Consider the following 461373-nt stretch of genomic DNA (forward strand, 5'->3'; position numbering starts at 1 on the left):
GCCAGCCTCGGCAGCGAGCCGAGCACGGCGTGCAGGTTGACCTGGGCGCGCACGCGGGGGTCGGTGTCAGTGAGCACAGGGATCCTGTTCGTAGTCGGTACCGGTGTGATGGAGGTCGAGTTCGAAGTCGAATCCGTCGGAGTGGCCAGGTGAAGCCGAGGCCTCCGCGGATGCGTGGACCGCGAGCGACGCGGCAGCGAAATGTGCAAGGGCCCTGGCGGCTTCGGTATCGCGGTCCGCGAGCCAGGTCGTCGTCAGCCCGTCGACGATCGCGACGAGGTAACGCGCGAGCTGTGCGACGTTCACCGTCCAGGATCGCCTGGTGAGTTCGGAGACCCGGCGCAGCGACTCGTCCGCCGACCGGTAGTAGACGTCGTACTGGGTGCGTGTTCCTCCGGCGGCCCCGGTCCGCGAGGCGTACAGCGCGAGTTCTGCGAGGGCGAGTTCGCGGAGCGGGTCGGCCACGAGCCAGTCGATGTATGCGTCGAGGCCGGCGCGCAGCACGGCTTCGACGCTGCGGTCCCCATCGGCGCCGACGCTCGTGAACACGAGGAACTTCTGTTCCTCGGTATTGGTATCGATCACGGCCGCGAGCAGTTCGTCCCGGGAGCCGAAGATGTAGTGGAAGGAACCGAGCGGCATCCCGGCCTCGGCGACGATGGCGCGGGTCGTCGCGGCCGTGACTCCGTCGCGGGCGATGACGCGGGTCGCCGCGGCGATGAGTTCGTCCCGGCGCTGCTCGGGTGGGATGCGTCTCATTCGCGGGCACCCGACGTGGGCCGGGCTGTGACGCCCGTGACGGCGAGACGTCCGGGTTTCGTCGGCGGTGACAACGGCACGTGTGCTCCCGGGGGCAAAGTTGGACGGTTGACCAACTAGGCAAGATTCACACGCTGACCGGGGAGGCACAATGCCTGGCCTCGACGTTTTACACACCGGTAATGTGGCGAAACATGCTCGCCACGGGCCTTCGGCAGATCAGGCCGTTTCGGTCGGGACGCTATGCACGACGCGGGTCAGCCCCGCGGGCACGGTGACCGTGTCCGAGATCGTCTCGCCGGTGATGAGCTCGGTGCCGGTTGCCGGGTGGGTCGTGTCGGCGTTCGTGTGATTGATGACGAACGTGAAGTCACCCCGATCACTTGTGCGGGTCACCACTTCGATTCCGGGCATCGGCTCGGTGCTCATTCCGATGGAGGTCAGGACCTCGCCGAGAAGCGAATCGAGATCATGGCCGATCAGGCGCGTGGATACATACCAGGCTGAGCCCGAACCGAAGGAATTCCGGGTGATCGCGGGTCCCACGGCGGCGGGCCCATCGAGGTAGCGGGAGAGCACCTCGGCCGTCGACACGCGGATATCGTCGGTCCAGCCGGAGCCGGACCTTTCGTCGCTCAGGTCAACCGATTCGTTTTCGCGCAGGGGACGGAATTCGTGGATGGCGAGGCCGAGCACGTCGCGCAGAGCGCCGGGAGCGGCCCCCGGATACACGGCGTCCTGTTCGTCGACGATCCCCGAGAAATAGGACACGACGAGGGTGCCTCCGCCGCGCACATAGTCGGTGAGGTTGGCAGCGGCAGCGGGACCGACCAGGTAGAGGCTCGGGGCCAGCACCAGGTCGTACCCGTGCAGGTCTGTGGCCGGGTGCGCGAAGTCGACGGTGACACCCCGGTTCCACAGGGCCGAGTAGAACGCCTCGATACGCTCGCGGTGGTCGAGCTCGACGCTCGGTCGCCACTCGAGGTCCTGGGCCCAGAAGGATTCCACGTCCCAGAGGATGGCCACCCGGGCGCGCACCCGGCTCGCCCGGACGGACGCGAGTCTGGCCAGGGTGGCTCCGAGCTCAACGACGTCGCGCCAAGCCCGGGTGTCGGTGCCGGCGTGGGGCAACATGGCGGAGTGGAACTTCTCCGCACCGTAACGGGAGGCCCGGAACTGGAAGAAGAGGATCCCGTCTGCCCCGCGGGCGAGATGGGACAGCGAGTTTCGTGCGAGCTCCCCGGCCGTCTTGGCGATGTTGCGCGGTTGCCAGTTGACCGCTCCCGTGGAATGTTCCATCAGGATCCACGGTGCGCCCCCGGCGAACGACCGGGTGAGGTCGGCGTCCATTGCCAGCAGGATGTGGTTGTCGGGTCGTTCGGCGACGAGGTAGTGGTCGTTGGAGACGATGTCGACCTCGCGGCTCCACTTCCAGTAGTCCGCCGACAGGCAGTTGGTGGCCATGAAGTTGGTGGTCACCGGGATGTCCGGGGTGAACTGGCGGATCGTGTCGCGTTCGGCGATGAAGCATTCGAGAAGAGCGTCCGAGGAAAAACGCTTGAAATCGAGGCGCTGGGTCTGGTTCGTCACGGACGCGGAGAGACGGGGCGCGTCGATCTCGTCCCATTCCCCGTAGCGCTGGCCCCAGAACGTTGTTCCCCAGGCCTCGTTGAGGCCCGAGAGAGTGCCATAGCGTTTCTGCAGCCAGATCCGAAAGGCCGCGACGGAGTAGTCGTCGTAGGACTCGCTGATCGGGGCGCCGTATTCGTTGTGGACATGCCAGAGCACGAGCGCGGGATGGTCGGCATACCGACGGGCGAGTTGCTCGGTGATGTTGGCGGCGGCTCGGCGGTATTCGGGCGAGCTGGGGCTGACGATGCCGCGCGAGCCGCCGGACAGCTGAACGCCCTCACGGTTCACCGGGCGGGCGGCAGGATATTTCTTCCAAAACCAGGCCGGGGGAGCCGCTGTCGGCGTGGCGAGGTCGATGTCGATGCCCGCATCGTGCAGCAGATTAAACAAGTCGTCGAGCCACGCAAAATCGTATTCGCCCTCGCGGGGCTCCACAAGCACCCAGGAAAAAATTCCGATGCTGACCAGATTGATGCCGGCCTCGTTCATCAGGGCGATGTCTTCCAACCACACCTCGCGCGGCCACTGCTCCGGGTTATAGTCGCCGCCGTAACGCAGGCCGGTTGCGCCGCGCGGCCAGCGGTCCGACCGGACAAGGGCAGCGGGGGAGAGAGGCTCGAATGGCATGGGTGTTTGGCTCCTTTGACTGTGTGCGCTCCCAGTTCTATCACAGGAATTGAATCAAAAACCGACCATAAACCGCTATTTGACAAGACGCACGTTAGTGTGAGCTACTAGAACCGCTCACAGCCGAGGTCGACAGTCGTTCACCGGGTCGGGGCGAACCCATCACAGCACCAGCTTTCTTCAAGGAGGACGAATGCGCACTTCATTCCGTGTCGGAGCAGTGGCCATGGCCGCTGCCGCCGCTTTGCTCATGTCCGGCTGTTCCAGCCCGGCGGCCGGAGGCGACACGAGCGCTCCGGTCTCGCTGTCGTATTGGGCGTGGGCGCCCAACCTCGACAAGGTTGTCGACATCTGGAACAAGGCGCACCCGGAAATTCAGGTCACCGTGCAGAAGCAGGACGGCGGCGACCCCGCGATCACCAAGCTGCTCACCGCTATCAAGGCAGGCAGCGGCGCACCGGACCTGATCCAGGCCGAATACCAGAAGATCCCCACCCTTGTGGCCGCAGACGCACTCGCTGATATCTCCGGCACCGTCGGCTCAGACGTCAAGAGCGCGTTCACGGATGGAGTCTGGAACTCGGTCACTCTCGGCGGAGATGCTCTTTACGCGCTCCCGCAGGACACCGGCCCGATGATGTTCTACTACCGTGCAGACGTCTTCGAGAAGCTCGGCCTCACGGTCCCGACCACCTGGGATGAGTACGCGGCTGACGCCCGTGCGATCCATGCAGCCAACCCGGCTGATTATCTGGGGACCTTCTCCTCCAGCGACGCGGGTTGGTTCACCGGAATGGCGCAGCAGGCCGGCGCCTCCTGGTGGGGCATTGACGGAGACGCGTGGAGCGTGAACGTCGACAAGACGCCGACCCAGAAGGTAGCGGCCTACTGGGGCGGCCTCGTCGAAGAGGGTGTGATCGACAACAAGCCGATGTACACCCCGGCCTGGAACGCAGGTCTGAACACCGGCACGCAGGTGGGCTGGCTGAGCGCAGTCTGGGCCCCCGGCGTGCTCGCTGGCAATGCAGCAGACACCGCCGGCCTCTGGAAGGCCGCACCGATGCCGCAGTGGGACGCCTCGGCTCCCGCGACCGGTAACTGGGGCGGATCGTCCACCGGCGTGACGACCCAGTCGACGCATACCAAGGAAGCCGTCAAGTTCGCCACCTGGCTGAACACCGATCCCGCCGCAGTTGCCGCCCTGGTCAGTACCGCCAACATCTACCCGGCCGATGCGGCCGCAGCACAGTCCGCCCTGACCACGGCGCCCGCCTTCTTCAGCAACCAGCCCGACTTCTACAAGGTTGCTGCCGATGTCGCGAAAACGGTCTCGCCGTTCACGTACGGGCCCAACGTCAATGTGGCATACAGCGCCTACAACGACGAGTTCGCCAAGGCGGCCGACGCAAAGACGAAGAGCGCCTTCCTGGCCGCGGTCACCAACATGCAGAAGATCACCACGGACGACCTGACCAAGAGCGGGTTCACCGTCAAATAGCACCTCCTTGGGGACGACCCGCCCGATACCAGTACCTGGACGGGTCGTCCCCCCTCATTTATTCCCTTCCGATTGAGGACCACTTGTGACTGCCACTGTGACCGAGGCGCCGACGCCTCGAACGCGAACCGATACCCCGTCGAGTGCGCGAACGGGAAACTTCCGTTCCCGAGTACTCATCCCGTACCTCATGCTCGCGCCCGGGATCGTTCTCTTCCTCGCGTTCATGGCGGCGCCGATCGTCTACACGCTGTTTCTCAGCCTGCAGAAGAAACAGGTCAAGGGTCTCGGCCTCGGTTCCGGCGGTCGCACGACGGCTTTCGCCGGCCTGGAGAACTACATCGGGTCTCTCACCAACGCTGACTTCGGCGCGAGCGTCGGCCGGGTGCTGCTCTACGGTCTCGTCCTGATCCCACTGATGCTCGGCCTTGCGCTTCTTTTCGCGTTGCTGCTCGATTCGCGACGCACCAGAGCGGCGGGATTCTCCCGCACCGCCATCTTCCTGCCATTCGCCGTGCCGGCCGTGATCAGCTCACTTCTCTGGGGCTTCCTTTACCTGCCGGCAGTGAGCCCGTTCTACTGGGTCTTCGATCGTCTCGGCTGGGACGTCGCCGGAGTCCTGGACTCGTCAACGGTGCTGTTCGCGATCGCGAACATCGCGCTCTGGGGCGGCGTCGGTTTCAACATGATCGTGATGTACACCTCCCTCAAGGCCGTCCCGACGGACATCTACGAGGCGGCCAAGCTCGATGGCTGCACGGAGGTGCAGGTGGCCTGGCGGATCAAGATCCCCATCATTGCTCCTTCCATCGTGATGACCGCCCTCTTCTCCATGGTCGCCACCCTCCAGGTGTTCGCGGAACCGACGACCCTGCGGCCACTCACGAACAGCCTGTCCACGAGCTGGTCGCCGCTCATGCTCGTGTATCGGGACGCGTTCACCCGCGACGACATCTACTCGGCGGCCGCGACCTCGATCATCATCGCCGTCGTCACCTTTGCTTTCTCATTCCTGTTCCTGCGAGTCGTGCAGAAACGCGCGTTCGGCCAGGAGGACTAGACCGTGACTACCTTCAGCATTCCCCGAACCAGGCCCCGCAGGGCTCGCGGATCAGTCGACTCGATCCGGGTCAAACCGAGTTTCGTCTCGACCGGCATCCTGCTCATCGGCGCCATCTATTGCCTCTTTCCGGTGTTTTGGGTCGTCATGGCCGCAAGCAAGAACAGCTCTGAACTGTTCTCTACGTTCACGCTGATGCCGAGCACCCACCTGTGGGACAACATCGTCGAACTGACCCAGTACCGGGGCGGACTGTACTGGCGCTGGGTGCTCAACACGGCGCTTTATGCCGGGATTGGGGCACTCGCCTCCACCTGGATCTCCGCCATCTCCGGGTATGTCCTCGCGAAGTTCGAGTTCCCGGGCAAGAAGGCGGTCTTCTCCGTCCTGCTGATGGGTGTGCTCGTTCCGGGCGTCATCCTGGCGATCCCGCAGTACTTCCTGTTCGCCTCCGTGGGGATGACGAACACCTTCTGGTCCGTGCTGCTGCCCCAGATCATCAGTCCGTACGGCATCTACCTGGCGCGGATCTATGCTGCCGCCTCTGTGCCGACCGACGTCATCGAGGCCGCACGCACCGAAGGCGCAGGCGAACTGCGCATCTTCAACCGGATCGCGTTGCCGATGATGGCTCCTGGCCTCGTGACCATCTTCCTGTTCCAGTTCGTGGCGGTGTGGAACAATTTCATGCTGCCGTACATCATGCTCGGCAATGACGCACTGTACCCGGTCACGGTCGGATTGAGCGGCCTGCTGAACCAGGGTGCGACCGCCCCGGCGATGTACACACTCGTAATCACCGGCGCGCTGCTGTCGATCATCCCGCTGGTGATCCTGTTCCTCGTACTGCAGCGCTACTGGAAGGTCGACCTGGCCGCCGGGGCGGTCAAGTAGCCGCGGGTAGGCTTTGTCCGTGACCCCGCCCAGCGCCAAACGCCGACCCACGATCGATGATGTCGCCGCGGAAGCCGGCGTCTCCCGAGGCACCGTCTCGAGGGTACTCAACGGCGGCCATTGGGTGAGTCCGGATTCCCTGCAGAGCGTGAATTCGGCCATCAAGAAGACCGGATACCGGGTCAACCCTCACGCCAGGAGCCTCGCGACGAGTCGGGCGAACTCCGTCGCGTTCCTGCTCACGGAGGACCAGGAGCGGCTCTTCGAAGACCCGAACTTCGCCGTGCTGATGAGGGGAGCCTCCAAGGCGCTCTCCCGGCACGACATCTCCCTGGTACTGCTGATGGCCGGAAGCGAGGACGAGCAGCGTCGGGCGACCGAGTTCGTCACGGCCGGTCACGTCGACGGTGTCCTCCTGGTTTCCTCGCACAGCAGCAGGCACGGGCTGATCTCGGACATCGTGGCCGCGGGCATCCCGGCGATCGCCTGCGGGGTGCCGCTCGGGTTCGAACGCAAGCTAGGTTACGTTGCCGCCGATGATTATGACGGGGCCCGGGAGATGGTGAAATACCTGCGTGGGACCGGACGCGCCCGGTTGGCCACGATCACCGGTCCGGGAGACACGTCCGGCGGAATGAAACGGTATCAGGCCTACGTCGACGAGCTCGGCGATGACTTCGACGAAACGCTGGTCGCGCATGGAGACTACAGCCGAGCGAGCGGCGCTGAGGCAATGACCGAGCTGCTGGACCGGCGCCCGGACCTGGACGCGGTCTTCGTGGCGAACGACATGATGGCGGCCGGCGCCATCGACGCCCTGGTAGGTTTCGGCCGGAGGGTTCCGGAGGATGTCGCCGTCGCCGGATTCGACGACGCGCCCGTCGCTCTCACGACCGTGCCGCCACTCACCACGATGCACCAGCCATTCGACCGGATCAGCGAAGAAATGGTGCGGCTCCTTCTCGAAGTGATCAAGGGGGAGCGGACCGCCGCGATCGTCGTGCCCACCGATCTGATTGTGCGGGGATCGGCGTAATACCGACGCGGCATCCGCGGCGCTCTTCCCGGTCTAGAGTGAGAGCGCGTCCGTCCGTTTCTAGGGTCTGACGGCGCTTGCGCTCGGGGGACGTATGAATCGCATGGCCAGTCCGATCTTTCCGAACCGATCCGAACCGGTCGAGAGCAACGGGGTGCCCGGCGCAGGCGCTGAGCTGCTCGCCCGGGCCTTCGCTGCGACATCCACGGTCTCCCTGATCACCGACGTGGCGCAGAACATCCTGCACGTCAGCGCAGCTTTCACCGCGATCACCGGGTACAGCGAGCAGGAGATCCTTGGGACCAACTGCCGGCTTCTGCAGGGACCGGGGTCCAGCGCCGACGTCCGGGGTTCGATCCGGCGCGCACTCGAGGCCGGTGAAGGGTTCGACGGCGACATTCTCAACTATCGCAAGGATGGCTCGCCGTTCTGGAACGGCCTGAGCATCGTGCCGCTCCGGGATCCCGACGGTGTGATCACGCACTATGTCAGCGTGCAGCGCGATATCAATACCCGGATCACCCTTCAGGAGGAGCTGGACTTCCAGGCCGTCCACGACGCCGTCACCGGGCTGCCGAATCGGTTCGGCTTCGAGTCGTACCTGCAGCGTCGATCAACGGGTGCCGCACCGACCGGCCACGCCGACCGTGCCGGTCTCGGACTCATCGTCCTGGACCATTTCCGAGGGGTCCGGCATTCGTTCGGATTCTCCGGAGCCGATGATGTGCTCGCGGAATTCGCCCGCCGGCTGAAGGGCCGGCTCCGAGAGGGCGACTACCTCGCGAGCTTCAGCGGCGACCAGTTCGTCGTCGTCCTCGAGGGACTGTGCGACGACGCATCGCCTGAGCTTGCCGCCCGGCTCCAGCGCTTGCACGAAGCCGTCGAGACCCCGTTCCCGATCGACGGCGAGTCTGTGATGCTCGGGATGACGATGGGGATCACGCCGTTTCCCGCCCGGAGTTCCGGGCCGCACGTTCTCCGGCTGGCGAGCCAGGCGCTGCCCGAACCGGGCTCGGATTCGTCGAGCCCGGACGCGTGGTGGCGGCTCGCTCCCACGGGACCGATTGTCGAGTGGGACGCGACGATGGCCGCGAAGGATTTCCGCCGCGGCGAGAGATCCCGCGAGCTCCGGGACCGCCTGTTCGCCGGGGGCCTGTCGATGTACATGCAGCCGATCATCGACCTGAAGAGCGGGACCCTGCGTCGCGTCGAGGCCCTCGCCCGGCTGACCCTCGCCAACGGCGCCGTCGTGCCGCCGGACAGGTTCGTGCCGCAGCTCAGTGGCAACGACCTCGACGAGCTCTTCCGGATCGGTCTCAATGAGGCCCTCGGCTGGGTCGCCGCGTGGGAGCAGGACGGACTGGCCCTCGATGTCTCGGTGAACCTGGCCCCGTCGACCCTGGTGCACCCCCGGTGCACCCGATGGGTCGCGAAGGCACTGCGTCGGCACGGTCTGGCCCCGAACCGGCTGAGCCTCGAACTGCTCGAGACGCAGGAGCTGGATGCGGCTGCCTCGCGCTCGGTGCTCGAGGAGCTCACCGGCCTCGGAGTCGGGCTCGCCCTCGATGACCTCGGCTCCGGGCACAGCAGTCTGAAGCGGCTCGCCCAGCTGCCGTTCGACACGATCAAGATCGACCGCGGGCTGCTCGCCGGCGTCGAGACGAAACCGGTCGAAACGCTCAGCCTCATTGCGACACTGTCCCAGATGGGTCGGGACATGGGTGCGGCCGTCGTTCTGGAGGGGATCGAGAATGCCGACCTCGCCGAGGCGGCATCCGTGCTGGGAGCCTCGCTCGGTCAGGGCTACTACTTCGCACGCCCGATGCCGGCAGCGGACGTGCCGTCCTGGGCGGCAGGTTTCGGGCTGCGCCCGGACCGGGCCGACCGGCTGCATACGGAGCTCGGCGCGCTCGCGTTTCACTGGCAGTTCACCCGCTGGGGATCCCCGCATCCCTTCGCCGTTGATGTCTGCCCCCTGACGGAGTTCATCGCCGACCGCGGCATCGCCGGTAGCGCATCGAAGCTGTGGCATGACCTCCAACACGGTTTGGACGGTGGTCACGATCAGGCCAGCCTCCTCCTGCTGGACTGGCTGGTCGACCTGAGTCTGGGCCAGATGGGCCAGAGGGGCGGGCTCAGGGCTGGCGCATAGATTCACTGGCTAACGTCGTGGGGTACCCCGTCGACGGACCGTCGGATGAAGCTCGCGAAGGGAGCCGTCGTGCCCCAGCTCACAGAGCGGCCGGACGGCAGACGAACGCGCGGGATCACGATCATGGGTCTCGCCGTGGCACTCTGTGCCGTTCTCGGTTTCGCCGGCTGGAACCTCGTGGGCCTGGGGATCGGCGCCGTCCCCGGAACCGCCGTCGTCTGTCCGACGGTCGACCCGGTCGTCGTGGGGACGATCACGGTGCCTGCAGGTCCGGTCGCCGGCTACTGCCAGGACCGCCTGGTCAATGCCGCACACATCATGAATGCCGGGCGGGATCTCGGGATCGGGACCCATACCCAGACCGTCGGCGTGATGACCGCCCTGGGCGAGTCGGGCCTGCGGGTCCTCGACTACGGCGACGCGGCAGGCGCAGACAGCCGTGGGCTGTTCCAGCAGCGCGATAACGGCGCGTGGGGGACACTGGCCGACCGGATGGACCCCTACGTCTCTGCGCAGAACTTCTTCACCAAGCTGACGAAGATCGACGGGTGGAAGGAGATGGAGCCGACACTGCTCGCCCACGCTGTGCAGGTCAACGCCGATCCAGGACACTACGCGGCATACTGGGCGCGGGCGGAGGACATCGTCGCGGCCCTCACCGCCCCCACGGCCCCGTGATGCGCGGGGCGTGGGGCCGGGATTCAGCTGCGGCGCGTGACCAGGTAGTCGAGCGCCGCGGCGTGCAGCTCGGCATCGAAGCCGCGGGCGACACCGTCGATCTCGACGACCGGAACGATCTGCCGCACGCTCGAGGCTAGCCAGACCGAGTCGGCGGCACGCAGCTCGTCGGGAGTGACGGTGCGGTACTCGGTGGTCAGCCCGTTCGCCTCCGCGTACTCGAAGAAGGCTGCCTGCGCGGTACCGGCCAGGATCCCCTGGTCGGTCGACGGCGTGACGAGGTGCCTGCCGAACTGCAGCACGGCCGTCGACGTCGGCCCTTCCAGTACGAACCCGTCGCTGCTGATGAAGATCACGTCGTCGGCTCCGCGGCGCTCTGCCTCACGGTAGACGGACTTGTTCACGGCATAGGAGAGGGTCTTCGCGCCCTGGAGGAGCCACGGCGAGGTCTGGGCGACATCGTGGCGGTAGCCACGATCGAGGGTGACCACCTTCAGGCCGTGCGTGCGCGCCTCGGTGAAGTCGGGTTCCGGGTCGACGAACACCCAGCCCGTGCAGCGACCGGCGCCCTCGATGCCGCGGGTGAGCACGAGTTTCACCGACAGGCGCGGGTGAGTGGATGCCGCGATGCCCTGGCGGATGCCCTCGCGATAGAGATCGAGGCAGGGAGCCGGGAGGTCGAGCAGCCTGGCCGAATTCTCCAGGCGGGCCAGGTGCGGCTCGAGGGCCTGGCCGAAGCCGTCGATGGCGTCGAGCGTTTCGAAGATTCCGTCACCGCGGGTCACCGCGAGGTCGAGCACCGAGATCTGCGGATCGGCAGGGTCGGCCCGGCGCACCGAGGACGCGAGCGTGGAAGCATCCGTTCCGGTCTGGGTCGGATCGTCCAGCATGAACAGCACCCGGGGGTCCGCGCCGTCCGTGGTCGTTCCTGCCGGGTTCGTCTCTGCTGTGCTCATCGCTCTTCTCCATAGTGCTCGTGGCTGATCGTGTTTTCGGAAATCCAGTCGGGCAGGACCGCGTAGCCGAGACCCGGCCCGGTGGGAACGGTCACCATGCCGTCGGCCGCGGTGACCGGGGGGTCGATGATGTCCTTCTCGTAGTACTTCTCCGACGCCGACACGTCGGAGGGGTAGCTGAAGTTGGGCAGCGAAGACAGGGCCACGTTGGCCGCGCGTCCGATGCCGAACTCGTGCATCCCACCGCACCACACCGGGATGCCTGCGTCCCTGGCGAGATCGTGTGCGGCGACCGCGACCGTGAGGCCGCCCATCCGCGACACCTTGATGTTCAGGATCCGGCCGGCGCCGAGGGCGATCATCGTGCCGATGTCGTCGAGGTCCACGACGCCCTCATCGAGGCAGATCGGAGTCTCCAGGGTGGCCTGGAGCGCGGCGTGGGCGACGAAGTTGCGGGGGGCGTACGGCTGCTCGATCATGCTGAGGCCGAATTCGTCGAGCCCGCGCATCAGGGCGGTGGTTTCGGCCGTGTCCGGGTAGATCCCGTTGGCGTCGACGTGCACGTCCTGCTTCGGGAATGCCGCGCGCACCGCACGCACGGGGCCGATGTCCCAGCCCGGCTTGATCTTGAGTTTCACCCGCCGGTAGCCGGCGTCGACATGGCGGGCCACCTCGGTGAGCAGGGCGTCGATGGAGGATTCGATGCCGAGGGAGACCCCCGCGGCGACCTCGGTTCTGGTGCCGCCCAGGGCGACAGACAACGGTTCGTCGCGCGCACCGGAGTAAAGGCTCCACGCGGCCATGTCGAAGCCGGCCTTGGCGAACTCGTGGCCGCGGATGCGTGCCCACGTCGTCGCCAACTCGGCCGGCGTCTCCCACTCGTGCCCGATGATCGCGGGGACTATGTACTTCTTCGCGACGAGCAGGGCCGTGTCCACGGTCTCCGAGGAATAGAAGGGATCGCTCGCTGAGGCGATCTCGCCCCAGCCGACCGCGCCGGAGTCATCCGTGAGGCGCACCACGATGTGGTCGAGGTGGCTCTTCCGGTGCGAGCTGGTCTCAAAACCGTGCACCAGCGGCAACCGGGTGACAAACAGGGAAACGCCCACTACCTTCATCGTGCTCCTTCGGTGCTGAATTCGGTGCTGCGTTCGGTGCTGCGGTCGTCCATCGTTCACTCCACGTAACTGTTCAGGATCTGGTTCAGCTGCTCCCGCTCGGCAAACCTGCGCCGGGCTCCCTTGGCACTGGCAATACTCAAGGTACTCACCAGGTGGATGACGGCCGCGACCGCCGTGGGGGAGTCGGCGGATGAGGCGCTGCGGGTCGGCACGGTCACGGTTTCGGTGGCGAAGGCCGCGACGGGAGCATCCGGGGAGTCCGTGATTGCGATCACGGTGCCACCGGCCGCGGCGAACCGTTCGGCGACGAGTACGCTCTGTCGCTGGTACCTTCGGAACGAGAACACCACGAGCACATCGGTCGGGCGGACGTCGCTGAGTACGTCGATCGAGCGGACGGCGGCCTCGTCGATGAGGAGCACCTGCGAGAGCCCTGCCGAGAGGTCCCAGGCGAACAGGGTCGCATAGGCGAAGGACTTGCCCGCGCCGAGCACATACCGCCTGCGGGCCGCCACGATCCGGGCCGGCGCGCGCACGAGGGCATCGTCTTCCCCGAGGTGGGCGAAGGTTTCGGCCAGGTTCTTCTTTTCGCTGTCCACGATGCGCGCGCGCAAGACCGACGCCGACGACCGTTTCTGCAGTCGTGCGGCGTACCGGTCCTCCGGGCTCGCCAGGGTCTCGTTCGCCTCGGTCATCGGGCTGCCTGGCGGATGCGCGGCGCGGCATCCCGGGTCCCGGCCGCGACAAACACGTATGCGGCGCTCGTGCCGTCGACCCGGACGCAGGATTCGGCGACGTAGCCGCCCTCGAAGAGCTCGGTGAAGGTTTCGGCCACGGCGGCCCGCAACGCCTGCACGATCGCGGGGGCGAGTGTCTTCGCGGGATTGTCGGACGGGATCGGCACGTGGATGACGTCGCCCTCGCCGACCGGTCGACCCCAGTGCCGGGGCAGCGTCGTTCCGAGTGCGGTGGGGTCGACGACGGGGAAGCTCGGGATGCTCGGGAGACTCGGGAGACTCGGGAGACCCGGGGAGATCGACACGGCGGCGGACGCGAGCGGCCAGTCGACGATCAGACGATCGGAGAACGGCTCGTCGTAGTAGTTCGGCACGAACCGCACCCCGTGGGCGCCGAGCACGTCGAGGTTGAAGTGGGCATTCCGGGCGAGGGTCGGATCGAACGCCCAGCGCATTGACGTGAGTCCCTCGTCCCGGGCGATCATGGCCTGCTCCTGCTTGAGCAGGCGACCGATTCCCTTGCCCTGCCAGGCGGGGTCGATGAAGGCGGCCTGCGAGTACAGGTACGGCACCCCGGACTCGACGCCGGCGAAGCCGTAGGCGAAACCGACGAGCTCACCGCCGACGTTCCGCGCGGCAACGGCCGCACCGCCGTTGCCCACGATCGCGGAGAGCAGCTTCGGGTTGAGGCTGTGGTCTGCGGCGGTATAGCCGAACACCCGGGTATAGAGCTCGCTGGCCTGGCCGAACACGGCGCGTGACCGGGTGGATTCCACCGTGAGTTTCAGGTCACCCATGTTGTTTCTTTTCCCTGCCTTCGTCTGTGCGGAGTTCCATGTTCCAGAACCAATCGTGACAATCATAAACAACTTATGTGTCGTCTTCGTTTCGTAAATTTCCCTGAAATTCAAGAACACTCCCAAGGATAGGTAACATATCTTCTATCAGTTCCCCGAATAGCGCCGAGAGCACCGCCAGAGGAGATGCCGCCATCACCATCACCGGACCGTCCCTTCCCGACGCCTCCGCACGGGCCCGTGCACTGGCGACCCTCGAGGACTACGTACTGCGCGAAACGCCGACCGGTGCGGGCGCGGCCATCACGGCGTTCGCGGATGCCCTCGCCGCCCGCTATGTCGGACTCGGCGGCACGGTGGTGCTGCACCGGACACCGGGAGGCGCCCACCTGGTTGCGGATTTCCCCGGACGCGGCAATGCTGCCGGTGCCGCCCCCGTCCTCCTGATCGGGCATTCCGACACGGTCTGGCCGGTCGGCACCCTCGCCGGCGACGTGCCGTGGACCAGCGACGGCACCCGGATCACCGGCCCGGGGGTCTACGACATGAAATCCGGACTTGTGGTGATGGAAGAAGCCCTCGAACTGCTCCGTGCCCAAGCGGATGCCGGCACGGTCGATCACGTGCCGGTGCGCATCATCGTCACGGCAGACGAGGAAATCGGCTCCCCGACCTCGGGCGCGCTGCTCCTCGCCACGGCCGAAGGCTGTTCCGCGGCCATCGGTTTCGAGTCGCCCCACCCCGACGGCGACCTCAAGGTCGGGCGTCTGGGCAGCACCCGCCTCGCTCTCGCCGTGTCCGGCGTCCCCGCCCATGCCGCCCTCGACCCGGAGAAGGGCGTCTCCGCAACCGAGGAGATCATCGACCAGTTGGTGCGGGTGCGTGACATTGCGGCCAGGGCCACCATCCGCGCCGGTGCACGCCCGGGTGCCCGGGTGCTCTACAACCTCGGATCCATCACGGCCCCGGGCCTGGCCAACGTCGTAGCGGACAACGCCGCCGCCGTTCTCGGATTCCGCTTCTCCGATCGGGACATCGAGAACGAAGTCCTCGGTGAGATCGAGGCGCTGACCCCCCTTCGCCCCCGCGCGCAGGTGGCCGTCACGCGTCTGTCCTACCGCCCGGCCTGGCAGCCACGCGCCGCCGACCAGGCTCTGGCCGCCGTCATCTCCGGCTGCGACGCCGGGCTCGGCGAGGGCGGTCCCGCCAGGCTTCCGCTCGGTGCCCGCCCGGCGGCCGGCGCAGCGGACACCAACCTTCTCGGCGCATCCGACCTCGCCGTGGTCGACGGCTTCGGGCCTCGCGGCGGCGGAGCGCACGCCCGCAGCGAGCACATCCTGGTCGACTCCCTGTGGGAGCGCATCCGCCTGCTGGCCGCCGTTCTGACCGGCATTCGCCCCTGACCGGCGGCCGCACGGGCAGACGCACGGGCAGGCGCACGGCAGACGCTGGGGCACGGCGGGACGCCATGGCCCGAAGTGGGGTACCCGGAAAACCGCCCCGACCCCTACTATTTATCGTATTGCTCCTCACCGGGGGTGACCCTGTATCCGCCAGCACGGAACCCGCACTCTCGTAGATGACGGTCGTGCCCGACGTTAGGCGCACTCGGCATGTCCACTCTGCTCTTCCCCGGCGCCCGTGATCGCCTTCGAGCCAGCAGTGCACCGGCGGTCCTGGCCCGCTCGCTCCTGACCGCCGTCCTGGTGATCGCGGCGATGCCGGTCGTCGCGATCGTGGCGCTCTTCGCCCTCAGCCTCGCCGCCCCCGCACTCGCGGCGACCGGGCCCGGCGCCATCGTGCTCGGGGCAGGCAGCACAGTCCTCCTGTACGGCACTGCCGGGCTCGCCCTGCTCTTCGGGGTAGTGCTGTCCGGATTCGTGCACGCCGGTGCGCACGCGAAGAACGCCCGCTTGCTCCGGGTCTCGTGGAACCGCACGCTCCGCGCGTTCCCCCGACTGGTACTCGCTCTCGCCCTGCTGGTGGTCGCGTTCGTGGCCGCCACCGCGCTCTGGCCATTCATCAGCCTCGCCCTCCTCATCGTGGCCGGTGCACGGTCCGTGCGCCCGGACCGGCGCAACCTCGCCGCCGGGAGCACCGGCCCGCGCGCCCTCTGGTCGCGCGTCACCCCTGGCGCGCGCAGGGCCCTCCTCTGGGCGATCCCGCTGATGCCCGCCCTTGCCGCGCTCGCCCTCCTCGTCGCCGTGTTGCCCGCGAGCCTGGCAACTCCCGGTTCGCTGCGCGAGCTGGTCACCCTGGCGTGGGCTCGTGTCCGCACCGGGTATCGGGATCTGGGCGCGTTCGCCCTGGTGGCCGGTGTGCTCGCCTCCGCAGCGAGCCTGGGCGGGATATCCGCGGCGATCGCCCTCGACCCCGCCGACGACGCGGACATCACCGGACCCCTGCTGTCGTCGCTCGCCGTCCTCGTCGTCGCCGTAGTCCTGGTCCAGGTGTGCGTGGGGGCCGCGGCCGCGATCTTCACCCCTGACGCGACAACGCGAGCCCCCCGGCTTCCGCCGCGCGCGAGCATCCGGTCGATCGGCGCCCTGATGTCGCGGGGGACCCGGCCCGCCACCGGTCGGGTCGCGATGGTCGTCATCGTCGCGCTGATCACCGTGATCGCACCCCTGCCCGCGTTCGCCCAGAGTGTGACGGGGTCTGCCCTGCTGACGCCTGCGCTCGCCCTGACCGTGACCGGGGTGGATGCGTCCACCGTCATCACCGCGGAGGTGCGGGTCAGCGCAGAAGACGGTGCCGGTCTCGTGCAATTCCTGGATGGCACCACGACGCTCGGCGCCCCCGTCGAACTCGTGACAGACCCGGTGGACCCGTCGCGGTTCACCGCCGTTCTCCCCCCGCAGCCGGTGTTCAGCGCCGGGAGCCATGATCTCAGCTTCGTCTACGCCCCGGTCAGCGCCCTCGTCGCAACGGGCCAGTCCCCGGTGACCGTCTACGTCGTCGGCCAGACGCCGGCGGCCGTGACGCTGCCGTCTGCACCGCCCACACCGACACCGTCACCGAGCCCGGCACCGACACCGAGCCCGGCACCGAGCCCGGCACCGAGCCCGGCACCGACGGGAACCGCGCCGCAACTCCGGGCAGCGACCGTTGCCACGGAAGCGACGGACACCGTCGCGCAGGTCTACAACACCACCGTGATCGGCGAGTCCCTCGATCTCGGCGTGCAGGTGTCTGCGCCTGCAGCCCCGGCGGGGACCGTCGTGCCCGGCCGGGTGAACGTGTACCAGGGGTCCACCCTGCTCGGCGAAATCGACCAGTCGCCGGTCGGCGGCTACGTGTCGCTCGTTTCCGACAAGCTCGTGCCCGGACCAGCGACCCTGCGGGTCGAGTACATTCCCGAAGCCGGTTTCGCGGCATCCGAGTACTTCATCGACGTCACGATCCTGAAGGCGAGGACGTCCTTCAGCGGCCACGTCATAGTTCCGGACAACTACGAGATGACCTGGGGTGACACCCACACCGTGACCGTCACGGTCCGGTCCGCCGTCGACGAACCGCGAGTCCTGAACGCGATCGTTTCCTCGGGCGGGCAGAACCAGATCGTGGCGACGGTGCCGTTCACCATCGTGAATGGCGAAGCCACCGTCGTCGCCGATTTCACCCGGCTCCTTCCTGGCGGAACGTCGTACTACACGCTCCAATCGCCCGCGACGGCGCTCGCCGATGCCGGATCGATCGGCGACTACTTCGCCAAGCAGGTCGACCCTGCGGCGACCGAGACGTCCCTCGCCGTCCTGGACGCCGCCGGATCGCCGACCCAGGGCCACGTGCACGAACCGGTGACGCTCACGGCCCGCGTCGCCTCGCCGTCGTCCTCGTCGACGCCAGCGAGCGGCACGGTCAGGTTCACCTCGCCCGGCCTCTACCTCGGCGCTCCGGTCGCGGTGAACACGGAGGGCGTGGCGAGCGTCACGTTCACCCCAGACACCCGCCAGCCCTACGCGGTCACCGCGGAGTACGGCGGCACCGGAGCGACCGGGGCCTACCTGCCCTCGACGTCGACGCCCGTCACCGTAACCCCGGACGGTGCCCTCACCGGCGTGCCGGACGCCCGCTGGACGGGGGCGCTGACTCTCGTGGACACCCGCCTGACCGTGCGGTACCCGACGTCGGGCAGTCTGGCCGCACCCACCGGAACCGTGACGATCCTCGACGCCGCCGGGATGCCCGTCGCCCTCGACCTCGGGTCGGGAACTCTCCAGTCCACGTTCACTCTCAGCGCGGGAGAAGTCACCCTGCCGGTGCGCGCACCCGTCGGAACGTCGAACTACCGCGTCGTGTACTCCGGGGACCCCGACTACATGCCGCGCACCGATGCGCTCCCCGCTGTCACCGTCACGCCGCCCGTCGTCACGCTCACCGCCGGGACGCCCGGGTACTATTCTGAGCCGACCTCGTTCACGGTGCGGGTGACGGATGTCCCGAGCGGCTTCGTCCAGGGAGTCACGGTCTATGCGACCGCCGCAGGCGGCCTCCGCACCGTGGTGGGCACCATCAGCGTCGACGCGTCGACAGGAGCGGGCGGCATGCTTGCCCCGCTCACCGGAGTCGGAGCCACCACTCTGACGGCAGAGGCGACCTTCACCCCGGAGAGCGGCGTCACCCCGGTGTCCTCTGCGCCGCAGACGATCATCGCGCCTGCTCCGTTCGCACCGGTCGTGACGCTGACCATCGACGCGTCGACGGTGTACTCCGCGACCAACCGCGGCATCAGCGTCACGGTCCAGGCGCTCTCGGCAGGTCGCGTCGTCACCGTGCCGAGCGGCACCGTCGCGATCATTCGGGACAATGAGGGCGCCCAGATCGGCAGGGTCGTGCTGACGGGGGCGACGGACCCCTCCGGCTGGGCATACCTGAATCTCGACAGGTCCGGCCTGACCGGGATCACCGCTTCGGTTCCCTACGGCCCATTCGGCGCCATCGAAACGGGCCCGCTGGTCGCCCTTCCGGTGCCCGAACGGAACAACTACACCTCCCTCAGCGCAACCTCGGTCGCCAGCGGCGGAGTCGTCGCCTTCGACCTACTCGCCACCGTCTCGGGAACACCGCTCGACTCCACCCGCAGCGTGACGGTTCTGGCCGAGTTCAACGGCGAGAAGAAGACCGTCGTCCTGACCCGAACCAGTGTCGTGATCGACCATGGCTGGCTGGGAACGGACGTGACCTTCGCCGGTTCCGTGGACTTCCCGGCGCCGGGCACGGGCTACTTCAACATCCATGTCACGGGCCCCGGCAACGGTGCAGACGTCGGTGCGATCGACTTCACCGGGGCCGGCGTCTCCGTGGGGCGGCACACGACCACGCTGCTCCCATCGGGTACCTCGACGGCCGTCGGCGGGCATCCGCTCTCGGTGACGGCCGCCGTGACGGCCGTCGAACCGGGTGGTGCCGCCCCGACCGGAACCGTGACATACACGCTCGCGCCTGCCTGGGTCTCCTGTGAAGCTCCGGTCGGCGACAGTTGCGTCTTCCCCGGGCCAGCCGTGCGGAGCGGGACGAACACGCTCCGGGCATCCTATGCGGGCGACCACGAGAATTCGCCGGCCTCCGCCACGATCGACGTGCAGGCCCAAGCGCGCACCGCGACGCTCGCCGTTGACTTCAGCGTCGCCCCGGACCAGTGGATCGTGGGCGAGCCCGTCACCGCCACGTGGACCGTGACGACCTCGGCTCGCCCCGCGGCGGGACGGGTGACCGTGCTCGTCTCCGGGGCCGAGATGTGCGACGGAATCGCGCTGGGGGACAGGTGCACGTTCACCGTCCCTCCGGCAGGCGCCGGCTGGACCGCAGAGTCCGCGTATCGGGTGGACTTCCACTCCTACGACGATGCCCCTGACCAGTCCGTCACCGGCCGCGCCGCCGCTCCCAAGCGCTGCTACGTCGTCGACGCGTGGGCGGCTGTGATCGACGTCACAGGCGCGACCGCCTGCACGAGCCAGGGCCGGCCCGGTGTCCTCTCCGGCAGCACCGTCCGGCTCACGGCCCGCCCCCTCGCCGCAAACTACGTCCTCGCGGGCTGGCAGCTCAATGGCGTCGATGTCGTGAGCGGCACGGCCGACGGCCTGACTACCTCGATCGTCGTGTCCGGGTCGGGCACGTACAGCTACCGGACGCTCTACGCCCCGAAATGCTTCACCCTCACCCTGGCGCCCAATAGCCAGATCGCGGCCGGAACCGTGACGAAGGACGACGTCAAGGGCGAGATCCTGGTGGCCACGAAGCCGAACTGCTCTGACCCCGACGCGCCGACCACCGCCGACCGTGCCGCTCTCAGCGCGGGAAAGCCGCGGTACGCCGTCGGCACGGTCGTAAACCTGCGAACCGAAACCATCGACCACGCGCTCTACGGGCGTTATGTCGTTGCGGCGTTCGACGGTCTGACCCGCCAGCCGGCCAACCCCGAAACCGACTGGGGCAGCGTCACGATGGACGCCGATCGCACCGTTTCGGCGACCTTCGCCGTACGGTCCTGCCACGCCTTCGTGCTTGACCAGTCCGCGGGCGGAACCGCGACCATCGTCTCGACGAGCCGCCCCGCATCGAGCGGTGCCCTCAAACCCGCGACGGGAGCGTGCCGCACCTCCGACGGCACACCGGGATACGTACCCGGAACGGCCGTCGTCATCGAGACCGTTGCAGACCCCGGATACTCCTTCACGAAGCTCGACCACGGCGACGACAAGCCGAAACCGCAGGACCTCGTGGCCGTGGCCCTCACGACAGAGCCCGCGCCCACCGCGGTGACCCGCACCACCGTGCTCGCGGGCACGGACGGTTACGGGTACGCGCACCCCGTGTTCTCGCACAAGGACTGCGTGAGCGTGACGTTACGGGTCACCGAGACGACGGCGGATTACCGGGCCTATGGGTTCAGAAGCGGCCTGACAGTGCACGTCTACGGGGTAGACCCCGGAGCCCCTGTCACCGAGTGCGCAGCCCCCGTCACTGCGGCGCCAGAGGACCACTTCGGCTTGTACAAGGTCCTGTCGACGACGTATTCCGTCGTGTCGTCGGCCACGGTTGTCGTGAACGGACCACGGGATCGTGTCCCACGACGGATCACCTGGTCGACGAGCTACGGCGATATAACGATCGCGTCGCGGCCGGTCGGTGGTCCGACTCCGGCAAGTGACCCGGTGATCTACTCCTCCGGTGGAGACTACGACGCCGCGAACGGGCCGGGCGTCGACCTGTCCAAACTGCCCGCCGGCGAACGCAGCGTCGTCATCAACACGTCCGACATGGACCCGACGTGCGCGGCGCCGACGATCCAGAACCCGTTCGGAGCCCCGTACCAGGTCCGGCTGACCAACAACGAGTGGGGAGCCGTGAAGGTCTGCCGCGAGGCGAACCAGGCGGCAAGCTTCCAGACGGTCGTGGTGACCGCCGCGGTCTCACAGATTCCCACGCTCCGGCCGGTGTTCTCCTACGCAACCTGGGTGAACGCATCCCCTGACGGGCGACGATATTTCGACGACCGTGTGACACTCTCCGGATCCGACACGGCTGCTCTCGAGTACTGCGCCAGGCTCAACCTCACCGTGAGGATGCACGAGGACGATGGCACCGTGCGCGTCCTGGGGGAGGGGGAGGCGGCGCAACTGATCCAGGACAACGGCGGATGCGCCCCGATGAACACGCGACCGGGGGGTACGGTCACGACCGGGCTCACGGTCGACGCCCAATACCACTACACGATTCTGAATACACCCGCCGTGATGCCCGTGTTCGAGGTCGACGGGAACGGGGTGTCCGCACCGGCGATCCTCGATCTCAAGGTGAACTGCGTGAGCGTCGACGTCGGCGATCGGACGTCCCGGGACGGGAGCACCCCGCCGAACTGCCCGGGCGGCGGCGGCAACCGGTACCTCAAGGGTTCGATCGTGCAGTTGAACGGCGAGGTGCACGACGACGAGGGCCTCGATGGCTGGGACGGCGGCGTCGACGAGCAGAACGGCGTCACGGCCTGGATCGTCGCTGAGACCGACCGCTACGGCGCCGTGAGCATCGACTACCCGAGCAAATGGGAGAAGTTCAAGAACGGCCTCAGCAACTTCACTCAGCGGCTGGTCTCCGGCCTCATCATCGTGGCGACGGGCGTCATCCTGGTCAAGATGATGCTGGCCAAGATGGTCACCCTCGCGCTCAAGGGAATCGGAAGCCTCGTCGCTCTCGCGGGCGGAGGGGACGGCATGCTGAACGTGATGACCAAGCTCGACAACGCCGTGACCGCGGTGATCAAGACGGTCGGCCTGTTCAGCAGCTGCATCAACACGAGTGCGAAGGGAACCGGATCGCTGACGGACATCCCGACCGGAACGCTCGGTGCGAAGGGCGCCACGGCGACGGACACGGGTCTCAAGGTGGGCAGCTTCGCGGCAGCCCAGGCCGGTAAGTACCTGAACAGCGACGGCACGACCGTGGCAGGGAGTGCCCTGATGGTCATCGGTTCGGCGCGCACCATGGTCGACCTGTTCGGAAGCAACACGAGCCTCTACGGCAAGAACGCCACCGCGGCCTGGACGTCGATGGGAACGGGACTCGGCGGGTGCATGACCGAGGGGCTCGATGACAACGCGCACCTGCTGCTGAGCGACCCGAAGTGAGGGTCCGGTCCTGGCACCGACCCGCACGCTGACCCGCTCTTCCGGGCACCTGCCCGCGATGCCATACTCGCCTCAAGCGGGGGTGCCGGAAAGCGGTCGGATGAGGGGGTCAGCGGCGTTCGCGCCGGATTGCGGGTGACTCGATGAGCAAATGGACGGCAATCGCGGTCCTCGGCAGTGCGCAGTTCGTCATGGTGCTCGACAGCACCGTGATGAACGTGTCGATCTCGACCGTTGTCACCGACCTGGACACCACGGTCGCCGCGATGCAGAGCGCGATCACGTTCTACACCCTCACGATGGCGGCGGTCATGCTGCTCGGCGCCAAGCTCGGCGATATCTGGGGCCGGCGGCGTGCGTTCGTGATCGGCGCGATCGTCTACTCGTGCGGTTCACTGTTGACGGCGCTGAGTCCGAACTTCGCGGTGCTCTTCCTCGGTTGGTCTGTCATCGAAGGTCTCGGCGCCGTGCTGGTGATCCCGGCGATCGCCGCTCTCGTCGCGGAGAACTACCGGGACAGGGACCGGGTGACCGCGTACGCGATCATCGGCGCGGTGTCCGGGGCGGCCGTCGCGGCCGGCCCCCTGATCGGAGGCTACGTCACGACCTACCTGAATTGGCGCTACGTCTTCGTGGCCGAGGTCGTGATCATGATCGGCGTCGTTCTCACCGCGCGCCTCATTTCCGACACCAGCAAGCCGAGCAGCACCCGGATCGACGTCCCGAGCGTTCTGCTCTCTGCGGCGGGCCTCGTCCTCGTCGTCTACGGGATGCTGCAGAGCAAGACCTGGGGCTGGATCCTCCCGAAACAGGCTCCCGAGATCAACGGCACCCGGATCGAGCCCCTGGGACTGTCCCTCGTTCCTTACCTGATCCTGCTGGGCGTCTTCCTGCTCTGGCTGTTCACCGGTCGCCAACGGCGCCTGCGCGAGACCGGTCGTGCCACGCTCCTCGACGTCGGAATGTTCTCGATCACGCAGCTCCGGTCCGGGCTCTCCGTGCTCGGCGCGCAGTACGCGTTCACGGCCGGGGTGTTCTTCATGATTCCGATCTACCTGCAGATGACCCTCGGCCTCAACGCCCTGGAAACCGGGCTGAAGATCTTCCCGCTGTCGATCGCGCTCATCCTCTTCTCCGTGGTGGGCACCCGGTTGTCGACGCTGTGGTCACCGCGCCGGACCGTGCGGGTCGGTCAGCTGGTCCTGGTGGGGAGCGCCGTCTGCCTGCTCGGTTCCGTCTCCCTGGACCTGAGGAGCGTCGTGTTCGGCATCGGGATGTTCACTGCGGGAGCTGCGCTCGGCCTTCTCGCCTCGCAACTCGGCAACGTGAACATGTCGAGCGTCGGCGAGGAGAGAACGAGCGAGGTCGGCGGGCTGCAGGGCGTCTTCCAGAATCTCGGCTCGTCGCTCGGTACTGCCTTGATCGGGTCGGTCCTGATCGCGTCGCTCTCGACCTCGTTCCATAGCTCGGTGCAGAGCAGCAGCCTCCCCGACTCCGTGAAGTCCGCGGTCAGCACGCAGACGGAGGCCGGTATCGCCATCGTGCCCGTCTCGAGCGTGGCCGGCATCGCGACCGACGCCGGACTGTCGAGCTCCGACAGCGCCGAGCTGACCACGATCTACAGCGAATCGCAGGTGTCCTCCCTGCGGGTATCCTTCTTCGTGCTGATCCTCGTCGCCCTCGGATCCCTGCTGTTCTCCCGGAACATTCCGAATCAGACCGTCGCGAGGCGCGAGGGGAAGGCCAGGGCGGCGCGGCAGACGCCGTGACCGTGCCCATTCCCGAAACCGCTGAACGACACTAGTTTGTCAGCGACGAGGGCATCACACGGGTGTCCCGGTATCCGAGGAAAGACGGCTCATGGATAATTTCTGGAACTTTGTGGGGTTCTTCTTCTGGTCCTTTGTCTTTCTGGCCTATCTCATGGTGCTCGTGACCATCATCGGAGACCTGTTCAGCGACCACAAGGTCAGCGGCTGGGTCAAGGCCGTCTGGATGATCTTCCTGGTCTTTCTACCCTTCCTCACGGCTCTCGTCTACCTGATCGCGCGGGGTTCCGGGATGTCCGAGCGCCAGGTGCAGCGCAGGCAGCAGTACCGGGGCGAGGCCGACCAGTACATCAAGACCGTCGCGGGTACCTCGCCGTCCGGTGAGATCGCGGACGCGAAGAAACTGCTGGATTCCGGCGTCATCACCCAGGCCGAGTACGAGCGGCTCAAGGCCCGCGCGCTCGGCTAAGCCGGAACCGGCGGAAGACGGTAGAGCAACGGCAGAGAGGTCGTCCAGCATGTACGAGGACAGGGCCGTGCTCGACACTGTCGTCGAGCACGCGACTGTGGCGGAGCGCAAGGCAACGGGTAAGCAGGCCCGGGAGCACACCCCTCTCGCCAGTCACACGGGCTGGGTCCCGGCCGCGGACCGGCCGGACCCGGTCGCGTTACTCGAGGAACAGAACCTGACCAGGGAGCAGGACCTGGTGCCCGTGCGGCACGGCCGGATGCTGGTATCGCCGTTCACGTTCTACCGCGGTGCGGCCAGGATCATGGCCGCCGACCTCAAGGACACCCCGAGGTCCGGGCTGATCGTCCAGCTCTGCGGTGACGCGCACCTGTCCAATTTCGGCCTGTTCGCCTCGCCGGAGCGGGCCCTGCTCTTCGACCTGAACGACTTCGACGAGACCCTGCCAGGGCCCTTCGAGTACGACGTCCAGCGGATGTGCGCGAGTTTCACGATCGCGGCGCGCAACAACGGGTTCACGAGGTCCCAGATCCACGACGTGACGCTCGCCTCGGTGCGGGCGTACCGCGAGGCGATGGCCGAATTCGCGAAGATGCGCACGATGGACGTCTGGTACGCCCGCATGACCGAGGAGACGGTCATGGCGACCCTCCAGGCCGCCGCCGGCAGGAAGAGCGGAGACCGGACCGAACGCAAGGCCGCCCTGAACGCCGAAAAGAGGACCAGGGCGATCGCGGACAAGGCCCGCACCCGTGACAGCCTGCAGGCGCTGTCGAAACTCGCGGAGTTCATCGACGGGGAGTACCGCATCATCAGCCAGCCGCCGATCATCATCCCCGTCCGGGAGCTGACCACGACGACGGGACTGACCCCGGACGCGATCGAGGAATCGGTTCGGACGGCGTTTCGCTCCTACCGCGCCTATCTCCAGGACGACCGCCGCCAACTGCTCGAACGGTTCGAACTCGTCGACGTGGCCCGCAAAGTCGTGGGTGTCGGTAGCGTCGGCACGCGCGCATACATCGCGCTGCTCCAGGGGCGTGACCAGCAGGATCCCCTCTTCCTCCAGGTCAAGGAGGCCAGGGCGTCTGTGCTCGAGGACCACCTTTCCAGGAGCCGCTACGAGCAACCCGGCGAGCGCGTCGTACAGGGACAACGGATGATGCAGGCCGCGAGCGACATCTACCTCGGCTGGACGAAAGGGGTGCAGGAGAACCGGTACCTGTACTGGCGCCAGCTGCGCGATATGAAGGGGTCCGTCGTCGTGGAGAACATGGTGCCGTACGGCATGGGCCTCTACGCCGGACTGTGCGGCTGGACGCTCGCTCGCGCGCACGCCCGCTCGGGTGACCCCGTCGCCATCGCCGCCTACCTCGGGAAGAGCGACGCCTTCGACACCGCGATCACCGAGTTCTCGGTGCGATATGCGGAGCAGAACGATCGCGACTTCGAGGCCTTCGCCGAGGCCGTCCACTCCGGGCGGTTGCAGTCGATCGCCGGCCTGTAGCGAGGTCCCTCCGGACTCGGCGCGCAGCACCGCAGCCTAAGATTCAGGAGGGTCTTCCTCAGCGACGTCCCGCCTGTCTGCCGGCCACCGGCAACAGGCTGACGACCGGCCTCGAAGGACGACCCACCGATGTTGCACAAATCCAGCCTGCTCGCCGGGCTCGCGGCCCTGATCCTGGTTCCGCTCACCCTCACCGGATGCTCCGCCAACGGGAGCACCGCGACCGGGTCGGATGCGGCATCCGCCGGGAAGACGACCATCGCGATGGTCACCCACGGAAACCCCGGCGACGCGTTCTGGGACGTCGTCAAGAGCGGCGCGGAGCAGGCAGGGAAAGACCTCGGCGCGACCGTCACCTACCAGGGCGATGGCGACCCGGTGCGGCAGAGCCAGCTGATCGACTCGGCCGTCGCGACGCACCCGGACGGGCTGATCGTCTCGATGGCGAACCCCGACGGCGTCAAGGCGTCCATCGAGAAGGCCGTCGCGGCCGGCATCCCGGTGATCACGATCAACTCGGGACTCGAGGAGTCGCTCGCCTTCGGCGCGCAGACGCACGTCGGCCAGAGCGAGTATGCCGCGGGTCAGGCAGCGGGGAAGCGGCTTGCCGCGGCGGGAGCGACGAAGGTGATCTGCGTGATCCATGAGGCCGGTAATACGGGCCTCGAGGACCGCTGCCGGGGAGCCGCCGACGGACTCGGCAGTGCCGTGACCAACGTGCAGGTCGACATCGCCAACCTCGCGGACGCCCAGAACACGATCAAGAGCACGCTCCTCGCCGACCCGTCCATCGACGGCGTGCTGAGCCTGAACCCGGGCGTCGCCGTCGCCGCGAGCCAGGCCATCACCGACGCAGGCAGCCGCGCGCAGCTCGCGACCTTCGACGTGTCCAAGGACGTGACGGCGCTCATCGAGGCCGGCTCGATCCTGTTCGCGGTCGACCAGCAGCCGTACTCCCAGGGCTACCTGCCCGTGGTCTTCCTCACCCTGCAGAAGCGCAACGGCGACGTCGTCGGCGGCGGCCAGCCGGTGTTCTCCGGACCCGGGTTCGTGACGAAGGAGAACGCGGCGCAGGTCGCCGGCTACGCCGCACGCGGGACCCGATGACGCAGGCAGCGACGGTGACCGAACGACCCGCCCGGCCTGGCCGCGGGGTCGCGCTGCTGCGCCGCCCCGAGGTCGGGGCCTTCGTGGCCGCCTTCGGGATCTTCCTGTACTTCTCGATCTCGACGTCCGCGTTCCTGACCCCGGCCGGCGTCGCGACCTGGCTCTATTCGTCGTCGCTGTTCGGGATCATGGCCGTCGCCGTCGCGCTCCTGATGATCGGCGGAGAGTTCGATCTGTCCGCCGGCGCGATGACCGGAACGACCGGCCTGATCGTCGGCATCGCGACGACGCAGTGGGGCCTGAACATCTGGCTCGCCCTCGTGCTCGCGCTCGCCGCGGCCCTCCTGGTCGGGGCGTTCAACGCCTGGCTCGTCACCTCGACCGGACTGCCGAGTTTCATCGTGACTCTCGCGACCTTCTTCATCCTGCAGGGCCTCAACCTCGCCGTCACCAAGCTGCTCACCGGAACCGTGGCGATCCAGGGCCTCGGAGCCGTCACCGGCTTCGACCAGGCCCGGGTGCTCTTCGGCTCCTCGTTCCCGCTGTTCGGCATGGACGTCAAGATCTCGATCGTCTGGTGGATCCTGCTGACCGGGCTCGCGACCTGGGTGCTGCTGCGCACCCGCTTCGGCAACTGGGTCTTCGCGGTCGGCGGCCAGGCCGCAAGCGCCCGCCAGGTCGGCGTGCCCGTGCGCCGGGTGAAGTTCGGGCTCTTCCTCACGACCGCGGGCGCCGCCTGGCTCGTCGGCATGCTCCAGCTCTTCGACGTGTCGACCGTGCAGGCGACGACGGGCATCGGCCAGGAGTTCGTCTACATCATCTGCGCCGTCGTCGGCGGCTGCCTGCTCACCGGTGGCTTCGGCTCGGCCGTCGGCGCGGCACTCGGCGCCCTCATCTACGGCATGGCCCTCCAGGGCATCGTCTTCGCGCAGTGGGACAGCAACTGGCTCAAGGCCTTCCTCGGCGGCATGCTCCTGCTCGCGGTGCTCGTCAACCTCTGGGTGCGCCGCCAGGCCGGTGAGCGTTCATGACCGGGGCAGCGGATGCCGGCGCGCCCCTTCTCGAGGTGCGCGGGGTCGGCAAGAGCTACGGTTCGGTCTCCGCGCTCCGCGGCGTGACGGCCTCGGTCGCGGCCGGCGAGGTGCTCTGCGTGCTCGGCGACAACGGAGCAGGCAAGTCGACGCTCATCAAGATCCTCGCGGGCGCGCACGCGCCCACCGAAGGCACCCTGCTCGCCCACGGGGTCGAACGGCAGTTCGCGAGCCCCCGCGACGCGCTCGCCCTCGGCATCGCGACGGTGTACCAGGACCTCGCCCTCGTCCCGCTACTCCCGGTCTGGCGGAACTTCTTCCTCGGCGCCGAGATCACCGTCGGCCGCGGCCCGTTCCGCCGCCTCGACGTCGCCGCGATGCGCAGGGCCACCCGGGACGACCTCGCGCTGATGGGCATCACCCTCCGCGACGTGGACCAGCCGATCGGAACCCTCTCCGGCGGCGAGCGCCAGGCCGTCGCGATCGCGCGCGCGGTGCACTTCGGTGCCGGGCTCGTGATCCTCGACGAACCGACCTCGGCGCTCGGCGTCAGCCAGGCCGCGCTCGTGCTCCGCTACATCGCGCGGGCCCGCGACCGCGGAATCGGCATCGTGTTCATCACGCACAACCCGCACCACGCCTGGGCGGTCGGAGACCGGTTCCTGGTGCTGCGTCGTGGCACGAGCCTCGGCGAGTTCGGGCGCGACGAGATCAGCCTCGAAGCGCTGACGGGGTTGATGGCCGGCGGCGCAGAGCTCGACGCGCTCGGACCCGAGCTGGACCGGGCGGCATCCGCCCACGACCCGGCCTGACGCCCCGCCCCACCCCACTCGGGGCGGAGGCGGCCTCCGGCTCGCGGCCGGCCGACACCTGCGCGTCACACGGCTGTTCTACACTGGGGAATCGTCGTGCGGTGGCCAGCCCCGCAGCCCGAGCGGAGGAGCGAGCGTGACCCAGAACCCCGTCCCGCAGGGCACCGGCCAGGCCGAATCCCCGGCGGCGGCCCAGGCCGTGCTCGAGGCAGGGTCCCGCACCGCGGAGCCCCGCACCCTCATCGACATCCTGTTCGCGACGGCGGCGCTGCACCCGGGTGCGCTCGCGCTCGAGGACCAGGTCGGCACCGTCAACTACCGGCAGTTGCAGCACCTCGTCAACGAGCAGGCCCTCGCACTCAGCCAGGCCGGGGTGCGCCGCGGCGACACCGTCGGCATCCGGATCCCCTCCGGCACCCGGGAACTCTACGTCTCCATCCTCGCGACCCTGCGCGTGGGCGCCGCCTATGTGCCCGTCGACGCCGACGATCCGGAGGAACGCGCCCAGCTCGTCTTCAGCGAGGCCCGCGTCGTCGGCGTGATCGGCGAGGGCGGCGCGTTCGCGTTCCGGTCGGCCGTCGACGGCGCCATGCTGGGGCAGCGGATGCTGCCGCCCGACGACGACCTGACTCTCGCCCACACGCACCGCACCCTGCCCAGGGGCAGCGACGACGCCTGGGTGATCTTCACCTCCGGATCGACGGGGGTGCCCAAGGGCGTCGCGGTCTCGCACCGCTCGGCGGCGGCGTTCGTCGACGCCGAGGCCGGGTTGTTCCTGCGGGCGGACCCGATCGGCCCCGCCGACCGGGTGCTCGCGGGGCTCTCGGTCGCGTTCGATGCCTCGTGCGAGGAGATGTGGCTGGCCTGGCGCAACGGCGCCTGCCTCGTCTCCGCACCGCGTTCTCTCGTGCGCAGCGGCGTCGACCTCGGACCCTGGCTCATCGCGCACGGCATCACCGTCGTGTCGACGGTACCGACCCTCGCCGCCCTCTGGCCGGAGGACGCCCTCGAGCGGGTGCGCCTGCTCATCTTCGGCGGCGAGGCCTGCCCGCCCGAACTCGCCGCGCGGCTGCAGGCCCGCGGCCGCGAGGTGTGGAACACGTACGGGCCGACCGAGGCGACCGTCGTCGCGTGCGCGGCGCCGCTCGACGGCAGCACGCCGATCCGGATCGGACTGCCCCTGGACGGCTGGGACCTCGCCGTCGTCGATGCCGCGGGCGCCCGCGTCGCCGAGGGCGAGACCGGGGAACTCATCATCGGGGGAGTGGGCCTCGCCCGCTACCTCGATCCGGCCAAGGACGCGGAGAAGTACGCCCCGCACACCGGCCTCGGCTGGCCGCGGGCGTACCGCAGCGGCGACCTCGTGCGCTTCGAGGCCGCCGGGCTCGTCTTCGCCGGCCGCGCCGACGACCAGGTCAAACTCGGCGGTCGCCGGATCGAACTCGGCGAGATCGAGGCCGCGCTCCGCACCCTGCCGGGCGTCGCAGGGGCCGCCGCGGTGGTGCAGCGGACGCCGGCGGGGAACCAGGTGCTCGTGGGCTACCTCGCGCTCGCCGACGGGGCATCCGCTCTCGACCGCGGCGCTGCCACCCTGCGGCTGCGCGAGGAACTGCCCGCCGCGCTCGTGCCGCTGATACACGTCGTCGCTGAGCTGCCCACCCGCGTCTCCGGCAAGGTCGACAAGGCCGCGCTGCCCTGGCCGCTCCCGGCGACCGGCGACGACACGGATGCCGGCCGGCTCTCGCCGACGGCGGCCTGGCTCGCCGAGAAGTGGGCCGCCATCCTCGGGTCCACCGTCGAGGGGCCGGACGCCGACTTCTTCGCCCACGGGGGCGGCTCGCTCACCGCCGCCCAGTTCGTCTCCGCACTCCGGGAAAGGTACCCGGACACCCGGGTCAACGACATCTACGACCACCCGCGGATCGGCGCGCTCGCCGACGAGCTCGATTCCCGCACCCCGGCCGCCGCGACCGCCGCCCGCACTGTGCTCCCCGTTCCGCTGCGCAGCCAGGTGCTGCAGACCCTGCTCGGCGTGCCGCTGCACGCCCTCGTCGGCGCCCGTTGGCTCGTCTACCTCGCGGCGGCGAACAACCTGCTCGCGGCGGCCGGAGCACCCTTCGCGCCGACGCTGTCCTGGTGGTGGATCCTGCTCGGCTTCCTGGTGTTCGTCACCCCGCCGGGCAAGATGGCGCTCTCGGTGCTCGCCGCCCGGCTGCTGCTCCGGGGCGTCACACCCGGCGCGTACCCGCGCGCGGGATCGGTGCACCTGCGGCTCTGGCTCGCCGAACAGGTGTCCCTGCTCGTCGACGCCGTGAGCCTCGCCGGAGCACCCTGGATCAGCTACTACGCCAGGGCTCTCGGCGCCCGCATCGAACCGGGCGTCGACCTGCACGCGCTGCCCCCGGTCACCGGGATGCTGTCCATCGGCGAGCGGGCCGCGATCGAACCCGAAACCGACCTGTCCGGGTACTGGATCGACGGGGACGTGCTCCGCATCGGCCGCGTGAAGATCGGGGCCGGCGCCACGATCGGCGCCCGCAGCACCCTCCTCGGCGGTGCGGTGATCGGCGAGGGCGCCATCATCGAGCCGGGCGCCGCCGTGTCCGGGCACGTGCCCGAGGGCGAACGGTGGGCCGGTTCGCCCGCCACCCGGGTCGGGGCCGCCCGCGGAGCCTGGCCGGCCGAGCATCCGCCACGAGGCCGGCGCTGGCTGATCGCTTACGCCCTCGGCGCCCTCGGCATGACCGCGATGCCCGCGATCGCGGTGATCCTCGCCGCACTCATCGTCGGCGCCGCGATCGGCGACGCCGGTACCCTCGGTGTGGCGCTCGGCCGGGCGGCGCTCGTGATGCCGCTCGCGGTCGTCGTCGCGGGGCTCGTCTACGCCCTGCTCGTCGTCCTCGCCGTCCGCGCCCTCGGGGTCGGGCTTCGCGAGGGCTACTACCCGGTGCGCGGCCGGTTCGGGTGGCAGGTCTGGATGACCGAACGCATCCTCGACGGCGCCCGCACCCTGCTCTTCCCCGTGTACGCGAGCCTGCTCACCCCGGTCTGGCTTCGCCTGCTCGGCGCGAAGGTCGGCGCCGGCGTCGAGGCGTCGACGGTGCTGCTCATCCCCGCGCTCACGACGATCGCGCCCGCCGCGTTCCTCGCCGACGACACGATGGTCGCGTGTTACGAACTCGGCGGCGGCTGGATGCACATCGGCCCGGCCAAGGTCGGCCGTCGCGCCTTCCTCGGCAACAGCGGCATGGCCGGCGCCGGCCGCACGGTGCCGCGCAACGGGCTCGTCGCCGTGCTCTCCTCCGCGCCGCGCAAGGCCAAGCGCGGGTCCTCGTGGCTCGGCAACCCGCCGGAGCGACTCCGGCGGCTCGTGACGGACGTCGATGAGGCGCGCACGTTCCGCCCGCCCGCCCGCCTCCGCGCGGCCCGGGCCATCTGGGAGGTGCTCCGGATCGTGCCCGTCATCGTGACCGGGCTGATCGCCCTCTGCGTGCTCGCCGCGCTCGACGCGCTCTGGATCGGCCTCGGCCTCGGCTGGGCGATCCTGCTCGGCGGGATCGTGCTACTCGCGGCCGGTGCGGTTGCCGCGGCCGTGACGAGCCTCGCCAAGTGGGCCCTCGTCGGGCGGATCTCCGTGAGCGAGCATCCGCTCTGGTCGTCGTTCATCTGGCGCAACGAAGTGTCGGACACCTTCGTCGAAATGGTCGCCCGGCCGTGGTTCGCGGCGAAGGCCGCGGGGACCCCGGCCTTGTCGGTGTTCCTGCGCACGATCGGGGCCCGAGTGGGCCGCGGAGTCTGGTGCGAGACGTACTGGCTGCCGGAAGCCGACCTCGTATCTCTCGGCGACGGGGTCACCGTGAACCGCGGCTGCGTCGTGCAGACGCACCTCTTCCACGACCGGATCATGCAGCTCGACCGGGTAACGCTCGCCGAGGGCGCGACCCTCGGCCCGCACAGCGTGATCCTGCCCGCCGCATCGGTGGATGCCGGCGCGACCGTCGGCCCCGCCTCGCTCGTGATGCGCGGCGAACGGGTGCCCGCCGGGTCGGTCTGGTCGGGGAACCCGATCGCGCCCTGGCGCAGGCTACCGTGGACACCATGAGTCCGCAGACCGGTGGGAAGACTGGCGCCGAAAAGGGCTCCGCAGGCAAGGGCTCCTCCGACTCGTCCGGCAAGGTCGCGCTCAACCTGCCGTCGACGATCGGCTCCGGCTCGGCCGGCGACCCGTACCTGATCGGCGCGGGCAACGGCGGCTACCGGGCGCTGCACTACGACCTCGACCTCGACTACCGGGTCGCGACCAACCAACTGCGCGCGACCGCGACGATCACCCTCGTCGCGACGATGCGCCTGGACCGGTTCAGCCTCGACTTCGACGGGCTGAGCGTCGACCGGCTCACGGTCAACGGCGCCCGGCCGCGCAAATTCGTGCACACCGGCCGCAAGCTCGTGGTGACCCCGCTGACGACGATGGAAGCCGGGGAACGGTTCGAGATCGCCGTGCGGTATCGCGGGGCGCCGCATCCGCTGCGCAGCATCTGGGGAGAGGTCGGCTGGGAGGAACTGCTCGACGGCGTGCTCGTCGCGGGGCAGCCGTGCGGGGCCGCGTCGTGGTTCCCGTGCAACGACCACCCGAGCAACAAGGCGACGTACCGGATCGCGGTGAGCTGCGAGGCGCCGTACACCGTGGTCTCGAACGGCACGCTCACCGGGAAATCGACCCGCTCCGGCCACACCCGGTGGACCTTCGAGGTCGTCGAGCCGATGGCGACCTACCTCGCCTCCGTGATGATCGGACGGTACCGTCCGCTCGCGCTCGCGCCGGTCGCGGCGGGCGGCCCCGCCCCGGTGCCGGTCACGCTGCACTTCCCGTCGAACCTCGCGCACAACGTGGGCGTCGACTTCGGCAGGCTCGGCGAGATGGTCTCGGTGTTCAGCGCTGCCTTCGGCCCGTACCCGTTCCCCGGGTACTCGGTCGTCGTGACGGATGACGTGCTCGAGATCCCGCTCGAGGCGCACGGCCTCGCCGTGTTCGGCCGCAACCACGTCGACGGCAACCACGGCAGCGATCGCCTGATCGCGCACGAACTCGCGCACCAGTGGTTCGGCAACAGCCTCACCGCCGCCGCCTGGCGCGACATCTGGCTGCAGGAGGGCTTCGCCTGCTACGCGGAGTGGATCTGGGGCGAACACGCCGGCGGACGCACCGCGGAGCAGAGCGCGGTGTACCACCGCGGCCGGCTCGAGGCGCAGCCGCAGGACCTCCTCGTCGGCGACCCCGGCCCGCACGACATGTTCGACGACCGGGTCTACAAGCGCGGCGCGCTCGCGCTGCACGCCGTGCGGCGCTCCCTCGGCGACGACGTCTTCTTCGACACCCTCCGTGCCTGGACCCGCGCCAACCGGCACGGCCTCGTCTCGACGGATGCCTTCGTCGAGTTCGTCTCGATCCACACCGGAAGCGAGGAGATCCGCCGCATCATCGACCGGTGGATCTACCGGACCGCCCTCCCCAAGCTCTGATGTCGGGGGTGTCCAGCAGCCGGAGGGTGGGCTGGGTGCCGGGGTGAGTGAGGACGGCGACTCGGCCGACGAGGCCGGGGCCGGGGTCGAGGCTCGCGAGCAGGATGCCGGCCAGGGGGACGCCGGCTCCCGGCCAGGAGCGGAGGGCAGGGCCGAAACCCGGTTCCCGGCGGCGGGCGAGGGTGAGGTCGCGCGGGTCGACGCGCAGGCCGTCGCCGGTGGACTTCAGGATCGCCTCCTTTGCGCACCAGATCCCGGCGAGGTCCAGGCCGTTCGGTGGCGAAGCCGCCGCCCGCTCGCGGGGTGAGAGGAGGACATCGGCCACGGGGGAGCGGGTGACGGCATCCACACTCTCGATGTCGACGCCGACCGGCCCGGCGAAACTCACGGCGACGGCGACCTGGTCGACCGCGCGGCTCAGGCTGAGGTGCACGGCGGGGTGCGGCGCGTCCGTGCCTGTAACCGTGCCCGAAACCGTGCCCGGCGTCGAGAGTGAGGGCACGCCGTGCTCGGTGCTCCCGCAGTGCGGGCAGCGGCGGAAGACGTGGACGCTCGCGGGATCGAGGCCGAGCACCTCGGCGGCCGTCGCCGCGAGGAGTGCGCGGTCGGCGGCATCCGTCTGCCCGCGGGGCGCGACGAGCACGACCACCTCTCCAGCACCCCGATCGATCACGCCTCCAACCTAGCCGCGCCCCTGTTCCGAATTCAGGAGGTCGCGCCCGTAGTGCCGCTTCCCGGCCGGATTTCGGGCATTTCGACGCTCAACTCCTGAATTCGACACACCCGGCACGACACCGGGGGAGTGCGACACTGGTAGCTGCACTCGAGGAGCACGCCATGACACTGATTGACAACGCGGTTTACGTAGACGGACGACGCCTCGCGACGCCGGCCTCCCTCGATGAGACCTACGCGACACTGACCGAGTGCGGCGGCTTCGCCTGGATCGGCATGTACCGGCCGGAAGAGACCGAGGTCCGCTCCATCGCGTCGGAGTTCCAGCTGCACCACCTCTCGGTCGAGGACGCGCTGAAGGGCCACCAGCGGTCCAAGCTCGAACGGTTCGACGACATCCTCTTCGTGGTGCTGCGGCCGGCCCGGTACATCGACGCCGAGGAGCGGGTCGAGTTCGGCGAGTTGCACGTCTTCGTCGGACCTGACTTCGTCGTGACCATCCGCCACGCCGAATCGCCCGACCTCGCGAAGGTTCGCGCGCGCATGGAGTCGACGCCGAGGCTCCTCGCCCTCGGGCCCGAGGCGGTGCTCTACGCGATCTTCGACCAGCTCGTCGACGAGTACGCACCCGTGATCGCCGGCCTCGAGAACGACATCGACGAGATCGAGGACGAGATCTTCGACGGCGACCCCGAGGTCGCCCGGCGCATCTACGACCTGTCGCGCGAGGTGATCGAATTCCAGCGGGCGACCCAGCCGCTGATCGGGATGCTCGAGGCGCTCAAGCGCGGCTTCGCGAAGTACAACGTGGAGGCCGAGCTGCACCACCACCTCGACGACGTGCTCGACCATGTGCTCCGGATCAACGAGCGCGGCGCGACCTTCCGGCAGATCCTCGACAACGCGCTCATCGTGCACTCGACGCTCGTCACCCAGCGGCAGAACGACGAGACCCGGCGACTGTCCGAGACGAGCCTCGCGCAGAGCGAAGAGGTCAAGAAGATCTCGAGCTGGGCGGCGATCCTGTTCGCGCCCACCCTCGTCGGCACCGTCTACGGCATGAACTTCGAGAACATGCCGGAGCTGCACTGGGAGTACGGCTACCCCTTCGCGCTGGGCCTGATGGTCGCGGGCGGCTTCGTGCTCTGGCGCGTCTTCAAGAAGAACAACTGGCTCTAGTCGCGCCCAGCTGCACCTTTCCGGTCGAGAGTTACCCGCGTACCGGGCACTCTCGACCGGAAAAGTATCTCTCGGGGGTCGTGGGGGAGCTGCGCAGAGGCCACCCCGGGCGGGGGCGGGGCTCCGGGCTAGGGCTGGGCGGCGCGCCAGGCGTCGACGTCGAGGGACAGCGCGGCCTTCTCGGCCGGTTCGAGGAACGAGGCTTCGATCCCGTTCCTGGCGAGCAGGGCCAGCCGGTCCGGTCCGAGGTCGAACTCGGCGTCGAGCGCCGCGAGGTTGTCGTCGATGTACCCGCCGAAGTACGCGGGGTCGTCGGAGTTGACGGTCGCGAGCAGGCCGAGGTCGAGCATCCGCACGATCGGGTGGTCGGCGAGCGTGTCGATCGCGCGCAGTCGCACGTTCGAGAACGGGCAGACCGTGAGCGGCACCCGTTCGCGCACGAGGCGTTCGACGAGCGCGGCATCCTCGAGGCTGCGGATGCCGTGGTCGATCCGCTCGACACCGAGCCGGTCCAGCGCGCTCCAGACGTACTCGGGCGGGCCCTCTTCTCCGGCGTGCGCGACCCGGCGGAGCCCGTTCGCCGCGGCGAGCGCGAAGACCTCCTCGAACAGCTCCGGCGGGTAGCCGACCTCCGCGGAGTCGAGCCCGACGCCGTCGATCGTGTAGCCGCTCGCGAGGATCTCGGTGAGGATCTGCAGCGCCTCGTCCGCCGGGCGGTCGCGCAGGAACGTCACGATCAGCTTCGTCGAGATGCCGAAGTCTGCGACCGAGTTGCCGAGGGCATCCGTCACCCCGCCGAGCGCGGTCAGCAACGGGATGCCGCGGCTCGTGTGCGCCTGCGGGTCGAAGAAGATCTCGGCGTGCCGCACGCCCGCGTCAGCGGCGCGGGCCAGGTAGGCGCGGGTCAGGTCCGTGAAATCGGCGGCTTGGCGCAGCACGTCGAGGTTGTGGTAGTACAGATTGAGGAAGGATTGCAGATCGGTGAACTCGTATTGCGCACGCAACTCCGCCAGCGTCGCCCACGGCACGGCGACGCCGTTGCGTTCGGCCAGCTCGAAGATGAGCTCCGGTTCGAGAGTGCCCTCGATGTGCAGGTGGAGTTCGACCAGGGGGAGTTTCATTGCCCCATTCTCGCAAGCCCGGTCGACTCCGAATCACCAGGGTTTCGCCGGGAGTGCGGCAAAGCCGACAAATCCGCGGGTTTTGCCGTCAATCCCCGCAAAACCCGGGGAGCCTGCCGCAGAACGGTGTTTTCCGGACTTAGGGTATCGGTGTGTGGCGCCTCGATAGAAAACAAGATGACGACGACATCCTGTCGGAAAACCCGGATGCTCCGTCAGGTGAGCCGCGGAACGCGGTCTCCCCGCAGACCGTGAGCCTCGGGGATCCCTCGGTTGTCGCGGGAAACATCGCCGAGCCGGTCTGGAACCGGTGGCGCAGCGAACTCGCCGAGATCGGCGGGCGCTCCCCGCTGCTGCACTTCGCCGACGAGCCGCGCACCCGCATCGAACTGAGCCAGGCCCACCCCGGAGGGCTCCCGCAGTTCATCATCGGTAAGTCCACCCTGCTCTCCAACCTCATCCGCGACGAGCTCGCGCTGCGCAACGCCCGCCTCGCGGCCGGCGAGATCACCCAGAAGGGCATCGAACTGCGCTCCATGCGCGGCATCGAATCGGTGCACCTCGGCATCGGCCTCGCCGAATGGCGTTTCGGCGACGTCGACTTCCTCGGCCCGGTGCTGCTCCGCCCGCTCGCGATCCGCCGTTACGGCCGTGACTTCGAGCTCAAGCTCAAGGGTCAGCCGTTCCTGAACCCCGAACTCGGTCGTGCCCTGCACGAACAGTTCCAGATCACCCTCGACGCCGACGCCTTCGTCGCGCTCGCCGTGACCAACGGCGCCTTCAAGCCGCAGCCCGTCATCGACCGGCTACGCGGCCTCACCTCGCACCTGCCCTGGTTCAACGTCACCCCGCGCCTCGTCGCCTCCTCCTTCGCCGACGTCGGCCGGGCCATGAAAGCGGATGCCGCGCACCTCGAGCATCCGCTGCTCGACGCGATCGCGGGGAACCCCAGCGCCCGCCAGGCCATCGAGGGCGCGTACAACCCCGTCGTCCCGATCGGCCAGGACTCCCGACCGCCCGCGACCGACGTGCTGCTGCTCGACGCGGACCCCGAACAGGAGAACGTCGTCGCGCAGATCGCGGCAGGTAACTCCCTCGTCGTCAAGACCCTGCCCGGCACCGGCGGCACCCAGACGATCGTCAACGCGATCGGTTCCCTGATCTCCCAGCACAAGCGCGTGCTCGTCGTGAGCGCCCGCCGCTCGAGCCTCGACGGCATCAACCAGCGCCTCACCCAGGTCGGCCTCCCCGGCGTCGCCGTCACCCCGCGGCTGCTGCGCCGCGACCTGATCGCCTCGATCACCCGCAACGAGAAGGCCGTCCAGCCGATGGTCGGCGACGTCGACGACGCCCTCGTGCGCCTCCGCAAGGTGTTGCTCGACTACCGCGGCGCCCTCACCCGGCGCGACCCGGCCCTCGGCGTCTCCGTGCTCGACGCCCTCGGCGAACTCGCGAGACTCGCCCAGTTGTCCTCCCCGCCCTCGACGACCGCCCGGCTCGAACGGCATGCGCTCGAACGCCTCGCCCAGAACCGGGCGACCGCGGCGCAGACGCTGATCAAGGCGGCCGCGCTCGGCCAGTTCCGCTACGGGCCAGGCGACTCGCCCTGGTACGGGGCGTCCTTCGCTGTGCCGGCCGAGGCATCCGCTGCGCATCAGCTCGCCAAGCGGGTCAACCAGGTCGAGCTGCCTCGCCTGCTCGAGCGTGCCGCCGGCCTCGTCGGCCAGACCCGGCTGCGGCCCTTCGAGACCATCGCAGAGCTCGGCGTCTACCTGCGGCTGCTGCTCGACATCCGCGACACCCTCGACAAGTTCCAGCCCGCCGTTTTCGATCGCTCGCTCACCGAACTGATTTCGGCGACGTCCGCCCGCCGCGACTCGCCGGACATGACCGGGACCAGCCGCCGTCGCCTGCGCCGCCTCGCCGAGGAATACCTGCGGCCGGGCGTGCACGTCACCGACCTGAACGACAGCCTCCGGCGGATCCAGCAGCAGCGCACCCTGTGGCAGCGCTACGTCGTCGCGGGCGTGATGCCCGAGGTGCCGGTCGGGATCTCCGATGTGCACGTCGCCTACCAGCGCGTCTCCGAGGACCTCGCGGCCCTCGACATCCCGCTGCGCAACACCGGAACCAACCGTCAGCTCTCCATGCGGCCCGTCAAGGAGCTCATCTACACGATCTCCGGCCTCGCCGCCGAGAGCGAGGTGCTCGCCAACCTGCACGAGCGCACCGCGCTGCTCGCGACGCTGCGCGAACACAACCTCGACCCGCTGATGACCGACCTCGCCAAGCGGCACGTCTCCGAGGAGAACGTCGCCAACGAGCTCGAGCTCGCCTGGTGGCAGTCCGTGCTCGAGTCCATGCTCGGCGCGGACAAGGCGCTCCTCAACGCGAACACGCAGGTGCTCGACCGGCTCGAGGCCGACTTCCGTCTCGTCGACGAGGCACACGCATCCACGACCGGGCAGCGCCTCGGCTGGCTCCTCGCCGAAACCTGGAAGATCGGCATCGTCGACTGGCCGGAGGAGGCCGACCGTCTCCGCCGCCTGCTGCGCGCAGACCGCGCGACCCCGAGCCGACTGAACAAGGCGGCCCCGCACCTCGGCCGCGTGCTCGCACCGGTCTGGCTCGCCTCGCCGTACGAGGTCTCCAAGCTCGACGACCAGCACTTCGACGCCGTTCTCCTCGTCGACGCCGGCGCGACGACCCTCGCCGAGAACGTCGGCGCCATCCGCCGCGGCAAGCAGATCGTGGCCTTCGGCGACCCCGTCACCCAGACGCCGTCCCCGTTCGAGACCGGCATCACGGATGCCGGCGGCGGCACGAACGCGAACGCGCGCGTCAGCCGCGTCAGCCTCGCCGACCGGGCCGAGCGCGAGACCAACGTCGACGCCCTGCACGCGGACTCCGCCCTCGCGCGCCTCGGCGAACTGCTGCCCACCCTCACCTTGACCCGCAGCTACCGGGCCGGCGGCGAGGACCTCACCGAACTCGTCAACCACCGCTTCTACGGCGGCCGCATCGACTCGCTCCCGTGGGCGGGCAGCTACCTCGGCCACGGCAGCCTCACCCTGAACTACGTCGCGGGCGGCCACGGCATGCCCGATGCCGACAGCGGAGCCGTCGAGAGTGTCGACGCCGAGGTGTCCAAGGTCGTCGACCTCGTGATGGACCACGCCGTCAAGCGCCCGCGCGAGTCTCTCATGGTGATCACCGCGAGCGCCCGCCACGCCGTGCGCGTGCATCAGGCCGTGCTGTCCGCGTTCTCGAAGCGCACCGACCTGGCCGACTTCATCCTCAAGGACCGGGCCGAACCGTTCACCGTGCTCACCCTCGAGCAGGCCGTCGCGCAGAGCCGCGACCGGGTGATCTTCTCGATCGGCTACGGACGCACCCCGCACGGGCGCCTGCTGACCAACTTCGGCTCGCTCGGCGAACCCGGCGGCGACCGCCTGCTCGCGATCGGCATGACCCGCGCCCGCCGCGCCATGGACATCGTCTCCTGCTTCCGCCCCGCCGACATCGACGAGGATCGCCAGCGCCACGGCATCCTCGCCCTCGCCCAGGTGCTCACCGAGACCGAGGCCAGGCATAACGAGGCCCAGGTTCCCGATGCCACCGAGCCGATGCTCGTCGACCTCGCCCAGCGCCTCGAACGCCTCGGTCTCACCGTGACGCTCGGCCACCGCGGCAAGCTCGCCCTCGCCGGTTCGCACGCCGGTCGCGCCGTCGTCGTTGAAACGGATGCCGTCGTCGACCGGGCGAGTCTGCGCGAGTCCCTGAGGCTCCGGCCCGAGGTGCTGCGACGACTCGGCTGGCACTACCTGCGGGTGCACTCCTTTGAACTCTTCAGCAACCCGGACGCCGTCGCCACCCGCGTCGCCGGCCTCGTCGGCGTCACGAGCACGACCCCGCCGGCTGCGCAGCACCCGCTCGCGTGAGCGTGTCGTGAGAGACACGGACGACTGGCTCGAGACTCCGCAGAGCGCCGCGGACCGGTCCCACGGACTCGACCCTGCAGATCCCGAGGCCGCGCCGCGCCAGTCGGTCGTGAAGGCCCGCGGCGGAGCCCGCCGGGCGCGCCTGACGCCTGCGCCGGACACCGATCCGAATCCGCACCCGCCGGTCCTGCGCGAAGAGGGCGGCGTCGCACCGCACGTTGCCGGGACCGAGCCGTCACGGAGCGCGAACGAGGCCCAGCTGCGTCAGGACCGTCCGCCGCACTGGTAACCCGCGTCCGGCATCCGCCGTCGCGTGCGTGCCGGCACGGCCGGAGAGCTACCTCGGGGACTGACCGGTTCCGGGCTTGGCGGCGTCCGCGGCGAGGAGGTCGCGGATCTGGGTGAGCAGGTCGAGCTCGGTCGCGGGAATGGTGGCGTCCTTCGGCGGCAGGCCGGCCGCACGGCGGCGCTCCTGCGCCTCCTTGAGTTTGTTGAGCGGCATCACGAACACGAAGTACACGACGGCGGCGACGAGGAGGAAATTGATGATCGCCGCGAGCACGAGGCCGAAGGACAGTTTCGCATCCCCCGGCAGGGTGACGACCATGGAATTGGCGAGGCTGTCGGACTTGAAGATCGCCGCGATCAGTGGGTTGAAGATGCCGGTGACGATGGCGTTGACGACGGCCGTGAACGCCGCGCCGATGACGACCGCGACCGCGAGTTCGATCACGTTGCCGCGCATGATGAATTCCTTGAAGCCCTGGATCATGGGGATTCTCCTAAGATTTTGCGGGCGATGCCGCGCTCGTGGTTGACGGGGTGCTTGATGACGAAGGTGAGGATGACGACGACGAGCCGGCGGATGCCCCGCCCGACTTCTCGGAGGACCCGGACGGCTTCTTCTCCGCCTTCTCGGCCTTCTTGGGCTTGTCCGAACCCGTGTCGCCGTGTGAGGCGGTGTCCGCGTGCGACTTCGCGTGCTTCTTCGGGTGTGCCTGCAGGGCCGCCTTCGCGTCCGAGCGGGAGTCGTTCTGGTAGAAGCCCGATCCGGTGAAGCTCACGCCGATTGAGGAGAACACCTTGCGCAGCTTGCCGCCGCACTTCGGGCAGACGGTCAGCGTGTCGTCGGTGAAGGCTTGCTGGATGTCGAACGCGGTGTCGCACTCGGTGCAACGGTAGGAATAGGTAGGCACTGAAACTCCGGCTGTGGGAACCCGGCGCGCGCCGGGATCCCCGATTGAAATAGGTGAAATTGAGGGTGGATGGTTAGAAGGTGATGATGCGCGTGGGCGTGACCAGGCCGTCGACGGGCTGGTCGTGCACTTCACGCGGAACGGAGTCGACGTACTCGTTGTCGAAGACGACGGCGTAGACCGGGGGGCATTTCTCCATCGACCCGAGCGTCTTGTCGTAGTAGCCGCGACCCCAGCCCATGCGCAGCCCGGTCGCGTCGACGGCGGCGGCGGGGACGATGATCAGGTCGACGTCATTGATCGCGATCGGCCCGAGCAGACTGCCCGCGGGCTCCGGCATCCCGGAGACACCGGGTAACTCGGTCTGGTCCTCGCCGACGGTCCAGTCGAGCAGGCCGTCGTCACGGGAGACCGGGAAGAGCACCCGGATGCCCTGGGCCTCGGCCCAGTTCACGAACGGCCGGGTATTGGGTTCGTTCCTGGCCGAGAGATAGCACGAGATGGAGCGCGCACTGAGGTCGAGCACGATGCTCTGCAGGTTCGCGGTGAAGCCCGCGGTGGCGGCATCCGTCTCGACAGAAGTCATGTTCTGCCGACGCTCACGCAGTTCGGCGCGGAGCGCCCGCTTTCGGTGAACGATCTCGGAGTCCATATAAGTCATCCTAGATGCCGATAACGTAGGGGCCATGGGTACTCGCATCACGAAAGCCGTCATTCCCGTCGCTGGTCTGGGAACTCGCTTCCTTCCGGCTACGAAAGCAATGCCGAAGGAGATGCTCCCCGTCGTCGACAAACCGGCGATCCAGTACGTCGTCGAAGAGGCCGTCGCCGCCGGGCTGAACGACGTTCTGATGATCACCGGGCGCAACAAGAACGCACTGGAGAACCACTTCGACCGGATGACCGAGCTCGAGGACGTGCTGATCCAGAAGGGCGACAAGGACCGCCTCGCCAAGGTGCAGTTCGCGACCGACCTCGCCGACATCCACTACGTGCGCCAGGGGGACCCGCTCGGCCTCGGCCACGCCGTGCTCCGCGCGAAGATGCACGTCGGTAACGAGGCCTTCGCCGTGCTCCTCGGCGACGACATCATCGACGCCCGCGACCCGCTGCTGGAGAAGATGCTCACCGAGCAGGTCGAGCGCAACACGAGCGTCATCGCGCTCATGGAGGTGGAGCCCTCGCAGATCCACCTCTACGGCTGCGCCGCCGTCGAACCGACCGATGACCCCGACGTCGTGCGCATCACCGGCCTGGTCGAGAAGCCCGCAGAAGCGGATGCCCCGTCGAACCTCGCCATCATCGGTCGGTATGTGCTGCGTCCCTCGGTCTTCGGCGTGCTCGAGCACACCGAGCCGGGCAAGGGCAACGAGATCCAGCTGACCGACGCCCTGCAGGAAATGGCCGCGAACCCCGAGAGCACGGGCGGCGTCTACGGCGTCATCTTCCGAGGCCGCCGCTATGACACCGGCGACCGGCTCGACTACATCAAGGCCATCGTGCAGCTCGCCGTCGACCGGGACGATCTCGGTCCGGACCTGCGTCCGTGGCTCAAGGGATTCGCCGCCACCCTCAGCTGATCCGGGTGACTACAGTGGGGGAACACCAGTTGAATCCGAGTAGACAGGCAGGCTGTGGCGATCGCGATTCCGACGCTTTTCGACGGTGATGTGACGTTGCGTCCCATCCGGCTGCGCGATGACAAGAACCTCGAGCGGTCCCTGATGGAGAACCGCGGCTGGTTGCGCGCCTGGGAGGCGACCAGCCCGTACGCGCCGATGTCGTTCGACACCCGGGCGAGCATCCGCAGCCTGCTCGCGCACTCGCGCACGGGGAACGGCCTGCCGTTCGTGATCGAATTCCAGGGCCAGCTGGCCGGACAGCTCAACGTCTCGTCGATCAGCTGGGGTTCGCTGTCGAGCGCGACGATCGGGTACTGGGTCGCCGAGGAGTTCGCCGGTCGTTCGATCACCCCGATCGCCGTTGCCCTCGCGACCGACTACTGTTTCGGGCAGCTCGGGCTGCACCGGATGGAGATCTGCATCCGGCCGGAGAACGGCCCCTCCCTCCGGGTCGTCGAGAAGCTCGGCTTCCGCTACGAGGGTCTGCGCCGTCGCTACATCCATATCAACGGCGACTGGCGTGACCACTTCTGCTTCGCCCTCGTGGCCGAGGAAGTGCGCCAGGGTGTGCTGCGCCGCTGGCGTGACGGGGCGGCTCCCGTCGACGCCGCGGCGGTGACCCCGGCCGACCGGGCCGCGGCGGCGCATCCGCTCGGGGTTGCCGAGTACTGAGCGCCACACGACGACCCGCGCGAAAAGAATCGCCGATTCTTCGGCGAGTCGTCGGACACACCCCGTCTAATCAGCGCCGGAACGGCCCCGGACTCATACCGTAGGGAGCATGAGTAGCGAGGTCTTGGGTGGGGGAGTCATGGTGGGGGTCGCCGCCGTGCTCTGGGTGGCCTATCTGATGCCGACCTGGACCCGACGACGTCAGTACCTCACCACGGAACGCAATGCGGTTCGGCTGCAGCAAACCATGCGCATCCTCGCGGAGACGTCCGAGATTCCGCAGGAGGTGCGTCTCGAGGCGAGCGCCCGCACCGTAGTGACGCAGCAGAAGCTGCTTGCGCAGGCCGAAGAGGACGCCCGCGTCGAAGCGAAGGCCGTGATGGCTGCCGCGACGTCCGCCCGTCGCGCGGTCGCCGCCCGGGCCGCCGCGGAACGTGCAGCAGCCCTGCGCCTCGCCGCGGAGCAGGCCGCAGCCCAGCGCGCCGCCCAGGCCACCGTCGCCGGGCACGCAGCGGCCAGGAGCCGCCGCGTGCGCCGCCTGCGTGCCATCGCGACCTTCGTGCTCCTCGGCGCCCTCGTGGCGCTCACCCTCGGCCTCGTGACCCTGGTCACCGGCGGCTCGGCCGTCCTCCTCGCCGTGGGCGCCGCCTCCGGCCTCCTCGCGTTCGGCACCCTCAACCGTCTGGCCCGAACCAGTGCGCACGCCAGGGCCCGGTCCGTCGCCGCGGGGCCGGCCGTCGCCGAGGCCCGGTTCCGGCCGCTCGTCGGGCAGGACTTCGAACCCGTGCAGCTCGAGGAGACCCCCGTTCCCGTGCAGACCTGGACGCCTCGGCCGCTTCCCCGGCCCCTGCACCTCGCCCCCGGCACGGTCGCCCAGGCCGCCATGGCCTCAGTGGATGCCGCCGCGCAGCTCCGCCGGGCCGCCGCGGAGGCCGAGGTGGCCCGCCGCGCCGAGCAGCTGCAGGTCGCGGTCACGCCGCTCCGGCACACCGGGACGATCTTCGCGCAGGGCAGCAACGCGGGCGGCAACCTGGGCAGCAACGTCGGCACAGCGCCGGTCACGAGGACCGGGCCGGTCGCAGTCGGGGGCGCAGGCAAGGCCGCCGCGCCGGTCAGCCGGTTCGCGTCGATGGGCATCGTCGGCGAGACCGAGCCGGGCATGACCGACCTCGACGCCGTCCTCCGTCGTCGCCGCGCCGCCGGTTAGACACTCGCGGACGCGTCCGGAGTGCGCCGGGATTCCGCCGAGCGCGGGGTGTGCTCAGCACGAGGCCCAACGCGTGATATTCTTCATAAGCGGTTGGGGGCTATGGCGCAGTTGGTAGCGCGTCTCGTTCGCAATGAGAAGGTCAGGAGTTCGAATCTCCTTAGCTCCACCGGCAAGACAGAAGGACCGTGGCCCAGTGCCGCGGTCCTTCTGTCGTTTCCGGACCCTCCGGGCACCCTGTGAATGCCGTCTGGTCAGTGCGCGTCAGTGCGCGGGCAGGCCGGGCTTTTGCAGCTCCTGGGTGATCCGGTTGGCCTCCTCGAGGAGGAGTCGGCCGAGCATCGGCTGCCGCTCCGGCCGGAAGCGCGGCTCGATCCCGGTCAGGGACAGCGCCCAGGCCGGCCGGCCGGACCGGTCGAAGATCGCGGCGCCCATGCCCCAGCTGCCCTCGAGAATCAGCCCGGGGTTGACCGCGTATCCCGTGCTGCGGGTCTGCTCGAGGTGCGAGCGGATGCCCGCCACCGTATGCGCCGGACCCCACGCCTCCGTGAGCGAGCCCTCGAGCAGGGCCGTCACCTCGTCCTCCGGAAGGAAGGCGAGGATCGCGAGCCCGGCGGAGGCGACGCCGAGCGGGAACCGCACGCCCTCGTGCAGCACGAACGACCGGATCGGGAAGCTACCCTCCTCGCGCAGCAGGCAGACCGTCTCCGCGCCCCGGCGGATCGAGAGGAAGGCGCTCTCGCCGGTCTCCTCGGCGAGGCGGCGCAGGCTCGGCCGCGCGAGCTCCTCGATCGGGTACCGCTCGGCGGCGACGACCCCCATCACGAAGATCTCGGGCCCGTAGTGCCAGGTGTGCCGCAGGGCATCGTGGTCGAGCAGGCCCTCCGCGGCGAGCGAGGCGAGCAGACGGTGCACGGTCGGCCGGGTCAGGCCGGAGTCCCGCGCGAGATCGGAGATGAGGGCACCGGCCGGAGCGCGGCCCACGAGCCGAAGCAGGAGGGCGATCCGGGCGGTGACCTGCGCGCCCTGCACGGTACCGCCGGGCCCGGCTGCACGATCAGTGGTCATTGTTCGGCTCCAATTGTCCATAATGTGGATGGTTGTGAGCCTACTGTTCACGGTGTGGATGCGCAATTAAATGCCCGACGGGCAGTGATTGACAGGTTCTCTGCGGCCCAGTTAGCATGGCCGACAGACAAGGCATCCACAAAGTGGACGCAGGCGATGCTCAATGAGGAGAAGACCATGTCCAAGGTACTGGCCAGCGCGGCAGACGCGCTCGGTGACGTCCTCCACGACGGGATCGTGCTCGCGGTGGGCGGCTTCGGCCTCTGCGGGATCCCCGCCGACCTGATCGACGCGGTGCGGGCATCCGGTGTGCGCGACCTCACCGTCGTCTCGAACAACATGGGCGTCGACGGCATCGGCCTCGGCCGGCTGCTCGAGACCGGGCAGGTGCGCACGGTGATCGCGTCCTACGTTGGAGAGAACCGGCTCTTCGCCGAGCAGCTCCTCGCGGGCGAGCTCGAGGTCGAATTCAGCCCGCAAGGCACCCTCGCCGAACGCCTCAGGGCCGGAGGAGCGGGAATTCCCGCGTTCTACACGAAGACCGGGGTCGGCACCCTCGTGGCCGAGGGCAAGCCGCACGCGGTGTTCGACGGCATCCGCTACGTGCAGGAACGCGGCATCGTCGCCGACGTCGCCCTCGTGCACGCCTGGCGCGCCGACACCGAGGGAAACCTCGTTTACCGGTACACCGCCCGAAACTTCAACCCGCTCGTCGCGACCGCCGGTGTCGTCACGATCGCCGAGGCCGAGGAGATCGTGCCGCGCGGCGCGATCGACCCGCACGACGTCGTGACGCCCGGCGTCTACGTGCAGCGCCTCGTGCAGGCGGATGCCCGCACCAAGCCGATCGAGCAGCGCACCGTGCGGAAGCGCCCGGTCGCGGTGCCGGCCTGAACCGCCGGCGGCACGCTCAGAACCTCCACCAGAAGCACGCCCATCCGTTCGACACTCCCCGGGAGCACACCATGGCTTGGACCAGAGACGAGATGGCCGCGATCGCGGCCGGTGAACTGCACGACGGCGACTACGTCAACCTCGGCATCGGGATCCCGACACTCGTCGCCAACAACCTGCCGGAGGGGGTTTCCGTCACGCTGCAGAGCGAGAACGGGCTGCTCGGCATGGGCCGGTTCCCCTGGGAGGGCGAGGAGGACGCCGACCTGATCAACGCGGGCAAGCAGACTGTGACGATGCTGCCCGGCGGGTCGATCTTCGACTCGGCGACCTCCTTCGGGATGATCCGGGGCGGCCACGTCAAGGTCGCCATCCTCGGCGCGATGCAGGTCTCCGGCAGCGGGGACCTCGCCAACTGGACGATCCCGGGCAAGATGATCAAGGGCATGGGCGGCGCGATGGACCTCGTCGCCGGCACCCCGCGGGTCGTCGTGCTCACCGAGCACATCGCGCGGGACGGCGGCGCGAAGATCGTCGCCGAGTGCAGCCTCCCGCTGACCGGGGTCGGCGTCGTGAACCGGATCATCTCCGACCTCGCCGTCTTCGACGTGACCGAGGCCGGCCTCGTGCTGCGCCGCCGCGCCCCCGGGGTCACCCTCGAGGCGCTCCGCGCGTGCACCGAGCCGGACTTCGCCGTCGCAGAGACGGAAACCGGCACCGCAACCGATACCGCAACCGATACCGCAACCGATACCGCAACCGACCAGAAAGCAGTGCGACTGTGAGCCTTCAGGAACAATTCGGCACCGACGTCCTCCTCGCCGGCTGGGGGCACAGCCGCTTCGGCAAGCTCAGCGACGACACCCTCGAGACCCTGATCGTGCAGGTCGCCGCGGAGGCGATCGCGAACTCCGGTGTCGACGCCGCCGAGATCGACGAGATCTACCTCGGCCAGTTCAACTCCGGCCTCGTGCCGCTCGCCTTCGCATCCTCGCTCGCGCTGCAGACCGACCCCGCGCTCGCCTACGTTCCGGCCACCCGGGTCGAGAACGCCTGCGCCTCCGGCTCTGCCGCGTTCCAGCAGGGCGTCAAGTCGCTGCTCGCCGGCACCGCGCGCACCGTGCTCGTGATCGGCGCGGAGAAGATGACGGATGCCTCGTCCGAGCTGGTCGGATCGGCCCTGCTCGGCGCCGACTACGACATGGCCGGCCGGCCGTCGACGACCGGCTTCGCCGGCCTGTTCGCCGTCGTCGCCGAGGCATACGCCGAGCGGTACGGCGACGTGGGCGACGTGCTCGGCTCCATCGCGGCCAAGAACCACCGCAACGGCGTCGACAACCCCTTCGCCCAGCTGCGCAAGGATCTCGGCGAGGACTTCTGCCGCACGGTCTCCGAGAAGAACCCGATCGTGGCCGGACCGCTCCGCCGCACCGACTGCTCCCCGGTCTCCGACGGTGCTGCCGCGATCGTGCTGACGACGGGCGGGAGTGCCGGGGCCTCCCGCCGGTCGGGCGCCGCGACAGATCCCGTGCGCCTCACCGGCTTCGGCCAGGCCAACGACTTCCTGCCCGCCGCCCGCCGCGACCCCACCGCGTTCGCGGCGACCCGGATCTCCTTCGAACGCGCCCTGCGGATGGCGGGCGTGGGCCTCGACGGGCTCGACTTCGCCGAGGTGCACGATTGCTTCACGATCGCCGAGCTGATCATGTACGAGGCGATGGGGCTCACCGCACCCGGCGAGGGACGCCGCGCGGTCGAGGAGGGCTGGGTGTACCGCGGCGGCAGGCTCCCGGTCAACATCTCCGGCGGACTCAAGGCCAAGGGCCACCCGGTCGGGGCGACCGGGGTGTCGCAGCACGTCGTGTCCGCGATGCAGCTCACCGGAACCGCCGGCGACATGCAGCTCGCGGCCCCGCGCCGTGCTCTCGTGCAGAACATGGGCGGCGTCGGCGTCGCGAACTACGTGAGCGTGCTCGAGGCCGTCTGACGCGTTGCCCCCGGCGCCTCCGCCGGGCACCGAGTGTCGGGGGTGGCGGGTAGCCTCGGCCTCGAACGAGGGAGCGGGGCATGAACGGCACGGACAACCCGACGGCAGGCGGCGGCTCGATGGGCGGCGGCACGGCGACGGGCGGCACGTCGGTGCGGTTTCGCTGCGGGCACGGCGCCCCGGCAGTGGATGCCCGCATCACCCTCCAGCGGGACTGCCCGCTCTGCGTCCTGCTCCGTGAAACCCGGCGCACCCGGGCCCAGTTGATCGGCAAGGCCGCGGCGGGCGCGCGCGCCGCACTCGCGGAGGAGACCCGGATCGGGGCGACCTACGAGTGGATCTGTGCCCGGGGCCACTCCCGGTTCACCGCCACGGTGCGCGAGGCTCTCACCGGCCCCGGCTGCCCCAAATGCCTGGCCAACGCCGCGGCACCCGCGGCCCGGTTCGAGGGCGGGGTGCCGTTCATGAAGCCCGGCCTGCGGCTCGGCACCTCGGCGACCGAGCAGCGGCTGCGGGCGGCGCTCGGGGAGCGCATCCGGCTGCCGCACCGGGTGAACGCCGTGCGCATCAGCCGCACCTTCTACGGCAAGCCGGAGGTCTGGCCGGACATCATCATTCCGGCACTCCGGATCGCGATCGAATACGACGATCCGGGCCGCGACGGCACAGCGCACGTCGGCCTCAAGGAAGTCTCCGACCGCGAGAAGGACGCGGCACTGAACGAGGTCGGCTGGGAGGTGATCCGGGTGCGGGCCGGCGGCCTCGCCGAGCTCGGCCGCCACAGCGTGGTCTGCCGGTCGGTGACGACGGCGGTCGTCGACCGCATCCTGGATCTCCTCGTCGAGATCCGGGGCTCCGAGGCCGTCGCCCGCATTCTGATCGGCACGGGCTGATCGACACGGACTGATCGACACGGGCTGATCGACACGGGCCAACGAGACAGGGTGCCGCCCCGCCGAAGCGGGACAGCACCCTGTCTGCAGTGAAACTGCGTAAAACTAATCGGGCGGAGACTACGCCTTGCGTGCCTTCTCGGCCGTCTCGTTGGACTTGGCGTGCTTGTCGGCACGCTTCTCCTTGAGAGACTTGCCGGCGACCTTCTTGGTCGCATCCTTCTTGGGTGATTTGTCAGCCATGTGCACTCCTTCGACCCGAGCCCCAGCGGCATCGTCTGCTTCGACCCTACGCGGAATCGCTGGGAACGGCATCCGCCCGGCCCTGCCCTTGTGCCAGCGCGCACCGGTCGTAGGCTGTGTGCGACCAGCCACCTGAGGGATTGAGGGAATATGAGCGAGAACGGCACTTACCGGGCGATCTTCTTCGGCGCCAACCCGATCGCCGCGGGAACCGAGCACGAACTGGAATACGTCAACGGCGAATATGCCCAGGAGGTCACCCTCGAAGTCGAGGAGGACGGCGAGGTCGTGCGGCGCGTCTTCAAGCTCGGGCACGTCACCGAGGAACCGATCTCGTACCGCTACGTCGAGGACATCCACGACGAGACCGGCGAGGCAGACGTCCCGAACTGACCCCGGGCCGCCGGACGGACGTCGAGACGTTCCGTTCCGGTCGAGAGTGACCCGCAGAACGGGCACTCTCGACCGGAACGGTGCACCGCGAGACTAGATGCGCTTGCCCGGGCTGCGACTCAGCCGCACCGGCAACGCCATCAGCGGTCCGACGAAGCGGCGCTGCAGCCGGCGCGCGGGTCCCCAGACGAACTGCACGAGGTACTGCGCGAGGATCGCCCCCGCGGCGAGCGCGACCGCGACGGCACCGGCGGTCAGCATGCTGAGCACGCCGTCGATGTTGCCGTCGGAGAGCTGCAGCAGGCCGCTGAACAGGGTCAGCCCCGGAACGAGCGGCACGAGCGCCGTCACGACGATCACGAGCGGGGGCGTGCGCACCACCCGCGAGGTCAGTGCGGCGGCGAGCCCGACGCCGACGGCTGCGGCCGCCGACGACCAGACCAGGCCGAAGCCCGCGCTCGTGCCGCCGAGGTAGAGCAGCTCGGCGAGCGCCCCGAGCAGGCAGACCACCCAGTACGCCCGCCACGGCACCTGCACCGCGAGCGCGAAGCCGACGACGATGACGACGGATGCCGCGAGGAGCGCGGCCACGTCGGCGAACGTCAACGCGACGTTGCCGTTCACCCTCAGCACCAGGCCGAAGCGGGCGAGGAGGAGCGACGCCCCCGCGACCCCGGTGACGAGGCCGCCGGTGATGAGGAGCGCCTCCATCATCCGGGCGGTCCCGGTGAGGTAGAAGCCGGACAGGGTGTCGTGCACCGCGCCGAAGGTCGTGACGCCCGCGAGTAGCATGATGATCGTCGCGATCACGACGAGGGACGGATTCGCGGAGGGATCCACGAGTGCGACGACCGCGGCCGTCATCGGCCCGATCGCCCCGCCGACGACGTTCTGGTAGAAGACCGGCACCTGCCGCCGGTCGAGCGCCGCCGTGATCAGGTCGATGAAGAAGGTCGCGATGAACGCGGCGATGAGCACGGTGAGCCCGCCGCCGATCAGCACGGCGGCGCCGGCGCCGACGAGGCTCCAGCCGAGCCTCCGCCAGAGTGCGGTGACCTGGGGCCGGGCGCTCACGATCGTGGCGAGGGCCTTGCGCGCGTCGGCGACGTCGATGGGGTTCTCGATGAGTTCGGCGATCAGTTCGCTCGTCGCAGTGAGCTTGCCGTAGTTGAGGGAGCGGTACTTGACGTTGCGGCTCCGGGTGATCGACTCGTGCGTGCCCGGGTCCTCGTGGGTGAGGGCGATGATCGTGTGCGTCACGTTCGCCTCGGTACCCTTGAGGCCGTAGGCGCGGGTGATGGCCTCCATCGCGGCCGTGGCGTCCTCGGCTCCGGCTCCGGCGGCGAAGATGACCTCGGCGAGGCGCATGGTCAGGTCGAGGACCGCGCGGGTGTAGCCCGCGTTGTCGAAGACCCCGATGCTGACGGTGGCGTCAGACATCCGTGCGACGGACCTTCGTGGGGTCCGTCGTGCAGCAGTGGGGGGTGGGGTGGGTCACCCCCCAAGCCTAGGCAGCCTTTCCCTTACGGCGGGACATCCGCACGATGAGGATCACGATCAGCGCGAGCACGCCGACGAGGGCGATCCACGGCAGCGCATAGCCGATGCCGACCAGTGCGGCGCCGAGCGCACCGACCAGGGCCGCCCAGCCGGCACCGATCGCGGTCCAGAAATCGCCGGGAGCTCCGGGTGCGACGGTTCCCGTTGAGTAGAGGGACAGGGTGATCGTCGAGAAGTCGACCTGATCGGACAGGAAATTGCGCTGCGACTGCAGGCTTTCGAGGTCCGCCTGCCGCTGGGAGAGCGTGCCCTCGATCGCGATCAGGTCTGTCGTCGTCGTTGCCTGCTGCATCAGCGTGAGCAGCCGGTCCACGGAGGTCTTCAGGGCGGTGATCCGGGCATCGAGGTCCTGGGTCTGCTGGGTGATGTCCGAAGCATTGAGCGACACGAAATTGACGGTGCCGAGTTTCTTGAGGTCGGTGACCGTGCGGTCGAGGGCGCCGGACGGGATGCGCAGGGTGAGGGTCGCACTCGCCTGCTGGTTCTCGGTCGCGGGATTCTCGGTGCGGCTGTCGATGCGCCCGCCCGCCTGTTCGGTGATCGTCACCGCGTCCTGCGTCGCCTTGATCGGGTCTTTCGCAGTGATCGACATCGACCCGGTCATGATCACGTCGCGCTGGCCGGTGGCGACCTCGCTCGTGCTGCCGGCGGCGGAACCCGAGGTCACGCTGCCTGCCGCATCGCCGGCTTGCGGGGCTCCGACGACCCCGGAATCCTTGGTCGTGCCGTCGCCCGTCACGGCGCCGGTTCCCGGGTTCGACACGGACGAGCCGGCATCGTTCGACGAACCGGAGGCGGAGCATCCGGCCAGCAGAAGCACGGCGGCGAGGAGCGCTGCAGCGGCGGGAAAACGTTTCATGGGGCAACTGTATGGCGCGCCCGGAGGCCACTGTCTGGACGCCGTCTGGGAGTCGAATCACAATCCCGTCTCGGTGCGGGCACAGTTGTTAGTGTCGAGGCATCGGCCGGGCAGCTCCGGCCGGGCTCCACGCGACACACGCTCCACGAGACACACCCTGAGACACACTCGACACCCAACGGAGGAAATATGGGATTCGCAGAGAACGCCAAGGACGCCCTCGACGCCACCGGGCAGAAGATCGGCCGGGCCTTCGAGGACACCAAGGACCGGATCGAAGACAAGGTCGACGAGATCAAGGCGGATGCCGAGGTCAAGCGCGCGGAGGCCGGCGTGAAGCACGCCGAGGCCGAGCGCGACGCGACGAAGGCCACCAATGAGTACAAGGAAAACCTGCGCGACGATACTTGAGTCATGGGATGGTGGGCTGCGTTGACGGGACGGGTCCGTCGACGCCGCCCGCCCCTGCTCCACATCGCCACGGATGAGGGCACCGGACCGGTCGTCATCCTCGTGCACGGCATCGCCAGTTCGTCCGTGACATTCCGGGAACTGGTGCCGCTGCTCACCCCGCGGCACCGGGTGATCGCGGTCGACATCCTCGGCTTCGGCGAATCGCCGGCCCCCGAGGGCTGCGAGTACCGGCTCGAGGACCACGTCGAGGCGCTCGCCGCGACCATCCGCTCGCTCCGGCTGCGCGAGCCGTTCGTGCTCGTGGGCCATTCCCTCGGCAGCCTGATCGTGGCCAGGCTTGCTGCGTCGCCGGTGACCCGGTTCGATCGTCGCACCCGGATCTCCCGCGTCGTGCTCGTGGGGCCGCCCGTGTACCTGTCGCCCACGGAGATCGGCGACCGCTGGGTGCGCGCCCGGGTCAGCGTCTACCTGCGCGCGTACGCCTTCCTGAGGGAGAACAAGGACTTCACCATCGGCAACGCCGCGATCATCTCGCGGCTGCTGCCGAAGGGCATCTTCGAGATCACCGAACGCAACTGGACCCCCTTCGTGAAATCCCTCGAGCACTGCATCGAATCGCAGACGCTCGTGAGCGACATCGCGAGCCTGCGCGTGCCCGTCGACGTGGTCTATGGCAGCCTCGACGCGTTCATCCAGTCGGGCAGCCTGACCGTGATCGAGCGGATGCGCCACGTGACGATGCACCGCGTGGAGGCGAACGACCACCTGATCCGGCCGCGCCTGGCCCGGGAACTGCTCACGGTCATCGAGACCGCGACAGGGGCCGACGACCGACCGGCGGACCCGGACGGGCCGCGCGCGCCGGCATCCGCTGCCGCCCGCTGAATTCGCTGGACGCGGAGTGGCCGAGCGGATGATTAGGCTGGGGACATGGACACACGCACCCTGGGAAGAACCGACCGAACCGTCTCCGTGATCGGGCTCGGAACCTGGCAACTGGGAGCGGACTGGGGCGACGTCAGCGAGGCCGATGCGACCGCCGTGCTCGCGGCATCCGCCGACGCCGGGGTCACCTTCTTCGACACCGCCGACGTCTACGGCGACGGCCGCAGCGAACAGATCATCGGGCGCTACCTCGCCACGGCCGGCGCGGACGCCGGGATCACGGTCGCGACCAAGATGGGCCGCCGCGTCGACCAGCTCGCCGAGAACTACGTGCTCGCCAACTTCCGCGCCTGGACCGAACGCTCGCGGCGCAACCTCGGCGTCGACACCCTCGACCTCGTGCAGCTGCACTGCCCGCCGAGCGCGGTCGTCGAATCGGGTGAGGTCTACGACGCGCTCGACACCCTCGTCGCCGACGGCGCGATCGCGGCCTACGGATTCAGCGTCGAGACCTGCGACCAGGCCCTCGCCGCGATTGCCCGCCCGGGCACCGCGACCGTGCAGATCATCCTGAACGCGTTCCGGCTCAAGCCGCTCGACGCCGTGCTCCCCGCCGCCCTCGCCGCCGGGGTCGGCATCATCGCCCGCGTGCCGCTCGCGAGCGGGCTGCTCACCGGCAAGTACACCCGCGCAACGACCTTCGCCGAGAACGACCACCGCAACTACAACCGCGACGGCAGCCACTTCGACGTCGGCGAGACCTTCTCGGGAGTCGACTACGAGACCGGCCTCGCCGCGGCCGCGGAGTTCGCCGCGCTCGTGCCGGCCGGGCTCACGCCCGCGCAGGCCGCGCTCGCCTGGGTCGCCCAGCAGGACGGCGTGAGCGCCGTCATCCCCGGCGCACGCTCGATCGCCCAGGCGCAGGGCAACGCGGCGGCCGGGTCGGTTCCGCCGCTCAGCGCCGAGTTCCTCGCCGGCGTGCGCGACATCTACGACCGCCTCCTCCGCGCCCAGATCCACCCGCGCTGGTAACTCCCGCCCCGCCCCGCGCCGTCCCCGGAAGCCGCGCCTGAAGATTCCGCGAGACTGCACTTGTGGCTCTTAAACCACGGGTTTAAGGGCCGAAAGCGCAGTCTCGCGGATGCTGGTGGGCGCGCGGGGAGGGCGGCGCGGGCTTAGTCGTCGTCGGGGTCGCGGCCGGTGCGCTCGCCGGAGTCGAGGGCGGCGATCGCCGCCCGGTCCGTGTCGTCGAGGGCGAAGTCGAAGACGTCGAAGTTCTCCCGGATGCGCGACGGCGTGACCGACTTCGGGATCACGATGTCGCCGAGCTCGAGGTGCCAGCGGATCACGACCTGCGCGGCGGACTTACCGTAGCGGGCGCCGATCGCCTCGAGCGTCGGGTTGCCGATCGCCCGGCCGCGGGCCAGGGGTGACCAGTCTTCGGTCAGGATGCCGTGGGCCGCGTCGTAGGCGCGGACATCCGCCTGTTGCAGCCACGGGTGCAGCTCGACCTGGTTTACCACGGGCACCACGGCGGTCTCGGCGAGGAGCCGGTCGATGTGGTGCGGGTGGAAGTTGGACACCCCGATCGAGCGGGCTCGGCCGTCGGCGCGGATGGTCTGGAGTGCCCGCCAGGTGTCGACGTACCTGTCCTGGCTCGGGACGGGCCAGTGGATCAGGTACAGGTCGACGTAGTCGAGCCCGAGCTTCCCGAGGCTCTCGTCGAAGGCGCGCAGGGTGCTGTCGTAGCCGTGGTCGGCGTTCCAGACCTTCGTCGTCACGAAGACGTCGCCGCGGGGGAGGCCGGCTCGGGCGATGCCCTGGCCGACGCCGGCCTCGTTGGCGTAGAGCGCCGCTGTGTCGACGTGCCGGTAGCCGGACTCGAGCGCGACCTGCACCGCATCCGCCGCCGCGGCGTCTGCGATCTTGTACACCCCGAGGCCGAGCTGCGGGATCGAGTGGCCGTCGTGGAACTGCAACACGGGTGAAAGGGTCATGTCCCCATTAAACCCGCCCCGCAGCTCCCCAACCCGCTTTCGCGGAAGGGAGGGTCGCGGCGGTGGGCCGGCTTCTCACGGGGTGAGAGGCGGGCTTTCGGGCCGGCGGCCGAGCACCGAGAGTATGAACCATCTCGTGCCGCTCTCAGGGCGCGGCGTGCCGGGCAACGCCGCCCGTCACGAAGACGCGGGATACAGGAGGTCACGGTGAAGGCTGTCCGGCTCCACTCCTATGGGGCGCACCCGACCCTCGACGATGTCCCCGAGCCCGAGATCCTCGGCCCGTGGGACGTGCTCGTCGACGTCGGCGCCGCCGGGCTCTGCCGCACCGACCTGCACATCATCGAAGGCCAGTGGGACCCGATCCAGCACCCGCACCTGCCGTACACGCTCGGCCACGAGAACGCCGGCTGGGTGCGCGCCTGCGGCTCGGCCGTGCACAACGTCGCGGTCGGGGACACGGTCATCATGCATCCGCTCACCAGCTGCGGGCTCTGCCCCGCCTGCCGGGAGGGACAGGACTCGCACTGCGAGAACGCCACCTTCCCCGGCATCAACGTCGACGGCGGCATGGCCGAGGTGCTCCGCACCAACGCGCGCGCCGTCGTGAAGCTCGACCCCGCGCTCCAGCCCCGCGACGTGGCCGCCCTGGCGGATGCCGGACTCACCGCCTACCACGCCGTGCGGAAGGCCGCCCCGGTTCTCTTCCCCGGCAGCCACGCGGTCGTGATCGGGTCCGGTGGCCTCGGGCACATCGGCGTGCAGAGCCTCGCGGCGATCACGAGTGCGGAAATCACCGTCGTCGACCGCTCCGAGGCGGCCCTCGAGCTCGCCGGTCAGATCGGCGCGCACCACACCGTGCTCGCGACGAGCGATGCGGACGTCGAGAAGGCCGTCGCCGAGATCACCGGAGGCGGGGCGCACATCGTCTTCGACTTCGTCGGTGAACGCGGTGCAGAATTGCTCGCGCCGAAGCTGCTCCGGAACCGCGGCTCGCACTACGTGATCGGTTACGGCGGCACGGTCAGCCTGCCGACGATCGAGATCATCTCGCGTGAGATCAACGTGATTGGCAACCTCGTCGGCACGTACACCGACCTCGTCGAACTGATGACCCTCACGTCCCAGGGCAAGGTCACCCTGCACACCGCCGTCTACCCGCTCGACGCCGCCAACGACGCGATCGCCGACCTCGAGAGCGGCCGCCTGGTCGGCCGCGGCATTCTCGTGCCCGACCACGCCGCCTGACACGGCCGCGACCGGTTGCCCGGGCGGCATCCCCGGCCCGCCCCACCAGGCTCCCGTTCCACCCGTTCCACCCGTTCCAGCCCGTTCCAGCCCGTTCCACCCCGATCCATCCGAAGGAGACCAACAGTGACGTTCCTCGACACCTCGGAGGCCCCGAGCGGCTTCCTCGACTCCCCGCAGGCGCGGGCCCTGCTCGTGCGCGTCATCCGGGTGGCATTCCCGCACGCGCAACTGCCGGACACCGCATACGAGAAGACCGCGGCCGCCCTGATCGCACTCGCCGAGAAGACGCCGCGGCACTTCCTCGCCCTGTCATCCGGCCTCGCGAGCCTCGACACCCTCCCCGCGGGCGCATTCCTCGACCTCAACGCGACGGATGCCACGGCTCGCCTGCGCGCGATCGAGCGGACCGAATTCTTCGGCTTCGTCCGCGCCAACACCGTGCTGACCCTCTACAACCTCCCGGAGGTCTGGGAGGCGCTCGGCTACGAGGGCGCGTCCTTCGACAAGGGCGGCTATCTCACCCGAGGCTTCAACGACCTCGATTGGCTCCCGGAGCCGCGGATCGAGGAATACACCGGCGAACTGAACTACGTCGAGATCGGCCCGCTCACCCGGCAGGTCGGCACGGGCACTGCGCCGGCGGCATCCGCTGCGACCAGGGACGAGGTGACGAAATGACCGCGATCGACCACGACGAGGAGGCCGTCGTCATCATCGGCTCCGGCGCGGGCGGAGGGACCCTCGCCTACGAGCTCACCGCTCGCGGGATCAAGGTCGTCGTCCTCGAGGCGGGCCCGCACATCACGAATGCGGAATACGTCAACGACGAGTGGGCCGCGTTCTCCCAGATGGCCTGGCTCGACCCCCGCACGACGAGCGGCTCCTGGCGGATCGCCCGCGACTTCCCGAACCTGCCGGCCTGGATCGTCAAGGCCGTCGGCGGCAGCACCACGCACTGGTCGGGCGCGACGCCGCGGTTCCTCGCCCACGAGTTCGAGGCCCGGAGCACCTACGGGGCGATCGACGGCGCGAACCTGCTCGACTGGCCGCTCACCCTCGCCGAGCTCGCCCCGTACTACGACCGCGCCGAGATCGCGATGGGCTCCACGCACCGGCACGGCCGCGCGGCCCTACCGGCCAACAACAACTACAAGGTGTTCGCCAACGGCGCCGCACGGGTCGGCTACAACTTCTACGCGACCGGTCCGTACGCGACGAACGCCGAACCGTACGACGGGCGCCCGGCATCCATTCAGGACGGCTTCAACTTCCAGGGCGACAAGTCCGGCGCGAAGTGGAGCACCCTCGTGCGCGAGATCCCCCGGGCGGAGGCGACCGGTCACCTCGACCTGCGCCCGCTCAGCCAGGCCGTGCAGATCAGCCACGACCGCACCGGGCGCGCCGACGCCGTGCTCTACCTCGATGCCGCCGGCGGCATGCACCGGCAGCGCGCACGGATCGTGTGCGTCGCCGGGAATTCGATCGAGACGCCGCGGCTGCTGCTGCTCAGCGCGAGCTCCCTGTTCCCCGACGGGCTCGCCAACTCCTCCGGCCAGGTCGGCCGCAACTACATGCGGCACACGACCGGTTCGGTCTACGCCCAGTTCCCCGACCCGGTGCACTCCTACCGCGGGGAGACGATGGCCGGGATCATCGCAGACGAGGCGCGCCACGACGAACGCCGCGGCTTCGCCGGGGGCTACTACCTCGAAACCCTGTCGCTCGGTCCGGCGTTCCTCGCGGCCTTCGCGGACCCGGGGGCGTGGGGGCGCGACTTCACGGCGATCCTCGACGGATACGCGCACACCGCGGGGCTCTGGATCGTCGGAGAGGACATGCCGCAGGAGACCAACCGGATCACCCTGAACGGGTCGGTCACGGATGCCGCCGGCCTGCCGGTCGCCAACGTTAACTTCGACGACCACCCGAACGACGTCGCCATGCGCGAGCACGGCTACCGCCAGGCCGAGCTGCTCTACGACGCGGTCGGGTCGATTTCGGCGCACCGCACCCCGCCATACCCGTCCACGCACAACCTCGGCACGAGCCGGATGAGCGCACGGCCGGAGGACGGCGTGGTGAACAAGTTCGGTCGTGCCCACGATGTGCCGAACCTGTTCGTGAGCGATGGTTCGGTGTTCACGACGGGAGCCGCGGCGAACCCCACCCTTACGATTGTGGCCCTCGCCATCCGGCAGGCCGATCACATCGCCGAACAGCTCGCCAACGGAACCCTGTGACCGTCCGTCCGTCCGCCGATCCGTCCGTCCGTCCGTTGCCTGACACCGTTCCAGAGAAGGAGAGCGTGAACCCATGACCCACGACCAGATGATGCGAACGCCGTACGACCAGATCGGCGAGGTGCCGACCTTCACGCTGGAGTCCACCGACGTGAAGAACGGCGAGGAACTCGCACCGCCCCAGCGCAGCGGGATCTTCGGCGCCGGCGGCAGCGATACCTCGCCCGAACTGCACTGGAGCGGGTTCCCGGCCGGAACCAGGAGTTTCGCGGTGACGATGTACGACCCGCTCGCCCCGACGGCGAGCGGATTCTGGCACTGGGCCGTCGCCGACATCCCCGTGACGACGACGAGCCTGCCGACCGGGGCGGGCGAGGAGAACAGCAGCACCCTGCCGCCCGGTGCCTGGCAGCTCACCAACGACGCGAGCCTCCGGCGCTACCTCGGCGCGGCGCCGCCGGCCGGCCACGGGCGGCACAACTACTACATCGCCGTGCACGCCCTCGACGTCGACACGATCGGCATCCCCGAGACGTCGACGCCCGCGTTCCTCACCTTCAACCTCGGTGGGCACACCCTCGCCCGCGCCGTGATCACCCCCTGGTGGGAGGCCCGCTAGACCGCCCCGCACCCCGGTTCGGGCGAGCGGATGCTCAGCGCCGCGACTGCTCAGCGCCGGACGCTGCCGGAGCGGAAGTAGCGCGAGAGTCCGGCTGCGGTCTCGCGCAGCATCCGCTCGAGGTCGCGTTCGCGGCTCGCGATGGTGTCGGCCCGGGCCGAGATCGCGACGGAGCCGACGAGCAGGCCGGCCGAGTTGCGCACTCCGACCGCTGCACAGGTCATGCCCGGCACGAACTCCTCGTGTTCCCAGGCGACCTGGGACCGGGAGATCGTCTCGAGCTGGCGCTCGAGCTCTCCGCGGTCGGTGATCGTCGCGGGGGTCAGGCGGGGCAGCCCGTGCTCGTCGAGGTACTGGTCGCGCTGCTCGCCGCTCATGCCGGTGAGCATGATCTTGCCGAAGGCGGTCGCGTGGGCGGCCTCGTGGAACCCGAAACTCAACGGGGTGAGCCGCGGGGCGGCCGGGGAGTCCACGATGTAGGTGACGACGACATCCGCCCCGCGGTAGGCGGCGAAGTATGCGGCCGCTCTGGCGTGCCGGTGCAGGCGGGCGATCTCGGTGCGCACCTCCGCGGGCACCCCGATCTGCCGGTGCAGGGAGACGCCGAGCCGGTGCAGTTTGTACCCGAGTTCGAACTTGCGTTCCCGCCGGATGTGTACGAGGTAGTCGCTCTGCACGAGCGTCTGCATCAGCCGGTACACGGTCGGCAGCGGGTAGCCGAGGCTCGCCGAGACCTCCTTCGCCGTGGCCCCGCCGCGCTCGGCGACGATCTCGAGGATCGCGAGCGTCTTCTGGATCGAGGCGACCCCGCTCAGGGCCGGCGGCGCCGGCAGCGCCGTGACGTTGGCGGCCCGTGGCGGCTGGGCGAGTGTCCGGGGCGACGGCGGCTGGGACAGGGGAAGAGCATCCGTGGTCTTCATGCGGCCATTGTCAGCCGGGCCCGGCCCCGGCACAATCGCCGGGCGCCTGAGAAGATCCCGGGTGCGGCGGGTGCGCCGGCTTCTCACATCGTGACAGGCCCCCTGACCGGGCGGCACCGGCGAATTTAGGCTGGCGGCATCCGCATCGTTCGAAGAAGGAGATCGTCATGGCCGCCTCCAGCGCCATTCGTACCATCATCAGCCCCGGCCGCTACGTGCAGGGAAGGGGGCGCTGTCCCGGCTCGGCGAGTTCCTCGCGCCGCTCGGGAAGACGCCGCTCCTCGTCTCCGACGACGTGGTCTGGGGGATCCTCGGGCAACGCGCGACGGACTCGCTGCGTACCGCCCAGCTCCCGGTCACCCGGGAACGGTTCGGCGGCATCCCCACGGCCGCCGAGGTCACCCGCCTCGTCGGCGTGATCGAGAGGACCGGCGCAGACGTCATCGTCGCCCTCGGCGGCGGCAGCACCATGGACGCCGTCAAGGCGGCCGGGTTCCTGGCCGGCATCCGCTGGGTCACCGTGCCATCCGTCGCCTCGACGGATGCGCCCACCTCGGCCCTCTCGGTGATCTACACCGCCGACGGCGCGTTCGAGGAATACCGCTTCTTCCCGAAGAACCCGGACCTCGTGCTGATGGACACCCAGCTCGTGGCGGATGCCCCGGCCGCGTTCCTGGCGGCGGGCGTCGGCGATGCCCTCGCGACCTGGCTCGAGGCCCGTGCGACGCGGCAGGCGCACGCGAACACGATGGCGGGCGGCCTGCCGACCCTCGCGGGCACCGCGCTCGCCGAACTGTCCTGGGGTGTGATCTGGGACAACGCGCTCCCCGCCCTCGATGCCGTGCGCGACCACCAGGTCACCCCGGCCGTCGAGAAGCTCGTCGAGGCGAACACGCTGCTGTCGGGGCTCGGGTTCGAGTCCGGCGGGCTCGCCGCGGCGCACGCGATCCACAACGGCCTCACCGCGGCGCACCAGACCCACGGCCTCGCCCACGGGCAGAAGGTCAACATCGGCTCGGTCACCCAGCTCGTGCTCGAGGGGGCTCCGACCCAGGAGATCCGCGACTTCATCGAGTTCACGACCCGGGTCGGGCTGCCGAACACCCTGACCGAGGTCGGTCTCAGCGTCGACGACGAGGACGACCTGCGCCGCGTCGCCGAGGCGGCGACGGTGCCGGGGGAGACGATCCACAACATGCCGTTCGACATCACCCCCGACGAACTCGTCAGCGCGCTGAAGTCGATCGAGCGGTTCTCCCGCACGGTGCGGAGCGAGGCGCACCTGCCTGCGCCCGTGCAGTACGTCGCCCACCAGGTCGACACGCACTAGCCCGCAGGTCTCCGGCAGCGGATGCCACGGCATCCGCTGCCCTGACCCGCGCCTCGACGGTGGTTTCTGGCTAGGAGACCTGGATCTGGATGGGGGCGGTGTCGGGGATCGGGCCGGCGTCGCGGCCGCGCAGGTCCGGGTGCCAGCGGCGGCCCAGCGCGGGGATCAGGGTGCCGAGCGCCGCGAAACCGGCGGCGACGAGGATCGCAGCCCCGGCGCCGTTGTGGTCGATCATGAAGCCGGCCGTCGCCGACCCGAGCGCCGCGCCCATCAGCTGGCCGGTGCCGACCCAGCCGTACGCCTCGGCGGTGTCGCTGAACTTGACGCTCGCCGACACGATCCCGAAGAGCACGGCGAAGGCCGGCGCGATGCCGAGGCCCGCGAGGAACAGGGTTGCGGCGAGCCACCAGAAGCCGAGGCCGAGGGTCGCGAGGGAGAGACCGATCGTGACGATCAGCATCCGCCCGGCGAGGGCCCACGGGCCGATCTGCGCGTGCCCGAGCGCGAGGCCGCCGACGAGGGAACCGATCGCGAAGATGCCGAGCACCCAGCCGGAGTCCGAGCTGCCGTGGCCGAATGCCGCGACGACGCCGGCCTCGACGGCCGAGCAGGCGGCGACGAGCATGAAGCCGACGACGGTGCTGAGGAGCACGGGCGGGCGCTTGAGCACGGCGCCGAGCTTGCGGCGGCTGCGCGGGATCCGCACCCGGCCGACCTCGGGCAGCACGACGAACCAGATGCCGCCGCCGACCAGGAAGACCGCGGCGAGGAGGATGCCCGCGACCGAGCTGACCTGGATCGCGACGAACGTGGCGATGACCGGTCCGAGCACCCAGATGATCTCCTGGGCGGATGCGTCGAGCGAGAACAGGGGGGAGAGCTGGCGGGAGTTGACGATCTTCGGGTAAATCGTGCGCACGGCCGGCTGGATCGGCGGCGTCGTCAGCCCCGCGACGAGGCCGATCACCATCAGGCCCCAGATCGGCAGGATCAGCAGCGCCATCACGACGATGGAGCTCGCGCAGATCGCGATCGTGGCGATGATGACCGGGCGCATACCCCAGCGACCCATCAACCGGCTCGTGAGGGGACCCGCGATCGCCTGGCCGATGCTCATCGCGCCGAGCACGAGGCCGGCGGAACCGTAGGAGGCGTAGACGTGCTCGATGTGGATCAGGAACGCGAGCGAGAGCATCCCGAACGGGAAGCGGGCGGTCAGCTGCGCAGCTATCAGACGGGCAACCCCGGGCGTCTTCAGTAGGGTCCAGTAGCTGCTCACTCGTTCGAGTCTACGGGCGCGGCGTCGTGCGCGACGAGTCGGAAGCCCGCCACGCAATCCGTCGCCACCCCGCGCCGAATTACGTCGCGTGCGCGCCGGTTCTCGCAACGAACGTGTACGGGACGCAATTCCGTGCCGGGGCCCGCGCCCGCGCCATGCGCGAGCCCTGCGGAGTGCCGCTCCGAGTGCCGTTCGCTCCGGCGGGGTGCGGGCGGATGCGGGTCCCCGCGCCGCGCACACCCGGTAGCGTGGTTTCGTGAACACTTTGATCTCAGCCGAGGACCTGGCCCGCCTGCTCGAGACGCGTGAGGACATCCGCGTGCTCGACGTCCGCTGGGCGCTCCTCGGGCCGAGCGGCCGCGACGAATACGCCGCCGGGCACCTGCCGGGCGCGGTCTACGTCGACCTCGAGACCGAGCTCGCCCGGCCCGGCGCCCCGGAAGACGGCCGGCACCCCCTGCCCGCGATCGACGACCTGCAGGCGGCCGCGCGCCGCTGGGGAATCCACGACGACGACACCGTCGTGGTCTACGACGACCTGAGCCTGATGTCGGCGGCACGGGCGTGGTGGCTGCTGCGGCACGCCGGGCACCGGAACGTGCTCCTCCTCGACGGTGCGCTCGCCGCATGGCGCAAGGCCGGGCTGCCGCTCGTCACCGGGGAGCAGCCGGACCCGCCGATCGGCACCGCGCACCTGAGCTACGGTTCGCTCGGCACGATCGACGCGGACACCGCCGCCGCCATCGCGCACACCGGCATCCTCCTCGACGCGCGAGCCGCCGCCCGGTACCGGGGCGAGACCGAGCCGGTCGACCCGCGCGCCGGTCACATCCCCGGCGCCGTGAGCGCCCCGACGACGGACACCCTCGCCGACGACGGCCGCTTCCTGCCCGCCGACCAGCTCCGCGCGCAGTTCGAGTCCCTCGGCGTGCGGCCGATGCGCCCGATCGGGGTCTACTGCGGATCGGGCGTCACCGCCGCCCACGAGATCGCAGCGCTCACGATCGCCGGGTTCGTCCCCTACCTGTATCCCGGGTCCTGGTCGCAGTGGTCCAACCTCCCGGACCGTCCCGTGGAAACCGGGGACAGTGCGCGCGGCGGGTTCGGCGGTTTCACCGGGGCCAGCGTCGGGCTGTAGCCGTCGGCGTCGGCCGCTCGCGGCATCCGCTCTGAGCATCCCTCGCCCCCGGTGCGCTCCCATGGAACTCACACGGCACGCGCGGCCCCGGGATGTCATACTTAGGTAATGCTTACCTTACCCAGCACCGAGGTGACCGACGACACCGTGCTCCCCGACGCACGCCCCGGCTACCGGCCGTACCGGGCGACGGTCGCGGGCATCCGGCGCCTGAGTCCGCACTTCGTGCGGGTGACCTTCACCGGCCCCGAGTTCGAGCACTTCGGCACGGCCGGACTCGATCAGCGGATCAAGCTCGTCCTGCCGATCCCCGGCGTCGGCCTCGCCGATTTCGGTGCGGACGAGCAGCATGACCACCCTGCCTCGACCGGCACCGGCTGGTATGACCGCTGGCGTGCCCTCCCCGAGGCGGAGCGCAACCCGTTCCGCAGCTACACCGTGCGCAGCGTGCGCCCGCACCTCCGCGAACTCGACGTCGACTTCGTCTCCCACGGTCCGGCGGATGCCGCCGGTTCCGGCTCCGGGGTCGGCCCCGCCTCCCGCTGGCTCGCCGCGACCCAGGTCGGCGAGCACGTCGTCATCGTCGGGCCGGACTCCCGCAGCCGCGACGCCGGCCTCGGCCTCGACTGGCGCCCCGGCGACGCGACCTACCTGCTCCTCGCCGGCGACGAGACCGCGGTCCCCGCGATCTGCGGCATCCTCGATGCGCTGCAGCCCGGGCGCACGGCGCACGCCTTCCTCGAGGTGCCCGATGCCGCGGACCAGCTCGACGTGCGGGTCCCCGACGGATGCTCGGTCACCTGGCTTCCGCGTGGCGGCGCGCCGCACGGCGAATGCCTCGACGCCGCGGTGCGCACCTGGGTCGCCGGCCACCGGGGACCCGAGGTCCCGACCGGCGCGGGCGTGAACGCGGACGAACTCGAGATCGACGTCGACCGCGAAACCCTGTGGGACACCCCGGACACGCCCCCGGGCACCGGCTTCTACGCCTGGCTCGCGGGCGAGGCCGGCGCGATCAAGCGCCTCCGCCGCTTCCTCGTGAGCGAGACCGGCGTCGACCGCCGCCGCGTCTCCTTCATGGGCTACTGGCGCCTCGGCAAGGCCGAGCCCCAGTGAGCCGCCTGGCGCATCCGTCGGAGCGCCCGGCCCCGCACCTCCCGGCCCCGAACGAATTCGACGGGGATTCTGCCCAGAAAACACCTGAGAGCGCTGTTTCGGCCCGAAAGACGGAAAAACTCCGTCGAATCGTTTCGGCTCGGCGCCCGGTCGTCGGGCTCCTCGCCGCGGCTGTGCTCCTCGTTCTCGTGATCGGCGCCTCCCTCGTGGTCGGCGCCCGTGACGTGCCCTTCGGCACCGTGCTCGACGCCCTGTTCCGGCCGGACCCCGCCGTGACCGACCAGCTGGTGGTGCTCGACCTGCGCATCCCGCGCACGATCGTCGGCCTGTTCGCCGGCCTCGCCCTCGGCCTCGCCGGCGCGCTCATGCAGGGTGTCACCCGCAATCCCCTCGCCGACCCAGGCCTGCTCGGCGTCAACGCGGGCGCGTCCCTCTTCGTCGTCGCCGGCATCGCCGTCTTCGGGGTCACGAGCGCGCTCGGCTACGTGTGGTTCGCCTTCATCGGGGCCGCGGCCGCGGCATCCGTCGTCTACGTCATCGGTTCGCTCGGACGCGGGGGAGCGACCCCGGTCAAGCTCACCCTCGCCGGCACGGCGCTCACCGCGGCGCTCACCTCACTGATCACCATCGTGCTGCTGAGCGACCCGGCGACCTTCGACCGCTACCGGTTCTGGTCGGCGGGCTCCCTCTCCGCCCGCGGCCTCGACACGGCCCTGCAGCTCGCGCCGTTCATCCTCGTCGGCGCGATCCTGGCGGCGACGGCCGGGCGGATGCTCAACGCCCTCGCCCTCGGAGACGACCTCGCCCGCGGCCTCGGCCAGAACGTCGTGGCCGCACGGATCGTCTGCTTCGTCGCCGTCGTGCTGCTCTGCGGCTCGGCGACCGCCCTCGCCGGTCCGATCGTCTTCGTCGGCCTCGCGGTGCCGCACCTCGCCCGCTGGTTCGCCGGCCCCGACTACCGCTGGACCCTCGCCCTCTCGGCGCTGCTCGGCCCGGCCCTGCTCCTGCTCGCCGACGTGATCGGGCGCGTAATCGCCCGCCCCGGCGAGATCGAGGCCGGCCTCGTCGTCGCGTTCCTCGGCGCCCCCGTGCTGATCCTGCTCGTGCGGAACACCAAGGCGGTCGGACTATGACCCCGCGCTCGCCGCACACCGCACCCGCCGCACCCGCCGACCTCGCCGAGCGTCGCCGTTCCCGCCCGGGATCGCCGGTGCACCAGGGCGCCTCGGCAGAAGCGGCGATTCTCGGTGCGGCCCGGGGGGCGCGGCGCCGCACGGAACGCCGGGTCGTGATCGTGCTCGCAGCAGCGCTGCTCGTCGTCGCCGCGCTGAGCCTGTCCGTTGGTTCATACTCGCTCTCGGTGCCCGACCTCCTCCGCACCCTCGCCGGCCAGGGCACGGGAGCCGAGAACTTCATCGTGCTGACCCTGCGGCTGCCCCGCGTCGTGCTCGCGCTCCTGACCGGCATCGCCTTCGCGCTCTCGGGCGCCCTGTTCCAGACCGTGCTGCGCAATCCGCTCGCGAGCCCCGACATCGTCGGCGTCACCGGCGGGGCGAGCGCCGCAGCGGTCCTCGGGATGCTCGTGCTCGGCTTCGGCAGCCTCGCGACCGCCTTCGCGGCCTTCGGCGGCGCGATCCTCGTCGCGACCGTCATCTACCTGCTGGCCTGGCGAGGCCGCAGCGGAGGTGCCGGCGGTGTCGCCGGCTACCGTTTCGTGCTGATCGGCGTCGGCGTCGCGTTCATGGTGCAGGGCCTGATCGGCTATCTGCTCACCCGCGCCCAACTCCGCGACGCCCAGGACGCCCTCACCTGGCTCGTCGGCAGCGTGAGCGGTGCCGCCTGGCCCGAGATCGCCGTCGTCGCGGTCGGGCTTGCGGTGCTCCTGCCGATCGTCTGGATGCTGGCCCCGCGTCTCCGCGCGCTACAACTGGGCGACGACCTGGCCACGAGCCTCGGGGTCGGCGCCGAGCGCAACCGGCTCGGACTCCTCATCGTCGCCGTCGCCCTCGCCGCGCTCGCGACGGCCATGGTCGGCCCGCTCGCGTTCGTCGCGTTCGTGTCCGCGCCGATCGCCCGCCGCCTCGCCGGAACCGGCGGGCTGAGCCTCGTGCCGGCAGCCCTGGTCGGCGCCCTGATCGTCAGTGCCGCCGACTTCGCCGCCCAGCACCTGCTCCCCGGCGGACTCCAGCTGCCGGCCGGGGTCGTCACCGGCGCGATCGGCGCGCCCTACCTGCTCTGGCTGCTCGCGACCGGCGCCGCCGGCGGCAGCGGCAGCGGCAGCGCGCGCGACAGTACCGAAGGAATCCGATGACTCACCCAGAACCGCACACTCCGGACGAGCAGACAGCGGTCCCGGCACTGTCGGGCCCGGCACTGTCGGGCCCGGCACTGTCGGGCCCGGCAGCCACCGACCCGGCCGGCCACGCGCACCACGAGCTGCGCGCCGTCGGCCTCGGCCTCGGCTACGACGGCGTCCCGATCGTCACCGATCTCGACCTCGAGATCGCCGTCGGCCGGCTCACGGTCATCGTCGGCGCGAACGCCTCGGGCAAGTCGACCCTCCTCCGCGGGCTCGCCCGCCTGCTCACGCCGCAGTCCGGCGTCGTGCTCCTCGACGGCACCGACATCGCGAAGATTCCGGGCAAGCGCATCGCGACCGTGCTCGGCCTCCTGCCGCAGCAGCCGCTCGCGCCGGAGGGCATCACCGTCGGCGAACTCGTCGGCCGCGGCCGGCATCCGCACCAGGGCTGGTTCCGCGGCACCACGGCCGCCGACGACGCCATCGTCGCCGACGCCCTCGTCCGCACCGGAACCCTCGACCTCGCCGGGCGCCGGCTCGAGGAGCTCTCCGGCGGCCAGCGCCAGCGGGTCTGGATCGCCATGGCCCTCGCCCAGGACACCGACATCCTGCTGCTCGACGAGCCGACGAGCTTCCTCGACGTGGCACATCAGATCGAGGTCCTCGACCTGCTCCTCGAACTCAACCGCACCCGCGGAACCACGATCGTGATGGTCCTGCACGACCTCAACCTCGCGGCCCGGTACGCCGACGAGATGCTCGTGATGCGCGCAGGCCAGATCATCGCCGCCGGCCCGCCCGCGCAGACCCTGACGGTCGAAACCGTCCGCTCCGCCTTCGGCCTCGACGCCCTCGTCATCCCCGACCCGGTCTGCGGTTCGCCGCTCGTCGTGCCGATCGGGAGATTCCATCGCGCGCCGACCCCGGCATCCGCTATATTAGGTAAGGCTAACCTAAGCTAGTCGAACCACGTCCCGCCCCGAGTCACCTGAGAAACCGGAGTTTCCCGTGCACCGTCCCCCCATTCGCGCGCTTGTCGCCGTCGCCGCCCTCGTCGCCCTGACCCTGACCGGCTGCTCCGCGCCCGCGCCCCAGGCAACGGATGCCGCGGCGGGCGACTCCGCCGCCGCGTCGTTCCCCGTCACGATCGAGAACGCCTTCGGCTCCACCGTGATCCCGAAGCAGCCGACGCGGGTCGTGACCTGGGGCTGGGGCAGCGCGGACGACGCGATCGCCCTCGGCGTCATTCCCGTCGCGATGCCGTTCCAGGCCTACGCCGGCGACGCCCAGGGCGTGCTGCCCTGGATCTCCGAGGCGCTCGCGAAGACCGGAACGCCGACGCCGACCGTGCTGCCCGACTCCACGGAGCCGCCGTACGAGGACATCGCCAAGGCCGCGCCCGACGTGATCCTCGCCGCGTACTCCGGCATCACCGCGGAGCAGTACGCGCTCCTCAGCAAGATCGCCCCCGTGGTCGGCTACCCGGACCAGCCCTGGGCGACGGACTGGCGCGACCTCATCACGATCACCGGAACCGCGCTCGGCAAGACCACCGAAGCCGCAACGCTTCTCGCGGGCATCGACGAGAAGATCGCAGCGGCCGCAGCGGCCCACCCCGAATTCAAGGGAAAGTCGATCGCCCTCGTGGCCGACAGCAGCGGAACGTTCTACGTCTACAAGAAGGAAGACCCCCGCGTCGCATTCACCCTCGACCTCGGCTTCGTGAACGCCCCCGCCGTCGACGCGCTGGCGACCGATCAGGCGAGCTTCTACTACACGCTCAGCCACGAGCAGCTCGACAAGCTCACGAGCGACGTGCTCGTCAACTTCGGGACGACGCAGGAGGAATCCGACGCGTTCCTCTCCGCGGGCTACGCCCAGGCCATGCCGCAGGTGCAGCGCGGCTCCGTCGCGTCTCCGGTCGGAGCGGCATTCATCTCCTCGGTGTCCCCGCCGACGGGCCTCTCGCTGACCTGGGGCCTCGACGACTACGTGACCATGCTCTCGGCCGCCGCCAAGGCCGTCGGCTAACGCCCGTCCCCGGGGTTGAGGTGCGGCCATAACACCTTCGTCGACACGGCGAGGGTGTTGTGGCCGCAACTCGGCGCTGGACCGTCAGCGAGGGCGCGGTCGCACCCGGCGTAATCTGCCCGAAACACGCCAACGGCCATACTTGATCGAGACACGTACCCCTCACGCTCGCTTTAGCTAGTCCAAAACGTGACCTGCGCACAGAATCCGCGTGGGCATCCTGTTATATGCTCACCTCTGTCGCTCACCGTTTACGGACTCAATGACGAACCCCTGACACCGACAACAAAGAAGGTTCCGCATATGCGCGCTCGATTCTTACTCCCCGCCGTCGCCGCCGCGGCCGCCCTGATGCTCTCCGGCTGCGTCGATAACTCGACGCCCTCGACCGGCTCGACCGGCAGCGCCTCGGCAGCAGCGATCACCAAGGACGCCGCGGCCGCCGCGCTCGTTCCCGCCAAGATCGCGTCGTCCGGCAAGCTCATCGTCGGCAGCGACCCGACCTACGCCCCGAACGAGTTCAAGGATGAAGCAGGCAAGCCCACCGGCTGGGGGATCGAGATCGCGAGCGCGGTCGCGACCAAGCTCGGGCTGACGGCCGAATTCCAGGTCGCCAAGTTCGACAACATCATCCCGTCCGTCGCTGGCGGCAAGGCCGACATGGGCGAGTCCTCGTTCACGGACACCGCCGAGCGCGAGAAGCAGGTCGACTTCGTCAACTACTACACCGCCGGCATCCAGTGGGCATCGGCCAAGGACAAGACGGTCGACCCCGACAACGCCTGCGGCATGAAGGTCGCCGTGCAGGCGACCACCTATGAGGACACCGACGAGGTTCCCGCCAAGAGCGACGCGTGCGTCGCGGCGGGCAAGCCGGCGATCGACAAGCTCAAGTTCGACACCCAGGATGCCGCGACGAACGCGGTCGTGCTCGGCCAGGCCGACGCGCTCAGCGCCGACTCTCCCGTCACCCTCTACGCGATCGCGCAGACCAAGGGCAAGCTGCAGCTCGCGGGCAAGACCTTCGACGTCGCACCGTACGGAATGGTCGTCGCCAAGGGCTCTGACCTCGGCAAGGCCGTCCAGGCCGCACTGCAGTCGATGGTCGACGACGGCAGCTACAAGGCGATCCTCGACACCTGGGGCGTCGCCGACGGCGGCATTGACAAGATCACGATCAACGCAGCCGCGAACGGCTAACCGATGAGCACGCCGAATCTGAACGGCCGGGGGGCGGGGCCCGCCTCGTCCCCGGCCGATCCGGCCGCCCCGGCCGCATCGGTTCCCATCAAAGCCATCCGGTTGCGGCACCCCTGGCGGATGGTCTTCGCGATCGTCCTGATCGTGGTGTTCGCACTGGCCATCGTCGACGCGGCCTTCCGGCCGGCGTACGACTGGCCGACGGTCGCGAAGTACCTGTTCGACCGGCGCATCTCCCAGGCCGCGCTCGTGACCCTCGAACTCACCGTCTACTCGATGGTGATCGCGATCGTCCTCGGCGTGATCCTCGCCGTGATGCGGCTGTCGCCCAACCCGGTCGTGAAGAGCCTCGCCTGGTTCTACCTCTGGGTCTTCCGCGGCACACCGGTCTACGTGCAGCTGACCATCTGGGGCCTGATCTCGCTGATCTACTCGAGCATCGACATCGGCATCCCGTTCATGCACCCGTGGGTGTCGTTCGAGACGAACGCCGCACTCAGCACGTTCGCCCTCGCGGTGATCGGCCTCTCCCTCAACGAGGCCGCGTACATGGCCGAGATCGTCCGTGCCGGGCTCCTCGCCGTCGACCGTGGCCAGGAAGAGGCCGCGACCGCGCTCGGAATGAGCTGGTCGCAGACGATGACCCGCGTCATCCTGCCGCAGTCGATGCGGGTGATCATCCCGCCGACCGGCAACGAGGTCATCTCGATGCTCAAGACGACGTCACTCGTCACGGCGGTGCCGTTCAGCTTCGACCTGTTCGCCCGCTCCCGGGACATCTCCGCCGAGACCTTCAACCCGATCCCGCTGCTCATCGTCGCATCGATCTGGTACCTGTTCTTCACCTCGATCCTGATGGTGGGCCAGTACTTCCTCGAGAAGCGTTTCGCCCGCGGCATCGGCGACCGTCAGCCGGACAAGAAGGGCGGCGGGTCCAACCCCGAGCCGATCACGGGCGTCACGGTCGTGCCCGAGTCCGAACAGGCGCCGGCGACCCGCTCGACCCGAGAACCCGGAACCGGCCAGGGAGGCCCCTCGTGAGTGACATGACCACGCCGGGCGCGGCATCCGCTGACCGCGGATACGTGCCGATGGTGCTCGCCGAGCAGGTCTCGAAGAGCTTCGGCTCGCACGAGGTGCTCAAGAGCATCTCCCTCGAGGTCAAGCGCGGCGAGGTGATGTGCCTCGTCGGGCCGAGCGGGTCGGGCAAGTCGACGTTCCTGCGCTGCATCAACCACCTCGAGGTGCTCTCCGCCGGTCGGCTGAGTGTCGACGGCGAGCTGATCGGCTACCGCGAGACCAGCGGCAAGCTCTACGAGATGGCGCCCAAGGAAGCGGCGAAGCAGCGCAGGGATATCGGCATGGTGTTCCAGCGCTTCAACCTGTTCCCGCACATGACCGCACTCCAGAACGTAATGGAGGCGCCGCTGCGGGTCAAGGGACTGCCCAAGGCGCAGGCCGAGCGCACCGCGCGCGACTTGCTCGCCCGGGTGGGACTCGCCGAGCGCGCGGACTACTATCCCGCGCACCTCTCCGGCGGCCAGCAGCAGCGCGTCGCGATCGCCCGTGCCCTCGCGATGGAACCCAAGTTGATGCTCTTCGACGAGCCGACGAGCGCGCTCGACCCCGAACTCGTCGGCGAGGTGCTCGACGTGATGAAGGGCCTCGCCAAGGAGGGCATGACCATGATCGTGGTCACCCACGAGATGGGCTTCGCCCGCGAGGTCGGTGACTCGCTCGTGTTCATGGACGGCGGCGTCGTCGTCGAGTCCGGCGATCCCGAGCTCGTGCTGAGCAACCCGCAGCACCGCCGCACCCAGGCGTTCCTCTCCAAGGTGCTCTAGTCATCCGCTGACCCCGGCGGATGTCGGGGTCAGCTGGTGAGGACCTTGTGGATCCGCTGCAGCGACACCGATTCCGCGGCCTTGAGCTCCTGGGCGAAGAGGCTGATCCGCAGCTCCTCGATCATCCAGCGTGCGCGCACGAGGTTCGCCGCCGTGCCGGGGGCCAGTGGAATCCGGCCGCCGGCCGCTTCGTAGCGGGCCGTTGCCGACTGGCTCTCGTTCATCCAGACCCGGTCGCGGCTGGGGTTGTCGCCGAGTTTCACGATGCGTGAACTGATGCCGCCGAGGTAGCGCGGCAGGTGGCGCAGCTGGGCGAGGCCCGTCGCGCTCACGAAGCCGGGGTAGATCAGCCCGGCCAGCTGGGAACGGGCATCCGTCAGTGCGGGCAGCAGCGCCATGCTCGTCGAGGCCTTGAGCGCCTTGTCTGCGGCCCGGGACGCGGTGAGGATGCGGGCGACGAGTCCGACGGCCTCGAACATCGAGTCCATCAGCACCCCGGACACCCGGTCCCGGATCGAGTCGAACTCGGCCTTCATGAAGACCTGGCCGCTCGGGTTCACCCGGAACAGCACCTCGTCGACGCAGGCCGCGAGGCAGTCGTCGAAGAGCGCCTGCGTGGTGCGGTACGGGCTCGTGGCGAGGCTCAGCTTCTCCGCCCCGGTCAGGTGCTGCTGCACGTACGCGACCGGAGACGGCGTCGCGAGCAGCAGCAGCCGGCGCACGCCGCCCGGCAGCGTGCTCGCCTGCTCCGCGGCGGTGCTCATCATCCGGATCGCGACGCTCGTGCCCTCGTCGACGAGGGTCGGGTAGCCGCGAATCGTGTTGTCGCCCTGCTTGGTGTCGATGAACCGGGGAAGCTCGGCGAAATCCCAGGTGGTGAGGCCGCCGCGCTCGATCGCGTTGACGGGCGTGGCAGCGGATGCCGCCGCGACGCTCTCCCGGGCCCGGGAACCGAGCCGGCGCTGGAGTTCGCCGAGGTCCTTGCCGGAGGCCATCGCCTGGCCGCGGTCGTCGACGACCCGGAAGGTCATCCGGAGGTGCGCCGGGATCCTGGCGAGCTCGAAGTCGCCCGGCGAGACCGGAACGTAGGTCAGCTTCTGGATCAGGCCGGCGAGGATCTCGGTGAACGGGGTCGCCTCCGGTTCGAAGCCGGCGCCCGTGCCGAAGCCCGCGCCCGAGCCGAGCCGGGCGCCGATGCTCGTCCCGCCGAGGCCGCCGGCGTCCTTCGCGGTGCGGGGCTCGCCGGGCGCAGGAGGCAGCTCGGTGAGCAGCCGGGCCGCCCAGTCGGCGGCGGGCACGACGTTGCGACGGATGCTCTTCGGCAGCGACTTGATCAGCGCGGTCACGAGGTCGGCGCGGAGACCGGGCACCTGCCAGTCGAAACCGGCGGGGGAGAGCCGGGCCAGGAGGGCGAGCGGGATCAGGGCGGCGACACCATCGTCATCCGCCCCCGGCTCGAAGCGATACGAGAGGTGGAAGCGCTGGTCGCCCTGGTGCCAGGTCGGCGGGAACACGGCCTCGTCGATCTCGGGGGTCGCCTCGTCGGGAACGAGCGCCTCCGCGGTCATCGTGAGCAGGTCGGGCGTCTCGGCGCGCGCCTTCCGCCACCACGTCTCGAAGGTGCGGGTCGAGCACACCTCGGCGGGGATGCGGCGCTGGTAGAACTCGAAAACGGCCTCGTCGTCGAAGAGGATGTCGCGGCGCCGGGTGCGCTCCTCGAGCTCGGCGAGTTCCTTCCGCAGCTTCGTGTTGGCCCGGTCGAACGCGGTCACGCGCTGGTCGACGCGGTCGAGGTCCCACTCGCCGTCGACGAGGGCGTGCCGGATGAAGAGTTCCCGGGCGTACGCCGGGTCGACCCGGGAGAACTGGATGCGGCGGCGCGGCACGATCGGCACCCCGTAGAGGGTGACCCGCTCGTAGGCGACGACGGAGCCCTGCTTCTTCTCCCAGTGCGGCTCGGAGTAGCTGCGCTTGCAGAGGTCTCCGGCGAGCGGCTCGGCCCAGGCCGGGTCGACGACGGCGTTCATCCGGGCGAACAGCCGGCTGGTCTCGACGAGTTCCGCGCTCATCACGGCGTTCGGCTGCTTCTTTGCGAGCGCAGAGCCGGGGAAGATCACGAACCGCTGCTGGCGGGCGCCGATGTAGTCCTTCTTCGCGACGTCCTTGAGGCCGATGTGCGAGAGCAGCCCGGCGAGCAGGGAGCGGTGGATGCCGTCGGGGTTCACGGCCGGGTCGCCGATGTGGAGGCCGAGCGGCTTTGCCATCTGGCGGAGCTGCTTGTAGACGTCCTGCCACTCGCGCACCCGCAGGTAGTTCAGGAACTCGTTCTTGCAGAGCCGGCGGAAGGCGCTCGAGCCGAGCTCCTTCTGCTTCGTCTCGAGGTAGTTCCACAGGTTGAGCAGGCCGAGGAAGTCGCTCGTCGGGTCGGCGAAGCGCGCGTGCTGCTGGTCGGCCTGCGCGCGCCGCTCGAGCGGCCGCTCCCGCGGGTCCTGGATGGTGAGGCCGGCGACGATCGCCATCACCTCGCGGCTCGTGCCCTGGGTCTTCGACTCGATGACCATCCGCCCGAACCGGGGGTCGATCGGCAGCTTCGCGAGCTGCTGCCCGATCCGGGTGAGCTTGGAGACCCCGCCGCTCGCGTTGCTGACACCGCTGCCCGGAGCAACCGCGCCGAGTTCGGCGAGCAGGTCGAGGCCGTCCTTGATCCCGCGGGAATCGGGCGGGGTGAGGAACGGGAACGCGGCGATGTCGCCGAGGCCGAGGGAGATCATCTGCAGGATCACGGCGGCGAGGTTGGTGCGCAGCACCTCGGGCTCGGTGAATTCCGGGCGGCGGCCGAAGTCCTCTTCGGAGTACAGCCGGATCGCGATGCCGTCGCTCGTGCGGCCGCTGCGCCCGGAGCGCTGGTTTGCTGAGGCCTGGCTGATCGCCTCGATCGGCAGTCGCTGCACCTTCGAGCGCACGCTGTACCTGCTGATCCTCGCGGTACCGGCATCGATGACGTAGCGGATGCCCGGAACGGTCAGGCTGGTCTCGGCCACGTTCGTCGCGAGCACGATCCGGCGCCGGACCCCCGCGACGGTCGAGGGCTGGAAGACCTTGTGCTGGTCGGCGGAGGAGAGCCGGCCGTAGAGCGGCAGCACCTCGGTCGGGCTCGTACGGTCGCCGCTCGCGAACTTGCCCTGCAGGGCATCCGCTGCGTCGCGGATCTCGGTCTCGCCGCTCAGGAAGACGAGCACGTCGCCGTTCGATTCGCGTTCGAGCTCGTCGAGCGCGGCCGAGATGCCCTCGATGTAGTCGCGGTCGACGGGCGGTGTCGACGCGGGCTGGTCTTCGTCGTCGTCGTCGGCCATTGCCTCGGCGACGAGTGGGCGGTACCGGATCTCGACCGGGTAGGTGCGCCCTGAGACCTCGATGATCGGGGCGGGGGTGCCGTCTGCGGCGGCGAAGTGCTCGGCGAAGCTCTGCGGGTCGATCGTCGCGGAGGTGATGATGACCTTGAGGTCTGGCCGCTGCGGCAGCAGCTGGCGCAGGTAGCCGAGCAGGAAGTCGATGTTGAGGCTGCGCTCGTGGGCCTCGTCGATGATGATCGTGTCGTACTTGCGCAGCATCCGGTCGCGGTGCATCTCATTCAGGAGGATGCCGTCGGTCATGAGTTTGATCTTGGTGTCGGGCCCGACCTGGTCGGTGAACCGCACCTGGTAGCCGACGACCTGGCCGACCTCCTGGCCGAGTTCCTCGGCGATGCGCTCGGCGATCGTGCGGGCCGCGAGCCGGCGCGGCTGGGTGTGGCCGATGCTCGTGCGCCCGAGTTCGAGGCAGATCTTCGGAATCTGGGTGGTCTTGCCCGAGCCGGTGGCGCCCGCGATGATGACGACCTGGTTGTCGCGGATGGCGCGCGCGATATCCTCACGGCGTTGGCTGACGGGGAGTTCGGGCGGGAAGGTGATGACAAGGGGAATCATGAGCATTCCATCGTAAGACTTCCGGGTGTCGACTGTGCGCGCGGGCGCTCCCGGCCTGGCGCTTAAACCGGAGACTGTTAAGCTCAAACCATGTCAGAGGGACAGGGAATCGGCGACCGGCACGCGGCCCTCGCCTCGGATGCGCGCCGCCGGGTGCTCGAACTGATCGCGGGAGCCCGCGAGCCCGTCGACGCCACCGCCGTCGCCGCGAGCATCGGCCTGCACGTGACGACCGCGCGCTTCCACCTCGATCAGCTCGAGGGTGCCGGCCTGATCCGCCGTGCCGTCGACCGCACCGGGATCCGCGGGCGTCCGCGCATCCTCTTCACCGTGAACCCCGCCGTGCGCGAAGACGGCGTGCAGCGGCTGCTCAGCCACGCCCTCGTCGGAGCCCTCGCCGAGGACGACGACGGCGGCCGGGCCCGGGCGATCCGCGCCGGCGAACGCTGGTCGGCCGCCTTCGACCCGGAGGCCCGGGAGAGCGAACCCGGCACCGGCGCCGCGGGCGGCGCGAGCGACCTGGGTCCGCTCGTGCGCATCCTCGACGGCCTCGGCTTCGACCCGATCGCCCAGTCACCTGCCGCGTCTCCCGTCGAGCCGGCGTCGCCGACTGCGACGGATGCCCGCGACGGCCTGGTCGTCGAGCTCCGGGCCTGCCCCTTCCGCGACGAGGCCCGGCACACGCCCGCGGTGGTGTGCTCGCTGCACCTCGGCCTGATCCGGGGCATCGCCCGCTCCGGAGGCCACGACCCCGACGACGTGGAGCTGCGCCCCTTCGTCCGTCCCGAGTTGTGCGAGGTGCGCCTTCGCGGCGACTGGGTGCCGGTCGACTCGTCCGGGAAGTAGCGCGTCCGCAGGAGTGGGGTGCGCACCGGTGTTCGCTTATTAAACCGGAATATATTAGGTTTAAATCATGGCTGACATGATCCCCCTCCTTCCGGCATCCGCACCCCGACCCGCAGTCGTCCACGACGAGCCCGCCGGTCACACCTGCACCTGCGGGGAGGCAGAGGCAGCCGGGTACCCCGAGCTGGACGCCCGGCAGTTGCCGCATGCGATCCGTCACGCCGCGATCTTCGGCGCGCTCGACTCCGTCCTTCCCGGTGGCGGCCTCGTGCTCGTCGCCCCGCACGACCCGCTGCCCCTGCTCGCCCAGTTGGAGGAGCGCCACCCTGGCCGGTTCACGGTCAGCTATCTCTCCCGCGGGCCCGAGGCGTGGACGCTCCAGCTCACCCGCTGACACACCCTGGTCAGGTCATGTCCGGTTCGGGCGTTTAGGGTGAGCCCATGACGATTCCTGTGCCCACCCTCACTTTCAACGACGGCCACACCATTCCTCAGCTCGGCTTCGGCGTGTTCAAGGTCGATCCGGCCGAGACCACCCGCATCGTCTCCGACGCCCTCGAGGTCGGCTACCGGCACCTCGACACGGCCGCGATCTACGGGAACGAAGCCGGCGTCGGGGCCGCGATCGCGGCATCCGCCGTGCCTCGCTCCGAGCTCTTCGTCACGACGAAGCTCTGGAACAGCGACCAGGGCACCCAGAGCGCCTTCGACGCCTTCGACCTGAGCCTCGAGAAGCTCGGGCTCGACTACGTCGACCTGTACCTGATCCACTGGCCGACACCGGCGAAGGACCGTTACGTCGAGAGCTGGAAGGCGCTCGAACAGATCCGCGCCTCCGGCCGGGCCCGGTCGATCGGCGTCTCGAACTTCCTCGTGCCGCACCTCGAACGCCTCCTCGCCGAAACGGAGATCGTCCCCGCGGTCAACCAGATCGAACTGCACCCCGCGCACCAGCAGCAGGAGGTCACCGCGTTCGCGCGCGCCCATGGGATCCAGATCGAGGCGTGGGGTCCCCTCGGCCAGGGCAAGTACCCGCTCCTCGAGGAGCCCGTCGTCGTCGTCGCGGCCGAGGCGCACGGGAAGAGCCCGGCCCAGGTCGTCATCCGCTGGCACCTGCAGACGGGCAACATCCTGTTCCCGAAGTCGAACCGGCGTGCGCGGATGATCGAGAACCTCGACGTCTTCGACTTCGAGCTCAGCCACACCGAGCTCGCCACGATCTCCGCACTCGAACGCTCCGGCCGCGTCGGCTCGCACCCCAACGATGTGAACTAGGCTCCGCTCAGAACGGGTAGCTGCCGGGCGTACGGCGCAGCGTGATCCAGCGCGTCTCCGTGAAGGCGTCGATGTTGGCCTCAGCACCGCCCTGCCGCGAACCCGTGCCGGACGCGCCGACGCCGCCGAACGGTGTGTTCGCCTCGTCGTTGACCGTCTGGTCGTTGATGTGCACGATGCCGGACGGGATCCGCTGGGCCAGTTCGAGGCCGCGCATGGCGTCGGCGGTCACGATGCCGAGCGAGAGCCCGTATTCGGTCGCCGAAGCGATGCTCACGGCCTCGTCCTCGGTGCTGAACCGCACCACGGACGCGACCGGGCCGAACACCTCCTCGCAGAAGGCGGGGGCGTCCAGCGGCGAGTCCGCCAGCACGGTCGGCCGGTAGAACAGCCCGTCGTAGCTGCCGCCGGCCCTCAGCTTCGCGCCGGAATCGATCGAGCTTGTGACCAGGCGGTGGATGCGGTCGCGCTGGTTCTCGTCGATGATCGGTCCGAGGTGCACGTGCTCGGTGGCGGGGTTGCCGACGGCGAGGGAGTCCGCCTTCGCGGCGAGCTTCTCGACGTACTCGTCGAAGATGCTCTCGTGCACGATGTGCCGCCCGACCGTCATGCAGATCTGCCCCTGGTGCAGGAACGATCCCCAGGCGGCGAGGTTGACGGCCTTGTCGACGTCTGCGTCGGCGAGTACGACGAAGGCGGAATTTCCGCCCAGTTCGAGGTGTGCGCGCTTGAGATGCCTTCCCGCGAGCTCGCCGACGGCGCGACCGGCCCTGGTCGACCCGGTGAACGCGATCACCCGCACGTTCGGGTCGGTGACGATGGCCTCGCCGACATCGGCGCCGCCGGTCACCAGCTGCAGGAGCCCGGCGGGCAGGCCGGCCTCCTCGAAGATACGCACCATCATCACGCCGCCGGTCACGGCGGTGCGCGGGTCCGGCTTGAGCACGACCGCATTGCCCAGCGCGAGCGCCGGCGCCACCGCGCGGATGCCGAGGATGATCGGCACGTTGAACGGCGACACGACGCCGACGACGCCGACGGGCACCCGCTGGGCGATGGAGATCCTCGGCTCCTCGCTCGACAGCACCTGTCCGAGCGGATGCGACGGCAACGCCGCGGCCTCGTAGCATTCCTGCGCGCCGACGTGGAGGGCGAAGCCGGCAAGCCCGGGAACCGCACCGACCTCCCGAACGTTCCAGTCCATGATCTCGTCGGCGTGTTCCTCCAGGAGCGCGGCGGCCCGGCGCAGCACGGCGGCGCGCACCGGGTGAGCGGTCGCGGCCCAGGCCTTCTGAGCCGTGGCTGCGCCCGCGGCGGCCCTGGCCACGTCTGCGGGGGTGGCGATCCCGATCCGGCCGATCTCGTCGCCGGTCGCCGGCTCGATGACGGGGAGCTCGCCGCCTGACCCGGAGACCCACTCGCCGTTGATGTAGATCTTCCCCGACCATGCCGCGGGGTCGAGGAACGGGGTCGTCGCGGTTTCATTCACGGTGAGTGTCATGGGCGGTTCTCCTTCATGGTGATTGCGGTTGGTGTGGGGGTGCGGAGGATCAGGAAATGTCGATCGTCACGACGGCGGTGCCGCCGGGCGGGGCGACGGCCCGGGACACGCAGCAGCACATCGCGCCGCGGGAGTCCTTCTGGCGTTCGCTGTAGAAGACGTCGCGGTGGTCGATGTCTCCATCGAGGTCGAGCACGCGCACCTCGCAGAGGCCGCACTCACCCTTGCGGCAGTCGAACATCAGATCGACCTCCGCGGCCTCGAGCGCCTCGAGCATGGTCTCGGTCGCCCGGACGGTGACCTCGGCGCCGATTCGCGGGATGCGCACGACGAAGTCCTCGGGGGCGAACCAGCCGCTGTTGCCGAAGGTCTCGAACCGGAGGTCGGGATAGGGGAGCTCGCGTTCGATCCAGGCCCGACGCACGGCGTCCATCAGCCTGATCGGACCGCACAGGTAGAGTTCGGTGCCCGGTTCGACCCCGCCGACGAGCTCGGTGACGTCGAGCGGGGTGTCTTCGTCGGAGATGTGGAGTCTCAGCCGGTCGCCGTGCGCGCTCTGCAATTGTTCGAGGTAGGCCAGCGCCGGCCGGCTGCGCCCGGCATAGACGAGCGTGTAGTCGGCGCGGACCGACCGGAGCACTCGCGCCATTCCCATGACCGCCGTAATGCCGATGCCGCCGGCCAGCAGCACGTAGTGCGCGGCTCCGACGCGGAGGGGGAAGTCGACGATCGGCTGGGTGATCTCGATGGTGTCGCCGGGCCGGAGGGCGTGCATCGCCCGGGCGCCGCCGCGGGACCGCGGCGAGTCGAGCACGCTGATAGCCAGGCTCCGGCCGTCGGGGCCGTCGTCGACGACGGAGTACGACCGGCGGTCTGGAACCCCGCCGATCGGCACGCGCACGTCGATGTGCGCGCCCGCGTCGACGGTGGCCGGGTGGTCGGGCGCGAGCACGATCCGGCGGATGTCGTCGGTGAGGGCGGTCGTGTCGAGGACCGTAGCGCGCTGCCAGACCGCCGCGTGGGACGTTGCCATTGTCGGTGCCGCCGTTCAGCCGGCAGCGAGGGGTGCGGGCAGGCGTCCCTCCGCCGCGAGCTGACGTTCGATCAGCCGCCGCACCCACATCCCGCCCGCGTCGATGTTCAGGCTGTAGAACTCGTAGTCGGGATTGGCGTCGATCGCGGCCTGCTGGGCGACGAGCATGTCCTCGTCCTCCCTGAAGACGCCGGAGACCCCATCGCGCAGCTGGGTGGTGATCACCTGGCTCTCGAGCCGGTAGTTGCGCATGAACGCCCAGAAATAGAGGGAGGAACGGTCGGTGACCGGCGAGATCGTGTTCATCACATAGCCGTTGACGCCCTGGCTTCGATCGCCCTGCGGCGCCCCGGTGCCGGCCCGCGCGACACCGACGTCGATATTGATCGTGGTCGGCGATTCGAAGTGGATGATCTGCCAGCGGTCGACCTTCCCCTCGAAGCCGGGAAACTTGTCGCGCATGTTCTTCAGCCAGAACGGGGGAGCGTCGATGCCGAGCATCCAGCGTTCCACGGTGACGGTCCGTTCGTCATGGTGCACCGTGAACTCGGATTCGCTCAGCGCCTCCTGGCCGATCGAGGAACTGTGCACGAATTCCTCGTGGGTCAGGTCCATCAGGTTGTCGAGCACCAGCTGGTAGTTGCACTGCACCGAGATCGTCAGGCCGTCTCCGGCCCACTCCGGGTCATCCATCTGGTGCATGTCGGGCACGAGCTCCGGGTCGGCCAGGGCTGCATCGCCGAGCCACACCCAGACGAAGCGGTACCGTTCCACGACGGGGAAGGACGCGACCGTGGCGCTCGGGTTGATGGTCTCCTGCGCCGGCATCGAGACGCAGCGGCCCGCCGAATTGTAGAGGATGCCGTGGTATGGGCAGCGGATGCCGTCCCGGCCCTCCAGCTTGCCCATCGAGAGCGGCGCCAGCCGGTGCCAGCACGCGTCGGCGAGGGCGACGGCGTCACCGTCCTCGGTGCGGTACAGCGCGAGCGGACGCTTCGCGACGGTTCGCGCGAGCGGCTTGCGATTGACCTCGTGGTCCCAGGCGGCGACGTACCAGGCGTTGAGCGGGTGGCCGAGGATCTTGTCGACGGTCGTTTCCTTCATCGGGACTCCTTCGTCCGAACATCGTGCGCCTGGCATCACATCGAAATGTCAACACAATACCTATGTCGATAGTGAAACCACAAGGCCCTTTCAGGGACCAGAATCAAACCATGAGCCTGCGCTATGCCCTCCTTGCGCTCCTGACGGCGCAGCCCATGACCGGCTACGACCTCGCCAAGTCGTTCCACAGCTCGGTCGGGCACGTCTGGAGTGCCCCGGACTCGCAGATCTACCCGGAACTGCGCCGGATGGAAACCGGGGGCCTGATCGAGGCGACGGCGGTGGCCCGGAGCACCCAGGCGACCCAGGCGACGAAGCGGATCTACCACATCACCGCACTGGGTGAGCAGGCGTTCCGTGCGTGGATGGCCGAACCGGTCGAGTACTCGCGGGAGCGAGACCCGGCGCACCTGCGTGCGGCGTACTTCGAATGGGCCGACCCTGACTCGGTCAGGGAACAGCTCCGGGCGCACGTGCGGCACTGGGCCGGGTTGCGCGAGCAGTGGCAGGGCCAGTTCGCCGCGATCCGGGACCGCACGCATCCGATCTTCGTCCAGAGACTGTTGATTAGCCCGGAGTCCGAGCGGCCGCGCATCGCGGCGTACAAGCTCTTCGCCTACGAGGGGCTCATCGCCCGGGCCGAGCAGGAAATCGGGTGGGCCGAGCGCGGGCTGCGCCTGGCCGACGAGCTTGAGCCGGAGCCGCCCGAAGGCGTTCGCGGTAAGTTGGGAGAAGGCGGAGGGACCAGCCCCGGCGAGGAAGTTGACCTGTGAATCCGATTGAGTGGCTGTTCGACGCGCAACTTCACATCGGCACGCAGACCATCCTGTGGCGGGAGATCATCGGCAACCTGTTCGGCATCCTGAGCGCGGTCGGCGGCATGCGCCGCAAGATCTGGGCCTGGCCCATCGGAATCGCCGGCAACGCCCTGCTCTTCACCGTGTTCATGGGCGTGCTCTTCTCCACCCCGAACCCGGTGAACCTGCTCGGCCAGGCCGGCCGGCAGGTGATGTTCATCATCGTGTCGATCTACGGGTGGATCCAGTGGTCGCGAAGTCGCAACTCCACCGTGCACGCAGCGGTCGTGCCGCACTGGGCGGGCAACCGCACCCGCATCCTGCTGGGCCTCGGCCTGGTCGCCGGGACCCTCGTGCTCACCCCGATCTTCCGGGCCCTCGGCTCCTTCGAGCCGGTCTGGGCGGATGCCTGGATCTTCACCGGCTCCCTCCTCGCGACCTATGGCATGGCCAAGGGGTGGACGGAGTTCTGGCTGATCTGGGTCGCGGTCGATATCGTCGGCGTGCCGCTCCTGGTCAGCGCCGGGTACTACGCCTCGGCGATCCTGTATGTGTTCTACGGCGCCTTCACGATCACGGGCTTCTTCATCTGGATGCGGGTGCAGCGCCGCCGCCGTGACTTCGTCGAGCGCGAGCTCACCGGCACCGTCTGATTCGCACGATTGCCGCCTTCCGCCGGCATGCCCCGCGCTGCAACGTGGCGGAACCGCTGCACGAGCGACGGTGACGGCGACGTTCGGTGCGTGCGGCTTCACACGGCGCTGGGGTTACCCCTCCGCGCCGCGGTGCGGGCCGCTCGTCGAACTCATGCCGCCGGCGAGGGTCCAATCGACGCTGACGTCGATCAGCTGGTCGTAGGTCACTGACGCGCTGAGGGGGTCTGCGCTGTCGAGCGCGCCCATGACCGTGGCGTTGAGGTGCAACCCGCTCCCGAGGAGCTCATCGAGCGTGGTGCACGCGCTCGTGCCGGTGAGGTCGGCGTTGCGGAGGATCAGGCAGTATTGGTCGTCCCGCAACCGGGCCGCGAAGACGCTGTACGGCGCGTCGAGGGCTGGACCGAAGAGGCTGTGCACCGAGGTGTATTCCCCACCGAGGGCGGGCGCGGTCTCGTCGGGCACGAATTCCGGCCCCTCGAAGACAGCGAGCAGGCTTCGAGTGGATTCCGGAGTGTCGGCCGCCTGGGAGGCCCCCGCCGTCGAGACTGTGCCGCCAGGGGCATCCGTTGCGCCGGCCAGACCGCTCGCCTGCAGCGCGAGGAGAGAGAGTACCCCAATCGCCGTGCCCGCCAGCACTAGCGCACCCGCGCGCAGTCCGCGCAGTCGCCGCGGAGCCGCGTTCTCCGGACCCGCGCCCGCTTCCGGGCCGGCGTCCACTTCGATTTCCGTCGCGTCGCCCGCCACCGTCCCCGCGAGAGCGGAAAAAGTGCCCCTATCGGGCGCTGATAAGGGCCCTTTCTCCGCTCTCGCGGAAAGGAGCTGTGCGGTTTTGGCGCGGGCGGCGGCCTCGGGGGTGGCGTGCTGCTCGAGGAGGGCCTCGAGGTCGGCGGTGTCCTGGTCAAGGGCCTGCTTCAACGCGGCGAGGCGCTGCTCGTCCTCGGGCGCCGACTCGGCCGAGCGGGCGCGGGAGTAGACCGCCGCCTGCAGGTCCGGGAGCTCGGCGGCGGGGTCCGGCCGTCCGGACGGACTCTCCGTGAGCGGATGCGCCCGCCACCAGAGGGCGTCGAGCACGTCGTGGCGACCCGGGTAGTCGCGGCGCAGGACCGCGTGGAGTGCGGCATCCGCCTGGGCCGCCTCGCGGAGGTGCCCGGCCCGCCGTTGCTGCTCGGACTCTGCGCTGATCTCGAATACCATTCCGGCCCCCCCCGACGGTTGTGACACTCACCCTAGCGAGTGCACCGCCTGCGGGACGCGATGCGCGGCGCCGAGGGTCGCCACTGGCGCCGAGTGTCGCTGGTGGAGCGGGTCGCCTCGGCGTGAACGGCGACTCTCGGCCATGGGCTGGCTGGCTGGCTGGCGGGGTGGGGCGGGTCAGTCCGTCGGGTGCGGGCCGGTCGGGCGGTCAGTTGGTGGGGTGCGGGGCGGTGTCGCTCGAGACGACACCGTCGGTGCTGACCCGGATCGTGACGTCGGCGAGGGCGCCCGCCGGCTCGAGCGAGTCCTTGCCGAGGGTGAAGGGGTTGACCGGCACCGTCGCGGTGAGGTTCAGGCCGCGGCGGGCGAGCTCCGCGAGGCCGACGCACACGCTCGCGCCCTGCTGGCCCTGGGCGCGCAGGATCACGCAATAGAGGTCGTCTCCCCGCCGGGCGACGTAGACGACGGAGCTCGTCTCGCGCTCGACGAACATCGCGTGGATGGAATCCCGGCGGAATTCCGGCCCGAGGTCGATCGTGGTCTGGTCGGGGATCTGCGGCTGGTCGTAGAGCGCGAGCAGGCCGGGCGAAGCGGATGCCGCTGCCTCGGCGCCCGGACCGCCCGCCCCGCCGCCGTGCGGCAGCAGGGTCGAGACCGCGGCGACGGCGATCCCGCCGACGAGGACCCCGGCCGCCACGAGGAGCACGCCGCGTCGCCGGGTCGGGCCCCGGAGTGCGCGGGCTGGCTGCGCGCTCCAGTCGGCGTCGGACGTGCCGACCGGAGCGCCCGAGCCGCCGGGGCCTCCGGGGCCTCCGGGGCCGCCGTGAGCGCCTGGAGCGCCGGGAGTGCCGGGGCCGCCGGGAGTGCCGGGAGCGCCGGGAGTGCTGGGTGCGCCCGAGCTTCCGTGACCGTCGGGAGCATTCGGAGCACCGGGGGCGCTCGAGCCGTCGTGGCCGGCGGGAGCGCGCGGACTGCCGGCAGAATGCGGCGCACCCGGGGAGCTGGCGGGGAGGGCGCCGTCGGGGAACAGCAGCAGCACCGCGTCGAGGTCCGCATCGTCCTGCCTCAGCCGGGCCGTGAGGTCACCGAGTCGCCGTTCGCTCTCGACGAGGGACCCGTCCGGGCCGGGCCGCGCGTACACCGCCGCCTGCAACCGGGGCAGCTCCGCGGCGGGATCCGGCCGCCCGACCGGGGTCGCGGTGAGCGGGTGCGCCCGCCACCACAGGGCGTCGAGAACGTCGTGCCTGCCCCGGTAGGCGGCGCGGAGATCGGAGGCGAGGGCGGCATCAGCCGAGGCTGCGGCGTGCAGCCGTTGTGCCACAGACTCCGATGTCATCCCGCAGCTCCCAGCGGTCGAGGTGTGTCCACTGTAACGAGTCGGGAACCACGCGCGCGCGGCTCCGCCGGTCCGGTTCGATCTTGCGGGGTCGGGGCACAATGGGACCATGCCGAATCGTCTCGCCGATGCGATCAGCCCGTACCTGCGCTCCCACGCCGACAACCCGGTCGACTGGCACGGCTGGGGCGAGGAGGCCTTCGCCGAGGCCCGGAAACGTGACCTGCCGCTGCTCGTATCGATCGGATACTCGACCTGCCACTGGTGCCACGTGATGGCGCGGGAGAGCTTCAGCGACCCCGACCTCGCCGCATACCTCAACGCGCACTTCGTGAGCATCAAGGTCGACCGGGAGGAGCATCCCGAGGTCGACGCGACCTACCTCGCCTCGGCAAGCGCCTTCGTCGACGGTCTCGGCTGGCCGCTCAACGTCTTCGTCACCCCCGAGGGACGCGCCTTCTACGCGGGCACCTACTTCCCGCCGATCGCCGTTCCCGGCCGACCGGCATTCCGGCAGGTGCTCGAAGCCGTCACGGATGCCTGGACCGTCCGCCGCGCCGAGGTCACCGAGACCGGTGCTCTCGTCGCAGACGCGCTCGCCGCGGCCGCCCGGCAGCAGGAGCTCGCCGATGCCGCCGTCGACGGTTTCCGGGGCGACGACCATGACGGCAGCGGCCACGATGGCGGCGGTCACGACGGCAGCGGCCACGACGGCGGCGACCATGACGGCGGCGGCCACGACGGCGATGGGCACGTGGGCGGGCACGGCGTTGGCGACCACGACCTCGGGGACCGCAGGTTACGACGGCTGCCGCAGGGCAGCGTGCTGGACGGCATCGTGGAGGGCCTTGCCGCGACCGAGGACACCCGGTACGGCGGCTTCGGCGGCGCGCCGAAGTTCCCCGTCGCCCCGGCCCTCGGGTTCCTGCTCGACCGCCCGGCCGGCCGCAGCCTCGCCCTGCGCACCCTCAAGCGGATGGGCGCCTCCCCGCTGCGGGACCCCGTGGAGGGCGGATTCTTCCGCTACGCGGTCAACCGGGACTGGAGCGAACCGCACTTCGAACGGATGCTCTACGACAACGCCCAGCTCCTCGATCTCTACACCCTGGCCTGGAGACTGACCGGGGAACAGTGGTCGCGCACGGTCGCAGAGGGCGTCGCCGGCTTCCTCCTCTCCGTGATGCAACTGCCCGACGGCGGTTTCGCGAGCGCCCAGGATTCGGAGAGCACCGTCGCCGGACGCCGCGTCGAGGGCGGCTACTACGCCCTCGACATCGACGCCCGGCGCACGCAGCCCCGCCCCGCCCTCGACGAGAAGGTGCTCACCGGCTGGAACGGCCTCGCCATCGCCGCGCTCGCCCGGGCCGGGTTCGTCTTCGATGAACCCCGGTACACGGATGCCGCGGTCCGCGCCGCCGATTACCTGCTGTCCCGGCACCTCACCATGCCGTCGGCGGGGGACCGGCCGGAGCTCGCACGCGCCTCCATCGCCGGCCGCATGTCGACGGCGCGGGCCACCCTGGAGGACTACGGGATGTTCGCACAGGGACTCCTCGAACTGGCACTCGTGACGGGAGAGGAACGCTACGCGTCCGCGGCGCGCCTCCTGGTGGACAGCACGCTAGCGCCGCCCACCGACACGGCGGCGACCGACACGGCGGCGACAGGCACCGCGGCGACACGGTTCCGGGTCCCGGCCGGCTCCGATCCCGTGCTGGTCGGCCAGGGGCTCGCCCTCGAAGTCGACCCCTCTGAGGGCGCGTACCCGTCCGGGCGCTCCGCCGCCGCGGGCGCCGCGCAGCTGCTGTACCTGACGACGGGGGTGGACGGATACCGGGATGCCGCCATCACCGCCGTCGTCCCGTTCCTCGCCCGCGCCACCGAACGCCCGCTCGCGTTCGGTGCCGTGCTGCAGCTCTGCTCCGCACTGCTCGCTCCCGTGGAACAGCTGGTGATCGTCTCGCCAGACCCCGACCCCGACCCCGACCCCGACCCCGCCCGGCGGGAGCCGGGCGACCCTGGCGACCTCGACGAGCCGGGGGAGCCCGACTTCTCGGCCGCACCCTCGTTCTTCGATCTGCCCGCTGCCGTGAGCCCGACGGCGCTCGTGGACAGCGCGAGGCGGCGGGCCACCGGCCTCGTCGCATCCGTCACCGCGGCCCAGGCCCGGACACTCGCGGCGGCGGGATTCGAGCTCTTCGCCGGCCGGGTGCCGCTCCGCGACCTGCCGACGGCCTACCTCTGCCGCGAGTTCGTCTGTCGGGTTCCGGTGACCGACCCCGCGGAGTTAACGATCGGGGAGACATCCGGGGAGACCGCTCCCGACGGGCTCGCTTCGCTCTAACATCGGAGCCATCCCCTCCGCCGCCGGCGGAATCAGCGAGAGGATCCCCCATGGTTCCCGAGATCAACATCTGGGCCGTACTCCTGGCCACCGCGTCGAGCATGGCCGTCGGGTCGATCTGGTATTCGCGGCGCGTCTTCGGTGCGTACTGGATGCGCACGGTCGGCCACGATGAGGAGAGCATGCGCGCCAACGCGGTCGCGCCCCTCGTCATCACCGTGCTCGTCAGTTTCGTGACCGCCTGGGTGCTCGCCGGCGCCATCGCGATCACGCAGAACTTCTACGGCGGCAGCTTCCTCGCCAATGCGCTGCTGACCGCGCTGATCCTCTGGGCCGGCTTCACCGCGGCCCGGATGGTCACCCACGACGTCTTCGACCGGCGCCCCGCGGGGCTCACCGTGCTGAACCTCGCCCACGAACTGGTCACCCTCGAGGTGATGGCCCTCATCATCGGCCTGATCGGCATCAGCGCGCGCTGAGCCGCCTCCGGGAGCGGCGGGCGCCATCGGGGCCGGTCGCCGGGCAACGTAGACTGGAGGGAACGCTACCGCTTGCTGTCGGCTGCCGGTTCCCGGCTCAGACCGGGTCGCGGCCGCCGGCACGTACCGGACGCACTCTCCCCGGCAACACACGGTTGCCTCGTGGATGAGCGTTCCCAATTTCCCGAGGAGGACCATGGTTACCGTCGATCGTTCAGCCGCAGAGCAGCCGATCGTCCCGGTGACCCCGGCCGTCCCGGTGCTCTCGCTGAGCCAGGAACCCGAACTCGTGCTGCTGTCCCCGGACGCCCGCACCCGCCGCTTCGACCGCGAAGACGTCGTCGTGCGCAAGGGTGAAATCGCCCTGATCAACGGCCACTTCACCCCGCACGAGTCCATGGTCAGGGACCTGCTCGCCGTCGCGCACGCCCTCGACGCCGCCGGCATCGACTTCCTGCTCGTCCGCGGCGACCATGACCGCCCGGTGCTCGCCGTCGACCGCAAGCGCCGCAAGCACATCACCCGCGCGCTCGCCGAGGCGTTCTCGAACGACCCCTTCTATGCGAAGCCCCTCGACGGGCACCTCACCCAGCCGCTCCTCCTCGCCGACGGCGCCCTCACCACCCTGCGCAAGTCATCCGTCTTCCGGGTCTACCGCCCGCGCATCGAACCGATCGGCCGCCTCCGGTACGGCGCCGAGACCGCATTCCAGTTCGAACTCTGGTTCTTCGGAGAAGACGAGATCGTCGCCCCGGTCGAGAATTCCCTGATGCGCAAGCGGATGCCGCGCGGCGAGGCCCGCGAGACCACGATCACCCTGTTCGGGCGCACCTGGCGCACGCTGCAGCACATGTTCGACGATCTCGCGAGTGACGTGAGCTTCGACATCGACATGGTCTTCTCCTGGGTCGACGGCTCCTCGAGCGACTTCCAGCGCGAACGTGCCAAGCGGATGAAGGCATACGTCGTCGGCAGCGGCGACGAGTCCGACGCCCGGTTCCGGCAGATCGACGAGCTCAAGTACGCCCTCCGCAGCGTCTACATGTTCGCACCCTGGGTGCGCCGCATCTTCATCGCGACGGACTCCCCGGCACCCGAGTGGCTCGCCGAGCACCCGCGCGTCACGATCATGCGGAGCGAAGACTTCTTCCCGGACCCGAGCGTGCTGCCGACCCACAACTCCCACGCCGTGGAAAGCCAGCTGCACCACATCCCCGGGCTCGCCGAGCACTTCCTGTACTCCAACGACGACATGTTCTTCGGCCGCCCGATCGGCCCGGAACTGTTCTTCTCGCCCGGCGGCGTCACCAAATTCATCGAGGCGGCCACCCGGATCGGCCTCGGCGAGAACGACCCGAGCCGCAGCGGGTTCGAGAACGCCGCCCGGGTCAACCGGGCGCTGCTCCGCGAGCGCTTCGGCAAGGTCACCACCCGTCACCTCGAGCACACGGCGGTGCCGATGCGGAAGAGCGTGCTGCTCGAGCTCGAGGCCGAGTTCCCGGAGGACTTCGCCCGCACCGCGGCGAGCCAGTTCCGTTCGGCAACCGACATCTCCGTGACGAACTCGCTGTACCACTACTACGCACTGACCACCGGGCGCGCGGTCGAGCAGACCCAGGCGAGATCGCTCTACATCGAGACGACCCTCAAACTCGCCCTGCGCCAGATGAACAAGCTCCGTAAGCGCCGCGACCAGGACATGTTCTGCCTCAACGACGGCAGCTTCCCCGAGATCTCCGACGACGTGCGCCGCGCGGCCGTGACCGAGTTCCTCGAGCAGTACTTCCCGATCGTCGCACCGTGGGAGCGCGAGGCGCAGGCTACGACGAGCGTCACGCCCGCCGCGTCCGCCGCGGGCGCGACCGCGGTCAACGGCGGGGTCGGTGACGCCGGCGGTGCGCCGCGGACCGGCCCGTTTAGCGCAGAACCGGGATCGGCGTGGTCATCGGCGGCTCGCGGAGCGCTGGCAGAGTACCCGCGTCCATGATCGTGATGCCCGACTCGGCGAGGCGGCGGGCGCTCTCCTCCGGGTCGATGTAGTCGAGCGGAGCGTAGCTGCCGAGCGGCACGACCGAGTGCAGCACGGTGTCGGGGTAGACGTGCACGAGGTTGAACGCGCGGGCGCCGTCGCGGCCGCGCGTGCCGCCGACGGGCACGTTGAGGTCCTGCGTGTAGCACGTGGCCGAGGCCACCGACACGGGGATGCCGGCGAACATCGCGGTCGAGGAATAGTGCAGGTGCCCGGCGAGGATGCTGCGGACATCCGTGCCGCGGAGCACTCTGGCGAGGCGGTCCTGGCCGCGGAGCTCGACGGAGACGGCGAGGTCGAGCACGCTCGGGACGGGCGGGTGGTGCATCGCGAGGATGGTGCCGTCGGGCGCGGGAACGCTCAGTTCCCCGGTGAGCCAGGCGAGCTGGGCATCGGTGACCGTGCCGTAGTGGTGGTGGGGCACCGACGTGTCGAGCGTGATGATGCGGAGGCCGCCGATGTAGTCGACGCGGTCGATCGGTGCCGTCGACGAGGGCTGGCCGAGGAGTTCCGCGCGGAAGGCCGGGCGGCTGTCGTGGTTGCCCATCACCCAGATGACGCGGGCGCCGAGGCGAGCGGCGGCCGGCTCGACGATGCTGCGGACCAGGGCATAGGCATCCGCTTCACCCTTGTCGGCCAGATCGCCGGTGATGATGATGGCATCGGGGCGGCCAGACGAGGCTTCGACCTCGGCGAAGAGTTCGGCCAGGTGCCGGGCGCTGTCGACCCGGTCGTAGAGCCTGCCGCCATTGGCCAGAACGTGAGTGTCGCTGAGATGGAGCAGGAAATAGTCCGGCCTGGGGTATTCGGCCGTTCGCAGGTTCAAATGAACTTTCCATTCGTCGGGACTGTGTGGCACTCATCGTTGAGTCGACTGACTCTACTCCGAATATTCGACCAGCCGTTCTTGAACGGCCGGTGTACTCCAGACGAACAGGCCTGCGGACCCGGAGATGCCGGGGGTTGCGCGCCCTGAATAGGCTGGGCACATGGCTCGTTACGTGCGCTTCTCCGAATTCGGCGGCCCGGAAGTCCTGCGGGTGATCACCGGTGATCCGCCTGCGCCCGGCCGCGGCCAGGTGCGCGTACGGGTGCACGCCGCCGGACTCAATCCCGTCGACTGGAAGATCCTGCGCGGCGGCCCGGCGGCCGGCGCCCACGGCGTCGAGCTGCCGAGCGGCAACGGCAACGACTTCTCCGGCGTCATCGACGAACTCGGTGTCGGCGTGACGAGCTGGGCCGTCGGCGACGCCGTGCTCGGCGGCAGGCGCATGTTCGCGCAGGCAGACCGGCTCGTCGTCGACGCGTCCGCGATCATCCGCAAGCCGGATGCCCTCGGTTTCCTCGCCGCCGGAGCCCTCGATATCGGGGGCCGCGCCGCGGCGGCCTCGGTGCGCTCCCTCGGGCTGACGCGCGAGGACACCGTACTCGTCAGCGCCGCCGCCGGGGGCGTGGGGGTTCTCGCCGTCCAGCTCGCCCTGCGCACCGGCGCGACCGTGGTCGGGACCGCGAGCCCCGCCAACCACGACTTCCTCCGCAGTCTCGGCGTGATCCCGGTCGCCTACGGTGCCGGCCTCGCCGAGCGGGTGCGGGCACTCGTGCCGCGGGTGACGGCCGTGCTCGACTACAACGGTCCCGCCACGATCGACGCCGCCCTCGAGCTCGGGGTGCCCGGCGCCCGCATCAATACGATCGCGGCGCGCGGCCACCGAGCGGATGCCGGCATCACCGGCGTCGGAGGGCAGGCGGCCCGCCCGGGCGACCTGGCCGCCCTCGCCAACCGGGTCGCGAGCGGGGACGTGGTGCTGCCGATCGACCGGGTGTTCCCGCTTGAGGAGGTCGCGGAGGCCTACCGGTACCTGATGCGCGGCCACGTGCGCGGCAAGGTCGTGCTCGGCCTGGTCTGAGCCCCGCGGTTGGTGCGGCCGACGGCGTCCGGGCCGGACGCATCCGCTGCCTGGCAGGCTCGAACTCGGCGCCCGGCCCGCAGCGTCTGACCGGAGGGTCAGGGGTGGGTCAGGCCCTCGGTGGTGCCGGGGAGGGTGGGCCGGGTCACGGTGTCCTGCTCGTAGGGTTCGGTGGGCTCGGCCGCGGCGTTCGCCGCCCTCCGGCGTTCCTCCTCGAAGTCGCCCTCGAGTCCGCTGAAACCCTCGACACCCGCCGCCCGGGCGCCCGGGGGCTTGCCTCCGCGCGCGGGATGGTCTTTGTCGGCGGCGTGCCGACCGTGGTGTGCAGCAAACATGCCAGTCACCGTACGCCGAGCGCCCGCCGAGTCAAGGGGTAGCGCACGGAGGGAGCCGGTGCCGCGATGGTATGGCGGGCCGCCGCGCACGGTGTAACTTCTACATCACAGCAGTTGAATTCTGCTCAGAAGGACCTCGGCGGCGTTCGGCCCCGGGGTCCTTTGCCTTGCCCCGGAGGCGCGGCGGCGGCGCTCCGTTCGGCTTGCCGTGCGGCGCTCCGTGCGCCGTTGGGTCGGCGTTTCGGCGGCCTCGCCCACGGTCTGTCCAGCCAGTCGTGCGAAGCTGGACTGTGCGCTCCCTTTCGACAACAGGATTCCCGCGATATCTCGGCGGCGCGATCGTCGCATCGGCCGCCTTCGTCGCGCTCTATCTCTTCTTTGTGCGCACCCTGCACGGCCAGACGATGGACCAGCTCGCCTACGACGGCTCGATCTTCGGCCGGCGCAGCGTCACCGTCGTCACCCAGCAGGTGCTCGACCAGGTTCCGACCGTCTCCGTCGTTGCCGGCGCCGTCATCACCGGGATCATCACGGCCGTGCGCCGCGATCTCCGCACCCTCGTCGTCGCCCTCGTCGTCGCCCTGGGTGCCGTCGTCACCACCCAGGTCCTCAAGGACATGCTGCTCACCCGTCCCGATCTCGGTGTCGACGGGTACGCCGGCAATTCGTTCCCGTCCGGGCACACGACGGTCGCCGCGGCATCCGCTCTCGCCGTCTTCCTCGTCTCGAGCCCGCGCACCCGCTGGCTGGCCGCCCTGCTCGGCTCGGCGTTCGCTGCCCTGGCCGGAGTGTCGACCCTCGCGAACGGCTGGCACCGGCCGAGCGACGTCATCGCCGGGCTCCTCGTCGTCGCCGTCTGGGGCTGCGCGGGCGGCCTCGCGCTCGGGGTGTGGGGCGCATCGCCCAGCCGGTTGCGAGCGCGCCCTCGCGGGCAGCGGTTCGTGGCTGGGAATGCCGACCCGGAGACGGGCGGCGGCCCCCTGGCCCCGGTCCGCGGAACGCCGGCGATCGGCTACCGCACCCAGCTCTGGTTCGTCGTGCCGTTCTGCGTTGTCGCGGCCGCAGCGTTCCTCGTGACCTTCTTCGGCGCATCCGGCCCGAACAACGAGGCCGTCATCGCCTACGTCGGCGGGGTCGCGGCGATCTGCGCCGCCGGATCCCTCGTCGCGTTCGTCGCAACCCACCTCTTCGACCGCCTGCCCTGACTTGCGGCCCCCGGCTATCGTCGCCGGCCCCGTCGTGTCGCCGAGCGGATGCCGCCGCGCCGGTTTCGGCAGCCCGCACCCCCTCGTACTCGCCGCCGCGCCGGTTTCGGCAGCCCGCACCCGTTTGCGTTCGCGCCCGCGCCGGTTTCGGCAGCCCGCGCCGGCCGTTTCGGGCGCTCCCTGCGCAAACCGGCGCGAGCATCCGCTACCGGTCGCCCGCTGACGTTGTTCCGAAGTAACTCACCAGACAGCGGTCAGGGCCTTGCGCCGGCGCCGATCGTGCCCGTCACCTCGAAGCGACCGTAGGAGAGCGTGACCGTTCGCGCGTCGGGGCTCGGCGCATCCCGCGTGGAGACCGCGATGCTCCCGGGGTAGCCGGCCTCTCCGAACACGGGACCCGGTTCAACGGTGAGGGGACCGACCTCGAACGGGAGCCCGTCGAACCGCACCTCGTCGGGGGTCGACCAGTGGATATCCGCGGTGGGATCCAGGACCTGCCCGTAGACCACTGCGTGGGTGGTCCAGATGTCGACGCCCGTGATCGTGAAGGGTGCGGGCGCGTCGGACTGCACCGTAACGGTGGCGTACGTGAGTAGGCGAGAGTCCGGACTCGGAGGGTGGGCCATGTCAGGAGCTTACGGCGAGCGGATGCGCCCGCACAGATTTAAGTGGCATGGTCAGGTAAAACGATTGTAGAGTGACGCCATGACCAACCGAAATGAGCAGGAGTTCACCCGGTCGACAGGTACTGCGTTCCTGTTCCTCTGCGGTGCAGTCGTTGTACTGATGCTGTCTGTTCTGACGTTCGGCACCGCGTCGGAGTGGTTCCACAATGTATCCGGCACCGTCTTCCTGGCGCTGGCCGGGGTGCTTGCCTACCGAGGCTTTCGGCTGCTGTCTCACCGTCACGCCTGAGGGGACCCGCTGTGACGGCACGTCGAAACATCGTGATCGCCGGCGCCAGTGCCGTGTGCGGATTTCTCGGCGTGATCGCCTCGATGATCTGGCTCGTGGTCCTCGGATACCGTGCCGATGCCGGCGAACAAATCCCGGTTGGGCTCGCGTGGACCCCGCTCGGCGTGTCCCTGCTCACGGTCCTCCTCAGCGCGGGTTGGCTCCTGCGCGCGGCCTTGACGAGCCAGAGAGACCAAGGAGACGGCGCCAGCTGAGGCGGGCGGTCGGAGGCAGACGGGCGGTTCGTCCTCGCGCCCGCGCCGGTTTCGGCAGGCCGCGCCGGTTTGTCCTCGCGCCCGCGCCGGGGTTGGCAGGCCGCGCCCACCGTTTCGGGCGCGGCCTGCCAAACCCGGCGCGGGCATCCGTGGGCTGGGCGGAACCCGAGGAGTCACGCGCGCCGACGCTGATCGTCCGGCGCTCAGGCTCCGATCAGGACGAGCACGTGATACACGACGTAGACCGGCCAGACGATCGCCTGGAGCAGCCCGAGAATCACGCCCCAGAACGTGCCGCTCGACGCCGAGACGAAGTAGATCGCCGCTCCGATGTACGCCAGAAAGAGGACGAACCCCCAGGGCCCGTCCCGCACGATCACCCGTCCACGTCCGTCCATGGCCATGAGCTCCTCCGAATCCAAACGCCGCGGCGACTAGCCCTTGGGCCTCAGGGTAACCCGAGAGCTGCCGGCGTGACACGGGACGGCCGCGCCGGTTTCGGCAGGCCGCGCCCGCCGTTTCAGGTGCGGTCTGCCAAAGTGGGCGCGGGCATCGTGCGGGGGCCGCGGAAACGGGTGCGGTCTGCCGAAGTGGGCGCGGGCGCGCATCGTGGGCAACGGCATCCGCCCGCCGGGCCCGAGATCGCGACCCAGACCGAACAGGCCACGGTTCCGCCTCCGCGACGGGACCCGCGTGCGCGCCTAGAGCTTGTGGATGTTCGTGCGGGCGAGCTGAACGGCCTCGCCGACGCCGCCATTGAGCACGACGCGGGAGAGGGCGAGCGCGAAGCCGCGCACCTGCGCGCCGGTGATCGTCGGCGGCATGCTGAGGGCGAGTGGGTCGGTGACGAGGTCGACGAGGGCGGGCCCGTTGTGCTCGAAGGCGCGCTCCAGGGCGCCGCGGATGTCGGCGGGATCCTCGACCCGCTGGCCGTAGATTCCGAGGGCGTTCGCGACGGCGGCATAGTCGACGGCCGGAACATCGACGCCGAAGTCGGGGTAGCCGTCGACGAGCATCTCGAGCTTGACCATGCCGAGGGTCGAGTTGTTGAATACGACGATCTTCACCGGCAGGTTCTGCGCGGCGACCGTGACGAGCTCGCCGAGGAGCATCGAGAGCCCGCCGTCGCCGGACAGGGTGACGACCTGGCGGCCCGGGTGGCTGGCCTGGGCGCCGATCGCTTGGGGGAGCGCGTTCGCCATCGATCCGTGCAGGAGCGAGGCGAGCATCCGCCTGCGCCCGTTCGGGTTGATGTAGCGGGCGGCCCAGACGTTGCACATGCCGGTGTCCGCGATGAAGACGGCGTCGTCGGCGGCGACCTCGTCGAGGATCGAGGCGGCGTACTCGGGGTGGATCGGCGTGCGCTTCTCGACGTTGCGCGGGTTGCCGTCGACCTTGTGCATGAGCTGCTCGTGGTGCTTGAGGGTCTTCTCGAGGAACCGGCGGTCGGCGGTGCGGGTGATCAGCGGGGTGACCGCGGCGAGTGTCGCGGCGACGTCCCCGTGCACCGGAACGGTGACGTTGGTGCGCCGGCCGATGTGTTCCGCACGGATGTCCACCTGCGCGATGACGACATCCGTGCCGTCGGGCAGGAATTGCGAATACGGGAAGTCGGTGCCGAGCAGGATGAGCAGGTCGGCGTCGTGCATGCCGTCGTGGGCGGCGCCGTAGCCGATGAGGCCGGTCATGCCGACGTCGAAGGGGTTGTCGTACTGGATCCACTCCTTGCCGCGGAGGGAATGTCCCATCGGCGCGGCGAGCAGGTCGGCGAAGGCGACGACCTCGTCGTGGGCGCCGGCGACGCCGATCCCGGCGAAGATCGCGATCTGGCGGGCGTTGTTGATGGCGTCGGCGAGGCGCTGCACGTCGGCGGGAGAGGGCACGAGCGTGCCGGGCTTGGTCAGGGTGATCGTCGGGGCCGTGCCGACCGCGGGCAGCTCGGCGATGTCCCCCGGGAGGGTGACCACGGCGACGCCGCCGAGGCCGATCGCGTGACGCATGGCCATGCTCACGACGCGCGGGGCCTGGCCGGCGGAGCTGACGAGTTCGCAGTAGTTGGAGCACTCGACGAAGAGGCGGTCGGGGTGGGTCTCCTGGAAGAAGGAACTGCCGATCTGGGCGCTCGGGATGTGGCTCGCGATCGCGAGCACGGGAGCTCCCGAACGGTGGGCGTCGTAGAGGCCGTTGATCAGGTGCAGGTTTCCCGGTCCGCAGCTGCCGGCACAGACGGCGAGTTCGCCGGTGAGCTGGGCCTCGGCGCCGGCCGCGAACGCCGCGGCCTCTTCGTTGCGCACGTGCACCCAGTCGATGCCGCCCTTGGCCGATCCGCCGCTGCGCCGGACGGCGTCGACGATCGGGTTGAGGCTGTCGCCGACGATGCCGTAGATGCGGCGAACGCCGGCTTCGATGAGCTGGGCGATGATCTGGTCGGCGACGGTCGTGGCCACGGGACTCCCTGGGATCGGCGGGCGCGCGGCCCGCGGTTGGCGACGCGCGTCCTCGTTGTCCCACGCCATATTCCAGCCTAGGCACCACTGCGCGGCTCGGAACCGTGCCCAGCGGATTCACTGCCAGCGTCCAGTTTCAAGCGTGCGGGCATCCGCTCGCCGTCGCCCGCGCTCGCGAACGCGCCCGGGAAAATGGGGGGTGTGCCTCGCAGGGCCGCGTGTAACACTGGGGGCTATGTCCGTCACTCTTCGAGCGTTGCAGACCGTTGTCCCATCCACCGTGCTGATCCAGGAGCAGGTGCGCGACGTTTTCGCGTCCCAACCCGGCCTGAGCAGGCTGGCGAAAAGGCTCGTGACCGCATCGTTCAACCTCTCGGGAATCGAACGGCGTCACACCGTGATCGAGGAGCTGACTCTCGACTCGGACGCCGCCGATCCCCTGTTCTTCGACGCGGCGACGCAGACCCTCCTGGTGCCGAGCACCCGGGTGCGGAACGAGCTGTACATCACCGAGGCGACGAAACTGTTCGTCGAGGCCGGGCGCCGCGCACTCGCCGCGTGCCCCGGCATCGAGGCAGCGGACGTGACCCACGTCGTGACGGTCTCGTGCACCGGCTTCTACGCGCCGGGCCCCGACTATATGCTCGTGCGGGAATTGGGACTCAAGCCCACGACCCAGAGGTATCACCTCGGCTTCATGGGTTGCTACGCCTCGATGCCCGCGCTGCGCACCGCGAAGCAGTTCGTCGAAGCCGACCCGAATGCCGTCGTGCTCGTCGTGAGCGCCGAGCTCTGCTCGCTGCACCTCCGCACCTCGGACGACCCGGACACGATCGTCGCGTCCTCGCTGTTCTCGGACGGTGCGGCCGCGGGAATCGTCAGCTCGCGCGCCCCGGCACCGGGCGAGGCCGCTCTCAACCTGGACCTGTTCGAGACCGTGATCACCCCGGTCGGCGAGGGTGACATGGCCTGGAAGATCGGCGACGAGGGCTTCGAGATGGTGCTCAGCAGCTACGTTCCGCACATCATCGACCAGCACATCGAGGGCGCGCTCGCTCCGCTCTTCGCGAAGGACCCCGGGCTCGCGGCGGCCGTCGCTGCGCTCGGCGCGTCCATGCCGATCGAGGAATTCACCGACGCGGTCGAGGTGCTCGCCGAGGTTGCCGAGGCGACGCACCTGGCGGACCTGGCCGCGTCAACGGAACTGGCCGAGGCGACCGAGCTCGCCGAGCTGGCGGGACTGCTGGCCGTGCAGGGTTCGCCCGCGGAGCCTGGCGTGCTCAGCGGGGCGGGTTCCGCGGGTGGCTCGGCGGCGCCGGGGTTCGAAACGGATGCCGCAGCCGGGTCGGTCGCCACGCTCGCCGCCCCCGTGGTCGCGCTCGGGGCATCCGCTCAGCGAACGCCCGTGACCGACCCCACCGCTGAACTCGCAACTGGCCTGGCCGCCGCGACGACGGAACCGGCGACGGTGCCTGCCCTGAACCTGAGCACGGCGATCGCGCACTGGGCGATCCACCCGGGCGGGCGCAGCATTCTCGACAAGACCGAGGCCAAGCTCGGGCTGAGCGAAGCGCAGCTCGTGCCGTCCCGGGAGACCCTGCGGGATTACGGCAACATGAGCAGCGCGACGATCCTGTTCGTGTTGAAGGCGATCCTGGACGCTCCGGACACGGCGGACGGCGAGCGGCTCTGCGCCATGGCCTTCGGGCCGGGGCTCACGGTTGAGTCCGGCCTGATGACCGTGGTGCGCGGCTGACGCGGCTCGCGCGAGTGCCGGTGTTGCCTGCGTTGCCGTTCCTTCGCCGACGGGCGACCGACGCGGTCGAGCTCATGGACGATCCCGACTGCGATCCCGATGCGCTCGATCGCACCTACGGCTACTTCCGCTTCGTGAATGCCGCGGTGTCGGGCTGGCGCGGGGTCTATCGCCGCGAGATTCGACCGTTCCTCTCGACGAGCCGGGAGAGCACGCTGCTCGACATCGGCTCGGGCGGCGGCGACGTCGCCACGGCCCTCGCCCGCTGGGCGACCCGCGACGGCCTGCTCCTCACGGTGACCGCGATCGACCCGGATGCCCGTGCCCACCGCTTCGCAACCGCCCGGCCGGCACTGCCCCGGCTTCAGTTCCGGCGGGCGCTCAGTTCCGATCTCGCCGATGCGGGCGCGCGCTTCGATTTCGTGGTCTCCAACCACGTGCTGCACCACCTGACCGGCGCCCAGTTCGGCGGCCTGCTCGCCGACTGCGAACGGCTCGCGGCGCCCGGCGGCCGGGTCCTGCTCGGGGACATCGAACGCAGCACCTTCGCCTACCTCGGCTTCGGCCTCGGCACCTGGCCGCTCTTCCGCGACTCCTACATCCGCGCGGACGGCCTCACCTCGATCCGCCGTAGCTTCACCGCACCGGAACTGCGCGCGGTCGTGCCTCCGGGCTGGGAGGTGGTGCGCGAGCATCCGTCGCGCCTGCTGCTGCGCTGGGACGGCCCGAGCGCGCCCAGTGCGCCGTCGCGCGCCCGGCGTTCCGCGTGGGTCACGGGCGACGCGCCACTTGCGCCGCTTCGCGCCAAGGGTGCCGGCTATGTGACGGGCGACGCGCCACTTCCGCCGCTTCGCGCCAGGCGTGCCTGGCGCGCAGCTGCGCAGATGGCGCGCGTCCCGAGAGCTGCCGTTCCGGTCGAGAGTGGCCCCTCCGCCGGGAACTCTCGACCGGAACGGGAACCCTCGCCGGCCGTCGTGACGGCGGGCGCGGCGGATGCGGCGCGCGCTACGGGTGCGGCGGGCGCTGCGGGTGGCGACGGGCAGCGGATGCGGGACGTGATCGTGGTCGGCGGGGGTCCCGTCGGGATCCTGCTCGCGGGGCTCCTCGCGGTGCGCGGCCTCGACGTCGAGGTGCTCGAGCGGCGTGCAGAACCGTCGCGACGGTCGCGAGCCATCGGCATCCACCCGCCGTCGATGCGCGCCCTCGACGAGCTCGGTCTCGCCGACGCCGTCGTCGAACGCGCCGTCCGGATCCGCGGCGGCGAGGTGCGCTGCGACGGGCGTGCCCTGGGCCGCCTGACGTTCCGCGAGGCGGCCGGGCGGCATCCGTTCGTCGTCTCGCTGCCCCAGTACGAGACCGAGGCGCTGCTGCGCGCCCGGTTCGACGAGCTCAGCCCCGGCCGGTACCGCTCGGGCGTCACGGTCACGGGAGTGCGGGACCGCGGCGACCGCGTCGAGGTCGAGGTCGAGCACACCGGAACGCCCCCGGCACACAGTGACGCCGGGGAGGATCCCGGATCGGCGGGAGAGTCCGGTGTTGCACGGACCGTTCTCGAGGCCCGCTACGTTGTGGCCGCGGACGGCGCCCGCAGCATGGTTCGCGCACTCGCGGGTATCCGCGGGATCGAGCGCGGCGGCGGCGACACCTACCTGATGAGCGACTACCCGGCGGGCGATCTCGGTTTGGCGGGGGAGTCCGCGCCGGTTGGTGACGGCCCCGCGGCCGACTCGGCGGGCGATCCGGCGGCTGACACCGCGGCCGACTCGGTGGGCGATCCGGCGGCTGGCCCCGCGGCTACCGACCCCGTGGCCACTGACACCGTGGCCATCGACCCCGCGGCCACCGACCCCGCGGCCGAGCATGCGGTGCTGTACTTCGAGCGCGGCGGCGTCGTCGAGTCGTTCCCGCTCCCCGGCGGGCGGCGGCGCTGGGTCGCCATGACGTCGTCCCTGCAACCGGATGCCTCCAGCCGCGACCTCGCCGCGATCGTCCAGTCCCGCACGGGCGTGGTTCTGCCCTCGTCCGGGGCGGCGGTGAGCGCGTTCTCGGTGCAGCAGCGGCTGGCCGAACGTCTCGTCAGCGGACGGATCGTCCTCGTCGGCGACGCCGCGCACCAGATCAGCCCAATCGGCGGCCAGGGCATGAACCTGGGCTGGCTCGACGGACTCCAACTCGCCCCGGCACTCGCGCGTGCCATCGCCGAACCGGATGCTGCCGCATCCGTGCTCGAGGACTACGACCGCCACCGCCGCCGCAGCGCCCGGATGGCGGCCCGCCAGGCCGGCTTCAACATGATGATGGGTCGGCCGGCCACGGGCCTACGTTTGCGGCTGCGCAACGGTCTCGCGCGCACCCTCGCCGTGCCGCCGGCGAGTGGCGTGCTCGCGAGTGCCTTCACCATGCGCTGGCTCTAGCCCCGCACCCTTCAGCCCACCCAGCCCGCTTCACCCCACCCGAGCCCGCACCACCCAGCCCGCAGGACGACGCATAACTCCGGCACATTCCGCGGCCGGCCGGCGGCTGGCGCGGAATTCCGCGGCAGCCGCCGGAGCCGGCCGGAATCTGCAGGAGTTAGGCCCGGGGCTGGCGGGGGAGGATCGTGACCTGGCCGAGGAGGGCCGGGGTGATCGGGGTCGAGGTGACCAACCCGGTCTCCCGGTCGGGCGCGAGGCCGAGCACGGTCCCGAGCACGGAGATCGCCGCGGCCGCAGACCAGGCCTGCGGGCGGCACGCCGCGGGGTACGGCACCGGCGCCGACACGTCCGTCGAGGAGTCCCCGGAGTGGAGCTCCGGCATCCGGTAGCCGAAGGATTCGGCGGCCGCGAGCAGCCCGTCGATCAGGATGCCGGCCTCGGCGCCGAATCCGGCGCGCCCGAGCCCGTTGATCGCGATCGCGGTGTCATGGGTCCAGACCGAGCCGCCGTGGTAGCTCAGCGGCCAGTATCCGGTCGAGTCGGTCGACATCGTCCGCAGGCCGAACCCGGAGTTGAGTTCGGGCGAGACGAGCCGGGCGGCAACGAGTGCCGATTCCTCCTCGTTCAGCAGTCCAGTGCCGAGCAGGTGGCCGATGTTGCTCGTGACGGTGTCGACCGGGCGCTTGTGCGCGTCGAGCGCGACCGCGGGATACCGGCCGGAGGGCGAGTCGATCCAGAAGGATGCCCGGAATCGGTCCTGCAGCGCAGCGGCCCACTCGCGCCACTCGGCCGCGCCGGGGCGACCGAAGGCCTCGAGCAGCTCGGCGCCGCCGATCGCCGCCTGGTAGGCGTATGCCTGCACCTCGCAGAGCGCGATCGGCCCCTCGGCGAGGGTGCCGTCGCGCCACTGGATCGAGTCGCCGGAGTCCTTCCAGCCCTGGTTGGCGAGGCCGTGGCCGGTCTCGTCGACGTAGGAGAGGAACCCGTCGTCGTGGCTGTCGCCGGAGTCGCGCATCCAGGCGAGGGCCGCCTCGAGGTGGGGCAGCAGGGCCTCGACCTCGGCTCCGGGCAGGCCCCAGTGCCAGGCGTCGTTCAGCAGGCAGATCCAGAGCGGTGTCGCGTCGACCGTGCCGTAGTAGAGCGGCGGCAGGTTCAGGCTCTCGCCGGGCATCGAGAACGCGGCAGGCCGCAGCTCGTGCATGATCTTGCCCGGCTGCTCGGCCGTTTCGGGGTCGGAGACGGTGCCCTGCAGGCTCGCGAGCAAGCGCAGTGTCGAGCCGGCGATGTCCGTGCCGAGCGGCAGCAGGAACCGCGCCGCCCACAGCGAGTCACGCCCGAACAGGGTGAAGAACCACGGCGCCCCCGCGGCGAGGAAGGGCTCATCGGGCTGCGCCGTCGTCGCCATCCGCAGCCCGGAGAGGTCGTCGAGGGCGCGCTGCACCCAGCGGCCGAGCCGGGCGTCGCCGGAGTGCACGGTCACGCCGTCCCACTCGGGCAGGCCGCCGGCCGCCTGGACCACGGTTGCCGAGTGCTCGATGTCGACGGCCCACTCCACGGTCGCGGTGCCGTGCGCGGGCACCTCGACCGCCCAGCTCGCCGCGACGATCGGTGCGGCGGCATCCGCCCCGGCCCGGTGCGCCCCGCCGGCGGCCGACGCGGGGGTCTGGGCGAGCGTCGCGTCGCTGCCGAACCGCAGCACGGCCGTCACGCTCGGCGTCGACAGGCGGATGCCGTCGGCCACGGTCTCGAGGTCGACGACGGGCGTCTCCGGCAGGTCCGCAGCCGGGAAGGCGCGTCTGCTCTCGGGGTCGGCAAGCCCCGCCTTGACCGTCTGCATGTCCGAGAAGTCGGGGTGGACCCGCAGCGCGATCGTGGTCGAGACCGGGTGGCCCAGGCCGGAACGGATCGTGATGCGTTCCCGCATCCGCCCGGCGCTCACGGTGCGCGTCACCTCGAGCCGCAGCCGAGGGTCGGCGGTGGCGTCGTCGAGGTGCCGCAGCAGCGACGTGAAGGTCACTTCGCCCGAACCGCGCCCGGCCTGCGCGATCGCCTCGCCGGGTGCCCCGCCGACCGAGACGTCCCAGCCCGAGAGCACGCGGGTGTCCGCGTGGTACAGGCCGTGGATCGGCAGTTCGGTGCGCCCGTCGGGACGTGACCACGCCTGCGTGGGTGCGGCGAGGACGATGGTCGAATCGTGGAGCAGCGGCTGGACCGGGTGGTCGCCGGCGGGCTGAATGGGCACGGGCGTCGAGATGAGGGACTGGGAGAGCATGAGGAAGGAACGACTCCTGGATTGAAGCGGATGTCCACAGGGGGACGGGGAAGGTGGGCCGGCCGGCCGGGACTTACTCCTTGACGGCGCCGTCGGTGGTGTTCATGATCCGTTTCTGGAAGATGAAGAACATCACCGCGACCGGGATGGTCATGATCGCCGCGGCGGCGAGTTTGAGCGGGTACTGGGTGCCCTGGCTGAGCTCCCCGGAGGCGAGCGACGCGACGCCCTTGGTGAGCGTGGTCAGCGCGGGCGACTGGGTCGCCACGATGAAGTGCGAGAGCTCGTTCCACGATCCCTGGAATGACAGGATGACGATCGTGATCAGTGCGGGCCGCGCCATCGGCAGCACGATCGACCAGAACACCCGGAAGGTGCCTGCGCCGTCGATGCGGGCCTGTTCCTCGACGCTCGCGGGGATCGATTCGAAGAAGTTCTTCATGATGAAGACCCCGGCGGCGTCGGTGAGGAGCGGCACGATCATCCCGACGTAGGTGTCGTAGATGCCGATCTGGTTGATCACGAGGAACTTCGGGATCAGGAGCACGACGCCGGGAACGCTCATCACGGCGATCAGGCCGGCGAAGATGACCGTCCGGCCGCGGAACTGCAACCGGGCGAGTGCGTAGCCGGCGAGCGAGTTGAAGAACACCCGCCCGAGGGTGACGAAGATCGTGACGATGGCGGAGTTCTTGAACCAGACCGGGAAGTCGGAGTTGAGGAACAGCTTCTCGTATGCCGCGGTGGACCAGGTCTGCGGGATCAGCGAGATGGGATTGCTCGCCGCCTCGACATCCGTCTTGAACGAGGTCGCGACCTGCACCAGGAACGGCGCGATGTAGATGATCGCGAGCACGGTGAGGATCGCGTACATCAGCGAGCGGCCCGCGACGGCGCGGGTGGGCAGCTGCGGCCTGCTCAGTGAGCGCAGCCGACGCGAGGGCGACGGCGGGGTGGGTGTCTTCGTCGAGACCGTGGCGGTCATCGGGTGCCTCCGGTCGTGTCGGGCGCGTGGGAATCGGGGTCGGAACCGGAACCGGGCGGGTCGGTGCCGGGGGATCCGGAGCCTGCCCCGGTGAGGGCGGATGCGGCGACGACGTTCGCGGTCGCACCGTTCGCGACCGACAGGTACGGTCGCATCCGCCGGTTCGAGACGGAGCGTTCCCGCAGCACCCAGCGCTGGAAGAGGGTGAAGAACACGATGATCACGAACAGGATGAACGCGATCGCGGCGCCCTGGCCCCATTCCTGGTTGTTGAACGCCGACTGGTAGGACAGGAAGGCGGGAGTGAGGGTGGTCTTGCCGGGTGCACCCTTGGTGCCGGTGTAGATCTGGTCGAAGACCTGCCAGCTGCCGATGAGGCCGAGGGTGAGCACGGTGAACAGCGTCGGGCGCAGCTGGGGGAGGGTGACCTTCCAGAATCGCTGCCAGCCGTTGGCGCCGTCCATCATCGCGGCCTCGGTGACCTCGCCGCTGAGGTTCTGCAGCGCCGCGATGAAGAGCAGCATGAACGTGCCGCTCGTGGTGAACACGGCCATCAGGATGAAGGCCGTCATGGCGACGGAGGGGCCCGCGAGCCAGTCCCACCAGGAGACGCCGAGGAAGGATCCGTCCGTGAGCGCGGCGGGGCCCTGGGTCACGCCGAAGAGCTGCAGGAAGTTGTGCAGGATGCCGCTCGGGTCGTTGAACCAGTTCGGCCCGGTGATGCCGATGAACGAGAGCAGCTTGTTGACGGCGCCGGTCGAACTGAACAGGAACAGCCAGAGCACGGTGATCGCCACCGAGCTCGTCACCGAGGGAAAGTAGAACGAGGTGCGGAAGAAGCCGCGGCCGCGGAGGATCTGCCGGTTGACGAGCACGGCGAGCAGGAGGGAGAGGGCGGTCTGGATCGGGACGACGAGCACGACGTACCACGCGTTGTTGCGCAGCGCCGTGCCGAAGTCCTGTTCGGCCAGGCTGCCCCCGCTCAGGAGGGTGGAGTAATTGTCAAAGCCGACGAACTTCACGTTGCCGCCGAAGGGGCTGCCGCGGCCGCCCCAGTCGGAGAAGCTGACCCAGAGTGCCATGAGCACCGGGATGACGAGGAACATCCCGAGCAGGATGATCATCGGGGCGGTGAAGAGCCACCCCGAGGCGGCCTCGCCGCCCCGGATTCCGGAGCGGCGAGACGTGCGTGCGGGCTTCGACATGTCGAACTACTTCAGCAGCGCTTCGAGGTTTTTCTGGGCGGCGTCGAGGATCTGCTGGGGATCGCCCGTCTTGAGGGACTCGAGCTTGGAGTTCAGCTCGGTCACGACATCCGCTGCGCCCTTCGCGGTGGGCGTGCCGACGGCGTAGTCAGCACCGTTCAGGAACGGGACGAGCACCGGGTTGGCGGCCTTCCAGTCGGATGCGGCGGACTTGATCGACGGCATCGGGCCGAAGGCCGTGGAGAAGGCCAGCTGGGAGTCCTTGCTGGTCAGCTGCTCGACGAGCTTGAGAGCTGCGGCTTGGTTGGGGCTGTCCGTGGCGATGCCCCAGCAGTTGGTGAACTGCATGGTGCCCTTGCCGGCGGGGCCGGCGGGCAGTTCGGCGATCGTGTACTTCACACTCGGGTAGTCACTGGACATGGCGCCGGTGATCCAGTTGCCCTCGATCGTCATGGCCGAGAGCTGCTTGCCGAATGCCTCGCCGCCCCAGCCTGCTCCGACGTCCTTGGCGTACTTCAGCACGCCGTCGTTCAGGAGCTTCTTGACCTCGGTGAGACCGGCGACGGCCTCTGCGCTGTTCGCGGTGGCCTTCGAGCTGTCCTCGTTCATGAGGTTGCCGCCGGCCTGCGCCATGAAGGCGCCGGCGCGGGCGTATTCGCCGCCGATGGCCAGGCCGACCTGGTCGGGTGTGGTCAGCTTCTTGGCCACGGTTTCGAGCTGGTCCCAGGTCGTGGGGATGTCGGCGTCGGTGAGTCCGGCCTTCGCCCAGGCATCCGTGTTGATCACGAGGCCCAGCGTGGAGAAGTCCTTCGGCGCGCAGTAGAACTGGCCGTCGTAGGTGAACGACTTCACGAGGCTCGGGTAGAAGTCGTCCTTGTTGGCGAGGCTGTCGCCGTAGGCGAGCAGGGAACCGTTCGACGCGTAGCCGGCGAGGGCATCCGTCGACAGGTAGAACACGTCGGCCGGCTTCTTGGCCGCGAAGCCCTGGGCGAGCTGCTGGTTGAGGTCGCTCGCGACGGAGACCGTGGCCTTCGTGCCGCTCGAGGACGACCAGGATGCGACGGCCGCGTTGACGGCCTTCGTCTCGGCGTCGCCGCTCGAACCGATCAGGACGGTGAGGCTCTTGCTCGAGTCGCTGGTGAGGTCCCCGGCCGAGCCGGTCGAGCCGGACGTGGTGCCGCCGAAGCTCGAGCTGCAGCCCGTGAGGGCAAGCGCTCCGGCCATGGTCAGGCCGGCCCCGATCATCCAACGGGAAGTGCGTCGTTGCATTTTCTTCTCCTAAAGTCGCGCCGCAGTGCGCGTTTGCTTGTGTGAGAACGACGATAGCCGGTTTTATTTGATCGATCAAACTTTTTATTTGATCGATCTAATTTGGGGAACAAAGGGACGCGCTAGTCTGTTTTTATCGTTCCACCCACGAAGCCGTGCTCGTGGTACGACCGGGAGGGAGACATCATGGGGGAGTTCCCCACCGTGACCGACGTGGCACGCGTGGCCGGGGTCTCCCGGCAGACCGTCTCCAATGTGATGAACACCCCGGGAATCGTGAAGGCCGACACGCGCGCCCGGGTTGAGGCGGCCATCACCGCGCTCGGCTACCGCCCGCACGCCTCGGCCAGGCGGCTGCGCACCCGGCGCAGCTCGACGATCGGCATCCGCCTGGACCCGATGATCGACGGCATCTCCGGTTCGGTGCTCGACCGGTTCCTGCACGCCCTCACCGAGCAGGCCGACGCCCGCGGGTTGAGGGTGCTGCTGTTCACGGCGACGAGCCCCGAGGATGAGATCGACCAGTTCCGCCGCCTGAACGACGGGGCGGATGTCGACGGTTTCGTTCTGACGTCGACGACCGCCGACGACCCGCGCACCGCGTGGCTGCTCGAGCACGACATCGCCTTCGTGACCTTCGGCCGACCCTGGCAGGAGAACGATTTCACCGACCCGAGCCACCTCTGGGTCGACGTCGACGGTCACGCCGGCCTCTACGCCGCGACCCGGGCCCAGCAGGACGCGGGCGCGCGTCGCATCGCCTACCTCGGCTGGCCGAGCCCGTCCGGAACGGGCGACGACCGCCGCCGCGGCTGGCACGAGGCCATGCTCGAGCGGGGCGATGTCTCCGCGGAGGAGCTCGCCCGCCTCGAGGTGGTCACGACCGACGGGGTCGACCAGGGCGCCGCGGCCATGCGGCAGCTCGCCCGCACGGCCGGCGGCATCGACGCGGTGCTGTGTGCGAGCGATGCGCTCGCGCTCGGGGCGATGATCGCCAACCCCGCCCGGGTGTCGGTCACCGGCTATGACAACACACCCATCGCGGCGGCGATCGGGCTCTCGAGCGTGGACCAGCCCGTCGACGAGGTCGCCGCGGGCGTGCTCGAACTGCTCACCGGCGAGTTCGAGGGCCAGGTGTCCCACGCGCCCGATTCCGCGTCGCCGCGCTACCGAATGGTCACGCCGCGGCTCATCACCCGGCAGTTCGAGGCCATTCCCCGGGATTCGGTGCCCGCGAACGCCCTCGTCGACGAGGTCTCGCGCTGAGGAGCGGCCTCACCACCTTCGCGCGGCCGGGAAACGTGTTTTGTCCGCAACTCAATCCGATCCGGCCGCACACATCGCCGGGCATTCACCTCGGCGCTAGCATGACGCCATGACCTTGCCGATCGCCGACCCGCCCCTCCCCACGGTTATGCCGACCGGCATCCCCGCTGCCTGGAACCTCAGCGGCCGCACCGCCCTCATCACCGGGGCGGGCAGTCCGAGCGGCATCGGCTTCGCCGCCGCACGGATGCTGGGCGAGCTTGGCGCCCGGGTCGTGGTCACCGCCACGACGGAGCGCGCCCACGACCGCGCCCGCGAACTCGTCCGTCTCGGAATCCCGGCGACGGGTATCGTGTGCACCCTCGACACGGAGGCCGGTGCCGCCGTGCTCGCCGCCGGGCTTGCCGCGTCCCGGCTGACCCCCACGATCCTGGTGAACAACGCCGGCATGATCGCCGTCGGGGACGCCGAGATGCTGCAGGGCGATATCACCAGCACCCCGGCCGACGAGTGGGAGCGGAGCCTCGCGATCAACCTCTCGACCGCCTTCCATGCCACCCGCACCGTGATCGAGTTCATGCGGGAGACAGGCTGGGGGCGCATCGTCACCGTCTCGAGCGTGACCGGCCCGGTAATGGCGGCCCGCGGCGACCTCGCATACGCAACGGCCAAGGCGGGCCTCGCCGGCCTGACGCGCGCGCTCGCCGTGGACGAGGCCTGGCTCGGCATCACCGCGAACGCGGTTGCTCCCGGCTGGATCGAGACCGGTTCCCAGCTGCCGAGCGAGGCCACCGAAGGCGCCCTCGTCCCGGCCGGACGCAGCGGAGCGGCCGCTGAGGTCGCATCCGCCATTGCGTGGCTGGCTTCACCCGGCGCGTCGTACGTCACCGGCCAGACGATCGTCGTCGACGGGGGCAACAGCGTGGCGGAGGAGCGACGCTGACGGGCACAGCGCCGATGACCGTGCGGCGCCGGTGAGCCACGGAACCCAGACGAACCGCGCCGTGCAGTTGAATGGGGGAGTGACCCCTGCACCGAAACCCGCCGCCCTCCCCGCCCAGAGCCTCGTCCTCATCCCCCTCCTCCGGGCGGACCTCGAGGCCGCGAACTACTCCGTTGCGACGCTGAGCGGACTCTGGGGCCCCGAAGCGGATGCCGCACTCCGCCGCAACCAGCGGGTTCCCGCCCTGCGGGCACTCGCGGCCCTCCGCGCCAGGCTCGGTCGCGACGAACCCTCGGCGACCCTCGCGCAGCTCTTCGTGCTCGGACTCCCGGTCACCCGTGGCGCACTGTCGAAGGCCCTCCCGAACCTCGGGGCGGCCGGTGCCGTCACACTCGGGCTCGTCCACCCGGTCGGCGATGACGACGACGCCGCTGCCAATGCCGGCGATGACGACGATGCCGGCGAGAACGCCCTGCTCCGCCCGCTCGCCGAACTCCGCCCGTACAGCTTCGTGGACGCCCACGGCGCCGGCAGCTGGTGGATCACCTCCGACCTGGGCGAACTCGTACTCGGCCACGCGCTCGGCGAGAGCCATGTGCTCGGCGTCGGCGGGGCATCCCTCACCCTGAGCGGGCTGCTGCTGCCGAACCCGGTCGACACCGCGCTCGACCTCGGCACCGGCTGCGGAATCCAGGCCCTGCATGCCTCCCGCCACGCGCGTCGCGTCGTCGCGACCGACATCTCCGTGCGTGCGCTCGAGCTCGCGGCCCTCAACGCCGCGCTCAACGGCGTGACGAACATCGAGTTCCGGCTTGGCAGCCTGTTCGAGCCCGTCGCGGGGGAGCGCTTCGACCACATCATCTCCAACCCGCCCTTCGTGATCACACCCCGCGCCGAGGGCGTGCCGAGCTACGAGTACCGCGACGGCGGCCTCGTCGGCGACGCCCTCGTCGAGTCCGTCGTGCGCGGCGCCGCGGCGCACCTCACCCCCAACGGCGTCGCCCAGCTCCTCGGCAACTGGGAGTACCGCGCCGGCCAGGACGCCTTCGACCGCCTCGCCGGCTGGCTCGAGCCCGAGTCGGGTGCGGAGACCGGGTCCGCGGCGGCAGGGTCCGCGGCGACAGGGCCAGCGTCAGCGGATGCCCCGGGCCGGGATGACCTGGCCCGTGCGGTCTCCGGTGCCGCGGCATCCACCGCGCTCGACGCCTGGATCATCGAGCGCGAGGTGCAGTCACCCGAGCTCTACGCCGAGACGTGGATCCGTGACGGCGGCACCCGGCCGGGCACGGCCGACTTCGACCGCCTCTACGACGCCTGGCTCGACGACTTCGCGGCCCGCGGCGTGACGCAGGTCGGCTTCGGCTACCTGCTCCTCCGCCGCCCGGACGCCGACCGGCCCGCGCCCATCCCCGCCCTGCGGCGCCTCGAACGCCTGCACGGCGGACTCGGCCACAACCCCGACGGAATCGGCAGCCACCTCGCGGCCTGCCTCGCCGCCCACGACTGGCACGCGGCCCTCCCGGATGACGACCTGGTCTACGCGACCCTGACCGTTGCCTCCGACGTCACTGAGGAACGGCACTTCTGGCCCGGCCAGGAGGACCCGACCCTGCTCACCCTGCACCAGGGCGGCGGATTCGGGCGGTCGGTGTCGCTCGACACCGCGCTCGCCGCGCTCGTCGGCGCGTGCGACGGTGAACTCGCCGTCGGCGCGATCTCCGGCGCGCTCGCCGAGCTGCTCGAGGTCTCCGAGCGCGACCTCACCGCCGAACTCCTGCCGCGAGTGCGCGAGCTCCTCGACGACGGTTTTCTGCTCCCGCCCGAACTGCGCGCCTGACCCCGCCCGACTCGCCCGCGCCGGTTTCCGCAGCCCTCGCTCGTGCCCGCGCCGGTTTCGGCAAGCCGCGCCCGGAACGGCGGGAGCGGCCTGCCGAAACCGGCGCGGCGGTGGCGCACGACCGCCGGAACCGGCCCCTGCGGTAGTTTGGAAGGTACCGGATTCGTTCGGGGAGGAGGATCTGGATGACACCCGACGCGCGGAATGCCATGAAACGTCGCACCTTCCTCATCGGAGGAGTCACGGGTCTCTCGGCCCTCGTTCTCACCGCGTGCGTGTCCCCGGCCCCGCGGCCGAGCGCATCCGCCACCGCCACGCCGACCCCCGAACCGACGCCGACCGTCTCGCCCGTGCCGAAACCCGCGCAGATGCGCCGCACCTCGTGGTCGGCCGACCCCTTCGCCCGCGGCTCGTACAGCTTCGCCGCCGTCGACTCCACGCCGGAGCAGCGCACCGCGCTCGCCCAGCCCGTGCTCGACCGGGTCTTCTTCGCCGGTGAGGCGACCTCGCCCGACGCGCCGGGAACCGTGCAGGGCGGCCGCGACACCGGCCTCCGCGCGGCCCGCGAGGTCATCGCCGCCGCGGCGCCCGGCGAACGCATCGCCGTGATCGGGGCGGGCATCGCCGGGCTCAGCGCCGCGCGGTTCCTCAAGGACGCCGGGTTCGAGGTGGTCCTCGTCGAGGCCCGCGACCGCATCGGCGGCCGCATCGACACCGTCAGCGACAAGAACTGGCCGTTCCCGATCGAGCTCGGCCCCTCCTTCGTGAGCCACAGCGGCACCACCTCTCTCGACGAGGAGTTCACCCGCCTCGGCATCGCGACCGCGCCCTTCCCGAGCGCGAGCGAGACCCGCACCGACGCCGGAACCGTCGTCGCCGTGCCCGACACCGGCCAGAAGGCCGTCGCAACCGCCCTCGCCTGGGCCACGCAGCAGGCCAGCGACATGTCCGTGCAGTCGGCGCTCGACGGCTCCGGAGCGAGCAAGCTGTCCACAACGGATGCCGGTGGCGGCGTTTCCGAGGCCGACTGGCTCGCGTTCCGGGTCGCGACCGTTCTCGATATCGACGCCGGCGCATCCGTCGACCACCAGTCGGGCTGGTACACGAGCGCGGACGCCGGCGCGGACGACGAGCGGATCGTGCTCGGCGGATATGCCGGCCTGCTCACCAAGGCGGCCGAGGGGATCGACCTGCTCGACTCGAGCGTCGTCACCAAACTTGCATACCGGGACACCGGGGTGAGCCTGCGCCTCGGCACGGGGGAGTCGCTTTCCGCCGACCGGGTCATCGTCACGGTTCCGCTCGGGGTGCTCAAGTCCGGGGTGCTCGAATTCGACCCCGCACTGCCGTTCGCGCATCGCGGCGCGATCGCCGACCTCGGCATGGGAACCCTCGACAAGGTCTGGCTGCAGTTCGACGAACCGTTCTGGAGTACCGCGGCCCCGCTGTGGACCACCGTCGGCGGGGACGAGGACTTCCGGGTCTGGATCAACATGATGCCGCTCACCGGAGAGCCGGTGCTGGTTGGACTCGTCGCCGGGGACACGGCGCTCAGGCTCGCCGGGGCCGACGACGCCACGGTACTCGCCGCCGCGCTGCGCGGGCTCACCCCCTTCTACGTGCCCCCGACGCCGACCCCCACCCCGACCCCCGCCGCGTAGCACCGGCCGCAGAAGGGCCGGGATCAAACCCAGAAAGTCAATCCCGAGCATTTCTCAGTAAACGGTGTAAGCTATGCCCAATGTCTAGTCGCTGAAGATTCCCGGAGCGAGCCGGGGCTTCATGCAGGTGCGGTCCGCCGTTGTGCAGCTCCCCAAGGTTTAGTCGTTTCCGGGTTGACGTTGCCGATGGCCGCCACTCGGATGGGTTGCGTACAGCGGTGGTCACACCCAGCAATGTACACATTTCGTGCCGTCGGCCACCCGAGCGCGGTCGCGGCTCCGGTGCCCCGACCACAGTCGCGACTGCAATTCCCCTGCTTGACCGCGTGATTGATCGTGCCCCATGGAAACCCTTCTGGACCAAGAGCTGGACAGCCTGCTCGACTTCGACTCCGACCTCGCCTGCGAGGGTTCCCACCATGGCCGCGGCCTGAGCGGCCACCATCCGACCGCGCCGGGGGCGTACATGGTCATCTCGCCGTGCTGCGGCCCGAAGGTCGTGCAGTGCTCCCCGCGGGTCGTCGCCATGCAGCACTCCGGCGTGCTCTACTGCGGAGCCTGCCGCAGCGAACACCTCACCGTCGAATACACCTTCATTCCGCTCTAGCCAGTTCCGGGCTCATGCTCGTCCCGCGCCGGGAGGGGCGGGAGCGGGGGCTTGAGGCCCCGCCAGCCGCGGGAAGACCAGGTCAGCATGGCCGCGATCCCGGTGAAGAGCGCGACGGCGACCACGCAGTAGAGCACCGTCTCGAGCGGGCCGCTGACCTGCTTCGGGTCGAGGAAGAAGTACGGATACCAGCGCACCAGGGCGCCCCGGATCAGGGTGAACGCGCCCCAGATGCTCGGCACGAGCATGACCCAGGCGAGCGTCGTCCACGGCAGCCGGGCCTTGCCGGTGTCGGTGAGCCAGTCGACGAGGGCGATCCCGGGGATCCAGAAGTGCAGCAGCTGCGTCGACCACGGCACCTCCATCGTGTACGCCCGCGACGAGGACTGGATCACGATCGCGAGGAACACGATGCCCGAGACGATCATGTAGGTCGTCACGAGCAGCCGGATCCAGTCGAGCCAGGGCGGGTCGACCTCCCGACGCAGGGCGATGATCCCGGCGGCGATGAAGACCCCGACCGCGGCGATGGCGCTCTGCACGGTGAAATAGCTGAAGTAGTTGTAGACGATGAAGCTCTTGAAACCCAAGATGTAGCCGAAGTACCCGAGCAACGCGAGCACTTCGGCGCCGGCGAGCACGAGCCGGCCGATCCCGATGACCCGCCGCCGGGGGAAGCGACCGGGGGAGAGGTTCGGGGAGCGCCGCGCGGTGCGGCTCAGGGGGCGTCGGGGTGAGCCCGGGCGCGCCAGGAGAACCGCGGCGAGCGACCCGGCCGGGTCGTCGGTGCGGGCGGGACGATCTGCACGCGCGCACATGCCTCAACGCTACGCCAGCGGGCAGGTCACTCGATCCGGAAGCCGTCGTCCCCACGGTCCGGCAGGTCCTCGACGTGCACGGTGTCGACCTGCGCAGAGGGCGGCCCGCGTCGCAGCCAGTCGAGCATCCGGTCGACGGATGCTGCCGGCCCCTCCACCTGCACCTCGACCGAGCCATCCCTGTGGTTGCGCACGAATCCCGCGAGGCCGAGGCGCCGCGCTTCGGCCTGCGCGTAGTACCGGAACCCCACGGCCTGCACGATCCCGCGCACCACCGCTTGTTTGCGAACCATTCCTCCAGTGTGCCCCCGATCTCCTGTTCCCACCGCTGAGGTGGCGCACATCCTCGCGTTCCCGACCCTGAGGTGTCGCAGATCGAGGTTCCTGAACACCGCGGAGGTCGACATACGACACCTCACGGGGCTGCGGGTCGGCGCTCCCGTCGGTGCGGGCCCAGTGCTCCTGTGGCTCCCGATCTGGGGGACGCCGAAAACCGGCGCGCTTGCTACGTTGGGAGCGCCGAGCCGTTCGAGGCCCGGCACGGGGAGTCACGTGAACTGGACGTCCACAGTGACCGAGATCGCCGTGACCACACCCGCGCTGACCGCGCCCGCCGCCGACCGGCTGTACGACCTGCCCGCTGAACCGCTCGTGGTCTTCGCGGCATATTTCGCGGTCGTGCTCCTGAGCGTTGTCCTGCCGTTTGCGGTGTCCCTTGTGCTGTACGAGGTCATCCGGCTCTGGGTCGTCCGACGACGTGACCGCGCAGAGATCGACCTTCACCCACTGCTGCTCACCGTCCTCGTCGCGGTGGCACTCGGAGTCGTCGGCGTGCTGCTCCTGCAATTCGGCCTCACCGGCACCCCGCCCGGGTCTGACACGTCCGCGAACCTCGGCGGGCTCGCCCAGCGACTCCTGATCGTGTTCGTGCCCATGACCGTTCTCGTTCTCGTCCTCCGCATCCTGATCTCCCGCCGCCACTGATCGCCGCCGCCTTCCGGCCTGAACGCCGGTCCGATCGCCGGGCAGGCCGCATCCGCTGCCCGACGCGCCCACGGATGCCGACGGCCTAGACGAGGGGGACGGGTGCGGTTATCGTGCCCAGGTGACCGGCGGCCGCCGGTCGAGCAGGCCAGAACCCGAAACGGAGCCGATATGGACGCACTGACCGCACCGGAACGAGCCGAGGTCGAACGGGCGAACGAATCAGGGCGGCGTCCGGTCGTTTTCGTGCACGGGCTATGGCTGCTCTCGAGCAGCTGGGACCGCTGGCGCGGCCGCTTCGAGGCCGCCGGCTACACGACCATCGCCCCCGGCTGGCCCGACGACCCCGAGAGCATCGAGGAAGCCAAGCGGGACCCCGAGGTGTTCGCCCACAAGATGATCGCCCAGGTCACCGACCACTACCTCGACGCCATCAACGACCTCCAGATCATGCCCGCGATCGTCGGGCATTCCTTCGGCGGCCTGATCGCCCAGCGCCTGGCCGGTGAGGGCGCCTCCGACGTCACCGTCGCGATCGACTCCGCACCGTTCCGCGGCGTGTTGCCGCTGCCGGCATCCGCCCTCAAATCGGCGTCGCCGGTGCTGCTCAACCCGGCGAACGCCGGGCGGGCCGTCTCGCTCACCTTCGAGCAGTTCAGCTTCGGCTGGGCCAACGCCCTCGACACCGACGAGGCCCGCGCCCTCTACGACACCTATCACGTGGCCGCGTCGGGGGTGCCGCTGTTCCAGGCTGCGACGGCGAACCTGAACCCGTTCACCGAAGCGCGGGTCGACACGAAGAACCCCGAGCGCGGGCCGCTGCTCATCATCGCCGGGGAGGACGACAACACCGTGCCGCTCGCGATCTCGCACGCGATCTACAAGCAGCAGAAGAAGAACCCGGGGCTGACCGAGATCGTCGAGGTGCCGAACCGCGGCCACTCGCTCACGATCGACCACGGCTGGGAGGAGGTCGCCGACCTCGCCATCGACTTCGTCCAGAAGCACGAGTAGAGCGGCCAGGGGCGTCAGCACAAACGGGGTGGGGCAGCGGATGCCCCGGCTCGCTAGGATCAATCCGGGGGAGCAATCACATGGTCGGAAAAAGCACAATCGATCCGGACAGTATCGGCGACGGCCGCGTCGAAAACGAGGGCATGCGCCGCCGGTTCGCCGCCCAGGCCATCATCGACAAACTGCTCCGCCAACAGGGCGCCCACCCGCGCCGCACCCGTCTCGCCCGCTTCCTCGGCCGGTCCCCGCTCGGCGGCAATGCCCTCGGCTGGTACCGCGGCGCGCAGGGCGAACTCGCCGTCGGCGCCCTCCTCGCCCAGCTGCCGCCGGAGTGGGCGGTCTTCCACGGGCTTCCCGTCGGGGTGAACGGCTGGGACATCGACCATGTCGTCGTCGGCCCCTGCGGCGTCGTCACCATCAACACCAAGCAGCACCGCGGCCTGCCGGTGCGGGTGGCCGGCGAGGCCGTCACCGTCGGGGACCGCGCGGTGCCCTACCTCGAACACGCCGCCTTCGAGGGCGAGCGCATCGACACGCTCCTGCGGGCGTACCTCGGCTTCACCGTCCCGATCCACCCGGTGCTCGCGTTCGTCGGGCCGAAGGGCGTCGTCCACGACGGCCCGTCGAACGCGGTCACCGTGCTCGACGCCGCCGACCTCGTGTCGTGGCTCACTGCCCTGCCGCGCGTCCTCGCGCCCCTCGAACGCTTCGAAGTGATCGCGCTGCTCGACAACCCCGCGAGCTGGGCCGAAACCGTGCCGGTCGGCGCGGGAGAAGGCCTGATGGAGCGGTTCACCGTGCTCGACAACCAGATGCGCTCGGCGAGGCTCCAGCGCCTCGTCCTCGCCCCCCTCGAAGTCGTCGTCGGTCTCGGGGTCTTCGTCTATCTGGCCGCGAACCTCGGAATCGCCCTGGTCGGGGCTTTCCCCGGAGCCGGTCGCTGACTCCGCAACCTGCGAAACCGGCGGTGACCGGCCCGGAAGCGCCGCCGCCCCCGTCTGAGGTGCATCCTGCGTCATAGCGTGAGTCCCGGGTAGGCAACTCGCACACAATGCTTCATATACACCCTGTAACTTAACGAATGGAGCAATCCGCCTAGAATACTGGCGTAGCCTTATTCCCACGGCCTATCCACGGGCCCGGGGAGGAGACAGCCGTGTATACCCGCGTTGAGACCAGCTCCGCGGTGCAGCAGCTTGCGATCGGCCTTCACGACCCTGCCCGTGATCGACCCTGGGTCGTCGTCTCCTCGCCGTTCGGAACGGCCGTCCCCGAGATCGGCATCGACCAGCTCGCCACCCAGATCGGCGACGTCGCGCGCGTGTTCCTGGTGCAGACCGGCGAACTCACCCGGCAGCTCGGCGACCTGCTCCCGGCCCAGTTCCAGGTCTACGGCAGCGCCGGCCGCTCGTACCCCACCGGGCCGAACCCCTTCGCCGACCTGGCCAGGTCCCGGCTGCGCTTCACCCACGGCGATCCTCAGCACGCGACCGACCAGCTCGTCACGGATGCCCTCGCGCACGCCCACCACGCGGGTCTCTTCGCGCTCGCCCCGGCATCCGTCATCACCGTCACCGGAACCGTCAAGGGCTTCATGCTGCACGGTTCCCGCGCCCTCGTCGAACTCGACGGCGGCGGCATGGCGACCATCTGGCAGGAACTCACCTACCCGCCGGTTCCGCTGGACTGGACCCTCTCTCCGGGCCAGCGCATCCAGGGCGCCCTCGACGCCCCGACCCACCGGCTGAACGTCGAGCTCAAGCCGCCGACCACCGAGGTGATCGCCGAGCGGTACCCGCACGGCAGCGTCACCCTTGCGCTGGTGCAGAAGGTCAGCGCGCAGAAGGCCGTGCTCGCCCTGCACCCGCACCTCACCTTCACCATCACCCGCGCCGACATCTCGGCCAACCCGCGCGACCTCGTCGACACGCTCCTCTCCGAAGGCGACGTCGTCGCCGCGCGGGTCATGCACCTGCCGAGCGGCGCCCTGCACCTCGTGCTCAGCGACGTCGACGACGACGAGCCGGTGTTGCCTCCGCTCGCCGCCGTGCTCAACGGGCCGCCGTGGCTGCGCGAGAACCGCCCGCTGCTCGCGCTCGTCGAGGACGACGAGACCGCAGGGGCAGACGACCTCGTCTTCGACCCGGCCATGTCCGCAACGGGGCTGGCCGGCTTCGCCCGTGCGGCCGGCGCCGGCCTTGCCGCGGACGACCTGCACGGCGAGACCGGTCCGGCTGATGCCGATGCCGATGCCGGTGCCGGCGCCATGCGGCCATCGCCCGCCGACTTCGCCACTCCCCGTCCGACCCTGCCGCGCCCGTTCCCCGGACCCGGCCGCGTGCACGCCGTGCGCCGGCCGACGCCCGCGACCGCCGGCGCGATCCCGTTCCGGGTCGGCCCGACCCCGGCGCCGTGCGCACCGACGTCGGTGTCCGCTCTGCAGTCGACCCAGCTCTCCCTCGCCGAGGCGAAGGCGAAGATCACCCGGCTCGAGGCGCAACTCGTCGAGGCCGGAAGCACAGAGTCCGACCTCGCCCGCCTGCGCGAGCAGGCCCGTTCCGCCCAGCTGCAGCTCCGCGACGCGCTCGTCGAACTAGGCACCCTGCGCCACACCGTCGCCGAGCTCCGCGACGAGCAGCGCACCCAGAAGCGGATGCTGCGCGAGTCCCGCCGGACCGTCGTCGCCCCCGCCCCCAGCAGCGAATACGAAACCCGCCGCGCCCTCTGGGAGGATGCCACCAGCTGGGTCCGCCACGAGATCGCCCTCGCCTGGGTCGACCGGGTTCCGGAATCCGACCGCGAGGAATGGCCGCTGCCGCACAGCTACGGGCTGTCCGACCGGTTCGCGGAGTCCCTGAGCGGGCTCGACGACGGCCAGCTCGCGAAGGCGTTCAAGGCATCCGTCGACGTGCTGACCGGCCGCGTCAAGACCCTGCAGGGCCGGCACCTGCACGCCCTGCGCCAAGGCGCAGGACCCGCGGACCCGCACCTGCTGCGCTGGGACGGAGCCCGCTGCATGCGGGTGTCGATCGAGCAGAACACGCCGGCCGCGCGCCGGATGCACTTCTGGCAGAAGCCCGACGGCAGCGTCGAGCTGATCCGCATCGTCACCCACGACGACATGGAAGCCTGACCGGTCCCAGCGGATGCGCCGGGCCGGGTCAGCCGGCGCGGCGCGGGGGAGTCGGCGGGAGCGCGTTCTCCACGTAGGGGATCCAGGCCTGCGCGTCCCGGGCGAGCACGAAGTCGGCGAAGGACATCGGACTGGCCTGCGGGTCGGCGCCCGGGAGCCCGGCGGCGCCAACGGTCGGTGCCGCCGGGACGCCGGGCGTCGTCGCGGGCATCGACCCCGTCGGGGCGGAGCTGACCGGCACGAAGCCAGGAGGGACGAACGAGGCCGGCCGCTTCCGGCGCTCCTCGTGGGCCGGCGGCCGCTGCCGCTGGTCCGGCTGAACCGGAGGTCCCTGCTGTGACGACTGCTGGTCGGGCTGCTGTGACGGGGAGGGGGCCTGCGGCCCGGTGCTGTGCCGCGGCCGGGCCGGGGGAACCTCGCTGCCGGGGGCGCCCAGTTCCTGCTGCGGGTCGGCTCGGTAGAAGGCGTCGGGGTGCGGGCTGCGGCGGTTCTCCGGGAAGTTGTCGGCGTTCCGCGGGTCCCGTCGGTCCGCCGGCGCCCGGCGTCGGTCGTTCGGGTACGGCAAGCCGGCCCGGTCCGGGTCGCGGCGGTCGACGAAGGCCCGGCGCCGGTCGATCGGCAACGGCAGCGGAGCCCCGTACTGCGGGTTCGGGCGTGCGGCCGGGTTCTGCGGGTCCGGGGCCTGCGGATGCTGCTGCACCGGCGGGTACTGGAAGCTCGACGGATCGAGCGGGTTCGACGATGTGCCCGGGGCCTGGCGGGGAATCCTGCTGTCGCGCGGATCCATCGGGGTCCGCCGGACCGGGGAGGGCGGCGGCGGCACGGGTCCGCGGCGGATGTACGGGTCATCGGGTCCCCGGGTGGTCCAGCCGGCACGGGGACCGAACTGGGCCTGCGGGTTCTCGGCCGGCCGCTGTTGCTGCGGCTCGCGTGCCTCGGCGCCGCGCGGGTCGGCAGCGGCAGCGGGGCTCGCGCCGGGAGTGCCCGGCGCGGTGGACCCGGCGAAGCCCGCGGGCCCGGCGGACCCGGTCGACCCGGCACGGCCGGCCGGGGGACCGGTCTGGCCGGACGGTGCCGCGGTGCTCGTGGGAGCGGGGTTCTGGGCCGGCGCCTGCCGGGCCGCAGCGGGTGCGCGTGGCGGCCTCGGGGCATCCGTCTTCTGGATGAGCGCGGCCACCCGGTCGAGTTCGCCGTAGAGCACGTCGCGCGCGGCGGACATCCGCACGAATTCGGTGGTCGCGGCCGCGAGGGTCTCCGCGGAGGCCCCGGCGAGGAGGTCGGGGTGGTGCGCGCGCGCCTGCTTGCGGAACTGCTTGTCGATCTCGCTGCGGCTCGCGCCGGCCGGAACGTTCAGGATTCCGGCGGCGATCTCCGGGGTCATGACAGCGGGCCGAACGAGCGGAGGTACTTGTTGTAGGCGAGGCGCTGCAGGGTGTGCTTGTACTGGGGCGCGAGGGCGCGCACCCGGTCCAGCAGGCCGTCGTCGATCTCCTTGAGCCGCGAGCCCGCGCGGATGGTCAGGATCGGACCCGCGACGATCGCCGCGACGAAGACGAGGAAGAGGGCATTGTGGGTGGCTGCCAGGCCGAGGACGGTCAGAAGCAGGCCGGCGACGAAGACTCCGACGCCGATCCAGAGGGACCGCTTCGCCGGGGCGAGGTTCTCCTCCGCGAAGCGCGCCCAGCCCTCCTCCGAGCGGGTCCAGAACACCCAGCCGGGAGGCGCGGGGGAGCACCCCGGCACCGGCGTCCATCCGGAGGGCGGCTCCCAGCCCTGGTTCCCTGCGACCCAGTCAAGGGTCGGCGTGGGCCACCGCGGCGGACGCTGGAACTCCAGCGGCAACGGATCGGGGAGCGGGGGGGCGTCGGCCATAGACCCAGATTAGTGGCATCGGAGTGGGCTTCGGTCCCCTGAACGGGTGGGCTCCCGGGGGACACAACCGGATAACATCCGGGAATCGGTCCCCTAAAAAGGGGACACGGGTGTCCCGGGTATGCCACTATGTGTTCAGCATATTAATGCAGACGGCTACCCGACCCGAAAGTTCCACCATGTCCCGCTGGCTTACCCGAATTGCTGCCGTCACCGGCGTCGCCGTTCTGTCCCTTACCCTCACCTCATGCACGAGCGTTGCTGCCCTCGTCGGCTTCGCGCCGATCGATCAGGCCAGCCAGGTCTCGGCGACGGCCGCACCCACGGCCACCGCGGCGCCGCTCGTCTTCGACTCCGTGTTCACCGACATGGGCTCGATCCACCCGACGATCCAGCTCGCGCCCCAGCTGGAACTCCAGCTCGACATGTGGACGGAGCAGAAGACCCACGAGTGGTACACGGACAGCGACAAGCGTTTCTCGTTCGTGATCAGCGTCTTCGACCGTGCGCAGGCACCGGAGGCTCCGTTCGGCACCAAGCGCCACGTCTACATGTCCAACATCACGGTCACCGCGACGACGACCACGGCGAGCGGTGCGAGCACCACGCCGTTCGTGCTCAACGTGAACCCGATCGCCGCGACCCTCGACCCCGAGGCGCTCACCGGTCCCGGCGGGCTGCTCGTCACCTCGCCCAAGGGCGGCTTCCAGCTCGAGTCGAACCCCATCGGTATCCTGACGCCGGACACCTACGGCCTGACCCTCGACTTCGCGATGACGATCGCCGGTGAGGCCACGGCCGGCGGCGGCGCGACGGTCACCCAGATCGTGCACCAGGCGATCCCGGTGGCGATCTTCAAGCGCATGTAACAACTGGATTAACAAACGCCGGCGATGCACGCCGGCGCATGGAAAGGCCCGGAACGGCGAGATCGCCGCTCCGGGCCTTTCCTGTGTGCGCACCCGGTGAGCGGATGCCGCGGCGTCCGCCTACAGGGCGGGCTCGGTGACCGTGTTCTTCTGCAGGGTGACCGCGGTCTGCGACAGCAGGCGCCCGTCGACCGTCGCGCCGGTCTTCAGGGCGACGAGGGACTTGCCGAGGACGGTGCCCTCGAAGTGCGCGGTGGTGCCGACCGCGACGGAGCCGGCGGCCTGCCAGAACACGTTCTTCGCGAGCGCCCCGCCGGTGAGGGTGACCCGGGTGGCGGAGGCCTGGGTGATGTTGCCCGAGATCTGGAAGATGAACACGTCGGACGGGCCGCCGTTGAGGGTGACGTCGCTCGTGATCGTCACGCCGGTGTTCCACTTGTAGAGCCCGGGAGCCAGGGTGAGGCCGCCGATCTCGCCGGCGCCCAGGTCGATCGCGTCGGGCAGGGTGCGCCCGGCGGCATCGGTGTACGCGGTGCCCATGTCGCCGATGGCGGTCGTGAGCATGCTCGGGGCGGTGATCTCGCACGCGGGACCTGCTGCGTCCACGGAGTAGACCAGGCCGGTCACCTCCGGGCAGCTCAGGTGGATGGCGGCACCGGTGATGGGACTCGCCCCGACGTTTCCGGTGATGGCCGAGGCGTAGACATCCGTCACGCCCGTCTTGGAGAGGATCGCGAAGGTGCCGGCGAGGCCGAGCGCGACGGGCGCGCGCACGGAGCCGACCGGTACGGCGGCCGAGGCGGAGCTGGCTCCGGCGGTCGTGGCGCCGACCGTGCCGACCGCCGCGAGGGCGATCGCGACGAGGAGGACGGGCAGCCACTTCCTGGCCGGGGTGCTGGTGCTGGTTTCGGTGGTTGTCTGGACGAATGCGGTCATGGTGATTCCCTTTGTTCCCGTCAACCCGGGTCCGCGAGTACGGAGCCGGGGCAGGGCCGTCGCGAGCGGCGGTCCCCGGAGCTCCATCCGGGTTACGCTCGCTGGCGGAAGTGTGCCGGGAATGCACCTCTCCAGCCGCCGGGGCAGACGGGTACCGCACCTGGAACAGGTGCCCTCAGCAGCTGGAATCCAACGATCGAATCTGTCTAACCCCCAGACTAGGGCCAAAATCCATCGGCCCTCGCCCGGGGGACGCCTCCCGGATGAACTTCCGGGGAACACCCGGCGCCGGGTGCCTCCCCGGTCGCGGGCACTAGCCGCGGCCCGTGCGCAGCAGTAGGTTGCGAAGAACGGATGCCGTCGGCGCCACGGGACGCCGGGTCGCGGCTTCCTACAGGAGCGGTGGGAGTCATCATGTCAGAGCGTCATGTGGTCTGGTTCGAAGAGATCGGCCTCGCCGACATCCCCCAGGTCGGCGGGAAGAACGCCTCCCTCGGTGAGATGGTCGGCTCCCTCGCCGGCCAGGGCGTGCGGGTGCCCGACGGTTTCGCCACGACAGCGGATGCCTACCGCGCGTTCATCACGGAGAACGGCATCGAATCCGCCCTGCGGACCGCCCTCGACCGCTACCACGCCGGGGAGGCGACGCTGCGGGTGACGGGCGAGGCCCTGCGCGATCTGTTCCTGAACGGGGAGTTCCCCGAGGACACGGCCGCCGGCATCCGCTCGGCGTACCGGCAGCTGTCGGAGCGCTCCGGCCAGCCGAACCTCGCCGTCGCCGTGCGGAGCAGCGCGACCGCGGAGGACCTGCCGGACGCGAGCTTCGCCGGGCAGCAGGAGACCTTCCTGAACGTGACGGGGGAGCGGGACCTGCTCGCCGCCTGCCGCCGCTGTTATGCGAGCCTCTTCACCGACCGGGCGATCAGCTACCGCGAGGTGAAGGGCTTCGACCACCTCGACGTGGCCCTCTCGATCGGGGTGCAGCGGATGATCCGCTCCGACCTGGGCGGGTCCGGGGTGATGTTCTCGATCGACACCGACACCGGCTTCCCGGGCGCCGCCGTGATCAGCGCGGCCTGGGGGCTCGGCGAGACCGTGGTGCAGGGCGCCGTCGACCCGGACAAGTATCTCGTGTTCAAGTCGCTGCTCTCCGACCCCGGACTGACCCCGATCATCGAGAAGACCCTCGGCGCCAAGGCGACCAAGATGGTCTACGCCGCGGGCGGCAGCGCCCGCACCCGGGTGATCGACACCCCGCTGCGGGAACGGAACTCGTTCGTGCTGAGCGACCTCGAGATCGTGCAGCTCGCCCGCTGGGCGGTGATCGTGGAAGACCACTACGGCCGGCCGATGGACATGGAGTGGGCCAGGGACGGTGTCACGCACGAGCTGTACATGGTGCAGGCGCGGCCGGAGACGGTGCAGTCGCAGGCGAGCGGCACCGTCTTCACCGTGAGCCGGCTGCTCGAGAGCGGGCCGTTGATCGTCTCCGGCGTCGCGATCGGCGACAGCATCGCGACCGGGACCGCGTGCGTCATCCGCGACCCCGCCGACATCGACAACTTCATCGACGGCGCGATCCTCGTCACCGAGATGACCGACCCCGACTGGGTGCCGATCATGACCCGGGCCTCCGGGATCGTGACCGACCACGGCGGCCCGACCAGCCACGCCGCGATCGTCAGCCGGGAACTCGGCGTGCCCGCGGTCGTCGGCACCGGCACCGGAACCGACCTGATCGAGAACGGCGCCGCGATCACGCTCTCCTGCGCGGAGGGCGACGAGGGCTTCGTCTACGCCGGAACCCTCGCCTTCGAGACCGAGGAGGTGGACCTCGGCACGGTGCCGTCGACCCGCACCAAGCTGATGGTGAACATCGCGAGCCCTGCCGCCGCGTTCGAGTGGTGGCGGCTGCCGGCCGCGGGCGTCGGCCTGGCCCGGATGGAGTTCATCATCAACAACCTGATCACCATCCACCCGATGGCGCTCGTGCACCCGGAGCGGGTCACCGACCGGGCCGCGCTCCGGCGCATCCACGAACGCACCCGCGGCTTCGCCGACCCGAAGGAGTACTTCGTGCAGACGCTCGCGCTCGGCATCGCGAAGCTCACCGCGCCGTACTACCCCGACCCGGTGATCGTGCGGATGAGCGACTTCAAAACCAACGAGTACGCGCACCTGCTCGGCGGCAGCGCCTTCGAGCACACCGAGGAGAACCCGATGATCGGCTTCCGCGGCGCCTCCCGCTACTATGACGACCGCTACCGGGAGGGGTTCGCGCTCGAGTGCCGGGCGATCAAGCGGGTGCGCGAGGAGATCGGCTTCGCCAACGTGATCGTGATGGTGCCGTTCTGCCGCACCGTGGCCGAGGCGGACAAGGTGCTCGCCGTGATGGCCGCGAACGGGCTGACCCGCGGCGAGAACGGCCTGCAGGTGTACATGATGTGCGAGATCCCCGCGAACGTGATCCTCGCCGAGGAGTTCGCCACCCGGTTCGACGGCTTCTCGATCGGCTCGAACGACCTCACCCAGCTCGTGCTCGGCGTCGACAGGGACGCCGGCGACCTCGCCGGCCTCTTTGACGAGCGCGACGACGCGGTGAAGCGGATGATCAGCGAGGCCATTCGCAAGGCACACGCCGCCGGAATCAAGATCGGAATCTGCGGGCAGGCGCCGAGCAACTACCCGGACTTCGCGGCGTTCCTGGTGCGCGAGGGCATCGACTCGATCTCGCTCAACCCGGACAGCTTCCTGAAGACGGCGGGCATCGTCGCCGAGGCCGAGGGCACACTCGACACCGTGTGACGGCTGGCTCAGGCGGTGCGCTGGCTCAGGCGGTGCGGCGTCAGCCCTTGCTGTCGTCGTACTGCTCGAGCACGGCCTGCTCGTATTCGTACTCGGCGGCCTCGGCCGCGGCCCTCGCCTTGGCGACCCGCTGGCTGATCGCGTGCTCGGACTTCTCCAGCCGGCGCGCCTCGAGCGGGCTGGCGTTCTCGAGGAGGTCCTCGAGGGTGTCCGGGTCGAGGTGCATGGCCTCGATCGCATCGGCCTCCGACCGGGAGACCGCCGCCTTGCTGCGGAGCAGCCGCACCCGGGCATCCTTCGCGTCCTGCCGCTTCGCCGCCTCGGCGTTCGCAATGTCCTCGTCGCTGCCGAAGCGCTCGATGCGCTTGTCCTGGCCAGTGTCACCCATGATGCCTCCCCGTTTCCGTGGCATCGTAGCGCGGCTGCGCCGTCGGGGAAACGGCCCCGTGCGGGTGACGCGGGAGCGGGTGGTGCCGGGCCGGGTGGGGCCGTGCGTTAGCGGCGCGGGTTGCCGCGTCCGCTGGTCCAGAGCCAGCGGGCCCTGGCGGTCGCGATGCCGCCGGCGGCGAGGGCGACGATCGCCACCGGAACCGCAACGCCCACGAAGGCGTTGTGGTTCACCGCGTTGAAGTAGAGAGTGCCGAGCGCGATCGCACAGCAGACGAAACCGGCGATCCCGCACATCTGGAAGGTCCAGTCCTTGAGGCTGCGCACGGCTCAGGCCTCCACGGAGAACTGCGCGAGTTTGGTGCGCAGGTCGGCGTCGCTCGGCTCGACGAGGTGGCTCGCGTCGGGGAACACGATCACGGGGATCCGGGTGCGTCCGCTGATCGCGTGGGCGCGGTCCGCGCCGTCCGCCACGGTCTCGAGGTCGACGTAGTCGTAGTCGATGTCCAGGCCGTCGAGCACCTTCTTCGAGCGGCGGCAGTCGCTGCACCACTCCGCGCCGAACAGGGTGATGCGCGGGTCGGTGGGCACGGATGCTGTTGCTGCGGTCATCCGCCGATCTTACGGGGCCGCGCTGGGCATCCGCCTGCAGGGATGGTCAGGGGAGGGTCACAGGTCCGCCCTTTCGGGGGCTGTTTTCCGGCTGAATTCGGCCCGGTGCGGTGTTAGGTTCGAATGAGCGACAGACAGTCGGGGGGCTGAAGGTGGACTCGAAGGCGGCAGCACCAGACGTGCGTGGAGATCCGGCAGCGCCCGGTGCCACGGTCCCGGAGCCCGCTTCGTATTCGACGGCGGCACTGCTCGCCGCGTGCGAACGCTCGCGCGCCGACGGCCGGCACCTCGACGGGGCCGCCCAGGCCGAGCAGGTGCTCGCGACCTTCGGGATCGCCCCCGGTGACGAGGCGCAGGCCCGCGAACTCCTGTCACTGCACCGGTTGCGGCTCGGCGATGTGGAGGCATCCGTTCGTCACGGGCTGCTCGCGCTCGAATACCTGGTCGACACGGGTGAGCTGCTGCGGCAGTCGCAGCTGCACTGCACCCTGGCGCTGGCTTTCCACGAGACGGGCCTGCACGAGCCCGCGCTGCGGCACGTGCTCGGCGCGCTCGCGGCCGCTCGGGCCAGCGGCAGCCGGCTGGCCGAATTCTGGGCGCTCAGCCGATCCTCGATGGTGCACGTGGGCACGGGCGACTCGCCGCGTGCCCTCGAGCTGGGCCGGCAGGCGCTTGCCCTCTCGAACGAGCTCGACGACGCCGAGGCCCGATTCGCCGGCCTCAACAACCTCGGTGACACCTGCCTGGAGTTCGCCGTGGCCCAGAGGGTCCTGGGCCTCGACCCGGCGGAGGCGCTGGCCGAGGCGCTAGACAACGTGCAGCAGGCCGCAGCACTCGCCAACGGCCAGGGGCACACCTTCTGGGAGACGATCGCGCGCACCAATCTCGCCAATATCCTGATCGAGCTGGGCCGGTACGACGAGGCGCGCGAGCAGGTCGAGCTGTCCAGGAGCCTCGCGACGGCCAACGGGTACCGCAACCTCAGGCTCGACAACGAGGTGCAGCTCGCCGAGATCGTGCGGTCGGAGGGACGCATCGACGAGGCGACCGCCATGATGGTCGCCCAGCTGGGGTCGCCCTTCGTCGAGGACGACCCTGCGCGGCTCACCCGGTTGCATCGGGCCCTCGTGCAGATGTGCAAGGAGAGCGGCCGGTTTGAGCTCGCGCTCGGCCATTCCGAGGCGCTACACGCGTTGACCCTGCGCCTCACGACGCAGACGGCCGGTCTGCAATCCCGGATGCTGATCAACACTCTCGAGATCGAACACGCCCGCCACGAGACCGAGCGGTCGCAGCTCGAGGCGCAGGTGCTGCGCATCCGTGCGGAAAAGCTGGACCACCAGGCGCACACCGACCCGCTCACGATGCTGCCGAACCGGCGTGCACTCGAGCGGCAACTGCCGGCACTGATGCGCCGGGCGAAGGACCGAGCGCAGCCGCTCTGCGCGGCGATGGTCGACCTCGACCACTTCAAACGGGTCAACGACGCCCACGGCCACGCCACCGGCGACCGGGTGCTGGCCGAGATGGGCACGATCCTGACCGCGGCCATCCGGGACAGCGACCTCGCGGTGCGGCTCGGCGGCGAGGAATTCCTCCTGGTCTTCGGCGATGCGACCCCGGGGGCCGCGACCAAGGCCTGCGAGCGCCTGCTCGAGGCCGTGCGCTCCTTCACCTGGGACGAGATCGGCCCCGGGCTGGTCTGCACGGTGAGCATCGGCCTGGCAGTGCGGAACGCCGGCGAACGCACCGCGCACTGGCTCGCCCGCGCCGACTCGGCCCTGTACCAGGCGAAGAGCGCCGGCCGCGACCGCGTCGCGATGGCCCCGCAGTAGCCGCCGTTAGGTGATGGCCCGCTCGGCGCTCGCGCGAATGTCGCCGAGAGCCAGGAACAGGGTCCGGTCGTCGAGCGGCGACGTCACGAACCCGAAGTGCCGGTACCGACTCGTTGCGGTGTCGTCGATGGCGTGCACCAGCAGCGCCCGCGCCCCCACGGATGCCGCGGCTCCGGCCGCTCGCATGACCGCGTCCCTGAGCAGTGAAGCATCGAGGCCGACGCCGTGGTGACCCGAGTCGACCGCCAGGCGGCCGAGCAGGATGACGGGGATCGGGTCGGGCATGTTCCTCCGCACGCGGCCTGGTGCCTGATCGACGGCGACCGAGGACGCGGCAAGCGTGTAGTAGCCCACCACCGTGCTGTTGGTGGTTGGGCAGGTCACGAACGTGCGCGAGGCGCCGGAGAGCTCGTTTTTGAGCGCCCGCGTGCGGAGCCAGTCATCCAAGACCGTGTTGCCGCTGGCGAAACTCTCTCGCACGTGCTCGGGCGTCAGCGGAACCGGAGGCCGGTACCGGGTCATTCGTCGAAGACGGACGGTCGCCTCAGAAGCGCCACCAGCTCGGCCACTGGCCGGGCGGGTGCATCGAGGCGTTCCTGGAATTCGTCCCACGCGGCCGGCGAGACGGCGAACACCCGTCGATCGGAGAGGACCTCCTCCGCGCGCGCGGTGAGGGCGTCGACCGAGAACTCGGTGACAGTGCTGCCGACGGCGGCGGCGGCGCGTTCGATCGTTGTCTTCTCGCGCGGGGACATCCGCATGGCCAGTCGTGCGCTCTTTGCCGTGGATTCGGTCATGCCCAGAATGTACGCCGCATAGGCGTACACAACAACAGGACAGTTTGGCGGGCTCGCCGATCACGGCCAGTTACCGGGGACCGGGGAGGAGGAGGCCGGCGGGGGTGCGGGTGAGGCGGGCGGTCTCCAGGGCCAGGGCGAGGGCCGCGTCGAGGCGGACGCCGACGGTTCCGCGGGTGCTGCGCCCGCCGAAGAAGGCGAGGGCCTCACGCTTGAGCTCGGCGTCGTCGATGCCGGCCGCGGCCTCGGCCGCGAGCCGCATCGCATTGGCGATCTCCACGAGCGGAACGTGTTCGAGGGATCGGGTGACCCCGGGCGGGGTGCGCCGGGCGCCGTGCCAGCCGGACGGGTCGATCGACTCCGGCCAGTAGAACGGCTCGTCGGTGCCGAGCGGCAGGTCCGCGGGCACGCACCGCACGAGGGATGCCGCCCGCGCCTGGTTCACCCGGTCGAGACCGAATGCCGCCGCCACGAGCTTGATCAGCCGGGCGCTGTGGATCGGGCCCTCGGCCGCGACCGCCGCACGAATCGCGGACTGCACCTTCGCCGTGGCCGCGGTCCGCGGCAGGGCGTCGAGCACCGTGACCGACCCGAGCAGCCCGGGAGACCACTCGGCGTAGTCCTGCACGAGCGAGGTCGTGGTCGCACTGGTGTTGGCCAGTGCCGCGATCGGGGCGGAAACCGTCCGGGATGCGACGAGTGCCTCGGGTGCAGTCTGTCGCGTCTCGATGCTGGCTGGTACGGGCGTGACGACCGTCGGGAGGGCGATCTCACCAGAAGCGGCAGCGGCGGCCTCGACTGCGGCGGCGAGCCGGGCGATGGTCTCGTCGCGGTGGTGCAGCCACTCGGGCATCCAGACCCGTTCGACGCCGGGCCAGCGCATGATGCCCTGGAGTACGTCCACGGGCAGGCCGTCGCGGTCGGAGACCGTGCGCCGGGCGCGCCAGTTCGGCCCGTCGAGCAGCACCGCGACGAGCGGCCGTGAGGGGTCATCGGCCGAGGCCAGGCTCAGGTCCACCCGGAAGTCGGAGAGGCCGACGTCGGTCTGCACGACGTGCCCCGCGGCGCGGAGCGCGGCCGCGATGTCGTCGCGGTGCCGGTCCACGGTGGACTGGCGGCGGACATCCGTGCTCAGGGCCTCGGCGCCCGCCGCGGCCATCTCGAGGTAGGCCTTGAGGTGCTTGATGCCGATCGAGCTGGTGTCTTGCGCGCGCAGCACCGCCGGGTCGAAGCTCGCGTAGAGCACCACCTGCCGCCGGGCGCGGGTGATCGCCACGTTCAGGCGGCGCTCGCCGCCGGCCCGGGAGAGCGGCCCGAAGTTCAGCGGCACGACGCCCTTCTCGTTGGCGCTGAACGCGATCGAGAAGAGGATGCTGTCGCGCTCGTCGCCCTGCACATTCTCGAGGTTCTTGACGAAGAGGCCGTCGACCTCGTCCAGGGCGAGGGCGATGCGCTCGTCGTCGCTGTCGCGAAGCAGGTTCTCGATCAGGTCCCGCTGCTGGGCATTGAACGTGATCACCCCGACCGACGGGGACACCCCGGGCGAGGCCGTGAAGCGGCGCTCGATGTCGTCGACGATCGCACGCGCCTCGACGGGGTTGGTGCGGAGCGCCTTGCCGCGCCCGGAGCGCTCGAACTGGCCGTCCACCCGCACGAGCGAGACGCCGTGGTCGCTGAGAACGCTGGCAGCGGGCGCCGGGAACGACGCGAGCCGGCTCTCGTAGTAGTAGTGGTTGCTGAACGCGATGAGCGACTCGTCCTGGCTGCGGTAGTGCCACGAGAGCCACTTGCTCGGCACCCGCGCCTGCACACACTCGGTGAGGATCGACTCCTCGTCCGCGACCGTGCCGAGCACGCCGTCGGCACCGAGGCCGTCGAGGCCGGCGTCCTCCTCGTCGATGTTCGCGCTCGCCTCGGCGAAGCTCGTCGGCGGCATCTGCTTGCTGTCGCCCACCACGACCACCGACGCCGCCCGGCCCATCGCCCCGATCGCATCCGCCACCCGGATCTGCGAGGCCTCGTCGAACACGACGATGTCGAACAGGGCCGCGGATGCCGGGAAGAACCGGGCCACGGATTCCGGGCTCATCAGGGTGCACGGCATCACCTGGGTGATCAGCTCGCCGTAGTTCTCGAGCAGGGCGCGCACGCTCATGCCGCCGCGCTGCCGGTCGAGCTGGCGGCGCAGGCCGCCGACCTGCCCGGAGGCGAGGTTCGTGTCGAAGCGGCGGAGCCCGAGCACCTCGGCTGGGATGGCCCGGGGGAGTTCGCCGCGCACCGCGCGCGTGCTCGCCGTGAACCGGGTGATGGTCTTGCTGTGCGCCACGAGGTTGAAGTCGCCGAGGGCGGTGGCGTCCTCGCGCTCGGTGATCGAGGCGAGGGCGAGGCCCTTGTCGAAGGCGAGCGCGGCATCCTCGGCCGGGATGCTGCCGGCCAGCAGCGCGGCGCGGGCGTCGGTGAGTCCGTGCCGGCGCAGCGGCTCGAGGTGCCGCACGAGGGCGAGCCAGCGCTCGAGCACGACCGGCTGGGCGGAGTCGACCGAGCGCACGCCCCGGGTCGCCCACCAGCGGGACACGAAGCCGAGCTCGCCGGCCCAGCGGGCGCGGTCGGCGGGCTGCACGTCGGCGGCGGTGTCGAGGGTCTGCCAGGCCCCGGCGAGGGCGGTGAGCGGCTCCTGCCCGGCGCCGAGCGGGGTGGACGCGTAGTACGCGCGCAGGTCGGCGGTGTGCGTGGGGGTGTCCGCGGCGGCGGCGGCCGCGGGCCGGTTGAGCGCGTCGCCCAGCCAGCCGAGCCAGGCCAGACCGGTGGCGAGATCCTCGGCGTCGGCCGCGACGAACGGGTTCCACCGCGCGTCGACGAGCGGCACCGGCAGGGTGAGCGCGGCGTCGCGCAGCCCCTGCGCCTCGGCGTGCGCGGCGGCGAGGGCCGCGGTCAGGGTGGAGAGCGTCTTGAGCGGCACGGCCTTCTCTGGCACGGATGCCGCGTCGCCGGTGAGTGCGTCGGCGATCTGCGCGAGCACCGCGCGGCGCTTCTTCTTGCGGCCGAAGAACCCGGCGGCGTCTGCGTCGAGGGCCGCAGCGTGGATCCCGGGCACATCGCGGTCGAGCACGGTCGGCGCGACCCGGGTCAGCCAGTCCGGACGCGACGCCCGCAGCGCCGCGAGGTGCTTCTCGAGGCCGGCGATGAACGCGCGCCACTCGGCGGTGTGCAGGGTGTCGACCGCGCTGACGGGGTGCCGGGGCGCGGCGGCGAGGTCGCGCCATTCCCCGGCGAGGGCGGCCGAGGGCATCCGGTTCAGGGTGTCGAGGTCGAAGCCGGCGGCCTGCGCGGCCATGAGGGCGTCGTCGAAGGAGCGCCCGGCCGCGTGGATCGCGGCGGTGCGCAGCGCGATTGCGATGGCGGTCGACGGCGACGAGCCTGCGGCCAGCGACCCGGCGGCACCGATACCGGCAGCACCGGCACCGGCGTCGGAGGTCCCGGTGGAGGCCGTACCCGCGTAGGTCGCCCCAACGGACACCGTGCCGACCGCTCGGGCCGCCCGCACGGCCTCGGCGGCGGACTCGGCCGACGCCGATCCCGCACCGGCGCCGCGCCCGAGCCGTTCGTCGACGAAGCCCCAGGGGTGCGCGAGTCCCGGTCGGGCCAGGTCGGACACCTCCGGCAACTGCCGGAGCACGTGCCGCAGCTCGTCGAACACGGGCGCGGGGGAGCCGCCCACGAGCGGGCCGGGGATGGCGAGCGGCTCGACCGAGGCATCCGCCGCAAGGGCGTGGGTGCGGGCGGAGTAGAGGGAGAGGCCGGCGGCGTTGGCCTCGTGCAGCCGGTCGGCGTAGCGGGCGAGGGTGCCGCGGCTGGCGGCGGCGGCCTCCCGGTTCGCGGCGAGGGCGGGCAGGTCGGGGTCGATGCGCAGCTCGAGGGCCGCCTTGATCTGGGCGCGCACCGCCGCGGGGCGGGCGCCCGTGTCGTGCAGGTCGAGGGAGAAGTCGCCGAGTCCGACGCTCTCGAGGCGCTTCTTCACGACGTCGAGGGCGGCGCGCTTCTCGGCGACGAACAGCACCCGCTTCCCGTCGGCGAGGGCGCGGGCGAGCAGGTTGGTGATGGTCTGGGACTTGCCGGTTCCGGGCGGGCCTTCGAGCACGAAGGTGCGCCCGGCCGTGGCCTCGGCGACGGCCTCGAGCTGGGAGGAGTCCGCCGGCACCGGCACGGAGCCGCCGAGCGCGTCGAGGTCCACGGACGGAACGCCCGAGGCGGGAGCCGTCGGAGACTCGGCCGGCTGGGCCAGGCTCCACGCCCCACCCCCGCCGGCGCCGGCCGCGGCGACCGGGTCGGCATAGGCATCCAGCGGCGTGTTGATCAGGTGTGCGACGAGGCTGTTCTGCGACAGGGCCTCCCAGTTTTCGTCGAGGTCCTTCCAGAGTCGGAACTTCGCGAACTGCAGAATGGACAGCTCCACGGTCTCCTCGACCCGGAACGGCAGCCCGGCCGCCGCGATCGCCTCGCGCACCGCGGTGAACGCGGCGCCGAGGTCGATGCCCGAGGCATCCTCCCCGGGGGTCGCGAGCCCGGCGATCTCGAGCCCGAAGCTCGCCCGCAGCTTCTCGAGCAGGCAGTAGTTCGGCGTGGACGCCCCGGCCTCGTCGACCGTCAGCCGGTACGACGAGCCGCGGCTCGCGCTCGTCATGTTCACCGGGATCAGCACGAGCGGCGACCGCAGTTCCCGGTCGTTGAACCGCCAGTGCAGCATCCCGAACGTCAGGTAGAGGTTGTTCGCGCCGGTCTCCTCCACGATGGTGCGGGCCTTGTTGGCGAGGTAGCGCAGCTTGCTCGTGTACGACGCCTCCGTGATGTCCACGAACGCGCCCTTCTTGTCGGCGAGCATCAGCTCGCGGGTCTGCTCGGGCAGGTCCTTCCCGAAGCGGATGCCCCGGGCTCGGTCCACGTTCGGCACCGCGTCGGAGGGCACGAGGGTGATCGGGGTGCCGGCGTTGATGGCGTCCTCGAGGCGGGCGACGGCCGGCCCGGGCACGAACAGCGGGTAGCCGGAGCGGTCGGTGTAGTTGATCAGCTTGTTGCGCAGGCTCAGGTCGAGCAGCGCGTTCTTCCACTGGGTAACCCGCGGCGGCACCGGCGTCGCCTCGGGAGCGGTCGAAGCAACGGCCGACCCGTCCCGCGCATAGTACGGAGCGATCACCGGCCCGGCCCCCGCCTGGTACACCGTCACGGTGACCGCACCGTCGGGCCCGACCGAGCGACTCGGCAGCGGCCAGATCCGCGACTGCCGGGCGGTGCGCACGTCGGTCACACCCAGGAACTTCTCCAGCCCCGCCGCGAGGTACTGCGTGTGCGGGCTCCGCCGCGCCTCGGCGAACGGCATCGAGGTCGACCCGCCCGTGGCACCGGTCGTTTCAATGAGCCCGATCGAGCCGAGGTCGACGAGATTGACGATGTCGGCGACATCCGTGTGGGCGACGGCGCCGAGCGCCGAGTCGACCCGCCAATAGCCGAGGAAGATGTGCCCCTCGAGCAGCCAGAGCGTGGAGTTGAGGCCGGCCTGTTCGAGGGCGGCGGCGAGGGTGACGGTGGTGTCGAGGCAGGTGCCGAGCCGGCCCTCGAGCACCTCGGCGGGCGTGCGCACCTTCTGTCCGGTCGTGCCCCAGCTCGCGGGGCCGACCGCGTAGCGGATGTCCCGGGCCCGCATCGCGTCGTAGATCGCCTCGACCGTGGCGTCGACCCGCTCGGGGCTCTCGGACTGGTACCCGCTGAGGGAGGAGTCGCCCGTGCGCTGCTGGAGCAGGTCGCTCGCCTCGACGAGCAGCGGCGCGATGGCGGCGGCGTTCGGCTGCACGTGCGCGGCGAGGAGTTCGAGGCCGAGGTGCAGGGGAGTGGCGATCCACTGGCTGGACGCGAGGATCTGCACCGCCGCCCTCGTCTCGGCGAGGAGGGTGCCGGCGGAGTCGCGCAGGGTGGCGCGGATCGAGCCCGGCCGCTGCTCCTCGACGGCGAGCATGAGCGCCGGGTCGAGCACGAGCTCGACGGTGCGGAGGGTGGTGCTCTGCCCCGCGCCGAGGTCGACGATGGTGACCTGCGGGGCGCCGAGCGACCCGGCGGCGCTCGTGACCTCGATCTCGAGGGTCGCGGCGCGCTGCTCCCCGCCGAGGTTCTCGATCACGATCTCGTCGACGACCGGCACCCGGCAGTGCGCCATCGCGTAGGAGAGGAACGGCACCGAGCTGATCCCGATGCGGGCGGATGCCGCGGCTGCGGCAGCCGGGGAGCCTGCGGTCACGGCCGCAATGGCAGCGCCCTCAGTCTCGGTCTCAGAGTCAATCTGGTCCACGGATTCCCCTTCGTGCGGCGACATGTCACGTCGACCCAGACAGCCGCCGGATCACGTCGAAGCGCTGCCCCCGATTGTAGGCGGTGGCTCTGACACCGCTCGATGACCGCACAGCGGTTCTCGACTTCCTCTTGTAAGAGTGGGTGATCACGGATGAGATGTGAGCCATGAAGGCGATTGTGACGCTCGGCAGGAATGGCCGTTTCACGCTGCCTGCCGCCTATCCGTGCGACTCTCGGGCTGAAAACAGGGAGATCAGCTGGAGGTGTCCCTGGATGGATCGGGCAGGTCGCTTACTGTCTCGCCGGCTCCCGATCTAGAGGAGCTCAGTGCCCGCATGTCCAGCTCTGGGAAACGGCGAATTCCGGTGACGGATGTCGATGCCTTCTACCAGGAGAACCGCCGGCAAAGTCCGGGGTCTTGATCGTGAAAGCTTCAGTCATTCGAGATTTAGCTCGCGCGCGGGAGATCGCTCGGGGATGGCAAGGTCAGACCCACGGAACTCCACCGTGGCGGCGATCCAGGCTGCGGCGAGATCGCCTCCGCTAATTGCGGCATTCATCGCTCTCCCGATTGGGCCGGACCGGACTGTGCGGCCGGCCCCGGCAGGTTCTCACCGGTCACTTTCAGGTCTGCGACGACATTCGCGACAAGATTCCGAATGCCCACGAGAGCATCCGCCCGCTCGGCCGCCAGCCAGGAGAGCGACGGGTATTCGGCGACCAGGCCGACGTATTCGTTGTCGTCACCAGACCAGGTCACCCGGTAGGTGTATCGATTGACATCCGTCATTCGGAATCTCCTTTCGCCATTAGCGCTGTTCCGGAAGCCGTCCAAAAATGGTTTCACTCCTGAATCCAGTCGGCAAGGCTTGTGCGGCCTCCGCTTGCCTATGGCTTGGTGCTCCCCAGATCGCAGGGGGCGACGGATGCTACCTATCGCGGAATGCCGTGACACGACCCAACGAGAAACGCATGCGGTCCGCCAGGCCCTGCAGCGACTCCTGCACGGCGGCGAATCCCGCCGGCTTCACCTCCAGCGTGGCCTCGGTCAGGTACACGTCTCGACGGATTTCGAGCATGACCGAGCTGACCCGTGCATCCGTTTGGTAGCGCTTGAGTGGCACGTAGGCGCCGGCGAAGGGCGTGTTCGCCCGTGTCTCGAGGCCCGGGAAGCTCTCGGCCACGGCGTCGAGCAGGGCGGCGGATGCGTGGAACGGTTCCGATCCGACGCAGAGCGGTGCGCGAAACCCGCCGCCGTGCAGTTCGTAGGGCAGTTCGTGCTCGGGGTAGGAGTGCACGTCAATGATCACGGCCCGGCCGTGGGCGGCCAGGGTGGCGTCGACGAGCGCCGTGAAACGGGCCGAGTACTCGACGAAGTAGGCGAGCAGCGGTTCCCGGTCGTCGGCGGCCAAGCGGCGAATCAACTGCCGGCGGGACCCGTGCGTGTAGAGCACACCCATGCCAGCCGCGTTCAGCTCCTCGCTGTCGTCGGGGAATCTCTCCACGTCGACGACAAAGCGGGACAGCCCGTTGATGACCGCGCTGGCGCCGGTGACCGACTCGACCAGGACGTCCGTGAAGTGGTCGGTCATGGCGCCCTTCTCGGCCTCCAGCTCGGCCGGGGAGATGACGTAGGAGCCCCGGTGGGCAGTCAGGATGCTGCGACCGCCGTGCGGCGCATGCAGGATGACCGGCGTGGCACCGGAGCGGTCGAGGACGCGCAGCAGAGCGCTGAGTTCGGGATCGGCGTCGAGCTGGCACACGGGGGTCCCCTTCGTGCGGTGCGGTTGCGACAGGACGACGCTGTCACCCCTGTGGAGTGCAGTGCGAGACCTGACGCATTGTCCAAATCGTAGGGGATAGGTCCGACACCAAGCGATTGAGGTCGGCCGAATCGTCGTCGGTGGGCGGTTCTGCCCGCTAACCAGTAGATTCAATGCGGGGGGACAGGGAATCGATGCTAAAACGCCCACGAATCAGACCGAGGCAGAGTGATGCAGTGGAGTTGACTTTCGCTCCACAAATCCCCGCCGTGCCCCAGGCACGTGCCGCGAGTCGAGCGGTCGAATGAGCCTCTCCTGTCACGCCTCGACAAAGTCACAACCCGCCACGCTCCACGAGGCCTCGGGCGCAGGGCGCCGCGGCTCATCGTTGGGCTCATCCCCGAAGCGCTCGGCCCCATGACGCCCGAGATGCGCCACGCCCTAGACGAACGACGAACACTGATCGAGCACCGAGCGCGACACCTCACCGAGAAAGCCCTCACACGACGCGAAGCGTGGACCCAGGCATTGGGAACAGAGCCTGATGGAACCGCCAACGCAGCGTGGCGAGGCCTGGTACAAATCGTCGCCGCCTACCGCGACAGTTACGGAATCACAGGACATGGCCCGCTGGGCCCCGCTCCGGCATCGAGTGCCCGTGAGCAGGGCGCTGCGGCGGCACGCGCCGCAATAAGGACAGCCCGGTACCTCGTGCAGGAATCGCGTGATCGGCGAGCCCGTATTTGGGGGAGCAGCCGCGACATCGACGCTCTCGTCCGGTAGTTGTCTTCGAGCCCCTCCTTCACCAAGCGCGTCGAAGGATCCGTTCACGCGACGCCGCGCGGGGAGTAGCGGCTAATTGCTGCATCCCCCGAAATGGGGCACGCGACACGAGGATCACAGGGCGCAAAAGCGGGGGCAGCTTTGTAGAGTGATTCTCACCCGAGTCCTGCGATCACTGCAGTGCACTTCCCGGACAAAAGTCGAGGTCCACCTCGATTGATGTAGTCGGTGAAGCCGCAAGTTCGTCTCGCGGTGGAACCGTTGAAGGAGCACGATCGCGGGCATGAAGTCAAAGGTAAGGCTCGACCACGGGTCATGGGAGCCGGACCCGTCGCTCGTGCGCGAAGTCGAGGACCAGTTTAGCCGGACGATAGAGTCCTACCGGATCCATCCGAACCTGGTCTCCGAGCATGCCAACCACGAAGAGTCGATCCGTACCGGCGGTTACGCGAACCGGACATTGCTCGAACTGATTCAGAACGCCGCCGACGCTCTGGCGGGTGCTGAAGACACCAGCGCGGAAAACTCAGGCCGCGTAGAAATCATCTTGGACACGGCCAACAGTGTGCTCTACTGCGCGAACTCAGGGCGACCGTTCTCCATGAGCGGCCTGACAGCCGTCACGATGGCGTATCTGAGCGAGAAACGCGGCGATGAGATCGGACGCTTCGGCCTCGGATTCAAGTCGGTGCTTGCGGTGTCGCAAGCGCCGCAGGTGTTGAGCCGCTCGATCTCGTTCGAGTTCAACTCGCCGAAGGCTCGAATCGAGATGGAAAAGGTCACAACCGCCAAGCGGTATCCAGTGCTCCGGACCGCCACGGTTCTCGACGCCGCAACCGAACTGGAGCGAGATCCCGTGCTCGCAGAACTTGGATTGTGGGCTACGACGATTGTCAAGCTTCCCGCAGCGACAAATCTCGAACGACTGCGGGACGAGATCCAGGGGTTCACGTCTGAGTTCCTGCTGTTCGTCGGTGCCGTCCGGGAAGTCCGGCTGCGTGTGATCGGAGATGAGCCGTACCAGACGAGCCACGTTTCCCGCGATTTGGGAGATAAAAGGTTCAGGATCGAGCGCCCAGACGGCAGCGGTGACGAATGGATCGTCGAGAGCGCTATGCACAAGCCGTCGTCGGAAGCACGCCACGAAGTCGGTGAGGCGGTATCGCGCGAGAAGGTCAAAGTCACGGTCGCCGTTCCAGTTCAACGCAGCAGACTGCCTTCCGGGCAGTTCTGGTCCTACTTCCCGCTTCAGGACAAGACCTCGGTCGGGGCGCTGCTCAACGCTCCGTGGAGCGTCAACGACGACCGCACGAATTTGCTCGAAAACCGATACAACCAAGAGATCATCAAAACCCTCGCCGGGCTCTTCGTTCCGCTCCTGTCAAAATTGCGGACCTCTGAAGACCCTGCAGGGCACCTAGACTATCTTCCGGCGCGCGAGCTTGCCCAGGAGAGTCGCGGTTTCGCCGGTGACACCCTGCGGACACACATCGTCAGTTTGGCGGGCGCGGGCCAGTACATTCCTGACAATGCTGGTGACCTGCGCAACGGATCGGAGCTTCGTCCGCTGGACCCAGCCGTTCGTTTCGACGCCAGCGTTCACCAGGGATGGATGGTTTCGCCCAACACTGGTGACGATGTGCCCCATTGGCACTGTTACAAGTCGCGAGAGAGGGTGACACGCCTCCGGGATCTCCTCTTGGTCGCCCAGGAACCTGACCTCGACCCCAGCGCCCGCGACGTCCGAGCTGCGATGGAACGAATGCCCAAACGTGGCCTCCTGACATGGCTGCGCGAGTGGGCTGAGGGCAACGACCCTGTTTCGTCGGCAAACGCTCTCAGGACGGTCCACGGGCACCCTTCACTTGAAGGCATCACATCCGCAAAGGTCATTCCCACGACCGACGGCATGAAGTCGCTCGACGACCGAAGCGTCGTATTTCTCCATCAGGAGGAAGGGCTGGTCGTTGACGCTGCAGTGTTCGTCGACCCGGCGTTCCTGGCGGAGAATGGGGTCGAAGCACTCCTCCGCGGCCGTGGCTTCCGCGACCTTGACCCAGAGGCGATCCTCAACGCGCGATTGGCAACGCTTCCCGTCGATCCCGCTGGCGAGGACCTCGAGAAGCTCTGGGACGCCGTCGTCTCCGTCAGCCTGACCATCGCCATCAAGACGATGACGGCCTCGACTGCGTCGATCAAGGTCTCCACGCGTGACGGTGGATGGGCGTGGCCACAGCAGGTGATCGACATCGATGCAGCATTGCCTGAGCGGTTTGCGGCGCGGATTCTCGACCGAAGTCGGTCCATTGCCGATGTCGCCCACAAGCTCGGTGTCGCTCAGCGTCCGGTCAAGGACTTCTCTCTCGAGGACGAGGCGGAGTACGAAGCTTACGTCGCCGCCACCGTAGATGCGCTCAACAACCGGCGGGGGCCGGGCGAACGACCCGTTGAACGATTGGAGGTCAGTCCTGGGGCAGGGCCCGGACCGTTTTCTGTGTTGCTGATGTTGCGGGATGCTGAGGCGCCGGAACAGCTGCGCGCGTCATGGACGACCTCGCTCTTGGAGCTTCCGGAAGGGAGTTGGGTCGTCGAGGATCTCGACACCGGGCGCACTCACGGAGTACTTCCGCCGTCTCGATGGGCTGTCCAGCAGGCGGGTCTTCTCCCGACGTCGCGAGGGTTCAGGGCGCCGGGCGACGTCGTCTCACCTTCGCTTGTGCGGTTCGGTGCACTCCTTCCGCTCTTCAGAGGCACACACCAGGTCCAGGTTGCTCTCGCACTGCCGGACGAGCTTGAAGCAGTGCCGGCGCACGTGCTCCGGGAGATGCTCGAGGCAGATCTCTTCCCGTCCGTTGATGACGCGGTTCTGACCGAGTTTGTTCTTGGGGCCACGAAGGCCGGGTACGCCGGCGAAAAGCCATCGACCATCCCCGCCAGGGTTAAGCGAGTCGTCGAGCCGCATGCGCCCTCGACGGTGTTCCTTGCCTCTTCGGACGAGGAAGAGGAATTCCTTCGGAGCCGGCAGCGACCGTTCCTGAGGGTACATCCGGACATGGTCGACGAGTTCGTCGAGACGGTCGGATGCCGTCGGTTCGCCGAGAGCTTCTCGTTCGCAATGGTCGTCGAAGGCCAGCAGGACTTCCAACGTGTTCTTGACGTCTACACCGGCCTTCGCTCGGCATACGGCGCGGCGCTCGCGTCGGCGAAAGTGGCTCGGGCACTGCTTATCGCAAAGCGGGTTGTAACGGAGGAGGGCACAGAGGATCAGCCACGGGACTGGCATCTTGACGGCCAGGACCTCATCGTCAGGAGCGATGCTGACGACCAGCGGATTCTCGAGTTCGTCAATGACGCCTTCGGTCTTCGCCTCGACAACGTGCGACTCGCTGCCGTGCGCAAGGCGGGGCAGGACAATAAGCTTGAGCTCCTTCGCCATGAGGCCCAGGCCATCGAGAGCGACGCCGAACGTCTCGACCACTACATCGGCCCCGACGACCTGAAGGAAGCACTTCCTACCGGACTTTGGAGCGCGCTTGAGGCGCAGGGCCTGGTCGGCGACGAGACGCCCGTTGCGGATCTCTTCCTAACGGTCTATGGCTCGGACGCGCTACGCATCCTTGCAGACAGGTTCGAAGACCTCGGATTTTCGGACGTTCCGGAGGCTTGGGGTGGTACGGCGCCCGCTGCGTCCTGGGTCCGGAAAATGGGGTTTAGCGCAGAGTATGCCGGCCAGCGGAACCAGAAGCAGCCCCCGGAGTTCGTCGTCCCTGGCGCGGTGGTGTTGAACCGTCTGCACACGTACCAGAAGAAGATCAGCGAGGATCTGCGGACCGTCCTGACGCAACCGTCCACCAACGGTCCTGCGCAGAAGGCGATGGTCGAGCTGCCGACGGGTGCGGGCAAGACCCGCGTCGCCACCGAGACTGTCCTCAGGCTGTTCGTCGACGAGGTGCTTTCGGGGTCGATCCTCTGGATTGCACAGTCGGAGGAACTCTGCGAGCAGGCCGTTCAGACCTTCCAAACTGTCTGGCGGTACCTGTCCGACGAACGACCGCTTACGATCGGCCGCCTGTGGGGCTCGAACACCGTTCAGGAACCAGACACCGAGCTGTCCGTGATTGTCGCGACCGACGCGCAGCTCGCCCAGCTCATCGGGCGGGGCGACTACGACTGGCTTAGCAAGCCAGCAGCAGTCTTCATCGACGAGGCTCATAGAGCGGGTTCGTCGCAGTACACCAAGATCTTGCGGTGGCTTGGTGTCGATGGACGCAGCTGGGAGAGGCCACTAGTCGGACTCTCGGCGACCCCGTTCAAGGGGCGAGCCGGTGACCACAGCGGGACCAAGGAACTGAAGGCCAGGTTCGGCACGAGGCTCGCACTGCCCTACGACGAGCCGTACAAAGAACTCGTGAGGCTTGGTGTACTCGCAAGCGTCAGGCACGAGGTGTTGCCGACCGGTGTCGAGTTTGAGGTCAGAGACTCCGCGCCTGGCGACCTTAGGTCCAACAAGCTCATCGACCGGAACCTATACGAGCGCATCGGCCGCAACGAACAGCGCATGCGGATCCTCGTCGAGCACATCCTCCAGACGCTTGAAGCACACCCAGAATGGCCCGTCCTCGTCTTCACTCCGAGTGTGCTCTCGGCGCAGGTTCTCTCGGCCTCGCTGCGCTACAGGGGGATAGTCGCGGAGTCGGTTAGCGGACAGACCAGCAAGCAACAGCGTCGAAAAGTGATCAAGCAGTTTCAGGACAACGAGATCCAGGTCCTCGCCAACTGCGACCTCCTCGTCCAGGGTTTCGACGCCCCGGGTGTGAGGGCGCTCTACATCGCGCGCCCGACCTTCAGCCCCGGCGCCTACATACAGATGGCAGGCCGCGGCCTGCGAGGAACGGAGAACGGCGGCAAGGATGAGTGCCTCATCGTTGATGTCGCCGACAACTGGGGCGCGATGAACGACTTCCTCGGCTACCACGACTACGAGGACCTCTGGGCGGAGCAGCGCGGATGATCCTTGTTCCTTCGCTCGCCGACATCGAAACAGCGTCCCGAAGTGAGGCCGAGCGGAGAGTCGCCCGTCTTCTTCGGGACGTCGAGGCGGACGGCGACGCAGTTGCCTTCTACTCGGTAGGGCTTCGCTCGCACGCATACAAGCAGCAGGCAGAAGCCGACTTCGTGATCCTGTGGCGGGGAACCGTCGTCGTCGTCGAGGTCAAGGGCGGTGGCGTGCGCAAGCACGATGGCATCTGGTACAGCATCGACCGCCGTGGAGACTGGCACAAGCTCGGCACGTCCCCGATGGAGCAGGCACGATCGGCGGGATACGCTCTCCGTGACATCCTCAGGGAGCAGGGGGTCGGCTGGTACGCGCACGAGGCCGTTGTTGTCACGCCGGACATCGATGCACCGCCAAGCTCCGTCGACTGGAAGCCCACGCACTGGCTAGCTCGTGACTCGATGACAGCGCTAGAGCTGACCACGGCGCTTGACGCCGTGCTCGCGGATGCGCGAAACGCGCCGCGCGGAGAGAAGGTCGCGCGGCTGAGCGACCTGCGGGAGCGTCTCTTCGGCGAGTTCACCCGAATGCCGGTGGTCGACGCACAACGGGGTGCGGTGATCGAGGAGCAGAACCGGGCGACGGCTGGCCAGGCCCGCGTCCTCGCAGCGCTGGCGCGGAACCAGCGCGTGCTCGTCTGCGGAGGAGCAGGTACCGGGAAGTCCCTGGTCCTTGTCGAGGCTGCGAAACAGGAGGAGGAGCAGGGGAGGTCCGTGCTCGTCACGTTCCGTTCACCGTCGCTCTCGCGGTATTTCGCACCGCATCTCGGTAAACGCAATGTCGACGTGATCGCTTTCGCGGACCTTGAAGGTTCGGGTCCCTATGACGTCGTGCTCGTAGACGAGGCACAGGACATGATGACCGCCGACGCGATGGACCGCCTCGATGGTGTTCTTGTCGGCGGCCGAGCGGCCGGTCGATGGCGGATGTTCCTCGATCCAAACAACCAGGCGCACGTCGATGGTGACTACGACTCCGACGTCGCCGAGCTGATCACCGACGAGGCGATCACGGTCGACCTTTCGCTGAACGTTCGCAACACCCGTGCGATCGTTCACGTCGTGCAGGAATACCTAAGGGCTGACGTCGGCGATCCAGGAATCGTTCACGGCGAGCGCGTGGAGTGGCTCACCACGGATCAGGAAGTCACAGTCAGCGATGGTGTGGACATTGCCGTCAAGCTCGTGACGGACGGAGCTCGGAGGGCCGAAATCTGGGTGATTGACCCGCGGTCCTTCGCGGCACCCATGACTGTCGGCGGCATCGTGGTGACGAGTCCTCGCTTCGCGAAGGGCCTGGAGGTTGAGCATGTTGTCGTGTGTGGCCTGCCCGACGCTCTCGACGCGTCCGGAATGGCCGCTTTTTACGTCGCGGTGACCCGAGCTCGTGTCTCCCTGCACGTGGTGCTCTCCAAGAATGACAGACGACGGCTTCAGCAGCTGGTGCGGCAAGAGATGGCGAACCGATGACACTCACTCGTGCGCAGGAGATCGTGCTTTCGCACCTCAGGTCGGCCTATGTCGGTCCGGACAGTGGTGACAGTGAGGTAATCTACAACCCGCCGAACAGGCAGTACGCCGTCGGAATGTTGTTCCCGCGCGACCGCGAGCCCGAGGTCGACGACGGTGCTGCCGTGCACGAGAGCGACGAGGTAGACGTCGACCGGATGACCGCGTTCGACGGTGAGGTGGAGGAGAACGGAGCCGCGGTCCCGATCGCCGAGGACTGGAGGCCGTCATCGGCGGCGATCTCCTTCATCACCGACAGCGACACGGTTGCGTGCACAGTCGCTGGCGCGACGTACGCCGCCATCGAAGGCGACGGACCGCCGAGCTGGCGTCGAACGCCCTTTGCGATCTCTGATCTGACGCTTTCACCTGACCGTCGCATACACGAACAGTCTGTGGGTGACGTGCCAATCGAGGTCGGCAGCCGTTGGCGGCACTTCGGAGACGCAAGACTTGTCACTGTTCACCTACGCGTGCTGGCTCCATCGACCGGCGATGACCGTCTCGACGCCACCAGCATGCTGTACCAGGTTGCGCTCGCAGTTTCCCCGACCGGTGCTGGGACGATCCGCGAGTATGACACGCGGCGCGCTTTCGACGTCAACGACGAGTCCGCGGAACTCCGTCTGAGGTTCAGGAACCGCAAGGTATACGCCGTCGGACATGGCATGGCTGCCGACTGGACCGTCTCCGACGGCGCGTGCAGCGAGGTGCGCCTCGATCCGGTCCCACATTTTGTCATCCCTGACGTCGAGACAACTGGATTCAAGGACGGAACCCGAGAAGCGGACGCCCTGCGTCTCGAGCATCTAGCGACGCTCGACAAGAACGCCGATGAAGTTCTCGAATCGCTGCGGGCCTTCGTTCGTCAGTTCGGGGTGTGGGTCGAGGCGCAGAAGGGCCGGGTTGGTTCGTTCGGCCAAGATCGCAAGGTCGCTGGTCGGATCGTCAGCCGGTCGGAAGAAGCGCTCACGCGCATGATCAAGTCTCTCGACCTGCTCGGAGACGAGCGCAACGTCACCCTTCGGACGGCATTCTCTCTCGCGATGGCCGCGATGCGCCTACAGATGCAGCAAGCAGTTTTCAACCGCGACGGCAGTCGGCCGGAGCCGAGTTGGCGCCCCTTCCAACTGGGTTTCCTCCTCGTCTCCCTCGCATCCACCGTGGACAACACGCACAAAGAGCGGGGGCTTGTCGACCTGATTTGGTTCCCGACCGGCGGTGGAAAGACTGAGGCTTATCTTGGGCTCGCAGCCATCGAGATCTTCCGCAGACGACTTTCAGACGGCCCGGCAGGTGGTGGCACTGCGATATTGACCCGCTACACGCTGCGACTGCTCACCTCTCAGCAGTTCCAGCGCGCTGCCTCGCTTGTCTGTGCGATGGAGCTGCTCCGTCGTGCCGACAGGATCGGTGACCCGCGCGCAAACCACATGACACCGTTCTCGATCGGGCTGTGGGTCGGTAATGAAGTGACTCCCGGGACGCGCAAGGATGCAAAGTCCGCTCTCGATCGGCTTCGCAAGGCCGCGCGGCCCGAAGAGGCGAACCAGTTCCAGGTGGAAAGCTGCCCTTGGTGCGCCACACCTCTTCTTCCCCGCGTCCGGTCTCCCCGCCTTAGCGAGTATGGCGTTCGGATGGTTGGTCGCGACATCGTCATCCACTGCGTGAACTTGTCGTGCGAGTTTGCCGACGAGATTCCCGTGTGCGTTGTCGACGAGTTGCTCTACGAGGAGCCACCCACCATCCTGCTTGCGACGGTCGACAAGTTCGCGCGACTCCAGTTTCGCCCCGAAGCTGGCCGTTTACTCGGCCTCAACACGGCGTTCCAGCAGCCGTCGCTGATCATCCAAGACGAGCTCCATCTGCTGTCGGGGCCCCTCGGCACGACCGTTGCAGTGTTCGACGCCGTGATCCAGATGCTGCTCGCCGCGAACGGTTCGACGCCGAAGATCGTTGCGTCGACCGCGACGATCCGAGCCTCGGACGAGCAGGTCCAAGGGTTGTACGGCAGGCGGGTCGCGCTTTACCCGCCCTCCGGTCTTGACGATGACACGACATTCTTCTCTCGGCCGGTCACTAGCGGTGAAGGTCGCCTTTACCTCGGGCTGATGCCCCAGGCGCTTTCGCAGATGTCGGCAACAGTTTCGGCGTCAGCCCCACTGATCGAGATCCCTGAGATGCTGCGGGGACATCCGGATGCGGGGACGAGCCTCGACGCCTACTGGACCACAGTGATGTACCACAACAGCCTCCGGGAGCTGGGGCGCACAGGGACCTTGGTGGTCGACGACGTCAACGCCCGCCTCGAGCCTCGCGCCGAGCGTCTAGAGCACGAACTCCGCACGGTTCGCGCCGGGCGCGTACTTGAGCTGACAAGCCGACGCGGACCAGAAGAGTTGCCGAACGACCTCCGCGAACTGCGCCGGAGCGTCGACGAGTCCGACCAGGCCGTCGATGTCGTCCTTTCTTCGAACATGCTCTCAGTCGGCATCGACATCCCACGACTCGCGCTGATGCTGATGGTCGGCCAGCCCAGGACCACGTCCGAGTACATCCAGGCGACCAGCCGTGTCGGACGAGGCAAGGTCCGCGGAGTCGTCACCACGCTGTTCCGCTCCAACCGGGCGAGGGATCGTTCCCACTTCGAGACCTTCCGCGGCTACCACGAGGCCCTCTACCGAAGTGTCGAGCCGACGAGCGTCACTCCCTGGTCACTGGCGTCGCGCGAACGCTCGCTCGCCGGTGCCCTAGTAGCACTGATTCGTCACCTCGGACCCGGCCTGTCCTCCAACGACGCCGCCAGGGACTTCGACCTCAACAATTCCGCCCAACGCGCCTTGGTTGACATGCTGGTCAGTGGGCTCCTGGCAGGGGTAGAGAGGGCGGATTCCGTCGAGACTGTAGAGACGCGCGAGCGAATCACCACGCTGCTCAACCAGTGGGACCGCCGCGCACGCGCTGCTCGCGAGGCCGGCGAGAGCCTCCTGTACGACCGTGCCAAGGCGGACGACTCCGCCCTGTTGAAGCGGTTCGGGCAGTCCGGAGAAGGTTGGCTGGTTGCCGACTCGATGCGCTCGGTTGAACCCAACGTTGCCGTCGAGGTGCGGGAGCCATACGAGGAGGGGTCCAGTGCAACGGATCACACATGACCTGCGACTGTCAGAGACCGTGTCGCCGTTCGGCGTCGGCGCAGTCGTAGACATCCGAGGGGAGTCGTTGATCGCACCCGACACTTCGTGGTGGGACGAGCGCTACGCGCCCGAGATCCACTGCGCGCGACTCGTCGAGCGGCTCGGTCCCAGCGTGCTTCGTGAGGCACCCACCCACTCAGGACGCACGGGTAAGGACACTGCGCGACTGCTGTACTGGCGCTTTCCAGCGTGGCGATTCTGCGAGCGGTGCTCCGGGCTCTCGCAGCGAACCGGCAAAGACCGGGGCAAGTGGACCAACAAGTGCGAATGCGACGGCATGCTCGTCCCGATGCGATATGTCGCCGTCTGCGAAAAGGGTAGCCACCTCCAGGACATTCCTTGGTTCATGTGGGCCCACCGCGGGCGCGACGCTGGCGTTACCGAGGCGGTCCGCCACTGCCGGGCGTACAAGGAACTACGGTTCGTTCGTTCGGCGAAGCACGGTGAGGGTTTGAAGGCCCTTCGGGTGGAATGCGGCGGCTGCAAGCGTTCCCGCCCTATGTCGGACCTGGTCAGCAGGGAAGCACTTGCCCATGACGGCATCCGATGCAAGGGCACCCAACCATGGCAGGATCCACGGCAGGATGACGCCTGCGAGCACGTACTTGTTGCCGTCCAGCGGGGCGCGACGGGCAACTACATAGCGGAACGCATCTCCGCACTCGACATCCCCGAAGAGAAGCCGCAGTCGATCGCGGTCGCTGACGCCATCCGCGCACATGCTGACTTCGGTCGAGTTGTGGACGACAACGGTGGGCCCAAGGCTGAGATGATCGCGGGCTGGATCGCCGACGAAGTCGGCGCCGCGGCCGAGGACGTCCTCAGCCTGGCAGCCGCGGGCGGCAACCCGCACGACGATGTCCTTGCAGATCTCAAGGATGGCGAGTGGGCGGCTTTCCTCAAGAAGCTCGGAACGCCCGGGCGTGACAATAGCGAGGGCGAATTCGTCGTCGACTCGTGGTCTACGTCCGATCGTTCTGGCATCCCCGCGACACTGGCTGAACGGCTGACCGCGGTCGGCCAGGTTCGGCGAGTGCGCGAGGTCAGAGCTCTCAAGGGCTTCCGCCGGTACTCCGCTGAGGCCGAGATGATTCCGGCCGATCTGTCGCTCAAGGGCCAGCGCAAGCCAACACTCCCCGCCATCGAGATGTACGGGGAAGGGATCTTCCTCCAGTTCAGCGAAGAGTTTCTCGCTGAGTGGGAGCAGCACGCAGCGGTCCGTGCACGGGCCGGTATCCTGCTGGACCGGCGATCGAAGACGCCCTGGGCAAGTCGGCTGGACGTCCCGGAGGCGCGTTTCGTTGCCCTCCACACGATCGCTCACCTGCTGATTCGCCGCCTAGCATATGCGTCTGGGTACTCGTCTGCCTCGCTTCAGGAACGGATCTACGCGAGCTCCACCCGTCCTGACCGCACGGCCGGAGTGCTGATCTATACGGCAGCGGGTGACGCGCAGGGCACGCTGGGCGGTCTCGTTCGGCTCGGTGACCCCGACCAGCTGGTTCCACTGCTTCTCGCAGCAATCGATGATGCCGATGTCTGCTCAAACGATCCGGTCTGCATAGAGAGCGACAGGCAGGGTGCCTCGAGCCTCAATCTGGCGGCATGCCACGGGTGCTCGCTTGTGAGCGAGACGTCGTGCGAGACCGCAAACAGACTGCTCGACCGTCAATTGGTACTTGGCGGGCGCGACTTCCCAGGGCTGTTGGAGGGCGTACTCGACGAGGTCCGGGAGCTCAGCGCGCCCTAGACTTTCCGGAAGTGTCAGGTTTCACGATGTGCCTGGACGCATGAGCAGACAAGTTCGGTCACCAACTGAGGGTCCTCGTGCTCCCAGAAACGCAGCACGCGCCAGCCTGCCGATCTCAGCAGGTCGTATGTCTTAGCGTCCCGCACCTTGATTCATCTGAGCTTGACGGCCCACCGGTCGGCGTTCGCGCGCGGATGTGTGCCGTGCTCTGGGCATCCGTGCCAGAAGCATCCGTCGAGAAACACCGCGACCTTCACCCTTTCGCTGTTTCCTTCCCCCACGCCGATTCCTTGATCCTGATGAGGTCGAGGGGCGTTCAATCGTTGGACCGCCCTTGCACGCGCCGTGGGGCTTTAGTGTTCACCGGTACGGAGGGCCTGTTCGATTACCTCTGCCGCCGAGTCCATGTCCTCATGCTCCCAGAAGCGAAGGACCACCCATCCGATGGCCGAAAGATGGGCATCGGTCCCCCGGTCCCGCGACACGTTCTTCTCGAGCTTGGCGACCCACCAGTCATGGTTGGACCGCGGCAGCGTTCCGTGGCGTGGGCAGGAATGCCAGAAACAGCCATCGACGAATACCGCCACGTGTTTCCCGGTGAAGAGCACGTCCGCACGACGACGGCTCATCCCGGGAAGTGGCGCATCGACCCGATAGCGTAACCCCCGAGCGAACAATAACTTCCGCAACCGCAACTCCGGAGCGGTGTCCCTGCGGCGCTGATTCGACATCCGGACACCGACCGAATGAACGACAACAGGATCACGGCCGATGGGATCAGATTCACGGTTCATACCGCCACTTCCCGCTTTCCTGGTCCCGGTGATTCACGGTGGGCGAGGTCCCACAAACTAGTCCGAAAGTCGAATCCTGGTACTAAGTGGACGCTCAGAGTCGTGACGACAGGAGGCCGACTGCACCGGAAGTGATATCAGTGGATGACCGTCTCGACTCTGTATCAGAACTCGGCTCCGACCCCGAATCGAGGTCCAAGTCCGAATCCGGACCGGAATTCGGGGCGATCCCCGGGACAGCACTAACGTGGGCGTCCTCGGTATCCTGTGCTGCAAGTATGGCCTCGTCGTCCATGGCAATCCATGGTGTTCTCGTCATCGTGTCGAGGAAATCCGCGGGGAGCTCCCGACCGAGAGCCGCTGCCAGGACGTGAGCCGCCAGACGCGGTGGAATGGCGTTACCGATCTGTTGAGAGATGTCCTTGCCCGACCACGGGTAGTCAGCGGGGAAGGTCTGAAGCCGACCCGCTTCTGAGACGTTGAGGCGATCGAGTTCACCCTCGTCGGAGAACAGGCGGTTCCGGGAGACTTTCCCGGTAACCGTGAAAGCCGGTTCCTTCGAAGTGCGCCGGCCGCGGGCCTTTGGATCACCGCCGGTTCCATAATTGGAGACCAGTACGAAAGGCTCTACCCTGTCCAAGGTCTCGCCGATGCTCCGGTGCGGCAGCAACGCAGGTCGGTTCCTAGAAGCTTTCACTTCCTTTCTCCTGAACCGGTGGTGAGTCGGGCCAGGAAGTACGGGGGTCTGGTGTCGGTTCGCGATCAGAATCGCCCGGCGGCGGGTCTGCGGAACCCCGTACTCCTCTGCGTGAAGTATGCCGGTCGCGGTCTTGTAACCGAGCGACTCCAGGACCCTCGCCATAGCCTCCCAGACGGGCAGGACCGCCGGTACCTGCTCGAAGATGATCACCTGGTAGGGGTTCCCCGCCCGATGGGCCTCCAGCGCCCACCGCAGCGGCTGCAGCACCAGCCCGGTTCGTTCATCATCCAAAGCGGCCAGTTCCGTGGTGACGTCATCCCCGTCGACCATGCGCGCAATGAAAGACAGGACTTGGTTGAGCGCCTTACGACCGGCACCTGCCCCGGCCACGGTATACGTCTGACACGGTGGCCCCCCGGTGAGGATCGTCGCGTGGGGAAACTCGTTCGGACCGTGTTCCCGTACGTCACCTTGCAGGGTTTCCAGCCCCGCGGTCCGCCTGGTCGCACAGGCGTTTTCGTCCCACTCGATACCGGCCACGGACAACCCCAACCAGCGCGCGGCGACATCCAAACCACCAGGACCGGCGAAGAGATCCACCATTTGGGCGGCAGAAGGAGGTGGGCACGATTGCACAAAGGTCATAGGCCACGATCTTATCGTTCGACAGGTCCCGGACGGGCCAGCATCCGGCGCTCTCCACCGAAGATTAGAGGTCTCCCAGCCCGACGGTGCTCTCGGCGACGGCGACGGTGGTGGTGGTAGCGGCCGCGGTTCGGTGTGTCCGTCAACATGATCTGACTGATGGAGTTTCCGTCTTTCACCTGACCTTCCCGCCAGCCGCGCCCGATTCACCTGATTCGGTGAAACTGTCACATATCCATACAGGAGACCGTGTACCGCTGCCTCTGTTTGAGTAAGGAGGCGGTTGCGCGATCGATGCTCGCAATGGGGCTAGGGGGGCCGAGCGCGGCGGCAGCATCACGCAGCTAAGCAACGACGGCGTGATCCGCCAAGACGTGCTTGTCGGCTCATCCGCGTATGCATTCAAGCGATTACATGCGGCGGCATGCGGAGAATCGCTTGGAGAGTTCGGGCCTCGGTGCGGAATCCAAACCAGCGGAGCGCACCAGCGAAATCCTCGACGACCGGACGCTTTTCAACGACGCGTCACGTGGAGCACGGTCCGTTCGCGAAAGCTGCCGGACCACTTGAATCGGTGGAGAACGTTCTCTCAAACGTAGGCGCGAACCAGCTGATTGATCGAGTGACTCGCAAGACGCTGACTCTGAAGTCTGTGGAAGTCGAGAGTACAAAGAAGTATGAGGTTGAGCGCCAGAGGTTGAGCTACCAAGATCAAAATCTTGAGGAGAAGCTCGTGCAACTCTGCGAGTTATTGACCTCTTCGTACGGTCAACCGGTCCTCTTCATTGTCGACGAACTGGATAGGATGAGAAGGACAGTTGGGTTAGTCAGTTTCCTGAAAGCTGCGTCTAGCGAGTCGCTCAAATTCATGTTGGTAGGCATCGCGAGCAACGTGTCCGACCTATTGAGCGATCACCAATCACTCGAACGTCGCCTTCAGCCCGTTAAAGTGCCTTTGATGAACCCATCTGAACTTGGGCAGATCGTTTCTAAGGCCGAGAGTCATCTCAGAGCAGCCGGTGTGGCGATTTCATTCACCAGGCGAGCCACGGTGAGGTTGACTGAAGTCTCAGCAGGGTTCCCGTGGTTCGTCCACGTATTGGGTCAGCAGTGCCTCATCGACGCTGACAAGGACTCCCGTTTGAAGATTGAACTCTCGCACGTGGAGGCCGCCATCCGAGGGATCGTTGACAATCGATTCGCCCAGCAATTCTCTGACATGTATCAGTCTGCAGTCCGCGATTCTGTTGCCCGAGAAAAGACGCTACGCGCTTTCGCACACTGGACTGACGCGGATATTCCGACCGGGGAAATCTACAAGATCCTAAGTCAGGACCTTGGATTGAATTCTGGATCAACCTATCGATGGCACCTGTGTAAGCCGGAGTTTGGTGACGTGCTGTTCGTACCGACAATCCAAAAGCGGGGGTTAGTGAGATTCAGAAATGAAATGTCTAAGGCCTACGTGAGGCTCAGACCATCCATATATGCCGGCCTGGACCAGGACGTCGTGAAGGCGTATTCCAGGCGGGCCTGAGGTCCGTGCGAAAAAAGTTTGCTCGCGTGGCTCACATCCACACTTGGCTCGACCAATAGCGATGGCCCAAGGACCATTTAGAGAGGCCGAATGGAGGGGGTATCGCGAAATTCGAGATTGATCGGGCAATGGCGATAGCGGCCTCGCAGCTGACGCGGCACACCGGAATGCGGACCGGCGGACTTGCGGGCTCGCTTGGCGCCAGCAAAACGCCAACTTCTGTGGGTCGTGATAGATCCCTACGGCAGGTCGACGATCTCCTTGCCAAGGGGTAGGAGCGCGACCGGGATCAGCTTGAAGTTGGCGATTCCCATCGGGATGCCGATGATCGTGATGCAGAGTGCGATGCCGGTGGTGAGGTGGGTGAGGGCGATCCACCAGCCGACCAGCACCACCCAGAGCACGTTGCCGAGGAAGGACCCCAGACCCGCGTTGGGCGTGGCGATGACGGTCTTGCCGAACGGCCAGAGGGCGTAGACGCCAATGCGGGCAGCGGCGATTCCCCAAGGGATGGTGATGATGAGCACGAACATGATCAGTGCAGCGAGCATGTAGCCGAGGAACAGCCAGAAGCCCGAGAGCACGAACCAGATGATGTTCAGGAGAGTCCTCATGATGGTTCCAGTCTCTCAGGTCGCGCGCCTCGTGTGCCGGAGGGCTCGGCTGGTTCGGGGCAGCGGCGCGCGGGCGTGCCGGCGGCCAGGCCACACCCGGCGGGCGCTCGGTGACCGATGCGCCAGACTGGGGAGATGGACTGGACGCGACTCGGGCTCGAAAACGCGGGCTTTACGGGCTTCGTGCGGTTCGCGGACCTGGCGGCTTCGACGCTGCCCGCAGCGCCGGGCGTCTACGTGGTCCTCCGCGCGGATGATCGGCGCCCGGACTTCCTCGAGACGAGCCCGGCCGGGAGGTTCAAGGAACGGAACCCGACCGTGTCGAACGCGCAGCTGGCGGAGGCGTGGCTCGACGGGGCATCCGTGCTCTATATCGGGAAGGCCGGTGCCGGGGCGAAGGGCAAACGGGGGCTTCGGAAGCGGCTGACCGAGTACCGGCGGCACGGCGCGGGCGAGAAGGTGGGGCACTGGGGAGGCCGCTACGTGTGGCAGCTCGCCGGCAGCGCGGAGCTGCTCGTCGCCTGGCTGGAGACGGGAGGCGAGGACCCCGAGGAGGTCGAGGCGGCTCTCATCGACCACTTCGTGCTCACGTTCGGTGCGCGCCCCTTCGCGAATCGCAAGCTCGGCACGGCGAGGCGGAAGACCGCGCCCGCGGGGCGTCACCGCTGACGCGTCGAGTTGCCATTCCAGAACGCGGCTCGCTAGTGTGGCTGCACCGGAAGTAAAACCGCGGGGCTCTGCCCGCGCTCATACGTTGCTCATCGAGCAGCCACTTCTCCCCACGTGGAGAGACGTATATGAGCAACCAGAATGAGCTTCCGAACCCGACTGATGATTCCCGCGACTCACCGGTTCGCCACCGCCCGCAAACCCTCAGGGCCGCCGCCGTGGCGCTCGCCGGGTTGTCCGCGGTGTTCCTGTTCGAGATGCTCGACAACTCGATCCTCAACGTCGCGCTCCACACCATCGGGCGTGAACTGGGCGCGTCGACCACCGCGCTGCAGTGGGTCACGGGCGCCTATGCGGTCGTCTTCGGCGGGCTGATGCTGCTGTTCAGCGCCATCGCCGACCGGTTCGGCCGCCGCCGGGTGATGCTGATCGGTCTGGCGGTGCTGGGTCTCGCGAGCCTGGCCACCGCCCTGGTCACGACGACCGAACAGCTCATCGCCGTGCGGGTCGCCATGGGCATCGCCGCGGCCATGACCACCCCGGGCTCGATGGCTCTGGCGTTCCGGCTTTTCGACGATGAGAACCTGCGCGTCCGCGCGATCACCCTCATCTCCACGGTCGGGCTGGTGGGTCTGGCGATCGGCCCGACCGTCGGTGGCTTCATCCTTGCCGTCGCGCCGTGGCAGGTGCTGCTGCTGATCAACGCGCCGATTGCCGTGCTCGCGTTCATCGGCATCCGGATCGGAATCGCCCAGGACCTTCCCGCCGAACTCCATCGCGACCCGCTGGACATCGCGGGGGCCCTTCTCGGCACCGCTACCATCGTGCTGGCGCTCGTGGCTCCGACGCTGTTCGTGGGGGAGGGCGCCGGTTTCTGGACCCCCTGGGCGGCAACGGGCGGCGCCTTGATCGCTGTGATCCTCTTCGTCGTCCGCGAGCGAACAGCCCGGTACCCCCTTCTGGACCTGCACCTCATCGCCCTGCCCCTCGTCTCCAGCGGACTCGCCTACAAAGCCGCGTCGGGCCTCGCGATCTCCGGCCTCAGCTACATGGTGACCCTGCAGCTCCAGTTCGCCTGGGGCTGGCCGCCAGCCCTGGCCGCAATCGGCATGCTTCCCCAGGTCATCGTGCTGCTCGGCGGCGGCCGCCTCGTCGGCCCCTTCGTCGCCAGATTCGGGATGGACCGCGCAGCCTGGATGAGCTCCGCGGCCGTGGTGCTCGGCCTCGCCGTCTTCGCGGCAGGGAGTCGCTTCGGCTACATCTGGGTCGCCCTTTCCCTCGTGCTCGTCGCAGCCGGGATGCGCGTGGTCGGCGTGGTCGCCGGCACGAACGTCATGCGGGGCCTGCCGAAGAACCGCACCACGATCGGTGCCGCCCTTGTCGACACGTCGAGCCAGGTCGCCACCGGAATCGGGATCGCCGTGACCGGCACCATCCTCGCGGCGCTCTTCACGGGAAACATCTCAGCACCGAACTGGAGCGCAGACCAGGTGGCCGCGTTCCAAACCGGCGTCACCGTCGCCGGGGTCACCCTCACGGCTGTCGCGGCTGCGCTCGTGCTGGTCGGAATCGCCCGGAGCCGCCCGGCTCGCGACCCACACTGATAGCTCCACCGGTCGGGATGGGGCGTTTGTCTCCCTGTCGGAGGCGCAGCCTTTCGCAGGACCGTGCCGCTTTGCACCCGTGAGCTCCCGCTTGCAGCATGACGACCGACACTGCACATGTACACGGAGCCATCGCCCTGCTGGGCGAGGACCCTCGCCCGCCCGCGGCTCGCGGGGCGGCGTAGTCCTGCCATGGGCTGTAGCCCTGGGCGATTTCGCGTTTGCGTTCAATTGCTCGCGGTGCCGCCCACGGGCACCCTCTTTTCAGCGCCGCCACGGGTAGATACAGTCCTTGACGCCGCCCAGGGAGGGGGCCACCATCTCCTCTAGAGAAATGCACGCTACGCAACAGGGTGCGTCGGAACAAGGACGTTTCTGACCACCGGACGGAAGGCATCTCGATGCATGCACAAACGAACCGCGGCCCACGTGGTCGGGGAGCCAACGTGATGGTGCGGGCGCTTGTCGGCGGCGGGACTGCGATCGTTCTCGCGGCGGTGATGACCAGTTGTAGCGGTGGAACCGCGCGAACAGCCGGGCAACTTGCCGATGACCTGGCGAGATATTTGGGGCGCAGCGCGCCGGAGGTGGAACAGCTCGTCAAGACGCGGGCGACGACCGCTGAATCCAGCGACGATGTGCTGCGACGTTGGGCCGCGGCGCTGAAGGAGCCGAGTGTCCTCCGGGACGACGCCGTCCGCGTCTCCTGCCAGACCGTGATCGACCTCTCTACTTCGGATGAGCCCATCGATGAACGGTCCCTCCTGGTGCTCATCAACAACATTGCCGGACTTGAACCCGCGGTTGCCAATCTGCAGGAAGTTGACGCGCTGAAGACCGCGGCCTTGGAGGAACTGGGCGGAAAACAGGGTGCGGTCAGAGCCCATCAGCAACTGGAACGCTTCAAGGAAGCTGTTTGCGTGGACTGAGCCTGACAAGCGTCGGCCTGCAGCGGGTGTGCCCGGCATTCGCTCGATAGCGATTCGGATGAGTGCTTGCTGCAGGTCGACGATCTCCTTGCCGAGCGGCAGGAGCGCGACTGGGATGAGCCTGAAGTTGGTGATGCCGACCGGGATGCCGATGATCGACCACGCGCATTCGAAACGGAGAAACCGGGCCAGGCGCGTTTCAGCCTCCTGCGCCGACGTCTCCTCCTGCGCCCGCTGCAATGCTGCTGCTGTCGTCGACCCGGCCGGTCACCCCTTTGCGCGTGCCTGCCAGCGCCGTTGCAGGCACGCCCTGCCGTTACGCGGTGTACGCGGCGGCCACGTCGAGAATCCAGGTCACGCCGAACGCGTCGGTGAGCATGCCGAATCCGGGGCTCCAGGCGGATGCCGCGAGCGGCTCCACGACGGACGCGCCGGCCGAGAGCGCGGCCCAGTAGCCCTGCACCTCGTCGAGGGTGTCGCCGCGGACGGAAACGAAGAACGACTGGTCGGTGAGGGTGACGCCGTTCTCGCGGCGGGTCGAGCCGGCCGGGCGTGATGCGGTGGCCAAGCCGCCCGCCTCGCCGGGGATGTCGTACGCCATCACCCGGAAACCCGCCTCGGTCTCAACCTGCCCGAAGACGACGTTCGTGGCCCCGGGGGCGTCCTGGGGCATCCCGAAGTCGCCGTAGGTCGCGATGGTGACCTGGCCGCCGAAGACGGACTGGTAGAACTCGAGCGCCGCGCGGGCGTCGCCGTGGAAGTTGAGGTGCGTGGTGGTCGTGATACTCATGTCTGCTCCTAGTGAGAACGGTGCCGGGCGGGTCCCGACAACGGTCACTCTGACATCCGTCTAGGACAGTTTCGGTCCTCTACTCGAACTACGATCGAGGAATGACGACGACCACCGCGCGGCTGCTGAATCTGCTGTCGCTGCTGCAGACCCGGCGCGACTGGCCCGGCGCCCTGCTCGCCGAACGGCTGGACATCAGCCACCGCACGGTGCGCCGCGACGTCGACCGGCTCCGCGAGCTGGGCTACCGTATCCAGGCGACCATGGGCCCCGACGGCGGCTACCGGCTCGACGCCGGAAGCGAGCTGCCGCCGCTCCTCTTCGACGACGACCAGGTCGTCGCGCTGGCTGTGGCCCTCCAGACGGCCACCCTCACCGGAGCGGGGATCGAGGAGGCGGCCCTGCGGGCGCTCTCCACGGTGCGGCAGGTGATGCCGTCCCGGCTGCGCCACCGCCTGGACTCTCTCGACTTCACGACCATCGCGCGCCCCGGCGACGGCCCCGCCGTGCAGGCCTCAGCGGATGTCCTCCTCGCCCTCTCCGCGGCGGTCCGCGCCCGCGAGGTGCTCCGGTTCGACTACGCGAGCGCGGAGCCGGGCGCCGACGTAACTGACGTCACCGACGGCACCGACGGCACCGACGCGACGGACGGTACCGACGGCATCGAGCTGAGCCCGCCGCGGCGGGTCGAACCGCACCACCTCGTCACCTCCCACGGCCGGTGGTACCTCGTCGCCTGGGATCTCGACCGTGACGACTGGCGGACCTTTCGCGCCGACCGAATCACCCCGCGCACCCCGACGGGTCCTCGCTTCGGCACGCGCGCGCTCCCGGGCGGCGACGCGAAGGGCTACGTCTCGGCCCGCTTCAAGGGATCGGCCGAGGCAAACGTGTGGCCGTGCACTGGAACGGTCGTCCTGCACCTCGCCGCTCGTGCCGTCCTCCCGTTCGCCGGCGACGGCACGGTCGAGCCCCTTGGCCCCGACCGCTGCCGGTACACCGCAGGGTCCTGGTCCTGGGTCGCGCTCGCCGCATCCCTGAACCGCTTCGACACCGCCATCGACGTGGTCGGCCCGCCGGAACTGACGGATGCCTTCGCCCGGCTCGCCGCACGGAACGCGTCCACGTCCCGCGGAGCGTAGCCCTGTCTCAACCTTCGGTCGGGTGCGTCGGCGAACTGCCCGGCAGGTTCAAGCTTTGGTGTGTCGACGTCGGCGCTGCACCACGGCGACGATGCCCGTCATAGCGAGGGCGATGACGGCGAGGACGAACAGCCACAACCCCGCGTAGGTGGACACGGCAACCCAGTCGGGCGCGTAGATCGGGTCGAGTCCCTGCTCCTCGCGCACGCGATACTTCACGCCCTCGATTACCGTGAGCACGATCGCAGTGAGAAGCCCGAGGCCTCCCAGAACTGAGAAGGCTATCCACACTCGTTTCATCGCACGATTCAAATGTAATTCCGACTCTGGTCAGGGAAATGGTGGATCAGTGGTTCATCGTACTGCCAGGGGGAGCGCGTTGTCGATGAGCACAACGGCGATGGCCGCAGCGGTGGCGAAGGCGTCGGCGTCGAGGACTCGACCGCGCGCCGAGGCGCCGTCCAGGAGTAGCGCCAATTGCTCGCCGAGCCCCTCGGGGTCGGAGGCGCCGGCCTCGCGCGCTGCTTCGGCGAGCCGCGCCGCAAAGGCCTTCTTGTGGTCGCGGGCGAGGACGCGGGCGGGATTGCCCGGGTCCTGGATTTCGACGGCCGCCCCGATGAACGGGCACAGAGGCGGGTGAATGTCGAAGACGGCGAGGAGGCGCTCGCGGGGGGTGAGGTCGGCGCTGTCGAAGACCTGGGGCATGATGTCGGGATCGAAGCGGCGCAGGTATTCGGCGACCAGCTCGTCCTTGCCGGCGAAGTGTTGGTACAGCGTGCGCTTGGACACCCCAGCCACCGCGCAGATCTGGTCCACGCCGGTGCAGTTGATGCCCTGATCGGGGAACAGCTGCTGGGACGCGCTAAGGAGGCGCTCTCGGGCGCCCCGGCCGCTGCGCAGGCCGCGGGGACCCTTCTCCAACTCCGTCATAGGCCCAGCGTAGCCCAGCTGGTACCGATCGGTGTGCATAGGTTGACGCGCCACGCATCCGCCCTTTAGGTTAGGTACGCAGATCGGTGTACTTAGCATCGGCGCGGCGATTGGAAGAGACACCATGACAACCATCACCATCATCGGCTCGGGCACCATGGCCACTGCCATCGGCACCCGGGCGGCCCGGCACGGCCACACCGTCGAACTCATGAGCCGCAACCCCGCCCAGGCTCAGGCGCTTGCCGATCGGATCGGCGACGGAGCGATTGTCGGCACCTTCGGCGCACGACCGGCCGGTGACATCGTCATTCTGGCGGTGCTGTACGCCGGCGCGGTGGATGCTGTCACGCACTATGGCGAGGCGCTGGCCGGCAAGATCCTCGTCGACATCACGAACCCGTTCAACGCGGACGGAACGGGAGTCGTGACGACCCCGGGCCACTCGGCGTCCGAGCAGATCGCTGCCGCCGCCCCCGAGAGCGCACTCGTCGTGAAGGCCTTCAACACGATCTTCGGCGGCGTCATCGCCGAGGACCAGCCCGTGGACCTGTTCTTCGCGGGCGACAGTGCCGAGGCGAAGGCGCGGGTCGCGGAGTTCCTCGAGAGCCTCGGCATGCGGCCCCTCGACGCGGGCGGGCTGGGGATGGCGCACGCCCTGGAATGGGCCGGCATCCTCCTGGTGGGCGTGGCGCGCAACGGCGCCGGCTTCGATATCGCCTTGGGTGCCCGGGCCCTCTGACGATTCTCGCCAGTCGCGGAATGCGCCACGGCTGGTAGCCGGCGACCAACCGGGTGCTGAACGGTGTCGCTTGCTGTCGTGAGCCGACGGGCGTGGGTGCGGTGGGCATCCGCCTCTTGATCGGGCATTTCGCTTGCCTGGTATGAGTTTGGGTGCGACGCGTGTCGCTGGTGCCCCCGGGCGGCCCGGTTCGGCCAGAATGAGGGAGTCGACAGTTGCGGGGGAGCACTATGACGAGGTACCGGTGGGCAGCGATCTTGATGATCATCCACGGCGGGCTGATGGAGCTGGGGCCGTGCCTCGCGATCGTGCCGGTCCTGGCGTCCGGGATGGGTGCTGGGCAGATCAGCCGGTACTTCCAGTTCATCGTGCCTTATTTCCAGGACAACTTGATCCTGCTGATGGCGATGAGCGGGGTGTTCGGCGTCGTGCGCATCATCGGGGCGATCGGGATTCTGCGCAACCGCCTCTGGCGCCTCGCCCTGGCCGTGATCAATTGCGTCGTGACCATGGTGCTGATGATCTTCGTGCTGCCCGCGGGCATCGCGGACGCGGTGCTCGCCTGCACCGCGTTGGTGCTCCTGCTGACGGCGTATTTCGGGAAGCGGCCGCTGCCTCAAACTTGAGACGCGGCGGGGGCTCCGTGTCGACGGGTGAGCGCCGCGGCGGCATGCGTGGGCTCGTTGAGGCGGCGCATGCGAGATGCGGGAGTCGCGCAGGTTCGGTCAAGCCGCGCTGGCGCCCGCGCCCGTTTCGGCAGGCCGCGCCCGAAACGGCGGGCGCGGGCTGCGGAAACCGGCGCGGGCGTGGGGTCAAGGGTGCGCGGGCTGCGGAAACCGGCGCGGGAACGGGGTCAAGCGGGGCGCGGGCTGTGGAAACCTGCGCGGGCGCGGTCACGCCTAGCGCGAGGTAGCGGCCAAGGTGACGGTCGCCGTGGGCAAGAGCTAGGCCGTAGAGAACGATCACGATCGAGTGTCGGTGGTCAGCGAGACGCTTTGAGGGAATTCGCCGGTCAAAAAGCACCACCTTCCATCAACCCGTCCAGTGTGCGGTCTTGCTATACGTATATCGGGAGAATACGCTTGTGATCAAGTCGTTTCGCCACAAGGGACTTGCCCGTTTCTTCTTTTCCGGAAGCAAGGCGGGCATCCGCCCGGATCATGCTTCTCGGCTGCAACGACAACTCGCAGTATTGGACAACGCAGTGTCGATAGCGGATATCCCGGCGTCGTGGAGACCTCACATGCTGCGAGGCGAGGGGGAGTCGGGGCGCGACGTTCAAGGACACTATTCGATTTGGGTTTCAGGAAATTGGCGCCTCACTTTTTCGTTTGACGGCACGGATGTTGAACTTCTCGATTACGTGGACTATCACTGAATGGCTGTAGACAGAATCGAAGACGAAAAGAGCGGAAGGTCCATGACCGGAATGCACAACCCGCCGCACCCGGGCTCGCTGCTTGAGGACTACCTCGGCGAGGTGAGCGTTGCCGAGGCGGCACGACGCCTGGGCGTCACGCGTGCCACGCTCTCCAGGATTCGGCACGGACACTCCGCGGTGACGGCCGACATGGCCGTGCGGTTGGGGCTGCTGTTCGGCACCAGCGCCGAGTTGTGGCTGGGGATGCAGAGCGCCTACGACCTGTGGACCGAGCGACAGAAGCCGCGGCCTGCGATTGTTGCGCTCGCGGGTGCGGGGCGCTGACGGCACGGACCCCCGGGCAGTGCGGGCGGCATCTGCTGGGGTCGCTAGTCCATATCGGCGCCGGCTCTCGAGCGCCTGGGCCGGGCCACCCGCCCGCCGGGGCGTTGCTCGGGGCGAGCGGGCGCGATGATGACCGGGACGCGCCCGTCGGCATCCGGTGAGTCTGTTGCGCCGAGGACCTGGCATCGTTCTGTGCCGAACTGGGCCCAGAGGGCGGCGGTCCACGCGCAGAGGGTGGCGTCGAGGAGGTCCTCGCGGTGCTTGTATGCGGCGTCGTTCAGGGGAGACGGTTCCTCGAGGAGCGCCGCGGTGATCGGGTGCGAGCGGAGGTCGAGAGCTGGGTGGATGTCGGTGAGGCGCAGCATCCGTTGGAGGAGGTCGTCGCATTCGGCGGCGCGGAAATCGCGCCGGGCCGCGGGGGACGGCAGCGCCGGGTTGAAGCGTTTGTAGCGCGGGCGCTCCACGTCGTAGCCGAGCTCGGGCGCGCCGACCAGGGTCGCGTACGGGTAGCACTCGAAGAACTGCACTTCGTCGGGGAGGACCGGCCCGCTGCCGTCGGTGTAGCGGAATCCGGCCTGCTCGAGGCGCGTGCGGAGGGTGACGCCGCCGAGCCACGGGAGGCCGAGGTTGGAGGGGTTGGCGTAGACCTGCCACTGGCTGTAGCGCTGGGCGACCTCGCGTTCGCATTCACGGATGCCGGTGGCATTCGCCACGACGAGGGGCGCGTCGATCGCGATCACGTCGCCGGGGGCCGAGCGCGTGATGACCCACGCGGCGACGGCGTCGATGCCGCGCGCCCAGCCGGCGTCGAGCACGGTTCCGGACGCGTCGATCAGGGCCAGGCCGGTTTCGTTGGCGCGTTTGGCCGCCGTGCCTTCGCCCCAGGCCAGGTCGACGCCGATGTAGTTCACGCGTGCGGCCGGTCGGTGAACTCAGATGCCCAGGACAAGGCGAAGGCCGTCGGCGATCTTGGAGAGGACGTAGCTCGGGACATGCCCGACGGGGAAGGGCTCGATGAACTCGCGGCTCACCGGGCCCACCTGCGATACCACCGCCACGGAGTCCTGCCCGAGCCCAGACGCATCCACCGGCACGAGCACGTTTCCGGGAAATGCCTCGAGCGCCGTGTTCGAGGTCAGAGGAACGACAAGCACTGTCGCGATCTCCGAGGCGAGAAGCCAGTGCTCCTGCATGACGACGGCCAGACGGCGCTTCGCCTGCTCAGAACCGCGTGGTGACTCGAAATCGACCCAGACGACATCGCCGTGGGAGATCACCAGTCGGTGCCTTCACGCACGGTGCGTTCCGACTCCTGAAGGAAAGGGCTCTCCGCGGAGGGCTGTCCGACCCGGGCGATGACCGAGTTGGCCAGGGCCGTCAGCTCTGTTTCCCCTTCCAACTCATCTGCGAGGCGACGGCCAGCGAGGCGATAGAACTCGGACCGGTTCATGCCGTGCCGGGCCGCTATGCGCTCGAAGCGTTCGAAGTCATCCTTCGGAATTGAAATCGCCGTTTTCATGCCAAAAGTATAATCAGTTATACCCGCTGAGTCGAGCGCGGTGACGGCATCGGGTCAGAAGCCAGGGCTCGCAACCAGGGGGTAGGCGCCGGGGGTCTATCGACCGGGCGGCGTGGTGGCGGGGGTGGTGGTGTCGGTCCACTGGGTGAGGGCGACGATGAAGCCGTGGATCAGGCGTTCGAAGCTCCGGTTGATGTCCGCGCTCAGGGCGAAGGATCCGGCGGTTTCGAACGAGATGAACCCGTGCAGGGTGGAGCGGAAGGCGCGGATGGCGTCGATCGCGTCGTCGCCCTCGAGGCGGTACGCGGTGAGCACGTCGCTGATCAGATCGACGACCGCGAGCGACACGGCTTCGTCTTCGAGGTCGCCAGGGGCGGGCATCCGGTTGGAAGCCTCGTACCGCGCGGGGTGCTGCAGCGCCCACTGCCGGTACGCGCGGGACATCGCGGAAATCGCGTCGGGGCCGGAGCGCCCGACGGAAGCCCGCGCGAGCACTTCGCCCATGTCGCGTTTCGCGTGCACGGCGATGTCGCGGTGGAGGCCGGCCATCGAATCGATGTGCTTGTAGAGGGACGGCTGCCGAACGCCGAGACGGGTGGCCAGCGCAGCTAGGGTGAGCGAGTTGAGGCCGACTTCATCGGCCATCACGGCCGCCTCTTCCGCCACGCGGTCGCGGGTGAGCCCGACCCTAGGCACGGGTCCGTGCTCCGGCCCTGGTGCTGAGGCGTCTGCGAACGAAAGCGGATGCTGTTTCCATGGGGCTAAGGATGACCCGCTTTCTGGCTAGTGTCAATAGCCAACCCGGCTCGGAGGCGACGCGGCGCGAGAATCCCGCTTGCGGTATCCATTTTTCGCATTTGGCTATTGACACTAGCCAAAAGGGCATGCATAGTAGCTGCATGACCTCCTCCACTGCAGCTTCTGCCTCGTCGACTCAGTACCTCGCCCGCCCCGAGGGGCGCATCGCCTATGACCTCCAGGGCGCCGGACCGCTTCTCGTGCTCGTGCCCGGCATGGGCGAGCTGCGGTCCTCCTACCGCTTCCTGACCTCGGCGCTTGTCGCCGCCGGATACTCGGTGGCCACCACCGACCTCCGCGGGCACGGCGACAGTGACACGTCCTTCTCCGCCTACGGCGACGTCGAGACCGCGGGCGACATCCAGGCCCTGATCGCCCAGCTCGGCCGGCCGGCGGTGATCGTCGGCAACTCCCTCGCCGCCGGGGCCGCCGTGATCGTCGCCGCCGAGCATCCCGAGCAGGTCGACGGCCTGGTTCTGGTCGGACCGTTCGTGCGGAACCCGCCGGCGAACGCGTTCACCCGCGGGCTGTTCCGCGCGATGATGGCCCCGCTCTGGATCGCGCCGATGTGGAAGAGCTACATGCCCACCCTCTACGCCGGCCGCAAGCCCGACGATTTTGCGGAGTACCGCACGGCGGTCATCGCCAACCTGAAGCGCCCGGCGTACGGCAAGGCCTTCTCGCTGACCACGCAGCAGACCAACCACGACCCCGCCGAGGCGAAGCTCGGCGCGGTGACCGCCCCGACGCTCGTCATCATGGGCGACAAGGATCCCGACTTCAAGGACCCGGCCGCCGAGGCGCGTTTCGTAGCGGATGCCCTCCACGGCTCGGTCGTGATGGTCGCCGACGCCGGCCACTACCCCCAGGCTCAGCAGCCGGACATTACCTCGGCCGCCGTTCTGAGCTTCCTCAAGACCGTGCCGCGCTCGACCGACCATTCGGAGTCCGACATCCGCCGTTGAACACTCGTGCCTTGCGAGCTAGGGTCGGAGCACCCGGGGCGACGGCGCTGCGGGCGGGGAACACGCCCGAGCCGGAGGGATCACGCCATGACGAACCACACCTACCGCGTCACCGAGATTGTCGGAACGTCACCGGACGGCACGGATGCGGCCATCCGCAACGGTCTGGAGCGTGCGACCAAGACGCTGCGCAACGTCGACTGGTTCGAGGTGGTGGGCACCCGCGGGCACGTCGTGGACGGCGCGATCGATCACTTCCAGGTGACGCTCAAGGTGGGGTTCCGCCTGGACGACGCCGACTAGGGCGTCGTGTTCTGACTTTCTGACCGCTTCTCGCCGCACGTGTTCTGACGGCTGTCGGCGGGCATCCGCTCGCGCCCGCGCACGGTTCGGCAAGCCGCGCCCGAAACGGCGGGCGCGGCGTGCGGAAACCGGCGCGGGCGCGGGGTGACAGGGGCGCGGCCTGCCGAAACCGGCGCTGACACCTGGACGTCGTTCTGTCCATTGGGGGAGACGACCTCTGCCGAACTGCGCACGAAGTGTGGCACTGTGGCGGGTCACCGCGTGCATCGAGGTCGCAGGTGAGTCATCCACCCTGTCCGCTGGCCTTCGTGGAAATGTCCATATGCGCGAGCGCTTTTGCTATGGGCACCGTCGATAGGTGACGCTTAACCTTACGGAGCTAGGACGTAACCACTACAACGACGTAAGGAACACGAGAGTGAAGAAATCACAGGCTCTGGCTGGCGCATTGACCGTCAGCGCAGTACTGGCCCTTCTCACGGGATGCGGTGCCGCGGGCACCACGGCCAGTGCCGGGCCGGTCACGATCGACTACATGGGCTGGGTGCCGAAGGCCGACAAGGCCGTGGACATCTGGAACAAGGCGCACCCCGAGACCCAGGTCAAGTATTCGCCCGTCTCGAACGGCCAGGATGCCTACCCGAAGATCCGCTCGTCCGTGCAGGCGGGGAACGCGGGCTGCCTCGCCCAGCTGACCCTAGACCAGGTGCCGAGCTTCGTCGCCGACGGCATGCTCATGGACGTCACCCAGTACACCGGCGACGTCAAGGACACCTTCCTCGACTGGACCTGGTCGCAGGTGAGCCCCGGTGGCCAGACCTACGCGATCCCGCAGGACACCGGCCCCATGGCGATGTACTACCGCACCGACCTGTTCGAGAAGTTCGGCATCACCGTGCCGAAGACCTGGGACGAGTTCGCGACGGCCGCGAAGACCGTGCACGCAGCCGACCCGTCCGTGTCGCTCGGCTACCTCGCCACTGATGACTCGAGCACCGTCGCCGCGTACGCCTGGCAGCGTGACTCCTCCTGGTTCGCCATCGACGGCGACAGCTGGAAGGTCGGAATCGACGACAGCGCGAGCGCCGAGTCGGCCACCTACTGGCAGGACCTGCTCGACTCCGGCGCCATCGCGACCACCAAGCGCTGGGATCCCGGGTTCTACAGCGAGCTGGCCAGCGGCAAGTACCTGACCATGATGGGCGGGGCCTGGAACACCGCCCTGATCGAAGCCAACGTGGGCGACACCGCCGGCAAGTGGGCGCTCGCCCCGATGCCCACCGTCAAGGGATCGACCGCCTCCGCCAACTCCGGCGGCTCCGCGGTCGCCGTGCTCAAGGGCTGCAAGTACCCCGAGCAGGCTGTCGCCTTCGCCACCTGGCTGAACTCCTCCGAGGACAGCCTGAACATCCTGTCCGCAGCGGATGGCGGCGGGCTCTACCCGGCGGCCACCAAGGCGCTCGACTACGCGGTCGTGAACCAGAAGGACAGCTTCTTCGGCGGCCAGAACCTGAACGACATCTTCCGCGAGTCGGCGAACAACGTGAACGTCGGCTGGGCCTGGGGCCCGACCTACTCCTCGACCGACACCACACTGACGGATGGCCTGGCCAAGGTCGCGACCAAGGGAACCACCCTGCCGGCCCTGATGACCTCGCTGCAGACATCCACCCTGAGCGACATGAAGGGGCGCGGGATCCAGGCAGCCGCCTCCCACTGACCCATGTCCACTGAAACGCTCACCACCCGCAGGGCTGGCACGGACTCCGTGCCCGCCCTGCGGCGGCGGCGCCCGAACCAGTTCGTGAGCGCCATCGTCATCTTCATCGTGCCGTTCGGCGCCCTCTTCCTCTTCGTCTACGTCGCGCCGATTCTCTACTCGATCGGGCAGAGCCTGTTCTCCGTCCGGTCCAGCGGACTCGGCTTCGGCGCACCGGTCACCACCTTCGTGGGAGTCGACAACTACGCGAAGGCCCTCTCGAGCTCCGAGTTCTGGACGGCCCTCGGGAGGATCCTGCTGTTCGGCGCCGGCCAGGTTCCGATCATGCTGATCGGGGCGCTCGTGCTCGCGCTGCTCCTGGACTCTGCGGCGGCCCGCTGGGTCAGCGTCTACCGGGTGCTGTTCTTCCTGCCGTATGCGGTGCCCGGCGTGATCGCGGCCGTGCTGTGGGCGTACCTGTATTCGCCTTCGCTGAGCCCGTTCGTCGCCTTCGGTAATTCGGTCGGCGTGCCGCTCGACTTCCTGTCTCCGGAGATCGTGCTCTGGTCGATGGCGAACATCACCACCTGGGTGTTCATGGGCTACAACATGCTGATCATGCTGTCGGCGCTGCAGGCCATCCCACGGGACCAGTTCGAGGCCGCCCGCCTCGACGGCGCCTCCGAATGGCGCATCGCGCTCTCGATCAAGGTTCCCCAGGTGCGCCCGGCACTCGTGCTCACCGGGATCAACTCGATCATCGGCACCATCCAGCTGTTCAACGAACCGCAGGTGCTGCACGTGATCGCCAACTCGGTCGACAGCTCCTACGTGCCCACCATGCTCGCCATGGGCGCCGCATTCATCAAGAACGACTTCGGCTTCGCGGCCGCCGTCTCGGTGCTGCTCGCCGTCGTCGCCGGTGTGATCTCGATCATCTACTACCGCATCGCAATGAGGAACCCAGAGTGACTCCCACACGCACCAGACCCCAGAAAACCGAACGCTTCCAGAACGGCTCCGCCGAATTGCGGGTCAGCCGGTCGACCGCTATGGTCACCATGGGCGTGCTCACCCTGGCCGCCGTCTACTTCCTGATCCCGGTGTGGTGGCTCATCGTCTCCGCGACGAAAAGCAACACCGCCCTGTTCAGCTCCAACGGCTTCGGGTTCTCCGGCTTCAGCCTCTTCGACAACATCGTGGATGTCTTCACCAAGCAGGACGGGCTCTTCGGCCGGTGGCTGCTCAACTCGGTCCTCTATGCCGGAATCGGCGGACTCCTCGCCACCTTCCTCGGTGTCGCCTGCGGCTACGCCCTCGCGAAGTACAACTTCCGCGGACGCGGGGTCATCTTCGGCGCCATCCTCGGCGGCCTGCTCATCCCGAGTGCACTGCTGACCGTTCCGCTCTACCTGATGTTCTCCCGCATCGGCCTCGTGAACACGGTGTGGGCGGTGCTCATCCCCGCGATCGTCAACCCCTTCGCGGTCTACCTCGGCCGCATCTACGCGGCCGCGAGCATGCCGGACGAACTGCTGGAAGCCGCCAGGCTCGACGGTGCCTCCGAGATCAGGATCTTCTTCAGCGTCGCCCTGCGGCTGATGTCGCCGGCCTTCGTCACCGTGTTCCTGTTCAGCTTCGTGTCCATCTGGAACAACTTCTTCCTGCCGCTGATCATGCTGAGCGACCAATCGCTGTACCCGGTCACCCTCGGCATCTTCAACTGGTACACCCAGACCCGCGAGGCGAACTACAACGTGGTGATCACCGGTTCACTGCTCTCGGTCATCCCGCTCGTGATCGCCTTCCTCAGCCTGCAACGCTTCTGGCGGGCCGGGCTCTCCGCGGGCAGCGTGAAGTAGCCTCTCGCCCCCTCCGGGCCGCTCGCGAGCGGCCGATACTTCCACGTCATACTCAACACTCTCGAGGCTCACCTCCATGAACTCCCTTCATTCGCACATCGACCTGCCGAAGCCGCCCGCCGACCAGCAAGCCATCCTCGACGCCGGGGGCGTGGCCTGCTGGGCGGAAGACGTCGACATCCTCACCTATGAGCCCGGAGCACCCGACCTGTTCCCGATGTTCTTCGACCACCGGGTCTACCAGGGCTCCGACGGCAAGGTGTACCCGCTGCCGTTCGTCGACCGGATCGAGAGCCGGCCCGTCGTGAAGGCCTGGCACGCCATCCACCTCGAGAACCGCTGGGTGCGCCTGATGCTGCTTCCGGAACTCGGCGGACGCATCCACATCGGCTACGACAAGACCCGCGACTACGACTTCTTCTACCGCAACAACGTGATCAAACCCGCCCTCGTCGGTCTCGGCGGCCCCTGGGTCTCGGGCGGCGTCGAATTCAACTGGCCCCAGCACCACCGCCCGGGCACCTACCTGCCGGTGGAGACGTCGATCGAGCGTTCCGGCGATGGTTCGGTGACGGTCTGGCACAGCGACCTCGACCCACTGCAGCGGATGCGCGGCACCCACGGGGTGCGGCTTCGCCCGAGCGAGTCCAGTGTCGAGGTCACGGCACGCCTGTTCAACCGCACCGACGAGCAGCAGACCTTCCTCTGGTGGGCCAACGTCGCGGCCGCCGTGCACGCGGACTACCAGTCCTTCTTCCCGAGCGACGTGCGCTACGTCGCCGACCACGCCCGCCGTGCCATCACCGGCTTCCCGCGCGCCGACCGCCCGTATTACGGAGTCGACTACCCGGCCCTGGCCGAGGAGCGCACGGATGCCGACCGGATCGACCTGTACTCCAACATCCCCGTTCCGACCTCCTACATGGTCACCGACACCGCCGACGAGTTCTTCGGCGGCTACGACCACCGCGCCGGGGCCGGCTTCGTGCACTGGGCGGAACACGACATCGCGCCAGGCAAGAAGCAGTGGACCTGGGGAGACGGCTCCATCGGCCGCGCCTGGGACCGCCAGCTGACCGACGCCGACGGGCCGTACGTCGAGCTCATGGCCGGGGTCTTCACCGACAACCAACCCGACTTCAGCTACCTCGCACCGGGGGAGACCCGCGAGTTCTCCCAGTTCTGGTATCCGATCCAGGACATCGGTGCGGCCGACCAGGCCAGTCGCACCGCCGCGCTGAGCGTGACCGTCGACGACGGTCGGGTGAGCATCGGCGTGGCGAGCGCCCGGGAACTCACCGTGGTCGTGCGCGTGGAACGCGACGACGCCGTGTTGCTGGAGCACGCGGCCCCCGTCGGTCCCGGCCTTCCGATCCAGGTGCACGTCGATGTTCCCGGCTGCGCCAGCCGCGACGAACTCGTCGTGCGCGTGCTGCACGACAGCGCCGAATTGGTCGCCTGGCGCCGGCACACCCCGATCGTCGGTGAGCCCTGGCTCGCGACGGCGCCCGCAGCCCCCGGCGACCTCGACTCCGTCGACGAACTGCTGCTGACCGCCCAACACCTCATCCAGTACCGCCACCCCACCCACGCGGCCACGCCGTACCTCGAGCGGGTTCTCGAACTCGACCCCGCCGACTCCCGGGCCAACATCGCGCTCGCCGAAATCGCCCACGCCGCCGGCGACTACGAGCTCTCCCTCCGCCGCCTCGACGTGGCCGCGGCCCGGATCACCCGGCGCAACCTCAATCCGCGCTCCGGAGAACTCTTCTACCGGCGCAGCCTCAGCCTCGAACGCCTCGGGCGGTACGACGAGGCCGCCGCCGACTTCGTGAAGTCCACCTGGGACGGCGCATACGCCCTCGCGGGCGGACTCGGCGCCGCCCGGTCCCTGCTGAGGAACGGCCAGATCGCGGCCGGCCTCGAGCACGCGACCGCCGCCGTCGCCACCGACCCGCGCAACACCACGGCCCAGGGGCTCCGCGTGCTCGCCCTGCGCCGACTCGGCCGGGCGGATGCCGCGGCTGCGGCCCTCGAGGACGCGCGCGCCGCCGATCCCCTCGACCCGTTCCTCAACGCCATCGCCGGCGACCTCGATGTCGTCGACTCCCGCACCTACCTGACGGTCGCCTACGAATTCGCCCGGGTCGGCGAGACGGATGCCGCACTCCACTGGGCGTCACGGGCCGCGCAGGAGGGCGCATCCGTCTTCGGAAATGCGGCCCCCGTGGCCCACTACCTCCGCGCCCAGCTGCTGGAGGGCTTCGGTCGCAGCGCAGAGGCCGCCGTGGAGCGGGACCGGGCGCGGGCCGTGGACCGATCGCTCGCCTTCCCCGCTGGCCTGGACGACGCCGACGTGCTCCGGAACGCCATCCGGCAGGCCGAGTCGTCCGGCAGTGCGGACGGCGTCGCCCTCGGCCTGCTCGGCTCCTGGCTGATGGGCGCCCGGCTCGGCGCAGACGCGAGGGACGTGCTCGAATCCGCCGTCGCCGCCGGACCGGACGACGCCGTGGTCCTGCGGAACACCGCCATCGCCGTCGTCAATGCCGGGGGAGATCCCGACAGGGCCGCCGGTCACCTCGACCGTGCGGTGGCCGTTGCCGGGCCGCTTCCCCGGCTCCTCTTCGAACGCGACCAGCTCGCCCGGCTGCGCGGCATCGCGAGCCTCGACCGGCTCGCGGTGCTCGAGGGCTGCGGCGCCGACCTCCTCGCCCGCGACGACCTGGCCCTGGCGTACGCGGAGCTGTTGCTCGACGCCGGCCGGACCACCGAAGCGGATGCTCTGCTCACCCAGCGCGAATTCCAGCCGTTCGAGGGCGGGGAGGGCCAGGTGCTCGCCGCATTCGACCGGGCGACCATCGCCGTGGCAGCGCACCTCGTGACCAGCGACCCCCGGGCCGCCGCCGCCCTGCTCGACGGCGGGATCGAGCCGCCGCGGAACCTCGGAGAGGGCAGGCACCCGGCCGGCCCCCTCGCGGAGCGCCTCGTCGCCGCCGGCGACGCCCACCGTGCCGCCGGCGACGAGCAGACCGCACGCGCGCGCTGGGAACAGGCACGCACCGCAGGCGGCCCGCTCGCCGTCGCCCCGCGACCCGCCCGCCTCGACGACTACTGGATCGGCGTGGCGCACCTGCGCCTCGGCGAACGCGCGGACGCGGACACGACCTGGGACGCGCTCGAGGCGACCGCAGACGCCCTCGGTGTCGCGGCATCCGCACCGGACTACTTCGCCACCTCACTGCCCCAGATGCTGCTCTTCTCCATCGACGACGTGATCGGCCGGCGCCAGGCGGCCGCCGCCCTGCTCGAGGCCGCCGAACGAGGCCGCGTGCTCTGCGGTGCAGCAGCACGACTCGACGAGGAGAAGACCGCATGACCGTGCCCGACCAGAGACTGACCGACCAGAGACTGACCGACCAGAGACTGCCCGACCAGAGACTCCTCGCCGTGAACCAGGGCTGGCAGCGCGCAGAGACGCGGCCGGGAATGACCGTGACCGTCGACCCGCACGACCGGATCAGCCTGACCTCACGTCACCTCCTGCTCGACGGCGTGCCGTGGATTCCCGTCTCCGGCGAGATCCACTACTCCCGAGTGCCGCGCGCGAGCTGGCGCGAACGCTTGCTGCTGATGCGCTCCGGCGGAATCACGGTGGTGTCGAGCTACCTGATCTGGCTGCACCACGAGCCCGTTCAGGGCGAAGCGCACTTCGACGGCGACCTCGACGTGGCCGCGTTCGTGCGGCTCTGCGGCGAACTCGGGCTCGCCGTCGTGCTCCGGATCGGCCCCTGGGTGCACGGCGAGGTGCGCAACGGCGGCTTCCCCGACTGGGTGCAGGCCGCCCCGGTCGAGCACCGCACGGATGACCCCGCCTACCTCGACCTCATCCGCCCCTGGTTCGCGCGCCTCGGCACCGAACTCGCCGACCTGTGCGGGCCGTCGAGCCCCGTGATCGGCATCCAGCTGGAGAACGAACTCTACGGCCAGCCCGGACACCTCAGCACCCTCAAGGCGATGGCCCGGGAGGCCGGCCTCACCGCCCCGCTCTACACCGCGACCGCGTGGGGAGGCGCGGAGCTTCCGCCAGGGGAAGTCCTCCCGCTCTACTCGGGGTACGGCGACGGGTTCTGGGTGGACGCCGACGCGGGCTGGGACGACTCCTTCCGCCAGCACTTCTTCTTCTCCCACGACTGGGACGACGTCGGGGTGGGCGCCGACGTGCGCGGGATCGCGATCGGCGAGGCCCAGGCGCGCCCGCGCGACGAGTCCTTCCCCGCGGCGACGTGCGAGCTCGGCGGCGGAATGGCGACGACGTACCATCGTCGCATCGTGCCGACGGGCGAGACGATCGCGGCCGTGGCGAACGCCAAGGTCGGCAGCGGGTCGGCCTGGCAGGGCTACTACATGTACGCGGGCGGCCTCAACCCCCGGGGCCCCGAGCCGGTTCAGGAATCCCACGCGACGGGATACCCCAACGATCTGCCGGTGTACGACTACGACTTCCACGCCGCCGTCGGCGCGGCGGGTCAACTCTCCGCGAGCCACGCCCTGCTCCGTCAGCAGCACGCGTTCATCGCGGCGTTCGGCGACCGGCTGGCCCGGATGCCGTCGAGCCTGCCCGAGATCGTGCCCACCGGGGTCGACGATGCCGCGACTCTCCGCTGGGCGCTCCGTGCCGACGGGGACAGCGGGTTCGTGTTCCTGAACTGGGCGCAACCGCACATCCCGCTGCCGATGCTCCATAACGTCCGGCTGGCCGTGCGACTCGCCAGTGGCACCGTCGAGCTCGGCTCCGAGCCGCTCGACATCGTTCCGGGCACCATCGCACGGTGGCCCGTCGGCCTCGACATCGGCGGCGCGCGGCTGCACTGGGCGACCGGGTCTGTGCTGACGATGCTCGACTCCGAGACCCTCGTCCTCGTCGCGGATGCCGGAGGGGACGTGGAGATCGCGATCGGCACCGAGCACGACGACGGCGTCACGCTGTACCGGGTCGACGGGGAGGCCGGCGGGAGGCTGACGATCGGGGAACCCGACGCCTCGGTCACGATCATCGTGATCGGCCGGCTCGACGCCGCCAGGGTCTGGGTGCTCGAGGAGGAACAACGGCGGCTGGTGCTCTGTGCCGACCCGCTTTGGACGGATGGGGCCGACCTGGTCGTGCGCGCATCCGCCCGGCCCCGGGTCACCGAGTGGTGGAACGACGGCTGGCACGACCTGACGTTCACCCCGGACGGGAGTGCGGCCCACCCGGCGGCGGTCACCCTCGTCCCGCTCCGGGCGGCGGGCGCCCCGCTCGCCGGCTACGGCACGTTCGACGGTCGTGCCTCGGCCCCCGGCGGACAGTACGTCGCCGACTTCGCCTCCGTGCACCGGCTGGTCGGCCTCGGCGAACCGGCCAGCGGATGCCGCCGCGAACTTCGGATCGACTGGGCGGGCGACGTCGCAGAGCTCCTGGTGGATGACGTCGTGGTCGCCGACCGGTTCTGGGACGGCACTCCCTGGGAGATCGACCTCGACACCATCGGCGGGGCCACCGGCTCCAGCGTCACCTTCCGGGTGCTGCCCCTCCATCGGGACTCGCCCGTGCGGGTCCCGGCGGACGCCGAGGACCGGCGCCGCTCGACATCGGGGGCGCTGCATGCCCTCGACGCGGTGACCCTGACCCGCACGACGACCTGGCACCATCCGCTGTGAGCCCCGGCGAGAGACGCCTCGGCGCGATCCCCCTCGACGCGCACGGGGTCACGGCCTCGATCGACCCGGTCGGCGCCGGACTCCGCTGCCTCGAGGTGAACGGTCGTGCGCTCATCGAGTCATACGGGCCGGGGCAGGCAGCCCGGGTCGGCGTCGGCGCACCCTTCGTCGCGGGCGCGACCCTGTTCCCGTGGCCGAACCGCGTGCGTGACGGCCGCTGGTCGTGGGCAGGCGTCGAGCAGCAGCTCGTCATCACCGAACCCGAACGCGCCACTGCGAACCACGGCCTCGTGCGCGACCGGGAATTCGAGCTGCTCTCCCGAGCCCCGGGGACCGTCGTGCTCGGTATCGAGGTGGGTCCCGACCCCGGATTCCCCTTCGCGCTCAGCCTGATGGTCACATACACCCTGCTCCCGGACGGACTTCGGACCGAGTACGCCGTCGACAACCTCGGCAGCGAACCCGCGCCGTTCGCCCTCGGCGCGCACCCTTATCTGCGCGTGGGCGACGCCGACGCGGACGACCTCGTGCTGCACATCGACGCCGGCACCGCGCTCGACCTGGACGACCGGTTCCTCCCGGTGGGCCGGCGACCGGTGCGGGGCGCTCTGGAGGACCCGGCCGGCCTCGCGCTCGCCGGGGTCGACCTGAACCACTGTTACGGCGACCTCGCGCCCGCGCCGGGAGGGGGCTTCCGGCATCGGCTGCTCGGCCGGGACGGGGCTGGGGTGGAGCTCCGCACCGACGACCGGTTCGGCTGGGTGCAGGTGTACACGGCCGACGACTTCCCGCGCGCCGGCGCTGCGGCACGCGCGGTCGCGATCGAGCCGATGACCGCATCACCCGACGCGCTGAACTCCGGCGACGACCTCACGACCCTGCAACCGGGGGAGACCTGGCGGGCCGCGTGGTCGCTCCACACCGTGGCCGCCCCGGCCGGATCGTCCATATCCACGGCTTGATCGGCCATGGGCTCCGGGTGAGCCGGCCGCTAAAAAGAGAGAGCGCCCCTTTTCGGGGCCGGACAATGTCGTCACGGGAAAGGGATTCATTCGTGTCATCTGCACGACGAAAGAACATAATCCGAGTGGTCGGGCCCACCATCCTCGCTCTCACAGCGAGCCTCCTGCTGCCTCTCTCGGCGGCCGCGTCACCCGCTGCGGAAGCCCGGCCAGGCTCCGCGCCGGGCGCCACACTGTCCATCACCACCACCACCGCTGCTCCGATCGTCGCTCCCGAGAGCGGGCTGAACGCCATCCACAACGACCGGTTCTGGTACGACACCGCCGGGAACCCGATCTACTCGCAAGGCGGCGGCGTCTTCCGGTTCGGTGACACCTACTACTGGTACGGCGTGCGCTACACCGGATCGGAAAGCTACTTCACTAACCCGACCAAGATCTACGGCAACACGGCCAGGGACGTGAAGTTCGTCGCCATCACCGCATACTCCTCCCGGGACCTCGTGAACTGGACCTTCGAAGGCAACGTGGCCACTCCCGAGACGGCCCTGGCCATCCCGGCGTCCAAGGACGTCTCCTCCGACTACTTCTCGCGCATGACAAGCCTGAACGACGCGTCGTGGCTCGGCCGGCTCGGCGTGGTCTACAACGAGAACACCGGGAAGTATGTGCTCCTCACCCAGATGGAGACATCATTCGACCCGGTGCGCGACACCAATGCCGCCGTGCTCTCCCTGGAGAGCGACACCCCGACCGGCCCGTTCCACTACGCGAACCTCCAGACGAAGATTCAGAACACGCCGGTGCAGGGCACGGGAGACCAGACCGTATTCACCGATGACGACGGAACCGACTACCTGGTCTTCTCGAGCCGCAACGGCCGCAAGTACTCCTACGTCAGCAAGATCTCCGACGCGGACTCCCTCAGCGTGGAGCCCGCAGTGCAGGTCGGCTACGTCGGTGCCGGACGCGAGGGCAACGCCATGTTCAAACTCGACGGCCGCTACTACATCGCCACCTCGGACCTCCACGGCTGGAACTCATCGGTGACGCACGTGATCTCCTCATCGTCCGCGGACATCCAGGGGGCGTACTCGGCCGAATACACCCTGCCCGGAACCGAGAAGGACTACAGCCACGTGACCCAGACCGGGTTCTTCGTGACGGTCACGGGCACAACCCGCGACACGGTCATCTACGCGGGCGACCGGTGGGCGGACTTCGCCTGGAACGGTCTCGGCTACAACCAGTGGCTGCCGCTCTCCGCCGGACCCGCCGGGCTCAACTTCGAATCGTTGAGCGACTGGAATCTCAACGCGACGACCGGCGAATGGACGGTCGGCAGCGGCAACAACTACGTGCTCAATCCGGACTTCGCCGCCGATCGCGTCGCGGTGACCCAGGTGACCGGGTGGACCACCACCGTCGATCCGGGATCGGCCACGAGCCAGTTCGTGACCAACCCCTCTCCGGGCGGCAATGCGACCCGCTTCGCCCTGCGTCTCGGCAGCGCCGGTGCCTTCTCCGGTTCGGTATCGCAACAGGTCACGGTCCCGGCCGGCGTCTACGGGTTCGCGCTCTCCTCGACCACGACCGACGGGCTCGACCATGCGCGGGTCAGGATCGCCGGCGCAGCGGGCGAGGACTACGTGCTCGACCTCGGCGCGGCGGCCGGAGGCTGGTCGAGGCACGCGCTCGAGAACCTCACGCTCGCGGCGGGAACGGTGACGGTGAGCATCGAGGCCGGCAGTGCCGGGGCCGGCCAATGCGTGACCGTCGACGGCCTGTCGCTCACCCCGGTGGACTCCCCGGTGTGGGAGCCGGAATCTTCGTATCGGGGCGGCGACCGGGTGACGTTCGCCGGATCGCTGTGGACGGCGACCTGGTCCACGACCGGCCAGACACCCGGCGACCCGAATGGCTCGTGGCAGGAGACGCTGGCCGGGTCGAACGGCACAGCGGTGTGGACGCCGAGCAGGATCTTCGTGGCCGGCGATGTCGTGGCGAGTGCCGGCATCCGCTACACGGCGAAATGGTGGACCCGGAACCAGGCACCGGGAGACCCGTACGGTCCCTGGGCGCCGCAGGCCGGATAGCGCACATGGACGGAGTGACGGAATCTGCGAGTATGAGCAGATGAAGCTGGTCGAGGGTTTCCGTAACGAGCGGATGTGCGTGGTCCCGCGCCCGCTCGTCGACGAGATCCTCGCCCGGCCCGTCACCCGGAGGCTCGTCGTGACGGACGCCGGCCTCTTCCCGGAGGCCAGGAACCACGAACGGTTCCGGCCCTCCGGATCTCCGGAGACCATCCTCCTGGCGTGCACAGCGGGGTCGGGGTGGGTGGAACTCGGCGGCGTGCGCACGGGCGTCGGCAGCGGATCGGTGGTGCTCATTCCCGGCGGGGTCCCGCACCGGTATGCCTCCTCGGACTCGAATCCCTGGACGATCTGGTGGTGCCATCTGCGGGGAACCGACGCCGCCGAGCTGGTCGAAGCCACGGGAGCGACCGTGGAACGGCCCGTGCTGCCGATGCACAACATCGAACGCTGCGTGGCCCTGATCGATGAGATCATCACCGCCCTGGAACGCGACCTGTTGCCCGCCCGCATGATCGGGGCATCCGGAATCGCCTGGCAGTTGCTCACCCGGATCGCCCTGGACCGGGCGCTGCCCGAGCGCGGCGACCCCCTGCAGCGGGCGATGGCGTACCTGTCCGAACGGCTCGACAGCGCGGTGAAGGTCTCGGAACTGGCCTCAATGGTGGGGGTCTCCGCTTCGCACCTGGGCGCGATGTTCCGCACGGCCACGGGCGGGGGAGTGCTCGCCCACCACACCGCACTGCGGATGTCGCGGGCGCGGCAACTGCTCGACACCAGTTCGCTCGGCATCGCGCAGATCGCGCACGCCGTCGGATACCAGGACGCGCTCTACTTCTCGCGGCAGTTCCATCGCACGCACGGGGTCAGCCCGAGCGAGTACCGCGCCCACCGCAAGGGCTGAGGCGACCCGGGCGATGCCGGCGACGCCGGCGAGCGGCCTGCGCCGTCCACGCCAGGGAACCGGCTACCCGAGGAGGATCGCCGAGGCACGGCGCTGCCACGCGACATCCGCCCAGAGCGGATGCTGCGGAGCGGCATTCGAGGACAGCACCGCACCCCAGGCCCCGCTGTCGACGGCGGCGTGCAGCCCCGTCTCGGCGAGGTCCTTCCCGACCGGACCCTCTTCGAAACCGGCGTGCAGTGGCGTGTAACCGACCCAGCCCTCGCCGAAGACGACCGGCGTGCTGTGCTCCCGGCCCCACGCGGCGGCGGCCGCGACCCGCGACCGGATCTCGCCGTACATCCGCTCTCGGAAAGGGGCATAGCGGTCGTACAGCCAGAGGTCCCAGCCGTCCGGGTCGACGTTGTCGTAGCCGTAGAGCATCTGGTCGGTCACGACGGTCGCGTCGAACCGCCAGCCCTCCGGCCGGCCGGCGTCGGCCCAGGCGGGTGCGCCCGGGCGGAGCAGCCCGCGCAGGGCCGTGTTCGGGAAGTCTTCCGTGCCCGAACCGCGGATGTCGATCGTCTGTTGCAGCGCATCCAGCACCCCGTAGGCGTAGATGTGGAACTGGCCGACCTGCAGGCCTGCCGGCAGCGACTCCCAGTCGGGGTGCGGCGGCTTGCCGTAGCTGACCGTGGTCAGGATGCCGGGGAACTGCCGGGAGACCGTCTGCACGGCCCGCTCCAGCGTGGCGCCGCCGGTGGGAACCCGGGAGAAATCGACCTCGTTGTGGAGCTCGAGGAAGGCGACCAGATCGAGATACCCATTGTCGTCCAGGACGTGCAGCAGCGTGATGTTCGCCGAGGCAAGCGCGTCCATCCGCTCGGCGAACGGCACGGCGTCGATCGCTCGCCACCAGCGGTCGTCGGCTGCGAACGCGGGTGACTGCTGGTACTCCCACGACGACAGGATGACAACGAAACCGTGGTGGCGGGCGGCCTCGAAGAGAGCGAGGAGCCTCTGCAGCAGGGGCACCGAGTAGCCGCCGGTCACGTTGTACCAGCGGGTGCCGTCGCCGAAGGAGCCCCCGCCCGGACGGGGACCGAAACCCGAGATCGCGAGGTCGGCGGGCAGCGCGTTCGGCCCGAACAAGTAGAGGGGTGCGGCGCAGATACGCACGGTGTTGTAGCCGCGCTCCCCGGCTTCGGCGAAGGCGCGGTCGAGATCCGCGAACGGTTCGCCCGGGCCGGCCTGGGTGTACCAGGAGAAGTCCCAGAGGGTGATCACCAGCCGGGCTGGCAGATGAGCCGGGATGTCCCCACTTGCTGCTTTCGACACGGGCACGCCCTCCAGGGTCTCGTCGTCACTGACAGGCTCGTGCAGTGGAACACCCGAAACGTATCGCGGGCGGCGGCGTGATCGTCAGGCTCGGAGACCTGCGGATATGGACGATCCGACTGCAATCGCGGCGCGCGGCGCGCGAGGTACGGGGTGGCGAGGCGCGGCGCTGGCGAGGCGTGGCGCTCGCGTCGGGCCCGCATCCGCTCGGGCCCGCGCGTGTTTCGGCAGGCCGCGCCCGAAACGGCGGGCGCGGGCTGCGGAAACCGGCGCGGGCGTGGGGTGAAAGGGGCGCGGGCTGCCGAAACCGCCGCGGCCGCGGGGGAGAAGCGTGGTCACGCGGGAGGTCGAAAGGCAATCGCCTATCCGGCGACGGTAACGTGTGTTACCTTGTAGTTGGCATAACAAGCAACCGGGTTTCACAAGGTACAGGATTCGAGGCGGCACGATGGCGATCGAGGGCGAGGCGACTCCGTCTCAGTTGCGCAAGGGCGTCGTCGAGCTGGCCGTGCTCGCGCTGCTGCACCGGGGCGAGGCCTACGGTGCCGAGATCGTCGACCGGCTCGTCCGGTACCCGGGCCTCGCGATCAGCGCCGGCACCGCGTACCCGCTGCTGAACCGGCTGAAGAAGAGCGGCCTGATCACCTCGGAGTGGCAGGAATCGCCCGTCGGCCCGCCGCGCAAGTACTACCGGCTGTCGCCTGCGGGTGAGCGGGCCTTCGTCTCGATGACCAAGGTCTGGACCGCGATGAGCGCCGACATGACCGACCTGTTGGGAAAGGACGCGACCCATGCGTGACAACTCCGAACCGCTACCCGGCGACGGACTCCCGCCCGTCGGGGCAGCCGTGCTGCTCGACGACTACTTCGACCGCCTGCGCGCCGCCGCGGTGCGACTGCGCATCGACATCGACGCGGACGCGCTCGCCGAGCTGCTCGCGCACGTCGAGCATCGCCTCGACGGGACCGGTCGCAGCGGAGACGAGGTGCGCCGGGTGCTCGCCGAGCTTGGCGAGCCCGAGGCGCTCGCGCGCGCCTATACGACCGACGATCGCGACTCTGACGTCAACGGCGACTTCGACACCGACCGTGGTTCCGAATCCGGCCCAGACCGCGACGGGGGCACGGATGCTGCCGCTCGCGGCCGTCGGGACCTCACCGCCGGGAGCGCCGAGGGAGTGCCGCGCACCCACCGGGCCGGCCGGTTCCTCGGCGTTCCGTATGACACCCGCCAGCCCACGTCGGAACGGTTCGCGAGCCGGTCTTGGGATCCCAGCGATCCGAGCATCCTCGTGCCGAAGGCGCTCGGCATCGGCTGGACGCTCAACTTCGCCGCGCTCGCTGTACGGGCGCACCTGATCCGGCCGGACGACGAGGACGAGCCGTTCGCCGAGGCACCCGCACGCGTGGTCACAGCAACGCTCGCCGCACCGGTCCTCGCCGGGGTCGCGTTCGCGATCCTCGCAGCCGTGACCTGGGCCGGCCTGCCCGACACCGTTCCCTCGCACTGGGGAGCCACCGGGGAACCGGACGGCTACTCGAGCCGCACCGCCAATCTGCTGATCCTGACCGGATTCATTGTGGTGCCGCTGCTCGCCGCGGCCTGGGTGCACCTGGCCGGGCGTCCGGCGTGGAACCGCGTCGCCGCATCCGCTGGGAGCCTCGCGCTCGCGCTGGTCGCTCTCGTCAGCATGCTGCAGACCCTGTACTCGGTGCAGGGCGGCACCGGAATCTGGCCGACGCTGATCGGCCTGGGCCTCACTCTCGTGCTGCCGTTGGGGCTGCTCGTTGCCGTATCCCGAAGCGGTCGCGCCGCCGAACAGCGCCGTGACTTCGCCTCGGCCTCGAAGAAGGGTTCCGTGTCATGAATATTCCTCTGTCGTCACTCCCCGGGTGGGCGTGGATCGTGATCGCGGTGATGGCGGTCATCCAGGTCACGCTCGACGTCATCGCCCTGGTCGACCTGTACCGGCGGCCCGCCGACCGGGTGCTCACCGGCAACAAGTGGGTGTGGCTGGCCGTGATCCTGCTCGCCAACCTGATCGGCGCCATCCTCTACCTGGTGGTGGCCCGGAAGCCCGCGGTGCTCGATGCGGCAGCCTCGGCGCCCCGCCCGCCGTCGACCAGCCCCGACGCCGTCGCCGACGCGCTCTACGGGTCACGCAGCGACCCCATCGAGCGGCCGGGCACCGACCCGCGGAGTGAAGCCGGCACTCGATGAGTCTCGCGATCCGCACGAGCGGCCTGACCAAGACCTACGGCGAGCACCGCGCCCTCGACAGCGTCGACCTCGAGGTCGAGGAGGGCTCGATCTTCGGGTTCCTCGGCCCGAACGGCGCCGGCAAGACCACGCTGCTCCGGATGCTGACCGGGCTCGCCCGGCCCACGAGCGGCGTCGTGCAGATCCTCGGGCACGACGTCACGGCGGTCGACGACTCAATCCGGGCCCGGATCGGCTTCCTCCCCGACGTGCCCGGCTTCTACGACTGGATGACCGCCGAGGAATTCCTCCGATTCGTCGGCCGACTCTTCTCGATCGACCGGCGCACCCTGGATGACCGTGTCGGCATGCTTCTCGGCCTCGCCGGACTGACCGACGTGACCACCGCGATCGGCGGGTACTCCCGCGGCATGAAGCAGCGCCTCGGCGTGGCCCAGGCGCTGATCAACGCGCCCGAGCTGCTCCTCCTCGACGAGCCGACGAGCGCCCTCGACCCGATGGGACGCCGCGACGTGCTCGACATGCTCACCTCGCTGCGCGGGCGCACCACCGTATTCTTCTCGACGCATATCCTCGCCGACGTGGAGCGGGTCTGCGACACCGTCGCCATTCTCGACCGCGGTCGCGTGGTGGCGCACGGGCCGATCCAGGAGCTCACCTCCCGGTACGCCGAACGCAAGGTGATCCTCGAGGTGACGGATGCCGCGGGCGACCTCGCGCAGGACATCTCCCGAGAGCCGTGGGCGGCATCCGTTGCCGTGGGCCCGACCGGCGCCCTCGAAATCACGGTCACCGACATGGACGCGGCCCGCCTGGCCATTCCGGTGCTCGTCGCCGGGAGACACACCGGGCTCTGCCGCATGGATGCCGGTGAGCTGGGCCTCGAAGACGTCTTCGTCAGCCTGGTCGGAGGGGGAGCACGATGAGGGGATTCGCGGCGTTCGCGCGCAAGGAGTTTCTCGAGATCGTGCGGACCTGGCGACTCTGGGTGCTCCCGGGCATCGTGCTGTTCTTCGCGTTGACCGGGCCGGTGATGGCCCGGTTCACGCCAGAGATCCTCCGTGCGGTCGCCGCAGACCAGCTCGGTCAGTTCACGCTGCCCGACCCGACCTACGCGGATGCCTACACCGGCTGGATCAAGAACCTGTCCCAGATCGTGCTGTTCGCTCTGATCATCGTCTACGGCGGCATCGTCTCCTCGGAGCGGCGCAGCGGCACCGCGGTGCTCGTGCTGACCAAGCCGGTGTCGCGGGGCGCGTTCATCCTCGCCAAGGTCACCGTGCACTCGGCGTTCCTCGCGGTGCTCGTGGTCGCGGGCACGCTCGTCACCTGGGGAGGCACGGCGATCGTCTTCGGCGAGGCTCCCGGAGGGGCGCTCTGGTCGGCGTCGCTCGCCTGGCTGGTGTTCGGCATCCTGTTCGTCGCCCTGATGACCCTGTTCTCCGTGCTGATCAGCCCCACGGCGGGAGCCGCCGGCGCAGGCCTGGGCGCGTACGCGCTCGTGTCGATCGCCGCACTGTGGACGCCGCTCGGTACCTATTCGCCGGCCGCGCTGACCGGCGTGCCGACCTCGCTCGCGCTCGGGAAGTCCGTCGAAACGTTCTGGCCGGTGTGCACGGCACTGCTGCTGGCTGCGGCCCTGGTCGCGCTCGCGGTCGCGGCGTTCAAGCGGAAGGAACTGTAGGCCTGGCGGGCGGGACCTGCGCCCGTCTCGGCAGCCCGCGTCCGAAACGGCGGGTGCGGTGTGCGGAAACCGGCGCGAGCGCGGGGCGAAGGGGGCGCGGGCTGCCGAAACCGGCGCGGGCGTGGGGCGAAGGGGGCGCGGGCTGCCGAAACCGGCGCGGGCGCGGGGCGAACGGGGCGCGGGCTGCCGAAACCTGCGCGGGCGTGGGGTGAGCGGATGCGGCGGAGCAGGTGAGCGGATGCCGGCGGCGCCCGGCGACATCCGCTCGCATCCGCACCCCTTTCGGCAAACCGCGCCCGAAACGGCGGGTGCGGGCTGCCGAAACCGGCGCGGGCGCGGGGCGAACGGGGCGCGGGCTGCCGAAACCTGCGCGGGCTGCCGAAACCTGCGCGGGCTGCCGAAACCTGCGCGGGCGTGGGGTGAGCGGATGCGGCGGAGCAGGTGAGCGGATGCCGGCGGCGCCTGGCGACATCCGCTCGCATCCGCACCCCTTTCGGCAGCCCGTGCCCGAAACGGCGGGCGCGGGCTGCCGAAACCGGCGCGGGCTTGGGGCTAAGCGGGCGCGGGCTGCCGAAACCGGCGCGGGCTTGGGGCAAACGGATGCGGCGCAGCCGGTGAGCCGGACGCCGGCGGGGACGGGCCGCATCCGCTCGGAGGTGCTCGTCAGCCTCGGTATTCGTGGGCCGGTGCCGGCTCGACGACCCCGGCGTCGACCATGGCGGGCAGCGGGACGAGCAGGTCGAGCGCGGCGGGAACGGCGGTTTCCGAGCCCGCGGCCCGCACGGCCGCGATGCCTCCGAGGATGAGCGCGCCGCCGAGGAGCTGGAGGGGCGTGAGCTGTTCGCCGAGCAGCAGCCAGGCGAACAGGGCGGCGAAGACAACCTCGAGCAGCGAGACGAAGGAGGCGAGCCTCGAGCCGAGGGCCTCGGCCGAGGTGATTCCGGAGACGTAGGCGAGCGCGGTGCTCACGACCGCGACGATCACGAGCGGCACCCACCACGGCAGGGCGGTGCCCGCGAGCGGCACCGGGCCGAACGTCGCGGCGAGCGGGAGAACGCCGGTGAGGCCCAGCGCGCCGAGTACGAGGCCGCCGAGCACGAGTCCCGCGGCCGCGAACCCGACCGGTGGCAGTCCGTCGCTCGGGCGGGCGGCGATCACGAAGTAGATCGCGCAGCCGACCATGGCGCAGGCGGCGAAGGCGAGGCCGAGCGGGTCGACGGCGCGAATCGCGCCGGGGCCGACCACGAGCACGAGCCCGCCGACGGCGAACAGCGAGCCGACCAGAACCAGGGCGTGCGGGATGCGCCGGGTCATCACCCAGACGACGCCGACCAGAAGCAGCGGCGCGAGGAGTTCGATGAGCGCGGCCGTGGCCACGGGAATGGTCTGGATTGCCGCGAAGTAGAAGAACTGGGTGGACGCGACGCCGGCGACGGCCATCGCGAGCACGCGCCACCGTGCCCGCCACAGGGCGGGCCAGGATCCGCGCAACGAGATCAGGGCGAGCGGCAGCAGCACGAGCCCGCCGAGGAGCACGCGTGCGGTGACGGCGGCGCTCGGGGACCAGCCGGCCTCGAGCAGGGGCTTGATGAACGCGCCGGAGGTGCCGAAGGAGAGCGACGCGATGACCGCCACGACGAGACCCGCGGAGGGGGACGAGATCTTCATGGGACTCCTTCGGTTGTCTGTGGCTGGCTGCTTCTGTCGCGCGCTCTGTTGCCGCGCGCTGCGGCAGGGTGATGCTGCCGAGCTTGACTGCGGTGCTTGACTGCGGTGCTGGACTGCCGCGCACAACCACCGCGTGCACTGTTACGGTCTACAATTGGGTATGACCATAACGTTAGGCGATGGTCGGGTTAGGAGTCAACATGCAGTTTGCCCATGACACTGTGGAGTCTCTCGAGTTCGCGGTTGACCTCGGCAATACCGATCCCGCGGCCTCCCGGAGCGGCACGGATGAGCTCGCGACCCTCGACCAGCTCGCCGACTTCATCGCCGGGTACCCCTTCTCCGGCCGCATCGACGGCGACGAGCGCGAGCGGCTCGACGTGCTGCGCGCCCGCGACGAGGTGCGGCTCGTCTGGACCCTTGACCGCGACGCCGCGGCGCTCCAGGTCAACGCCATGCTCGCCGAGGCTCGGGCCATGCCGTACCTCGCCCGGCACGACGCGTCCGACTGGCACCTGCACGCGACTACGCCCGATGCCCCGCTCGGCGAACGCCTGCGCGTGGAAGCCTCGCTGGCCCTGATGGACGTGATCCGGATGGACGAGATGCGGCGGCTGCGCAGCTGCGAAGCGGATGACTGCGCCGGCCTGATCCTGGACCTCTCGCGCAACGGGTCCAAGCGCTTCTGCAGCGCGCGCTGCGGCAGCCGGATGAACATGATCGCCTTCCGGAAACGGAAGGGCGCGGTCGCGCAGGACTGAACCGGGGGACCGGCGGAACGTTATGTCGGAGATTTTCGCGACTCGCGGCATCCGCTGCCGGGAAACGCGGCGTGTCGCGAGAATCTCCGACTGTGCGCCGCGGCACTCTAGGTCACGCCGGGCGGAAGGCTCACGCTCAAGCCCGCGGCGGATGCGGGCGGCGAGTAGACGGAGAAGCCGCTCGATTCAGAGGCGGCGACTCCGTCGATGACTGCATAGGTCGGCCACGATCGAGGCCCGGCAGGGCCGAACAAGGCCCACGCATCAGGCGAGTAGCCGGTGCTGAATCGTGCGGGGTACCGGATGCCGTCGAAGCCGAGCGACTCGAACAGGGCCGCCCACTGTTGCGGAATGCCGTAGCTGTCCATGGTGCTCAATTCACGGGTGACACCGAACGTGGCGGCGTCCGCCGCGGCGACGTCGGCACACTTCTTGCCTGGGCTGAGGTCGAGCTCGGTGACCTGGAATTCCTCCGCGGCCCAGCGGGGCACCATGCCGGATGCAGCGTAGCTGGGGCCCAGGCGCTCGCGGACGGCAACGGCCACGGTGTCGGCGAGATAACACGTGCCGAGTGGTGGGGCCAGATCGAAGCGACCTGCGCCCGGGCCGCCGGGCGCGGACGCGAAGAACCAGGCTCCACGCCCGATCGAGTGGGAACGGTATTTCCGTTCCGCTCCCCGGGTATGTACTGCCGGGAAGCCGGTGAAGTCGCGGCCCGGAAGCGGATCGGACTGAAAAGTCGCCTCGCGGCTCACGGTACAAGCCGAGCGGCATCATTGCGCGCGGCGTCGAGAACCGGTCCCAGCTCGTTCGATTTCAACAGGTCCGCCGCGGAACGGCCGCCGAACCGGGGTGTCTTCACGTTCAGCCAGAGCGCCTGCGACCACTCGTCACGGGCGGCGGGGAGCAACGCCTCGATCACTTGCCTCAGGTGGGGAAGTGGCTCGCCGCCGGGGCCGAATTGCCATGCCGGGAAAAGGAGTGTCTTCGCATCCGCCGTCTGCACGGCGAGCAGCACGCCCTGGTTCCTCAGCTTGTGGACGTGCTGGCGGCTGACGCCCTTCCACTTCGCGATCGCCGGGGCCTCATAGAAGGGACCGATCTTCTCCTGCCAGATGCTTGTCCCGGGGACCGTGGCGACCATTCGTTCCGCCACGGTGCGAGCGTTACCGGCGACGGATGCTTCGAGACGGTCGGGAAGACGTTTCGCAATCTCGGTCAGAAGCTCGGCCTGGTAGTCGGTGAGCATCAGCGTGCGGGAGTGGCGCTCCCCGGGGGGTGTCTGCGCTTCGGCATCGGGTGTCATCGTGAGTCCTCCCGGTGAGCCATCGGTTGTCATCTCTGTCAACCAAGCCTAGCTTCGGTGTCACCTCTGTCAACTGTCTCTCGTGAAGGTGACGCCGGCCCGTTTGGCCGGGGACTGTTGGGCGATCGCCGATGTCGGTGGGATGCTGCATGATGAATGAGGGTCTGTCGTTTGCGCGGCGTGACGAGTCGTTCTGAACTGTGCCGAGTCCAGGGGAGGTGAGCATCGTTTCTGCCGAAGGCGAGATCGCCGAGTCGTTCAGCGTGTTCAGCCACCTCAACGCGCAGAACAGCGACACCTACCGCCGAGTGCTCGGCACCTTCGTGACCGCCAAGGAACGATTTCAGGTGCACCTGCGCCCCGACGACGTGCTCGGCCAGCTGCGTCGCGATGCTGCGGCGGATGCTGCGAGATCGACCCCGGGCCCAGCCGCCGATCCGGCCGCGGGTACGACCACTGCGAAAGGCCCTGCGCCAGAGGACCTCACCATCGAGGCTGTGACCGCGGCCCTCGATTCCCTCGTCGGCTGGGGCAACCTGCTCGCGTCCCCCGACACTGGACGTGTCGTGCAGGTAGAGGACTTTTACCGCAAGCGCCACCTGTTCCAGCTGAGCCAGGCGGGCGAGGCTGCCGAACGCGCCGTGGAACGGTTCGAAGAGAATCTCGGCCGCCGCGGCGCGCTGCAGAGCGTCGCCCTCGAAGACATCGCGGTCACCCTGCACGAGTTCGTGACGCTGGTCGGCGCCGACACTCAGGACCTCGGCAAGCTGCACCAGACCCTCGCCGCGCTCACGGTGCGGTTCACCGAACTCGCCGACAACGCGAGCGCGTTCATGGCCTCACTGCAGCGCACGATCGACCTCACCGACACCGACGAGGCGGCCTTCGTCGCCTACAAGTCGCGACTCGTCGACTACCTCGAACGTTTCATCCAGGACCTCACGGTGCGCGGACCGCAGATCGCGACCCTGCTCGGCGGTGTGGACAGGGCGGCGGTCAACCACGCCCTCCGTGCGCTCGCCGAACGCGAGGCGAGCGATGCCCTCGTTCAGGTTCCCGATCCCGACCATGCCGAGCATGCCGTTCACACCGAGCATGCCGACGGACCCGGCGGCCACGGCGCCCTCGCCGAGTCGGCGCGTCACTACGGCGTCTGGGCAAACCGATGGGAGGGGCTGCGGTCGTGGTTTCTTTCGAGCCACGGCAGGGACAGCCAGGCGAAGCTGCTGCGGATGGCCGCGCTCGCCGCGATCCCGGCCCTGCTCGACGCCGTGCGCGCCGTCAACGCGAGGCGCTCGGGCCGCTCCGACCGGTCAACTGACTACCTGCGTCTCGCGCAGTGGTTCCAGGAAGCGCCCGACGACGACGACCGGCACCGGCTCGCCCGGGCCGCGTTCGGCCTCTACTCCGCGCGGCACCTCACGGTCGACTCGGCGACCTGGGCGCACTGGAGCGACAACGCCGCGCTCGTCGGGGCGCCGTGGGCGGATGCGCCCGCGATCGAGATCTCGCCGCAGCTGCGCCGAACCGGCAGTTACGAGCGCAAGGGCCGGCCGAATCAGGTCATCGACCGGTCGGCGGCGCGGGCACTGATCGCGCTGCAGGTGCGTCAACAGGCGGAGCAGATCGCCGCAGCGCGGAAGCGCCTCGCGACCGACGGCACGGTCGAGCTGAGCGCGCTCGCCGGGCTCGACAGCACCGCCTTCGGTCTGTTCCTCACCCTGCTCGGCGATGCGCTCGTCGCGCGCCCGCCGGACGGCGGGCCCATCCGCACCGCTTCGACAGACGGCACCATGAGCATCGAGCTGACCGAGCTGCCGGATGCCGGTTTCGTCGCCCTCGAGACCGAGCGCGGCACGCTCTGGGGTCCCGACCACCTCGTGCGCATCACCGACCTGATGGCGGAGGACGAGACACGGCCGACCGGCGCGCACGCCGCCGACGCCCATGCTGATACTGACACCGACGCGGGGAGAGACGCTGACGCCGACGCCGGGGCTGGCGCCGACGCCGACGCCGGGGCTGACGCTGACGCTGACGCTGACGCTGACGCTGACGCCGACGTGTTCGTGGAGGTGTCATGAGCGTCTCGGCGGTCGACGACCGGCAGCGGGCGGCCCGGATGCTGCTGCGCACGCCCCTGATCCGCTCGACCGACGAAGAGCGCTACCGCCTCGTGCGGCGGCACGCGGGCGACCTCGCCGAGTGGTTCGACATCAACACCGGCTGGGCGCTGCATGTCGACAGCGAGGTCGTGCGGCTCGACCGGGAGCCGGCCTCCGTGACGGATGCGACGCATCCGTTCGCAGCCCGCCGCGGCGGGGTGCCGTTCTCGCGCCGCCGGTACGTGCTGCTGATGCTCAGCCTCTCGGTGCTCGAGCGCAGCGACAGTCAGATCGCGCTCGGCCGCCTCGCCGAACAGGTGCTCGTAGCCGCGACGGTGCCCGAGCTCGTCGCGGCGGGCTTCGTCTTCGAGCTCGGCAGCCGCGAGGAACGCAGCGACCTCGTCGCCGCCGTGCAACTGCTGCTCGAATGGGGCGTGCTCGCCCGGGTCGCCGGCGACGAGGCGGACTTCGTGCAGAACACCGGGGACGCGCTCTACGACGTGTCCCGACGGGTGCTCTCCCAGCTGCTCGTCACCCGGCGCGGCCCGTCGACGATCGGCGCCACCACGCTCGGCGCACGCACCACGGCCATGCGCGACCGCGGCACCGCCCCGACCGCCGACCTGCGCAACCTGCGCCTGCGGCACAGCCTCACCCGCCGTCTGCTCGACGACCCCGTGCTCTACCTCGACGAGCTCGACGACGACGAGACCGCCTACCTGCGCGGCCAGCGCGCCGCGATCTGCCGCCGCATCACCGAGTTCACCGGACTCGTCGCCGAGATCCGCCTCGAGGGCATCGCCATGGTCGACTTCGACGACGACCTCAGCGACGTGCGGATGCCCGAAAAGGGCACCGAAGGACACGTCACCCTGCTCCTGGCCGAGTTCCTGGCCCGACGCGGTGAACCGGAAGTCCCGGTCGACGTCCTTGTCGGCCAGGTGCGCGCCCTCGCCCCCGACTACGCCAAGTTCTGGCGGAAGGGCGCGGCGGATGACGCGGCCGACCTCGTCGAGACCGCTCTCGGCCGCCTCCGTGCCCTTCGGCTCGTCGCTCGGGACGGGAACAGCATCCGTGTGCTGCCCGCTCTGGCCCGATACGCCCTCACTGCACCGACAATCATGGGAGCTCGACAGTCGTGACCCTCGACACAGTTGCACCATTCCGCTCTGACTCGCAGCCGGTGCCGACGAGCGTGCGTTGGCAGCCGCAGCGACTGGGCCTCGTCGACCTCTTCTACTACGACAACGAGGAATTCCCCTTCGTCGACGGCCGCCTGCTGTTGCGCGGCAACAACGGCGCCGGCAAGTCGAAGGTGCTCGCCCTGACCCTGCCGTTCCTCCTTGACGGGGACCTCTCGCCTCAGCGGGTCGAACCCGACGGCGACCGGCAGAAGCGCATGGAGTGGAATCTGCTGCTCGGCGACGAGCACCCGAACGGCGAACGCCTCGGCTACAGCTGGCTCGAGTTCGGCCGCATCGACGAGGCCGGCCGGGCGCAGTACGTCACGATCGCCGCGGGCCTCAAGGCGGCCCGGGGCCGCGGCATCACCCGGCACTGGTTCTTCGTGACCGATCAGCGCGTGGGGGAGACGCTCGACCTCATCGACGCAAGTCGGCTCGCGCTCGGGCGTGACCGCCTCGCCGAGGCTCTCGGTGACCGCGGCCGGGTCTACGACACCAAGGGCGAGTACCGTCAGGCTGTCGACGCGAAGCTCTTCGGCCTCGGGGAGCGGCGCTACGCCGAACTGATCGAGCTGCTGCTGCAGATTCGCGCGCCGCAGCTCTCCAAGAAGCCGAGCGAGGCCGCCCTGTCCGAGGCGCTGACCCGCGCGCTGACCCCGGTCAGCGACGACGTGATCAAGTCCGTCGCCGACGGGCTGCGCTCGCTCGACGAGGAACGCGACGAGGTGCAGCAACTCGCCGCCGCCCAGAAGGCGGTCCACGGGTTCCTGCAGCACTACCGCGCCTATGCGCAGGTGATGCTCAAGCGGCAGGCCGTCGGCCCCCGTCGCGAGCAGTCCGACTTCGACAAGTACGGGCGGGCGATCCTTGAGGTGACCGCGGAGCTCGAACGGCTGCGGGAGTCACTCAACGCCAACGCCGCGGCCACCGCGGAACGACGCACCGAGCATGGGGCCCTCGAGGCCGAGCAGGAGGCGCTGCGCGACAGCGTGCACGCCGAGAGCGAGCGGCTGCTCCACATGGCGGATGCCGCGGCGACCGCCGCCGGGGAACGCGCGGCACTTGCGGAGGCCGGCCTTCAGCGTGCGGATGCCGCCCTCACTCGCGCCGACACCGAGGCGGCGGACGACCGGGCCGAGTTCGTGGCGGGCGCGACCGACTTCCGTGAGGCCAGCGCTTGGGCGGTCGCTGCGGCCGTCGGTGCCGGGATCGAGCACGACCCGGCGGGACTCGGGATTGTGCCGAACGAGACCGGCAGGCCCGTCGCGCGCGGCGGACACGACGCCAGCGACGCAGACGACGGCCGCGGCCGGGAGGGCGGAGGTGACTCGGATGCCGGCGGCCGTCCGGACGCGTCGGAGGCCGTGGCATCCGCCGGATTCGGCGACTCGTCGGAGCTCGGCGGAGTCACCGGTATCGGGGACTCCGCGGAGCAGGCGGGCAGCGCGGCATCCGCCGGCTTCACCGGCTTCGAGGCCGCCCTCGAGCGCGAGCGCAACGCGACCGCTGCCCGCGTGTCCCGGCTACGTGAGTCCCTCGACCGGGTCTCTGCGCTGATCACGGTGCTGGAGCAGGCCGAGGCACGCCTCGGCGCGGCGAACCTGCGCGAGGCCGAAACCGAGACCCGGCTGGCGGAGGCGACCGACGAACGAACCGTGGCGGATGCCGCGGTCGAGGCCACCGTCGATGCTTACGTCTCCGAGGTCGAGATCGTACTGGCCGCACTCACTGAGCTCGCCGTTTCCGATGACGCGTTCGGCGCCTTCACCGACTGGGTGCGCCTGCGCACGGGCGAGAACCCGGCGAGCACTGCGCTGCGCTGGGATGCGCAGCGGCTGCAGGGTGAGCTGGAACGGCGGCGCGCCGACCTTCAGCACCGGATCGGCGACCTCGCGACCCGGCACTCGGCGCTCCTCGCCGAGATTTCGGGGCTCGAGAAGGGCGAGTCGGTCGAACCGACCCTGCCGCACACCCGCACCGCACCGGCCGAGGGGTCCCTTCCCCTGTGGCGCGCGGTGAGTTTCTCCAACGGGGTCAGCGCGGAGCACCGGGCCGGGCTCGAGGCCGCTCTCGAGGGCAGTGGGCTGCTCACGGCGCTCGTGCTGCCTGACGGGGACCTGCGTCAGCCCGGCGACGGACAGTTACTGCTGCACGGGGCGCTCACCGGGACATCCGCCGGCACACTTGCGTCGGTGCTGGTGGCGGAGCCGCCAGCGGGGTCTGCCGTGACCGCGGAGACGATCGAGGCGGTGTTGCGGGGGATCCGCCTGGGTGACGACTCCAGCCCTGGCGGCGCCGATTCCGACTCCCGCTCCGACGCCGCCAGCTCATCGCCCCGCGGCATCGGCGACGACTCTCCCGCGGTGTGGGTGAGCCTCACCGGCCGGTACCGCCTGGGGTCTGCGTTCGGCGCTTGGTCCGTCGATACGGCCCGGTTCATCGGCGAGAGCGCACGCGAAACGGCCCGCACACACCGGCTGCGCGAGGCGCGGGCCGAACTCGATACGATCTCCGCAGAGCAGGAGGGCCTGACCATCGACCTCGACGGGATCGCCTCCCGGTCCGCTGTCATCGAACGCGAGCAGGCCGCGGTGCCGTACCCGACCGCGCTCGAGACGGCGGATCGGTCCGCGGAACGTGCCGCCGACCATGTCGCCCAGCGCACGAGCGAACGCGAAGAGACCCGCGTTCGTTCCGCCGGTGCCCGCCGCGAGCTCGCCGAGGCGGAAGCCGAACTCGCCGCGGATGCGGCCACTCTCCACCTCCCCACGGGACCGGACGCGATCCGCGGGCTTGGTTCCGCCCTGTCGGAGTATGAACGTCAGGTCACCGCGCTCTGGCACGCGGCCGAGCGGTGGGCATCCGCTGGGCGTCGGCTCGGGCGCGCCGAAACGCGGCTCACGGCCGCCCGCGACGAACGTGATCGGACCCTGGCCGAGGTCGGGTCCGCCGCCGACGAACGCACCCGCACCGGCAGCTACCTCGAGACTCTGCGCCAGCAGCTCGGCGCCGACGTGCGAGGCTACCGGGAGCGGGTCGCCGCCGTGGCCGCGGAGCTGAAATCGATCAGCGCCGCGTTGGGCCGCCTCGGCGAGAGCGCTCGCCGGGACGGCGAGAAGCAGGCCGGTCTCGGGGAGCGGCTCCGCGGCATCCGTGCGGACCAGGACCGCGTGGCCGCGAACCGGGTCGCCGCCGTCGCCGCACTGCAGCGCACGACCGCGCTCGGCCTAGTGCAAGTGGCCGACCTCGCCGCGCTGGCCGTCGTCGAACCGGATGCCGGGGGAGACACCGACTGGACCGTGACCCGCGGGGTGCAGCTCGCCCGCGCGATCGAGGCTGCGCTGCCCGAGGTCGACGCCTCCGACGAGAAGTACAGCCGGCTGCAGTCACAGGTGTTCACCGAGTTCGCCGACCTGCAACGCTCGCTCGGCCGGCACGGGCACGAGGCAGCCTACTATCCGAACGACGACGGGGTGCGCGTGGTCGTGACCTTCCGCGGACGGGAGATGCTGCTCGTGGAACTCGGCGAGCAGCTCGGAGAGCAGATCGAGCAGCACCTGCGGCTGTTGAGCGCGAAGGAGCGCGAGATCATCCAGTCACACCTCGTGACCGAGGTCGGCGCGCAACTGTCCGAGCTGATCGGAGACGCCGACCGGCAGATCGTTCAGCTCAACGAGGAACTCCGTGCCAGGCCCACCACGACGGGCATGATCCTGCGGGTGCTCTGGAAACCGCGCCCGGACGGGCCTGCCGGGCTGACCGAAGCCCGGCGCCTGCTCGCGACCACAGCGGATGTCTGGGACGAATCCGATCGAGTTGCGCTGGGCGGCTTCCTGCAGGCCCGGATCGCGGAAGTGCGTGACGCCGACGAGGCCGGCAACTGGTACGACCACCTCGGCGAGGCGCTCGACTACCGCCGCTGGCACCGGTTCACCATCGAGCGGCAGCAGGGCGGCGTCTGGAAGTCGGCGACCGGCCCGGCATCGGGCGGTGAGCGGGTGCTCGCCGCGAGCATCCCGCTGTTCGCGGCGGCGTCTTCGCACTATCGCACCGCGACCAACCCGTATGCGCCGCGGATGATCATGCTCGATGAGGCCTTCGCGGGTGTCGACGACAACTCGCGCGCGAGCTGCCTCGGTCTGCTCGCCGAGTTCGACCTCGACGTCGTGATGACGAGCGAACGCGAGTGGGGTTGTTACGCGGAGGTGCCCGGGCTCGGTATCTCGCAGTTGACCCGTTTCGACGGCACCGACGCCGTGCACGTGCAGCGCTGGCAGTGGGACGGGAAACGGCGCACTGCCGTCGTCGACGCCGGTGTCGCTGCCGCTGAGGCCGAGGCTGGAGGGCTCTGGTGAGCGATTCTGTGAACGTCGGGGCCGGGGCAGGCTCGGGTGGCGAGGTCAGCGCGGAAGCCGTTGCGCGCATCCGTCGTCTGCTCGATACCCCGGACACCGCATGGCTGCTGACGCGCATGCGCTCCCGGCTCGAGCAAACCGGCACGCTCGTGGGCATCGTCACGAAGCAGAGCGCGAGTGCGACCGAGCGGATGGCGGCGGCCCGGCTCGTCGGCCGGCCCGTGCGCTCCGGGTCGTCGGCTTCGGTGTCGCTCGACCAGCTCGATGCCCTGCTGCGGCGGGACGCCTGGCCCGCGGGGCTGGTCTCGGCGGTCACCGAACTCGTCGGGCCGATCGTGGGCCCCGAGGTCCGGCGCGCGGAACGGGCGAGCTGGCAGCAGGTCGCCGACACCCTGCGCGTGATCGCCGTCGAACGGCCCGAACTCGCGGGCTGGGTGGACAGCGTGAACCGGTCGGGCGCGCTGCGGCGAGCGACGGCATCCGCTTCGGCCGCACACTCGATGACCCTCCACCTCGGTGTGCTCGCCCGCGCCCTGCCGGCGGAGGGGGAGGCCCTCGGTGTGCTCGCGGCGCGCCTGTTCGGGGACGCGCATGCGCTCGACCCGAAGAGTCCACTCGGGTCGATCGCGGTCGGGCTCGCGGCGGCGTCGACCGGACAACCCGCCGGGAACGGATCACGGTGGCGGCGCGACGCGTGGCAGCAGTCGGGTGTCGTCGTGGATGAGCTGTCCTCGACCGTGCTCGCGCTCGGGCTACCCGGCGGCGTGACATCTCCGACGGCCCGTGCCCTGGCGGCGCTCGCCGAGTCCGGCCAGCCCGTCGTGTTGACGTACCGGCAGCTCGCCGTGGATGACATCGGCCGGGCCCCGGCGCTGGTCTCGGTGTGCGAGAACCCTGCGGTGATCGCGGCGGCGGCCGACCGGTTCGGGGCTGGTGCTGGCGGCGGGTTCGTTCCGGTCGTGTGTGTGAACGGGCAACCGGGGGCGGCAGCGTTGCGCTTGCTCACACAAATCGTCGACGGCGGTTCGCGGCTCCGCTATCACGGCGACTTCGATGCGGGCGGCGTCGCGATCGCGCGCACTGTCGCCCGCAGTGTGCCGTGGACTCCCTGGCGATACGGCGAGGCCGACTACCGTGCCGCGTGCGAGTCGAGCCTGGCGACCTCGGAGTTCACCGGAAGCGTCGGCGACACTCCCTGGAACAGCCCTCTCTCCGCCGCCATGGAGGAGCTGCGCCTGCGCGTCGAAGAGGAGTCGGTTCTCGAGGACCTGCTCGAAGACCTGAGACTCGACTAGCCCGGGCCATCGAGGTCGCCGCCGCCGGTTTGCGCAGGCCGCGCCCGAAACGGCGGGCGCGGTTTGCCGAAACCGGCGCGAGCGCGAGCGCACATGGGCGCGGGCTGCCGAAACCGGCGCGGCCGTGGATGCGCGCGGGCGCAGGACCCTGTAACCAGCCCATCGCGGCAATATAGCTGCGAGCTATACTCGCGGCATGACAACCTCGGAGCGCATTCTCGAGGCACGCACGCGCGCCGGGCTCTCGCAGAGCCAGCTCGCCGTGCGCGCCGACGTGCCGCAACCGAATCTCTCCGCCTATGAGTCCGGTCGGGTGCAACCCCGCCCCGAAACCCTTGCCCGCATCCTGGCCGCGACTACCGAGCGACCATCGGTCGTGCTGCAGCGGGGTCGCGAGCGCGTGCTCGAGCTGGCCGCCCGCCGCCGCGCCGGCCATGTACGAGTCTTCGGGAGCATCGCCCGGGGCACGGATGTCGCCGGCAGCGACATCGACCTCCTCGTCGAATTCGCGCCCGAGGCCTCCCTCCTCGATGCGGCGGGCCTGGTCCTCGATCTTGAACACCTTCTCGGCGTGCGGGTGGACGTGATGAGCGACCGGGCCGAGGGCAGCATCCGCGATCGTGCCGTCGCCGAGGCGGTGCCGCTGTGAGCGTGACCCGATGACCCACGAATTCGACCGCACGGATGCGCTGCTCGCGGACATCCGCGATCTCGTGCGTCACGCGCGCCTCATCACCGCTCGCGGCCGGGAGGTCTTCTTCGACCGGGCGGACCGAACTCAGCAACTCGCGGCCAAGGCCATCGTGATCGACCTGCAAACCGCGGTCGAGCGGTTGCCGGACGCATACCGGGACAAACACCCGGAGGTCGCGTGGGCGGAGTTGCGTGCGATGCGGAATTACCTCACCCATGACTACGCGAACACGGACTATCAGATCGTCTGGAACGCGCTAGTCACGGACTTTCCCCGGCTTCTGCGGCAGCTGGGCCTTGCCGAGACCTGAGGTAACGGATTCAGTGCACCTTTCCCGATTCCCTTGCGCGATCGTGCGAACGACGGGTACCGTGGCAGCAACGCCACACGACGAGAGGAGCCGTCCCATGATTCAGTCAAACTTTTCCGCAGTGAACTGCCTCGCCGCCGGCCTCGTCGGCGTCTTTACCGCCTGACCGGCGCGAGTTTCCACCACCGGTTCTGCGGTGGCGACGCCCTCGATGCCCGCTCGCAGTCGGCGCTTTGCGCGCCCCGGGATCAGTCCCGTTCCCTGACGTCGCACACCTGACGACGTCCATTCTTGTGCCGCTTCGGCGGCCCCGCCGGTGCAGCAGACGGATGCGTTCGCATCCGTCCTGCGCGCCGTCACAGTGAGGCTCAATCACCATGACCACAACCTTGCCGACCGATCCCGGTCGCCACGACCACCCGCTGCCCACGCAGCACGAACCGGAACCACCGTCCGCATCCGAACCCGAATCCGTAGTGGAGTCGGTTGCGCCTCAGCTCCGGCCACTCGGCCGGGTCGATCGCCTGGCGCTGCACCTGGGTGTCGCGTTGATCCGGTGGGGGCGGCGGCCGCGCCCGGCGCGCCCGGTCGCATCCGTCGACTGGGAGGCGGTTCGCCGTGTGCGCGAAGAACGCGAGCGCGCTCTCGAACGCCAGCACGCGGACCTACTCCGGCACCGGATGACCACGCCCTATCGATGAGGGACGGTGCGAGGCCGACCGGGCCTCGCACCCTCTCGACGCAACGTCGGAGATTTTCGCGACTCGCGGCATCCGCTGCCCGGAGTTGCGGCGTGGCGCGAAAATCTCCGACTTTACGTCTGACGGAGTTCCGCATCACCGGAACAATCGGGCGGTGTCAGTGGTTTGAGTTTCAATAGCGACACCGCCTTACATCTGCACCGCCTCACATCTTGACCGCACACCTCGACGGGACCTTCATGTCTGAAACCGCCACCGCCAGTACCGACACGAATACAGGCACCCTCGCAGGTGCGTCTGCACACAACACAGCGAGCACGGATGCCGCGGCGACCGCGGCCGAGGCGGCCCTCGGTGTCCGCAACCGCCTCGTCATCACCCTGCTGCTCATCTCGACGTTCGTCGTCATCCTGAACGAGACGATCATGGGCGTCGCGCTCCCGCGGCTCATGGAAGACCTCAACATCTCGGCGAGTGCCGCGCAGTGGCTGACGAGCGCGTTCATGCTCACGATGGCGGTGGTCATCCCGATCACGGGGTTCCTGCTGCAGCGCTACAACACTCGTCCGGTGTTCATCGCGGCGATGACCCTGTTCAGCACCGGCACCCTGATCGCGGCCGTCGCTCCCGGCTTCACCGTGCTGCTCGTCGCCCGGGTGGTGCAGGCCACCGGAACGGCGATCATGTTCCCGCTGCTCCTCACGACCGTGATGACCCTCGTGCCCGCCGCACACCTCGGGCGGATGATGGGCAACATTTCCATCGTGATCTCGGTCGCACCGGCAATCGGCCCGACGATTTCCGGCGCGATCCTGAGCGTGCTCGACTGGCGCTGGATGTTCATCCTGGTGCTGCCGATCGCGTTGACCGCGCTCGTCGTGGGCGGCATCCTGATGAAGAACGTGACCACCCCGACCAAGACCCCGATCGACGTGCTCTCGGTGATCCTCTCCGCGCTCGGCTTCGGCGGGCTCGTCTACGGGCTGAGCAACCTGGGCGCCGCGAGTGGCGGCATCGGCTCGGTGTCCGGCTGGCTGCCCCTGGCCGTCGGCGTGCTCGGCCTCACCGCGTTCATCCTCCGCCAGCTGGCGTTGCAGAAGAGCAACCGCGCCCTGCTCGACCTGCGCACCTTCCGCTCGCGCACCTTCACGTTCGCGATCGTGATGATGGCGATCAGCATGATGGCCCTGTTCGGCACCATCATCCTGCTGCCGATCTACATGCAGACCGTGCTCGGCCTCGACGCGCTCACGACCGGGCTGATGCTGTTGCCGGGCGGGCTCGTGATGGGCCTGCTCGCGCCGGTGGTCGGGCGCCTCTACGACAGGTCGGGTCCGACCGGTCTGCTCATCGTCGGTTCGGTGATCGTGAGTGCGGTGTTCTGGTCGATGACCCTGCTCAACCAGCACAGTGCGCCCTGGCTGGTGCTCGCCGCGCACGTCACCCTGAGTCTCGGCCTCGCCCTGCTCTTCACCCCGCTGTTCACCGCGGGTCTGGCCGCCGTGCGCCCCGAGCTCTACTCGCATGGCAGCGCGATGGTCGGCACGATCCAGCAGCTCGCCGGCGCCTTCGGCACCGCTCTGTTCGTCACCGTGATGTCGTCGGTCGCGGCGTCGCAGCTGTCGACCGGCGCGACGGGGGTCTCCGCGACGAGTGCGGGCATCCAGGCCGCCTTCTTCTGCGGCGCGGTGATCTCCCTGTTCGCGATCCCGGCAGCGTTCTTCATCCGGCGCGCGCCGGCAAGTGAGGGCGCGGATGCCGGTGCGCCCGCCGGAGTCCCGGCGCACTGACCCGGACAATCCGCACTGAGTTGCCCTGAGGATGTGACGGCTGCCGGGTCGGCCCGGTCGCCCGCACGGCCGCGGCACCGTGCCAGCGACCGGCCGCGGGCGGTCCCAGGTCAGGGCAGCTGGGCGGCGAGGATCGTCACGGCGTGCTGGCGCGCGGCGGCAATGATCTCATCGTCGCTGAAATCCGTGCCGGCGGCCGCGTTCACGGCCGCGTTGATGCTCAGGAGGGCCATCCGAAGCTGAAGTTCCGCGATGGGGGTGTGGTTCGGGAGCAGCGGCGCCAGGGCGTCGACAATCGCGATCAGCGTGGACCCGATGCGCTCGCCGGCCGACGCGGTGGTCGAACGTGCCAGGAGCGGATTCGCCGACATGAACCGGATGCCGCGGAGCTTGTCGCCGCTGAACGAATCGACCCAGCGCAACACGGCCGTCTCGATGAGGGCGGGGTCCTGAGGCTGGCCGGCGATCCACTCCAGGAGGTCCTGCGCCTCGTCTCCTCGCTGTTCGAAAAGCGAGCGGAGGAGTTCCTCCTTGCCGGCGAAGTGGTAGTACAGGGACGCCTTTTTGATGCCGAGCACGCCGGCGATCTCCCGCATCGTCGTCACCTCGTACCCCTTCGTCGTGAAGAGGTCGGTCGCCACCTGCTGGATCGCGGCACGCGTTTCCGGCCCGGAACGCCGCTCGGGCGAGGATGTCGTGGTACTCATCGTGCCAGCCTACCGCACGGTAGGCTAGGCTACCTACCGGCAGGTAGTCTGTCCGTTCAGTGTCACCGAGGGAGGAACACAATGAGTCACTACAGCGTCGCTCGCGAGTACCCATACCCGATCGAGGATGTCTGGACAGTGGTGACGGACCCGGACTATGTCGCCCAGTGGACCACCACCGGCCAGGGCGGCCGACCGGACGGGTTCGTCGCCATCCCGGGAACGCAATTTCAGCTCGTGGGCAAACCCACGATCGGCTGGGCCGGTGTCGTCTACTGCGAGGTGGTCGAGGTCGACGCCCCACGCCTGCTGCACTACACGTGGAAGGGGGACAAGGACGCCGACACGGTCACCCAGGTGCGATACCGGCTCGAGCCGATGCCCGGCGGTACCCGCTTCACCGTGGAACACACCGGGTTCACCGGGTTGGCCGGGTTTGCGATGTCCCGGCTGCTCGGCAGCGTCCGCCGGAAGATGCTGACGGTCGGCATCCCCCCGGTTCTGGCCGAATATCAGCGGAACCGGGCGGCCTGACTGAGTGACGGGGTGTCGGAACGGCGGCGCGCGGCGTGCGTCGCGCAGCCCCTCCGGTGTAGCGTCGTGGTAACGAAATTGGGGGATTTTTCAGCATGGCGTCTTCACTGCTCAGTTCACTCGATAAGCCCGATCAGCAGGTTGTTCCGCGGAAGGACCCGCGGCAAGACAGCGAGCCGCTCGTGCACATCAGCAACTTCCGGATGGACTTCGGCCGCACGACCGTGATCCGGGACCTGTCCTTCGACATCAACCGGGGTGAGACCTTCGGGTTCCTGGGCTCCAACGGATCCGGCAAGACCACCACCATCCGTGCCCTGCTCGGGATTTACCAGCCCACCGCCGGTCTGCTGCACATCAACGGGAAGCCGTTCAGCCCCGAAGACGGCGGCACGCTCGGCTACCTGCCCGAGGAACGCGGCCTCTACAAGAAGGAATCCGTCATCGACGTGATGACCTACTTCGGCCGCTTGAAAGGGCTCAGCCGTTCGGCCGCGCACGTCTGGTCGCTGCAGTATCTCGAACGGGTCGCCCTCGGCGACAAGGCGAAGCTGCGGCTCGACAAGCTGTCGGGTGGCCAGCAGCAGAAGGTGCAGCTCGGCGTCACCATCATGAACGACCCGGAGCTGCTGATCCTCGACGAGCCCACCAAGGGGTTCGACCCGGTCAACCGGAAACTGCTGATGGACATCATCGAAGACCAGAAGCGGGCCGGGGCGACCGTGCTCATGGTGACCCACCAGATGGAGGAGGTCGAACGGCTCTGCGACCGGATCGTGCTCCTGAAGAACGGCACCGTGGAGGCCTACGGCACGGTCGAGGACGTGCAGGACCAGTACGGCGGAACCGTGGTCCGAATCCGGTACACCGGCGATATCCCCGAGTCACCGCACTATACGGTCACCCTCCGGGAGAGCAGCTACGCCGAACTGACCGTGACGGGTCCGATCGACGAGGCCGTCATCCTGCGCGAACTGATGGATGCCGGGGTGACCGTTCGCGAGTTCACCGCCGGTCGTCCTTCGCTCGATGACATCTTCGTGGCCGTTTATGGCGATCAGAATCCCGGCGCCACTGCCGGCGAACGCACCGGAACGGCAGGGGAGTAGACCATGGCTCGGCACAATCTCGGCACGGTCGTCTCCTTCGAAGTCACCCGCACGCTCAAGAAGAAGCAGTTCTGGCTCACGACCCTGCTCGTCCCGGTGGTGATCGGCATCGTGATCGCGCTCATCGTGCTGTCCAACACCGCCACGGACAGCAAAGTGGACTCGCAGAAGGACGCGACCCTCCGGTTCACCTACAGCGATGCATCCGGTTACATCGACCCGGCCATTGCCACCGCATTCGGCGGCACCCTCGCCACAGACCCCGACCAGGCGATCGCCGACGTGAAATCGGGACAATCGGCGGCCTATTTCTCCTATCCGGCCCAGCCGACGAAGGAGGCCACCACGGCCTACGGCGCCGACCTCGGCATCTTCGACAACGGCAAGTACTCCTCGGTGGCCACCCAGCTGATGGTCGCCAGCGCGCAGGAGAAGATCGGCGACCCCACTCTGACCGGGCTGGCGCGCGGCTCCTTCCAGGTCGACGCGGTCACGTACAAGGACGGCGCGGTCTCCGGCGGGATCCTCGGGGCCATCGCCCCCCTGCTCTTCCTGCTGATCTTCTACGTCGTGATCGTGATGCTGGGCAACCAGATGCTCACGAGCACGCTCGAGGAGAAGGAGAACCGGGTGACGGAGATGATCCTGACCACCCTGAACCCGACGACCCTGATCATGGGCAAGATCATTTCCCTGTTCATCATCGGGATCGTGCAGATGCTCGTGTTCATCCTGCCTGTGCTGTTCGGCTATCTGTTCTTCCGTACCTCACTGAGCCTGCCCGACGTGGACTTCTCCCAGCTCATCGTCAACCCCGGCCAGATGGTCGTCGGCGCGCTGCTCCTCATCGGTGGGTTCACGCTGTTCATGGGCACGCTCGTCGCGGCCGGGGCGATCATGCCCACCGCCAAGGAGGCCAGCCAGGTCTTCGGAATCGTGATGGCGCTCGTGTTCGTGCCCCTCTACGCGGTGTCGCTCGTGGTGTCGGACCCGCACGCGCTGATCGTGCAGCTCTTCACGTTCTTCCCGTATTCCGCGCCGGTGACGGCGATGCTCCGGAATGGGCTGGGCTCGCTCAGCCCGCTGGAGTCCGGCATCGTGATTGCGGAGCTCTTCATTCTCGGCGGAATCGTGCTCCGGCTCGCGGTGCAGCTGTTCCGCTACGGCTCGGTCGAATACACGAAGCGCGTCTCGCTGCGCACCGTGTTCGCGCGCTCGCGGGGGTAGGCGCGGGAGCCATTCCCTCGGGAGGGAACGGTGACACCGAGCATTCACGAGCTGTTCAGGCGGGCACCGCTGTCCCGTCAAGAGCGTCTTTTAGTCTCTCGGTGACCAGCACCGCGGCAACGAACTGCGCGCGCCGATGCGTGTGCGGCCACTCGCTGCTGGTCCGACGGAGGAAAATTGATCACCCCACGCACCCTGATCACATCCCTGGCGGCAACGGCCGTGATTGCGATCGGCCTCACCGGATGCTCCGGCACGGCCGCGAGCGGAACCACCACCACCGACGCCGCAACAGCCACGAGCCTGAGCGCGTTCGGCGACCTGCCCGCTCTCGAGAGCGCGGCCAAGGCGGAAGGCAACCTCAATGTCATCGCCCTCCCGCGGGACTGGGCGAACTACGGCGCGGTGCTCGACGCGTTCTCGAAGAAGTACCCCGAGATCACGATCAACGAAGCCTCGCCGGACGGCTCGAGCGCCGAGGAAATCCAGGCGGCAGACACCCTCAAGGGCCAGGACACCGCGCCGGACGTCTTCGACCTGGGCCTGGCCGTCGCCCTGTCGAGCACCGACCGGTTCGCCCCGTACAAGGTGGCCACCTGGGCCGACATCCCCGACGCCCTCAAGGAAGCGACCGGGCTCTACACCGGCGACTACGGCGGATACCTCGCCGTCGGCTATGACCCCGACGCCGTCCCGGCGCCGACGCAGCTGAGCGACCTGCTCGGCGCAGCATACAAGGGCAAGGTCGCCATCAACGGCGACCCGACCCAGGCCGGGGCGGCGTTCGCCGCCGTCGGCATGGCGACCGTGCAGAACGGCGGCACCGTCGACAACTTCCAGCCCGGGATCGACTTCTTCACGAAGCTCAACGCCGCAGGCAACTTCGTGAAGATCGACCCGACGCCGGCCACGATCGCGTCCGGCGAGACCCCCGTCGTCTTCGACTGGGACTACCTCAATGTCGGTTACGGCAAGAAGCTCGCCGGTCAGCGCAACTGGAAGGTCGTCGTGTTCCCGGGCACCGGATACGCCGGGTACTACAACCAGGCCGTGAACAAGGATGCCCCGCACCCGGCCGCAGCCCGGCTGTGGCAGGAGTTCCTCTACAGTGACGAGGGGCAGAACTTGTGGCTCGCCGGTGGTGCACGCCCCGCGCGCGCCGAAGCGATGACGACCGCGGGCACGATCGACGCGGCGCTGCTGAGCGCCCTTCCGAAGGCCCCCACGGCGACCGTGGTCCCGTCCAAAGAGCAGAGCGCGGCCGCGGCCACCCTGCTCGGCTCGACCTGGGCCGCCGCTGTCCAGTAGCACCCGCACGACGGCAGCGGCCTTCGGGCTGCTGCCGTTCGCGGTCTACGTGCTTCTCTTCCTCGCCCTGCCGACCCTGATCGCCGTCGGAACCGGATTCTTCGACAAGTCCGGCAGGTTCACCCTGGCGACGATCGCGGCGCTCGGCAACCCGGTGGTGCTCACCGCGTTCGGCAATTCCCTGTGGCTGTCCGCCCTGACCGCCGTACTCGGCGCGGTGCTCGGCGCGATCGCCTGTTACGGGCTGCTCGGCGCACGGCCGGACGGCGCCCTCCGCACGGTGGTCGATTCGCTCAGCGGAGTCCTCGCCCAGTTCGGCGGCGTGATGCTGGCCTTCGCGTTCATCGCGACCATCGGCATCCAGGGCATGGTCACGCTCATTCTGCGCGACACCTTCGGCGTGGACATCTTCTCGGGCGGTGTCTGGCTCTACGAGCTGCCCGGGCTGGTGCTGCCCTACCTCTATTTTCAGGTTCCGCTGATGATCATCACGTTCATGCCCGCTCTTCAGGCACTCAAACCGACCTGGGCCGAGGCCAATTCCACTCTGGGCGGGAGCACCGTCTCCTACTGGCTGCGGATCGCCGGCCCGGTGCTCGCGCCCTCCTTCCTCGGCAGCCTCCTGCTGCTGTTCGCAAACGCGTTCTCGTCGTATGCGACCGCTGCGGCACTCACGAGCCAGGGCTCCCAGATCGTGCCCCTGCAGATCCGGTCGGCGCTGACCAGTGAGACCGTGCTCGGCCGGGAGAACCTGGCCGGTGCGCTCGCACTCGGGATGGTCGTGGTGATGGTGGTCGTGATGGCCGGTTATTCGGCTCTGCAATCGAGGGCCGCCCGGTGGCAGCGGTGACTGGCCCGATAGTGCGGGACGGTGTCGCGCACGCTCCCTCGCGCGTCGTGCGCACCCTGATCCTGGGTGCGATCGGCCTCCTCTTCGCCATTCCGTTCGTGGCCATGGTCGAGTTCACCCTGCGCAAGGGGCTGGCCGGCGGTCACGACTTCTCGCGCTGGATCGCGCTGTTCCAGGGCGGCCTCACCGGACCGTACCGGCAGGTGCTCGTCGCCGTCGGCAATTCGGTCGGCCTGGCCGTGGGAACGGTGCTGATCGTGCTCCTGCTGCTCGTGCCTGCGATGCTGCTGGTGCACATCCGCTTTCCCCGGCTGCGCCGCGTGCTGGAGTTCGTCTGCATCCTGCCGATCAGCATCCCGGCGATCGTGCTCGTCGTCGGATTGGCGCCGGTCTACTCGGTGCTCTCCCGGATCGCCGGCAGCGGAGTCTGGACCCTGTCCCTCGCCTACGGCATCATCGTGCTGCCGTATGCCTACCGGGCGATCCAGGCCAACCTCGACGCCGTCGACGTGCGCACGCTGAGCGAGGCGGCCCGCACGCTCGGGGCCGGGTGGGGGAGCGTGCTGCTCCGGGTGCTCCTGCCCAACCTGCGTCGAGGCCTCCTGGCCGGCGCGTTCATCGCGGTCGCGGTGGTGCTCGGCGAATTCACCATCGCGTCGCTGCTCAGCCGGGTGAACCTGCAGACCGCGCTCGTCGTGGTCAGCAAGGCCGACCCGTACACGGCCGTGATCCTGTCCCTGCTGTCGCTGATCCTCGCGTTCCTGCTGCTCCTGCTCATCGGCCGACTGGGCGCCGAACGCACCCGCTCGCCACGACACCGCCCCATCGGAGGCCGGCCATGACCCGCACCACGAACAACACCTCGACCTCGACGGACGTGTCGCCGAGCGCACCGCCGAAGCTGCACGGAGCCGTCGTCGAATTCTCCGGGGTCACCAAGAATTTCGGGGGACATCGCGCCCTCGACGGATTCGATCTCACCCTGCACGCCGGCGAGTTCGTGGCGCTTCTCGGCCCGAGCGGCAGCGGCAAGACCACGGCGCTGCGCGCGCTCGCCGGCCTCGAATCGACGGATGCCGGCATCATCCTGGTCGACGGAGTCGACGTGTCCACCCTCCCCACGAGCCGGCGTGACATGGGCATGGTGTTCCAGGCGTACTCGCTGTTCCCGCACCTGAGTGCGGGCGAGAACGTCGAATTCGGGCTGCGGATGCGTGGGGTCGCCGCCGCGGCGCGCCGCCGCCGGGCCAGGGACGCCCTCGCCCTCGTCGGGCTCGACGACCACTCCGACCGGTTCGCCCACCAGCTGTCCGGTGGTCAGCAGCAGCGCGTCGCGCTTGCTCGCGCCCTGGTCACCGAACCGCGGGTGCTCCTTCTCGACGAGCCGCTGTCCGCCCTCGACGCCAAGGTGCGGGTGACCCTGCGCGAGGAGATCCGGCGGATCCAGACCGAGCTGGGCATCACGACCCTGTTCGTGACGCACGACCAGGACGAGGCGCTCGCGATCGCCGACCGGGTCGCGGTCATGCGCGACGGCCGGATCGAGCAGGTCGGCACGCCCGAAGACCTCTACTCCCGGCCGGCGTCGCCGTTCATCGCCGATTTCGTCGGCCTGAGCAACCAGCTGACCGGGGTCGTGCTCAACGGGTTCGCGGAGCTGTACGGAACCCGGCTGCCCCTGCTCGACCCGTCGCAGGCGGACGGTCCCGTCCTCGTCGCGGTGCGGCCCGAGGACCTCGAACTCGCCGCGGACGGGGTGGACGGGGTGGGCGGCCTCGTCACCGCATCCAGCTTCCACGGGTCGCTGCGCCGCACCCGGGTGCGGTTCGCCGACGGCGCCGAGGTGACGGTGCAGCACGGCGTACGGGTGCACCCCGCGCCCGGTGACAACATGCGGGTGCGCTTCACCGGCGCCCCGGTCTCGGTTGAAGCGGTCACGAACCGGGCGTAGCCGCGTCGTCGGCCGGGCCGGCTACGCGGGCGGGGCAGCCGGGGCGGGCACGCGCACGGTGAGGCCGCCCGGAGAGATCCAGGTCTTGAAGGCGACCGCCGAGCCGAATTCGTCGCCGTCGAGTTCGATCTCCTCCGGCCGGTGAAGGCGCAGGACGAGTTCGGTTCCGGTCGCGTAGTTGAGGGCGTCGACGTCCTTCGTCTTCAGCCGCCGCCCGAGCGGGGTGCGGCTGAGCACCCCGTTCTCCCAGATCACCTTGGCGAGGATCTGCACCCAGCCGAGCACCCCCGTCGGCTTGAGCACGACGATGTCGAAGTGCCCGTCGTCGACGGCCGCGTCGGGGAGCAGCACGATCTCGGCCGGAAGCAGGCCGCAGTTGCCGATCATCACGGTGTGTGCGCGCATGGACTGCGCGGGCTGCTTGTCGAGGCTGTACCGGAAGTGCAGGTCGTTCCGGTCCCGGCCGACGGCGACGAGAGCTTTCGCGTAGGCCAGCCAGCCGACCTTCGCCTTCAGCTCGGAGTCGGTGTTGGCGAGCATCTTGGCGTCGAGGCCGAGACCGGCCATCACCAGGTACGCGTGCCGGTCGACCGTGCCGCCGGCGCGCCGGATGTCGATCATGCCCACGTCGATGGAACGGTCGATCCCGGTGAACGCCGAGCGGACCGAGGCGCCGGGATCGCCGAGGGTGAGCTTCAGGTTGCGGGCGAGCAGGTTCCCGGTGCCCGAAGGCAGCAGGACGAGCGCGCGATCGGTGCCGTGCACGACCTCCGCGACCGCGCGTACGGTACCGTCGCCGCCCGCGACGATGATGACGGATGCGCCCGCCTCGATCGCCTGCCGGGCCGCGCCCTGCCCCGGGTCGTCCTCCGAGGTCTCGAACCAGAGGGTCTCCGGCCAGCCGGCGGCGGATTCTTCGGTCGCGACGGCGGCCTGGAGCGCGGGAAGGTCGACCTTGATCGGGTTGTAGACGACCGCGGCGAGGCCGGTCCGGGTCGCCGCGTCGGCATCGGTGCCGCGCAGGAACGTACCGGGCGCGTCGGTACCGCGCGCGTTGGGGGTGGTCAGGTCGGTGCTCGTCATGGCGGATCCTCCGGGTTGGGCGCGGGGACTCTGTCCCGCGCGGCTCGGCGGCCACAAGGGTGCGACATCCGTCACTGTTAGGACGGTGCCCGGGCGAATTCGTCACGCCGAGTGCCGGGATTTTCTCCCACGGTCCTCCCGCCGGGTCAGGGAGTGCGGGCGAGATCCCTGGGCAGCCACCAGCCACGGGGCAGTTCGCCGGCCGAGGCGAGGTCGAGCTCGCGTCGCCAGCCACGCTCCAGGCCGAACAGGATGGCGTAGGCGAGCAGTGGATCGTTGAGGTCGGCGACCTCGACGGATGCCCGACGCTGGGTGTACAGCGCGCCGGAGGGGCTCTGGAGGAAGTCGATCCGGAGCTGCTCGGCGACCCGGATGTACTCCCGCAGGCCGAGCAGGTGCTCCCGGGCGAGGGCGCCCTTCCGGGTCAGCGGGTAGCGGGTCACGGCGAGCGTGAAGGCGCTGAACGTGACGGCGGCGCTCGCCACGCTCACCCAGAACAGCAACCAGGCCTGCGATTCGATGCCGTCGTAGGCGAGTTGGCGGGAGAGACCCCATTGGAGGGCGGTCGTGGCGATGACACCCCAGGTCAGCAGGTCCCTGACGAAACCGGTCGGCACCCGCCGGTAGCCCTCGGCGAGGGACCGGCGCCATCCGCTCAGGCTCAGCTGCCGGAACGCCGGTCGCAACAGGCCGCCGCGCGCCTCGAGGCGGACGGGGCGCATCGAGCGTTTGGCGGGACGTCTCTTCGTGCTGATGATGCGGGCGTCGCCGAAGACGGCGTTGAGCAGGCCCTTGTCGCCGTCGGTCAGGGCTGTATCATTCACGTATTCGAACTCGTACCAGTGCCGGCCGGCGGGGGAGTTCGCGCCGTTGCCGCCGCCGCCGGCCCTGCCGCCGACCCTGCCGTCGGTCACGGGGCTCACCCGCAGCAGTCGCACGTTACCGCGCACGGCGAGGTCGAGCAGGGAGGCCACAATGGCCCGGCGGCTGCGGCCCAGGATGTGCGAGGCGAGCAGGAGATCGACGCCCGCCTGGGGTGTGCTCTCGGCGATGACGATGCCGCGACCGGAGGCATTCCGCCACACCGTGGCCCGGGCGAGGAGTCCGAGCAGGAGCAGCACGACGCCCACCAGGATCGGCAGGAACGGCGCGAGCAGGCGCATCCACTCGAGCAGCGAGCGGTCGGAGGGGACGAAGGTGCCGTCGGCGAAGTGGAACTCGACCCAGACCGTGCCGAACGGCGGCAGCGTGGACAACACCCGGTTGTGGAAGACCGCCTGCCCGGGCTGGGCGAGGGGATCGTCGTCGGCGACCCGGTCGAACGAGGCGGTGCTGCCCAGGATCGCCCAGGCGACGCCCCAGCTCGGTTCTCCGGTCATATGCCCCGCGAGGGCCTTGTCCATGCGCACGGTCACGTCGACCCCGCCCATGCCCTGCAACCAGCGCTCGCCGGTCACGCTCCAGTTCAGGCTGTCCTCGAACGCGGTGTTCTGGGCGTCCTGGACATGATCGGTCAGCTCGGTCTGCACGTAACGGATCAGGAACCGGTGGTCGCCGACGAGTCGGGCGCCGGTGTCCGTGGAGATCTTCCAGGTGTCGCCGCTGCGGGTGACCGTGAACGGAACGGCGGTGCCCCCGGCATCCGTCACCGAGGTCACCGTGGTGTGCACGGTATGGCCGCGGCTCTCGGCGACCAGGTAGCGGGTGATGCCGGTGGCCGTGGAGTCGGAGCCGAAGATTCCGTCGACGGTCTCGAGCACGGTCGCCCGCGAGTAGCCCTGCGCGTCGGCGTCGAGCGTGTAGTCGACCGCCAGGTTGCGGATCAGGAACTCGTCCGCCGAGGTCTTCGCCGGGTGCAGGTAGTCGTCGAGGGTGTCGGGCGGGGTCAGGTCTTTGCCGAACAGCATGACCAGCCCGGCCAGGGTGAGGAGCACGCACACCGCGCGGAGGATCAGCCGCTTGCGACCGATGCCGGTCGCGTCCGCCCAGTGGTCGAGGCGTTCCAGGCGCCGGCCGAGGGAGGCGACCATTCCGGATGCCGGTGGTGCCGCCGGCGCCGGCGGGCTGGCGTCGTGCGCTGGGCTGGAGCTGGAGTCGGCCATCCCGCCAGCCTAGGGGGCGGTTCCCCTGTGCCGAATTCAGGAGTTGAGGGCGCAGGAGAAGGGTTCGGGCGGCATCCGTCGCACTGGTCTGCGGAATGCTGCGGGGGCGGATGTCCCGACTCCTGAATTCGGGACGGGGCGCGGGGTTCGAGGGCGCGGGGCGCGATCGGTTGCGGTTCGCGTCCGCCGCCGAGGCGATCATCGCGGCGAACAACACCCCTGCGATCGTCGGCGTGCTGTCGGTGTTGGGCATCCTGTTGATCTCCATCGCGATGCTCGGCAGCGGGTTTCCCCGCGCCCTCGCCTGGCTCGGCGTGGCCGCCGGGGTCGCGGGCCTGGCCGGGGAGGTACTCCGCTGCGCGGTCCCGCCGCTGTATTCGGTATACGGCCTGCTGATGTGGGCCTGGTTCGTCTGGACGGGGATCGCGCTGATCCGGCTCGGGCTGCGCACTCCGCGGGTATAGCGTGGCGTCATGCCCACCCTGTCGCCCATCGATCGGGTCAGCGTGGACGACCTGATGTCGCTCGCCACCGAGCGCGGGTCGGCGCCCATGCAGGTCGGAGCGGTGCTCTTCCTCGACAGTCGTGCGGGCCTCGACACCGAAGCGGCCCTCGGCGTGCTGGCCGAGCGCATCCGCCGGGTGCCGCGGCTGCGGCAACGACTGGTCGACGTGCCCATCGGATGCGGCCGGCCGGCCTGGGTCGACGACCCCGCGTTCGACGTGGCGAACCATCTGTCCTCGCGAGTGTGCCCGGCGCCCGGGGGTGAGGCGGCGGTCTTCGACGTCACCGCCGGGCTGCTCGGTGCGCGGCTGCCGCGCTCCCGTCCGCTCTGGACCGCGGTGCTCCTGACCGGCGTCGGTGCGGGTGCGGCCGGCACCTCATCGGACGACCGCGCCGCGCTCATCATCGTGTTCCACCACGTGCTTGCGGACGGCATGGGCGGCCTCGCCGTGATGTCGCACCTCGTCGACCGTCCGGAGGAATCCTCTCCGCTTTCGCGAGAGGGAGCCGGTGCGGCGGACCGGGGTTTTCCCCGGCCGATGCCGTCGGTCGGGGCACTCGCGCGTGACGCGTGGGCGCGCCGGGTTCGCGCGGCGCAGCGGCTGCCGGCGACGCTGGCGCGGGCGGCCGGCGGGCTGCTCGCGCTGCGCGGATCGATCGGCGCCCCGCGCCTGGCCCGCACCTCGCTCAACGTGCCGACGGGCCCGCGCCGGCGGTTCGTGTCGATCCGGCTCGACCTCGCGGAGGTGCTCGCCGCCGGCCACGCGCACCACGCCACCGTCAACGACGTCGTGCTCACGGCGATCGGCGGAGCACTGCACCGGTTACTCGAGCAGCGCGGCGAGCAGCAGGAGTCCTTCATCCTGTCGGTGCCGTTCTCGGGTCGGCGCCAGGCTTCCGTGGGCGAGCTGGGGAACCAGAGCGGGGCGATTCCGATCCGTGCGCCCGGTGTCGGGCATCTGTTCACCCGGTTGGATGCTGTCGCCGCGGCCACGAGGACCGCGAAGCTCGCACCCGCGGGTGCGTCGACGGCGCTGCTCGGGCCGTTCTTCCGCCTGCTCGCGCGGCTCGGCCTGTTCCAGAGGTTCATCAGCCGGCAGCGGACGATCCACACCTTCGTGACCAACCTGCGCGGGCCTGGGGAGCCGCTCGCGATCTTCGGATGCCCGGTCACCGGCATCGTGCCCCTGACCGGCCCGACCGGCAACGTGACGGTCTCGTTCGCCGTGCTCTCCTACGCCGGCGGACTCGAGGTCACCCTCGCCGCCGACCCGGACGCCTGCCCCGACCTGCCCGCCCTCCGCACGCTCCTCGAGCACGAGTTCGCCACCCTCCTGCACTGTGTTTGACGGGGAGTGTTCCAGCGCCCCGTTGAGGTGGCCGGTGTCAGTAGCAGGCGAAGGCGGTCAGTTCCCACTGTCTCGTTTCAAAGGCACCCTGGACGATGTACGAGTACGCGAAGTCGTAGTCGAAGGTGTACGAGCTGGCACCCTCGACCACGATGGTGTCGAAAGCCTCGCCCTGGCACATGGGTTGATAGTTGGCGTTGTTGTGGACAACGGGCGGGTCCATGAAGGTGGGGTGTGGCAGGAACTGAATGCCGGGGAAGCTGGGCGTCGCGCCGCCGGTGCTGCCGGTTCCGCTTGACCCGGAACTCCGAGAGGCACCGGAATTCCGGGCGGAGGGCGCTGCTGCGATGCGCGCGGCTTCGGCGGCGGCGGCTTCGGCCGCGGCTTGGGCTGCGGCAACGGCGGCGGCCTGACGTGCCGCCAGCGCGGCATTCGCGACGACGACCGCGGCGAAGGCCTTCGGCAGTTCCCCGTGCGTCACGGCTGCGGCACGCAGTCCGAGAACGGCCGCGGTGACGGCATCACGGGAGTCCTGATCGGCAGCGGTCTGCAGGCCGACGGCGGTCTCCGCCGCGGTTGCTTCCGCGTCCGCGATGCCTTGGAGGCGTCTCACGACAACGGAACGAGCTTCGGTGATCGCCCGGGGGTAGCCGTCGTGCGCGGCCAGGGTCAGCCGGTCTCGGGCGACGTTCAATTGTGCGATCAGGGTCGGATCAACGACACCAGCCAGACCCGCGACGAAGCCATCCAACGGGAGAACGAAGAGGGCGACTTCGGTGCGCACCGCTGCGAGTTCGCTCTCGGCTCGCGCGGCTACGGCCGCGAGGGTCGCACGCCTGGCGTCCTCGGCGGCGACCCGATCGTGTTCGGCCGAAGCCAACGGGATGCCGATCCCGGCGGTGAGGACGGTCGCGAGACCGACAGCGATTGTCGCGACGAGCAAGGTTCGCAGTTTCCGGGACCTCGGGGGCACCCGCACGCCGGACGAGTCGACAGCGGAGGTCGGATCGGGCACTTCCGCACCACGGGGTGCAGGGCCGGGCCGATCCCCGCTGGCCGCGGTCGGGTCGGTTCCTGCGCGAGCGCGCATATGATCCTCGCTTCATCGGTGATCGAGGGGCGTCGGTTCGGTATTCCGGGACGCACGAGCGGCACTGGCGACTTTCTCTCGTCAGGCTATCCGCTGACCGCCAGGATGTCGGAGCCCCGTTCGAGGGGCATTCCAGCGACGCAACGGTCGCGGCGGGTTTGACCGCGGGAGGGCAAGCGCGCAGAATGGAACTAAGTTCCATTTTGGGGCCGTGAAGCGCAAGGAGTCTCCGTGCAGATCCGCAATGCCACCAGCCCGACCGAAGTCAAGGGAATGACCACCGCCGAGCTGCGTGAACGCTTCCTCGTCACCGACCTCTTCGTCGACGACGAACTGCGCGCCGTCTACTCGCACGAAGACCGCGTCATCCTCGTCGGGGTCAGCCCTGTCACGGTCCCGCTCACCCTCGAAAGCTTCCCCGAACTGCGCACCGACCACTTCTTCGAGCGCCGCGAGGCCGGGGTCGTCAACGTCGGCGGATCCGGAACCGTGGTCGTCGATGGCGTGCCGTTCGACCTCGGACACGGCTCGTGCCTGTACATCGGGCGCGGGGCATCCGTCGTCGAATTCATCTCGGATAGCGCGAGCGCCGCGCCCGAGACCGAAGACTCCGCCCGGTTCTACCTCTTCTCTGCGCCGGCGCACACCGCGTACCCGACGACACTCGTACCGGCGGGCACCGGCATCGTGCGCGAGCTCGGCGACCAGTCCACCTCGAACCGTCGCACGCTCAACCAGTACATTCACGAGAACGGCGTGCGCAGCTGCCAGGTCGTGATGGGCGTGACGAGCCTGCACGAGGGCAGCATGTGGAACACGATGCCGGCGCACACCCACGACCGCCGTATGGAGGCGTACCTGTACTTCGACCTTCCCGAGGCCGCCCGCGTCGTGCACCTGATGGGTGAGCCGACCGAAACGCGCCACCTGATCGTCGCCAACCGCCAGGCGACCATCGCCCCGAGCTGGTCCATCCACTCCGGCGTCGGCACCTCGAACTACTCCTTCATCTGGGCCATGGCCGGCGAGAACCAGTCGTTCGACGACATGGACGCCGTAGACATCACCGCTGTCTCCTGATGACCGCAGACCTGGCCGGCGAGCGGATGCCGTCGGCCCTCGCCGCCGTCCGGGTCGCCGCCCCTGCCGCGCCGGCCGGCGCCGCCGAGCGCACTCTCGTCGTGCTCGAGGCCGCCCTCGAACACCCTCGGTTCTCGGACGTCGTCGCCGCAACCGGCCTGCCCAAGGCCACCGTGCACCGCCTGCTCGCGACCCTCGTGGCCCAGCGGTTCCTCGCCACCGACCCCGCCGGCAGCTACCTGCCTGGCCCGGCGCTCCTCGCGATCGCCGGCCGGGCACTCGCCGGAATCGACATCTCCGCGATCGCCCAACCCTTCGTCGACGACCTCGTCGCCACCGTGGACTGCACCGTGCACATCGGCGTGATCAGCGGCGACTCGATCGTCTACGTGATGCGCAGCGACTCCCGCAAACCGTACACAATGCCGTCCCGCGTCGGCCATGCCGCCCCGCTGCACACCACCGGAATCGGCAAGGTCATCCTCGCGAGCTACCCCGACGACACCGTCGACCGCATCATCGCGAGCGCCGGCCTCGCCCGCGTGACGGATGCCTCGATCACCAGCCCGGACGCCTTCCGCTGCGAGATCGCCGACGTGCGCTCGCGCGGCACCGCCCGCGACCGCGGCGAGAACGTGCCCGGAATCGCCTGTATCGCGGCGCCCCTCTTCGACCACACCGGAACCGTCCGCTACGGCCTTAGCGTGTCCACGCTCTCGATCGAGCACACCGACGCCCAGATCGAGGCGATGTCCGGCCCTCTCCTCAAGGCAGCCGCCGCCATCTCCCACGCCCTGGGCTACCGGGGGAGCGCACTCGCGACAACAACGTTAGGAAACAACCCATGAGTGTCCTGAACCTCTTCGACCTCAGCGGCAAGACCGCCGTCGTCACCGGCGCGAGCCGCGGCATCGGCTTCGCCATGGCCGTCGCCCTCGCCGAGGCCGGGGCGGACGTCGTCGGCGTCTCGTCGAGAATGCCCGAGCACGGCAGTGCGATCGAGACCGCGGTCACCGCACTCGGGCGCCGGTTCACCGCACTGCACGCCGACTTCGCGGACCGGGCCGCCGTCTCCGCCCTCGCCGCCGAGATTACCGCTCTTGGCCCGGTCGACGTGCTCGTCAACAACGCCGGCACGATCGCCCGCGCGCCCGCCGCCGAGCACCCGGACGAGATGTGGGACCGCGTGATCGCCGTCAATCTCTCGAGCCAGTTCGTGCTCAGCCGGGAGATCGGCCGCACCATGATCGCGCAGGGTCACGGCAAGATCATCTTCACCGCCTCGCTGCTCAGCTTCCAGGGCGGGCTCAACGTGCCCGGGTACACGGCTTCGAAGTCCGCGATCGCCGGACTCACGAAGGCGCTCTCCAACGAGTGGGCGCCGCTCGGCGTCAACGTCAACGCGATCGCCCCCGGGTACTTCGCGACCGACAACACCCAGGCCCTCCAGGACGATGCCGGCCGGTCCGGCGCCATCCTCGAGCGGATCCCCGCCGCCCGCTGGGGAACCCCCGCCGACCTCGCCGGAGCGACGGTCTTCCTCGCATCCGCCGCCTCGGACTACGTGGACGGCATCGTCCTCCCCGTCGACGGCGGCTGGCTCGGCCGCTAGCCACAGACGCGTTCCGCCGCCGGTTCCGCTGCCGGTTCTGCCTGTTCCGCTGCCGGTTCCGCCTGTTCCGCTGCCGACTTCTCCGGGTGGAAGTGTGCCGAATTCAGGAGTTCAGCCCCGGTGCACCCGGCTGGTGGCGGATGCTCCGCACTGGTCCGCGGGCCGGGTGCGGCTGTTGCGGGCCGACTACTGAATTCGGAACCGCGGGCATCCGTGCGGAAGCGCCGGGTGCGGGCCCGGGGCAGGCAGGCAAGGCGGGGTCAGGCGGAGTCGCGCCAGACGATCGGGGTGGTGAGCAGGATGCCGCCGAGCTCGGGTTCCTCGCCGCGCAGCTGGGCGAGTACCGACTCGGCCGCGCGTTCGCCGAGGCCCGCGGCCGGCTGGTGCACCGTCGAGAGCAACGGCTGGCACCGCAGAGCCCAGGCGCTGTCGTCGAAGCCGACAACGCCGACGTCCCCGGGCACGCTGCGCCCGGCCTCGCGCAGGGCTTCGAGCGCGCCCGCCGCAACGGCATCGGATGCCGCGAACACGCCATCGAGTTCGGGTTCGGCAGCGAGCAGCGCACGCATGCCCTTGACACCATCGGCATACGCGTAGAAGGGCACCCGGGCGACGAGGGCCGGGTCGAACAGGGGACCGAGGGCATCCGTGAACCCGGCCAGACGGTCGGCGCCCGAGTCGCGGTCGAGGGCTGAGGCGATCATCCCGACGCGGCGGCGACCGGTAGCCAGCAGGCGCTCCGTGATCGCGAACGCCGAGCTCCGGTTGTCGATGCCGACGAACGGCAGTCGCCGCAGGTCCGGCGGATGCCCGACAAACGCCGACGGCAATCCCAGCTTCTCGATAATGCGAGTGATCGGGTCATTCTTTCGTGCAGACACGACGATGACCCCGTCGACGAAACCGCCGCTGAGGTACCGGGCCACCCGGTCGGTATCGCGCTCGGAGTCGATGATGAGACACACCATCTGGAAGTCGGCGAGGGACAGCGCCGCGTTGGCGCCGAGCAGGATCTCGCCGATGTTGGGGTCTTCCAGGAAGAGCGAGTGCGGCTCGTGCACGATGAAACCGACCGCCTGCGAGCGCTGCATGACCAGGTTGCGGGCGGCGGTGTTCGGCACGTAGCCGACCCTCTCGATCGCGGCCTCGATCGCGATCCGCGCCTCGGCGGACACGTAGGGTTCGTCGTTGATGACCCGGCTCACGGTGCCGCGGGAGACCCCCGCCTCCAGGGCGACGTCGTGGATCGTGGCACGTCTGCGCCGCCCCGGATTGGTCACCATTCGATAACTGTATCGCCCGTTCGGAGAAAAGGTCCTTGACACGGATCGCGATCCGTACTTACTCTGTGTACGTTCACAGATCGCCGGTGTGGCCTTTTTTTCTACCGGCTCTGTGCACGTTCACAGACCATCCGGCGGATGCCGGTGCCAACGATGTCAGGGAGCCGATGAACGCGCGAGCAGCAGTCCAGAACGAGGCGGCCCCGGCGGTCCCGTTCTCCCACGACGGCCTCGCATACGGCTGCGACTACAACCCCGAGCAGTGGGGCCCCGACACCTGGGCCGAGGACATGCGCCTGATGCGCGAGGCCGGCGTCGACCTTGTCGCGATCAACATCTTCGGCTGGTCCCACATCGAACCGAGGCCGGGGGAGTACGACTTCGCCAACCTCGACACGATCATCGAGCTCCTGCACGCGAACGGGATCCGGGTCAACCTCGGCACCGGAACCTCCTCCCCGCCACCGTGGCTGACCACGCTGCACCCGGAGATCCTCCCGGAGACCGAGGACGGCAGCATCCGCTACCCCGGTGGTCGCCAGGCCTGGTGCCCGAGCTCTCCGGTGTTCCGCGAGCACGCCCTCGCCCTCGTCGAGAAGGTCGCCGAGCGCTACGGCCGGCACCCCGCGATCGCGCTCTGGCACGTGTCCAACGAGCTCGGCTGCCACAACGCGCTCTGCTACGACGAAGACACCACCGCGGCCTTCCGCCGCTGGCTCGAGGCGCGCTACGGCACGATCGCCGCGCTCAACGCAGCCTGGGGCACCTCGTTCTGGAGCCAGCAGTACGGCGAGTGGGCCGAGATCCTCACCCCGCGCCTCACCCTCTCCAGCCGCAACCCCGGCCAGGTCCTCGACTTCCACCGGTTCAGCTCCGACGAGCTGCTCGACTACTACCGCCGCGAACGCGACGTCATCCGCCGCCACAGCATTGTGCCGGTCACCACCAACTTCATGGTCACCGCCCACATCCGCAACCTCGACTACTGGCAGTGGGCGCCCGAGGTCGACGTGGTCGCCAACGACCACTACCTCGACCACCGCCTCGGCGACCCCGTCACCGAGCTCTCCTTCGCGGCGGACCTCACCCGCGGGCTCGCCGGCGGAGACCCCTGGCTGCTGATGGAGCAGGCGACCGGCGCCGTGAACTGGCAGCCGCACAACCTCGCGAAGGAGCCCGGCGAACTCACCCGCAACTCCCTCACCCACGTCGCCCGCGGCGCGGACGCGGTCTGCTTCTTCCAGTGGCGGGCCTCCCTGCAGGGTTCGGAGAAGTTCCACTCCGCCCTGGTCCCGCACGCCGGCACCGACACCGCGCTCTGGCGCGAAGTCGTCGACCTCGGCGCCACGCTCGACCGGCTCGCCGGCGTCGCAGGCACCCGGGTGACAGCGGATGCCGCCATCATCTTCAGCTGGGAAGCCTGGTGGGCCGGGGACGGCGAATCCCGGCCGTCCCAGTCCGTGGAATACCTCGGCCAGATGCACGCCGCCTACACTGCGCTGCACCGGCTCGGGATCACGGTCGACGTGATCGCCCCCGGCGCCGACCTGAGCGGCTACCGCCTCGTCGTCGTACCCACCCTCTACCTCGTCACCGACGCGGATGCCGCCGGCCTCGCCGACTACGTCGCGAACGGCGGGCACGCGCTGATCACCTTCTTCAGCGGCATCGTCGACGAAGACGACCGGGTCCGCCCCGGCGGCTACCCGGGCGCGTTCCGCGAGCTGCTCGGCATCCGTGTCGAGGAGTTCTCCCCACTGCTCCCCGGCCGGAAACTGAACCTGGACTCCGGGGCGGGTACCGGACTCTGGACCGAGCGGCTGCACCTCGACGGCGCGACCGCTGTCGCGAGCTACCTCGACGGCCCCCTGCCCGGCTTCCCGGCGATCACCCGCAACGACTTCGGCCGCGGCACCGCCTGGTATCTCGCCACCGCCCTCGACCCCGACGCCCTGCGCGCGGTGATGCGCACGGCCGCCCAGGCCGCGCGGGTGACTGCCCTCGGCCCGGAATCGGACGGCACCATTGAGGTCGTGCGTCGCGCCGATGCGACGCACAGCTACCTTTTCGTCATCAACCACGGCCACAGCGAGATCGAGATCGCCGCCAGCGGGCGCGAACTCGTCACCGACGTCGCCGTCGACCGCATTGTGCGCGTCCCGGCCGGCGCCGTGCGCGTTATCAGAGAGGACACGGCAGCATGAGTGCTTCCACCGCCCGATTCACGGATGCCCCGGGCGACACCCGAACGGCCCGCCGGCTCGCGAGGCAGCCCGGCACCCGCCCCCGGCCCGCGAGGCCCCGGGTGCAGCACAAGCGCGCGATCCTGATCTTCGTGCTCCCCTTCGGCGCCCTGTTCGCCCTGTTCTACCTGGTGCCGATCGGGTACGCGATCTACGAGTCCCTGCTCGTGATCAAGCGGGAGGGTACCTTCGGGGCGGCGACCGAGGTCTTCGGCGGCTTCAGTCAGTACGTGCTGGTCTTCCAGAACGGTCCGTTCTGGCAGTCCGTCGGCCGGGTGCTCGCGTTCGGCGCCGTGCAGGTGCCGATCATGCTCGGGCTCGCGCTGCTGTTCGCGCTGCTGCTCGACTCCCCACTCGTGCGCGGCAAGAAGTTCTTCCGGCTCGCGTTCTTCGTGCCGTACGCGGTCCCCGGCGTCATCGCCGCGATCATGTGGGGCTACCTCTACTCCCCGAACCTGTCGCCGTTCAGCGCGGTCACCCAGAACATCAACTTCCTCTCGGCGGACCTCGTGCTCTGGGCCATCGCGAACGTCGTCACCTGGGTCTACGTCGGCTACAACATGCTGATCATCTACTCGGCGCTCCTGGCCATCCCCACCGAGCTCTACGAGGCCGCCCGCCTCGACGGTGCCGGGCAGCTGCGCATCGCCTGGTCGGTGAAGATCCCGCTGATCATGCCCGCGATCGTGCTCACCGCGATCTTCTCGATCATCGGAACCCTGCAACTCCTCGCCGAACCGCAGGTGTTCCGGAGCTTCAGCTCCGCCGTGACGAGCACGTTCACGCCGAACCTCACCGTGTACACGACCTCGTCGATCCCCAACGTCAACCTCGCGGCCGCATTCTCGGTGGTGCTGGCCCTGGCCACCTTCGTGCTCTCGTTCACGTTCCTCAAATTCACCCAGCGGAAGGAAGCCCGGTCATGAGCACGGTAGTCCCCACCCCCACCCCCACCCCGACCGTCACCGTTCCCGACCGCCCGGCCCGCGGCATCCGCCCGTCGACCGCGAAGCCGCCCCGCGCCCAGCGCGAGAGCCCCTTCGCCCGGGCCGGCGCCATGATCGTGATGGCCGTCTTCACCCTGTACTTCCTGGTGCCGGTCTGGTGGCTGCTCGTCGCCGCCACAAAGGACCGCGCCCAGTTCACCGGCACGAACCCGCTCTGGTTCGCCGACTTCTCCCTGTTCGAGAACATCGGCGCCCTGGTCAGCTACCGCGACGGCGTCTACCTCAAGTGGATGCTCAACAGCGCGATGTACGCCGGGCTCGGCGCCCTGGTCGGAACGATCATTGCCGGCATGTGCGGGTACGCCCTCGCCAAATACCGGTTCCCCGGCCGCGAACTGATCTTCAACGTCGTGCTCGGCGGGGTGCTCGTGCCCGCAACGGCCCTCGCGCTGCCGCTGTTCCTGATCTTCAGCCAGATCAGCCTCACCAACACGTTCTGGTCGGTGTTCCTGCCGAGCCTGGTCAGCCCGTTCGGGGTCTACCTCGCCCGCATCTACGCCTCGGCGAGCGTGCCCGACGAGCTGATCGAGGCCGCCCGCCTCGACGGGGCCGGCGAGGTGCGCACCTTCTTCACCGTCTCGGTGCGGATGATGGTGCCCGCCCTGGTCACCGTCTTCCTCTTCCAGTTCGTCGCGATCTGGAACAACTTCTTCCTGCCGCTGATCATGCTGCGCGACGAGACGCTGTTCCCGGTCACGCTCGGACTCTACGGCTGGAACTCGCAGGTCAACCAGATCCCCGAGCTGCGCGGTTACGTGCTCATCGGCGCACTGTTGTCGATCATTCCGCTCATCATCATCTTCCTGCTGCTCCAGCGCTTCTGGCGGAACGGCCTCAGCGCCGGCTCGGTCAAGTAGCCCATCCACCTCACCTCCGCATCACCCACAGCACCACCCGACCGGAATACCCGGACGGTTCCTTTCCCAAGAGAAAAGAAGAAGACACATGCGAATGAAGAAAAGAGCGGTCGCCGTTGCCTTGCTCGCTGCAGCCTCGGTTGCGCTGACCGGCTGTGCCACCTCGACGACAAGCACCGGCACCGCCGCCGGCAGCTGCGCACCGTCGACCGGAAAAGTCGACCTGAGCTTTACCACCTGGATCCCCGGCATGGAAGACGCCGTCGCGGTGTGGAACAAGGAGAACCCCGACATCCAGGTCAAGGTGCAGACCGGCCCGAACGGCAACGGCGGCACCTACCAGAACTTCTTCAACCAGCTCAAGGCCGGCAACGCGCCCGACCTCGGCCAGATCGAGTACGACGCCCTGCCGAACTTCCGTGTGCAGGACGGCCTGACCGACCTCGCCTCCTGCGCCGGCGTGCTCGACGCGAAGAAGGACTTCGTCGACTGGACCTGGGGACAGGTCAACTTCGGCGAGGACAACGCCGTGTACGCGATCCCGCAGGACGCCGGCCCCATGGCCATGTTCTACCGCGCCGACCTCTTCAAGGCCAACAACATCGCCATCCCGACCACCTGGGCCGAGTACACCGCCGCCGCAGAGAAGATCCGCGCGACCGGCGGCTACATCACCAACTTCTCCCAGAGCGACATCAACCAGTTCGCTGGACTCGTCTGGCAGGCCGGCGGTACCTGGTTCAAGAACGACGGCACCAACTGGACCGTGAACCTGACCGACCCGACCACGGCGAAGGTCGCCGCGTACTGGCAGGACCTGATCGACCGCGACCTCGTCTCGACGAACCCGCCGTGGACCGACGAGTGGAACAACGCCTACAACACCGGCAGCGACTGGACCTGGAACTCCGCAGCCTGGGGCGCCAACTCCATCGCGAGCGGTGCACCGGACACGGCCGGCAAGTGGGCCGTCGCGGCATCCCCGCAGTGGGCGGCCGGCGACAAGGCCAGCGGCAACTGGGGCGGGTCCTCGACCGCCGTCTTCAAGGGCTCGAAGCACCCCTTCGAGGCCGCGAAGTTCGCGCTCTGGCTGAACACCTCCGATGAGGCGCTCACGATGCTGAACAAGTCCGCCAACCTGTACCCGGCGGCCAAGTCCGGTCTCGAACTGCCCGCGCTCAAGGCGGGCGTCGACTTCTACGGCGGCCAGGCGATCTACGACGTCTTCGCGAAGGCATCCGCCGAGGTCTCGCCCGACTTCGTCTGGGGCCCGACCATGACGCAGACGTACAACGACGTCTCCGACGGCTTCAAGGCCGCGGTCACCAAGAAGGGCACCCTGATCGACGCCCTGAAGACCGGGCAGACGGCTACGATTGCGGCCATGACGGCGCAGTCGATCCCCGTCAACAAGTAGGGGAGTTGCGGGTCGTGCGGGTCAGCTGACGCGCACGACCCGCTCGACTCGTTCAGCCCGCATGACCTGTTCGGCCCGCATGACCAGTTCGACCGTTCGACCCGCCCGCCCCATCCGTTCACTTCGTGTGAGCAGTTAGCAGCGAATTCCGTGACTCACACTCCTCTGGCGGATGCTCCGACCGGGCTGTTCCACCTCCGTGCCGCGGGCACCAGCCTCGTGCTGGACGCCCGCGGCACGGCCGTTCCCGTGATCGTGCACTGGGGTGCCGACCTCGGTGCGCTGTCCGGGCCCGAGCTTGCCGTGCTCGCGGATGCCTCGGTTCCCGCGGTCCCGCCGAGCTCGATCGACGTGCCCCTGCGACTCTCGCTGCTGCCGGCGCTCGCCGAGGGCTGGAGCGGCCGGCCGGGGCTGAGCGGTTTCCGGCGCGGCGCTGCGGTGTTCCACGGCCCGGCCGATCTCGCGCTGCGGCTCGAGTCGGTGCAGAGCCGGGGCGACCGAACGCTCCTTATTACTGTGACGGATGCCGCGGCATCCGTTTCGGTTGTGACCGACCTCGATCTTACGGTCGAGGGAGTGCTGCGGGTGCGGCACACCCTGACCAACACAGGCGACACCGACTTCGAACTCGGCTCGCTCGACGTGACCCTGCCCGTGCCCGACCGGGCCGGGGAACTCCTCGATTTCACCGGCCTGTGGAGCCACGAACGCCGCCCGCAGCGCACCACACTCGGGCACGGTGTCTGGAGCCGCGAGAGCCGGCACGGCCGGCCCGGGCACGACGACCCGTTCCTCTCGGTCGCCGGGGTACCCGGGTTCGGGTTCCGCCGCGGCGAGGTCTGGGCGGTGCACCTGGCCTGGAGCGGCGACAAGCGGGTCTGGGCGGAACGCTCGGCCCTCGGCGCCGCAACCCTCGGCAGCGGCGAACTGCTCGCTCCCGGGGAACTGGGCCTGCCCGCCGGGGCCAGCTACACCTCGCCGTGGATGGTGGCCGCGTACTCGGCGGCCGGACTGGACGGGCTGTCGGCGCGGCTGCATCCGTGGATTCGGTCGTGGGCGGGGCCCGCTGCGGTCGCTGCATCGCCGACGCCCCCGGCCGACGCCCCTGCCCAGGCCGACGCGGCGAACGTCACGGCCCGGTCTGACGCGACGCCCCCGGCCGACGCCCCTGCCCAGGCCGACGCGGCGAACGCCACGGCCCGGTCTGACGCGACGACCGTGGCCGCCGCATCGCCGCGAACTCCGCGCCCGGTCGTGCTCAACACCTGGGAAGCCGTGTACTTCGACCACGACCTGCCCACGCTCACCCGGCTCGTCGACGCGGCCGCTCGGGTCGGGGTCGAGCGGTTCGTGCTCGACGACGGCTGGTTCACCGGACGCACCGACGACAGGCGCGCCCTCGGCGACTGGTTCGTCGACCCCGTGACCTGGCCGAGCGGCCTGCATCCGCTGGTCGAGCGCGTGCACTCGGCGGGCCTCTCCTTCGGGCTCTGGGTCGAGCCGGAAATGGTGAGCCTCAACTCCGAGCTCGCGCGGGCGCATCCGGACTGGGTGCTCGGCGCGCCCGGCGCGCTCGAATGGCGGTTCCAGCGGGTGCTCGACCTGGGCAACCCGGATGCGTACGCGTACGTGCTCGCCCGGCTCACCGCCCTGCTCGACGAGTACCCGATCGCCTACCTGAAGTGGGACCACAACCGCGACTTGCTCGGTGGCTCGGCGCACCGGCAGACCGAGGCCGTCTACCGGCTGATCGGGGCGCTGCGGGCCGCGCACCCGGGACTCGAGATCGAGTCGTGCGCCTCGGGCGGCGCCCGGATCGACCTCGGCATCCTCCCGCTCGTCGACCGGGTCTGGACGAGCGACACCAACGACCCGCTCGAGCGGCAGCAGATCCAGCGGTACACCGGCGTGCTGGTGCCGCCGGAATACCTCGGCGGGCACCTGGGAGCTGCGACCGCGCACACCACCGGGCGCACGGCGGACCTCGGCTTCCGGCTCGCGACCGCGCTGTTCGGCAGCGCGGGGATCGAGTGGGACCTGACCCGGGCCTCGGCCGCAGAGCTCGATGCCGTCGCCGGGTGGATTGCCGAGTACAAACGGCTGCGTCCGCTGCTGCACTCGGGTGTCGTCGTGCACGCGGATGCGTCGGACCCCGCGCTCGAGCTGCACGGCGTCGTGGCCGGCGACGGGGCATCGGCTGTGTTCGCGTACGTCGCGCTCGCCGCGCCGCGGACCGCTCTGCCTGCGCCGTTGCGGTTTCCCGGGCTCGACCCCGCTGCGCAATACACGGTGCGGCCGTTGTCGATCGGGGAGACTGCCGGCCCCGGCGCTGAGCGTTCCGGTGCGGGGGAGTCCGGCGTGCCGTCGGTCGCGCCGCGAGTGATCCAGGATGCCGCGCCGGCCTGGCTGCAGCACGGCTCGGTGACCCTGAGCGGCGCGGTGCTCGCCGAGGTCGGACTCCCGGCGCCGCTCCTCGCCCCTGAGCAGGCCGCCCTCTACGAGCTCACCCGCCGCTGACTACCCGGCGGCAGTGCGGGTTCCCGGTCGTACACGGCCTGTGGCGCGTTCCGAATTCAGGAGTTGAGGGAGTTTTGCGCCAGCGGCAGCGGATGTCCCCCACGGGTTCCGGGGAGTCGGCCGGATGACGCAGGCCGACTCCTGAATTCGGTACTGTCGGCACCCGTTTCGAGGGGCGGGGCTACTCGCAGCCGATACCGTCGCCGTCGCGGTCGAACTTGGACTGCCAGCCGGGGTCGCCGGGGTGGATCGGCGCGGCACCGGCGGCACGGACGGCGTCGCAATTCTTGTACGAAGCGGTGGCCGGTGCGGCAGGGGCCGGCGCCGGTGCGGCGGGGGCCGGGGCGACGACCGGAGCGGGCTCGGGGGCCGGGGCGGCGGGAGCGGGTGCAGCGGGGGCCGGGGCGACGACGACGGGTGCGGGTGCTGGCGCGAATCCGGACGTGAGGGCCGGCTCGCTGGGGCAGGTGTCGAGGATGCGCGTCATCGCATCCCGCTCCGCCTGCGTCACCCAGAGACCGTAGGTCGCCTTCACCGAGATCTGCCGGGCGACGTAGTGGCACCGGTATGACTTGTTCGCGGGCAGCCAGGTCGCGGTGTCGCCGTCGCTCTTCTGTTCATTGGAGCGCCCGTCGACCGCGAGCAGGTTGAGCGGATCGTTCGCGAGCGAGATGCGCTGCGCCTGGCTGAGCTGCTGCGCGCCGGTCTGCCACGCGTTCGCGAGCGGTACGACGTGGTCGATCTGAACGAGAGCGGATGTCGACGCTCCCCGCACGAATCCGATCGTCGCGTTCGTGTACGGGGAGACGATGGTGCCGGTCATGACCTTGCAGCTGCCGGACTTGACGACGCTCGAGAGGTCGCGGCTGAGCACGTCGTTGCGGGTGTCGCAGCCGTTGCGGTCGACGTCGAGCCAGGCGGTGCCGAAGTCGCCGACCCGGTCGTACCCGGTCTTGGGTGCCTTGCCCTTGACCGCGAGTGTCGCGAGCAGGGTGACGGCGAGGGTATTGGTCACCGAGGTGTCGGTGATCGCGACCGTGGCGGCATCCGAGGCCGCGGTGACGCTCGTCGGGTCGGCGGGCGATTCCGCGGTGAATGCCGCGGCCGCTGGCGTGGCCGTGGCCGTGGTTTTCGCGACCGAACTGGAGCTGGCCGGGGTGGCACTCGCGCTCGCCGCCGACGTGTCGGCAAGCTGCCCGCCGCCCGGGCGCGTGGCCGCGGCGACGCCACCGGCGACGAGAGTGACGAGCAGCACTCCGGCGACGCCGCCGATCACCCGGGAGCGGATGCTGAGTGAACCGACGAACCGACGGATCTTCGCTTCGAAGGTGGCGGGTTTCTGTGGTGCGGGCGTCATGGCGGCCTTCCGGGTCACCTGAGCCTAGGCGTAACCGGAGGCTCGCCCCCACACCCACTCCGGGGCGTTCCGAATGCGGCTCAGTCGGTAAGGCGCAGGATCAGGTCGGCCCGGTCGCGCGTGCGTTCGATGAGGTCTGCGTTGGCCTGGTCGCTTCCGGCGGCGAAGGCCGCGGCATCCGCTTTGTCGCGCCCGAACCGCACGTGCCGGCCGATCAGCCGGGGGAGCCGCACCGCATCGGGAACGTCGACGAACCAGACCGCGTCGAGCTCGCCGCGCAGCTCGCGCCAGACGGGAGCGTCGGCAAGCAGGTAATTGCCCTCGGTGATGACGACCGGCACGCTGCGAGGCACGGCGATGGATGCCGCGATCGGTTCCTCGAGGCCGCGGCGGAACGAGGGGGCGTAGACGACGTCCTCGTCGCGGGCGCGGAGCCGACGGAGCAGCGACAGGTACGAGCCGGGATCGAAGGTGTCGATCGCGCCGCGGCGTTCGGCGAGCGGCGTGCCGCGGATCAGGTCGGTCGCGAGATGGAATCCGTCCATCGGCACGATCGCGGCGGTCCCGGCACCGAGCAGCTCGACGAGCGCGGCCGCGAGCGTCGACTTGCCCGAGCCGGGTGCGCCGCAGAGCCCCAGCAGGATGCGCGGTGCCACTGTGGCGGACCCGGCGAGCACCCGGCGCACGCGCGCCGCGAGCTCATCGACCGTGGCCTCGATCACGGGCGGGGAGCCCGCTCCCGTCCCGGTCACCGGGTCACCCGCGCGTCGAACTCGGCGCGGCGGGCGAGGATCTCCCCAGAGCTGCCCCTGGCCCAGGTCGCGAAGGCGAGCGCCGGTGGCAGCAGGGTGTGGCCAAGCGGCGTGAGGTCGTATTCGACCCGCGGCGGAATCTCCGGAAAGCTCTCCCGGCGCACGAGACCGTCGCGCTCGAGCTTCTTGAGGGTGAGCGTCAGCATCCGCTGGGAGATGCCGGGCACCCGGTTCTTGAGTTCGGAGTACCGGATCGGGCCGTCCTCAAGCATGCCGACCACGAGGAGGGTCCACTTGTCGCCGAGATGCTCGAGCAGGTCGCGCACGACCCGTCCGTCATCGCCCGCGCCGGAACAGATGTCGTCCATCCGGGCGGTGTGTACGTCGGCAGTCGTCATGCGGAACTCCATTTCTTACCTTCGTGTGCCCAAGGCACAGAGCGGTGCGTGGGCCCCGTGCGGTATAAAAGTAACCACTCGTGCCGTTAGGCACGAATCGTAACAATCACCGACGTGGCACACCTGCCAGACTCCCAGACAAACACCGGAAACTCAACGAAACGGATGCCATGACTCTCGCCCTCTGGATCACCGCGGTCCTCCTCACCCTCGTCTACATCATGGCCGGGGGGATCAAGGTCGTCCGCAGCAAGGCGCAGCTGCAGCCGATGATGCCGTGGGTCGAGGACTTCACCGAACCGCAGGTCACCCTGATCGGTGCGCTGGGCCTGCTCGGCGCGCTCGGCGTAATCCTGCCGCTCGCCACCGGAATCGCGCCCGTCTTCACCCCGATCGCCGCGATCGGACTCGTGCTGCTGCAGATCGGCGCCATCACGGTGCACGTGCGGCGCGGCGAGCGGTCCTCGCTCGGCGTCAACGTCTTCCTGCTCGCGCTCGCCGCCGCCGTAGCGATCCTGGGTTTCCTCGCCTGATCCGCCTGCGGTACCCGCTGGCCAGGCCTGTCGGACCTGGTGCCGGCCGGATATCGCGGTGCCGCTGTGGCTAACTCAGGAGATCTGCGTGGGGGATGCAGATCGGCTGCACTGGTTCAGGGCCTCGGCGCGGCCGATTGCCCGTTCTTCCTGAGTTAGCCCCCGCTGGTGCCGGTGACCGGGCTGAATCGATGTGGGGTGTGTGGGCGCGGCGTGCCTGGCGGGGTGGTGTCGGCCTGATGCTTTGGCCGGGTTGGGCTCGGCCGCTGTAGCTAACTCAGGAGATCTGCGTGGGGGATGCGGATCGGCTGCACTGGTTCGGGGCCTCGACACGCCTGGGTGCGCGGTCTTCCTGAGTTAGCCCCCGCTCAGGGCGGTGACGCAATCGCAGGCGGGCAGGCAGGCAGGGCTCAGGGCACGAGCACGATCTTGCCCACGTGGGCGGATGCCTCCATCCGGCGATGCGCGGATGCCGCGTCGCTGAACGGGTACCGGCTGTCGATGACGGGACGGAAGGCTCCGGATTCGAGCCAGGGCCAGGCATCCGTGCGCAGGGCGGCGATGATCGCGGCCTTCTCGGCGAACGGCCGGGCGCGCAGGGTCGTGCCCCAGTACCGGCCGCGCTTCTGCATGAGGTACATCGGGTTGAAGACGGCGTCCTGGCCGCTCTGGTTGGCGATCACCATGATGCGCCCGTCGAGGGCGAGCGCGGCGACGTTGCGCGCCGCGTATGAGCCGCCCATGATGTCGAGGATCACGTCGGCGCCGTGCCCATCGGTGGCCCGGTCGATCTCGGCGGGGAAGTCCTGGCTGCGGTAGTCGATCAGGATGTCGGCGCCGAGTTCGCGGCAGACCGCAAGCTTCTCGGGGGAGCCGGCCGTGACGGCGACGCGCGCGCCGGCCAGCCGCGCCAGCTGGATCGCGGTCGTGCCGATTCCGCTTGCCCCGCCGTGCACGAGCAGCGTCTCGCCGCTCTGCAGCCCGGCGGCGAGGAACACGTTCGACCACACTGTTGCGAGCGCCTCGGGCAGTGCGGCCGCGTCGACGAGGTCGATCGCGTCGGGAACGGGCAGGGCGAGTTCCTCGTGCACGACGGCCTCCTCCGCGTAGCCACCGCCCGCGAGCAGTGCGCACACCCGGTCGCCGACGGCGAAGAGCGTGACCGCGCTACCGACCTCGGTCACGATCCCCGACACCTCGAGACCCGGCCAGACCGGCGCCCCTGCGGGTGAGGGATAGTAGCCCTGCCGCTGGGAGACATCCGCCCGGTTGACGCCGGCAGCGGCGACCCGAATGCGGATGTCCCGGGTCCCGACCTCCAGGTCGGCCACTGTCGAGAGGGTGAGGGCGTCGGGCCCTCCGGGTACGGGTACCAGAATTGCGCGCATGCCCTCATCCTACGAGCCGCCGCTGGGACGCGGCCGGGGCCGACGGCCGCCCGAGCCCGGGTGCCGGTGGCCGGCCCGGAGCCCTCTGTGCGCCCTGCTGGCGTGGGGCGAGCCCGCTGTCGGTGCTCGGCGCCGGTCGTGGGCCGCCCCGCCGCGGTTCTACTCGGTGTCGGACGAGGTCGCTCCGCCCCGGCTCTCGCTCCGCCCCTCGCCGCGGCCGACGCCCTGCCTGGCCCAGGTCTCCTCGTTGTAGTCGAGTACCAGGCGCGCGGGCGGCGGCCCCTGCAGCATCTCGGGGGTGAGGCCGTGGAACTCGACCATATTGTCGCGGAACCATACGTCGTGGGGGTCCTGGGAGCCGGCGAACTCGCGGAACATCCGGGCGAGGTCGTCGGCCTCGTGATAGAGCGCGACGAAGTCGCCCTGCGGAGTCGACATGAGCGAGGCGACTTCGCGGTGCAGGCCGATCCGGCGCCGGGACCTCTCGTGGTCCTCGCGGCGCGCACCGGCCATCTCCGCGGCGAAAGCCTCCCAGGCCTCGGTCTTACCGGGCAGGATCGGGGCAAACCACGTGATGTATTCCATGACATCTTCTCCCTTGAAGTAATGACATGCGGCAGGAGCCGGGCGGGCCGAAGCCGCGAGTGGATCATTCCATCGGAGAGCGTAGTCCTGCCGTCGTGGGTCGCAACCGGTGCCGCCCGGGTCGCTGAATTACGGAGAAGGCACCCTCGCCGTGGCGACGAGGGTGCCTTCTCCGCAACTGAACGGTCCGGGTGAGCCTACTGTGCTGCCGAGTAGAACTTCTCGTCACTGAACGACTGCGAGATGACCCAGGTGCCGGTCGCGGCATCCGCTGTCGGGATGGCGATCACGACGTTGCCGGTCGCCGTTCCGGCCGGGTAGAGCTCGTTGATGTCGGACAGCGGCGCGGGGCCGACGACCGAACTGTCCATCTCACTGTGGGTGGTGCCGGCAGCCGACACGAAGGACACGTCGAGGTCCATCCACGGGGTGCCGGTCTTGGTGCCCTGATAGGTGACCGTGATCGGCAGCATGGCGTACTGCATGCCGGCGGGTGCGGCGTCGTTGAACTGGTTCTCAGCGGCGACGATCGCGTCGGCATTGAGGGTCGGGGCGCCGAGGGTGATCTCGTACTCCGGTTCGCCGTTGGCGGTGGTCGCGATCGTCGTGCCGATCGGGGCCGGGTTCGTGCGGGTTCCAACCTCGCCCTCGTTCGAGGGAACCTCGGTGGGATCGGTCAGGCTGTTGCCGGACGAATCGCCCGACGAGGCACCGGCTTTCACATGCTGGGCGTCATTGACGGCGGCGACGAAGCCGATCGTGTAGACGATCGCGAGCACGATCGAGAGCAGAAGCGCGACAGCGGATGCCGCGATCCCGCCCTTCGCGAGCCCCTTCGGCTTGCCTTTCCTGGTCACGGCGATGATTCCGAAGACGAGCCCGGCGATCGCCGCGAACCCGGACACGTAGTTGATGATCGGGATGAACGCACCCACGAAGGCGACGGCGCCGACGATGAGGGAGACCAGGCCGAAGGTGTTCTTTGCGGGCGCGAGCGGCGCGGGACCGACCGGGGGCACCGGGGGTGCGGGTGGAACGTTGCTTCCGCCGAATTCTGGGGGTGAACTCAATGTTTGCTGTGAATCGGACATGCATCCAGCCTTGCAGCGTCCCGCTATTTTCAACTACTCCTGACTACCCCCACTTAGGGGAGTCTTCAGTACGTGTCGTTCAGCCAGCCGTCGCACGACCCCTCGCTGCCGCCGTCGTACCCGGCGAGGAAGGCCTCGTTCCGCTGCTCGGGGGTTCCGTGGTGCTGCGGGTTGTCGAACGCGTAGTCGCCGAGGTCGAGGGTCGTCTGGCCGGCCTCCATAATGTCGCCCGCGTCGAGGATCCCCTCATCCTCCGCCGACTTCGCCCAGACCCCGGCCCAGCAGTCGGCGTGCAGTTCGATCTTGTAGACCGGGTAGATCGAGCCGGCCGAGGTGAAAATGCCGAGCTCGTTCTGCAGCTCATGCGCGTACTCGTGCGCGACCACGTAGGCCACCGAGAAGTCCCCGGTGGTGTGTGTCCTGGTGCCGTCCGTGTTCGCATACAGGGTGCCGTCCCAGATCTTCTGGGCGAGGCTCTGCGACACCGTGATCTTGTCGTCGTACAGGCAGTAGTACGCGCTCATGTCGTCGGAGAAACCCGGAGCGCACAGCGACGGCACGACTTCGCCCGCTGCGGGGAAAGCATACGTCACGAAGGGTGCGGGGCGGCCGTCGTCCGTCCAGACGCCGGTCCAGTAGGCATCCACGTCGCCGAGCACCGATACGAGGAAGTCCTTCATCGTGCCGCTCGACCCCGCGATATTGGCCGTCGGCCCGCCCCCGATTCCCGGCGTCCCCGAGGTGCCCGTCGGCGTGATCGCCGAGGGCGCTGAGCCGACGGCGGCCTGGAGCGCCCCGCCCGGTACCGTGCTGCGGGCCGGACCCTGGCCGGCGGATGCCGCGGCGATCCCGCCGCCGGGAGTCGCGGCGACCGCAGTCACCGCGCCTCCTCCCGCGAAGGCGAGGACCGACATCAGGGCGATGGCACGCAGAGCAGACGTGAGTTTCATGGCGGTGGACTCCCTTGTGGAGTGCGTGTGTTGTGTTTTCAGAAGCGACCGGAGCGACGAATCCGATTCGCGGCGTGGAGCCCGAATGTCAACTCTCGCGAGTATAGGCAGACTCACAGCCGCTCGATAGGTCCCGTCGCACACCGTCGGGGAGAGGGAGGGAGGGGCGATGTGCGGACATCCGGGAACGAAACTACGATGGGGGTCCAACCGCTCTCCACGTTCACCAGTGAGCGGAGACCAGAAGTGAATGGGTGCGTTTTGTCAATGTCGTCAAAATCCTCGTCCGAATTGTCTACAGAGCAGGCGTCCGCCATGGCGGCGTCCTCTGGGTCCTCGTCCGGCTTCGTCGCCGACTACTACGAGCACCTCGGGGATGATGCCCGAGAGTACGATCCCGCCACGCTGCGTGCCCGGGCGGAGAGCCACTGGCAGGTGGCCCGCACCCGGCCGCCGAAGACCGCGAACGTCGAGATCCGCACCGAAGCCGATCGCAGCATCCTCTACGTCGTCACCGACGACATGCCGTTCCTCGTCGACTCGGTCAACGCCGAGCTGGTCCGCCAGCATGCGGCCATCCACCTCGTCGTGCACCCGCTGCTCATCGTCACCCGCAACAAGGAAACCCACGAGCTCGTCAGAGTCACCCGCATGCCGGTCAACGTGGGCGTCTCGAGCGGTGACACGTCCGCGATGCCCGACATCTCCCACCTGCTCGGCACCGCGGAAGACGCGCCGCACCTCGAGTCGTGGATCGCGATCGAGATCGACCGCGCGAGCGTCGGGGCCAGCGAGCGCCTGGTCGAGGGCATCTCGCGGGTGCTCCGCGACGTGCGGGCCGCGGTGGACGACTGGCGCCCGATGCGCTCGAAGGCCAAGGAGATCGCCGACGCGCTCGGCACCGTGCCGCACGCCGAGGGCATCCCGGACCTGGTGCAGGCCAGGGACCTGCTGCACTGGCTCGACCAGGACAACTTCACCTTCCTCGGCTACCGCGAATACGACCTCGAGTCCATCGACGGCGAGGACGTGCTCAGCATCCGCGACGACAGCGGTCTCGGCCTGTTGCGCAACGTGCAGGACGGGCACGAGATCCAGCACCTGACGGATGCCGGGCGCAGAATGGCCCGCGAACGGCGCGCCCTCGTGATCACCAAGGCCAACTCCCGGTCGAGCGTGCACCGCCCGGCCTACTTCGACTACATCGGCATCAAGAGCTTCGACGCCGACGGCAACGTCAACGGAGAGCAGCGTTTCATCGGCCTCTTCGCCGTGAGCGCGTACACGAGCTCCGTGCGTGACGTCCCGATCCTGCGCGAGAAGATCGATGCCGTGATGAGCGAGGTCGGCTTCCCGCCGGGCTCGCACAGCGACAAGGACCTGCTCGGCATTCTCGAGACCTACCCCCGCGACGAGCTCTTCCAGATCGACGTGCCCACCCTGGTCGCCACGGCCGTCGCCATCCAGCGACTGCAGGAACGCCGGCGGACCCGGCTCTTCCTCCGCCCGGACCTGTTCGGCCGGTTCATGTCCGCCCTCGTCTACTTCCCGCGCGACCGGTACACGACGGCGGTGCGGCTCCGGATCGAGAAGGAACTCACCGATACCTTCGGTGCGGAGTCCCTCGACTTCGAGGCCCGGATGACGGAGTCCACCCTCGCCCGGCTGTTCTACCGGATCCGCCTGCCGAAGACGGCCACGGTCGGAACGGCCGACGACGTCGCGGCAGCGGCCGCGGCGCTCGAGCCCCGCCTGGCCATGGCCGTCCGGTCCTGGGGGGAGGGGATCACCGAGCAACTGCACGACCCCAGGCTCGCTCGCCTCTGGGCCGAGGCCTTCCCGCCGAGCTACCGGGTCGACTACGAAGTCGAGGACGCCCTCGTCGACATCGGCCGATTCGAGGCATACGCTGCGGGCCTGAAGACTGCGGCGGCCCGGGATGCCGCGGCATCCGTGACGGGTTCGCCGCGCCCGAGCGTGCACGTGTACCTCTCGCCGAACGCCGCCGAGCGCCCGGTTGAAGATGCCCGGGTGAAGCTCTACATGATGGAGTCGCAGAGCCTCAGCCAGATCCTGCCGTACTTCCAGAACCTCGGCATCGAGGTGCTCGACGAGGTCCCGTTCGAAATCAAGACCTCCGACGCGCGCGAGTTCTTCCTCTACGACCTCGGCCTCCGCTACCCGGCCGGCGTCGACCCGCTCGGCACGGGCGAACTGCTCGCCGACTCCTTCGGCGCAGCGGTCAGCGGGGCGATCGAGTCCGACGGCCTCGACCGCCTGGTCCTGCGCGAGGGCATGCCCTGGCGCCGCGTCGTCATCCTCCGCAGCTACGCCAAGTACCTGCGCCAGATGGGCAACACCAACTCCTACGACTTCATCGGCGACACCCTGCTCGCCAACCCGATTGTGACGCTCGGGCTCGTGGACCTCTTCGAGGCCCGGTTCGATCCCGCGCGGGACGAGACCGAACGCATCCGTCGCACCGAGGAGGTGCGCGCGCAGCTCGCCGCGGCCATCGAACAGGTCGCCACCCTCGACGCCGACCGGGTGCTGCGGGTGCTGCTGAACCTCATCGAGGCGACGCTGCGCACGAACTACTTCCAGAACAAGCCGTACCTGAGTATCAAGCTCGACCCGAGCCGCATCGAGGCGCTGCCGTCCCCGAAGCCGATGTTCGAGATCTGGGTGTACTCGCCGCGTGTCGAGGGCGTGCACTTGCGCTTCGGCACCGTCGCCCGCGGCGGGCTGCGCTGGTCGGACCGGCGCGAAGACTTCCGCACCGAGGTGCTCGGCCTCGTCAAGGCGCAGACGGTCAAGAACGCGGTGATCGTGCCGACCGGCGCCAAGGGCGGGTTCTTCGCGAAGAAGCTGCCTGACCCCGCGGTCAACCGCGCGGCCTGGCTCGCCGAGGGCATCGACGCCTACAAGACCTTCATCCGCGGCCTCCTCGACCTGACCGACAACCTCGTGCTGACGGATGCCGGTGAGCAGGTCGTTCCGCCGGAGAACGTCGTGCGCCACGACGACAACGACTCCTACCTCGTGGTCGCCGCGGACAAGGGCACCGCTTCGTTCTCCGACATCGCCAATGGCCTCTCCGCCGAATACGGCTTCTGGCTCGGCGATGCGTTCGCCTCCGGCGGCTCGATCGGCTACGACCACAAGGCCATGGGCATCACGGCCCGCGGCGCCTGGGAATCGGTCAAGCGCCACTTCGGTGAGCTCGACCTCGACACCCAGAACGAGGAATTCACCGTCGTCGGGATCGGCGACATGTCCGGCGACGTCTTCGGCAACGGGATGCTGCTCTCCGAGCACGTCAAGCTCGTCGCGGCCTTCGACCACCGGCACGTGTTCCTCGACCCGAAACCCGACCCCGCGGTGTCCTTCGCCGAACGGCGAAGGCTCTTCGAACTGCCCCGGTCCTCCTGGGCGGACTACGATCCGAGCCTGATCAGCGCGGGCGGCGGGGTCTTCCCGCGGCAGGCCAAGGTGGTCCCGATCTCCGCGGAGGTGCGCGCGGTGCTTGGACTGCCGGAGAACGTCACGCACCTGAGCCCGCCGGAACTGCTCCGCGCCATCCTCACGGCACCCGCGGATCTGCTCTACAACGGCGGCATCGGTACGTACGTCAAGGCGAGCACCGAAACCGCGGCGCAGGTCGGCGACAAGGCGAACGACGCCATCCGGGTCGACGGACGGGACCTGCGCGTCAAGGTCGTCGGCGAGGGCGGCAACCTCGGCTTCACCCAGCGCGGCCGCATCGAGGCGGCCCTGGCGGGGGTGGTGCTCAACACGGACGCGATCGACAACTCCGCCGGCGTGGACTGCTCAGACCACGAGGTCAACATCAAGATCTTCGTGGACCGGATGGTCGCGGCCGGCAGGCTCACGCCCGAGGAACGCCCCGAGTTCCTCGCCGCGATGACGGACGAGGTCGGCCGGCTGGTCCTGGAAGACAACGTCGACCAGAACATCCTGCTGCTGAACGACCGGGTCAAGGTCGCGAGCTGGAGCCCGAGCTACGAACGCCTGATGGACTCGCTCGAGGCATCCGGTGACCTGAACCGCGAGCTCGAGGCGCTGCCGACCACCACGGAGTTGCACGAGCGGATCGACCGGGGCCACGGGCTGACCTCGCCCGAGCTGGCGGTGCTCGCCGCATACGCCAAGATCGAGCTCGCGACCGCGCTGCGGGACAGTGACCTCGCGGACGACCCCTGGTTCCGGGGCACCCTCCGCCGGTACTTCCCACGCCAGCTCGCCGAACGCTTCGACGCCGAGCTCGACACGCATCCGCTGCGCCGGGAGATCATCGCCACCGTCGTCGCGAACGACATGATCAACCTCGGGGGAGTGACCTTCGCCTTCCGGGCGATGGAGGAGACCAGCGCGACCCCCGCCGCGATCGCCCGTGCGTTCGTCGCGCTGCGGGAGATCTTCGAGCTCGAGACCATGGTCGCCGAACTCAGTGCCCTGCCGAAGTCGTTCCCGACGGCGCACTGGACGGCGATCCACCTCGACATCCGCCGGCTGCTCGACCGGGCCGTGCGCTGGCAGGTCAACCACGGTGGTTCGCAGTCGGTCGCTGAGGTCGTGGCGCGGTACAAACCGCAGATCGCGCTCGTCCGCGCGCACCTGGGCGACTACGTGCGCGGCGCCGACCAGGCCCGGCTCGGGTCGCTGCTCACCAAGGCGGAGGAGTGGGGCCTGCCCTCCGGCCTCGGTCACCGCTGGACCCAGCTCTTCGAGGCCTTCGCGCTGCTCGACGTCGTGAAGATCGCGGCGCAGTCCGGCGAACAGCTCGGGGATGTCGCTTCCGTCTACTACACGGTCTACGACCGGTTCGGCGTGGACAACCTGCTCGAGCGCATCACCGCGCTGCCGCGCACGGACCGCTGGCAGGCCCTCGCCCGTGCGGCCCTGCGCGACGACCTCTACTCGACGGTCGCCGACATCACCACGGCCGTGCTCGAGGCGACGGATGCGGGAAGTGCGGAGCACCGTCTCCTCGCCTGGGAGGCACTCAACGCCGAAAAGCTCGCCCGCTCACGCAGCGTGTTCGACGAGGTCAACGCCCTCGGCCAGGACGACATGGCGTCGCTTTCGGTGGCGATGCGGCTGCTGCGCTCGATCGTGCGGCGGTAGGCAGGCCGCGGGCGGATGTTGCGGACGACGCGCCTGGCAGCGGGTTCGGTCGAGTACCGGCTCGATGTTCGCGCGTCCCCGGTGATCGTGGTCTTCCACGGCGGGCATCTCCGGGCCGGGATCGCGGTCGGCGAGGAGGTGTTCGCCGCTGCCGGCTACACCGTGCTCGCACCCTCCCGACCTGGCTACGGGCGCACGCCGCTGTCCACCGGGACGACCGTGACCGGATTCGCGGACGTCGTCGGTGACCTGTGCGAGCACCTGGGCATCACCGGGGTGGCGGCCGTCGTCGGCATTTCCGGCGGCGGACCGACCGCCGCGACGTTCGCCGCGCGGCATGCCGGCCTCGTCCACCGGCTGATCCTGATCAGCGCAGTCGGCTGGCTGCCGTACCCGGGCCCGGTCACTCGCCTGGCATCCCGGATCGGTTTCAACGGCGTGACCGGGAGGGTCACCTGGGGCCTGGTCCACGCGCTCGCCCGGTTTGCTCCCTCCGTCTGTCTGCGCGTGATGATGGGAGCGCTGTCCACCCGCCCGGTGGGCGAGGTCCTGGACGGGTTGGACGCGGGTGCCCGCGCCGGACTCCTCGCGCTGTTCCGGCGGATGAGCTCCGGACGCGGGTTTGTCAACGACCTGCGCCCCACCCCCGATATCACCGCCCAGATCGATCAGCCCACCCTCGTGATCGCCACCCGGTCCGACGGCGGAGTGCCCTTCGCGCAGTCCCTCTCGCTCGCCTCAAGCATCCGTTCTGCCGAACTCGTCGAGAGTCACGCAGACAGCCACATGGTCTGGCTCGGTGCTGACTGGCCGGTGGTCGGCGAACGAATCGTCGCCTTCCTCGGGGGCCCTTCCTGAGCAGGCTCTGCTCAGGGCCGCACACCGCGCGGATGCCGCGTCACAACTTCCGCGCCCGGCCACCGGTCTGCCGGGAGGGGTTGCGATTCTGTTCGGCCCGGTCTGCCCGGAACGGCTGCGCTTCTGGCCGGCGTCCGGTCTGCCGGGAGGGGTTGCGCTTCTGCCCGGCCTCGGGTCTGCCGGGAGGGGTTGCGTTTCTGCCCGGCCTCGGGTCTGCCATGAGGGGTCGCGTCTCTGCCCAGCCTCCGGTCTGCCGGGAGGGGTTGCGCTTCTGCCGGCCTACCCGGAGCGGCGATGCCTCTGCCCGGCCTCCGATCTACCGGGTGCGACTGCGCCTCTTCGGAAAGGGGCGGTTTCGCGGAGCCCGCGTGGGCGAGCGGCCTAGAACGGGTTCGGGTTGTCGGGGTCGTCGGGTTCGGGGTCGAGGTTCCAGACGTCGACGGCCGGGGCCGGTGGTTTCGGTGCGGGTTTGGGTGTCCGGGGTGGTCGCATGTCGGCGGAGGGTTCGACGATGTAGCGGTACCCGGCCGGGGAGGTCCATTCGATGCGACCGTCACCGAGGTGCCGGGGTGTCCACCGGGTGTAGCTCTTCACCGCGTGGTGATACGGACAGAGGTGGGCGAGGTTCATCGCGTCCGTCTGCCCGCCGTGCTGCCATTCCACGCTGTGGTCCACGTCGGAGCGTTTGGCGGACCGGCGGCAGCCGGGGAAGGTGCAGGTTTCATCCCGCACCTCCAGCCACTTCTTGAGCGCGGCCGGGACTTTGTAGGTGTCGCGGCCCATCGAGAGCACGACCCCGGTCTCGGGGTGGGTCAGTAGCCGGGTGAAGCTCGGCGCCCCCGCCGCGAGCCGCCGCGCGGTGTCCGGGTCGATCGGCCCGTACCCGGCCAGGTACCCGGGTTCCTCGCTCTTCCCGAGGAGGGTGAGGACGGGGACGGTGACGTTCACCTGCGCGGTCACCCCTGTGCCGGTCCCGTCCGGGGTGACCCCGCCGATCAGGACGTCGGTGAGTACGTCTGCGGCGAGTTGGGTCAGCGTGCGTTCCTCGTCTGGGCGTTGCAGGGTGAGGGCGGTGTCGAGGGTGCGGTGGTAGGCGGCCTGAATCTTCTCGGCGTCGCCGGTCACATACAGGGACGCCATGCTGTCGTTGAGGGCCTGGAATACCAGGTGTCGGTCCTCGACGCTTTTCTGGTGCCGGGCGGTGATGGTTTCCGGGTGGGTGCGTTCCCGGACCCTGCGGGCCCGGTCGGCGAGCTTCGCCACGGTGAGGAACTCCGCATCGGGCACGAGGATGTCCTCGAACACGGCCCGGGCCCGGGCGGCCGCTTCTGGGTCGCCGTCGACGGTGATGCCCCACGCCTGATCCATGATCACCTGCGCGTGCCGGTAACTGATCGCCCCGGTTGCAAGGGCTTCCCGGGTCGCGGGGAGTTCCTCGGCGAGGGTGCGGCTGGCCTCGATCAGGGTCTCCGTCGTGCGCCGCGGCAGCCGGAGCAGGGCGCCGACCTCGCAGGTGAACTCTTCCTTCGTGGCCTCTTCCGGCGACCACGGCGGGCGCCGCCCGCCGGCCTGCACGGCGGCCTCGGCTCGGGCCCGCCCGACGTCGATGAGTACCCGCTGCGCGGCATAGATCGCCGCCGCCCGCTTCGCGGCGGCCCGGTTCATCTCCCGGTCCGCCTCCTTGATCGCGTCATACACCTCGGCCAAGGACGGCTCCACCAGGCCGAGGTGGCGGGCGTTGAGGTAGCTGTCGGGAGGGACGTCAGGAGGCACGTCGGGAGGGACATCGGGAGGGACGTTGGCAGGGGCCCTGGGAGGGGTACCTGGCGGTGGTTCCGCCGTGCAGTCCAGGTGAGATTCTGAGGGTTCTTCAGCTGTCATGGGGGCACTCTACGGACCACCACCGACATTCCACCGGCATCCGCACGCCCCACAGGTGACCTGTGGAAAACCCGGTGAAAGCCTCCTGGCGAACGTCGGCAGCCGTCAATCGTCCAGACAGATCACGTGCGGAAAGATTACCGGGCTCCCCGATGAGCGACTCCAGTCCAGCGGGGCGTCTGGAACGTCGGCTCGCAGCAGCCCCACGTGGCCGCGAAGCGCTCCCAACGTGTCGGCCAGGGCTAGACGAATGACATCCAGGCCTAGACGAGGGACATGATGTCGCGTGCCGCGGTGAGGAGAAGGGGGGCGTACGACTCGAGCTTCGCCTGCGTCACCAAAGGTGCGATTGTGGTGATGCCGATTCCGCCCAGCAGATTGTGCCGGGTGTCGAAAACGGGCGTCGCCATGCAGCGGATGTGCTCCTCGTTCTCCTCATCGTCGATCGAGTAGCCGCGATTGCGTACAAGTTCACCGTCGGCGAGGAGGCGGGTGACGTCCGTGATGGTGTTGTCCGTGCGCCGCGGCAGCCCGGTGTTCACGGCGTACCGCCGCACCTCGCTCTCGGGGAGGTAGGCCAGGACGGCCTTTCCGATCGCGGTCGAGTGCAGCGGGATCTGGGCGCCGACCCGGGACGCCATCCGGATCGGCTGCGCGGTGTCCTCGATCTTCTCGACGTAGGTGGCCCAGTCTCCGGTGCGGAGCGCGAAGTGGATGGTGCTGTGCACGTCCTGCTGCAGGCGCTGCAGCCGGGTGCGCACGCGGTCGGAATCCTCCGTGCTCGCGGTCAGACGTAGTCCGAGGAGTCGCAGCGCGCGTCCCGGTGCGTACGCCCCTTCCGCCGTGCGACTGACGTAGCCGTCGTCCACGAGCTCGGACAGCAGACGGAACACGCTCGTCTTCGAGAGGCCCGTCTCCTTAACCAGGTCGCTCAACCGGTGCGTTTCGCCGGGGTTCGACACGGCTTCGAGCACTCGGAGCAGCTTGCGCGCGGCGCTGTCCTTCGTGGGTTCGCCCGCCTCGTCCGAAGTGTGAGATTCGTCGATCAAAGTCGCTGACATTTTGTCCTCCTGCGGCCAAAGATTGTGCATTGTGCACCATGAAAGGGCGGTTCTGCCCGATGGAACTCAATACGGCAATTCTACCGTGAAAGCAGGTGGAAGGAACCTGTAAGCGAGTGCTAGTGTTTCATCTGACGGACATGCGTTCTGCTGAGCGGAACGGTTACCAGGCTCCGCCACACCTCGCCTCACGTCTCTCGCCTCAAAGAGGAGTACGCATGACAACCCAGGAGCTCGCACAGGGCATCCGTCTGGTGGACGGCCACGGCGGCCTCGCCGCCATCGAAGTCACAACACCCGCGGCATCCGCCCTCATCTACCTGCACGGCGCGCACGTCGCCGACTGGACTCCCGCAGGCGGCAAGCCCGTGCTCTGGATGAGCGCCTTCGGCGTCTTCTCCGAGACCGACCCGCTCCGCGGCGGCGTTCCTCTCTGCTTCCCCTGGTTCGGCCCGAACGGCACGGATGCTTCCGCTCCCAACCACGGCTGGGCGCGCCTCTCCTCGTGGTCGCTCGTCGACTCCCGCACCCTGGACGCCGCGACCGGCGCCGCCGCCACCGAGCTCGTCTTCGAACTGACCCAGGACAGCGTCGGCGTTCCCGCGGGATTCCACCCCTTCACCGCGCGCTACACGGTCACCGTCGGCGCCGAACTCGGCCTCGAGCTGACCATCCGCAACGACGGCGCCACCCCGTTCGCGTTCGAGGAAGCCTTCCACACCTACTTCGCCGTCGGCGACGTCACGACGAGCACCCTCACCGGGCTCGAGACGCTCGGCTACACGGACCGCTCCACCAAGCCGGCCACCGAGGGCTCCTCCCTCCTGCCGCTCGGCTTCACCGGCGACGAAATCGATCGCCTCTACCCGATGCCCGATGCGCTGGAACTCAGCGACCCGGCGAACGACCGCATCCTCCGCGCCGTATCGCAGGGCGCCGCGCAGACGGTCGTCTGGAACGCCGGCCGCATCAAGGCCGCAGCCATCGCCGACTACGGCACCGACGAGTGGACCGAAACCGCCTGTGCAGAGACGTGCAACGTCGGCGCCCACTTCATCACCCTCGATCCCGGAGCGACGTCGACCATGCAGGTCACCGTCACAGCCACTACTACCGAACGGAACACGAAGACCATGCAGAGACTGTCCAAGAGCGTTGTTCCCGCGATCGCGGAACTGCCCACGAAGGCCATCCAGTTCGGCGAGGGCAACTTCCTCCGCGCGTTCGTCGACTGGCAGCTGCAGCAGATGAACAACCAGGGCCTCTTCAACGGCGGCGTGAAGATCGTCCAGCCCATCGAAGGCGGCCGCGTCGCCTCCCTCGAGGAGCAGGACAACCTCTACACGGTTCTCCTCGAAGGCCTGCAGGACGGCAAGGACGTGCAGAGCCACGAGGTCATCACCGTGGTCACCGGAACCGTCAACCCGTACGTCGACAACCAGAAGTACCTGGACCTCGCCAACGACGACAACATCGAGTTCATCTTCTCCAACACGACCGAGGCCGGCATCGCGTTCGACGACCGTGACCGTTTGGACGACAAGCCCCAGCACAGCTTCCCCGGCAAGCTCACCGCTCTCCTCTTCGAGCGCTTCTCGCTCGGTAAGAAGGGCTTCCAGATCATCCCGTGCGAGCTCATCGAGCACAACGGCGACAAGCTCAAGGAATCCGTCCTCGCGACCGCCGCGCTCTGGGAACTCGACGCCGCGTTCGTCCAGTGGGTCAACACCGACAACACCTTCTACTCCAGCCTCGTCGACCGGATCGTTCCCGGCTACCCGGCCGACCGCGCCGCCGAGCTCGCCGAGGAATTCGGCTACGACGACCAGTCGATCGTCAAGGCCGAGCCGTTCCTGCTCTGGGTCATCGAAGGACCGCAGTCGCTGACCGAGTCCCTTCCGCTCGCGAAGGCCGGCCTCAACGTGACCGTCACCGACGACATGACGCCGTACCGCGAACGCAAGGTGTTCCTGCTGAACGCCCCGCACACCACGATGGCCTCGATCGCTCGCCTCGCCGGCGTCGAGACCGTGCGCGACGTGATGATCGACCCCGAGTTCTCCCAGTTCGTGAACGCGGAAATGTACGAAGAGATCATCCCGGTCATCGACCTGCCGCACGACGAACTCGCCGCATACGCCGAGTCCGTCAAGGAACGCTTCGAGAACCGTTTCATGCACCACGAGCTCGCCTCGATCGCCCTCAACAGCATCTCGAAGTACAAGTCCCGTCTGCTGCCGATCCTGGTCAACTTCCACGAGAAGGTCGGCACCTTCCCGCCCCGCGTCACCCTGGCCCTGTCCGCACTGCTGCTCACCTACAGCGGCGACGCGAATGTCACCGTCGTCCCCGTCGACAGCGACGAGGTGCTCGCCACCTTCCACGCCGCATACACGACGGCCACCACGACCGGCAGCAACGTGACGGCCGACTACGTCGAAGCGATCCTCGGCGACGACTCGCTCTGGGGCCGCGACCTCACCGAACTCCCCGGCCTCGTCGCCGAGGTCACCACCGGCCTCGACAACCTGCGCACGCTCGGCGCCCGCGCGACCATCGCGCTCCTGGCCTGATCGGCTGAATCACCCCCACCACTGCTTCACACACAACAACGACTGCACGGAACAAAGGACTGTTTCTGATGTTTTTGAATGACGATTTCCTGCTCACCACGCCGATGGCGAAGAAGCTCTTCCACAATCACGCGAAGAACATGCCGATTGTCGACTACCACTGCCACCTGAGCCCTCAGGAGATCCTCGACGACGGCAACTTCGCGACGATCACCGAAGCCTGGCTCGGCGGCGACCACTACAAGTGGCGCCTGATGCGCACCAACGGGGTCCCCGAGCGCCTCATCACCGGAGACGGCGCCGACTTCGACAAGTTCTACGCCTGGGCAGGCACCCTCGAAAAGGCGCTCGGCAACCCGCTCTACGTCTGGGCGCACCTCGAACTCAAGCGCTTCTTCGGCATCGACACCGTGATCAGCCGCGAGACCGCCCGCGAGATCTACGACGCGGCCAACCTGCTGCTCGCCACCCCGGAGTTTTCCCGCCGCAAGCTGATCACGCACATGAACGTCAAGGTCGTCGTCACGACGGACGACCCCGCCGACGATCTGCACGTCCACGAGCTGCTCAAGACTGAGAGCGCGTTCAAGGTGCTCCCGGCGTTCCGTCCGGACAAGACCCTGAACATCGACCAGGCCGGCTACGCGGCGTACATCGCCACGCTCGGCACCGCGGCGGGCGTCACCATCACCGCGTTCGCGGACATCGTCGAGGCCCTCACCAAGCGCGTCGACTTCTTCCACACCATGGGCGGACGCCTGTCCGACCACGCCCTCGACATTGTCGTCTACGAAGAGGCCACCCCGGCCGAACTCGACACGATCGTCACGACCGCCCTCGCCGGCGGCACCCTGACCGCGACCGAGATCGCGCAGTACCGCACGGCTCTGCTCAAGGCCCTGATGCGCATCTACAGCGCCAAGGACTGGACGATGCAGTACCACATCCACGCCCTGCGCAACATCAACGACCCGGGCTTCGCCCGCATGGGCGCCGACACCGGCTACGACGCGATCAACGACCGCAACATCGCCGAGCCCCTCGCCAAGCTCTTCAACGCGATGGAATCCGAGGATGCGGTTCCCCGCACGATCATCTTCTCGCTCAACCCGAACGACTACCTGCCGCTGATCACCCTGATGGCCTCGTACCAGAAGGATGTCGTCCAGAAGCTCCAGCTCGGCAACGCCTGGTGGCACAACGACACCCGCAACGGCATGCGCCTGCAGCTGTCGACCTTCGCGGAGGAGAGCCTGCTCTCCAATTTCGTCGGCATGCTCACGGACTCCCGCAGCTTCCTCTCCTACCCGCGCCACGAGTACTTCCGCCGCATCCTCTGCGAACTGATCGGCGAATGGGTCGAACTCGGCGAAGTCCCCGACGACGAGGCCATCCTCGGCCGGATGGTCGAAGACATCTCGTTCAACAACGCGAACACCTACTTCGGGTTCTAGCCCGTTCGGCTCCGGCGCTTACCCGCTCGAAGCATCCACCCGCACAGTACTTCTGCACGAACGCACGAACGCACGAACGCACGAACGCACGAACGCACGAAAGCACGAAACAGCACGACCAGCACGACCCCATTAAATCCAGCACATAGGAGTGAATCCGCATTATGAGTACAACCACAAAGGGCCTGCCCGGCGCCATGGGGGCCACCGGACCAGAAGGCTCTGCCGGCGTCACCGTTATTGAACGCATCTCCCGCAAAGAGAAGGTCGCCTATGGCTTCGGCGACTTCGGTAACGGCTTCATGTTCGACCTCGGACAGTCGTACCTGACCAAGTTCTGGATCGACACCGCCGGCATCGCGCCCGCTGTAGTCGCGCTTATCTTTACGCTCAGCAAACTGTTCGATGCCTGCATGGACCCGCTCGCGGCCGCATTCATCGACAGCCGCCGCTTCGGCAAGCGCGGAAAATTCCGTCCCGTCATGATGGTCTCCTCCATCGTGCTCGCCGTTATGACCGTCGTCACCTTCACCATGCCCGACGTGGAAATGGGCTGGAAGATCGCCTTCGCCGCCGGCACGTACGCGGTGTGGGGCATCATCTACTCCTTCACCAACGACCCGTACGGCTCCCTCGCCTCGGTGATGACCCGCGACATCAAGGACCGCGCTGAGCTCGCGACCAGCCGCCAGGCCGGTTCGCTCGGCGCCCAGTGGATCTGTGGCTTCGCGTTCATCCCGATCATGATGATGTTCGGTGGCATGACCGCCCAGAACTACATGTTCGCAGCGATGATCATGGCCATCATCGGCGTCGTCTCCTTCTACATCTGCTACCGCGGTACCAAGGAGCGCGTCTACGTCAACCGTGCCGTCGGCTTCGACAAGAACGGCGTGAAGGACTACGCCAAGGCGATCTTCACCAACAAGCCGCTCCTCGCCCTCGTTCTCATGACGCTCTTCACCATCTCCTCGATGAACGTCAACAACATGATGATGATCTTCTTCGCCCAGTACAACCTCGGCAACATCGCCCTCCAGGCCGTCCTCAACCTCGTCATGATCGGTGCCTCGATCGTGGGCATCATGTTCATCCCGAAGATGGTGGCCAAGTGGGGCAAGAAGAAGACGGCCATGGCCGGATTCATCATCTCCATCGTCGCCAACGGCCTCAACTTCGTCATCCCGACCAACCTGTGGACGTTCATGATCCTCGTCACCATCGGTTACGCCGCGCTGGCGATCCCGAACGGTGTCACCTGGGCCTTCGTCTCCGACACGATCGACTACGGAGAATGGCACACCGGTGTCCGCAAGGAAACAATGACCTACGCCGCATTCAACTTCTCCCGCAAGGTCGCCCAGTCCCTCGCCGCTCTCGTCGGCGCCGGAATGCTCGCGATCACCGGTTACGTCGTCAAGGCCACGACCCAGTCCACCGAGACGCTCGCCGGTATCAAGGCCGTCATGACGATCTACCCCGCCATCGCGCTCACCATCGCCGCCGTCATCATCTACTTCCTCTACAGCCTGAGCGACGAGAAGTACCACGCCATCGCCATCGACCTCGAAGAGGGTCGCTGGGAACACGGCATCATCGGCGAAGAGGCCCCCGCGGCCACCAAGGCGTAGTCACCCGTCGGCAGCGAACCACCCCGACCGCTTTCATCAGCACCCCAGAGAGAAAGATCTCATGAGCCACATCAACAGCATTGCGACAGGCACATCCGTGCTCGTCATGGCGGAGGGCGACGACGTCGCTGTCGCCCTCAGGGACCTCGTTCCCGGAGAAGCCATCACCCTGGGGGACAGCGTTCTGAATGTGGTCGGGGCCGTGCCCAGCGGCCACAAGATCGCACTCGGATCGGTTGCGGTCGGGGACAAGGTTCACAAGTACGGCCAGTCGATCGGCACCGCGACGGCGCCGATCGTGCGTGGCGAACACGTGCACAGCCAGAACCTCGGTATGGACCTCGGTGCCCGCGTGCACGAGTTCGGTACCGTGCACACCGAGCTGCCCGCACCGACGGTACGTCGCACCTTCGACGGCTACCGTCGGGCGGACGGCCGCGCCGGCACCCGCAACTACATCGCGATCCTCACGACGGTCAACTGCTCCGGCACGACCGCCAAGCTGATCGCGGACCGCTTCCGCGGCGACCTGCTCGACCGCTTCCCGCACGTCGACGGCGTCATCGCCCTGACCCACCAGAGCGGCTGCGGCCTGGTCCTCGAGAGCGAGGGCGCGCAGATGCTCGTCCGCACCCTCAACGGCTACGCGGCCCACCCGAACATCGCCGGCGTGCTCGTCCTCAGCCTCGGCTGCGAAATGACCCCGGCCGACGTCATTCTCGGCCAGGGCGAGCTCCCGGCAGACACCCTCCTCACGACCCTCTCCATCCAGGAGACGGGCGGCATGCGCGCCACCGTCGCGGCCGGCGTCGAGGCGATCCTCGAGATGGCGGAAAAGCTCGACGAACGCCGCCGCGAGCCCATCGACATCTCGGAACTCGTCCTCGGTCTCAACTGCGGCGGCTCCGACGGCTACTCGGGCATCACCGCGAACCCGGCCCTCGGCTGGGCGTCCGATGTCCTCGTGGCCAACGGCGCGACATCCGTGCTCGCCGAGACGCCGGAGATCTACGGCGCAGAGCACCTGCTCACCGCCCGCGCCACCTCCCGCGAGGTCGGCCTCAAGCTGATCGACCGGATCAACTGGTGGGAGAAGTACATCGTCACCGGGGGCGGCACGATGGACAACAACCCTTCACCCGGCAACAAGGCCGGCGGCATCACCACCATCCTGGAGAAGTCGCTCGGCGCCGTCGCGAAGGCCGGCCGCGCCGACCTCGCAGCGGTCTACGAATACGCCGAACCGATGAGCGTGCGTGGCCTCGGCTTCATGGACACCCCCGGCTACGACCCGGTGTCCGTCACCGGCCTCGTCGCCGGTGGCGCGACGGTCGTCGTCTTCACGACCGGCCGCGGCTCGGTCTTCGGCTGCAAGCCGACCCCGAGCATCAAGGTCGGCACCAACACCGCGCTGTTCGTGCGCCAGGGTGACGACGTCGACATCAACGCCGGACGGATCGCCGATGGCACCGCCCGCGTCGAAGAGGTCGGCGCCGAGATCCTCGACATGATCATCGCCGTCGCCTCCGGCAAGCAGACCACGAGCGAAGAGTTCAATGTCGGCCAGGAAGAGTTCGTGCCGTGGCACATCGGGGCCGTGACCTGATGACGGACGAGCAGGCGGGCGCCCAGGCGCTGCAGGACGAGCCGGGCAACCCGGTCGGCTCCGGCGTCGCGCAGGGTGACCCGCAGGTGGTCTGCTTCGGCGAGACCATGGGCATGTTCACCCCGACCTCGACGACCTCGCTCGACATCGCAGAGGGCTTCCACCTCGGCGTCGGCGGTGCGGAGTCCAACGTGGCGGCGCACCTCGCCGAGCTCGGCCACCACGTGGCCTGGGCCGGCAATGTCGGCCAGGACCCGATCGGCACCAAGGTCATTTCGACGCTCGACTGCGGGGGAGTGGACACCCGCTGGGTGAACCGCACCACGGCCAGCCCGACCGGACTGTACCTCAAGGAGCCGGACACCGGCTCCGGCGCGCACGTCTTCTACTATCGTGCGGGCTCCGCCGCCTCCGAACTGGGCGTGGCGGATGTCGCGGGCTGGCCCCTCCAGTCCGCCCACCTGATCCACACGAGCGGCATCACGCCCGCGCTGTCGCCGAGTTGCTCCGCCCTGGTGGAACACGTGCTCGACCACGCGGCCGAGTGGGGCACCTCGGTGTCGTTCGACGTCAACTACCGGTCCAAGCTCTGGCCCGTGAGCGTTGCAGGACCCCGGCTGCGGGAGCTCGCCGCCAAGGCGACGGTCGTCCTCGTCGGGCTCGACGAAGCCGCCACCATCTGGGGCTGCGTCACGTCCGGAGACGTGCGGGCCCTGCTGCCCGACGTGCCGTACCTCATCGTCAAGGACGGGGCCGTCGACGCGACGGAGTACGCCCTCCTCCCCGATGGCACCCGCCGCACGACGGTCGTTCCCGCCCGCAAGGTCGAGGTCGTCGAGCCGGTCGGGGCAGGCGACGCCTTCGCTGCCGGCTACCTGTCCGCACTCCTGAACGGGGAGTCCTCCGAAGTCCGGCTGACTCACGGCCACGCGCTCGCAGCCTGGGCGCTCGGCAGCCGGGAGGACTTCCGGCCCGGTCACGGACTGTTCGCCGCAACGCCGGAAGCCGGCGCCGAACCCCGGACCACTGTCGGGATCGACTCCGACACCCACGACTCACAATCCGATCGAACCGATCTTAGGAGACTGTCCGCATGACCAGCACAACCGCCCTTCCCACCGCTGAGTGGTTCCCCGGAGACTTCTTCCGGGTCCCCGTCCTCGCCGTTCTGCGTGGCCTCTCGCTGACCGAATCCGTGCGCCTCTCCGAGCGCGCCTGGGATGCCGGCGTCCAGCATGTAGAGATTCCGATCCAGACCGCCGACGCGGTTCCCGTCCTGAAGGCCGTCGCAGAAGCGGCTGCCGAGCGCGGCCTCGTCGTCGGCGCCGGCACCGTCACCAACCTCGAGCAGCTCGACGCTGCCGAAAAGGTCGGCGTTGCCTTCACCGTGTCCCCGGGCTTCAGCCCGGTGATCGTCGCGGAGAGCGTTCGCCGCGGCATCCCGCACCTTCCGGGGGTGGCCACCGCGACCGAGATCCTCCAGGCTCGTGCGCTCGGCCTCCGCTGGGTCAAGGTCTTCCCGGCCTCGATCCTCGGCCCGAACTGGGCGAAGTCCATGAAGGGCCCGTACCCCGACATGAACTTCATCGCCACCGGCGGAGTCACCGCGCTCAACGCGCCCGACTTCCTCTCCTCCGGAGTCAGTGTCGTCGGCCTGAGTTCCTCCTTCGGGGACGACGCCCAGCTCGAGCTCGTGCGCGGCATCATCGCCGCCAGCGCAGCATCCGCTCTGACGGGTGCCGGCCGGAAGTAAGACTCAGCAAGACCGAGTCGCACAAAGACTGCGGCGTCCAGGACGTGCTTCGGCCCCTGGGCGCCGCGTTTGCGCCTTAAAGCGTGCCGGGATGACGCCTGCTCAGAGAACGGGGTCCATCGAGTTCAGGTGGCAGGCGTCGTTCCACATCTGCAGCACGCGGTTGTCGCGTTCCCAGCCGAGGGTGGACACCGTCGCAGTCCCGAGGCTGAAGTGCTTTCCCGCTGAGGCGGGCAGGCCCATCCAGCGGGCCGTCATGATGCGCAGGAAGTGCCCGTGCGCGAACACGGCGACAGGGCCCGGAGCGGCCAGGCACTGCTCGATGGCGAGGTCGGCACGCGCGCCGACCGCATCGGCGGACTCCCCACCGGTCATCGGATGCGTCCACACGGACCAGTCCGGGATCTCCCGCCGGATGTCCTCGGTCGTTCGCCCTTCGAACACGCCATAGTCCCATTCGAGAATGTCCTGGGAAGCGATGCCCTGCGCGGCATATCCCGCGCGTTCCATGGTCTCCCAGGCCCGCTGCAGGGGGCTGGACAGTACCGTCGGGAATGCCTCGCCGTCGAGCATCTCGCCGAGCGCATCCGCCTGCTGCCGGCCGAGGTCAGTGAGGGGGATATCGGTGCGCCCGGTGTGCCGACCGGAGATGCTCCATTCGGTCTGCCCGTGCCGGACCAGGACGATGTCGTGCGCGGTCATGATGAAACCCCGTGATCTTCAGTTTCGTGGGAACGTCCGCGGATATCGACCGAAATGAACCTGTCGATTCTTCGAGTTTAGACAGGCTCGCCGCGGAGGAGGGCGGGGCACGGGTGCGGAACGCAGCGCGATTCCCATGACTTTCGGAGGGAAAAGGGATGGTTTGTGCAGGAATCCCGGCCACTATGGCCGATTCGCCTGCGCAGCATCCGAGCGCGCGGGCCTGAGACCAGTGAGTGCTGGCCCACGAAACCCTGTTCGTGCGCCCGCGCTTGCGACACCGGGACCATATGACATCGCATTCAGCACCTCCCCGCCGTTCCCCGCATTCTCGCCGGATCATCGCCATTTCCCTGGCTTCCGCGGTCGCCGTCGCCGTCGTCACCGGCGGTTCCTTCGCCCTTCAAACCGCGAACGCCGCCCAGGACCGCGCGGCCGCCACCACCGCCCTCTCCGACAGCACCGGACGCCAGCACGACCAACTGGCGGTGTACGACTCGATCGCCACCGTGCACGCGAAGGACGCCGCCGCGGCCGCCCTCAACCGGGCCAACGCGGTGCTCGCCAGCGCACAGAACAAGGTCGACGCGACCACCCTGAGCGACGTCGCGAGCTCGCTCGCGAGCTACCAGGTACTGCCCATCGACCAGGTCGAGTCGCTGACCCAGCGCGCGGCCGCCATCTCCACAACCGTCGAAGCCGCGGCAGCGGAAGCAGACCGCATCGCAGCAGAGAAGGCGGCCGCCGCAGCCGCCGCGGCGGAGGCGCAGCGGCTGCAGGCCCTCGCCGCATCGAACACGCCGGCCGGGGCGAAAGCGGTGGCCCAGAGCCTCGCCTCCTCGAAGTACGGCTGGAGCGACGGCCAGTTCAGCTGCCTCGTGCAGCTCTGGCAGAGAGAGTCCGGCTGGTCGTACACGGCCTACAACCCGAGTGGGGCCACCGGTATCCCGCAGGCGCTTCCCGGGAGCAAGATGGCCTCGGCCGGCTCCGATTGGGCCACGAACGCCGCAACGCAGGTCGCCTGGGGCCTCGGCTACATCGCCGGCTCCTATGGGACGCCGTGCGCGGCCTGGGCGCACTCCGAGTCCTTCGGCTACTACTGATCGCGCACTGATCCGTCGCTGCGTTCCTTCGCTGCGTTCCGTCGCTGTGGTCCGTCGGTCAGACGGCGGCCGGCCGTAAACGGGAAGCCATTCCCTGAGAAAAACTCAGGAACGGACACTTCCGCTCCCTGACAGTGGCGGACCGGACCTCGTCCGGCCCGCCACTCCGGAGGACCCAGTCGCCGGCTGCCGGCGTGGATGACTTCCGGAGGTTTTGGTCGGGACTTTGCCAGAAAGCGTCTGCACTATGGCCAATTCGCCCGCGCCGTCACCGAGAGCGTGGGCCTGACACTCAGCGGACCGGACCGTTTTTCGCGCCGGTTCCCGATTGCAGGAAACATGAACTCATCTCCATCAGCACCAGATTCGCCAGCAGCTTCGGCTCCGGTCGACACCCGGGCTTCCCGCAGGACGCGCACCCGGGGGCATCGCTCCCCACGGTTCACCCTCCTCACGGCCGGTCTCGCGATCGCCGTGATCGTGGCCGGAAGCGGCTTCGCCGTCAGTGCGGCCGCCGAGGCGGCCACGCGCTCCGAGAGCCGGATCGCGGCCACCGTCGACGTCGCAGCGGCGACGGGCCGGCAGCACGACCAGCTCACTGTCTACACCTCCATCGCGAAGTCACACGCCGAGGATGCGGCATCCGCCGCGTTGGCCGACGCCAACCAGGTCGTCGCCGCAGCCGCGAACAAAGTGGATGCTTCCACTCTGACCGCGGCGGCGAGTTCGCTCGCGAGTTTCCAGGTTCTGCCCATCGATCAGGTCGAGTCGCTGACCGCCCGGACCAAGACGGAGACGAGCACCGTGCAGGCCGCCGTCGCGGAAGTCGACCGTATCGCTGCCGAGAAGGCCGCCGCTGAGGCGGCAGCCGCCGCCGCGCGGGCTGCCGCCGAAGCTCAGGCCGCCCAGGCGGCCAAAGCAGCGAAGGCTGCTGCTGCAGCTGAGGCCGCCGCTGCCGCACCGCAAGCAGCGTCGTCGTCGGGGGACAACAGCCCGGCCGGCGCGCGCGCGACGGCGAGTGCGATGGCCTCCTCCCGGTACGGCTGGGGCAGCGGGGAGTTCAGCTGCCTCAGCCAGTTGTGGCAGAGGGAGTCCGGCTGGAACTACGCGGCGTACAACAGCTCCAGTGGGGCCACCGGTATCCCTCAGGCATTGCCCGGCAGCAAGATGGCCTCAGCGGGGTCGGACTGGGCGACGAACGCAGCGACCCAGATCAGCTGGGGCCTCGGCTACATCAAGTCGGCCTACGGCACGCCCTGTTCTGCCTGGGCGCACTCCGAGTCCTTCGGCTACTACTGATCGGGGTCTGACCACCGCTCCACCGCTGCGGATGTCGGTGGCCGCTGTTAGCGTCGTTCCATCCACTCCCTGAGGCTCGTGCCGAGACCGAGGAGGACGGAATGAAGGTACTGGTGGCCACCGGCTCGACGCAAGGAAGCCGTGGCAGTGACTCGAACGGGTGCATCGAGGGTGAACTCGTGTGGATGCTCGAGCCGTGCCCGTACAGCCGGTGGGCGCCCTACGGGGACTGCGGCTGCGGACGCTCGTTCAGTGGCATGAATTCGCTCCAATCCACGACGACGGCGCGGGTGTCCGACGAGGCCGGCCTGACCAGGGGCGACTACGAGCAGGCCCTGCGGGCCTGCTTCGACGCGCTCGGCTGGTGTGTCTGCTGCCAGGCGCGCCCGGTGCCGGAGGTCGTCGACGAGCTGATCACTCTCGCGACGATCCTCGAGGAGGGGACCGTGGTGGAGCGCCGCCTCGACACGCTCAACGTGCGTCGGGTGCCCGGGGGGAAGAAACGGCGCGGGAGCGAGCGCGGGTAGCACGCCCGGCCCGGGCAGCGGCGTCGCCGGCGCGGCGCCGGGAATACCCGGCGGCCCGTCTGCGCTGCACCGGGCATGAAGCGCATCGGATTCCTCTCTTTCGGCCACCACCAGGCAGTGCGGGGTTCCCTCGCCCGCACGGCACGCGACGCCCTCCTCCAGACGGTCGAGCTCGCGGTCGCCGCGGAGGAACTCGGAATCGATGGGGCGTACGTGCGCGTGCACCATTTCGCCCGGCAGTTCGCCTCGCCGTTCCCGCTGCTCGCGGCCATGGCCGCGCGCACGAACCGGATCGAACTCGGCACCGGCGTCATCGACATGCGCTACGAGAACCCGCTGTACATGGCGGAGGAAGCCGCGATCACCGACCTGATCAGCAACGGGCGCCTCCAGCTCGGAATCAGCCGCGGGTCGCCCGAGACCGCACTGCGCGGCTACGAGAACTTCGGCTACGGTCCCGCTGAGGGGCAGACCGACGCAGACGTCGCCCGCGAGCATACGTCGATCTTCCGGGCGGCGATCATCGGGGCGGGAATCGCGACCCCGAACCCGCAGATGTCGGCCGGCACCGCCCGGCTGCCGATCCAGCCGCAGGCGCCAGGGCTCAGCGAGCGGATCTGGTGGGGCTCCGGCACCCGGGCGACCGCGAAATGGGTGGGGGAGCAGGGCATGAACCTGATGAGCTCGACGCTCCTCACCGAAGACACCGGCGTCCCGTTCGGTGACCTGCAGGCGGAGCAGATCGCGATCTACCGCGAAGCCTGGGCCGCTGCGGGGCATGCCGGCACGCCGCGGGTGTCGGTGAGCCGCAGCATCCTGCCGCTCGTCACCGAGGAGGACCGCGCCTACTTCGGCCGCCCGGGCAGCCGGGAATCCGAGGACCAGGTCGGCTACCTCGATGGCGGTCTCGCGCGTTTCGGCAAGAGCTACGTCGGCGAGCCCGACCAGATCGTCGCCGAACTGGCGACGGATGCCTCGGTGCAGGCCGCGGACACCGTGCTCGTGACGATCCCCAACCAGCTCGGAGTCGCCTACAACGCGCGCCTCCTCGAGAGCATCGTCACCCATGTCGCTCCGGGCCTCGGCTGGCGCTGAGCCTCCTGAGACGGGCACGCGACCGGCGCGAGAAAGTTCGCTGTCCCGGCTAGCGTGAACGCGGCCCACGTCGTACCGTGATCGCACCGGGCCACGCGGTCCGGCATCGGGGCACACGGGCCGAAAGGGACACGGGATGCCGCACACCGGGCTGACCGCCGCCGAGGTCGCCGAACGCGTCGCGGCAGGGCGCACCAACGCCTTCGTGCAGGACACCAGCCGTAGCGTGTGGAGCATCGTGCGCGCGAACGTGCTCACGCTGTTCAACGGCATCATACTGGCCTGCTTCCTGGTCCTGCTGGCGATCGGCCGCTGGCAGGACGCCCTGTTCGGCTTCAGCGCGATCGCGAACGCGATCATCGGCACGGTCCAGGAATACCGGGCCAAGCGGGCGCTCGACCGGCTGGCGCTCCTCAACGCCCCGCACGCCCGGGTGCTCCGTGACGGCGGCGAGCAGGAGATCGACGTCGCCGCGGTCGTGATGGACGACACCCTCGTGCTGCGCGCAGGTGACCAGGTGACCGCCGACGCGATCGCGGCCGGCTCACGCGGCCTGCAAATCGACGAGTCGATGCTCACCGGCGAATCGGATGCCGTCGACAAGGCCCCCGGCGACCGGGTGCTCTCCGGCTCGGTGGTCGTGGCCGGGGAGGGGACCGCCACGGTCGACCGGGTCGGGGCCGACTCGTTTGCGAACTCCCTCACGGCCGAAGCGAAACGGTTCTCCCTCGTCGCCTCGGAAATCAGGACCTCCCTCAACCGGGTACTGAAGTGGGTGGCCTGGATCATCGGTCCGATCGCCCTGCTGGTGCTGAACGCCCAGATGGTCGCGCAAGGCGGCTGGGAGGAGGCGGCCGCGGGCGGCGCGTGGCGGGATGCGGCCACCGCGACGATCGCCGCCGTCGTCGCGATGGTGCCCCTCGGACTCGTGCTCATGACGAGCATCACGTTCGCCGTCGGCGCCGTGAAGCTCGCCCGGCAGCAGGTGCTCGTGCAGGAACTGCCCGCGGTCGAAGGACTCGCGCGAGTGGACATCATCTGTCTCGACAAGACCGGGACCCTGACCCAGGGCGACATCGTGTTCGACGAGACGCATCCGCTGATACCGGTCGCCGGGTGGGAGGGCGTCCTGGCCTGGTACGGGGCGCAGCACGATGCCAACGCGACCGCGCGGAGCCTGGCCGGTCGTTTCACCGATCCGCCCAGCGAGGACCCGGTCGACCGAGTCCCGTTCTCCTCCGCCCGCAAGTGGAGCGCCGTCGTGTTCGGCGACGGCATGTGGGTCCTCGGCGGGCCGGAAATGGTCTTCCCCGGGGGAGAGTCCGACAGTCCCGGCCTCCGACAGGTTGCCGGGACGGCGCGCGACCTCGCGGCCACGGGTCGGCGAACCCTCGTGCTCGCCCACGGCACGCCGACTCACGACGAAACCGTGCCCGGCGACGCCGTCCCGGTCGTGCTGCTCACCTTCCGGGAGAACATCCGCGAGGACGCCGCCGCAACCCTCGCCTACTTCGCGGCGCAGGACGTCGGTGTGCGGATCATCTCCGGCGACAACCCGCACACCGTCGCCGCGATCGCCCGCGAGGTGGGCCTCGACGCTCCGGACGGCTTCGACGCCAGGGAACTGCCGACCAGGGACGAGGACCTCCTCGCGGTCCTCGGCGAGCACCTGGTCTTCGGGAGGGTCACCCCCGACCAGAAGAAGCGGATCGTGGTCGTGCTCAAGTCGGCCGGGCACACCGTCGCCATGACCGGCGACGGCGTGAACGACGCCCTCGCCATCAAGGAGGCCGACATCGGGATCGCCATGAACTCCGGAGCGGCCGCGACGAAGGCGGTCGCCCGGCTGGTGCTGCTCGACGGCCGGTTCTCCCATCTGCCGAGCGTGGTCGCGGAGGGACGCCAGGTGATCGCGAACATCGAACGCGTCTCGATGCTCTTCCTCACCAAGACCGCGTACGCGACGTTCCTCGCGATCACCTTCGGGATCCTGCTGCTGCCGTTCCCGTTCCTGCCCCGGCAACTGTCCGTGACCGATGGGCTCACCATCGGTATCCCGGCGTTCTTCCTCGCGCTACTCCCGAATGCGCAACGCTACGTGCCGGGTTTCCTCCGCCGCTCGCTGACCTTCGCGATTCCCGCGGGGGTCGCCGTGACCTTCGGCCTCGCCACGTACTCCAAACTCGCCGCGAATCTCCAGATCCCCGAGGCCGAGATCCGCAGCGGCTCCACGCTCATCCTGACCATCATCGGCCTCTGGATCCTCGTGGTGCTCTCCCGGCCCGTGACCCGGTTCAAGGGCCTCGTCATCGGCGCCATGATGGTCGGGCTCGTGCTGATGTACGCGCTGCCGATCAGCCGCAGCTTCCTGCAGCTCGTCGACCCCACCCTGCCAACGGCGGTGCTCGTGCTCGCGACCTCCGTCGTGTGCATCGCGCTCATCGAGATCGTGCGCTTCGCCCACCGACGCATCGCCCGTCGCGATGCGGAGCGGGCCCTCGGTCAGCGCCTCGCGAAGTAGCGGCGCCCCGTCCCCGTCCACAACGGCAGGACCACGCACGCGACGACGACGCCCTGGATCGCCACGCCGGACCAATCCCCGTCGTCCGCGACGATCAGGTCCGCGAGCATGAGCACCAGGCCCAGTGCGACCACGACCGTCGCACTCAACCGCGAGACCCGGCTGCCCCGAGCGACCCCGGATGCGAGAGCGACGACGAACAGGCCGAACAGGACCATGCCGGCACCCGTCAGAGACACCGCGAACGTGGTCCCGTCTGCGGCCACATCAGGTGCGTACCGCAGGAAGATGGTCAGGACTCCGAGGGCGATCTGGATGATTCCGCCGATGTACATCAGCACGACCGCGAACGTCACCCCGCCGGGCCGCTTCACCGTCATGGACCTGGCCTCCTCGGGTTCGCCGTCGTCGCGACCAAACTACCGATGCAGGGTACCTCTGTGCAATGACCCCGGTGCAACCCAGCTGAGCGCATTAGGCTTGAATCACCACCACGAGTCGGAAGTCAGGTCAGAGACGTGCGGGTCATCAGCTACAACCTCAGGAAGAACCGGGCGGTCGGCGAACTCGCCGCCCTGTCCATCACCTATGAGCCGGACATGCTCTGCCTCCAGGAGGCGGACACCCTCGAGTTACCGGACGACATCGGCACGCTGCACCTCGCCGATTCGACCCTGACCAACCGGCTCGGCCTCGCGATCTACTATCGCCAGGACCGCTTCGACGCCGTCACCTCGCAGGCCTTCGCGCTCAAGAAGTCCCTGCACGACATGGTGCTGCGTCCGGCGCACGAGCGCCTGATCGGCACCCGGCTCGTCGACAAGGAGGCGCAGCGCGAGCTCGTCGTCGCGTCCTTCCATGCGGCACCGCTGACCGCCCGGAACTCCCTGCGCCGCAACCAGATCCGCTCGGCCCACGAGGAACTCAGCCGGCTCGGCCCCGGCCTCCCGACGCTCATGGTCGGCGACTACAACTACCCCATCTTCAAGGGCAACCTCGGCGACAAGGTCACGGAGTCCGGGTACGACCTCACGCTGAGCGACACCCGCACCTACACGCGCTACAGATTCTTCCGCGGGCACTTCGACCTCGCGACCTCGGTCGGCCTGACCATCGAGAACGTCGAGACCCTCCCGCGCGGCACGTCCGACCACATGCCGATCATGGTCACCTCCTCCTATACCGAGGATCTGCCGACGCAGACCCTCCGGCAGAGCGCCCGGAAGAGCATTCGCGAGACGGATGCCGCCCGCTCGTCGTCGAGGACCGCGACGACGACCGCCGCGCCAACCGTCGCGGACTTCGACATCTGATCGAACCGATCTCGGCCCGCAGGGCTGGCCCTGCGGTTCAGTCCGTGGGCGGCGGAACCGGGAGCGGCCGACCGGCCAGCCGCTCAACGAGGGCCTTGAGCTCGCCGATCTCGACGGTGAGGGCGTCGAGCTTGTCCTCGTTCACGCCGAGCTCGACCTTGATCGCCTCCTCGGCCTCGCGGCTGGCGGTGGCGAACCAGGACGCGATGTATGCGGTGATGGTGCCGATCAGCGCGATCCCGGTGACCACGAGGCCGACCGCGACAAGACGGCCGTCGATCGTGACGGGGAAGTGGTCCCCGAATCCGACGGTGGCCATCGTGATGAACGACCACCACCAGCCGTCCCACACCGTGACGATATTCGCGCCGGGCGCGTTCCGTTCCGCGTCGGTCACCGCGAGGCCCGCGATGAACCAGACCGACACGGCCGTGATGCCCACGTAGGTCATCACGCGGTTCTTGAGTACCTTGCTCAGCCTGCGCGTGGAGAGAATCACGACCGAGACCACCCGCAGGGCCCGCAAGGGCCGGAACAGCGGGAGGGCGACCGCGAGCAGGTCGAGCACATGCGTGCGCACGAACGCGCGGCGATCCTCCGCGAGGTTCACCCGAACGACGAAATCGATGGCGAAGGCCGCCCACGTGCCGATCTCGATCCACTCGAGGAACAGGTGCCAGCCGGGGCTGATCTCCGGCGCGATGATCGGGGTCGCGTATGCGATCAGGAACGCGATACCGAGAGCGAGCAGGGGGGTGTCCGTCGCGCGTTCCCAGCGGGAGCTTCGTGTCATCGCCTTCTCCTGGCTCGTCATGGTCGCAGGTCGCGTGCCCATGCTAGAGGGCGATTGTTGCGCCCGCGTTTCCTGCCAGCGTGTCCGGTTCAGGCGAGCGGGAACACGATCCGGGTGCGCCAGTTCGCGGGGTTCGGTTCGGAGTCCGGACCCACCAGGTACTCCTCCCACATGTCCCCGGCGACGGTGAGCTTCTGCGCGGCGATCCAGTCCGTCACGGCCGCATACGTCTCGGTCATCGTCTCGTACGGGCCCACGTGGAACGTCTCCACCGCCGGACCGGACGGGAGGTGCACGACCTCCACGGCCCTGGTCGCACTGACGTCGTCGACAACGGGGAATCCTGCGGTCACGTCGACCGCGGCATCCGTCGGGGCGCCGTGATACAGCGCGATCGGCGGTCCGCTCGGGTGGGCCCCCATCCTGCCGAGTTCGGCCGCGGAGGTCCTGAAGGCGCGATCGAAGTATTCGGTCAGCCTGCTCATCGGGATCACTTCGTGGACTCCGAGGAACGTGCGTGGTTCGAGGGTGATCTGTTCGGCCTGCATCTGACTCTCCCTGGTCCGCGGCGGGGCCCCGGACGGGCCCGATGCGGCCCAGAGTAGACCGCGGCCCGTATCGAAGTAAGGTCCACCAGCGTGGCGATTCTGCACCGACAACCCGGATCCGGGTCGATCCCGGTAACCGCTGAGGTCAAAACCACCGTAGCGTTGACTCGTGGTCTTCGAACACGGGTATTCGAAGAATGTGGGGGACACGAACACGAGAGGTTTTCTGGCTTTGAGCAACGAATGCATCCACGGACTCGAAGGAGGCCTCTGCGCCCTCTGTTTCCCGAAACCGATTCCGGAGGCTGTGCCAGCGGCACCGGCTGTGCGCGCGAGCCGGGCGAAGTCCGCCCCCTCGCCGGTCCGCTCGAAGTCGGCTTCGAAGCCGCCGTCGCTGCGAAGCGCTCCAGCGAGCGCCGCCTCCGGAACGACGAGTGTGACCCGCCCCCGCCCTTCGACCAGGGCGAAGTCGTCGATCGGGCCGAAATCCGCCCCCGACAACGTCGGCGAACAGCGCATCTACCACCTGACCCACATCCGCAACCTCGCGGGCATCCTCTCCAGCGGCGGCCTCCTCGCCGACGCGAGCGAAGCCTGGGCTGCGCGACCCGCTGTCGACATCTCGTCGGCTCCCAACCGGGAGAAGCGCCGCAACACCCTGATCGACGGCACCGAGAACACGACCGTGGCACACTTCGTGCCGTTCTTCCTCTCGCCGAACGCGACCATCTGGGACAACATCCTCACGAACACCGGTGACCCGCGTCTGTCCAGCGATGCCCCGTCTGCCGAGAACTTCGACTTCGTGATCCTGGTCAGCACCGTGAAGAAGGTCGTCGAGGCCCAGTCAGGACCGGGCGAGGCCGCTCTCGGCATCGTCGCCGTCACCGACGGGGACGCGGCAGGCACCCTGACCCGGGTCGGAACGACGCCGGAAACGAGCGAGAGGGTACTCCGCCGGCTGCGTGCCGCGACGGATGCCGCAGCGCTCCTCGAAGCCGAACTCCTCGTCGAGGAGACCTTCCCGTTCGAACTCGTCACCATCGTCGCCGTCGCGAACGACAAGGTCCGCGACGTCGTGCGCGGCATCCTCGCCGAATCGGGTCATCGCCCGAAGGTCGCCGTGTACCCGCCGTGGTTCCACGCCTCGGAGACGGTCACGGTCTAGGACGGCAGACCTCGGCCCGGGCCGGGACCGGCGCCCGTCACACCACGCCGAGGGGGACCTGGTCCCCCTCGGGCAGCTCGATCCGGATCGTGTCGCCGGGCTCGACCGCGCCACCGGACGCGACCACGCTCATCACACCGGCCTTGCGGGTGATGCGACCGGCGGCATCCGTGTCGATGAGTTGCTTCATGAGCCCGCCCTGGTACCCGTTGATCAGTGAGCAGGGGTTGCGCAGGCCAGTCAGTTCGACGACGGCACTGGCGCCGAGGTGCAGCCGGGTGCCGCGGGGGAGAGCGGTGAGGTCGATCCCCGTCGTCGTGACGTTCTCGCCGAGTTCGCCGGGCCGCACGGTGTAGCCGCCGCGCGCGAGCTCGTCGAAGAGCTCGGCCGGGATCAGGTGCACCTGGGTGAGGTTCGGCGCCGTCGGGTCCTTCTTCACGTGGTACCGATGCTGCACGGTCACGCCCGCGTGCACGTCGCCCTCGACGCCGAGCCCTTCGAGCAGGCGGATGCGCGGCGCGGCCGGCTTGCTGAAGCGGTGCGCGTCATCGAGGCTGACCGACACGACCGCCGCGCCCTGCTCGGGCTCTGCGTGCTGTTCGTGCGGGGCGGGCTGTCCGGGTTGTTCGGGCGGAGAAGTCACCATGAGACGATTCTGGCATGTCGCCCCCTGACGAATTCGACGGAGATTTTGCCTGAAAACCCCGAAAACCGGTCTCCCACGATCTTCTTTCGCAAAAACTCCGTCGAATTGGTTAGCGCCAGGGGCTCGCGTCGACCTGCACGGCCACGACGAAGAGATGGCGGCCCTGTTCGATCCGCTCGACCTCGTAGACCCGCACAGCAGTGTTCACAGTGCTCGGCATCGGACGCCCGACCCCGATCCCGTAGGTGACGGTGCCCTCGAAGTCCCCGGCAGGGGCATATCGGGTGATGGCGGACAGGCCGACCCCGGTGGGCGGCGCCTCGAGCACACTCGAGGTGCCGACCTCGGTGTGGGCCTGCGCGAGGCGGAACACCACTCGCAGGATGCTGTCGGTTCCGTCCATCGGAATCGGCAGCCCGCTCGCGTCCCCGGTCAGGACCGGGACGTATTCGAGTTCATAGCCGGGGAAGCCGCCCTCGAACCGGAAGCTCAGCTGGTCGTACGGCGGCGAGGCGAGCGGATGGGCCCCGACACCGATCGAGGTCAGCACCGGCAGCGGCGGATTCGGCGGCGGGGCGATCGGGACCGCGTTGTCATGGCCGACCGTTGCCGGTTGCCCGGGTCCCGGCCAGGCCCAGCCGTAGCTGATCCGGGCCGCGAGGACCTGGTCACCGGGCTGTGGCGTCGCCGTCGCGTCGTCGGGCGGCGGTGTGGTGGTGTCCGTTCCGGGTGCGGACGGGGAGGCGGTGGGAGAGGCGGTTGCGGTGGCTGCAGACGTCGACGTCGGTCCTGGCGTCGGGGTGAGGGGCCACGGCGCGCAGCCGACCAGAACCACGCTCACGGCGAGTGCGACGGGCAGTCCGAGCCTTCTGTGGGAGCAGAACATCGAGTACCTCTCCACTCCTCGTTCTACTCTTGGGTCTGCTCCGTGACAATGCGGGCGGCCAGCCAGGCGTCGAACTCGGCGGCGGGGAGCGGCTCGCCGAACAGGTCGCCCTGGGCGGAGTCGCAGCCGAACCGTACGAGGGCCGCATAGGCCTCGTCGCTGTCGACGCCTTCCGCGACCATCCGCAGCCCGAGGCTGTGGGCGAGGGCGATCGCGGAATTGACGAGCGTCGACGAGCGTTCGTCGTGCCCCATCGCCACGATGAACGATTCGTCGAGGCGGAGTTCGTCGATGGCGAGGTCGCGGAGCAGCGCGAGGGAGCTGTAGCCCGTACCGAAGTCGTCGATGGACATCCGCACGCCCTGACCCCGCAACCGGTTGAGCACCGCGCGCGCTCGGGACTGGTCGGCGAGCAGGAACTCCTCGCCGATCTCGAGGGTGAGCACGAACGGCGGCAACGCGCGATTCGCGATCATGGCGCCGAGGTGTTCGGGGAGTCCGGCGTCGATCAGGGCGGCCGGGGGAAGCCGGATCGCGACGCCGAGGTCGAGCCCCCGGTTCCGCCAGACGACCACCTGATCGAGCGCCTGCACGAGCAGGATTTCCGACAGCGCCCTGACGAGGCCGGCGTCCTCGATGAGATCGATGAAATCGGCGGGCTGCACCAGTCCGCGCACCGGGTGATTCCAGCGGATCCGGGCCTCGGCGGTCGTGACTTCCGACGTGTCGAGATCGATGCGGGGCTGGTAGTGCAGGGTGATCTGGCCTTCGACGAGCGCGTCCCGCAACTCCTGCAGGGTGCGCAGGCGCACCTCGCTGTGCCGGTCGTCGTCGGACTGATAGACGTGGAACCCGCTGCCGGAGGACTTCGCCACGTACATCGCCGTGTCGGCCTTGCGCATCAGGGCGCTGAGATCGCGGCCGTGGCTCGGGTACAGCGCGATGCCGATGCTGACACTCGTCTGCAGGGAAATCCCCTCGAGGGTGAAGGGCACGGCCAGCGCCGCCCGCAACCGATCGGCGAGGGCGGATGCCTCGCCATCCCTGTTCCGTGCGACGAGAATTGCGAACTCATCGCCGCCCAGCCGCGCCAGCAGGTCGAGCGGACCGAGCTCGCGCGCGAGGCGCACCCCCACCTGCACGAGGAGCCGATCGCCGGCGTCGTGACCGAGGCTGTCGTTGACCTCCTTGAACCGGTCGAGGTCGAGGAGGAGGAGCGCACTGCCTTGCTTCCGGTCGGAGGCGAGGCGCGCAGCCACGTCGGAATACATGGCCCGGCGATTCGGCAGCCCGGTCAGGTCATCGGTGCGGGACAGGTGGTTCAGCCCGCGCTCCCGGGAGATCATCGGGAAGACGGCGAGGGCCAGGGTGACGCTGGCGAGACCGATCGCGAGCGCCGAAATGCGGACCTGGGTCGCATAGATCAGGATCCCGAGCCCCGCGGCCGTCGCGATCGCCGGAACGACGAATGCCATCACACCGTTCGGTTCCCGCGCCGACCCGATCATGGGGTACGACGCCCGGTCCACCCAGACGGCGACGAGTACGAGCCCGATCGCCCAACTGGCATCGAGCAGGGTGCCGAGGGCGTAGCCGCCGTCCAGAAGCGCGTAGATCACGTCGGCGCCCGTGACGATCACGAGGCCTGCGATGAGGGCGACCCAGGCGCGCCCGGCGTGCCGACCGTACAGTGCGGCAACTCCCGCGATGGCCGCGATCAACAGCAGGTCGAGCAACGGGTAGGCGAGGCTGATGACCGTTTCGAGGGAAAACGGTTCGGCGGATGCAGCGACGAGCACCGGGTTGAGCAGGAGGGCCATGAACGCCGCGACGCTGACCGAGCCGACGGCGCTGTTCAGGAAGGCCGACCAGGGCACCCTGCGGAGCTGCCGCCGTGCGGTGACGAAAAGGGAGGAGAGGATCAGGCCGTAGAAAGCCAGATAGAACACGTCGGCGACCGAGGGGGAGCCGGGGCCCCCGAAGAATCGGGTGGAGACGGTGAAGCTGATGTCGCCGAGGACGTTGCAGGTGACCGCGGCGGCGGCGAGCGTCACTTCCCGCCGGACGAAGCCGGCCCGGCGGACGGCGGTCCAGCAGACCACGACGGCCGCCACTCCCACGAGCTCGACGAGGACGAAGTCGACGAGGACCCGGTAACCGTTGCCCTTGCCGAGGAGCATCACGAGGTAGATTGCGAGCGGGACGCCCATGATCCACAGCGGACGGCTCGAGGGCTGCCCGGCGGAGGGTTCCGGGGCTCCGTCCGGCGACTTCAGGGTGCGCGCGCCTCCGCGCAGGATCGTCATGACGCGACCGGCTCCGCGACCGACCGACGGTCCGCGATCCACTGGTCGAAGGCATCCGCCGGGATGGGCCGGGAGATGAAGAACCCCTGGGCCTGGTCGCAGCCGAATGCGGCGAGGGCCTCGTAGGTGGCGGCATTCTCGACGCCCTCCGCGACCATGCGCAGCCCGAGGCCGTGCGCGAGCTCGATCGAGGACTTCACGAGCGCAGCGGCGCGCGGGTCGTCCTTGAGCGGAAAGACGAAGGACTGGTCGAGCTTCAGTTCGTCGATGGGCAGGTCGCGGAGGTACGCGAGCGAGCTGTAGCCGGTGCCGAAGTCGTCGATGGAAATGCTGATGCCGTTCGCGCGGAGTCTGGCCAGAATGTCCCTGGCTCGAGCCCGGTCGCTCATCAGGAAGTCCTCGGTGATCTCCAGTTCGAGCACCGAGCCGGGCAGACCACGCTCGGCGAGGAGGTTTTCGATCCGTTCGGGGAGCTCGGCGTCGACGAGGGAACTCGCCGACAGGTTCACGGCGATCGAGAGGGGCAGGTCCCCGGTCCAGGAGGCGGTCCAGACCTTCGCCTGATCGAGCGCGACGGCGAGTACCCGCTGGGTCAGGGCGTGCATGAGCCCGGCCTCCTCGATGAGCACGAGGAACTGGTCGGGAAAGAGCAGCCCGCGGGTGGGGTGCTGCCAGCGCACGAGGGCTTCGATGCCGGCGACGCTCCCCGATGCGAGGTCGATCTTGGGTTGGTAGTGCACGATGAGCTGGTCGTCCTCGAGGGCGAGCCGCAGCTCGGAGAGGGTGCGCAGACGCAGATCGCCGTGACTGTCGTCGTTGCTGCGGTAGACGTGGTGGCCGCTTCTGGTCGATTTCGCCTTGTACATGGCCATGTCGGCCTTGCGCATCAGCCCGGTCAGGTCGCTGCCCTGCTCCGGGTACAGGGCGATGCCCACACTCACCCCGGTCTGCAGGGCGATGCCCTCGAGGGTGAACGGCACGGCGAGTGCTGCGCGCACCCGGATGGCGAAGTCGACGGCTTCGCCGTGGCCGACGTCGTCGAGCAGGATCGCGAACTCGTCGCCGCCGAGCCGGGCGAGCAGGTCGTCTTCGCGCAGCTGGTCCGACAGGCGGATGCCGGCCTGCACGAGCAGACGATCGCCGGCGTTGTGCCCGAGGCTGTCGTTGACCTCCTTGAACCGGTCGAGGTCGAGGAGAAGGAGGGCGCGGCGACGCCGGGGTTCCCTCGTGATCCGGGCGGTGACATCGCCGTACAGGGCGCGCCGGTTGGGCAGCCCGGTGAGGTCGTCCGTCCGAGCCTGGCGCCGCAGCACGATCTGCCGGGAGACGAGCGGGAGGGAGGCGAGGGCGAGGGCGGTCGCGGCCAGCGCGATGGCGAAGCCGGTCACGGGCACCTGGCTCGCGAGGATCAGCACCCCGAGGCCCGCGCCCGTCGACACGACCGGCACGGCGACGGCGGCGATGCTGTCCTGGGCGTGGCTGTGCGTTCCGGTCTGGCGCGACGAGGAATCGATCCAGACGGCGACGAGGCCGAGTCCGATCGCCCAGCCCGCGTCGAGGGAGGTGCCGGTGACGTAGGCCTCTCCGATGCGGAGGTAGACGATCTCGGTCGCTGAGAAGATCATCAGCCCGAGAACGAGCAGCATCCAGCGCCTGCGGGGATCTGGCCCCTGGGTCGCGGCAGTGCCGGCAATCACGAGCACGAGCATCGCATTGAACAGCGGGTAGGTCACGACGACGGCGGTCGCGCCGGCCTCGATGGTGGTGTCGGCGGAATAGAGGATCGGGGTGAGGAGTGCCGCGAGAACGGAGCCGGCGCCGAGGATTCCGATCGCACCCTCGAGGAGGACCGGCCAGCCCGGGGCGCGGCGCTGCCGACGTGCGAGGGTCACGATCGCGGCGACGATCAGGAGATAGAAGAAGAAGTATCCGATGTCGGGGAGGGTCTGGGACTGGTCGGAGTCACCTGGCCGAAAGTAGGCGTAGCTGTCCGCTGCCACCACGAGGGTGATGGCGCTCGCCGAGAACACGATTTCGCGGCGGTCGAAGCCCGCGCGCACGACGGCGGTCCACGCCACGGCGACGAGGCTCAGCTTCGTGATGATCGCGAGCCAGACATCGACGAATGGGCTGAAGTCCGAGCCCTGCGCGACGAGCCCGACCGTATAGGCGGAAAGCAGGAGGCACATGAACCAGACAAGCCAATTGCCTGATGAGGCCACATACCGAGCGAAAGTGCCGAGGTGGCGAGCCAGAGTTGTCATGGTTACCGGTGCCCTCCGCCTGCGTGTGCCCAGCATATCAGCGGGGAGGCCCCCGAAATCCGTCACGGCCACCCGAACGAGGGGCGGTCTGCCGGGCCGCCGCAGTCGCGGGGAGGAGCAGAATGGCAGTGCAGGCATGACCTAAGGCACAGGAGGCGGACCGTGGTGGTTCTGGTGGGGTATTCGAGCAAGTACGGTGCCACGGAGGGGATCGCCGAGCGGATCGCGCGGAAGCTGCGCGAGGCGGGGCGTGACGCCGAGGCGAAACCCGTTTCGGTCGTCGAGACTCCCGACCGGTACACCGCGTTCGTGATCGGCAGCGCCGCATACATGGGCTCCTGGCGGAAGGACGCCGTCGAATTCGTGCGCGGCAACCTTGAGCTGCTCACTTCCCGCCCGCTCTGGTTGTTCAGCAGCGGCCCGCTCGGCACCGCGACCCGCAATGCAGAGGGACGCGAACTGATCCTCGAGGCCGAGCCCAAGCAGTTCGACGAGTTCGTGGCCGCACTGGAACCACTGGGGACCAAGGTGTTCTTCGGAGCACTGAACCCCGAGGCGCTGCGCCGCCGCGACCGACTGGTGCGGATGATCCCGGCCGGCCGGGAGCTGCTCCCGGAGGGCGACTTCCGTGACTGGGTCGCGATCGACGCCTGGGCTGCGACGATCGCCGCCGAGCTGCCGGCGTCCGCGTAGGGCAGGCTCGGTCGCCCGCCGGCGGCGCTCAGGGTGCGAGGAGCGCCCGGATGTCGTCTGCGGTGAAGTCGTCGCCGGCATCCGCTGCCGCCGCAGCGCCGTCGGGCGCCGAACCGTCGAGGCCGGCGCCGTCGAGCACAGACCCGACGAGCCGCGCCTTGCGTTCCTTGAGCGCCATCACCTTGTCCTCGATGGTGTCCGCGGCGACGAGCCGGTAGACCATGACCGTTCGGGTCTGGCCGATGCGGTGCGTGCGGTCGATCGCCTGCGTCTCCGTCGCCGGGTTCCACCACGGGTCGAGCAGGAACACGTAGTCCGCCTCGGTCAGGTTGAGGCCGAAGCCGCCGGCCTTGAGGCTGATCAGGAACACGGGCGCCGTGCCGCTCTTGAACCGGTCGATCACCTCGGAGCGCTTCAGCGTCGAGCCGTCGAGGTAGCAGTACGGGGTGCCCTGGGCGTCGAGTCGTGCCGCGGCCTTGCCGAGGAACGACGTGAACTGGCTGAACACGAGCGCCCGGTGGCCCTCGGCGACGACGTCGTCGAGCTGGTCGAAGAGGGCGTCGAGCTTGCTCGATGGCACGTCCGCGTAGGTGTCGCCGAGCAGGGACGGATCGAGGCTCAGCATCCGCAGCAGGGTCAGCGATCGGAACACGATGAATCGGTTCGCGTCGAGGTCTTCGATCAGCCCGAAAAGTTTCTGTCGTTCGCGTTGCAGGAAGGTGTCGTAGAGCGCCCGGTGCCGGGGGTTAAGTTCGATCCGCAGCACCTGCTCCTGCTTCTCGGGGAGTTCGCGGGCGACGACGTCCTTGGTACGGCGCAGGATCAGGGGGCGGATGCGGCGGCGCAGCCGGGAGACCAGCGCCGGGTTTCCGGGTCGCTCTCCGTCGTCCGTTGTGCCGGCCGGTCGCAGGCCGTGTTCGTCGCGGTTCTCGATCGGGCGCACGTACTCCTCGCTGAACCTGCGGGCGGACGGGAACAACCCGGGTGCGACGATCGCGAAAAGGGACCAGAGTTCGAGCAGCCGGTTCTCCATCGGCGTCCCGGTGATGGCGAGTTTGAACGGTGTGTCGAGGTCACGGGCGCAGGTGTGCAGCCGGGAGGCGTGGTTCTTCAGGAACTGCGCTTCGTCAAGGATCAGCCCGGCCCAGCCCTCGGCGCGGTAGGCCGCGAAGTCGAGACGGAAGAGCGTGTACGAGGTGACGATCACGTCGTGGTGCAGGGCGGCATCCGCCAGTGTGGTGCCGCCGCGGCCGAGGACGGTCGACTGGGTGGTCTCGACGCCGTGCACGCGGAGGCCGGGGGTGAAGCGGGCGGCTTCGGCGATCCAGTTGGAGACGACGGAGGTCGGCGCGACCACGAGGAAGGGGCGGCGCGGTGCTGCCGGCGCGTGTGCCGAACCCGGTGCGGTTTCTGGCCCGGGTGCGGTTCCTGGGTCGGTCTCGCGCGTCGCGTGCTCGATCAGGGCCAGCGCCTGCAGCGTCTTGCCGAGGCCCATGTCGTCGGCGAGGATTCCGCCGAGGCGATGCTTCCAGAGGAAGGCGAGCCAGGCGAAACCGTCGAGCTGGTACGGGCGCAGGGTCGCGGTCACTCCCGCGGGCACCGGCACCGGTTCGAGGAGGCCGTGCCCGTCGTCGTCGTCGACCGCGCGGGTGCGTTCGAGTAGCCCGGACACCGCTGACCGCCAGGCGGCGGCCTGCTCGGTGTGTTCGGCGAGATCCTCGAACTCGGCCCAGAGCTGGGCCTGGTAGCGGCTGATCCGCAGCCCGGTCTCCCACTCGGTGAGGCTGCGGGCCTCGTCGATGAGCGTCCGCAGGCGCTCGAACGCGGGCTGGCGCAGCGAGAGGTAGGTGTTGTCGATCATCAGCAGCTTCGGCTTGCCCTGGGCGAGCGCCTTGAACAGTGGGCCGAACGGCACCGTGCGGCCGTCGATCGTGACGATCACGCCGAGGTCGAACCAGTCCCGTTGGTTCGTCTCGACCGTCGTGATGGTCAGTTCCGGCGTCGCGGTGAGCTCGCGGTAGCCGGGCTCCGCGCCGATCCGGTCGACTCGCAGCCCCCGCAGCTCCTCGAGCCGGGGGAGCTCGTCCGCGGTGAACTCGGCCGCGTCGAGCCCGCGGAGGGTGTCCGGGGCCGAGCCGGGCGCGCTGCCCGGCTGAGGTGCGGAGAAGACACCGTCGCGGCGCTCGGGAAGGTGTTGGGTCCGCAACTCGACCGCCGCGAGGAGCGCGGCCTCGGCGGCCGCGTCCCGGCCGCCGGAGTCGGGGCCGGGGCCGTGGCCGAGCGCGACGCGCGTGACGGCCCGGCCCTCGCGGTACTCCCAGTCCCAGGCGAGGCTCAGCGCCTGCTTCGGGAGGAAGCGCACGGTGAGCACCAGGAGGGGAGCGGCGGCCTCCGGAAAGCTCACCGAGGCATCCGTGCTTGTCACCGGAAGCGCGTGGCGGAGGCTCGGGTAGAAATCGCCGAGGAACTCGGCCGTCTCGGACGCGGGCACGGCGACGGTGGCGGGCAGCCCGAGCAGGCGGGTCTGCTCCGGGCTGAGCGGGCCGCGGGTGGGGGCGAGGAGGAACGAGAGGGCGAGGGCCGGGGACCTGGGCGAGGATTTCGGCGCGGTCGAGGTCGAGGTCGAGGTTGGCAGCGAGGCCGAGGGCGTCGTCTGCGAGTAGACGTAGACTCCGTGGCTGCCGATCGCGCCGGCCTGGGCGGGCGGCCGCTCAGTGCCGTCGATCGTGAGTGTCGTGGTCAGGCGGAGGCCGGTCGGCCCGCCGGAGGCAGCCGCACGCGCGGTGGCAGCGGCCGCGGCCTGCGTCACGTCGAGTCCGACCACGGCTTCCGACCCCACCGAGACGGTCACGCCCTTCTTCGTGCCGACGAGCGCGATCCCGAGGCGGCGCGCCTCGCCGAGGTGCGCCCAGAGCAGGGAACTCTCGAAATCGTCGAGGTAGAGCCAGTCCGACTCCTGGTTCGTGTACACCCCGCGCACCGCGCGGTTCAGTGCCCACAGCTCGCTCAGCCAGCGGGTGTGCTCGGGATTGAGCGCGAGCCGGTTCACGTGGAAGCTCATCTTGTTCCAGGTCACACTGCCGCGCACCCAGTTGCCGCGCGCGTTCAGCACGACGGGGCGCACACCGAGCCTGAGCGTGCCATGGCCGCCGCGCAGGCTCGTCACCGTCTGCGCGGTCGGCCCACGCCAGCGTTCATCGGTGCGGGGGGTCAGCTCGCGCAGTTCGAACTGGAGTCCCATCGCGGTCGGGGTATCGGTTCTCGAGGCGGTTCCTGCGTTCCCCGGTGTCCCGGTGGGCGGTCCAGCGGGGGGCTCTGCGCGCATCCGCCAGCCCGGCGCCGGTGCAAGGGGCCCGGTCTGCGACATTCCCCCATGCTCTCACGCTCCCGCGGCTCAGGGCAGCGGATGAACCCCGGCCGCATCGAGGATCCACGCGTTGTCGAAGGCGATCTCCCGCCAGCGGGCGTAGCGACCGGACACCCCGCCGTGGCCGGCGGACATCTCGGTCTTGAGCAGGACATCCGCCCCGACCTCGCGCAGGTGGGCGACCCACTTCGCCGGTTCGACGTAGAGCACGCGGGTGTCGTTGAGGCTCGTGACCGCGAGGATGCGCGGGTAGTGCGTGTCCCGCACGTTCTCGACAGGTGAGTACGACTTGACGTACGCGTACACCGCTGCGTCGTGCAGCGGGTCTCCCCATTCGTCCCACTCAATGACGGTGAGGGGCAGCGAGGGGTCGAGGATCGAGGTGAGCGGGTCCACGAACGGCACGCCGGCGAGGATGCCGGAGAACAGCTCGGGGGCGAAGTTCGCGACGGCGCCCATCAGCAGGCCGCCGGCACTGCGGCCCTCCGCGACGAGACGGTCCGGCGAGGAGAAGCCCGCATCGATCAGGTGCCTGGCACAGTCGATGAAGTCGGTGAAGCTGTTGCGCTTCTCCAGCTCCTTGCCGTGCTCGTACCAGAGCCGGCCGAGCTCGCCGCCGCCGCGCACGTGCGCGATCGCATAGACCAGTCCACGGTCGAGCAGGCTGAGCCGCGACACGCTGAACGTCGGGTCGATGCTGATCTCGTAGGACCCGTACCCGTAGAGGAGCGTGGGCGCGGGCTCGCCGGGGGTGACCAGGTCGCTCCGGTAGACGAGCGAGATCGGCACGCGGGTGCCGTCCGCCGCGGTCGCCCACTCGCGGCGCTGCTCGTACCCGGCCGGGTCGTACCCGCCGAGCACGGTCTGCTGCTTGAGCAGGCGGCGCTCGCCGGTTCCGACGACGAGGTCGTACACGGCCGACGGGGTGACGAAGCTCGTGTAGCCGAACCGGATCGTCGGCTGCTCCCACTCGGGGTTCGCCCCGGTGCCCGCGGTGTAGAGCGGTTCGTCGAAGGCGAGCTCGGTGAAGGTGAGCGGGCCGGCGGCTCCGGCTGCCGAAGCGGATGCCTCCGGCGCAGCCCCGAGGGACGCGATCGCCACCTGCGTCAACCCGTCGCGCCGGTACTCGGCGATGACGAAGTCGCGGAACGCGTCGACACCCTCGAGCCGGACGGACTCGTCGTGCGGCAGCAGGACCCGCTGCGGGCCGTGCGGGTCTCCCGCGGCGACGTCGACGAGTTCGAAGTTGACGGCCTGGTCGTTGTGCACGATGAGGAGCCGGTCCTCCCCGGCGAGAACAGCGTGCTCCACGTCGTACTCGACTCCGTCCCTGCGGGCCCAGACGACCGCGAAGTCGCCGGTGGGATCGCTCGTGTCGAGCAGCCGGGTCTCGGTCGTGACACTCGAGCCTGCCTCGATCAGGAGGTACTTGCGGCTCCTGGTGAGCCCGATGCCCACCCAGAACCGGTCGTCGGGTTCGTGGAAGACCTGGGCATCGTTCGCGGCGTCGGTGCCGATCTCGTGCCGCCAGACCGTGTCGGGGCGCCAGGCCTCGTCGACGGTCGTGTAGAAGAGAAAGCGGCCACTCGGTTCGAACAGCGCATCCTCGCCGGTGTCGGTGATCTCGTCCGCGAGGTTCTGACCCGTCGTGAGGTCGCGCACCCGGATCGTGTAGCGCTCGTCGCCTTCGGTGTCGACGGCGTACAGCAGGCGGGTGGCGTCGGCGCTCACGTCGAAGCTGCCGAGGGCGTAGAACTCGTGGCCAGCCGCCTCGGCGTTGTCGTCGAGCAGGACCTCCTCGCCGGGCAGTCCTGCCGGCAGGGCGACGGATACCGGGGTGCCGTCGTCATCGACGCCGGCCGTTCCAGCGCCGTCGGCTTCGGGATCCAGGATCGGCGGCGCCCAGTCGTCCGGGCCCGAGATCGGCGCCCGGCAGTGGATGCCGTATTCCTGGCCCTCGACCGTGCGGGTGTAATACCACCACCTGCCCTCCCGCACCGGGACGCTGAGGTCGGTCTCGCGGGTGCGGGCCTTGATCTCGTCGAAGAGCTGTTCCCTGAGCGGTGCGAGCCCCGCGGTGCGGGCATCCGTGTAGGCGTTTTCGGCCTCGAGGTGGGCGAGAACCTCCGGGCTCTCCTTGTCGCGCAACCATTCGTAGTCGTCGATCACGAGGTCGTCGTGGTGCAGTCGTTCGACGGGCTTCTTCGCGGCGAGGGGAGGTCCGAGGGGAGCAGTTGTCATGGTGTTCAGCGTAGTGAGGCTTCCGACGAGGGAGAATTGGGGGAGTACCGAAGCCGGCTATCGCGGCTTCACGGAAGGAAACAGCATGGAGCAGGGCCTCACCACCGCCGCGAGCACGACAGAGAACCGCACGGGCAGCAGCACGGATGGCGCCGCCGGGCACGTTCTCCTCGGCCGGGTTTTCGACGCCGTCCTTTTCGACATGGACGGCACCCTCGTCGACTCGACGCGGGCGGTGAACCGGGCGTGGATGCGCTGGGGTGCCGAAGCGGGCCTCGGCCCGTCGTTCACCGGTGCCGAGCACGGGGTGCCCGCCCGGCAGATGGTGGCCCGCCTGGTCCCCGAGGACAAGATCGAGTGGTCGATCGCCCGGGTGCTCGAACTCGAACTCGACGACCTCGAGGGCATCGAGATCCTGCCGGGCGCCGCGGAACTCATGCAGAGCATTCCCGAGAGCCGCCGCGCCATCGTGACCTCGTGCGCCCGGTCCTTGTGCCTCGGCCGGCTCGACTCCGCCGGCTTCCCGGTGCCTGCCACGGTCGTGACGATCGACGACACCCCGCGCGGCAAGCCGTTCCCGGAGCCGTTCCTCAAGGCGGCAGAGCTGCTCGGCGCCGACCCGCGTCGTTGCGTCGTGGTCGAAGACGCCCCAGCCGGTCTCGAAGCCGGCCGTGCGGCCGGATGCCTGACGATCGGTGTCGCCGGAACGCACACCATGGACCAGCTCGACGCCGACCTCGTCGTGCCGAGCCTCGACCGCCTGCGGATCAGCGTCCGCGACACCGGCATCGTCTTCGAACTCCTCCCCGAGTAGCCCCCAGGACCCCCTGAACGAGCTCAGCGCTCTCGCTGAGGTGTCGCATATCGACGTTCCAAGGCCGGCGGAACGTCGATATGCGACACCTCAGCTGACCGCAGGGGCCTCAGGACTGGTAGATCTCGAGGGGCAGGCCGTCGGGGTCCCGGAAGAAGAACATCGCCTTGTGGGTGTTCGGGTCGACCCGCAGTTCCTCGCAGTCGACGCCCCGGCCGAGGAGCTCGGCCCGCGCGCCGGGAACGTCGTCGACTTCGAACGCGAGGTGGCGCAGACCGAGCGCCTCCGGTCCGCTGCGGCGGGGCGGGGTGTCCGGGAACGAGAACAACTCGAGGATGTACTCGCCGTTCAGCGCGAGCTTGCCCATCCAGGAATCGCGCTCGGCGCGGAAGTACTCCGCTTCGAGCGTGCACCCCACCACATCGAGGTAGAACCGTTTCGAGCGCTCGTAGTCGCTCGCAATGATGGCGATGTGGTGCACGCGGTTGATCAGCATGCTCCCAGCCTGACACGGCCGTTTCTGTGAGTCTCATAGCCCGAGTCCAGAAAACGTCCGGGACCGGCAACTATCGTGAAGATTCTGACCATGGAACGCAATTAGGGGTTTTGTTGACGAATCACAGGCCCGAGGGCCGCGCGGACGCCCGCAGGCACGCCAGGGCGGCCACACTCATCCGTCACCGGCGCCGACCGAGCCGCAGCCACACGATGCTCACCCTGATCAAGGCCCTCTCGATCGCGCTCGCGGTCGTCCTCGTGAGCGGGGCATCCGTTGCGGCCATCGCGGTCACCCAGTTCGCAACGAAGGTCTCGGCCAACGCGGTCGACATTTCCAACGGCGCGACCGATGCGCCCGCGATTCCGCAGCTCGGCTCCTTCGAGGGCGGCTTCAACGTTCTCGTCGTCGGGGTGGACAACTCCCTCACCCAGTCGGCGGCATACGGGGACCGTACCGGCACCCTCAACGACGTCAACATCCTGCTGCACGTCTCCGCCGACCATAAGAGCGCGGTCGTGATCAGCATTCCCCGCGACCTCGTCGTCAGCCAGCCCGCCTGCACGGACCCCGACACCGGGAAGGTGTCGAAGGCCGTTTCGTCCTCGGCCATGAACGCGTCCTTCGGCAGGGGAGGACTCGGCTGCGTCGTCTCGACCGTTGCGGCGCTGACCGGACTCACCATTCCCTACGCCGGCCTGATCTCCTTCGAGGGCACGGTCGCGATGGCCGACGCCGTCGGCGGCGTCCCGATCTGCCTCAACGACGCGATCAAGGATCCGTACACGGGACTCGACCTCCCCGCGGGAACGAGCGTCGTCTCCGGAACCGCGGCCCTCTCCTACCTGCGCAGCCGCCACGGTGTCGGAGACGGCAGCGACCTGTCCCGGATCTCCTCGCAGCAGGCATACATGTCGTCGCTGATGCGCGTGATGAAGAGCAGCGCGACGCTCACCGACGTGTCGAAGCTCTCGGCCCTCGCGACGGCAGCGGGGACGAACCTGAAGCTCTCCACGTCTCTCGCCAACATCCCGACCATGGTCGGCATGGCGCTCGCCCTGAAGGACATCGACCTGAACCAGCTCGTGTTCGTGCAGTACCCCTCGGCGACGGACCCGGACAACCTCGCGAAGCTCGTGCCGTCGACCGCGCTCGCGAAGAAACTGTTCGCCGCCGTCACGGCCGACCAGTCCTTCACCCTCGACGCCAAGTCCCTCGGCAACAGTGCCGAACTCGACCCGACGGCAACTCCCGCCGCGACTCCCGCCGCGACGTCGACCCCGACGCCGACCCCCACTGCTCCGGCGACCGATGCGGCGACGGGCACCCCGACGCCCGCGGCAACGGATGCCGCGGCGCCCGTCGAAATCGCCGGCCTCCGCGGCCAGACCGCGAGCCAGCAGACCTGCTCGATCGCGTACAACTACTGATCCAGGGCCCGGTCGCGCTCCGCTGAGTGCGCCCGGCAACCCAGGAGCAAGAGATCGAGGGCCAGCGGTTCCCGCCGGCACTGTCCTTTCGCGCGCCCTGGTGCTAACGTCATCTTGTTCAGTTGACTTATATCTAGGAGAGTGAGATGAATTCTCGAGATCTCCGGCGGATGGTCCTCGTCGTGATCGGCGCGCTCGTCGCCCTCGTCGGATCCTTCATCGGGTCGGGCGCCGCGGGCGGTACGCCGATCCAGAACGCCGCCGGCGGCGCGCTCGCGGCCGACGCGACCCTGATCGCGCCTGCGGTGCCCGCATTCGCGATCTGGACACCGATCTACCTCGGCCTCGTCGGATACGCCATCTGGCAGTGCCTCCCGGCGCAGCGGAGCGATCCCCGGCAACGCCGGCTCGGCTACCCGATCCTCGCCTCCCTGATCCTGAATGCCGCGTGGATCCTGAGCATCCAGTTCGACCAGCTCTGGCTCAGCGTTCCCGTCATCGTGGCCCTGCTCGCGGTGCTCGTCTGGACCTTCCGGCTCACCCTGGCGTCACGCCCGAAGAACATCGTCGAAACGATCCTCGTCGACGGGACCATGGGCCTGTACCTCGGCTGGGTCTGCGTCGCGACCGCTGCGAACGTGACCGCCGTGCTCGTCGCCGCCGGCTTCACGGGCTTCGGGCTCGACCCCGACCTCTGGGCCGTCGCCGTCATCGCGGTCGCCGCGATCGTCGGCGGGTTGCTCGCGATCGCCGGCCACGGCCGCCTCGCCCCTGCGGCCTCCCTCGCCTGGGGACTCGGCTGGCTCGCCGTCGCGCGGCTGGGCGGCGCCCCGCTCTCCGTGCCCGCTGGCATCGCGGCCGTCGTCGCGGTGGTACTCGTGCTCGCCGTGACCGTCAGTGCGCGCCTGCGCATGGCCGAACTTCCCGTATCCCCACCGACCCGAACGGTAGTCGCATGACCGACCAGCGCCCAGCCACTCCCACGTCCCCCCTCGCCCGCACCGAGTCTCCGCGCCGCCGCTGGGCCGGCCTCGTCTTCATCAGCGTCGCCGTCGCGCTCATCATCGTCGACTCGACGATCATCAACGTCGCGATCCCCTCGATCGTGCGCGACCTCGCGATCACCTCGACGCAGGTGCAGTGGGTCCAGGAAAGCTACACCCTCGTCTTCGCCGCACTCCTGCTCGTCTTCGGCACACTGGCGGACCGGTACGGCCGACGCCGGATCCTGATCCTCGGCGTCGTGATCTTCGCCGCGGCATCCGTTCTCGCCTCGGCGGCCCAATCGGGCGACCTGCTGATCGGAGCCCGCCTGATCCAGGGCATCGGCGGCGCCATGGTGCTTCCGACCACCCTGTCGCTGATCAATGCGAACTTCCGCGGGCGGGACAGAGGCATCGCCTTCGCGATCTGGGGCTCCACGATCGGCGGCATGGTCGCCGTCGGGCCGCTGCTCGGCGGCTGGTTGACCACGTACTTCTCCTGGCGGTGGGCCTTCGGCATCAACGTTCCCCTCGGCGTGATCATCATCATCGGGGTGCTGGTCTTCGTCACCGAGTCGAAGGACGCCGGTGAACCTCGCCGGGTCGACGTCGTCGGCGCCGTGCTCTCCGTGCTCACGAGCGCGACCCTCGTCTTCGGGCTCATCGAGGGACGCAGCTATGGCTGGTGGCTCACCAACAAGCCGATGGTGATCGGCGGCTTCACCTGGCCGTACGAGATCTCGCCGATCCCGATCGCCTTCGCGATCACCCTTCTCGCCGGCACGGCGTTCATCCTCTGGGGCCTCTCCCGTCAGCGCGCCGGAAAGACCACCCTCCTCGCGTTCTCCCTGTTCCGCATCGCGTCCTTCCGCAATGGGAACATCGCGGCCATGATCGTGTCGCTCGGCGAGTTCGGCATCATCCTGTCCCTGCCGCTCTGGCTGCAGAACGTGCTGGGCTATGACGCCCTGCAGACCGGGTTCGTGCTGCTCGCGCTCGCGATCGGCTCCTTCGTGGCGAGCGGTTTCGCCGGCGCATACGGCAACCGGGTCTCCCCGGAAACGATCGTCCGGGTCGGAATCGTGCTGGAGATCGTCGGCGTCGCCGGACTCGGCCTCGTGATCACCGCGGATGCGAGCTGGCTGGCGATCGTGCCGTTCCTGTTCGTCTACGGCATGGGTGTCGGTCTCGCGACCGCCCAGCTGACCGGGGTCGTGCTCAAGGATGTGCCGGTCGAGAAGAGCGGCCAGGGCTCAGGCACCTCCTCGACCGCGCGCCAGATCGGCTCCGCGCTCGGTATCGCGGTGCTCGGCACCGTGCTGTTCACCTCGGTCGGCGCCTCGCTCGACGCGAAACTCGCGGACGTGCCCGGGTTACCCGAGTCTGCGCGCACCCAGGTCGTCGACGCGGTCGTGGACAGCGCCGGGGCGGCGATCCCCGCTCTCGACGCACAGAGCCCTGCCGTGGCCACCGCCGCGCGCGACGCCTTCAGCGAGGGCACCCGGTACTCCGCATTCGCGGCGGCCGGATTCCTCGTCATCGGCCTGCTCGCGACCCTGCGGCTCTCCGGGACCGCGCCGTACCGCGACGGACGCGAGCCCGAAGCGGATGCCGGTGCCCCGGCATCCGTCGCCGTCACCCCGGCGGACAAGCCGGTCTGACGCAGCGGACGCCGGGTTCCTGGGGCTAGGAGGCCGACCTCGGCGTCTCCGTGTTCCGGCGGGCGGGCTGCGGCTTCTGGTACGCCAGTTCCCCGCCCACCCTGCCGCCGTATGGACGACCGTGATCGGCGAATTCCTCGCGGAAGAACGCCATCCGCCACGGCCCGAGTTCGATGCGTGCTCCGGTGCGCAGAATTCGGCCCCCCTCCGACGAACGGCTTCCGTCGATGCCCGGGGACTCCGCTCCCGGTGCAACGGGCCCGAGGTAGAACAGCACGTACTCGTCGTTCTGGTCGTGCCGGATCTCGGCGTGGATGGGGGCGAGACCGTCGAGCCTCAGATCGGCGTCCGGGCTCGATCCGATCCTGGTGGTCTCCGGCTTGAGGTCGAACTGACGGGGCGGCGTGCCGTCCCAGTTCTCCGACCCGACGACGAAGATCAGTCGGGGCCGTCCGGATCCGCGGGTGTAGTGCGTGGTCGTCACCGTGCGCCGGATGCGCCGGTCGAGCGTCGGCACCAGCGGGAAGAGGGTGGACGGCGGCAGGGTCACGACCGGCGCCGGTTCTGCCTCGGCGGCGCGCCTGCGACGCCGCAGCAGCGGCGCCAGCGCCGCCCGGGTGCCGAGGGCGACATGCGCTGACCCGGTCAGGAGGCGCTGCAGGCGGGGAGCCTGGATCGCTCCGAGCCGGACCACCAGCCCGTCCGGGCCGCTCATAGACACGGAGAGCCCCCGTTCGGCCAGGTCTGCCGCGAGGGTGCGGACCTCCTTGAGAGTGATCGTCCTCGTCTGCAGGAAGAGCTCTGGCCTGCTCGCGAAGATCTCCACGTCGGTTCCGGCGGCGGTGATCGTCCCCTGCATCCGTTCGCCGCCGTGCTGGCCGTCCGGCTCGGCAAGGGAGAAGGCGAGATCGATATCCAGGCGGGTGGTCGTTGCCATGGTCAGTGGGCAGCGGACTCGACGGCTGGGCCTTCGCTGGTCGTGACGCGGAGGGTCCCGTTCAGCTTCCACGTCGCCCGCGGGGCGTCCGGTCCGATGTCCCGCGGGACTTCGACGGCCATGTCGATGAAGGTGTAGTTGATCACGGCGCTCTTGCCGGTCAGGTACGACCACATCTCCTTCCCGAGATCGGTCCAGTCCTGGATGATGTGGCCGTCGGGGCCCGACGCCGTCCCGGCCGTGTCGTCGGTCGTGCTCGTGCTGGTGGTTTCGCTCACGGTGTGTCCTTCTGAATTCGTCGATGAGAATGCGGAGTCCGACGTCGAGGAAACCCTCCGGGGCACCCCGTGAGAGGGAAGCCCGGCCACGCCAACACTGCCGTTGGGTCGAGGCTAATGGGCCACTCCGCACAGCGGGGGATTGCACAGACGGCTCACAGCAACCCGGTGTCGGTCGTTTCGGTTAGCCTCGGGGCAGATCCTTTCGGGAGGCCGTCGTGTTCCTGCTTGACCCAGTCACCGTCGTGTACTCGGCGAGCGACCTGAGCGCGGCCGCGGTCTGCGAATGGGCCGTGATGCGCCGGCTCGACGCCCGCCTGGGGCGGATCGACCCGGTTCCGGACGCCGTGGACGCCATGCTCGCGCGCACCGCAGAACTCGGCGACGCCCACGAGCTGCGGATGCTGAACCGCCTCCGTTCGTCCGGGCCCGTCGTCGAGATCGAGCGTCCCGCCCGCGCCGGGCGCACCGAGATCCTCGACGCCGCCCGGCTGAGTGCGGCGGCCCTCCGCGCCGGCGTCGCTGTCGTGTTTCAGGCCGCCTTCTTCGACGGGCGCTTCCTCGGGTACGCGGACTTCATCATCCGCTCGCCGGAGCCGGGCGATTCGGCGGGAAGCGCCGCGGCGGGGCCCCGCTATGAGGTCTACGACACCAAGCTCGCCCGCTCGGCGAAGGTCACCGCGCTGCTGCAACTGGCGGCGTACAGCGACCAGCTCGAACGCCTCGGTATCCGCACCGGCGACCGGGTGCACCTCCTGCTCGGCGACGGACGCACGAGCTCGCACCGGCTGGCAGACATCCTGCCGGTGTACCGGACCAGGCGGGCCAGACTCGAAGACCTGATCGACGACCGCCTCGCCGACGCCGTGGCGACCCCCTGGGGCGACCCCCGGTACGTCGCCTGCGGTCGCTGCGCGGTCTGCGAGGAACAGGTGCAGCTGCACCGTGACGTGCTCCTCGTCGCCCAGCTGCGCCTCACCCAGCGTGCCCGCCTGCGTGTGGCGGGTATCAGCACGATCGAGGAGCTCGCCGTGTCGACCGGGCCCGTTGCCGGCATCACCGATCCGACGCTCGCGACCCTGCGCGCACAGGCCAGGCTGCAGCTCGACCCGCACCCCGGCCGGCCACTCGCGTGGCAGGTGACTAACCCGCGGGCCCTCGCCGCCCTGCCGAAGCCGAGCCCGGGGGACATCTTCTTCGACTTCGAGGGCGACCCCCTGTACCAGGAGGGTGCGGACGAGACGTCGGCCGGGACCGTCGTGTGGGGGCTCGACTACCTGTTCGGCCTCGTCGAAGCCGACGACACCTTCCGCGCGTTCTGGGCGCACAGCCACGCCGAGGAACGCCAGGCCCTCATCGATTTCCTCGACTACGTGCGGGAGCGCCGGGAACGCTACCCCGACCTGCACATCTACCACTACGCCCCCTACGAGCGCACCCACCTGCTCAGCCTCGCCGCCCGGCACGGCGTCGGCGAGGATGCCGTCGACGACCTGCTCCGCAACCACGTGCTCGTCGATCTCTACCCGGTCGTGCGGCAGGGCCTCCGGGTCGGCAGCCGCAGCTACTCCCTCAAGAAACTCGAGCCGCTCTACATGGGGGAGGAGGCCAGGGAGGGTGTCGACAATGCCGCAGACTCGATCGCCGAGTACGCGCACGCGGGCGAGCTCCTCGCCGCCGGCGAGGCGGATGCCGCCGCGGCCGTCCTCGAGGACATCGCGCGCTACAACGCCTACGATTGCCGTTCGACGAGGCGGCTTCGGGACTGGCTCCTCGACCGGGCCGCAGAGGAGGGTGCCTGCGACGACGGTGCCGCCGGACACCTCGCCACACCCGGCGAGTTCCCGATCGCGGTCCCCGAGCGGGAACCCGACCCGGTCTACCTCGAACTGACGGCCCTGCTCGACCAGGTACCGCCGACCGGCCGCACGAGCGACGAAACCGCGCTCGCCCTCGCGGCGGCGGCGATCGACTACCACCGCCGCGAACAGAAGTCGTTCTGGTGGGACCACTTCGCCAGGCTCGCCTCGCCCCTCGAGGACTGGTCGGACACCAGGGACGTCTTCGCGGTCGTGCGAGCCACCGTCGAGATCGGCTGGCACCGCGAGGGCAGGCAGGTCCTCGACCGTCGCCTGCTCCGCCTCGAGGGCACTCCGGCACCCGGAAGCTCGTTCAAGGCCGGACAGCAGCCGTTCCTCGTCTACGACCCGCCGTATCCGCCGATCCGGCGGAGCGACGAGCCGGGTGCCCGCACCGCGCACAACAAGGCGACAATCGTGCAGGTGGGCGCGGACGGCGGCTTCGGCGCTGCCCTCGGCGCTGCCCTCGACGACGGTGTGATCTTCGTCGACGAGATCCTCGAACGCGACGCGCCCCACCACGACGCGCTCCCGGTCGCGCTGACTCCGGGAACCCCGCCGCAGCCCGGCAGCCAGGTCGGCGCGATCTCGCAGTGGGGCAGGGCCGTGCTGACCGCGTGGCCGCTCCCGCTCGCCGATGCCGCGTTCGACATCCTGCGCCGGGTGCCGCCGCGGCTGCGCGCGGGTGCCGGCCTCCCCGCCGTCGCCGCAGGAGACACCCAGGGCGCCATCCTGGAGGCCGTGCTGGACCTCGATCACTCGTACCTCGCGGTTCAGGGCCCGCCAGGAACCGGGAAGACCTTCGTCGGCTCTCGGGTGATCGCGGAGCTCGTCGTCCGGCACGGCTGGAGGATCGGCGTCGTCGCTCAGTCCCATGCCGCGGTCGAGAATATGCTGCGCGCGGTGGTCGACGCGGGCGCCGAGTCCGGGCTCGACCCGGACCGCGTCGGCAAGAAGCCGAAGAAGGGCGAAGAAGCCACCGTCGTTCCCTGGCTCTCCCTCGATGTGAAGAGTCTCACCGCTTTCACCGGCCGGCCGGGCGGCTGGGTACTCGGCGGGACAGCCTGGGACTTCAGCAATGCCGATCGGATCCCGCGCGGCTCCCTCGACCTGCTCGTGATCGACGAGGCCGGCCAGTACTCCCTCGCGAGCACGATCGCCGCGGCCGTCTCCGCCGAGCGGTTGCTGCTCCTCGGCGACCCGCAACAGCTTCCGCAGGTGAGCCAGGGCACTCACCCCGAACCCGTCGACCTCTCCGCGCTCGGCTGGCTCACTGACGGGCATCGGGTGCTCCCCGCCGAACTCGGGTACTTCCTCGCGACCAGCTGGCGGATGCACCCGGCCGTCTGCGCGCCCGTCTCGGCGCTCTCCTACGAGGGCAAACTCCGTTCGCACTCCTCGGACCGCAGCCTCGCCGGGCTGGAACCCGGGCTGCATCCCGTTCCGGTGCGCCACACCGACAACGCGACCTCGTCCGTCGAAGAGGCGGATGTCGTGGTCGGGCTCGTGCGGAACGCCCTCGGCCGGCCGTGGACATCCGCCGGGCGAACCGCCCCGCTCGGTGAGGCGGACGTGATCGTGGTCGCGCCATACAACGCCCAGGTAGGGCTGATCCGGGAACGGCTCCGGGCGGCGGGTCTCTCCGCGGTTCCGGTCGGCACGGTCGATAAGTTCCAGGGCAGGGAGGCCGCGGTCGCGATCGTCTCACTCGCGGCATCGTCTGCGGAGGAGGTGCCGCGCGGCCTCGAATTCCTGCTGCTCGCGAACCGGCTCAATGTCGCCATCTCGCGCGCCCAGTGGGCGGCGTGGCTCGTCTACTCGCCCGCGCTCACGGACTCCGTACCGCACAGCGTCGAGGCCCTCACCCAGCTGAGCGCCTTCATCACCCTCGTCGACGGGCAGACGAACGTCGGGTAGAAGAACGACGGGCAGACGAGCGGCGGGCACAAAAAAAGGAAGCACCCTCGACTGCCGAGGGTGCTTCCTGTAATGCGGGTGGGGTGCTACTCGGCGTCGAGGTCCGTCTCGAGGATCTTCACGAGGGATTCGAGCGCCTCGTCGGCGCCGTCGCCTTCCGCACGCAGCACGACGACGTCGCCGTTGGCCGCGCCGAGGCTCATCAGGCTCAGGATGCTCGAGGCGTCCATGGCGTCTTCAGCAGGCTCGCCCTCCATCGCGATGGTGACCTCGATCGGCAGTTCGCCGACGGCGGCCGCAAAAATGGATGCGGGACGGGCATGCAGGCCGACTCGGCTGGCAATGGTGGCGGTGCGTTCGGACATAATTCCTCCTGGTTGATACTCGACGACGGTCGTGCTCGACGATACTGCGGGCTGACTGGAGTGGTGCGGGTGCGGTTACGCGCGTGCGGTCACAAACCCAACTCTTCAAGTATGGGCAATCCGGCGCGCACGCGCTTGCGGGCCTCTGTCGGATTCGGTGCGGATACCGCGAGGGCCGCGAGCTTCCTGGCGTCGTCGAGGGTGACGGACTTCAGTACGGCTCCGACCGCGGAGAGAGACCGCGACGTCATCGACAGGGTTGCCACGCCGAGTCCGACGAGCACGACGGCGAGCACGGGGTCGGCTGCGGCCTCGCCGCAGACGCCGACGGGCTTGTTGTTGCCTTCGGCGATGGAGCCTTCGACGGTGAGGCCGATGAGCTTCAGCACGGCCGGCTGCCACGGGGAATTCAGTGCGGCGAGCGTGCCGAGCTGGCGGTCGGCGGCCATCGTGTACTGGGTGAGGTCGTTCGTGCCGAGGCTGACGAAGTCGACCTCGCCGAGGATCCGGTCCGCCAGAAGGGCGGCGGAGGGCACCTCCACCATGACGCCGGGGATCTTGAGCCCGGCGGTCGCGCACATCGCGGCGAACTCGGCGGCTTCCTCAGGAGTCGCGATCATCGGGGCCATCACCCAGACGAGTGCGGCGGAACCTTCGGCGGCCTGGGCGATCGCGGTGAGCTGGCGGGCCAGGACACCGGGCGTGGTCAGGTCGGTACGGTAGCCGCGCACGCCGAGCGAGGGGTTGGGCTCACTCGTGTCGGTCAGGAACGGCAGTGGCTTGTCAGCGCCGGCGTCGAGGGTGCGCACGACGACCTTCTGGCCGGGGAACGCGTCGAAGACGCCACGGTAGGCGACGACCTGTTCTTCGATCGTGGGCTCGGTCTCGCGCTCGAGGAAGCAGAACTCGGTGCGGAGGAGTCCGACGCCCTGGGCGCCGGCCTCGGCGGCCTTGACGGCATCCTTGGCCCCGCCGACGTTGGCGAGCAGGGGGACGAGGTGGCCGTCGGCGGTGCGGCCGTTGCCATCGAAGACGGCGAGGATCGCTGCGGCGGTCTTCCACGCCTCGACTGCGGCGATTTCCTCGGCGCCGGGCTCGAGGGAGAGGGTACCGGCACCGCCGTCCACGAACACCTCGGTTCCGTCTTCGAGGGCGTCGACGCCGGGGGCCGCGACGATGGCCGGGAGGCCGAGGGCGCGCGCGATGATGGCGGTGTGGGACTGCGGCCCGCCGCCGGAGGTGACGAGGGCGAGGATCTTCTCCGGGTCCAGGGTGGCGGTGTCTGCGGGGGCGAGGTCTTCGGCGACGAGGATGAAGGGTTCGTCGGAGAGGGGGATGCCCGGCGCGGGCACACCGCGCAGCTCGGCGACGATACGGGCGCGGACGTCGAAGACGTCGGTGGCGCGATCGGCCATGTAACCGCCGAGGTTGATCAGCATCTCGGCGACGGAGGCGCCGGACTCCCAGATCGCGCGCTCGGCGGAGGTTCCGGTGTTGATGTGCTTGATCGCGGCCTTGATCAGCATCGGGTCGGTCGCCATCAGTGCGGTCGCCTCGAGGACGGCCTTGCTCGCGCCGGTCGCTCCCGCTGCGCGGTTCTGCAACTCGACCTGGACGGCCTTGGCGGAGGAGCGCAGCAGCGCGGTTGCGGCATCCGCAGACAGGGACGGGGACAACCGTTCTCCGGCCGGGGGTTCACTGACCGGTTTGGGCATCCGCCGAATCGATCCGATGATCCGTCCGGGACTGACGCCCACGCCGGAGAAGTTCTGCTGCACGGTTTAACCTCTATTCTTGCGTGGGAATTGGTTGCCCACGGTAACGATATTACGCGGCGGCCGGTACGGATCACGTATCGGCCGCCGCGTTTTCATGCGGTGATGCTACTACTTGCTGGTTATGCGGTGACGAGAACCGGGGCTTCCACTCCGGTGGTGACCTTCTTGGTGGTGTACCGCTTCAGTGCGATGACGGCGAGGCCTGCGACGACGGTGCCGATCGCGATGGCCAGGGCGAAGAGAGCGAAGCTGTCGATCGCGAAGAAGACGAAGATGCCGCCGTGCGGGGCCTTGCTCGTGACACCCCAGGCCATCGACAGGGCACCCGTGACACCGGCACCGAGCATGCTCGCCGGGATCACGCGCAGCGGGTCTGCCGCGGCGAACGGAATGGCACCCTCGGAGATGAAGGACGCACCAAGCAGCCAGGCCGCCTTGCCGTTCTCACGTTCGATCGGGCTGAACAGCTTCTTGTCGAGCACGGTGGCCAGGGCCATCGCGAGCGGCGGAACCATTCCGGCTGCCATCACGGCGGCCATGATCTGCCACGGGGCCTGGTTGACCACGGTTGCGGTGCCGAGGCCGGCGACGGCGAACGCGTACGCAACCTTGTTAACCGGGCCGCCGAGGTCGAAGCCCATCATCAGGCCGAGGATCAGGCCGAGGACGATCGCCGCGGCGCCGCTCATGCCGGTGAGCCAGGTGTTCAGCGCGGCGGTGAGCCAGGCGATCGGGCCACCGAGCACGAGGAACATCAGCCCGGAGGCGACGATCGAGGCGATCAGCGGGATGATCACGACGGGCATCAGGCTGCGGAGCCAGCGCGGAACGTTGAGCCGCGCGAAGCTGGCCGCTGCGACACCGGCGAGCAGGCCGCCGGCGATGCCGCCGAGGAACCCTGCGCCCATGAACCCCGCGACGGCACCGGCGACGAACCCGGGAGCGATACCCGGCCGGTCGGCGATGGCGAAGGAGATGTAGCCGGCGAGGGCGGGAACCAGGAAGCCCATCGACAGGGCGCCGATCTTGAAGAAGACCGCGCCGAGGTAGATCGCGAGGCCACCCTCCGGCAGGTTGAAGAGACTGTTCTGCAGGGTCACGACGTCGGCGATCTTGGTGATCTCGTAGCCGCCGAGGAGGAAGCCGAGGGCGATCAGCAGACCTCCGCCTGCGACGAACGGGATCATGTAGCTGACACCGGTGAGGAGTGCGCGCTTGACCTTCTGGCCGAAGTGCTCGTTCTTCTCGTCGACCTCCGCTGCCCCGGCGGTTCCGCCGACGCGGCGGGCGTTCGGGTTCTGGGAGGCTGCGATCGCGTCCGCGATGAGCTTGGCCGGTTCGTCGATGCCGCGCTTGACCGGAACCTGGATGACGGGCTTGCCCGCGAAACGCTCGCGACCGCGGACGTCGACGTCGACCGCGAAGATCACGGCGTCGGCGGCGGCGATGATCGCCGGGTCGAGCATGGTGAGTCCGGCAGACCCCTGGGTCTCGACCTGCATCTCGACGCCGGCGGCTTCCGCGGCGGCCGAGAGGGCCTCAGCGGCCATGTAGGTGTGCGCGATGCCGGTGGGGCAGGCGGTGACGGCGACGAGGCGCTTCACGCCGGTGGACGTCGACACCGCGGGGGCTGCCGCGGCGACGCCGGCGGCGACGGGAACGGGAGAGACGACGTTGGTGACGAGCTCGACGATTTCCGCGGGCGTCTTCGCCGCGCGCAATGCGGACGTGAAAGCGGGCTTCATCAGCGAGCGGGACAGCTTCGCGAGGATCTTAAGGTGTTCCTGGTCCGCGCCTGCCGGCGCTGCGATCAGGAAGACCAGGTCCGCGGGGCCGTCTCCTGCACCGAAGTCGACCGGGGTCGACAGCCGGGCAAGCGCGAGGGTCGGCTCGGTAACGGCGGCGGAGCGGCAATGCGGGATGGCCAGGCCGCCCGGGATGCCGGTGGCCGTCTTCGCTTCGCGGGCGAGAGCATCCGCGTACAGGCTCTCGATCTCGGTGGCCCGGCCTGCGCCGACAACGAGCTCGGCGAGTCGCCGGATGACGCTCGAGGGAGCGGCTCCGAGGTTCTTATCCAGAGCGACGAGCTCCGGGGTGATCAGTGCACTCACTGGACATCCTCCTTTGGATGGGTCAGCTGCGTCACGGTGACGTCGCTGGGCTTTGTTTGGTTCAGTGCCGGAACGGTTGATCCGGGCAAAGATGCGGCTGCGGCCCCGTGGGCCGCCGCCTGGCGGAGTGAATCGGGGGCGTTCCCGCCGGACAGGTCGCTGAGCAGGAAACCGGCCAGCGACGAGTCGCCGGCGCCGACGGTGCTCACGGCGACCATGGGCGGGGTCTGGGCGAGCCAGGACCCGTCCTTCGTCGTCAGCACGGCCCCCTGGGCGCCGAGTGTTGCGAGGACGGCGCCGACGCCGCCGGCGACAAGCCGGGCGGATGCCGTGGCGACCATGGCGGGATTGCCCTCGAGCGCCTCGGGGTCCGGGATGCCGGTGAGCTCGGCGAGTTCCTCACCGTTCGGTTTGATCAGGTCGGGGCCGGCGCCGACGGCGGCGGCGAACGGGGCGCCGGAGGAGTCGACGGCGACCTTCGGGGCCGCGGCTCCGTAGCGGGCGCGGAGCTTGCGGATGATGTCCGCGTAGAAATCGACGGGCGCGCCCGGGGGCAGCGAGCCGGCGAGCACGACCCAGCCCGCGCCATCCGCCCGGTCGAGCACGAGCTCGATGAGCTCGGTCTGCTGCGCGGGGGTCAGCACCGGGCCGGGCACGTTGACCTTGGTCGTGGTGCCGTCGGGCTCGGTGATGGCGACGTTGCTGCGGATGCTCGCACCGATCGGCATGCCGAGGTGCGGGATGCCCGCCTCGGTGAGCGCGATCAGGACGGGATCGAGGGCGTTGCCCGGCAGGATGGCGAGGCTCTCCACGCCGGAGGCCTCGAGGGCGCGGCAGATGTTGACACCCTTGCCCCCCGGCTCGACATGGCTCGCCACGGCTCGCTGTACCTCGCCGCGGGCGAGGACGCCGTCGAGCGAAATCGTGCGGTCCAGGCTCGGATTCGGGGTAAGCGTGATGATCACGCGATCACAACCTCTACGTCAGCCGCGGCGAGGGCCGCGGAAAGTTCCGGTGATGGGAGGGCGTCCGTGATGAGCACGTCGATGTCGCCGAGCGCGGCGAACCGCACCAGGGTTTCTTCGTCGAGCTTGGTGGAATCGGCGAGCGCGACGACGAGCCGTGCCGATCGGACGATGGCGGTCTTCACGGACGATTCGACGAGGTCGGGGGTGCTGAGGCCGAAGACGGCGTGCACGCCGTTGGCGCCGATGAACGCGATGTCGGGACGGAGACCCTCGAGCTGGGCGACCGTGCTCTGGCCGACGACCGCGCGGGTCAGGCCGCGGACGCGACCGCCGAGGAGGTGGAGCTGGATTTCCTCGTTGCCCGCGAGCTTGTATGCGATCGGAACGGCGTTGGTGATCACGAGGAGCTGGTCGTCGGGGCCGGCGGAGGTCCAGTCGGCGAGGCGGTCGGCGAGCAGTTCGGTGGTGGTGCCGGCATCGAGGATGATCGACCCGGACTGGCTGGTCGGGATCATGGCGAACGCCGCCGCGGCGATGCGCTCTTTCTCGTCGTGTCGCTGGGTCTGCCGTTCGGCCAGGCTCGGCTCGGACAGGCTGAGGCGGTCCAGGGCCACGGCGCCGCCATGGACTCGACGCAACTGCCGGGAACCCTCGAGCGTATCGAGGTCGCGGCGCACCGTTTCCGGGGTGATGTCGAAGCGAGTTGCAAGTTCATTGACGGTGACCCGGCTGGCGGTCGTGACGAGTTCGGCGATCAGCGCCTGCCGTTCTTCCGCAAACATGATACCTCCTCGTCTTTGAGTGACCCCCCGCCACCGCGCGGCCCGATCTCTTCGATCAGGATTGACACCACAATATCTGTGTTTCTTTTTGTTTGTCAAGGAAAACACAGAAGAACAAAGATGGATGCTGTTGGGCGGGCCGATCGGGCCGTGTCGGTGCAGGGCGGTAGCGTGACGACCATGAGGATCCTGCACACGTCGGACTGGCATATCGGGCGCACGTTCCACACGCACTCGACCCTCGACCATCTCCGGATCGTGCTGGACGCGCTCGTCGACGTGGTCCGCGATCGTTCGATCGATGTCGTCGTCGTCGCCGGCGATGTGTTCGACTCGGCGATGCCCTCAGCGGACAGCTACCTGCTCCTCTCGACGGCCCTCCGCGAGATCCGGCAGGCCGGCGCGCAGATCATCATGACGAGCGGCAACCACGACTCCGCCACCAGGCTCGGGTTCCAGTCCGAGTGGGCCGGCCTTGCCGGCATCCATGTGATCACCCGGCCCGAGCAGGTCGCGACGCCGGTCACCCTCACCGATGAGCACGGCCCCGTGCATTTCTACGGCATCCCCTTTCTCGAACCTGCACTGGTCCGCCACCTCTATTCCACAGAGACGCGCCCCGAGCAGGTGCTCAAGACCCACGAACAGGTGCTCACCTTCGTCATGGAACGGATCCGCGCCGACATCCTGGTGCGCGGCGGCCGCTCGGTCGTGCTCGCACACTGCTTCGCGGCCGGCGTCGCGCCCGCGAAGGAAGCGACCGACGTCGAGCGGGACATCACCGCGGGCGGGCTCGACCTCGTGCCGGTCAGCGTGTTCGAGGGCCCGGACTACGTCGCACTCGGGCACATCCACGGGCGAGCCAGGCTCGAAGATCGGGTGCGCTACTCCGGGGCGCCCCTGCACTACTCGTTCGCCGAGGCCGGCAAGCCCCGCGGAGCCTGGCAGGTGGACCTCGGCCCGGCCGGCAGCGGACAACAGAAGCAGGGGCAGGGCTCCGAACTCGAGATCGAGTGGGTCGCCCTCCCGGTTCCGCGGAGGCTCAGCGTACTCACCGGCGAGCTCGAGGAACTCCTCACCGCAGACAGGTTCACCGAATTCGAAGAGGACTGGGTGTCGGCCGTGCTCACCGACCAGGTCCGGCCGCTCGACGGCATGCGGGCACTCCAGAAACGCTTCCCGCACTGCGTCGCGCTCGAACACCGGCCGGCGGTCGTCATGGACACCGGAAGCGAGAGCTACGCCGAGCGGATCAACCGGCAGACCGATCCCGACATCGTCGCCGGGTTCCTGAGCTTCGTGCGCAACGGCGTCGGTGAGACGGAGTTCGAGCGGGACCTCGTCGCCGAACTGCTCGCGGCCGGGGAACTGAAGGAAGTCACCCAGTGAGGTCCGAGACCAGGAGGACCACCTCGTGAAGATCAAACGCCTGCGGCTCGCGGGATTCGGCCCGTTCAAGAACGAGCAGGTCGTCGACTTCGAGAGCTTCGATGACGACGGCATCTTCCTGATCACCGGCAAGACCGGTGCGGGCAAGTCGAGCATCCTCGACGCGGTCTGCTTCGCCCTCTACGGCAGCGTTCCGCGCTACGAGGGCACGGAATCGCAATTGCGCAGCGACCACTGCGAACCCGGTGATCCCACCTTCGTCGAGCTCGAGTTCGGCCTGAACGGGCACGACTATCGCATCTTCCGCACCCCCAAGTACCTCAAGGCGAAGAAGCGCGGTGTCGGCACGACCCCGTCCGCACCGGACGCCCGGCTCGAGATCCGGGACCTCGACGCGGGTGCCGGAGGCGGTGCTGTCGACGGCTGGCGGGGGATCGCGGCACGCCCGGTCGATGTCGGGAACGAACTCGCCCGCATCCTGCCGCTCAAACAGGACCAGTTCCTGCAGGTGATACTGCTCGCGCAGAACCGGTTCCAAAGGTTCCTGCTTGCCAAGACCGACGATCGCCGCGAGGTCCTGCGCACTCTGTTCGGCACCAGCAGGTTCCAGAGCCTGGAGACCGAACTCATCACGCGTCGGAAGGCCCTCGACGACGAACTCACCGGCGTGCGCGTGCGGCTCGATTCTCTCGCCGCCGCCGCCGCCCGGCACCTGCGCGTGGACGCCGGATCCGGCACCATCGCACCGGACCCGGCCTCGTTCGACGCGGCCGTCGCCGAACTCGAGCAGGCACTCGCCATCGCCGTCGCCGCGGCGGCCGGTGCGGACGCCGCACTGATCGACGCGACCGCGGGGGTCCGCACCGAGGAAGAGCTGCGTGCCCGACAGGACCGCAAGGTCGCCGCGGCAGCCACCCTGGCCCTGCTCGACGACCGCAGCGCCGCCGTCGACGTGGACCGTGAGGACCTTGCGGTCGCCCACCGAGCCGCCCGGGTGTGGCCCCAGATCGAAACCGAGGCCGCCGCTCTCGCCTCCGCCCTCGACGCAGCGCGGGCGGAGGCGGCGGCGCGGGAGAACTGGCTCGCGATCCATGGTTCCGACGCTGAGGACCAGCACGGTGACGACAAGTACGGTGACGACCAGGAGACCGTCCCGCTCTCCACCACCATCGACCTGCTCCTCGAACAGCTCGGGTCCCTCAACGACGTCCTCGCTGCCGAGGAGGAGCTGCCGGCCCTGGCCGCCGAGATCCTGGTGGCCGAAACCGGGCTCGCGAATGCCCAGTCCGCGCTCGACGAGCTGCAGGCCAGGATCGACGCAGCGCCCGCACAGCTTGACGATCTCGACAGGGACCTCGCCGTGCTCGCCCGCGACGCCGCCCTCGAACCGGAGGCCGTCGCCGCGCTCGCCCGCACCGAGGCCGCGGACGCGGCAGCCGCCGAAGCCGCCGCACTCGAGTCGGACCTCGATGCCGCACGCGGCCGGCATGCCGCGGCCGCGGCCGGGAATGCCGACGCCGCCGGGCACTACCGGAACCTCGTCGCCAAGCGACTCGCCGACCACGCCGGCGAGCTCGCCGGCCGGCTCGTCGCCGGCCAACCCTGTGGAGTGTGCGGTTCCCCGGTGCATCCGCACCCCGCGGCGGCACCAGGAGAGCCGGTCACCGAGGCCGACATCGAGGACGCCCTCGCCGACATGACCCGTGCCCAGGACGACCTCGAGCGCAGCAACGGCGACGTCCTCACTCTCGGTGCGCGCGCTGCGGCCGCCCGCGCCGCCGCCGGTCCAGGCACGGAAACCGACCGCGCGGCCTCACGCGCCGACGCGCTCACCGCACTCGAGAGCGCGCGCTCGGCGGCGGGGCGGGAAACGGAGCTCGGTGCCGAGCGGCTGCGGCTGCGTACCGAGCTCGACCACGCGCGCGCGACCTTGGCCGGGGCGCACTCCGGCAGGGACGAGGCCGCGACACGGCTTACCGAACTCCGTGGCCGCCGAATCGCGATCGAAGAACGGGTCGACCGCCACTCGGCGGGTTACGCATCCATCACCGAGCGGGCGGAGAGCCTGCGCGTCGAACTCGAGTCGGCGCGCACCCTCCAGGCGGCCCGTGCCCTCAGCGGCGAACGAGAACGTGCCCTCGACGCCGCCTCAGCGGCCGTGGCCGGTCGGCTCACGGCCGAAGGGTTCGCCGAAGAAGCGGAAGTCGTCGCCGCACGACTGACGCCGGCCGAGATCGCGGCGCGGGAGGCCGGCATCCGCTCCCACGACGATCAGCTCGCGGCGGTTCGCGCCGTGCTGGCCGAACCCGAGCTCGCCGACCTGCCCGATGCCGCGCTCGACCTGGAACCGGCCAAGGCCGCCCTGGCCGCCGCTGCCGAGGCCAGGGACGAGGCGTTCGCCGTGCAGGGGACTCTCGCCGTGCGCCGGGAGGAACTCGCCGTCGTCGTCACCGAGGCCCGTGCGCTCATCGCCACCTCGGCGACCCTGCTCGTGACCCAGACCCAGGTGCGGGAGCTCGCCGCGGTCGTGCACGGCGAGGAACCGAACACCAAACGGATGAAACTCGAAACCTACGTGCTCGCCGCGCAACTCGAGGAGATCATCCTCGCCGCGAACGGGCGCCTGCGGGACATGACCGGCGGACGGTACGCCCTCGAACACGACGATTCCCTGCAGTATCGCGGCACCCAGTCCGGGCTGGGACTCGCCATCCTCGACCAGCACACCGGCAGGGCCCGGCCGACCCAGTCGCTCTCCGGTGGCGAGACCTTCCTCGCCTCCCTCGCCCTGGCCCTCGGACTCGCCGAGGTCGTCTCGCATCAGGCCGGCGGAATCGCCCTGGACACCCTCTTCGTCGACGAGGGCTTCGGCTCGCTGGACAGCGAAACGCTCGAGACAGCGATGAGCACCCTCGACGGCCTGCGTGCCGGCGGCCGCACCATCGGCCTGATCAGCCACGTCGACTCGATGAAGGAACAGATCCCGGCGAAGCTCGCGGTCACCGTCACCGACCAGGGCTTCAGCGAAATCGCGAGCACGGCACTGGTCTGAAGCAGTACTGGTCTGAGGCCGTGCTCGCCTGACCGGCCCGCAGGTCCGGAGGGGCTCACAGTCGATGGGCGGGAGCCTCTGGGCCAGTACCTCGGCGCCTCATAGAGATCCGATAGCTTCCGGGACTTGGGTGGGAACCAGTCGCGACGGTCTGGCCGTCACCCGGAGGAAAAGGATCTCACAATGACTGGCACCGAACCCACTGGCACGGGATCCACTGGCGCGGAACCCACGGGCATCAGCCCCGCAGCACCCGTCGCCAATCCGGCCTTCCACCGGCCCCGCTTCCGGCCCGGCGTGATCGTCTCGCTGGGACTCGCCGCAGCCCTCGTCACCGCGACCACGGGTGCCGGCCTGTACTTCTCCTCGATGGCCGTCGCCCAGGTCGTCGCAGCAGCCTCGTCCTCGAGCAGCTCGTCCGGCACCGGCACGTCCGGCTCGGTATCGGGGTCCACCGGCTCAGCGGGATTCTCCGGTTCCTCCGCGACCCTCGGTACCGCCGGCCTGCGCCCCGGCGGGCCCTCCGACTACGGGTCCGGCACCGCATCCGCTACGACGGCGACCGCGCTCGACACCACCGCGGCGACGGACGCGCAGTCTGTCGGCGTCGTCGTCATCGATACCGTACTCAAGTACGAGAGCGCCGAGGCGGCAGGCACGGGCATCGTCCTCACGTCGAGCGGGGAACTCCTCACCAACAACCACGTCATCGACGGCGCGACGAGCATCAGTGTGACGGTCGTCTCGACCGGCGTCAGCTACGTGGCGGATGTCGTCGGTACCGATGCCTCACAGGACATCGCCGTGCTGAAACTCGAGAATGCCTCCGGGCTGATTCCCGCCACCCTCGACACGACCTCCACCGTCGCGGCGGGGGACGCGGTCACCGGGGTCGGCAACGCCGGCGGAACGAGTACCCTCACCGCGGCGGCCGGCACCGTCACGAGCGTGGGCCAGACGATCACCGCCTCGAGCGAGGACGCCTCGGACGCCGAGACCCTGACCGGCCTGATCCAGGTCGACGCGGACATCCAGTCCGGCGACTCCGGCGGGCCCCTCTACAACGCCGACGGTGAGGTCATCGGCATCGACACGGCGGCGTCCTCAGGAACGACGGCCATCAGCGGCTTCGCGATCACGATCGACGCCGCCCTCGACGTCGTCAGCCTGATCCACACCGGCGTCGAAACCAGCACGATCACGATCGGCTACCCGGCGTTCCTCGGGGTCGCGGTCGGTACGAGCGCGACGGCATCGACGGACACGGGCTCGGTCAACGGCCGCAGCTACCGCGGCAGCCTCGGCGCGGCATCCGGTACCACCGGCTCGACGGCCACGACCGGTGACTCGGCCGTGATCACGGCGGTCGTCGACGGTTCCGCCGCCGCCACGGCCGGGCTCGTCGCCGGGGACACCGTCACCCAGATCGACGGCACCACGATCGCCTCGGCCGCCGACCTCACCTCGACCCTCGCGGCAGACAACCCCGGTGACACGGTCACGATCACCTGGACGGACAGCGCCGGCGCAACCCACACCGCATCCGCGACCCTCACCGCCGGCCCCGCCGACTGACCCGCGCCAGCCTCCTCTCCCCTCCCCGCGAGAGCGGAGTTTTGGCCCTTAAATCGGCAGTTTAAGGGCCAAAACTCCGCTCTCGCGAGGGGGGACGGGGCGGGGACGGCGGCATACTGGCTGCATGACCCGGAACTGGAACCCGCTCGCGCTCGTGTACCTCGGCCTGAGCGTCGCCGGCCTGATCGGCACCTGGACGTACAACATCCTCTCGATCAGCCAGGCGCGCGACTACCTCGGCGACTGGACCGGCAGCGGCCCCTCGGTGTCGTCGCTCACGGTCGACCTGCTCGTGACGGCCGTGGCCGGCAGCATCCTGATCATCGTCGAAGCGCGCCGGCTCGGCATGAAGCGCGCGTGGCTCTACGTCGTCCTCGCGTTCGTCCTGGCCTTCGCGTTCAGCTTCCCGCTGTTCCTCGCGATGCGCGAGCGTCATCTGGCGGCGACACGGATGTTGCCGGATCTTCCACCGGAACAGCTGTCGAAGCCGTGACCCCCGTCGCATGCCCGGCCCGGCTCACGGAGATCGCCGCGGCCGCGAGGCCCGCGATGACAACGGCGATTCCGAGCACGTAGCCCAAGACGCTCGCATACCCGCCGGGTCCGGTCGGGTCGAGGAACGGGTAGGTGTAGAACCCGGTGGCGGCGCCGCGGATCACCGCGTAGACGACCCACGCGACCGGATACAGCAGGGCGAATCCCAGGGTCTTCCAGGCGAGGGCGGGCCGGCCGGGGGCGAGGAGCCAATCGACCAGGATGAGGATCGGCGCCCAGACGTGCAGGACCTCGTTCGGCCAGGCGATCCCGGTGAACCCGTCCGACACCACATTCCGCAGCAGTGCGTTGTAGACGACCGCGGTCACGATCGCGTAGCAGAGCCCCGACATCCTGATCCGGGTGAAGAGTTCCGGGTCTGCCCGGTAGCGGAGGGCCAGGGAACCACCCCACAGCAGGACGGCCGCGTTCACGAGGCTCGACTGCACCGTGAAATACCCGAAGTACTCCGTCGGCACAAAGGCGTCGTGCACGGCCTGGTCGACGATCTGGGTGAGCACACTCGCGAAGAGGAGCGCCCCGAGCGCGAGACGGAAGACCCCGAAGAGCCGTCGGTGGGTGGTCGCCGCTGCTGTTGCCATGGCACCACGATATCGGCGCGGCCGGGCGGCGACGACGGGCCGGGCTGGCGGGTTCAGAACGGGTTGAGCAGGCGGTGCAGGAATTGCCGGGTGCGTTCCTCGCGCGGGTGCCGGAGCACCTGCTTCGGATCGCCGTGTTCGACGATCCTGCCGCCGTCGACGAAGGCGATCTCGCTCGCGACCTCACGGGCGAATTCGAGCTCGTGGGTGACGATCACCATCGTCCAGCCCTCGATCGCGAGTTCCTTGATCAGGCGCAACACGTCTCCGACCAGCTCAGGGTCGAGGGATGAGGTGGGCTCGTCGAAGAGGAGAAGCTGGGGCCGGAGTGCGAGAGCCCTGACGATGCCGACCCGCTGCTGCTGGCCGCCGGAGAGTTCAAACGGGTAGGCATCCGTCTTGTCGGCCAGACCCACCCGGGTGAGGAGGGCGAGCGCCTCCGCGGTGACCTCGGCCTTCGGACGGCGCTGGACCACGACCGGTCCCTCGAGCACGTTCTCGAGCACGGTCTTGTGCGGGAACAGGTTGTAGTTCTGGAACACCATGGCCGACCGGTCGCGCAGGGCCGCGAGCTGCTTGTCGCGCGGGCCCCCCGCTGCGCCGAAGTCGACCGTCAGCTCGGTGCCCGTCCCGGTGCTCGTCGCGGTGCCGGCGGGTGCTGCGCCTGCGGCCTCGGGGTCTGCTTCCGCGGCGGTGATCGTGATCGTGCCGCCGTCCGCGGTCTCGAGCCCGTTCAGGCAGCGCAGAATCGTGGTCTTCCCCGAGCCGGAGGGGCCGATCAGGGCGAGCACCCGGCCCCTGCCGACGGTGAGGTCGATCGATTCGAGTACCCGGGTCGTGCCGAAGCTCTTGCGCAGGCCGCGCACGGTCAGCAGGGCAGCGGATGCCACTGGCGCCGTCCCGTCGCCGGGCTGCGGTTCGGTCTGCGGTTCGCGCGGCGGGTCGAGCGGGGTGTCAGTGGGCGACATAGCGGTCCAATCGCTTTTCGAGCCGGCTCTGCACGGTCGAGAGCACGAGGCAGATCACCCAGTACACGAGCGCGGCCTCGAGATAGAGCAGCATGAATTCCTGGCTGAAGGCCGCGACCTTCTGGGCCTGTCGAAAGAGTTCGGTGACGAGGATCAGCGAGGCGAGGGAGGTGTCCTTGACGAGACTGATGAAGGTGTTCGACAACGGGGGGACGGAGACGCGGGCGGCCTGCGGCAGGATGATCCGGGTCAGGGCCTTGCGGCGCGACATCCCGACCATCCACGCTGCCTCCCACTGGCCCTGGGGCACGGAGAGGATCGCGGCACGGATCACCTCGGCCGCGTACCCGCCGACATTGATGGAGAAGGCGATCACGGCGCTCGGCCACGGGTCGATCAGCAGACCCAGCGACGGCAGCCCGTAGAAGATCACGAAGAGCTGCACGAGCAGCGGGGTTCCCCGCACGATCGAAATGAACACCCGGGCGATCGCGGAGAGCCAGCGTAGCCGGGACAGCCGCATCAGCGCGAGGGCGAGGGCGAGCACGAGACCGAGCGCGAACGAGACGAGCGCGAGCGGAATCGTGCCCTGGATGGCGCCCATCAGGATCGGGCCCAGCGCGCTGAGGGCGAGATCCCAGTTCGACTGAGTCATCGGCTGGTTACTTCGAGACGTCGGCCCCGAAGTACTTCTCCGAGATCGAGGTCAGGGTACCGTCGGTGGCCAGATCGGCGAGGGCGGCGTCGACCGCGGTGGCGAGGGCGGTGCTGCCGCCGGCGAACGCGAGGGCGCTCTCCGACTTGTCGGTCGTCGTCGCGGCAACCTTGAGGCCGGAGGCGTCGTTGTTCTTCTTGTAATCGAGGAACGTCAGGTTGTCGTTGATCGTGGCGTCGACCCGGCCCTGCTCGACAAGGGCGACCGACTGGGCCCAGCCCTCGACGGCCTGGACGTTGGCGCCGCTCTGGGTGGCGAGAGTGTTCCAGTTGCTCGTGAGCGACTGCGCGGTCGTCTTTCCGGAGAGGCTGTCGAACGAGGTGATCGAGGTGTTGTCGGCCTTGACCACGATGACGCCGGTCGAGTAGGTGTACGGGGTGGAGAAGACGTACTTGGCGGTGCGCTCGGGAGTGATCGAGACCTGGTTGGCGATCGCATCGAAGCGGCCGGCCTCGAGGCCGGCGAAGATGCCGTCCCACTGCGTCTCCTGGAACGTGGCACTGACACCGAGCTTGGCCGCGACGGCCTTGACGACGTCGACGTCATAGCCGGTGATGTCCCCGGAACCATTCTCGTGGAACGAGAACGGGCGGTAGGTGCCCTCTGTGCCGACGGTGAGTGTTCCGGCCTTCTGCACCTTGGTGAGGGAATCGTCGGCGGTCGATGCGCCGTTCGTGCTTCCGGCAGTGCTTCCGGCGGTGCCGCCGGCGGCGCACGCGGTGAGCGACAGTGCCGCGAGGGTGACGATGGCTCCCGCGACGACCGCGGAGGAGAACTTGAGCTTCATGGGAGTGCCTAACGCGAATGCAGGGAATCGAACCGCCGGTTTGACGCTTCGGAAGGTGGAGGACCAGGGTGGCGGTCCTTCACGGGAGGGAGTCTCCGGGCCTGGTGCATTCACCGGGGACGTCCGAAGACTAACAAGGAGCAGGCGACTCCGACTATTCCCATGACGCGCGATGACGCCCCGCCGGCCGTTCTCCGGTATCGCGAACGGGGGTGGTCGACGGGGGTTTCGACCTTGTCGGCCGTGCGGCCGGGACGTATGCTGCGCGCATCCGATGTCGTCGCTCCTGTCAGGGAGGTCGCTGTGGTCACACCCGAACAGCACGATCGGTCCGCCGCTGTCCTGCTGGGGCTCGCCGCCGGGGACGCCCTGGCATCCGGCGACGACTTCGCGTGGTCCGAGCGGACGGCCGCCGCCGTGGACCTCGCGCTGCTCATGGCCGACGGCCGCGACCCCCGAGAGGCGGACCTCTGGGAGGAACTCGGCGCAGACGCCGAACCGGGAGCCTCGGGTCCGGGAGCCGCCGATCCGGAGGCGGTGCGGCTCGCGGCCGGCCGACGCCTGCTCCGAACGGCGCCCGTCGCACTCGCCCTCCTCGACGACCCGGTTGCGCTCGCCGAAGCCGCCCGGCTGGTCAGCTCCGGGCGCGGAACGGCGGTGACCGGATCGGATCGTACCGACGCCGACGCCGACACCGAGACCGACACCGGCGCCGGCGATGCGGCTGTGCTCTTCGGGCTCTCGCTCCGCGTGGCCATCCTCGAGGGCCGCCTCGATCCCCGGGCCGGACTCGCGACCCTGCCCGCAGAGGCGCGCGCCGCCTGGGAAGCCCACCTCGCTGCGGCCGGGCAGGGGCGGACGGTCGACGTGCAGCGCGTGGGCGCGGTCGGTGGCGTGCTGCAGGGCGCGTGGGCGATCCTCGGCGAGGCCGGTGCTGCGGATGCCTCGCTCGTCGAACAGGTGATCTCCCGTGCTGCGCACAGTGGCGCGGACCCCGCCAGCGTGGCCGCCGCCGGCGCACTGCTCGCGGGCCGGTGGGGACTCGAGGCCGTCCCGGTGGCCTGGCGCCGTCGCCTGCACGGCCGGCCGGGCCTGTTCGGCATCGACCTCGTGCGCCTCGGGATGCTGTCCACCCGCAGCGGGGTGCCGCACGACCCCGACGACCCCGCCCGGATGGACGTGCTGCGCTGAGGGTTTTGTAGACTCGACTGGGCTCCGCTCGCCGAATTCCCTGGGCGTCCCTCGAGAGGACAGCAGCAATGAGCCTGATCAGGCTGAACGACGTCAGTGTTCGATTCGAGAAGACGCAGATCCTGCGCGATGCCCATTTCCGTTTGGAGACTGGCGACCGCGTCGGCCTGATCGGGAAGAACGGGTCGGGGAAGACCACGATCCTCAAGCTGATCCTCGACCAGGTGGGACCGGACACCGGAACCGTCACGCTCGAAAGCGGCGTCTCGATCGGGTACTTCTCGCAGTTCTCCGAACTGGACGGCTCGTCCACGATCACCGAGGTCCTGCACGGCCTCTTCGCCCCGATCAAGGCCATCGAAGCCGAACTCGCGTCCATCGACGCGGCGATCGCCGTGGCCACGGACTACGACGCGCTCCTGCACCGCCAGGCCGAACTCTTCGAGGACATGGACCGGCTCGGCGGCTGGGACTACCCGCGCCGGATCGACACGGCACTCAGCACCCTCGGTTTCAACGAGGCCCACCGCGTCTGCGCGATCGACGAGCTCTCCGGCGGCTGGCGCAACCGGGCCGCGCTCGCCAAGATCCTGCTCGAGGACCCCGACGTCCTCCTGCTCGACGAGCCCACCAACTACCTCGACGTCGCCGGCGTCGAGTGGCTCGAGGCCTGGTTCCGCGACTTCCACGGTGCGGCGATCATCGTCTCGCACGACCGGAAGTTCCTCGACGCCGTCGTCACCCGCATCATCGAGGTCGAGAACTTCCACCTGCACGAGTACCCCGGCAACTTCGGCGAGTACGTCATCCAGAAGCAGTTCCGGCTCAAGACTCTCGAACAGCAGTTCGTGCACGAATCCGAACTCCTCGCATTCGAGTCAGAGGGGATCTCCGACCGCCGGGAGGCGGCGAAGGCCGCGAGCCGCACCCTCGACGGCCAGCTGGCTCAGATCAAGAAGGCGCGGGCTCCCCGCCCGGTCGACCAGATCATCACGGAGATCTACCGCGGCCTGCACGTCAAGGACGTGCTCTGCCGGGTCGAGGGCCTGAGCAAGTCCTACGGCGACAAGGCCCTGTTCTCCGACCTGAGCTTCGAGGTCCGGCGGGGCAACCGGATCGTGGTGCTCGGCGCCAACGGCAGCGGCAAGACCACCCTGCTCCGGGTCCTCGACGGCGAGGAGAAGGCCGACTCCGGGTCCGTGACCTGGGCGGGCGGCATCGCGCCGGTCAGCTACAACCAGGTCCTCGCCGAGCTCGACGAGAAGGACACGGTCACGCACGCGGTCAACGCCATGCCCGGCAGCCTCGCGTTCACCGCGACGCGCAAATCGGTGAACCGTTTCCTCGCGATGTTCCAGTTCTCCGAGGCCGACCTCAAGCAGACGATCGGGAACCTCTCCGGCGGACAGAAGGCGCGCGTCGCGATGGCGCAGTGCCTGCTCTCCGGGGCCTCCGTGCTGCTGCTCGACGAACCGACCAACCACCTCGACCTGTCGAGCACCCAGGTGATGGAGCGCGCCCTCGTGCACTTCCCCGGGGCCGTGGTCGTCGTCAGCCACGACAGGTTCTTCACGGACAAGATCGCCAACCGGTTCCTGGTCTTCGGCAGCGAGGCCGCCGAACCGGGCGAGATCGAGGTCAGGGTCGCCTGAGCTCGCCGGAAACGGCGCGCCTACATCAGGCCGAGTGCCCCGAAGGCGAAACGGATGGCCGGCGCGATGTGGGCCGAATACGCTGCGGTCATGTGCACGGTGTCGTACTTGGTCGGGATCGTGCCCGCGAAAGCGGGGCAGGCGCCGTTGTAGCAGCTGAACGGCAGCGAGGACACGAAGTAGCTGCCGGTTCCGTTCAACGCGGTGGTGGCCGCCGCGAAGTCCTGCCAGGCCTGGTCGATGCCCGTGTTGCAGTTCTGCGGGCTCGAGACCGGCGAATAGCACTGGCCGAGGTTCGCGCCGAGGGGCGGCGGGGCGAGGTAGACGATCCGGCCCGCAGCGTTGTAGGTAGCTGCCTCCGCGGCCGTCGACGCGACCAGGGTCTCCGCGGAGAGAGCGGTCCGGTCGGGCATCTTGCCGAGGGCGTACGCGTTCGAGATCACGACGAGCCGGGGGTTGTCGGCCACGATGCGCTGCGCCACGTCCTGTTTACGCTGGGGGCAGGCATCCATCACGCCGGCGCCGTCGTTCTGCACGGGCACGGCGGTGAACCGGCAGCCGTACAGTCCGATCGTGGTGATCTTCCACTGCCCGTTGCTGCCCTCCGCCATGGCCTTGAACGCGGGGGCGTATGCGAGGGCCGTCGAGTCGCCCACGAGGTACATCTGGTTCGGGGCGTCCGAGTTGCCCCAGGTGCACCCGTCGAAGTTCGGCGTGCTTCCGATCTCGAAGCAGCCCTTCGCCGGGTTGTTGTTCGACGTCGTCGCGATCGCGTCGTCGAGCGAGGGGGAGAGGGTGCCCGGCCACTCGGTCGATGAGGCGGCCGCGCCGAGGTCGGCCTGCAGCTGCGCTGTCGGATCCTCCACGGGGCCCGGCGCGGCGATGGGCGCGGCCGGCGCGCTCGTGCCGTGCAGCGTGACCTGAGCGCTGACACCGATCACGGTCGCGATCACGAACAGGCTCAACCCGGCCAGGATGAACTGGGAGCCGAACTTCTCCCGCCAGGTGCGCCAGGCGAGGCGGCTCGACTCCGCGGAGCCGCCGAAGCGTTGCAGCCACGGCGACCGGTGCATGGGTTGTTCGATGAGGTAGTACGACACGATCGAGAGCGCGAGGATCATGCCGAGGATGACCTGCACGCTGAGCGTGGGGTCCGCCATCAGCAGGAACACCATCACCGGGAAATGCCAGAGGTAGAGCGAGTAGGACAGGTCGCCGATCCAGACGCTGAGCGGGTTCGTCAGCGGGAACAGGTAGTGCTGCGGGCCGGTGATCCCGCCGACGATCACGAGCGCGGTCGCCGCGACGGGGACGGCCGCCCAGGGGCCGGGAAACGCCAGGGTGTCGTCGATCAGGAAGAAGCCGGCCAGGATTCCGAGAAGGCCGGCCCAGCCGAGGAGCCCGCGCAGCGCAACGGGGATCTTCAGGAACAGCGGCGCCGCCGCGGCGAGGAGGGCACCGACGCCGAGCTCCCAGACCCGGGAAAACGTGGACAGGTACGCGGCCGCCGGTGTGGTCGCGCTCTCACCGAGGGCATAAAAAAAGGACGCAACAATGACGACGACCGCCACCACACCGAGGGCGGCCCTGCCGCGGCGGGCGCTCCCCAGGCGTTTCGCGCCCACGGAGAGCACGAGGAGCACCGCGATCGGCCAGACGAGGTAGAACTGTTCCTCGACCGAGAGTGACCAGTACGGCTGCAGCGGCGAGGCCGGGTCGGTCGCGTGGAAGTAGTCCGTGCCGATGGCCGTGAAGTGCCAGTTCGCCGCGAAGACGAAGGACCAGGCGGCGTCCCAGAGCGTCGAGAGCGCCCGGGAGCTGTTGAACAGGAAGTGGGCGAGGACCGCCGTGACGGCCAGCACGGTCACCGCGGCCGGTGCGATGCGGCGGATGCGCCGGGCGTAGAAGCGTCGGAGCGAGATCGTGCCGGTTGCCTCGTGGTCGCGGAGCAGGATCCCGGTGATCAGGAACCCCGAGATGACGAAGAAGATGTCGACGCCGATGAAACCGCCGGTCGGCCACAGGATCACGTGGTTCAGCACGACGGCGACGACGGCCACGGCGCGCAGGCCCTGAATGTCCCGGCGCACGGTGGTTTCGTCTGGCGTCGCCGGAGCAGGCCTCTCGGTCTTGAGCGTCGATGTCACGGGTCTCCCAGGTTCTGAATGCCTCGGGGAGCCTACCGGAACAATGTGTCTTCGCCGATTCGGGCCCGGCGTCTGGAGCTCAGGAACTCAGGAGCTCAGGAACTCAGTAACTCAGGAACGCAGGAACTCAGGAACGCAGGGCCAGAGTGAACGGCAGCACGGCCGAGGTGCCCGCCCGGCGCAGCAGCCGCCCGGCGACGGTGAGGGTCCACCGGCTGTCGGCGAGGTCGTCGACCAGCAGCACCGGCTTGCCGGCGAACGGCGCCAGTGCCGCGGCGAGTTCTGCCCCGACCTCGAAACGGTTCCACACCGCGGCGAGGCGATAGGCACTGTTGCCGCCGCTGCTGCCGTCCGGGCCGCCGCCGACCAGGTCGAGGGAGCCGAGCCAGGGCAGGCGCCCCGCTTCCGAGAGGGCGCGGGCGACAGAGGCGACGAGAAGCGGATGCCGCCGCGACGGCATGCTGATCACCGCGGCCGGTCGCTCCTCCCAGTTCCAGTCGGCGAGCACCCGCACGCAGGCGCTCGTCATCGCGGCGCTCGCCGCGGCATCCGCCGCCTGGACCGCGAACAGGTCGCGCAGGGGCCCGCCCCAGCCGAGGTCGGTGAGCCGGGCGAGGGCGCGGCCCGCGGCGAGGCGCTCGCCCACCGGGATGTTGCCGCGCACGTCGACCCCGAGGCTCGCGACCCCGGTCGGCCACTGGGCGCGCGGTTCGAGTTCGACGCCGACCCGGTCGAGCGAGGCGGCGGCGGCGGAGGCCGCCGCCACGGCGACGTCGGACGGGTACCAGGCCGCCGTGCAGTTGTCGCAGCGACCGCAGGGCACCGCGGTGTCGTCGTCGAGGGCGCGTTGCAGGAATTCCATCCGGCAGCCTGTCGTGCGCTCGTAGTCGATCATCGACTGCTGTTCGGCGAGCCGGGCGGCGGCGATGCGCTCGTAGCGCACCTGGTCGTAGACCCAGGGCTGCCCGGTCGACACCCAGCCGCCGGTGACCCTGCGCACGGCGCCGTCGACGTCAAGGACCTTGAGCAACAGCTCGAGGGGGGAGCGCTTGAGGTCGACCCGCGCCTCGAGCGCCGGCGTCGAGAGTGGCCGCCCGCCCGCGTCGCCGAGGGCGCCGAGCACGGCCTCCGCCTTGTGCTCGCTCGGCATCGACGAGGTGGCGAAGTACTGCCAGATCGCCTCGTCCTCGATGCCGGGGAGCAGGAGCACGTCGGCGTTCTCGGTCGCGCGCCCGGCGCGGCCCACCTGCTGGTAGTACGCGACGGGGGAGGAGGGGGCGCCCAGGTGCAGCACGAAGCCGAGGTCCGGCTTGTCGAAGCCCATGCCGAGGGCGCTCGTGGCGACGAGGGCCTTGACCTCGTTGCGCTTGAGCATGCCCTCGGACTCCTCGCGTTCCGCGGTGTCGGTCTGGCCGGTGTACGCGCGGACGGCGTGACCGGCCTCGCGCAACAGCCGGGCGGTGTCCTCGGCCGCCGAGACGGTGAGGGTGTAGATGATGCCGCTGCCGGGCAGCTCATCGATGTGGCTGAGCAGCCAGGCGAGCCGGGCTCGCGAGTCGGGCAGCCGCAGCACGCCGAGCCGCAGGGAGGCGCGCGCGAGCGGGCCGCGGATGGTGACGACGCCGGGCCCCGCCGGCTGACCTGCCGCCGATGCCGATGCCGACGCCGCCGCCGCCGGCGCGAGCTGTTCCGCGACATCCGTCACGACGCGGCTGTTCGCCGTCGCCGTGGTCGCGAGCACCGGAACCCCGGCCGGCATCGTCGCGATGAGGTCGCGCAGCCGCCGGTAGTCCGGGCGGAAGTCGTGGCCCCAGTCGGAGATGCAGTGCGCCTCGTCGACGACGAGCAGGCCGACGCGGCTGATGAGCGCGGGCAACTGCTCGTCGCGGAACGACGGGTTGTTCAACCGTTCGGGGGACACCAGGAGCACGTCGACCTCGTCCCTCCGCAGCTGTTCGAGCACACCGGCCCACTCGTGCGCGTTCGAGGAATTGATCGACACCGCACGCACGCCCGCGCGGGCGGCCGCGGCGACCTGGTCGCGCATCAGCGCGAGCAGCGGCGAGACGAGGATGGTCGGGCCAGCGCCCTGGCGGCGGAGCAGCAGGGTCGCGACGAAGTACACCGCCGACTTCCCCCAGCCGGTGCGCTGCACCACGAGCGCGCGGCGACGGTCGTCGACGAGGGTGGAGATGGCCTCGAACTGACCCTCGTGGAAGTCGGCGTCGTCACGCCCCACCAGGGTGCGCAGAATCTCACGGGCGGATGCGCGGGTGTCGGTCCGGGTGTCGGTCATCGTCCCAGCTTCGCAGGTACCGCTGACAGTCCTGCCGGGACGCTCGGTAGGCTCGCAGCGTGAAGGTCACCCAGGAACTCGAATCCCGCATGCACCCCGACGCGATCGCCGGCTTCCGGCTCGTGCTCGCCGAGGCCCGCGTCAACGACACGATCCTGCTGCCCGAGCGGGCGATGCACCGGATGGTGGGACACGTCCAGTGGATCCTGCGCCGCGTCGGTGCCGACGGCATCCGCCTCACCGATGCCGGCTACCTGCCGCCGGTCGATGTGCTCGCGGCGACGACGGAACTCGACTGGGGCTGGCCCGAGACGGTCAACCGCGAGGTGAACATGCTCCCGCTGCAGGAACTGCGCGACCACCTCCGCCGGGTCGGGCTGCTTCGGGTGAGCAAGGGCCGGCTCATGCTCACGAGCAGGGGACGCGCGCTCGCCGAGAACCCGCGCGAACTCTGGTGGCATCTCGCTCGCACCATCCGCACGAGCCGCTCGCCCGTTGAGGCGGATGCCACGAGCCTCCTCCTGGTGCTCATCGCCCGGCGAGGCTTCACCGAGGCCGCGCTCTTCCAGCAGGCTCTCGCGCTCGGCCTTGAGACCATCGGCTGGGGGCAGAAGAACGGCGAGCGCCTGTCGAAGGATGCCGCCTTCCAGGTCGTCCTCGGCAAGTGGCGGCTCCTCACGCACCTCGGCGTCTTCGACCGGAAGCCCGGGGACTACCGGCAGTGGACGATCACCCCCGGCGGGGCGGCCTTCGCCCGCGCGGCCCTGCAGAGCGAGGTCTAGCGCGAGGCGCTCGTCCTGATCATCATCTCCAGGAGCGGCAGGAACGCCACCAGCTTGGCGATGGACAGCACCGTCGACCCGGTGAGGATGGCCGCCCACGCCCAGATCGGGGCGAGGCCCCGCCCGACGCGGTCGCGCACGACCACGGACCGTCCGATCACGTAGACGCCGGAGTAGAGGAATGCCCACGCCCAGTGGAACGGCCGCACGAACCCTGCGTTGATCAGGCGGCGCCGGTCGAAGTACGCGAGGGTGACCGTCGCGCCGTACACGGCGAGGCCGAGGAACTGGCCCAGCACATACTCCACGGTGTACGGGCTCCCGGACCGGCTGGTCATGGCCTGGTTGAAGATGGCCCCGAGGTCCATCGTGGCGAACGAGATCAGGGAGAGGACCGGCAGCAGGACGATGATCCAGATGTACGGGCCGTACACCGGCGTGTCCGGGCCGACAACGGTCGGCGCGATGCGTCCATAGACGGGAGGCTCCGGATACTGCAGGTCTTCGGTCCAGGCGACCCCGTTCCACCAGCGCCGGCGCGGTGTGCCCGCGGGATCCGGGTACCATCCCGCCGGGGGTGTCGCCACGGGCTGTGGAATGTAATTGCCTGATCCGTCGGTCATTGTGCCCCCACTTTGTCGCGTGCGGCCAGTCTAGGCCCTCCGCTACGGGACCAACGGGAAGTCGCGGACCTGGCCGGGGGAGAGCCAGGCGCCCTGGCCATCCACCCGAACCCGGATCGGCGGGGCGCCGCCGGCGCTGAGCGTCAGGCGCAGGCTCGTCGGCGTGAGCTCGATCCGGATCGGCTGCTCCCGGTAATTGATGCTGAAGGAGAACGCGCCGAGCTCCGCGGGGAGCACCGGGTGCAGCCAGAGGGTGTCGTCGCGGATCTCGAGGCCGCTGTAGCAGCGCACCATCATGTCCACAGAGCCCGCCATCGCGCCGAGATGGATGCCCTCGTGCGTCGTACCGCCCTGGATATCGGCGAGGTCGCTGTCCAGCGCCCGGGTCAGGAACTCCCAGGAACGCTCCCGGTCCCGACGGGCCTCCACCCAGGAGTGTACGACGTTGCTCAGGGTCGACCCGTGCGTCGACCGGGCTCCGTAGAAGGCGACCGTGGCCACGACGGCTTCCGGCGGCAGCGGGTAGCCCAGGTGGTGCAGCAGGCTGCGCAGTTCCTCCGCCGAGAAGAGGTAGAGCAGCATCAGCACGTCTGCCTGTTTCGAGACCCGGTAGTTGGCGGTGCTGTCGCCCTCGGCGTTGAGGATCAGGTCGAGACGGCCGATGTCGCCGTAGCGGGCGCGGTAACCGGCCCAGTCGAACTCGGGGAGGCTCGCGTATCCCTCGAACTGTGCGGGCACGCCGCCCGGCAGGAAGGGCACCCGGAGCCGGCTGCCGATGTGCCGCCAGCGGTCGATCTCGCCGGGGCGCAACCCGAACCGGTTCCAGAGCGGGCGGCAACTCCGCCCGTTCAGGACGCCGACCGTGTCGACGGCCCGTGCCAGCACCCAGGCGGTCATCACGTTGGTATAGGTGTTGTTGCGCAGTCCGGTTCCCGGCGCTCCGGGAAGGCCGTCGTGGAACTCGTCCGGCCCCATCACTCCGGCGATGTCGAAGCGGTCGGCGCCCTCGTCGTAGGTCGCCAGGGACGCGAAGAACCTGGCCACTTCGAGCAGGAGCTCCGCGCCCTCGTGGATGAGGAACTCGACGTCCCCCGTGGCCTGATAGTGCGTCCACACGCTGTACGCGATGGCCAGCCCGACGTGGCGCTGGTTGTGGGAATGGTCGGGCATCCACTCGCCCGTGCGCGGGTTGAGCAGCTCTGTCGGAGTCACCTCGCGCCCGTCGATGCCGCTCTGCCAGGGGAACAGCGCGCCCTCGAAGCCGGCGGACTTCGCTGCGGCCCTGGCCTCGTCGAGGCGCCGGTAGCGGTACCCGAGCAGGGCGCGGCTGAGGTCGGGGCGGCGGAGCGTGAGCACCGGGTAGACGAAGGCCTCGTCCCAGAACACATGGCCCCGGTAGCCCTCACCCGTGAGGCCGCGGGCCGGGACGCCGGCGTCGAGGTCGGCGTCGACGCCGGCGAGGGTCTGCAGCACGTGGAACGTGTTCAGGTTGAGTGCGAGGGACTGGTGTTCGTTGTCGTCCAGGGTCACCGCGAACTCGTCCCAGAGCCCGCGCCATTCCCGCTCGTGCGCGATCAGGAGGTCGGCGGGGTCGGCTACCCTGCGCATCCACGCCGTCACGGCGAAGGGCGCCGACACGACGGCCCGGTCCCTCGACGTGCCGACGATGACGGTCTTCTCCACCCGGACCGGGCGCCCCGGTTCGAGGTGCAGCTCGAACTCGTGCCCGACCCGGCCTGGCTCGCTGAGGAATCGCCGGGGCACCCCGATCTCGCGGGGGGCTCGTGACCGATCCGTGCCGGCCGGGTCACCCTCGACGACCCTGGTCCGCGCCGCCATCGCGATGTGCACGCCTGAGACGGTGGTCTCCATTTCCAGCAGCACGGTCCGGGCGTCGACCTCGGCCTGGGTGCGCGGCATCAGGTGCGTGTTCGTGAGTGCGGCATCCGCCGCCACATTCCGATTCGCGACCCGGCCGTCGACGGCCGAACGCACCGTCACCGGGCCGGACCAGTCCGAGGCCTCGAAGGTCGTCTCGAGCACGGCGACGTGCGGGTCGGCCTGGGAGACGAAGCGCCGGGAGGTGATGGTCGTCGTGCGGGCGTCGGTGTCCCGCAGGCGGATGACCCTGGTCAGCAGGCCGCGCCGGAGGTCGAGTTCCTGCCGGTAGTCCAGGACTCCCGGATCGTCCGGCCGGAACCAGCCTGAGGTGCCGATGCGGAACGACAGGGCGAGCCAATTGGGGGCGTTGACCATGTGCTCGTCGTCGCGGGAATGGCTGCCGAGGTCGGTGTGCACCGGGTTGTAGACGCCGGCGAGGTAGGTGCCCGGGTAGTGCACGGCATCCGCTGACGACTCGGGGGCGGCACCCCGCGTGCCCCAGTACCCGTTGCCGAGGGCGCAGAGGGCTTCGCGGACCCCCTCGGTAGCCGGGTCGAAGCCCTCGAAGCGCAGCGTCCAGACGTCGTCGCCCCGGATGGCGCCCTCGACCATGCTCGGCCGGCCGATCGGGACCATGGCGCACCCTTCTGCTGTCGTCCGCCCGGCGTGAGCCCGCGTGCAGGGTGGTGGTCGGCCGGTGCTTGGATAGGAGGATGACCTTCGCACCGGATTCGAACCCAGAGTACATCGACGACCTCGCCGGCTTCATCGCCGCATCGCCGTCCTCGTACCACGCCGCCGCGGAACTCGCCCGGCGGCTCGAGGCGGGCGGATTCACCCGGCTCGACGAGCGCGACGAGTGGCCGGGCAACGCCGAGGGCGCGGGCATCGGCGCGGTCTCGGCCGTGGCCAGGCGGCAGTTCATCGTCCGCGACGGCGCGGTCGTCGCCTGGGTGCAGCAGGCCGGCGCCGGCCCGGTGACGCCGTTCCGCATTCTCGGAGCGCACACCGATTCGCCCGGCTTCAAGCTCAAGCCGAAGCCGACCATCGGCAGCAAGGGCTGGCTGCAGGCCGGCGTGGAGGTCTACGGCGGCCCGCTGCTCAACTCCTGGCTCGACCGCGAGCTCGAGCTCGCCGGGCGGCTCGTCACCCGTGACGGCACGGAACACCTCGTGCGCACCGGCCCGTTCCTGCGCATCCCGCAGCTCGCCATCCACCTCGACCGCGATGCCAACAACGGCCTCACCCTCGACCGCCAGCGCCACCTGAACCCGGTCTACGGGGTCGGCGACCTCGCCGCGGCCGACTTGCTCGCCCACCTCGCCGGCCTGGCCGGGCTCGAGGCCGCGGATGTCGCCGGGTACGACCTCCTGACCGCCGACTCCGCGGCCCCCGCGCGTTTCGGCCTCGGCGGCACCCTCTTCGCCGCGGGACGCCTCGACAACCTCTCGTCCGTGCACGCGGGACTGGTCGCGCTGCTCGCGGTGGCCGACGACGACACGGCCGGTGTCGCTGCGGCCGCCGGCGTGGTCCCGAGCACGAGCGTGCTCGCCGCGTTCGACCATGAGGAACTCGGTTCCCAGACCCGCTCCGGGGCGAGCGGGCCGCTTCTCGACGATGTCCTGACCCGGATCGGGGCCGGACTCGGGGCATCCGCCTCCGACAGGCTGCGCGCGTACGCCGGCTCCTGGTGCCTCTCGGCCGACGCCGGGCACCTCGTGCACCCGAACTACCCGGAGAAGCACGACCCGGCGAACCAGCCGGTGCCCGGCGCGGGCCCGCTGCTCAAGATCAACGCGACGCAGCGCTACGCGACGGATGCGGCCGGTGCCGCCCTCTGGGCCCGCACCTGCGCGCAGGCGGGCGTGGCCTACCAGGAGTTCGTGTCGAACAACACGGTCCCGTGCGGCTCCACGATCGGACCGCTCACCGCGACCCGGCTCGGCATCCACACCGTCGACGTGGGCATCGGGCTGCTGTCGATGCACTCCGCCCGCGAGCTCTGTCACGTGGCCGACCCGGTCGCGCTCAGCGCGGCGATCGGCGCCTTCTTCGCCCCGGAGGCCTAGCCGCCGCTGAGGTCCCGTGAGGTGTCGCGAATCGAGGTTCAGTCGGCTCAGGAAGGTCGATGTGCGACACCTCAGCGGCGTTGCCCGGGCACATCTGGATAGTGTCACTATCGGATAGCTCTTGTATCTGCTACTCTGAGCATCAGATAGTTCAGGTATCTGAATGGGCGAGCGCACGCCGCCACTCAAGGAGGACTCATGACTGACCAACTCGTTGTCGGCGCCGGGTACATCGGCAGGGCGCTCGCCGCGGCGCTTGTCGAACGTGGGGACAGCGTCACCCTGGCCACCCGCAGCGGCACGGTCGTCCCCGGCGCCCGTGCCCTCGTCGTCGACGCCTCGGACGTGGATGCCCTCGCGGCGGCGGCCGAGGGTGCTGCGACGATCTTCCTCGTCACCGGCCCCAGCCAGTACCACCGCTGGCCAGAGCTCTGGCCGCCGATGTTCCGGGCCGCGGTCGAGGCCGCCCGCCGGTCCGGGGCCCGGCTCGTGCTGATGGGCAACCTCTACGGCTACGGCGAGGGCAGCCCGATGCCGATGACGGAGACGACGCCGCAGCATCCGACCGAGCCCAAGGGCCGGGTACGCACCGATGGCTGGGAACTCGCCCTCTCCGCCGCGAAGCGGGGCGAGATCCAGGTCGTCGAGGTGCGCGCGAGCGACTACTTCGGCCCGGGCGCAGGCAAGACTTCCCAGCTGGGAAGCGCCTTCTTCGGTCCGCTTATCGCCGGAAAGACCGCCCGCGTCTTCGGGAGCCCCGACGCCGCGCACAGCTGGTGCTACCTGCCCGACATCGTCGCGACCCTCCTTGCAGCGGCGGACTACCGCGGGCCGTGGGGTCGCGCCTGGCACGTGCCGGCGGCCGAACCGCTGTCCCGCACCGAGCTTGCCGCCCGGGTCAACGCGCTCACGGGCAAGCGGGGAAGCCTCGCCAGGCTGAGCTCCGCGCTGCTGCGCGTGCTGGGGGTGTTCGTGCCGTTCATCCGCGCCGCCAACGACTCCGACTACCAGTTCACCGCTCCCTTTGTGGTCGACGCCGCCGAGACCGAACGGCTGCTCGGGGTCGCGGCCACGCCCTGGGACGAATCGCTCCCGGCGGTCGTTGCGAGCTATCGCGACCTCGCTGTTGCCGGCCCGCCTGCGACGGGCGCACGTCGATGAGAATGGCAGAGCTGAGCGCCCGGAGCGGGACCCCCGTTGCGACGATCAAGTACTACCAGCGCGAGAACATCCTCGCGGGCGGTGCGCACTCCGGGCCGAACCAGGCGCTGTACGCGGAGACGCACCTCGACCGCATCCGCCTGATTCGCGGCCTCACCGAGGTCGGCGGGCTGAGCGTCGCGGCCGTCCGGCGGGTGCTCGAGGCCATCGACTCCGAGCGGTCGCTTCCGGAGACGTTCGAGATCGCCCAGCACTCGGTGTCGGCCACGGTCGACCCGTCCACGGTGAGCGCGGAAGCCTTGGCCCGGGTGGACGCCCTCACCGCCGGCTGGCATGTCTCTGCGGCGAACCCCGGTCGACTGGCCGCTGCTCGGGTCGTCGACACCTTCGCCGAGGTCGGGCAGGTCGACGCCCGCGGCTGGTTCGACCGCTACGCCGCCGCCGCCCTGCTGGCCGCCGAGGCCGACATCGACGAATTGGATGCCCGGGTCGACCGGGCAGGGAAGGGCGAGACCGTCGTGGTCGGCACCGTTCTCGGCGACAAGCTCTTCTCCGGCCTCCGCCGCGCCGCGCAGGAACACATCTCCGCCCTCCGCTACAGCGTTCCGCCGGACGGGGCACCCGAGTCCGCACCAGACCAGACGTCCTGAACATCGCACGACCGCACGAGGCACGACCGCACGACCGCACGAGCTACCGCACCGCCACCGACAGAGCACCACGCGACAGAACAGGGAGCGCCCCATGAACACCCCCGAGTTTCCAGAGACCCCGACGTCCGGCCTCGCGGCACCGTCGGCATCCGCCGCCGCCGCCGGTCGACGACCGACCACAGCCTGGCCCGCGCTGCGCACCCTCACCTGGCACCGACCACTGCTCGCGGCGTCCGCCGCCATGGCGGTACTCGTGGTGATCTGCGTGGTCGGCCTGCTGGTGGATCAGCGCACCCTCACCGGCTCGCCGATCTGGGCCAAGCCGCTCAAGTTCTCGATCAGCGTGCTCGTCTACGCGGCGAGCCTCGCCTGGCTGCTCGGGCTCCTCTCCGCACGCCGACGCCGACTGGCCTGGTGGATCGGCACGGTATCGACGATCGGGCTCGTCATCGAGATGGTGATCATCGTCGGCGCCGCGGCAGTCGGCATCACGAGCCACTTCAATGTGTCCACCCCGGTGTCCACGACACTCTGGTCGGTGATGGCCTTCTCGATCGTGGTCGTCTGGATGGCCGCCCTCGTCGCAGCGGTGCTGCTGTTCCGCACGGACCTCGGCGATCCGGCCCGGTCGCTTGCGATCCGGGCAGGCACCGTGATCGCCGTGATCGGGATGGGACTCGCGTTCCTGATGACCGGGCCGACCGCCGCGCAGCTCGACGCCTTCCAGGGCATCGTCGGTGCGCACACCGTCGGCGTCCCCGACGGTGGCCCGGGGCTGCCGTTCCTCGGCTGGAGCACCGTCGCGGGTGACCTGCGGATCCCGCACTTCGTCGGCATGCACGCCCTCCAGGTGATCCCGCTCACGGTCCTGCTGCTCGAGGTGCTCGCCTCCCGGCTGGCCGTGCTGCGTGACCTGGTGGTGCGGTCGCGGCTCATCTGGATCGTGATCGGGCTCTACCTCGGCGTGCTCGCGATCCTGACCGGCCAGGCGCTCGCGGGGCAGTCGATCGTGCACCCGGACGCGCTCGTGACGACCCTCACCGTCGCGCTCGTCGCCGTCGGCGCGGTGGCGGCGACGCTCGTACTGTCCGCCGCCTCCCGCGCCACCCTGTCACCGACGGATGCTGCAGCACCGGAGACCGCGCCCGCGCCGGTTTCGGCAGCCCGCGCCCGCCGTTCCGCTAGCAGCCTGCCGAAACCGTAGCGGGCGTGCCGGTCTCCGCGTCAGGGCGCGGATGCCGCCTGCGCGCCCTCGCCCTGAGGTGTCGCAGATCGAGGTTGATCGGGCCCGGGAACGTCGATCTGCGGCACCTCAGCGCCGGCATTTGGCGTGAGGCGAGCACGGGCGATGCGGTCGAGGCGGGTGCGCGCGGCGTCCTCCGACGTCGAGGAGGCGCCGAGCAGCATCCGCACGATGCCGAGCACGGCCCCGGTCGCCCAGACGACCGGGAACACCGAGCGGCGCAGGCCGAGCAGCCGTCGGTACTCGAGGGGCAGCGAGGCGACCGCACCAGCGAACATCACCCGGTAGAACGGCAGCATCCCGCGCCGAAGCGGAGGATTGCGGATGAAACGCACCGCCTCGGCGACGCGCTCGTCGCTCTTCAGCACCCCGGCATCCGTGAAGGCGGCCAACTGGGCGTTGAGCTCTGCCGCCGACCGTGGCGGGTTCTGCACTCCCACCAGCTCGCCGGCCTTCGCCCACTCGCGCACGTACCCGTCTGCGCCGCCCGGTATGCTGCCGCCCCACAGCTTGTGCGACTCGAGGAACGCATCCGTGAAGACGATGTGCACCCAGGAGAGCAACTCGGGGTCCCCGGCGGCGTATGGTCGCGAGACTCCCGCCGCATCGAGGTAGGTGCCGGCCACCCGGTCGTGGAAGCGGCCGACCCGGGTCGATTCCTCGGTCGCGACGATCGTGTCGGCGAAGGTCACGGTCACGAGCCACTGGATCGTGCCGGAGAGGCGCCCGAGCGGATCCTCCCTGTACCGCGACCAGTCGTGAACCCCGGCCATCGCGCCCGGGTGCAGGGTCTGCATCAACAGCGCGCGGATCCCGGCGACCATCGTCGCCATGCCGCCGTGCACCGCCCACGCGGCCGATTCTGGCCCGAAGAAGCCGGCGTCGTCGCCGCGTTCCATCTTCTCCACCCAGGAGGGCCGTCCCTCTGAATTCCCGGACAGCGTCGAGAGAAGATGCGACCGCCAGCTGTCCGTGAACCTGCTCATACCCGAGGCTAACCACAGCTCGCTGGGCATCCGCCCCGAACAGCACGACCGGCGGAAACCGCCGCGATCGCCCGGCCCTAGACTCACCACCATGCCGGTGCCCCGATTCCTGTTCGCCGACCAGCTCGGACCGCATTTCGACGACGGCGGACCGATCGTGCTGGTCGAGGCCGTCGGCGTCCTGGGCCGTCGGCCGTACCACCGGGCGAAGGCGCACCTGATCCTCAGCGCGCTGCGGCACCGGGCGCGGGAACTCGGCGACCGGGTGGAATTCCTGCGCGCCGAGCACTATCGCGACGTGCTCTCCGGCCGCCCGCTCGAGGTGATCGATCCCACCAGCTGGGGAGCCCGGGCGCTCGTGGCCGAACTGGGCGCCAGTGTTCTACCCAGTCGGGGTTTCGTCACGAGCGAGGCCGACTTCGCGGAGTGGGCGGCGGGCCGACCGGCCTCCCGGCTCGTGCTCGAACAGTTCTACCGCTCGGTGCGTGCCCGGACCGGCGTCCTGATGCGTGGCCCCGACCCCGAGGGCGGCCGGTTCAACTTCGATCACGACAACCGCCGCCCGCCACCCCGTGGGGCCGTCGGCCTGGGACTGCCCGACCCGTGGACCCCGGTCGAAGACGACATCGATGCCGAGGTGCGCCGCGACCTCGACCGGCTGCAGGCGGATGGCCGGATCACCCTGATCGGCAGGGACGGACCGCGACGCTTCGCCGCGACCCGGGCCGAAGCGCTCGCCGCCCTCGACGACTTCATCGAGACCCGGCTGAACGACTTCGGTCCCTTCGAGGACGCGTCATTGCGCGGAGACGATGCGATGGCGCACTCCCGCCTGAGCGTCCCGCTGAACCTGGGCCTGTTGCATCCGCAGGAGGTGATCGATGCGGTGGTCGCCGCCCACGCGAGCGGCAGCGCGCCGCTCCAGAGCGTCGAGGCCGTCGTCCGTCAGCTGATGGGCTGGCGGGACTGGGTCTGGCACCTCTACTGGCACCTCGGGCCCGACTATGTGGGCGGCAGCAATTTCCTCGGCGCCCACGAGCCGCTGCCCCGGTCGTTCCGTGAGCTCGACGGGTCCGGCGTGCGTGCGGCCTGTGTCAGCCACGTACTGAACGCCGTCGCCGACACCGGCTGGGCCCATCACATCCAGCGCTTGATGATCCTGGGCAACCAGGCCCTGCAGCGCGGCTACCACCCCGGCGAACTGAACGACTGGTTCATCGCGGCGTTCGTGGACGGGACACCGTGGGTGATGCCGGCCAACGTCGTCGGGATGTCCCAGCATGCCGACGGCGGTATTGTCGCGACCAAGCCGTACGCGTCGGGCGGCGCCTACATCTCGTCGATGAGCGATTTCTGCGGCGGCTGCCCGTTCAACCCGAAGAAACGGCTCGGCGAGGACGCCTGCCCGTTCACGGCCGGGTACTGGGCCTTCCTCGACCGGGTCGAGCCGCGCATCCGCGGCAATCACCGGATGAGCCAGCCGCTCGCCGGACTGCGTCGTCTCGCCGACCGTGACGCCGTCGTCGCGCAGGAGCGCTCCCGCACTGTGTGGTGACCTCTCGGGCGCTGCGGAGCGTTAGATTCGGGGAGAGGGCTCCGGCGGCCGGGGTGCGAGACGGAGGAAACCAGGATGAAGATCGAGAACGTCGAACTGCGCCGGGTGCGCCTGCCGCTCGTCAGCCCGTTCCGCACCTCCTTCGGCTCGGTGTCCGAGCGTGAGGCACTCCTCGTGCACGTGAGCACGGCGGATGCCGAGGGCTGGGCCGAATGCGCCGCGGAGGCCGAGCCCCTCTACAGCTCGGAGTTCCTCGACGGCTGCGAACTCGTGATCCGCGACCACCTCGCCCCGCGGCTCAACGCGGCCGGCGAACGCCTCACCGCCGAGCGGGTCGCACCGGCGCTCGCCGCGGTCAAAGGGCACCGGATGTCCAAGGCCGCCCTCGAGACCGCGATCCTCGACGCCCAGCTCCGCACCTCGGGAGTCTCGTTCGGGGGCTACCTCGGAGCGGTGCACGACCTCGTGCCTGCCGGGGTCTCGGTCGGAATCATGGACTCGATCGACCGGCTCCTCACCGCGGTCGAGGGCTACCTCGCCGAGGGGTACCTCCGGATCAAGCTCAAGATCGAGCCGGGCTGGGACCTCGCCCCCGTGCGCGCCGTGCGCGAACGATTCGGACCTGACGTGCTGCTCCAGGTCGACGCGAACACCGCGTACACACTCGCCGACGCCCGCCACCTCGCCCGCCTCGACCCGTTCGACCTGCTCCTGATCGAACAGCCGCTCGCAGAAGACGACATGCTCGGGCACGCCGCCCTCGCGAGACTCATCCAGACTCCGGTCTGCCTCGACGAATCGATCGAGTCGGCCAGGGACGCCGCCGCAGCGATCTCCCTCGGCGCGTGCAGCATCATCAACGTCAAGCCCTCCCGGGTCGGCGGGTACCTCGAGGCCAGGCGGATCCACGACGTCGCGGCCGCCCACGGCGTCCCGGTGTGGTGCGGCGGCATGCTCGAAACCGGCATCGGTCGGGCGGCGAACGTAGCCCTCGCGGGGCTGCCCAACTTCGTCCTGCCGGGAGACACCTCCGCCTCGAGCCGCTACTACGCCCAGGACCTGACGAAGCCGTTCGTGCTCGAGGACGGCCACCTCCGGGTTCCGACCGGGCCGGGCATCGGTGTGGAGGTGCTGCCCGACGTGCTCGACGACCTCACCGTGTCGAGTTCGGACATCCGTTTCTGATCCACCCGCACAGCGGAAGTCCTCGACCTGCGCGGTCAGGCGGAGTAGCGTGAAATCGGTGGCGGGTCCACTGCCCCAGAAGCCGGAGTCGCCATGTCCTCGCTCTCGAACTACGGGCAGGTGATCGCGGCCACGACTGTGGCGCTCCAGTCGATGCTCGCCGGGTCACCCTTCGGGCTGAACGTGACGGCGCGCAGCCTCGACGTCGCACGCACCGGCGTCACCGGGTCGTCGATCAACCTGTTCCTCTACAGCGACAGCCTGATCAGCTATCGCGAAGCGAGCGCACAGCACGGGCCCAGCCGGGTCATCGCGGAGTTGCGCTACCTCGTGAGCGCCTTCGCGGCCGACATCGAGGACACCGACGCGGCAAGCCACCGCGACTTCGGCACCGCCCAGGCAGCGATCGAACGGCACCCGGTACTCACGGTTCCCGTGACGGCGAGCGAGAAACTCCAGGTCTGGCTCACCCCCTCTCCGCTCACGACCGAGGTGCTCACCTCGCTCTGGCAGGCATCGACGGCTCCCTTGCGGGTCTCGTTCGCGGTGATGGCGTCATTCACCCTCGACACGACGGAGCGGGTCACGAAGCTCGGAACGATCCGGGACGTCGTGAAGCTCGCGGGCGCCGGGGCGATCGCCGTGTTCAGCGGCACGGATGCCGGCGCGAAGGCCGCGGCGGCGGCATCCGCTGCGAGCGAGCTCGGCAAGGCCCTCGTCACCGTCGGGCTCGAGAGTGTCGTCGCGTCGTCCCCCGAGGAGACGGATGCGACGCTCGACCGGCTGTTCGAGCGGGTGAAAGAAGAGGGCGCCGTACTCCTGGTCGACGATGCCGACGCCGTCTTCGGCGTGCGCCCCGAGGAACTCGACCCCGACGACCCATACGCCGCGATCGACGTGGGAGCCGTGCTCGACCGGCTCGGGAACGCCCCGAGCGTCGTGATCATCGCGCTCACGGGCGTCTCCGGCGACGAGCTCGCAGATCGCGCCCGGGTCGAGGTGCGGTTCCCCGCCAGCTGACGCCCCGCATACGCTGGAAGAATGCCCTCGTTCCGGATCACCATGACCATCGGCAGCCTGCAACCCGGGGTCGCTCCCGACTCCGTCCTGCCGGCTGCAGCGGCCGCGGCGGCCGAGCTCACGACCGTCGAGGCGTCCGACCTCGCCGTCGTGGCAGGTTCGGCGCGCGCGACCGTGCGCTTCACCGCGGACGATGCGGCCTCAGCGGTCCGGATCGGTGCGCACACCCTCGAGGGCACCCGTGCCCGTGCCGGAGTGATCACCTGGCAGGTCACCGAGCGCGTCCACGGCCGCTGGCTGCCCGTCCACTGATCCCGTTCGTCAGATCAGGGCGCGGAGCGCGTCCTCCACGCTGACTCCGAGGCGGGTGGCCCGCTCGCTCAGGCGGGCGTGCTGTTCGGCAGAGAGCACGAGGGAGACCTCGTGCACGGCGGCGGCGGGGGCGGCGTCGTGGTCGTCGTCGAACGAGAATAACTCCGGATGCGCCGCACGGGCGGGCGGAGCGGCAACGGCCCGGCGCACGGCCGGCTTCTGCTCTCGCGAGGCAGCACCGGCCGCAGGAGCGGCTACGGGAGCCACCGGGGCTACCGGGGCCACCGGGGCCGCCGGAGACGCGGGGGCCGCCGGGGTACCCGCGCGCACGAACCCTGGCCCCTTGGGAATCGTGCCGCCGCGCTGGTAGGCCTCGGAGACGGCCCGGGCCCGGGCATCCGCCGCCTCATTGAGCGGGTGGTTCGCGTGCCCCTTGACCCACTCGAACCGGTACCGACGGCCGGCGAGGGCCGCGTCGATTTCCTGGAGCAGCTCGAGGTTCAGCACCGGCTTGCCGTCGGCCTTCCGCCAGCCCTTGGCCTTCCAGCCGCGCATCCACTTGGTCACGGAGTTGATCACGTACTGGCTGTCGCACAGCACGAGCAGGTCCTCGTCGAGGTGCGCGGTCGCGCGGAACAGCTCGAGCACGGCCTTGAGCTCGCCCTGGTTATTCGTGGCGTGCTTCCAGCCACCGGCGTCCCAGCAGGAATCGTCGACGTACCAGGCCCAGCCGGCCGGTCCCGGGTTGCCGAGGGCCGAGCCGTCGGCGGCAGCGGTGATGGTCATGGTGGCCTCTCCTCGGGGAACGGTCTCGCGCCCCGGTGTTCTTCCCTATTTTCGCATCGACCGGGCGGAGCTATCCGACGACGCAGTGCCCGGGTTCGACGGAGTCGGTGAGCGATGCCGCCTCGGCGGCGACGGGGGTGACCGACTCCATCGCGAGGGCGTAGCCGATGTTGGCGGTCACGGTCGACTTCGCGAAGACGACGCCGACGACCTTGCCGTCCTGGTTGAGCAGCGGTCCGCCGGACTCGCCGTGCTGGATGTCCGCCGCGAGCGTGTAGATCGACCGCGACGTCGGATTGTCGCCGTAGATGTCGCCGACGACGGCCGGCGCGACCGCGACGACCTCCGCGGGTCCCGTTTCGAACGGTCCACCGTACGGGTACCCGTCGCTCACGGCGAGGCTTCCCGTTGCGAGGTCGGCACCGAGGCCGAGGGGTACTGCACCGAGCCCGGAGACGGCGATGACGGCGAGGTCGGCCGCCGGGTCGAAGTAGACGACGGTTCCCGAGCGGGCCGTGCCGTCCGCCGATTCGACGACGGGCTCGGAGACGCCCGCGACGACGTGCGCATTGGTCAGCACCCGGTCCGGCGCGATCACGAAGCCGCTGCCGGACTGGTTCTGCCCGCAGGCGTATGCCGTGCCGACGATCTTGAGCACGGAATCCTGGGCGGCGAGCAGTTCCGCGCTCGTGCCCGTGACGAGGGGAACCGTGGGGGCAGGCCCGTTGAAGGCCTCGATGACCCGGGGGATGCCCTCGGTGACGACCATCGCGCGCAGCTGGGCAAGGAACGTCTTGACTGGATCGGGCGTGAGCGAGTCGATCGACCGCACGACCGTCGACGAGGCGATCGCGGGAGACAGCACCGGCACCCCGAGCGACCCGATGCTGAACGCGAGCATCGACACGATGCTCGCCGCGACGACGACGGCGATACCGGCGCCGAACACCCTGTCGACGACGAGCAGCCGTTTGCGGGCCGCCCGGGGGCGGAGCACCCTGCCCAGGGTCCCGCCGATCGAGAGGCCGCCGAGAAGGAGGGCGGCGGCGGTGGCGAGGGTGGCGGCCGTGCGCCACTCCGCTGCGGGCACCCAGGCTCCGACGAGCGGCACGAGGAAGTATGCGGCGATCCCGCCGGCGACGAGGCCGGCGATGCCGCTCAGGCTTCCGATCAGGCCGCTGCGGTAGCCGGAGACGAAATAGCCCAGCAGGAGAAGGACGAGGAGGACGTCCACGATGGTCGAAATGGGCATAGCTCCAAGAGTACGTCGGGAGTTATGCACAGGTTGCGTTCCGGTGCGAGTTATGCACCGATCCCCAGCGAGCACACCGGGGAAGGAAGCGCCCGGGAAGAGTGTCCGCATGACACCGACCATCGTGAAGACCAGGGAAGCCCACGACTTCCTCGCCCTCGTGCCGCAGCTCGCCGGGTTCCAGCCCGAACGCAGCGTGGTGCTCGTCGCCTTCCGCGGAAACCGCACCTGCGGCGCCCTGCGCTTCAACCTGCCGGAGCCCGACCTCGCACGCACGGTCCTCCGTCGTCTCGCGACGTCGATCGTCGGCACGCTGTGCAAGATCGAGGGGGTGGATGCCGTCGTGCCCGTCCTCTACACCGACGAACGGTTCGCGGATGTCCCGGGCATCCCCGGTGAGCGCTTCGCCGAGATCCTGGGCCGTCGGGCCGAACTGTCCGGCTTCCTGGTCCGGGACTCCCTGTGCGTCGCCGCGGACGGCTGGGGTTCCTACCTCGATCCCGCCTGCCCTGCGAGCGGGCGGCCGTTGTCGGCGATCGCGGAGTCCCCGGTGAACCGCGACCTGCCGCCGGAGGCCCACCGTGAGCTCGCGACCCTCGTGAGCAGCGCAGACCTGCCGAAGGTCGACGTGGACCTCCGAGAGCGCTGCGCCCGGCGGCTGGTCCGCTACGAGAGCCTCGGGTCGCATGTCCCGGACGCACCGGACCTGCCGGAACTCGTGGCCATGGTCGGAGATATCCTCGACCCGGTTGCCACCGCCGAGGCCGCGCTCGAGCTCGACCCTGCCGAACTCGGGGCTGGGGAGGCCGCGACCCTGCTGTTCCTGCTGAAAAGCCCGGCCCGGCGCGACCAGGTCATGCTGCAGATCGCGTTCGGGGTGGAGATCGGGCGGGCGACGCACGCAATCAACCAGCGGTATGCCGAGATCCAGCGGGAGACCGGACGCAGCATGGACGACATCGTCGCCGAGGAGCAGGCCGGGTTCGGCGACAAGCGCGACCTCGCCCAGACCGGAAACCTCCTGCTCGGATCCGTCTCCCGGCGCCCGGACCCGGAGCGGGTCGAACGCGGCATCACGCTCCTGAAGATGCTCGTCGCCGTCGCTCCGAAACGGGTGCGCCCCGCACCGCTGTGCATGCTCGCCTGGTTGTCGTGGGCGCTCGGGCGCAGTTCGGTCGCCGGGATCTTCATCGATCAGGCGTTGGCGATCGACCCGGAGTACGGCATGGCCAGGCTGCTGCTCACCGTCGTCTCCGCCGGGCACCTGCCCGAGTGGGCGTTCGCCGTACCAGACTCCGATGCCGGCTGAGAGCGTGGACGGTCATCCGTGCAACGGCTGGGCGCGACGCCAGGCGACTTCGTCGCCGACTACGACCAGAAGCACTACGGCGTTTGCCGCCCAGGCGAGCCCCAGGGCCGGGACAATCGGAGAGGCCGCGGTGAGGAGCCCGAAGGCGAGGATGCCGAGGAAATGACCCGGCAGCCACCGTCCACCGGCCGCGCGGCGGAACAGTGCATTTCCCAGCACGTATACCGCCGATGACCCGCAGACGAGTCCGGCCGTCCAGAGGCTGCCCGCCTCGAGTGGGTCAGCCAGCACGAGGCCGTCGGCGACCGCGGCCAGTACGACGCCGAGCACCATCAGCGCCGGGACGTACGTGTATGCGGTCCGGGCGATCGGCCCAGGGTCGGCGGCATTGACGATGTAATCGCTGCCTCCGCGTTCGCTGTGGCTGAAGTAGAGCAGCCACAGCAGTACCGTTCCGAGGAACGACGACAGGAAAGCCAGGAGGTGCGTCCCGTCGAGCGGTCCTTCGCTGAAGCTCGTTCCCGAGACGATGATCGACTCGCCGAGGACGATGATGAGGAAGAGGCTGACCCGCTCCGCCATATGGCCGCCGGCCACGTTCCAGGTCGTGATGTCCGAGCGTCCGAGACCGGGCACCCAGTACAGGAGGTACGGAGCCCCGTAGTCGACGAGCAATGCCAGCAACCAGATCCAGGGACGTGCTGCGTCTGGAACGAGGGCGCCCCCGATCCAGAACGTTGCCGCGAACGCGTTCCAGAGTGAGATGCGCAGGAAGTTGAGCCCCAGTTCCGGACGCTGCCGGTAGAGCGCCAACAACGTGAACACGCTGCGACCGACCTGCATCGCCGCGAGAGCGCCGGCGAACAGGAGGTCCTTGTCGCCGAACGCATCGGGAATGGCGCTCGCCATGAGCAGACCGAGCAGCATCATGACGATGAGCATTGCCCGCACCGCGCCGCGCTCGGGGTTGAGCCAGGTGAAGGCCCACGTCGTGTAGATCCATACCCACCAGACGACGGCCGTGAGCACGAGGGTATGGAGGAACTCTTCAGGACCCGGATGCGACAGCAAGAGGTGCGAGATCTGAGTGACGGCGAAGACGAAGACGAGGTCGAAGAACAGCTCGATATACGTAACGCGGTGTTCGGCCCCGTCCGTGTCCGGACGGAGGAGGTTGCGGGAAAAACCGAGGCTCGCCATGCCGGTCAGGGTAGCGCGCACGCCGGACCGATTCGACGGAAACCTGGACCGAAAACCAACCCGGGTACGCGGGACAGGCGCCTTCTGCCAGGTATTCCGTCGAATCGGGCGGGGCTACAGGTACTTCGGGGCCTCCGCGAGCACGCCGTAGAGGATGTCGCCGATCTCGCGGAACTCGGACGGGCCGATGGTCAGCGGGGGAGCGAGCTGCACGACGGGGTCGCCGCGGTCGTCGGCGCGGCAGTACAGCCCGGCGGAGTAGAGCGCCTTGGACAGGTAGCCGCGCAGCAGGCGCTCGGACTCCTCATCGCTGAACGTCTCCTTCGTGCCCTTGTCCTTGACGAGTTCGATCCCGAAGAAGTAGCCCTCGCCGCGCACGTCGCCCACGATCGGGAGTGAGTGCAGCTTCTCGAGCTCTGCCCGGAAGAGCGGCGAGTTCGTGCGCACGTTCTCGTTGAGCCCCTCCTCCTCGAAGATGTCGAGGTTCGCGAGCGCGACCGCCGAGGAGACCGGGTGCCCGCCGAAGGTGTAGCCGTGATAGAAGGTCGTGTCGCCGTGCTTGAACGGCTCGTAGATGCGATCGGAGACGATTGTCGCTCCGATCGGCGAGTAGCCGCTCGTCATGCCCTTGGCGCACGTGATCATGTCCGGTTCGATCCCGAAGGTCGTCGAGGCGAACATGTTGCCGATCCGGCCGAACGCGGTGATGACCTCATCGGCGACGAGGAGCACGTCGTACTTGTCGCAGATCTCGCGCACGCGCTTGAAGTAGCCGGGCGGCGGCGGGAAGCAGCCGCCGGAGTTCTGCACGGGTTCGAGGAAGACCGCCGCGACCGTCTCCGGGCCTTCGAACTGGATCATCTCTTCGATCCGGTTCGCCGCCCAGAGGCCGAACTTCTCGATGTCGTCGCCGAAGCCGGAGCCCATCTCGTCGGCCCGGTAGAAGTTCGTGTTGGGCACCCGGAGGCCGCCGGGGGTGACCGGTTCGAACATTTCCTTCATCGCGGGGATGCCCGTGATCGCGAGGGCTCCCTGCGGGGTGCCGTGATAGGCGACGTTGCGGGAGATGACCTTGTGCTTGGTCGGACGGCCCTGCAGCTTCCAGTAGTACTTGGCGAGCTTGAACGCGGTTTCGACGGCCTCGCCGCCGCCGGTCGAGTAGAAGACGCGGTTGAGGTCTCCGGGAGCGTACGAGGCGAGCCGGTCGGCCAACTCGATCGCGCTCGGGTGCGCGTAGGACCAGATCGGGAAGAACGCGAGTTCCTCGGCCTGCTTGGCCGCCGCCTGGGCGAGGCGCTTCCGGCCGTGGCCGACCTGGACCGTGAAGAGGCCGCTCAGGCCGTCGATGTACTTCTTCCCGTTCGAGTCCCAGATGTGGTGCCCGAGGCCCTTCGTGATGATCGGCACCCCCGCGCCGGATTCGACGACGGACTGGCGGGAGAAGTGCATCCAGAGGTGGTCCTTGGCCTTCTGCTGCATGGCCGCGTTCTCGGCGTCCGTGTAGACGGTGGGCCCGGCGTCCTCCGGCGTCACGGCCGCATCGGCGGCGGTTGCGTCAGCACTGACGACCGCGGGTGCCGCAGGGACGGATTCGAGCAAGGGTTCTGAGAGTGTCATTTTTTACCGTGTTCCCCAGTTGTAGAACTGTTTGTGGAGTTTGAGATAGACGAATGTTTCAGTGGACCTGACCCCGTCGAGGTTGCGGATCTGGGAGTTGAGCAGTTCGAGCAGTTCGTCGTCGTCCTCGCAGACGACCTCGGCGAGGATGTCGAAGGAGCCCGCGGTCAGGACGACGTAGTCGACGGCCGGCATGGCCGCGAGCAGGTCGGCGAGCACCCGGGTGTCTCCGGTCGCACGGATGCCGATCATGGCCTGCCGGAAGAAACCGAGCTGCATCGGGTCGGTGACGGCCACGACCTGCATGACCCCGGCATCCGTGAGCTTCTGCACGCGCTGGCGCACGGCGGCCTCGCTCAGCCCGACGGCCTTGCCGATCTCCGCGTAGGAGCGGCGCCCGTCGACCTGCAGCTGCTCGATGATCTTTTTCGAGACGTCATCGAGGGGCACCGACTTGCCCGGTGCGGTACGTCCATTTGCGACCATCCAGCGATTATGTCAGCGAGATTATGCCTCGGCAAGTGATTCCGCAGTTTTTCACGGCAAATGCTGCGGATTCCATATCTCCGAGGGATTCTCCGGTGCGGTGCGCCACCGCGGGCCGCACAGTGGACGGCGCACTCGGGCTACGGTGAAGACCGTACGAGGACGGAGGGAGTCCGATGGGCCCGGAGTGGATGTTCGTGACCGGCTGTTCCTTCGTCGCCGCGGTACCCGCCGACGCGCCGGACGCCCTCGTCAGGGAACTCTCGAACCGCGCCGGCGACCTCTTCCCCTCGGCCGAGGCGCTCGTCGGACTGCTGCCGCTCGGCGGCGCGGACGCACTCGCGTCCTTCGCCCTCGTGATCCGCGCAGCCGCGGACGAGACTGCCGTGACCGTCGTCGTGCGCGGACCGATCGCCGTCGACGTGTTCTCGGTCGGCGGCTCGCGGCGCTTCACCGACCAGGGCATCCGCCCCTGGAATCTCGCCGATTTTTCGGCCGTGACCGGAGTCGTGATCGGTTCCCCCGACGCGGCCGTGCTCGCCGCGGTGCCTGCCCCTCGCGACACGGAAAGCGGACCGGGCACGGTCGTCGGACGGACGGCGCACTGGTCGCCCGCCGGCCGGCCCGCCGCGACGGACGACACCGTGATCCGCCCGTCGGATGACACCGTGATCCGCGTGCCGGCCGACACCGTGATCCGACCCCTGGATGACACCGTGCTCACAACCGGTCGCCGGATCGCGGTACCCGGCGACGACGGCTACGACGGAGACGACGGGGCCGGCGGGTGGGAAGCGGAGGCCGGCGCGGACGCCGAGGCGACAGTCGAAGTCGTCCGACCTCCGTCCGCCCGGTTCCGGCTGCCCGACGGTCGTGAGTTCTCCCTCGACCGTCCGCACCGGCTGGGCCGGCGCCCTGTGCCGCCGCGGATCCCCGCCGAACCGCTCATCACCCTCGTGGCCGTCGACTCTCCCGGCTCGCTCGTGTCCGCGACCCACGTCGACATCCGGCAGGTGGGGGACGTCATCGTCGTCACCGATACCGGCTCCCGGAACGGCACAGTCCTGGTGTCAGCGGACGGCCGTCGGGAACGGCTCCGCCCCGGCGATTCCCGAACTATGCCCCCGGGTACGAGAATAGACATCGGGGACGATAACATCATCGAGATCATCCCGGCGAGCGACACCGAGTCGGCTCCGTATTTCCCAGCACATCGTGGAAGGCACCACCCGTGACCCAGATTGGTCAAGGCTCAGGCGGATTCGAGGTCGCTTTCCCCTCGGTGAAGAAGACGGTCTCCCTCGCGTGGGCCGCACTCACCGACACCGGGCATCGCCGCGAGGTCAATGAAGACAGCCTGATCTCCGTGCCGCCCATCTTCGCCGTCGCAGACGGCATGGGCGGTCACTCCGCCGGCGACGTCGCGAGCGCTGCCGTTGTGAACCGGCTCGCCGAGCTTGCCGGACGGGACTCGCCGCAGAACGCGGCCATCAACACCGCCCTCGGCCTCGCGGTCACGGACATGGCGTCCGGCGTCGGCGTGACCGACCTCGGCACCGGGACCACCGTGACGGGAGCCTTGCTCGCGGTCGTGTCCGGCGCGCCGCACTGGGTCGTCTTCAACATCGGCGACTCCCGGGTGTACCTGCTCACCTCCGGTGTGCTCGAACAGATCACCATCGACCATTCCGTCGTCCAGGAACTCGTGGACGCCGGCCGGATCACCCGCGACGAAGCGGATGTCCACCCGCACGGCAATATCATCACCCGCGCCGTCGGGTTCCACGAGGCGCCGATCCCCGACTACCGAGTGCTGCCGGTGCACCCGGGAATGCGGCTCCTGATCTGCTCGGACGGGCTGACCAAGGAACTCACCGCCTACGGCATCCGGCATTTCCTGATCTCCAATCCGGACCCGGAGGACGCCGCGAAGGCGCTCGTCGAGGCCGCGCTCGAGAACGGCGGCCGCGACAACGTCACGGTGATCGTCCTCGACGTCCTCGATATCGAAGACAGTGAAGGCAGTGAAGGCAGCGAAGGCAGTGAAGGCAGCGAAGGCACCGCGGGCGCCGACGAGTCGTCCGCCGCGCAGGACGCTGACACCGGCCCCCTCGACATCGTCCATCTCGACACGCACTGAGTCCGAAACGCACTGAGTCCGACACCCCCTGAGTTGGGGTAGCGGCATCCCGGATACGTGCGGGGCAACTGCCTAAACTTGAGTGACGCCAGTCGTGATACCCGTTCGATGCGCGTTCACGGACCAGTTGAATGACCATTGGCGAGAACCAGACGGGGAGGCCGCGATGCAGCGACGATTGCCGTCGACGCCCCCGAACCTGCCGGGATTCTCCTATCTGCGCGTACTCGGCTCCGGTGGTTTCGCGGATGTCTTCCTCTACCAACAGGACCTTCCGCGCCGCCAGGTCGCGGTCAAGGTGCTCCTCGCGGAGGTCGTCAACGACCAGGTCCGGCAGTCGTTCCAGGCCGAGGCCAACCTGATGGCGTCGCTCAGCTCGCACCCGTCGATCCTCACCGTCTTCCAGGCCGGAGTCTCGGCCGACGGCCGCCCGTACCTCGTGATGGAACAGTGCTCTCCCGCGCTCAGCCAGCGCTACCGCACGGAGCCCCTCGGCGTCCCTGAGGTGCTCCAGGTCGGCATCACCATCGCGAATGCCGTCCAGGCCGCGCACCAGGCCGGCATGCTGCACCGAGACCTCAAGCCCTCGAACATCCTCGTCACCCGGTACGGGCACGCCGTGCTCGGCGACTTCGGCATCGCGGCCACGGTGAGCGACGCCCGCACCGTCGAAGCGATCGGGCTGTCCATCCCCTGGTCGGCTCCCGAAGTCCTCCTCGACGAGGTCTCCGGCTCCGTCGCCTCCGAAGTCTGGTCCCTCGGCGCCACGCTGTATTCCTTCCTCACCGGTCGCTCGCCGTTCGAGATCCCCGGTGCCGAGAACAGTTCGGCCCAGCTCATCTCCCGCATCAACAAGGCCAGGGTCCCTGCGATCGGCCGGCCGGATGTCCCGGGCAGGCTCGAGCTCATCCTCCAGCGCTCGATGTCCCGGCGTCCGGAATCGCGTCAGGGCAGCGTGCTCGAACTCATCCGGGAGCTGCAGTCCGTGGAGGCCGAACTGGGTCTCCTCCCCACCCGCCTCGAGGTCGCCGACGAGGACTGGGCCGGAGAGTCCGGCGTCGACGACGAGGACCGCACCCGCATCTCGGCGGTGAATTCGATCAATGCGTACCGGGAGCCTCGCCGCCGCGGCGCTCAGCCGGCAGCACGCGGGCGCCGCTCGACTGCCGGTGCGCTCGCCGACACCTCCGGCCCGCGCGGCACGGCCGGCTCCGACGGCTCGGCCGGTTCGGTGGGCACCGGGGGCCCGTCCCGAGACTCGGGCCGCGGCACAGCCAGGGGTTCGGTGCCGGGGAGCTGGCGGCGTTCGGCACTGGTCTGGGCGCTCGTGGCGGCATCCGTCATCATCGTCGTTCTCGCCGTCGTGACGGCGTCGGCGCTCTCGCATCAGGCGACGCCAGGCCTGCCGACGGTGAGCAATGTCACGGGTGAGGTGCGCGACGGCATGGTCGTGTTCGGCTGGGCGGACCCGGGCATCGCCCAGGGGGACAGCTACGTCGTCACCCTCCGCACCGGTGAGAGCAGCATCCAGAAGGGCACCGAGTTCAGCGTCGACCCGCACGGACAGGCCAGGGTCTGCGCCAGCGTCGCCGTCAACCGGGACGGCCGCACCGGGAGCGCGAGCGGCGAGAAGTGCGTCGACACCGGTGGGTCCGCGACCGGAAGCGCGCGCGGCGGCGTGTCCGGCGTCTGGGACGTTTCGTGATCCGTCGCTGGGCCTCCCGCCAGCTCGCCGTCCACCGCTCGGCCTGGGCGACGGGCCTCGGCGGGACGCTCGTCCTGGCCCTCGTCGTGACGACGGCCGTCGTGTCCGGCGGGTACACCGCCCAGCGTCTCGACCTCGGCGATGCCGCGGTCTGGGTCACCAACGAGACCCGCCAGGCCATCGGCCGGGCGAACACGGCGGTGATGGAGCTCAACACGGTCGTGACGAGCGAGAGCTCCAACCTCGACGTGCTCCAGGGCGGGGCGACAGTGCTCGTGCTCGACACCGGCAACAGCTCCCTCGACATCCTCGACCCGGCCACGGCGACGATCGTGCGGAGCGTCGCACTGCCGCCCCTGGCGCCCACGGTGTTCCTCGCGGGAACCCGAACCCTGATCGCCTCGAACGGCGAGGTCTGGGAGACGCCGACGAGCCAGCTCGCGAGCTTCGACGCGACGACCTCGCCGACGCTCTCCCTCGGCGCCGGCTCGGTCGTGAGCGTCGACGACACCGGGACCCTGTTCTCCTTCACGCCGGCGACGGGCACCCTCGCCCGGGCGTCGTCCGGAAGTGGAACGGTCACCGCGAGCCAGACCATCAACGCCGGATCGCCCGGCGACGACTACCAGCTGACGAGCGTGCACGGCAGCTGGGCGCTGCTCAACGCGACATCCCGGCACCTGTTCCTCGATGGCAGGGACGTCGACCTGTCCGGGGTGATCGTCGACGGCGCCACCCCCGCCATCCAGCGGCCGAGTCTCACCGGCACCCGGGTGCTGGTCGCCCACGAGCGCGGGCTCGTCGCCGTCCCGCTCTCCGGCGGCGCCCCGACCGCACTCGTCAGCGGCAGGACCGGCACCGCGGCGGCCCCGGACACCTCCGGATCGTGCGCCTATGCGGCGTGGTCCGACGGCACGGCCTGGCGCGACTGCGGCGAGGCGGGGTCCGGTGGCTCCGGCGGAACGCGGTCAGGCACGACGACCCTCACCGGGATCGACGGCAACGCCCGGCTCTCCTTCCGGCGCAACGGCACCGGACTCGTCCTGAACGACGCGCACAACGGCTCGACCTGGGCCGTGCAGCGCGACAACCAGCTGATCGACAACTGGGCCGACCTCATCGACTCCGCCCCGGACACCCAGCGCATCGAGACCAACGGCGACGACACCCCTCCGGTCTACGACAAGGTGCAGGCGCCTCCCGTCGCCGTCGACGACTCCTTCGGAGCGCGGCCCGGCCGGATCGTGACCCTCCCGGTGCTGCTCAACGACTCCGATCCGAACGGGGACGTGCTCGTGATCGAGTCGGTCACGCCGATCGGCGCGGCCACCGGCCGGCTCGAACTCGTCGGCAACAACCAGCAGGTGCAGCTCACCCTCACGGAGGCCGCGACCGGTCAACTCCGGTTCGGCTACACGATCAACGACGGCCGCGGCGGAAGCGCATCCGCAACCGTCACCGTCACCGTCAAGACCCCGGCGGAGAACTCCGCTCCCGAACAGGTGCGAACCACCCACGCGACCGTTCGGGCGGGCGGGCGGGTGACCAGCCAGGTGCTCGGCGACTGGGTCGACCCCGACGGCGACCCGGTCTACCTCGCCGCGGCATCCGCCGCCGGCCCCGACCTGCTGAGCTTCACACCCGCCGGCGCCGTCGTCTTCACGGATGCCGGCACGAACGCCGACGACAAACGGGTCGGCCTGAGCGTCTCAGACGGCCGCCTGCTCGGCACCGGCTCGCTCACCGTCTCGGTGCGCGCGAGCGGCGCGGTGCCGATCGTCGCTGACTCCTTCGTCGTGCTCGCGACCGCGGGGGCCGAAGTCTCGGTGTCCCCGCTCGACCATGCCCGTGGCGGGTCGGCGCCGCTCCGGCTGTCGAGCGTCCCTGCCCGGCCGGACGCCACGATCACCCCCGACTTCGCCTCCGGGTCGTTCCGGTTCCTGAGCGGCACTCCGGGGGTCCACGAGATCGAGTACTCCGTCACCGACGGGCAGCTCACCGCGACGGGCAGGGTACGGGTCGATGTCGCGCCCGCCGCCGACGCCAACAGCACCCCCGTCACCGTGCCGCACACGGCATTCATCCGCGGCCAGCAGGCCACCCTCGTCGACGTGCTCGCGACGGACTTCGACCCGGCGAACGGGGTGCTGCTGATCACCGGGACGATGAATGTGCCCGCGTCGAGTGGCATGCGGATCGAGATCCTCGACCAGCGGATCCTCCGGGTCACCCTGACCCGCCCGCTTCCGGAGGGCGGGCTCAGCTTCGGGTACCGGATCAGCAACGGACTCGCCGACGCGGACGGCACCGTGTCCGTCGTCGAAATACCAGCGCTCGGGCAGAAACAGGCCCCGATCGCCGCCCCGGACACGGCGACCGTCCGGGTCGGCGACGCCATCGACATCCCGGTCCTCGCGAACGACGAACAGCCGGACGGCGATTCGCTGACCCTGGACCCCGTCCTCGCCTCCGGCCTGCCCGCCGGTGCCGGCCTGCTCTTCGTCGCGGGCACCGTGCTGCGGTACCTCGCGCCGGCCACCCCGGGCACATACACCGCGGTCTACCGGGTGAACGCCCCCGACGGCCAGTACTCGAACGCCGAGGTGCGCATCTCGGTGCGCGAAGCCGATCCGAGCACCAACAACCCGCCCGTCCCGAAGACGGTGACCGCGCGGGTGCTTTCCGGCGGCACCGTCGAAGTGTCGATCCCGCTGGCCGGGATCGACCCGGACGGCGACTCCGTCCAGCTCGTCGGCCAGGAGACCAACCCGGAGAAGGGTTCCGTCACCGCTGACGGAACCGACACGTTCCGGTACCAGGCCGGGGAGTACTCCGCGGGAACGGACACCTTCAGCTACGCCGTTGTCGACGCCCTCGGCGCCCGGGCGATCGGCACCGTTCGGATCGGGATCAGCCCGCGCCTCGACGGCGCCCGCAACCCGGTCGCGGCCCCGGACGAGGTCGTCGTGCGTCCGGGAAGCACGGTTGCGGTGCACGTGCTGGCGAACGACTCAGACCCCGACGGGGGCCGGCTCACGATCAGCGCCGTCGAACCGAGCGGAACGGACCCTTCGGCAGCAGCCCAGGGCACCGCCGCGATCGACGGCGACACCATCGCGGTCACGGCTCCCGCGACACCGGGCCGATTCGGCTTCATCTACGAGATCAGCAACGAGCGCGGCGGCACCAGCTCGACCTTCCTCACCGTCGTCGCGCGCGCGGACGCCCCGCGCGCCCGGCCAGAGGCCAGGGACACCCACCTGACCCTCTCCGACGTGCTCGCGGGCGGCACCGTCGACGTCGACGTGCTCGCCAACGTCAGTTTCGCCGACGGGCCGGCCCGTGGCCTGGCGTTGAGCGTCCCCGACTCCTGGGCCGACTCGGCGAGGGTGACAGACGCCAAGCGGGTCCGGGTGACCGTGCACGCCACGAGCCAGATCATCCCGTTCCAGGTCGCGAACCCCGACGACGCGGGCATCACCGCCCTCGCCTTCATCTGGGTCCCCGGGTACACCGACGCCCTGCCGCAACTGCGGAAGGGCGCTCCCGCGCTCACCGTCGCGAGCGGCGCCACCCTCGCCATCCCGATCAACGACTACGTCGTCGCCGTCGGCGGCAAGAAGGTGCGCCTCACCGACCGGAGCCTCGTGCACGCCACCCGGTCCAACGGTGCGGAGCTCGCCAGCTCGGACACGAGCATCGCCTTCACGAGCGCGGACCAGTACTACGGTCCGGCCTCGGTGTCCTTCGTCGTCACCGACGGCACCGGCGCAGGGGATCCGGCCGGCCACACCGCCACGATCGTCCTGCCGATCACGGTCACACCGCAGGCGAACCAGCCGCCGGCCTTCGACGGCGCCGTGCTCGACTTCGAACCCGACCAGACGAAGGTCATCGACCTGAGCAAACTGACCTCGTACCCGTACCCGAACGACCAGGCCTCCCTGGTCTACTCGGTGCTCGACCCGAAGCCGGTCGGATTCGACTACTCCCTCGACGGCAGGCAACTCACCCTGCACGCCAGGACCACGACGCTGCCGACCTCGGGCGCGCAGGGCGGCCACGGTTCCATCACGATCGGCGTCTCGGCCGGTGGCACGCCGGGCAGGGCCGGCCGCATCGACATGAGCGTCGTCGCGTCCACCCGCCCGCTCGCCATCCCGGCGGCGGATGTCGCAATCGCCCCCCGCGGACAGACGACCGTCGTCGACGTGCTCGCCAACGACGGCGCGGCCAACCCGTTCCCGCAGGTCCCGTTGCGGGTCGTCGCCGTGCGCGGTCTCGGCGGCGCCGGGGTCCCGGCAGGGGTCAGGATCACCCCGAGCGCCGACAACAGCACGCTCAGCGTTCAGGTCGCCGCGAACGCCGCCGCAACGGACACGAACCTCGAGTATGAGGTCGCGGACGCGACGAACGACCCGGACCGCTACGCGTGGGGCACCGTGAGGATCTCCGTCCAGGACCGGCCGGACCCGGTCACGAGCCTGTCGGTGACCGGATTCGCGGACGCCCGCCTGTCGGTCGCCTTCAACCCCGGCGCAGCCAACAACTCCGCCGTCACCGGCTACGAGATCACCCTCGTGACTGCCGCGACGGGCGCGCCGGTGAGCACCACGACCTGCCAGGCGACCGCGTGCACGGTCCCGACCGGCGGCAACGGCCGGTCCAACGCGGTCCGGGTCTCGGTCGCGGCGCGCAACGGCCTCGGCCTCGGCACGGCTACCGCGCTCGCAGACACCGTCTGGTCCGATGTCGTCCCGACGGCACCCGGGAGTCTTGCGGCCGCGCCGCTCGACGGCGGCCTGACGATCAGCTGGGCGCCCGTCTCCGCCGGCGCGGGGTCGCCGGTCGCGGACTACCTGGTCACCGTCAACGGCACCGCCCAGCCCGCCGTCTCCGCGACGGGGCCGGGCTGCGGGGCGACCCGGTGCTCACTCACGGTGAGCGGTCTCGCCAACGGCGCGGACGTTCCGGTGACCGTGAGCGCCCGGAACGAGTCATATCCCGCCCTGTCGGCGTGGACAGCCGCCTCGACGCGGGGCACGCCCTTCGGAGCGCCGGCGGCCGGCGCAGTCTCCGCTTCGGCCGGTGCCGCCGGCACCGTCCACGTCGCGTGGGATGCCTTCTCCGGTTCCGGCGACCCCGTCGCCGGGTACTACGTGCAGCGCCTCACGAACGGCACGGTGCCGACCGGCAACCAGGCGTGCACGGTCACGTCCCCTGCTCCTGGAACCGTCGTCGTCCCGCACACCGGTGCGAACGTCGCCGAGCTGAAGACCCTCGGCGCGGACGCAACGGGCGTCGACTTCACGGGGCTCACGGCGGACACCGCCTCGTACTACTTCGTGGTCTGGGCATACAACCGGGCCGGCTGTACGAACAGTCAGGTCACCAGCGTGCAGGTGCAGGCGACTCCCGGCGTCGTCACCGACCCGGGAGCCTCGATGGGCATGCACGACGCGGCATACGACCTCCAGATCACCCCGGTGAGCCCGGGTGCCGGGGTCACGGGATACGAAGTCCGGTCCGTGGACGCGGCAACGGGCACCCCCGGCGCGAGCGCGAGCTTCACCGCGACCGCACTCCCGCGCCAGCTGCTGAGTCCGACGGTATTCGGCGCGCAGTTCAGCTACCAGGTGCGCGCGTGCAACACCACGGCCACCTGGGGCACCTGCGGAGCCTGGTCTGCGACGCTGACGGCGCCGGCGGCATCCGTCAGCCTCGCCGTGACCGGCCTGACCTACGACCCCCTGGCCGGCGCGTTCGCCTGGACGAACGGCCCGGACAACGGCGGCTACACCACGGGCTACAGCTGTTCGGTGCCGACGGACGCCGGTGCCGCACCCGTGGCCGGCGGCCCCACGAGCTGCACCCTCGCTGCTCCGGCCGCTGCAGGCACGGCCCGCCTCAGCGTCACCGTCGACCTCGGGCTCGGTGCGGGCAACCCGCTGTACAACTACGACCGATGAGATCGATGAGACTGTCGAGACTGATCCGATGAAAACCCGAAAGACACTGAGATGACTATCCCAAGGACCGGCCCGATGAATGCCCAGACGACCTCGCCCGACCAGGCTGCCGCTGCCACGATGACCGCCGAGCAGGCCGCGCACTTCGCCGAGGTCTTCGAGCGGCTCGTCTCCGGGGTCGAACGGGTTCTGCTCGGCAAGCACCACGTCATCCGGATGGCGTTCACCGCATTGCTCAGCGGCGGTCACCTGCTGCTCGAAGACGTCCCCGGCACCGGCAAGACGAGCCTCGCGCGGGCGATCGCGCAGAGCGTCCAGGGCACCAGCAACCGGATCCAGTTCACGCCGGACCTGCTCCCCGGCGACATCACCGGTGTCAGCATCTACGACCAGCGCAGCGGTGCGTTCGAGTTCCACCGCGGTCCCGTTTTCGCCAATATCGTGCTCGCCGACGAGATCAACCGCGCGAGCCCGAAGACCCAGGCTGCGCTGCTCGAGGTGATGGAGGAAGAGCAGATCACCGCGGACGGGGTGACGCACCCCGTCGCCGAGCCGTTCATGGTGATCGCCACCCAGAACCCCATCGAGCAGGCGGGCACCTACCGGCTGCCGGAGGCCCAGCTCGACCGGTTCATCATGAAGACCTCGATCGGCTACCCGGACCATGCCTCGACGATCCGGATCCTCGAGGGCGCCGGCCGTCGCGCGCACGCGGTCGTCGTCCCGGCCGTCATCGCCGCCGCGACGGTCGTCGAACTCGCCGCACTCGCCAGGACGGTCCACGTCGACCCCTCCATCAACGACTACGTCTCCCGCCTGGTCGACGCGACGCGCACGAGCACCGAGGTACGCCTCGGCGCGAGCGTGCGCGGGGCGCTGGCCCTCATCCGCACCGCGAAGACCCTCGCCGCGGCAAACGGGCGGCACTACGTCATCCCCGACGACGTGAAACAGCTCGCAGAGGCGGTCCTCGCGCACCGGCTCCTGCTCGATCCGGAGGCCGAGTTCGACGGCGTCACACCCTCGAGCATCGTCGCGCGCATCCTGATCGAGACGCCTCCGCCGGGGGACCGGCAGGCCGCGTGAGCGACCAGGACGGCGCACGTCCGAACGGCCTCGGCGAGGACACCGCCGACGGCCGTCTCGCCGCGCTGCTCGTGCGTGCCGTCCGCGCTGTCCGTGCCGTATGGGCGGCCGGCGCGCTGCTGGTGAGGACCTGGCGGCGCGCCACCGCCGTCGTCACGGTCCTCGGCTGGAGCGTTCTCGCATCCGCCGCCCTTGCCCTCGCGACCGGGTACCTGCTCGGCTGGACCGAACTCGTGGTGCTCGGCTGGGCGGGACTCGCCCTCGTCCTGGCCTCATTCGGCTTCCTCGTCGGGCGCACGGCGTACCAGATCCGGCTCCGGGTTCCAGTGGACCGGGTCGTGGTCGGGGAGCGGGTCCCCGGTGAATTGATCGTGCGCAACCCCAGCGGTCGACGGCTGCCCGGCGTCGGGGTCGAGGTTCCCGTCGGCCTCGGCCTCGCCGAGTTCGCGATGCCGGGGCTCGCCAGGGGCGCACACTTCGAGGACGTGTTCATCGTCCCGACCATGCGGCGCGGCATCATCCCGATCGGGCCGGTGCGCACGGTGCGCGCGGACCCGGTCGGCCTCGTGCGCAGGGAACTCGTCTGGGCAGAACGCGTCGACCTCTTCGTGCACCCGCGCACCCTCCCGATTCCGAGCATGAGCACGGGGTTCATCCGTGACCTCGAGGGAAACCCCACCAGGGACCTCACCAACCTCGACATGTCCTTCCATGCCCTGCGCGAGTACGTGCCGGGCGACGAGCGGCGCAGCATCCACTGGAAGAGCACGGCGAAGACCGGCCGCCTCATGGTGCGCCAGTACGAGGAGTCCCGGCGCAGCCACCTGCTGGTGGCGCTGAGCCTCGCCGCAGACGACTATGCCGACGACGAGGAATTCGAACTCGCCGTGAGCGTCGCCGGCTCCCTCGGCGTGCGGGCGATCCGCGACGCGCGCACGGTGTCCGTCGTCACGAGCGCCGTTGCACCCGGTGCCGTCCGCCACAGTGCCCCTGGCCGGGCCCCGGGCCAGGGGGAGCACCGGCCGGGCCGTTCGGACCGGAACCGGCGGCGCCCCGCGGCCGAACGGCTCAGCACCCTGACGACCACCCGCCTGCTCGACGACCTGTGCCGGGTGGACCGCACCAAGGACGCACTGCCGCTCGGCGCGCTCGCGCAGTCAGCGGCGGATGCCGTCGCCGGCATCTCCGTCGCCTTCCTCGTGTACGGCTCGACGGTGAGCCTCGCCGAGCTGCGCGCAGCGGCGACCCATTTCCCCGGCGGGGTCGAAGTCGTGGCCGTCGTCTGTGCGACAGCGTCCGTGCCGGGCCTCCGGCGCGTCGCCGAGCTCAGCGTGCTCACCATCGGCTTCCTCGAGGACCTGCAGCACAGCCTCGCCAGGGGGGTCGCCGCGTGACCGACAGAGCGGTACAAGGCCGGCGCCGTGCATCCGCCGGCTTCATCATCGGAAACACGGTGGCGATGTTGCTCGCGACGATGGTCGCGGCCGTGACGCTGTGGCCGGTCTACGGCAACCGCGAATTCGTGGTGCTCGTTGTCGTCGCCGCGGCGCTCGGTGCGGGAATCGCGATCGTCGGGACGGTGTTCCACTGGCGGGCGTGGCTGGTCTCCCTCGTCACGATCGCGGTGTATTTCCTGGTCGGCGTGCCGCTCGCGATCCCGGGCGAGGCGACCCAGGGCGTGGTCCCGACCCTCGCCGGGCTCGGGGACCTCGCCGCGGCGACCGCGCTGAGCTGGAAGGAGCTCGTCACGATCGTGCTCCCGGTCGGCTCGTACCAGGCCCTGCTCGTGCCCGCCCTCATCCTCGTCCTGACGAGCACCGTCACCGGGCTCTCGATCGCCCTCCGAGCTCGGATCGGCGAGCTCGGTGTCCTCGGGCCGATCGCGCTCTACGTCGCCGGGATCGGACTCGGCCCGACCGTCGGATTCGCGCCGATCGAGACCGGCCTCGCCCTCTTCGTCGTGCTGCTGTTCTGGTTGCTCTGGCAACGCGCGGCACGACGACGGGCGCTCCTCGGCCTCTCCGGCGCCCGTCAGTCCGCGCGCACCCGCGAATCGAAGGCCGGTCGTCGGCTCAACGCTGCCCGTGGGGTGCTCTCCGCCGCGCTGATCACCGCGCTCGCGATCGGGGTCGGCACCGCGGCCGCGGTGGCCTTCCCGGTTCAGGTGCCCCGGGACGTCGTGCGGGCCCGCGTGCAGCAGCCGTTCGATCCGAACGACTACCCGAGCCCGCTGAGCGAATTCCGCAGTTACCTGCAGCAGGGGCAGTCCGACGCCGTGATGCTGTCGGTGACCGGCCTGCCGGCAGGGGGCCGGCTCCGACTCGCCGCTCTCGATTCGTACAACGGGATCGTCTATTCCCTCGATGGTGCCGCGAACGCCTTCACCCGGCTGCCCGACCGGTTGGACCAGAGCGCGGTCGCCGGGGATCCCTCGTCGATCGACGTGACGATCGCCGGGTATGCGGGCGTCTGGGTCCCGGGCACCGGGCAGCTCGAACGCATCCGCTTCACCGGTGCGACCGGCACGGCCAGGGCCGATGCGTTCTACTACAACGACGGCACGGGGACCGCCGCGGTACTCGGCGGACTCGCCTCCGGCGACACCTACACGGCCACCGCGGTCGTGCCACGGGCTCCTCGCTCGCTCGCAACGGTCACGCCGGGCACGGCAGCCCTGCCTGCCCTCGAGGCACTCCCGGACTCCGTCGAAGAGGCGCTCGCGGGATACGTTCGAGCCGGGGACCCGCCCGGCGTGCAACTGCAGGCCATGCTCGACGGGTTGAAGGCGGACGGCTATGTGAGCCACGGCGTCGGTGCGGACGAGCCCGTGAGCCGGTCGGGCCACGGCCTGGACCGGATCAGCCAGCTGTTCACCGATGAACCCATGCTCGGAGACGCCGAACAGTACGCCGTCGCGGCCGCGCTGCTGGCACGGCGGCTGGGTTTCCCGGCCAGGGTCGTCATGGGATTCGCCCCGCAGCAGCCCGGGGTCTCAGGCGACGGGGCGACGCCGGTGATCGTGCACGGTGCAGACGTGTCGGCCTGGATCGAGGTTCAGACGGCGTCGGAGGGCTGGGTGACGATCGACCCCACCCCGGCCGTCCGCGATGTGCCGGAGAAACAGCCGGACCGGCCCCAGATCGTATCGCGCCCGCAGACCGTCGTGCCGCCGCTCGCGCCGAGTGTGACGGAGCAGCGGGATCCCGCCACTCCGGAGAACGCCCCGGAAACGCCACCGGCGCCACTGTCGCCACTCCTGGCGTTCCTTCTCACCGTGTTGACGATCACGGGCTGGACGCTGCTCGCCGCCCTCGTCATCGCCGGCCCGTTCCTCCTCGTGATCGTCGCGAAGGCACGTCGGCGCAGTCGCCGTCGAAGGACGGGCTCAACGCTCGACCGGGTGCGCGGTGGCTGGCGTGAATTCGCAGACACGGCGGCGGACTTCGGCATCGACGTGCCGGTCGGGGCGACCCGCCTCGAACTGGCCGAAGCGGTCGGCGGGGAACCGCCCGTTGCGGCGGCGGTCGCGGTCGACCGGGCCGTCTTCGCGCCGGGGCGGCCGAGCGACGGTGTCGCCGACCAGATCTGGAGAATGGTCGGAGACCTCCGGGTCGCGCTCGCCGCCGGACGCACGCGCAGGGACCGGTTCCGGGCGCTCATTTCGTTGCGCTCGTTCGCTCGCTACGCTGGAAGGGCATCCGTTCCACCTGTGAATCGGGGCACGCCGAGCGCTGACGGGGTTTCCCACCCCGGCCAGGACCGGCGAATGGAAGGAGCCGTTTCGTGAATTGCCTGATCTGCGGGGCGCCGTTGAGTGTGGGCGCCATGTTCTGCGGTGAATGCGGCAGTTCGACGAAGGCCACCCCGAAAACCCGCAAGCGTCACGACCCGCGTCCGAACGACACGACCATCATCCAGCCGCTGCGACCCAGGCCGAGCGTCGTGTCGATTCCGGTGACGACCGCTGCGGCCGGCTCCGGAGCGCTCGGGGAGCCTGCGGCGTCCGCCCAGCCCCCCGCCGTGCCTGCCCCTGCCGTGCCTGGCCCTGCCGTGCCGGCTGGTGGAGCCGAGCTCGAATCGCCATCACCCTTCGCGCCCGGGCGTCGCCTGCGGCCCGTGAACCCCGCGCCCCCGTCCCGTCAGGGCGCGCACACCCACGGTTCCCACGTCGCCCTCACCGGTGGCGCCGACCCGGCAACCGGCGGCGCCTTCGTACTGCGGTTCAGCACGGGAGAAGACCTCGAAGTGCGCGGCACCGGGCTGATCGGACGCCGGCCGATGCCGCAACCGAGCGAGCACTTCGACCGTCTGGTGCAGATCATCGATCCCGGGATGTCGGTGTCGAAGACCCACCTCGAGTTCGGCCAGCATGACGGCGAGCTCTGGGTCAACGACCGCTTCTCCGGCAACGGCACCATCATCCGCCGCCCCGACGCGACGATGGTGCGGTGCGAGCCCGGCCGCCGCTACCTCGTGCCGCGCGGCTCGCGCGTCGAGATCGGCGACCAGTACTTCCAGGTCAGCTGAGACGTCCGTCGGAGGCGGCCAACGCCGGCCGGGTGCGTGCGGTTCGGTTCCGGCCAGCCGCGGGGGTTACTCCTCACCACCCCGGCCAGCCGACTACCGGCCCACCGATGCGGTCTGCCACCGGTCGTCAGCGCGTTCCGGTGTTCTGCTGTCCGGGTGACCGACAACTTCCTCGCCGACGAACCGCTGTCGCTACCCGCGTCCCCGACGGACCCCCCTCCCACCGCGTTCCCGCTGATCGCCTCCCTGGCGCCCCTCGTGGCGGCCGGAGTGATCTGGCTCGTGACCGGTTCACCGTTCGTGCTGCTGTTCGCCGTGCTCGGCCCGGTGATCGCGGTGGCGGGCGTCGTCGACGGTCGCCGAGCCGCGCGCCGCACCCGCCGCCGCGACGCCGCAGCGCACGCGGCGGCTCTCGCCGACCTGCGGATCGCCGTCACCGACCGGCACACCGAACTGCGCCGACGGCGACGGCAGGAGGCACCCTCGGCGTCCCTGCTCCTCGAAACGCCGGACCGGGCATCCCGGTGGAGGCCACGAGCCGGAAGCGGGGTCCCCGTGGTGCTGGGAACGGGAAGCACGGCGAGCGGTGTCCGTCTCGACGGAGCCGGCTCGCATCGGGAGCTGCGCGCCTGGGCGGGCACGCTCACCGATGCGCCCATCACAGCGGATGCCGCCGGTGGCGTCGCGATCGTCGGGCCCGCCGTCCTCGTGGCGGCGTTCGCCCGCGCGCTGCTCGTGCAGCTCGCCTTCACGCTGGCGCCGGACCGATTCGCCCTGGAACCGGTCGCGACGGAACAGGCGGCCGGCGACGACTGGGCGTGGACCCGAGCGCTGCCGCACTCGCCACCACCGCGCAGCGCGGAGCCCGTCGGTCTCGCGGGCCGCGCAGGCCACAGCCGTCCCGTCCGGACGACCGTCGTTCTTCGCCTCACCGACACGTCGACCACTGGCACCCGCGCTCCCGTCGCAGTCCCGCAGCACGGGCACCCGCCCGCACCCTGGTTGCTGCTGGCCACAGACCTCGCCGACGTTCCGCCGGGCTGCGCGACGGTCGTGCGCGTGCACAGCCCGACCAGGGCCGAAGTGCTCTTCTCTGCGGGATCCGCGGAAACCGGGAGCGTCGGGAGCCCAGCGGGCGAGGGGCACCGTCCGGGGTCGTCTCCCCGCCGGGACCTCCGGCCGGAGCTCATCACCAGGGAACAGGCGGGCAGTTTCGCTCGGCTGCTCCGAGACCGCGCCGAGACGGCGGGCCTTCTCGGCGGGCAGCTGTCCCTGCCCGCCCGGGTCACGCGCGCCGAGCTGGCCGCGCGCGTCGGCCATCCGCTCTCCGCCGCACCGTCTGCGGTGGACCGGGACGGGCTGGCCTGCGCGATCGGTGTCGGCGCCGACGGGCCGGTCACGCTCGACCTCGTCGGCCACGGGCCGCACGCCATCGTCGGTGGAACGACCGGAAGCGGAAAGAGCGAACTGCTGGTGACCTGGGTCAGCCAGATGGCCGCAGACCGGTCACCGGACGAGCTCACCTTCCTGCTCATCGACTTCAAGGGAGGTGCGGCATTTCGCCCGCTCACTGTTCTCCCGCACTGTGTCGGACTGGTCACCGATCTCGACGGGCGGCAGGCGGAACGCGCCCTCGTGAGCCTCGCCGCCGAGCTGCGTCACCGGGAACGCGTGCTCGCCGCTGCGGGTGCCCGCGACCTGGCCGAATTGCGTGCCCTCTGCGGGCCGGTGTCGCCGCACACGCCGACGGGGCACACCGCACTGCCGCGGCTCGTGATCGTCGTCGACGAGTTCGCGACCATGCTCGCGTCGTTTCCCGAACTCCACGCCCTCTTCGTCGACATTGCGGCCAGGGGACGCTCGCTCGGGGTGCACCTCGTGTTGTGCACCCAGCGCCCGGCCGGAGTCGTGCGGGACGCACTGCTCGCCAACTGCAGCCTCCGGATCTCCCTGCGCGTCAACAATGCGGCGGATAGCCAGGCCGTGCTCGGGACGGACGCAGCCGCCGCCATTCCGGCCGCAGCTCCCGGTCGGTGCCTGATCGCGCTGGGGGACGGCGATCCAGAGCCCTGCCAGGTCGCCGTCACCTCGGGCGCGGAGATCGAGGCCCTGGCTGCCGTCACGGGCCCAGCGGGGCGCGGAGAGGCCCCGCCGCCCCGGCACCCGCGCCGGCCCTGGCTCGACCCGCTTCCCGGCCGGGTCACCCTCGCCGACCTCGATGGCCTCCAGGACCTCGGCGGGCCCGATACAGAGGCACCCGATTCGGAGGCACACGCTTCGGAGGCACGCGCTTCGGACCGGGCCACGGCCGGGGAACACGAATTCCGCTTCGGGCTGGTCGACGATCCGGACCGGCAACGGTACAGCGTGGCCCGGTTCGGTCCCGGCGACGGCAACATGTTCGTCCTCGGGGGAGTGCGGAGCGGAAAGAGCTCGGTACTCGCCGTTTTCGCGTCCCAGGCGCGCGTCGCGCACGAGTGGGTCGGCTGGCCGGTTCCCGACGTCGAAGCCGTCTGGGACGCCCTGACCGAGGCGCGTGCCTGGATCGACCGGGGAGGCATGCGCTGGGTCCGCACCGATCCGGCCGGCGCAGTGCGTGACCGCCTCGCGCGCCCGGCGAGGCTCCTGTTGCTCGACGATTTTGATTCGGTGTGTGCCCGCTGGGAGCCGGAACACCGGCAGGCGGCCCTCGAGTGCCTCGCGAGCCTGCTCCGCGACGGGCTGCCACTTGGACTGCGCGTCCTCATCACGGCGCAACGACTCACCGGGCCGCTCCAGAACCTGGCGACGCTGTCCCAGGACCATCTGTTGCTTCGCCTTCCCGATCGTGCCGAACATCTCGCGGCAGGGGGACAGGCGGCCCAGTACGATCCGACCCTCCCACCCGGCGGCGGACACTGGCGAGGCCGCCGGATCCAGGTGCTCTCCCCGGAGAGTGCGGTGCCGGACGGCGCATCGCCGGCCAGCGGTGCCACGGTCAGCGGTGCCATGGTCAGCGGTGCCACGGGCAGCGCAGGGCCCCGCCCGGGATCGTTCGCGACCGCGACCGTGCTCACCCTCGATCCGGGCACGTCGGTCATCCTCGTCAGCGGGTCTCCCGCCCGGGCGGCCGCTCGCCTCCGAGCGGATGCCGCACACCCCGACATCGTGGAGCTGACGGCTCGCGCCGCTGCCGCCGACACCGAGGCGGCCCTGGCCCGGCCGGGCGCGGCGACCGTCTTCATCGGAGATGCCGAGACCTGGCAGGCCAACTGGTCGCTCCTGGCCGCGCTCCGGGTGCGCGCACCCCTCGTCTTCGACGGTTGCACCCTCGCCGACTACCGCATGCTGACCCGCAGGCGGGAGCTCCCGCCGCCCCTGGCGCCCGGGCGCGGCCACCTCTGGTCCCTCTCACCCGACGGAGACCTCACCCGGGTGGCCTTCGGCCGACCGTGACCCCGCTTCGGGTCGAGGACCGTCCCGAGGGCCCTTTTCGAGTGCCAAACGGCCCTAAAACTGCTGATTTCGTGACAACTGGGTTACGTAATCGATGATCTGGTCACTCAGCCGTGACTATGAGGCCGCGCTGTGCGAGTATCTAGCAACTCACCCGTCGTCGTGTGGGTGTTCGCTCGCCGAAACCGCAAGGAGACCCCAGACATGATGCCGAGGCCGTTGCCCGCCGACCCGATGATTCGCCAGCTCGTCCGCCAGGCCCAGCAGGCCACGCTCGGCCGTCGCACGTTGCTCGCGGGGGCCGGTGCCGGTGCCGCGGCCCTCGCCCTCGCCGCATGCTCCACCGGCGGGGCCGCCAAGCCCTCCGCCGCCGCCGATGTCTCCGATTCGGACAAGACCATCCGCTGGGACAACTGGGCGCTCTACATCGACGTAGACGACGCCGGAAGCTACCCCACGCTCGAGGCGTTCACCGCCGAAACCGGCATCAAGGTCGCGTACACGGAAGCCGTGGACGACAACAACACGTACTACGGCAAGGTCAAGGACCAGCTCGCCCTCGGCAAGGACATCGGCGCCGATGTCGCGTGCCTCACCGACTGGATGGTCGGCCGGCTGATCCGATTCGGGTACACCCAGGGCCTCGACCACGCGAACATCCCCAACCTCAGCAACCTCGTCCCGTCCCTCAAGGACGTCGACTTCGACCCCGGCCGCTCGATGAGCGTGCCGTGGCAGGGTGGCTTCGCCGGGATCGCCTGGAACAAGGAGAAGCTCCCCAACGGGTTCACGTCGGTCTCCGAGCTGTGGGACCCGAGCCTGAAGGGCCGCGTCGGCGTCCTCTCCGAGATGCGGGACACGATGGGCCTGATCATGCTCGACCAGGGCGTCGACATCTCCGGGAAGTGGGGCGACTCCGAATTCGGCGCCGCGATCGACGAGTTCAAGAAGCAGGTCGCCAACGGCCAGGTCCGCAACATCAAGGGCAACGCGTACAAGGAGGACCTCGTCAACGAGGACACCCTCGCCGCCATCGTCTGGTCGGGTGACATCGTGCAGCTCAACGCCGAGAACGGCGACAAGTGGGGCTTCGCAGTACCCGAGAAGGGCGGAACGCTCTGGAACGACAACTTCATCGTGCCGATCGGATCCCCGCGCAAGAAGAACGTCGAAAAGCTCATCAACTACTACTACGAGCCAGAGGTCGCCGCCGAGGTCGCTGCATACGTGAACTACATCACCCCGGTCGCCGGCGCGAAGGAGGCCGCGATGGCGATCGACCCCGAGCTCGCGAACAACCAGCTGATCTTCCCGGACGACTCGACCCTCGCGAAGGCACACGTGTTCCGCACCCTCGACGGGACAGAGGAACAGAAGTACGGCGCCGACTTCCAGTCGATCCTGCTGGGAGCCTAGGGTGGCATCCGGCACCTTCGCCGACGCCGGAGCAGACCTCGAACTGGTCGGCATCCAGAAGCGCTTCCCCGGCTTCACCGCCATCGAGCACCTCGACCTCTCCATCCCGGCCGGCTCCTTCTTCGCCCTGCTCGGCCCGTCCGGCTGCGGCAAGACGACGACGCTCCGGCTCGTCGCAGGTCTCGAAGAGCCGACCGCGGGCAGCATCCTGATCGGCGGGACGGATGTCACTCAGCAGAAGGCCTTCCAGCGCCCGGTCAACACGGTGTTCCAGAGCTACGCGCTCTTCCCGCACATGACCGTGCTCGAGAACGTCGCCTTCGGGCTCCGCCGCCGGAAGATCGCCGACCCGGTCGGCAAGGCGCACGAGGCGCTCCGGCTCGTCGAGCTCGACCACCTCGCCGCCCGCAAGCCGCAGCAGCTGTCCGGCGGGCAGCAGCAGCGGGTCGCCCTGGCCCGGGCGATCGTGAACAAGCCGGCCCTCCTGCTGCTCGACGAACCGCTCGGCGCCCTCGACCTCAAACTGCGCAGGCAGATGCAGCTCGAGCTCAAGACCATCCAGGAGGAAGTCGGGCTCACCTTCCTGCACGTCACGCACGACCAGGAGGAGGCCATGACCATGGCCGACACCATCGCGGTGATGAACAAGGGCCGGATCGAACAGATGGGTGCGCCAGAGGTGCTCTACGAGCTGCCGAAGACGGCCTTCGTCGCCAACTTCCTCGGCCAGTCGAACCTCTTCACCGGGCCCGTCATCGGCAGCACGAGCACGTCGATCACGGTCGACGTCGCCGGGCACCGGGTCATCGTTCCCGCTGACCGGGCGCACCGTCATGCCGGCGAGGTCACGATCGGCGTCCGTCCGGAGAAGATGTGGCTGCACCGGAAGGCGCCCGCCGAGGCCGCAGACCGCAACATCATGGGCCCCGGCCGGGTGATCGACGTGTCCTTCAGCGGCGTGAGCACCCAGTACCTCGTCGCCGTGCCCTACATCGGCACCCTGATCGTCTTCGCCCAGAACATGGCCTTCGGCCCGGTCGCGGATGTCGGTGACGAGGTCTGGCTGGACTGGCACGTCGAGCACGGCTTCGGCCTCGAAGACGAGCCCGTTCCGGGCGCCGGCCCCCGGTTCGCCGCGGACACCGACACCCGGAGCATCGCGGCGCAGCGTCGCGAGTCCCTCGTCACGGAGCTCGAGGAGGCCTAGTGGCGTTCGCGGCCTTCGCCACCACGACTGCGCAGGCAGACCCGGCCCCGCGGCGACGCAGCCGGGTCGCACTCCTGCTGCTGTTGCCCGGCATCCTCTATCTCGTCCTGTTCTTCCTGACGCCGCTCGTGTCGCTCCTGATCACCTCGTTCCAGGCGCCCGCCGAGTTCGGGGACATCGGCCAGTACACGTATGCGTTCAACTGGCAGAACTACGTCGACGTCGTCACCGACTACTGGCCGCACATCGTGCGGTCCTTCGCCTTCGCCCTCGCCGCGACGGTGCTCGCCCTGCTGTTCAGCTACCCGCTCGCCTATTTCATCGGCGTGACCGCGCGGCGCTGGCCGTTGCTGCAGAGCCTGATGCTCGTGCTCGTGATCGCGCCGTTCTTCATCAGCTTCCTGCTGCGCACCCTGGCCTGGAAGCAGCTGCTCTCCGACGAGTCCTTCGTCGTGACGAGCCTCAAGGCCGTCTCGCTGCTCGCGCCGGATGCCCACCTCACCGGCACTCCGATCGCCGTCATCTTCGGGTTGACCTACAACTTCATCCCGTTCATGACCCTTCCGCTCTACACGACCCTCGAGCGGCTCGACCTGCGCTACCTCGAGGCGGCGAGCGACCTGTATGCGCACCCGTTCGACGTGTTCCGCAAGGTGACGATCCCCCTGTCGATGCCCGGGATCGTCGCGGGTACCCTGCTGACCTTCATCCCCGCCGCCGGCGACTACGTCAACGCGAGTCGCGACTTCCTCGGCGGGCCGGACAGCCAGATGATCGGCAACGTGATCGAGGCCAACTTCCTGGTGCTGCTTAACTACCCGGCGGCCGCGGCCCTCTCGATCATCCTGATGAGCGTGATCCTCGTGATCGTCGGAATCTACGTCAAACGTGCGGGCACGGAGGAACTGCTGTGAAGATCTCCCTCGGCAAGTGGCTGCTGCCGCTCTACTCCGCCCTCGCCCTGCTGTTCCTGATGGTCCCGATCGCGTACACGTTCGTCTTCTCGTTCAACGACTCGCTCAAGTCGAACATCACCTGGCGCGGGTTCACCTTCGACAAGTGGCTGAACGTGTGCGCCGTGCAGAACGGTGCGGTCTGCGAAGCGTTCGGCAACAGCCTCGTGATCGGCTCCGTCGCGACCGTGCTCGCGACCGTGATGGGCACCATGATCGCGATCGCGATCGTGCGCTACCGGTTCCGGTTCCGCTCGGCGACGAGCCTGCTGCTCTTCCTGCCGATGGCCACGCCGGAAGTCGTCCTCGGCGCGGGACTCGCCGCGCAGTTCCTGTCGCTCGGCGTCGCCAAGGACATGACCACGATCATCCTCGCGCACACGATGTTCTGCATCAGCTTCGTCGTCGTGACCGTCAAGGCCCGCGTCGCGAGCCTCGACCCCGCGCTCGAGGAGGCCGGGCGCGACCTCTACGGTTCGTCGGCCCAGGTCTTCCTCCGGGTGACGCTCCCGCTGCTGGTCCCCGGCATCCTCGCCGCCGCCCTGTTGTCGTTCGCGCTGAGTTTCGATGACTTCATCATCACGAACTTCAACTCGGGTGCCGTCACGACGTTCCCGAAGTACATCTACATCTCCGCGGCCCGCGGCATCCCCGCAGAGGCGAACGTGATCGCATCCGCCGTCTTCATCTTCGCGCTCGTGGTCGTCGTCACCGCGCAGGTGTCCTCCGCGGCACGGGCGAAGAGGCTCGCCAAGGAGGGCTAGCCGTGGCTCGCCACCCGCGCACAGGGTAACAACTGGGGCGGGGCCGCGTCCGCGCTACCGGTAGCTCGCGTGGATGCGTCCGACTGCGTGGCCGCCGCCGTACACGGCGAGGCCGAGGTCGGGGAGCAGCGCTTCGACATCCGTGTGGGCGATCGCGCCAGCGTCGGCGAGCAGGTTGAGTGCGACGAGCGTCGCCGCCCGCAGGCTGCCGTCGAGGATCTTGAGTGCGACGGTCGTTCCGTTCGGGGCGGCCGCGACCATGATGCCCTCTGCGCCGCCCTTCACGAACAGGCCGAGCCGGTCGATCACGAGGGTGTCCGGCTTGCCGGGCCCCGCGACGACCCAGCCGTTCTGGCGAACGGCCTCGGAGAGGAAGCCGGCCTCACGGTAGATCGCGAACGGCGAGTTCGACTTCGACGACGCGATCCGGCCGATGCCGCGGGCGAGGCCGGCGAGGGAGAGGGCGTGCACGGGCGCGCCGCAGCCGTCGACGCCCGAGGCGGCGGGGCGTTCCCCGGTGAAGCGTTCGACGACGTCGAGAATGCGCTTCTGCAGCGGATGCTCCGGCTCGAGGTATCCGGTCAGCGGCCACTCGTTCTGCACACACGCCACGAGCATCGCCGCGTGCTTGCCCGAGCACTCCATGTAGATGGGGGCCTGGCCCGCGCCGAGGCGCACGAGCGCATCGCGGGTCGCGTGGTCGATCGGCCAGGCCGGCGGGCAGGCGAGCGCGGTCTCCGGGATTCCGGCCCGGGAGAGCAGGCCGCGCACGAGATCGGCGTGGCGTTGGGTGCCGGTGTGGCTCGCGGTCGCGATCGCGGCATCCTCACCGCGCAGGGTGACGCCGCTCGCCATCACCGCGACGGCCTGGAACGGCTTCATCGACGAGCGGGGGAAGACCGGGCTCGTGACATCGCCGAGGGAGCGCAGCACGGCGCCCTCTCCCGTCAGAACGACGGCGGAACCGGCATGCCGCGACTCGACGAAGCCGCTGCGTTCGACGACGGCGAGTTCGACGGCATCCGTCACGGCGAAGGTCTGCACGGGGTGCGGGAGCTGGGTGTGCCCGAGTGTGTCCGCGAACGACACTAGAGCGCGGCGATCGCGTCGTCGATGACCGAGAGGGCATCGAGGAGCAGTGCGTCGGTGACGGCGAGGCTCGGCAGGAACCGGAGCACGTTGCCGTAGGTGCCCGCGGTGAGCAGCAGCACGCCGTGCTGGGCGGCGTATGCCGCGATCGAGTTGACCGCCGCGGCGTTGGCCACCTTGGTCGTCGCCCCGGTGCCCGGCTGCACGAGCTCGATCGCGATCATCGCACCACGCCCACGGATGTCCCCGATGATGTCGTACTTGTCCTGAAGCTTCCCGAGGCCCGCGCGCAGGGTCTTCTCGATCCGCTGCCCCTCCGCAAGGAGGTTGTTCGCCTCGATCGCCTCGAAGACGGCGATCGCAGCGGCGCAGGAGACCGGGTTGCCGCCGAAGGTGCCGCCGAGGCCGCCGGTCTGGGAAGCGTCCATGATCTCGGCGCGTCCGGTGACCGCCGCGAGCGGGAAGCCGCCGGCGATGCCCTTGGCCGTGAGCACGAGGTCGGGGACCCAGCCGAAGTGCTCGCTCGCGTAGTAGGCGCCTGTACGGGCCATGCCGCTCTGGATCTCGTCCGCGATCATGACGACGCCGTTGGCGGTGCACCAGTCCTGCAGGGCGGTGAAGTAGCCCTCGGCGGCGACCATGAAGCCGCCCTCGCCCTGGATCGGTTCGACGACGAGGCAGGCCAGGTCGGACGCGCCGATGACCTTGTCGAGGTAGGCGATCGTGCGTGCGGCGGCATCCGCCCCGCTGAGGCCGTCGTGATAGGGGTACGAGCTCGGCACGTGGTACACGTCGCTCGCGAGCGGGCCGTAGCCGGTCGCGTACGGCATCGCCTTGTAGTTCATCGCCATCGTGAGCACGGTGCGGCCGTGGTATGCGTGGTCGAGCACGGCGACGGCACGGCGACCGGTGAACTTGCGGGCGATCTTCACGCCGTTCTCCACGGCTTCGGCGCCCGAGTTGATCAGCACCGACTTCTTCGCGAAATCGCCGGGGGTGTGCTCGGCGAGGAGCTCGCAGACGCGCACGTATTCCTCGTACGGCGTGACCGTGAAGAGGGTGTGGATGAAGTCCTCCGCCTGCCCGACCGCGGCAGCGACGACGCTCGCCTCGGTGTGGCCGATCGTCGTGACGCCGATGCCGGCACCGAGGTCGATGAACTGGTTGCCGTCGACGTCGACGACGATCGCCCCGTGGGCCTTCACGATGTACACCGGGAGGGCTGAGCCGACGCCGCCGGACACCGTCGCGAGGCGGCGCTGCTGCAGCTCGACCGAACGCGGGCCGGGGATGGCCGTGACGATGCGTCGCTCCTGCGTGACCGAGGGAGCAGTGGACGGTGGGGTCGAGGGCGTCAGCGTGTCAGTCATGATGCGTTCAGTTTACCCAGTGAGAGAATCGGGGAATGAAAATTGAGCACCACTTCGACGTGCGTGTTGCGTGGACAGGCAACCGCGGAACGGGCACAAGCGACTACCGGGCATACGGGCGCGACCATGTCGTGTCCGCAGAGGGCAAGCATCCGGTCGAGGGGTCATCGGACCGCGCGTTCCGCGGCGACGCCGACCGCTGGAACCCGGAGGAACTCCTGATTGCCGCGCTGAGCCAGTGCCACATGCTCTCGTACCTGCACGTGGCCGCGAGGAACGGCGTCGTCGTGGTCGGGTACACCGATGACGCGACCGGCACGATGGTCCAGACCAACGGCGGCGGCCACTTCACCGGGGTGACACTGCGGCCACGGGTCACCGTCTCCGATGCCGGCCAGGTGGATCTCGCCCAGTCGCTGCACGCCGAGGCCGAGCGGGAGTGCTTCATCGCCGCATCGGTGAACTTCCCGGTCGGGCACGAACCCGAGACCGTCGCCGCTCCCTGACCCGCAGGTCAGGGAGCGACAGCGGGTCAGACGCCGGAGAGGGCGCGCAGCGTCTCTTCGATGACGGATGCCGCGTCGTCGATGAGCTCCTCGGAGATGACGACGGACGGCATGATCCGCAGCACGGAGTCCCAGCTGCCGGCGTCGAGCACGATCACGCCGTGCGTGGTCGCGTGCTTGATGATCGCGGTGAGCGCCTCGGGATACGGCGTGGTCGTTCCGGGGTGCACGAGCTCGACGCCGAACATGGCGCCCTTCCCGCGGACCTCGCCGACGACGGAGAACTTCTCGGCCCAGTCGCCGATGCGGGCCCAGAGGGCCTTCTCGACGCGCTTGGCCTCGCCGAGCAGGTCGTCGCGTTCGATGATCTCGAGCACCTTGAGCGCTGCCGCGGTCGAAACCGGGTTGCCGCCGAAGGTTCCGCCGATGCCGCCGGGCTGCACGGCATCCATGATGTCGGCGCGACCGGTGACGGCGGCGAGCGGGAAGCCGCCCGCGATGCCCTTGGCCGTGGTGACGAGGTCGGGGACGACGCCGTGGTGCTCGATCGCGTACCAGACGCCGGTGCGGGCGATGCCGGCCTGGATCTCGTCGGAGACGAAGACGATACCGTTCTCGGTGCAGAACTCGCTGATCCGCTTGAAGTAGCCGGGGGCGGGGATGACGATGCCGCCGTCGCCCTGGATCGGCTCGACGAAGAACGCCGCGATCTCGGTGGCGCCGATGTGGGTCGTGATGTAGTCGATCGTCTTCTCGGCGGCTTCCTCGCCGGTCAGTCCGTCGCGGTACGGGTAGCTCGTCGGGACGCTGTAGATCTCGCCGGGGAACGGGCCCATGCCGGCGCGTTCCGGCCAGGGCCGGTACGTCATGGTCATGGTGAGGTTGGTGCGGCCGTGGAAGGCGTGGTCGAGCGCGACGATGGCGCGACGGCCGGTGAACTTACGGGCGATCTTGACCGCGTTCTCGACGGCCTCTGCACCCGTGTTGACGAGGATCGACTTCTTCGGGAAGTCACCGGGGGTGATCTCGGCGAGCTTCTCGGCGACGGCGACGTAGTTCTCGTACGGCGTGACCGTGAAGAGGGTGTGGGTCAGCTTCGCGGCCTGGGCGGCGGCGGCCTCGGCGACCTCGGCGTTCGCGTGCCCGATCGTGGTGACCCCGATGCCGCAGCCCATGTCGATGATCTGGTTGCCGTCGACGTCGACGAGGATCGCGCCGGCTCCGTGGTCCATGTAGACATTGATGAGCGTGCCGGCTCCGCGGGAGACCGAGTTGACCCGGCGTTCCTGCAGTTCAATGGACTTGGGGCCCGGCAGGGCGGTGACGAGTTTGCGTTTTTGGGGGACCGAGTACGAAGCAGACATGGGTCCAGCTTAGTTTGCGTCGATTTCCCCGGTGTTTCCGCGCGCCGGTCGCGACCGAACCCGGTTAGACGCGCTCTCGCGGGAAGACCTTGTCTGCGAGCCCGTGCAGCCCGGGGCGGGGTGATTCGTTGTAGCGCCCGGCGAGTTCCTGGCCGGACAGCTTGTGGATGGCGGCCATGATCTCGTCGGTGGCCTGGCGGCGGGCCCGGCCTGAAGTGGCCGGCCCGTGGCGGCTGACGTCGATCGGTTCGCCGAAGTTGACGGTGATCTTCCGCACCCGGGGGATCCGGGTGCCGACGGGCTGGATCTCCTGGGTGCCGATCAGGCCGACCGGCACGACGACGGCGCCCGTCGTGAGGGCGAGCCAGGCGACGCCGGTGCGTCCTTTATACAGGCGCCCGTCGAGGGAGCGGGTGCCCTCGGGGTAGATGGCGAATGCGCTGTCCGATTCGAGGATGCTGCGCCCGGCGTCGAGCGCGTCCTGTGCGGCCTGGCCGGCACCGCGTTCGATCCCGACAGCACCGATCGACTCGAACCAGGTGCGGGTCAGGTACCCCTTGAATCCCGTCCCGGTGAAGTACGTCGACTTCGCGAGGTACTGCACGCGGCGCGGGGTCACGAGCGGGATGACCATGCTGTCGATGAACGAGAGGTGATTGCTCGCGAGGATGACCCGGCCGGAGCGGGGGATGTTCTCCGTGCCCGTGATGATCGGACGGAAGATGATCCGGGCGATCGGCGCCATGATGCCGTAACTCAGGTAGTAGACGAATCCGGGGCGACGGGTTTTGGGGAGATCCGAAGCGGTCTCCGCGGCCTCATCGGGCTCCTGGATAAGGGGTTCCTGGGGTTCGTCCTTGGCTCCGGTCACTGCTCGACCCTACCGCCGTGACACCCGGTACCACGAAAGCTAGTCTGAGGGAATGCGCAGACGAGTAGTAATCCTCGGGTCCACCGGTTCGATCGGAACCCAGGCCCTCGACGTGATCCGGGCCAATCCGACCCGCTTCGAAGTGGTCGGTCTTTCGGCAGGCACCAATCGGGAACTGCTTGCGCAGCAGGCGGAGGAATTCCAGGTCGACGACACCGCGCTCGGCGCCGTCGAGGCAGAACAGCTCGTGACGGATGTCGACGCGGACGTGGTGCTCAACGGCATTACGGGGTCTGTGGGGCTCGGCCCGACCCTTGCGGCGCTCAGGGCCGGGCGCACCCTCGCCCTCGCGAACAAGGAGTCCCTCATCGTCGGCGGTGACCTGGTCACGGCGCTCGCCGCGCCCGGGCAGATCGTGCCGGTCGACTCGGAGCATTCCGCGATCGCGCAGGCGCTCCGGTCAGGCACGGCCCGTGAGGTGTCCCGGCTCGTGCTGACGGCATCCGGTGGCCCGTTCAGAGGGCGCACCCGCGAGGAGATGCGGTCGGTGACCCCCGCCCAGGCGCTCGCGCACCCGACCTGGGACATGGGGCTCGTCGTCACGACGAACTCGGCGACCCTCGTGAACAAGGGCCTCGAGATCATCGAGGCGCACCTGCTCTTCGACGTCGCCTACGAGGACATCGACGTCGCCGTACACCCGCAGTCGATCGTGCACTCGATGGTCGAGTTCATCGACGGCTCGACGATCGCGCAGGCCTCGCCGCCCGACATGCGCCTGCCGATCTCGCTCGGCCTCGACTGGCCGAACCGCGTCGCCGCCGTCGGCGTTCCCCTCGACTGGACGAAGCCGCAGACCTGGACGTTCGAACCCCTCGACACCGTCGCGTTCCCCGCCGTCGCACTCGCCAAGCAGGTCGGCCGTGCCGGTGGCACCTACCCGGCCGTGTTCAACGCGGCCAACGAGCAGGCCGTCGCCGCCTTCCATGCCGGCCGGATCGGCTTCCTCGACATCGTCGACACCATCCAGCGGGTCGTCGAGACCCACGAGCAGGACGGCCCCCTCACCCGCGAGTCCCTCGCCGCCGCAGAGTCCTGGGCCCGCGCCGCCGCCGACATACTCCTCGAGGCGTAGCCCGCCCGGCGCCTGGCCAATCCGAAACGTCTGGCCAGAACGGCTATTCAGCGGATACAGTGATGTCATAGTGACAACGGGGGACAACGGCGTGGCGATCATGATCTGTGTGAAGCGGGCCGTTCCTGCGGCCATTCTCTGTGGCGTTCTCGCCGTGACGCTCGCTGCGTGCGCCGGTGCGGACGGGGCAAGCCCGCCGGCCGCTGTACCGTCGGTCTCGTCTTCGACTGTGGCGACGGATGCCGCGACCGCGCCGACAGGGACGCCGGCGGCCGACCCGGCATCCGCTCCGACCAGCATCGTTTTGCATTCGGACCGGCTCGAGGTCGTCGATGCCGCCGGCGTGCAGCGAGGGTCTGTCGACTACACGGAACCCATCGCGAACGCCGTGGCTATCCTCGTCGCAGCGACCGGGACCCAGCCCGTCGTGGCGCCGTCCGCTCACGTTGTGGAATCGGACCCAGGCACGTCCTACAGCTGGGACGGGATCACACTGACCGACCCGGTCACCGCGGTCGAGTCGGACTGGCAGTTCGACTGGTACGCGCGGGTCGACGGCCCCTCGTCCGGCGCTCTCCCGATCACCACGGCTGCTGGTGTGCAGGTCGGCCAAACCAAGGGCGACGTCGACGCGCGCGCCCCGGGTGCCCTGACGCCCGTCGAGGTCACCGGAGGCACGGTGTACGACGGAACCTTCGAGGAAAGAACCGTCGCGACGGGCGCGAGCGGCGAGGCGATGACGTATTCGGTGCGGGTGAGGGTGGGGAAGGCCCCTGCTGTCGTCACCACCTTGATCGCCCCAGCTCAGAACTGGGGCGGCTGACCGGTCAGGCCCGGTAGCTGTCCGCCGTCGCCGTGAGGGCGGTGAGCCACGGGGTCGGTGCGACGCCGAGGTCGCGTTCGGTCTCTGCCGATTCGATGATGAACGGCGAGGTGAACTGGTAGCTCGAGGCATAGACCTCGCGCATCAGCGGGTTGACGAGGCCGATGCTCCGCAGCACCCACTGCGGGTAGCCGGAGACCGAGCCCGCGCAGTCGTAGCGTTCATTCAGCTCGGCGGCGATCTCCACCCGGCTGGCCGACGCGCTCGGCACGTGCCAGATCCGGCCCCAGTCCCCGGTGTGGTCCGCGGCGGCGATCAGGGTCGACACGATGTCGGGCAGGTAGCTCCAGCTGTGCGGGAGTTCGGGCTTGCCGACGACCCGCGCGGTCGTGCTAGCCAGGATTGAGGTGAAGAAGTCAGCGCCGAGGTGCGCGGTGCCGGTCGAACCCGGGCCGAAGTAGTCGCTCGCGCGCACCTCGACCGCCCGGATCTGGCCGTTCTCGTGCGCCGCACGCACCCGGCGCCAGCCCTCCCTCCGGATCAGGCCCTTCCGCTCGGTCGTCGTCTCCGGAGTGTGCTCGGTCATCGCCCCGCGCGGCGTACCGTACGGGTACAGGTTGCCCATCACGACGAGGGAAGCGCCTGTCGCCGCGGCGGCGGTGATCGCCGCACCGACGATCGGGGGCCACTGTTCGGCCCAGTCGGTGTAGGGCGGGTTGGTGCAGAGGAAGATCGTGGATGCCCCGGCCGCTGCGGCGGAGAAGGCGTCCGGGTCGCTCGCGTCGAGCACGAGCGGGGTCGCCCCCGCCGCGGGTGACCCGGAGCGGGTCGCGATCGTGACGGTGTCCCCGCGCGCGGCGAGCCGTTCGGCGACGGGACGGCCGATCAGGCCGGCCCCGACAACAAGGTGGTGAGTCATCTGTCCTTCCGGCCCGGGGCGAGGGTCACCCGTCGCAGTTGTCCTTCTTCGGATTGCACTTGTCCTTCTTACCGTTGCCCGTGCCGGGGCCACTGTCAACGGACGGAGGGGGCTTGGGGCCCGTTCCTGGCGTCGCGGTGGGCGTGCTCGCCGCAGCGGCGAGCGCCGCCAGATCGGCGGTCACACCGTCGATCGCCGCCTGGATCTCGGTCGCGCGGGTTCCCGTGACCTGGCCGGTCGCGGCCGCCGTGAGCAGGTCGGCCTGCACGGCGTCGAGGGCCGCGGAGGCGCCCGGGTAGTCGCCGGCCGCTGCGGCCTCGGTCACCGCGAGCACGCCCGACTGCAACTGGGTCGCCGTCGACGGCTGCACGGGGGAGTCGTCCGACGCGCATCCCGTGAGGGCGGCGGCCACGAGCAGCGCGCCGCCCACGAGCGCCGCGACGCGGCCACGGATGGTGCCGGTTCCCGTGCGGGTCCTGGCGGGTCTGCCGGCGCTCACGGGGCCACGCTTTCCTGGAGCTGTCGGAGGTGCTCGCCGAGAGTGCCCGTAACGTCGGGGTATGCCGGGGCGCTCGTGGACGAGCCGGCCGGGGCATCCGCCTGCGCGGCGGGGCGCAGCGTGACGCCGAGCACGACGATCGTGATCAGGGCGGCTGCCGCGATGAGGAGCACGGCGAGACCGGTCGTGCCGGTGAGCATCCGAGGCCAGGCCGTTGCCCGGGGCGCGCGAACGGATGCCGCCGGCGCCTCGGTCGCCCGCCCCGGCGTCCCGGCGCCGAACGCCACCGTCTCGGCAGTGGATCCGCCTCCGGACCGGTCAGTGGCGGATCCGGAGGGCTCGCCGGGAAGGAACAGCGTCGGGGCGTCCGCCGGGGCGAAGGCGCGTGTCGCCGCAGATTCTTGTGCCGGGTCGAGCGCCCGCGTCGGGGCGCTCGGTGCCAGGAACCCGCGCGTCGGGGCGTCCGCCGGAGCGTAGGCGCTCGTCGGGGCGTCCGCCGTGTCCGCCGCCTCGGACTGCGCCAGCAGCCGCAGCCGCACTGCGGCATCCGCCGGACTGAACCGCGCGCCCGGTTCGCGCTGGGTCATGCCGCCGAGTACCGCGGCCCAGGCCGGGCCAAAGGCCACGGGGACCTCCGGGTCGCGCTGCAGCCGCGCCATCGCGGACTCGATCGCGGTTCCCGGGTACGCGCGCTCTCCGGTCAGGCATTCGAGCAGCACCAGACCGAGGGAGTAGACGTCGCTCGGCGCGCCGATCGTCGTGCCGAGCGCCTGTTCAGGGCTGAGATAGCCGGCCGTTCCGAGGAAGGAGCCGGTCGCTGTGAGGCGGGTCGCGTCGACGAGCCTGGCGATGCCGAAGTCTGCGAGCTTGGCGTGCGCCGCGCGGCCGGGGAAACCGGAGGGGGCCAGCAGCACGTTCGCGGGCTTGATGTCGCGGTGGATGATCCCGCGTTCGTGCACGTAGTGCAGCGCCTCCGCGAGGTCAGCGCCGATGGTGGCGACCTCGGACCGAGGCAGCGGGCCGGCGGCGATCCGGGTGCGCAGGTCGGTGCCGTCGACGAGTTCCATCACGATGAAGGTGCGGGCGGTCCCGTCGACGATCGCGGTGCCCGCGTCGAAGAGCGTGACGAGGGCGAAGTGGTTGAGGCTCGCGAGCACGGCGACTTCGCCGCTCTGCCGTTCCGGGCCGGCATCGTCCGCGGTATTGAGCCGGAAGAGCTTGACCGCGACGGTGCGGCCCAGGGCGAGGTCGGTCGCCTCGTAGACGACGGCCATCCCCCCGGTACCGATCAGCCGGTCGATCCGGAAACGGTCGGCGAGGCTGACGCCGATGAGGGCGTCAAGCTGGCGGGCGGAGCCCGAGGAAGGCGAAGGCAGGAGGAGAGTCCTTTCGGGTTCGGTACCCAAGCAAACCACATCCCGCATAGCGAACCGCCAGCGGCCTGTCAGCTTGGGGTGAGTAATCTACGACTGTGGAAACCGTGCTGCTGTATATCTTGGGCGTCGTCATCGTCGTCATCGGACTCGCCCTGTCCATCGGCCTGCACGAAATCGGCCACCTGCTGCCGGCGAAGGCCTTCGGCGTCAAGGTCACCCAGTACATGATCGGCTTCGGCCCCACGCTGTGGTCGCGCCGCAAGGGCGAAACCGAATACGGCGTGAAGGCCATTCCCCTCGGCGGATATATCTCCATGATCGGCATGTTCCCGCCCGCGAAGCCCGGTGAGAAGCCCCACCCCAACAGCACGGGCTTCTTCAACCAGCTGGTGCAGGAGGGCGCTCCCGCCCAGGACCAGACCGCCCAGGACCCGAACCTCCAGGACCCGAACGCGAAGAGGCCAGGCGCCCTGACGAGCCTCGTCGAGGACGCCCGCCAGTCGAGCGCCGACACGATCGGCGCCGGCGAGGAACACCGCGCCTTCTACCGCCTGGCCGTGTGGAAGCGCATCATCATCATGCTCGGCGGCCCGACCATGAACCTGCTGATCGCGGTCGTGCTCTTCGCCGTGCTCCTGATGGGCTTCGGAACCGCGCAGGCGAGCACAACGGTCGGCAGCGTGTCCGCGTGCGTCCTCCCGGCCTCGAGCACCCAGACGGCCTGTGGCGCAACCGACGAGAAGTCCCCGGGCGCCGCGGCCGGCCTGCAGCCCGGCGATCGCCTCGTGAGCATCGACGGCACCGCGATCACGAGCTGGGACCAGTCCACCGGGATCATCCGCAGCTCGCCAGGCACCCCGCTCGCCGTCGTCGTCGACCGCGCCGGAACCGACGTGAACCTCACGATCACCCCCAAACTGACCGAACGGTACGTGCTCGACTCCGCAGGCAAGGTCACGACGGATGCCGACGGCACGGCCGTCACCCAGGAGGTCGGCTTCGTCGGCATCGGCCCGGCAGGCGAACTCGTCCAACAGCCCGTCACGGCCGTGCTCCCCGCCGTCGGAGACAACATCGGCGCCGTCGTGCACATGATCCTGAACCTCCCCCAACGGATGGTCGACATCGTCAACGCCGCATTCGGTCCCGGCGAGCGCGACCCGAACGGTCCGATCAGCGTCGTCGGCGTCGGCCGCGTCGCCGGCGAGATCGCGAGCATCAACACCATCCCCATCGCGAGCAAGGCCGCGAGCCTGATCGGCCTGCTCGCCTCGCTCAACGTTGCCCTGTTCGTGTTCAACCTGATCCCGCTGATGCCGCTCGACGGCGGCCACGTCGCGGGCGCACTCTGGGAGGGCCTGCGCCGCCGGGTCGCGAAGCTCTTCAAGCGCAAGGATCCGGGCCCGGTCGACATGGCCAGGCTGATGCCGCTCACCTTCGCGGTCGTCATCGTGCTCGGCGGCATGAGCCTCCTGCTCATCTACGCCGACATCGTCAAGCCGATCAACCTCTTCGGCTGAAACCCCGGACACCTTTCCGGTCGAGAGTGACCTTTCCGCGGGGCACTCTCGACCGGAAAGGTGACACTCGCGACATGGCCCAGGGCCAGAGTGCGCGCCGGTACGTACTCCCGGGGGCGGATGCCGGGGGTCGCTCCGGCACGTAGCATCGGAATATGCCACCACACTGGGATACCGACGCGCCGTGGTTCGACCACGACCGCGCGCTTCCCGTTGCCGACTTCGGTAACCGAATGCCACGCAGGGGCCGGGTGCGCTTCCCCGCGATCTTCTCGTTCCTCGTCCAGGTTCCCGCGACCGTCGTGCTCGCCCGCTACGGCCGCGACTTCGGCCACGCCGGGCATGATCTCGGCGGTGAACTCGGCGCGCCCCGGCCCGGCTGGTTCCTCGCGGTCGCCCTCGCCCTGATCGGTCCGATCGCCCTCCTCGGCGCCCGCCGCTTCCCCGGCCCGGTTGCGGCCGTGTGCGCCGCTGCGGCCGGCGCGCTCATCCTGCTCCGCCCGGACATCGGCCTGCCCTACGTGGCCCTGGCCTTCGCGATCGTGCTCGGGATCGTGCGCGGCGCGCGGGTCTGGGTCTACGCATCCGTTGCCGTGGCCTGGGCGACGACCATCGCGCTCGCCGGCACGCTCGGAGTCCCGCTTCCGCCCGCCCGCATCGCGATCACGACCGTCGCCCTCGCCGTGCTCTGCGCGATCGGAGAATGGGTGCGCACCCGGCGCGAGCAGATCCGTGAGCTGCGCCGCCGAGCGGATGCCCGCCGCCAGTCCGCGGAACAGCGCGAGCGGGTGCGCATCGCGCGGGAACTGCACGACGTGCTCGCGCATTCGTTGTCCCTGATCAACGTGCAGGCCGGAGTCGGACTGCACCTCATCGACAGCCAGCCCGCGAAGGCGGCGGAGGCCCTCGCGAACATCAAGCTCACGAGCAAGACCGCGCTCGATGAGGTACGCACGGTGCTCGGCATCCTGCGTTCCGACACCGAGGGGGAGAGCGGTGAGAGTGCCGGGGGTACCGTGCCGCTCACCCCCGAGCCCGACCTGTCGCGGCTTCCCGCTCTGATCGACTCGTACAGCGCCCAGGGGTTGCACGTCGAGCTCATCGCACAGCTGCAGCCCGTGATGGAGGCCACGACCGCCGCCACCCAGCTCGCGCTCTTTCGGATCTGCCAGGAGTCCCTCACCAACGTGCTGCGGCACTCGCAGACCCGGTCAGCGACCGTCCGGCTCGAGCTCGACGACGGTTACGCCGTGCTCACGGTGACCGACGAGGGCTCGACCGAGCCGCTCGACCCGGCCATCGTTCCCGGCGGCGGCCTGCTCGGCATGCGCGAACGCGCGGAACTCCTCGGCGGGAGCCTGCGCGTCGAACGGCCGTCGCCGGGCGGGTTCCTCGTCGAGGCGCGCCTTCCCGTGCGGAGGATGCGGTGATCCGCGTCGTCATCGCCGACGACCAGCAGCTGATCCGGGCGGGCTTCCGCTCCCTGCTCGAGTCCGAACCGGACCTCGAGGTCGTCGCGGACGCGGCGACGGGCGCGGAAGCCGTTGAGCAGGTCACCCGGCTCCGGCCCGACGTCGTGCTGATGGACGTCCGGATGCCCGGCGGCGACGGTCTCTGGGCGACCGAGCAGATTGCCGGCAACCCCGAGCTCGCCGGAACGCACATCGTGATCGTGACGACCTTCGAACTCGACGAGTACGTGGTCCAGGCGATCAGGGCCGGCGCGAGCGGCTTCCTGGTCAAGGACACCGAGCCGACCGAACTGATCCGGGCGGTGCGGGTCGCCGCGGCCGGGGACGCGCTGCTCTCGCCCGGCGTGACCCGGCGACTGCTCACCCGGCTCGAGACCGGGCTACGGCGGCCGAGCGATCCGGCAGCGCTCGCCGCGCTCACCGACCGGGAACGTGAGGTGCTCGCGCTCGTCGGCCGGGGACTCACCAACACCGAGATCGGCGTGCGGCTGTTCCTCAGCCCGCTCACCGCGAAGACCCACGTTTCGCGGATCATGTCGAAGCTCGCCGCGCGCGACCGCGTGCAACTGGTGATCCTCGCCTACGAGTCGGGACTCGTCAGCGACGGCTGGTGACCTGCACCCGGGGGAGTAGTCGAGGTGACTCCACCGGGCCGATGCCCCGCGAGGCACCGCCGGGAAGAATCGGTTCATCGGTTCTTCCCACCGAGGCTCCCGTGCCGGGAGTCCTCAACAGATTGGATTCTCCATGCTTTCGACAGCAGTTCTCACCGGGTTCGCCACCCACATGGGCTATGGCCCGGGCTGGGGCGGCGGGCCGGTCTGGTTGTTCTTCCTGATCCCGTTCTTCGGCCTTCTCCTCGTGGTCACCCTCTTCGCCATCCTCGGCCGGCGCTGGCGTCGGCACGGCGGACCCGGCTTTTCCGGTCACCCCGGCTGGCAGGCGTGGCAGGCGGCCCAGGCCGGGCAGGCCGACGGCACCCGGAGCGCCGAGAAGACCCTCGCCGAGCGCTTCGCCCAGGGTGACATCGACGAGGTCGAGTACCGTGCCCGCCTCGAGGTGCTCCGCGCCAATCGCGCAGACCCCGCCCCCGGCGCGCCGCTCCCGCCCCAGTAGCCCCACACCTACCTTTCCGGTCGAGAGTGCCCGTTGCACGGGTCACTCTCGACCGGAACGGGAACAGTCGGTGTTCGGGGTGGAAGCCGGAAATCGCCAGGGCCGGGCATCCGCCCAGTTCTGGCACCTAAGATATTCGCGTGGCTGCAATCAATTTGGGAATGCCCAAAGTACCTGAAATCCTCGCTCCCCGGCGCAAGAGCCGGCAGATCAAGGTCGGCAAAGTCCTCGTCGGCGGTGACGCCCGAGTGAGCGTCCAGTCGATGACGACGACTCCGACCACCAACATCAACGGCACCCTGCAGCAGATCGCCGAACTCACGGCGAGCGGATGCGACATCGTGCGTGTCGCCGTCCCGAGCCGTGACGACGCAGAGGCCCTGCCGATCATCGCGAAGAAGAGCCAGATCCCTGTGATCGCGGACATCCACTTCCAGCCGAGCTATGTCTTCGCGGCGATCGACGCGGGCTGCGCCGGCGTGCGGGTCAACCCGGGCAACATCCGCAAGTTCGACGACCAGGTCGGCAAGATCGCCGCAGCGGCCAAGGCCGCCGGCGTCTCGATCCGGATCGGCGTCAACGCGGGTTCCCTCGAGCCGAGCATCATGCAGAAGTACGGCAAGGCCACCCCGGAGGCGCTCGTCGAGAGCGCCGTCTGGGAGGCCAGCCTCTTCGAGGAACACGATTTCCACGACTTCAAGATCTCGGTCAAGCACAACGACCCCGTGATCATGGTCAAGGCGTACCGCCTTCTCGCGGAACGCGGCGACTGGCCCCTGCACCTCGGCGTCACCGAGGCCGGCCCGTCCTTCCAGGGCACCATCAAGAGCGCGACGGCCTTCGGCATCCTGCTCGGCGAGGGCATCGGCGACACCATCCGCGTCTCGCTGAGCGCACCGCCCGCGGAAGAGGTCAAGGTCGGCCTGCAGATCCTGCAGTCGCTCAACCTCCGCGAGCGCAAGCTCGAGATCGTCTCCTGCCCGAGCTGCGGCCGCGCCCAGGTGGATGTCTACAAGCTCGCCAACGACGTCACCGACGGTCTCGAGGGCATGACCGTGCCCCTGCGCGTCGCCGTGATGGGCTGCGTCGTCAATGGACCCGGCGAGGCCCGCGACGCCGACCTCGGTGTCGCATCCGGCAACGGCAAGGGTCAGATCTTCGTCCGCGGCGAGGTCATCAAGACCGTGCCGGAGTCCGAGATCGTCGCGACCCTGATCGAAGAGGCCAACCGCCTCGCCGCCGAGATGCCGCCCTCTGAGGACTCCCTGGGAGCCCCCGTCGTCACGATCACCCGGTAGCCCCGCGCGGGCCCGCCCGCCCGCCCCAATCCCCGCCAACTGTTGCCGTTCCGGACAACTGTGCCTGCTTTGCCGGCCGCAGTTGTCCGTAACGGCAACAGTCGTATCCGGCGCGCGCCGTAAAGTAGGGGGGTGCCTACACGTCTGTCGTCTTATTTCCTCCGTACCCTCCGCGAAGACCCCTCGGATGCCGAGGTCACCAGCCACCGCCTCCTGGTCCGGGCCGGCTACATCCGCCGCCAGGCCCCCGGCATCTTCGCCTGGCTGCCGATCGGCCTCCGCGTCAAGAACAAGATCGAGACCATCGTCCGCGAGGAGATGGCCGAATCCGGCGCCTTCGAGGTGCACTTCCCGGCCCTGCTCCCGCGCGAACCCTACGAGGTCACCGGCCGCTGGGACGAGTACGGCGACGGCCTCTTCCGCCTCCAGGACCGCAAGGGCAGCGACCTCCTGCTCGCGCCGACCCACGAGGAGGTCTTCACGCTGCTCGTGAAGGACCTCTACAACAGCTACAAGGACCTGCCGCTGTCGATCTATCAGATCCAGGACAAGTACCGCGACGAGGCACGCCCCCGCGCCGGCCTCCTGCGCGGCCGCGAGTTCACGATGAAGGACGCGTACTCCTTCGACTACACCGACGCCGGCCTCGACCTGAGCTACCAGGCCCAGCGCGACGCCTACGAGCGCATCTTCACCCGGCTCGGCCTCGAGTACGTGATCGTCAAGGCGGATGCCGGCGCGATGGGCGGATCCCGGAGCGAAGAGTTCCTGCACCCCACCCCGATCGGTGAAGACACCTTCGTGCGTTCGGCCGGCGGGTACGCCGCCAACGTCGAGGCCTTCACGACCCTGGTCCCTCCGGTCATCGACTGGACGGCGCTGCCGGCCGCCGAGGTGCACGACACCCCGGACACCCCGACCATCCAGACCCTCGTCGACAGCGCAAACGCGAACCACCCCCGCACCGACGGTCGCGAGTGGACGGCGGCGGACACCCTCAAGAACATCGTGCTCGCCCTGACCAACCTCGACGGCACCCGCGAACTCGTCATCGTCGGCGTCCCCGGCGACCGCGACGTGGACCTCAAGCGCGCCGAGGTCGTCTTCGCCCCCGCAGAGGTCGAAGCGGCCAACCCCGGCGACCTCGCCAAGCACCCCGGACTCGTCACGGGCTACATCGGACCGTGGGCCCCGGCCGGCGCCGTGCTCGGCGACACGTCGGCCACGGGCATCCGTTACCTCGTCGACCCCCGCGTCGTCGATGGCACCGCGTGGATCACCGGAGCCAACGAGAACGGCCGCCACGTCTTCGGCCTCGTCGCGGGGCGCGACTTCGCCGTCGACGGCACGGCAGAGGTTGCGAACGTGCGGGCAGGCGACCCGGCCCCCGACGGCTCCGGCCCCGTCGAGCTCGCGCGCGGCGTCGAGATCGGCCACGTCTTCCAGCTCGGCCGCAAGTATGCGGAAGCCCTCGGACTCAAGGTGCTCGACGAGAACGGGAAGCTCGTCACGGTCACGATGGGCTCGTACGGGATCGGGATCACCCGCATCCTCGCGCTCCTCGCCGAGCTCAACAACGACCCGAAGGGCCTGATCTGGCCCGTGTCGGTCGCTCCGTTCGACGTGCACGTGATCGCGGCAGGGCGCGACGAGATCGTCTTCGAGACCGCGGCCGCGGTGGCAGCGACCCTCGAGGCCACCGGCCGCGAGGTGCTCTACGACGACCGCCGCAAGGTCTCGCCCGGCGTCAAGTTCGGCGACGCCGAACTGATCGGGGTTCCGCAGATCGTGATCGTCGGACGCGGAGCCGTCGACGGCATCGTCGAGCTGTGGGACCGCCGCACGGGAGAGCGCATCCAGTGCGCCGTGGACAACCTCGGCGCGCACTTCGCCTGAGAACCGCCCAGAAACGCCGTCTGAAACAGGCGCCCGTCCCCTTCGGGGTGACGGGCGCCTGTTCCGTCGGGTACCGTAGACACCAGCCCGCTGCGCAGTTTCGCGGCGGCAGAATCTGAATAGAGGAGGCCGGCCATGGACATCGACCTCAGCGTGTTGCGGCAGTTGGAGCGCGAGAAAGAGATTCCCTTCGAGGAACTCGTGCAGATCATCGAGCAGGCGATCTTGACGGCATACGTCAAGCACACCCACCAGGGTGAGACAACGAAGCAGGCCGTCGAAGAAGAGCCGGAAGCGCGTGTCGTTCTCGACCGCAAGTCCGGCCACGTCGACATTTTTGTTCCAGAGCTCGACGAAGACGGCAACGTCATCGGCGAAGCGATCAACAACCCGACCGACTTCGGCCGGATCGCGGCCTTCGCCGCGAAGCAGGTCATCAACCAGCGTCTCCGCGACCTGGCCGACGACGCAGTGCTCGGAGAATTCAAGGGGCGCGAAGGCGAGATCGTCGCCGGCGTCATCCAGCAGGGCCCGAACCCGCGGATGATCCACGTCGACCTCGGCACGATCGAAGCGATCCTTCCGCCGGAAGAACAGGTCCCCGGCGAAACCTACGTGCACGGTGCCCGGATCCGGGTCTACGTCACGGCCGTCGGCAAGGGCCTGAAGGGCCCGCAGATCACCGTGTCGCGCACCCACCCGTCCCTCGTCCGGCGCCTGTTCGCCCTCGAGGTCCCCGAGATCGCGAGCGGTGTCGTTGAGATCGTCTCCCTCGCCCGTGAGGCGGGTCATCGCACCAAGATGGCCGTGCGCGCGACCGAGCCCGGCGTCAACGCCAAGGGCGCCTGCATCGGCGAACTCGGCCAGCGCGTCCGCGCCGTGACAGCGGAGCTCAACAACGAGAAGATCGACATTGTCGACTACTCTCCGGACCTCGCGACGTTCGTCGCGAGCGCCCTGTCGCCGGCCAAGGTGACGAGCGCCTACGTGATCGACCAGTCGATCAAGGCCGTCCGCGCCCTCGTTCCCGACTACCAGCTCTCGCTCGCGATCGGCAAAGAGGGCCAGAACGCCCGCCTCGCCGCCAAGCTGACCGGCGCCAAAATCGACATCCAGCCGGACAGCATCCTGGAGGACTCGGAATAGGGGGTACGATGGAACCCGTTAGAACGTGCATTGGATGCCGTTCGCGCGCTCCTCGTGCCTCTTTACTGAGGCTCGTAGCCCGAGACTCGGACCTCGTGGTGGATCACACCGCCACTCTGCCCGGTCGAGGCGCGTGGCTGCATCCCAGCATCGAATGCTTCCAGGACGCACTGCGGCGACGCGCTTTCGGGCGTGCGCTTCGCGTGACCAGTCCTCTGGACGCGAAACAACTAGAGAACAGGCTGAACTGGCTAATGGACAACTAATGAGCGGCTCGAAATGAGACCCGTCCGTTACTAACGGTCTGCCCCTTTCCGGGTGCAGACCCGGAATTGGAGAATTGTGGCTGCGAAACCACGCGTACATGAGATCGCTAGCGAACTCAATGTCGACAGCAAGGTAGCCCTTGCGAAACTGAAAGAGATGGGCGAGTTCGTCAAGGGCCCGTCCAGCAGTGTTGAACCCCCGGTAGCCCGTCGCCTGCGCGCGGCGCTGCTGGCCGACGCCGCTTCCGGCGCCGGAACCACTGCCCCGTCAACCACCCCGGGTGCCGGCGCAACGCCGGGTGCCCCCACAGGCGTCAAGCCCGGTGCGCGGCCCTCACCGGCCCGCCTCGCGGTCAAGCCGGGTGCGCGTCCGAGTGCGGCTCCCGCCGCGCCCGTCGAAGCCCCGGCAACGGATGCCGCGCCGCATCCCGTCGCACCCCTCACCGTCGCAGAACGCCAGACGGTTGCCGTCGAGAAGGCCGCAGCCGCTGAGAAGTCCGCGAGCATCGAGAAGGCCGCCGAGCAGGCAGCCGCAGCAGACCCGGCCGCCCCGACTGCGGCGACCCCGGCCGCCAAGGCAGACCGTGGACCGTCGTCGGGCGCCAAGCCAGGCGCGAGCGTTCCGCGCCCGCCGTCGGCACGTCCGGGCAACAACCCCTTCGCCAGCAACCAGGGCATGGGCAAGACCCCCACGCCGCGTCCGGGCAACAACCCGTTCGCGAGCGCACAGGGCATGGGCCAGCGCCCGCCGTCCTCGACGGCCCCGAGCAACATCCCCCGTCCCGCCGCACCGCGCCCCGGCGCTCCGCGTCCGGGTGGACCCGGCCAGGCTCCCCGCCCGACCGGCTTCGGCCAGCGTCCCGGCGCGTTCCAGCGTCCAGGTGGCGCCGGAGCGGGCGGAGCACGTCCCGCATTCCAGCGTCCCGGTGGGGCCCCCGCCGGTGCCCCCGGCTTCGGCCCGCCGCGTCCCGCCGGTGGCGGCGGCGCAGGTGGCCGCGGTCGCGGCCCCGGTGGCGGAACCGCTGGTGCGTTCGGTCGCGGAGGCGGCAAGAACAAGGCCCGCAAGTCCAAGCGTACGAAGCGCGCCGAGTTCGAGCTGCGCGAGGCCCCGTCGCTGGGTGGCGTCAGCGTCCCCCGCGGCGACGGCGGAACCGTGGTGCGTCTGCGCCGCGGTGCCTCGATCACCGACTTCGCGGACAAGATCGACGCGAGCCCCGGAAACCTCGTCACCGTGCTGTTCCACCTCGGTGAGATGGCCACAGCGACGGAGTCCCTCGACGAGGCGACCTTCGACGTGCTCGGCGAAGAACTCGGCTACAAGATCCAGATGGTCTCGCCCGACGACGAGGACCGCGAACTGCTCCTCGGCTTCGACATCGACATCGACCAGGAGCTTGCCGAGGAGACCGACGAGGAACTCAAGCCCCGCCCGCCGGTCGTGACCGTCATGGGTCACGTCGACCACGGTAAGACCGCGCTCCTCGACGCGATCCGGAACGCCAAGGTCGCCGCAGGCGAAGCCGGCGGAATCACCCAGCACATCGGTGCCTACCAGGTCATCACCGAGCACGAGGGCATCGACCGCGCCATCACCTTCATCGATACACCGGGCCACGAGGCGTTCACCGCCATGCGTGCCCGTGGTGCCCAGGTGACGGACATCGCGATCCTCGTGGTCGCGGCGGACGACGGCATCATGCCCCAGACCATTGAGGCGCTCAACCACGCCCAGGCGGCCAACGTTCCGATCGTGGTCGCGGTCAACAAGATCGACAAGCCGGGCGCAAACCCGCAGAAGGTGCGCCAGCAGCTCACCGAATTCGGGCTCGTCGCCGAAGAGTACGGCGGAGACGTCATGTTCGTCGACGTGTCTGCGAAGCAGAAGGTCGGTATCCAGGAAATCCTGGAGGCCGTCCTCCTCACCGCGGACGCCGGACTCGACATGCGCGCCAACCCCGACAAGGACGCCCGCGGTGTCGCCATCGAGGCTCGTCTCGACAAGGGCCGCGGCGCGGTCGCGACCGTACTCATCCAGTCGGGAACGCTGCACGTCGGCGACTCGATCGTCGCCGGAACGGCCTACGGCCGCGTTCGTGCGATGGCGGACGAAAACGGCGTTGCCGTGCTCGCCGCGACGCCGTCGCGCGCCGTGCAGGTCCAGGGCCTCTCGAGCGTTCCCCGGGCCGGTGACACCTTCCTGGTCATCCAGGAAGACCGCACCGCCCGTCAGATCGCCGAGAAGCGCGAAGCCGCCGAGCGCAACGCACTGCTGGCCAAGGCCCGCAAGCGCATCAGCCTCGAAGACTTCACCCGTGCACTCGAAGAGGGCAAGGTCGAATCGCTCAACCTCATCATCAAGGGTGACGTTTCCGGTGCCGTTGAGGCCCTCGAAGAGTCGCTCCTCAAGATCGAGGTCGACGACTCCGTGCAGCTGCGCATCATCCACCGCGGTGTCGGTGCTGTCACGGAGAGCGACGTCAACCTCGCCACCGTCGACAACGCCATCATCATCGGCTTCAACGTGCGCCCGGACACCAAGGCCCGCGAGCGCGCCGCCCGTGAGGGTGTCGACGTGCGGTTCTACTCGGTCATCTACAACGCGCTCGAGGACATCGAGAACTCCCTCAAGGGAATGCTCAAGCCCGAGTTCGAAGAGGTGCAGAGTGGTGTCGCCGAGATCCGCGAGGTGTTCAGCTCGTCCAAGTTCGGAAACGTGGCCGGCGTCATCGTCCGCTCCGGTGTCATCACGAGGAACGCCAAGGCGCGGGTCATCCGCAACGGCGTCGTCGTCGGAGACAACCTGGGCATCGAGTCGCTGCGTCGTTTCAAGGACGACGTCACCGAGGTTCGTACGGACTTCGAGGCCGGTATCGGTCTCGGCAAGTTCAACGACATCCAGATCGGCGACGAGATCGAGACGATCGAACTGAAGGAAAAGCCGCGCGTCTAACCAGACAGCGTCTGATCGACGGGTCTCCGGCTCCTCTCCGTGAGGGGTCTGAGGCCCGTTGGTCGCTCAGCACGACAGTGTGAACCACCAGTTTTCCGAATACTTGTGAATCAAAGAGGAGTGAGACCATGGCAGATCCGGAACGCGCCAGGAAAATGGCCGACCGCATCAAGGTCATCGTGGCGAAGCGGCTCGAACGCGGCCTGCGTGACCCGAGGCTCGGCTTCGTGACCATCACGGACGTCAAGGTGACGGGGGACCTGCAGCACGCATCCGTCTTCTACACGGTCTATGGCTCCCTCGAGGAGCGCACCGACAGTGCCGCCGCCCTCAAGGCCGCCACCGGGCTGCTGCGCAGCGAGGTCGGCAAGAACATCACCGCCCGGCTCACCCCGTCGCTCGAGTTCATCGCCGACGCGATCCCCGAGAACGCCGCCCTGATCGACGACCTCCTCCGGGAGGCGCGCGAGCGCGACAGCCAGGTCGGTGCACTCGCCCAGGGTGCCCAGTACGCCGGCGACGAGGACCCGTACGTCAAGCCGCGCGAGTTCGAGGACGACGACGATGACGAGGACGACGACGAGGACGAGACTCCCGCCGTCGGTCACCACGCCGAATAGCGAATCTCGCCTCCCTGAGGTGTCGCAGATCGATGTCCACGAGGCTCGTGAGCATAGATATGCGACACCTCAGCGCAGAGTGCGCGCTTCCGAGGGCGTCTGACACCTAGCGAGGGAGCCGGGGGAGAACTACGCTTAAAAGCGCTTTCGTCCCCCGAAGGCCCATCTCACTGTGGAGGTACCTCATGGCCGGCATCGCAGCCAAGCTCGACAAAGCATACGAAACGCTCCCCGTGGAGGAGCTCGCGAAGGCGCCCGTCGCGGCGCTCCAGGGCGTGAGTGACAGCGACGCGGAACACCTCAAAGCGGCCTTCGGCATCGATACGATCGGCGACCTCGGAACCAACAAGTTCTTCCTCTGGGCCCAGTCGATCGCGACGCTCGCCAAGTAACCCCACCGCGGCGGTCGGGCTTGTCACCGCCCGAAGCGTGCGGCCAGGCTGCTCGCATTCCGGACGGCATTGCCGCCGCCGTCGTTGTTGAAATAGACGAACACGTCCCGTCCGGTGCGCTGCCAGTCGCGGATGCGGTCCGCCCACCAGTCGAGGTCGGCCTCCGAATACGAACCGCCGTACAGGTGCTCGTGATCGGGGCCGTGCATGCGCACGTACACGAACGGTGCCGTCGCACGCAGGACGCACGGCAGGTTCGCGCCGCTCATGACGCAATAGGCGGCACCGTGCTGCTCGAGGATCCCGAAGACCGCATCGGACAGCCAGCTGTCGTTGCGGAACTCGACGGCGACCCTGAGCCAGTCCGGCAGGGCCCCGAGGAAGTACTCGAGCCTGGCGTCGTCGCGCTCCATCCCCGGCGGTAGCTGCACGAGCAGGACCGCGCGCTTGTCGCCGAGTTCGTGCCAGCATGCCGCGATCCGCGCGGCCCAGACCTCGGGGGAGTAGAGGCGCCTGCCATGGGTGAGGCCGCGCGGCGCCTTCACCGAGAGCTGGAATCCTTCGGGCAGCCGGCGTCGCCAACTCGCGAATGTCGACTCTCTCGGCCAGCGGTAGAAGCTCGCGTTGAGTTCGACCGTGTCGAAACGGGCGGCGTAGACTTCGAGCCGCCTGGCCGGTGGCAGGCCCTGCGGATACAGCACGCCGTCCCAGTGGTCGTAGCTCCAGCCTGACGTCCCGATCCGGATGCTCACGGTCGTGCCAGCCCCCTGCTCCCATCGGTATCCGTTCCGGCGTTCCTTCCGGCGTGGATGACGCGTGCCGGTCCGGTCATTCGTGGGGGAGAGAGTACGCCCCCTGCGCGACCTCCGCCACGAGGCCGTCGGCGAGCAGGCCGGCGAGAGCGCGGGCGAGCTGGGTCGGCTCCGGCCAGAGCGTGGTGATCTCGGCATCCGTCACCGGGTGCCTGGTGGACCGTAGTTCGGCGAGGATGAGCCCGCGCACCTGCCGGTCGCTGCCGGCGAACTTCTTCTGCACGGTCTTCTTCGGACCCCGGTATTCGGGGTACCTGGCCGCGCGCCACGCGCACAGGGCGGCGAGCGGGCAGTCCGAGCAGCGGGGCCGCGCCGACGTGCAGACGAGCGCGCCGAGCTCCATGGCGCCGGCGTTGAAGACGGCCGCAGCCGACGCATCCGCCGGGAGCAGGGCGTCCATGGCCGCGAGGTCGCGGGTTCTGCTCGGCGGCGCGGGCTCGGCCTGGCCGGCCACGCAGCGGGCGATGACCCGGCGCGTGTTCGTGTCGACGACCGGATGCCGGTGGCCGTACGCGAAGGCGGCGACCGCCCGCGCGGTGTAGTCCCCGATCCCGGTCAGCGTGAGGAGCACGTCGACGTCCTCGGGCACGACCCCGCCGTGGTTCTCGGCGATCTCGACGGCGGCGGCGTGCAGCCAGAGTGCGCGCCGCGGGTAGCCGAGGGTCGCCCACGCGCGCACGGCCTCGCCGGGCGGAACGGCGGCGAGGTCTGCCGGAGTCGGCCAGCGCGCGAGCCAGGCCTCGAGGTGCGGGATCACCCGGGTCACCGGCGTCTGCTGCAGCATGAACTCGCTCACGAGCACGCCCCACGCGCCGAACCCGTCGCGCCGCCACGGCAGGTCCCGAGCGTGCAGCCCGAACCAGGAATTGACGGCGTTCGCGATCGCGCCGACCGGCGCGCCCTCGGGAGCGGCCGCTGGCGGGCTCGCCGGCGCGGAATCTGCGGGCGAGATGACGGTTGCATTCACCCCACTAACCTAGGCTCGATTCATGACGCCCGTTTCAACACCACGCACCGAATTCCTCAGCGACCTCGCCACCGAGATCCTCAGCCTCTACGCCCGAGGCCGCACCATCGTCGCGATCGATGGCACAGACCCCGTCGCCCGCTCCACCTTCGCCGACGACCTCGCCGCCGCATTCGCCGAGCGGGGTCACGCGGTCTCGCGCGCGTCCCTCGGCGACTTCCGGCTCTCCGACCAGGAGCAGGCCGCCTTCGGACCGGCGTCGCCCGAGCGACTCTTTCGTCACGGGTACGACTATGAGTTGCTGCGCCGTGCGCTGCTCACCCCGTTCCGTCTGGCCGGCGCCACGACCGGACCGGAAGACGACACCCTCATCCTCGATGGGGAATTCCTCCTCAGGAAGGAAGTGCGCGACGGCTGGTCGTTCAGCGTCCTCACCGAGACCGAGGCGGATGCCGCAACGACCGGGGCATTCATCGACCTCGCCGCCGAGCTGAAGCCATCCGGGGAACTCGGTGATGCCGCGGACACCGGGACAGACCCTGCGCTCGGCGGCTCTCCGCTTCCCGATGACCAGGCCCTGGCCGACCGGCTCTACCGGGCCGAGGTCCGGCCCCGGTCGTGGGCGACCGCCGTCGTCGACCTCGCCAATCCGGCGGATCCCCGCCGCCTCTTCTTCGACAGCTGCTGAGCCGGAGCCGTCGGGTCGTCGCCTGGTCGACGTACCCGCACGGCTGCCCACGTCGCCCCGTGCCGTCCGCGCGGGCCGTCGGCACGCGGCCGTCCCGCGATTCCCGGGCGCGGACCTACCGCAGTCGGAGCGGGGCGAAGCGCACGAGCACCTCGGCCGGGGTGAGCGGGCGTCCGGTGGCCTCGACCTCGTGGACGAGGGCCGTGAGCAGTGTGTTGACCGGCGCGGCGACCCCCGCCGCGGCGGCCTCCCGCACGACGACCCCGTTGAGGTGGTCGACCTCGGTGAGCTGGCCGCGACGCAGACTCTGCAGGGTGGACCCGAGATTCGGCACGTCGCCCATTCTGGCCCGCATCAGGCGGGGCAGCAGCTGACCGATCGAGAGCGGCAGGCCGGCGAATCCGCGCAACCGGCGGTCGCCGAGCCGCTGGAGCGCCCCGAAACGCACGCCGCGGGCGGCCCCGACCCGGACGGTTTCGCGCATGCTCGCCGTCAGGATCCTGCGCAGCCCGTCGTCGTCGACGACCTGCTGCACGCTCAGGCCCGTCACGGCCGGGAGCGCGTTGAGCATGTTCACCACGAGCTTGGTCCACTGGGCCCCGACGAAGTTCCCGATCGCGATGGTCGGGAATGCCGCGTCGAGCACACCCTGCCAGGCGAGGGTTCCGGCATCGATGTCCCCGGAACCGTGCCCGAGGTATGTGGGCGCCGGCGTCGTCACCGTCACGAGTCCCGGCGCCGCATAGTTCGCGGCGATGATCGAGAGTGCTCCGAAGCAGTCGGAGTGCGGCAGGATCCGCCGGGCGGTCGTGACGCCGTCGAGCCCGTTCTGCACGACGATCACGGGTGACCCGTCGATCACCGCCGCGTTCGCGGTGATCGCGGCGGCGGCATCCTGCGCCTTGGTGCAGACGAGCGTGAGCTCGGGTGTCTCCGTGAGCAGCTCGACGGCCGTTGGCCGGGCCGTCACGTCGCCGAAGCCGCCGGTCAGCTGAATGCCCTCCGAGCGGATGACGTCGAGCGCCTTCCCGCGGGCCGTCACCGTGACCGTGTGGCCGGCCTTCTCCAGCAGTGTGGCGAACGTTCCGCCGAGGGCACCCGCACCGATCACAGCAATTCGCATCCCTCCAGCCTAGATCCCCCCGCGAGAGCGGACTTGTGGCCCTTAAAACGCGTTCTTAAGGGCCAAAAGTGTACTCTCGCGAGGTGTCGGGAGGGTCAGACGGAAAGGGCGACGGGTTCAGGGACGGGAGTCGCGGCCGGAGCGCGGCGGCCGTGCGGCAGGGCGAGCCCGATCACGGCGGCGAGCGCGAGCACGGATGCCCCGACGACGATCGCGGGGACGGCCGCGTCCACGTAGCCGGTCGGGGTCAGCTCTCCTCCGGCGCCCGTGAATACGGCCGTCAGCACGGCGACGCCGAGCGCCACGCCGATCTCGCGCAGGGTCGAGTTGGTCCCGGTGGCCTTCGCGTGATCGTTCGGGACCATGTTTGCGAGCACCGCCGTCGAGCTCGGTGCGAACACGAGCCCCATTCCGACTCCGGCGAGGAGGAACGCGGGCACGAGGGTGATGTATGCAACCGTGGCGCTCATCTCGATCGCGAGCCAGCCCATCGCGATCGCGAGAAACGAGAGACCGAGCACGATCGGCAGCCGGGTGCCCGTTCGCGGGCTCAGCAGTCCGGTGAGAGGCGCGACCACCATCGGCGCGAGCGTCCACGGCATCGTCATCAGGCCGGCCTCGAGCGGGGTGTGCCCCTGCACGACCTGCAGGAACTGGATCAGGATGAAGATCGAGCCGAAGATGCCGAAGCTGAAGGTGAGGCCGACAAGGTTGGCGACCGTGAAGCTGCGGTCCCGGAACAGGCGGAGCGGCAACAACGGGTCGGGAGTCCTGGCCTCCCAGGCGATGAACGCGGCGAGCAGGACCGCGCCGCCCGCGAGGGCACCGAGGACTTCGAGGCTGGTCCAGCCCGCGTCGTTTCCGCGAACGATGCCGTAGACGAGACCGAAGACGCCGACTCCGGCGAGGACGAGCCCCACGACATCCGCCCGGACCCTGGCGCCGAAGCTGTTGGGCAGGGCGACGAACGCGAGCGGGATCGAGACCACGCCGAGCGGGACGTTCAACCAGAAGATGGCCTGCCAGTTCCAGCCTTCGATGACGGCGCCGCCGATCAGGGGGCCGAGGGCGACGCCGAGCCCGGAGATGCCGCCCCAGATTCCGATCGCCGCCGGGCGGAGCCTGTCGCTGACCGAGCCGACGAGGAGGGTCAGCGACAACGGCATCAGGGCCGCGGCGCCGACGCCCTGGATCGCCCGGGCGGCGATGAGCTGCCAAGGCTCGACCGAGAGCGCCGACAGTGCGGAGGCGACCGTGAAGATCGCGATTCCGGTGAGGAAGACCGTGCGCCGGCCGAAGCGGTCACCGAGGGCGACGGCCATCAGCATGAACGTCGCGAAGCTCAGGGAGTACGCGTTGATCACCCACTGCAGCTCCTCGATGGATGCGCCGAGGTCGCGGTTGATCACGGGCAGCGCGCCGGTCACGACGAGGTTGTCGAGGGTGGCCATGAACATGGGGAGTGAGGACGCGACGATGGCGAGCCAGATCGGGACGCGACGCGTGAGCGGCAGGGACACGTGGTATCCAATCGAGGAGAGACAACGAACCGGAATGATGTAATCGAATGATTACAAAATGACACGATAGTTATTCGCGGATACCATGTCAAGAGTGAGTGAAGATTCCGGTACGGCAGCCAAAGAAACGACCACCGAACGAATCCCCGCGGCATTGCGCAGGGAACAGATCCTGGCCGCGGCGAGCCGTGTCTTCGGCGAGCGGGGCTACTCGGGTGCGACGACAGACCAGGTCGCGCAAGCCGCCGGAATCAGCCAGCCCTATGTCGTGCGGATGTTCGGCACCAAAGAGAACCTCTTCCTCGAGGTCGTCGCGCGCGCCCTCGACAAACTCATGACGACCTTCCGCGAGACCCTGGCCGAGCACCGGCCGGCCGACGACGGCGACGACGCCGATCCGCTCATCACCCGCCTCGGGGCCGCCTACGTCGACCTGATCGACGACCGCGGCATCCTGCTCTCGCTCATGCAGGCCTTCATCACCGGGCACGACCCGGTGATCGGCGCCAAGGCCAGGGAGGGCTTCCTGCAGATCTACCGGATGCTGCGCGACGAAGCCGGGTTCAGCCCAGAGACCATCCGCGATTTCCTCGCGAACGGCATGCTCTTCAACACCCTGCTCGCGATCCGGCTCCCGGATATCTTCGAGGACGACGAGGCCGCCGAGGAACTGATGCGGTGCGCCTTCCGGGGCAAGCTCGACGTCGTGCTCGACGCGTCGGGAGCAACGTGGACACGCTCATGAGTGCAGACATCGAGCGGGAGACCGAACCCAACGACGAGACCTCGTCCCGGAACAGCGCGCGGGTGCACTCCACCGCGAGCGGCCTCCTCCTCGTCGACAAGCCCCAGGGCTGGACGAGCCACGACGCCGTCGCCCGCACCCGGCGCCTCGCGGGAACCCGCAAAGTCGGCCACGCCGGCACCCTCGACCCGATGGCCACCGGCCTGCTGATCCTCGGCATCAACAGCTCGACCCGGCTGCTCACCTTCATCGTCGGCCTCGACAAGGAGTACCTGGCCACGATCCGGCTCGGCGCCGCGACGACCACGGACGACGCGGAAGGCGAGGAGCTCTCCCGCGCACCGGAGGCATCCGTAGCACGCATCGAACCCGCGTCCGTTGCGGCGGGAATCCGGCTCTTGACCGGTGCCATCAGCCAGCAGCCGAGCGCGGTGAGCGCGATCAAGGTCGACGGCAAGCGCGCGTACGCCCGCGTGCGCGACGGGGAGGACGTGCAGTTGCCCTCTCGCCCGGTCACGATCTGCGCGTTCGACCTGCTGTCGAGTACGGCCGTCGACGGCTTCCTCGACCTCGAGGTGCGCGTCGAGTGCTCCTCGGGGACCTACATCAGGGCTCTCGCCCGCGACCTCGGCGCCGGGCTCGGCGTCGGGGGACACCTCACCGCGCTTCGCCGCACCCGCATCGGCCCGTTCCGGATCGAGAATGCCCAGCCCCTCGCGGAGCTCGACGTCGCCGCCGGTCTCATCAAGCCGGCGGATGCCGCAACGCGCGTGCTCGGGCGCCTCGACCTCACCGAGCAACAGGCCATCGACCTCGGGCACGGCAAGCGCATCGAGGTGACGGCTGCGGTCGAGGACGACGGAACAGCGGGGGCCGCCGCCCCACTCGCCGCGATCGCCCCCGGCGGCCGGCTCGTCGGCCTCGTCGAGCTCCGGGGCACGCAGGCCCGGACCGTGATCAACTTCCCGCCGGACGAGACCGCGGCGGGGGAATCCTCATGATCGAGTGGTTCACCTGGCTCCAGGTCGGCGTCGCCGTGCTCGCCGGCCTGCTCTGCCTCGTTCTCGGACTGCTCGGCCGGGTTCCGAACGACCTGACCCTGGGCGCGACGGCGCTCGTCGAATTGCTTTTGGTCGGACAGCTCGTCGTGTCGATCGCGGCGCCGTTCGCCGGGAACACCGCGAGCGGGAGCCTGCTCGAGTTCTACACCTATCTCGTGAGCGCACTCCTCGTTCCGGTCGCGGCCGCGGCCTGGGCACTCATCGAACGCAGCCGCTGGAGCACGGTGATCCTCGGCGGCGCATGCCTCGCGATCGCGGTCATGGTGTACCGCATGTTCCAGATTTGGACAGTTCAGGGCCTGTGAGAGTGACGTCCCAACTTGCTGCGATAATTGTCAGGCCATGACCGGACCGAAGAGCGCACCCGAGAACGTCGTCGATGGACCGCAGAAGCGCAGGGTCACCGGCGTCGGCCGCCTGCTGATCGCCGTCTACGGACTGCTCGCGCTCGCCGCGACCGGCCGCTCGTTCGTGCAGATCGCCTCCAAGTTCGACCAGGCACCGCTCGCGTACTCCCTCTCGGCGTTGTCCGCCGTCGTGTACATCGTCGCGACCATCGCGCTCGTGCGGAGCAGCGGCCGCTGGTACCGCATCGCGTGGGCGACCATCTCCTTCGAACTGCTCGGCGTGCTCGTCGTCGGCACCCTGAGCATCGTCGACCCCGCGCTCTTCCCGCACGACTCGGTCTGGTCGGTCTTCGGCAGTGGCTATCTCTTCATCCCACTCGTGCTGCCGATCCTCGGGATGATGTGGCTCGCCCGCCATCGTCCGGCCGGACAGCAGGCCCGCCGGTGAAGGTCCTCTCCGGCATCGGCTCCCTCCCGCTGGAAGCCGGCACCCGCGGCTCCGCGGTCACGATCGGAAAGTTCGACGGCGTCCACGCCGGCCACCGTGCCGTCATCGGTCGACTGAACGACATTGCCGAGGCGCAGGGGCTCACGGCCGTCATCGTGACCTTCGACCGGCATCCGCTCGCCCTGCTCGCCCCCGAGAAGTGCCCGCCCTTCCTGATCAGCGCAGAACAGAAGCTCCGGCTGCTCGCCGAAACCGGCGTCGACGCCACCCTCGTGCTCGAGTTCACCCAGGAGCTCGCGAGCCTTCCGCCCGAGGTGTTCGTCGAGACGGTGCTCGTGAACGGGCTGCACGCCCGCCACGTTCTCGTCGGGGAGGACTTCCGCTTCGGCGCCAACGGGGCGGGGGACATCGCCCTGCTCACCGAACTCGGCAAGCGATTCGGCTTCGTCGTCGACCTCATCGAGGACGTCAAGCCCGACCGCGTACGCCGGGTTTCCTCGACCTGGATCAGGGAACTGCTCGCGAGCGGCGACGTGCGAGCGGCCGGTGAGCTGCTCGGCCACACCCCGACCGTGCGCGGAGAGGTCGTGCACGGAGCGGCCCGCGGCCGCGAACTCGGGTTCCCGACGGCCAACATCTCGGAGGAATCCGAGGGGCTCATCCCGGCGGACGGCGTCTACGCCGGCTGGCTCACGGACGGCGCGACCCGCTACCCGGCCGCGATCTCGGTCGGCAACAACCCGACCTTCCACGGGGTCGCGCAGAAGCAGGTCGAGGCGTACGTTCTCGACCGGGAAATCGACCTCTACGGTCACGTCGTCGAGGTGTCCTTCGTCGACCGGATCCGCGGCATGGTCGCCTTCACCGGCATCGATCCCCTCATCGTGCAGATGCGAGCCGACGTCGACCAGATCCGCACGCTGCTCGCCGACTCGACCATGCACTCGGGCCAGAGCGGGCCGCCGCGCGCCTAGGCTGCGGGGGAGCGCGGCCCGGTCGGCGTGAAGCCCTCCCGGCCGAAGAGGAAGAGCACGATGTTCACGGCCGTGCTGTCGATCACGGCCCCGCGGCCGACGCGCCAGCCGGCATCCGTCGCCACGAGCGTCCGGCGGCGTACGACCGCCTTCACCGAGGTCGGCGCGATCAGGGCCTTGCGCACCGCAACCGCGCCGAGCGCGACCGGCGAGACATCGAGGGCCCTGCCGAGCGGATGCGCCAGATCGAGTCCGTGGACGACGACCTCCGTCAGCTCGGTGATCCCGTGGCGCACTCGCCCGGTCACTCGCCCGGCAGCGTATTCCGCGGCAGTGGCGCGGAGCGACGCCACGAGCGCGTCCGGCTCCGCCTCGGCAGCCCGGCGGCTGAGCGAGTCGACGGCGTGGTTCACACTCGGGTTCGGAAACTGCTCCCGCACTGCCGTCCACCCGGTGCCGAGCAGCTCCCGCGTCGGGGTGCCGACCCGCCAGACCAGATGCCCGGCCGTGTCGCGCACCCGCCAGCCGGCGCAGAGGCTCGGCGTCTCCCATTCCTCCGGGGACAGCGTCTCGAGGATGTCTGCGATACCGGTCAGGGTCGCCGCGATCTCCGCACTCCAGTCGGCGGTCGTCCCGGTGTCGTCGAGCTGGGGCTTTCGGCTGAACGGCAGGTACTGCGAGATATCGGGCATGCCGTCCAGCCTAGACGCGCCCGGTGAATAGACTTGGCCGGTGAACCCAACCCCGATCCGCAGTCTCTGGGCCGGGCGAACCCTCGCACTTCTGGGCATCCTCCTCGTCGCGGCGAACCTGCGAACGGCCGTCGCCGCGCTGTCCCCGATCGTCCTGTCGATCAGCGTCGACGTGCCGCTCGGTGCGCTCGCCATCGGCGTGCTCGGCATGCTCCCACCGGTCTGCTTCGCGGCCTTCGGCATCTTCACGCCGGTCTTCACCCGCCGCATCGGGCTCGAACGGGTGGTCGTCGTCGCCCTGGTCGCAATCCTCGCCGGCCACCTCCTCCGCGGCGGCGCCGGTTCCCTGACCTGGCTCATCATCGGCAGCGTCGTGACCTTCGCCGGCCTCGGCGTCGGCAACGTGCTGCTGCCCCCGCTCGTCAAGAAGTACTTCCCCGACCGCGTCGGCCTCGTGACCTCCCTCTACGTCACGGTGCTGTCGCTGAGCACCCTCGTTCCGCCGCTCGTCGCGGTCCCGGTGGCGGATGCCGCAGGCTGGCGGGTCTCCCTCGGCATGTGGATGATCCCCGCCCTCCTCGCCCTCGTGCCCTGGGCCACCATGCTCGTGCGGCACCGGATCTCCGAGACCGCCCCGCCCGCGGTCCCCGAGGCCGAGCCGGTGCTGCTCGCCCGGATCGGCCGTTCCTCGATCGCCTGGGCGATCGCCGTCGTCTTCGGGACGTCGTCGCTCAACGCATACGCGCTCTTCGCGTGGCTTCCACTGATGCTCACCCAGACCGCGGGGCTCAGCCCCGGCCAGGCCGGGACACTGCTGTCCCTTTACGCCGCCGTCGGCCTGCCGTGCGCGCTCATCGTCCCGTGGCTCGCCGTGCGGATGAAGAACCTCAGCCTCCTGATCTACGTCGGCATGTTCGCCTTCATCGCCGGTGACGTGGGGCTGCTCGTCGCGCCGGGCACCCTGACAGTGCTCTGGGTGCTGCTCGCCGGTCTCGGTCCGCTCTACTTCCCGCTCGCGCTCGTGCTGATCAACCTCCGTACCCGCACCCACGAGGGCTCGGTCGCGCTCAGCGGGTTCGTGCAGAGTGTCGGGTACACCCTCGGCGCGCTCGGCCCGCTCGTCGTCGGCGTGCTGCACCAGCTCACCGGGGGCTGGACCTGGCCGCTCGGGTTCCTGATCGCGACCGCCCTCGCCGTCGGCTTCGCCGCGCGCGTCATCGCCCGCCCGCACCTCCTCGAAGACGACCTCGACCGCGCCCACTGACCCTCCGCCGGCCGACGGATGCCCCCGCGCGCCTCGCGGCGTACCTTCCGTCTCGGGGCGCCCCGTCCGGCGCGCGCCGCGAGACGTACCGCGCGCCGCGAGACGTACCGCGCGCCGCGAGACGCAATGATGCGTGTGCTCATGTGAGCAAGTTTTCCCACAACAGTTGAGGCCTGCGTCTGCGCGTCCTACGCTGGATGGGGAGCCAACGGAGGACCGCGTGATCGATACAGACGAACTGCTGTCCATTCGCGCCGCCGAGCTGTACTACGAAGAGAACAAGACCCAGGACGAGATCGGCGCCGTGCTCCGGCTCACCCGCTGGAAGGTCGGTCGGCTCCTCGCGCAGGCCAAGGCCAGCGGCTTCATCCGGATCGAGATCGTGCACCCGCGGGCCCGCCGCCTCATCGTCGAGCGCCGGCTGCGGGAACACACCGGGCTGAGCGATGCCGTCGTCGTCTCCGCCGCCGGAGTCTCGACCGACGAGGAACTGCAATCGAGGGCGGCCCAGGCCGCTGCCGACTACCTCACGGCGCTCCGCCCGGTGCCTTCGACCCTCGGCATCAGCTGGGGTCGCACCCTGCATGAGGTGGCCCAGGGCCTGAAGCCCGGCTGGGCGCGCGGAGTCAACGTCGTGCAGATCAACGGCGGTGTCAGCCTCAACCGGCGTACCGGCACGGCCGCCGCGACGGCGGTCACGATCGCGCAGAAGGCGCTCGGCTCGGCGACCCTGCTGCCGAGTCCCGCGATCCTCGAGCTCGTCGAAACCAAGCTCGCGATCGAGTCCGACCGCGCCGTCGCGACGGTCCTCGACCTGGGCAGCGCGGCATCCGCCTACCTGTTCAGCGCCGGCCAGGCCGACGAGAATTCGGCGCTCGTCGACAGCGGCTACCTCACCGCCGACCAGGTCGCCGAACTCGTGCGCAAGGGCGCCGTCGGCGACATCGTCGGCCGGTACATCAACGCGGACGGCCACATCGTCGACCTCGAACTCGACGAGCGGACCATCGGCATCCGGCTCGAGCAGCTGCGGAGGGCCCCGACCGCGATCGCCGTGATCGCAGGCAGCACCAAGCACGCCGTCGCCCGCGCCATCGTCTCCAGCGGCTTGTGCACCGTGCTCGTCACCGACGAGGACACCGCCCTGGCCGTCCTGGGCGAAGCACCCTGACTCCCACCACACCCCCCTGCGAGGAGATGTCATGACAAGCACCCCAGTGGTAGCGACCCAGGCCTCGACGAGGTCCCGCGCCCTCGCCCTCATCGGCGGCGAGGCCACGGACGCGAACCTCCGCCGCTACCTGCACGGGATCCCCGGGATCGACGCGGCCGGGCTCGAACAGCGCGCCGCCGCCCTCGGCACCCGTTCGATCAAGACGAGTTCGAAGAAACGGGCGATCGACACGATCATCGGCCTGATCGACCTCACGACCCTCGAGGGAGCCGACACGCCAGGCAAGGTCCGTTCCCTCGTCGGCAAGGCGGTCACGCCGGACCCCGTCGACCCGGGCTGTCCTCGCGTCGCCGCGGTCTGCGTCTACGGGGACATGGTCCCGTATGCCGTCGAGGCGCTCGGCTCCGCACACGCCGCCGGCCGCGACCAGGGTGTCTCCGTCGCCTCCGTTGCCACCGCGTTCCCGAGCGGCCGCGCCTCCCTCGCCGTGAAGCTCGCCGACGTGGCCGACGCGGTCGCGGCCGGCGCCGACGAGATCGACATGGTCATCGACCGCGGCGCATTCCTCTCCGGACGTTTCGGCCAGGTCTACGACGAGGTCGTCGCCGTCAAGGACGCCTGCCGCCGTGCCGACGGCAGCGTCGCCCACCTCAAGGTGATCCTCGAGACCGGCGAGCTGGGCACCTACGACAACGTGCGCCGCGCCTCCTGGCTCGCCATCCTCGCCGGAGGCGACTTCATCAAGACCTCGACCGGGAAGATGCAGCCGGCGGCGACCCTGCCCGTGACGCTCTCGATGATCGAGGTCGTACGCGACTGGCACCGCCTCACCGGGACGAAGGTCGGCGTGAAGCCTGCCGGCGGCATCCGCACCTCGAAGGACGCCATCAAGTACCTCGTCGCCGTCGCGGAGACCGTCGGCGACGAATGGTTGACGCCGGGCCTGTTCCGCTTCGGCGCCTCGAGCCTCCTCAACGACGTGCTGATGCAACGGCAGAAGATGCAGGGCGGGCACTACTCCGGCCCCGACTACGTGACGATCGACTGAAGGAAACCCCCATGAGCTTTCTCGACTACGCCCCCGCGCCGGAGTCCCAGGCGCTCCTGCACCTCCGCCCCGAATACGGACTCTTCATCGACGGCGAGTTCGTCGCCGGCCGTGGTGAGCCCTTCCCGACCATCAACCCCGCGACCGAGAAGCAGCTCGCGCTGATCGCCCACGCGAACGCGGCGGATGTCGACACCGCGGTCACCGCCGCCCGTCGCGCATACGAGCGCCGCTGGTCCACCCTCTCGGGCAGTGACCGCGGCAAGTACCTGTTCCGGATCGCGCGCCTCGTGCAGGAGCGCGCCCGCGAGCTCGCCGTCGCCGAGACGCTCGACAACGGCAAGCCGATCACCGAGAGCCGTGACGTCGACATCCCCCTCGTCGCCGCCTGGTTCTTCTACTACGCCGGCTGGGCCGACAAGCTCGACCACGCCGGACTCGGGGTCGACCCCGCGGCGCGCGGCGTCGCCGCCCAGGTCATCCCGTGGAACTTCCCGCTGCTGATGCTCGCGTGGAAGATCGCTCCCGCCCTCGCCTCAGGCAACACCGTTGTCCTCAAACCGGCCGAGACGACCTCGCTCACCGCGCTGCTCTTCGCGGAGATCCTGCAGCAGGCCGAACTGCCCGCCGGCGTGGTGAACATCGTCACGGGCGGCCGCGAGACCGGGCAGGCACTCGTCGGGCACGCCGACGTGGACCTCGTCGCCTTCACCGGTTCGACAGGGGCTGGGCGGGCCATCGCCCGCGCCGTCGCAGGGACCGACAAGAAGATCATCCTCGAGCTCGGCGGCAAGGCGGCGAACATCGTCTTCGACGACGCCCCGATCGACCAGGCCATCGAGGGCATCGTGAACGGGATCTTCTTCAACCAGGGCCACGTCTGCTGCGCGGGCAGCCGGCTGCTCGTCCAGGAGAGCATCCACGACGAGGTCGTCGACCGGCTCAAGCGCCGACTCTCGACGCTGCGCCTCGGCGATCCGCTCGACAAGAACACCGACATCGGCGCGATCAACAGCGCCGACCAGCTGAAGCGCATCACCGAACTCTCCGCCATCGGCGAGGAGGAGGGCGCCGAACGCTGGAGCCCCGACTGCGAACTGCCGGAGAACGGGTTCTGGTTCCGCCCGACCATCTTCTCCAACGTGTCGACGAGCCATCGCATTGCCCGCGACGAGGTCTTCGGCCCCGTGCTGTCCGTGCTGACGTTCCGCACCCCCGAGGAGGCGATCGCGAAGGCGAACAACACGCCGTACGGTCTCTCCGCCGGGATCTGGAGCGACAAGGGCAGCCGGGTGCTCGCCGTCGCCGACCGGCTCCGTGCCGGGGTGATCTGGGCCAACACCTTCAACCGGTTCGACCCCGCGAGTCCCTTCGGCGGCTACAAGGAGTCTGGTTATGGCCGCGAGGGCGGCCGTCACGGCCTCGCCGCCTACCTCCGGCCGGCGGGCAGCGCCGCAGTCGCCGCCGCCCGCCATGCCGTGACCGTGGAATCCGGTCATCCCGTGAAGTCGCCCGCCGCACGAAAGAAGGCCGCCAAGTGACCCGCCTCGCCGTCCCCAAGACCTACAAGCTCTACATCGGCGGCACGTTCCCGCGCAGCGAATCCGGTCGCGTCTATGCCGTGACGACGCCGGGTGGCGACTTCCTCGCGAACGCGGCGCAGGCATCCCGCAAGGATGCCCGGGATGCCGTCGTCGCGGCCCGCTCCGCTTTCGGGGGCTGGTCGCGCGCCACCCCGTACAACCGCGGCCAGGTGCTCTACCGCATCGCCGAGCTGCTCGAGGGCCGTCGTACCCAGTTCGCCCACGAGATCATGCAGTCGGAGGGTGTGCCCGAGTCGGCCGCGGGCAGGCAGGTCGACGAGGCCATCGACCGCTGGGTCTGGTACGCCGGCTGGGCGGACAAGTACCTGCAGGTCGCGGGCAACGCCAACCCAGTTTCCGGGCCGTACTTCAACCTCTCCGTCCCGGAGCCGACGGGTGTCGTCGCAATCATCGCGCCGCAGTCCGGCGGCTCGCTGCTCGGTCTCGTGAGCGCCGTCGCCCCAGCCCTCGTCTCGGGCAACACGGTCGTCGTCGTCGCCGACGAGACCAGGCCGCTGTCGGCGATCACCCTCGGCGAGGTACTCGCCACGAGCGACGTTCCCGGCGGCGTCGTCAATATCCTCACCGGGTCGCCCGCCGAGATGGCGCCGTGGCTCGCGAGCCACGCCGACGTCAACGCGATCGACCTCCTCGGCGCCGGCGACCTGGACTGGGTGCACCTCGAGATCGATGCCGCCGAGACCCTCACCCGGGTGCTCCAGCCGGAATCCGGGGCGGATGCCGCGGCGCCGTCCCTCGCCCGGATCCTCGCCTTCACGGAGACGAAGACCGTCTGGCACACCAAGGGCCTGCTCTAGCCCGGGAGGGGGCTACTCCTCGTGGGGGCGGTCTGGTCCGTCCTCGCGCAGCAGATCCTCGAGGGCCTGGTCGACCTCGTCGAGTTCGGGCTCCGTGCCGGCCGCGACGCTCGCGGCCGTGCTCGTCAGCCGGGCGACGAGCGCCTTCGGGTCGTCGAGGTCCGCTGACGTGGGCAGAAGGTCCGGGTGCGCCCACAGTGCGTCACGACCGTCGTTGCCGACGGCATCCGTCACGGCCTGCCACATCGCGGCGGCCTCGCGTAACCGGCGCGGGCGCAGTTCGAGCCCGACGAGGGTCGAGAACGCGGACTCCGCTGGGCCGCCTGAGGCGCGACGGCGCTTGACCGTCTCGTTGATCGCGTCGGCGCGGGGGAGCCGGCTCGTGGCTTCGACGGTCACGACGTCGACCCAGCCCTCGACGAGGGCGAGCATCGTCTCGAGCCTCGCGAGGGCGGCGAGCTGGGTCTCCGACTTCGGCGGGATCAGCGAGCCGTTCAGGATCGCCTGCCGCAGTTCCTCGGGGTTGGACGGGTCGAACCCCTCGGCGAGTTCTTCGAGACGCCCGGAGTCGATGCTGATGTCGTGGGCGAAGTCGGTGATCGAACTGATCAGCCGTAGGCGCAGCCAGCGCGAGTGCCGGAACAGGCGGGCGTGGGCGAGTTCACGAACGGCGAGGTAGATCTGCACCTGGTCGATCGGCACGTCGAGGTCCTCGCCGAACGCGGCGACGTTCTGCGGCACGAGGGCGGCCTGCTGGTCGGTCAGGAGCGGGATGCCGACGTCGCCGCCGGAGACGACCTCGCTCGCGAGCTGGCCGACGACCTGGCCGAGCTGCATGGCGAACAGGGTGCCGCCGATGCTGCGCATCATCTTGCTCGCGCCGGCCATCATGCCCTTGAGCTCTTCGGGGGCCTGGTCGGTGAGCACCTTGGTCAGGGAGTCGGAGATGCTGTTCGCCACCGGCTCGGCCAACTGGGTCCAGACCGGCATGGATTCCGTGACCCATTCCTTGCGGGTGAGGAGGCGGGGCACGACCGTGAGCTCGGCGATGCCGGTCACCTCGTCGAGCCAGAGCGCCGCAATGTGGAACGCCTGGTCGAGGGCGGCGTGCTCGGCGGGAGTCACGGCGACCTGGGCCTCAGCGGCCTTGGTCTGACCCTGCGTGAGGGCCGCATCCCAGCTGATACCGCCGTCACCGTTGCCCCGGAGGGCGCCCTGCAACTGCTGCATCAGAGCATTGATACTTGCCGGGTCTGCCGGCAGGCCGGCCGCTCCGGCGAGCTGGCTCGGATCGATGGAGGACTTGCCCGACAGGATGTCGCGCAACATGTCCCGGAATTCGTCTTCCGGGTTGGGACCCTCGTCGGGTCGGGAGTCGTCGGGCACTTCAGGCACCTCTCAGTCGCTTGCTTCTACGCTAGTCCGAGACGCCCGGCCCGAACTGGGAAATGACCTACGCTGAGAGGTCTGGTGTCCGCTTGCCGCGAACGCCCGGCACAACCTGGAAGGAGCCCGGTGGCCCTCTTCACCGACGACCCGACGCCACTCGACTCCGGTACCACCTGGGAGAAGCGCTCTCCCCGCTCCCGGCGCGCGGCCAAGGCCGGCTGGATCGTGCTCAGCATCGCCCTCGCCTGCGGCATCGTCCTCGGTGTCACCCCGGCGCCGTACGTGATCGAGAAGCCCGGCCCGGTGTACAACACCATCGGCTCCACCATCGCAGAGGACGGTGCGGACCGGCCGCTGATCACCATCGACGGAGCGAAGACCTTCCCGACCGACGGGACGCTCGACATGCTCACGGTGTCCCTCGTCGGCAACCCGGACAACCGTCCGAGCTGGCTCAAGGTCGCCGGCGCCTGGCTGGACTCCAGCGAGGCCGTCATCCCGATCGAGGCGGCGTTCCCCTCGAACATCACGACGCAGCAGCGCGATGAGGAGAACACCGCGCAGATGGTCAACTCCCAGCAGGATGCGATCGCCGCCGCCCTGACCAACCTCGGCTACAGCTACCCGACGATCGTGTCCGTGGTCTCGCTGCCCGACGGTTCGCCGGCAACGGGCGTCCTCCAGGCGGACGACCAGATCGCCACCGTCAACGGCGCCGCCATCGCCGACATCACCTCCCTCCGCGCCGCGCTCACGGCGAACGGCGCGGGAGTCCCCGCAACCGTCGGCATCGTGCGCGGCGGCGTCGCGCAGGACCTCACCGTCACCCCCGTCGATTCGAACGGTTCCGCGATCATCGGGATCAACGTCAAGACCGAGTACCAGTTCCCGTTCACGGTCACCATCCAGCTCGACCGGGTCGGCGGCCCGAGCGCCGGCATGATGTTCGCACTCGGCATCATCGACAAGCTCACCCCCGGGCTTCTCCAAGGTGGCGAGAATGTCGCAGGCACCGGAACGATCGACCAGGCCGGAACGGTCGGCCCGATCGGCGGCATCCGCCAGAAGCTCGCCGGCGCCCGGAGCGCAGGAGCGGACTGGTTCCTCGCCCCCGCCGACGACTGCGACGAGGTGACCGGCCACGTCCCTGACGGTCTCACGGTCTTCTCGGTCACGACCCTCGACCAGGCGCTGACCGCACTGAATGCGATCAAAACAGGCGCGGACACGAGCGCACTCCCGCACTGTCCCGTGCAATAAGGGGGATACCCCAGCCGCCTTGCAGGGAACTCGGAGCCGGCTTGGGGTCTGCTGGCAGGCATGCTCCCAGAACCCCTGTCTAGAATGAGGCCTGACCGCCGATTTACAGACCAAGAGGCCCATTCGTGACGTCACAATCCACCGGAAACGCTCCTCGCAGGAGTCGTGCCCCCCTCGCCATTACGGCCGCCATCATCGCGGGGCTGGTGATTCTGTTCTTCGTGTTCGCCGGCCTCTACGCCGACGTGCTCTGGTTCAACCAGCTCGGCTTCCTGAGCGTGCTGACCACCCAGTGGGCGGCAGGAGCCGCCCTCTTCTTCGTCGGCTTCCTCGCCATGGCGATCCCGGTCTTCGTCAGCATCCAGATCGCCTACCGGATGCGTCCCGTCTACGCGAAGCTCAACTCGCAGCTCGATCGCTACCAGCAGGTCATCGAGCCGCTCCGTCGCCTCGCGATGTACGGCATCCCCGCGCTGCTCGGCCTCTTCGCCGGCGTCGCCGCCGCCACCCGCTGGCAGGTCGTGCTGATGTGGCTGAACCGCACCGACACCGGCACCACGGACCCGCAGTTCCACCTCGACGTGTCGTTCTACCTCTTCGACCTGCCCTTCTTCCAGGCGTTCCTGGGCTTCGCCTCCGCAGTCGTGCTCATCTCGGCGATCGTCGCGATCGCGACCACCTACCTCTACGGTTCGATTCGGGTCAGCGGCCGCGAGATCCTCGTGTCCAAGGCCGCACGCGTCCAGATCGCCGTCACCGCGAGCCTCTACCTGGTCCTGCAGGCCCTCAGCATCTGGCTCGATCAGTACTCGACGCTCACCACCACGAACGACCTCATCACGGGTGCCGGCTACACCGACACCCACGCCACCATCCCCGGCCGCGCTATCCTCGCCGGCATCGCCGCCGTGGTCGCGATCCTGTTCCTCGTCACGGCCATCATCGGCCGCTGGCGCCTGCCCGTGATCGGCACGGCGCTCCTCATCGTCACGAGCCTGCTGCTCGGCTCCCTCTACCCGTGGGTCGTACAGCGCTTCCAGGTCGACCCGAGCGCCAAGTCCCTCGAGGCCGAATACATCCAACGGAACATCGACCTCACCCGGAACGCCTACGACCTCTCCAACGTCACGGAGGTCCCGTACAACGCGACCACGACCGCAGAGCCCGGGGCACTCCGAGCGGATGCGACGACGACCGCCAACATCCGGATCCTCGACCCTGCCCTCGTGAGCGATGCTTTCTCGCAGTTGGAGCAGTTCAAGCAGTACTACCAGTTCCCGAAGAACCTCGCCGTGGACCGGTACACGATCGACGGCAAGTCCCAGGACACCGTCGTCGCCGTCCGTGACCTCAAGCTGTCCGGGCTCAACGCCGGCAACACCTGGGTCAACTCGACCATCGTCTACACCCACGGGTACGGCGTCGTCGCGGCATACGGCAACCAGCGCTCGGCAGACGGCCAGCCCGTGTTCCTCGAGTCCGGCATCCCGACGACCGGATCGCTCGGCACCTATGAGCCGCGGATCTACTTCGGTGAGAACTCGCCGCCCTACTCGATCGTCGGAGCCGCGGCGGACAGCAAGCCCGTCGAGCTCGACTATCCGTCCGGCACCGATGGCGCCCAGCAGACGTACACGACGTTCACCGGCAACGGCGGTCCGAAGCTCGACACCGCGTTCAATAAACTCATCTACGCGCTCAAGTTCCAGTCCGAACAGATCTTCCTCGCCAACGCGGTGAACGACCAGTCGCAGATCCTCTACGACCGGGACCCCGTCACGCGCGTGCAGAAGGTCGCCCCGTACCTGACTCTCGACTCCTCCGCATACCCCTCCGTCGTCGACGGCCGGGTGAAGTGGATCGTCGACGGCTACACGACGAGCGCCGACTACCCGTACTCCACGCCCGTCGGCCTCAGCGATGCCATCACGGACACCGAGACACCCGCCCAGCCGTTCGCGCTCGACAAGATCAACTACATGCGCAACTCGGTCAAGGCAACGGTCGACGCCTACGACGGCTCGGTCACCCTCTACGCCTGGGACACCACCGACCCGATCCTGAAGACCTGGCAGAAGATCTTCCCGACCACGGTCAAGCCGATGAGCGAGATGAGCGGGCAGCTGATGAGCCACGTCCGCTACCCGGCCGACCTCTTCAAGGTGCAGCGTCACATCCTCAGCCAGTACCACGTGACCGAACCCGGCTCGTTCTACTCGCACGACGACGCCTGGACCACGCCGAACGACCCGGTGTCGCCGACGAACAACACGACCCTCCAGCCGCCGTACTACCTGACGATGCAGGTTCCGGGTTCGGAGAAGCCGGCGTTCACCTTGTACTCGACGTTCATCCCCGACGCGACGGGCACCACGAGCCGGAACGTGCTCACCGGGTACCTCGCCGTCGACTCGGATGCCGGCTCCACCGACGGGGTCAGATCGGCGGAGTACGGAAAGCTCCGCCTGCTCACCCTGCCCAAGGCCAATACCGTGCCCGGCCCCGGCCAGGTGCAGGCTAAGTTCAACGCCGACCCGACGGTCTCCACCCAGCTCAACCTGCTCAAGCAGGGCCAGTCGAAGGTGCTGAACGGCAACCTGCTCACGCTGCCCGTCGGCGGCGGTCTCCTCTACGTGCAGCCGGTGTATGTGCAGTCCACGGGTGAGACCAGCTACCCGCTGCTCCAGAAGGTCCTCGTGGCCTTCGGAGACCAGATCGCCTTCGAGGACACCCTGAACAAGGCGCTCGACGTGCTCTTCGGCGGCAGCTCGGGCGCCCAGGCCGGCGACACCGCGGTGCCGACGACCGGAACGACGACGCCGACAACCGGGGGCACTACGACGCCGTCCACGACGACGGGGAACCCGGCAACGGATGCCCAACTCCAGGCCCTCCTGGCCGTCGCCAAGCAGGCCATCGCGGACAAGCAGGCGGCACTCACCGCCGGTGACTTCGCGGCATACGGCGTGGCGGACAAGAAGCTCTCCGACACCATCGCGAGCATGCTCGCCCTCCTGGGCCAGTAGCAGGCGGAAGCACCGACCGCGGGCACGCACCCGCTGCACAGACGGCCGACTCCCTTCCGGGAGCCGGCCGTCTGTGCGTGAGGCAGAACGCACGCGAGCCGGCACAGAACCCGCGCAGCATGCACGGCGCCGCGTGGTTCGACTGGGCCTCAAGGCTGTGATAAGCTACTTCTTGTAGCGCGGGGTGGAGCAGTTCGGTAGCTCGCTGGGCTCATAACCCAGAGGTCGTAGGTTCAAATCCTGCCCCCGCAACAGATGCCCCCGGAACCGTAAGGTTCCGGGGGCTTTTTTCTTGCCCGGGATCGATGATCGTGGGCCACGCCCACGCCCAGCCCCACGGGAGTGGAGCCCTGAACTGTCCCAGGGCGATTCCTCGCTGGACCTGATCGCCCTCGTCCGGACTTGGAGCGCAGTCGCGGTCGCGGCTTGCGCTCTGTCGAGCCGTCGAAGGGCCCGATGCGCGCCATTGTCACCGTATCTTGATGCATGCCGGGTGTGTATATACTCGACATGTATTATTCGGTCGAACATTGCGGGGTCTTCGTGTCGGTACGTCAGAGTATTCTCGCCATTCTCGATCAGGGCTCGAGTTACGGGTATCGGTTGCGCGCGGAGTTCGAGCGACGTACTGGCGCAACCTGGCCGCTCAATGTCGGGCAGATCTACAACACGCTCGACCGGCTGGAGCGCGACGGCCTTGTCGTCAAGGGCGAGACCGACGCCGAAGGTCACGTGTTCTATTCGATATCGGCCTCCGGCCACGATGAGGTCGCCTCGTGGCTGCGCTCACCCGTTCCGCGTGCGGAGACCACTCGTGACGAACTCGCGATCAAGCTCGCGATCGCGGTGACCCTGCCCGGTGTCGACATCGATGAGATCGTTCGGCTGCAGCGGATGTCGACGATGTCGACCCTGCAGGACCTGACTCGGGCCAAGAACAGCGGCGGCGACCCAGGGTCAACGGATGAACTCGCCTGGCTTCTGGTCGTCGACTCGATGATCTTCCAGGCGGAGGCCGAGATCCGTTGGCTCGACCATTCACGCTCTCGCCTGACACGAGCGCGGGCCGAGGGGCTCTCGGCCACAGGGATACAGCCCGAACTGCCGCGACGCGGGCGCCCGGCGCGAAGCGAGCCGACGTCGACGAACGAGTCGGTGGCCCGATGAGCCAGGAGCTGCTGCGCCTCACCGGTGTTTCCCGCCAGTATGGGCGAGGCGAGACCGCGGTGAGCGCGCTGGCCGGCATCGACTTGACCATTGCGGCCGGCGAGATGGTGGCGGTCATGGGCGCGTCGGGGTCAGGCAAGTCGACGCTGCTCACCGTCGCCGGTGGTCTGACCAAACCCACCTCAGGCGAGGTGGTTATCGACGGCCAATGGATCAGTGAGATGAGTGCGAAGCAGCTCGCGGTGGTCCGACGTCGCACCCTGGGCTTCGTGTTTCAGGATTTCAACCTGATTCCCGCGCTCACGGCACTCGAGAACGTGACGCTTCCCCTCGAGCTCGACGGTTGGCGCGCCCGGGACTCCCGACGGGCGGGCATGGACGCGCTCGCCTCGGTCGAATTATCCGACCGGGCGCACCGCTTCCCTGACGATCTTTCCGGGGGCCAGCAGCAGCGCGTCGCGATTGCGCGAGCCGTCGTCGGCACACGCAGGTTGATTCTTGCGGATGAGCCGACCGGAGCCTTGGACAGCCAGACCGGAGAACTGGTGCTCCGGATCCTGCGGCGCCGGGTCGATGCGGGGGCGGGTGCGGTCCTGGTCACCCATGACGCCCGGCACGCGGCGTGGGCGGATCGAATCGTCTATCTGCAGGATGGGCGGATTGTCGGCGAGACGTCGCAGGGAACCGCGGAAGAAGCACTGCTCGGCGCGGACCGCTGATGTCGCGCACGAGCCATCTCTCGCCGTTCCGTGCGGCGTTGAGATTCGCGCGCCGAGACGCGTGGGCGGCCAAAGGGCGTAGCTCGCTGATCATGGCGATGATCGCGATTCCCGTGGCGGGACTGAGCGGCGTTGCGCTGGTCGGCATGAGCATGCTGCCCACGACCGCTGAGACGGTAACGGTGGAGCTCGGACAGGCGGATGCGCGCATCACGATCGTGGGCAGCCCGGACGCCTCTATGGTGCAGAGTCCCACCGAGCCTGACGTGCACCAGGTCGAACTCGACTCCGGCGGGACCCCGGTCAACTCCGATCCGGATGCCGCTCTCGCCGACCCGAAGTCGCTCCTGCCCGCGGGCTGGGACCTCACAGCGGTTCGAGCGGCCGACGTGACCGTGAGAACCCCTGCGGGCATCGCCGGGATGACAGCGGTCGAGGGCGAGGTGTGGAACCCGGCGTTCGCACCGAAGTTCCGACTCGTCGACGGGCGGGCGCCGGAAACGGTCGCTGAGGTCCTGGCCACCGCAGCGGCGCTCGACCACCTGGGGGTGGACCTCGGCGAATCGGTCACGCTTCTTGATCCGGAGCGGACGGTGACGGTCGTCGGCGTGCTGGACGCCGCACAGTACTCTGACGCGACCTCGGTTGTCTTCGGCCGCCTCGGTGCGTTCACCGGCGACACGAATCCGATCGCCGGTCGCGACGACTTCTATCTTTTCGGGCATCCACTCGATTGGGCGGCAGTTCAGAAACTGAATGCCGTGGGGGCGGTAGCGCTGTCCCGGTCCGTGTTGCTGGACCCGCCCCCATCGGGAAGCTCCGCGCTGGATGGATCGACGGGTTTCTCCGGGGTCGCGAGCACAATCGTCACCCTGACCCTGGCCGGAGCGGCGTTCGCCGTCCTGGAAGTGGCCCTGCTCGCTGGTGCCGCGTTCGCGGTCGGCGCGCGGCAACAGCAGCGTGTGTTGGCGACAGTGGCCAGTGTCGGGGGTCGGCGGAAGACCCTCTTTCAGATCGTGAGCGCGAGCGGGTTGGTCCTCGGATTCGCCGGGGGCATCGCCGGGGTGGCGCTCGGGGTCGCCGGTGGGTCGCTCTACATGGTGCTGAGCCGAGACGGCAGTGCCGTCCAGTATTGGGGCTACCACCTCTCCGCTCCGATCCTGATCGGGATCGCGCTCTTCGCCACCGTGATCGGCTGGATGGCCGCCCTGGTCCCGGCGTGGTCGGCATCGCGTCTGGACGTCGTGGTGGCTTTGACCGGTGCGCGACGGCCTCCGTCGGTTCGCCGTGGCGGGCTGCGCTGGATCGGTGTCGGGGTTGTGATTGCGGGGGTGGCCATCACCGGCGGCGGTGCGTACACCGGTGCCGCGAGCGTCTCCTCGCTCGGCATCATCACGAATGGATCGTCGTATCAGCTCGCACTCCTGCTGGTGCTCGCCGGTCCCGTGGTCGCCCAGATGGGCGTGCTGGTGATTGCGCCAGTGATCCTGACCGCGGCAGCAGGGCTCCTCAGCCATCTCGGCCGGTCCGCCAGACTGGCTGGACGTGATGCCGTTCGCAACCGAGCCCGCTCAGTGCCCGTACTCGCGGCCATCATGTCGACGGTCTTCCTCGGCACCCTGCTCCTCGCGTTCTTCGGGGCCTCCGATGCATCCGCCCGGGCAGGATACGAACGCCTCACGGCCGAGGGACAACTCGCGGTAGACCTCGACAGCTGGACCGGGAGCGGGAACCAGCTGGTGCATCCGATCGGTTCTCAGGTGGCGAGGCTCGTCGCGTCGATGCCGGGTGCGGAGACGGTGGGGGTCCTTTCCGGGGTTCCTACCATCCAGGAACGCGGGCCGGCGGACACTGCGCCGGTTCCCACTCTCGCACTGCGGCCGGACGTGCGATGTGACGTGGCCGGCGGCCCGCTCACCGAAGCGGCATGCGGGGCGCCGCTCTATCTGTTCACCACTGAATCGGCACCACGAATCTGGGTCGGGACCGTTGACGATCTCGCCCTCATCCTCGACGCCCCCGTCTCCGACAACGCCCGGAACACTCTGCGCACCGGGGGAGCGGTCTCCCTCTATCCGCAGTACGTGCAGGACGACGGCACCATTCTCATCAACTGGATTCCTGCAAGCGCCACGGCGGCCACAACGCCCACGAAGACGACAGCGATTCCCGCTGTCGTGCAGAAACCAGCACACCCGATCCGCTTCGGGGTGTTCATGCTGGCCGCAACGGCCGTGTCTCACGCACTGGACACAGTCGACTATCGAGTCCTCGCCTCGTTTTCCACGCCCCCGGATGGGGCGACGCAGGAGCAACTGCGAGCGTCCATACGGTCCTTGACCGGTGGCGTCGACCTCCTGGCCCGATATGAACAGGCGCCTGCGAGCACGACAGGAACATCGGGGTGGGCGCTGATGGCGGTCGCTGCGCTCATCGCGTTCGGTGCCGCTGCCGTCGCCCTGGGTCTTGCTCGCGCCGACAGCCGCCGGGATGACAGCACGCTGAGCGCCATCGGGGCCAACCCGGGCATGCGCCGCGCTATGGCCTTCTGGCAGTCAGCGCTCCTTGCCGGTACGGGAGCGCTTCTCGGTGGGATTCTGGGCCTCCTCGGGCCCGTGATGATCGGGCTGGTCGACCTGGAGCCATTCGCTCCGCCGTGGGCGCAGCTGGCGATCCTGACCATCGGGCTACCCGTCGTCATAGCGAGCGCCGGCTGGTTGCTCGCTCGCCCGGCCCGCTTCGACGAGGGAATCCAGCGCACCATCACGTAGGGGGTCAATCGAGGAGCGTCTACGGAAGAAACCCTATTTGACCGGCAATTCTGTGAGTTCCTTCTGTAGGACCGGTCGAATCCGGGAAATCCCAGCAGCCTCACTAGACTCACTCACGATGCACACTGCCTTCGATGGCGGTCATTCCAGGTGGGGGAACGGTAGGCACTGCATGACGAACAACGGATCGTTGCGGACGCACGAGCGCGGCACCGGCGTACCGGTCCGGCATGGCCGCCTCGCCCACCGCGGCCCCGTGCGCTCCCTCGGGAAATTCCTTGCGATCTCGCTCGTGGTGCTGACGGTCAGCACAGGCGCGGTCGTGGCGTTTGCTGCCTGGGATGTCGCCCGCAGCGTGAAACCGGGAATCCATCTCGCCCACGACGCGGACACGCCGGGAAGCACAACGGCTCCCGCTGCGGATGTGGCCGCAATCACGGGCGGGGTCAGCCTGCTCCTGACCGGCACGGATACTCGAACGGGTCAGGGAGGCGTCTACGCCACGAGTGAGGAGCTGGAGGCAAGTTCCGGCGCCGGCAGCAACGACGTCACGATGCTGCTGCACATCGCCGAGGACCACCAGAGCGTGAGCGTGATCAGTTTCCCCAGAGACCTGATGATCCCTGTTCCGGCGTGCCAACAAGCGGACGGGTCGACGGTCTCCGCGTCGAGCCGGGTGATGATGAACACGACCCTCGCGCGCGGCGGGCTCTCGTGCGTTGTCTCGACAATCGAGAAGCTCACCGGGCTCCGGATTCCCTTCGCCGCGCAGATCAGCTTCACGGGCGTCACGGCGATGTCCAACGCCGTCGGCGGCGTCACGGTCTGCATCGCGTCGCCGATCACCGATGACAACACCAACCCGCCCTTGCACCTGGTGCCCGGCCAGCAGACCATTGTCGGCGATGAGGCCCTCTCGTTCTTGCGAACCCGGCACGGTGTCGGTGACGGAAGCGATCTGGGCCGGATCAGCAACCAGCAGGTGTTCATGGCCGCCCTGGCCCGGAAGGTCGAGAGCGGCGGAGTGCTGGGAAACCCGGTCACACTGTATTCCCTCGCGAAAGCAGCCACGAGCAACATGGTCCTGTCCGACACGCTGACGAATCCCACGACCCTGGTCCAGATCGCCCTTGCGCTCAAGGACACGGGCCTGGCGAACATGGTGTTCCTGCAGTACCCGACAGTTGCCGATCCTCAAAACGTCGACCGGGTTGTGCCGCAGTCGAGCGGGGCCGAGCTGGTCAACGCGGCACTCGTCGCCGATCAGCCCATCGTCCTCAGCGGCCTGCCAGGTCGGGGGGCCGTCCTCGACCCGTCCGCCACGCCCGCCCCTGCCCCAGCGGCACCAGCGAGCCCGTCACCGTCGGCATCAGTCCCTGCAACCACTGCGGGGCCCGCGCCAACGCCCACGCCGACAGGTGCGGTGCTGCCCGCGAGCGTGACAGGGCAAACCGCTGCGGAGCAGACCTGCAGCAAGGGCAACTAGACGGTCGCCCCGGTCGGAGCGTTGGCTGCGAGCGTGAACTCGCGAAACTGACCAGAACGGAATGCCCGGGCCCGGTATCCTCGGTGGATGACCGACCCGAGGATTCCGCCACTGTCCCGTGCCAGGCCGGAGAATGCCTCTGTCTTCACCATCGAACGAGACGATCCCGCACGACCCGATGTCCGCCGGCTGCTCGACGAACACCTGGCGGACATGTTTCTGACCTCGCCGGCCGAGAGCGTGCACGCCCTCGATCTGGAAGCCCTGTCGGCACCCGGAATCCGCTTCTGGACCGCTCGGGAGGGCAGCACACTCGTCGGCTGTGGTGCTGTGAAGGAACTGACCACCGACCATGCCGAGCTCAAGTCCATGCGCACAACGCAGGAGGCGCGCGGCCGCGGGGTGGCCGCGGCTATCCTTGGGCACATCTTCGACGACGCACGACACCGGGGCATCGGGCGCCTCAGCCTGGAGACGGGAACACAGGACTACTTCGCTCCGGCCCGTCGGCTCTACCTGCGCAGTGGTTTCATCGAATGCCCGCCATTCGCCGGGTACACCCACGACCCCAACAGTGTGTTCCTGACCATCCGGCTCACGCGATAGTCAGCGCGACCAGCGCGACCAGCGCGACCAGGGCGGTGACCCGTCAGTGGATCGTGGCGAGCAGGATGCCGACGCCGACGAAGAGAACACCGAAGATGCGGTTCAGTACCCGCTGGCCACGCGCATCCCTCGTGAAGCGCTGGAATGACCGGGCCGTTCCCGCGAAGAAGAGCCACATCACGAGCACGTCGATGACGATCACCGTGGCCGCGGCGATCAGGTACTGCGGAAGCACGGGACGATCGAGCCGGATGAACTGGGGGAGGAACGCCAGGAAGAAGACGATCGCCTTCGGATTCAGCAGGTTGACCCAGAGGCCGCGACGGAACATCGACCAGCGGGGCTCGTCGCGGAGCGCCTGGGCGCTCTCGGCGTCCAGGCTCGGCTTGGCGAGGAACTGCCGGACGCCGAGATACACGAGGTAGGCGGCGCCCGCGTACCGGATGATGTTGAACGCGACGGGTGAATTGGCGACGAGCAGCCCCACGCCAAGGGCAACGATCGTGATGTGCACGACCAGTGCAGCCTGTTGGCCGAGTATGCCCCAGATCGAGCGGCGGAACCCGGAATTGAGCGCGTTGCTCATGGTGTTGATCGCTCCCGCACCGGGCGTGAAGCTGATCAGTGCTCCCGCACCGACGAGGGCCAGCCACAGGGAGAATTGCACCGCTCCAGCCTAGGGCCTGCCCGAACCCGTGGATTGCGGCCGGTTGTGTCAGAATCGACGCGTTCCCCGACGTCGTTGTCCGAGAGAGATGAGTGCCATGAGCGAAGTCCCCGTTGTCCCGCACTGGATCGATGGCGCCGAGCGCGCCGGCGTGTCCGGCCGCACCGCTCCGGTCTTCGACCCGGCCCTCGGCACCGTCACGAAAGACGTGCCCCTGGCCGACGACGCCGAGATCGAGGCGGCCGTCGCATCCGCGAAGGCCGCGTTCCCGGCCTGGCGCGACCTGTCGATCGCCAAGCGGCAGTCGATCATCTTCACGTTCCGTGAACTGCTCAACGCCCGCAAGGGTGAGCTGGCCGAGATCCTCACGAGCGAGCACGGCAAGGTGCTCTCCGACGCCCTCGGCGAGATCACCCGGGGACTCGAGGTCGTCGAGTTCGCCTGCGGTATCCCGCACCTGCTCAAGGGCGAGTACTCGGAAAACGTCGCCACCGGCGTCGACGTCTACTCCACCAGGCAGGCCCTCGGCGTCGTCGGTGTGATCAGCCCGTTCAACTTCCCGGCGATGGTGCCGATGTGGTTCTTCCCGATCGCGATCGCGGCCGGCAACACGGTGATCCTCAAGCCGAGCGAGAAGGACCCGAGCGCGGCGATCTGGCTCGCCAGGCTCCTCAAGGAGTCCGGTCTCCCCGACGGGGTCTTCACGGTCCTGCACGGCGACAAGGTGGCCGTTGACGGCCTGCTCACGCACCCCGACGTCAAGGCGATCTCCTTCGTCGGCTCGACCCCGATCGCCCGGTATGTCTACGAGACCGGCACCCGGCACGGCAAGCGCGTGCAGGCACTCGGCGGCGCCAAGAACCACATGCTCGTGCTTCCGGACGCCGACCTCGACCTCGTCGCGGACTCGGCCGTCAATGCGGGCTTCGGCAGCGCGGGGGAGCGGTGCATGGCCATCAGCGTCGTCGTCGCGGTCGAGCCGGTCGCCGACGAACTGGTCGGCAAGATCGTCGCCCGGATGACGGCCCTGACGGTCGGGGACGGGCGTCGTTCCTGCGACATGGGCCCGCTGATCACGGAGGTGCACCGCGATAAGGTCGCCAGCTACATTCAGATCGCAGCGGATGACGGGGCCACCGTTGTCGTCGACGGCCGCGGCATCGAGGTGGACGGAGACAAGAACGGTTTCTGGCTCGGTCCGACCCTGATCGACCGCCTTCCCGTCACGTCGAAGGCCTACACCGAGGAGATCTTCGGCCCGGTGCTCGGCATCGTCCGGGTGGGGAGCTACGAAGAGGGCGTCGCCCTGATCAACGCGGGGGCGTTCGGCAACGGCACCGCGATCTTCACCAACGACGGTGGAGCGGCTCGCCGGTTCCAGAACGAGATCGAGGTCGGCATGATCGGCATCAACGTGCCGATCCCGGTCCCGGTCGCGTACTTCTCCTTCGGCGGCTGGAAGAACTCGCTCTTCGGCGACACCAAGGCGCACGGCGCAGAGGGCGTGCACTTCTTCACCCGCGGCAAGGCGATCACCAGCCGCTGGCTCGACCCGAGCCACGGCGGCATCAACCTGGGCTTCCCCCAGAACCGATAACCGCCGAAAAACAGGTTGGGCCCCGCACCGAAGTGCGGGGCCCAACCTGTTTCAGTACTGATTCAGCGGGTGAACCTACTTGCCTGCCTTGCGGGCCGGCTTCTTGGCGTCCGTGTTGGACTCGACGGCAGCTGCTGCAGCCGAACGACCGGCACGAACCTCTTCGAACGAGGTGCCGTAGTACGCGGCTTCCATGATGGTCTTCATGTCGGCGAGCATCGGCATCCGCGGGTTGGCCGGTGCGCACTGGTCGCCGTATGCACCCATGGCGAGCGAGTCGAGGCGACCGATGAAGTCTTCCTCCACGACACCCTGGGCCTGGAAGGACGGCTTGATGTGCACGGCGTCGCGCAGCTTCTCAACGGCGGTCGCGTACGACTCGATGCCCTCTTCAGGAGTCGAGGCCGGCAGCCCCAGGTGCTTCGCGATCTGCTGGAAGCGCTCGGGAGCGATGTAGGTCTCGTACTTGGGCCAGCTGGTGAGCTTGGTCGGGATCTTGCCGTTGTAGCGGATCACGTGCGGCAGGTAGGTTGCGTTCACTCGTCCGTGGATGAGGTGCATCTGCGCGCCGGTGACGTGAGCCATCGCGTGACAAATTCCGAGGAACGCGTTACCGAACGCCATGCCGGCGATCGAGGATGCGTTGTGCATCTTCTCGCGCGCCTTGATGACCTTGTCGTCGGTGCTGTTCTGCGTGCCGTTGACCGAGGTCTCGATGTTCTCGAAGATCAGCTTGATCGCGTGCAGGCACATGCCGTCGGTGAAGTCGTTCGCGTAGACCGACACGTATGCCTCTGTCGCGTGCGTCAGAGCATCGAAGCCGGAGTCGGCGACAAGGAAGGACGGCATTGCGGCGGTGAGCGCGGGGTCGATGATCGCGACGTTCGGCAGGAGTGCGTAGTCAGCGAGCGGGTACTTGACTCCGGAGACCTCGTCGGTGATGACCGCGAACGGCGTCATTTCCGAACCGGTACCCGAGGTGGTCGGGATGCAGACGAGCTGGGCCAGTTCGCCGAGGTCGGGGAACTTGAACGCGCGCTTGCGCACGTCGAAGAACTTTTCCTTCATGTCGGCGAATTCGATTTCGGGGTGTTCGTACAGGAGCCACATGACCTTCGCGGCGTCCATGGGCGAACCGCCACCGAGGGCGATGATCGTGTCGGGCTTGAAGGCCCGCATTTCCTCTGCGCCCTTCTTGACTGCTGCGACGGTCGGCTCGGGGAGCACGTTGTCGATGATCTGCAGGGAGACGCGGTTCTCGCGACGGTTGAGCACGTCGAGGATCTTATCGACGAAGCCGAGCTTGGTCATGGTCGCGTCGGTCACGATGGTGACGCGCTCGACGTGGCGCATGTCCGCCAGGTAACGGATGGCGTTCGGCTCGAAGTACGTCTTGGCGGGGACCTTGAACCACTGCAAGTTGTTGTTCCTTCGACCGATCCGCTTGATGTTGATGAGGTTGATGGCCGACACGTTGTTCGAAACGGAGTTGTGTCCGTACGAGCCACAGCCGAGCGTCAGGGAGGGGATGAAGGCGTTGTAGATGTCACCGATGCCACCGAGCGAGCTCGGGGCGTTGGTGATGATCCGGACGGCCTTGACGCGGATACCGAATTCCTCGATGATCGCGGGGTTCTCGCTGTGGATCGAGCCGGAGTGGCCGAGTCCGTCGAATTCCACCATCTGCTCGGAGAGCGTGATGCCCTCTTCGGCGTCCTTGGCGTGCAGGACGGCGAGCACCGGGGCGAGCTTTTCGCGCGTCATCGGTTCCTGCGGTCCAACGCTGCCGACCTCGACCATGATGATCGAGGTGTCTTCGGGAACGGTGAAGCCGGCCTGCTGTGCGATCCACACCGGCGACTTGCCGACGACGGAGGCGTTCAGCTTGGCGCCGCCACAGTTCTCCGAGTGGGCCTGAACTCCGAAGATGAATTCTTCGAGGAGCGTCTTCTCCGCCGGCGTCACGATGTACGCGTGCAGCTTCTTGAATTCGACGAGGGCCTCTGCATAGAGCGGCTCTTCGATGATGACGGCCTGCTCAGATGCGCAGATCATGCCGTAGTCGAAGGACTTCGAGAGCACGACGTCGTTGACGGCGCGCTTGAGCTTGGCGCTCTTCTCGATGAATGCCGGCACGTTTCCCGCACCGACGCCGAGGGCCGGCTTGCCGCAGGAATATGCGGCGCGGACCATGGCGTTGCCACCGGTCGCGAGGATGGTCGCAACACCGGGGTGGTTCATCAGGAGCGTGCTCGCCTCGAGGGAGGGAACTTCGATCCACTGCACGCAGTTCTTGGGGGCGCCGGCGGCGATTGCCGCGTCGCGCACAATGCGGGCAGCTGCGACAGAGGACTGCTGGGCTCCCGGGTGGAAGCCGAAGATGATCGGGTTGCGGGTTTTAATGGCGATAAGGGATTTGAAGATTGCAGTCGAGGTGGGGTTGGTCACCGGGGTGATACCTGCGATAACACCGACCGGCTCGGCGATTTCTGTGATTCCGGTAATGGCGTCGCGGCTGATAATGCCGACGGTCTTAAGATTCTGCATCGAGTTCGTGACGTGCTCGCACGCGAACAGGTTCTTCACGGCCTTGTCCTCGAATACGCCACGACCGGTTTCGGCTACTGCGTGGACGGCGAGTTCAGCATGTTTGCTGAGGGCTGCGACGGAGGCCTTCTTGACGATGTGGTCGATCTGCTCCTGGGTGAAGTCAGCGTATTCGGTGAGCGCCTGCTGGGCTCCCTGAACGAGTGAGTCGATTTGGCTAGCAAGTGACTCAGTGACTGGTTTGTCCGTAATGGTCATGGTGCCCCTCTTCGGCGGCCCAACTTGGGCTGTTCGCCTCTTTAGGCAAGCTTACGACCCCGCGCCAAGCGACGCATCTTTAACGCTGGGCAGGGTGTCGGGATTGCCACGTTCCAATTGAGCATTTTGGCTGATTGTCCGGTAGTTTTTCATTCGACGTGATCAGACCGCGAATTTCTACGATTCGTAGAAATTCCGCAGAATCCACGGCCCGATTCAGCGTCGGCCGAGGCCTCGAATTGTCGCGACGGCGAGACCGACGGCGCGGGCCGTTTCCGAGAGTTCCGCGCCGGTCGTCGACGAGGAGAGCGTGAACCGGACTGCGGTCTGGGCGACCTCCGCGGGAAGCCCCATTGCGGTGAGGGTGGGGGAGGGCTCGTCGCTGCCCGCAGCACATGCCGAGCCGCTCGAGCAAACGATGCCGTGCCCCTCCAGTTCGAGCAGCACGGCCTCGCCGCTCGTGCCGGGGAACACGAAGGAGGCCGTTCCGGGCAGGCGCTGCAGCGGATGCCCGGTGAGACGTGCGCCAGGGGCTGCGGCGAGAACCGCCGCAATGAAGGCGTCGCGCAGGTCCGCGACCCGGGGAGCGTTCGATTCGCGTTCGGTCTCGGCGAGTCGCAACGCCGTCGCGAGGGCGACCGCTCCGGCGAGGTTCTCGGTGCCGCTCCGGTTGCCGCGCTCCTGGCCGCCGCCGTGCTGGACGGGTTCGATCGGCACCCGGCGGCGCAGGAAGAGCGCCCCCGTTCCCTGGGGAGCGCCGAGCTTGTGGCCCGAGATGCTGAGCGCGTCCACCCCGAGCCCGGCGACGGAGAGCGGCAGCCAGCCGGCGGCCTGGACGGCGTCGGTGTGGAACGGCACGCCCTGGGCGCCGGTGAGCGCCGACAGGTCCCTGATCGGCTGCACGGTGCCGACCTCGTTGTTCGCGTACTGCACGGAGACGAGGGTCGTCGCAGGGGTGAGCGCACGGGCGAGCTCCGCGGGATCGAAGAGACCCTGGGCATCCACCGGCAGCAGGGTGACCGCGAAGCCGTGGAACCGACGCAGGTAGTCGCAGGACTCGAGAACCGCTTCGTGTTCGATCGCCGAGACGATCAGGTGCCTGCCCCGGGGTGCGGCGAGGGCGATGCCCTTGACCGCGAGGTTGTCTGACTCGGTGCCGCCGCTCGTGAACAGCACCTCGGCGGGGCGGCAGCCGAGGACGGCGGCGACGGTCGCGCGCGCGTCCGCGAGGGCGGCCGCCGCGGCCTCGCCGACCTGGTGGTGGCTCGAGGGATTGCCGAAGCCGGTCGTGAGCACCGGCCAGATCGCCTCGAGGACTTCGCGGCGCACGGGGGTCGTCGCTGCATTGTCGAGGTAGATCACTCCGGGCTCCTTCGGTGGCTGCTGGCGGTTGCGGGTCAGTTCCGGATGGCGCCGTCGAGTTCCGTGCCGGCAACCACGACGACGTCGAGGCCGAGGTCGAGGGAGCGCACGCTGTGGGTGAGCGCACCGACGGAGATGACGTCGACGCCGGACGCCGCGATGGCCCTGACCGTGTCGAGGTTCACTCCGCCGCTCGCCTCCACGATGGCGCGGCCGGCGACCAGCCGCACGCCGTCCGCGAGCTGTTCGGGGCCGAAGTTGTCGAGCATGATCGTGTCCACGCGGGCCGCGAGCACGGCTTCGATCTGGTCGATCCGGTCGACCTCGACCTCGAGGTGCGTGGTGTGCGAGATTCGGTCGCGCACGAGCAGGAGCGCCTCGGTCAGGCCGAGTCCACCGGACTGCAGGATGGCGAGGTGGTTGTCCTTGGCCATCACCGCGTCGGACAGGCTGAAGCGGTGGTTGTGGCCGCCGCCGTCGCGGACGGCGGCGCGCTCGAAGGCCCGCAGCCCCGGGGTGGTCTTGCGGGTGTCGACGATGCGGGCACGGGTGCCTGCGGTCTCGGTGACGTACCGGGCGGTGAGCGTCGCGATGCCGCTCATCCGCTGCACGAAGTTCAGCCCGATGCGTTCGGCCTGGAGGATGCCTCTGGCGGAGCCGGTGACCTCGGCGAGCACGTCGCCGGTCGCGAAGGGGGCGCCGTCGCTCGTGAAGAGGGTGACGGTGATGGTGGGGTCGGTCAGGCGGAAGGCGGATCCGAAGACGGCGCCGCCGCTGAAGACGCCGGGTTCGCGGGCGACGAGCCGTGCGGTCGCCGTGGCGTCTGCGGGGATGAGCACCTCGGAGGTCAGGTCGCCCCAGGGGGCGTCCTCGTCGAGTGCTGCGCGCACCACGGTGTCGATGGCGGTGGTGCTCAGCATGCGATGGCCTCCTCGGCCTCTCTGGTGCGATCGGGGGATTCGAGCACGAGGAACGGATCGTCGGAATCGACCGGTCGCACCCAGGCCTGGCTGCTGGCGAGCTCCGGCCGGCTCTCGGGGAAGTCGGCGCGGTAGTGCGCGCCCCGGGATTCCTCGCGGGCGAGCGCGGAGGCCACGCTGACCCTCGCGAGGTCGAGCAGATTGGCGTCTTCGACGGCGCGCACCCGGTCGGCCGGGGTCGCGTCCGGCCCTGCGGCTGCCGGGTGCTTCCAGCCGGCGAGGTCAGCGGATGCCGCGGCGAGCCCGTCGCCGTCGCGCAAGACCCCTGCGGCGTCCCACATCAGGCGCTGGAGCACGGTGCGGTCGACGTGTGCGCCGGGACCATCGACGGACGCCGCGGGAACCGTCGCATCGCCGGTGCCGCTGAAGGCCGGCATCGACGGGACGCGCAGGCGGTCGGCGTCGGCCGGGGCCGTGCCGAGGGCGCGCACGGCGCGGTCGGCGAAGACCGCGGCCTCCAGCAGGGAGTTCGAGGCGAGGCGGTTGGCGCCGTGGGTTCCGGTCCTCGCGGTCTCGCCGACGGCGTAGAGGCCGGGCAGTGAGGTGCGGCCCCACAGGTCGGTGCTGACGCCGCCCATCCAATAGTGCGCGGCGGGTGCGACGGGGATGGGCTCGACGGCCCAGTCGATCCCGGCGGCGAGGCACGCGGCCGTGATCGTGGGAAAGCGGGTTTCGAGCAGCTCCCTGCCGAGGCCGGTCGCGTCGAGGAGCACGGGCGCTCCGCCCTGGGCGGACATCTCCCTGGCGATGCTCCGGGCGACGATGTCGCGGGGGGCGAGTTCGGCGCCGGGATGGATCGCGAGCATGAAGCGCTCGCCGCGAGCGTTCAGGAGCACGGCGCCCTCGCCGCGGACCGCCTCGGAGACGAGCGGGGTTCCCGGCACCGCGAGGGCGGTGGGGTGGAACTGGTAGAACTCGAGGTCGGCGATCAGGGCGCCGGCGCGCCAGGCGGCGGCGACGCCGTCGCCGGTCGCGAGCGCGGGATTGGTGGTGTGTGGGAAGAGCGAGCCGGCGCCCCCGGTGGCGAGGATCACCGCGTCGGCGTCGACCCGGTGCACGAGACCGTCTGGACCGAGCAGGGAGGCGCCGGTCACCCGGTCGCCCGCGACCAGGAGGTCGACGAGCATGGTGTGCTCGCGGATCCGGACGCGTGGGATACCCGGGGTCTGCTCCGAGCGGGCGGCCCGTTCACGGACGGTCGCAACCAGCGCCGCTTCGATCGCGGCGCCGGTCGCGTCCCCGCCGGCGTGCAGTACCCGGGAGCGGGAGTGGGCGGCCTCGAGGCCGCGGGTGACGCCGGAGTCATCCCTGTCGAAATCGACGCCGAAACGGATCAGGTCGCGGACCCTGGCCGGTCCTTCGCTGCAGAGCACCTCGACGGCCGCCGGGTCGCAGAGACCGGCCCCCGCGCGGAGGGTGTCGAGGATGTGCAGGTCAACGGAGTCGTCGGGGAACATGGCTGCGGCGATGCCGCCCTGGGCATAGCGGGTGTTGCTGTCCGGGAGCCCCTGCTTGGTGACCAGGGTGACGGAGTGACCCGCGTCGGTCGCGCGCACCGCAGCGATGAGTCCGGCGAGGCCGCTGCCGATGACGAGGACACGGAGGGACAACGCGTCGGGTGTAAGGGGTGCTGCGGGCGTCACGCGCGGGTTCCGCTCTCCGGTGCGCCGGCCGGTGCCGCGCTCGTCGGCGCCCCGGCAGGGGGACGCGCGGCGAGCATCCGCTCGAGGGCGACCCGGGCGTTCGTCGCGTCTGTCGCGGGGACCTCGATGCGGTTGAGCACGGCGGGCGGCTGCCCGTCGTCGCCGACGAGGGCTTCGAGCACCCAGGCGAGATAGCCGGAGTGGATGCGGTACATCGTCGAGCACGGGCACACGACGGGGTCGAGGCAGAAAATGGTGTGCTCGGGGTGCTCCGCCGCGAGGCGCTGGACGAGGTTGATCTCGGTGCCGATCGCGAACGTCGACCCGGCGGGGGCGGCTTCGATGGCCTTCTTGATGTAGTCGGTGGAGCCGTATTCGTCCGCGGCGTCGACGACCGCCATCGGGCACTCCGGGTGCACGATGACGCGCACCCCGGGGTGCTCTGCGCGTGCGGTGGTGATCTGGTCGACGGTGAAGCGCTTGTGCACACTGCAGAATCCGTGCCAGAGGATGACCTGGGCGGCGTCGAGTTCGGTCTCGGTGCTGCCGCCGAGGGGCTTGCGCGGGTTCCACATCGGCATCCGCTCGAGCGGGACCCCCATCGCCTTCGCGGTGTTCCGGCCGAGGTGCTGGTCGGGGAAGAACAGCACCCGCTGGCCGCGCTCGAAGGCCCACTTCAACACCGTCTCGGCGTTGGAGGAGGTGCAGACGATACCGCCGTTGGCGCCGCAGAACGCTTTGAGGGCCGCCGAGGAGTTCATGTAGGTGACCGGGATCACCGGGACCCGGCCGGAGGCATCCGCTTCGGTGCCGTAGAGCTCTTCGAGCTGTTCCCAGCAGTCGGTGACCGAGTCGATGTCGGCCATGTCTGCCATCGAACAGCCGGCGGCGAGGTTGGGCAGGATGACCGCCTGGTCCGGCCCGGAGAGGAGGTCCGCGGTCTCGGCCATGAAGTGCACGCCGCAGAACACGATCGCCTCGGCGTCGGGGCGGCTCTTCGTCGCCTGCGCGAGCTGGAAGGAGTCACCGACGAAGTCGGCGTGCTCGAGGACCTCCGAGCGCTGGTAGAAGTGACCGAGGATCACGACCCGGTCGCCGAGGGTGGCCTTGGCCGAGCGGATGCGCGCATCGAGTTCGTCTGCGGAGGCGGTCCGGTAGCGCTCCGGCAGGGCGCCCTGACGGGGGGACCCGGTCGGGAGGACGTCGCCCATCGACGAACCGGGACCGTAGCCGGGGGTGCCGGAGTCGAATTCCCAGGGGCCGGCGGCCAGCTGCGGGCTGCAGGTGCTTCCGGGCGCGGTGCCCGTGCTGATCAGGCGAATGGTGCGGTCGACCGATGCGATGGTCATGCTGTAACTCCTCGATTTTCACAAAAAGCGTTGTACACGGTGGTTCAGTTCGTGGAAGGGACGGCTGCGGCTGCGGCGGTGGTCCCGGGCTCAGGGCCGAAGGGATCCGGTTCGCCCCGGCCTCCGGAGTCGTTGTACCGGTAGAGCCGGGGCGGACGGTGCCGGGTGCCTGCGACGCGTTCTCCGGTGTCGACGATCGAACCGGATGCCTCGATCGTGCGGCGGAAATTGGCGGGGTCGAGGGACTTCTGCAGCACGGCCTCGTGCACATCGCGCAGCTGGGAGAGCGTGAAGGTCTCACCGAGGAAGGCGTGGGCGATCCGGGAATACTCGACCTTGGTCCGCAGCCGCCAGAGGGCGTACTCGACGATCCGGTTGTGGTCGAAGGCGAGCCGCGGCAGGCGGTCTGCGGGGAACCAGCGCACGTTCTCGCCGACGACGGCGAGGTCGGCCTCGCCGGATTCGACAAGGGCCCAGTAGACGACGGACACCACGCGGCCCCCGGCCGAGCGGCCCGGATCGCCGAAGGTGTAGAGCTGCTCGAGGTACTTTGGCGCGAGGCCGGTCGTCTCGCGCAGGGTGCGGGCCGCGGCCGCCGCGAGTTCTTCGGTGCCGGGCAGCCCGCCGCCCGGCAACGCCCACTGGTCGAGGTAGGGCTCCCTGGTGCGGCGGACCAGGGGGAGCCACAACGTCTTGAAGTCGGATTCCGCGTCGGAGCGCAGGGCGAAGATCACGGTCGACACGGCGAGTGCGACGGCGGCTTGAGCGCTCATGGGGGCATCCACTAGGTAAAGGTCAGTATGACTCTAACTGGGTGAACCCATCATATAGTCATTTTGACCCGAAGTCGCCCCCGGGAGCGTCGGCTCCCAGGAACCCGGCCCCACGCGTCCCGAATTCAGGAACCGAGCCGGACTAAACCGGTTTTCCGGCCCGAAATCGGCCTGCAGAAGCCTCGACGCCTGAATTCGGAACGGCGACTCAGTTCTTGGCGGCGGCGATGGCGCGACGGGCGCCCTTGCCCGTGAGACCCCAGACCGTGACGCGGATCATGGCCTCGACGACGATGTTGCCGCTCATCTTGGACGAGCCGAGCACGCGTTCGACGAAGGTGATCGGCACCTCGACGACGGTCAGGCCGGCCCGAACGCTCGTGAGCAGCATGTCGATCTGGAAGCAATAGCCCAGGCTCTCGACGCTCGCGAGGTCCATGCGTTCGAGGGCATGCGCCGTGTAGACGCGGTAGCCGCCCGTGACGTCGTGCTGGCGCAGGCGCAGCACGAGGCGTGAGTATGTCGATCCACCGCGGGACAGCGCGCGACGGTGCCACGGCCAGTTCTGCACGGCTCCGCCCGGAACCCAGCGCGATCCCATCACGACGTCGGCGGTCTTCGCCGCCGCGAGCAGGTCGGGGAGCTGCTCCGGCTGGTGCGACCCGTCGGAGTCGAGCTGCACGAGCTCGTCGTAGCCGCGGGACAGGCCCCAGCCGAATGCCTCGAGGTAGGCGGCGCCGAGGCCGTTCTTCTTCGTGCGGTGCAGGACGTGTACCTGGGAGTCCGCGGCGGCGATCGCGTCGGCGAGCTGGCCGGTGCCGTCGGGAGACGCGTCGTCGACGACGAGGATGTCCGCGGTCGGGACGCTCGCGCGCACGCGGGCAACGATCGGATCGATGTTCTCGCGTTCGTTGTAGGTCGGGATGATGACCAGTGTCTGTGCCATGAAAACTACCTTGTCAGTTCGGTGATTGTTGTGTGTACGACCGTGGCCGTTGAGGCGACGGAAAATCCGAGGTCTTGCAGCGTGCGCAGGTCGGTGCCTGCTTTTTCTTCGCTGCTGCCTGAATACTGCACCAGCCATACCGTATCGGTGCCCACGAGGGAATCCAGGACGCTCGTGAGCCGCTGGGTGGTGTCCCAGAGCGATCCGGTGTCCCCATATGCCGTGTCGAGGGTCACGTCCCGCAGCCCGGTGAAGGATGCCGGGTACAGGTGCAGCGCGAGCCGCGGTTTCCGCGAGGGCCGCACGCTCTCGTCGAACACGATCGCGTCGCCGGGGTGCGCACCGGCCTGGACGATCGCAGCGGCCTGGCGCCAGTCGCTCCCGGCGTTCTTGGCGTACGGGCCGCGCTGGTCGACGTAGCTCGGCACCACGGCGGCGACGAGCAGCACGAGTGCCGTGATCCTGGCCCAGCGGGGCCTGACCCAGGCCAGGGCGATCCCGAGCGCGATCGCCGCGGCCGGCGTGCAGATGGAGAGGTAGCGCAGCGAGTACATCGGCGTGACGACATGGGTGCCGATCAGCAGCGCGGCGCTCGGTATGAGCATCCAGGCGAGGACCACGCCGAACGCGGCCCGGTTCCGTTCGAGGGCGGGCACCCGTCCGCGGCCGAACCATGCAAGCGCGACCGCGAGCAGGATCAGCGCCCAGGCGATGAGCGCAGCGGGCACGTTCCCGAACCACTGGTTGACGGCCGCGTCGAGCACGCTCGTCTGGGCGCGTCGCCCGATGAATGAGAGCTGGTCCTTCTGGCTGACTCCCGCCAGCAGAACCGGTGCGGCAGTGGCGAGGCCGACCACGGTCGCGACAGTCCAGGCGATCACCTGCCCGCGTCGCCGGGCCCGATCGGGCGCGAGCAGGAACACCGCGAGCCCGAGCACGGGGACGAGGAGTGCGATGTAGAGGAAGACATAGATTCCGAGGGCGAAGAGGGCGGTGAAACCGATCCAGAGCCAGATGCGCGCCGACCGGGGCGCCGCTCCGGCCCGGAGCAGGTGCACGAGCAGCACGACGAGCCACACGGCGATCGCCGCTGCGAGCGCCGTCGACCGGGCCTCTGCACCCATGTACGTCACCCGGGGGAGCACCGCGAAGACGAGGGCGGCGATCCAGGCGACCCGGGTGTCGGTCAGCATCCGCGCGAGCGTGAACGTTCCCGCCGTTGCGATTCCGATCGCAATCGCGCTCGGGAGCCTGGTGGAGAACTCGGACGCCCCGAAGAGGTCGATCCAGAAATGCAGCATCAGGTAGTAGGTGCCGTGTACGGCATCGATCGTGCCGAGCATCCGGAACAGGGACGGCAATGACCGCTCGGCGGACATCACGCTCGCCGCTTCATCGCCCCAATAGGACGGGTTCCAGGACCCCGCGAGAGAGATGAGCAGGCCGAGAACACCGAAGTGCAGCGGGGCCAGCTGCCGATGGGTGGGCCAGGATCGCCGCTGCGGGCGCAGCTCTGGATCATGTGTCACGGGCAGATAAGTCACGCCTTTACGTTATGCCACCCGGTCGGGGGTTTCCCGACAGCCCCGCACCGGGCGCCTGCGAAGGCTCTCAGTTTGCCGCCGGGTCAGGCCCGAGGGCCCGGTCCGGTGCGGGTGCGGGTGCTGCGCGGCAGGCGGATGTCGATGGCCAGGCCCGTCCCCGTGTTGCGCAGGCTGATGGCCCCCTTTGCCCGGGTCACGATCGCGTGCACGATGGCCAGGCCGAGTCCCGACCCGATCGATCCGCTCGCCCGGGACTGCTCCGGCCGGGAGAACCGGGCGAAGGCCACCGGGATGAACGATTCCGGCATGCCGGGACCCGTGTCTACGACGCTCAGCAGGGCGCCCTCCGCAAGGCTGCGGAGCGTGACGGTCACAGTGCCGCGCCCGCCCATGGCGTTGATGGCGTTCGAGATGAGGTTGTCGACGAGCTGCCCTGCATTGGTCACCGAGATCGCATAGCGACCGGTCGGGTCCTCTCCCTCGATCTCGTAGTCGACATCGAGGTCCTCCCCGTTCCGCACGACCCGCGCACGGTCCACGGAAGCGGAGATCTCGGCGATCAGGTTGTCCCAGCCGCACTCCGGCGGGTCCTGCTGGCTTTCCAGCTTCGACAGTTCCAGCAGGTTGGTGGCGAGTCGGGAGAGGCGGTCGACGGTGCGCGAGGCATCGTCGATGTCCGCCTCGAGGGCGGGGGCGTCGCCGGAATTGAGATGGGCGAGTTCGAGCTGAGCCTTGAGCACGGCGAGGGGAGTGCGCAACTCGTGGCTCGCATCCGAGACCACCTGTTTCTCCCTGTCGATGCTGCGGCGGAGCCGGGAAATGAAGTCGTTGAGGGTCACCGCGAGCCGGCTGACCTCGTCCCTGCCCGCAGGGACGAGCAACTGGGCGGAGGATCCGGTCGTGCTCAGGCTCTCCGCCTCCTTGCGCAGCCGGTTGACCGGACGGAGAGCCGCCCCGGTGAGGAGCCACGAGGCGAGGCCGAAGCCCACGGTCAGGAGCACGGTGCCCATGATGAGCACCCGGCCCAGTTCGTCGAGCAGCAGGCCGAGTGCCTCCTCGTTCCGCGCCGTGATGACGACCCAGTTGCCCTGATTGGTCACGGCCGTCGTCGTGGCGACCAGGTACCTGGCGTTGCCCGCATCGATCGTCTGCGGCGTCTCGCCGATCTTCACGAGCTCGTCGACGCGTTTCCGCAGCGCGACCGGCAACGAGGACTTGGAGATCTCGCCGTCCGGCCCGACGATGGCGATGAGCTGGCCTTCGCTCGGGCCGTCGTTCGGCTCGGTCGGATTGTGGATCAGGTCGGTCACGATCGGGGCCGCATCGCTGTGCAGCAGCGTCGTCGTCGTCTCGATCAGGATCGCCTCGACCTCGGCGCGGAAGAACACGGCGGCCCCGCTGAACAGTACGGCGGCGATCACGAGACTGCCGACGGTGATGCGGGCGCGGATCGACAGGCCGGGCAACCTCATGGACGTGCTCCGCTCACTCGACGAGTTCCACGGCATACCCGGACCCGCGCACGGTCACGATCCGCATCCCGGCCGCCGCTGAGTCGATCTTGCGCCGCAGGTAACTGATGTACTGGTCGACGATGTTCGGGTCGATATGTTCCGTGCCGTTCCAGATCTCTTCGAGGATGGTCGTGCGGTCGACGGTCGTGCCGGCCCGGCTGCAGAGCAGGCGGAGCAGCGCGACCTCCTTGGGGCTCATGGACACGGACCGGCCGGCCACGGTGACCTTGAGGTCCCGGGAATCGATGGCGAGGTTGCCGAGTTCGAGGCTCAGGGGGGTCGCCATCGACTGGCGTCTGAGCAGTGCCCGCACCCTGGCGGTGAGCTCGAGGAAGGCGAAGGGTTTGGTGAGATAGTCGTCGGCGCCGCTGTCGAGGCCGAAGACCCGGTCGTCGACGGTGTCCCTGGCGGTCAGGAGCAGCACCGGCATGGTGTTGCCGGAGTCGCGGATGCGCCGGCAGATCTCGAAACCGGTCATCTGCGGAAGCATCACGTCGATGGCGGCGAGGTCGAATTCGTTGTTATTGATCGCGATCAGGGCATCCATCCCGTTCCCGACCCTGACGATCTCGTAGCCTTCCGCCTCGAGTCCGCGTTCGATCAGCGCACCCATTTGTTCGTCGTCTTCCACGACCAGGATCTTTGTCATGCCCGCCCCTTTTGCTCGTGCGCCGGTACCTCTTCATGCTGGCACGTTCCCGGTGCGGAACGTGACCAAGTCTGTCTGTTCCGCTCCAATCGGTCGTTCCTCGTGGCTAGGCTGACGCCATGGTCGAAACCCCGCATGACGTGCCGGTGCCCGCCCGGGCGGTGTCGGTAGATCCCGCCGCCGTCGGTGTCGCCGTCGCCCAGTTCGTTCCCGGTGCCGACCGGGAGGCGAACCTCGCCGAGGTCGCCCGCCTCGCCGGCCTCGCGGCCGCTCGCGGGGCAGAGCTCGTGGTCTTCCCGGAATATTCCGCGTTCTTCGAGCCCTCTCTCGGGCCCGCGTTCATCGCGGCCGCGGAGCCCCTCGACGGTCCGTTCGTGACGGGGCTCGTTGCGCTCGCCGAAGGGCTCGGCCTCGTCATCGTCGCGGGCATGCTCGAGGAAGCCACGGTCGCCGGACGGTTCTCCAACACCCTCGTGGCGGTCGGGCCGACGGGCGAGGTCCTGGCTCGCTACCGCAAGCTGCACCTCTACGACGCCTTCGGCGAGCGCGAATCCGACTGGGTGCTGCCCGGCGCGATCGAGCCGCCGCAGACCTTCTCCGTTGGAGGGCTGACCGTCGGACTGCAGACCTGTTACGACATCCGCTTTCCCGAGGTCACCCGGCGGCTCGTCGACGCGGGCGCCGAGCTCGTGCTCGTGCCCGCAGAGTGGGTGCGTGGCCCGCTCAAGGAGCAGCAGTGGCGCACGCTGCTCACCGCGCGCGCGATCGAGAACACGGTCTACGTCGCCGCCGCAGACCACGCGCCGCCGATCGGCGTCGGCACGAGCATGATCGTCGACCCGATGGGGGTCGAACTGGTCACGATCGGCGAGACGACGGATGTCGGCGTCGCCTGGCTCACCACGGCGCGCCTCGACCAGGTGCGTGCGGTCAACCCCGCACTCCGGCTCCGGCGTTTCGGGATCGTCGAGGCCTAGCCGCCGAAGACCAGTCGCCGAGGTCCAGTCGCCGAGGTCCAGCCGCCGAGGGAACGGGAGTCTCAGCCTTCGCTGGCGATGGTGTCCTGCGAGGCCGCGGCGGCCCGGGAGCGGAAGCCGGGTTCCGGACGCATCACGTGGTCCTGCTCGGCCATCGCCCGTTCCTCACCCGTTGCGACGAGTCCCTGGGAGCTGTTCGCCGAGCGGGTGAGCTGGGCGAGCCACAGCGGATTGATGGTCGGCGGCTGGCCGCCGGAAAACTTGAAGTAGAGCGGGATGGCCGGGTGCAGCCAGGCGGAACTGCGACCGTCGCCAGCCTCTGCGGCATTCCGCCAGGACAGGAGGAAGCTCTCGCCGCGGCGCAGCTTCTGAACGATCACGATTTGCAGATGCGCGAGGATCCGGTCGTCGAACTCGACGGTGACCCGGTCATACGTCAACGAACCCATGGGGTGCCGCTTTCAGTCGGTGAATCCTCGCGCGAACAGCCGACCGCCCTCGTGAGGCATCCGCTAGGTTCGCTCATTAAGTGTGGTCGTAATTCCCGGTCAATACAAGGGAATCGTCAGGGGCCGACGGGACGCGCGGGCACCGATTCGACGATGCCGTGCAGCACGAGGTCGATCTCCGCGCGGAGGGAGTCCGGCAGGCTCTCCATCGGCTCGCGGCCGAGCCCGCACCGGATCAGGGCGAGGTGCAGCAGCGAAAAGATGCTGCGCGCCGCAAGCGCGGCGTCCACCCCGGGCCGGAGCCGTTCCGATCCTCCGGGAGTCTCCGTCCCGTATCCGCTCAGCAGGGTCGCAATGGATGCCTCGAGGCCGTCGACGAGTTCGAGGGCCTCGACGCGGTAGGCGCCGGTGGGCTCGCCCCACAGGATCTCGCGCTGGTAGTAGGCGGTGTTCTCCGGGTTGAGGGCGGCCGAGGTCAGCAGGGGACGCAGCAAGGCCATGATCGCGTCCGTCGGGGCGAGCCGTGCGGCCGAAGCCGGGGCATCGTGCCGGGTGGCGCTCAGAGCCCGGCGCCACTCGGCGTTGAAGACCATCAGGAGCAGTTCGGGTTTCGAGGCCGCGTAGCGGAAGAGCGTCCCTGCTGCGACATCCGCACGGTCGGCGATGTCCTGGGTCGTGACGAGCGCGTAGCCGCGCTCGGCGAAGAGGTCTTCGGCGGCCGCGAGGATGCGGCCCTGCTTGTCGCGCTTGTTGCGTTCGCGGCGGCCGGGAGCGGGGGCGTCGGGAGCATCGATGGCGGCGCCGGCGACCGATGTCCGGTCTTCGTCGGGTGCACGCACGGGAGTCCTCATTCTGGGTCGGCTTCATTCCGGGCGGATGCCGCCCCGGGCTCTCTCAATCGTAGGTTCAATCAGCTGATCCCAATATAACGGAGTACGCTCATTTTTGAGTAGAGTACAGATTCTATGAACACGAAGAGAAAGGTGGTCATCATGGGCCGCGTTCAAGGCAAAGTGGCACTCATCAGTGGCGGTGCCCGCGGAATGGGGTCGTCACACGCGCGTCGGCTGATCGCAGAGGGTGCCCAGGTGGTCATCGGAGACCTCCTCGACACCGAGGGCGAAGCCATGGCGGCAGAGCTCGGCCCGGCAGCGCGCTACGTGCACCTCAACGTCACCGACGCCGACGACTGGTCGGCCGCCGTGCTGTTCGCCGTGGAGACCTTCGGCGGGCTCGATATCCTCGTCAACAACGCCGGAATCGCGAGCGCAGCGCCGATCGAGAGTTTCCCGATCGACGTCTGGACGCGCACGATCGAGATCAACCTGACCGGTACCTTCCTCGGCATGCGGGCGGCCATCCCGGCGCTCTCACGCCGCGGCGGCGGTTCGATCATCAATGTCTCGTCCGTCGAGGGCCTTCTCGGCAGCGCGGGCCTGCATGCCTACGTCGCGTCGAAGTTCGGCGTGCGTGGCATCACGAAGTCCGTCGCCCTCGATGTGGCGCCCCTCGGCATCCGCGTGAACTCGATTCACCCCGGTTTCATCGAGACCGCGATGACGAAGTCCCTCGACGTCGACATGGTCGAGATCCCGTTGCGCCGCGGTGCCAAGCCCGAGGAAGTCTCGAACCTCGTGCTGTACCTGGCGAGCGACGAGTCGAGCTACTCCACCGGCGCCGAGTTCGTCATCGACGGCGGCCTCACGATCGGCATCCCGCACAACTGATCGCTCGACCCAGCGATGTCCCGCCCTCCCCCGCGAGAGCACGATTTCGGCCCTTAAGCCCTCCTCGGCTTAAGGGCCGAACGTGTACTCTCGCGGGGGGTGAGGAGCGCTTCGAGGGCGGCGAAGGGCTTCTCGATGTGGGCGAAGTGGCCGGTGCCCGTGATCGTCTGCGAGACGAAGCCGGGAATGACGGCGCCCAGCCGGGCGCTGTCCGAATCGGCCACGAAGACGTCGGCGTCACCCTGGATCGCCCGCACCGGGCAGGCGATGCGCGACCAGGATCGCGCCGGGTCATGGGCTCCGGCGAGGGCGGATGCCGCGGCGAACGCCCGCGGGCGGACCTCCGTCGCGAGGGCGGAGATCACGCTCTCGGGCACATCGTCGACCCGGCTGAACAGGGGCGCGGTGAGACCGCGGAGCAGACCCACCCGGCCGAGCCATCGCACGAGGCCGCGCCCGGCGGGCTCGACGACCGCGAGGGCGCGCATGACGGCGAGCAGGGCGGTGTAGCCGGGCAGCAGTGCGAAGCGGGTGAGCGGATGCCGCACGCTGTCGACCACCGAGAACGTCGTCGCCGACACGAGAGCGACCGACACGGTCGCCGCGGGTTCGAGTGCGGCCAGTTCGAGGGCGAGGAAGCCGCCGAGCGAATGCCCGATGACGTGCCAGCGCTCGTAGCCGAGGGCACGGGCCGTTTCGGCGATCGAGGCCGCGACGGTGGCGATGCCGGGGGCGGGCCGGGTGGAGTGCCGAATCGAGGCATCCGCCGCACGGCGGCGTGTACTCGGGGCGCGGCTGCCGGGCTCGTCGTTCAGTGCTTCGCTGTCGCCCCAGCCGGGCAGGTCGGGAATGATCAGGTCGGACAGGGCGAGCGCTCCGGGCGCGATGCGTCCCGCAGGGCCGCGGGTCGCCGCCGCCGAGAGGAGCGGGGTCCAGGTCGTCCAGGAACCGGCGGCCCCGTGCAGCAGGATCGTCGCCGTGTCGCTGCCGGTGCGGCGGCCGTGCCGCACGACCAGCGTGCCCGCGCCGAGGCGCATCGAGCTCGTGGTGAGACCGAAGCCGCGAGCGTCTGTCGAGAGCGGGAACGGGCAATATTCCTCCCGCCGAGGTCCGGTCCCGGCCGTCCCTGCCGGCACGGGAGGCATCGGCGCGGCCGGCACGGCCGTGCGGCCGGGAGTGCGGGTCATCAGGGTGGTCATGTCTGGTATTCGTCGCCGGCGCTCGATCGGTTTGGCCGCGTCGGCGATGTGGCCGCGTGGGAACGGGCCGCGACCAGTCCAACGTCGCTCGAGCCGGCTCCGGCGCCGATCGGCGGACCACAAACGGAACGCATCTGGAATAGGACGGGGTCCCTGCCCGTTGTCGGAAGCGCAACCCGTGTTCCCCTGCGCCGGCCGGTCCGACCGGTCAGGCGGAATTTCCGTACTACGAAAAGAGCGACTGTGAACTTGTTTTCCCCGCTGACCCTCGGCGACCTGCACCTGCCGAACCGCCTCGTGATGGCACCGCTGACCCGCACCCGGGCCGGCCTCGACGGCATCCCCGGACCGATGGTCATCGAGCACTATCGCCAGCGCGCGTCCCTCGGCCTGATCGTCTCGGAGGGCGTCTACCCGAGCCACGCCGGACAGGGCTACACGGGCCAGCCGGGACTCGTCACCGCTGAGCAGGTCGACGGCTGGCGTTCCGTCGCGTCCGCCGTGCACGAGGCCGGCGGCCTCATCGTCGCCCAGGTCATGCACGCCGGACGGGTCTCGCACGACCTCGTCAACGGTGGCCACGACATCGTCGCCCCGAGCGCGATCGCCATCGCCGGCGACACGCACACTCCGGAGGGCAAGAAGCCGTACCCCGTCCCGCACGCGCTGACCGAGGCCGAACTCCCCGGAATCGTCGCCGAATTCGTGCGCGCATCGCAGAACGCCATCGCGGCCGGCCTCGACGGCGTCGAGATCCACAGCGCAAACGGCTACCTCCTGCACGAGTTCCTGTCACCGGCCTCGAACCAGCGCATGGATGCCCACGGCGGCTCGCCCGCGAACCGCGCCCGCTTCGTGATCGAGGTCGCGACCGCCGTTGCCGCCGCGATCGGCGCCGGCCGGGTCGGGATCCGCATCTCTCCGGCGCACAACATCCAGGACGTGCTCGAGACGGATGCCGCGGAGACGCTCGCGACCTACACCGCCCTCGTCGACGGACTCGCACCGCTCGGCCTCGCCTACCTCAGCGTTCTGCACCAGGACCCCACCGGCGACCTGATCCAGGGGCTGCGCGCCCGCTTCGGCGGACCTCTCCTGATCAACACGGGCTTCGGCACCGTCACGACCCGCGCAGAGGCCATGGCGATCCTGGCAGACGACGTCGCCGACGCCGTCGTCGTGGGACGCGCCGTCATCGCCAACCCGGACCTCGTGCACCGCTGGCGCGACGACCTGCCGCTCAATGCCCTCGACGCGCAGACCCTCTACGGCAACACCGCCGCCGGCTACACCGACTACCCGGCCCTCGCCACCGCGACCGCCGAGTAGCCAACGCCCCGAACCGATTCGACGGACATTTCGCCGGGAAGGCGCTCAGATCGCGCTCCCACGGTGTGAAACCCACACTCTCCGTCGAATGGGTTCGGGCGGTCGCCCGAGCCGGGTCTGCGCATGCCGGTCGTGCGCTACCGCGAGGCCGGGCGCAGGGCGGCGAGCTGGGTCGCGGCGCGTTCGAGCAGGTCCACCTTCTTGCAGAAGGCGAAACGCACGAGCGAGGCATACTGCGGCCGGTGCTCTGGGCTGCAGAAGGCACCGATCGGAACGGCGACGACGCCCGCGAGGGCGGGAAGTTCGCGGCAGAAGTCCGCGCCATCCGGGTAGCCGAGAGGTGCGGCATCCGCCACGATGAAATACGAGCCGTGCGGTCGCGACACCGCGAAGCCCGCGGCGACCAGGCCGCGCTCGAGGACGTCACGCTTCCCCTGCAGCGCGGCCGCGATTCCGGTGAAGTACGAGTCCGGGAGATCGAGTCCCCTGGCGATCGCCGGCTGGAACGGCGCACCGTTCACGTAGGTCAGGAACTGCTTGACCGCCAGGATCGCCGTCACGAGGGCGGCGGGCGCGGTCAGCCAGCCGATCTTCCACCCGGTCGTGTTGAACGTCTTCCCCCCTGAGGAAATCGTCACGGTGCGCTCGAACGCGCCGGGAAGCGTCGCAATGGGCAGGTGCGGCACGCCGAAGGTGAGGTGTTCGTAGACCTCGTCGGTGACGATGACCGCGTTGTGCCGTTCCGCGAGCCGCACGATGAGCTCGAGCGTCTCCCGGGAGAACACGGTGCCCGTCGGGTTGTGCGGGTTGTTCACGAGAATGAGCCGCGTGCGATCGGTGATCGCCGCACCGAGCTCGTCGAGGTCCGGCTGGAAGTCGGGCGCGCGCAGGCGCACGGTGCGGTGCACACCGTTGGCGAGTGCGATCAGGCCGCCGTACGCGTCGTAGAACGGTTCGAACGTCACGACCTCGTCGCCCGGCTCGATCAGGGCGAGGATCGTCGCGGCGAGTGCCTCGGTGGCCCCCGCTGTCACGAGCACCTCGGTGCCCGGGTCGACGCCGAGGCCGTAGAAGCGCCGCTGGTGGCGTGCGATCGCCTCGAGAAGCACCGGAGAACCACGGCCGGGCGGGTATTGGTTCACCCCGTCCGTGATGGCCTGGCGGGCGGCGTCGAGTACCTCGATGGGGCCGTCCTCATCCGGGAATCCCTGCCCGAGATTGATCGCACCGGTGCGGGCGGCGAGCGCGCTCATCTCGGCGAAGATGGTGGCGGCGATCGTGCCGTCCTCGCCCAGGAGGCCGGCGCCGCGGGCCGTGCGCCGCCAGGCCCCCGGAATGGTCGCGGTCGGTACTATCTCGGGGGAGCCAGGCATGAATCCAAACTACGACATCCCCGGTGCGGAGGACTGGAGCGACCCTGCCCGTCGGCGAGGATCGCCCCTCCCGTCCGACCGGCCCGAGCTGCCGGCCACCCACCCCAAGCAACATCACGGCTTCGTCATTGAATGCTCTCAGCTTGAGCGGAGGATTCGTTCAGGTTCGGGCGCAAAGCTGGCATCGCTTGGAAGGAGCACCTCATGACCGAATACCCGCAGGACCCAGACATTAATCGCGATCGTCCCGCTGCCGACGTTCCCTCCGACGCCGGTCGGACCGCCGCGTCCGGACAGTCGGCAACCGACGCCACCGACGCCACCGACGCCACCGATGCCGACGCCGGCACCGCCGGGACGACCGAGTACCCGGCCCCCGCGGCGAACGCGGACAACACGACAGAGGTCGTCGGCTTCCCGCCGGCCGCTCAGGCGACTCCCGCGCAGCCGCAGGGCGTCGCCGCGCAGACACCCGCCGCCCCGGCGCAGGCACCCCAGGCACCCCAGACATCGCAGCCTGTCGCGCACGCAGCGAACCAGGTCGCCCAGCCGACGCTTCCCTACGCGACGGATGCCTTCGGCCGGCCCATCGGGGGAGCAGACGGCTCCGTCCCGCCGCACTTCGCAGCAACGAATGCACCCTTTTCCTACGCTCCCCAGGGCGGCGGCCCGAACGGACCCACCGGTCCGTCCTCTGCCCCCCGCGCCAAGGACCCGGCCCGCCGCCGTGCCGGACTCAGCCTCGTCGCTGCTCTCGCGATCGGCGCCCTCATCGGCGGCGCATCCGGTGCCGGCGTGACGGCGCTTCTCACGGGCGGCCAGGGCACCGGCACCCCCGTCAGCCAGGCCCAGGGGTCGAGCACCGTTGTCGTCAACAACACCGAGAGCGTCAACCAGATCACGGCGGCCACCGCCAAGGCCATGCCGAGCGTCGTCACCATCAACGCGACGAGCGGCACCTCCGGCGGCACCGGTTCCGGTGTCGTTCTCACCGCAGACGGCTACGTCTTGACCAATACCCACGTCGTGACCCTCGACGGCGCGAGCGCAGACGCGACCCTCGAAGTCACTGCCAGCGACGGAAAGGTCTACAAGGCGACGATCGTCGGCACCGACCCGATCTCCGACCTCGCGGTGGTCAAACTGACCGACGCGAGCGGCCTCACCCCGATCAACTGGGCGGACTCGAGCAAGCTCAACGTCGGAGACACCACGATCGCCATCGGCGCTCCGCTCGGCCTCTCCGGAACCGTCACCGATGGGATCGTCAGCGCACTCAACCGCAGCATCTCGATCGCCTCCTCCGCGGCGCCCAAGGCGGATACGCCCGACACGACGGCCCCGAGCACCGACAACCCCTACTTCTGGAACTTCGACCTCCCGAACAAGGACGGCAGCGCGCAGTCGACCACACCGAGCACGACGAGCAGCATCTCGCTCTCCGTGATCCAGACGGATGCCGCGATCAACCCCGGCAACTCCGGCGGCGCCCTGCTCAACTCCAAGGGCGAACTGATCGGCATCAACGTCGCGATCGCCAACGCGGGCGGATCCTCGTCTTCCGGGACGGCCGCCGGAAGCATCGGCGTCGGCTTCTCGATCCCGGCGAACCTCGCCAAGCGCGTCTCCGACGAACTCATCGCCAGTGGAAAGGCCACCCACGGCCTGCTCGGCGCGAGCATCACGACCGCGACGAGTGACACGAGCAGCACGGTCGGCGCCCTCGTCAGCGAGGTCAGCTCGGGTGGCGCCGCCGAGAAGGCAGGCCTGAAGAAGGGCGACGTCGTCACGAAGTTCAACGGAGTCCCGATCACCGACGCGAAGGACCTCACCGCCCAGGTGCGGGTGCTCGCCGCCGGCGCGACGGCCGACCTCGTCTACGTGCGCGACGGCAAGTCATACACCGTGACCGTCACGGTCGGGGAGCTCGCCAGCTAGCACCGTCCGACCCTCCTTCCACACCCTGCGCCGCCGGTCTTCGACCGGCGGCGCAGTCGTGTTTCCCGGCCCGTTCCGCAGCAACAGGGGCCCCCAAAGGGGTGGACTGGTAGTCTGGAAAGTCCGCGACGAAATGGATACCCGATCGAACAGGCAGCACACACCGGCGACGCGACCCTGATCGGCGTCTCCTATGTGATGCCCGTCCTCAACGATGTGCTGCACGTCCGGGCCGCGGTCACGAGCCTTCTGAGCCAGGACTACGCCGGCCCGTTCGACGTCACCCTGGCCCTCGCGCCGAGCATCGACGGCACCGAGGAACTCGTCGCGGAACTCGCGGAACTCGACCCGCGCATCCGTGTCGTGCCCAACGAGATCGGATCGACGCCGGCCGGGCTCAACGTCGCGATCCGCGCATCCGCCTACCCGGTCGTGATCCGGGTGGACGCCCACTCCGTGCTGCCGCGCGACTATGCGCGCGTCGCCGTCGAGACCCTCGAGCGCACCGGGGCCGACAACGTCGGCGGGGTCATGGACGCCCAGGGCACCGCTCCGTTCCAGCGTGCGGTCGCCCGCGCGTACGGCACCCGGATCGGCCTCGGCGGAACGCCGCTCCACGTCGGTGGGCCTGAGGGCGCCGCGGAGACGGTCTACCTCGGCTGCTTCCGCCGGGACAGCCTCCTGCGCGCCGGGCTCTTCGACGAGACCATCAAGCGCGGGCAGGACTGGGAACTCAACCGGCGCCTCCGCGAGCAGGGCGGCACGGTCTGGTTCACACCGAGGCTGCGCGTCGTCTACCGGCCGCGGCCGAGCCTGTCCCGTCTCGCCCGCCAGATGCTGTCCACCGGAATGTGGCGCGGGGAACTCGCGCGGCGCTTCCCCGCCGACAACGGCATCCGCTATTTCGTGCCGCCGGCCATGGTGCTCCTCGTCTTCGGCGGCGTGGTCGTCGGCCTCGCCGGTTTCGTCGCGCCGTGGCTGCTGCTGGGCTGGATCGCCCCGGTCGGATACCTGCTCGTCGTCGTCCTGGCCGCCGTCGTCGTGACTCGCCCTGACGGCTGGCGCCCCGGCGTCTGGTTCCTTCTAGTCTTGCCCTGTATCCACTTCTGCTGGGGTTTCGGCTTCCTGCTCGGATACCTCAAACTCACCAGCAATATCGCGGCACGGACCGGGAGACACCAATGACATCCCACTCACACTCCACCGGCCGGGTGCGCCAGTCCCCGCCGACGTCGATCGCAGAGTTGCGCGCCGTCGCCCAGCCGCCCGAAGTGCGGCTCCGGGCGAACGCCGAGCACTGGACCGCCTCGCTCTACTTGCGCGACGTGTCGCCGTATCTCACCTGGCTGCTGCTCAAGACGAGCGTGACCGCGAACGGCGTCACGGCGCTGATGATCCTCGTCGGCTGGTCGACCGCTGCGGCGCTCCTCATCCCCGGCGTCTGGGGAGCCCTGCTCGCACTGTTCCTCGGGCAGCTGCAGATGCTCGTCGACTGCTGCGACGGTGAAGTCGCGCGCTGGCGCGGGGAATCGTCGCCCGCCGGCGTCTTCCTCGACAAGGTCGGCCATTACTCGACCGAGGCGCTCATCCCTATCGCGTTCGGCATCCGGGCGGCGGCGTACCCGTTCGAGTCGCCGGACGATTTCCTCTGGACGACTCTCGCCCTGGTGCTCGCCCTGGTCATCGTGCTGAACAAGGCGCTCAACGACATGGTGCATGTCGCGAGGGCGAACGCGGGGCTCACCAAGCTCGCGGACACCCGCGGCGAGCAGGCACCCGCACCCGGCCGGATATACCAGCTGCGCAGGCTCGCCCGGTTCGTGCCGTTCCACCGCCTCTACCACTCCGTCGAACTGACGATCCTGATCTTCGCCTCCGCGGTGATCGGTCGTTTCGTCGGCGAACCGCTCATGGACCGCATCGTGCTCATCGCCCTCGTGCCGCTCTCACTCCTGGCGCTCGTGGGCCATTTCGTCGCGATCATGGCGTCGCGCCGCGTCCGGTCCTGAGCCGTGACCGACACCGTGCCGCCGAGGGTCGGTGTCGTCGTGCTCACCCAGGGCACCCGCCCGGATGATCTCGCCCGCGGCATCCGCTCGGTGCTCGCCCAGCAGGACGTCGAACTCGACGTGGTCTGCGTGGGCAATGGCTGGGTGCCGACCGGGTTACCGGATGCCGTCCGGGCGCTGGCCCTGCCGGAGAACCTGGGCATCCCCGCCGGTCGCAATCGCGGGGTTCCGCTCGTGACGGGCGAATACCTGTTCTTCCTCGACGACGATGCGAGCATCCCGGACCCCCGGTTCCTCAGCCGCGCGATCGCACTGCTCCGCGCGGACCCGTCGATCGGACTGCTGCAACCCCGGGTGACAGATCCGACGGGCGCCGCGGCTCCGACCCGCTGGATCCCGCGCATCCGGAAGGGGGCCGCGACCGAATCCGGCGCGGTCTTCTCGGTCTGGGAAGGCGCCGTGCTGATGCCCCGCGCTGTCTTCACGGCCACCGGAGGCTGGGCCGAACCGTTCTTCTACGCGCACGAGGGCATCGAGCTAGCCTGGCGGGTCTGGGACCAGGGCCTGCGCACCTGGTACGCCGGGAACCTCGAGGCGAACCACCCCGTCATCCAGCCCACCCGCCACGCCGACTACTACCGGCTGAACGCGCGCAACCGGGTCTGGCTCGCCCGGCGCAACCTGCCTGCCGTGCTGGTCCCGGTCTACGCCGGTTCGTGGCTCGCGATCCAGCTCGTGCGATTCCGCAGCGACCGGACGGCACTGCGGGCCTGGCTCGCCGGATTCAGGGAGGGCTGGCGCAGCGACCCGGGGGAGCGTCGCCCGATCAGCGCCCGCACGGTCTGGCGGATGTCCCTGGCCGGCCGTCCCCCGATCGTCTGACCCGGGGCCCTCGGTACTCTGGAGTGATGACCATTCGAAAAGACATCGGCCTGGCCGTCAAGCTGGTCAAGGATGTTGCGGCGTCGCGCCGGGCACAGAAACGGCTCGCCGGCCGGCTCCTCGGGGATGGTCCGCTTCCGCTCGGCCGCTTCAAGATCGCCGTCTACTTCGCCGACGGCGCCGTCAACCTGTACCAGATGCGGCAGTGGTACCGGCCGCTCGCCGTGCTCGCCGAGACCTGGCCCGTCATCGTGCTGAGCCGCACCGGGACCGGGGCGCTGCCGATGTCCGAGGAATGCCCGGTGCCGGTGACCTACGTCCGCAAAGTCGCCGACCTCGAGCGGGTGGTCGACGAGCAGGACATCCGCATCGTGTTCTACGTCAACCAGAACGCCCGGAACTTCCAGATGATGCGCTACCCGCGGTGCTGGCACGTGTTCATCAACCATGGCGAGAGCGACAAGATGTACATGGTCACGAACCAGATCAAGGCCTACGACTATGCCTTCGTCGCCGGTGACGCCGCCCTGGCCCGCCTCGACCGGGTGCTCTGGGACTACGACTTCGAGAAGCGGGCGATCACGATCGGCCGTCCGCAGGCCGACCACTACAGCGGCCTTCTGCCGTACGTTCCCGACGAACGCCAGGTCGTGCTCTATGCGCCGACCTGGGAAGGCGACCGGCCGACCGCGGCATACGGCTCGATCGCGACCCATGGCGTCGCACTGGCGACCGCGCTCCTCGCTTCGCCCCGACACCGGCTGATCTACCGGCCGCACCCGCGCAGCGGGGTCATCGACGACGCCTACGGCGCCGCGAACCGCAGGATCGTCGGCCTGATCAAGGCTGCGAACGCCCGCGATCCCGCCGCGCACCACATCTACGACACCGGTGCGGAGCTCGGGTGGCAGCTCGCGGCAGCGGACGTTGCCATCGTCGACATCTCCGCCATGGTCTACGACCGGCTTGCCGCAGGCAAGGCCCTGCTCGTCACCCGCCCCGCGGATCCCGCGGCCGAGATCGACACCGGCGGGTACCTCGCGGCGTGCGACTGGCTCGATGCGTCGGCAGCCTCTTCGATCGTGGGCACGCTGGATGCGCTCGCGCACGATCCGGAGGCCGAGGCCCGGTTGGCCGTGTGGGTCGAATGCTACTTCGGCGACGCGACACCGGGGGCGGCCACTGCTCGCTTCCACGCCGCCGTGCAGCACCTGATGGAGGAGTGGGAGCGCTTCGACGCCGTCCGGCCCTGAGCGGCCTGCTACGGCCGCGGAGACGACGCGGGTTCGCGGGGCGGCAGGTCGTGCGCGGCGGCCGGGGGCCCGGATGTCGGGGGCGCAGGCGCCGGGGGACCCGAATCCGGGGGAACCGGCGTGGGCGTCCCCGACGCACCTGACTCCACCGACGCACCTGACTCCACCGACCGGCCGCGGCGCAGCATCCGTGGAACCATGCGGGGGAGCACCGTGAGGGTGCCGTGCCCGAGCTGTCCGAGCTGCGTGATGCGGTGACCGGCGACGGACCTCAGCGCGCCGGCGCGGCCGACGCCCTCGAGGCCGCCACCCTCGCGCACGATCGCCTCGCGGATACGGGGGTCGAGTTCGGGGCGGAAGCCGGCAGGCGGCCGCCCGAAGGCGAGCCGGGACGAGGTCAGCACGCGCTTGCCCAGGATGTGGTTGCCGGCGCCGCCGACGACGGCGCCGACGCCGAAGGGGAGCGCCTTGCCGATGAAACTCGCGGATCCGCGCGTCGCGAACTGGCGGATGAAGGAGCTCTTCAGGCGATCGGTGAGCGGACCCATCACGGCGCGCGGGATGTTCGCGGTGACCAGTTCGCCCCAGTATTTCGTTCGCACCGTTCCCGTTCCGCTGACCTGGCCGGCGAGCTGGCGGACGAGGTCGGAGCCTTCACGGCCGAGCATCATCGTCATGACGAGGGCGCGGGCACGCTCCGGGTCGTCGACGGCAATGCCGTGCACCTCGCTGACCGACTGGGCGAACAAGGCGGTCGCCTCGAGGAACCCTGCGGTCTCGACGCCGGAGAGGGCGAGGGTCACCCCGGTGCCGACGCCGGGGATGACGGCCGTCGCCCCGACGGCCGCGCCGCCGGTCGTGACCATGGCGAGATAGCGGCGTTCGAGGATGGCGATGATCTGGGCGGGATCCGCGTTCGGCGATCGACGACGGATTCCGCGGATGTGGGCGAGCACGGCCGGGCGGTGGATGGCCATGACCCGGTCGAACCCCCGGATGATGCCGGTGGGAAGCTGGCCGCCCTGGGGCAGGCCCCCGGTCGTCGAGATGATGGGTTTCACTTTTCGTGCCATGTCGATGCCGTCCTTCCGATTCCCGTCGAGTTTACGTTGCCGGTGCGACAGGGGGAGATATTCACATTTTTTCCCCGGCCACTGGCGTTTTTCCCGCTACGCGCCTATAGATGGAGGATGCCGGAGCATGAGTCGGAAGCGAGCCGCCTGCTCGGCGTGCGCCTGCGGCATCGCCGGAGGGAACTCGAGCTCAACCAGGAGTCGGTCGCCCACCGGGCCGGACTCAACGTGTCCAACTACGCGAGGATCGACCGCGGTAACGGAAACCCCACATTCCACACCCTCATCCGGCTCGCGGACGTACTCAGCCTGGAGGTCGCAGACCTCGTCACCGGCCTGACCAAGGAGCAGCTGCCACCCGATCGCGACAGTCTCGGCCTCGTCGATCCCTGAAGAGGGTCAGGCGGGCTTCACGCCGTAATCGGCGTCGTACCGGGCGAGGACCTCGTCGAGTGGACCGTCGAGGACCAGCGCGCCCTTGTCGAGGTACAGGCCCCTGGCGCAGAAGCGACGCAGGTCGCGTTCGTTGTGCGAGACGAAGAACAGGGTGCGGCCCCCGGCGAGCAGTTCTTCGATGCGGCGGTAGCACTTCTCCCGGAAGGCCTTGTCGCCGACCGCGAGCACCTCGTCGACGAGGATGATCGGCTCCTCGAGCCGGGAGATGACCGCGAAGGCGATCCGCACCTTCATTCCACTCGAGAGGTGCTTGTACGGGGTGTCGACGAAGTCGCCGATCTCGGCGAAGTCGAGTATCTCGTCGAAACGCTCGCCGATCTGTTTCTTCGTCATGCCGTGCAGGCCCGCCGTGAGGTAGACGTTGTCGCGCACGGTCAGGTCGTCGACGAAGCCGCCGGTGATCTCGATCAGCGGTGCGACGCCCTCCGTCACCCGCACGGTGCCCTCGTCGGGCAGGACGACCCCGGTCACGAGTTTGAGCAGGGTCGACTTTCCCTGGCCGTTGCGGCCGACGACGCCGATGGCCTCGCCGCGCTGCACCGTGAACGACACCGCGCGCAGTGCCCAGAATTCGCCGGGGCGGGTGCGCCGGGCTCCGCTCGCGAACAGGTCCTTGAAGCTGCGCCGACCGCGGCGATTGCGGCGAAAGCGGATGCCCACCCCGGCCAGGGCGATCACGGGAGCCCCGATCGCGGCCGTTCCCGGTGTCCGGACGGTTTCCGTCATCACAGCTCCTTCAGGACCGCGCGCTCGGTGCGCGTGAAGACCAGCAGCCCGAGGCCGAGGAAGGCAACGGACATGGCGGCGCTGACGCCGACGGTGAACCAGTCGAGGTTGCCGGGGAAGAAGGCCGCCCGGTACAGGCTGAAGATGCCGCTGAGCGGGTTGAACGCCGCCCAGAAATGCAACTGGTGCGGCAGGTCCTGGGTGCTGTAAATGATCGGGGAAGCATAGAACAGGAAGCGCAGGATGAGCTTCACTGCGCGTTCCAGGTCGCGGAAGAACACGACGAGCGGCGCGACGATGAGGCCGACCCCGGCCGTGAGGATCGCCTGGATCACGATGGCGAGCGGGAAGAACACGATCTCGCCGCTCGGCCGGGCGCCCGCGAAGACCGCGAACAGCACGAGCACGGGGATCGAGGCGAGGAATTCGATCCCCTTGGAGAGCACGAGCCGGTTCACCCAGATGGTGCGGGGAATCCGGGTCGACCGGATCAGCTTCGCCTCGCGCAGGAACGCACGGGTGCAGTCGGAAATGGTCCCGTTGAACCACATCCAGGGCAGTAGTGCGCTGAGCAGGAAGATGATGTACGGCTCGTGCCCGACACCCCGGTGGAACACCTGGGTGAACACGAACCAGTAGATGCCGGCCATCACGAGCGGGTCGAGGATCGACCAGAAATAGCCGAGGAACGAGGTGGAGTAGCGGACCCGCAGGTCGCGCTGGGTCAGAAGCCAGAGCGCGTGCCGGTAGCGGGAGAAAGCCGTGAGCTGTTCTGGGCGCACTTCCGCGTAGCTACTCACAGGTTCCACTCTAGATGTTCACAGAATCAGGGTGAAAGCGAATCAGACGAACAGGTTCGCACGCTCGAGGTCTTCGGCGAAGTCGACTTCGACAGCGTAGAAGTCGGAGATGTCGAGGGGTTCGACCAGCAGGCCGTTTTTCTCGATCGCGAGTTCGATGCCGCGCTCGAAGTAGTCCTGGTCGTTCACCCTGGCGAGGTGACGCACCAGGATCGCCTTGTGCGCACTGGAGATGAAGTTGATGCCGACCGCTTCTCCGAGTCCGCCGGCCACCGTCTTGGAGAGCTCCCTGATGTAGCCCTCGTCGTCGGTCGTGTACTTGACCTCTTCGTCGGAGACCTGTGAGGTGTTAACCGTCACGAAGGACTGGTCGCGTTCGACCATGGCGTGTGCCCGGTCGAGGACGGCGGGATCGAAGACGACGTCGCCGTTCATCCACAGCACGCCGCCCGTGCCGGAGGCCTGCAAGGCGCGCAGCAGGCTCTTGGACGTGTTGGTCTGGTCGTATTCCTCGTTGTAGACGAAGGATGCCTGCGGGAAGGCTTCGATGATGTGCTCGAGCTTGTAACCGACGACGATGGTGACGTGGGCCTCGGTGCCGAATGCGTGCTCGATGTTGTCGAATTGCTGACGCATGATCGACCGGCCGTCGCTGAGTTCCGTGAGCGGCTTGGGCAGTGAACGACCCAGTCTGCTGCCCATTCCAGCTGCCAAAATGACTACCTGGGTGGCCATATTCGTCTCCTTAACAGTCTCGGGCGCCGTGCGCCCGCTTCAAAAAATGTCGAGCCAGTTTGCCTGTAGTTCACCTCTTTGTTTCTGTTCAGACACACCAACATGAAAGGGTCAGTCTACCCGAAGTGCCCCTTTTGGGTGCCGTGGTGCGGAAATAGCAGCCGTGAACGCGCGCCCAGGAGGGCGTTTTCGGCGGGATTCGGGCCCGCCATCCCGTCTTGTCGGAGGGTCGTTGGTAGGGTTGGCGAGGTGACTCACGTGCCTCCCAACTCCGAGCCCAACGAGCCGACCACAACCGTGCCCGCGTCCGATTCGACCCCGTCGAACGATGCAGCCACCCCGGCGCGTCCGGCCAAGACGACGCCAGAACGCGCAACCTCGGCGCGCACCGCTTCACCCCGCACCCCGGCGGCCCGCACTCCTGTCGCCCGAACCCAGAAGCTCCGCGCCAGCCCGGTCCGCAAGGTCGCCGCGGCCCCGCAGCCGCCCGCCGACCCGGCGCAGGCGTCCCCGACGCATGTCACTCCCGCGGCCGGATCAGCCGCCAAGACACGCACGACCGCAGAGAAGGCCGAGACCGCCGCTCGTCAACGCGCAGCGAGGGCGAGTGCGGCCAAGTCGCGGGCAGCGAAGGCCGCCGTCGTCCGTGCGGAGGCACTTGCCGCCGCTGAAGCCCTCGCCCAGGCGGAGGCCGAGGCTGAGGCGGAGACCCGTGCCCTCGCCGAGGCCACGGAGTACGCCGCAGCTCAGGCCCGCGAGTACGCGGCGGCCGAGGCGCGCGCCCAGGCGGATGCCGCCGCTCGAGCCAAGGCCCAGGCCGACGCCCTGGCCGTGGCCGCGAGCAAGCCGCGTCCGGACCCTGAGCTGCTCGCCCGCGCCCAGGCGCAGGCCCGCACGGAGGCACTCGCCCGACGTTCACTCGGACCCATGCCTCCGGACGCGCCGGCAGCCGTGTCGCCCGTCGTCCAGGCGTCGTCCCCCGTCCCCAAACCCCCGCGCACTCGCTCGGGAGTCGGCACCTCCCGGGACTGGGTCGCCACGGCCGTTCTCGGCCTGCATCTGCCGCCCGCCGAGACCAAGCCGGCCCCCGTCACGATCACGCCGGCGGCCACGCAGTCGACGGACGCCGAGGTATCGGCGGTCCGTCCGGACCCCACGCCCCCCGCGACCAAAATCATGCCGGTGCCGGTCGTCGAGCCGACTTCAGCACCTGTTCAGATTCCGGGGGCCGTCGCCGACCCGAGCCCTGAGCCGGTAGCCGTCGAGAAGGCCGTGGCGGTTGCCGCCCCGATACCCGAACCCGTGATCGCCGCGGTACCCGTACCGATCGCCGCCGTCGTCGCGGAGCCCACAGTGTTCGCCGAACCGTCGGTGGCCGTCGAGCCGGAGACCGAGCCCCAGACCGTGCCGGAGACAGAACCGGAGACAGAACCCGAGGCCGAACCCGAGGCCGAACCGGAGGCCGAGCCCGAGGCCGCGCTCGAGACCGAGCCCGCTACCGATCCCGAGGCTGCGCCCTCGGCGGCGGAGCCGGATGTCCTCCCTGTCCTCGTGCCCGAACTCCGACCGGTTCCGGTTCCGGAGTCCGAGCGGGAATCCGAGCCGGAGACCGACCCGGAGACCGAGCCTGCCGCTGTGGCCGCCGCGAGCCCGGCCCAGGCCCCCGCTCCCGTCGCGCCCGGCGTCCTCGCGCCGGTCGTCCTCTCCGTCACCGGCTTGCGCAAGTCCTTCGGCAGCACCCTCGCCGTCTCCGGAATCAACCTCGAGGTCCGCACGGGCTCGTTCTACGGGATCGTCGGCCCGAACGGCGCCGGCAAGACCACGACCCTCTCCATGGTGACCGGTCTCCTTCGGCCGGACGACGGTTCGATCGAGGTCCACGGCATTGACGTGTGGAGCGACCCGGTCGCCGCCAAGCGTGTGATCGGAGTGCTCCCGGACCGGCTGCGCCTCTTCGACCGTCTGACCGGGGCCCAGCTGCTCTACTATGCCGGCGTGCTCCGCGGGCTCGACGGCGCCACCGTGCGGAAACGATCCGCTGACCTCGTGGTCGCGTTCGGACTCGAGGACGCCCTCAACCGGCTGGTCGCCGACTACTCGGCGGGCATGACCAAGAAGATCGCCCTCGCCTGCGCGATGATCCACTCGCCGCGCCTGCTCGTTCTCGATGAACCGTTCGAATCCGTCGACCCGGTCTCGGCGGTCAACGTGACCGAGATTCTGCAGAAGTACGTCGCAAGCGGCGGCACCGTCGTCCTCTCGAGCCACAGCATGGACCTGATCCAGAGGGTCTGCGATCACGTCGCGATCATCGTCAACGGCAAGGTCCTCGCGGCCGGAACCGTCGACGAGGTGCGCGGCGGGCAGACCCTCGAAGAACGATTCGTCGAACTCGCCGGAGGGCGCAAAGTTGCGGAGGGGATGGAATGGTTGCACAGTTTCTCGGACTGAAACTCCGGCTCTTCGGTAATCTCTTCCGCCGGAGCCCCTGGCAGGTCGTCGGCATCGTGATCGGACTGTTCTACGGGCTTGCCGTCGCCGTCGGGATCTTCGCCCTGCTGGTCAGCCTGCGGTTCGTCGACAGCGACCTCGGCTCGATCCGTGACGGCCTCGTGGTCGCCGGCTCGCTCGTCGTGCTCGGCTTCCTGCTGATTCCGCTCGTGATGGGCATCGACGACAGCATGGATCCCCGCAAGTTCGCGGTCATGGGCATCCCCAACCGGCAACTGTCGCTGGGACTCGCCCTCTCCGCACTGATCGGCGTCCCCGCCATCGTGCTCACGATCGTGCTGTTCGGCACCATCGTGACCTGGTCACGCGGACCTGGTGAGACCGTGTTCGCGATCCTGTCCGCGGCGGTCATCCTCGCCACCTGCCTGCTCGGGTCCCGGGTCACGACGTCCATCGCCGCGTTCCTGCTGGCCACTCGCCGCGCGCGGGAGATCACCGGAATCGTCGCCGTCCTTCTGCTCGTCATGTTCGCTCCCGTCACCGTGCTCGTGGTCAACCTGGACTGGAGCCTCTCCGGCATGGGCTTCATCGGCGGCCTCAGCAGCATCCTCGGCTGGACTCCGCTCGGGGCCGCGTGGGCGGCGCCCGGCGACGCTGCCAACGGGGACTGGGGCGTTGCGATCCTCAAACTTCTCGAGGCCGCGGCCTTCCTGTTCATCCTCTGGGTGGCCTGGCAAGCCCTCGTGAGCCGGATGCTCGTCTCTCCCGGCAGGGAAGCCGTCGCCAAGGAGTACGGCGGTCTCGGCTGGTTCGACCGCCTCCCGAACAACGCTGCAGGCGCCATCGCCGCGCGAAGCCTGACCTACTGGCGCAGGGACCCTCGCTACGGCATGTCCCTCGTGATGATCCCGGTGATCCCGGTGCTCGTCGTCCTCCCGCTCGCGTTCGCCGGGGTTCCGATCCAGGCCCTCGCGCTCCTGCCGGTGCCGCTGATGTGCATCTTCCTCGGCTGGGCGCTTCACAACGACGTCGCATTCGACCACACCGCGATCTGGCTGCACGTGGTGTCGGGCACCCGGGGCATGGCCGACCGGATCGGCCGGCTCGTTCCCGCGTTCTTCGTGGGAATCCCGCTGATCGGCATCGGCTCGTGCATCAGCGTCTCCGTGTACGGCGATTGGGGCGCGTTCCCGGCGGTGCTCGGAGTGAGCACCTGCATCCTGCTGACCGGACTCGGGTTTTCAAGCTACAGCTCGGCCCGCTTCCCGTATCCGGCGTCCAAGCCGGGGGACAGCCCGTTCACGCAGCCGCAGGCCTCCGACACCGCAGCGGCCCTGATCCAGTCCCTGACCCTGCTCGGATCGGTCATCCTCTCGCTTCCGGCGATCGGGTTCGCGGTCCTCGGACTCTTCGTCGATCCGGTCTGGCTCCTGCCTGCCCTCGCGAGCGGCGTCATCGTCGGTATGCTCACCCTCTGGGGCGGGATCTGGCTCGGGGGCCGCACGTTCAACGCCCGCGGACCCGAGATGCTCGCCTCGGCGCTGCGCGCCTGACCCACCGGTGAGCGCCGCCGGCGAGTTCGTCGATACCACCCTGCGCAATGAGGGAGACGAGTATCGAGCGCACGCTGAGAAGGCCAGGCTCGGAAGCGACCTCGCCTTCTACGGGGCGACGGTCGGGGCCGTCCGCGGCACGATCCGGGACGCCGCCCGGCGGTATCCGAGGCTGACGCACGACGAGGTGACGGCGCTCAGTTCCGAGCTCTGGGCCGTTCCCGTCTTCGAACGCCGGCTCGCCGCCGTCGTACTGCTGCAGTCGAACGTCGGACTGCTGACCAACACCGATCTCACCCGCATCGAAGGCTTCGTCCGCGACGCCGGGCTGGCCGCGCTCGCGGACCCACTCGCACGCGACGTCATTCGCCCCTGCGTGCGGCGACTCACCGGCGTGCTTCGAACCAGGGCGGATGCTGCGATCGAGCGTTGGGCGCGTGACCCGGACCCCTGGCTCCGCCGCGCCGCCGCCCTCGTGAGGGAGGCCTGACGCTGCTTAGAATGGGACTCATGATCAGAATCTTTCGCGCCAGCATCGCCGAACCGGGCAACCCCGGCCAGCCGGGCGGCGGTACGTCCACGCTCGACCGCGAGCTCGAGGAACTGCTCAACACCGAGCAGATCGAACCCGGCGACCACGAGCGGTTCTCCCACTACGTGCCCAAGGACAAGATCCTCGAGAGTGCCATCTCCGGTAAGCCGGTCAAGGCGCTGTGCGGCAAGATGTGGATCCCCGGGAGGGACCCGGAGAAGTTCCCGATCTGCCCGACCTGCAAAGAGATCTACGACACGATGAAGAAGTAGCGGGCAGACCGAACAGGTCTCCCGAGGCCCGCGCCTACCGGTGTTCGTAGAGCGTCGGGATGACGGGCTCCCCGCGGCCGAGGCGGAAGGCCTCGATCGGCAGCTCCCGCATCACGGAGGCGTGGTGCAGCCGGGCGCGCTCCGTGCCGGCCGCCCCGAGGTACCGTTCGTCGATCACGCCGTCCGTGACGAGGGGGACGAGTAGCACCCGGTCCCGCCCGGTTTCCTCCGCGGGCTCCGTCTTGTCTGCGGGATCGCCGCCGACCAGGACGACCTCGGCGCGGGCCGTGCCACTCGCGTCGAGGCGTCGGACAGCCCGCTTGAGGCCTCCGACCGAGATCTTGGCTGCCGAGGTCTTCGCGACGGATACCCACTCGCCGGTGTCGTCGCGGTGCGCGACGAGTTTGTAGACCATCCCGGCCGCCGGTGCACCCGAGCCCGTGACGAGGGAGGTGCCGACGCCGAAGGCATCGACGGGCGACGCCGACAGCGCGGCGATCGAATACTCGTCGAGGTCGCTCGTCACCGTGATGTGGGTGTTGACTGCGCCGAGCGAGTCGAGTTGGGCGCGCGCACCGGCGACGACGGTCGGGAGATCCCCGGAGTCGATCCGGATCGACCCGAGCCCGGTGCCGGCGACCGCGACGGCCGTGTCGATTCCGGACCGGATGTCATAGGTGTCGACGAGCAGCGTCGTCGAGGAGCCGAAGGCCGCGACCTGGGCTTCGAAGGCATCCGTTTCGCTGTCGTGCAGGAGCGTGAAGGAATGGGCTGCGGTGCCCATCGTGGGAATGCCCCAGCTGCGTCCGGCCTCGAGGTTGCTCGTGGAGGCGAACCCGGCGATGTACGCCGCGCGGGCGGCGGCGACGGCGGCGTATTCGCTCGTGCGGCGGGAACCCATTTCGGCGATCGGCCGGCCGAGGCTCACCGAGACCATGCGCGCGGCCGCGCTCGCGACGGCACTGTCGTAGTTGAGCACGCTCAGCACGACGGTTTCGAGCACGACGGCGTCGGCGAAGCTGCCTTCGACGGAGAACAGGGGAGAGCCGGGGAAGTAGGCCTCGCCCTCCTGATAACCCCAGATGTTGCCCCGGAAGGAGTAGTCGGCGAGCCAGTCGAGGGTGGGGGTGCGCACGACGTGGTTGTCGCGCAGCCAGGTGAGCTCAGCATCCGTGAACCGGAAGTCCCGGATGAGCTCGAGCAGGCGCCCCGTGCCCGCGACGATGCCGTACCGGCGCCCGTCCGGCAGTCGCCGGGCGAACGCCTCGAAGAGGCACTCCCGGTCGGCGGTGCCGCTCTGGATGGCGGCGTCCACCATGGTGAGCTCGTAACGGTCGGTGCGGAACGCGGAGGATTCAGTCACCCGGCCAGCCTATTCCTCCCGCGAGGCTGCCCCGGCGGAGCGGCACCGGCTCCCGCACCCGGGCCTGCTCCGTCCCGCACCGGGGTCCTGGTGTCGCTTACAGCGCGCCGAACGCGACGATGCAGTTCTGGCCGCCGAAGCCGAAGGCGTTCGCGAGGGCGTAGCGCACGGGCCGTTCACGGGCGACGAGCGGCACGTAGTCGAGGGTGCAGTCGGGATCCGGCGTCGTGTAGTTGATCGTCGGGGGGATGATGCCCGTCTTGATGCTCAGCGCACAGAGCAGCCCGGACAGCGCCCCTGCCGCCCCGATCATGTGGCCGGTCATCGACTTGGGCGCCGTGACGGCGATGCGGTCGGCCGCGTGCCCGAGCGCCCGCCGGATCGCGGAGGTTTCCGCGCGGTCGTTCGCCTGCGTCGAGGTGCCGTGCGCGCAGATCACGTCGATGTCGCTCGGGTTGAGCTTCGCCTTCGTGAGCGCCTTCGTCATTGCGGCACTCGCGTACTGCCCGGTGGGGTCGGGGGCGACGATGCTGAAGCCGTCGCTCGTGAGCGCCCCGCCGAGGACCTCGGCGTAGACCTTCGCTCCGCGTGCCCTGGCGTGGGAGAGGAGTTCCATCACGAAGATCACGGCGCCCTCGCCGAAGACGAGCCCGCTCCGGTCGGCGTCGAAGGGGCGACTCGCCTCTGCGGGCGAGTCGTTGTGAGTGGATGCCGCGTGCATGGCATTGAGGCCGGCGAACATCACCGGGGTGATCGCCGCTTCCACGCCGCCGGCGATGACGACGTCCGCGTCGCCCATCATGAGCATCGTGCGCGCTTCGAGGAGGGCGTATGCGCCGCTCGCACAGGCGAGCGCGCTCGCATTGACCGGCCCGTGTACGCCGAGGTCGATCGCGACCTCGCAGGCGGCCATGTTGAGCAGGGAGGAGGGCACGAAGCGCGGGGGGATCCGGCGTGAGCCGCCCGAGTTGACGAGTTCCGTCGCCTCCTGGATCTCGGCATATCCCGAGACGGCGCTGTTGACGACGACGGCGGCGTCGATGCCTTCCATGGATTCGCCGAATCCGGCGTCCTGGATGGCCTCGCGTGCCGCGGCAATGGCGAGTTGGGATGCACGGGTGGCGCGCTTGGCCTGCTTGAACGGCATCCGCTCTGAGGCGATGAAGTTCTTGACCTCGCCCGCGATGCGGGTGGGGAGTCCTGAGGGGTCGAACTGGGTGATGCGCGCGACGCCGCTGCGCCCGTTCGTGAGGCCGGACCAGGTCTCCCGCCAGGTATTGCCCAGGGGCGTGAGAGCGCCCAACCCGGTGATTACGACTCGGTCATTCATGACGATCATCTCCTCGACGACGAATCTGACGCCGTCTTGCGCGGCGACCGTCGGTTGGCGGGAACCCTCTTTCGAGTGTAGTTACGGCCATATTCCCGGCGTGGTACACGCGGGCGCCCGCAGCGGTTCGGGGGCCCGGTCAGCCGGGCCGACTAAGCTCGATTGTCGTGACGGATGCACCCATAGGAATTTTCGATTCTGGCGTCGGCGGTTTGACCGTCGCGCGGGCGATCAAGGACCAGCTGCCCAACGAGTCGATCCTGTACATCGGCGACACGGCGAATTCGCCGTACGGACCGAAGAAGATCGCCGACGTGCGCGGCTTCGCGCTCAAGGTTCTCGACGACCTCGTGGCCCAGGACGTGAAGATGCTGGTAATTGCCTGCAATACCGCGTCGGCCGCTGTGCTCCGCGATGCGCGGGAACGTTATAGCGTCCCGGTGGTCGAGGTCATCCAGCCCGCCGTCCGACGCGCCGTCGGCACGACCCGCAACCACAGGGTCGGCGTGATCGGCACGATCGGCACCGTGAATTCGCGTGCGTACGAGGACGCCTTCGCTGCCGCGACCAACATCCGGCTCTTCACCCAGGCCTGCCCCCGGTTCGTCGAATTCGTCGAAGCCGGCGTCACGACCGGCGACGAGGTGCTCGCCGTCGCCGAGGAATACCTTGCCCCCCTCCGCGCGGCGGACATCGACACCCTCGTGCTCGGCTGCACGCACTATCCGTTCCTCCGCGGCGCGATCTCCTACGTGATGGGCGACGGCGTTTCGATCGTCTCGAGCGACACCGAGACCGCGAACGACGTCTACCGGATCCTCGTCGGGCAGGGCCTCGCCCGCACCGAGAAGGCACCGCCGAGCTACCGGTACGAGGCGACGGGCAACAGCGCCGAGGACTTCCTCGACCTCGCCCACCGCCTGGCCGGTCCGGAGGTCTCTACGGTCGACCTCGTCGAGACCGGCGTGTTCAGCCTCAGCGAGCTCGTCGAATTCGCCGCAACCCATCCCAATTCCGACCACCACCACGCAGCGTCCCTCCTCCACCCGAGGGATTCCCGGCACACCAAGGAGACCTCATGACCGACATCGTGCGCGCAGACGGACGAGCCATCGACGAGCTACGGCCGGTCACGATCGAGCGCGGCTGGAGCGACCAGGCCGAAGGGTCGGCGCTCATCTCCTGCGGGCGCACGAAGGTGCTCTGCACCGCGTCCTTCACCAACGGGGTTCCCCGCTGGATGAGCGGTAAGGGCAAGGGCTGGGTCACCGCGGAATACGCGATGCTCCCGCGTTCCACGAACGAGCGGATGGCTCGCGAGGCTGTCAAGGGCAAGATCGGCGGCCGGACGCACGAGATCAGCCGTCTCGTCGGCCGCAGCCTCCGTGCGGTCGTCGACATGAAGGCCCTCGGCGAGAACACCATCGTGATCGACTGCGACGTGCTCCAGGCGGATGGCGGTACCCGTACCGCCGCGATCACCGGGGCCTACGTGGCACTGTTCGACGCGCTCGAGTGGGGCCGCGAACAGAAGTTCATCGGCCAGAAGGCGCAGCCGCTCACCGACAGCGTCGCCGCGATCTCCGTCGGCATCGTCAAGGGCGTGCCCATGCTCGACCTCGCATATACCGAGGACTCCAGTGCCCAGACCGACATGAACGTCGTCGTCACCGGCCGTGGTTCCTTCGTCGAGGTGCAGGGCACGGCAGAGGGTGCCCCCTTCGACCGTGCGGAACTGAACTCACTGCTCGATCTCGCCCTCGCGGGCACCGTCACCCTGACCGAACTGCAGAACGCCGCCCTCGGGCGCTGACCGATGCGTGCTGACACCATGCGGGTCGCCCTGGCCACCCACAACGCGCACAAGGTCGATGAGCTGCGCCGCATTCTCGCGCCCCAGTTGCCCGGGGTGGACGTACTCGCGTACGACGGCCCGGAACCCGTCGAAGACGGCACGACCTTCGCCGAGAACGCCCTGATCAAGGCGAGGGCGGCCGCGGCACACACCGGCCTGCCCGCCATCGCGGACGACTCCGGAATCTGCGTGGACATCCTCGGCGGCTCTCCCGGCATCTTCTCCGCACGCTGGTCCGGCCCGGCCAGGGACTCCGGCGAGAACCTGCGGCTGCTGCTCTGGCAGCTCGCGGACGTTCCCCTCGAGCATCGCGCGGCGCACTTCACCTGCGTCGCCGCCCTGGCGCTTCCCGACGGCACCGAACGGTTCGTGACGGGGGAGTGGCCCGGCCGGATCCTGACGGAGGCTGCGGGTGCCGGTGGCTTCGGCTACGACCCGATCTTCCTTCCGGACGGCTACGCGATCTCGGCGGCCGAGCTGACGGCATCCGTCAAGAACCGCGACAGCCACCGGGCGCGCGCCTTCGACGGGCTCGTGCCGGTGCTGCGGGAACTGCTCGGCTGACCGGCCGACGGGCTGCTCGGCTGACCGGCGGCGTGCGGGGGCGCTCCCTTTCTCTGAGCAGTCTGTCCGGGCCGCCGCGCCACTGATAACGGCACTCATTCCCAACTGGCCGCTGAACTGGCGACGCACCCCGGCACGGCCTAGCGTTGAGGCATGGGCCACGATCACGCGCACGGACACGGAACGGCATCCGCCGCCAATCGCACGCGTTTGACGTTCGCGATCGGGATCGTCGCCGTCGTGCTCCTCGTCGAGGTCGCCGGAGCCTGGCTGACCGGCTCCCTCGCCCTGCTCGCCGATGCCGGCCACATGTTCTCCGACCTCGCCGGCCTGATCATCGCCCTCCTCGCCACCATCGTCGCGGCCCGGCCGGCGACCGACCGGCAGACGTTCGGCTACCAGCGCGCCGAGGTGTTCGGCGCCCTCATCAACGGGCTGATCCTGCTCGGCGTCGCCGTGTCGGTCGTGATCGGCGCGGTTTCGCGGCTGCTCGGGCCCGGCGAGGGCCAGGTGCAGGCTGGACCGATGCTCTGGGTCGCCGTGATCGGACTCATTGCGAACCTGGGGGCGCTGTTCCTGCTGCGTCCGGCCGCCGGCTCGTCGATCAACATGCGCGGCGCCTACCTCGAGGTGCTCGGCGACACCCTCGGATCCGTCGCGGTGATCGTGGCGGCCGGGGTCATTCTCACCACCGGGTTCGAGCAGGCGGACTCGATCGCGTCCCTGGTGATCGCGGCCATGATCGTGCCGCGCTGCTTCACCCTGCTCAGGGACGTAGTCCGGGTGCTGAGCGAATCGGTGCCCGTCGACACGGACGTCGCCGAGATCCGCAGGCACCTGCTCGACACGCCGGGGGTCGCCGCAGTGCACGACGTGCACGTCTGGGCGATCACGTCCGGTGCGCACGTGTTCAGCGCGCACGTCGTGGTCGAACCCGCCGTGCTGCAGTCCGGTGGTGCGGGGGCGCTGCTCGACACTCTCTCGGAGTGCCTCAGCACCCACTTCGACGTCGAACATTCGACGTTCCAGCTCGAGCCGGCCGAGCACGCCGACCACGAGGACTCCCCGCACCGCTGAGCCCGGCGACCCGCTCCAACCCTCGCCGACCCATCGACGCTCCTACCTGTTCCGAATTCAGGAGTCGAGGCCCGGAGCCGGGTTCGACGTGCTCCTGAAGCGGTTCAGCCGGGCTCAACTCCTGAATTCGGAACACAGCACGCGGTGACCAGGAAGCGCCAGGGAGGGAGGGGAGAAGGGGAGCGTCAGTTGTCGTGCTTGGGGTGGCCGGTGAAGGCATCCGCGTCGAGGACGAGGCTGCCGGTCTCGGTCGTCGCCGGTGCGGCGGCGGCGAGCGCCTTGGCCTTCTTCGCCTTGCGCGAGGACTGCACGTAGTGGAACGCGGTGGGGATGAGCGTGCCGAGCACGGCCGCGATCAGGATGAGGTCGATGTAGTGCGTGACGAAGTCGGCGACCGGGGGGATGTAGCCCAGGAAGTACCCGGCGAAGGTGAGGCCGGCGCCCCAGATCATGGCGCCGACGAGGTTGTACAGCGAGTACTTGCGGTAGTTCATGTGGCCGACGCCTGCGGCGACCGGAGCGAAGGTGCGCACGATCGGCACGAACCGGGCGACGATCACGGCGAAGCCGCCGAAGCGTTCGAAGAAGCCGTTGGTGCGCTGCACGTTCTCGACGCTGAAGAGACCGGATTCCTTGCGTTCGAAGACGCGCGGGCCGAGCTTGTGGCCGATCAGGTAGCCGCACTCGCCGCCGAGGAACGCGGCGAAGCCGATGGCGAGGGCGACCCACCAGATGTTGATGTGGATGACACCCGCGAAGGTGAGCAGGCCGGTGATGACGAGGAGGGTGTCGCCGGGCAACAGGAAGCCGACCAGCAGGCCGGTCTCGGCGAAGATGATCGCGCACACACCGAGAAGGGCCCACGGACCGAACCCGTCGATGAGGTTTACCGGGTCAAGCCACGGGATGAGTCCGGCGTGGTTGAGAGCAGTGTTGAGCACGAAGATGACTCCAGTCGGTGGTGGCCATGTCGACCGCACGGTGATGAGCAGGGATGGTCTGTAACAGGCTAGCGCTAAACGGAGGGCGAAAACCGTGAGTTACCCGGCCGCGGGGCCGTCGGCCGGGGTGTCGGCGGGGCCGTCCGGTCGGTCGTCGCCGCCCGCGTCGCGACGGTTCTCGGCGCGGTCGGCGAGCCAGGTGCGCCCGCCGAAGAAGATGGATGCCGCGATGAAGACGCCGGCGATGACATACGCGGCGCTCTTCACTCCGGGCAGGCTCGCCGCGAAGTATCCGGTCAGGGTGAGACCGACGCCCCAGGCGAGTGCGCCGACGAGGTTGCTCGAGAGGAACCGGTAGTAGTTCATCCGGCCGACCCCCGCGATGACGGGCACGAACACGCGCGCCCAGGGCATGAAGCGGGCGATCACGACGGACCACCAGCCGTACTTCCGGTAGAAGGTCTCGGTCTTCACGATGGCCGCGCGGGTGCGGCGGCCGCCGCGGCGGTCAAGGTAACCGCGGCCGAAGTGCCGTCCGAGCAGGAATCCCACCTGGTCGCCGAGGAACGCGGCCAGGCCGGTGCCGATCATCAGCACGACGATGTCCACGTTCGCCGCCGACGCCGCGACGAGCCCCGACCCGAAGAGGAGGGAATCCCCGGTGATGAACGGGATGAAGACTCCGAGGAACACCGCGGTCCCTGCGAAGACGAGGGCCCAGACGAGCAGGTAGAACACGATGGCGCCGGTGTTCGCGAGCAGATCGGTCAGTTGGCCGTCGAGGGCCGAGGTGCTCATCATGTGCGGGAGAGGGGACTTGAACCCCCACGCTCGAAAGCACAGGAACCTAAATCCTGCGTGTCTGCCAATTTCACCACTCCCGCTTGTGCCGTTCCAGTGTAGCCAGATCGCGTGGTCAGCCTGCCCGGCCGCGGCCCTGCAGGGCTTCGGTGAACGCGGAGGTCCGGGCGCGGAGGGCGTCGACGACGGCGGCGACAGCGGGCTGGTGCAGGGATTCGGGGCGGAGCACCATCCAGTACGGCAGTTCCTCCTTGAACTTGTCCGGCAGGAGGCGAACGAGGTCCGGGTGCTGGTCGGCCATGAAGCAGGGCAGGAAACCGATCCCCGCGCCGGCCCTGGTCGCTTCGACGTGCACGAACACGTTGGTCGAACTCAGCGAGGGGCGCATCGACGGCACCTGCCGCCGCGGGGCGTCGAGGTCGTCGACGAGCAGCATCGAATCGACGAAGTAGACGAGCGGATGCTCGGTGAGCTCGGCAACGCTCGCGGGTGTGCCCTTCTCGGCGAGGTAGTCCCGAGACGCGTACATGCCGAGGACATAGTGCCCGAGCAGGATCGCGTCCGCCCGGTGCACCTGCGGCTCACCGACGACGACCTCGATGTCGAGCCCGGACCGGTGCTGGAGCGCGCGCCGCGTCACCGTGACGATCTCGACCCGCAGACCGGGATGCCGGCGCTGCAGGGCGGCGACCGCCGGCGTCGCGATGTACGCGCTGAAGCCATCCGTCGCGGAGAGCCGGACGACGCCGGACAACTGCGTCGCCTGCCCGGGAGGCCCGCCGAGCAGGGAGACGGCGGCCTCGACGTTCTCCGCTGCGTTGACCGCGCGGGCGCCGAGCTCCGTCAGCTCCCAGCCGCCGACGGTGCGGGAGAGCACCCGGCCGTCGAGCGCCTTCTCGAGGGCCGCGATGCGGCGTGAGACCGTGGTGTGATTGAGGCCGAGGCTGTCCGCCGCGGTCACGAACCTGCCGCTGCGGGCGACGGCGAGCAGCACCAGGAGGTCGTCGGCGTTCGGCAGCAGGGCGGGTCGGGGTCCGGTCATGTCTGCAATTATGCACACACGGAGTTCGGAAGTGGTCATGGCCGCAGAGCCGACGGGCGGCAATACTCAGGGGAGCCGGGGCGGCAACCCGCCCCCGGCATCCACAGACAGTGTCAGCGACGACACCGAAGGAGACAGACATGAGCGTCAACGAACGCATCACTGCCGACAGCCCCGGGGGCGCGGGATCGCGCGAGAACCGGGAAGAGACCTCCGGCCTCAGGAAGATCGTGGCCGCCTCGATGGTGGGGACGGTCGTCGAATGGTACGAATTCTTCCTCTACGCGACCGCGGCGAGCCTCGTCTTCGGTAAGTTCTTCTTCCCGAACGCGGGCAGCGACCTCGACGGGATCATCGCCGCGTTCCTCACCTACGCGGTGGGCTTCATCGCCCGGCCGCTCGGCGGCATCGTCTTCGGCCAGATCGGCGATCGCCTCGGCCGCAAGCACACCCTGCAGGTCACGATCATCCTCGTCGGGGCGGCGACCTTCCTGATGGGCTGCCTCCCCGGCTACAACACGATCGGCTACTGGGCGCCCGCCCTCCTCGTGGCGCTGCGCTTCATCCAGGGCTTCGCCGTCGGCGGGGAGTGGGGCGGCGCCGTGCTGCTCGTCGCCGAGCACAGCCCGGACAAGTCGCGCGGCTTCTGGTCGAGCTGGCCGCAGGCCGCCGTGCCGGTCGGCAACCTGCTCGCGACCCTCGTGCTGCTCACCATGTCGTGGATCCTGCCCGCCGAGCAGTTCCTCGGCTGGGGTTGGCGGGTCGCGTTCTGGCTGTCCGCGATCATCGTCGTGATCGGCTACTACATCCGCACGCACGTCAGCGAGGCGCCGATCTTCCTCGAGGCCCGCGCCCAGGTCGAGGCGGAGAAGGCCATCAGCTACGGCGTGATGGAGGTCGTCCGCAAGTACCCGCGGGGAATCCTCGGCGCGATGGGACTGCGGTTCGCCGAGAACATCCTCTATTACACGATCGTGAGCTTCTCGATCGTCTACCTCGTCACCGTGCACAAGTACAACACCAGCCAGCTGCTCCTCGCCCTGCTGATCGCCCACGTGGTGCACTTCCTCGTGATCCCGCAGGTCGGCCGGCTCTCCGACCGTTTCGGTCGCAAGCCGATCTACCTCACCGGTGCGATTCTCGGTGCGAGCTGGGCGTTCTTCGCCTTCCCGATGTTCGACACCCTCAACCCGGTCGTCATCGTCGCCGCGATCACGATCGGGCTGTGCTTCCACGCCTTCATGTATGCCGGGCAGCCGGCGATCATGGCCGAGATGTTCCCGACCCGGATGCGCTACTCCGGCGTCTCCCTCGGCTACCAGGTCACGTCGATCCTCGCCGGCTCGCTCGCGCCGATCATCGCGACCGCGCTGCTGAAGCAGTACCAGTCCTGGCTGCCGGTCGCGTTCTACCTCGTGATCGCCTGTGCGATCACCGTCGTGGCCGTCGTGACGCTCAAGGAGACCAACGGTATCTCGCTCCGCGACGTCGACGCAGCGGATGCCGCCAGGCACGGCCTCGAACCGGCCCCGGCGCTGCGGTGACCGTGGAACAGTCCCTCGCGGGGCGGCGCGCCCTCGTCACCGGGGGAGCGAGCGGCATCGGCGAGGCCGTCGTGCGCTCCCTGGCCGCTCGCGGAGCGCACGTCACGGTCGCGGACATCGACGCGGCGAGCGCTTCTGCGCTCGCCGCGGAGGTCGGCGGCTCGAGCTGGACCGTGGACCTAGCCGACACGCTCGCCCTCACCGACGGGCGGCTCGCCGGGGTGCTTGGCGACGTGGACATCCTGGTGAACAACGCGGGGATCCAGCGCATCAACCCGATCCCCGACTTCGACCCCGCCGACTTCCGGCTCATCCTCGCGCTCATGCTCGAGGCGCCGTTCCTACTGATCCGGGCGGCGCTTCCCGGGATGTACAAGCGCGGCTTCGGACGGGTGATCAATGTCACCTCGGTGCACGGCATCCGCGCCTCGCCGTTCAAGGCCGCGTACGTCTCGGCGAAGCACGGTCTCGAGGGCCTCTCCAAGGTCACGGCCCTCGAGGGCGGTGACCACGGCGTGACGAGCAACTGCGTGAGCCCCGGCTATGTGCGCACACCGATGGTCGAGAAGCAGATCGTCGACCAGGCTCTCGTGCACGGCATCCCGGAGGAGGAGGTGCTCAGCCGGATCATGCTCACCGAGAGCGCCGTCAAGCGTCTCGTCGAGCCGGCGGAGGTCGGCTCCCTCGTGGCCTGGCTCGCGTCCGCGGACGCGGCGATGGTCACCGGGTCGAGTTACTCCATGGACGGCGGCTGGTCGGCCCGCTGATCCGACGGGCGCACTCCGGTGTACGGCCCGGGCGGCGGATGCCTGTGGATAACTTCCACGGGAATCCGGCCGTCCGGGCACACTGTGCGCATGAGCGAGGCCGTCCGCATCATCACCGAGCAGGTGCGCTCCCGGGTGCGCCGTGACGGGGTCGACCTCGCCTCCGACGAGAATCTCGCCGAGCAGTACGTGCGCGCCGAGCTTCAGCGTTACAGCGAGCGGGCGCTCGGTGGCGCGCATCCGCTCATCGCCGACGAGCACCAGGCGGCGCGGGAGGTTGTCGCCTCGCTGACCGGGTTCGGGGCGCTCCAGCCGCTCCTGGACGATCCGGAGATCGAGGAGATCTGGATCAACGGGCCGTCCCGGGTGTTCGTCGCTCGGGACGGTGTTCCCGAGCTCACCGACATGGTGCTCAGCGCCCGCGAGGTGCGTGACCTCGTCGAGCGGATGCTGCAGGCCTCCGGCCGACGGGTCGACCTCAGTTCACCGTTCGTCGACGCCTCCCTGCCGGACGGGTCCCGGCTTCACGTCGTGATTCCCGACATCACCCGGGAGTGGTCGGTCAACATCCGGAAGTTCACCCGGCGCATCCGCGACCTGAACCAGCTCGTCGGCCTCGGCTCGCTCACCCAGCAGGCCTCGGAGTTCCTGCGGATGTGTGTGCTCGCGGGGCAGAACATCCTCGTGTCCGGTGCCACCCAGACCGGGAAGACCACGATGCTGAACGCGCTGCTGTCGGCGACCCGGCGCACCGAGCGGATCGTGACCGTCGAGGAGACCTTCGAACTCGACCTGTCCGCGAGGGACGTGGTGGCGATGCAGTGCCGGCAGCCGAGCCTCGAGGGCCGCGGCGAGATCACCCTGAGGCGCCTGATCAAGGAGTCGTTGCGGATGCGCCCCGACCGACTGGTCGTCGGAGAGGTGCGGGAGGCCGAGAGCCTCGATCTCCTGATCGCCCTCAACAGCGGTCTGCCTAAATTCACAATCTACACATTGAGAAGTTGGGAGTGCCGGTCTCTATTCCGCTGCGAAGTTGCGCCTCCGCTGACCTCAATTTCTGGTGGGATCGAGGCCTCAGGAGTGAATCCCTGCTGGTGTCCTTTCGTGTCACGGGGGGTACCAACTTCTAACATGCTTTCCACTTTGCAGTCTGTGCGCTTCTAGATCTGGTGGCGCTGAAAGACGATTCCTAGTGGCGTAGGTCCTTCGAGACCGGGGGACACGACGGGTTCAGTGCACATTCTGCTCAACCCCCGCGCGCCCTATAAGCAACATGCCGACGAAGAAAGGTAGCTTCGAACCTGTGCGTGACGAAATAAACGAAGTCCTGCTTATGCAAACCCAGTACACATCCGAGAACTCCGAGGCCATGAAACGTCGGGGGGAGCTAGTTCGCCTGGAGCTCGCCGACAAGCTCCGCAGGATTGCGCCCGAACTCTCCCGCGCAGGCCGGATTGACGATCTTCGTGTCACGGGTAGTGATGGGGTCGGCAGAAAAGCCGAAATTCCCTGGACGCGCATCTACTCAACCAGTCGGTCTCCTCACCCCACAGCCGGTTGGTACTTAGTATTCCTGTTCAGCAGAAAGGGTTATCGTGCCTACCTCAGCTTGATCCAAGGAGCGACTCGCTGGGACGGTAGCGAATTCAAGAGACGGCCAGAGGCGGAGCTGCGGTCCAGGTCTTCTTGGGCGCGGGACACGCTTCAACATTCCGGCTCGCTACCGTCTCGATGGAAGAGCGACATCCTTTTGGGAGGTCGACGGGGCGGCCTAGGTGACGCTTACGCGCTGGGCAATGTCTTGGCGGTCGCGTATGACCGCGACTCTGTGCCCGAGGACGCCACTATCCGGCAGGACCTAATTCAGGCAATGGATTGGCTCGGGACGCTTTATGAAAAGGAAGAGGAGGGCTTGTATGTTCCGGGCGACGACGCTCCGGAACTTGTTGACGCGGAAAACGCAATAGCGGCGATTTCCGGACAGGGCGCGCGATCGCACCAGGGCCGGCTGCTATCGGCGGCCGAACGGCGTGCAATCGAAAGACGTGCAGTCGACGTGACCACGGCTCACCTGGCTGGTCTCGGGTACGGAGTTGACGACGTGGGGGACACCGAGTCATATGACCTTCACGCCCGGCGACCCGACAACGAGCTCAAGGTTGAGGTCAAGGGCACTACTTCGACAGGTACGGACATTCTTCTTACCCGGAACGAAGTGCTTCTCCACCGCAGTGCGTATCCCAATAATGCCCTTGCCGTCGTGCACTCGGTACACCTGGATCGCTCTGCTAGCCAACCGAGGGCATCCGGTGGAGTCCTAATTTTCGAACACCCCTGGAAACTGGATGAATCTCGGCTTAGTCCAATCGCATATAGGTATTCACGTGATTCTGCCCCCACAGACCCACCCGAATTCTCCGTACGAATTGTTCAGGCTTGATCAAGCGGCATGCGATTGCCAAGTGCGACGGTCGTTAACGGTTAACGGTTGGCAAGCAGGTGCGGCTATCGACTCACAGCAGCTTGCTGAACACGTCGGGAAATGGACAGCCTCTGTTGCCTCGACTGCCAGGGCTGCCGGGGCTCCCTGGGTTTCCTGGGTTGCCCGGGTTCCCTATGTTGCCTTGGTTTCCCTTGTGCATATCAACCACCTGGTCTTGATAGAGCTCACCCACGTGTGGACCAGCCAGCTGATGAACGTGCGTGTCGCGCAACTGTCCAATTGCGCGACCATCCAAAGCATGGATGTATCTTCCGCGAATGAAGCCGACTGCCGGCCCAGATGTCGAGTAGATGTAGTGAGTCATGCTCGAACGATAGCGCTGGCCTCAGACAATTTGCGCGTGAGCTGGATATCGGCTCGACACCACAGAAGGTCAGCACCCATAGTAAATTTCACGCTTTTTGAGGGGCGTCAAGGCAAATCGGCGGTAGATCCTGTGACGAACTCTGTTAGCGATGCGCGAGATTTTTCTCTTGCGCAGGCCTGAACAGTCGCTCGCGGAGAGGCTCGCCTCAAAGGGCTCACCTTCTAAGGCGAATTCCCCTGGTCTGAGGTCCAATAGAGTTTCCTTGTCGGGTGGGTGAGGCCGGTCATCGCGGTCACAATTTTCGGACTCCAAGTCCCGGATTCGTAAAGCGAAATAATGAGGGGGAATCGTTGAGATGAAGAATTTCCAAGCCGGACTGCGATGTCATGACGTTCATTCGGGGTTGCGAAATGTGGATCCGAACGGCGCGACGCTGACTCCACTGGCCGACACAAGGGTCGTGGGTATGGCGGCCAGCCTTGCGTCACTCGTGCGCGGTCAAGACGTGATTCAGGACGCCGATTCTCTGAAAGCCATCGTCGCGGAGCAGTTGGATATCAGTCCCTACGCATTTGAGACTGTGCTGAATACCTTGGAATCAGCTGACATGATTTCGATACAGCGCCGAGGGAAGAAGATCGTCGGCTTCACGGAAACTGTGCCGTATCACCAGGATCTGTACGGCCGCCTCGGAGATTCCTGGCTCAGCGGGGGCCCGAGCCAATTTGAACAAGAAATGCTCGCTGTTGTGGATCGATTGGCTTATTCGCCAGTTCCTGCGGACGAGTTGGAAAAGGAACTCAGCCTCGAACGAAGCGATGTCGCGAGACTGCTTGAACTTGGCAAGGCTGCGGATCTGGTGAAGAGTGTCAACACTCTGGACGGTGAGGTCCTCTACTCGCCATTCTTCGGCTTCGAGAATCCGGAGCTGCTCGCCTCACTCTTTGAGACGCACGGAAGTGGGCGGGTGGCCGAAGATCTTGCAGCAGTTCGCAAACATCAGGGACTCCCGCTTGATGACCTCGCCCACCCGGCTCTCGCCGACGCGGTGAGCCGCGGATTTATTCTGGCACCGTCGGTGACTCTCGCTACCGGCCGAGATCAGGCATTTGCGACGTTGCCGTATCTGCCCGACAAGACACTACTGACCGTTCGCAAAGCGGTTTTAGAGAAGGCACTTGCGGTGGTGGCCTGCACCCGGTGCGGCGAACACTTCGGCGGCGCGACAAACACGCGGGACCCAGCGCGAGTACTCACGGCCCTATTGGACCGCAATCGTGATTACACCCTCAAACCGCACAGTTCGCACCAGCGCCAGTATCGACTGCTGTACCGAATGCAGATTGTAGATTTCATTCCATCGGGGAGTTGGGTGCGCCCGAAACTGATCGTCACGGAAGACAATCTCGAAGCGGTCAAACTTGCACGCGACCTCCTGACGTTCGGCGAACCTATGCAGGATAGAGCCGGTGAGGAAGACGCAAGAGGGCTCCTTTCAACGAATCTTCCCTACCAGGCCCCGCTCCAAACTGTGGCTCGCCGCAGAAAGAGGATCACCATGAATGACCGTGACTATGCCGCAATCTTCGATGCAGCCATGGGAAGGGCCGTGCTGTGAGCGAACTTGACCTCGGTCTTAAGGTCAATTCAAGGCGGCTGCTCTGGCGAATGGGGTTTACAACGCGCGTCGACGTACCGCTGCGGACGCCTGTTCCGTCCCAGGTCGGCCGTCCTAAAACTTCAAGGTTCGAGACCTTTACGGACTTGGACGTGCTCGGCATCGCATTGGTGCCGGGTTTTGCGCTTCGTAAAGTAATCTCGGATTGCAAAACCACACAACGAGGTTCCACAGAAAGGATGTTTTGGATTCGCGGAGTCTCTGACTTCTTCGACGCAGACGACGCGTGGATGGTCCGTTCTAAGGACGTCACGGCAGCATCACGACAGCTTGCAAGTCGACTCGGTATTTCCGTGATGGAGCCCGCTGATCTGTCCAAGCTCGAAGGATTTCATCCCACCGACCTAGACCTTGAGAATGGTCCCCTGGCGCTCCTGTTCGATGAGGCAAAGGTGAGCACTTTCGCCAAAGTGTTTACGGTCCTTGACAAGAAGCTCGAACGCCTCTTGGCCTATCGTCAGTTCGACTACTGGGTATTCGATGAATACCGCAATCTGCAGCAGGTTGTTGCACATTTGAACTATGCGCAGAATGTGCTGGATCCAAATTTGCCCGCCCATCGTGCACTGTTCATTGATTGCGCGTGGCTCTACGCTCTGTCCCTCGCACAGGCAGCACGCCACGTGCGAGCGGTACACGTTGGCGAGGTGGACATCGCTCTTCAACAGTATCTATTCGGCGGTCAGACGGGCCTTCTCGAGAAGCGAAAGCTTGCCGCCGTGTTGGAGCGCTTCGCACCAGGGGATGCGACCAGCGGCGTGCTACCGGGCTGGTACCCGCAGCTTCTTGAGCTTTTGGTTCGACACCTGCGCAGGCCTGATGCGGTGATCGACGAGTTGAGGTATGCGGAGTGGGTCGCGGAGGCTCAAGTGGCAAAAGAACATGCCTCTCTGGCCGATGCCTTCGGATCCTCTTTTGATCCATTGCCAGCAAAGCTGCTGTCGGACATTTGCGGATTCCTTGTCACCGCGGCCGGGCTTGATCCCAAGTTCCGCATCTTTTCACATGGCGTGTTTTTGAATGTCGACTCCGACGTCAGTAGGGAATCGAATGTCGAGCCCGTCGTCAGCAGCGAAATTTCGAGCGAACCTGAACACGATCTGGATGTTAGTGATCGAAATCTTCATCCGGGGCCAGTTGAACCCTAAGAAGAGTGCGGCCCGGTAACTGTACTCGCGGGGCTGCACGGCAGGGCGCGATTCATGCGAAGTCGAACATCAAAGTGGAAGCAATTACGGGAGTTTAGATGCATGCAAATTTGTCCACGGGGATTGATGACCTGTCCACGCTGGGACAGTTGTCTCGTTGGGGCCTGGGCGTAGCCGGCTTCATGCTCACCGCAGCGGGATGTGTAGCGGTATTCATTGCGAACACAAATGTGGCGGGGGTTCCCCTTCTAATCATTCTCGGCGCGGCGTTCCTCTATGTGGCCGCAACTGGGCAGCAGCTACTGCAAGTAAATAGAGACGGTTTGGTGTTGGCTGGTAAGTATGCACGCACGTTAGAGGAGGTCGTTGAGGACCCGGCAACGCCTGATGTTGTCCGGGAAAATCTATTTGAAGTTGCGGCTGAGAACGGAATCGAAATTCGTCGAGGGCGTTACGACAGTTTGCTGGAACGCGCGGTCGGGGAAGAGTTATCGAAACTTGGGGTCGAACTAGGATTCACCGTCGCGGACCATATTTCGAGGAGGGGCCGTGAAATGGATTTCCTGCTGTCGAACTTGAACGACGGTGCGAGGCTTCCAGTCGAAGTCAAGTCGGCATCTGGTGTGAGAGACATTTCCCGAGCGATCAGGCAGCTTGAGGGTTTTGGCTTCGGGGAAGGATTGCTCATCGTGGATGGCTCCGTCGATGACCGGACACGGGAAATGGCCGCCTCTCGTCAAATTGGGATCGTAAGTATGCGCCCTGAATCCGACTTTCGGTCCGCAGCGCTGAAAGCCCTTTCGAATCTCAGTTTCATCTCCGGAACCTCGGCTGGAACCTCGGCTGCCGCTGGGGAGCGGTCCTAACAAACGCCAGTGACTCTCTTGAACAGTCGAACAACGGGGCGAGCAAGAAGCCGTCGTGCGTTCCCTCGTAAGGGGACAACAACATCGTCAGACAAACAGTGGCCACGTCAGGAAAAGCACCATAGCTGTTGTGAGGCCGAGACTTCGGAGTGAAGCCGTGTCATCGTCTGCCGTGAACGCCCGATTTCATGATCGACGGTTCTGGGCTTCGGTCACTTGTCGCGCAATTTGCTGGGCGCGTATCGATAGACGGTCTCGACCTCACCGGGGGTTTAAGCCTTATTCGTCTTCGGATGGTCTCTAATCATTGGTGAGCATCGTCATGAAGACACGTTCGTCGACGATTTCGATGGCTTGTCCTGAGGCCCGCAACATTTCTGCCCGTATGAACTTTGAAGAATAGTCAGTACCAGGGCGCAGGTGCTGAGCATCTTGCTGGCCAAAAACTAGTAGCTCCGTTTTCTTATTCACTGTGTTCTGTGGAAGACCCCCCGCTTGCAACACTGACGCGGCAGCCTCGGCGCGTGTCATGGAGGAAAGTGTGCCGGTGAACACGATACTTTTCCCAAATAGTTGTCCATCGGGGTCGGCCGCTATCACACCCAAACTGTCTCTGATCGCTTC

General features: G+C 69.1%; 378 protein-coding genes, 3 tRNA genes and 1 pseudogene (2 of these 382 cut by a window edge). 234 read left to right on the forward strand and 148 right to left on the reverse strand.

Annotation, left to right across the window (positions count from 1 at the left end; translation table 11 throughout):
* The 3 genes from MQH31_RS02890 to MQH31_RS02900 all read right to left on the reverse strand — a co-directional run.
* Positions 1–77, reverse strand: the 5' portion of a protein-coding gene (locus MQH31_RS02890) for a hypothetical protein (protein ID WP_243010843.1). Its footprint begins 697 nt before the window's first position; only the first 77 of its 774 coding nucleotides appear in the window; it begins with the start codon at positions 75–77; its stop codon lies off the left edge, out of view.
* Positions 67–759 (reverse strand): TetR/AcrR family transcriptional regulator, encoded by a 693-nt coding sequence (locus MQH31_RS02895; protein ID WP_243010844.1) that lies wholly within the window; start codon positions 757–759, stop codon positions 67–69. The genes MQH31_RS02890 and MQH31_RS02895 overlap by 11 nt, the downstream gene beginning before the upstream one ends.
* Positions 760–978: 219 nt before the next feature.
* Complete coding sequence (locus MQH31_RS02900) at positions 979–3018, reverse strand: beta-galactosidase (RefSeq protein ID WP_243010845.1); 2040 nt, start codon at positions 3016–3018, stop codon at positions 979–981.
* 193 nt (positions 3019–3211) lie between these two features.
* Between MQH31_RS02900 and MQH31_RS02905 the strand changes: the two genes are divergently transcribed.
* The 6 genes from MQH31_RS02905 to MQH31_RS02930 all read left to right on the forward strand — a co-directional run bounded on the left by MQH31_RS02905 (position 3212) and on the right by MQH31_RS02930 (position 10336).
* Positions 3212–4516, forward strand: a complete 1305-nt coding sequence (locus MQH31_RS02905; RefSeq protein ID WP_243010846.1) for an ABC transporter substrate-binding protein — start codon at positions 3212–3214, stop codon at positions 4514–4516.
* A gap of 85 nt (positions 4517–4601) precedes the next feature.
* Entirely contained in the window at positions 4602–5576 is a 975-nt protein-coding gene (locus tag MQH31_RS02910; RefSeq protein ID WP_372488096.1) for a carbohydrate ABC transporter permease, read from the forward strand.
* A gap of 63 nt (positions 5577–5639) precedes the next feature.
* Positions 5640–6470 carry a carbohydrate ABC transporter permease gene (locus MQH31_RS02915; RefSeq protein WP_241976343.1) on the forward strand — a complete coding sequence of 277 codons (831 nt, stop codon included), beginning with the start codon at positions 5640–5642 and terminating at the stop codon, positions 6468–6470.
* A gap of 19 nt (positions 6471–6489) precedes the next feature.
* Positions 6490–7506, forward strand: coding sequence for a LacI family DNA-binding transcriptional regulator (locus MQH31_RS02920; protein WP_134535403.1), 1017 nt, complete (start codon positions 6490–6492; stop codon positions 7504–7506).
* Positions 7507–7609: 103 nt separating this feature from the next.
* Positions 7610–9658: a putative bifunctional diguanylate cyclase/phosphodiesterase gene (locus tag MQH31_RS02925; protein ID WP_243010847.1), complete on the forward strand. Its 2049-nt coding sequence runs from the start codon at positions 7610–7612 to the stop codon at positions 9656–9658.
* A 45-nt stretch (positions 9659–9703) separates the two neighbouring features.
* Complete coding sequence (locus MQH31_RS02930; protein ID WP_243010848.1) at positions 9704–10336, forward strand: hypothetical protein; 633 nt, start codon at positions 9704–9706, stop codon at positions 10334–10336.
* A gap of 23 nt (positions 10337–10359) precedes the next feature.
* Here the strand turns inward: MQH31_RS02930 and MQH31_RS02935 are convergent, their stop codons facing one another.
* The 4 genes from MQH31_RS02935 to MQH31_RS02950 are packed head-to-tail and all read right to left on the reverse strand — an operon-like array spanning position 10360 to position 13947.
* Positions 10360–11292, reverse strand: coding sequence for an aminodeoxychorismate lyase (locus tag MQH31_RS02935; protein WP_243010849.1), 933 nt, complete (start codon positions 11290–11292; stop codon positions 10360–10362).
* Complete coding sequence (gene menC / locus MQH31_RS02940) at positions 11289–12410, reverse strand: o-succinylbenzoate synthase (protein ID WP_243010850.1); 1122 nt, start codon at positions 12408–12410, stop codon at positions 11289–11291. The genes MQH31_RS02935 and menC (MQH31_RS02940) overlap by 4 nt, the downstream gene beginning before the upstream one ends.
* 56 nt (positions 12411–12466) lie before the next feature.
* Positions 12467–13108, reverse strand: coding sequence for a MurR/RpiR family transcriptional regulator (locus tag MQH31_RS02945; RefSeq protein ID WP_134535408.1), 642 nt, complete (start codon positions 13106–13108; stop codon positions 12467–12469).
* On the reverse strand, positions 13105–13947 hold the full coding sequence (locus MQH31_RS02950; protein ID WP_243010851.1) for a GNAT family N-acetyltransferase: 843 nt from the start codon (positions 13945–13947) through the stop codon (positions 13105–13107). Before MQH31_RS02950 ends, MQH31_RS02945 begins: the two co-directional genes overlap by 4 nt.
* 356 nt (positions 13948–14303) lie before the next feature.
* Here MQH31_RS02950 and MQH31_RS02955 point away from each other — a divergent pair, with 356 nt between their 5' ends.
* The 10 genes from MQH31_RS02955 (at position 14304) to MQH31_RS03000 (ending at position 34792) form a co-directional block, all read left to right on the forward strand.
* Entirely contained in the window at positions 14304–15350 is a 1047-nt protein-coding gene (locus tag MQH31_RS02955; protein WP_243010852.1) for a M20/M25/M40 family metallo-hydrolase, read from the forward strand.
* 210 nt (positions 15351–15560) lie between these two features.
* Positions 15561–22574: an Ig-like domain-containing protein gene (locus MQH31_RS02960; protein ID WP_243010853.1), complete on the forward strand. Its 7014-nt coding sequence runs from the start codon at positions 15561–15563 to the stop codon at positions 22572–22574.
* Positions 22575–22717: 143 nt separating this feature from the next.
* Complete coding sequence (locus MQH31_RS02965) at positions 22718–24343, forward strand: MFS transporter (protein WP_243010854.1); 1626 nt, start codon at positions 22718–22720, stop codon at positions 24341–24343.
* A gap of 91 nt (positions 24344–24434) precedes the next feature.
* Entirely contained in the window at positions 24435–24812 is a 378-nt protein-coding gene (locus MQH31_RS02970) for an SHOCT domain-containing protein (RefSeq protein ID WP_243010855.1), read from the forward strand.
* Positions 24813–24861: 49 nt separating this feature from the next.
* The gene (locus MQH31_RS02975) at positions 24862–26319 is read left to right on the forward strand and encodes a DUF2252 domain-containing protein (protein WP_243010856.1); all 1458 of its coding nucleotides are present in this window, start codon (positions 24862–24864) and stop codon (positions 26317–26319) included.
* Between the two features lie 129 nt (positions 26320–26448).
* Positions 26449–27426 (forward strand): sugar ABC transporter substrate-binding protein, encoded by a 978-nt coding sequence (locus MQH31_RS02980; protein ID WP_134535415.1) that lies wholly within the window; start codon positions 26449–26451, stop codon positions 27424–27426.
* A complete protein-coding gene (locus tag MQH31_RS02985) occupies positions 27423–28457 on the forward strand; it encodes an ABC transporter permease (RefSeq protein ID WP_134535416.1) in 1035 nt (344 codons plus the stop codon). Before MQH31_RS02980 ends, MQH31_RS02985 begins: the two co-directional genes overlap by 4 nt.
* Positions 28454–29269, forward strand: a complete 816-nt coding sequence (locus MQH31_RS02990) for an ATP-binding cassette domain-containing protein (RefSeq protein ID WP_243010857.1) — start codon at positions 28454–28456, stop codon at positions 29267–29269. Before MQH31_RS02985 ends, MQH31_RS02990 begins: the two co-directional genes overlap by 4 nt.
* Positions 29270–29405: 136 nt before the next feature.
* The gene (locus MQH31_RS02995; protein WP_372488097.1) at positions 29406–33371 is read left to right on the forward strand and encodes a Pls/PosA family non-ribosomal peptide synthetase; all 3966 of its coding nucleotides are present in this window, start codon (positions 29406–29408) and stop codon (positions 33369–33371) included.
* Complete coding sequence (locus MQH31_RS03000; protein ID WP_134535419.1) at positions 33368–34792, forward strand: M1 family metallopeptidase; 1425 nt, start codon at positions 33368–33370, stop codon at positions 34790–34792. Before MQH31_RS02995 ends, MQH31_RS03000 begins: the two co-directional genes overlap by 4 nt.
* On the opposite strand, the gene MQH31_RS20805 is transcribed toward MQH31_RS03000, so the two are convergent.
* Positions 34749–35465: a 4'-phosphopantetheinyl transferase family protein gene (locus tag MQH31_RS20805; protein ID WP_243010858.1), complete on the reverse strand. Its 717-nt coding sequence runs from the start codon at positions 35463–35465 to the stop codon at positions 34749–34751. The two genes, MQH31_RS03000 and MQH31_RS20805, sit on opposite strands and share 44 nt — an antisense overlap.
* A gap of 164 nt (positions 35466–35629) precedes the next feature.
* On the opposite strand from MQH31_RS20805, the gene MQH31_RS03010 reads away from it, so the two are divergent.
* Positions 35630–36646, forward strand: coding sequence for a magnesium and cobalt transport protein CorA (locus tag MQH31_RS03010; protein ID WP_134535421.1), 1017 nt, complete (start codon positions 35630–35632; stop codon positions 36644–36646).
* A 128-nt stretch (positions 36647–36774) separates the two neighbouring features.
* On the opposite strand, the gene MQH31_RS03015 is transcribed toward MQH31_RS03010, so the two are convergent.
* Positions 36775–37767: an adenosine deaminase gene (locus MQH31_RS03015; protein ID WP_243010859.1), complete on the reverse strand. Its 993-nt coding sequence runs from the start codon at positions 37765–37767 to the stop codon at positions 36775–36777.
* A 152-nt stretch (positions 37768–37919) separates the two neighbouring features.
* On the opposite strand from MQH31_RS03015, the gene MQH31_RS03020 reads away from it, so the two are divergent.
* Positions 37920–41708 (forward strand): AAA family ATPase, encoded by a 3789-nt coding sequence (locus MQH31_RS03020; RefSeq protein WP_243010860.1) that lies wholly within the window; start codon positions 37920–37922, stop codon positions 41706–41708.
* 7 nt (positions 41709–41715) lie between these two features.
* Entirely contained in the window at positions 41716–41997 is a 282-nt protein-coding gene (locus MQH31_RS03025; protein WP_134535424.1) for a hypothetical protein, read from the forward strand.
* A 48-nt stretch (positions 41998–42045) separates the two neighbouring features.
* Here the strand turns inward: MQH31_RS03025 and mscL are convergent, their stop codons facing one another.
* The 3 genes from mscL to MQH31_RS03040 all read right to left on the reverse strand — a co-directional run bounded on the left by mscL (position 42046) and on the right by MQH31_RS03040 (position 43556).
* Positions 42046–42480 (reverse strand): large conductance mechanosensitive channel protein MscL, encoded by a 435-nt coding sequence (mscL, locus tag MQH31_RS03030; RefSeq protein ID WP_243010861.1) that lies wholly within the window; start codon positions 42478–42480, stop codon positions 42046–42048.
* Between the two features lie 10 nt (positions 42481–42490).
* Complete coding sequence (locus tag MQH31_RS03035) at positions 42491–42904, reverse strand: FmdB family zinc ribbon protein (protein ID WP_134535426.1); 414 nt, start codon at positions 42902–42904, stop codon at positions 42491–42493.
* A 73-nt stretch (positions 42905–42977) separates the two neighbouring features.
* Complete coding sequence (locus MQH31_RS03040) at positions 42978–43556, reverse strand: 5-formyltetrahydrofolate cyclo-ligase (RefSeq protein ID WP_243010862.1); 579 nt, start codon at positions 43554–43556, stop codon at positions 42978–42980.
* A 34-nt stretch (positions 43557–43590) separates the two neighbouring features.
* Here MQH31_RS03040 and galU point away from each other — a divergent pair, with 34 nt between their 5' ends.
* The 4 genes from galU (at position 43591) to MQH31_RS03060 (ending at position 46574) form a co-directional block, all read left to right on the forward strand.
* The gene (gene galU / locus MQH31_RS03045) at positions 43591–44484 is read left to right on the forward strand and encodes a UTP--glucose-1-phosphate uridylyltransferase GalU (protein WP_134535428.1); all 894 of its coding nucleotides are present in this window, start codon (positions 43591–43593) and stop codon (positions 44482–44484) included.
* A 54-nt stretch (positions 44485–44538) separates the two neighbouring features.
* Positions 44539–45198, forward strand: a complete 660-nt coding sequence (locus MQH31_RS03050; RefSeq protein WP_134535429.1) for a GNAT family N-acetyltransferase — start codon at positions 44539–44541, stop codon at positions 45196–45198.
* A 109-nt stretch (positions 45199–45307) separates the two neighbouring features.
* Positions 45308–46405, forward strand: coding sequence for a hypothetical protein (locus tag MQH31_RS03055; RefSeq protein WP_243010863.1), 1098 nt, complete (start codon positions 45308–45310; stop codon positions 46403–46405).
* Between the two features lie 96 nt (positions 46406–46501).
* Positions 46502–46574: transfer RNA gene (locus MQH31_RS03060), tRNA-Ala, on the forward strand.
* A gap of 95 nt (positions 46575–46669) precedes the next feature.
* On the opposite strand, the gene MQH31_RS03065 is transcribed toward MQH31_RS03060, so the two are convergent.
* Positions 46670–47473 (reverse strand): IclR family transcriptional regulator, encoded by an 804-nt coding sequence (locus MQH31_RS03065; protein ID WP_243010864.1) that lies wholly within the window; start codon positions 47471–47473, stop codon positions 46670–46672.
* Positions 47474–47650: 177 nt separating this feature from the next.
* Here MQH31_RS03065 and MQH31_RS03070 point away from each other — a divergent pair, with 177 nt between their 5' ends.
* From MQH31_RS03070 to MQH31_RS03085, 4 genes are all read left to right on the forward strand, one after another.
* Positions 47651–48367 carry a CoA transferase subunit A gene (locus MQH31_RS03070; RefSeq protein ID WP_243010865.1) on the forward strand — a complete coding sequence of 239 codons (717 nt, stop codon included), beginning with the start codon at positions 47651–47653 and terminating at the stop codon, positions 48365–48367.
* A 71-nt stretch (positions 48368–48438) separates the two neighbouring features.
* Positions 48439–49152 carry a CoA transferase subunit B gene (locus MQH31_RS03075; RefSeq protein WP_243010866.1) on the forward strand — a complete coding sequence of 238 codons (714 nt, stop codon included), beginning with the start codon at positions 48439–48441 and terminating at the stop codon, positions 49150–49152.
* Positions 49149–50354 carry an acetyl-CoA acetyltransferase gene (locus MQH31_RS03080; protein WP_134535438.1) on the forward strand — a complete coding sequence of 402 codons (1206 nt, stop codon included), beginning with the start codon at positions 49149–49151 and terminating at the stop codon, positions 50352–50354. The genes MQH31_RS03075 and MQH31_RS03080 overlap by 4 nt, the downstream gene beginning before the upstream one ends.
* An 80-nt stretch (positions 50355–50434) precedes the next feature.
* On the forward strand, positions 50435–51247 hold the full coding sequence (locus tag MQH31_RS03085) for a putative endonuclease domain-containing protein (RefSeq protein ID WP_243010867.1): 813 nt from the start codon (positions 50435–50437) through the stop codon (positions 51245–51247).
* Positions 51248–51367: 120 nt separating this feature from the next.
* On the opposite strand, the gene MQH31_RS20530 is transcribed toward MQH31_RS03085, so the two are convergent.
* Positions 51368–51490 carry a hypothetical protein gene (locus tag MQH31_RS20530; protein WP_255453709.1) on the reverse strand — a complete coding sequence of 41 codons (123 nt, stop codon included), beginning with the start codon at positions 51488–51490 and terminating at the stop codon, positions 51368–51370.
* Between the two features lie 150 nt (positions 51491–51640).
* Between MQH31_RS20530 and MQH31_RS03090 the strand changes: the two genes are divergently transcribed.
* Positions 51641–51883, forward strand: coding sequence for a hypothetical protein (locus tag MQH31_RS03090; RefSeq protein WP_243010868.1), 243 nt, complete (start codon positions 51641–51643; stop codon positions 51881–51883).
* A gap of 93 nt (positions 51884–51976) precedes the next feature.
* Here the strand turns inward: MQH31_RS03090 and MQH31_RS03095 are convergent, their stop codons facing one another.
* A complete protein-coding gene (locus tag MQH31_RS03095; protein ID WP_134535441.1) occupies positions 51977–53323 on the reverse strand; it encodes a threonine/serine exporter family protein in 1347 nt (448 codons plus the stop codon).
* Positions 53324–53390: 67 nt separating this feature from the next.
* A complete protein-coding gene (locus MQH31_RS03100) occupies positions 53391–54302 on the reverse strand; it encodes a DUF4349 domain-containing protein (RefSeq protein WP_243010869.1) in 912 nt (303 codons plus the stop codon).
* A 189-nt stretch (positions 54303–54491) separates the two neighbouring features.
* On the opposite strand from MQH31_RS03100, the gene MQH31_RS03105 reads away from it, so the two are divergent.
* Genes MQH31_RS03105 through MQH31_RS03115 form a run of 3 tightly spaced genes read left to right on the forward strand, consistent with a single transcriptional unit; the run spans position 54492 to position 56633 of the window.
* Positions 54492–54713 carry a hypothetical protein gene (locus tag MQH31_RS03105; protein ID WP_134535443.1) on the forward strand — a complete coding sequence of 74 codons (222 nt, stop codon included), beginning with the start codon at positions 54492–54494 and terminating at the stop codon, positions 54711–54713.
* Between the two features lie 3 nt (positions 54714–54716).
* Complete coding sequence (locus MQH31_RS03110; RefSeq protein WP_243010870.1) at positions 54717–55601, forward strand: alpha/beta fold hydrolase; 885 nt, start codon at positions 54717–54719, stop codon at positions 55599–55601.
* Between the two features lie 45 nt (positions 55602–55646).
* On the forward strand, positions 55647–56633 hold the full coding sequence (locus MQH31_RS03115; RefSeq protein ID WP_243010871.1) for an aldo/keto reductase: 987 nt from the start codon (positions 55647–55649) through the stop codon (positions 56631–56633).
* A gap of 143 nt (positions 56634–56776) precedes the next feature.
* Here the strand turns inward: MQH31_RS03115 and MQH31_RS03120 are convergent, their stop codons facing one another.
* Positions 56777–57598 carry an aldo/keto reductase gene (locus tag MQH31_RS03120; protein ID WP_243010872.1) on the reverse strand — a complete coding sequence of 274 codons (822 nt, stop codon included), beginning with the start codon at positions 57596–57598 and terminating at the stop codon, positions 56777–56779.
* 207 nt (positions 57599–57805) lie between these two features.
* Here MQH31_RS03120 and MQH31_RS20810 point away from each other — a divergent pair, with 207 nt between their 5' ends.
* The 4 genes from MQH31_RS20810 (at position 57806) to MQH31_RS03140 (ending at position 61708) form a co-directional block, all read left to right on the forward strand.
* Entirely contained in the window at positions 57806–58846 is a 1041-nt protein-coding gene (locus tag MQH31_RS20810; protein ID WP_134535447.1) for an NAD(P)-dependent alcohol dehydrogenase, read from the forward strand.
* A 126-nt stretch (positions 58847–58972) separates the two neighbouring features.
* Positions 58973–59527 (forward strand): hypothetical protein, encoded by a 555-nt coding sequence (locus MQH31_RS03130; protein WP_243010873.1) that lies wholly within the window; start codon positions 58973–58975, stop codon positions 59525–59527.
* A complete protein-coding gene (locus MQH31_RS03135; protein WP_243010874.1) occupies positions 59524–61089 on the forward strand; it encodes a GMC family oxidoreductase in 1566 nt (521 codons plus the stop codon). The genes MQH31_RS03130 and MQH31_RS03135 overlap by 4 nt, the downstream gene beginning before the upstream one ends.
* A 73-nt stretch (positions 61090–61162) precedes the next feature.
* Positions 61163–61708, forward strand: coding sequence for a YbhB/YbcL family Raf kinase inhibitor-like protein (locus MQH31_RS03140; RefSeq protein WP_241976342.1), 546 nt, complete (start codon positions 61163–61165; stop codon positions 61706–61708).
* Between the two features lie 50 nt (positions 61709–61758).
* Here the strand turns inward: MQH31_RS03140 and MQH31_RS03145 are convergent, their stop codons facing one another.
* Complete coding sequence (locus MQH31_RS03145) at positions 61759–62628, reverse strand: IclR family transcriptional regulator (protein WP_243010875.1); 870 nt, start codon at positions 62626–62628, stop codon at positions 61759–61761.
* A 232-nt stretch (positions 62629–62860) separates the two neighbouring features.
* On the opposite strand from MQH31_RS03145, the gene MQH31_RS03150 reads away from it, so the two are divergent.
* Positions 62861–63958, forward strand: coding sequence for a glycerol dehydrogenase (locus MQH31_RS03150; protein ID WP_308196435.1), 1098 nt, complete (start codon positions 62861–62863; stop codon positions 63956–63958).
* A 70-nt stretch (positions 63959–64028) separates the two neighbouring features.
* Here MQH31_RS03150 and MQH31_RS03155 read toward each other — a convergent pair whose 3' ends face one another.
* Entirely contained in the window at positions 64029–65237 is a 1209-nt protein-coding gene (locus MQH31_RS03155; RefSeq protein WP_243010876.1) for an MFS transporter, read from the reverse strand.
* 256 nt (positions 65238–65493) lie between these two features.
* Here MQH31_RS03155 and MQH31_RS03160 point away from each other — a divergent pair, with 256 nt between their 5' ends.
* The 9 genes from MQH31_RS03160 (at position 65494) to MQH31_RS03200 (ending at position 74865) form a co-directional block, all read left to right on the forward strand.
* A complete protein-coding gene (locus tag MQH31_RS03160; RefSeq protein WP_372488098.1) occupies positions 65494–66375 on the forward strand; it encodes a sulfurtransferase in 882 nt (293 codons plus the stop codon).
* 108 nt (positions 66376–66483) lie between these two features.
* Positions 66484–67491 (forward strand): siderophore-interacting protein, encoded by a 1008-nt coding sequence (locus MQH31_RS03165; RefSeq protein ID WP_243010877.1) that lies wholly within the window; start codon positions 66484–66486, stop codon positions 67489–67491.
* Entirely contained in the window at positions 67488–68624 is a 1137-nt protein-coding gene (locus tag MQH31_RS03170) for a FecCD family ABC transporter permease (RefSeq protein ID WP_308196406.1), read from the forward strand. Before MQH31_RS03165 ends, MQH31_RS03170 begins: the two co-directional genes overlap by 4 nt.
* Positions 68621–69802 carry a FecCD family ABC transporter permease gene (locus MQH31_RS03175; RefSeq protein WP_243010878.1) on the forward strand — a complete coding sequence of 394 codons (1182 nt, stop codon included), beginning with the start codon at positions 68621–68623 and terminating at the stop codon, positions 69800–69802. Before MQH31_RS03170 ends, MQH31_RS03175 begins: the two co-directional genes overlap by 4 nt.
* Complete coding sequence (locus tag MQH31_RS03180) at positions 69799–70752, forward strand: ABC transporter ATP-binding protein (protein WP_243010879.1); 954 nt, start codon at positions 69799–69801, stop codon at positions 70750–70752. The genes MQH31_RS03175 and MQH31_RS03180 overlap by 4 nt, the downstream gene beginning before the upstream one ends.
* A 46-nt stretch (positions 70753–70798) precedes the next feature.
* Complete coding sequence (locus MQH31_RS03185) at positions 70799–71821, forward strand: iron-siderophore ABC transporter substrate-binding protein (RefSeq protein WP_243010880.1); 1023 nt, start codon at positions 70799–70801, stop codon at positions 71819–71821.
* Between the two features lie 303 nt (positions 71822–72124).
* Positions 72125–73021 (forward strand): ABC transporter substrate-binding protein, encoded by an 897-nt coding sequence (locus MQH31_RS03190; RefSeq protein WP_243010881.1) that lies wholly within the window; start codon positions 72125–72127, stop codon positions 73019–73021.
* A gap of 3 nt (positions 73022–73024) precedes the next feature.
* On the forward strand, positions 73025–74062 hold the full coding sequence (locus MQH31_RS03195; RefSeq protein ID WP_134535458.1) for an amino acid ABC transporter permease: 1038 nt from the start codon (positions 73025–73027) through the stop codon (positions 74060–74062).
* Positions 74063–74112: 50 nt separating this feature from the next.
* Complete coding sequence (locus MQH31_RS03200; protein WP_134535481.1) at positions 74113–74865, forward strand: amino acid ABC transporter ATP-binding protein; 753 nt, start codon at positions 74113–74115, stop codon at positions 74863–74865.
* A 29-nt stretch (positions 74866–74894) separates the two neighbouring features.
* On the opposite strand, the gene hrpA is transcribed toward MQH31_RS03200, so the two are convergent.
* Complete coding sequence (gene hrpA / locus MQH31_RS03205) at positions 74895–78830, reverse strand: ATP-dependent RNA helicase HrpA (RefSeq protein ID WP_243010882.1); 3936 nt, start codon at positions 78828–78830, stop codon at positions 74895–74897.
* A 90-nt stretch (positions 78831–78920) separates the two neighbouring features.
* On the opposite strand from hrpA, the gene MQH31_RS03210 reads away from it, so the two are divergent.
* From MQH31_RS03210 to MQH31_RS03220, 3 genes are all read left to right on the forward strand, one after another.
* Positions 78921–79676 carry a helix-turn-helix transcriptional regulator gene (locus MQH31_RS03210; RefSeq protein WP_243010883.1) on the forward strand — a complete coding sequence of 252 codons (756 nt, stop codon included), beginning with the start codon at positions 78921–78923 and terminating at the stop codon, positions 79674–79676.
* 67 nt (positions 79677–79743) lie between these two features.
* On the forward strand, positions 79744–80070 hold the full coding sequence (locus MQH31_RS03215; RefSeq protein WP_243010884.1) for a DUF2249 domain-containing protein: 327 nt from the start codon (positions 79744–79746) through the stop codon (positions 80068–80070).
* Between the two features lie 47 nt (positions 80071–80117).
* A complete protein-coding gene (locus MQH31_RS03220; RefSeq protein ID WP_134535462.1) occupies positions 80118–80951 on the forward strand; it encodes an aldo/keto reductase in 834 nt (277 codons plus the stop codon).
* Positions 80952–80958: 7 nt separating this feature from the next.
* Here MQH31_RS03220 and MQH31_RS03225 read toward each other — a convergent pair whose 3' ends face one another.
* From MQH31_RS03225 to MQH31_RS03235, 3 genes are read right to left on the reverse strand one after another with little or no spacing between them, the layout of a single operon-like run.
* Complete coding sequence (locus MQH31_RS03225; RefSeq protein ID WP_243010885.1) at positions 80959–82452, reverse strand: aldehyde dehydrogenase family protein; 1494 nt, start codon at positions 82450–82452, stop codon at positions 80959–80961.
* A 49-nt stretch (positions 82453–82501) separates the two neighbouring features.
* Positions 82502–83485 (reverse strand): PDR/VanB family oxidoreductase, encoded by a 984-nt coding sequence (locus MQH31_RS03230; RefSeq protein ID WP_243010886.1) that lies wholly within the window; start codon positions 83483–83485, stop codon positions 82502–82504.
* 15 nt (positions 83486–83500) lie between these two features.
* Entirely contained in the window at positions 83501–84589 is a 1089-nt protein-coding gene (locus tag MQH31_RS03235; RefSeq protein ID WP_134535465.1) for an aromatic ring-hydroxylating dioxygenase subunit alpha, read from the reverse strand.
* Positions 84590–84699: 110 nt separating this feature from the next.
* On the opposite strand from MQH31_RS03235, the gene MQH31_RS03240 reads away from it, so the two are divergent.
* The gene (locus tag MQH31_RS03240; RefSeq protein ID WP_243010887.1) at positions 84700–85362 is read left to right on the forward strand and encodes a PadR family transcriptional regulator; all 663 of its coding nucleotides are present in this window, start codon (positions 84700–84702) and stop codon (positions 85360–85362) included.
* A complete protein-coding gene (gene pnuC, locus MQH31_RS03245) occupies positions 85359–86039 on the forward strand; it encodes a nicotinamide riboside transporter PnuC (protein ID WP_243010888.1) in 681 nt (226 codons plus the stop codon). Before MQH31_RS03240 ends, pnuC begins: the two co-directional genes overlap by 4 nt.
* A 114-nt stretch (positions 86040–86153) precedes the next feature.
* Here the strand turns inward: pnuC and MQH31_RS03250 are convergent, their stop codons facing one another.
* A complete protein-coding gene (locus MQH31_RS03250) occupies positions 86154–87236 on the reverse strand; it encodes a serine/threonine-protein kinase (protein ID WP_243010889.1) in 1083 nt (360 codons plus the stop codon).
* A gap of 208 nt (positions 87237–87444) precedes the next feature.
* On the reverse strand, positions 87445–88572 hold the full coding sequence (locus MQH31_RS03255; RefSeq protein ID WP_243011698.1) for a hypothetical protein: 1128 nt from the start codon (positions 88570–88572) through the stop codon (positions 87445–87447).
* A gap of 109 nt (positions 88573–88681) precedes the next feature.
* On the opposite strand from MQH31_RS03255, the gene MQH31_RS03260 reads away from it, so the two are divergent.
* The 3 genes from MQH31_RS03260 (at position 88682) to MQH31_RS03270 (ending at position 93382) form a co-directional block, all read left to right on the forward strand.
* Positions 88682–90916, forward strand: coding sequence for a thioredoxin domain-containing protein (locus MQH31_RS03260; protein WP_243010890.1), 2235 nt, complete (start codon positions 88682–88684; stop codon positions 90914–90916).
* A gap of 50 nt (positions 90917–90966) precedes the next feature.
* On the forward strand, positions 90967–91395 hold the full coding sequence (locus tag MQH31_RS03265; protein WP_243010891.1) for a DUF1761 domain-containing protein: 429 nt from the start codon (positions 90967–90969) through the stop codon (positions 91393–91395).
* A 196-nt stretch (positions 91396–91591) separates the two neighbouring features.
* Positions 91592–93382: a stealth family protein gene (locus MQH31_RS03270; RefSeq protein WP_243010892.1), complete on the forward strand. Its 1791-nt coding sequence runs from the start codon at positions 91592–91594 to the stop codon at positions 93380–93382.
* Here the strand turns inward: MQH31_RS03270 and MQH31_RS03275 are convergent.
* Entirely contained in the window at positions 93312–94250 is a 939-nt protein-coding gene (locus MQH31_RS03275; protein WP_243010893.1) for a phosphodiesterase, read from the reverse strand. The genes MQH31_RS03270 and MQH31_RS03275 overlap by 71 nt on opposite strands.
* Positions 94251–94413: 163 nt before the next feature.
* On the opposite strand from MQH31_RS03275, the gene MQH31_RS03280 reads away from it, so the two are divergent.
* A complete protein-coding gene (locus MQH31_RS03280) occupies positions 94414–95331 on the forward strand; it encodes an NADP-dependent oxidoreductase (protein ID WP_243010894.1) in 918 nt (305 codons plus the stop codon).
* Positions 95332–95429: 98 nt separating this feature from the next.
* Here the strand turns inward: MQH31_RS03280 and MQH31_RS03285 are convergent, their stop codons facing one another.
* A complete protein-coding gene (locus tag MQH31_RS03285) occupies positions 95430–95666 on the reverse strand; it encodes a hypothetical protein (RefSeq protein ID WP_243010895.1) in 237 nt (78 codons plus the stop codon).
* Positions 95667–95956: 290 nt separating this feature from the next.
* Between MQH31_RS03285 and MQH31_RS20815 the strand changes: the two genes are divergently transcribed.
* A complete protein-coding gene (locus MQH31_RS20815; RefSeq protein ID WP_243010896.1) occupies positions 95957–96871 on the forward strand; it encodes a phosphatase PAP2 family protein in 915 nt (304 codons plus the stop codon).
* Positions 96872–97125: 254 nt separating this feature from the next.
* Here MQH31_RS20815 and MQH31_RS03295 read toward each other — a convergent pair whose 3' ends face one another.
* Entirely contained in the window at positions 97126–97497 is a 372-nt protein-coding gene (locus MQH31_RS03295) for a hypothetical protein (protein ID WP_243010897.1), read from the reverse strand.
* Positions 97498–97576: 79 nt separating this feature from the next.
* Between MQH31_RS03295 and MQH31_RS03300 the strand changes: the two genes are divergently transcribed.
* Positions 97577–97786, forward strand: a complete 210-nt coding sequence (locus MQH31_RS03300) for a hypothetical protein (protein ID WP_243010898.1) — start codon at positions 97577–97579, stop codon at positions 97784–97786.
* 11 nt (positions 97787–97797) lie between these two features.
* Positions 97798–98040, forward strand: coding sequence for a hypothetical protein (locus tag MQH31_RS03305; protein WP_243010899.1), 243 nt, complete (start codon positions 97798–97800; stop codon positions 98038–98040).
* A 203-nt stretch (positions 98041–98243) separates the two neighbouring features.
* Here the strand turns inward: MQH31_RS03305 and MQH31_RS03310 are convergent, their stop codons facing one another.
* Both MQH31_RS03310 and MQH31_RS03315 read right to left on the reverse strand, forming a co-directional pair.
* Positions 98244–98438, reverse strand: coding sequence for a hypothetical protein (locus tag MQH31_RS03310; protein ID WP_243010900.1), 195 nt, complete (start codon positions 98436–98438; stop codon positions 98244–98246).
* Between the two features lie 303 nt (positions 98439–98741).
* Positions 98742–100487, reverse strand: coding sequence for a pyruvate dehydrogenase (locus MQH31_RS03315; RefSeq protein WP_134535764.1), 1746 nt, complete (start codon positions 100485–100487; stop codon positions 98742–98744).
* 235 nt (positions 100488–100722) lie between these two features.
* Here MQH31_RS03315 and MQH31_RS03320 point away from each other — a divergent pair, with 235 nt between their 5' ends.
* Together MQH31_RS03320 and MQH31_RS20820 are read left to right on the forward strand one after the other, a co-directional pair.
* Positions 100723–102243, forward strand: coding sequence for a type III polyketide synthase (locus tag MQH31_RS03320; protein ID WP_243010901.1), 1521 nt, complete (start codon positions 100723–100725; stop codon positions 102241–102243).
* Positions 102244–102263: 20 nt separating this feature from the next.
* Entirely contained in the window at positions 102264–104657 is a 2394-nt protein-coding gene (locus tag MQH31_RS20820) for an FAD-dependent monooxygenase (RefSeq protein ID WP_308196436.1), read from the forward strand.
* A 157-nt stretch (positions 104658–104814) separates the two neighbouring features.
* On the opposite strand, the gene MQH31_RS03335 is transcribed toward MQH31_RS20820, so the two are convergent.
* From MQH31_RS03335 to MQH31_RS03350, 4 genes are all read right to left on the reverse strand, one after another.
* Positions 104815–106929 (reverse strand): glycogen debranching N-terminal domain-containing protein, encoded by a 2115-nt coding sequence (locus tag MQH31_RS03335; RefSeq protein ID WP_243010902.1) that lies wholly within the window; start codon positions 106927–106929, stop codon positions 104815–104817.
* Between the two features lie 73 nt (positions 106930–107002).
* Complete coding sequence (locus tag MQH31_RS03340; RefSeq protein WP_372488099.1) at positions 107003–107914, reverse strand: carbohydrate ABC transporter permease; 912 nt, start codon at positions 107912–107914, stop codon at positions 107003–107005.
* Positions 107911–109119 (reverse strand): carbohydrate ABC transporter permease, encoded by a 1209-nt coding sequence (locus MQH31_RS03345; RefSeq protein ID WP_243010903.1) that lies wholly within the window; start codon positions 109117–109119, stop codon positions 107911–107913. The genes MQH31_RS03340 and MQH31_RS03345 overlap by 4 nt, the downstream gene beginning before the upstream one ends.
* 6 nt (positions 109120–109125) lie before the next feature.
* On the reverse strand, positions 109126–110388 hold the full coding sequence (locus MQH31_RS03350) for a sugar ABC transporter substrate-binding protein (protein ID WP_243010904.1): 1263 nt from the start codon (positions 110386–110388) through the stop codon (positions 109126–109128).
* 186 nt (positions 110389–110574) lie between these two features.
* On the opposite strand from MQH31_RS03350, the gene MQH31_RS03355 reads away from it, so the two are divergent.
* The 5 genes from MQH31_RS03355 (at position 110575) to MQH31_RS03380 (ending at position 116702) form a co-directional block, all read left to right on the forward strand.
* A complete protein-coding gene (locus MQH31_RS03355) occupies positions 110575–111654 on the forward strand; it encodes a LacI family DNA-binding transcriptional regulator (RefSeq protein ID WP_243010905.1) in 1080 nt (359 codons plus the stop codon).
* A 109-nt stretch (positions 111655–111763) separates the two neighbouring features.
* A complete protein-coding gene (locus MQH31_RS03360) occupies positions 111764–112597 on the forward strand; it encodes an SDR family NAD(P)-dependent oxidoreductase (protein ID WP_243010906.1) in 834 nt (277 codons plus the stop codon).
* 79 nt (positions 112598–112676) lie between these two features.
* Complete coding sequence (locus MQH31_RS03365) at positions 112677–114434, forward strand: DUF7059 domain-containing protein (RefSeq protein ID WP_243010907.1); 1758 nt, start codon at positions 112677–112679, stop codon at positions 114432–114434.
* Positions 114435–114643: 209 nt separating this feature from the next.
* Positions 114644–116095 carry a flavin monoamine oxidase family protein gene (locus tag MQH31_RS03375; RefSeq protein WP_279238321.1) on the forward strand — a complete coding sequence of 484 codons (1452 nt, stop codon included), beginning with the start codon at positions 114644–114646 and terminating at the stop codon, positions 116093–116095.
* A gap of 343 nt (positions 116096–116438) precedes the next feature.
* Positions 116439–116702: a hypothetical protein gene (locus tag MQH31_RS03380; RefSeq protein WP_134535756.1), complete on the forward strand. Its 264-nt coding sequence runs from the start codon at positions 116439–116441 to the stop codon at positions 116700–116702.
* Here MQH31_RS03380 and MQH31_RS03385 read toward each other — a convergent pair.
* The gene (locus MQH31_RS03385) at positions 116699–117520 is read right to left on the reverse strand and encodes a Pr6Pr family membrane protein (RefSeq protein WP_243010908.1); all 822 of its coding nucleotides are present in this window, start codon (positions 117518–117520) and stop codon (positions 116699–116701) included. The two genes, MQH31_RS03380 and MQH31_RS03385, sit on opposite strands and share 4 nt — an antisense overlap.
* A gap of 26 nt (positions 117521–117546) precedes the next feature.
* Complete coding sequence (locus tag MQH31_RS03390; protein ID WP_134535754.1) at positions 117547–117813, reverse strand: acylphosphatase; 267 nt, start codon at positions 117811–117813, stop codon at positions 117547–117549.
* Positions 117814–118072: 259 nt separating this feature from the next.
* Between MQH31_RS03390 and MQH31_RS03395 the strand changes: the two genes are divergently transcribed.
* The 4 genes from MQH31_RS03395 to MQH31_RS03410 all read left to right on the forward strand — a co-directional run bounded on the left by MQH31_RS03395 (position 118073) and on the right by MQH31_RS03410 (position 122651).
* Complete coding sequence (locus MQH31_RS03395; protein ID WP_243010909.1) at positions 118073–118504, forward strand: hypothetical protein; 432 nt, start codon at positions 118073–118075, stop codon at positions 118502–118504.
* A gap of 171 nt (positions 118505–118675) precedes the next feature.
* Positions 118676–119518, forward strand: coding sequence for an alpha/beta hydrolase (locus MQH31_RS03400; RefSeq protein WP_243010910.1), 843 nt, complete (start codon positions 118676–118678; stop codon positions 119516–119518).
* Between the two features lie 80 nt (positions 119519–119598).
* The gene (locus MQH31_RS03405) at positions 119599–120462 is read left to right on the forward strand and encodes a nuclease-related domain-containing protein (RefSeq protein ID WP_243010911.1); all 864 of its coding nucleotides are present in this window, start codon (positions 119599–119601) and stop codon (positions 120460–120462) included.
* 212 nt (positions 120463–120674) lie between these two features.
* Positions 120675–122651 (forward strand): protein bicaudal D homolog, encoded by a 1977-nt coding sequence (locus MQH31_RS03410; protein ID WP_243010912.1) that lies wholly within the window; start codon positions 120675–120677, stop codon positions 122649–122651.
* Positions 122652–122679: 28 nt separating this feature from the next.
* Here MQH31_RS03410 and MQH31_RS03415 read toward each other — a convergent pair whose 3' ends face one another.
* Both MQH31_RS03415 and MQH31_RS03420 read right to left on the reverse strand, forming a co-directional pair.
* Positions 122680–124032: a J domain-containing protein gene (locus tag MQH31_RS03415; protein ID WP_243010913.1), complete on the reverse strand. Its 1353-nt coding sequence runs from the start codon at positions 124030–124032 to the stop codon at positions 122680–122682.
* On the reverse strand, positions 124029–124523 hold the full coding sequence (locus MQH31_RS03420) for a hypothetical protein (protein WP_166792685.1): 495 nt from the start codon (positions 124521–124523) through the stop codon (positions 124029–124031). Before MQH31_RS03420 ends, MQH31_RS03415 begins: the two co-directional genes overlap by 4 nt.
* 179 nt (positions 124524–124702) lie before the next feature.
* On the opposite strand from MQH31_RS03420, the gene MQH31_RS03425 reads away from it, so the two are divergent.
* Positions 124703–125392, forward strand: coding sequence for a hypothetical protein (locus MQH31_RS03425; protein WP_243010914.1), 690 nt, complete (start codon positions 124703–124705; stop codon positions 125390–125392).
* 120 nt (positions 125393–125512) lie between these two features.
* Here the strand turns inward: MQH31_RS03425 and MQH31_RS03430 are convergent, their stop codons facing one another.
* Positions 125513–126328, reverse strand: coding sequence for an ice-binding family protein (locus MQH31_RS03430; protein ID WP_243010915.1), 816 nt, complete (start codon positions 126326–126328; stop codon positions 125513–125515).
* Between the two features lie 414 nt (positions 126329–126742).
* Here MQH31_RS03430 and ppsA point away from each other — a divergent pair, with 414 nt between their 5' ends.
* Positions 126743–129133, forward strand: a complete 2391-nt coding sequence (gene ppsA / locus MQH31_RS03435; RefSeq protein WP_243010916.1) for a phosphoenolpyruvate synthase — start codon at positions 126743–126745, stop codon at positions 129131–129133.
* A 40-nt stretch (positions 129134–129173) separates the two neighbouring features.
* Here ppsA and MQH31_RS03440 read toward each other — a convergent pair whose 3' ends face one another.
* From MQH31_RS03440 to MQH31_RS03450, 3 genes are all read right to left on the reverse strand, one after another.
* Positions 129174–129521, reverse strand: a complete 348-nt coding sequence (locus tag MQH31_RS03440; protein WP_243010917.1) for a hypothetical protein — start codon at positions 129519–129521, stop codon at positions 129174–129176.
* 107 nt (positions 129522–129628) lie between these two features.
* Positions 129629–129847 (reverse strand): hypothetical protein, encoded by a 219-nt coding sequence (locus MQH31_RS03445; protein ID WP_134535745.1) that lies wholly within the window; start codon positions 129845–129847, stop codon positions 129629–129631.
* Positions 129848–129850: 3 nt separating this feature from the next.
* Entirely contained in the window at positions 129851–130132 is a 282-nt protein-coding gene (locus MQH31_RS03450; protein WP_243010918.1) for a glutaredoxin family protein, read from the reverse strand.
* 152 nt (positions 130133–130284) lie between these two features.
* On the opposite strand from MQH31_RS03450, the gene MQH31_RS20825 reads away from it, so the two are divergent.
* On the forward strand, positions 130285–131967 hold the full coding sequence (locus MQH31_RS20825) for a tetratricopeptide repeat-containing diguanylate cyclase (protein ID WP_243010919.1): 1683 nt from the start codon (positions 130285–130287) through the stop codon (positions 131965–131967).
* Between the two features lie 6 nt (positions 131968–131973).
* On the opposite strand, the gene MQH31_RS03460 is transcribed toward MQH31_RS20825, so the two are convergent.
* The 5 genes from MQH31_RS03460 to MQH31_RS03495 form a co-directional block, all read right to left on the reverse strand.
* A complete protein-coding gene (locus MQH31_RS03460) occupies positions 131974–132489 on the reverse strand; it encodes a GNAT family N-acetyltransferase (RefSeq protein WP_243010920.1) in 516 nt (171 codons plus the stop codon).
* The gene (locus tag MQH31_RS03465) at positions 132486–132764 is read right to left on the reverse strand and encodes a type II toxin-antitoxin system TacA family antitoxin (RefSeq protein WP_166792684.1); all 279 of its coding nucleotides are present in this window, start codon (positions 132762–132764) and stop codon (positions 132486–132488) included. The genes MQH31_RS03460 and MQH31_RS03465 overlap by 4 nt, the downstream gene beginning before the upstream one ends.
* Before the next feature lie 70 nt (positions 132765–132834).
* A complete protein-coding gene (gene proA / locus MQH31_RS20555; RefSeq protein ID WP_308196407.1) occupies positions 132835–139101 on the reverse strand; it encodes an anti-phage protein ProA in 6267 nt (2088 codons plus the stop codon).
* A gap of 558 nt (positions 139102–139659) precedes the next feature.
* Positions 139660–139893 (reverse strand): antitoxin HicB, encoded by a 234-nt coding sequence (locus MQH31_RS03490; RefSeq protein ID WP_243010921.1) that lies wholly within the window; start codon positions 139891–139893, stop codon positions 139660–139662.
* 139 nt (positions 139894–140032) lie between these two features.
* Complete coding sequence (locus tag MQH31_RS03495; RefSeq protein WP_243010922.1) at positions 140033–140866, reverse strand: N-formylglutamate amidohydrolase; 834 nt, start codon at positions 140864–140866, stop codon at positions 140033–140035.
* A gap of 1066 nt (positions 140867–141932) precedes the next feature.
* Here MQH31_RS03495 and MQH31_RS03500 point away from each other — a divergent pair.
* The 4 genes from MQH31_RS03500 to drmB are packed head-to-tail and all read left to right on the forward strand — an operon-like array spanning position 141933 to position 153157.
* On the forward strand, positions 141933–146660 hold the full coding sequence (locus MQH31_RS03500; RefSeq protein ID WP_243010923.1) for a sacsin N-terminal ATP-binding-like domain-containing protein: 4728 nt from the start codon (positions 141933–141935) through the stop codon (positions 146658–146660).
* Entirely contained in the window at positions 146657–148174 is a 1518-nt protein-coding gene (locus MQH31_RS03505) for an NERD domain-containing protein (protein WP_243010924.1), read from the forward strand. The genes MQH31_RS03500 and MQH31_RS03505 overlap by 4 nt, the downstream gene beginning before the upstream one ends.
* Positions 148171–151365, forward strand: a complete 3195-nt coding sequence (locus tag MQH31_RS03510; protein ID WP_243010925.1) for a helicase-related protein — start codon at positions 148171–148173, stop codon at positions 151363–151365. The genes MQH31_RS03505 and MQH31_RS03510 overlap by 4 nt, the downstream gene beginning before the upstream one ends.
* Complete coding sequence (drmB, locus tag MQH31_RS03515) at positions 151346–153157, forward strand: MrfA Zn-binding domain-containing protein (RefSeq protein WP_243010926.1); 1812 nt, start codon at positions 151346–151348, stop codon at positions 153155–153157. The genes MQH31_RS03510 and drmB overlap by 20 nt, the downstream gene beginning before the upstream one ends.
* Positions 153158–153510: 353 nt before the next feature.
* Here drmB and MQH31_RS03525 read toward each other — a convergent pair whose 3' ends face one another.
* From MQH31_RS03525 to MQH31_RS20965, 3 genes and pseudogenes are all read right to left on the reverse strand, one after another.
* Positions 153511–153951: a very short patch repair endonuclease gene (locus tag MQH31_RS03525; protein ID WP_243010927.1), complete on the reverse strand. Its 441-nt coding sequence runs from the start codon at positions 153949–153951 to the stop codon at positions 153511–153513.
* Between the two features lie 94 nt (positions 153952–154045).
* Positions 154046–154981, reverse strand: a complete 936-nt coding sequence (locus MQH31_RS03530; RefSeq protein WP_243011663.1) for a DNA cytosine methyltransferase — start codon at positions 154979–154981, stop codon at positions 154046–154048.
* Positions 154982–155014: 33 nt separating this feature from the next.
* Positions 155015–155296 (reverse strand): annotated as a pseudogene (locus MQH31_RS20965) (DNA cytosine methyltransferase); the annotation flags it as partial.
* Positions 155297–155870: 574 nt separating this feature from the next.
* Here MQH31_RS20965 and MQH31_RS03540 point away from each other — a divergent pair.
* Positions 155871–156833 carry a hypothetical protein gene (locus MQH31_RS03540; RefSeq protein WP_243010928.1) on the forward strand — a complete coding sequence of 321 codons (963 nt, stop codon included), beginning with the start codon at positions 155871–155873 and terminating at the stop codon, positions 156831–156833.
* A gap of 239 nt (positions 156834–157072) precedes the next feature.
* On the opposite strand, the gene MQH31_RS03545 is transcribed toward MQH31_RS03540, so the two are convergent.
* Positions 157073–157447 (reverse strand): YccF domain-containing protein, encoded by a 375-nt coding sequence (locus tag MQH31_RS03545; RefSeq protein WP_243010929.1) that lies wholly within the window; start codon positions 157445–157447, stop codon positions 157073–157075.
* Between the two features lie 135 nt (positions 157448–157582).
* Between MQH31_RS03545 and MQH31_RS03550 the strand changes: the two genes are divergently transcribed.
* From MQH31_RS03550 to MQH31_RS03560, 3 genes are all read left to right on the forward strand, one after another.
* Complete coding sequence (locus tag MQH31_RS03550; protein WP_243010930.1) at positions 157583–158116, forward strand: hypothetical protein; 534 nt, start codon at positions 157583–157585, stop codon at positions 158114–158116.
* A 128-nt stretch (positions 158117–158244) separates the two neighbouring features.
* Complete coding sequence (locus MQH31_RS03555; RefSeq protein ID WP_279238324.1) at positions 158245–159720, forward strand: MFS transporter; 1476 nt, start codon at positions 158245–158247, stop codon at positions 159718–159720.
* A 446-nt stretch (positions 159721–160166) separates the two neighbouring features.
* Positions 160167–160649 (forward strand): hypothetical protein, encoded by a 483-nt coding sequence (locus MQH31_RS03560; protein WP_243011699.1) that lies wholly within the window; start codon positions 160167–160169, stop codon positions 160647–160649.
* A 316-nt stretch (positions 160650–160965) separates the two neighbouring features.
* Here the strand turns inward: MQH31_RS03560 and MQH31_RS03565 are convergent, their stop codons facing one another.
* The gene (locus MQH31_RS03565; protein ID WP_243010931.1) at positions 160966–161439 is read right to left on the reverse strand and encodes a VOC family protein; all 474 of its coding nucleotides are present in this window, start codon (positions 161437–161439) and stop codon (positions 160966–160968) included.
* A gap of 101 nt (positions 161440–161540) precedes the next feature.
* Between MQH31_RS03565 and MQH31_RS03570 the strand changes: the two genes are divergently transcribed.
* A complete protein-coding gene (locus MQH31_RS03570; RefSeq protein ID WP_243010932.1) occupies positions 161541–162581 on the forward strand; it encodes a helix-turn-helix transcriptional regulator in 1041 nt (346 codons plus the stop codon).
* A 48-nt stretch (positions 162582–162629) separates the two neighbouring features.
* On the opposite strand, the gene MQH31_RS03575 is transcribed toward MQH31_RS03570, so the two are convergent.
* Together MQH31_RS03575 and MQH31_RS03580 are read right to left on the reverse strand one after the other, a co-directional pair.
* Positions 162630–162881 (reverse strand): hypothetical protein, encoded by a 252-nt coding sequence (locus MQH31_RS03575; RefSeq protein WP_243010933.1) that lies wholly within the window; start codon positions 162879–162881, stop codon positions 162630–162632.
* Positions 162882–162935: 54 nt separating this feature from the next.
* Positions 162936–163511 carry a TetR/AcrR family transcriptional regulator gene (locus MQH31_RS03580; RefSeq protein ID WP_243010934.1) on the reverse strand — a complete coding sequence of 192 codons (576 nt, stop codon included), beginning with the start codon at positions 163509–163511 and terminating at the stop codon, positions 162936–162938.
* A 124-nt stretch (positions 163512–163635) separates the two neighbouring features.
* Between MQH31_RS03580 and MQH31_RS03585 the strand changes: the two genes are divergently transcribed.
* The 4 genes from MQH31_RS03585 (at position 163636) to MQH31_RS03600 (ending at position 165958) form a co-directional block, all read left to right on the forward strand.
* Positions 163636–164253, forward strand: coding sequence for an NADPH-dependent F420 reductase (locus tag MQH31_RS03585; protein ID WP_243010935.1), 618 nt, complete (start codon positions 163636–163638; stop codon positions 164251–164253).
* Between the two features lie 230 nt (positions 164254–164483).
* Entirely contained in the window at positions 164484–164879 is a 396-nt protein-coding gene (locus tag MQH31_RS03590) for a hypothetical protein (RefSeq protein WP_243010936.1), read from the forward strand.
* A 458-nt stretch (positions 164880–165337) separates the two neighbouring features.
* Positions 165338–165631: a type II toxin-antitoxin system RelE/ParE family toxin gene (locus MQH31_RS03595; RefSeq protein WP_243010937.1), complete on the forward strand. Its 294-nt coding sequence runs from the start codon at positions 165338–165340 to the stop codon at positions 165629–165631.
* A 42-nt stretch (positions 165632–165673) separates the two neighbouring features.
* Positions 165674–165958, forward strand: coding sequence for a HigA family addiction module antitoxin (locus MQH31_RS03600; RefSeq protein WP_243010938.1), 285 nt, complete (start codon positions 165674–165676; stop codon positions 165956–165958).
* Between the two features lie 44 nt (positions 165959–166002).
* On the opposite strand, the gene MQH31_RS03605 is transcribed toward MQH31_RS03600, so the two are convergent.
* The 4 genes from MQH31_RS03605 to MQH31_RS03620 form a co-directional block, all read right to left on the reverse strand.
* Positions 166003–166869 (reverse strand): DUF429 domain-containing protein, encoded by an 867-nt coding sequence (locus MQH31_RS03605; RefSeq protein ID WP_243010939.1) that lies wholly within the window; start codon positions 166867–166869, stop codon positions 166003–166005.
* Positions 166870–166890: 21 nt separating this feature from the next.
* Positions 166891–167235, reverse strand: coding sequence for a type II toxin-antitoxin system PemK/MazF family toxin (locus tag MQH31_RS03610; RefSeq protein ID WP_243010940.1), 345 nt, complete (start codon positions 167233–167235; stop codon positions 166891–166893).
* Positions 167232–167477, reverse strand: coding sequence for a CopG family transcriptional regulator (locus MQH31_RS03615; protein WP_243010941.1), 246 nt, complete (start codon positions 167475–167477; stop codon positions 167232–167234). The genes MQH31_RS03610 and MQH31_RS03615 overlap by 4 nt, the downstream gene beginning before the upstream one ends.
* A 96-nt stretch (positions 167478–167573) precedes the next feature.
* Positions 167574–168173: a TetR/AcrR family transcriptional regulator gene (locus MQH31_RS03620; RefSeq protein ID WP_243010942.1), complete on the reverse strand. Its 600-nt coding sequence runs from the start codon at positions 168171–168173 to the stop codon at positions 167574–167576.
* 203 nt (positions 168174–168376) lie between these two features.
* On the opposite strand from MQH31_RS03620, the gene MQH31_RS03625 reads away from it, so the two are divergent.
* The 10 genes from MQH31_RS03625 to MQH31_RS03670 all read left to right on the forward strand — a co-directional run bounded on the left by MQH31_RS03625 (position 168377) and on the right by MQH31_RS03670 (position 182763).
* Positions 168377–169240, forward strand: coding sequence for an alpha/beta fold hydrolase (locus tag MQH31_RS03625; RefSeq protein ID WP_243010943.1), 864 nt, complete (start codon positions 168377–168379; stop codon positions 169238–169240).
* A gap of 87 nt (positions 169241–169327) precedes the next feature.
* Positions 169328–169543 carry a dodecin gene (locus MQH31_RS03630; RefSeq protein WP_134535722.1) on the forward strand — a complete coding sequence of 72 codons (216 nt, stop codon included), beginning with the start codon at positions 169328–169330 and terminating at the stop codon, positions 169541–169543.
* Positions 169544–169961: 418 nt separating this feature from the next.
* Positions 169962–171263 carry an ABC transporter substrate-binding protein gene (locus MQH31_RS03635; protein ID WP_243010944.1) on the forward strand — a complete coding sequence of 434 codons (1302 nt, stop codon included), beginning with the start codon at positions 169962–169964 and terminating at the stop codon, positions 171261–171263.
* A 3-nt stretch (positions 171264–171266) separates the two neighbouring features.
* Positions 171267–172214 (forward strand): carbohydrate ABC transporter permease, encoded by a 948-nt coding sequence (locus MQH31_RS03640; protein WP_243010945.1) that lies wholly within the window; start codon positions 171267–171269, stop codon positions 172212–172214.
* Positions 172211–173104 carry a carbohydrate ABC transporter permease gene (locus tag MQH31_RS03645; protein WP_243010946.1) on the forward strand — a complete coding sequence of 298 codons (894 nt, stop codon included), beginning with the start codon at positions 172211–172213 and terminating at the stop codon, positions 173102–173104. The genes MQH31_RS03640 and MQH31_RS03645 overlap by 4 nt, the downstream gene beginning before the upstream one ends.
* Before the next feature lie 76 nt (positions 173105–173180).
* Positions 173181–176480, forward strand: coding sequence for a DUF5107 domain-containing protein (locus MQH31_RS03650; protein WP_243010947.1), 3300 nt, complete (start codon positions 173181–173183; stop codon positions 176478–176480).
* On the forward strand, positions 176477–178801 hold the full coding sequence (locus MQH31_RS03655) for a beta-galactosidase (RefSeq protein WP_243010948.1): 2325 nt from the start codon (positions 176477–176479) through the stop codon (positions 178799–178801). The genes MQH31_RS03650 and MQH31_RS03655 overlap by 4 nt, the downstream gene beginning before the upstream one ends.
* Positions 178798–179763, forward strand: a complete 966-nt coding sequence (locus MQH31_RS03660) for an aldose 1-epimerase family protein (protein ID WP_243010949.1) — start codon at positions 178798–178800, stop codon at positions 179761–179763. The genes MQH31_RS03655 and MQH31_RS03660 overlap by 4 nt, the downstream gene beginning before the upstream one ends.
* 125 nt (positions 179764–179888) lie before the next feature.
* A complete protein-coding gene (locus MQH31_RS03665) occupies positions 179889–181859 on the forward strand; it encodes a family 43 glycosylhydrolase (RefSeq protein WP_243010950.1) in 1971 nt (656 codons plus the stop codon).
* A 40-nt stretch (positions 181860–181899) separates the two neighbouring features.
* The gene (locus MQH31_RS03670; protein ID WP_134535716.1) at positions 181900–182763 is read left to right on the forward strand and encodes an AraC family transcriptional regulator; all 864 of its coding nucleotides are present in this window, start codon (positions 181900–181902) and stop codon (positions 182761–182763) included.
* Between the two features lie 63 nt (positions 182764–182826).
* On the opposite strand, the gene MQH31_RS03675 is transcribed toward MQH31_RS03670, so the two are convergent.
* A complete protein-coding gene (locus MQH31_RS03675; protein ID WP_243010951.1) occupies positions 182827–184080 on the reverse strand; it encodes a cellulase-like family protein in 1254 nt (417 codons plus the stop codon).
* Between the two features lie 448 nt (positions 184081–184528).
* On the opposite strand from MQH31_RS03675, the gene MQH31_RS03680 reads away from it, so the two are divergent.
* The 5 genes from MQH31_RS03680 to MQH31_RS03700 are packed head-to-tail and all read left to right on the forward strand — an operon-like array spanning position 184529 to position 187985.
* On the forward strand, positions 184529–184879 hold the full coding sequence (locus MQH31_RS03680) for a PadR family transcriptional regulator (protein ID WP_243010952.1): 351 nt from the start codon (positions 184529–184531) through the stop codon (positions 184877–184879).
* Positions 184872–185948, forward strand: coding sequence for a DUF1648 domain-containing protein (locus MQH31_RS03685; protein ID WP_243010953.1), 1077 nt, complete (start codon positions 184872–184874; stop codon positions 185946–185948). Before MQH31_RS03680 ends, MQH31_RS03685 begins: the two co-directional genes overlap by 8 nt.
* Entirely contained in the window at positions 185945–186301 is a 357-nt protein-coding gene (locus MQH31_RS03690) for a PLD nuclease N-terminal domain-containing protein (RefSeq protein ID WP_243010954.1), read from the forward strand. The genes MQH31_RS03685 and MQH31_RS03690 overlap by 4 nt, the downstream gene beginning before the upstream one ends.
* Entirely contained in the window at positions 186298–187227 is a 930-nt protein-coding gene (locus MQH31_RS03695; protein WP_134535711.1) for an ABC transporter ATP-binding protein, read from the forward strand. Before MQH31_RS03690 ends, MQH31_RS03695 begins: the two co-directional genes overlap by 4 nt.
* Positions 187224–187985, forward strand: coding sequence for an ABC transporter permease (locus tag MQH31_RS03700; protein ID WP_243010955.1), 762 nt, complete (start codon positions 187224–187226; stop codon positions 187983–187985). The genes MQH31_RS03695 and MQH31_RS03700 overlap by 4 nt, the downstream gene beginning before the upstream one ends.
* Before the next feature lie 663 nt (positions 187986–188648).
* Here the strand turns inward: MQH31_RS03700 and MQH31_RS03705 are convergent.
* Positions 188649–189653 (reverse strand): DMT family transporter, encoded by a 1005-nt coding sequence (locus tag MQH31_RS03705; protein WP_243010956.1) that lies wholly within the window; start codon positions 189651–189653, stop codon positions 188649–188651.
* Between the two features lie 200 nt (positions 189654–189853).
* On the opposite strand from MQH31_RS03705, the gene MQH31_RS03710 reads away from it, so the two are divergent.
* Positions 189854–190414, forward strand: a complete 561-nt coding sequence (locus MQH31_RS03710) for a CGNR zinc finger domain-containing protein (protein WP_243010957.1) — start codon at positions 189854–189856, stop codon at positions 190412–190414.
* A 107-nt stretch (positions 190415–190521) separates the two neighbouring features.
* Here the strand turns inward: MQH31_RS03710 and MQH31_RS03715 are convergent, their stop codons facing one another.
* Together MQH31_RS03715 and MQH31_RS03720 are read right to left on the reverse strand one after the other, a co-directional pair.
* The gene (locus tag MQH31_RS03715; RefSeq protein WP_243010958.1) at positions 190522–191169 is read right to left on the reverse strand and encodes an RES family NAD+ phosphorylase; all 648 of its coding nucleotides are present in this window, start codon (positions 191167–191169) and stop codon (positions 190522–190524) included.
* Positions 191166–191753, reverse strand: a complete 588-nt coding sequence (locus MQH31_RS03720) for a hypothetical protein (protein ID WP_243010959.1) — start codon at positions 191751–191753, stop codon at positions 191166–191168. The genes MQH31_RS03715 and MQH31_RS03720 overlap by 4 nt, the downstream gene beginning before the upstream one ends.
* A 185-nt stretch (positions 191754–191938) precedes the next feature.
* On the opposite strand from MQH31_RS03720, the gene MQH31_RS03725 reads away from it, so the two are divergent.
* The 8 genes from MQH31_RS03725 (at position 191939) to MQH31_RS03760 (ending at position 204154) form a co-directional block, all read left to right on the forward strand.
* On the forward strand, positions 191939–193804 hold the full coding sequence (locus tag MQH31_RS03725) for a TIGR02677 family protein (RefSeq protein ID WP_243010960.1): 1866 nt from the start codon (positions 191939–191941) through the stop codon (positions 193802–193804).
* Complete coding sequence (locus MQH31_RS03730; RefSeq protein ID WP_243010961.1) at positions 193801–194967, forward strand: TIGR02678 family protein; 1167 nt, start codon at positions 193801–193803, stop codon at positions 194965–194967. The genes MQH31_RS03725 and MQH31_RS03730 overlap by 4 nt, the downstream gene beginning before the upstream one ends.
* The gene (locus MQH31_RS03735) at positions 194964–199364 is read left to right on the forward strand and encodes a TIGR02680 family protein (RefSeq protein ID WP_243010962.1); all 4401 of its coding nucleotides are present in this window, start codon (positions 194964–194966) and stop codon (positions 199362–199364) included. The genes MQH31_RS03730 and MQH31_RS03735 overlap by 4 nt, the downstream gene beginning before the upstream one ends.
* The gene (locus tag MQH31_RS03740) at positions 199361–200659 is read left to right on the forward strand and encodes a TIGR02679 family protein (RefSeq protein WP_243010963.1); all 1299 of its coding nucleotides are present in this window, start codon (positions 199361–199363) and stop codon (positions 200657–200659) included. Before MQH31_RS03735 ends, MQH31_RS03740 begins: the two co-directional genes overlap by 4 nt.
* A 196-nt stretch (positions 200660–200855) precedes the next feature.
* Positions 200856–201308, forward strand: a complete 453-nt coding sequence (locus MQH31_RS03745) for a helix-turn-helix domain-containing protein (RefSeq protein WP_243010964.1) — start codon at positions 200856–200858, stop codon at positions 201306–201308.
* 10 nt (positions 201309–201318) lie between these two features.
* Positions 201319–201663, forward strand: a complete 345-nt coding sequence (locus MQH31_RS03750; RefSeq protein ID WP_243010965.1) for a HepT-like ribonuclease domain-containing protein — start codon at positions 201319–201321, stop codon at positions 201661–201663.
* Between the two features lie 377 nt (positions 201664–202040).
* The gene (locus MQH31_RS03755) at positions 202041–202364 is read left to right on the forward strand and encodes a hypothetical protein (protein WP_243010966.1); all 324 of its coding nucleotides are present in this window, start codon (positions 202041–202043) and stop codon (positions 202362–202364) included.
* Positions 202365–202603: 239 nt separating this feature from the next.
* A complete protein-coding gene (locus MQH31_RS03760) occupies positions 202604–204154 on the forward strand; it encodes an MDR family MFS transporter (protein ID WP_243010967.1) in 1551 nt (516 codons plus the stop codon).
* 110 nt (positions 204155–204264) lie between these two features.
* On the opposite strand, the gene MQH31_RS03765 is transcribed toward MQH31_RS03760, so the two are convergent.
* A complete protein-coding gene (locus MQH31_RS03765; protein WP_243010968.1) occupies positions 204265–204861 on the reverse strand; it encodes a TetR/AcrR family transcriptional regulator in 597 nt (198 codons plus the stop codon).
* An 81-nt stretch (positions 204862–204942) separates the two neighbouring features.
* Here MQH31_RS03765 and MQH31_RS03770 point away from each other — a divergent pair, with 81 nt between their 5' ends.
* The 7 genes from MQH31_RS03770 to MQH31_RS03800 all read left to right on the forward strand — a co-directional run bounded on the left by MQH31_RS03770 (position 204943) and on the right by MQH31_RS03800 (position 211840).
* Positions 204943–205395, forward strand: coding sequence for an SRPBCC family protein (locus MQH31_RS03770; protein ID WP_134535702.1), 453 nt, complete (start codon positions 204943–204945; stop codon positions 205393–205395).
* A gap of 203 nt (positions 205396–205598) precedes the next feature.
* Positions 205599–206504, forward strand: coding sequence for an ABC transporter ATP-binding protein (locus MQH31_RS03775; protein ID WP_243011665.1), 906 nt, complete (start codon positions 205599–205601; stop codon positions 206502–206504).
* A gap of 3 nt (positions 206505–206507) precedes the next feature.
* Positions 206508–207731: an ABC transporter permease gene (locus tag MQH31_RS03780; RefSeq protein WP_134535701.1), complete on the forward strand. Its 1224-nt coding sequence runs from the start codon at positions 206508–206510 to the stop codon at positions 207729–207731.
* 177 nt (positions 207732–207908) lie between these two features.
* Complete coding sequence (locus MQH31_RS03785) at positions 207909–209039, forward strand: ABC transporter substrate-binding protein (RefSeq protein WP_243010969.1); 1131 nt, start codon at positions 207909–207911, stop codon at positions 209037–209039.
* Positions 209029–209889, forward strand: coding sequence for an ABC transporter permease (locus MQH31_RS03790; protein ID WP_243011666.1), 861 nt, complete (start codon positions 209029–209031; stop codon positions 209887–209889). The genes MQH31_RS03785 and MQH31_RS03790 overlap by 11 nt, the downstream gene beginning before the upstream one ends.
* A complete protein-coding gene (locus MQH31_RS03795) occupies positions 209886–210731 on the forward strand; it encodes an ABC transporter permease (protein ID WP_243010970.1) in 846 nt (281 codons plus the stop codon). Before MQH31_RS03790 ends, MQH31_RS03795 begins: the two co-directional genes overlap by 4 nt.
* Positions 210728–211840, forward strand: a complete 1113-nt coding sequence (locus MQH31_RS03800; RefSeq protein ID WP_243010971.1) for an ABC transporter ATP-binding protein — start codon at positions 210728–210730, stop codon at positions 211838–211840. The genes MQH31_RS03795 and MQH31_RS03800 overlap by 4 nt, the downstream gene beginning before the upstream one ends.
* A 21-nt stretch (positions 211841–211861) precedes the next feature.
* On the opposite strand, the gene MQH31_RS03805 is transcribed toward MQH31_RS03800, so the two are convergent.
* Both MQH31_RS03805 and MQH31_RS03810 read right to left on the reverse strand, forming a co-directional pair.
* The gene (locus tag MQH31_RS03805; RefSeq protein ID WP_243010972.1) at positions 211862–212923 is read right to left on the reverse strand and encodes a diacylglycerol/lipid kinase family protein; all 1062 of its coding nucleotides are present in this window, start codon (positions 212921–212923) and stop codon (positions 211862–211864) included.
* A gap of 146 nt (positions 212924–213069) precedes the next feature.
* Positions 213070–215025 (reverse strand): DUF2207 family protein, encoded by a 1956-nt coding sequence (locus MQH31_RS03810; protein ID WP_134535696.1) that lies wholly within the window; start codon positions 215023–215025, stop codon positions 213070–213072.
* A gap of 110 nt (positions 215026–215135) precedes the next feature.
* On the opposite strand from MQH31_RS03810, the gene MQH31_RS03815 reads away from it, so the two are divergent.
* Together MQH31_RS03815 and MQH31_RS03820 are read left to right on the forward strand one after the other, a co-directional pair.
* Positions 215136–215489: a hypothetical protein gene (locus tag MQH31_RS03815; RefSeq protein WP_243010973.1), complete on the forward strand. Its 354-nt coding sequence runs from the start codon at positions 215136–215138 to the stop codon at positions 215487–215489.
* Between the two features lie 9 nt (positions 215490–215498).
* Positions 215499–216878 (forward strand): wax ester/triacylglycerol synthase domain-containing protein, encoded by a 1380-nt coding sequence (locus tag MQH31_RS03820; protein ID WP_243010974.1) that lies wholly within the window; start codon positions 215499–215501, stop codon positions 216876–216878.
* Between the two features lie 37 nt (positions 216879–216915).
* On the opposite strand, the gene MQH31_RS03825 is transcribed toward MQH31_RS03820, so the two are convergent.
* Entirely contained in the window at positions 216916–217821 is a 906-nt protein-coding gene (locus MQH31_RS03825; protein WP_243010975.1) for a hypothetical protein, read from the reverse strand.
* Positions 217822–218199: 378 nt separating this feature from the next.
* On the opposite strand from MQH31_RS03825, the gene kduI reads away from it, so the two are divergent.
* The 3 genes from kduI to MQH31_RS03840 are packed head-to-tail and all read left to right on the forward strand — an operon-like array spanning position 218200 to position 220660.
* Positions 218200–219048, forward strand: coding sequence for a 5-dehydro-4-deoxy-D-glucuronate isomerase (kduI, locus tag MQH31_RS03830; protein ID WP_243010976.1), 849 nt, complete (start codon positions 218200–218202; stop codon positions 219046–219048).
* The gene (locus MQH31_RS03835; protein ID WP_243010977.1) at positions 219048–219896 is read left to right on the forward strand and encodes an IclR family transcriptional regulator; all 849 of its coding nucleotides are present in this window, start codon (positions 219048–219050) and stop codon (positions 219894–219896) included. Before kduI ends, MQH31_RS03835 begins: the two co-directional genes overlap by 1 nt.
* Positions 219893–220660: an SDR family NAD(P)-dependent oxidoreductase gene (locus MQH31_RS03840; RefSeq protein WP_243010978.1), complete on the forward strand. Its 768-nt coding sequence runs from the start codon at positions 219893–219895 to the stop codon at positions 220658–220660. The genes MQH31_RS03835 and MQH31_RS03840 overlap by 4 nt, the downstream gene beginning before the upstream one ends.
* Positions 220661–220920: 260 nt before the next feature.
* Here MQH31_RS03840 and MQH31_RS03845 read toward each other — a convergent pair whose 3' ends face one another.
* On the reverse strand, positions 220921–221943 hold the full coding sequence (locus MQH31_RS03845) for a LacI family DNA-binding transcriptional regulator (protein ID WP_134533772.1): 1023 nt from the start codon (positions 221941–221943) through the stop codon (positions 220921–220923).
* Positions 221944–222110: 167 nt separating this feature from the next.
* Between MQH31_RS03845 and MQH31_RS03850 the strand changes: the two genes are divergently transcribed.
* The 5 genes from MQH31_RS03850 (at position 222111) to MQH31_RS03870 (ending at position 229984) form a co-directional block, all read left to right on the forward strand.
* Entirely contained in the window at positions 222111–224147 is a 2037-nt protein-coding gene (locus MQH31_RS03850; protein ID WP_243010979.1) for a beta-galactosidase, read from the forward strand.
* Positions 224144–225112 (forward strand): carbohydrate ABC transporter permease, encoded by a 969-nt coding sequence (locus MQH31_RS03855; RefSeq protein WP_243010980.1) that lies wholly within the window; start codon positions 224144–224146, stop codon positions 225110–225112. The genes MQH31_RS03850 and MQH31_RS03855 overlap by 4 nt, the downstream gene beginning before the upstream one ends.
* Positions 225109–226050: a carbohydrate ABC transporter permease gene (locus tag MQH31_RS03860; protein WP_372488102.1), complete on the forward strand. Its 942-nt coding sequence runs from the start codon at positions 225109–225111 to the stop codon at positions 226048–226050. The genes MQH31_RS03855 and MQH31_RS03860 overlap by 4 nt, the downstream gene beginning before the upstream one ends.
* 88 nt (positions 226051–226138) lie before the next feature.
* Positions 226139–227467 (forward strand): extracellular solute-binding protein, encoded by a 1329-nt coding sequence (locus tag MQH31_RS03865; RefSeq protein WP_198415881.1) that lies wholly within the window; start codon positions 226139–226141, stop codon positions 227465–227467.
* Positions 227468–227617: 150 nt separating this feature from the next.
* Positions 227618–229984, forward strand: a complete 2367-nt coding sequence (locus tag MQH31_RS03870; protein WP_243010981.1) for an alpha-galactosidase — start codon at positions 227618–227620, stop codon at positions 229982–229984.
* Between the two features lie 181 nt (positions 229985–230165).
* On the opposite strand, the gene MQH31_RS03875 is transcribed toward MQH31_RS03870, so the two are convergent.
* From MQH31_RS03875 to MQH31_RS03885, 3 genes are all read right to left on the reverse strand, one after another.
* Positions 230166–231341: a GmrSD restriction endonuclease domain-containing protein gene (locus MQH31_RS03875; RefSeq protein WP_243010982.1), complete on the reverse strand. Its 1176-nt coding sequence runs from the start codon at positions 231339–231341 to the stop codon at positions 230166–230168.
* A gap of 80 nt (positions 231342–231421) precedes the next feature.
* Positions 231422–232093, reverse strand: a complete 672-nt coding sequence (locus tag MQH31_RS03880) for a nucleoside/nucleotide kinase family protein (protein ID WP_243010983.1) — start codon at positions 232091–232093, stop codon at positions 231422–231424.
* Positions 232090–232491, reverse strand: coding sequence for a winged helix-turn-helix transcriptional regulator (locus MQH31_RS03885; protein WP_243010984.1), 402 nt, complete (start codon positions 232489–232491; stop codon positions 232090–232092). Before MQH31_RS03885 ends, MQH31_RS03880 begins: the two co-directional genes overlap by 4 nt.
* 170 nt (positions 232492–232661) lie before the next feature.
* Here MQH31_RS03885 and MQH31_RS03890 point away from each other — a divergent pair, with 170 nt between their 5' ends.
* A complete protein-coding gene (locus MQH31_RS03890; protein ID WP_243010985.1) occupies positions 232662–233024 on the forward strand; it encodes a DoxX family protein in 363 nt (120 codons plus the stop codon).
* A 410-nt stretch (positions 233025–233434) separates the two neighbouring features.
* Here MQH31_RS03890 and MQH31_RS03895 read toward each other — a convergent pair whose 3' ends face one another.
* From MQH31_RS03895 to MQH31_RS03910, 4 genes are all read right to left on the reverse strand, one after another.
* Positions 233435–234412, reverse strand: a complete 978-nt coding sequence (locus tag MQH31_RS03895; RefSeq protein ID WP_243010986.1) for an NAD(P)H-quinone oxidoreductase — start codon at positions 234410–234412, stop codon at positions 233435–233437.
* A gap of 159 nt (positions 234413–234571) precedes the next feature.
* Complete coding sequence (locus MQH31_RS03900) at positions 234572–234997, reverse strand: hypothetical protein (RefSeq protein WP_243010987.1); 426 nt, start codon at positions 234995–234997, stop codon at positions 234572–234574.
* 197 nt (positions 234998–235194) lie between these two features.
* A complete protein-coding gene (locus MQH31_RS03905; RefSeq protein WP_243010988.1) occupies positions 235195–236088 on the reverse strand; it encodes a DUF4190 domain-containing protein in 894 nt (297 codons plus the stop codon).
* Between the two features lie 65 nt (positions 236089–236153).
* Positions 236154–237038 (reverse strand): neutral zinc metallopeptidase, encoded by an 885-nt coding sequence (locus MQH31_RS03910; RefSeq protein WP_243010989.1) that lies wholly within the window; start codon positions 237036–237038, stop codon positions 236154–236156.
* Positions 237039–237353: 315 nt separating this feature from the next.
* Between MQH31_RS03910 and MQH31_RS03915 the strand changes: the two genes are divergently transcribed.
* Positions 237354–242186, forward strand: a complete 4833-nt coding sequence (locus tag MQH31_RS03915) for an NAD-glutamate dehydrogenase (RefSeq protein WP_243010990.1) — start codon at positions 237354–237356, stop codon at positions 242184–242186.
* A 15-nt stretch (positions 242187–242201) separates the two neighbouring features.
* Positions 242202–243044 (forward strand): alpha/beta fold hydrolase, encoded by an 843-nt coding sequence (locus tag MQH31_RS03920; RefSeq protein ID WP_243010991.1) that lies wholly within the window; start codon positions 242202–242204, stop codon positions 243042–243044.
* Positions 243045–243425: 381 nt separating this feature from the next.
* Here MQH31_RS03920 and MQH31_RS03925 read toward each other — a convergent pair whose 3' ends face one another.
* A complete protein-coding gene (locus tag MQH31_RS03925) occupies positions 243426–244925 on the reverse strand; it encodes an HNH endonuclease signature motif containing protein (RefSeq protein ID WP_243010992.1) in 1500 nt (499 codons plus the stop codon).
* A gap of 263 nt (positions 244926–245188) precedes the next feature.
* Positions 245189–245986, reverse strand: coding sequence for an IclR family transcriptional regulator (locus tag MQH31_RS03930; protein ID WP_166792539.1), 798 nt, complete (start codon positions 245984–245986; stop codon positions 245189–245191).
* A 218-nt stretch (positions 245987–246204) separates the two neighbouring features.
* Here MQH31_RS03930 and MQH31_RS03935 point away from each other — a divergent pair, with 218 nt between their 5' ends.
* The 6 genes from MQH31_RS03935 (at position 246205) to MQH31_RS03960 (ending at position 255003) form a co-directional block, all read left to right on the forward strand.
* On the forward strand, positions 246205–248559 hold the full coding sequence (locus tag MQH31_RS03935; protein WP_243010993.1) for a tagaturonate reductase: 2355 nt from the start codon (positions 246205–246207) through the stop codon (positions 248557–248559).
* Between the two features lie 68 nt (positions 248560–248627).
* Complete coding sequence (gene uxaC, locus MQH31_RS03940) at positions 248628–250013, forward strand: glucuronate isomerase (RefSeq protein ID WP_243010994.1); 1386 nt, start codon at positions 248628–248630, stop codon at positions 250011–250013.
* 164 nt (positions 250014–250177) lie between these two features.
* A complete protein-coding gene (locus MQH31_RS03945) occupies positions 250178–251644 on the forward strand; it encodes a glycoside-pentoside-hexuronide (GPH):cation symporter (RefSeq protein WP_198415866.1) in 1467 nt (488 codons plus the stop codon).
* A 61-nt stretch (positions 251645–251705) separates the two neighbouring features.
* Positions 251706–253250 (forward strand): UxaA family hydrolase, encoded by a 1545-nt coding sequence (locus MQH31_RS03950; RefSeq protein WP_243010995.1) that lies wholly within the window; start codon positions 251706–251708, stop codon positions 253248–253250.
* Positions 253226–254347: a sugar kinase gene (locus tag MQH31_RS03955; RefSeq protein WP_243010996.1), complete on the forward strand. Its 1122-nt coding sequence runs from the start codon at positions 253226–253228 to the stop codon at positions 254345–254347. Before MQH31_RS03950 ends, MQH31_RS03955 begins: the two co-directional genes overlap by 25 nt.
* The gene (locus MQH31_RS03960; protein WP_243010997.1) at positions 254344–255003 is read left to right on the forward strand and encodes a bifunctional 4-hydroxy-2-oxoglutarate aldolase/2-dehydro-3-deoxy-phosphogluconate aldolase; all 660 of its coding nucleotides are present in this window, start codon (positions 254344–254346) and stop codon (positions 255001–255003) included. The genes MQH31_RS03955 and MQH31_RS03960 overlap by 4 nt, the downstream gene beginning before the upstream one ends.
* 102 nt (positions 255004–255105) lie before the next feature.
* On the opposite strand, the gene MQH31_RS03965 is transcribed toward MQH31_RS03960, so the two are convergent.
* Positions 255106–255705 (reverse strand): histidine phosphatase family protein, encoded by a 600-nt coding sequence (locus tag MQH31_RS03965; RefSeq protein WP_134532889.1) that lies wholly within the window; start codon positions 255703–255705, stop codon positions 255106–255108.
* A 290-nt stretch (positions 255706–255995) separates the two neighbouring features.
* Between MQH31_RS03965 and MQH31_RS03970 the strand changes: the two genes are divergently transcribed.
* The 5 genes from MQH31_RS03970 to MQH31_RS03990 all read left to right on the forward strand — a co-directional run bounded on the left by MQH31_RS03970 (position 255996) and on the right by MQH31_RS03990 (position 262250).
* Positions 255996–256808: an aggregation-promoting factor C-terminal-like domain-containing protein gene (locus MQH31_RS03970; RefSeq protein ID WP_243010998.1), complete on the forward strand. Its 813-nt coding sequence runs from the start codon at positions 255996–255998 to the stop codon at positions 256806–256808.
* A 339-nt stretch (positions 256809–257147) separates the two neighbouring features.
* Entirely contained in the window at positions 257148–258107 is a 960-nt protein-coding gene (locus MQH31_RS03975; protein ID WP_243010999.1) for an aggregation-promoting factor C-terminal-like domain-containing protein, read from the forward strand.
* A 101-nt stretch (positions 258108–258208) separates the two neighbouring features.
* Positions 258209–258634 (forward strand): DUF7715 family protein, encoded by a 426-nt coding sequence (locus tag MQH31_RS03980; RefSeq protein WP_243011000.1) that lies wholly within the window; start codon positions 258209–258211, stop codon positions 258632–258634.
* A 75-nt stretch (positions 258635–258709) separates the two neighbouring features.
* On the forward strand, positions 258710–259729 hold the full coding sequence (locus tag MQH31_RS03985; RefSeq protein WP_243011001.1) for an LLM class flavin-dependent oxidoreductase: 1020 nt from the start codon (positions 258710–258712) through the stop codon (positions 259727–259729).
* Positions 259730–259865: 136 nt separating this feature from the next.
* Positions 259866–262250, forward strand: a complete 2385-nt coding sequence (locus tag MQH31_RS03990; RefSeq protein WP_243011002.1) for an HAD-IC family P-type ATPase — start codon at positions 259866–259868, stop codon at positions 262248–262250.
* Here the strand turns inward: MQH31_RS03990 and MQH31_RS03995 are convergent.
* The gene (locus tag MQH31_RS03995) at positions 262232–262630 is read right to left on the reverse strand and encodes a hypothetical protein (RefSeq protein WP_243011003.1); all 399 of its coding nucleotides are present in this window, start codon (positions 262628–262630) and stop codon (positions 262232–262234) included. The two genes, MQH31_RS03990 and MQH31_RS03995, sit on opposite strands and share 19 nt — an antisense overlap.
* A 138-nt stretch (positions 262631–262768) precedes the next feature.
* On the opposite strand from MQH31_RS03995, the gene MQH31_RS04000 reads away from it, so the two are divergent.
* The gene (locus MQH31_RS04000; RefSeq protein WP_241976027.1) at positions 262769–263563 is read left to right on the forward strand and encodes an endonuclease/exonuclease/phosphatase family protein; all 795 of its coding nucleotides are present in this window, start codon (positions 262769–262771) and stop codon (positions 263561–263563) included.
* Between the two features lie 37 nt (positions 263564–263600).
* Here the strand turns inward: MQH31_RS04000 and MQH31_RS04005 are convergent, their stop codons facing one another.
* Positions 263601–264356, reverse strand: a complete 756-nt coding sequence (locus tag MQH31_RS04005) for a potassium channel family protein (protein ID WP_243011004.1) — start codon at positions 264354–264356, stop codon at positions 263601–263603.
* An 89-nt stretch (positions 264357–264445) separates the two neighbouring features.
* Positions 264446–264904, reverse strand: a complete 459-nt coding sequence (locus MQH31_RS04010) for a GyrI-like domain-containing protein (protein ID WP_243011005.1) — start codon at positions 264902–264904, stop codon at positions 264446–264448.
* Between the two features lie 436 nt (positions 264905–265340).
* Between MQH31_RS04010 and MQH31_RS04015 the strand changes: the two genes are divergently transcribed.
* Positions 265341–266072, forward strand: coding sequence for a DarT ssDNA thymidine ADP-ribosyltransferase family protein (locus MQH31_RS04015; protein WP_243011006.1), 732 nt, complete (start codon positions 265341–265343; stop codon positions 266070–266072).
* 37 nt (positions 266073–266109) lie between these two features.
* On the opposite strand, the gene MQH31_RS04020 is transcribed toward MQH31_RS04015, so the two are convergent.
* The 4 genes from MQH31_RS04020 to MQH31_RS04035 all read right to left on the reverse strand — a co-directional run bounded on the left by MQH31_RS04020 (position 266110) and on the right by MQH31_RS04035 (position 272099).
* The gene (locus MQH31_RS04020; protein WP_243011007.1) at positions 266110–266718 is read right to left on the reverse strand and encodes an MOSC domain-containing protein; all 609 of its coding nucleotides are present in this window, start codon (positions 266716–266718) and stop codon (positions 266110–266112) included.
* Between the two features lie 109 nt (positions 266719–266827).
* A complete protein-coding gene (locus tag MQH31_RS04025) occupies positions 266828–267604 on the reverse strand; it encodes an AMIN-like domain-containing (lipo)protein (RefSeq protein WP_243011008.1) in 777 nt (258 codons plus the stop codon).
* 23 nt (positions 267605–267627) lie between these two features.
* On the reverse strand, positions 267628–269910 hold the full coding sequence (locus MQH31_RS04030; protein WP_243011009.1) for a putative bifunctional diguanylate cyclase/phosphodiesterase: 2283 nt from the start codon (positions 269908–269910) through the stop codon (positions 267628–267630).
* Positions 269907–272099, reverse strand: a complete 2193-nt coding sequence (locus MQH31_RS04035; protein WP_243011010.1) for a putative bifunctional diguanylate cyclase/phosphodiesterase — start codon at positions 272097–272099, stop codon at positions 269907–269909. Before MQH31_RS04035 ends, MQH31_RS04030 begins: the two co-directional genes overlap by 4 nt.
* A 237-nt stretch (positions 272100–272336) precedes the next feature.
* Between MQH31_RS04035 and MQH31_RS04040 the strand changes: the two genes are divergently transcribed.
* Positions 272337–272867 (forward strand): flavodoxin domain-containing protein, encoded by a 531-nt coding sequence (locus MQH31_RS04040; protein WP_243011011.1) that lies wholly within the window; start codon positions 272337–272339, stop codon positions 272865–272867.
* 28 nt (positions 272868–272895) lie between these two features.
* Here the strand turns inward: MQH31_RS04040 and MQH31_RS04045 are convergent, their stop codons facing one another.
* Positions 272896–276108: a DEAD/DEAH box helicase gene (locus MQH31_RS04045; RefSeq protein ID WP_243011012.1), complete on the reverse strand. Its 3213-nt coding sequence runs from the start codon at positions 276106–276108 to the stop codon at positions 272896–272898.
* 153 nt (positions 276109–276261) lie between these two features.
* A complete protein-coding gene (locus tag MQH31_RS04050; RefSeq protein WP_243011013.1) occupies positions 276262–278475 on the reverse strand; it encodes a S9 family peptidase in 2214 nt (737 codons plus the stop codon).
* Between the two features lie 85 nt (positions 278476–278560).
* Between MQH31_RS04050 and MQH31_RS04055 the strand changes: the two genes are divergently transcribed.
* Positions 278561–279289, forward strand: a complete 729-nt coding sequence (locus MQH31_RS04055) for an HAD-IA family hydrolase (RefSeq protein WP_134533070.1) — start codon at positions 278561–278563, stop codon at positions 279287–279289.
* 109 nt (positions 279290–279398) lie between these two features.
* Here MQH31_RS04055 and MQH31_RS04060 read toward each other — a convergent pair whose 3' ends face one another.
* Positions 279399–279785, reverse strand: a complete 387-nt coding sequence (locus tag MQH31_RS04060) for a VOC family protein (protein WP_243011014.1) — start codon at positions 279783–279785, stop codon at positions 279399–279401.
* Between the two features lie 113 nt (positions 279786–279898).
* Between MQH31_RS04060 and MQH31_RS04065 the strand changes: the two genes are divergently transcribed.
* The 3 genes from MQH31_RS04065 to MQH31_RS04075 all read left to right on the forward strand — a co-directional run bounded on the left by MQH31_RS04065 (position 279899) and on the right by MQH31_RS04075 (position 283859).
* A complete protein-coding gene (locus MQH31_RS04065; protein ID WP_243011015.1) occupies positions 279899–281215 on the forward strand; it encodes an LCP family protein in 1317 nt (438 codons plus the stop codon).
* Positions 281216–281361: 146 nt separating this feature from the next.
* Positions 281362–282174: a TspO/MBR family protein gene (locus MQH31_RS04070; protein ID WP_243011016.1), complete on the forward strand. Its 813-nt coding sequence runs from the start codon at positions 281362–281364 to the stop codon at positions 282172–282174.
* Positions 282171–283859 (forward strand): DHA2 family efflux MFS transporter permease subunit, encoded by a 1689-nt coding sequence (locus MQH31_RS04075; RefSeq protein WP_243011017.1) that lies wholly within the window; start codon positions 282171–282173, stop codon positions 283857–283859. Before MQH31_RS04070 ends, MQH31_RS04075 begins: the two co-directional genes overlap by 4 nt.
* Before the next feature lie 25 nt (positions 283860–283884).
* Here MQH31_RS04075 and MQH31_RS04080 read toward each other — a convergent pair whose 3' ends face one another.
* Both MQH31_RS04080 and MQH31_RS04085 read right to left on the reverse strand, forming a co-directional pair.
* On the reverse strand, positions 283885–284796 hold the full coding sequence (locus tag MQH31_RS04080) for an FHA domain-containing protein (RefSeq protein WP_243011018.1): 912 nt from the start codon (positions 284794–284796) through the stop codon (positions 283885–283887).
* Between the two features lie 2 nt (positions 284797–284798).
* Positions 284799–285074, reverse strand: coding sequence for a hypothetical protein (locus MQH31_RS04085; RefSeq protein ID WP_372488105.1), 276 nt, complete (start codon positions 285072–285074; stop codon positions 284799–284801).
* A gap of 218 nt (positions 285075–285292) precedes the next feature.
* Between MQH31_RS04085 and MQH31_RS04090 the strand changes: the two genes are divergently transcribed.
* Complete coding sequence (locus MQH31_RS04090) at positions 285293–288850, forward strand: TM0106 family RecB-like putative nuclease (protein WP_243011019.1); 3558 nt, start codon at positions 285293–285295, stop codon at positions 288848–288850.
* Between the two features lie 86 nt (positions 288851–288936).
* Here the strand turns inward: MQH31_RS04090 and MQH31_RS04095 are convergent, their stop codons facing one another.
* The 5 genes from MQH31_RS04095 to MQH31_RS04115 all read right to left on the reverse strand — a co-directional run bounded on the left by MQH31_RS04095 (position 288937) and on the right by MQH31_RS04115 (position 294854).
* Positions 288937–289215: an HPr family phosphocarrier protein gene (locus MQH31_RS04095; protein WP_243011020.1), complete on the reverse strand. Its 279-nt coding sequence runs from the start codon at positions 289213–289215 to the stop codon at positions 288937–288939.
* A gap of 89 nt (positions 289216–289304) precedes the next feature.
* Complete coding sequence (gene ptsP / locus MQH31_RS04100) at positions 289305–290993, reverse strand: phosphoenolpyruvate--protein phosphotransferase (RefSeq protein ID WP_308196413.1); 1689 nt, start codon at positions 290991–290993, stop codon at positions 289305–289307.
* 119 nt (positions 290994–291112) lie between these two features.
* Complete coding sequence (locus MQH31_RS04105) at positions 291113–293104, reverse strand: PTS fructose transporter subunit IIABC (protein WP_243011021.1); 1992 nt, start codon at positions 293102–293104, stop codon at positions 291113–291115.
* Positions 293101–294069, reverse strand: a complete 969-nt coding sequence (locus MQH31_RS04110; RefSeq protein WP_243011022.1) for a 1-phosphofructokinase family hexose kinase — start codon at positions 294067–294069, stop codon at positions 293101–293103. Before MQH31_RS04110 ends, MQH31_RS04105 begins: the two co-directional genes overlap by 4 nt.
* On the reverse strand, positions 294066–294854 hold the full coding sequence (locus MQH31_RS04115; RefSeq protein ID WP_243011023.1) for a DeoR/GlpR family DNA-binding transcription regulator: 789 nt from the start codon (positions 294852–294854) through the stop codon (positions 294066–294068). The genes MQH31_RS04110 and MQH31_RS04115 overlap by 4 nt, the downstream gene beginning before the upstream one ends.
* Positions 294855–295034: 180 nt before the next feature.
* Between MQH31_RS04115 and MQH31_RS04120 the strand changes: the two genes are divergently transcribed.
* From MQH31_RS04120 to MQH31_RS04135, 4 genes are all read left to right on the forward strand, one after another.
* Entirely contained in the window at positions 295035–296243 is a 1209-nt protein-coding gene (locus MQH31_RS04120; RefSeq protein ID WP_243011024.1) for an exonuclease SbcCD subunit D, read from the forward strand.
* Positions 296244–296268: 25 nt separating this feature from the next.
* Positions 296269–299295, forward strand: a complete 3027-nt coding sequence (locus tag MQH31_RS04125; RefSeq protein ID WP_243011025.1) for an AAA family ATPase — start codon at positions 296269–296271, stop codon at positions 299293–299295.
* 183 nt (positions 299296–299478) lie between these two features.
* Positions 299479–300870 (forward strand): S1C family serine protease, encoded by a 1392-nt coding sequence (locus tag MQH31_RS04130; RefSeq protein WP_243011026.1) that lies wholly within the window; start codon positions 299479–299481, stop codon positions 300868–300870.
* A gap of 124 nt (positions 300871–300994) precedes the next feature.
* Positions 300995–301363, forward strand: coding sequence for a DUF2834 domain-containing protein (locus MQH31_RS04135; RefSeq protein ID WP_134532833.1), 369 nt, complete (start codon positions 300995–300997; stop codon positions 301361–301363).
* Here the strand turns inward: MQH31_RS04135 and MQH31_RS04140 are convergent.
* The 4 genes from MQH31_RS04140 to MQH31_RS04155 are packed head-to-tail and all read right to left on the reverse strand — an operon-like array spanning position 301269 to position 304476.
* Complete coding sequence (locus tag MQH31_RS04140; RefSeq protein WP_243011027.1) at positions 301269–302006, reverse strand: Pr6Pr family membrane protein; 738 nt, start codon at positions 302004–302006, stop codon at positions 301269–301271. The two genes, MQH31_RS04135 and MQH31_RS04140, sit on opposite strands and share 95 nt — an antisense overlap.
* Positions 302007–302059: 53 nt before the next feature.
* A complete protein-coding gene (locus MQH31_RS04145) occupies positions 302060–302974 on the reverse strand; it encodes an amino acid ABC transporter ATP-binding protein (RefSeq protein WP_279238328.1) in 915 nt (304 codons plus the stop codon).
* Positions 302961–303629 (reverse strand): amino acid ABC transporter permease, encoded by a 669-nt coding sequence (locus MQH31_RS04150; protein ID WP_134532827.1) that lies wholly within the window; start codon positions 303627–303629, stop codon positions 302961–302963. Before MQH31_RS04150 ends, MQH31_RS04145 begins: the two co-directional genes overlap by 14 nt.
* A 7-nt stretch (positions 303630–303636) precedes the next feature.
* Entirely contained in the window at positions 303637–304476 is an 840-nt protein-coding gene (locus MQH31_RS04155) for a transporter substrate-binding domain-containing protein (RefSeq protein WP_243011028.1), read from the reverse strand.
* Between the two features lie 303 nt (positions 304477–304779).
* Between MQH31_RS04155 and MQH31_RS04160 the strand changes: the two genes are divergently transcribed.
* Complete coding sequence (locus tag MQH31_RS04160) at positions 304780–305667, forward strand: ADP-ribosylglycohydrolase family protein (RefSeq protein WP_243011029.1); 888 nt, start codon at positions 304780–304782, stop codon at positions 305665–305667.
* 68 nt (positions 305668–305735) lie between these two features.
* On the forward strand, positions 305736–307319 hold the full coding sequence (locus tag MQH31_RS04165; protein WP_243011030.1) for an ABC-F family ATP-binding cassette domain-containing protein: 1584 nt from the start codon (positions 305736–305738) through the stop codon (positions 307317–307319).
* Positions 307320–307339: 20 nt separating this feature from the next.
* Here the strand turns inward: MQH31_RS04165 and MQH31_RS20830 are convergent, their stop codons facing one another.
* Both MQH31_RS20830 and MQH31_RS04175 read right to left on the reverse strand, forming a co-directional pair.
* A complete protein-coding gene (locus tag MQH31_RS20830) occupies positions 307340–309466 on the reverse strand; it encodes an acyltransferase family protein (protein ID WP_243011031.1) in 2127 nt (708 codons plus the stop codon).
* 127 nt (positions 309467–309593) lie between these two features.
* Positions 309594–311762, reverse strand: a complete 2169-nt coding sequence (locus MQH31_RS04175) for a RecQ family ATP-dependent DNA helicase (protein WP_243011032.1) — start codon at positions 311760–311762, stop codon at positions 309594–309596.
* 59 nt (positions 311763–311821) lie between these two features.
* Between MQH31_RS04175 and MQH31_RS04180 the strand changes: the two genes are divergently transcribed.
* Positions 311822–312544, forward strand: a complete 723-nt coding sequence (locus MQH31_RS04180; protein ID WP_243011033.1) for a hypothetical protein — start codon at positions 311822–311824, stop codon at positions 312542–312544.
* Here the strand turns inward: MQH31_RS04180 and MQH31_RS04185 are convergent.
* Positions 312541–313131 (reverse strand): DUF2510 domain-containing protein, encoded by a 591-nt coding sequence (locus MQH31_RS04185; RefSeq protein ID WP_243011034.1) that lies wholly within the window; start codon positions 313129–313131, stop codon positions 312541–312543. The two genes, MQH31_RS04180 and MQH31_RS04185, sit on opposite strands and share 4 nt — an antisense overlap.
* Before the next feature lie 78 nt (positions 313132–313209).
* Positions 313210–315684, reverse strand: coding sequence for a glycoside hydrolase family 65 protein (locus tag MQH31_RS04190; RefSeq protein WP_243011035.1), 2475 nt, complete (start codon positions 315682–315684; stop codon positions 313210–313212).
* 77 nt (positions 315685–315761) lie between these two features.
* On the opposite strand from MQH31_RS04190, the gene MQH31_RS04195 reads away from it, so the two are divergent.
* The 4 genes from MQH31_RS04195 to MQH31_RS04210 all read left to right on the forward strand — a co-directional run bounded on the left by MQH31_RS04195 (position 315762) and on the right by MQH31_RS04210 (position 320135).
* Complete coding sequence (locus MQH31_RS04195; protein ID WP_243011036.1) at positions 315762–317117, forward strand: M18 family aminopeptidase; 1356 nt, start codon at positions 315762–315764, stop codon at positions 317115–317117.
* A gap of 198 nt (positions 317118–317315) precedes the next feature.
* A complete protein-coding gene (locus MQH31_RS04200; protein ID WP_243011037.1) occupies positions 317316–318278 on the forward strand; it encodes an NAD-dependent epimerase/dehydratase family protein in 963 nt (320 codons plus the stop codon).
* Between the two features lie 2 nt (positions 318279–318280).
* Entirely contained in the window at positions 318281–318928 is a 648-nt protein-coding gene (locus tag MQH31_RS04205; protein ID WP_243011038.1) for a MerR family transcriptional regulator, read from the forward strand.
* A 94-nt stretch (positions 318929–319022) separates the two neighbouring features.
* Complete coding sequence (locus MQH31_RS04210) at positions 319023–320135, forward strand: hypothetical protein (protein ID WP_243011039.1); 1113 nt, start codon at positions 319023–319025, stop codon at positions 320133–320135.
* A gap of 20 nt (positions 320136–320155) precedes the next feature.
* Here MQH31_RS04210 and MQH31_RS04215 read toward each other — a convergent pair whose 3' ends face one another.
* Entirely contained in the window at positions 320156–321160 is a 1005-nt protein-coding gene (locus tag MQH31_RS04215; RefSeq protein ID WP_243011040.1) for an oxygenase MpaB family protein, read from the reverse strand.
* A gap of 91 nt (positions 321161–321251) precedes the next feature.
* Between MQH31_RS04215 and MQH31_RS04220 the strand changes: the two genes are divergently transcribed.
* The 4 genes from MQH31_RS04220 (at position 321252) to MQH31_RS04235 (ending at position 325232) form a co-directional block, all read left to right on the forward strand.
* Entirely contained in the window at positions 321252–322715 is a 1464-nt protein-coding gene (locus MQH31_RS04220; RefSeq protein WP_243011041.1) for a cryptochrome/photolyase family protein, read from the forward strand.
* A gap of 75 nt (positions 322716–322790) precedes the next feature.
* Positions 322791–323900 (forward strand): o-succinylbenzoate synthase, encoded by a 1110-nt coding sequence (menC, locus tag MQH31_RS04225; protein WP_243011042.1) that lies wholly within the window; start codon positions 322791–322793, stop codon positions 323898–323900.
* 93 nt (positions 323901–323993) lie between these two features.
* Positions 323994–324920 (forward strand): Pvc16 family protein, encoded by a 927-nt coding sequence (locus tag MQH31_RS04230; protein WP_134532803.1) that lies wholly within the window; start codon positions 323994–323996, stop codon positions 324918–324920.
* Positions 324921–324941: 21 nt separating this feature from the next.
* Positions 324942–325232, forward strand: a complete 291-nt coding sequence (locus MQH31_RS04235; RefSeq protein ID WP_134532801.1) for a hypothetical protein — start codon at positions 324942–324944, stop codon at positions 325230–325232.
* A gap of 9 nt (positions 325233–325241) precedes the next feature.
* Here the strand turns inward: MQH31_RS04235 and MQH31_RS04240 are convergent, their stop codons facing one another.
* Both MQH31_RS04240 and MQH31_RS04245 read right to left on the reverse strand, forming a co-directional pair.
* The gene (locus tag MQH31_RS04240) at positions 325242–326018 is read right to left on the reverse strand and encodes an RNase H family protein (protein ID WP_243011043.1); all 777 of its coding nucleotides are present in this window, start codon (positions 326016–326018) and stop codon (positions 325242–325244) included.
* A 70-nt stretch (positions 326019–326088) separates the two neighbouring features.
* Entirely contained in the window at positions 326089–327270 is a 1182-nt protein-coding gene (locus MQH31_RS04245) for a MarP family serine protease (protein WP_243011044.1), read from the reverse strand.
* Between the two features lie 109 nt (positions 327271–327379).
* Here MQH31_RS04245 and MQH31_RS04250 point away from each other — a divergent pair, with 109 nt between their 5' ends.
* Complete coding sequence (locus MQH31_RS04250) at positions 327380–328579, forward strand: DUF4192 domain-containing protein (RefSeq protein ID WP_243011045.1); 1200 nt, start codon at positions 327380–327382, stop codon at positions 328577–328579.
* Between the two features lie 12 nt (positions 328580–328591).
* On the opposite strand, the gene MQH31_RS04255 is transcribed toward MQH31_RS04250, so the two are convergent.
* The 3 genes from MQH31_RS04255 to MQH31_RS04265 all read right to left on the reverse strand — a co-directional run bounded on the left by MQH31_RS04255 (position 328592) and on the right by MQH31_RS04265 (position 331882).
* Positions 328592–329800 (reverse strand): low temperature requirement protein A, encoded by a 1209-nt coding sequence (locus MQH31_RS04255; RefSeq protein ID WP_243011046.1) that lies wholly within the window; start codon positions 329798–329800, stop codon positions 328592–328594.
* Between the two features lie 93 nt (positions 329801–329893).
* Entirely contained in the window at positions 329894–331396 is a 1503-nt protein-coding gene (locus MQH31_RS04260; RefSeq protein WP_255454323.1) for an aspartate aminotransferase family protein, read from the reverse strand.
* Positions 331397–331399: 3 nt separating this feature from the next.
* The gene (locus MQH31_RS04265; RefSeq protein ID WP_134532791.1) at positions 331400–331882 is read right to left on the reverse strand and encodes an Lrp/AsnC family transcriptional regulator; all 483 of its coding nucleotides are present in this window, start codon (positions 331880–331882) and stop codon (positions 331400–331402) included.
* A 176-nt stretch (positions 331883–332058) separates the two neighbouring features.
* On the opposite strand from MQH31_RS04265, the gene MQH31_RS04270 reads away from it, so the two are divergent.
* The 13 genes from MQH31_RS04270 to MQH31_RS04330 all read left to right on the forward strand — a co-directional run bounded on the left by MQH31_RS04270 (position 332059) and on the right by MQH31_RS04330 (position 355084).
* The gene (locus MQH31_RS04270; RefSeq protein WP_243011047.1) at positions 332059–333117 is read left to right on the forward strand and encodes an FHA domain-containing protein; all 1059 of its coding nucleotides are present in this window, start codon (positions 332059–332061) and stop codon (positions 333115–333117) included.
* A complete protein-coding gene (locus tag MQH31_RS04275; RefSeq protein WP_308196415.1) occupies positions 333114–334022 on the forward strand; it encodes a PP2C family protein-serine/threonine phosphatase in 909 nt (302 codons plus the stop codon). The genes MQH31_RS04270 and MQH31_RS04275 overlap by 4 nt, the downstream gene beginning before the upstream one ends.
* Positions 334023–334188: 166 nt before the next feature.
* Positions 334189–335727: a serine/threonine-protein kinase gene (locus MQH31_RS04280; RefSeq protein WP_243011048.1), complete on the forward strand. Its 1539-nt coding sequence runs from the start codon at positions 334189–334191 to the stop codon at positions 335725–335727.
* On the forward strand, positions 335724–341696 hold the full coding sequence (locus MQH31_RS04285; protein ID WP_243011049.1) for an Ig-like domain-containing protein: 5973 nt from the start codon (positions 335724–335726) through the stop codon (positions 341694–341696). The genes MQH31_RS04280 and MQH31_RS04285 overlap by 4 nt, the downstream gene beginning before the upstream one ends.
* 75 nt (positions 341697–341771) lie before the next feature.
* Positions 341772–342782: an AAA family ATPase gene (locus MQH31_RS04290; protein WP_243011050.1), complete on the forward strand. Its 1011-nt coding sequence runs from the start codon at positions 341772–341774 to the stop codon at positions 342780–342782.
* Positions 342779–344176 (forward strand): DUF58 domain-containing protein, encoded by a 1398-nt coding sequence (locus MQH31_RS04295; protein ID WP_243011051.1) that lies wholly within the window; start codon positions 342779–342781, stop codon positions 344174–344176. The genes MQH31_RS04290 and MQH31_RS04295 overlap by 4 nt, the downstream gene beginning before the upstream one ends.
* A complete protein-coding gene (locus MQH31_RS04300; RefSeq protein ID WP_243011052.1) occupies positions 344173–346569 on the forward strand; it encodes a transglutaminase domain-containing protein in 2397 nt (798 codons plus the stop codon). Before MQH31_RS04295 ends, MQH31_RS04300 begins: the two co-directional genes overlap by 4 nt.
* Entirely contained in the window at positions 346566–347309 is a 744-nt protein-coding gene (locus MQH31_RS04305; protein WP_243011053.1) for an FHA domain-containing protein, read from the forward strand. The genes MQH31_RS04300 and MQH31_RS04305 overlap by 4 nt, the downstream gene beginning before the upstream one ends.
* A gap of 156 nt (positions 347310–347465) precedes the next feature.
* Entirely contained in the window at positions 347466–350744 is a 3279-nt protein-coding gene (locus MQH31_RS04310) for an FtsK/SpoIIIE domain-containing protein (protein ID WP_243011054.1), read from the forward strand.
* Between the two features lie 204 nt (positions 350745–350948).
* Positions 350949–352160: an ABC transporter substrate-binding protein gene (locus MQH31_RS04315; protein WP_134532773.1), complete on the forward strand. Its 1212-nt coding sequence runs from the start codon at positions 350949–350951 to the stop codon at positions 352158–352160.
* Position 352161: 1 nt separating this feature from the next.
* On the forward strand, positions 352162–353367 hold the full coding sequence (locus tag MQH31_RS04320) for an ABC transporter ATP-binding protein (protein ID WP_243011055.1): 1206 nt from the start codon (positions 352162–352164) through the stop codon (positions 353365–353367).
* Positions 353367–354281, forward strand: coding sequence for an ABC transporter permease (locus tag MQH31_RS04325; protein WP_243011056.1), 915 nt, complete (start codon positions 353367–353369; stop codon positions 354279–354281). The genes MQH31_RS04320 and MQH31_RS04325 overlap by 1 nt, the downstream gene beginning before the upstream one ends.
* Positions 354278–355084: an ABC transporter permease gene (locus tag MQH31_RS04330; RefSeq protein WP_243011057.1), complete on the forward strand. Its 807-nt coding sequence runs from the start codon at positions 354278–354280 to the stop codon at positions 355082–355084. The genes MQH31_RS04325 and MQH31_RS04330 overlap by 4 nt, the downstream gene beginning before the upstream one ends.
* Positions 355085–355138: 54 nt before the next feature.
* On the opposite strand, the gene MQH31_RS04335 is transcribed toward MQH31_RS04330, so the two are convergent.
* On the reverse strand, positions 355139–356173 hold the full coding sequence (locus tag MQH31_RS04335; protein ID WP_243011058.1) for an asparaginase: 1035 nt from the start codon (positions 356171–356173) through the stop codon (positions 355139–355141).
* Positions 356173–357543 (reverse strand): 4-aminobutyrate--2-oxoglutarate transaminase, encoded by a 1371-nt coding sequence (gene gabT / locus MQH31_RS04340; protein WP_243011059.1) that lies wholly within the window; start codon positions 357541–357543, stop codon positions 356173–356175. Before gabT ends, MQH31_RS04335 begins: the two co-directional genes overlap by 1 nt.
* A 35-nt stretch (positions 357544–357578) precedes the next feature.
* Here gabT and MQH31_RS04345 point away from each other — a divergent pair, with 35 nt between their 5' ends.
* Positions 357579–358049, forward strand: a complete 471-nt coding sequence (locus MQH31_RS04345; protein ID WP_134532766.1) for an OsmC family protein — start codon at positions 357579–357581, stop codon at positions 358047–358049.
* 26 nt (positions 358050–358075) lie between these two features.
* Here the strand turns inward: MQH31_RS04345 and MQH31_RS04350 are convergent, their stop codons facing one another.
* Together MQH31_RS04350 and MQH31_RS04355 are read right to left on the reverse strand one after the other, a co-directional pair.
* Complete coding sequence (locus MQH31_RS04350) at positions 358076–359413, reverse strand: aminotransferase class III-fold pyridoxal phosphate-dependent enzyme (RefSeq protein ID WP_243011060.1); 1338 nt, start codon at positions 359411–359413, stop codon at positions 358076–358078.
* A gap of 64 nt (positions 359414–359477) precedes the next feature.
* The gene (locus tag MQH31_RS04355; RefSeq protein WP_372488108.1) at positions 359478–360284 is read right to left on the reverse strand and encodes a lysophospholipid acyltransferase family protein; all 807 of its coding nucleotides are present in this window, start codon (positions 360282–360284) and stop codon (positions 359478–359480) included.
* Between the two features lie 52 nt (positions 360285–360336).
* On the opposite strand from MQH31_RS04355, the gene dxr reads away from it, so the two are divergent.
* Positions 360337–361419 carry a 1-deoxy-D-xylulose-5-phosphate reductoisomerase gene (gene dxr, locus MQH31_RS04360; protein ID WP_243011061.1) on the forward strand — a complete coding sequence of 361 codons (1083 nt, stop codon included), beginning with the start codon at positions 360337–360339 and terminating at the stop codon, positions 361417–361419.
* A gap of 70 nt (positions 361420–361489) precedes the next feature.
* Positions 361490–362242, forward strand: coding sequence for a hypothetical protein (locus MQH31_RS04365; protein ID WP_243011062.1), 753 nt, complete (start codon positions 361490–361492; stop codon positions 362240–362242).
* A gap of 4 nt (positions 362243–362246) precedes the next feature.
* Here MQH31_RS04365 and MQH31_RS04370 read toward each other — a convergent pair whose 3' ends face one another.
* Genes MQH31_RS04370 through MQH31_RS04380 form a run of 3 tightly spaced genes read right to left on the reverse strand, consistent with a single transcriptional unit; the run spans position 362247 to position 365066 of the window.
* A complete protein-coding gene (locus MQH31_RS04370; RefSeq protein WP_243011063.1) occupies positions 362247–363161 on the reverse strand; it encodes an NAD-dependent epimerase/dehydratase family protein in 915 nt (304 codons plus the stop codon).
* Positions 363162–363186: 25 nt separating this feature from the next.
* Positions 363187–363660 (reverse strand): hypothetical protein, encoded by a 474-nt coding sequence (locus MQH31_RS04375; RefSeq protein ID WP_243011064.1) that lies wholly within the window; start codon positions 363658–363660, stop codon positions 363187–363189.
* Positions 363657–365066 carry a serine/threonine-protein kinase gene (locus tag MQH31_RS04380; RefSeq protein WP_243011065.1) on the reverse strand — a complete coding sequence of 470 codons (1410 nt, stop codon included), beginning with the start codon at positions 365064–365066 and terminating at the stop codon, positions 363657–363659. Before MQH31_RS04380 ends, MQH31_RS04375 begins: the two co-directional genes overlap by 4 nt.
* Before the next feature lie 65 nt (positions 365067–365131).
* On the opposite strand from MQH31_RS04380, the gene MQH31_RS04385 reads away from it, so the two are divergent.
* From MQH31_RS04385 to MQH31_RS04435, 11 genes are all read left to right on the forward strand, one after another.
* Positions 365132–366556, forward strand: coding sequence for a M50 family metallopeptidase (locus MQH31_RS04385; protein WP_243011066.1), 1425 nt, complete (start codon positions 365132–365134; stop codon positions 366554–366556).
* Between the two features lie 155 nt (positions 366557–366711).
* A complete protein-coding gene (locus MQH31_RS04390; protein WP_243011067.1) occupies positions 366712–367986 on the forward strand; it encodes a sensor histidine kinase in 1275 nt (424 codons plus the stop codon).
* A complete protein-coding gene (locus MQH31_RS04395; protein ID WP_243011068.1) occupies positions 367983–368642 on the forward strand; it encodes a response regulator in 660 nt (219 codons plus the stop codon). The genes MQH31_RS04390 and MQH31_RS04395 overlap by 4 nt, the downstream gene beginning before the upstream one ends.
* Positions 368643–368775: 133 nt before the next feature.
* Positions 368776–369144, forward strand: a complete 369-nt coding sequence (locus tag MQH31_RS04400) for an SHOCT domain-containing protein (protein WP_241976011.1) — start codon at positions 368776–368778, stop codon at positions 369142–369144.
* A 140-nt stretch (positions 369145–369284) separates the two neighbouring features.
* On the forward strand, positions 369285–370442 hold the full coding sequence (gene ispG / locus MQH31_RS04405; protein WP_174775023.1) for a flavodoxin-dependent (E)-4-hydroxy-3-methylbut-2-enyl-diphosphate synthase: 1158 nt from the start codon (positions 369285–369287) through the stop codon (positions 370440–370442).
* A gap of 132 nt (positions 370443–370574) precedes the next feature.
* Entirely contained in the window at positions 370575–372338 is a 1764-nt protein-coding gene (locus MQH31_RS04410) for a proline--tRNA ligase (RefSeq protein ID WP_243011069.1), read from the forward strand.
* 135 nt (positions 372339–372473) lie between these two features.
* Positions 372474–373484, forward strand: a complete 1011-nt coding sequence (gene nusA, locus MQH31_RS04415) for a transcription termination factor NusA (protein WP_134532751.1) — start codon at positions 372474–372476, stop codon at positions 373482–373484.
* Between the two features lie 8 nt (positions 373485–373492).
* Positions 373493–373750 carry a YlxR family protein gene (locus MQH31_RS04420; RefSeq protein WP_243011070.1) on the forward strand — a complete coding sequence of 86 codons (258 nt, stop codon included), beginning with the start codon at positions 373493–373495 and terminating at the stop codon, positions 373748–373750.
* Between the two features lie 76 nt (positions 373751–373826).
* Positions 373827–376700: a translation initiation factor IF-2 gene (infB, locus tag MQH31_RS04425; RefSeq protein ID WP_243011071.1), complete on the forward strand. Its 2874-nt coding sequence runs from the start codon at positions 373827–373829 to the stop codon at positions 376698–376700.
* Positions 376701–376828: 128 nt separating this feature from the next.
* A complete protein-coding gene (gene rbfA, locus MQH31_RS04430; protein ID WP_134532745.1) occupies positions 376829–377320 on the forward strand; it encodes a 30S ribosome-binding factor RbfA in 492 nt (163 codons plus the stop codon).
* A 185-nt stretch (positions 377321–377505) separates the two neighbouring features.
* Positions 377506–377712, forward strand: coding sequence for a hypothetical protein (locus MQH31_RS04435; protein ID WP_134532743.1), 207 nt, complete (start codon positions 377506–377508; stop codon positions 377710–377712).
* Positions 377713–377735: 23 nt separating this feature from the next.
* Here MQH31_RS04435 and MQH31_RS04440 read toward each other — a convergent pair whose 3' ends face one another.
* Both MQH31_RS04440 and MQH31_RS04445 read right to left on the reverse strand, forming a co-directional pair.
* Positions 377736–378464: a DUF72 domain-containing protein gene (locus MQH31_RS04440; RefSeq protein WP_243011072.1), complete on the reverse strand. Its 729-nt coding sequence runs from the start codon at positions 378462–378464 to the stop codon at positions 377736–377738.
* 76 nt (positions 378465–378540) lie between these two features.
* Positions 378541–379407 carry an HhH-GPD family protein gene (locus MQH31_RS04445; protein WP_243011671.1) on the reverse strand — a complete coding sequence of 289 codons (867 nt, stop codon included), beginning with the start codon at positions 379405–379407 and terminating at the stop codon, positions 378541–378543.
* 106 nt (positions 379408–379513) lie between these two features.
* On the opposite strand from MQH31_RS04445, the gene MQH31_RS04450 reads away from it, so the two are divergent.
* Positions 379514–380179: a nucleoside/nucleotide kinase family protein gene (locus MQH31_RS04450; protein ID WP_243011073.1), complete on the forward strand. Its 666-nt coding sequence runs from the start codon at positions 379514–379516 to the stop codon at positions 380177–380179.
* Positions 380180–380294: 115 nt separating this feature from the next.
* On the opposite strand, the gene MQH31_RS04455 is transcribed toward MQH31_RS04450, so the two are convergent.
* The gene (locus MQH31_RS04455; RefSeq protein WP_243011074.1) at positions 380295–381302 is read right to left on the reverse strand and encodes a ketopantoate reductase family protein; all 1008 of its coding nucleotides are present in this window, start codon (positions 381300–381302) and stop codon (positions 380295–380297) included.
* A gap of 95 nt (positions 381303–381397) precedes the next feature.
* Positions 381398–382822, reverse strand: a complete 1425-nt coding sequence (locus MQH31_RS04460; RefSeq protein ID WP_243011075.1) for a DHA2 family efflux MFS transporter permease subunit — start codon at positions 382820–382822, stop codon at positions 381398–381400.
* Positions 382823–382916: 94 nt separating this feature from the next.
* Between MQH31_RS04460 and MQH31_RS04465 the strand changes: the two genes are divergently transcribed.
* From MQH31_RS04465 to MQH31_RS04485, 5 genes are read left to right on the forward strand one after another with little or no spacing between them, the layout of a single operon-like run.
* Complete coding sequence (locus tag MQH31_RS04465) at positions 382917–383567, forward strand: TetR/AcrR family transcriptional regulator (protein ID WP_243011076.1); 651 nt, start codon at positions 382917–382919, stop codon at positions 383565–383567.
* Positions 383564–384568, forward strand: coding sequence for a tRNA pseudouridine(55) synthase TruB (gene truB / locus MQH31_RS04470; RefSeq protein WP_243011077.1), 1005 nt, complete (start codon positions 383564–383566; stop codon positions 384566–384568). Before MQH31_RS04465 ends, truB begins: the two co-directional genes overlap by 4 nt.
* Positions 384565–384933, forward strand: coding sequence for a hypothetical protein (locus MQH31_RS04475; RefSeq protein ID WP_243011078.1), 369 nt, complete (start codon positions 384565–384567; stop codon positions 384931–384933). The genes truB and MQH31_RS04475 overlap by 4 nt, the downstream gene beginning before the upstream one ends.
* A 37-nt stretch (positions 384934–384970) precedes the next feature.
* The gene (locus MQH31_RS04480; RefSeq protein ID WP_243011079.1) at positions 384971–385423 is read left to right on the forward strand and encodes a hypothetical protein; all 453 of its coding nucleotides are present in this window, start codon (positions 384971–384973) and stop codon (positions 385421–385423) included.
* The gene (locus MQH31_RS04485; protein ID WP_243011080.1) at positions 385420–386397 is read left to right on the forward strand and encodes a bifunctional riboflavin kinase/FAD synthetase; all 978 of its coding nucleotides are present in this window, start codon (positions 385420–385422) and stop codon (positions 386395–386397) included. Before MQH31_RS04480 ends, MQH31_RS04485 begins: the two co-directional genes overlap by 4 nt.
* Here the strand turns inward: MQH31_RS04485 and MQH31_RS04490 are convergent.
* The gene (locus MQH31_RS04490) at positions 386394–387089 is read right to left on the reverse strand and encodes a maleylpyruvate isomerase family mycothiol-dependent enzyme (protein ID WP_243011081.1); all 696 of its coding nucleotides are present in this window, start codon (positions 387087–387089) and stop codon (positions 386394–386396) included. The genes MQH31_RS04485 and MQH31_RS04490 overlap by 4 nt on opposite strands.
* A 40-nt stretch (positions 387090–387129) precedes the next feature.
* On the opposite strand from MQH31_RS04490, the gene MQH31_RS04495 reads away from it, so the two are divergent.
* The 5 genes from MQH31_RS04495 (at position 387130) to MQH31_RS04515 (ending at position 392976) form a co-directional block, all read left to right on the forward strand.
* Positions 387130–388353, forward strand: coding sequence for an MFS transporter (locus MQH31_RS04495; protein ID WP_243011082.1), 1224 nt, complete (start codon positions 387130–387132; stop codon positions 388351–388353).
* Between the two features lie 220 nt (positions 388354–388573).
* Complete coding sequence (locus MQH31_RS04500) at positions 388574–389524, forward strand: sugar-binding transcriptional regulator (RefSeq protein WP_243011083.1); 951 nt, start codon at positions 388574–388576, stop codon at positions 389522–389524.
* Between the two features lie 31 nt (positions 389525–389555).
* Entirely contained in the window at positions 389556–390575 is a 1020-nt protein-coding gene (gene deoC, locus MQH31_RS04505) for a deoxyribose-phosphate aldolase (protein WP_243011084.1), read from the forward strand.
* Between the two features lie 11 nt (positions 390576–390586).
* On the forward strand, positions 390587–392116 hold the full coding sequence (locus MQH31_RS04510) for an aldehyde dehydrogenase family protein (protein ID WP_243011085.1): 1530 nt from the start codon (positions 390587–390589) through the stop codon (positions 392114–392116).
* The gene (locus tag MQH31_RS04515; protein ID WP_243011086.1) at positions 392113–392976 is read left to right on the forward strand and encodes an aldehyde dehydrogenase family protein; all 864 of its coding nucleotides are present in this window, start codon (positions 392113–392115) and stop codon (positions 392974–392976) included. Before MQH31_RS04510 ends, MQH31_RS04515 begins: the two co-directional genes overlap by 4 nt.
* A 12-nt stretch (positions 392977–392988) precedes the next feature.
* On the opposite strand, the gene MQH31_RS04520 is transcribed toward MQH31_RS04515, so the two are convergent.
* Positions 392989–394362, reverse strand: coding sequence for a zinc-dependent metalloprotease (locus MQH31_RS04520; RefSeq protein ID WP_372488110.1), 1374 nt, complete (start codon positions 394360–394362; stop codon positions 392989–392991).
* Between the two features lie 129 nt (positions 394363–394491).
* Between MQH31_RS04520 and MQH31_RS20835 the strand changes: the two genes are divergently transcribed.
* The 8 genes from MQH31_RS20835 to MQH31_RS04560 all read left to right on the forward strand — a co-directional run bounded on the left by MQH31_RS20835 (position 394492) and on the right by MQH31_RS04560 (position 405400).
* Positions 394492–395625: a YlbL family protein gene (locus MQH31_RS20835; protein WP_243011087.1), complete on the forward strand. Its 1134-nt coding sequence runs from the start codon at positions 394492–394494 to the stop codon at positions 395623–395625.
* 125 nt (positions 395626–395750) lie between these two features.
* Positions 395751–398651: a UPF0182 family membrane protein gene (locus MQH31_RS04530; RefSeq protein WP_243011088.1), complete on the forward strand. Its 2901-nt coding sequence runs from the start codon at positions 395751–395753 to the stop codon at positions 398649–398651.
* Between the two features lie 178 nt (positions 398652–398829).
* Positions 398830–398903 (forward strand) — tRNA-Met (locus MQH31_RS04535).
* A gap of 291 nt (positions 398904–399194) precedes the next feature.
* A complete protein-coding gene (locus tag MQH31_RS04540; RefSeq protein ID WP_243011089.1) occupies positions 399195–399818 on the forward strand; it encodes a PadR family transcriptional regulator in 624 nt (207 codons plus the stop codon).
* Positions 399815–400537 (forward strand): ABC transporter ATP-binding protein, encoded by a 723-nt coding sequence (locus MQH31_RS04545; protein WP_243011090.1) that lies wholly within the window; start codon positions 399815–399817, stop codon positions 400535–400537. The genes MQH31_RS04540 and MQH31_RS04545 overlap by 4 nt, the downstream gene beginning before the upstream one ends.
* Positions 400537–403308 carry an ABC transporter permease gene (locus MQH31_RS04550; protein WP_243011091.1) on the forward strand — a complete coding sequence of 924 codons (2772 nt, stop codon included), beginning with the start codon at positions 400537–400539 and terminating at the stop codon, positions 403306–403308. Before MQH31_RS04545 ends, MQH31_RS04550 begins: the two co-directional genes overlap by 1 nt.
* Before the next feature lie 172 nt (positions 403309–403480).
* Complete coding sequence (locus MQH31_RS04555; RefSeq protein ID WP_243011092.1) at positions 403481–404794, forward strand: LCP family protein; 1314 nt, start codon at positions 403481–403483, stop codon at positions 404792–404794.
* 87 nt (positions 404795–404881) lie between these two features.
* Complete coding sequence (locus MQH31_RS04560; protein ID WP_243011093.1) at positions 404882–405400, forward strand: GNAT family N-acetyltransferase; 519 nt, start codon at positions 404882–404884, stop codon at positions 405398–405400.
* A gap of 43 nt (positions 405401–405443) precedes the next feature.
* Here MQH31_RS04560 and MQH31_RS04565 read toward each other — a convergent pair whose 3' ends face one another.
* Entirely contained in the window at positions 405444–406067 is a 624-nt protein-coding gene (locus MQH31_RS04565; RefSeq protein ID WP_243011094.1) for a LysE family transporter, read from the reverse strand.
* Positions 406068–406164: 97 nt separating this feature from the next.
* On the opposite strand from MQH31_RS04565, the gene MQH31_RS04570 reads away from it, so the two are divergent.
* Entirely contained in the window at positions 406165–407664 is a 1500-nt protein-coding gene (locus MQH31_RS04570) for a CoA-acylating methylmalonate-semialdehyde dehydrogenase (RefSeq protein WP_243011095.1), read from the forward strand.
* Between the two features lie 75 nt (positions 407665–407739).
* On the opposite strand, the gene adhE is transcribed toward MQH31_RS04570, so the two are convergent.
* From adhE to MQH31_RS04620, 10 genes are all read right to left on the reverse strand, one after another.
* Positions 407740–410469, reverse strand: coding sequence for a bifunctional acetaldehyde-CoA/alcohol dehydrogenase (gene adhE / locus MQH31_RS04575; RefSeq protein ID WP_134532698.1), 2730 nt, complete (start codon positions 410467–410469; stop codon positions 407740–407742).
* Positions 410470–410685: 216 nt separating this feature from the next.
* Positions 410686–411831, reverse strand: coding sequence for a cysteine desulfurase family protein (locus tag MQH31_RS04580; protein ID WP_243011096.1), 1146 nt, complete (start codon positions 411829–411831; stop codon positions 410686–410688).
* 35 nt (positions 411832–411866) lie between these two features.
* Positions 411867–412751: a carboxylating nicotinate-nucleotide diphosphorylase gene (nadC, locus tag MQH31_RS04585; RefSeq protein ID WP_243011097.1), complete on the reverse strand. Its 885-nt coding sequence runs from the start codon at positions 412749–412751 to the stop codon at positions 411867–411869.
* Complete coding sequence (gene nadB, locus MQH31_RS04590) at positions 412745–414421, reverse strand: L-aspartate oxidase (protein WP_243011098.1); 1677 nt, start codon at positions 414419–414421, stop codon at positions 412745–412747. The genes nadC and nadB overlap by 7 nt, the downstream gene beginning before the upstream one ends.
* Positions 414422–414450: 29 nt before the next feature.
* The gene (nadA, locus tag MQH31_RS04595) at positions 414451–415803 is read right to left on the reverse strand and encodes a quinolinate synthase NadA (RefSeq protein ID WP_243011099.1); all 1353 of its coding nucleotides are present in this window, start codon (positions 415801–415803) and stop codon (positions 414451–414453) included.
* Positions 415804–415847: 44 nt separating this feature from the next.
* Positions 415848–416576 carry an NUDIX hydrolase gene (locus tag MQH31_RS04600; protein WP_134532690.1) on the reverse strand — a complete coding sequence of 243 codons (729 nt, stop codon included), beginning with the start codon at positions 416574–416576 and terminating at the stop codon, positions 415848–415850.
* Between the two features lie 208 nt (positions 416577–416784).
* Positions 416785–417522 carry a polyprenol monophosphomannose synthase gene (locus MQH31_RS04605; protein ID WP_134532688.1) on the reverse strand — a complete coding sequence of 246 codons (738 nt, stop codon included), beginning with the start codon at positions 417520–417522 and terminating at the stop codon, positions 416785–416787.
* A gap of 5 nt (positions 417523–417527) precedes the next feature.
* On the reverse strand, positions 417528–419066 hold the full coding sequence (locus MQH31_RS04610; RefSeq protein WP_243011100.1) for a glycosyltransferase family 39 protein: 1539 nt from the start codon (positions 419064–419066) through the stop codon (positions 417528–417530).
* Positions 419067–419149: 83 nt separating this feature from the next.
* Positions 419150–420538: a sensor histidine kinase gene (locus tag MQH31_RS04615; RefSeq protein WP_243011101.1), complete on the reverse strand. Its 1389-nt coding sequence runs from the start codon at positions 420536–420538 to the stop codon at positions 419150–419152.
* Between the two features lie 13 nt (positions 420539–420551).
* Positions 420552–421229 (reverse strand): response regulator transcription factor, encoded by a 678-nt coding sequence (locus MQH31_RS04620; RefSeq protein ID WP_134445835.1) that lies wholly within the window; start codon positions 421227–421229, stop codon positions 420552–420554.
* Between the two features lie 119 nt (positions 421230–421348).
* On the opposite strand from MQH31_RS04620, the gene MQH31_RS04625 reads away from it, so the two are divergent.
* The gene (locus MQH31_RS04625) at positions 421349–422206 is read left to right on the forward strand and encodes a carbon-nitrogen hydrolase family protein (RefSeq protein ID WP_243011102.1); all 858 of its coding nucleotides are present in this window, start codon (positions 421349–421351) and stop codon (positions 422204–422206) included.
* 62 nt (positions 422207–422268) lie between these two features.
* On the opposite strand, the gene MQH31_RS04630 is transcribed toward MQH31_RS04625, so the two are convergent.
* Both MQH31_RS04630 and MQH31_RS04635 read right to left on the reverse strand, forming a co-directional pair.
* Positions 422269–422655 (reverse strand): DUF7882 family protein, encoded by a 387-nt coding sequence (locus MQH31_RS04630; protein WP_134532680.1) that lies wholly within the window; start codon positions 422653–422655, stop codon positions 422269–422271.
* Between the two features lie 116 nt (positions 422656–422771).
* The gene (locus MQH31_RS04635) at positions 422772–423494 is read right to left on the reverse strand and encodes a TetR/AcrR family transcriptional regulator (protein WP_243011103.1); all 723 of its coding nucleotides are present in this window, start codon (positions 423492–423494) and stop codon (positions 422772–422774) included.
* A 126-nt stretch (positions 423495–423620) separates the two neighbouring features.
* Between MQH31_RS04635 and MQH31_RS04640 the strand changes: the two genes are divergently transcribed.
* Positions 423621–424382: a glucose 1-dehydrogenase gene (locus MQH31_RS04640; protein WP_241976003.1), complete on the forward strand. Its 762-nt coding sequence runs from the start codon at positions 423621–423623 to the stop codon at positions 424380–424382.
* A 53-nt stretch (positions 424383–424435) separates the two neighbouring features.
* Here the strand turns inward: MQH31_RS04640 and MQH31_RS04645 are convergent, their stop codons facing one another.
* Positions 424436–425581 carry an alpha/beta fold hydrolase gene (locus tag MQH31_RS04645; protein ID WP_243011104.1) on the reverse strand — a complete coding sequence of 382 codons (1146 nt, stop codon included), beginning with the start codon at positions 425579–425581 and terminating at the stop codon, positions 424436–424438.
* 243 nt (positions 425582–425824) lie between these two features.
* Between MQH31_RS04645 and MQH31_RS04650 the strand changes: the two genes are divergently transcribed.
* Entirely contained in the window at positions 425825–426910 is a 1086-nt protein-coding gene (locus MQH31_RS04650) for an alkene reductase (protein ID WP_308196416.1), read from the forward strand.
* 137 nt (positions 426911–427047) lie between these two features.
* Here the strand turns inward: MQH31_RS04650 and MQH31_RS04655 are convergent, their stop codons facing one another.
* Positions 427048–428283 (reverse strand): aminotransferase class I/II-fold pyridoxal phosphate-dependent enzyme, encoded by a 1236-nt coding sequence (locus MQH31_RS04655; RefSeq protein ID WP_243011105.1) that lies wholly within the window; start codon positions 428281–428283, stop codon positions 427048–427050.
* Between the two features lie 204 nt (positions 428284–428487).
* Here MQH31_RS04655 and MQH31_RS04660 point away from each other — a divergent pair, with 204 nt between their 5' ends.
* The 5 genes from MQH31_RS04660 (at position 428488) to MQH31_RS04680 (ending at position 434365) form a co-directional block, all read left to right on the forward strand.
* The gene (locus tag MQH31_RS04660) at positions 428488–430221 is read left to right on the forward strand and encodes a S1C family serine protease (RefSeq protein WP_243011106.1); all 1734 of its coding nucleotides are present in this window, start codon (positions 428488–428490) and stop codon (positions 430219–430221) included.
* 198 nt (positions 430222–430419) lie between these two features.
* Positions 430420–431406 (forward strand): glycosyltransferase family 2 protein, encoded by a 987-nt coding sequence (locus MQH31_RS04665; protein ID WP_134532668.1) that lies wholly within the window; start codon positions 430420–430422, stop codon positions 431404–431406.
* Positions 431403–432230: a CDP-alcohol phosphatidyltransferase family protein gene (locus MQH31_RS04670; protein ID WP_243011107.1), complete on the forward strand. Its 828-nt coding sequence runs from the start codon at positions 431403–431405 to the stop codon at positions 432228–432230. The genes MQH31_RS04665 and MQH31_RS04670 overlap by 4 nt, the downstream gene beginning before the upstream one ends.
* 3 nt (positions 432231–432233) lie before the next feature.
* Positions 432234–433112, forward strand: coding sequence for a glycosyltransferase family 2 protein (locus MQH31_RS04675; protein ID WP_243011108.1), 879 nt, complete (start codon positions 432234–432236; stop codon positions 433110–433112).
* A gap of 26 nt (positions 433113–433138) precedes the next feature.
* The gene (locus MQH31_RS04680) at positions 433139–434365 is read left to right on the forward strand and encodes a CDP-glycerol glycerophosphotransferase family protein (RefSeq protein WP_243011109.1); all 1227 of its coding nucleotides are present in this window, start codon (positions 433139–433141) and stop codon (positions 434363–434365) included.
* 8 nt (positions 434366–434373) lie between these two features.
* Here the strand turns inward: MQH31_RS04680 and MQH31_RS04685 are convergent, their stop codons facing one another.
* Positions 434374–435438 (reverse strand): hypothetical protein, encoded by a 1065-nt coding sequence (locus MQH31_RS04685; protein ID WP_243011110.1) that lies wholly within the window; start codon positions 435436–435438, stop codon positions 434374–434376.
* A 117-nt stretch (positions 435439–435555) separates the two neighbouring features.
* On the opposite strand from MQH31_RS04685, the gene MQH31_RS04690 reads away from it, so the two are divergent.
* Complete coding sequence (locus tag MQH31_RS04690) at positions 435556–435831, forward strand: helix-turn-helix domain-containing protein (protein WP_134532660.1); 276 nt, start codon at positions 435556–435558, stop codon at positions 435829–435831.
* 6 nt (positions 435832–435837) lie between these two features.
* Here MQH31_RS04690 and MQH31_RS04695 read toward each other — a convergent pair whose 3' ends face one another.
* From MQH31_RS04695 to MQH31_RS04705, 3 genes are read right to left on the reverse strand one after another with little or no spacing between them, the layout of a single operon-like run.
* A complete protein-coding gene (locus tag MQH31_RS04695; RefSeq protein ID WP_134532658.1) occupies positions 435838–436620 on the reverse strand; it encodes an ABC transporter ATP-binding protein in 783 nt (260 codons plus the stop codon).
* Positions 436620–437420 (reverse strand): ABC transporter permease, encoded by an 801-nt coding sequence (locus tag MQH31_RS04700; protein ID WP_241976000.1) that lies wholly within the window; start codon positions 437418–437420, stop codon positions 436620–436622. The genes MQH31_RS04695 and MQH31_RS04700 overlap by 1 nt, the downstream gene beginning before the upstream one ends.
* Positions 437421–437462: 42 nt before the next feature.
* Positions 437463–438155, reverse strand: coding sequence for a phosphocholine cytidylyltransferase family protein (locus MQH31_RS04705; RefSeq protein ID WP_243011111.1), 693 nt, complete (start codon positions 438153–438155; stop codon positions 437463–437465).
* A 258-nt stretch (positions 438156–438413) separates the two neighbouring features.
* Between MQH31_RS04705 and MQH31_RS20840 the strand changes: the two genes are divergently transcribed.
* From MQH31_RS20840 to MQH31_RS04725, 4 genes are read left to right on the forward strand one after another with little or no spacing between them, the layout of a single operon-like run.
* Entirely contained in the window at positions 438414–440606 is a 2193-nt protein-coding gene (locus MQH31_RS20840; RefSeq protein WP_308196417.1) for an ATP-binding cassette domain-containing protein, read from the forward strand.
* Positions 440582–442159 (forward strand): hypothetical protein, encoded by a 1578-nt coding sequence (locus MQH31_RS04715; protein WP_243011112.1) that lies wholly within the window; start codon positions 440582–440584, stop codon positions 442157–442159. Before MQH31_RS20840 ends, MQH31_RS04715 begins: the two co-directional genes overlap by 25 nt.
* 7 nt (positions 442160–442166) lie before the next feature.
* Positions 442167–442649, forward strand: coding sequence for a DNA alkylation repair protein (locus tag MQH31_RS04720; RefSeq protein ID WP_243011113.1), 483 nt, complete (start codon positions 442167–442169; stop codon positions 442647–442649).
* A gap of 20 nt (positions 442650–442669) precedes the next feature.
* Positions 442670–442963 carry a DUF3039 domain-containing protein gene (locus MQH31_RS04725; RefSeq protein ID WP_134532650.1) on the forward strand — a complete coding sequence of 98 codons (294 nt, stop codon included), beginning with the start codon at positions 442670–442672 and terminating at the stop codon, positions 442961–442963.
* A 34-nt stretch (positions 442964–442997) separates the two neighbouring features.
* Here MQH31_RS04725 and MQH31_RS04730 read toward each other — a convergent pair whose 3' ends face one another.
* Both MQH31_RS04730 and MQH31_RS04735 read right to left on the reverse strand, forming a co-directional pair.
* Positions 442998–444326, reverse strand: coding sequence for a nicotinate phosphoribosyltransferase (locus MQH31_RS04730; protein WP_243011114.1), 1329 nt, complete (start codon positions 444324–444326; stop codon positions 442998–443000).
* A 97-nt stretch (positions 444327–444423) separates the two neighbouring features.
* Positions 444424–445656 (reverse strand): beta-ketoacyl-[acyl-carrier-protein] synthase family protein, encoded by a 1233-nt coding sequence (locus tag MQH31_RS04735; protein ID WP_198415862.1) that lies wholly within the window; start codon positions 445654–445656, stop codon positions 444424–444426.
* 167 nt (positions 445657–445823) lie between these two features.
* Here MQH31_RS04735 and murI point away from each other — a divergent pair, with 167 nt between their 5' ends.
* From murI to MQH31_RS04755, 4 genes are all read left to right on the forward strand, one after another.
* Positions 445824–446738, forward strand: coding sequence for a glutamate racemase (gene murI / locus MQH31_RS04740; RefSeq protein ID WP_134532644.1), 915 nt, complete (start codon positions 445824–445826; stop codon positions 446736–446738).
* Complete coding sequence (rph, locus tag MQH31_RS04745; RefSeq protein WP_279238332.1) at positions 446735–447469, forward strand: ribonuclease PH; 735 nt, start codon at positions 446735–446737, stop codon at positions 447467–447469. Before murI ends, rph begins: the two co-directional genes overlap by 4 nt.
* 3 nt (positions 447470–447472) lie before the next feature.
* Complete coding sequence (gene rdgB, locus MQH31_RS04750; protein ID WP_243011115.1) at positions 447473–448075, forward strand: RdgB/HAM1 family non-canonical purine NTP pyrophosphatase; 603 nt, start codon at positions 447473–447475, stop codon at positions 448073–448075.
* Between the two features lie 153 nt (positions 448076–448228).
* Positions 448229–449152: a cation diffusion facilitator family transporter gene (locus tag MQH31_RS04755; RefSeq protein ID WP_243011116.1), complete on the forward strand. Its 924-nt coding sequence runs from the start codon at positions 448229–448231 to the stop codon at positions 449150–449152.
* Between the two features lie 185 nt (positions 449153–449337).
* On the opposite strand, the gene MQH31_RS04760 is transcribed toward MQH31_RS04755, so the two are convergent.
* From MQH31_RS04760 to MQH31_RS04775, 4 genes are all read right to left on the reverse strand, one after another.
* Positions 449338–450093 (reverse strand): DedA family protein, encoded by a 756-nt coding sequence (locus MQH31_RS04760; RefSeq protein WP_166792524.1) that lies wholly within the window; start codon positions 450091–450093, stop codon positions 449338–449340.
* 99 nt (positions 450094–450192) lie between these two features.
* The gene (locus MQH31_RS04765; protein ID WP_243011117.1) at positions 450193–450894 is read right to left on the reverse strand and encodes a DedA family protein; all 702 of its coding nucleotides are present in this window, start codon (positions 450892–450894) and stop codon (positions 450193–450195) included.
* 1 nt (position 450895) lies between these two features.
* A tRNA-Leu gene (locus tag MQH31_RS04770) sits at positions 450896–450977 on the reverse strand.
* Between the two features lie 32 nt (positions 450978–451009).
* Positions 451010–451936: a LysR family transcriptional regulator gene (locus tag MQH31_RS04775; RefSeq protein WP_243011118.1), complete on the reverse strand. Its 927-nt coding sequence runs from the start codon at positions 451934–451936 to the stop codon at positions 451010–451012.
* A gap of 140 nt (positions 451937–452076) precedes the next feature.
* Between MQH31_RS04775 and MQH31_RS04780 the strand changes: the two genes are divergently transcribed.
* The 4 genes from MQH31_RS04780 to MQH31_RS04795 all read left to right on the forward strand — a co-directional run bounded on the left by MQH31_RS04780 (position 452077) and on the right by MQH31_RS04795 (position 456687).
* The gene (locus tag MQH31_RS04780) at positions 452077–453480 is read left to right on the forward strand and encodes an MFS transporter (RefSeq protein WP_134532629.1); all 1404 of its coding nucleotides are present in this window, start codon (positions 452077–452079) and stop codon (positions 453478–453480) included.
* A gap of 2 nt (positions 453481–453482) precedes the next feature.
* On the forward strand, positions 453483–454247 hold the full coding sequence (locus MQH31_RS04785) for a 3-hydroxybutyrate dehydrogenase (protein WP_243011675.1): 765 nt from the start codon (positions 453483–453485) through the stop codon (positions 454245–454247).
* 90 nt (positions 454248–454337) lie between these two features.
* A complete protein-coding gene (locus tag MQH31_RS04790) occupies positions 454338–455411 on the forward strand; it encodes a TadA family conjugal transfer-associated ATPase (protein ID WP_243011119.1) in 1074 nt (357 codons plus the stop codon).
* A 109-nt stretch (positions 455412–455520) separates the two neighbouring features.
* On the forward strand, positions 455521–456687 hold the full coding sequence (locus MQH31_RS04795; protein WP_243011120.1) for an MrcB family domain-containing protein: 1167 nt from the start codon (positions 455521–455523) through the stop codon (positions 456685–456687).
* A gap of 73 nt (positions 456688–456760) precedes the next feature.
* Here MQH31_RS04795 and MQH31_RS20970 read toward each other — a convergent pair whose 3' ends face one another.
* Positions 456761–457054 (reverse strand): 4-fold beta flower protein, encoded by a 294-nt coding sequence (locus MQH31_RS20970; RefSeq protein WP_372488111.1) that lies wholly within the window; start codon positions 457052–457054, stop codon positions 456761–456763.
* Between the two features lie 358 nt (positions 457055–457412).
* Here MQH31_RS20970 and MQH31_RS04800 point away from each other — a divergent pair, with 358 nt between their 5' ends.
* The 3 genes from MQH31_RS04800 (at position 457413) to MQH31_RS04810 (ending at position 460749) form a co-directional block, all read left to right on the forward strand.
* A complete protein-coding gene (locus MQH31_RS04800; RefSeq protein WP_243011121.1) occupies positions 457413–458675 on the forward strand; it encodes a hypothetical protein in 1263 nt (420 codons plus the stop codon).
* Positions 458672–459883, forward strand: coding sequence for a hypothetical protein (locus tag MQH31_RS04805; RefSeq protein ID WP_243011122.1), 1212 nt, complete (start codon positions 458672–458674; stop codon positions 459881–459883). The genes MQH31_RS04800 and MQH31_RS04805 overlap by 4 nt, the downstream gene beginning before the upstream one ends.
* Before the next feature lie 98 nt (positions 459884–459981).
* The gene (locus tag MQH31_RS04810; protein WP_243011123.1) at positions 459982–460749 is read left to right on the forward strand and encodes a hypothetical protein; all 768 of its coding nucleotides are present in this window, start codon (positions 459982–459984) and stop codon (positions 460747–460749) included.
* A gap of 300 nt (positions 460750–461049) precedes the next feature.
* Here MQH31_RS04810 and MQH31_RS04815 read toward each other — a convergent pair whose 3' ends face one another.
* On the reverse strand, positions 461050–461373 hold the 3' end of the coding sequence (locus tag MQH31_RS04815) for an exonuclease domain-containing protein (RefSeq protein WP_308196418.1). Its footprint extends 615 nt past the window's final position; only the last 324 of its 939 coding nucleotides appear in the window; the start codon falls outside the window, past its right edge; it ends in the stop codon at positions 461050–461052.

This window comes from Cryobacterium zhongshanensis (genome assembly GCF_022760445.1).
GTDB lineage: Bacteria > Actinomycetota > Actinomycetes > Actinomycetales > Microbacteriaceae > Cryobacterium > Cryobacterium algoricola.

Excerpts from the sequence above, each read along its gene's own strand:
- MQH31_RS02895 (WP_243010844.1), bottom strand. The coding sequence starts at position 759 with ATGAGACGCATCCCACCCGAGCAGCGCCGGGACGAACTCATCGCCGCG.
- MQH31_RS02900 (WP_243010845.1), bottom strand. The coding sequence starts at position 3,018 with ATGCCATTCGAGCCTCTCTCCCCCGCTGCCCTTGTCCGGTCGGACCGC.
- MQH31_RS02905 (WP_243010846.1), top strand. The coding sequence starts at position 3,212 with ATGCGCACTTCATTCCGTGTCGGAGCAGTGGCCATGGCCGCTGCCGCC.
- MQH31_RS02925 (WP_243010847.1), top strand. The coding sequence starts at position 7,610 with ATGGCCAGTCCGATCTTTCCGAACCGATCCGAACCGGTCGAGAGCAAC.
- MQH31_RS02930 (WP_243010848.1), top strand. The coding sequence starts at position 9,704 with ATGAAGCTCGCGAAGGGAGCCGTCGTGCCCCAGCTCACAGAGCGGCCG.
- MQH31_RS02935 (WP_243010849.1), bottom strand. The coding sequence starts at position 11,292 with ATGAGCACAGCAGAGACGAACCCGGCAGGAACGACCACGGACGGCGCG.
- menC (WP_243010850.1), bottom strand. The coding sequence starts at position 12,410 with ATGAAGGTAGTGGGCGTTTCCCTGTTTGTCACCCGGTTGCCGCTGGTG.
- MQH31_RS02945 (WP_134535408.1), bottom strand. The coding sequence starts at position 13,108 with ATGACCGAGGCGAACGAGACCCTGGCGAGCCCGGAGGACCGGTACGCC.
- MQH31_RS02950 (WP_243010851.1), bottom strand. The coding sequence starts at position 13,947 with ATGGGTGACCTGAAACTCACGGTGGAATCCACCCGGTCACGCGCCGTG.
- MQH31_RS02960 (WP_243010853.1), top strand. The coding sequence starts at position 15,561 with ATGTCCACTCTGCTCTTCCCCGGCGCCCGTGATCGCCTTCGAGCCAGC.
- MQH31_RS02965 (WP_243010854.1), top strand. The coding sequence starts at position 22,718 with ATGAGCAAATGGACGGCAATCGCGGTCCTCGGCAGTGCGCAGTTCGTC.
- MQH31_RS02970 (WP_243010855.1), top strand. The coding sequence starts at position 24,435 with ATGGATAATTTCTGGAACTTTGTGGGGTTCTTCTTCTGGTCCTTTGTC.
- MQH31_RS02975 (WP_243010856.1), top strand. The coding sequence starts at position 24,862 with ATGTACGAGGACAGGGCCGTGCTCGACACTGTCGTCGAGCACGCGACT.
- MQH31_RS02980 (WP_134535415.1), top strand. The coding sequence starts at position 26,449 with ATGTTGCACAAATCCAGCCTGCTCGCCGGGCTCGCGGCCCTGATCCTG.
- MQH31_RS02985 (WP_134535416.1), top strand. The coding sequence starts at position 27,423 with ATGACGCAGGCAGCGACGGTGACCGAACGACCCGCCCGGCCTGGCCGC.
- MQH31_RS02990 (WP_243010857.1), top strand. The coding sequence starts at position 28,454 with ATGACCGGGGCAGCGGATGCCGGCGCGCCCCTTCTCGAGGTGCGCGGG.
- MQH31_RS03000 (WP_134535419.1), top strand. The coding sequence starts at position 33,368 with ATGAGTCCGCAGACCGGTGGGAAGACTGGCGCCGAAAAGGGCTCCGCA.
- MQH31_RS03010 (WP_134535421.1), top strand. The coding sequence starts at position 35,630 with ATGACACTGATTGACAACGCGGTTTACGTAGACGGACGACGCCTCGCG.
- MQH31_RS03015 (WP_243010859.1), bottom strand. The coding sequence starts at position 37,767 with ATGAAACTCCCCCTGGTCGAACTCCACCTGCACATCGAGGGCACTCTC.
- mscL (WP_243010861.1), bottom strand. The coding sequence starts at position 42,480 with ATGATCCAGGGCTTCAAGGAATTCATCATGCGCGGCAACGTGATCGAA.
- MQH31_RS03040 (WP_243010862.1), bottom strand. The coding sequence starts at position 43,556 with ATGGACTCCGAGATCGTTCACCGAAAGCGGGCGCTCCGCGCCGAACTG.
- galU (WP_134535428.1), top strand. The coding sequence starts at position 43,591 with ATGGGTACTCGCATCACGAAAGCCGTCATTCCCGTCGCTGGTCTGGGA.
- MQH31_RS03055 (WP_243010863.1), top strand. The coding sequence starts at position 45,308 with ATGAGTAGCGAGGTCTTGGGTGGGGGAGTCATGGTGGGGGTCGCCGCC.
- MQH31_RS03065 (WP_243010864.1), bottom strand. The coding sequence starts at position 47,473 with ATGACCACTGATCGTGCAGCCGGGCCCGGCGGTACCGTGCAGGGCGCG.
- MQH31_RS03070 (WP_243010865.1), top strand. The coding sequence starts at position 47,651 with ATGTCCAAGGTACTGGCCAGCGCGGCAGACGCGCTCGGTGACGTCCTC.
- MQH31_RS03075 (WP_243010866.1), top strand. The coding sequence starts at position 48,439 with ATGGCTTGGACCAGAGACGAGATGGCCGCGATCGCGGCCGGTGAACTG.
- MQH31_RS03085 (WP_243010867.1), top strand. The coding sequence starts at position 50,435 with ATGAACGGCACGGACAACCCGACGGCAGGCGGCGGCTCGATGGGCGGC.
- MQH31_RS20530 (WP_255453709.1), bottom strand. The coding sequence starts at position 51,490 with ATGGCTGACAAATCACCCAAGAAGGATGCGACCAAGAAGGTCGCCGGC.
- MQH31_RS03090 (WP_243010868.1), top strand. The coding sequence starts at position 51,641 with ATGAGCGAGAACGGCACTTACCGGGCGATCTTCTTCGGCGCCAACCCG.
- MQH31_RS03095 (WP_134535441.1), bottom strand. The coding sequence starts at position 53,323 with ATGTCTGACGCCACCGTCAGCATCGGGGTCTTCGACAACGCGGGCTAC.
- MQH31_RS03100 (WP_243010869.1), bottom strand. The coding sequence starts at position 54,302 with ATGAAACGTTTTCCCGCCGCTGCAGCGCTCCTCGCCGCCGTGCTTCTG.
- MQH31_RS03105 (WP_134535443.1), top strand. The coding sequence starts at position 54,492 with ATGGGATTCGCAGAGAACGCCAAGGACGCCCTCGACGCCACCGGGCAG.
- MQH31_RS03110 (WP_243010870.1), top strand. The coding sequence starts at position 54,717 with ATGGGATGGTGGGCTGCGTTGACGGGACGGGTCCGTCGACGCCGCCCG.
- MQH31_RS03115 (WP_243010871.1), top strand. The coding sequence starts at position 55,647 with ATGGACACACGCACCCTGGGAAGAACCGACCGAACCGTCTCCGTGATC.
- MQH31_RS03120 (WP_243010872.1), bottom strand. The coding sequence starts at position 57,598 with ATGACCCTTTCACCCGTGTTGCAGTTCCACGACGGCCACTCGATCCCG.
- MQH31_RS03135 (WP_243010874.1), top strand. The coding sequence starts at position 59,524 with ATGACCGCGATCGACCACGACGAGGAGGCCGTCGTCATCATCGGCTCC.
- MQH31_RS03140 (WP_241976342.1), top strand. The coding sequence starts at position 61,163 with ATGACCCACGACCAGATGATGCGAACGCCGTACGACCAGATCGGCGAG.
- MQH31_RS03145 (WP_243010875.1), bottom strand. The coding sequence starts at position 62,628 with ATGAAGACCACGGATGCTCTTCCCCTGTCCCAGCCGCCGTCGCCCCGG.
- MQH31_RS03165 (WP_243010877.1), top strand. The coding sequence starts at position 66,484 with ATGCTTACCTTACCCAGCACCGAGGTGACCGACGACACCGTGCTCCCC.
- MQH31_RS03175 (WP_243010878.1), top strand. The coding sequence starts at position 68,621 with ATGACCCCGCGCTCGCCGCACACCGCACCCGCCGCACCCGCCGACCTC.
- MQH31_RS03180 (WP_243010879.1), top strand. The coding sequence starts at position 69,799 with ATGACTCACCCAGAACCGCACACTCCGGACGAGCAGACAGCGGTCCCG.
- MQH31_RS03190 (WP_243010881.1), top strand. The coding sequence starts at position 72,125 with ATGCGCGCTCGATTCTTACTCCCCGCCGTCGCCGCCGCGGCCGCCCTG.
- MQH31_RS03195 (WP_134535458.1), top strand. The coding sequence starts at position 73,025 with ATGAGCACGCCGAATCTGAACGGCCGGGGGGCGGGGCCCGCCTCGTCC.
- MQH31_RS03200 (WP_134535481.1), top strand. The coding sequence starts at position 74,113 with ATGGTGCTCGCCGAGCAGGTCTCGAAGAGCTTCGGCTCGCACGAGGTG.
- hrpA (WP_243010882.1), bottom strand. The coding sequence starts at position 78,830 with ATGATTCCCCTTGTCATCACCTTCCCGCCCGAACTCCCCGTCAGCCAA.
- MQH31_RS03210 (WP_243010883.1), top strand. The coding sequence starts at position 78,921 with ATGTCAGAGGGACAGGGAATCGGCGACCGGCACGCGGCCCTCGCCTCG.
- MQH31_RS03215 (WP_243010884.1), top strand. The coding sequence starts at position 79,744 with ATGGCTGACATGATCCCCCTCCTTCCGGCATCCGCACCCCGACCCGCA.
- MQH31_RS03220 (WP_134535462.1), top strand. The coding sequence starts at position 80,118 with ATGACGATTCCTGTGCCCACCCTCACTTTCAACGACGGCCACACCATT.
- MQH31_RS03225 (WP_243010885.1), bottom strand. The coding sequence starts at position 82,452 with ATGACACTCACCGTGAATGAAACCGCGACGACCCCGTTCCTCGACCCC.
- MQH31_RS03230 (WP_243010886.1), bottom strand. The coding sequence starts at position 83,485 with ATGGCAACGTCCCACGCGGCGGTCTGGCAGCGCGCTACGGTCCTCGAC.
- MQH31_RS03235 (WP_134535465.1), bottom strand. The coding sequence starts at position 84,589 with ATGAAGGAAACGACCGTCGACAAGATCCTCGGCCACCCGCTCAACGCC.
- MQH31_RS03240 (WP_243010887.1), top strand. The coding sequence starts at position 84,700 with ATGAGCCTGCGCTATGCCCTCCTTGCGCTCCTGACGGCGCAGCCCATG.
- MQH31_RS03250 (WP_243010889.1), bottom strand. The coding sequence starts at position 87,236 with ATGGTATTCGAGATCAGCGCAGAGTCCGAGCAGCAACGGCGGGCCGGG.
- MQH31_RS03255 (WP_243011698.1), bottom strand. The coding sequence starts at position 88,572 with ATGACATCGGAGTCTGTGGCACAACGGCTGCACGCCGCAGCCTCGGCT.
- MQH31_RS03260 (WP_243010890.1), top strand. The coding sequence starts at position 88,682 with ATGCCGAATCGTCTCGCCGATGCGATCAGCCCGTACCTGCGCTCCCAC.
- MQH31_RS03265 (WP_243010891.1), top strand. The coding sequence starts at position 90,967 with ATGGTTCCCGAGATCAACATCTGGGCCGTACTCCTGGCCACCGCGTCG.
- MQH31_RS03270 (WP_243010892.1), top strand. The coding sequence starts at position 91,592 with ATGGTTACCGTCGATCGTTCAGCCGCAGAGCAGCCGATCGTCCCGGTG.
- MQH31_RS03280 (WP_243010894.1), top strand. The coding sequence starts at position 94,414 with ATGGCTCGTTACGTGCGCTTCTCCGAATTCGGCGGCCCGGAAGTCCTG.
- MQH31_RS03285 (WP_243010895.1), bottom strand. The coding sequence starts at position 95,666 with ATGTTTGCTGCACACCACGGTCGGCACGCCGCCGACAAAGACCATCCC.
- MQH31_RS03295 (WP_243010897.1), bottom strand. The coding sequence starts at position 97,497 with ATGGCCCACCCTCCGAGTCCGGACTCTCGCCTACTCACGTACGCCACC.
- MQH31_RS03300 (WP_243010898.1), top strand. The coding sequence starts at position 97,577 with ATGACCAACCGAAATGAGCAGGAGTTCACCCGGTCGACAGGTACTGCG.
- MQH31_RS03310 (WP_243010900.1), bottom strand. The coding sequence starts at position 98,438 with ATGGACGGACGTGGACGGGTGATCGTGCGGGACGGGCCCTGGGGGTTC.
- MQH31_RS03320 (WP_243010901.1), top strand. The coding sequence starts at position 100,723 with ATGTCCGTCACTCTTCGAGCGTTGCAGACCGTTGTCCCATCCACCGTG.
- MQH31_RS03335 (WP_243010902.1), bottom strand. The coding sequence starts at position 106,929 with ATGCTCTCCCAGTCCCTCATCTCGACGCCCGTGCCCATTCAGCCCGCC.
- MQH31_RS03340 (WP_372488099.1), bottom strand. The coding sequence starts at position 107,914 with ATGACCGCCACGGTCTCGACGAAGACACCCACCCCGCCGTCGCCCTCG.
- MQH31_RS03345 (WP_243010903.1), bottom strand. The coding sequence starts at position 109,119 with ATGTCGAAGCCCGCACGCACGTCTCGCCGCTCCGGAATCCGGGGCGGC.
- MQH31_RS03350 (WP_243010904.1), bottom strand. The coding sequence starts at position 110,388 with ATGCAACGACGCACTTCCCGTTGGATGATCGGGGCCGGCCTGACCATG.
- MQH31_RS03355 (WP_243010905.1), top strand. The coding sequence starts at position 110,575 with ATGGGGGAGTTCCCCACCGTGACCGACGTGGCACGCGTGGCCGGGGTC.
- MQH31_RS03360 (WP_243010906.1), top strand. The coding sequence starts at position 111,764 with ATGACCTTGCCGATCGCCGACCCGCCCCTCCCCACGGTTATGCCGACC.
- MQH31_RS03375 (WP_279238321.1), top strand. The coding sequence starts at position 114,644 with ATGAAACGTCGCACCTTCCTCATCGGAGGAGTCACGGGTCTCTCGGCC.
- MQH31_RS03380 (WP_134535756.1), top strand. The coding sequence starts at position 116,439 with ATGGAAACCCTTCTGGACCAAGAGCTGGACAGCCTGCTCGACTTCGAC.
- MQH31_RS03385 (WP_243010908.1), bottom strand. The coding sequence starts at position 117,520 with ATGTGCGCGCGTGCAGATCGTCCCGCCCGCACCGACGACCCGGCCGGG.
- MQH31_RS03390 (WP_134535754.1), bottom strand. The coding sequence starts at position 117,813 with ATGGTTCGCAAACAAGCGGTGGTGCGCGGGATCGTGCAGGCCGTGGGG.
- MQH31_RS03400 (WP_243010910.1), top strand. The coding sequence starts at position 118,676 with ATGGACGCACTGACCGCACCGGAACGAGCCGAGGTCGAACGGGCGAAC.
- MQH31_RS03405 (WP_243010911.1), top strand. The coding sequence starts at position 119,599 with ATGGTCGGAAAAAGCACAATCGATCCGGACAGTATCGGCGACGGCCGC.
- MQH31_RS03415 (WP_243010913.1), bottom strand. The coding sequence starts at position 124,032 with ATGACCCCGGAGATCGCCGCCGGAATCCTGAACGTTCCGGCCGGCGCG.
- MQH31_RS03420 (WP_166792685.1), bottom strand. The coding sequence starts at position 124,523 with ATGGCCGACGCCCCCCCGCTCCCCGATCCGTTGCCGCTGGAGTTCCAG.
- MQH31_RS03425 (WP_243010914.1), top strand. The coding sequence starts at position 124,703 with ATGTCCCGCTGGCTTACCCGAATTGCTGCCGTCACCGGCGTCGCCGTT.
- MQH31_RS03430 (WP_243010915.1), bottom strand. The coding sequence starts at position 126,328 with ATGACCGCATTCGTCCAGACAACCACCGAAACCAGCACCAGCACCCCG.
- ppsA (WP_243010916.1), top strand. The coding sequence starts at position 126,743 with ATGTCAGAGCGTCATGTGGTCTGGTTCGAAGAGATCGGCCTCGCCGAC.
- MQH31_RS03440 (WP_243010917.1), bottom strand. The coding sequence starts at position 129,521 with ATGGGTGACACTGGCCAGGACAAGCGCATCGAGCGCTTCGGCAGCGAC.
- MQH31_RS03450 (WP_243010918.1), bottom strand. The coding sequence starts at position 130,132 with ATGACCGCAGCAACAGCATCCGTGCCCACCGACCCGCGCATCACCCTG.
- MQH31_RS03460 (WP_243010920.1), bottom strand. The coding sequence starts at position 132,489 with ATGACCCGGTACCGGCCTCCGGTTCCGCTGACGCCCGAGCACGTGCGA.
- MQH31_RS03465 (WP_166792684.1), bottom strand. The coding sequence starts at position 132,764 with ATGACCGAATCCACGGCAAAGAGCGCACGACTGGCCATGCGGATGTCC.
- MQH31_RS03490 (WP_243010921.1), bottom strand. The coding sequence starts at position 139,893 with ATGACGGATGTCAATCGATACACCTACCGGGTGACCTGGTCTGGTGAC.
- MQH31_RS03500 (WP_243010923.1), top strand. The coding sequence starts at position 141,933 with ATGAAGTCAAAGGTAAGGCTCGACCACGGGTCATGGGAGCCGGACCCG.
- MQH31_RS03505 (WP_243010924.1), top strand. The coding sequence starts at position 146,657 with ATGATCCTTGTTCCTTCGCTCGCCGACATCGAAACAGCGTCCCGAAGT.
- MQH31_RS03510 (WP_243010925.1), top strand. The coding sequence starts at position 148,171 with ATGACACTCACTCGTGCGCAGGAGATCGTGCTTTCGCACCTCAGGTCG.
- MQH31_RS03525 (WP_243010927.1), bottom strand. The coding sequence starts at position 153,951 with ATGAACCGTGAATCTGATCCCATCGGCCGTGATCCTGTTGTCGTTCAT.
- MQH31_RS03530 (WP_243011663.1), bottom strand. The coding sequence starts at position 154,981 with ATGGTCGACGGGGATGACGTCACCACGGAACTGGCCGCTTTGGATGAT.
- MQH31_RS03545 (WP_243010929.1), bottom strand. The coding sequence starts at position 157,447 with ATGAGGACTCTCCTGAACATCATCTGGTTCGTGCTCTCGGGCTTCTGG.
- MQH31_RS03550 (WP_243010930.1), top strand. The coding sequence starts at position 157,583 with ATGGACTGGACGCGACTCGGGCTCGAAAACGCGGGCTTTACGGGCTTC.
- MQH31_RS03555 (WP_279238324.1), top strand. The coding sequence starts at position 158,245 with ATGAGCAACCAGAATGAGCTTCCGAACCCGACTGATGATTCCCGCGAC.
- MQH31_RS03565 (WP_243010931.1), bottom strand. The coding sequence starts at position 161,439 with ATGAGTATCACGACCACCACGCACCTCAACTTCCACGGCGACGCCCGC.
- MQH31_RS03570 (WP_243010932.1), top strand. The coding sequence starts at position 161,541 with ATGACGACGACCACCGCGCGGCTGCTGAATCTGCTGTCGCTGCTGCAG.
- MQH31_RS03575 (WP_243010933.1), bottom strand. The coding sequence starts at position 162,881 with ATGAAACGAGTGTGGATAGCCTTCTCAGTTCTGGGAGGCCTCGGGCTT.
- MQH31_RS03580 (WP_243010934.1), bottom strand. The coding sequence starts at position 163,511 with ATGACGGAGTTGGAGAAGGGTCCCCGCGGCCTGCGCAGCGGCCGGGGC.
- MQH31_RS03585 (WP_243010935.1), top strand. The coding sequence starts at position 163,636 with ATGACAACCATCACCATCATCGGCTCGGGCACCATGGCCACTGCCATC.
- MQH31_RS03590 (WP_243010936.1), top strand. The coding sequence starts at position 164,484 with ATGACGAGGTACCGGTGGGCAGCGATCTTGATGATCATCCACGGCGGG.
- MQH31_RS03600 (WP_243010938.1), top strand. The coding sequence starts at position 165,674 with ATGACCGGAATGCACAACCCGCCGCACCCGGGCTCGCTGCTTGAGGAC.
- MQH31_RS03615 (WP_243010941.1), bottom strand. The coding sequence starts at position 167,477 with ATGAAAACGGCGATTTCAATTCCGAAGGATGACTTCGAACGCTTCGAG.
- MQH31_RS03625 (WP_243010943.1), top strand. The coding sequence starts at position 168,377 with ATGACCTCCTCCACTGCAGCTTCTGCCTCGTCGACTCAGTACCTCGCC.
- MQH31_RS03630 (WP_134535722.1), top strand. The coding sequence starts at position 169,328 with ATGACGAACCACACCTACCGCGTCACCGAGATTGTCGGAACGTCACCG.
- MQH31_RS03640 (WP_243010945.1), top strand. The coding sequence starts at position 171,267 with ATGTCCACTGAAACGCTCACCACCCGCAGGGCTGGCACGGACTCCGTG.
- MQH31_RS03650 (WP_243010947.1), top strand. The coding sequence starts at position 173,181 with ATGAACTCCCTTCATTCGCACATCGACCTGCCGAAGCCGCCCGCCGAC.
- MQH31_RS03655 (WP_243010948.1), top strand. The coding sequence starts at position 176,477 with ATGACCGTGCCCGACCAGAGACTGACCGACCAGAGACTGACCGACCAG.
- MQH31_RS03670 (WP_134535716.1), top strand. The coding sequence starts at position 181,900 with ATGAAGCTGGTCGAGGGTTTCCGTAACGAGCGGATGTGCGTGGTCCCG.
- MQH31_RS03680 (WP_243010952.1), top strand. The coding sequence starts at position 184,529 with ATGGCGATCGAGGGCGAGGCGACTCCGTCTCAGTTGCGCAAGGGCGTC.
- MQH31_RS03685 (WP_243010953.1), top strand. The coding sequence starts at position 184,872 with ATGCGTGACAACTCCGAACCGCTACCCGGCGACGGACTCCCGCCCGTC.
- MQH31_RS03690 (WP_243010954.1), top strand. The coding sequence starts at position 185,945 with ATGAATATTCCTCTGTCGTCACTCCCCGGGTGGGCGTGGATCGTGATC.
- MQH31_RS03695 (WP_134535711.1), top strand. The coding sequence starts at position 186,298 with ATGAGTCTCGCGATCCGCACGAGCGGCCTGACCAAGACCTACGGCGAG.
- MQH31_RS03700 (WP_243010955.1), top strand. The coding sequence starts at position 187,224 with ATGAGGGGATTCGCGGCGTTCGCGCGCAAGGAGTTTCTCGAGATCGTG.
- MQH31_RS03705 (WP_243010956.1), bottom strand. The coding sequence starts at position 189,653 with ATGAAGATCTCGTCCCCCTCCGCGGGTCTCGTCGTGGCGGTCATCGCG.
- MQH31_RS03710 (WP_243010957.1), top strand. The coding sequence starts at position 189,854 with ATGCAGTTTGCCCATGACACTGTGGAGTCTCTCGAGTTCGCGGTTGAC.
- MQH31_RS03720 (WP_243010959.1), bottom strand. The coding sequence starts at position 191,753 with ATGACAACCGATGGCTCACCGGGAGGACTCACGATGACACCCGATGCC.
- MQH31_RS03730 (WP_243010961.1), top strand. The coding sequence starts at position 193,801 with ATGAGCGTCTCGGCGGTCGACGACCGGCAGCGGGCGGCCCGGATGCTG.
- MQH31_RS03745 (WP_243010964.1), top strand. The coding sequence starts at position 200,856 with ATGACAACCTCGGAGCGCATTCTCGAGGCACGCACGCGCGCCGGGCTC.
- MQH31_RS03750 (WP_243010965.1), top strand. The coding sequence starts at position 201,319 with ATGACCCACGAATTCGACCGCACGGATGCGCTGCTCGCGGACATCCGC.
- MQH31_RS03755 (WP_243010966.1), top strand. The coding sequence starts at position 202,041 with ATGACCACAACCTTGCCGACCGATCCCGGTCGCCACGACCACCCGCTG.
- MQH31_RS03760 (WP_243010967.1), top strand. The coding sequence starts at position 202,604 with ATGTCTGAAACCGCCACCGCCAGTACCGACACGAATACAGGCACCCTC.
- MQH31_RS03765 (WP_243010968.1), bottom strand. The coding sequence starts at position 204,861 with ATGAGTACCACGACATCCTCGCCCGAGCGGCGTTCCGGGCCGGAAACG.
- MQH31_RS03770 (WP_134535702.1), top strand. The coding sequence starts at position 204,943 with ATGAGTCACTACAGCGTCGCTCGCGAGTACCCATACCCGATCGAGGAT.
- MQH31_RS03775 (WP_243011665.1), top strand. The coding sequence starts at position 205,599 with ATGGACTTCGGCCGCACGACCGTGATCCGGGACCTGTCCTTCGACATC.
- MQH31_RS03780 (WP_134535701.1), top strand. The coding sequence starts at position 206,508 with ATGGCTCGGCACAATCTCGGCACGGTCGTCTCCTTCGAAGTCACCCGC.
- MQH31_RS03800 (WP_243010971.1), top strand. The coding sequence starts at position 210,728 with ATGACCCGCACCACGAACAACACCTCGACCTCGACGGACGTGTCGCCG.
- MQH31_RS03805 (WP_243010972.1), bottom strand. The coding sequence starts at position 212,923 with ATGACGAGCACCGACCTGACCACCCCCAACGCGCGCGGTACCGACGCG.
- MQH31_RS03810 (WP_134535696.1), bottom strand. The coding sequence starts at position 215,025 with ATGGCCGACTCCAGCTCCAGCCCAGCGCACGACGCCAGCCCGCCGGCG.
- MQH31_RS03815 (WP_243010973.1), top strand. The coding sequence starts at position 215,136 with ATGTCCCGACTCCTGAATTCGGGACGGGGCGCGGGGTTCGAGGGCGCG.
- MQH31_RS03820 (WP_243010974.1), top strand. The coding sequence starts at position 215,499 with ATGCCCACCCTGTCGCCCATCGATCGGGTCAGCGTGGACGACCTGATG.
- MQH31_RS03835 (WP_243010977.1), top strand. The coding sequence starts at position 219,048 with ATGACCGCAGACCTGGCCGGCGAGCGGATGCCGTCGGCCCTCGCCGCC.
- MQH31_RS03840 (WP_243010978.1), top strand. The coding sequence starts at position 219,893 with ATGAGTGTCCTGAACCTCTTCGACCTCAGCGGCAAGACCGCCGTCGTC.
- MQH31_RS03845 (WP_134533772.1), bottom strand. The coding sequence starts at position 221,943 with ATGGTGACCAATCCGGGGCGGCGCAGACGTGCCACGATCCACGACGTC.
- MQH31_RS03850 (WP_243010979.1), top strand. The coding sequence starts at position 222,111 with ATGAACGCGCGAGCAGCAGTCCAGAACGAGGCGGCCCCGGCGGTCCCG.
- MQH31_RS03855 (WP_243010980.1), top strand. The coding sequence starts at position 224,144 with ATGAGTGCTTCCACCGCCCGATTCACGGATGCCCCGGGCGACACCCGA.
- MQH31_RS03860 (WP_372488102.1), top strand. The coding sequence starts at position 225,109 with ATGAGCACGGTAGTCCCCACCCCCACCCCCACCCCGACCGTCACCGTT.
- MQH31_RS03865 (WP_198415881.1), top strand. The coding sequence starts at position 226,139 with ATGCGAATGAAGAAAAGAGCGGTCGCCGTTGCCTTGCTCGCTGCAGCC.
- MQH31_RS03875 (WP_243010982.1), bottom strand. The coding sequence starts at position 231,341 with ATGACGCCCGCACCACAGAAACCCGCCACCTTCGAAGCGAAGATCCGT.
- MQH31_RS03885 (WP_243010984.1), bottom strand. The coding sequence starts at position 232,491 with ATGACGACTGCCGACGTACACACCGCCCGGATGGACGACATCTGTTCC.
- MQH31_RS03890 (WP_243010985.1), top strand. The coding sequence starts at position 232,662 with ATGACTCTCGCCCTCTGGATCACCGCGGTCCTCCTCACCCTCGTCTAC.
- MQH31_RS03895 (WP_243010986.1), bottom strand. The coding sequence starts at position 234,412 with ATGCGCGCAATTCTGGTACCCGTACCCGGAGGGCCCGACGCCCTCACC.
- MQH31_RS03900 (WP_243010987.1), bottom strand. The coding sequence starts at position 234,997 with ATGGAATACATCACGTGGTTTGCCCCGATCCTGCCCGGTAAGACCGAG.
- MQH31_RS03905 (WP_243010988.1), bottom strand. The coding sequence starts at position 236,088 with ATGTCCGATTCACAGCAAACATTGAGTTCACCCCCAGAATTCGGCGGA.
- MQH31_RS03910 (WP_243010989.1), bottom strand. The coding sequence starts at position 237,038 with ATGAAACTCACGTCTGCTCTGCGTGCCATCGCCCTGATGTCGGTCCTC.
- MQH31_RS03915 (WP_243010990.1), top strand. The coding sequence starts at position 237,354 with ATGGCGGCGTCCTCTGGGTCCTCGTCCGGCTTCGTCGCCGACTACTAC.
- MQH31_RS03920 (WP_243010991.1), top strand. The coding sequence starts at position 242,202 with ATGTTGCGGACGACGCGCCTGGCAGCGGGTTCGGTCGAGTACCGGCTC.
- MQH31_RS03925 (WP_243010992.1), bottom strand. The coding sequence starts at position 244,925 with ATGACAGCTGAAGAACCCTCAGAATCTCACCTGGACTGCACGGCGGAA.
- MQH31_RS03930 (WP_166792539.1), bottom strand. The coding sequence starts at position 245,986 with ATGTCAGCGACTTTGATCGACGAATCTCACACTTCGGACGAGGCGGGC.
- MQH31_RS03935 (WP_243010993.1), top strand. The coding sequence starts at position 246,205 with ATGACAACCCAGGAGCTCGCACAGGGCATCCGTCTGGTGGACGGCCAC.
- uxaC (WP_243010994.1), top strand. The coding sequence starts at position 248,628 with ATGTTTTTGAATGACGATTTCCTGCTCACCACGCCGATGGCGAAGAAG.
- MQH31_RS03945 (WP_198415866.1), top strand. The coding sequence starts at position 250,178 with ATGAGTACAACCACAAAGGGCCTGCCCGGCGCCATGGGGGCCACCGGA.
- MQH31_RS03950 (WP_243010995.1), top strand. The coding sequence starts at position 251,706 with ATGAGCCACATCAACAGCATTGCGACAGGCACATCCGTGCTCGTCATG.
- MQH31_RS03960 (WP_243010997.1), top strand. The coding sequence starts at position 254,344 with ATGACCAGCACAACCGCCCTTCCCACCGCTGAGTGGTTCCCCGGAGAC.
- MQH31_RS03965 (WP_134532889.1), bottom strand. The coding sequence starts at position 255,705 with ATGACCGCGCACGACATCGTCCTGGTCCGGCACGGGCAGACCGAATGG.
- MQH31_RS03970 (WP_243010998.1), top strand. The coding sequence starts at position 255,996 with ATGACATCGCATTCAGCACCTCCCCGCCGTTCCCCGCATTCTCGCCGG.
- MQH31_RS03975 (WP_243010999.1), top strand. The coding sequence starts at position 257,148 with ATGAACTCATCTCCATCAGCACCAGATTCGCCAGCAGCTTCGGCTCCG.
- MQH31_RS03980 (WP_243011000.1), top strand. The coding sequence starts at position 258,209 with ATGAAGGTACTGGTGGCCACCGGCTCGACGCAAGGAAGCCGTGGCAGT.
- MQH31_RS03985 (WP_243011001.1), top strand. The coding sequence starts at position 258,710 with ATGAAGCGCATCGGATTCCTCTCTTTCGGCCACCACCAGGCAGTGCGG.
- MQH31_RS03990 (WP_243011002.1), top strand. The coding sequence starts at position 259,866 with ATGCCGCACACCGGGCTGACCGCCGCCGAGGTCGCCGAACGCGTCGCG.
- MQH31_RS03995 (WP_243011003.1), bottom strand. The coding sequence starts at position 262,630 with ATGACGGTGAAGCGGCCCGGCGGGGTGACGTTCGCGGTCGTGCTGATG.
- MQH31_RS04005 (WP_243011004.1), bottom strand. The coding sequence starts at position 264,356 with ATGACACGAAGCTCCCGCTGGGAACGCGCGACGGACACCCCCCTGCTC.
- MQH31_RS04010 (WP_243011005.1), bottom strand. The coding sequence starts at position 264,904 with ATGCAGGCCGAACAGATCACCCTCGAACCACGCACGTTCCTCGGAGTC.
- MQH31_RS04020 (WP_243011007.1), bottom strand. The coding sequence starts at position 266,718 with ATGGTGACTTCTCCGCCCGAACAACCCGGACAGCCCGCCCCGCACGAA.
- MQH31_RS04025 (WP_243011008.1), bottom strand. The coding sequence starts at position 267,604 with ATGTTCTGCTCCCACAGAAGGCTCGGACTGCCCGTCGCACTCGCCGTG.
- MQH31_RS04030 (WP_243011009.1), bottom strand. The coding sequence starts at position 269,910 with ATGACGATCCTGCGCGGAGGCGCGCGCACCCTGAAGTCGCCGGACGGA.
- MQH31_RS04035 (WP_243011010.1), bottom strand. The coding sequence starts at position 272,099 with ATGTGCCTCCTGCTTTCCGCCTATACGGTCGGGCTCGTCGCGCAGGGC.
- MQH31_RS04045 (WP_243011012.1), bottom strand. The coding sequence starts at position 276,108 with ATGGGACTCCAGTTCGAACTGCGCGAGCTGACCCCCCGCACCGATGAA.
- MQH31_RS04050 (WP_243011013.1), bottom strand. The coding sequence starts at position 278,475 with ATGACAACTGCTCCCCTCGGACCTCCCCTCGCCGCGAAGAAGCCCGTC.
- MQH31_RS04055 (WP_134533070.1), top strand. The coding sequence starts at position 278,561 with ATGGAGCAGGGCCTCACCACCGCCGCGAGCACGACAGAGAACCGCACG.
- MQH31_RS04060 (WP_243011014.1), bottom strand. The coding sequence starts at position 279,785 with ATGCTGATCAACCGCGTGCACCACATCGCCATCATTGCGAGCGACTAC.
- MQH31_RS04070 (WP_243011016.1), top strand. The coding sequence starts at position 281,362 with ATGAATTCTCGAGATCTCCGGCGGATGGTCCTCGTCGTGATCGGCGCG.
- MQH31_RS04075 (WP_243011017.1), top strand. The coding sequence starts at position 282,171 with ATGACCGACCAGCGCCCAGCCACTCCCACGTCCCCCCTCGCCCGCACC.
- MQH31_RS04080 (WP_243011018.1), bottom strand. The coding sequence starts at position 284,796 with ATGGCAACGACCACCCGCCTGGATATCGATCTCGCCTTCTCCCTTGCC.
- MQH31_RS04095 (WP_243011020.1), bottom strand. The coding sequence starts at position 289,215 with ATGTCCGAACGCACCGCCACCATTGCCAGCCGAGTCGGCCTGCATGCC.
- MQH31_RS04115 (WP_243011023.1), bottom strand. The coding sequence starts at position 294,854 with ATGTTTGCGGAAGAACGGCAGGCGCTGATCGCCGAACTCGTCACGACC.
- MQH31_RS04120 (WP_243011024.1), top strand. The coding sequence starts at position 295,035 with ATGAGGATCCTGCACACGTCGGACTGGCATATCGGGCGCACGTTCCAC.
- MQH31_RS04130 (WP_243011026.1), top strand. The coding sequence starts at position 299,479 with ATGACTGGCACCGAACCCACTGGCACGGGATCCACTGGCGCGGAACCC.
- MQH31_RS04135 (WP_134532833.1), top strand. The coding sequence starts at position 300,995 with ATGACCCGGAACTGGAACCCGCTCGCGCTCGTGTACCTCGGCCTGAGC.
- MQH31_RS04140 (WP_243011027.1), bottom strand. The coding sequence starts at position 302,006 with ATGGCAACAGCAGCGGCGACCACCCACCGACGGCTCTTCGGGGTCTTC.
- MQH31_RS04145 (WP_279238328.1), bottom strand. The coding sequence starts at position 302,974 with ATGTCGCCCACTGACACCCCGCTCGACCCGCCGCGCGAACCGCAGACC.
- MQH31_RS04150 (WP_134532827.1), bottom strand. The coding sequence starts at position 303,629 with ATGACTCAGTCGAACTGGGATCTCGCCCTCAGCGCGCTGGGCCCGATC.
- MQH31_RS04155 (WP_243011028.1), bottom strand. The coding sequence starts at position 304,476 with ATGAAGCTCAAGTTCTCCTCCGCGGTCGTCGCGGGAGCCATCGTCACC.
- MQH31_RS04165 (WP_243011030.1), top strand. The coding sequence starts at position 305,736 with ATGAGCCTGATCAGGCTGAACGACGTCAGTGTTCGATTCGAGAAGACG.
- MQH31_RS04175 (WP_243011032.1), bottom strand. The coding sequence starts at position 311,762 with ATGACCGACACCCGGACCGACACCCGCGCATCCGCCCGTGAGATTCTG.
- MQH31_RS04190 (WP_243011035.1), bottom strand. The coding sequence starts at position 315,684 with ATGGTCCCGATCGGCCGGCCGAGCATGGTCGAGGGCGCCATCCGGGGC.
- MQH31_RS04195 (WP_243011036.1), top strand. The coding sequence starts at position 315,762 with ATGACCTTCGCACCGGATTCGAACCCAGAGTACATCGACGACCTCGCC.
- MQH31_RS04200 (WP_243011037.1), top strand. The coding sequence starts at position 317,316 with ATGACTGACCAACTCGTTGTCGGCGCCGGGTACATCGGCAGGGCGCTC.
- MQH31_RS04205 (WP_243011038.1), top strand. The coding sequence starts at position 318,281 with ATGGCAGAGCTGAGCGCCCGGAGCGGGACCCCCGTTGCGACGATCAAG.
- MQH31_RS04210 (WP_243011039.1), top strand. The coding sequence starts at position 319,023 with ATGAACACCCCCGAGTTTCCAGAGACCCCGACGTCCGGCCTCGCGGCA.
- MQH31_RS04215 (WP_243011040.1), bottom strand. The coding sequence starts at position 321,160 with ATGAGCAGGTTCACGGACAGCTGGCGGTCGCATCTTCTCTCGACGCTG.
- MQH31_RS04220 (WP_243011041.1), top strand. The coding sequence starts at position 321,252 with ATGCCGGTGCCCCGATTCCTGTTCGCCGACCAGCTCGGACCGCATTTC.
- menC (WP_243011042.1), top strand. The coding sequence starts at position 322,791 with ATGAAGATCGAGAACGTCGAACTGCGCCGGGTGCGCCTGCCGCTCGTC.
- MQH31_RS04230 (WP_134532803.1), top strand. The coding sequence starts at position 323,994 with ATGTCCTCGCTCTCGAACTACGGGCAGGTGATCGCGGCCACGACTGTG.
- MQH31_RS04235 (WP_134532801.1), top strand. The coding sequence starts at position 324,942 with ATGCCCTCGTTCCGGATCACCATGACCATCGGCAGCCTGCAACCCGGG.
- MQH31_RS04240 (WP_243011043.1), bottom strand. The coding sequence starts at position 326,018 with ATGACCATCACCGCTGCCGCCGACGGCTCGGCCCTCGGCAACCCGGGA.
- MQH31_RS04245 (WP_243011044.1), bottom strand. The coding sequence starts at position 327,270 with ATGCCCATTTCGACCATCGTGGACGTCCTCCTCGTCCTTCTCCTGCTG.
- MQH31_RS04250 (WP_243011045.1), top strand. The coding sequence starts at position 327,380 with ATGACACCGACCATCGTGAAGACCAGGGAAGCCCACGACTTCCTCGCC.
- MQH31_RS04260 (WP_255454323.1), bottom strand. The coding sequence starts at position 331,396 with ATGACACTCTCAGAACCCTTGCTCGAATCCGTCCCTGCGGCACCCGCG.
- MQH31_RS04265 (WP_134532791.1), bottom strand. The coding sequence starts at position 331,882 with ATGGTCGCAAATGGACGTACCGCACCGGGCAAGTCGGTGCCCCTCGAT.
- MQH31_RS04270 (WP_243011047.1), top strand. The coding sequence starts at position 332,059 with ATGGGCCCGGAGTGGATGTTCGTGACCGGCTGTTCCTTCGTCGCCGCG.
- MQH31_RS04280 (WP_243011048.1), top strand. The coding sequence starts at position 334,189 with ATGCAGCGACGATTGCCGTCGACGCCCCCGAACCTGCCGGGATTCTCC.
- MQH31_RS04290 (WP_243011050.1), top strand. The coding sequence starts at position 341,772 with ATGAATGCCCAGACGACCTCGCCCGACCAGGCTGCCGCTGCCACGATG.
- MQH31_RS04315 (WP_134532773.1), top strand. The coding sequence starts at position 350,949 with ATGATGCCGAGGCCGTTGCCCGCCGACCCGATGATTCGCCAGCTCGTC.
- gabT (WP_243011059.1), bottom strand. The coding sequence starts at position 357,543 with ATGACTGACACGCTGACGCCCTCGACCCCACCGTCCACTGCTCCCTCG.
- MQH31_RS04345 (WP_134532766.1), top strand. The coding sequence starts at position 357,579 with ATGAAAATTGAGCACCACTTCGACGTGCGTGTTGCGTGGACAGGCAAC.
- MQH31_RS04350 (WP_243011060.1), bottom strand. The coding sequence starts at position 359,413 with ATGTCTGCTTCGTACTCGGTCCCCCAAAAACGCAAACTCGTCACCGCC.
- dxr (WP_243011061.1), top strand. The coding sequence starts at position 360,337 with ATGCGCAGACGAGTAGTAATCCTCGGGTCCACCGGTTCGATCGGAACC.
- MQH31_RS04370 (WP_243011063.1), bottom strand. The coding sequence starts at position 363,161 with ATGACTCACCACCTTGTTGTCGGGGCCGGCCTGATCGGCCGTCCCGTC.
- MQH31_RS04390 (WP_243011067.1), top strand. The coding sequence starts at position 366,712 with ATGCCACCACACTGGGATACCGACGCGCCGTGGTTCGACCACGACCGC.
- MQH31_RS04400 (WP_241976011.1), top strand. The coding sequence starts at position 368,776 with ATGCTTTCGACAGCAGTTCTCACCGGGTTCGCCACCCACATGGGCTAT.
- nusA (WP_134532751.1), top strand. The coding sequence starts at position 372,474 with ATGGACATCGACCTCAGCGTGTTGCGGCAGTTGGAGCGCGAGAAAGAG.
- MQH31_RS04420 (WP_243011070.1), top strand. The coding sequence starts at position 373,493 with ATGGAACCCGTTAGAACGTGCATTGGATGCCGTTCGCGCGCTCCTCGT.
- rbfA (WP_134532745.1), top strand. The coding sequence starts at position 376,829 with ATGGCAGATCCGGAACGCGCCAGGAAAATGGCCGACCGCATCAAGGTC.
- MQH31_RS04435 (WP_134532743.1), top strand. The coding sequence starts at position 377,506 with ATGGCCGGCATCGCAGCCAAGCTCGACAAAGCATACGAAACGCTCCCC.
- MQH31_RS04450 (WP_243011073.1), top strand. The coding sequence starts at position 379,514 with ATGACGCCCGTTTCAACACCACGCACCGAATTCCTCAGCGACCTCGCC.
- MQH31_RS04455 (WP_243011074.1), bottom strand. The coding sequence starts at position 381,302 with ATGCGAATTGCTGTGATCGGTGCGGGTGCCCTCGGCGGAACGTTCGCC.
- truB (WP_243011077.1), top strand. The coding sequence starts at position 383,564 with ATGAGTGCAGACATCGAGCGGGAGACCGAACCCAACGACGAGACCTCG.
- MQH31_RS04475 (WP_243011078.1), top strand. The coding sequence starts at position 384,565 with ATGATCGAGTGGTTCACCTGGCTCCAGGTCGGCGTCGCCGTGCTCGCC.
- MQH31_RS04480 (WP_243011079.1), top strand. The coding sequence starts at position 384,971 with ATGACCGGACCGAAGAGCGCACCCGAGAACGTCGTCGATGGACCGCAG.
- MQH31_RS04490 (WP_243011081.1), bottom strand. The coding sequence starts at position 387,089 with ATGCCCGATATCTCGCAGTACCTGCCGTTCAGCCGAAAGCCCCAGCTC.
- deoC (WP_243011084.1), top strand. The coding sequence starts at position 389,556 with ATGACAAGCACCCCAGTGGTAGCGACCCAGGCCTCGACGAGGTCCCGC.
- MQH31_RS04510 (WP_243011085.1), top strand. The coding sequence starts at position 390,587 with ATGAGCTTTCTCGACTACGCCCCCGCGCCGGAGTCCCAGGCGCTCCTG.
- MQH31_RS04545 (WP_243011090.1), top strand. The coding sequence starts at position 399,815 with ATGAGCCAGGAGCTGCTGCGCCTCACCGGTGTTTCCCGCCAGTATGGG.
- MQH31_RS04550 (WP_243011091.1), top strand. The coding sequence starts at position 400,537 with ATGTCGCGCACGAGCCATCTCTCGCCGTTCCGTGCGGCGTTGAGATTC.
- MQH31_RS04555 (WP_243011092.1), top strand. The coding sequence starts at position 403,481 with ATGACGAACAACGGATCGTTGCGGACGCACGAGCGCGGCACCGGCGTA.
- MQH31_RS04560 (WP_243011093.1), top strand. The coding sequence starts at position 404,882 with ATGACCGACCCGAGGATTCCGCCACTGTCCCGTGCCAGGCCGGAGAAT.
- MQH31_RS04570 (WP_243011095.1), top strand. The coding sequence starts at position 406,165 with ATGAGCGAAGTCCCCGTTGTCCCGCACTGGATCGATGGCGCCGAGCGC.
- adhE (WP_134532698.1), bottom strand. The coding sequence starts at position 410,469 with ATGACCATTACGGACAAACCAGTCACTGAGTCACTTGCTAGCCAAATC.
- nadC (WP_243011097.1), bottom strand. The coding sequence starts at position 412,751 with ATGCTGAGCACCACCGCCATCGACACCGTGGTGCGCGCAGCACTCGAC.
- nadA (WP_243011099.1), bottom strand. The coding sequence starts at position 415,803 with ATGACCATCGCATCGGTCGACCGCACCATTCGCCTGATCAGCACGGGC.
- MQH31_RS04600 (WP_134532690.1), bottom strand. The coding sequence starts at position 416,576 with ATGAGCGCTCAAGCCGCCGTCGCACTCGCCGTGTCGACCGTGATCTTC.
- MQH31_RS04605 (WP_134532688.1), bottom strand. The coding sequence starts at position 417,522 with ATGGCACAGACACTGGTCATCATCCCGACCTACAACGAACGCGAGAAC.
- MQH31_RS04615 (WP_243011101.1), bottom strand. The coding sequence starts at position 420,538 with ATGAGGTTGCCCGGCCTGTCGATCCGCGCCCGCATCACCGTCGGCAGT.
- MQH31_RS04620 (WP_134445835.1), bottom strand. The coding sequence starts at position 421,229 with ATGACAAAGATCCTGGTCGTGGAAGACGACGAACAAATGGGTGCGCTG.
- MQH31_RS04625 (WP_243011102.1), top strand. The coding sequence starts at position 421,349 with ATGGTCGAAACCCCGCATGACGTGCCGGTGCCCGCCCGGGCGGTGTCG.
- MQH31_RS04630 (WP_134532680.1), bottom strand. The coding sequence starts at position 422,655 with ATGGGTTCGTTGACGTATGACCGGGTCACCGTCGAGTTCGACGACCGG.
- MQH31_RS04640 (WP_241976003.1), top strand. The coding sequence starts at position 423,621 with ATGAACACGAAGAGAAAGGTGGTCATCATGGGCCGCGTTCAAGGCAAA.
- MQH31_RS04645 (WP_243011104.1), bottom strand. The coding sequence starts at position 425,581 with ATGACCACCCTGATGACCCGCACTCCCGGCCGCACGGCCGTGCCGGCC.
- MQH31_RS04655 (WP_243011105.1), bottom strand. The coding sequence starts at position 428,283 with ATGCCTGGCTCCCCCGAGATAGTACCGACCGCGACCATTCCGGGGGCC.
- MQH31_RS04660 (WP_243011106.1), top strand. The coding sequence starts at position 428,488 with ATGACCGAATACCCGCAGGACCCAGACATTAATCGCGATCGTCCCGCT.
- MQH31_RS04665 (WP_134532668.1), top strand. The coding sequence starts at position 430,420 with ATGCCCGTCCTCAACGATGTGCTGCACGTCCGGGCCGCGGTCACGAGC.
- MQH31_RS04670 (WP_243011107.1), top strand. The coding sequence starts at position 431,403 with ATGACATCCCACTCACACTCCACCGGCCGGGTGCGCCAGTCCCCGCCG.
- MQH31_RS04680 (WP_243011109.1), top strand. The coding sequence starts at position 433,139 with ATGACCATTCGAAAAGACATCGGCCTGGCCGTCAAGCTGGTCAAGGAT.
- MQH31_RS04685 (WP_243011110.1), bottom strand. The coding sequence starts at position 435,438 with ATGGCACGAAAAGTGAAACCCATCATCTCGACGACCGGGGGCCTGCCC.
- MQH31_RS04690 (WP_134532660.1), top strand. The coding sequence starts at position 435,556 with ATGCCGGAGCATGAGTCGGAAGCGAGCCGCCTGCTCGGCGTGCGCCTG.
- MQH31_RS04695 (WP_134532658.1), bottom strand. The coding sequence starts at position 436,620 with ATGACGGAAACCGTCCGGACACCGGGAACGGCCGCGATCGGGGCTCCC.
- MQH31_RS04705 (WP_243011111.1), bottom strand. The coding sequence starts at position 438,155 with ATGGCCACCCAGGTAGTCATTTTGGCAGCTGGAATGGGCAGCAGACTG.
- MQH31_RS04715 (WP_243011112.1), top strand. The coding sequence starts at position 440,582 with ATGGTTGCACAGTTTCTCGGACTGAAACTCCGGCTCTTCGGTAATCTC.
- MQH31_RS04725 (WP_134532650.1), top strand. The coding sequence starts at position 442,670 with ATGATCAGAATCTTTCGCGCCAGCATCGCCGAACCGGGCAACCCCGGC.
- MQH31_RS04735 (WP_198415862.1), bottom strand. The coding sequence starts at position 445,656 with ATGAATGACCGAGTCGTAATCACCGGGTTGGGCGCTCTCACGCCCCTG.
- rph (WP_279238332.1), top strand. The coding sequence starts at position 446,735 with ATGACCGACATCGTGCGCGCAGACGGACGAGCCATCGACGAGCTACGG.
- rdgB (WP_243011115.1), top strand. The coding sequence starts at position 447,473 with ATGCGTGCTGACACCATGCGGGTCGCCCTGGCCACCCACAACGCGCAC.
- MQH31_RS04755 (WP_243011116.1), top strand. The coding sequence starts at position 448,229 with ATGGGCCACGATCACGCGCACGGACACGGAACGGCATCCGCCGCCAAT.
- MQH31_RS04765 (WP_243011117.1), bottom strand. The coding sequence starts at position 450,894 with ATGATGAGCACCTCGGCCCTCGACGGCCAACTGACCGATCTGCTCGCG.
- MQH31_RS04775 (WP_243011118.1), bottom strand. The coding sequence starts at position 451,936 with ATGACCGGACCCCGACCCGCCCTGCTGCCGAACGCCGACGACCTCCTG.
- MQH31_RS04780 (WP_134532629.1), top strand. The coding sequence starts at position 452,077 with ATGAGCGTCAACGAACGCATCACTGCCGACAGCCCCGGGGGCGCGGGA.
- MQH31_RS04790 (WP_243011119.1), top strand. The coding sequence starts at position 454,338 with ATGAGCGAGGCCGTCCGCATCATCACCGAGCAGGTGCGCTCCCGGGTG.
- MQH31_RS04795 (WP_243011120.1), top strand. The coding sequence starts at position 455,521 with ATGCCGACGAAGAAAGGTAGCTTCGAACCTGTGCGTGACGAAATAAAC.
- MQH31_RS20970 (WP_372488111.1), bottom strand. The coding sequence starts at position 457,054 with ATGACTCACTACATCTACTCGACATCTGGGCCGGCAGTCGGCTTCATT.
- MQH31_RS04800 (WP_243011121.1), top strand. The coding sequence starts at position 457,413 with ATGAAGAATTTCCAAGCCGGACTGCGATGTCATGACGTTCATTCGGGG.
- MQH31_RS04810 (WP_243011123.1), top strand. The coding sequence starts at position 459,982 with ATGCATGCAAATTTGTCCACGGGGATTGATGACCTGTCCACGCTGGGA.